General features: G+C 40.7%; 411 protein-coding genes, 15 tRNA genes and 5 pseudogenes (2 of these 431 only partly in view). 210 read left to right on the top strand and 221 right to left on the bottom strand.

Going from position 1 to position 461373, the window contains the following annotated elements; translation table 11 throughout:
* The 4 genes from NFU46_RS02725 to NFU46_RS02710 all read left to right on the top strand — a co-directional run.
* Positions 1-2567, top strand: the 3' portion of a protein-coding gene (locus NFU46_RS02725; protein ID WP_251599456.1) for a hypothetical protein. Its footprint begins 862 nt before the window's first position; 2567 of the gene's 3429 nt are visible here — the last part of the coding sequence; the start codon falls outside the window, past its left edge; its stop codon occupies positions 2565-2567.
* 308 nt (positions 2568-2875) lie between these two features.
* Entirely contained in the window at positions 2876-5536 is a 2661-nt protein-coding gene (topA, locus tag NFU46_RS02720; protein WP_062564522.1) for a type I DNA topoisomerase, read from the top strand.
* Positions 5537-5680: 144 nt separating this feature from the next.
* Entirely contained in the window at positions 5681-6136 is a 456-nt protein-coding gene (locus NFU46_RS02715) for a carboxymuconolactone decarboxylase family protein (RefSeq protein WP_175079546.1), read from the top strand.
* 9 nt (positions 6137-6145) lie between these two features.
* Positions 6146-6331, top strand: coding sequence for a YrhK family protein (locus NFU46_RS02710; protein ID WP_054561655.1), 186 nt, complete (start codon positions 6146-6148; stop codon positions 6329-6331).
* A 67-nt stretch (positions 6332-6398) separates the two neighbouring features.
* Here NFU46_RS02710 and NFU46_RS02705 read toward each other — a convergent pair whose 3' ends face one another.
* Positions 6399-6641: a hypothetical protein gene (locus NFU46_RS02705; RefSeq protein WP_054551458.1), complete on the bottom strand. Its 243-nt coding sequence runs from the start codon at positions 6639-6641 to the stop codon at positions 6399-6401.
* A 239-nt stretch (positions 6642-6880) separates the two neighbouring features.
* Here NFU46_RS02705 and NFU46_RS02700 point away from each other — a divergent pair, with 239 nt between their 5' ends.
* Positions 6881-7429 (top strand): TIGR00645 family protein, encoded by a 549-nt coding sequence (locus NFU46_RS02700; protein WP_058585177.1) that lies wholly within the window; start codon positions 6881-6883, stop codon positions 7427-7429.
* A gap of 61 nt (positions 7430-7490) precedes the next feature.
* On the opposite strand, the gene NFU46_RS02695 is transcribed toward NFU46_RS02700, so the two are convergent.
* Positions 7491-9116: an alpha-glucosidase family protein gene (locus tag NFU46_RS02695; RefSeq protein WP_251599455.1), complete on the bottom strand. Its 1626-nt coding sequence runs from the start codon at positions 9114-9116 to the stop codon at positions 7491-7493.
* A gap of 683 nt (positions 9117-9799) precedes the next feature.
* Between NFU46_RS02695 and NFU46_RS02690 the strand changes: the two genes are divergently transcribed.
* The 9 genes from NFU46_RS02690 to NFU46_RS02650 all read left to right on the top strand — a co-directional run bounded on the left by NFU46_RS02690 (position 9800) and on the right by NFU46_RS02650 (position 23949).
* Complete coding sequence (locus NFU46_RS02690; RefSeq protein ID WP_175082228.1) at positions 9800-12589, top strand: TonB-dependent receptor; 2790 nt, start codon at positions 9800-9802, stop codon at positions 12587-12589.
* 105 nt (positions 12590-12694) lie between these two features.
* The gene (locus NFU46_RS02685) at positions 12695-14191 is read left to right on the top strand and encodes a tryptophan halogenase family protein (protein WP_251599454.1); all 1497 of its coding nucleotides are present in this window, start codon (positions 12695-12697) and stop codon (positions 14189-14191) included.
* Between the two features lie 2 nt (positions 14192-14193).
* Complete coding sequence (locus tag NFU46_RS02680) at positions 14194-16044, top strand: glycoside hydrolase family 13 protein (RefSeq protein ID WP_251599453.1); 1851 nt, start codon at positions 14194-14196, stop codon at positions 16042-16044.
* Between the two features lie 94 nt (positions 16045-16138).
* Positions 16139-18013, top strand: coding sequence for an alpha-amylase family glycosyl hydrolase (locus tag NFU46_RS02675; protein ID WP_405030591.1), 1875 nt, complete (start codon positions 16139-16141; stop codon positions 18011-18013).
* Positions 18006-19490, top strand: a complete 1485-nt coding sequence (locus NFU46_RS02670) for an MFS transporter (RefSeq protein WP_251599438.1) — start codon at positions 18006-18008, stop codon at positions 19488-19490. The genes NFU46_RS02675 and NFU46_RS02670 overlap by 8 nt, the downstream gene beginning before the upstream one ends.
* A gap of 12 nt (positions 19491-19502) precedes the next feature.
* The gene (locus NFU46_RS02665; RefSeq protein ID WP_251599435.1) at positions 19503-21902 is read left to right on the top strand and encodes a glucan 1,4-alpha-glucosidase; all 2400 of its coding nucleotides are present in this window, start codon (positions 19503-19505) and stop codon (positions 21900-21902) included.
* 60 nt (positions 21903-21962) lie between these two features.
* Complete coding sequence (locus NFU46_RS02660) at positions 21963-22856, top strand: sialate O-acetylesterase (protein ID WP_251599432.1); 894 nt, start codon at positions 21963-21965, stop codon at positions 22854-22856.
* A gap of 254 nt (positions 22857-23110) precedes the next feature.
* Positions 23111-23512, top strand: coding sequence for a hypothetical protein (locus NFU46_RS02655; RefSeq protein WP_251599429.1), 402 nt, complete (start codon positions 23111-23113; stop codon positions 23510-23512).
* A 26-nt stretch (positions 23513-23538) separates the two neighbouring features.
* A complete protein-coding gene (locus NFU46_RS02650) occupies positions 23539-23949 on the top strand; it encodes a hypothetical protein (RefSeq protein ID WP_251599882.1) in 411 nt (136 codons plus the stop codon).
* Positions 23950-23957: 8 nt separating this feature from the next.
* On the opposite strand, the gene NFU46_RS02645 is transcribed toward NFU46_RS02650, so the two are convergent.
* A complete protein-coding gene (locus NFU46_RS02645; RefSeq protein WP_251599426.1) occupies positions 23958-24677 on the bottom strand; it encodes a hypothetical protein in 720 nt (239 codons plus the stop codon).
* 429 nt (positions 24678-25106) lie between these two features.
* Between NFU46_RS02645 and NFU46_RS02640 the strand changes: the two genes are divergently transcribed.
* Complete coding sequence (locus NFU46_RS02640) at positions 25107-26027, top strand: hypothetical protein (protein WP_251599423.1); 921 nt, start codon at positions 25107-25109, stop codon at positions 26025-26027.
* 65 nt (positions 26028-26092) lie between these two features.
* Here NFU46_RS02640 and NFU46_RS02635 read toward each other — a convergent pair whose 3' ends face one another.
* Both NFU46_RS02635 and NFU46_RS02630 read right to left on the bottom strand, forming a co-directional pair.
* Complete coding sequence (locus NFU46_RS02635) at positions 26093-28279, bottom strand: OsmC domain/YcaO domain-containing protein (protein WP_251599420.1); 2187 nt, start codon at positions 28277-28279, stop codon at positions 26093-26095.
* A gap of 194 nt (positions 28280-28473) precedes the next feature.
* Positions 28474-29493 carry a LacI family DNA-binding transcriptional regulator gene (locus tag NFU46_RS02630; protein ID WP_251599417.1) on the bottom strand — a complete coding sequence of 340 codons (1020 nt, stop codon included), beginning with the start codon at positions 29491-29493 and terminating at the stop codon, positions 28474-28476.
* Positions 29494-29908: 415 nt separating this feature from the next.
* Between NFU46_RS02630 and glk the strand changes: the two genes are divergently transcribed.
* The 5 genes from glk (at position 29909) to gap (ending at position 35903) form a co-directional block, all read left to right on the top strand.
* Positions 29909-30907 (top strand): glucokinase, encoded by a 999-nt coding sequence (glk, locus tag NFU46_RS02625; RefSeq protein ID WP_251599414.1) that lies wholly within the window; start codon positions 29909-29911, stop codon positions 30905-30907.
* Positions 30908-30929: 22 nt separating this feature from the next.
* On the top strand, positions 30930-31943 hold the full coding sequence (locus NFU46_RS02620; protein ID WP_054561637.1) for a LacI family DNA-binding transcriptional regulator: 1014 nt from the start codon (positions 30930-30932) through the stop codon (positions 31941-31943).
* A gap of 431 nt (positions 31944-32374) precedes the next feature.
* Entirely contained in the window at positions 32375-34225 is a 1851-nt protein-coding gene (gene edd, locus NFU46_RS02615; RefSeq protein WP_062564509.1) for a phosphogluconate dehydratase, read from the top strand.
* A gap of 34 nt (positions 34226-34259) precedes the next feature.
* Positions 34260-34880, top strand: coding sequence for a bifunctional 4-hydroxy-2-oxoglutarate aldolase/2-dehydro-3-deoxy-phosphogluconate aldolase (locus tag NFU46_RS02610; RefSeq protein ID WP_054551439.1), 621 nt, complete (start codon positions 34260-34262; stop codon positions 34878-34880).
* Positions 34881-34898: 18 nt separating this feature from the next.
* Positions 34899-35903 (top strand): type I glyceraldehyde-3-phosphate dehydrogenase, encoded by a 1005-nt coding sequence (gene gap / locus NFU46_RS02605; RefSeq protein WP_054551438.1) that lies wholly within the window; start codon positions 34899-34901, stop codon positions 35901-35903.
* A 261-nt stretch (positions 35904-36164) separates the two neighbouring features.
* Here gap and NFU46_RS02600 read toward each other — a convergent pair whose 3' ends face one another.
* Together NFU46_RS02600 and NFU46_RS02595 are read right to left on the bottom strand one after the other, a co-directional pair.
* Entirely contained in the window at positions 36165-36353 is a 189-nt protein-coding gene (locus NFU46_RS02600; protein ID WP_135924920.1) for a hypothetical protein, read from the bottom strand.
* Between the two features lie 368 nt (positions 36354-36721).
* Positions 36722-37231, bottom strand: a complete 510-nt coding sequence (locus NFU46_RS02595; protein WP_251599411.1) for a type VI secretion system amidase effector protein Tae4 — start codon at positions 37229-37231, stop codon at positions 36722-36724.
* 413 nt (positions 37232-37644) lie between these two features.
* Here NFU46_RS02595 and NFU46_RS02590 point away from each other — a divergent pair, with 413 nt between their 5' ends.
* Positions 37645-38766, top strand: coding sequence for a sterol desaturase family protein (locus NFU46_RS02590; RefSeq protein WP_251599408.1), 1122 nt, complete (start codon positions 37645-37647; stop codon positions 38764-38766).
* 35 nt (positions 38767-38801) lie between these two features.
* Here the strand turns inward: NFU46_RS02590 and NFU46_RS02585 are convergent, their stop codons facing one another.
* The 3 genes from NFU46_RS02585 to NFU46_RS02575 all read right to left on the bottom strand — a co-directional run bounded on the left by NFU46_RS02585 (position 38802) and on the right by NFU46_RS02575 (position 42660).
* A complete protein-coding gene (locus NFU46_RS02585; RefSeq protein ID WP_251599405.1) occupies positions 38802-40076 on the bottom strand; it encodes a protein kinase in 1275 nt (424 codons plus the stop codon).
* A 53-nt stretch (positions 40077-40129) separates the two neighbouring features.
* Positions 40130-40843, bottom strand: a complete 714-nt coding sequence (locus NFU46_RS02580) for a YebC/PmpR family DNA-binding transcriptional regulator (RefSeq protein ID WP_054561631.1) — start codon at positions 40841-40843, stop codon at positions 40130-40132.
* A gap of 74 nt (positions 40844-40917) precedes the next feature.
* Positions 40918-42660, bottom strand: coding sequence for an ABCB family ABC transporter ATP-binding protein/permease (locus tag NFU46_RS02575; RefSeq protein WP_405030590.1), 1743 nt, complete (start codon positions 42658-42660; stop codon positions 40918-40920).
* Between the two features lie 211 nt (positions 42661-42871).
* Here NFU46_RS02575 and NFU46_RS02570 point away from each other — a divergent pair, with 211 nt between their 5' ends.
* The 9 genes from NFU46_RS02570 to NFU46_RS02530 all read left to right on the top strand — a co-directional run bounded on the left by NFU46_RS02570 (position 42872) and on the right by NFU46_RS02530 (position 51571).
* A complete protein-coding gene (locus tag NFU46_RS02570) occupies positions 42872-43918 on the top strand; it encodes an NAD(P)-dependent alcohol dehydrogenase (RefSeq protein ID WP_058585149.1) in 1047 nt (348 codons plus the stop codon).
* Between the two features lie 198 nt (positions 43919-44116).
* A complete protein-coding gene (locus NFU46_RS02565; RefSeq protein WP_251599402.1) occupies positions 44117-44488 on the top strand; it encodes a hypothetical protein in 372 nt (123 codons plus the stop codon).
* A gap of 72 nt (positions 44489-44560) precedes the next feature.
* Positions 44561-46372, top strand: coding sequence for a protein translocase subunit SecD (gene secD, locus NFU46_RS02560; protein ID WP_251599399.1), 1812 nt, complete (start codon positions 44561-44563; stop codon positions 46370-46372).
* The gene (gene secF / locus NFU46_RS02555) at positions 46369-47289 is read left to right on the top strand and encodes a protein translocase subunit SecF (RefSeq protein ID WP_251599379.1); all 921 of its coding nucleotides are present in this window, start codon (positions 46369-46371) and stop codon (positions 47287-47289) included. The genes secD and secF overlap by 4 nt, the downstream gene beginning before the upstream one ends.
* Before the next feature lie 76 nt (positions 47290-47365).
* Complete coding sequence (locus NFU46_RS02550; protein WP_251599376.1) at positions 47366-47842, top strand: transcription elongation factor GreAB; 477 nt, start codon at positions 47366-47368, stop codon at positions 47840-47842.
* A 239-nt stretch (positions 47843-48081) separates the two neighbouring features.
* On the top strand, positions 48082-49476 hold the full coding sequence (locus NFU46_RS02545) for a RimK family protein (protein WP_251599373.1): 1395 nt from the start codon (positions 48082-48084) through the stop codon (positions 49474-49476).
* A complete protein-coding gene (locus tag NFU46_RS02540) occupies positions 49476-50579 on the top strand; it encodes a GNAT family N-acetyltransferase/peptidase C39 family protein (RefSeq protein ID WP_175082244.1) in 1104 nt (367 codons plus the stop codon). The genes NFU46_RS02545 and NFU46_RS02540 overlap by 1 nt, the downstream gene beginning before the upstream one ends.
* Positions 50580-50609: 30 nt before the next feature.
* Positions 50610-51104, top strand: a complete 495-nt coding sequence (locus tag NFU46_RS02535; RefSeq protein ID WP_054551426.1) for an MgtC/SapB family protein — start codon at positions 50610-50612, stop codon at positions 51102-51104.
* Positions 51105-51130: 26 nt separating this feature from the next.
* Entirely contained in the window at positions 51131-51571 is a 441-nt protein-coding gene (locus NFU46_RS02530) for a GNAT family N-acetyltransferase (RefSeq protein WP_251599370.1), read from the top strand.
* A 10-nt stretch (positions 51572-51581) separates the two neighbouring features.
* Here the strand turns inward: NFU46_RS02530 and NFU46_RS02525 are convergent, their stop codons facing one another.
* Complete coding sequence (locus NFU46_RS02525; protein WP_175082246.1) at positions 51582-52793, bottom strand: ATP-binding protein; 1212 nt, start codon at positions 52791-52793, stop codon at positions 51582-51584.
* Positions 52794-52898: 105 nt separating this feature from the next.
* Entirely contained in the window at positions 52899-53909 is a 1011-nt protein-coding gene (locus NFU46_RS02520) for a GlxA family transcriptional regulator (protein ID WP_062564495.1), read from the bottom strand.
* 127 nt (positions 53910-54036) lie between these two features.
* Here NFU46_RS02520 and NFU46_RS02515 point away from each other — a divergent pair, with 127 nt between their 5' ends.
* Entirely contained in the window at positions 54037-55935 is a 1899-nt protein-coding gene (locus NFU46_RS02515) for a beta-ketoacyl synthase (protein WP_251599367.1), read from the top strand.
* A gap of 101 nt (positions 55936-56036) precedes the next feature.
* Complete coding sequence (locus NFU46_RS02510) at positions 56037-57113, top strand: energy transducer TonB (protein WP_251599364.1); 1077 nt, start codon at positions 56037-56039, stop codon at positions 57111-57113.
* Positions 57114-57117: 4 nt separating this feature from the next.
* On the opposite strand, the gene NFU46_RS02505 is transcribed toward NFU46_RS02510, so the two are convergent.
* Positions 57118-57534 carry an MgtC/SapB family protein gene (locus NFU46_RS02505; protein ID WP_054561617.1) on the bottom strand — a complete coding sequence of 139 codons (417 nt, stop codon included), beginning with the start codon at positions 57532-57534 and terminating at the stop codon, positions 57118-57120.
* Between the two features lie 227 nt (positions 57535-57761).
* Here NFU46_RS02505 and NFU46_RS02500 point away from each other — a divergent pair, with 227 nt between their 5' ends.
* From NFU46_RS02500 to NFU46_RS02490, 3 genes are all read left to right on the top strand, one after another.
* A complete protein-coding gene (locus tag NFU46_RS02500; RefSeq protein WP_251599361.1) occupies positions 57762-59255 on the top strand; it encodes a BCCT family transporter in 1494 nt (497 codons plus the stop codon).
* A 75-nt stretch (positions 59256-59330) separates the two neighbouring features.
* On the top strand, positions 59331-59675 hold the full coding sequence (locus NFU46_RS02495; protein WP_251599358.1) for a hypothetical protein: 345 nt from the start codon (positions 59331-59333) through the stop codon (positions 59673-59675).
* Positions 59665-59973: a hypothetical protein gene (locus NFU46_RS02490; RefSeq protein ID WP_251599355.1), complete on the top strand. Its 309-nt coding sequence runs from the start codon at positions 59665-59667 to the stop codon at positions 59971-59973. The genes NFU46_RS02495 and NFU46_RS02490 overlap by 11 nt, the downstream gene beginning before the upstream one ends.
* A gap of 14 nt (positions 59974-59987) precedes the next feature.
* Here NFU46_RS02490 and fghA read toward each other — a convergent pair whose 3' ends face one another.
* Complete coding sequence (fghA, locus tag NFU46_RS02485) at positions 59988-60824, bottom strand: S-formylglutathione hydrolase (RefSeq protein WP_130167173.1); 837 nt, start codon at positions 60822-60824, stop codon at positions 59988-59990.
* A 54-nt stretch (positions 60825-60878) separates the two neighbouring features.
* Positions 60879-62000, bottom strand: a complete 1122-nt coding sequence (locus NFU46_RS02480; RefSeq protein ID WP_135924871.1) for an S-(hydroxymethyl)glutathione dehydrogenase/class III alcohol dehydrogenase — start codon at positions 61998-62000, stop codon at positions 60879-60881.
* Positions 62001-62110: 110 nt separating this feature from the next.
* Between NFU46_RS02480 and NFU46_RS02475 the strand changes: the two genes are divergently transcribed.
* The 6 genes from NFU46_RS02475 to NFU46_RS02450 all read left to right on the top strand — a co-directional run bounded on the left by NFU46_RS02475 (position 62111) and on the right by NFU46_RS02450 (position 67324).
* Entirely contained in the window at positions 62111-62992 is an 882-nt protein-coding gene (locus tag NFU46_RS02475; RefSeq protein WP_251599352.1) for a LysR family transcriptional regulator, read from the top strand.
* A gap of 89 nt (positions 62993-63081) precedes the next feature.
* Complete coding sequence (locus NFU46_RS02470) at positions 63082-64299, top strand: lipoprotein-releasing ABC transporter permease subunit (RefSeq protein WP_062564488.1); 1218 nt, start codon at positions 63082-63084, stop codon at positions 64297-64299.
* A complete protein-coding gene (gene lolD, locus NFU46_RS02465; protein WP_175079576.1) occupies positions 64292-64990 on the top strand; it encodes a lipoprotein-releasing ABC transporter ATP-binding protein LolD in 699 nt (232 codons plus the stop codon). Before NFU46_RS02470 ends, lolD begins: the two co-directional genes overlap by 8 nt.
* Positions 64980-66224, top strand: a complete 1245-nt coding sequence (locus tag NFU46_RS02460) for a lipoprotein-releasing ABC transporter permease subunit (protein WP_054561608.1) — start codon at positions 64980-64982, stop codon at positions 66222-66224. Before lolD ends, NFU46_RS02460 begins: the two co-directional genes overlap by 11 nt.
* Before the next feature lie 9 nt (positions 66225-66233).
* Entirely contained in the window at positions 66234-66764 is a 531-nt protein-coding gene (locus NFU46_RS02455; protein ID WP_251599349.1) for a DUF924 family protein, read from the top strand.
* Between the two features lie 113 nt (positions 66765-66877).
* Positions 66878-67324: a DUF4826 family protein gene (locus tag NFU46_RS02450; RefSeq protein WP_251599345.1), complete on the top strand. Its 447-nt coding sequence runs from the start codon at positions 66878-66880 to the stop codon at positions 67322-67324.
* A 55-nt stretch (positions 67325-67379) separates the two neighbouring features.
* On the opposite strand, the gene NFU46_RS02445 is transcribed toward NFU46_RS02450, so the two are convergent.
* The 12 genes from NFU46_RS02445 to NFU46_RS02390 all read right to left on the bottom strand — a co-directional run bounded on the left by NFU46_RS02445 (position 67380) and on the right by NFU46_RS02390 (position 75451).
* Positions 67380-67838: a GNAT family N-acetyltransferase gene (locus tag NFU46_RS02445; protein WP_251599342.1), complete on the bottom strand. Its 459-nt coding sequence runs from the start codon at positions 67836-67838 to the stop codon at positions 67380-67382.
* Between the two features lie 12 nt (positions 67839-67850).
* Complete coding sequence (locus tag NFU46_RS02440; protein ID WP_251599339.1) at positions 67851-68996, bottom strand: cupin domain-containing protein; 1146 nt, start codon at positions 68994-68996, stop codon at positions 67851-67853.
* A gap of 73 nt (positions 68997-69069) precedes the next feature.
* Positions 69070-70440 (bottom strand): adenylosuccinate lyase, encoded by a 1371-nt coding sequence (gene purB, locus NFU46_RS02435; RefSeq protein WP_251599336.1) that lies wholly within the window; start codon positions 70438-70440, stop codon positions 69070-69072.
* A gap of 33 nt (positions 70441-70473) precedes the next feature.
* Positions 70474-71076 (bottom strand): high frequency lysogenization protein HflD, encoded by a 603-nt coding sequence (hflD, locus tag NFU46_RS02430; protein WP_054561602.1) that lies wholly within the window; start codon positions 71074-71076, stop codon positions 70474-70476.
* Positions 71076-72176 carry a tRNA 2-thiouridine(34) synthase MnmA gene (mnmA, locus tag NFU46_RS02425; protein WP_058585134.1) on the bottom strand — a complete coding sequence of 367 codons (1101 nt, stop codon included), beginning with the start codon at positions 72174-72176 and terminating at the stop codon, positions 71076-71078. The genes hflD and mnmA overlap by 1 nt, the downstream gene beginning before the upstream one ends.
* Before the next feature lie 177 nt (positions 72177-72353).
* Positions 72354-72788: an NUDIX hydrolase gene (locus NFU46_RS02420; protein WP_251599333.1), complete on the bottom strand. Its 435-nt coding sequence runs from the start codon at positions 72786-72788 to the stop codon at positions 72354-72356.
* Positions 72781-73428, bottom strand: a complete 648-nt coding sequence (locus NFU46_RS02415; RefSeq protein WP_251599331.1) for an rRNA large subunit pseudouridine synthase E — start codon at positions 73426-73428, stop codon at positions 72781-72783. Before NFU46_RS02415 ends, NFU46_RS02420 begins: the two co-directional genes overlap by 8 nt.
* Entirely contained in the window at positions 73428-73757 is a 330-nt protein-coding gene (locus NFU46_RS02410; RefSeq protein WP_251599328.1) for a TusE/DsrC/DsvC family sulfur relay protein, read from the bottom strand. The genes NFU46_RS02415 and NFU46_RS02410 overlap by 1 nt, the downstream gene beginning before the upstream one ends.
* Positions 73758-73760: 3 nt before the next feature.
* The gene (locus tag NFU46_RS02405) at positions 73761-73976 is read right to left on the bottom strand and encodes a DsrH/TusB family sulfur metabolism protein (RefSeq protein ID WP_251599326.1); all 216 of its coding nucleotides are present in this window, start codon (positions 73974-73976) and stop codon (positions 73761-73763) included.
* Positions 73977-74023: 47 nt separating this feature from the next.
* Complete coding sequence (tusC, locus tag NFU46_RS02400) at positions 74024-74380, bottom strand: sulfurtransferase complex subunit TusC (RefSeq protein ID WP_058585115.1); 357 nt, start codon at positions 74378-74380, stop codon at positions 74024-74026.
* Entirely contained in the window at positions 74377-74730 is a 354-nt protein-coding gene (gene tusD / locus NFU46_RS02395) for a sulfurtransferase complex subunit TusD (RefSeq protein ID WP_251599324.1), read from the bottom strand. Before tusD ends, tusC begins: the two co-directional genes overlap by 4 nt.
* 55 nt (positions 74731-74785) lie before the next feature.
* Positions 74786-75451, bottom strand: a complete 666-nt coding sequence (locus tag NFU46_RS02390) for a Bax inhibitor-1/YccA family protein (RefSeq protein WP_175082260.1) — start codon at positions 75449-75451, stop codon at positions 74786-74788.
* A gap of 259 nt (positions 75452-75710) precedes the next feature.
* Between NFU46_RS02390 and NFU46_RS02385 the strand changes: the two genes are divergently transcribed.
* From NFU46_RS02385 to NFU46_RS02285, 21 genes are all read left to right on the top strand, one after another.
* Positions 75711-75801: transfer RNA gene (locus NFU46_RS02385), tRNA-Ser, on the top strand.
* 41 nt (positions 75802-75842) lie between these two features.
* Positions 75843-75933: transfer RNA gene (locus NFU46_RS02380), tRNA-Ser, on the top strand.
* A gap of 152 nt (positions 75934-76085) precedes the next feature.
* Entirely contained in the window at positions 76086-76481 is a 396-nt protein-coding gene (locus NFU46_RS02375; protein WP_054561595.1) for a hypothetical protein, read from the top strand.
* 125 nt (positions 76482-76606) lie between these two features.
* Positions 76607-77068, top strand: a complete 462-nt coding sequence (locus NFU46_RS02370) for a GAF domain-containing protein (protein WP_054561594.1) — start codon at positions 76607-76609, stop codon at positions 77066-77068.
* A complete protein-coding gene (locus NFU46_RS02365; RefSeq protein ID WP_054561593.1) occupies positions 77065-77343 on the top strand; it encodes a hypothetical protein in 279 nt (92 codons plus the stop codon). The genes NFU46_RS02370 and NFU46_RS02365 overlap by 4 nt, the downstream gene beginning before the upstream one ends.
* 14 nt (positions 77344-77357) lie before the next feature.
* A complete protein-coding gene (proQ, locus tag NFU46_RS02360) occupies positions 77358-78008 on the top strand; it encodes an RNA chaperone ProQ (protein ID WP_055022158.1) in 651 nt (216 codons plus the stop codon).
* A 27-nt stretch (positions 78009-78035) separates the two neighbouring features.
* A complete protein-coding gene (gene prc, locus NFU46_RS02355) occupies positions 78036-80060 on the top strand; it encodes a carboxy terminal-processing peptidase (RefSeq protein WP_251599308.1) in 2025 nt (674 codons plus the stop codon).
* A 178-nt stretch (positions 80061-80238) separates the two neighbouring features.
* The gene (gene nhaC / locus NFU46_RS02350) at positions 80239-81720 is read left to right on the top strand and encodes a Na+/H+ antiporter NhaC (RefSeq protein ID WP_251599305.1); all 1482 of its coding nucleotides are present in this window, start codon (positions 80239-80241) and stop codon (positions 81718-81720) included.
* A gap of 41 nt (positions 81721-81761) precedes the next feature.
* Positions 81762-84356 carry an aminopeptidase N gene (pepN, locus tag NFU46_RS02345; RefSeq protein ID WP_251599303.1) on the top strand — a complete coding sequence of 865 codons (2595 nt, stop codon included), beginning with the start codon at positions 81762-81764 and terminating at the stop codon, positions 84354-84356.
* On the top strand, positions 84356-84577 hold the full coding sequence (locus tag NFU46_RS02340) for a DUF2835 domain-containing protein (protein WP_082401568.1): 222 nt from the start codon (positions 84356-84358) through the stop codon (positions 84575-84577). The genes pepN and NFU46_RS02340 overlap by 1 nt, the downstream gene beginning before the upstream one ends.
* 298 nt (positions 84578-84875) lie before the next feature.
* On the top strand, positions 84876-86960 hold the full coding sequence (locus NFU46_RS02335; RefSeq protein ID WP_175082023.1) for a DUF1302 domain-containing protein: 2085 nt from the start codon (positions 84876-84878) through the stop codon (positions 86958-86960).
* Between the two features lie 12 nt (positions 86961-86972).
* Positions 86973-88337, top strand: a complete 1365-nt coding sequence (locus NFU46_RS02330; RefSeq protein ID WP_175078403.1) for a DUF1329 domain-containing protein — start codon at positions 86973-86975, stop codon at positions 88335-88337.
* A 124-nt stretch (positions 88338-88461) separates the two neighbouring features.
* Entirely contained in the window at positions 88462-89466 is a 1005-nt protein-coding gene (locus NFU46_RS02325; protein ID WP_251599300.1) for a YCF48-related protein, read from the top strand.
* Complete coding sequence (locus tag NFU46_RS02320; protein WP_251599297.1) at positions 89466-91790, top strand: RND family transporter; 2325 nt, start codon at positions 89466-89468, stop codon at positions 91788-91790. Before NFU46_RS02325 ends, NFU46_RS02320 begins: the two co-directional genes overlap by 1 nt.
* Positions 91791-92002: 212 nt before the next feature.
* Positions 92003-96841: an NAD-glutamate dehydrogenase gene (locus NFU46_RS02315; protein WP_062564475.1), complete on the top strand. Its 4839-nt coding sequence runs from the start codon at positions 92003-92005 to the stop codon at positions 96839-96841.
* Positions 96842-96955: 114 nt separating this feature from the next.
* The gene (gene pyrD / locus NFU46_RS02310) at positions 96956-97966 is read left to right on the top strand and encodes a quinone-dependent dihydroorotate dehydrogenase (protein WP_251599294.1); all 1011 of its coding nucleotides are present in this window, start codon (positions 96956-96958) and stop codon (positions 97964-97966) included.
* Positions 97967-98086: 120 nt separating this feature from the next.
* On the top strand, positions 98087-98617 hold the full coding sequence (locus NFU46_RS02305; protein WP_251599291.1) for a cell division protein ZapC domain-containing protein: 531 nt from the start codon (positions 98087-98089) through the stop codon (positions 98615-98617).
* 78 nt (positions 98618-98695) lie between these two features.
* Positions 98696-100813, top strand: coding sequence for a bifunctional 23S rRNA (guanine(2069)-N(7))-methyltransferase RlmK/23S rRNA (guanine(2445)-N(2))-methyltransferase RlmL (gene rlmKL / locus NFU46_RS02300; RefSeq protein ID WP_251599288.1), 2118 nt, complete (start codon positions 98696-98698; stop codon positions 100811-100813).
* Positions 100806-101039, top strand: a complete 234-nt coding sequence (locus NFU46_RS02295; RefSeq protein ID WP_251599284.1) for a glutaredoxin family protein — start codon at positions 100806-100808, stop codon at positions 101037-101039. The genes rlmKL and NFU46_RS02295 overlap by 8 nt, the downstream gene beginning before the upstream one ends.
* A 14-nt stretch (positions 101040-101053) precedes the next feature.
* Complete coding sequence (locus NFU46_RS02290) at positions 101054-102964, top strand: ABC transporter ATP-binding protein (protein ID WP_251599281.1); 1911 nt, start codon at positions 101054-101056, stop codon at positions 102962-102964.
* Positions 102965-102975: 11 nt separating this feature from the next.
* A complete protein-coding gene (locus NFU46_RS02285; protein WP_251599278.1) occupies positions 102976-104721 on the top strand; it encodes a DUF3466 family protein in 1746 nt (581 codons plus the stop codon).
* Between the two features lie 80 nt (positions 104722-104801).
* Here NFU46_RS02285 and NFU46_RS02280 read toward each other — a convergent pair whose 3' ends face one another.
* Complete coding sequence (locus tag NFU46_RS02280; RefSeq protein ID WP_054561579.1) at positions 104802-105311, bottom strand: DUF2062 domain-containing protein; 510 nt, start codon at positions 105309-105311, stop codon at positions 104802-104804.
* 96 nt (positions 105312-105407) lie between these two features.
* On the opposite strand from NFU46_RS02280, the gene NFU46_RS02275 reads away from it, so the two are divergent.
* From NFU46_RS02275 to tcdA, 7 genes are read left to right on the top strand one after another with little or no spacing between them, the layout of a single operon-like run.
* Positions 105408-107561 (top strand): DNA internalization-related competence protein ComEC/Rec2, encoded by a 2154-nt coding sequence (locus NFU46_RS02275; RefSeq protein ID WP_251599275.1) that lies wholly within the window; start codon positions 105408-105410, stop codon positions 107559-107561.
* Between the two features lie 59 nt (positions 107562-107620).
* Positions 107621-109363, top strand: a complete 1743-nt coding sequence (gene msbA, locus NFU46_RS02270; RefSeq protein WP_251599272.1) for a lipid A export permease/ATP-binding protein MsbA — start codon at positions 107621-107623, stop codon at positions 109361-109363.
* Positions 109363-110340, top strand: a complete 978-nt coding sequence (gene lpxK / locus NFU46_RS02265; protein WP_251599269.1) for a tetraacyldisaccharide 4'-kinase — start codon at positions 109363-109365, stop codon at positions 110338-110340. Before msbA ends, lpxK begins: the two co-directional genes overlap by 1 nt.
* Positions 110330-110527, top strand: a complete 198-nt coding sequence (locus tag NFU46_RS02260; protein WP_036968654.1) for a Trm112 family protein — start codon at positions 110330-110332, stop codon at positions 110525-110527. The genes lpxK and NFU46_RS02260 overlap by 11 nt, the downstream gene beginning before the upstream one ends.
* Positions 110515-111270, top strand: coding sequence for a 3-deoxy-manno-octulosonate cytidylyltransferase (kdsB, locus tag NFU46_RS02255; RefSeq protein ID WP_251599266.1), 756 nt, complete (start codon positions 110515-110517; stop codon positions 111268-111270). Before NFU46_RS02260 ends, kdsB begins: the two co-directional genes overlap by 13 nt.
* Positions 111271-111272: 2 nt before the next feature.
* Positions 111273-111947, top strand: coding sequence for a TIGR01621 family pseudouridine synthase (locus tag NFU46_RS02250; protein ID WP_063529407.1), 675 nt, complete (start codon positions 111273-111275; stop codon positions 111945-111947).
* Entirely contained in the window at positions 111948-112742 is a 795-nt protein-coding gene (gene tcdA, locus NFU46_RS02245) for a tRNA cyclic N6-threonylcarbamoyladenosine(37) synthase TcdA (RefSeq protein ID WP_054561573.1), read from the top strand.
* A 3-nt stretch (positions 112743-112745) separates the two neighbouring features.
* Here tcdA and NFU46_RS02240 read toward each other — a convergent pair whose 3' ends face one another.
* The 3 genes from NFU46_RS02240 to NFU46_RS02230 all read right to left on the bottom strand — a co-directional run bounded on the left by NFU46_RS02240 (position 112746) and on the right by NFU46_RS02230 (position 115785).
* On the bottom strand, positions 112746-113159 hold the full coding sequence (locus NFU46_RS02240) for a SufE family protein (RefSeq protein WP_175082012.1): 414 nt from the start codon (positions 113157-113159) through the stop codon (positions 112746-112748).
* Positions 113160-113172: 13 nt separating this feature from the next.
* Positions 113173-114387 (bottom strand): aminotransferase class V-fold PLP-dependent enzyme, encoded by a 1215-nt coding sequence (locus NFU46_RS02235; protein ID WP_251599263.1) that lies wholly within the window; start codon positions 114385-114387, stop codon positions 113173-113175.
* Between the two features lie 111 nt (positions 114388-114498).
* The gene (locus NFU46_RS02230; RefSeq protein WP_054551373.1) at positions 114499-115785 is read right to left on the bottom strand and encodes a citrate synthase; all 1287 of its coding nucleotides are present in this window, start codon (positions 115783-115785) and stop codon (positions 114499-114501) included.
* Positions 115786-116194: 409 nt separating this feature from the next.
* Between NFU46_RS02230 and sdhC the strand changes: the two genes are divergently transcribed.
* From sdhC to argA, 9 genes are all read left to right on the top strand, one after another.
* The gene (gene sdhC, locus NFU46_RS02225; RefSeq protein WP_082401567.1) at positions 116195-116572 is read left to right on the top strand and encodes a succinate dehydrogenase, cytochrome b556 subunit; all 378 of its coding nucleotides are present in this window, start codon (positions 116195-116197) and stop codon (positions 116570-116572) included.
* The gene (gene sdhD / locus NFU46_RS02220) at positions 116563-116910 is read left to right on the top strand and encodes a succinate dehydrogenase, hydrophobic membrane anchor protein (protein WP_054551371.1); all 348 of its coding nucleotides are present in this window, start codon (positions 116563-116565) and stop codon (positions 116908-116910) included. Before sdhC ends, sdhD begins: the two co-directional genes overlap by 10 nt.
* The gene (gene sdhA / locus NFU46_RS02215) at positions 116911-118683 is read left to right on the top strand and encodes a succinate dehydrogenase flavoprotein subunit (RefSeq protein WP_054561569.1); all 1773 of its coding nucleotides are present in this window, start codon (positions 116911-116913) and stop codon (positions 118681-118683) included.
* A gap of 10 nt (positions 118684-118693) precedes the next feature.
* Entirely contained in the window at positions 118694-119410 is a 717-nt protein-coding gene (locus NFU46_RS02210; protein WP_054551369.1) for a succinate dehydrogenase iron-sulfur subunit, read from the top strand.
* Positions 119411-119494: 84 nt separating this feature from the next.
* The gene (locus NFU46_RS02205; protein ID WP_175078376.1) at positions 119495-122314 is read left to right on the top strand and encodes a 2-oxoglutarate dehydrogenase E1 component; all 2820 of its coding nucleotides are present in this window, start codon (positions 119495-119497) and stop codon (positions 122312-122314) included.
* A gap of 3 nt (positions 122315-122317) precedes the next feature.
* The gene (gene odhB, locus NFU46_RS02200) at positions 122318-123817 is read left to right on the top strand and encodes a 2-oxoglutarate dehydrogenase complex dihydrolipoyllysine-residue succinyltransferase (protein WP_175078375.1); all 1500 of its coding nucleotides are present in this window, start codon (positions 122318-122320) and stop codon (positions 123815-123817) included.
* Between the two features lie 177 nt (positions 123818-123994).
* Complete coding sequence (sucC, locus tag NFU46_RS02195; protein ID WP_054561566.1) at positions 123995-125161, top strand: ADP-forming succinate--CoA ligase subunit beta; 1167 nt, start codon at positions 123995-123997, stop codon at positions 125159-125161.
* Entirely contained in the window at positions 125161-126033 is an 873-nt protein-coding gene (gene sucD, locus NFU46_RS02190; RefSeq protein ID WP_062569011.1) for a succinate--CoA ligase subunit alpha, read from the top strand. Before sucC ends, sucD begins: the two co-directional genes overlap by 1 nt.
* A 194-nt stretch (positions 126034-126227) precedes the next feature.
* Entirely contained in the window at positions 126228-127568 is a 1341-nt protein-coding gene (argA, locus tag NFU46_RS02185) for an amino-acid N-acetyltransferase (RefSeq protein WP_175078374.1), read from the top strand.
* A 76-nt stretch (positions 127569-127644) separates the two neighbouring features.
* On the opposite strand, the gene NFU46_RS02180 is transcribed toward argA, so the two are convergent.
* Entirely contained in the window at positions 127645-128715 is a 1071-nt protein-coding gene (locus tag NFU46_RS02180; RefSeq protein WP_054561563.1) for a DUF3083 family protein, read from the bottom strand.
* Positions 128716-128943: 228 nt separating this feature from the next.
* Between NFU46_RS02180 and glnS the strand changes: the two genes are divergently transcribed.
* On the top strand, positions 128944-130611 hold the full coding sequence (gene glnS / locus NFU46_RS02175) for a glutamine--tRNA ligase (RefSeq protein WP_251599260.1): 1668 nt from the start codon (positions 128944-128946) through the stop codon (positions 130609-130611).
* 85 nt (positions 130612-130696) lie between these two features.
* Here the strand turns inward: glnS and NFU46_RS02170 are convergent, their stop codons facing one another.
* Positions 130697-133108: a TonB-dependent receptor domain-containing protein gene (locus NFU46_RS02170; RefSeq protein ID WP_251599876.1), complete on the bottom strand. Its 2412-nt coding sequence runs from the start codon at positions 133106-133108 to the stop codon at positions 130697-130699.
* 154 nt (positions 133109-133262) lie between these two features.
* On the opposite strand from NFU46_RS02170, the gene NFU46_RS02165 reads away from it, so the two are divergent.
* The gene (locus tag NFU46_RS02165) at positions 133263-133790 is read left to right on the top strand and encodes a YaeQ family protein (RefSeq protein WP_063529254.1); all 528 of its coding nucleotides are present in this window, start codon (positions 133263-133265) and stop codon (positions 133788-133790) included.
* On the opposite strand, the gene yfaE is transcribed toward NFU46_RS02165, so the two are convergent.
* From yfaE to ubiG, 5 genes are all read right to left on the bottom strand, one after another.
* The gene (gene yfaE, locus NFU46_RS02160) at positions 133787-134059 is read right to left on the bottom strand and encodes a class I ribonucleotide reductase maintenance protein YfaE (protein WP_251599257.1); all 273 of its coding nucleotides are present in this window, start codon (positions 134057-134059) and stop codon (positions 133787-133789) included. The two genes, NFU46_RS02165 and yfaE, sit on opposite strands and share 4 nt — an antisense overlap.
* Positions 134059-135189 carry a class Ia ribonucleoside-diphosphate reductase subunit beta gene (gene nrdB / locus NFU46_RS02155; RefSeq protein WP_054551358.1) on the bottom strand — a complete coding sequence of 377 codons (1131 nt, stop codon included), beginning with the start codon at positions 135187-135189 and terminating at the stop codon, positions 134059-134061. Before nrdB ends, yfaE begins: the two co-directional genes overlap by 1 nt.
* A 70-nt stretch (positions 135190-135259) precedes the next feature.
* A complete protein-coding gene (gene nrdA / locus NFU46_RS02150) occupies positions 135260-137545 on the bottom strand; it encodes a class 1a ribonucleoside-diphosphate reductase subunit alpha (RefSeq protein ID WP_251599252.1) in 2286 nt (761 codons plus the stop codon).
* Positions 137546-137937: 392 nt separating this feature from the next.
* Entirely contained in the window at positions 137938-138612 is a 675-nt protein-coding gene (locus NFU46_RS02145) for an HAD family hydrolase (protein WP_251599249.1), read from the bottom strand.
* Positions 138612-139322 carry a bifunctional 2-polyprenyl-6-hydroxyphenol methylase/3-demethylubiquinol 3-O-methyltransferase UbiG gene (gene ubiG / locus NFU46_RS02140; RefSeq protein ID WP_058585083.1) on the bottom strand — a complete coding sequence of 237 codons (711 nt, stop codon included), beginning with the start codon at positions 139320-139322 and terminating at the stop codon, positions 138612-138614. Before ubiG ends, NFU46_RS02145 begins: the two co-directional genes overlap by 1 nt.
* Before the next feature lie 176 nt (positions 139323-139498).
* On the opposite strand from ubiG, the gene gyrA reads away from it, so the two are divergent.
* The 9 genes from gyrA to pyrF all read left to right on the top strand — a co-directional run bounded on the left by gyrA (position 139499) and on the right by pyrF (position 149745).
* Positions 139499-142195, top strand: coding sequence for a DNA topoisomerase (ATP-hydrolyzing) subunit A (gene gyrA, locus NFU46_RS02135; RefSeq protein WP_251599246.1), 2697 nt, complete (start codon positions 139499-139501; stop codon positions 142193-142195).
* Between the two features lie 69 nt (positions 142196-142264).
* Positions 142265-143353 (top strand): 3-phosphoserine/phosphohydroxythreonine transaminase, encoded by a 1089-nt coding sequence (gene serC / locus NFU46_RS02130; protein ID WP_058585081.1) that lies wholly within the window; start codon positions 142265-142267, stop codon positions 143351-143353.
* 2 nt (positions 143354-143355) lie between these two features.
* On the top strand, positions 143356-144636 hold the full coding sequence (aroA, locus tag NFU46_RS02125) for a 3-phosphoshikimate 1-carboxyvinyltransferase (RefSeq protein ID WP_251599243.1): 1281 nt from the start codon (positions 143356-143358) through the stop codon (positions 144634-144636).
* A 104-nt stretch (positions 144637-144740) separates the two neighbouring features.
* Entirely contained in the window at positions 144741-145448 is a 708-nt protein-coding gene (cmk, locus tag NFU46_RS02120) for a (d)CMP kinase (protein ID WP_175078364.1), read from the top strand.
* 98 nt (positions 145449-145546) lie between these two features.
* The gene (gene rpsA, locus NFU46_RS02115) at positions 145547-147214 is read left to right on the top strand and encodes a 30S ribosomal protein S1 (protein ID WP_054551350.1); all 1668 of its coding nucleotides are present in this window, start codon (positions 145547-145549) and stop codon (positions 147212-147214) included.
* Between the two features lie 65 nt (positions 147215-147279).
* Positions 147280-147567 (top strand): integration host factor subunit beta, encoded by a 288-nt coding sequence (gene ihfB / locus NFU46_RS02110; RefSeq protein WP_036968575.1) that lies wholly within the window; start codon positions 147280-147282, stop codon positions 147565-147567.
* Between the two features lie 20 nt (positions 147568-147587).
* Entirely contained in the window at positions 147588-147869 is a 282-nt protein-coding gene (locus NFU46_RS02105; RefSeq protein WP_054551349.1) for a lipopolysaccharide assembly protein LapA domain-containing protein, read from the top strand.
* Positions 147870-147871: 2 nt separating this feature from the next.
* Positions 147872-149008 carry a lipopolysaccharide assembly protein LapB gene (gene lapB / locus NFU46_RS02100; RefSeq protein WP_058585078.1) on the top strand — a complete coding sequence of 379 codons (1137 nt, stop codon included), beginning with the start codon at positions 147872-147874 and terminating at the stop codon, positions 149006-149008.
* Positions 149009-149040: 32 nt separating this feature from the next.
* On the top strand, positions 149041-149745 hold the full coding sequence (gene pyrF, locus NFU46_RS02095) for an orotidine-5'-phosphate decarboxylase (protein ID WP_251599240.1): 705 nt from the start codon (positions 149041-149043) through the stop codon (positions 149743-149745).
* Between the two features lie 279 nt (positions 149746-150024).
* Here pyrF and NFU46_RS02090 read toward each other — a convergent pair whose 3' ends face one another.
* Positions 150025-150399 (bottom strand): hypothetical protein, encoded by a 375-nt coding sequence (locus NFU46_RS02090; protein WP_239964338.1) that lies wholly within the window; start codon positions 150397-150399, stop codon positions 150025-150027.
* 247 nt (positions 150400-150646) lie between these two features.
* On the opposite strand from NFU46_RS02090, the pseudogene NFU46_RS02080 reads away from it, so the two are divergent.
* Positions 150647-151618 (top strand): annotated as a pseudogene (locus tag NFU46_RS02080) (integron integrase).
* Between the two features lie 297 nt (positions 151619-151915).
* Here the strand turns inward: NFU46_RS02080 and NFU46_RS02075 are convergent.
* Both NFU46_RS02075 and NFU46_RS02070 read right to left on the bottom strand, forming a co-directional pair.
* Positions 151916-152746, bottom strand: coding sequence for a S1 RNA-binding domain-containing protein (locus NFU46_RS02075; RefSeq protein WP_251599231.1), 831 nt, complete (start codon positions 152744-152746; stop codon positions 151916-151918).
* A gap of 2 nt (positions 152747-152748) precedes the next feature.
* The gene (locus tag NFU46_RS02070) at positions 152749-154074 is read right to left on the bottom strand and encodes a DEAD/DEAH box helicase (RefSeq protein ID WP_251599873.1); all 1326 of its coding nucleotides are present in this window, start codon (positions 154072-154074) and stop codon (positions 152749-152751) included.
* A gap of 199 nt (positions 154075-154273) precedes the next feature.
* Here NFU46_RS02070 and NFU46_RS02065 point away from each other — a divergent pair, with 199 nt between their 5' ends.
* From NFU46_RS02065 to NFU46_RS02040, 6 genes are all read left to right on the top strand, one after another.
* Positions 154274-155281 (top strand): rhodanese-related sulfurtransferase, encoded by a 1008-nt coding sequence (locus NFU46_RS02065; RefSeq protein WP_055197229.1) that lies wholly within the window; start codon positions 154274-154276, stop codon positions 155279-155281.
* Between the two features lie 161 nt (positions 155282-155442).
* Complete coding sequence (locus NFU46_RS02060) at positions 155443-155871, top strand: hypothetical protein (RefSeq protein WP_251599218.1); 429 nt, start codon at positions 155443-155445, stop codon at positions 155869-155871.
* Between the two features lie 131 nt (positions 155872-156002).
* Positions 156003-157019, top strand: a complete 1017-nt coding sequence (locus tag NFU46_RS02055; RefSeq protein WP_405030577.1) for an efflux RND transporter periplasmic adaptor subunit — start codon at positions 156003-156005, stop codon at positions 157017-157019.
* Positions 157020-157021: 2 nt separating this feature from the next.
* On the top strand, positions 157022-160099 hold the full coding sequence (locus NFU46_RS02050; RefSeq protein WP_251599215.1) for an efflux RND transporter permease subunit: 3078 nt from the start codon (positions 157022-157024) through the stop codon (positions 160097-160099).
* Between the two features lie 84 nt (positions 160100-160183).
* A complete protein-coding gene (locus NFU46_RS02045; RefSeq protein ID WP_175078356.1) occupies positions 160184-162082 on the top strand; it encodes a DUF294 nucleotidyltransferase-like domain-containing protein in 1899 nt (632 codons plus the stop codon).
* A complete protein-coding gene (locus NFU46_RS02040; RefSeq protein ID WP_175078355.1) occupies positions 162082-162789 on the top strand; it encodes a 3'-5' exonuclease in 708 nt (235 codons plus the stop codon). The genes NFU46_RS02045 and NFU46_RS02040 overlap by 1 nt, the downstream gene beginning before the upstream one ends.
* Before the next feature lie 104 nt (positions 162790-162893).
* On the opposite strand, the gene NFU46_RS02035 is transcribed toward NFU46_RS02040, so the two are convergent.
* The 5 genes from NFU46_RS02035 to NFU46_RS02015 all read right to left on the bottom strand — a co-directional run bounded on the left by NFU46_RS02035 (position 162894) and on the right by NFU46_RS02015 (position 170114).
* The gene (locus tag NFU46_RS02035; RefSeq protein WP_251599212.1) at positions 162894-164468 is read right to left on the bottom strand and encodes a BCCT family transporter; all 1575 of its coding nucleotides are present in this window, start codon (positions 164466-164468) and stop codon (positions 162894-162896) included.
* 332 nt (positions 164469-164800) lie between these two features.
* Positions 164801-166468, bottom strand: coding sequence for an asparagine synthase B (gene asnB / locus NFU46_RS02030; protein ID WP_058585067.1), 1668 nt, complete (start codon positions 166466-166468; stop codon positions 164801-164803).
* Positions 166469-166837: 369 nt separating this feature from the next.
* Complete coding sequence (locus NFU46_RS02025) at positions 166838-167773, bottom strand: biotin-dependent carboxyltransferase family protein (RefSeq protein ID WP_251599208.1); 936 nt, start codon at positions 167771-167773, stop codon at positions 166838-166840.
* Positions 167770-168438 carry a 5-oxoprolinase subunit PxpB gene (gene pxpB / locus NFU46_RS02020; protein ID WP_251599205.1) on the bottom strand — a complete coding sequence of 223 codons (669 nt, stop codon included), beginning with the start codon at positions 168436-168438 and terminating at the stop codon, positions 167770-167772. The genes NFU46_RS02025 and pxpB overlap by 4 nt, the downstream gene beginning before the upstream one ends.
* Positions 168439-168590: 152 nt before the next feature.
* The gene (locus NFU46_RS02015) at positions 168591-170114 is read right to left on the bottom strand and encodes a leucyl aminopeptidase (protein ID WP_062564439.1); all 1524 of its coding nucleotides are present in this window, start codon (positions 170112-170114) and stop codon (positions 168591-168593) included.
* 157 nt (positions 170115-170271) lie between these two features.
* On the opposite strand from NFU46_RS02015, the gene msrA reads away from it, so the two are divergent.
* The gene (msrA, locus tag NFU46_RS02010) at positions 170272-171549 is read left to right on the top strand and encodes a peptide-methionine (S)-S-oxide reductase MsrA (RefSeq protein ID WP_251599202.1); all 1278 of its coding nucleotides are present in this window, start codon (positions 170272-170274) and stop codon (positions 171547-171549) included.
* A 61-nt stretch (positions 171550-171610) separates the two neighbouring features.
* Here msrA and NFU46_RS02005 read toward each other — a convergent pair whose 3' ends face one another.
* Entirely contained in the window at positions 171611-172075 is a 465-nt protein-coding gene (locus NFU46_RS02005) for a hypothetical protein (protein WP_251599199.1), read from the bottom strand.
* 195 nt (positions 172076-172270) lie between these two features.
* Positions 172271-172690 carry a hypothetical protein gene (locus tag NFU46_RS02000; RefSeq protein WP_055197213.1) on the bottom strand — a complete coding sequence of 140 codons (420 nt, stop codon included), beginning with the start codon at positions 172688-172690 and terminating at the stop codon, positions 172271-172273.
* Positions 172691-173124: 434 nt separating this feature from the next.
* On the opposite strand from NFU46_RS02000, the pseudogene NFU46_RS01995 reads away from it, so the two are divergent.
* The 3 genes and pseudogenes from NFU46_RS01995 to NFU46_RS01985 all read left to right on the top strand — a co-directional run bounded on the left by NFU46_RS01995 (position 173125) and on the right by NFU46_RS01985 (position 175183).
* Positions 173125-173558: pseudogene (locus tag NFU46_RS01995) on the top strand (GNAT family N-acetyltransferase).
* A gap of 107 nt (positions 173559-173665) precedes the next feature.
* Complete coding sequence (locus NFU46_RS01990) at positions 173666-174190, top strand: hypothetical protein (RefSeq protein ID WP_251599196.1); 525 nt, start codon at positions 173666-173668, stop codon at positions 174188-174190.
* A 75-nt stretch (positions 174191-174265) separates the two neighbouring features.
* Entirely contained in the window at positions 174266-175183 is a 918-nt protein-coding gene (locus NFU46_RS01985) for a hypothetical protein (protein ID WP_251599192.1), read from the top strand.
* A 69-nt stretch (positions 175184-175252) separates the two neighbouring features.
* On the opposite strand, the gene NFU46_RS01980 is transcribed toward NFU46_RS01985, so the two are convergent.
* Positions 175253-175675: a hypothetical protein gene (locus tag NFU46_RS01980; protein WP_251599190.1), complete on the bottom strand. Its 423-nt coding sequence runs from the start codon at positions 175673-175675 to the stop codon at positions 175253-175255.
* Between the two features lie 452 nt (positions 175676-176127).
* Between NFU46_RS01980 and NFU46_RS01975 the strand changes: the two genes are divergently transcribed.
* Both NFU46_RS01975 and NFU46_RS01970 read left to right on the top strand, forming a co-directional pair.
* Positions 176128-176580 carry a hypothetical protein gene (locus NFU46_RS01975; RefSeq protein ID WP_250659306.1) on the top strand — a complete coding sequence of 151 codons (453 nt, stop codon included), beginning with the start codon at positions 176128-176130 and terminating at the stop codon, positions 176578-176580.
* A gap of 79 nt (positions 176581-176659) precedes the next feature.
* Positions 176660-177025 (top strand): hypothetical protein, encoded by a 366-nt coding sequence (locus NFU46_RS01970; RefSeq protein ID WP_251599188.1) that lies wholly within the window; start codon positions 176660-176662, stop codon positions 177023-177025.
* 44 nt (positions 177026-177069) lie between these two features.
* Here NFU46_RS01970 and NFU46_RS01965 read toward each other — a convergent pair whose 3' ends face one another.
* The 9 genes from NFU46_RS01965 to NFU46_RS01925 all read right to left on the bottom strand — a co-directional run bounded on the left by NFU46_RS01965 (position 177070) and on the right by NFU46_RS01925 (position 186645).
* A complete protein-coding gene (locus NFU46_RS01965) occupies positions 177070-177948 on the bottom strand; it encodes a LysR family transcriptional regulator (protein ID WP_251599186.1) in 879 nt (292 codons plus the stop codon).
* 388 nt (positions 177949-178336) lie between these two features.
* Complete coding sequence (locus tag NFU46_RS01960) at positions 178337-178993, bottom strand: 3-oxoacid CoA-transferase subunit B (RefSeq protein WP_054553796.1); 657 nt, start codon at positions 178991-178993, stop codon at positions 178337-178339.
* 11 nt (positions 178994-179004) lie between these two features.
* Positions 179005-179703: a CoA transferase subunit A gene (locus NFU46_RS01955; protein WP_054553797.1), complete on the bottom strand. Its 699-nt coding sequence runs from the start codon at positions 179701-179703 to the stop codon at positions 179005-179007.
* Between the two features lie 11 nt (positions 179704-179714).
* The gene (locus NFU46_RS01950) at positions 179715-180620 is read right to left on the bottom strand and encodes a hydroxymethylglutaryl-CoA lyase (protein WP_251599183.1); all 906 of its coding nucleotides are present in this window, start codon (positions 180618-180620) and stop codon (positions 179715-179717) included.
* Complete coding sequence (locus tag NFU46_RS01945; protein WP_251599180.1) at positions 180620-182584, bottom strand: acetyl/propionyl/methylcrotonyl-CoA carboxylase subunit alpha; 1965 nt, start codon at positions 182582-182584, stop codon at positions 180620-180622. Before NFU46_RS01945 ends, NFU46_RS01950 begins: the two co-directional genes overlap by 1 nt.
* A gap of 8 nt (positions 182585-182592) precedes the next feature.
* Positions 182593-183363, bottom strand: a complete 771-nt coding sequence (locus NFU46_RS01940; protein WP_251599177.1) for an enoyl-CoA hydratase/isomerase family protein — start codon at positions 183361-183363, stop codon at positions 182593-182595.
* Between the two features lie 10 nt (positions 183364-183373).
* The gene (locus tag NFU46_RS01935; protein WP_175078342.1) at positions 183374-184981 is read right to left on the bottom strand and encodes a carboxyl transferase domain-containing protein; all 1608 of its coding nucleotides are present in this window, start codon (positions 184979-184981) and stop codon (positions 183374-183376) included.
* A gap of 9 nt (positions 184982-184990) precedes the next feature.
* Positions 184991-186166: an isovaleryl-CoA dehydrogenase gene (locus NFU46_RS01930; RefSeq protein ID WP_175078341.1), complete on the bottom strand. Its 1176-nt coding sequence runs from the start codon at positions 186164-186166 to the stop codon at positions 184991-184993.
* A 44-nt stretch (positions 186167-186210) separates the two neighbouring features.
* Positions 186211-186645 (bottom strand): MerR family DNA-binding transcriptional regulator, encoded by a 435-nt coding sequence (locus NFU46_RS01925; protein WP_054553803.1) that lies wholly within the window; start codon positions 186643-186645, stop codon positions 186211-186213.
* Between the two features lie 341 nt (positions 186646-186986).
* Between NFU46_RS01925 and NFU46_RS01920 the strand changes: the two genes are divergently transcribed.
* The 12 genes from NFU46_RS01920 to NFU46_RS01865 all read left to right on the top strand — a co-directional run bounded on the left by NFU46_RS01920 (position 186987) and on the right by NFU46_RS01865 (position 198842).
* Positions 186987-188168, top strand: coding sequence for an acetyl-CoA C-acyltransferase (locus NFU46_RS01920; protein WP_054553804.1), 1182 nt, complete (start codon positions 186987-186989; stop codon positions 188166-188168).
* Between the two features lie 91 nt (positions 188169-188259).
* Positions 188260-189750, top strand: coding sequence for a CoA-acylating methylmalonate-semialdehyde dehydrogenase (locus NFU46_RS01915; RefSeq protein WP_054553805.1), 1491 nt, complete (start codon positions 188260-188262; stop codon positions 189748-189750).
* Positions 189751-189860: 110 nt separating this feature from the next.
* The gene (locus NFU46_RS01910) at positions 189861-191018 is read left to right on the top strand and encodes an acyl-CoA dehydrogenase family protein (RefSeq protein WP_175078338.1); all 1158 of its coding nucleotides are present in this window, start codon (positions 189861-189863) and stop codon (positions 191016-191018) included.
* Positions 191019-191028: 10 nt separating this feature from the next.
* A complete protein-coding gene (locus tag NFU46_RS01905; protein ID WP_135924626.1) occupies positions 191029-191808 on the top strand; it encodes an enoyl-CoA hydratase in 780 nt (259 codons plus the stop codon).
* The gene (locus tag NFU46_RS01900) at positions 191808-192950 is read left to right on the top strand and encodes an enoyl-CoA hydratase/isomerase family protein (protein WP_251599174.1); all 1143 of its coding nucleotides are present in this window, start codon (positions 191808-191810) and stop codon (positions 192948-192950) included. The genes NFU46_RS01905 and NFU46_RS01900 overlap by 1 nt, the downstream gene beginning before the upstream one ends.
* A gap of 17 nt (positions 192951-192967) precedes the next feature.
* Positions 192968-193858, top strand: a complete 891-nt coding sequence (gene mmsB / locus NFU46_RS01895) for a 3-hydroxyisobutyrate dehydrogenase (RefSeq protein WP_251599171.1) — start codon at positions 192968-192970, stop codon at positions 193856-193858.
* A 9-nt stretch (positions 193859-193867) separates the two neighbouring features.
* Positions 193868-194629, top strand: a complete 762-nt coding sequence (locus NFU46_RS01890; RefSeq protein ID WP_175081973.1) for an SDR family oxidoreductase — start codon at positions 193868-193870, stop codon at positions 194627-194629.
* A 108-nt stretch (positions 194630-194737) separates the two neighbouring features.
* Positions 194738-195226: a hypothetical protein gene (locus NFU46_RS01885; protein ID WP_251599168.1), complete on the top strand. Its 489-nt coding sequence runs from the start codon at positions 194738-194740 to the stop codon at positions 195224-195226.
* 55 nt (positions 195227-195281) lie between these two features.
* Positions 195282-197102, top strand: coding sequence for a protein kinase domain-containing protein (locus NFU46_RS01880; protein WP_175081970.1), 1821 nt, complete (start codon positions 195282-195284; stop codon positions 197100-197102).
* A gap of 39 nt (positions 197103-197141) precedes the next feature.
* On the top strand, positions 197142-197813 hold the full coding sequence (locus NFU46_RS01875) for an RDD family protein (RefSeq protein WP_175081969.1): 672 nt from the start codon (positions 197142-197144) through the stop codon (positions 197811-197813).
* A gap of 134 nt (positions 197814-197947) precedes the next feature.
* Positions 197948-198367, top strand: a complete 420-nt coding sequence (locus NFU46_RS01870) for a hypothetical protein (RefSeq protein ID WP_175086981.1) — start codon at positions 197948-197950, stop codon at positions 198365-198367.
* A 22-nt stretch (positions 198368-198389) separates the two neighbouring features.
* A complete protein-coding gene (locus tag NFU46_RS01865) occupies positions 198390-198842 on the top strand; it encodes a hypothetical protein (RefSeq protein WP_175081967.1) in 453 nt (150 codons plus the stop codon).
* Positions 198843-198875: 33 nt separating this feature from the next.
* On the opposite strand, the gene gloA is transcribed toward NFU46_RS01865, so the two are convergent.
* From gloA to NFU46_RS01845, 4 genes are all read right to left on the bottom strand, one after another.
* Positions 198876-199406 (bottom strand): lactoylglutathione lyase, encoded by a 531-nt coding sequence (gloA, locus tag NFU46_RS01860; protein WP_251599165.1) that lies wholly within the window; start codon positions 199404-199406, stop codon positions 198876-198878.
* Positions 199407-199661: 255 nt separating this feature from the next.
* Positions 199662-200078 (bottom strand): VF530 family DNA-binding protein, encoded by a 417-nt coding sequence (locus tag NFU46_RS01855; RefSeq protein WP_063705328.1) that lies wholly within the window; start codon positions 200076-200078, stop codon positions 199662-199664.
* 90 nt (positions 200079-200168) lie between these two features.
* Positions 200169-201161, bottom strand: coding sequence for an MDR family oxidoreductase (locus NFU46_RS01850; protein WP_251599162.1), 993 nt, complete (start codon positions 201159-201161; stop codon positions 200169-200171).
* 61 nt (positions 201162-201222) lie between these two features.
* Positions 201223-201855, bottom strand: coding sequence for a TetR/AcrR family transcriptional regulator (locus NFU46_RS01845; protein WP_251599159.1), 633 nt, complete (start codon positions 201853-201855; stop codon positions 201223-201225).
* A gap of 374 nt (positions 201856-202229) precedes the next feature.
* On the opposite strand from NFU46_RS01845, the gene rmf reads away from it, so the two are divergent.
* On the top strand, positions 202230-202400 hold the full coding sequence (rmf, locus tag NFU46_RS01840; RefSeq protein WP_036968408.1) for a ribosome modulation factor: 171 nt from the start codon (positions 202230-202232) through the stop codon (positions 202398-202400).
* A gap of 78 nt (positions 202401-202478) precedes the next feature.
* Here rmf and fabA read toward each other — a convergent pair whose 3' ends face one another.
* A complete protein-coding gene (fabA, locus tag NFU46_RS01835; RefSeq protein ID WP_054553819.1) occupies positions 202479-202994 on the bottom strand; it encodes a bifunctional 3-hydroxydecanoyl-ACP dehydratase/trans-2-decenoyl-ACP isomerase in 516 nt (171 codons plus the stop codon).
* 207 nt (positions 202995-203201) lie between these two features.
* Between fabA and NFU46_RS01830 the strand changes: the two genes are divergently transcribed.
* The 3 genes from NFU46_RS01830 to NFU46_RS01820 are packed head-to-tail and all read left to right on the top strand — an operon-like array spanning position 203202 to position 205310.
* Positions 203202-204059 (top strand): 6-carboxytetrahydropterin synthase, encoded by an 858-nt coding sequence (locus NFU46_RS01830; protein WP_251599156.1) that lies wholly within the window; start codon positions 203202-203204, stop codon positions 204057-204059.
* Complete coding sequence (locus NFU46_RS01825; protein WP_251599153.1) at positions 204052-204870, top strand: M23 family metallopeptidase; 819 nt, start codon at positions 204052-204054, stop codon at positions 204868-204870. Before NFU46_RS01830 ends, NFU46_RS01825 begins: the two co-directional genes overlap by 8 nt.
* 5 nt (positions 204871-204875) lie before the next feature.
* Entirely contained in the window at positions 204876-205310 is a 435-nt protein-coding gene (locus tag NFU46_RS01820; protein ID WP_054561502.1) for an acyl-CoA thioesterase, read from the top strand.
* A gap of 222 nt (positions 205311-205532) precedes the next feature.
* On the opposite strand, the gene NFU46_RS01815 is transcribed toward NFU46_RS01820, so the two are convergent.
* The 6 genes from NFU46_RS01815 to NFU46_RS01790 form a co-directional block, all read right to left on the bottom strand.
* Positions 205533-206855 carry a Na+/H+ antiporter family protein gene (locus NFU46_RS01815; RefSeq protein ID WP_251599149.1) on the bottom strand — a complete coding sequence of 441 codons (1323 nt, stop codon included), beginning with the start codon at positions 206853-206855 and terminating at the stop codon, positions 205533-205535.
* An 8-nt stretch (positions 206856-206863) separates the two neighbouring features.
* Positions 206864-208804 carry a DUF3488 and transglutaminase-like domain-containing protein gene (locus tag NFU46_RS01810; RefSeq protein WP_251599146.1) on the bottom strand — a complete coding sequence of 647 codons (1941 nt, stop codon included), beginning with the start codon at positions 208802-208804 and terminating at the stop codon, positions 206864-206866.
* 2 nt (positions 208805-208806) lie between these two features.
* Entirely contained in the window at positions 208807-209766 is a 960-nt protein-coding gene (locus tag NFU46_RS01805; protein ID WP_251599143.1) for a DUF58 domain-containing protein, read from the bottom strand.
* Between the two features lie 3 nt (positions 209767-209769).
* Positions 209770-210663 carry a MoxR family ATPase gene (locus NFU46_RS01800; protein WP_251599140.1) on the bottom strand — a complete coding sequence of 298 codons (894 nt, stop codon included), beginning with the start codon at positions 210661-210663 and terminating at the stop codon, positions 209770-209772.
* Positions 210664-210670: 7 nt separating this feature from the next.
* Positions 210671-211066: a response regulator gene (locus NFU46_RS01795; protein WP_054553848.1), complete on the bottom strand. Its 396-nt coding sequence runs from the start codon at positions 211064-211066 to the stop codon at positions 210671-210673.
* A 790-nt stretch (positions 211067-211856) separates the two neighbouring features.
* Positions 211857-212363: a hypothetical protein gene (locus NFU46_RS01790; protein ID WP_251599137.1), complete on the bottom strand. Its 507-nt coding sequence runs from the start codon at positions 212361-212363 to the stop codon at positions 211857-211859.
* Positions 212364-212975: 612 nt separating this feature from the next.
* Between NFU46_RS01790 and NFU46_RS01785 the strand changes: the two genes are divergently transcribed.
* Positions 212976-213653 carry a hypothetical protein gene (locus NFU46_RS01785; RefSeq protein WP_251599134.1) on the top strand — a complete coding sequence of 226 codons (678 nt, stop codon included), beginning with the start codon at positions 212976-212978 and terminating at the stop codon, positions 213651-213653.
* Between the two features lie 118 nt (positions 213654-213771).
* Here NFU46_RS01785 and NFU46_RS01780 read toward each other — a convergent pair whose 3' ends face one another.
* Positions 213772-214152, bottom strand: a complete 381-nt coding sequence (locus tag NFU46_RS01780) for a hypothetical protein (RefSeq protein ID WP_251599131.1) — start codon at positions 214150-214152, stop codon at positions 213772-213774.
* Between the two features lie 59 nt (positions 214153-214211).
* Positions 214212-215789, bottom strand: a complete 1578-nt coding sequence (locus tag NFU46_RS01775) for an ATP-binding cassette domain-containing protein (RefSeq protein WP_251599128.1) — start codon at positions 215787-215789, stop codon at positions 214212-214214.
* Positions 215790-216034: 245 nt separating this feature from the next.
* Here NFU46_RS01775 and NFU46_RS01770 point away from each other — a divergent pair, with 245 nt between their 5' ends.
* A complete protein-coding gene (locus NFU46_RS01770) occupies positions 216035-216742 on the top strand; it encodes a metallophosphoesterase (RefSeq protein WP_251599125.1) in 708 nt (235 codons plus the stop codon).
* Here the strand turns inward: NFU46_RS01770 and NFU46_RS01765 are convergent.
* From NFU46_RS01765 to NFU46_RS01745, 5 genes are all read right to left on the bottom strand, one after another.
* Positions 216734-217105 carry a hypothetical protein gene (locus NFU46_RS01765; RefSeq protein WP_055197077.1) on the bottom strand — a complete coding sequence of 124 codons (372 nt, stop codon included), beginning with the start codon at positions 217103-217105 and terminating at the stop codon, positions 216734-216736. The two genes, NFU46_RS01770 and NFU46_RS01765, sit on opposite strands and share 9 nt — an antisense overlap.
* A 195-nt stretch (positions 217106-217300) precedes the next feature.
* On the bottom strand, positions 217301-217873 hold the full coding sequence (locus NFU46_RS01760; RefSeq protein ID WP_054561468.1) for a tRNA-(ms[2]io[6]A)-hydroxylase: 573 nt from the start codon (positions 217871-217873) through the stop codon (positions 217301-217303).
* Between the two features lie 45 nt (positions 217874-217918).
* The gene (locus NFU46_RS01755) at positions 217919-218551 is read right to left on the bottom strand and encodes a sulfotransferase (protein WP_251599122.1); all 633 of its coding nucleotides are present in this window, start codon (positions 218549-218551) and stop codon (positions 217919-217921) included.
* Positions 218548-219450: an ABC transporter substrate-binding protein gene (locus tag NFU46_RS01750; RefSeq protein ID WP_251599119.1), complete on the bottom strand. Its 903-nt coding sequence runs from the start codon at positions 219448-219450 to the stop codon at positions 218548-218550. Before NFU46_RS01750 ends, NFU46_RS01755 begins: the two co-directional genes overlap by 4 nt.
* A 1-nt stretch (position 219451) precedes the next feature.
* The gene (locus NFU46_RS01745) at positions 219452-219826 is read right to left on the bottom strand and encodes an MAPEG family protein (protein ID WP_175078313.1); all 375 of its coding nucleotides are present in this window, start codon (positions 219824-219826) and stop codon (positions 219452-219454) included.
* A 119-nt stretch (positions 219827-219945) separates the two neighbouring features.
* Here NFU46_RS01745 and NFU46_RS01740 point away from each other — a divergent pair, with 119 nt between their 5' ends.
* The gene (locus NFU46_RS01740; RefSeq protein ID WP_175078312.1) at positions 219946-221298 is read left to right on the top strand and encodes a DUF2254 domain-containing protein; all 1353 of its coding nucleotides are present in this window, start codon (positions 219946-219948) and stop codon (positions 221296-221298) included.
* Between the two features lie 6 nt (positions 221299-221304).
* On the opposite strand, the gene NFU46_RS01735 is transcribed toward NFU46_RS01740, so the two are convergent.
* The 3 genes from NFU46_RS01735 to ggt all read right to left on the bottom strand — a co-directional run bounded on the left by NFU46_RS01735 (position 221305) and on the right by ggt (position 225783).
* Positions 221305-222021: an SIMPL domain-containing protein gene (locus NFU46_RS01735; protein WP_062565358.1), complete on the bottom strand. Its 717-nt coding sequence runs from the start codon at positions 222019-222021 to the stop codon at positions 221305-221307.
* 135 nt (positions 222022-222156) lie between these two features.
* Positions 222157-223851: an NAD-dependent malic enzyme gene (locus NFU46_RS01730; RefSeq protein WP_062565377.1), complete on the bottom strand. Its 1695-nt coding sequence runs from the start codon at positions 223849-223851 to the stop codon at positions 222157-222159.
* 174 nt (positions 223852-224025) lie between these two features.
* Positions 224026-225783: a gamma-glutamyltransferase gene (gene ggt / locus NFU46_RS01725; protein WP_251599115.1), complete on the bottom strand. Its 1758-nt coding sequence runs from the start codon at positions 225781-225783 to the stop codon at positions 224026-224028.
* An 85-nt stretch (positions 225784-225868) separates the two neighbouring features.
* Between ggt and rrtA the strand changes: the two genes are divergently transcribed.
* Both rrtA and NFU46_RS01715 read left to right on the top strand, forming a co-directional pair.
* Positions 225869-226453, top strand: a complete 585-nt coding sequence (gene rrtA / locus NFU46_RS01720) for a rhombosortase (protein ID WP_251599112.1) — start codon at positions 225869-225871, stop codon at positions 226451-226453.
* A gap of 52 nt (positions 226454-226505) precedes the next feature.
* Positions 226506-227099, top strand: a complete 594-nt coding sequence (locus NFU46_RS01715) for a hypothetical protein (protein ID WP_251599108.1) — start codon at positions 226506-226508, stop codon at positions 227097-227099.
* A 70-nt stretch (positions 227100-227169) separates the two neighbouring features.
* On the opposite strand, the gene NFU46_RS01710 is transcribed toward NFU46_RS01715, so the two are convergent.
* From NFU46_RS01710 to NFU46_RS01680, 7 genes are all read right to left on the bottom strand, one after another.
* Positions 227170-229662 carry a prolyl oligopeptidase family serine peptidase gene (locus NFU46_RS01710; RefSeq protein WP_251599104.1) on the bottom strand — a complete coding sequence of 831 codons (2493 nt, stop codon included), beginning with the start codon at positions 229660-229662 and terminating at the stop codon, positions 227170-227172.
* A gap of 105 nt (positions 229663-229767) precedes the next feature.
* The gene (locus NFU46_RS01705; RefSeq protein ID WP_251599101.1) at positions 229768-230931 is read right to left on the bottom strand and encodes an endonuclease/exonuclease/phosphatase family protein; all 1164 of its coding nucleotides are present in this window, start codon (positions 230929-230931) and stop codon (positions 229768-229770) included.
* A complete protein-coding gene (locus NFU46_RS01700) occupies positions 230928-231860 on the bottom strand; it encodes a YeiH family protein (protein WP_166340101.1) in 933 nt (310 codons plus the stop codon). The genes NFU46_RS01705 and NFU46_RS01700 overlap by 4 nt, the downstream gene beginning before the upstream one ends.
* On the bottom strand, positions 231857-232045 hold the full coding sequence (locus NFU46_RS01695) for a DUF2798 domain-containing protein (protein ID WP_228482543.1): 189 nt from the start codon (positions 232043-232045) through the stop codon (positions 231857-231859). The genes NFU46_RS01700 and NFU46_RS01695 overlap by 4 nt, the downstream gene beginning before the upstream one ends.
* A gap of 186 nt (positions 232046-232231) precedes the next feature.
* On the bottom strand, positions 232232-233380 hold the full coding sequence (locus tag NFU46_RS01690; protein ID WP_251599098.1) for a 5-(carboxyamino)imidazole ribonucleotide synthase: 1149 nt from the start codon (positions 233378-233380) through the stop codon (positions 232232-232234).
* 1 nt (position 233381) lies between these two features.
* Entirely contained in the window at positions 233382-233864 is a 483-nt protein-coding gene (purE, locus tag NFU46_RS01685; RefSeq protein WP_054553887.1) for a 5-(carboxyamino)imidazole ribonucleotide mutase, read from the bottom strand.
* 261 nt (positions 233865-234125) lie between these two features.
* Positions 234126-235712, bottom strand: a complete 1587-nt coding sequence (locus NFU46_RS01680; RefSeq protein WP_082401562.1) for an ABC-F family ATPase — start codon at positions 235710-235712, stop codon at positions 234126-234128.
* A 206-nt stretch (positions 235713-235918) separates the two neighbouring features.
* Here NFU46_RS01680 and NFU46_RS01675 point away from each other — a divergent pair, with 206 nt between their 5' ends.
* The 4 genes from NFU46_RS01675 (at position 235919) to NFU46_RS01660 (ending at position 239691) form a co-directional block, all read left to right on the top strand.
* Positions 235919-236440 (top strand): TetR/AcrR family transcriptional regulator, encoded by a 522-nt coding sequence (locus tag NFU46_RS01675; protein WP_251599094.1) that lies wholly within the window; start codon positions 235919-235921, stop codon positions 236438-236440.
* 178 nt (positions 236441-236618) lie between these two features.
* A complete protein-coding gene (locus NFU46_RS01670; protein WP_251599091.1) occupies positions 236619-237830 on the top strand; it encodes a porin in 1212 nt (403 codons plus the stop codon).
* A 311-nt stretch (positions 237831-238141) separates the two neighbouring features.
* Complete coding sequence (locus NFU46_RS01665; RefSeq protein ID WP_251599088.1) at positions 238142-239350, top strand: porin; 1209 nt, start codon at positions 238142-238144, stop codon at positions 239348-239350.
* 197 nt (positions 239351-239547) lie between these two features.
* Positions 239548-239691 carry a hypothetical protein gene (locus tag NFU46_RS01660; RefSeq protein ID WP_158685574.1) on the top strand — a complete coding sequence of 48 codons (144 nt, stop codon included), beginning with the start codon at positions 239548-239550 and terminating at the stop codon, positions 239689-239691.
* A 232-nt stretch (positions 239692-239923) separates the two neighbouring features.
* On the opposite strand, the gene NFU46_RS01655 is transcribed toward NFU46_RS01660, so the two are convergent.
* From NFU46_RS01655 to NFU46_RS01640, 4 genes are all read right to left on the bottom strand, one after another.
* Positions 239924-240235 carry an antibiotic biosynthesis monooxygenase gene (locus NFU46_RS01655; protein ID WP_251599085.1) on the bottom strand — a complete coding sequence of 104 codons (312 nt, stop codon included), beginning with the start codon at positions 240233-240235 and terminating at the stop codon, positions 239924-239926.
* A 5-nt stretch (positions 240236-240240) separates the two neighbouring features.
* Positions 240241-240651: a GFA family protein gene (locus NFU46_RS01650; RefSeq protein ID WP_251599082.1), complete on the bottom strand. Its 411-nt coding sequence runs from the start codon at positions 240649-240651 to the stop codon at positions 240241-240243.
* Between the two features lie 21 nt (positions 240652-240672).
* The gene (locus tag NFU46_RS01645; RefSeq protein ID WP_054553896.1) at positions 240673-241104 is read right to left on the bottom strand and encodes a DUF3859 domain-containing protein; all 432 of its coding nucleotides are present in this window, start codon (positions 241102-241104) and stop codon (positions 240673-240675) included.
* Positions 241105-241186: 82 nt separating this feature from the next.
* Entirely contained in the window at positions 241187-241666 is a 480-nt protein-coding gene (locus NFU46_RS01640) for a GNAT family N-acetyltransferase (RefSeq protein ID WP_251599079.1), read from the bottom strand.
* An 80-nt stretch (positions 241667-241746) separates the two neighbouring features.
* Between NFU46_RS01640 and NFU46_RS01635 the strand changes: the two genes are divergently transcribed.
* Positions 241747-241947: a hypothetical protein gene (locus tag NFU46_RS01635; RefSeq protein WP_054553898.1), complete on the top strand. Its 201-nt coding sequence runs from the start codon at positions 241747-241749 to the stop codon at positions 241945-241947.
* Between the two features lie 39 nt (positions 241948-241986).
* Here the strand turns inward: NFU46_RS01635 and htpX are convergent, their stop codons facing one another.
* The 5 genes from htpX to bioB all read right to left on the bottom strand — a co-directional run bounded on the left by htpX (position 241987) and on the right by bioB (position 246688).
* On the bottom strand, positions 241987-242847 hold the full coding sequence (gene htpX / locus NFU46_RS01630; RefSeq protein WP_054561446.1) for a protease HtpX: 861 nt from the start codon (positions 242845-242847) through the stop codon (positions 241987-241989).
* A gap of 174 nt (positions 242848-243021) precedes the next feature.
* Positions 243022-243705, bottom strand: a complete 684-nt coding sequence (gene bioD, locus NFU46_RS01625) for a dethiobiotin synthase (protein ID WP_251599076.1) — start codon at positions 243703-243705, stop codon at positions 243022-243024.
* A gap of 13 nt (positions 243706-243718) precedes the next feature.
* On the bottom strand, positions 243719-244510 hold the full coding sequence (locus NFU46_RS01620) for a methyltransferase domain-containing protein (RefSeq protein WP_251599073.1): 792 nt from the start codon (positions 244508-244510) through the stop codon (positions 243719-243721).
* Entirely contained in the window at positions 244507-245640 is a 1134-nt protein-coding gene (locus NFU46_RS01615; RefSeq protein WP_251599071.1) for an 8-amino-7-oxononanoate synthase, read from the bottom strand. Before NFU46_RS01615 ends, NFU46_RS01620 begins: the two co-directional genes overlap by 4 nt.
* Positions 245641-245647: 7 nt before the next feature.
* Positions 245648-246688: a biotin synthase BioB gene (gene bioB, locus NFU46_RS01610; RefSeq protein WP_251599069.1), complete on the bottom strand. Its 1041-nt coding sequence runs from the start codon at positions 246686-246688 to the stop codon at positions 245648-245650.
* 98 nt (positions 246689-246786) lie between these two features.
* Between bioB and bioA the strand changes: the two genes are divergently transcribed.
* Positions 246787-248079, top strand: a complete 1293-nt coding sequence (gene bioA / locus NFU46_RS01605) for an adenosylmethionine--8-amino-7-oxononanoate transaminase (RefSeq protein ID WP_251599066.1) — start codon at positions 246787-246789, stop codon at positions 248077-248079.
* Positions 248080-248387: 308 nt separating this feature from the next.
* Here the strand turns inward: bioA and NFU46_RS01600 are convergent, their stop codons facing one another.
* On the bottom strand, positions 248388-248822 hold the full coding sequence (locus NFU46_RS01600) for an ATP-binding protein (protein ID WP_054561441.1): 435 nt from the start codon (positions 248820-248822) through the stop codon (positions 248388-248390).
* Positions 248823-249093: 271 nt separating this feature from the next.
* On the opposite strand from NFU46_RS01600, the gene asnS reads away from it, so the two are divergent.
* A complete protein-coding gene (gene asnS, locus NFU46_RS01595; RefSeq protein WP_054553906.1) occupies positions 249094-250491 on the top strand; it encodes an asparagine--tRNA ligase in 1398 nt (465 codons plus the stop codon).
* Positions 250492-250534: 43 nt separating this feature from the next.
* Here asnS and NFU46_RS01590 read toward each other — a convergent pair whose 3' ends face one another.
* From NFU46_RS01590 to NFU46_RS01580, 3 genes are all read right to left on the bottom strand, one after another.
* Entirely contained in the window at positions 250535-250852 is a 318-nt protein-coding gene (locus tag NFU46_RS01590; RefSeq protein WP_251599050.1) for a DUF2845 domain-containing protein, read from the bottom strand.
* A 250-nt stretch (positions 250853-251102) separates the two neighbouring features.
* Entirely contained in the window at positions 251103-252029 is a 927-nt protein-coding gene (locus NFU46_RS01585; RefSeq protein ID WP_251599047.1) for an electron transfer flavoprotein subunit alpha/FixB family protein, read from the bottom strand.
* A complete protein-coding gene (locus NFU46_RS01580; RefSeq protein WP_063705098.1) occupies positions 252030-252779 on the bottom strand; it encodes an electron transfer flavoprotein subunit beta/FixA family protein in 750 nt (249 codons plus the stop codon). It lies immediately after the preceding gene.
* A gap of 193 nt (positions 252780-252972) precedes the next feature.
* Between NFU46_RS01580 and NFU46_RS01575 the strand changes: the two genes are divergently transcribed.
* The 6 genes from NFU46_RS01575 (at position 252973) to NFU46_RS01550 (ending at position 259626) form a co-directional block, all read left to right on the top strand.
* Entirely contained in the window at positions 252973-254619 is a 1647-nt protein-coding gene (locus NFU46_RS01575) for an electron transfer flavoprotein-ubiquinone oxidoreductase (protein WP_251599031.1), read from the top strand.
* Between the two features lie 103 nt (positions 254620-254722).
* Entirely contained in the window at positions 254723-255187 is a 465-nt protein-coding gene (locus NFU46_RS01570) for an acyl-CoA thioesterase (RefSeq protein WP_054561436.1), read from the top strand.
* Positions 255188-255427: 240 nt separating this feature from the next.
* Positions 255428-256000: an outer membrane beta-barrel protein gene (locus NFU46_RS01565; protein ID WP_175078289.1), complete on the top strand. Its 573-nt coding sequence runs from the start codon at positions 255428-255430 to the stop codon at positions 255998-256000.
* Positions 256001-256107: 107 nt separating this feature from the next.
* The gene (gene tsaA, locus NFU46_RS01560) at positions 256108-256812 is read left to right on the top strand and encodes a tRNA (N6-threonylcarbamoyladenosine(37)-N6)-methyltransferase TrmO (RefSeq protein ID WP_175081910.1); all 705 of its coding nucleotides are present in this window, start codon (positions 256108-256110) and stop codon (positions 256810-256812) included.
* Between the two features lie 113 nt (positions 256813-256925).
* Complete coding sequence (locus NFU46_RS01555) at positions 256926-258650, top strand: proline--tRNA ligase (protein ID WP_175081909.1); 1725 nt, start codon at positions 256926-256928, stop codon at positions 258648-258650.
* Between the two features lie 142 nt (positions 258651-258792).
* On the top strand, positions 258793-259626 hold the full coding sequence (locus tag NFU46_RS01550) for a UDP-2,3-diacylglucosamine diphosphatase (RefSeq protein ID WP_251599028.1): 834 nt from the start codon (positions 258793-258795) through the stop codon (positions 259624-259626).
* On the opposite strand, the gene NFU46_RS01545 is transcribed toward NFU46_RS01550, so the two are convergent.
* The 4 genes from NFU46_RS01545 to NFU46_RS01530 all read right to left on the bottom strand — a co-directional run bounded on the left by NFU46_RS01545 (position 259623) and on the right by NFU46_RS01530 (position 265632).
* Positions 259623-262661 (bottom strand): ATP-binding protein, encoded by a 3039-nt coding sequence (locus tag NFU46_RS01545; protein WP_251599025.1) that lies wholly within the window; start codon positions 262659-262661, stop codon positions 259623-259625. The two genes, NFU46_RS01550 and NFU46_RS01545, sit on opposite strands and share 4 nt — an antisense overlap.
* A gap of 172 nt (positions 262662-262833) precedes the next feature.
* Positions 262834-264042 carry an ABC transporter permease subunit gene (locus NFU46_RS01540; protein ID WP_175078285.1) on the bottom strand — a complete coding sequence of 403 codons (1209 nt, stop codon included), beginning with the start codon at positions 264040-264042 and terminating at the stop codon, positions 262834-262836.
* Positions 264035-264823 (bottom strand): ABC transporter ATP-binding protein, encoded by a 789-nt coding sequence (locus NFU46_RS01535; protein WP_054561430.1) that lies wholly within the window; start codon positions 264821-264823, stop codon positions 264035-264037. Before NFU46_RS01535 ends, NFU46_RS01540 begins: the two co-directional genes overlap by 8 nt.
* Positions 264820-265632, bottom strand: a complete 813-nt coding sequence (locus NFU46_RS01530) for a DUF3025 domain-containing protein (RefSeq protein WP_130166367.1) — start codon at positions 265630-265632, stop codon at positions 264820-264822. Before NFU46_RS01530 ends, NFU46_RS01535 begins: the two co-directional genes overlap by 4 nt.
* A gap of 110 nt (positions 265633-265742) precedes the next feature.
* On the opposite strand from NFU46_RS01530, the gene NFU46_RS01525 reads away from it, so the two are divergent.
* Complete coding sequence (locus tag NFU46_RS01525) at positions 265743-267368, top strand: M28 family metallopeptidase (RefSeq protein ID WP_054553919.1); 1626 nt, start codon at positions 265743-265745, stop codon at positions 267366-267368.
* A 71-nt stretch (positions 267369-267439) separates the two neighbouring features.
* On the top strand, positions 267440-268612 hold the full coding sequence (locus tag NFU46_RS01520; RefSeq protein WP_251599022.1) for a putative manganese transporter: 1173 nt from the start codon (positions 267440-267442) through the stop codon (positions 268610-268612).
* Between the two features lie 53 nt (positions 268613-268665).
* Here NFU46_RS01520 and NFU46_RS01515 read toward each other — a convergent pair whose 3' ends face one another.
* The 6 genes from NFU46_RS01515 to seqA all read right to left on the bottom strand — a co-directional run bounded on the left by NFU46_RS01515 (position 268666) and on the right by seqA (position 276098).
* The gene (locus NFU46_RS01515) at positions 268666-270237 is read right to left on the bottom strand and encodes a dihydrolipoyllysine-residue acetyltransferase (protein ID WP_251599019.1); all 1572 of its coding nucleotides are present in this window, start codon (positions 270235-270237) and stop codon (positions 268666-268668) included.
* A gap of 8 nt (positions 270238-270245) precedes the next feature.
* Complete coding sequence (locus NFU46_RS01510) at positions 270246-271223, bottom strand: alpha-ketoacid dehydrogenase subunit beta (RefSeq protein ID WP_058584964.1); 978 nt, start codon at positions 271221-271223, stop codon at positions 270246-270248.
* Positions 271223-272437: a thiamine pyrophosphate-dependent dehydrogenase E1 component subunit alpha gene (locus tag NFU46_RS01505; RefSeq protein WP_058584963.1), complete on the bottom strand. Its 1215-nt coding sequence runs from the start codon at positions 272435-272437 to the stop codon at positions 271223-271225. The genes NFU46_RS01510 and NFU46_RS01505 overlap by 1 nt, the downstream gene beginning before the upstream one ends.
* 269 nt (positions 272438-272706) lie before the next feature.
* Positions 272707-273762, bottom strand: coding sequence for a succinylglutamate desuccinylase (gene astE / locus NFU46_RS01500; RefSeq protein WP_251599016.1), 1056 nt, complete (start codon positions 273760-273762; stop codon positions 272707-272709).
* Between the two features lie 79 nt (positions 273763-273841).
* On the bottom strand, positions 273842-275479 hold the full coding sequence (gene pgm, locus NFU46_RS01495; protein ID WP_175078279.1) for a phosphoglucomutase (alpha-D-glucose-1,6-bisphosphate-dependent): 1638 nt from the start codon (positions 275477-275479) through the stop codon (positions 273842-273844).
* 16 nt (positions 275480-275495) lie between these two features.
* Positions 275496-276098 (bottom strand): replication initiation negative regulator SeqA, encoded by a 603-nt coding sequence (seqA, locus tag NFU46_RS01490; RefSeq protein WP_054561421.1) that lies wholly within the window; start codon positions 276096-276098, stop codon positions 275496-275498.
* A 131-nt stretch (positions 276099-276229) separates the two neighbouring features.
* On the opposite strand from seqA, the gene NFU46_RS01485 reads away from it, so the two are divergent.
* The 5 genes from NFU46_RS01485 (at position 276230) to fur (ending at position 278772) form a co-directional block, all read left to right on the top strand.
* Positions 276230-276994 carry an alpha/beta fold hydrolase gene (locus tag NFU46_RS01485; protein ID WP_251599013.1) on the top strand — a complete coding sequence of 255 codons (765 nt, stop codon included), beginning with the start codon at positions 276230-276232 and terminating at the stop codon, positions 276992-276994.
* A gap of 99 nt (positions 276995-277093) precedes the next feature.
* Positions 277094-277315, top strand: a complete 222-nt coding sequence (locus NFU46_RS01480; RefSeq protein WP_036968243.1) for a DUF2788 domain-containing protein — start codon at positions 277094-277096, stop codon at positions 277313-277315.
* Between the two features lie 2 nt (positions 277316-277317).
* Positions 277318-277596: a LexA regulated protein gene (ybfE, locus tag NFU46_RS01475; RefSeq protein ID WP_004586673.1), complete on the top strand. Its 279-nt coding sequence runs from the start codon at positions 277318-277320 to the stop codon at positions 277594-277596.
* A gap of 14 nt (positions 277597-277610) precedes the next feature.
* On the top strand, positions 277611-278138 hold the full coding sequence (gene fldA, locus NFU46_RS01470) for a flavodoxin FldA (protein WP_054553928.1): 528 nt from the start codon (positions 277611-277613) through the stop codon (positions 278136-278138).
* 190 nt (positions 278139-278328) lie between these two features.
* Positions 278329-278772 (top strand): ferric iron uptake transcriptional regulator, encoded by a 444-nt coding sequence (fur, locus tag NFU46_RS01465; protein ID WP_063529330.1) that lies wholly within the window; start codon positions 278329-278331, stop codon positions 278770-278772.
* A 68-nt stretch (positions 278773-278840) separates the two neighbouring features.
* Here fur and NFU46_RS01460 read toward each other — a convergent pair whose 3' ends face one another.
* The 7 genes from NFU46_RS01460 to NFU46_RS01430 form a co-directional block, all read right to left on the bottom strand.
* Complete coding sequence (locus NFU46_RS01460; protein ID WP_054553930.1) at positions 278841-279458, bottom strand: FKBP-type peptidyl-prolyl cis-trans isomerase; 618 nt, start codon at positions 279456-279458, stop codon at positions 278841-278843.
* A 73-nt stretch (positions 279459-279531) separates the two neighbouring features.
* Positions 279532-279933, bottom strand: a complete 402-nt coding sequence (locus NFU46_RS01455; RefSeq protein WP_130166376.1) for a hypothetical protein — start codon at positions 279931-279933, stop codon at positions 279532-279534.
* A 52-nt stretch (positions 279934-279985) separates the two neighbouring features.
* Positions 279986-280076 (bottom strand) — tRNA-Ser (locus NFU46_RS01450).
* A gap of 73 nt (positions 280077-280149) precedes the next feature.
* Positions 280150-280527, bottom strand: coding sequence for a hypothetical protein (locus tag NFU46_RS01445; RefSeq protein WP_054561417.1), 378 nt, complete (start codon positions 280525-280527; stop codon positions 280150-280152).
* A gap of 199 nt (positions 280528-280726) precedes the next feature.
* Positions 280727-281275, bottom strand: coding sequence for an NAD(P)H nitroreductase (locus NFU46_RS01440; protein ID WP_175081898.1), 549 nt, complete (start codon positions 281273-281275; stop codon positions 280727-280729).
* Positions 281276-281338: 63 nt separating this feature from the next.
* A complete protein-coding gene (locus tag NFU46_RS01435; protein WP_251599010.1) occupies positions 281339-282049 on the bottom strand; it encodes a DoxX family protein in 711 nt (236 codons plus the stop codon).
* Between the two features lie 61 nt (positions 282050-282110).
* The gene (locus tag NFU46_RS01430; protein WP_251598993.1) at positions 282111-284072 is read right to left on the bottom strand and encodes an FAD-dependent oxidoreductase; all 1962 of its coding nucleotides are present in this window, start codon (positions 284070-284072) and stop codon (positions 282111-282113) included.
* Between the two features lie 199 nt (positions 284073-284271).
* Between NFU46_RS01430 and sppA the strand changes: the two genes are divergently transcribed.
* Both sppA and ansA read left to right on the top strand, forming a co-directional pair.
* Positions 284272-286137, top strand: a complete 1866-nt coding sequence (sppA, locus tag NFU46_RS01425; RefSeq protein ID WP_251598989.1) for a signal peptide peptidase SppA — start codon at positions 284272-284274, stop codon at positions 286135-286137.
* 59 nt (positions 286138-286196) lie between these two features.
* Positions 286197-287207 (top strand): asparaginase, encoded by a 1011-nt coding sequence (gene ansA, locus NFU46_RS01420; protein WP_054561413.1) that lies wholly within the window; start codon positions 286197-286199, stop codon positions 287205-287207.
* Positions 287208-287261: 54 nt separating this feature from the next.
* On the opposite strand, the gene gndA is transcribed toward ansA, so the two are convergent.
* Positions 287262-288635, bottom strand: a complete 1374-nt coding sequence (gene gndA, locus NFU46_RS01415; protein ID WP_054553937.1) for an NADP-dependent phosphogluconate dehydrogenase — start codon at positions 288633-288635, stop codon at positions 287262-287264.
* 423 nt (positions 288636-289058) lie between these two features.
* Here gndA and pyk point away from each other — a divergent pair, with 423 nt between their 5' ends.
* Positions 289059-290492, top strand: a complete 1434-nt coding sequence (gene pyk, locus NFU46_RS01410; protein WP_251598986.1) for a pyruvate kinase — start codon at positions 289059-289061, stop codon at positions 290490-290492.
* 245 nt (positions 290493-290737) lie between these two features.
* Here the strand turns inward: pyk and NFU46_RS01405 are convergent, their stop codons facing one another.
* The 10 genes from NFU46_RS01405 to thrS all read right to left on the bottom strand — a co-directional run bounded on the left by NFU46_RS01405 (position 290738) and on the right by thrS (position 301047).
* Positions 290738-291562 (bottom strand): LytTR family DNA-binding domain-containing protein, encoded by an 825-nt coding sequence (locus NFU46_RS01405; RefSeq protein WP_054554883.1) that lies wholly within the window; start codon positions 291560-291562, stop codon positions 290738-290740.
* Complete coding sequence (locus tag NFU46_RS01400; RefSeq protein WP_054554884.1) at positions 291559-292632, bottom strand: sensor histidine kinase; 1074 nt, start codon at positions 292630-292632, stop codon at positions 291559-291561. Before NFU46_RS01400 ends, NFU46_RS01405 begins: the two co-directional genes overlap by 4 nt.
* A gap of 155 nt (positions 292633-292787) precedes the next feature.
* Positions 292788-294344, bottom strand: a complete 1557-nt coding sequence (locus NFU46_RS01395) for a SulP family inorganic anion transporter (RefSeq protein WP_251598982.1) — start codon at positions 294342-294344, stop codon at positions 292788-292790.
* Positions 294345-294488: 144 nt separating this feature from the next.
* Positions 294489-294947, bottom strand: coding sequence for an Lrp/AsnC family transcriptional regulator (locus NFU46_RS01390; protein ID WP_036968198.1), 459 nt, complete (start codon positions 294945-294947; stop codon positions 294489-294491).
* 145 nt (positions 294948-295092) lie between these two features.
* Complete coding sequence (locus tag NFU46_RS01385; RefSeq protein ID WP_251598979.1) at positions 295093-295734, bottom strand: MBL fold metallo-hydrolase; 642 nt, start codon at positions 295732-295734, stop codon at positions 295093-295095.
* Between the two features lies 1 nt (position 295735).
* On the bottom strand, positions 295736-297532 hold the full coding sequence (locus NFU46_RS01380) for a M14 family metallopeptidase (RefSeq protein WP_251598976.1): 1797 nt from the start codon (positions 297530-297532) through the stop codon (positions 295736-295738).
* Positions 297533-297731: 199 nt separating this feature from the next.
* Entirely contained in the window at positions 297732-298091 is a 360-nt protein-coding gene (rplT, locus tag NFU46_RS01375) for a 50S ribosomal protein L20 (protein ID WP_036968189.1), read from the bottom strand.
* A gap of 15 nt (positions 298092-298106) precedes the next feature.
* Positions 298107-298307, bottom strand: coding sequence for a 50S ribosomal protein L35 (rpmI, locus tag NFU46_RS01370; RefSeq protein ID WP_054554888.1), 201 nt, complete (start codon positions 298305-298307; stop codon positions 298107-298109).
* Between the two features lie 208 nt (positions 298308-298515).
* On the bottom strand, positions 298516-299079 hold the full coding sequence (gene infC, locus NFU46_RS01365) for a translation initiation factor IF-3 (RefSeq protein ID WP_082389338.1): 564 nt from the start codon (positions 299077-299079) through the stop codon (positions 298516-298518).
* A gap of 57 nt (positions 299080-299136) precedes the next feature.
* Positions 299137-301047, bottom strand: a complete 1911-nt coding sequence (thrS, locus tag NFU46_RS01360; RefSeq protein WP_063529252.1) for a threonine--tRNA ligase — start codon at positions 301045-301047, stop codon at positions 299137-299139.
* A 249-nt stretch (positions 301048-301296) separates the two neighbouring features.
* Here thrS and NFU46_RS01355 point away from each other — a divergent pair, with 249 nt between their 5' ends.
* From NFU46_RS01355 to NFU46_RS01340, 4 genes are all read left to right on the top strand, one after another.
* On the top strand, positions 301297-302310 hold the full coding sequence (locus NFU46_RS01355) for an endonuclease/exonuclease/phosphatase family protein (protein ID WP_251598972.1): 1014 nt from the start codon (positions 301297-301299) through the stop codon (positions 302308-302310).
* A 64-nt stretch (positions 302311-302374) separates the two neighbouring features.
* Positions 302375-302827 (top strand): DUF3010 family protein, encoded by a 453-nt coding sequence (locus NFU46_RS01350; protein WP_175078269.1) that lies wholly within the window; start codon positions 302375-302377, stop codon positions 302825-302827.
* A 235-nt stretch (positions 302828-303062) separates the two neighbouring features.
* A complete protein-coding gene (locus NFU46_RS01345) occupies positions 303063-304778 on the top strand; it encodes an AMP-binding protein (protein WP_251598968.1) in 1716 nt (571 codons plus the stop codon).
* A 221-nt stretch (positions 304779-304999) separates the two neighbouring features.
* Entirely contained in the window at positions 305000-305974 is a 975-nt protein-coding gene (locus NFU46_RS01340; RefSeq protein ID WP_251598966.1) for a transposase, read from the top strand.
* Positions 305975-306232: 258 nt separating this feature from the next.
* Here NFU46_RS01340 and gdhA read toward each other — a convergent pair whose 3' ends face one another.
* From gdhA to NFU46_RS01315, 6 genes are all read right to left on the bottom strand, one after another.
* On the bottom strand, positions 306233-307585 hold the full coding sequence (gdhA, locus tag NFU46_RS01335) for an NADP-specific glutamate dehydrogenase (RefSeq protein WP_251598963.1): 1353 nt from the start codon (positions 307583-307585) through the stop codon (positions 306233-306235).
* An 82-nt stretch (positions 307586-307667) separates the two neighbouring features.
* On the bottom strand, positions 307668-307790 hold the full coding sequence (locus NFU46_RS20435; RefSeq protein WP_285835528.1) for a hypothetical protein: 123 nt from the start codon (positions 307788-307790) through the stop codon (positions 307668-307670).
* 133 nt (positions 307791-307923) lie between these two features.
* Entirely contained in the window at positions 307924-309321 is a 1398-nt protein-coding gene (locus NFU46_RS01330) for a M28 family metallopeptidase (protein WP_251598961.1), read from the bottom strand.
* Between the two features lie 119 nt (positions 309322-309440).
* Positions 309441-310349, bottom strand: coding sequence for a GGDEF domain-containing protein (locus NFU46_RS01325; protein ID WP_251598957.1), 909 nt, complete (start codon positions 310347-310349; stop codon positions 309441-309443).
* A 61-nt stretch (positions 310350-310410) separates the two neighbouring features.
* A complete protein-coding gene (locus tag NFU46_RS01320) occupies positions 310411-310806 on the bottom strand; it encodes a VanZ family protein (RefSeq protein WP_175081879.1) in 396 nt (131 codons plus the stop codon).
* 3 nt (positions 310807-310809) lie between these two features.
* The gene (locus tag NFU46_RS01315) at positions 310810-311640 is read right to left on the bottom strand and encodes an alpha/beta hydrolase family protein (RefSeq protein ID WP_251598954.1); all 831 of its coding nucleotides are present in this window, start codon (positions 311638-311640) and stop codon (positions 310810-310812) included.
* Positions 311641-311800: 160 nt separating this feature from the next.
* Here NFU46_RS01315 and NFU46_RS01310 point away from each other — a divergent pair, with 160 nt between their 5' ends.
* Positions 311801-313648, top strand: a complete 1848-nt coding sequence (locus NFU46_RS01310; protein WP_251598951.1) for an ABC transporter ATP-binding protein — start codon at positions 311801-311803, stop codon at positions 313646-313648.
* 74 nt (positions 313649-313722) lie between these two features.
* Here the strand turns inward: NFU46_RS01310 and NFU46_RS01305 are convergent, their stop codons facing one another.
* The 3 genes from NFU46_RS01305 to NFU46_RS01295 form a co-directional block, all read right to left on the bottom strand.
* The gene (locus tag NFU46_RS01305) at positions 313723-314139 is read right to left on the bottom strand and encodes an MAPEG family protein (protein ID WP_054561393.1); all 417 of its coding nucleotides are present in this window, start codon (positions 314137-314139) and stop codon (positions 313723-313725) included.
* 280 nt (positions 314140-314419) lie between these two features.
* Entirely contained in the window at positions 314420-315160 is a 741-nt protein-coding gene (locus tag NFU46_RS01300; protein WP_251598948.1) for an SDR family oxidoreductase, read from the bottom strand.
* A gap of 29 nt (positions 315161-315189) precedes the next feature.
* Complete coding sequence (locus tag NFU46_RS01295) at positions 315190-315657, bottom strand: MarR family winged helix-turn-helix transcriptional regulator (protein ID WP_251598945.1); 468 nt, start codon at positions 315655-315657, stop codon at positions 315190-315192.
* A 223-nt stretch (positions 315658-315880) separates the two neighbouring features.
* Between NFU46_RS01295 and NFU46_RS01290 the strand changes: the two genes are divergently transcribed.
* Entirely contained in the window at positions 315881-317080 is a 1200-nt protein-coding gene (locus NFU46_RS01290) for an Nramp family divalent metal transporter (protein WP_251598942.1), read from the top strand.
* 65 nt (positions 317081-317145) lie between these two features.
* Here NFU46_RS01290 and NFU46_RS01285 read toward each other — a convergent pair whose 3' ends face one another.
* The 3 genes from NFU46_RS01285 to NFU46_RS01275 form a co-directional block, all read right to left on the bottom strand.
* Positions 317146-318372: an amidohydrolase family protein gene (locus tag NFU46_RS01285; RefSeq protein WP_058584924.1), complete on the bottom strand. Its 1227-nt coding sequence runs from the start codon at positions 318370-318372 to the stop codon at positions 317146-317148.
* Positions 318373-318383: 11 nt separating this feature from the next.
* The gene (locus NFU46_RS01280; protein ID WP_062565285.1) at positions 318384-319766 is read right to left on the bottom strand and encodes an amidohydrolase; all 1383 of its coding nucleotides are present in this window, start codon (positions 319764-319766) and stop codon (positions 318384-318386) included.
* Between the two features lie 112 nt (positions 319767-319878).
* Positions 319879-320664 (bottom strand): hypothetical protein, encoded by a 786-nt coding sequence (locus tag NFU46_RS01275; protein ID WP_054561389.1) that lies wholly within the window; start codon positions 320662-320664, stop codon positions 319879-319881.
* A 358-nt stretch (positions 320665-321022) separates the two neighbouring features.
* On the opposite strand from NFU46_RS01275, the gene NFU46_RS01270 reads away from it, so the two are divergent.
* Positions 321023-321385: a DUF3718 domain-containing protein gene (locus NFU46_RS01270; RefSeq protein ID WP_251598939.1), complete on the top strand. Its 363-nt coding sequence runs from the start codon at positions 321023-321025 to the stop codon at positions 321383-321385.
* A gap of 53 nt (positions 321386-321438) precedes the next feature.
* Here the strand turns inward: NFU46_RS01270 and NFU46_RS01265 are convergent, their stop codons facing one another.
* Positions 321439-322134, bottom strand: a complete 696-nt coding sequence (locus tag NFU46_RS01265; RefSeq protein ID WP_251598936.1) for a DUF445 domain-containing protein — start codon at positions 322132-322134, stop codon at positions 321439-321441.
* Between the two features lie 112 nt (positions 322135-322246).
* Between NFU46_RS01265 and NFU46_RS01260 the strand changes: the two genes are divergently transcribed.
* Together NFU46_RS01260 and NFU46_RS01255 are read left to right on the top strand one after the other, a co-directional pair.
* Positions 322247-323107, top strand: coding sequence for a fructosamine kinase family protein (locus tag NFU46_RS01260; protein WP_175081868.1), 861 nt, complete (start codon positions 322247-322249; stop codon positions 323105-323107).
* A gap of 228 nt (positions 323108-323335) precedes the next feature.
* On the top strand, positions 323336-323539 hold the full coding sequence (locus NFU46_RS01255; RefSeq protein WP_054561385.1) for a CPXCG motif-containing cysteine-rich protein: 204 nt from the start codon (positions 323336-323338) through the stop codon (positions 323537-323539).
* An 18-nt stretch (positions 323540-323557) separates the two neighbouring features.
* Here NFU46_RS01255 and NFU46_RS01250 read toward each other — a convergent pair whose 3' ends face one another.
* Positions 323558-324184: a riboflavin synthase subunit alpha gene (locus NFU46_RS01250; protein WP_251598933.1), complete on the bottom strand. Its 627-nt coding sequence runs from the start codon at positions 324182-324184 to the stop codon at positions 323558-323560.
* Between the two features lie 94 nt (positions 324185-324278).
* On the opposite strand from NFU46_RS01250, the gene NFU46_RS01245 reads away from it, so the two are divergent.
* The 4 genes from NFU46_RS01245 (at position 324279) to NFU46_RS01230 (ending at position 327125) form a co-directional block, all read left to right on the top strand.
* Positions 324279-325637 carry an MATE family efflux transporter gene (locus tag NFU46_RS01245; protein ID WP_251598931.1) on the top strand — a complete coding sequence of 453 codons (1359 nt, stop codon included), beginning with the start codon at positions 324279-324281 and terminating at the stop codon, positions 325635-325637.
* Positions 325612-326631, top strand: coding sequence for a DUF3080 family protein (locus NFU46_RS01240; protein ID WP_251598928.1), 1020 nt, complete (start codon positions 325612-325614; stop codon positions 326629-326631). Before NFU46_RS01245 ends, NFU46_RS01240 begins: the two co-directional genes overlap by 26 nt.
* A 114-nt stretch (positions 326632-326745) precedes the next feature.
* A tRNA-Val gene (locus NFU46_RS01235) sits at positions 326746-326822 on the top strand.
* Positions 326823-327048: 226 nt separating this feature from the next.
* Positions 327049-327125, top strand: a tRNA-Val gene (locus NFU46_RS01230).
* 420 nt (positions 327126-327545) lie between these two features.
* Here the strand turns inward: NFU46_RS01230 and NFU46_RS01225 are convergent.
* Both NFU46_RS01225 and fucP read right to left on the bottom strand, forming a co-directional pair.
* Positions 327546-327890 (bottom strand): L-rhamnose mutarotase, encoded by a 345-nt coding sequence (locus NFU46_RS01225; RefSeq protein WP_251598926.1) that lies wholly within the window; start codon positions 327888-327890, stop codon positions 327546-327548.
* Positions 327891-327902: 12 nt separating this feature from the next.
* Positions 327903-329300, bottom strand: a complete 1398-nt coding sequence (gene fucP, locus NFU46_RS01220) for an L-fucose:H+ symporter permease (RefSeq protein ID WP_405030572.1) — start codon at positions 329298-329300, stop codon at positions 327903-327905.
* Positions 329301-329596: 296 nt separating this feature from the next.
* Between fucP and NFU46_RS01215 the strand changes: the two genes are divergently transcribed.
* The 7 genes from NFU46_RS01215 to NFU46_RS01185 are packed head-to-tail and all read left to right on the top strand — an operon-like array spanning position 329597 to position 335846.
* Entirely contained in the window at positions 329597-329896 is a 300-nt protein-coding gene (locus NFU46_RS01215; RefSeq protein WP_130166406.1) for a UxaA family hydrolase, read from the top strand.
* A 1-nt stretch (position 329897) separates the two neighbouring features.
* On the top strand, positions 329898-331082 hold the full coding sequence (locus NFU46_RS01210) for a UxaA family hydrolase (RefSeq protein WP_251598923.1): 1185 nt from the start codon (positions 329898-329900) through the stop codon (positions 331080-331082).
* A 16-nt stretch (positions 331083-331098) separates the two neighbouring features.
* A complete protein-coding gene (locus NFU46_RS01205; RefSeq protein WP_251598920.1) occupies positions 331099-332247 on the top strand; it encodes an alpha-hydroxy acid oxidase in 1149 nt (382 codons plus the stop codon).
* 21 nt (positions 332248-332268) lie between these two features.
* Positions 332269-333315 (top strand): aldo/keto reductase, encoded by a 1047-nt coding sequence (locus NFU46_RS01200; protein WP_251598917.1) that lies wholly within the window; start codon positions 332269-332271, stop codon positions 333313-333315.
* The gene (locus NFU46_RS01195; protein WP_251598913.1) at positions 333312-334172 is read left to right on the top strand and encodes an amidohydrolase; all 861 of its coding nucleotides are present in this window, start codon (positions 333312-333314) and stop codon (positions 334170-334172) included. The genes NFU46_RS01200 and NFU46_RS01195 overlap by 4 nt, the downstream gene beginning before the upstream one ends.
* Before the next feature lie 22 nt (positions 334173-334194).
* Positions 334195-334971, top strand: coding sequence for an SDR family NAD(P)-dependent oxidoreductase (locus NFU46_RS01190; RefSeq protein ID WP_251598911.1), 777 nt, complete (start codon positions 334195-334197; stop codon positions 334969-334971).
* A gap of 20 nt (positions 334972-334991) precedes the next feature.
* Entirely contained in the window at positions 334992-335846 is an 855-nt protein-coding gene (locus NFU46_RS01185) for a fumarylacetoacetate hydrolase family protein (RefSeq protein WP_251598909.1), read from the top strand.
* A gap of 76 nt (positions 335847-335922) precedes the next feature.
* Here the strand turns inward: NFU46_RS01185 and NFU46_RS01180 are convergent, their stop codons facing one another.
* Entirely contained in the window at positions 335923-336237 is a 315-nt protein-coding gene (locus NFU46_RS01180; RefSeq protein ID WP_062565271.1) for a multidrug efflux SMR transporter, read from the bottom strand.
* A gap of 192 nt (positions 336238-336429) precedes the next feature.
* Positions 336430-338376, bottom strand: a complete 1947-nt coding sequence (locus tag NFU46_RS01175) for a glycoside hydrolase family 97 protein (RefSeq protein ID WP_251598907.1) — start codon at positions 338374-338376, stop codon at positions 336430-336432.
* A gap of 194 nt (positions 338377-338570) precedes the next feature.
* Here NFU46_RS01175 and NFU46_RS01170 point away from each other — a divergent pair, with 194 nt between their 5' ends.
* Entirely contained in the window at positions 338571-339479 is a 909-nt protein-coding gene (locus NFU46_RS01170) for an ABC transporter substrate-binding protein (protein WP_175081853.1), read from the top strand.
* 29 nt (positions 339480-339508) lie between these two features.
* Here the strand turns inward: NFU46_RS01170 and prpF are convergent, their stop codons facing one another.
* The 5 genes from prpF to NFU46_RS01145 form a co-directional block, all read right to left on the bottom strand.
* Entirely contained in the window at positions 339509-340678 is a 1170-nt protein-coding gene (prpF, locus tag NFU46_RS01165) for a 2-methylaconitate cis-trans isomerase PrpF (RefSeq protein WP_251598905.1), read from the bottom strand.
* A 3-nt stretch (positions 340679-340681) separates the two neighbouring features.
* Positions 340682-343273, bottom strand: a complete 2592-nt coding sequence (acnD, locus tag NFU46_RS01160; RefSeq protein ID WP_062565268.1) for a Fe/S-dependent 2-methylisocitrate dehydratase AcnD — start codon at positions 343271-343273, stop codon at positions 340682-340684.
* 116 nt (positions 343274-343389) lie between these two features.
* Entirely contained in the window at positions 343390-344514 is a 1125-nt protein-coding gene (prpC, locus tag NFU46_RS01155; RefSeq protein WP_251598903.1) for a 2-methylcitrate synthase, read from the bottom strand.
* Between the two features lie 24 nt (positions 344515-344538).
* Positions 344539-345414 (bottom strand): methylisocitrate lyase, encoded by an 876-nt coding sequence (prpB, locus tag NFU46_RS01150; protein ID WP_054561375.1) that lies wholly within the window; start codon positions 345412-345414, stop codon positions 344539-344541.
* Between the two features lie 84 nt (positions 345415-345498).
* Positions 345499-346203, bottom strand: a complete 705-nt coding sequence (locus tag NFU46_RS01145) for a GntR family transcriptional regulator (RefSeq protein ID WP_054554723.1) — start codon at positions 346201-346203, stop codon at positions 345499-345501.
* Positions 346204-346484: 281 nt separating this feature from the next.
* Here NFU46_RS01145 and rsmF point away from each other — a divergent pair, with 281 nt between their 5' ends.
* The gene (gene rsmF, locus NFU46_RS01140; protein ID WP_251598900.1) at positions 346485-347924 is read left to right on the top strand and encodes a 16S rRNA (cytosine(1407)-C(5))-methyltransferase RsmF; all 1440 of its coding nucleotides are present in this window, start codon (positions 346485-346487) and stop codon (positions 347922-347924) included.
* 311 nt (positions 347925-348235) lie between these two features.
* Positions 348236-349051, top strand: a complete 816-nt coding sequence (locus NFU46_RS01135) for a polysaccharide deacetylase family protein (protein ID WP_251598897.1) — start codon at positions 348236-348238, stop codon at positions 349049-349051.
* On the opposite strand, the gene NFU46_RS01130 is transcribed toward NFU46_RS01135, so the two are convergent.
* The 14 genes from NFU46_RS01130 to yceD form a co-directional block, all read right to left on the bottom strand.
* A complete protein-coding gene (locus tag NFU46_RS01130) occupies positions 349048-350868 on the bottom strand; it encodes an alkaline phosphatase D family protein (protein ID WP_251599864.1) in 1821 nt (606 codons plus the stop codon). The genes NFU46_RS01135 and NFU46_RS01130 overlap by 4 nt on opposite strands.
* A 35-nt stretch (positions 350869-350903) precedes the next feature.
* Positions 350904-351683: a TatD family hydrolase gene (locus NFU46_RS01125; protein WP_251598894.1), complete on the bottom strand. Its 780-nt coding sequence runs from the start codon at positions 351681-351683 to the stop codon at positions 350904-350906.
* Positions 351684-351696: 13 nt separating this feature from the next.
* A complete protein-coding gene (locus tag NFU46_RS01120) occupies positions 351697-352023 on the bottom strand; it encodes a PilZ domain-containing protein (protein WP_054554720.1) in 327 nt (108 codons plus the stop codon).
* Between the two features lie 8 nt (positions 352024-352031).
* On the bottom strand, positions 352032-352925 hold the full coding sequence (locus NFU46_RS01115; RefSeq protein WP_251598891.1) for a DNA polymerase III subunit: 894 nt from the start codon (positions 352923-352925) through the stop codon (positions 352032-352034).
* 1 nt (position 352926) lies between these two features.
* Positions 352927-353553 (bottom strand): dTMP kinase, encoded by a 627-nt coding sequence (tmk, locus tag NFU46_RS01110; protein ID WP_054561369.1) that lies wholly within the window; start codon positions 353551-353553, stop codon positions 352927-352929.
* 17 nt (positions 353554-353570) lie between these two features.
* Positions 353571-354548 (bottom strand): endolytic transglycosylase MltG, encoded by a 978-nt coding sequence (gene mltG / locus NFU46_RS01105; RefSeq protein WP_251598888.1) that lies wholly within the window; start codon positions 354546-354548, stop codon positions 353571-353573.
* The gene (gene pabC / locus NFU46_RS01100) at positions 354545-355357 is read right to left on the bottom strand and encodes an aminodeoxychorismate lyase (RefSeq protein WP_251598885.1); all 813 of its coding nucleotides are present in this window, start codon (positions 355355-355357) and stop codon (positions 354545-354547) included. Before pabC ends, mltG begins: the two co-directional genes overlap by 4 nt.
* A 57-nt stretch (positions 355358-355414) precedes the next feature.
* Complete coding sequence (fabF, locus tag NFU46_RS01095) at positions 355415-356653, bottom strand: beta-ketoacyl-ACP synthase II (RefSeq protein WP_054554715.1); 1239 nt, start codon at positions 356651-356653, stop codon at positions 355415-355417.
* A gap of 117 nt (positions 356654-356770) precedes the next feature.
* A complete protein-coding gene (acpP, locus tag NFU46_RS01090) occupies positions 356771-357007 on the bottom strand; it encodes an acyl carrier protein (RefSeq protein ID WP_016707440.1) in 237 nt (78 codons plus the stop codon).
* 238 nt (positions 357008-357245) lie between these two features.
* Positions 357246-357992 (bottom strand): 3-oxoacyl-ACP reductase FabG, encoded by a 747-nt coding sequence (gene fabG, locus NFU46_RS01085; protein ID WP_251598882.1) that lies wholly within the window; start codon positions 357990-357992, stop codon positions 357246-357248.
* Between the two features lie 11 nt (positions 357993-358003).
* Complete coding sequence (gene fabD, locus NFU46_RS01080) at positions 358004-358930, bottom strand: ACP S-malonyltransferase (protein ID WP_054561366.1); 927 nt, start codon at positions 358928-358930, stop codon at positions 358004-358006.
* A gap of 70 nt (positions 358931-359000) precedes the next feature.
* Complete coding sequence (gene plsX / locus NFU46_RS01075; protein WP_054554712.1) at positions 359001-360029, bottom strand: phosphate acyltransferase PlsX; 1029 nt, start codon at positions 360027-360029, stop codon at positions 359001-359003.
* Positions 360030-360040: 11 nt separating this feature from the next.
* Positions 360041-360211, bottom strand: a complete 171-nt coding sequence (gene rpmF / locus NFU46_RS01070; RefSeq protein ID WP_036967969.1) for a 50S ribosomal protein L32 — start codon at positions 360209-360211, stop codon at positions 360041-360043.
* A gap of 10 nt (positions 360212-360221) precedes the next feature.
* Positions 360222-360746, bottom strand: a complete 525-nt coding sequence (yceD, locus tag NFU46_RS01065) for a 23S rRNA accumulation protein YceD (protein WP_054554711.1) — start codon at positions 360744-360746, stop codon at positions 360222-360224.
* A gap of 141 nt (positions 360747-360887) precedes the next feature.
* Between yceD and NFU46_RS01060 the strand changes: the two genes are divergently transcribed.
* Entirely contained in the window at positions 360888-361484 is a 597-nt protein-coding gene (locus NFU46_RS01060) for a nucleoside triphosphate pyrophosphatase (RefSeq protein WP_251598879.1), read from the top strand.
* Here the strand turns inward: NFU46_RS01060 and NFU46_RS01055 are convergent.
* Together NFU46_RS01055 and rluC are read right to left on the bottom strand one after the other, a co-directional pair.
* On the bottom strand, positions 361432-362124 hold the full coding sequence (locus NFU46_RS01055) for an HAD family hydrolase (protein WP_175078237.1): 693 nt from the start codon (positions 362122-362124) through the stop codon (positions 361432-361434). The genes NFU46_RS01060 and NFU46_RS01055 overlap by 53 nt on opposite strands.
* Complete coding sequence (gene rluC / locus NFU46_RS01050; RefSeq protein ID WP_251598863.1) at positions 362111-363079, bottom strand: 23S rRNA pseudouridine(955/2504/2580) synthase RluC; 969 nt, start codon at positions 363077-363079, stop codon at positions 362111-362113. Before rluC ends, NFU46_RS01055 begins: the two co-directional genes overlap by 14 nt.
* Positions 363080-363698: 619 nt before the next feature.
* Here rluC and rne point away from each other — a divergent pair.
* Positions 363699-366884, top strand: coding sequence for a ribonuclease E (gene rne, locus NFU46_RS01045; protein ID WP_251598860.1), 3186 nt, complete (start codon positions 363699-363701; stop codon positions 366882-366884).
* A gap of 58 nt (positions 366885-366942) precedes the next feature.
* Here the strand turns inward: rne and NFU46_RS01040 are convergent, their stop codons facing one another.
* The 4 genes from NFU46_RS01040 to yejK all read right to left on the bottom strand — a co-directional run bounded on the left by NFU46_RS01040 (position 366943) and on the right by yejK (position 369991).
* Positions 366943-367809 (bottom strand): PhzF family phenazine biosynthesis protein, encoded by an 867-nt coding sequence (locus tag NFU46_RS01040; protein WP_175078234.1) that lies wholly within the window; start codon positions 367807-367809, stop codon positions 366943-366945.
* Positions 367809-368321 carry a GNAT family N-acetyltransferase gene (locus NFU46_RS01035; RefSeq protein WP_251598857.1) on the bottom strand — a complete coding sequence of 171 codons (513 nt, stop codon included), beginning with the start codon at positions 368319-368321 and terminating at the stop codon, positions 367809-367811. Before NFU46_RS01035 ends, NFU46_RS01040 begins: the two co-directional genes overlap by 1 nt.
* Positions 368322-368771: a DUF3291 domain-containing protein gene (locus tag NFU46_RS01030; protein WP_251598854.1), complete on the bottom strand. Its 450-nt coding sequence runs from the start codon at positions 368769-368771 to the stop codon at positions 368322-368324.
* A gap of 203 nt (positions 368772-368974) precedes the next feature.
* The gene (gene yejK, locus NFU46_RS01025; protein ID WP_054554703.1) at positions 368975-369991 is read right to left on the bottom strand and encodes a nucleoid-associated protein YejK; all 1017 of its coding nucleotides are present in this window, start codon (positions 369989-369991) and stop codon (positions 368975-368977) included.
* A 63-nt stretch (positions 369992-370054) separates the two neighbouring features.
* On the opposite strand from yejK, the gene NFU46_RS01020 reads away from it, so the two are divergent.
* The 8 genes from NFU46_RS01020 (at position 370055) to NFU46_RS00985 (ending at position 378091) form a co-directional block, all read left to right on the top strand.
* A complete protein-coding gene (locus NFU46_RS01020) occupies positions 370055-370267 on the top strand; it encodes a DUF1414 domain-containing protein (RefSeq protein WP_036967930.1) in 213 nt (70 codons plus the stop codon).
* A gap of 5 nt (positions 370268-370272) precedes the next feature.
* Positions 370273-371766: a DUF3413 domain-containing protein gene (locus NFU46_RS01015; RefSeq protein ID WP_054561351.1), complete on the top strand. Its 1494-nt coding sequence runs from the start codon at positions 370273-370275 to the stop codon at positions 371764-371766.
* A 75-nt stretch (positions 371767-371841) separates the two neighbouring features.
* On the top strand, positions 371842-372321 hold the full coding sequence (locus NFU46_RS01010) for a DUF4124 domain-containing protein (protein WP_251598850.1): 480 nt from the start codon (positions 371842-371844) through the stop codon (positions 372319-372321).
* A gap of 91 nt (positions 372322-372412) precedes the next feature.
* Positions 372413-374137: a bifunctional isocitrate dehydrogenase kinase/phosphatase gene (gene aceK, locus NFU46_RS01005; protein WP_054554699.1), complete on the top strand. Its 1725-nt coding sequence runs from the start codon at positions 372413-372415 to the stop codon at positions 374135-374137.
* A 16-nt stretch (positions 374138-374153) separates the two neighbouring features.
* Positions 374154-375092 (top strand): LysR family transcriptional regulator, encoded by a 939-nt coding sequence (locus tag NFU46_RS01000; RefSeq protein WP_054554698.1) that lies wholly within the window; start codon positions 374154-374156, stop codon positions 375090-375092.
* 186 nt (positions 375093-375278) lie between these two features.
* The gene (locus NFU46_RS00995; protein ID WP_058584881.1) at positions 375279-375722 is read left to right on the top strand and encodes a PA2169 family four-helix-bundle protein; all 444 of its coding nucleotides are present in this window, start codon (positions 375279-375281) and stop codon (positions 375720-375722) included.
* Between the two features lie 316 nt (positions 375723-376038).
* The gene (locus tag NFU46_RS00990; protein ID WP_251598847.1) at positions 376039-377265 is read left to right on the top strand and encodes a DUF3644 domain-containing protein; all 1227 of its coding nucleotides are present in this window, start codon (positions 376039-376041) and stop codon (positions 377263-377265) included.
* 1 nt (position 377266) lies between these two features.
* Positions 377267-378091: a Cthe_2314 family HEPN domain-containing protein gene (locus NFU46_RS00985; RefSeq protein ID WP_199528947.1), complete on the top strand. Its 825-nt coding sequence runs from the start codon at positions 377267-377269 to the stop codon at positions 378089-378091.
* A gap of 297 nt (positions 378092-378388) precedes the next feature.
* Here NFU46_RS00985 and NFU46_RS00980 read toward each other — a convergent pair whose 3' ends face one another.
* Together NFU46_RS00980 and NFU46_RS00975 are read right to left on the bottom strand one after the other, a co-directional pair.
* On the bottom strand, positions 378389-378838 hold the full coding sequence (locus NFU46_RS00980; RefSeq protein WP_058584874.1) for a GNAT family N-acetyltransferase: 450 nt from the start codon (positions 378836-378838) through the stop codon (positions 378389-378391).
* Positions 378839-379025: 187 nt separating this feature from the next.
* On the bottom strand, positions 379026-380003 hold the full coding sequence (locus tag NFU46_RS00975; RefSeq protein ID WP_251598844.1) for a catalase family peroxidase: 978 nt from the start codon (positions 380001-380003) through the stop codon (positions 379026-379028).
* Positions 380004-380292: 289 nt separating this feature from the next.
* Here NFU46_RS00975 and NFU46_RS00970 point away from each other — a divergent pair, with 289 nt between their 5' ends.
* Positions 380293-380691, top strand: a complete 399-nt coding sequence (locus tag NFU46_RS00970; RefSeq protein WP_055021032.1) for a biopolymer transporter ExbD — start codon at positions 380293-380295, stop codon at positions 380689-380691.
* Between the two features lie 58 nt (positions 380692-380749).
* On the opposite strand, the gene NFU46_RS00965 is transcribed toward NFU46_RS00970, so the two are convergent.
* The 4 genes and pseudogenes from NFU46_RS00965 to NFU46_RS00950 form a co-directional block, all read right to left on the bottom strand.
* Positions 380750-383656, bottom strand: coding sequence for a TonB-dependent receptor plug domain-containing protein (locus tag NFU46_RS00965; protein ID WP_370317257.1), 2907 nt, complete (start codon positions 383654-383656; stop codon positions 380750-380752).
* Between the two features lie 125 nt (positions 383657-383781).
* Entirely contained in the window at positions 383782-384852 is a 1071-nt protein-coding gene (locus NFU46_RS00960) for a FecR family protein (protein ID WP_251598827.1), read from the bottom strand.
* Positions 384849-385409: an RNA polymerase sigma factor gene (locus tag NFU46_RS00955; RefSeq protein ID WP_055021034.1), complete on the bottom strand. Its 561-nt coding sequence runs from the start codon at positions 385407-385409 to the stop codon at positions 384849-384851. The genes NFU46_RS00960 and NFU46_RS00955 overlap by 4 nt, the downstream gene beginning before the upstream one ends.
* 85 nt (positions 385410-385494) lie before the next feature.
* Positions 385495-385878, bottom strand: a pseudogene (locus NFU46_RS00950) (LysR substrate-binding domain-containing protein); the annotation flags it as partial.
* A gap of 175 nt (positions 385879-386053) precedes the next feature.
* Between NFU46_RS00950 and NFU46_RS00945 the strand changes: the two are divergent.
* The 8 genes from NFU46_RS00945 (at position 386054) to NFU46_RS00910 (ending at position 397783) form a co-directional block, all read left to right on the top strand.
* On the top strand, positions 386054-387259 hold the full coding sequence (locus NFU46_RS00945) for an efflux RND transporter periplasmic adaptor subunit (RefSeq protein WP_054561341.1): 1206 nt from the start codon (positions 386054-386056) through the stop codon (positions 387257-387259).
* A 14-nt stretch (positions 387260-387273) separates the two neighbouring features.
* A complete protein-coding gene (locus NFU46_RS00940; protein WP_175078220.1) occupies positions 387274-390447 on the top strand; it encodes an efflux RND transporter permease subunit in 3174 nt (1057 codons plus the stop codon).
* Between the two features lie 105 nt (positions 390448-390552).
* Entirely contained in the window at positions 390553-391146 is a 594-nt protein-coding gene (locus NFU46_RS00935; RefSeq protein ID WP_058584935.1) for a PilZ domain-containing protein, read from the top strand.
* Positions 391147-391230: 84 nt separating this feature from the next.
* Complete coding sequence (locus tag NFU46_RS00930; RefSeq protein ID WP_251598825.1) at positions 391231-392289, top strand: agmatine/peptidylarginine deiminase; 1059 nt, start codon at positions 391231-391233, stop codon at positions 392287-392289.
* Entirely contained in the window at positions 392282-393175 is an 894-nt protein-coding gene (locus tag NFU46_RS00925; RefSeq protein ID WP_175078218.1) for a carbon-nitrogen hydrolase, read from the top strand. The genes NFU46_RS00930 and NFU46_RS00925 overlap by 8 nt, the downstream gene beginning before the upstream one ends.
* Positions 393176-393204: 29 nt before the next feature.
* Entirely contained in the window at positions 393205-396678 is a 3474-nt protein-coding gene (mfd, locus tag NFU46_RS00920) for a transcription-repair coupling factor (protein ID WP_063529151.1), read from the top strand.
* Entirely contained in the window at positions 396678-397508 is an 831-nt protein-coding gene (locus tag NFU46_RS00915; protein ID WP_251598822.1) for a peptidoglycan binding protein CsiV, read from the top strand. Before mfd ends, NFU46_RS00915 begins: the two co-directional genes overlap by 1 nt.
* Positions 397509-397519: 11 nt before the next feature.
* Positions 397520-397783, top strand: a complete 264-nt coding sequence (locus NFU46_RS00910; protein WP_055198739.1) for a hypothetical protein — start codon at positions 397520-397522, stop codon at positions 397781-397783.
* 56 nt (positions 397784-397839) lie between these two features.
* Here the strand turns inward: NFU46_RS00910 and NFU46_RS00905 are convergent, their stop codons facing one another.
* The 3 genes from NFU46_RS00905 to NFU46_RS00895 form a co-directional block, all read right to left on the bottom strand.
* Positions 397840-399216: a hypothetical protein gene (locus tag NFU46_RS00905; RefSeq protein ID WP_251598819.1), complete on the bottom strand. Its 1377-nt coding sequence runs from the start codon at positions 399214-399216 to the stop codon at positions 397840-397842.
* 108 nt (positions 399217-399324) lie between these two features.
* Positions 399325-401916: a TonB-dependent siderophore receptor gene (locus NFU46_RS00900; RefSeq protein ID WP_251598816.1), complete on the bottom strand. Its 2592-nt coding sequence runs from the start codon at positions 401914-401916 to the stop codon at positions 399325-399327.
* A gap of 590 nt (positions 401917-402506) precedes the next feature.
* Positions 402507-402926, bottom strand: coding sequence for a hypothetical protein (locus tag NFU46_RS00895; RefSeq protein WP_175081816.1), 420 nt, complete (start codon positions 402924-402926; stop codon positions 402507-402509).
* A 346-nt stretch (positions 402927-403272) separates the two neighbouring features.
* On the opposite strand from NFU46_RS00895, the gene ccoN reads away from it, so the two are divergent.
* The 10 genes from ccoN to uspE all read left to right on the top strand — a co-directional run bounded on the left by ccoN (position 403273) and on the right by uspE (position 412199).
* A complete protein-coding gene (ccoN, locus tag NFU46_RS00890) occupies positions 403273-404706 on the top strand; it encodes a cytochrome-c oxidase, cbb3-type subunit I (RefSeq protein ID WP_036967883.1) in 1434 nt (477 codons plus the stop codon).
* 12 nt (positions 404707-404718) lie between these two features.
* Entirely contained in the window at positions 404719-405393 is a 675-nt protein-coding gene (gene ccoO / locus NFU46_RS00885) for a cytochrome-c oxidase, cbb3-type subunit II (RefSeq protein WP_054561332.1), read from the top strand.
* Between the two features lie 5 nt (positions 405394-405398).
* Positions 405399-405584: a cbb3-type cytochrome c oxidase subunit 3 gene (locus tag NFU46_RS00880; RefSeq protein WP_054561331.1), complete on the top strand. Its 186-nt coding sequence runs from the start codon at positions 405399-405401 to the stop codon at positions 405582-405584.
* The gene (gene ccoP / locus NFU46_RS00875; protein ID WP_054561330.1) at positions 405581-406546 is read left to right on the top strand and encodes a cytochrome-c oxidase, cbb3-type subunit III; all 966 of its coding nucleotides are present in this window, start codon (positions 405581-405583) and stop codon (positions 406544-406546) included. The genes NFU46_RS00880 and ccoP overlap by 4 nt, the downstream gene beginning before the upstream one ends.
* 149 nt (positions 406547-406695) lie before the next feature.
* Complete coding sequence (locus NFU46_RS00870; RefSeq protein ID WP_054561329.1) at positions 406696-407187, top strand: FixH family protein; 492 nt, start codon at positions 406696-406698, stop codon at positions 407185-407187.
* A gap of 9 nt (positions 407188-407196) precedes the next feature.
* Positions 407197-409572, top strand: coding sequence for a heavy metal translocating P-type ATPase (locus NFU46_RS00865; RefSeq protein WP_251598813.1), 2376 nt, complete (start codon positions 407197-407199; stop codon positions 409570-409572).
* A complete protein-coding gene (ccoS, locus tag NFU46_RS00860) occupies positions 409569-409736 on the top strand; it encodes a cbb3-type cytochrome oxidase assembly protein CcoS (RefSeq protein WP_054553052.1) in 168 nt (55 codons plus the stop codon). The genes NFU46_RS00865 and ccoS overlap by 4 nt, the downstream gene beginning before the upstream one ends.
* On the top strand, positions 409729-410400 hold the full coding sequence (locus NFU46_RS00855; RefSeq protein WP_251598810.1) for a sulfite exporter TauE/SafE family protein: 672 nt from the start codon (positions 409729-409731) through the stop codon (positions 410398-410400). Before ccoS ends, NFU46_RS00855 begins: the two co-directional genes overlap by 8 nt.
* A 38-nt stretch (positions 410401-410438) precedes the next feature.
* Positions 410439-411173, top strand: a complete 735-nt coding sequence (locus NFU46_RS00850; RefSeq protein WP_054553050.1) for an FNR family transcription factor — start codon at positions 410439-410441, stop codon at positions 411171-411173.
* A 102-nt stretch (positions 411174-411275) separates the two neighbouring features.
* The gene (uspE, locus tag NFU46_RS00845; protein ID WP_058584855.1) at positions 411276-412199 is read left to right on the top strand and encodes a universal stress protein UspE; all 924 of its coding nucleotides are present in this window, start codon (positions 411276-411278) and stop codon (positions 412197-412199) included.
* 48 nt (positions 412200-412247) lie between these two features.
* Here the strand turns inward: uspE and ttcA are convergent, their stop codons facing one another.
* From ttcA to NFU46_RS00815, 6 genes are all read right to left on the bottom strand, one after another.
* Positions 412248-413141, bottom strand: coding sequence for a tRNA 2-thiocytidine(32) synthetase TtcA (ttcA, locus tag NFU46_RS00840; protein WP_054561325.1), 894 nt, complete (start codon positions 413139-413141; stop codon positions 412248-412250).
* A 226-nt stretch (positions 413142-413367) separates the two neighbouring features.
* A complete protein-coding gene (locus NFU46_RS00835) occupies positions 413368-413787 on the bottom strand; it encodes a hypothetical protein (protein ID WP_251598807.1) in 420 nt (139 codons plus the stop codon).
* Positions 413788-413905: 118 nt separating this feature from the next.
* A complete protein-coding gene (locus NFU46_RS00830) occupies positions 413906-414220 on the bottom strand; it encodes a hypothetical protein (protein ID WP_175078211.1) in 315 nt (104 codons plus the stop codon).
* 11 nt (positions 414221-414231) lie between these two features.
* Positions 414232-415125 carry a polyphosphate kinase 2 gene (gene ppk2 / locus NFU46_RS00825; protein WP_082665603.1) on the bottom strand — a complete coding sequence of 298 codons (894 nt, stop codon included), beginning with the start codon at positions 415123-415125 and terminating at the stop codon, positions 414232-414234.
* 496 nt (positions 415126-415621) lie between these two features.
* A complete protein-coding gene (locus NFU46_RS00820) occupies positions 415622-416290 on the bottom strand; it encodes a DUF2987 domain-containing protein (RefSeq protein WP_251598804.1) in 669 nt (222 codons plus the stop codon).
* The gene (locus NFU46_RS00815; protein ID WP_251598801.1) at positions 416283-417101 is read right to left on the bottom strand and encodes a glucosaminidase domain-containing protein; all 819 of its coding nucleotides are present in this window, start codon (positions 417099-417101) and stop codon (positions 416283-416285) included. Before NFU46_RS00815 ends, NFU46_RS00820 begins: the two co-directional genes overlap by 8 nt.
* Before the next feature lie 214 nt (positions 417102-417315).
* Here NFU46_RS00815 and NFU46_RS00810 point away from each other — a divergent pair, with 214 nt between their 5' ends.
* Together NFU46_RS00810 and NFU46_RS00805 are read left to right on the top strand one after the other, a co-directional pair.
* Positions 417316-418611 carry an anti-phage deoxyguanosine triphosphatase gene (locus NFU46_RS00810; protein ID WP_055021046.1) on the top strand — a complete coding sequence of 432 codons (1296 nt, stop codon included), beginning with the start codon at positions 417316-417318 and terminating at the stop codon, positions 418609-418611.
* Positions 418612-418712: 101 nt separating this feature from the next.
* Positions 418713-419804 carry a DUF481 domain-containing protein gene (locus NFU46_RS00805; RefSeq protein WP_175078209.1) on the top strand — a complete coding sequence of 364 codons (1092 nt, stop codon included), beginning with the start codon at positions 418713-418715 and terminating at the stop codon, positions 419802-419804.
* Positions 419805-419872: 68 nt separating this feature from the next.
* Here NFU46_RS00805 and NFU46_RS00800 read toward each other — a convergent pair whose 3' ends face one another.
* The 6 genes and pseudogenes from NFU46_RS00800 to NFU46_RS00775 form a co-directional block, all read right to left on the bottom strand.
* On the bottom strand, positions 419873-422026 hold the full coding sequence (locus tag NFU46_RS00800; protein ID WP_251598798.1) for a prolyl oligopeptidase family protein: 2154 nt from the start codon (positions 422024-422026) through the stop codon (positions 419873-419875).
* 161 nt (positions 422027-422187) lie between these two features.
* Positions 422188-423189, bottom strand: a pseudogene (locus NFU46_RS00795) (branched-chain amino acid aminotransferase); the annotation flags it as partial.
* 178 nt (positions 423190-423367) lie between these two features.
* Entirely contained in the window at positions 423368-424156 is a 789-nt protein-coding gene (locus NFU46_RS00790; RefSeq protein ID WP_251598792.1) for an SDR family oxidoreductase, read from the bottom strand.
* A gap of 21 nt (positions 424157-424177) precedes the next feature.
* Complete coding sequence (locus tag NFU46_RS00785; protein ID WP_251598789.1) at positions 424178-424681, bottom strand: DUF962 domain-containing protein; 504 nt, start codon at positions 424679-424681, stop codon at positions 424178-424180.
* 104 nt (positions 424682-424785) lie between these two features.
* Positions 424786-425190, bottom strand: coding sequence for a hypothetical protein (locus NFU46_RS00780; RefSeq protein ID WP_251598786.1), 405 nt, complete (start codon positions 425188-425190; stop codon positions 424786-424788).
* A gap of 54 nt (positions 425191-425244) precedes the next feature.
* A complete protein-coding gene (locus tag NFU46_RS00775) occupies positions 425245-425907 on the bottom strand; it encodes a Crp/Fnr family transcriptional regulator (RefSeq protein WP_175078206.1) in 663 nt (220 codons plus the stop codon).
* A 109-nt stretch (positions 425908-426016) separates the two neighbouring features.
* On the opposite strand from NFU46_RS00775, the gene NFU46_RS00770 reads away from it, so the two are divergent.
* Both NFU46_RS00770 and NFU46_RS00765 read left to right on the top strand, forming a co-directional pair.
* Positions 426017-427306, top strand: a complete 1290-nt coding sequence (locus NFU46_RS00770) for an amidohydrolase (protein WP_248526505.1) — start codon at positions 426017-426019, stop codon at positions 427304-427306.
* A 129-nt stretch (positions 427307-427435) separates the two neighbouring features.
* A complete protein-coding gene (locus NFU46_RS00765) occupies positions 427436-428065 on the top strand; it encodes a trimeric intracellular cation channel family protein (protein WP_062565213.1) in 630 nt (209 codons plus the stop codon).
* Here NFU46_RS00765 and NFU46_RS00760 read toward each other — a convergent pair.
* From NFU46_RS00760 to NFU46_RS00735, 6 genes and pseudogenes are all read right to left on the bottom strand, one after another.
* A complete protein-coding gene (locus tag NFU46_RS00760) occupies positions 428062-428517 on the bottom strand; it encodes a GNAT family N-acetyltransferase (RefSeq protein WP_251598783.1) in 456 nt (151 codons plus the stop codon). The genes NFU46_RS00765 and NFU46_RS00760 overlap by 4 nt on opposite strands.
* Complete coding sequence (gene recD, locus NFU46_RS00755; protein WP_405030589.1) at positions 428504-430579, bottom strand: exodeoxyribonuclease V subunit alpha; 2076 nt, start codon at positions 430577-430579, stop codon at positions 428504-428506. Before recD ends, NFU46_RS00760 begins: the two co-directional genes overlap by 14 nt.
* Positions 430580-430584: 5 nt before the next feature.
* The gene (gene recB, locus NFU46_RS00750; RefSeq protein WP_251598779.1) at positions 430585-434160 is read right to left on the bottom strand and encodes an exodeoxyribonuclease V subunit beta; all 3576 of its coding nucleotides are present in this window, start codon (positions 434158-434160) and stop codon (positions 430585-430587) included.
* Positions 434147-437491 carry an exodeoxyribonuclease V subunit gamma gene (gene recC / locus NFU46_RS00745; RefSeq protein WP_251598776.1) on the bottom strand — a complete coding sequence of 1115 codons (3345 nt, stop codon included), beginning with the start codon at positions 437489-437491 and terminating at the stop codon, positions 434147-434149. Before recC ends, recB begins: the two co-directional genes overlap by 14 nt.
* Positions 437492-437644: 153 nt before the next feature.
* Positions 437645-437857, bottom strand: a pseudogene (locus NFU46_RS00740) (alkaline phosphatase family protein); the annotation flags it as partial.
* 438 nt (positions 437858-438295) lie between these two features.
* Entirely contained in the window at positions 438296-439339 is a 1044-nt protein-coding gene (locus NFU46_RS00735) for an alkene reductase (protein WP_251598773.1), read from the bottom strand.
* 331 nt (positions 439340-439670) lie between these two features.
* Between NFU46_RS00735 and NFU46_RS00730 the strand changes: the two genes are divergently transcribed.
* On the top strand, positions 439671-440252 hold the full coding sequence (locus NFU46_RS00730; RefSeq protein ID WP_251598770.1) for a TetR/AcrR family transcriptional regulator: 582 nt from the start codon (positions 439671-439673) through the stop codon (positions 440250-440252).
* 85 nt (positions 440253-440337) lie between these two features.
* Positions 440338-440736, top strand: coding sequence for a DUF2750 domain-containing protein (locus NFU46_RS00725; protein WP_054561299.1), 399 nt, complete (start codon positions 440338-440340; stop codon positions 440734-440736).
* Positions 440737-440764: 28 nt separating this feature from the next.
* Here the strand turns inward: NFU46_RS00725 and NFU46_RS00720 are convergent, their stop codons facing one another.
* Together NFU46_RS00720 and NFU46_RS00715 are read right to left on the bottom strand one after the other, a co-directional pair.
* The gene (locus NFU46_RS00720) at positions 440765-440911 is read right to left on the bottom strand and encodes a hypothetical protein (protein WP_251598767.1); all 147 of its coding nucleotides are present in this window, start codon (positions 440909-440911) and stop codon (positions 440765-440767) included.
* The gene (locus NFU46_RS00715) at positions 440911-441648 is read right to left on the bottom strand and encodes an AraC family transcriptional regulator (RefSeq protein ID WP_251598764.1); all 738 of its coding nucleotides are present in this window, start codon (positions 441646-441648) and stop codon (positions 440911-440913) included. The genes NFU46_RS00720 and NFU46_RS00715 overlap by 1 nt, the downstream gene beginning before the upstream one ends.
* Before the next feature lie 229 nt (positions 441649-441877).
* Between NFU46_RS00715 and NFU46_RS00710 the strand changes: the two genes are divergently transcribed.
* The 4 genes from NFU46_RS00710 (at position 441878) to NFU46_RS00695 (ending at position 445490) form a co-directional block, all read left to right on the top strand.
* Positions 441878-442402: a carboxymuconolactone decarboxylase family protein gene (locus NFU46_RS00710; protein ID WP_251598761.1), complete on the top strand. Its 525-nt coding sequence runs from the start codon at positions 441878-441880 to the stop codon at positions 442400-442402.
* Between the two features lie 236 nt (positions 442403-442638).
* Positions 442639-443493 carry a prepilin-type N-terminal cleavage/methylation domain-containing protein gene (locus NFU46_RS20430; RefSeq protein ID WP_285835527.1) on the top strand — a complete coding sequence of 285 codons (855 nt, stop codon included), beginning with the start codon at positions 442639-442641 and terminating at the stop codon, positions 443491-443493.
* A gap of 18 nt (positions 443494-443511) precedes the next feature.
* Positions 443512-443934, top strand: coding sequence for a hypothetical protein (locus NFU46_RS00700; RefSeq protein ID WP_054561295.1), 423 nt, complete (start codon positions 443512-443514; stop codon positions 443932-443934).
* 2 nt (positions 443935-443936) lie between these two features.
* On the top strand, positions 443937-445490 hold the full coding sequence (locus NFU46_RS00695; RefSeq protein ID WP_251598758.1) for a GspE/PulE family protein: 1554 nt from the start codon (positions 443937-443939) through the stop codon (positions 445488-445490).
* A gap of 233 nt (positions 445491-445723) precedes the next feature.
* On the opposite strand, the gene NFU46_RS00690 is transcribed toward NFU46_RS00695, so the two are convergent.
* The 21 genes from NFU46_RS00690 to NFU46_RS00590 form a co-directional block, all read right to left on the bottom strand.
* Positions 445724-445811: transfer RNA gene (locus NFU46_RS00690), tRNA-Ser, on the bottom strand.
* A gap of 148 nt (positions 445812-445959) precedes the next feature.
* Positions 445960-447000, bottom strand: a complete 1041-nt coding sequence (gene nadA / locus NFU46_RS00685) for a quinolinate synthase NadA (RefSeq protein ID WP_054561293.1) — start codon at positions 446998-447000, stop codon at positions 445960-445962.
* Positions 447001-447129: 129 nt separating this feature from the next.
* Positions 447130-447205: transfer RNA gene (locus tag NFU46_RS00680), tRNA-Lys, on the bottom strand.
* A 51-nt stretch (positions 447206-447256) separates the two neighbouring features.
* Positions 447257-447332: transfer RNA gene (locus tag NFU46_RS00675), tRNA-Lys, on the bottom strand.
* Positions 447333-447383: 51 nt separating this feature from the next.
* Positions 447384-447459 (bottom strand) — tRNA-Lys (locus NFU46_RS00670).
* Positions 447460-447515: 56 nt separating this feature from the next.
* A tRNA-Lys gene (locus NFU46_RS00665) sits at positions 447516-447591 on the bottom strand.
* Between the two features lie 58 nt (positions 447592-447649).
* Positions 447650-447725: transfer RNA gene (locus NFU46_RS00660), tRNA-Lys, on the bottom strand.
* Positions 447726-447782: 57 nt separating this feature from the next.
* Positions 447783-447858 (bottom strand) — tRNA-Lys (locus NFU46_RS00655).
* 56 nt (positions 447859-447914) lie between these two features.
* A tRNA-Lys gene (locus NFU46_RS00650) sits at positions 447915-447990 on the bottom strand.
* A 63-nt stretch (positions 447991-448053) separates the two neighbouring features.
* Positions 448054-448129, bottom strand: a tRNA-Lys gene (locus NFU46_RS00645).
* 168 nt (positions 448130-448297) lie between these two features.
* Positions 448298-449059, bottom strand: a complete 762-nt coding sequence (gene ybgF / locus NFU46_RS00640) for a tol-pal system protein YbgF (protein ID WP_054561292.1) — start codon at positions 449057-449059, stop codon at positions 448298-448300.
* Positions 449060-449071: 12 nt separating this feature from the next.
* Positions 449072-449611, bottom strand: a complete 540-nt coding sequence (gene pal, locus NFU46_RS00635) for a peptidoglycan-associated lipoprotein Pal (protein WP_130051703.1) — start codon at positions 449609-449611, stop codon at positions 449072-449074.
* 35 nt (positions 449612-449646) lie between these two features.
* Positions 449647-451005: a Tol-Pal system beta propeller repeat protein TolB gene (gene tolB, locus NFU46_RS00630; RefSeq protein WP_251598755.1), complete on the bottom strand. Its 1359-nt coding sequence runs from the start codon at positions 451003-451005 to the stop codon at positions 449647-449649.
* Positions 451006-451014: 9 nt separating this feature from the next.
* Complete coding sequence (gene tolA, locus NFU46_RS00625; protein ID WP_175078176.1) at positions 451015-451953, bottom strand: cell envelope integrity protein TolA; 939 nt, start codon at positions 451951-451953, stop codon at positions 451015-451017.
* Between the two features lies 1 nt (position 451954).
* Positions 451955-452380 carry a protein TolR gene (tolR, locus tag NFU46_RS00620; protein WP_175078175.1) on the bottom strand — a complete coding sequence of 142 codons (426 nt, stop codon included), beginning with the start codon at positions 452378-452380 and terminating at the stop codon, positions 451955-451957.
* Positions 452367-453071: a protein TolQ gene (tolQ, locus tag NFU46_RS00615; RefSeq protein WP_175078174.1), complete on the bottom strand. Its 705-nt coding sequence runs from the start codon at positions 453069-453071 to the stop codon at positions 452367-452369. Before tolQ ends, tolR begins: the two co-directional genes overlap by 14 nt.
* Before the next feature lie 941 nt (positions 453072-454012).
* On the bottom strand, positions 454013-455017 hold the full coding sequence (ruvB, locus tag NFU46_RS00610) for a Holliday junction branch migration DNA helicase RuvB (RefSeq protein ID WP_054553011.1): 1005 nt from the start codon (positions 455015-455017) through the stop codon (positions 454013-454015).
* Between the two features lie 7 nt (positions 455018-455024).
* The gene (gene ruvA, locus NFU46_RS00605; protein WP_055198696.1) at positions 455025-455645 is read right to left on the bottom strand and encodes a Holliday junction branch migration protein RuvA; all 621 of its coding nucleotides are present in this window, start codon (positions 455643-455645) and stop codon (positions 455025-455027) included.
* A 1-nt stretch (position 455646) separates the two neighbouring features.
* On the bottom strand, positions 455647-456171 hold the full coding sequence (ruvC, locus tag NFU46_RS00600) for a crossover junction endodeoxyribonuclease RuvC (RefSeq protein ID WP_054561285.1): 525 nt from the start codon (positions 456169-456171) through the stop codon (positions 455647-455649).
* A gap of 136 nt (positions 456172-456307) precedes the next feature.
* Entirely contained in the window at positions 456308-458809 is a 2502-nt protein-coding gene (locus tag NFU46_RS00595; RefSeq protein ID WP_251598752.1) for an ABC transporter permease, read from the bottom strand.
* Entirely contained in the window at positions 458799-459518 is a 720-nt protein-coding gene (locus tag NFU46_RS00590) for an ABC transporter ATP-binding protein (RefSeq protein WP_054561283.1), read from the bottom strand. Before NFU46_RS00590 ends, NFU46_RS00595 begins: the two co-directional genes overlap by 11 nt.
* Between NFU46_RS00590 and NFU46_RS00585 the strand changes: the two genes are divergently transcribed.
* Together NFU46_RS00585 and NFU46_RS00580 are read left to right on the top strand one after the other, a co-directional pair.
* Entirely contained in the window at positions 459519-460136 is a 618-nt protein-coding gene (locus NFU46_RS00585; RefSeq protein WP_251598750.1) for an arylesterase, read from the top strand.
* A 105-nt stretch (positions 460137-460241) separates the two neighbouring features.
* A tRNA-Pro gene (locus NFU46_RS00580) sits at positions 460242-460318 on the top strand.
* Between the two features lie 450 nt (positions 460319-460768).
* Here the strand turns inward: NFU46_RS00580 and NFU46_RS00575 are convergent.
* Positions 460769-461373: the 3' portion of a hypothetical protein gene (locus tag NFU46_RS00575; RefSeq protein ID WP_251598747.1), read on the bottom strand. It continues 64 nt past the right edge of the window; 605 of the gene's 669 nt are visible here — the last part of the coding sequence; the start codon falls outside the window, past its right edge — the gene reads right to left on this strand; it ends in the stop codon at positions 460769-460771.

Here is a 461373-nt window from a genome sequence, read left to right as displayed (position 1 = left end):
GGGAGGCTAATCGTAATACAACATCACTGGAAACAACTTACCTAGCTTCAGGTTGTACGGTTGTAAATCAATTCTCATCTGACGAACTCATCGACGTTATGGTCAAAGTGACAGATACAAGTTCGGGCGACGGTATTGACGGTATTATCGCTGAGCTTTCGACTGATCTTGGCGCTTTATTACCAGAATCAGGAAAGGCGCTTACTGACAACTTCGGTTTTGCAATTTTAAAACTACAACCTGGCGCAAATAGTGGTGCAGGTGAAGTGTCTGTTACTGCTAAATCGGTGAGTGCATCAAAAGCATTCGAAATTGCAACTGCAGAGTTAACTGTAGAAATTTCAAATGGCTTATATAACAAAGTAGACGATACTGGCAATGTTATTGATGACGAATTTGTGCCACTTGCAGCTGGCGCAACAACGGTTATAACTGTCAGTATTTATGATACTGACGGCGAGCTGTTTGTAACGCCATTAGATATTGAGTTTACATCTGGTTGCGTCGAATCAGATCTTGCTGTTATGGATGAAACCGCTACAAGCATTAGCGGTATTGCAACCGCGACATACAGAAGTAACGGCTGCAACACAACACAAGGTGATACGGTTACAGCAACAGTCCTTACCGGTGGAACACCAAAAGTGGTATCAGTGAATGTACCTGTATCAGCCGCTGCTGTAAGTTCGATTGAATTTGTTGAAGCAACCGAGAATGTAATTGCACTAAAAGGCACAGGTGGCGTATCTCGCAAAGAAATTAGCCAACTTACATTTAAGTTAACAGATGAAATTGGTAATACGGCTAAACAAAAGCGCTTAGATTTTCGTTTAAGCTCAACGAATGGGGGTATCTCACTTTCTGAGGTAACAGATGCAACTGGTTATTCTCATGCTAGTGTCTCTACAGATTCAGAAGGTTTGGCACGAATTCAAGTTAATTCTGGTTTTGTACCTCAAGCTGTACGCGTGCAAGCATGCTATATCCCTGATGAACTTATCCCTGAAGATCAAAATGATAATGTGACTTGTTGGAAAGAGCTTTATGACGAATGCCTTCTTGATGAAGCAGATCGAAATGCTAATGTATCATGTCCAACAGGTGAGCTTTCGTTGGTTTCATTAGATGAGCAAGTAACAAGCGTATCTGATCTTGTTTCAATCAGCTCAGGCCTACCTGATGGTAATAGTTTCACCGCCGCACCAACGAACTTTAATATCGAAGCATTGAATTATAATGGTGATCTTGAAGAAATTAACGTTTATCTAGCCGACCACTTTAATAACCCTGTGCCTGATGGTACATCTGTATATTTAACAACAGAAGGCGGTGCTATAGGAACAATTGATGGCACAGAGTTTAACCCTCAGCTGGAATGTAATACAGTCGATGGGCAATGTGTTGCTCAATGGCGCTCTCAAAATCCAAAACCATTTACAGAAGCTAAATGGGGTAACAGAATCAACAGCGTTAATCCAAAAACTGATGCAATTAACTGTGATCTTTATTTTGGAGCCGCAGCGCCTTGTATGGCAGGTATTTTAAATGCAGCGTTTGATGAGGATGGTGTGCCATTAGGTGGCCGTGCCACAGTTCTTGTAACTGCAAAAGGTCAAGAGTCATTTATCGACATTAATGGCAATGGCCGCTTTGACACCAACGAATATTATAGTGGTTATGATTTAACTGAAGCATTTATCGATCATAATGAAAATGGTTTTTATGATGGTTTAGCTGCAATTTACGACCCAGTTACTGCAACGGTTACAAAGTCCGCTGAAAATTGTCAAGAAGGTGCTACTGATGATCCATGTAGTCCAGAAAATACGAATGCGGGTCATTTTGAAGAAAATTGGGATATTGATCTGAACGGCATGCATACACTCGCTGATGGAAAATATAATGGTCTAGTGTGCCGAGAAGAAGCAACAACGCCTTCAGATAGTGATACTTTTGAAAGCCTGTGCACTAAAGAATTAGTTGATATTCGAGATTCGTTTGAAATCATTATGTCAGGTAGTACAGCTTACTCTCGGTTTGTAGTGACAAAAAATGAATTGCGTAGTCGATTTGCAGCTGCTCTTGCTGAAACAACTGAGGATGATCCTACAGTTTTCACAGATAATGCAATGCAACTTGCTAGGGATATTGAGGAATGTAATCCTATCCGACGTTTTCCTGCAGCTGATGAAAAAGGTGCATTTGTTCTCGATTTAGAGGAAACAGCTGATACTAGTTATTGTGATGTGAGAAATATCAACATTACAACTGCTGATTCTGGAACTGAATTAGCCGCGTTAACTTTCGCAGTCTATTACTCTGATATTTTTAATAATCCAATGCCTGCAGGAACGAGTGTATCTGTAACTACTGATAATGGTGAGTACAGTGGTACTGATGGTTTTGAGCTTCGAAATTCATCAGCAACAGCAGCGTTTGGTGAAACTTTATCAATTAGTCGTGAAGCAGAAGGGAATGACAAAGCAGAAGGCTTTTTAACTGTTGAATTTACAACAGGGAAAGGCAACATTTCTACTGCTAGAATTGCAATTAGTGACGATGGCTAACAAGTAGTTATTTGTTTAAATTTAAAAAAATGCCAACCAGAAGGTTGGCATTTTTGTTGCTGTTCTATATATTCCCCTTGAAATTACCGCAAAACACCACATTGACTAAATTAGCAACAAAAATTGTTTAATTATTCACTCAATGAAGAAAAGTTTCTATTAAAAGCTTGTAACAATTGGTGTTTGTAGATATACCTATAAATATTCGTGCTCCAATGTTAAAAAATCATACTTATTTGTTTAATGTGATGGATATACATTTATAAGGGCAAAAAACTTTTAAAATACTCGGTCAGAAATAGGCAGCTATGGGCAAATCACTTGTAATTGTAGAGTCTCCAGCAAAGGCAAAAACAATTAATAAATACTTAGGTAACGATTTCATCGTAAAGTCCAGCGTTGGGCATGTGCGTGATCTACCAACTTCAGGTTCAGGCAAAACGAAAACTGCAGCGACGAAAACGCCTGCTGAAGTTCGAAAAATGTCACCAGAAGAAAAAGCTGCCTATAAAAAGCAACGCGATTATAAAAATCTTGTTGCTCGCATGGGTATTGATCCTGAAAAAGGCTGGGAACCACATTACGAAGTCTTACCGGGCAAAGAGAAAGTTGTTCAAGAATTAAAAAAACTTGCAGAAAACGCCGATAAAATCTATCTCGCAACCGATTTGGATAGAGAAGGGGAAGCGATTGCATGGCACCTCGAACAGATTATCGGTGGTGAACCTGAAAAATATAAGCGAGTTGTTTTTAACGAAATCACTAAAAATGCGATTCAGCAAGCATTCGAAACACCCGGTGAATTAAACACTGACATGGTTTACGCGCAACAAGCGCGTCGTTTCCTTGACCGTGTAGTGGGCTTTATGGTGTCTCCATTGCTATGGGCTAAAGTGGCCCGTGGTTTATCAGCCGGTCGTGTGCAATCTGTTGCAGTGCGTTTACTTGTTGAACGTGAACGCGAAATCAAAGCATTTATTCCTGAAGAGTTCTGGGATATCCACGCCGATGTTAAAAATACAGAAGCAGCTTTACGCCTAGAAGTGACCAAACACGCTGACAAGCCTTTTAAGCCAGTTAATGAAGAGCAGGCGATGTCTGCCGTTAGTCAACTTGAAAAAGCTGACTACAAGGTCATTAGCGTTGAAGAAAAGCCTAGTAAGAGTAAACCAAGCGCACCATTTATTACTTCAACCATGCAACAGGCAGCAAGTACACGCCTAGGTTATGGTGTTAAGAAGACCATGATGCTGGCTCAACGCTTATATGAAGCAGGTCACATTACTTATATGCGTACCGATTCAACTAACTTATCGAAAGATGCGGTTGAAATGTGTCGTGATTACGTGACAGAGCAGTTTGGTGAAAAGTATTTACCGAAAGCACCGATTAGTTATAGCTCTAAAGGCAATGCACAAGAGGCGCACGAAGCGATTCGTCCTTCTAGTGTTACCGTGTTGTCTGGTCATTTAGACGGTGTTGAAGCGGACGCTAAAAAACTCTACGAATTAATTTGGCGTCAGTTTGTTGCCTGCCAAATGGTTCCAGCAGAATACGATTTAACAACTTTAACGGTTGGTGCCGGTGATTATCAGTTAAAAGCAAAAGGCCGCGTACTTCGTTTTGATGGTTGGACAAAAGTTCAGCCAGCTGTTCGTAAAAAGAACGAAGAAGATCAATCACTGCCTGCGGTTAAAGAAGGTGATGTACTGACCCTTGTTGAGTTAGATCCTAAACAACATTTTACAAAGCCACCTGCACGTTTTAGTGAAGCAAGTTTAGTTAAAGAATTAGAAAAGCGCGGTATTGGTCGTCCTTCTACGTATGCATCAATTATTTCAACGATTCAAGACCGTGGTTACGTGCGTGTTGAAAACCGCCGTTTCTTCGCCGAAAAAATGGGTGAGATTGTTACAGACCGCTTAGTTGAAAACTTCGAAGATCTGATGAACTTTGATTTTACCGCTAAGATGGAAGGTCGTCTGGATGATATCGCAGAAGGCGAACGTGTTTGGACACAAGTACTTGATAAATTCTATGCGGACTTTTCAACTCAGCTTGAAATTGCCTCTGGCGACGAAGAGCACGGTGGTATGCGTCAAAACCAAATGGTTGAGACTGATATCGATTGTCCGACTTGTGGTCGTAAGATGGGTATTCGTACCGCATCAACCGGTGTGTTCTTGGGTTGTACAGGTTATAACCTGCCACCAAAAGAACGTTGTACTACAACAATGAATTTAGTGCCAGGCGATGAAGCCATTGCGGCAGATGTAGAAGACGTTGAAACAGAGTCACTAATGCAAATGAAGCGTTGCCCAATTTGTGAAACGGCAATGGATTCATATTTAATCGATGAAACACGTAAATTGCATGTGTGTGGTAATAACCCAGCATGTAAGGGTTATATCGTTGAACAAGGTACCTTTAAAATTAAAGGTTACGACGGCCCTATTATCGAATGTGATAAATGTGGCTCAGATATGCAGTTAAAATCGGGTCGTTTTGGTAAGTACTTCGGTTGTAGTAATGAAGAGTGTAAAAATACACGTAAATTACTTAAAAACGGTGAAGCTGCGCCACCAAAAGAAGATCCAGTTCATTTACCTGAACTTGAATGTGAAAAATCAGAAGCTTACTTTGTACTGCGTGATGGTGCATCAGGTATTTTCTTAGCTGCAAATACCTTCCCTAAATCACGTGAAACACGTGCGCCAAAAGTTGAAGAATTAAAACGTTTTAGAGATCGTATTTCTGAAAAGTTCTATTACCTTGCGGACGCACCTGCAAAAGACCCTGATGGTAATCCTTCAGTCGTTCGTTACAGCCGTAAAAATAAAGAGCAGTATGTAATGAGTGAAGTAGATGGTAAAGCCACAGGCTGGACTGCTCACTACCAAAATGGCAAGTGGGTAGAAGAGAGTAAAAAGAAAGCACCAGCTAAGAAAAAAGCGGCGGCTAAAAAGTAAGTTTACATCTATCTTGATTATAAAAAGGGGTTGCAGTTGCAACCCTTTTTTATGCTTGTATGGCATTGTTAATGTCGTTTTTTACCAATATTTGCTTTTAGGCTGTTGTTATTCTGTCATCAACATCAAGACAGGAGATTCAAAATGCAAACACGTTTATCACAACAGCAGGTTTATTCACTCAACCCAGGACTTGTTAAACATTTAACAGGGCTCAGCGCACTGCCAGAAGATACAAACATAACCGCGAAGCTCGCTGATTTAGTAAGACTAAGAGTGTCGCAAATTAATGGCTGTGGGTTTTGTCAGCATATGCATTCAGCAGAGCTGAGAAGCCAAGGTGAGTGTCAACAGCGACTTGATGTACTAGCCGCTTGGCGTGAAGTCCCTGTGTTTTCAGAACAAGAAACTGCAGCACTCGCTTGGGCGGAAGCCTTAACAAATATCATTGATAAACATGTTGAAGACGATGTTTACAACCAAGTGTCTGCTATCTTTAACGAAAAAGACATCGTGGTATTAACGACGGTAGTACTTGAGATAAACAGCTGGAATCGCATAGTTAAAGCGTTTCACTTTATCCCTGAGTTAACAGAATAAGAAATGGTCATGAAGTTTACACTCGCACCTAAAGTTAATGCGTTGGTGAATATCATATCAGCATGCGCCTTTTTCTTTGGTAGTACCTTATTTTTACCAGCATTTATAGAGTATGCCACAGTGGGGGTGGTGTTATTCATGGTAGGTTCGTTATTATTTTTATTAAGTGCATTAGCTGATTATTACAGTCATTAAAAACAAAAAACCGGAGCGCACATCATTGTGTCATTCCGGTTTTTCTATATTCTAAGCAGGCGTAAAATTAGATTTGTACGTCTTTTACTTTTTTATAGCCTTCAGCTTCAAGCTCATCGTTTACACATTTTAATACGTATGGCTTTAATTCTTCGTTGCTGATGTCATCATCTTTTGCCCAGTTTAAACACATTTCAGTGTATTCTTTGATCATTTCAGCTGATGCTTCAGGTGCTTCGTTAGCGATTGCATTCGTTGCTGACACGCTTAAAACAGGTGCCAAAATTAGTGCTAGCAATGCTTTTTTCATTTAATTATTCCTAATCAACAAAAGTAATTATTACCGGCTCAATTGCACAGTAATGGTGCGCAATGTGTATTTCACTTTGCTTGAGTGAATTTATAAACTAAATTTCAAAAAAAGATAACGAAAAATTTTTATCGTAAAGATAAGCAAAAAATAACCACTCTTTTTGCCTCTAATGCTGGTAATCGTAAGGTCAAAACACGTATTATCGCGCTAATTTTAAAAGAAAAGTGAACTAACTTATGTCTGAACAAGTGACTCATTCAAAAATAAAGAAAGTACCAACCAAACTAGAGCAAGTTGTGGAGAGTTTTATCTTTCGCTCGCGTTGGTTATTAGCACCATTCTTTATTGGCTTATTAGTCGCTGTGGTATTACTGCTGCTAAAGTTCTTTAAATATTTATACAGTATGGCCTTAAATACGTTCACTGCGTCAAACCAAGAGCTTTTGGTAGGTATTTTGACTTTAGTTGACACTGCGCTACTAGCAGGGCTTTTGCTTATCATCATTTTCAGTGGCTACGAAAATTTTGTGTCAAAGTTGAATATAGACAACCATGAAGACAGGCCTGTGTGGATGGGTAAAGTTGGTTTCTCGGGTCTGAAGATGAAACTGATAAGCGCTATTGTCGCTATATCGGCTGTGGAGCTTTTAAAAGTCTTTATTAGCTCGAACAACCATTCAACAGATGAGCTACTCTGGAAGGTGTTAATTCATGTCACGTTTGTGGTGTCGGGGGTGTTGTTTGCGCTCACAGATTACATTAATAGTAAAACCATGAACCACTAATCCCACGAATAGTAATAAAAAAGCCCTGCAATTGCAGGGCTTGGTTTTTAACAACTGATTATTAATTCAGGGTTGCGTAAAAGCAACCGAACCCGGGCAGAGTGACTGTATTATTGTTTAATTCAGCTGTGTGATGAGAGATCTCAGTATGCTGTGAAGACACAGTATCAGAGATTGTGAGTTCACTACTTTGTGCGCCTAAGTTGAATGCACAAAGCATTTTAGTGTCGTTAAGCGTTCTATAAAAAGCAAGCACTGGCTCTTGCGTTTCGATAAATTCAATATCGCCTTCTAACAATACGTTCTTATCTTTACGCCATGCCATAAATTCACGATACGCATTCAAAATTGAATCTTTATCTTGATCTTGCGTATTTACGGCGACTGATTTGTGCGCATCGCCCACAGGTAGCCAAGGTTTTACTGTTGAGAAACCTGCTTGCTCAGCATCTGCTGCATCCCATGGCATTGGTGTACGACACCCGTCACGGCCTTTAAAGTTTGGCCAAAATGTAATGCCATATGGGTCTTGTAAGTCTTCAAATGCAACTTCAGCTTCACCTAAACCAAGTTCTTCACCTTGGTACATACAAACGCTACCACGTAATGAAGCAAGTAGGGCTGTTAGCATCTTACATTGCTGAGGCTCAATTTTTTCACCTTGACTCCAACGGCTAGCAACACGTTCTACGTCGTGGTTGCTAAATGCCCAACATGGCCAACCTTCAGTCATGCGCTGCTCTAAAGTGCTTACTGTGGTACGAATATATTCCGCGCTATAGTCGTTAGTAAGTAGCTCAAAGCTATAGCCCATGTGAAGTTTGTCACCACCTGATGTGTATTCAGCCATGGTTGCGAGTGAATCTTCAGATGAGATTTCTCCTAATGCAACTGTGCCAGGGTACTTGTTTAGTAGGGCACGAATGTCCTGCATAAAACTAAGGTTTTCAGGTTGCGTATTATTGTAGTAGTGATACTGGAAAGCGTAAGGGTTGTCTTCGCTAAAGCCTCGGCCTTGACGCTTCTCTGGTGGCTTAGCCGGATTATCACGTAATTGAGCATCGTGATAGCAAAAGTTGATTGCATCTAAACGGAAGCCATCAACGCCTTTCTTAAGCCAAAACTCAACATTATCTAATACTGCTTTACGAACTTCAGGGTTATGGAAGTTTAAATCTGGCTGCTCAGCAAAGAAGTTATGTAAGTAATATTGACCACGACGCGGTTCCCATTGCCATGCAGGGCCACCAAAAATTGATAACCAGTTATTTGGTTGTGTGCCATCAGGCTTTGCATCAGCCCAAACGTACCAATCTGATTTGTCGTTGGTTTTATCTTCACGGCTATCAAGAAACCATTGATGTTGATCTGAGGTATGGCTCAATACCTGATCAATAATGATCTTAATATCACGTTCATGAGCTTGTGCAATGAGTTCATCAAAATCGTCAAGGTTACCAAACAATGGGTCGATATCACGATAGTCACTGATGTCATAACCAAAGTCTTTCATTGGTGATTTAAAGAAAGGCGAAACCCAAATAGCATCAACTCCTAGGCTTTTAATATAATCAATACGATCAATGATACCTTTGATATCACCAATGCCATCGCCATTGGTGTCTTGGAAACTGCGCGGGTAAACTTGATAAATAACCGCACCTTTATACCACTGCTTTTGAGCCATGTTTTTCTCCATCGTGACACTCAGTGTATGTAAACTGTTAGGCAACCGTTAATGCAATATGTTGCCGGAATGTCAAAAGCATACGTGAAGGGTGAGATACTGTAAAAACTCTGCATACGTATGCACGCCAAATTCATCTTTGTTCTCAGTAAAATTTATTAACTTGATTTAAAAGTAAACAACTCGAATTTCTATCAAGAAAATTTACCAATTAGGTTTGCTGGGTTTTAATTATGATCGCGAACGCCAGCTTGGTGCATAATATAGCTGGCTTACACCATAATGGTGCAGGGGTTATATTGGTAAGACCAATTATCATTGGTATAGACTAGTACCTTTAATAATTGCGTTAAGTCACCATTTAAGCGAGATAAATGGCTTAGCACCTATTTGTGTAACCAAATTAGGTGCGAAAATATAGCGAAAATGTTTCAATACTATTAAATCACACAATAAAATTGATAAATCATTTATATTCATATGGTTACAATTCTATTTTGTAAAAATGTTGTTAATGTTCGCGGTGGTGGACTACGCTGAATACGTATGCATAAATTTGTTAAGAAAATAATCAGAGCGTTAATATTCAATTCGACAACAAAATCAGTCAGCGAATTACAGCTATTATGTTAATGAATAACTGCAACACGTTGGCATTACAATTTGGGTAATGGGAAAACATCATGTCTATGTTCAAACCAAGTATATTAACTCTGGCTTTAACAGCCGCAGGTTTAAATAGCTTTGTAGCTTATGCTGCAGAAGAAGACCAAAAAGCAAAAAACGATAACGTTGAAGTTATCGAAGTAAAAGGTTTTCGTGGCAGTGTTGTAGAATCTATTAATACTAAACGCTTCACTCCTGAAGTTGTTGAGTCAATCTCAGCAGAAGATATCGGTAAATTACCTGACTCATCAATCGCAGAATCAATCGCGCGCCTTCCTGGTTTAACAGCACAACGTCTAGACGGTCGAGCTAGCCGTGTAAGTGTTCGTGGTTTCAGTGAAAATGAAAGTGCAACAACATTCAACGGTCGTGAGCAAGTTTCAATCGGCGACAACCGTGGCGTTGAATTTGACCTTTACCCATCAGAAATTATGAGTGGCGTAACGGTATATAAAACTCCAAGCGCAGGCATTGATGCTGAAGGTATCGCTGGCGTTATCGACATGCAAACTGTTAAACCTTTAAGTAAAGGTGAGCAAGTTATCATGTTCAACGGCCAATACGAGCAAACGGGTTTTGACAAATTAAACCCAGACGGTGACGATAAAGGTTTCCGTGGTACGGTTTCTTACATTGACCAATTTGCAGATGACACAATCGGTGTTGCATTTGCTTACAACACGATGAGCTCTCCAAACCAAGAAAAACGTTGGAACTCTTGGGGTTACCCTGAATTTACAGGTGAAGATGGTAATACGTACTCAATTTTAGGTGGTGCTAAGCCATTCGTACGTTCATCGACTCTTGAGCGTGACACAGCCATGCTTGTTATTGAAGCTGCGCCGACTGATCGCCTAAACATGACATTTGATGCTTTATATGTAGATTTCTCTGATGAGAAAATCTTACGTGGTATCGAAGTGCCATTTGCATGGGGCCAAGGTTCAATTGACCCAAGTTCAGCTGTTGTTGACGCAGATTCTGGTTTCATCACAAGCGCAGTAACTGAAGGCCAACGTGTAGTTGTTCGTAATGACTACGAGGAGCGTAACGCAGAACTAACTCAGTTTGGTTTTAATGCAAAATACGACATCAGCGATGATTGGTCAGTAGAATTTGACGTAAGCCGCTCTGAAGTTGAGCGTCAAATCTGGAGTATCGAAAGCTACTCAGGTACAGGTCGTGGTGATGCAAATGGTGTTGCTGATACGATTGGTTATGAGTTTGACGGTGGTAACACTGGCGCACAATTCAGCCATAACCTAGATTACAGCGATTATGACTTAATTCAACTTGGTGGCCCATTATCTTGGGGTGCAAGTGCTGCACTTAACGATAAGTACGGTCTAACTGATACGGCTTATCAAAATACTGCGCAAGATGGTTTCATCAATGCGCCAGAAATCAATGATGAACTAAGCACATTAAAACTTGCGGCTAGCAAAGTACTTGATAATGCTTACATCAGCCGTGTGTCATTTGGTATGTCATACCGTGACCGTGAAAAGAGCAAGTTGTCTGAAGGTTACTTCATGACACTAAAAGACTTCTCTTTATCAAACCCGGGTATGCTATCTATCCCAGAACAATACCGTTTAGGGTCAGCTAGCCTTGATTTCATTGGTATGGGCAACATGGTTGCTTATGATACCAACGGTCTGGTGAATGATGGTTACTATAGCCTTCTTCAAGAAAGCTTAACTGATTCAAAACACAAAACACAGTCTTGGACAGTTCAAGAGGAAGTAACAGCGTTCTTCGCACAAGCTGACATTAATGCAGAGCTGGGCTCTATCCCTGTAACAGGTAACGTTGGTGTGCGTTATGTGAAAACGGAACAGTCTTCACAAGGCTTCGCTGCTAATACTGTGGATGGTTTAGTTGTTGTATCTCCAACAGATGTAAGCCATGACTACAGCCACTTCTTGCCAAGCATCAACTTATCATTTGCAATTGATGAAGAGCAAACTGTACGTTTTGGTGCGGCAAAAACGATTTCTCGTGCTCGTTTAGACGAAATGAACTCATCAGTTAATGCTTCTTACAATCAACAACCAGATGAAAACGGTAACTACTGGAGTGTATCAGGCGGTAACCCAGAGCTTGAGCCAAAAGAAGCAACTGGTTTTGATTTAAGCTATGAAAACTACTTCCATGAAGAAGGTTACTTCGCTGCAGCTGTATTCTATAAAGATATCACTCAGTGGATTTTTGACGGTACTTATGAAATCGACATGAGCGGTGTAGCTGACCCGTCTACTGGTGAAATCCCTGAAACTTCAACAGGTACAGGTTCAGGTAAAGTGAACGGTGGCTCTGGTGACCTATGGGGTTACGAGCTTTCATTAACTCTACCATTCACTATGTTCAGCGAATCACTTGATGGTTTTGGTTTAATCGCAAGCCATACAGGTGTTGAGCAAGACCTAACTGACCAAAATGGTAACGATTATGAGCTACCTGGTCTATCTGACCAAATTGATAGCCTAACAGTTTACTTTGAGCGTAACGGTTTCCAAGCGCGTACTAGCATGCGTAAGCGTAGCGACTTTAAAGGTGACGTATACGGTTTAGGTTTTGCGACTACACAAGTTGACATTAAAGGCGAAACAATTTGGGATGCTCAAGTTGGTTATGACTTTAGCGAAGGCGGTGTAGAGAGCCTTGACGGTTTATCTGTAACATTCCAAGTACAGAACATCACAGAAGAGCCGTTCACGTCACTACAAGGTGATAACTCACTTCAAGTACGTGACTACCAAGACTACGGTCGTACATTCCTGTTAGGCTTCAGCTACAAGCTGTAATTAGCTAAAACAGTGATAGAAAATTGCCCTTGTGATTTGTTTTACAAGGGCTTTTTTATATCAGTGAGCTACACTCAATGAATTGAAATTGGCGTTAGGTGTACTATGGAAACAAAAAAAATAACCAAGGTCGTGATTGCCGGTGGTGGTACTGCTGGTTGGATAACCGCTGCATTACTTAATAAAGTGCTGGGCAAAGTAATTGATATCACGCTGATAGAGTCAGCAGAGATCGGCACTGTTGGTGTAGGCGAAGCAAGCATCCCACCTATTTTGCATCTTAATGGTGCGTTAGGCATTTCTGAAAAAGAATTTATTAAGGCTACTGGTGCAACGATTAAGCTAGGTATCGAGTTTGAAAATTGGCGCAGCCAAGGCCACAGCTATATGCATGCCTTTGGTGAGATAGGTAAAGATTTTCCGTTTTGTGAGTTTTATCATTTTTGGTTAAAAGCAAATCAAGCTAATAATGCGCCTGATTTTTGGGATTTTTCACTTAATTATCAAGCTGCAAAAGCTCATAAATTTGCTCACCTCAAGCACATTCCTAACACTCAGTTGGCGGGCTTACATTATGCCTACCATTTTGATGCCACTCGATATGGCGAATTCTTAAAGGAATTAGCGCAATCACGAGGCGTAAAACGCATTGAAGGCAAAATTGAATCGGTTAACCAATGCCATGAAAGCGGGTATATTCGATCTTTGCTACTTAAAAATGGCGAGCAAATAGACGGCGACTTATTTATTGATTGCACCGGTTTACGTGCTTTATTGATAGAACAAACTCTTAATACCGGCTTTGAAGATTGGTCACATTGGTTACCATGTGATAGTGCGATTGCGGTGCAAAGTGAATCAGCTTCTGATGCAATTCCTTATACACGTTCAATTGCTAGAGACTCAGGTTGGCAGTGGCAAATTCCATTACAGCATCGTGTAGGCAACGGACTTGTGTATTCTTCTCGTTTCTTATCAGATGAAGCGGCAAAGCAACAGCTCTTAGAAAGCCTACCTGCTAAACCTCTGACAGAACCCCGCGTTATTAAGTTTAAAACAGGTCGTCGCTTAAAACAGTGGCATAAAAATGTAGTATCAGTTGGCTTATCGAGCGGATTTTTAGAGCCATTAGAATCGACCAGTATTCATTTAATTCAAAGTGCAGCCATTCGTTTAATTAAGTTTTTTCCTCATCAAGGTATTAAACAAAGCCTTGTGGATGAATTTAATCAACAAAGTAAAACAGAATTTGAGCGAATTCGTGACTTTATTATTCTTCATTACAAGATTACTGAGCGTGATGACAGTGCGTTTTGGCGTTTTTGTAAAGGCATGGATATTCCAAGCAGTCTTAAAAAGAAAATTGAGCTATTTAAAACCAGTGGCAAACTCATTAGAGAAGACGATGAGCTATTCGCCGAAGTTGCGTGGCAGCAAGTGATGATAGGCCAAGGGCTAATAGCAGAGGATCACCATCCATTAACTGATGCGTTATCAGATGAGCAATTAAATGAGTTATTTAGCAATTTAAAAACCTTGATTAACAGCACTGTCGAGCAGCTGCCGAGCCACAGTCAATTCTTAGAAAAAGTACAAAATTAATTATGAGAAAAACACAATCACTTTTAGCGCTAACGACCGCATTTACACTTTTTAACTCAACAGCAAGTTTTGCTATTACTGCGTCACCAGAAAACTGGTGGGTAGGGATGCAAAATGACTCATTACAAGTCATGCTTTACGATAACAATATTGCTAACAAAACGTGGCAAATGAAGCCTTACAAAAGCGTTGAGTTTAAAGGGGTGACAACAACGAATAACCCTAATTACGCGTTTTTAGATTTAACCATTAGCGATAATGCAAAGGCGGGTACACTGACTTTTAAAGCTAAAGATGGCACAGAATTTACTTACCCATTAAATACCCGTGATAAGCAAAGTGCCAATCGTCATGGCTTTACAAATAAAGATACACTTTATTTAATCAATCCTGATCGCTTTGTAAATGGTGACCCAAACAATGACACCGTTGCTGGTATGAAGGAGGCTGCAAACCCAAGTTTTAAAGGAGGTCGACATGGTGGTGATATTCAAGGTGTTATCAATAGCCTAGATTATCTTGAGGACCTCGGTGTGACTCAACTTTGGTTAACACCAGTGCTTGAAAATGACATGCCAAGTTATTCTTATCATGGTTATGCTATTACTGACTTTTACAAAGTTGATCCGCGTATGGGCAGTAATTCGCTTTATAAAACCTTATCTGCAGAAGCGAAAGAGCATGGTATCGGCTTAGTGATGGACATGGTACTTAACCACTTTGGTTCATCACATCAGTGGATGGCTGATATGCCTACTGCTGATTGGGTTAACTTTGATGGCAAGTTTGAAAACGGTAAAAATGCAACCAGTCACGCCAGACAAACAATCCAAGACCCTCACGCAAGCCAATACGACAAACGTCAATTTAACGATGGTTGGTTTGTTGAGTCTATGCCTGATCTAAATCAGCGCCAGCCGTTACTATCAACGTATTTGATTCAAAATGCCATTTGGTGGATTGAATACGCCAACTTAAGCGGCATTCGTGTTGATACCTATTCATACTCAGATAAAGCATTTTTAGCCGATTGGACTAAAGCGATTATGACCGAGTATCCAAACTTTAATATTGTTGGCGAAGAGTGGACAACCAACCCGGCTATTGCATCTTATTGGCAGCGCGGCAAAGTCAATCAAGATGGTTATACCTCTGAGTTACCAAGTGTGATGGACTTTTCATTACAAGAAGCCTTAATCCAAGCACTTAACGAAGAAGAAAGCTGGAATACAGGTTGGGTAAAAGTATATCAATCGCTGGCTAATGACTTTTTATATGCTGATATAGATAACATTTTAGTGTTTGCTGATAATCATGACATGAGCCGTGTTTACACTGAGCTGGGTCAAGACCTCGCAAAAACTAAATTAGCCATGACGCTGCTGTTAACAACTCGTGGTATTCCACAAATTTACTACGGCACTGAGCTGCTGCTCGATAACACGCCAAGCAATGACCACGGTGATATTCGTATTGACTTCCCTGGTGGGTTTAAAGGTCAAAAAGCGAATGCCTTCACAGGTAAGGGGCTTTCAGCTGATCAGCAAGAGATGTTAGCTAGCATGAAAAAACTGCTTAAGCTGCGTCAAGAAAAACCAGCGTTAAGCGAAGGTCGTTTAATGCATTTTTCACCCAAGCAAGGCGTTTACAGCTATGTGAGGGAGCACAATGGCCAAACTGTATTGGTTGTTCTTAACAAAAACCAACAAGCCATTGATTGGGATTTAAACTACATGCAAGAAGTGCTGAAAGGCAATAATAAAGGAAGCGATTTAATCAGTGAAAAACGCGTTGATCTTGCAGCGCCAATCCGCTTAAAAGCTATGCAAGCACGCTTAATCGAGCTTGAATAATTGCAACTAATAGGCTGAATACGTATGCATTTACTGTCCGTATGCAGCCCTTAACATTAGTATGAACTGATATTTACAGAAAAATGAAGTAATGATGACAACATACAAACTAACTGCGTTAGTAGTGGCTTCGGTTTTAGGTTTAACTGCCTGTGGTAACGATGCGCCAGTACAGCAGAACACGCAACAGCAACAATCAGAATCTAGCCAAGCAGCTATCTCTAAGCCTGTGGTTTACCAAGTATTCACTCGATTATTTGGTAACACTAACACCACTAATAAACCGTGGGGCACATTAGAAGAAAATGGGGTAGGTAAATTCGCTGATTTTAATGATGCAGCATTACAAGGTATTAAAGAGCTAGGCACGACACATGTTTGGTATACCGGTGTGCCGCGTCATGCATTAGTAACTGATTATACTGAATACGGTTTGTCTCAAGATGACCCTGATGTTGTAAAAGGCCGTGCAGGCTCGCCTTATGCGGTGAAAGATTATTACGATGTTAATCCTGATTTAGCAATTAACCCTGAGCGCCGCTTAGAAGAGTTTGTAGAGCTAATCAATCGTACTCATAAGCACGGTATGAAAGTTGTTATTGATATTGTACCAAATCACGTAGCGCGTAATTACGAGTCAGTCGCCAAGCCTGAAGGCGTAAAGGATTTTGGTGCTGAAGATGACACGACGAAAACCTATGCTCGCGATAATAACTTTTACTATGTAACAGGGCAGTCATTTCAAGTTCCTACCAGCGATAGTTACCAAGTGTTAGGTGGTAACCCGCATCCTCTTGCTGATAATCAGTTTGCCGAAACCCCAGCAAAATGGACGGGTAATGGGGCCCGTGCCGCTAAACCTGATATTAATGATTGGTACGAAACCGTTAAAATCAATTACGGTGTGAAACCAGATGGCAGCTACGACTTCCCAACACTACCCGCTGATTACGCAGATAAAGATTACCGTGAACACTATGCATTTTGGCAAGATAAAGATCTACCAAATAGCTGGTATAAATTCCGCGATATCGCGCTTTATTGGTTAGATAAAGGTGTTGATGGTTTCCGTTATGATATGGCAGAGATGGTGCCTGTTGAGTTCTGGAGCTTTTTGAACTCATCAATCAAGATGCAAAAAAGCGATGCCTTTATCCTAGCAGAAGTATATAACCCAACGCTTTACCGCCCATATATCCAACAAGGTAAGATGGATTACCTTTACGACAAAGTCGGTTTTTACGACACGGTTAAAGCTGTGATGCAAGGCAAGCAATCAGCGGATACTATTTTCGATATTCAAAGCCAAGTGGCGGATATTGAAGAGCATATGCTGCACTTTTTAGAAAACCATGATGAGCAACGTATTGCTAGCCCAGATTTCGCTGGTAGTAGTGAAAAAGGTAAGCCAGCGATGGTGGTATCTACATTGATGTCGCGCTCACCAACCTTACTTTATTTTGGTCAAGCTGTCGGTGAAGATGGCTCTGAGGACGGTGGTTTTGGCGACTCAACGCGTACCAGCATTTTCGATTATATGGGTGTACCTGCGCATCAAGCATGGATGAATAATGGCAAATTCGATGGCGGTGCGCTTTCAAAGCAGCAAGCTGATCTTCGCGCTTACTACACCAAGTTGATGTCGTTAAATACACTGCCTGCCATTGTTGGTGGTGACATGCAAGCGGTTGAATTGGCCGGTTCAGAGCAAGTGATTGCTTTTACGCGCAAGCTTGGTCAACAACTAGTGCTTGTAGCAAGTAACTTTTCAGAAAACCAACAAAATGTTGAGCTAACACTTAACCAAGCGTTGTTACCTAAGCTTAATCACAGTGGTTTAACGTTAACTGATAATCTAGAAAATCATGCTGACATTGTGATTTCAGAGACATCTACTAAGGCGCCAATCCAATTACAACTGAACGGCTTAAGCAGTGCAGTATTTACCTTAAAGGCTGACTATGAATAATAACAAACCAACGCTAAGCTTTTGGCAAATATGGAATATGTGTTTTGGATTCCTTGGAATCCAATTTGGCTTTGCATTACAGAACGGTAATGTAAGCCGTATTTTTCAAACCTTAGGTGCCAATGTTGATGATATTCCAATTCTTTGGGTTGCAGCACCATTAACAGGCCTTATTGTTCAGCCGATCATCGGTTATTGGAGTGATAAAACATGGAATAAGTTAGGTCGTCGTCGTCCGTTCTTTTTCTATGGGGCTATTTTAACAACGTTATCGTTATTTATTATGCCTAACTCACCAAGCCTGTGGATTGCGGCGGGTATGTTATGGATCATGGATGCGTCAATTAACGTAACTATGGAGCCATTCCGTGCTCTTGTCAGTGATAACTTACCGAAAAAGCAACGTGCAACTGGTTATGCAATGCAAAGCTTCTTCATTGGTGTTGGTGCGGTTGTCGCGTCTGCATTACCTTGGATGATGACTAACTGGTTCGATATTGCTAATACTGCACCTGCAGGGCAAATTCCAGATTCTGTAAAATTCTCGTTTTACTTTGGCGCAGTAGTATTAATTATTGCTGTGTTTTGGACTGTCTTTACTACTAAAGAATATTCACCAGAAGAACTTGAAAGCTTTCATGAACAAGAGCAAAGCGATGACTCGGGCGATGTTCAAAGTGATGTAAACTTTAACAAAGGCGCTGCAATCTTTACGGTTCTTGGCCTTGTAGTACTTGGTATTGTTACGGGTCTATCGCTTGAAAAAGAGCTTTATTTACTTGCTGGTGGTTTGATTAGCTTTGGTGTTATTCAATTTATTGCCGGGGCTTTAAAGGCTAAAAACGCAACCAGTGGTGGCTTTTATCAAGTTGTGAATGATGTATTCACTATGCCAGAAACGATGAAACAATTGGCTTGGGTACAATTTTTTAGCTGGTTCTCATTGTTTGCAATGTGGATTTACACCACATCGGCAGTAACTAGCTTCCACTACGGCAGCAGTGATACAAGCTCTCTTGCTTACAATAACGGTGCGGATTGGGTTGGTGTATTATTTGCCGCTTACAATGGTTTTGCTGCCATTGCAGCACTGTGTATTCCAGTTATCGTTAAAAAAGTAGGGCTAAAAATGGCTCACGCTATCAACCTAGTGCTAGGTGCATTGGGTCTGGTCAGCTTCATTATTATCAAAGATCCAAGTTTACTGATCTGGCCAATGATTGGAGTAGGGTTTGCTTGGGCGTCAATTCTATCTTTACCATACGCAATGTTAAGTACCTCAGTACCAAGTAAAAAAATGGGTGTGTACATGGGTATTTTTAACTTCTTTATTGTTATTCCGCAGCTTTTAGCAGCAAGCATATTAGGCCTAATTTTACGTCACTTTTTTGATAATCAACCGATTTATGCGTTAGTGCTAGGTGCAGTGTCATTCGTACTAGCAGCGGTCGCTGTACTGCGCGTTAAGCAACAATAATAAGGACACACCATGAAAAAATTTAATCTTATTACCGCAAGTTTTTTAGCGTTAGGTTTAACAGCTTGTAGTTCAGAACAATCAGCTAATACAGCAGTTGAGCAGGTGTCTGCGCCAGGAACTCCGGGTGTTGAACCTTTTTGGGCATACTCAGGTAAAACAGGTATTGGTACATCTTACGAGCAATACCAAGACGGCCACTATAGCGATGCAGCTGCTACAGGGAAAGTATCAAAAGTCTGGTTTTCAATCGCTAAAGGCATGATCACAGAAACCATGTTTGGTTTAATTCACCAAGCACAAATCAAAGATATGCAGTTTGTTGTAGTTGGTAAAGACTTTACCGTAACAGAAAACGATGATCTCGATGTAAGCATTGATTATTTATATAAAGACGACGCTGGTCGCCCATTATCGCTTGCTTACAAAGTCGTTAGTAAAGATAAACAAGGTCGTTTCACTTTAGAAAAGCATATTTTTACAGATCCAAACGGCCAAACATTGTTTGTTCGTAGCGTATTTAATACCGATCTTGAAGGTGTGAAAGCCTACGTTAATGTAAACCCTTACATTGATAACAACGGCTTAGATGATTTTGCAAAAGTGACTGATAAGGGTCTAGTTGCTTGGCAAGATGATAGCTTTTTATCTTTACAAGCCGCTCAACCATTTAAGCAAGCAAGCGTTGGTTTTACGGGGGTAAGTGATGGCTTAAAAGAGTTAAAAGCATCGCAGTCACTCTCAACGACTTACCAAAATACTGGTGATAAGTCGGGTAATGTAAGCTTACTTGCAGAGCTTGGTGAAGTATCAAAAAACACCACCTTTGATTTAGCTTTAAGCTTTGGTAACTCTGAAGCTGCAAGCTTAAAAGAAGGCCAAGCAAGTTTAAACCAAGGCTACCAAAAAGTACTTGCTGCATATAACGGTGAAGGTGTTGCAATTGGTTGGCAAGACTACTTAGCAAGCCTTGAGCCTTTGAGCACATTAACTAACAGCACCGCAGATAATGGTAAGTTGCTTTATACCAGCGCCATGGTGTTAAAAGCGCAAGAAGATAAAACTCATGCTGGTGCTTTAATTGCGTCACTTTCTAACCCTTGGGGTGAAACAGTATCAGCCAAAACAGGTTCTACCGGTTATAAAGCGGTTTGGGTACGTGATTTCTATCAAGTAGCAATGGCATTTATGGCCATGGGTGATACACGTACCGCAAAAACGGCGTTTGAATATTTAGAAAAAGTACAAGTAACAGATAACACACCTGGCAATGGTGGTGACACGGGTTGGTTCTTACAAAAGACTCATGTTGATGGTGAGCTTGAGTGGGTAGGTGTTCAGCTTGACCAAACAGCAATGCCAATTATGTTAGCGTGGAAACTACATCAAGCTGGCGTACTTAGCGATCAAGAGCTGACAGATTGGTATGGCAAAATGTTAAAACCAGCTGCTGATTTCTTAGTTGATGGTGGCCTTGCGAAAATTCTTTGGAATGACACGCAAATCACACCGCCAGCAACGCAACAAGAGCGTTGGGAAGAACAAAATGGTTTCTCTCCATCAACAACTGCAGCGGTTGTTGCAGGCCTAGTGACGGCTGCTGATATTGCTAAAAAAGCAGGTGACACTAAAAATGCAGAGCGTTACCTAGCAACGGCTAAAACTTACAACAGTGAAATAGAAAGCACGATGTTTACGACACAAGGTAACCTTAAGTCTGAAAATAGCGATGGTGAATATTTCATTCGTATCGGTCAAGACAAAGATCCAAACTCATCAACCACACTTAATGCTAATAACGGGCGTGAAGGCTTTGATAAAAAGCAAATCCTTGATGGTGGTTTCTTAGAGCTTGTACGTTATGGTGTTCGTGATGCACTTGCGCCAAGCATTGTAAAAACATTACCAGAGTACGATGACGAAACCTTAGTTGATAACCTGCAAGTGCGTTACACCTTTAATTTTGCTGATGGCTCAGGTTCATTCCCTGGTTACCGTCGCTATGGTAATGATGGTTACGGTGAAGATGAAGTGACAGGTAATAACTATGCCGAAGGTGGTAACAACACCCCTGGTCAACGTGGTCGTGTATGGCCGTTTTTCACAGGTGAGCGTGGTCACTATGAAATCGCTGCTGCAAACGCAACTAATAGCCTTGATGCGATGAAGCAACAAGCGATTAAAGACACCTATGTAAAAGGTATGGAAGCATTTGCCAATGAAGGCATGATGTTACCTGAACAAGTTTGGGATGGTGTAGGTAACAATAAAGCAGGCTATCAGCTAGGTGAGGGTACAAACTCAGCCACACCACTGGCTTGGACTCACGCTGAATACATTAAGTTACTCCGTTCAGTGAGCGATAAACATGTATGGGACCATTACCCAGTTGTTGAAAACGCATTGAAGTAAAAACGTAATTAACATGCCCAATATTTATTGGGCATGTTGCTTTTAGCAAAAGGAAAAATAATGTTAAATAAACTAGCTTTATGTGCTCTATTAGCAGTAAGTACGCAAAGTAAAGCGGATGATTACTTGCTTTACTTTATGGGGGGCCAATCAAATATGGAAGGATTTGGCTTTAATAAAGACCTACCTGCGCAGTATAAAAAACCAGTTGAAAATACCTTACTCTTTTTTGGTAACCCTGTTGCTGATGATGCATTAAATGGTGGTAAAGGTGTTTGGACTAATTTAATGCCTGGCTTTGGTACAGGCGCAAGATCGACAGAACATTCAATTATTTTATCTGACAGATTTGGTCCTGAATTGAGTTTTGGTAAACGTTTATCTGAGCTCACTGATAAGAAAATAGCCATTATTAAATATGCGCGTGGAGGCTCATCTATTGCGCTTGGGGCATCTGGCTTTGGTACGTGGGGGCAGAACTATGCTGACAACACCAAGATCAACCAATGGGATAACTTTCAAACTACCGTAAGAGCTGCGTTAGCTAACAATGATATAGATGGTGATGGTGAAGCCGATACTTTAGTCCCAGCAGGGATCATTTGGATGCAGGGTGAGGCAGATGCCTATCATGAGCAAGCATCTAAGGTTTATTTAGCTAATTTAACAAGCCTGATGAATGATATGAAGATGACTTTTGGCAATAAAGAGTTACCAATCATACTTGGCAGAATCGAAGACTCTGGTAAAACACCTCAAACACGCATGATGCCATATATAGAGAGTGTATGGGATGCTCAGAAAAAGTATGTTCAATCAAATGCTAATGCTCATTTAGTCGCCTTTGATGAGCCTGTCGAATTCATTGAAGATAAATGGCACTATAAAAGTAATTACTATATAAAACTAGGTAACCTTTTTGCAGAAAAAGCAGCCGAAACATTAGCTAAGTAAGCTTCTTTTAAATAGCTAGTTAAATAATTAAACCGCCGAATTAACCTCGGCGGTTTTTTGTTTTGCATTTTTTTACAAATAATTTTTTAGAGTGTGATATTTTGATTAAGTATTTAGAAGAAATTGTTTCTAAAGTTAAATGTTTGCTTAAAGAACATAAACGTCATAACCTTTTATATTCTTACTAAAAAATATGACTAAAACTTGGCTAAGTCATTTTTTAAAATAAAAAGTCTAAAGGGAATTGAATTCAGATGTTAAAGAAAGTCATTTTTATAATTTTTATTATTTTGCAAAGTTCTTGCTCTATTCGCTCTAACTTTGGTGATTACATTATTGCTGACGTGGAAAGCAGAGGTAGAGGTGAACATGTGCAGGTTTATAAAGATAGAGAAATTTTCAACTTTAGAACTTCTTATTTAGGCAATGTAGAATCTAACTACTGTCACGAAAAGAATGACTCTCTTATCCCAGAAAGCGCTTATTATTATAATCCTTCTAATATAAAAGAATCTTTACAAGACTCTCTGAAAGTTAAAGCGCATAAAATGGGTGGTAATGGTATAGTTTTTTCTCAATGTTACACTAGGTCAAATACAAACCAATGTTATAAATCAATGCGTTGTGAAGGTGCAGTTTATAATATTGAAAATTAACTGTGAGCTCTAAAACAATTAAACACATGCTTCGCTTTGTTTCTCTAATCATACTTACTTTCCCTTTATTAAGTGTTGCTAGTGCAAAATTAAAACCCTTCAGTAGTGATGGTTGCAGCTCTTTTCCTGATGGAACAATAGAACATAAAAACTTATGGTTGGCGTGCTGTACAGCCCATGATCTTGCATATTGGCAAGGCGGTACTTTCAAGCAACGTGAGCAAGCTGATATAGATTTAAAAAAATGTGTTGCTAAGGTGGGTGAGCAAGAAATTGCAGTATTGATGCTTGCCGGTGTTAGAGTGGGTGGAACACCTTTTTTACCTACTAGCTTTCGCTGGGGTTATGGCTGGCCATACCCCAAGTTTTATGGTGAACTAACAGCGCAAGAGCGCTTACAAGTTGAAAGCCGTTTAGCCGAGCTTAAAACTAAATAACCTATCGTTTATCTAACTTCTTTACAGGTTTTTGATGCATCATTGATCACAGTCGCTTCAGTGCTTTTGGCAAAACGTGATGACATGTAAAGACCTAATTGGTGGTCTGGCATTTTAATGCGTGTAATGCCATTAAAGTGGTGAGGCTCGATATCTTTTGCAATCACAGCAGGAAGAGCTGTTATACTAGCTCTGTTCTTACCTACAAAATCAACGGCTTGTTGCCATGTACTGACTTGCTGTTCATGACTTAGAATTTCATTTTTATCAATGCCTAAATACTTAAGCATTAAGGTACGTGCCCCAGTACCGCGTTTATAGACGATACCATTCAAGTTTGCCTGTCTGCGTAAATTCTCGATACTCAAATCTGGGTTAGTACTGTGGCTTATCAGCTCATATCCAACTTGATAAATTGTCGCTGAGCGAGTCGCAAATAGATCTCTCTGTGGTAACAATAAAAGTGGCATGGCAATATCAACTTCATTGTTTTGCAGCATTTTAATAAGCCGTGCTTGCGGTACAGTGATTACGTCGTAGTTGCTATCAAGTTGATTGATAACGCAGCTATAGGCTGATTTTAATTCACCGTAAAATTGTTTGCGTGAGTACTTTAATGACTCGCCATTTTCACTTGATATACCAATTAGCACTTTAGCGGAAATTGGATGGCTAAGTGTGAGACTCAATAGAACAAATAAGGCGATTAAAAAACGTAATAAGTCCATTTATAAAAAAATAATGTGGTAAGAGGTGAGTAATTTAGCAATGGCTACTCATAAATACAATATGGTTGCTGGAGCCAAAGCAGTGTAATTAATTTTCCATATCAGCTTGCTGACTATTTCTTATTTTAAAACAATGAAATAAAGAGATTTTTGCTCAGTTAAGCTGAAACTGCCACTGCTAAAATCATGTAGCATTTTGTAGCTTACAGATGAACTATCGAAAGATAAATTAAGGCCTCTGGTTGTTCATAACATTGGCTGGGGTCCTAAAATGGAAGATAGGTTATTCACTTACAAATTACAGGGCATTACCGATATAAACCCTAACATTTACATTAGGCTTCAATTATTTACCAATTTAATATACATTTAAGGTATTGTTTGTACCTTTATTGGGTTTATTCTGATTTTAACTTAAAAGGGATTTATATGAAAAATGTGAGTAAATGCATTGCCAGCTTTTTGTTGCTACTTCCGACGACTATTTTTGCTGCTCAAGAAGTTGTGATCGAAAAGTCAGATAAATTTACCGAACTGTCAAAAGGCTTAAAGGTAAGTGTTAGGACTGGCCCTACGAAAAATGCCAAAATTTATGACTTTTCGACAAAGAAAATAACCATCAATGATGAGCATGGTGCGCCTTTTCAACGTTACTATTTGCAAATTGCCTCAGCAGATAAAGAATGGGCCAAGGAAATCATTACGTTTGATGATAAAACGAATGTAATTGACTTAAATGCACTACTTTTTGGTCAATTGATAGACACTTCTCAACTAAAAAAATTAGACTCAGCGCATGCTTTTTCTTTATATAACCGCCTTGAAAGTATCCTTTCGGAAGAATATGGCACATTTGAACAGGTTTATAATAATGGCCTTGCTGACTATTTAAATTATATGTCGATAGACGCCGGTTTTGAGAATTACATAGCAAGAACCGGGGGAGCGGGCGATAAACTCGCAGAATCACTAAAAGAAATAAAGATGCCGCCACTTGTTGAACACCAACAATTAATGAGTGACTTTATTAATGCTATAAATCAAAAAGATAAAACATGGTTGCTGGCACAGCAAAGACCTAATTCCTCACAGCGAGACTTGGGGATTTATGCGCGTGGTCTAAACGTGCTGTTTGAGTATTTTGATAGCATAGGTAACCCTACAAAGTTCAATATTACCCGAGAAACACAAGGTCGCTCTTATGACCTTAATTCTAATAAATACTTTATTGTTGAATTGCTTGAGCACAAAGGCCGGCGAGAAAAAATAGAGATGGAGTTTATGTTTGTAGATTCTTATGGTGGCCGCTTTATTGCTGAATACGATATTACAGGTGTTCGTTTTCGTTAAGTAACGGGTTAAGTAAAGTTGAAAAGCCGCAGGTTACGAAAACGTGCGGCTTTGATATCTCTTCGTTATAGCCCTGCTTTTTTAGCGCGAGCAGCGTGTAGCTTTTTGTAACTTTCGATTAAACGAAGGTGCCTGTCTAAGCCCTCAAGTTTCATGCTGGTTTCTGTTAAACCATAGAACATTACATCGCCGTTGATTGAGCCAACGACTGCATCCATCGTTTTTTGACCAAACATACGGGTGAAGCTATGAATGTAATCTTCAATCTCTAGGTCATCGCTGAGTGCGACTTCCAACGTTGCATGCATTGCTTGGTAGAATAGCCCACGTTCAACAATGGTATTGTCGTTATACTGTAAGAATGCTTCAACAAGCTCCATTGCTGCTTCTAAATCACCAAGTGCTAAGTATATAAGTAGCTTCAGCTCAAGAATCGTTAACTGACCCCATACTGTGTTTTCATCAAACTCAATACCGATTAAGGTGATGATATCTATGTAGTTATCTAGTTCACTTTCTTCTAAGCGCTCAACTAAATCAGCAAGTTGATCTTCTGATAAACGATGCAGGTTCAAGATATCTTCACGGAAGTTAAGTGCTTTATTGGTATTGTCCCAAATCAAGTCTTCCACAGGATACACTTCTGAGTAATCAGGCACTAAAATGCGGCATGCAGTACCAAGATCTGAGAACTCAGCAATGTAAGCTTCTTTACCTAAGCTTTCTAAAATACCGAATAAGCTCGCTGTTTCTTCTTCATTGCTACCTGAGAAATCCCACTCAACAAACTCATAATCGTGTTTAGCGCTGAAGAAGCGCCATGAGATCACGCCAGTTGAATCAATAAAGTGCTCTACAAAGTTTTCCGGTTCAGAAACTGCCATACTATTGAACGTTGGCTTAGGTACATCGTTTAAGCCTTCGAAGCTTCTGCCTTGTAATAACTCAGTTAAGCTGCGCTCTAAAGCAACTTCAAAGCTTGGGTGCGCACCAAAAGAAGCAAATACACCGCCTGTTTTAGGGTTCATGAGTGTTACGCACATCACTGGGAACTGACCACCTAGCGAGGCATCTTTTACTACAACAGGGAAGCCTTGCTCTTCAAGACCATTAATACCCGCAACAATACCTGGGTACTTGTTTAAAACCTCTTGAGGTACGTCTGGTAAAACAATTTCTTGCTCAATGATTTGGCGCTTAACTGCACGCTCAAAAATTTCAGATAAGCACTGTACTTTTGCTTCGGCAAAGTTGTTACCAGCACTCATACCATTACTTAAGAATAAGTTTTCAATTAGGTTTGAAGGGAAGTAAACTGTTTTACCGTCAGAGTGGCGAACATAAGGAATAGAGCAAATACCACGTTCTTTATTACCAGAGTTAGTATCGATTAAGTGTGAGCCACATAGCTCACCATCTGGATTATAAATTTCAAGGGTATAATCATCTAATATGCCCTCTGGTAGAGAGTCATCATCAGTCAGAGCAAACCACTTTTCATTTGGGTAATGAACAAACTCGCTATTGGCAATGTCTTCGCCTAAGAACTGATCGTTATAGAAGAAGTTACAGTTTAAGCGCTCAATAAATTCGCCCAAAGCTGAGCATAGCGCGCTTTCTTTAGTTGCACCTTTACCATTGGTAAAACACATTGGTGAGGCTGCATCACGAATATGAAGTGACCATACATTTGGCACAATATTACGCCAAGAAGAGATTTCGATTTTCATCCCTAACTCTTCAAGGATGGCCGTCATATTTGCGATGGTTTCTTCAAGCGGTAAGTCTTTTCCTAAAATAAAGGTATTACTGTCATCATCTGGTTTTGCCATCAACATTGCTTGCGCGTCTGCTTCGATGCTTTCAACAGTATCGATTTTAAATTCTGGGCCAGTTTGAATAACACGTTTTACTGTACAACGCTCAACAGAACGTAAAATACCCGTGCGGTCTTTCTCGGAAAGGCTTTCTGGTAACTCAACCTGAATTTGAAAAATTTGGTTATAGCGGTCTTCTGGATCAACGATATTGTTTTGCGCAACACGAATACCGTCAGTCGGGATATCGCGTGAATTACAATACACTTTAATAAAGTAAGCCGCACACAATGCAGAAGATGCTAAAAAGTAATCGAATGGACTTGGTGCAGTACCATCACCCTTATAGCGAATAGGTTGGTCTGCAATGACAGAGAAATCATCAAACTTGGCTTCAAGTCTGAGGTTGTCGAGAAAATTAACTTTAATTTCCATTAAAAAATTCCACCTTTGTGCGCGTTGTTATCTAAAGCTTTGTTTGCCAGATAAGCGTTTTCAACATAATAGGTGTAATTATCTGCTTTTTCGAAGTAATAGTCTTGGGTAAATCGAAAAAAAACTAATTTTAATGCAATAAGTTTTTGATTGGGTAGGGAGTAGGCGATAACAAGGCTGTTATCGCCACAAAATTAAACACTCGAACCGCGAATAATTAAACGCGGTGGTAAAAGGGTATTCTCTACACCTTCACCACGAATAAGCTTGAGCAGGTTATCGACCAACATTTGCCCGGCGAGGGTGGTGTCTTGCTGAACAGTGGTAAGTGGGGGGTTTACAAAGCTAGCAACAGCAATGTTATCAAAGCCAACAACGTGTACATCATCAGGGACCTTGATTTTTGCTTCTTTCAAGGCGCGAATAGCACCAATAGCAATAAGGTCACTGGCGGCAAACAATGAGTTAAAGCGAATGTTATTTGCTATGAGGGAACGAGTCGCGTGATAGCCAGATTCCTCTGTTGAAATCGCATTTGCCATTTTACGTTCGTTTAAAGCCACGCCTTTGGCTAAGAATGCATCTTTAAAACCTTGGTAGCGAGCAAAAAATTCAGGGCTATGATCAGAAGCATCACCAATAAATGCACAATCGGTTCTACCGGTTGCAAGTAAATGCTCAGCTGCTAATTTACCACCGCCGTAGTTATCGCAGCTGACCGTTAAGTCTGGGCGGTTGTCTACGCTGGCACCCCAACAGACAAACTTAGTATGTTGGTCAATTAAGGTTTTAAATTTAGGTTGGTAATCGAGGTAATCACCATAACCAAGCAGTATTAAGCCATCTGCACGGTGGCTGTCTTCGTAATCGGCTTGCCAATCAGAGCTGCTCGACTGAAACGATACCAGTAAGTCGTAGCCTTCCTTTGCACAGGCTCTAGTAATACTGCCCAGCATAGCCAAAAAGAAAGGGTTTATTTGTGATTCATCCGAAGTGGGATCTTCAAATAATAACAGGGCGAGGGTACTACTTTGTTGAGTTCTTAAATTACTGGCATTTTTATCAACTTTATAGTTGAGTTGTTTTGCTACCTCATGAACACGTCGACGCGTTTCTTCGTTGACCAAAGGGCTATTTCGCAGCGCGCGAGACACGGTTGACTGCGACACACCCGCATAATGTGCAATGTCAAAAGATGTCGCCTTACCTTTCATATGGTTACCAAATAACAGAAGTAGTAATTGCCATTTTCGGCTATTTAATATTTTTTTCAAGCTATTTGTGACAAGTGGCGTGTGTGTGGCTGTTCTGTACACAGCTAGGCATTTTTTATGCGTATATAAATGCTTTTTCGATACTTAATACGCAGGTTTTATCAATAAATACGTATGCATGCACAAATAATGAAAATTTTTATTGATCCTAATCTGACACCGGTGTCATAATGTCACTGTTTTATCATTTTGTTGTCAAAACGTATTTGGCTGCCCATTCATTTGGGCAGCATTTTTTTAATACAAAAGATAGCTTCTTTGAGGCAATGACCCAAAGTTTAGCAGACACAGTGGCTTTGCCATTGAAAACTAGAAAAATAAGCGGCAACTAGCTTAGACAAATAGAGAAAACATCATGAACACACAGACAACTACAGAATTCGCTCCTATTCTTGTTGCCGATATCGGCGGCACTAACGCTCGTTTCGCTTTAATCACTGATTTTAATGCACAAACTAACCAGTTTGTTATCGAGCACAATTTAACTTTTCCAAGTGCAGATTTTGGCTCTTTAGAAAGTGCGATTAACCAGTACTTCAGCCAGATTTCGTTTCCTAAGCCAAGCCGCGCATGTTTAGCAGTAGCTGGCCCGATTAAAGCAGGCCAAGTTCACTTAACAAACCTTGGCTGGCACTTTAACGTTGCAGATTTAAAAGCAGAGTTTTCATTTGAGCAACTTGAAGTAATCAACGACTTTGCAGCATTTGCCTATGCGGCACCTTATTTAGATGATTCGCAAAATATGGCTGTTAAAGCAGGCCAGGCTGATGAAAATGCGAATATCGCAGTTATGGGGCCAGGTACTGGTTTTGGTGCAGCGTGTTTAGTCCGCACATCACAAGGCAGCGCTGTACTTAGCTGCGAAGCAGGACACATTACCCTTGCGGCAGTGACTGAGCTAGACCGCTTGTTAATCACTGAGCTTAAAAAGCAGTTAAATCATGTATCTGTTGAAACAGTATTCTCGGGCCCTGGTATCGCGCATTTATACCGTGCTATGGCAGCGGTGAAAGGTGTTGAAGCAAAGAATCTAGATGCTGCACAAATTAGCGAGCTTGCAACCACAGGTCAGTGTGAAGTCTGTGATGCAACACTTAATCAATTTTGTGATTGGATTGGCAGCGTAGCTGGGGACTTAGCCCTGACATTTGGCGCATTAGGTGGCGTATTTATTGGCGGTGGTATTTTACCTCGTATGCAACAACGTCTATTATCTAGTCGATTTGTTGAGCGTTTTGCAGACAAAGGCATTATGTCGCAATATACTTCACAGATCCCCGTTACGCTTGTAACACAAGACAACATTCCATTCATTGGTGCTGCTGCGTGTATACATGTTAAAAGTAACGCGTAATTAGCAGTTGGATGTAGAGCGGATGAAGAAAGTAACCATCAACAGTGTCGCCAGCTATGCCGGTGTATCGAAAAAAACAGTGTCTCGCGTGCTCAACAATGAGCCTAACGTGAGTGATGCAACGCGCGAAAAAGTACTTAAAGTATTTAAAGAGCTTGATTACACACCAAACCCAATCGCTCGTGGTTTGGCACAAAACCGTAGTTTTATTATTGGTTGCTTGTACGACAATCCGAGTAAAAGCTATATTACCCGTGTGCAAACTGGTGCTTTAGCGGCGTGTCATGAGCTTAACTACAATTTATTGATCCACCCATGTGAATTACGCGGCGAAGAATTAATTAGTAACATTGAGCAATTAATTCAAACTTCTCGTCTAGACGGCATTGTACTGACCCCACCATTTTCTGATTTTCCTGAACTTGTAAGCTTTTTAAAATCGAAAAAGATCCCGTATGCTCGCGTCGCATCTGCGGTACTTGAAGACGACTCTATTTCGGTGAGAAGTAACGACGAGCAGGGGGCTTTTGAAATAACAGAGCATCTTATTAAGCTGGGTCATAAAGAAATTGCCTTCATCAAAGGTCACCCTGATCACAGTGCGACTGAGCAGCGTTTTAAAGGTTATCGAAGAGCGCTTGCGTCAAATGGTATCGAGTTTGATGAACGCTTAGTTGAAGAAGGTAACTTCAGTTATCACTCTGGTGTTGATAGTGCCCGTACAATTTTAGATTTAAACCCTCGCCCAACAGCAGTATTTGCTTCAAATGATTACATGGCAGCGGCGGTATTAAAGCTTGCTACGCAAATGCAGTTAAGAGTGCCAGATGATATTTCTATTGCTGGGTTTGATAACGCACCAATTGCACGCCATATCTGGCCGGGGTTAACGACCATTGCGCAACCGGTTGAAGAAATGACGCAGCAAGCAGTTAAGCAATTGATCACTCATATTGGTGATCCACAAGAGTCGCCTTATCAAGTAACCCTTGAAGCAAAACTCATTACTCGAGAGTCGACAGCAGCAATTAAATAAATTTCATCTTGTTTTTTCACAGTAGCCCGAGAATGAGTGACGCGTTCTCGGGCTTTTTTATTTATGACTTAAAAATTTCATAAAAACGCTATAAGTTTCTGTTTTTAATTAAAACAAACCTCAAAGCTTGTCTTATCTATAGGCCTTTGATAGTGGTACTTCACATGAATTCTACTCATATTCTACTAAAATTAAATTGTTCATTATTTGGTCATTTAAAAAAATTAAACTAAATTTAACAGATAAGGTTGACACCGGTGTCACAGTCATGAGTTAATACAGTGACACCGGTGTCAGGTTGGTTGTGAGAGACAGCCTGTCAGCGTACCTTTGAACGGGTAAATCAAAGTTGCTCAGTACAATTATTTTCGTGGAGTCTGTAATTGTTACTGAGCCTTTATCCTCTAACTATAGAGATGAGTCGAATTTATATGTTGCATCCTCGTATCCAAGAAGTCACCGAACGCGTTATCGAACGCAGTAAAGAGACCCGCCAAGCTTATTTAGAGCGAATCGCGCACGCAAAAAAACAAACAAGAGTTCGTGCTGGTTTAGGCTGTGGTAATATTGCACACGTTATGGCTGCTTGTAGCAGCGATGACAAAGCTCGTTTAAAATCAGACGAGCAACCAAATCTAGCTATCATCAACGCTTATAACGACATGCTTTCTGCGCATGTACCTTACAAAGACTATCCAGAAATTATCAAAAGCCTTGCCACTAAGTTTGATGCTACAGCGCAGGTTGCTGGTGGTGTACCTGCTATGTGTGACGGTGTTACACAAGGCCGTGATGGCATGGAGCTTTCATTGTTCTCGCGTGACGTGATTGCAATGTCTACTGCGGTTTCTTTATCGCATGACGTGTTCGACGGTGTTTTTTGTTTAGGTGTATGTGACAAGATTGTCCCTGGACTTTTAATTGGTGCCTTATCATTTGGTCATTTACCAACGTATTTCTTACCAGCCGGTCCAATGCAGTCGGGTATCCCGAATAAAGAAAAAGCCCGTGTTCGTCAAAAATTTGCACAAGGCTTAGTAAGTCGCGAAGAGCTTTTAGAAGCAGAAAGCGCATCATATCACAGTGCAGGTACTTGTACTTTCTACGGTACCGCAAACTCGAATCAAATGTTAATGGAAATCATGGGTCTACATTTACCAGGTAGCTCTTTCATTAACCCTTACACAGAGCTACGTGATGGTTTAACAGGTCACGCTGTAGAAACCATGTTAAAGCAGTTAATCGAAACAAAAGATGCTAACTGCCTTGCAGACGTAGTAAGTGAAAAAACAATTATTAATGGTTTAGTTGGCTTGTTATCAACAGGAGGCTCAACGAACCACGCAATCCACCTAGTAGCTATCGCGAAAGCAGCGGGTGTAATCCTTACGTGGAAAGACATGGCTGACCTATCTGAAGTTGTGCCACTTCTTACACGTATCTACCCGAATGGCTCAGCAGATGTGAACCACTTCCAAGCTGCCGGCGGTATGGGCTTCTTAATGAAGCAACTACTTAGCAAAGGTTACTTACATAACGACGTGAAAACGATTGTGGGTGATGGCCTAGAGGCATACACCACAGAGCCAATGCTAGATAAAGATTCATCAGTGATCATGACTAACAGCACTGGCCCAAGCAAAGTTAAATGGGTAGCGTGTCCAGAAAAATCACACGATGAAGAAGTGTTACGTCCTATTGATAACCCGTTTAGCAAGCAGGGTGGTTTACAGCTTCTTACAGGTAACCTTGGTAAAGCCGTTATTAAAGTATCTGCAGTGGCTGAGTCACATCAAGTTGTTTCTGCGCCAGCTAAAGTATTTAGCTCACAAGGTGAGTTACAAGAAGCGTATAGCCGTGGTGAATTAAACACAGACTTTATTGCTGTAATTAAAGAGCAAGGTCCAAAAGCGAAAGGCATGCCTGAGCTTCACAAATTAACGCCAGTAATGGCAACACTACAAGACCAAGGTTACAAAGTGGCGATTGTGACTGACGGCCGTATGTCGGGTGCATCAGGTAAAGTTCCTGCTGCAATCCACTTAGCACCAGAAGCGGTTGAAGGTGGTGTAATCGCAAAAATTCACGAAGGTGATTTAGTGACGCTTGATGCACCAGCGGGTGTATTGAAAGTACACGTAAGCGATGAAGAATTAGCAAAACGTGAACTACAACTTAGCCAACCAAGCCAAACATATGGTACAGGCCGAGAGTTATTCGCAGGTTTCAGAAATATAGTAAGTAGTGCAGACCTAGGCGCAAGTGCCTTTGGTTTAGAATAATAATACGCCGTTACTGGGCTATGAGGAACAAACAATGAGCATTGAGAAAATTTTATCATCGGCACCTGTGGTACCGGTTGTTGTTATCGAAAAACTTGAAGATGCAGCACCCCTTGCACGTGCGCTTTATAACGGTGGCTTAAAAGCACTAGAAATTACTTTACGTACGCCGATTGCGGCAGAAGCTGTAAAGCTAATGAAAGAAGCCGTACCAGAAGCATACGTTGGCACAGGCACAGTGGTTGATAAAGCAACATTTAATGCATCTGTTGAAGCCGGTGCTGACTTCATGGTGAGCCCAGGTGTAAACGACGAATTATTAGCACTGGCTAAAGACACAGATATTCCATTTTTACCAGGTGCAGCAACACCAAGTGAAGTAATGAAATTAGCAAGCCATGGCTTTAAGTTCTTAAAGTTTTTCCCTGCAGAAGCAGCAGGTGGCACAGCAATGCTGAAATCAATTGGTGGCCCTTTACCACAAGTAACTTTTTGCCCTACAGGCGGCATTAGCCTTGAAACAGCACCTAACTACCTGGCACTTAAAAACGTAATTTGTGTAGGTGGTACTTGGATGTTAGATAAACAACTTATTGAAAACAAAGACTGGCAAGCCATTGAAGCGCTTGCTCGCCAAGCAAGTGAAGTAAAATAATTAACGGGAGATATTAGAATGATTAATGTTGCAATTAATGGCTATGGACGTATCGGTCGTAACGTATTACGTGCCCTTTATGAGTCAGCTCAAAACAACGAAATCAAAATCGTTGCAATCAACGATTTAGCACCAGCAAATGTTAACGCGCATTTAACTCAATTTGACTCAGTACATGGTCAATTTTCTCAAAAAGTAACACTTGCTGAAAACACCATGCTAATTGGTAATGACGAAATTACCCTTACACAAGAGCGTGATCCAGCAAACCTTCCTTGGAAAGCTCTAAACGTAGATATCGTTTTAGAATGTACTGGTTTATTCACTTCACGTGACGCAGCGGCTAAACACATTGAAGCGGGTGCTAAAAAAGTAATCGTTTCTGCACCAGGCACGGACATGGATGCAACAGTTGTTCATGGTGTTAACAGCGAAGTATTAAACGCTGACAGTAACATCATTTCAAATGCATCGTGTACAACAAACTGTTTAGCGCCAATTGCAAAAGCAATCAACGACACAGTAGGTATCGAGCAAGGTAGCATGACAACAATTCATGCTTACACAAACGATCAAAACTTATCTGACGTTTATCACCCAGACTTATACCGTGCACGTAGTGCAACTCAGTCAATGATCCCAACGAAAACAGGCGCAGCTAAAGCAGTTGGTTTAGTGCTTCCTGAGCTTGCTGGTAAACTTGACGGCATGGCAGTACGTGTACCAACAATCAACGTTTCTTTAGTAGACTTAACGTTCGTTGCTAAGCGTGAAACAACTGCAGCAGAAATCAATGAAGTAGTTAAAGCAGCATCAGAAGGTGCAATGCAAGGTATTCTTGAATACAACGAACTACCGCTTGTTTCTATCGACTTTAACCACAATCCTGCGTCTTCAATCTTCGATTCTACCCAAACTAAAGTAGATGGTAAGCTTGTTAAAGTGATGGCTTGGTACGATAACGAGTGGGGTTTCTCAAACCGTATGTTAGACCAAGTTAAAGCGCTAGGTCAGTTCTTATAATAGAACAGTAAAAGTTTAAGCTTTATCCAACAAAGCCACGTTTATCGTGGCTTTTTTGGTTTTAGTGCTTAGTTACTTCCTTTATATGGATTGATGTAAATACTAAGCTATTTGATTTTTCTGTAAATTTTAAAAATAATATTAAATGCTAGAAGGGGAAAGACGGTAACAATGGAATAAAACATAGATTGCCTAGTATCCAAAGGTGATGAGAGCCACTGATATGTTATGGCTAAAAAAATTATAAAATAGATTGTTAAGTTAATTATTTTTATCATTATCCGACGCTCGTTGCTTTTTTAGCAAGTAGGACAAATAGTTTAAGTAAATAATAATTATTACTCCTGTTGAGAAGAAAGTAATATTTTGCAGCATGTCAGTGGAAGAGTGTAGCCATCCTAAAATGGCAATCACCTCAATCAAAAATACCCCAGCTGCTAATCTACTCATGTATTTCATTGCTAGATCGCTATTTAAGAATCAAAGTAGGCATTTTTCTTCATATATAAGATTAATAATAAGATAACACCCATCATGTTTTGGATAAGTATTATCTAAATTTAGTCTTCTGTATTTTTATTCCCTGCATTTCTGTGTTTTGAGTAATTTTTTATGTAGAAAAATTACTATAAAAGAAATAAATATAAATGAAGGACGTACATAAATAAAAAGCAAAGGGGCATTCTCCACTCTTTGTTCTTCATTCATAAATGGAATAGAGAGTTTCTTATAAGCTTCTAAAAACAACATGAAGTTCGCGAATGCGCTAACTAAAATAAGACTTATATTCAAAAGATATGACTTAGCCTTTGACATAGTTATTTAATCTCCCAAAACCAAATATCTTTGCTGTTGTTAAGATCTGATACTACACCAAAGAATTCATATATTGATCTTGTCAGCATACCACCACTAGTAATTTGATCTTCATTCCAAAGATCGATGTGGTCTCCACTACGGTTAGTAACAGACTCATTGCCTCGTTGCCAATAATCTTTAAAAAATATAATTCCAGTTTTACCATCTAGGTCATCTTGGAAAGTTTTTGGATTAATTTTTTGTAGATCACCTAACCAACTAAAGTTTGAAGTTTTAAGCCAACTGGCCATTTCTTCTGCTAAAAGAATATGTTTCATGCCAGCGTGCCCCCAGCATTTCTTAACTTTAGCTCCTGCAGTTGATACGCCAGATTTAATTAATGCGTCACTTAAGTTAATAGCGCAATAGTTTCCAAATGGGGAAGAGCTATTAGTTTGCTTATTTTGACATCTTGCTCTGATCAGTTCTTTTTCAGGAAAGTTTTCCCATAAATCTTTAAATTGTAACATTTTATATCCTTATAATAGAGATGGTCTTGATTGTAAATATCTTCAAAGGTTTTGAACAAAATCGACTAAAGTTCATTTTTTGTAATTAATTACTATCGAGTATGGTACTTGAATAATTGCTGCTAAAACTCTAAGTTAATCAGCAGAATTGTTTGGTAAATCTTATGGTAAGTTATTTATTGAGAAAGTAGACATTTTTATTCCTTTAAAAATAATTTTCTTGTGCAGGTTAGTTTATTCCTAATTTAAGGTCAATGAGGGTTCTTTTATATTTTAGTTGGCTACTTACATTTGATTCTATCGATACTTGCTAGCAAACATTCACGCTGCTTTATAATGTCTTACTTTACAATATTTGTTCCTAAATTCTTCTGTGTTATGCTGCAAAAAATTGATAAATGGATTTTTATATCATGACACGTCTTTATCATCGGCTATTTAGGGCTGAGCAGTTTCAAGTGGGTGAAGGCAATATTAGCGGTTATATTGCTTGCTTCTTAGCGGTTTTATCTTGTTTAGGGGTGTTAGCCTTTCATTTTCCAGAGTACTTAACGACCCCAGAGCTCAGGCAAAACTACAGTGTAGAGTTTTTACGCCAACTGATGTTTGTGGCATTGATTATTTCAGGCAGTTTAGGGTTGTTGAACTTTGTTCGTAATACTAATAAACGGCTCGGTGCAACCGCTTGGCTGTTGATCTTACTTGCTATTGCATTTGGCGGGCCGAATGTTGAAGTGGGCGATTTTAGAGATAATACGCCGTATCTAGGGCTTGATTGGTTCATTCTTGACTTACTTGGCTCCACACTGATTTTTATTCTAATTGAGAAGCTACTGCCGCACCGTAAAGAACAAAAAATTCTCCGCTCTGAGTGGCAGGGTGATTTAAACCATTTCTTTGTTAATCATTTAATTATTGGTTTTGTGTTGCTGGCAACCAATCAGTTCGTGCATCATGCATTTGGCTGGGCTGTGTCTGATACAGTACAAGGCTTTATTATTCAACTGCCATTTTTACTGCAGCTATTTCTAATCATTTTAGTAGCCGATTTAATGCAATATTTTGTGCATAGGGCTTATCACGAAGTGCCATTGCTTTGGCGTTTTCATGCCGTGCATCACAGTGCAAAAGAAATGGATTGGCTTGCAGGCTCTCGTCAGCATATTTTAGAAATACTCGTGACGCGCAGCTTAGTGCTCACGCCAATTTTTGTACTCGGCTTTCCATCTGATGTTATTAGCCTCTATGTCATTATTGTTGGCTTTCAGGCAGTATTTAACCACGCTAATGTCCGGGTGAAGTTTGGTTGGCTAAAGTATTTGCTGGTTACACCTCAGTTTCATCATTGGCATCATTCATCTGATAAAGCGGCCATTGACCGTAACTATGCTGCGCATTTTTCTTTTTTAGATCATCTTTTTGGCACTGCTGTGAAAGGTCAAGCAGAGTGGCCCGATAAATATGGTGTGGTTGGCGATTACATGCCAGAAGGTATGTTAAAGCAGCAGGTGTTCCCGTTTAAAAAGCAAAAATAAAGCCTCACTGAGGCTTTATTTATAATTAACTACACTCATAATCGCGAAACTAGCTCAGAAAAGCGAGGGCGTTTGTCTGAGTTGAATGCTAAGCACTCTTGAGCTATGTCAGCAAGCATCTCGGTAATGTCGTTTTGTTCAGTGACTACAGTCAGTAAATCATCGATAAAATAACCAAGGGCACGTACTTCAATGCCTTCTAATAGCAGCTGTTGATTAGGCGTCAGCATTGATAAGTCAGTTGCAGCACCAAAGTCACCAAATAATAACTCGCCATGTGAATTGATCATGCTGTTATGGGCATAAATGTCACCATGGCTTACTTGTTTTTGATGCAAATGGGCGAGGGTACTTGCCATTTGCTTGACGATTTTTAGCACCATTTCTGGCGCGAACTGGCAGTTGTCTTCGAATGTGTCTCGGGTACAAGTTGCAAGGGAGGGCGGCAAACCAAGATTTGTGAACTCTTTACTGATAAGCTCCATCACTAAACCAAGTTGTGTCTCTTCATCAACATAGCCTAATGCTTTTATGAGATTTGGATGCTCACTTGCTTTTAAACAGCAATTTAGCTCATCAAGTGGATAGCCATCACTGGTGATCTCGCCTTTAAATAACTTAAGGGCAACAGGACGTTGATGCCAGTTGGCCAAATGAATAACCCCAGACGCACCTTGGCCAATCTGCTTTTTAACTTCGATTTCATCCAGTGCGATTTTGCTAAACTGCTCACAGTGTAAGCTAGTTGAGCGATTTAAATCGTTACCAGAGAAGGCAAGCCAAGCAAGTTTCGGTAAAGCTAAAAGCCAATATTCAACTTTTGTAAGCTTATTGGCACTTAAACGTATTAGCTCAAGCTCTTTACAATCAGCCATTGAAGCTGGCAAATGAGTTAACTGATTACCTGCCAGTGCGAGCTTTTTAAGTTTGCTGTACTCACCAAATGTATCAGGTAAAACAGGAATTTGATTATCCGTTAAGATCAACCATTCAATCTTCGTTGGTAAACAGTGCGCTTTAAATTCAGTAATTTGATTACCTTTAAATGCCACCATGATTAGGTTTGGGCATTGTCTTAGCACGTCTGGAATATGTTTAAACTGATTAAATGATAAAAACAGCCGTTTGAGATTTTTTAATTTGTAAAAATCGTCAGGTAAATCACTTAGCTGATTATTAGATAAATCGAGGATTTCTAACGTATCGGCTAGGGTATAAATTTCTTTTGGGAATTCGGTTAGTTCTGCAACAAGCTGAAGCCGTGTACAACCTAATAGAGAACCGGCTTTTAACTCTTCGAGGGTATTCAATGTTGATTCCTTTGGGCTAAAAGGTAAAAGGCCAACTGGGTTGGCCTTTTTAATTAAAACTGTGCGTTGTGGTAAACGTTTTGTACGTCGTCACAGTCTTCTAGCATGGCTAAAAAGCGTTCCATGACTTCAACGTCTTCACCTTCAATGGGGGCTTCTACTTGCGGCACAAAAGCAATTAGATCTTCGTGGAAATCAGTAATTCCCATTTCTTCAAGTGCTGTACGGGTATTGTTGTACTCAGTATGTGGAGCGAATACAGTCACTTTACCGTCTTCAACTTCTACATCTGTTACATCAACATCAGCCATCATTAGTGCTTCTAAAACAGCCTCGTCATCATCACCATCAAATACAAAAATAGCGAGGTGATCAAATAAGTGTGATACTGAGTTTTGCGCACCAATTTTTGCATTCGCTTTTGTAAAACAAACACGTACGTCAGCAAAGGTACGTTTGTTGTTGTCGGTTAAACAGTCAACAATGATCATACAGTTGCCCGGGCCGTAACCTTCGTAGCGAGTTGCTACGTAATCTTCGCCGCCACCGCCTTTGGCTTTATCGATTGCACGCTCGATTACATGCGTAGGTACTTGGTCTTTTTTAGCTCGCTCAATTAAGCGACGAAGCGCTAAGTTGCCATCGGGATCAACACCACCATTCTTAGCGCAGATATAAATTTCTTTTCCGTACTTTGAATAAACTTTGGTTTTTGCACCCGCAGTTTTTGCCATTGAGTCTTTTTTGTTTTGATAAGCTCTGCCCATCTGCGTGTTGCCTTTTTGTTATAGATAAAAATAAAGCGGTTATTCTAATCATTTAAACTACTAGTTAACAGTGTTTATTCTTCGCTTTGCTGTAACTGCCACATTCGTGCGTATTCACTATTCGCTGCAAGCAGTTGATGGTGCTGACCTTGCTCAACAACCTGTCCTTGTTTCATAACAATAATTTTGTCTGCGTCAGTAATTGTTGATAAACGATGCGCAATGACTAAGCTGGTATGTCTTTGTGCAACTTCACGCATCGCGCTGAGAATGGCTTGTTCTGAATGCGAATCTAGCGCCGATGTTGCCTCATCAAATAATAAAATGGGTGAACCCTTTAAAATGGCTCTGGCAATTGCAATGCGTTGTTTTTCACCGCCTGATACTTTTAAACCGCGTTCACCAACAAGGGTTTTGTCGCCTTTATCTAGGCTGGCAATAAATCCATCTAAATGGGCAAGGCTTATGGCTTGATCAATTTCATCTTCGCTTGCCGTTGGATTTCCGTAAGCGATGTTTTCGCGAATGCTGGTACTAAATAGCACGGTATCCTGCGGTACGATGGCAATTGCTTGGCGCAAACTTTCAAGTGTCACTGTGTTGATTGCTTGCTCATCGATATAAATTTTACCTGCATCAACATCATAAAAACGGTAGAGCAGGCGGCTTAGAGTACTTTTACCTGCGCCACTGGCACCCACAATCGCCACTTTGCTGCCAGAAGTAACCTCAAAGCTTAAGTTATTTAAAATAGGCCTTTGTTTGTCGTAACTAAACGACACATTTTCAAATCGAATAGCAGCTTTGGTTGCATTTAATGGTTTTGCATCTTTGTCATCGCTAATGGCGGCTTTTCGATTTAACAGCCCCAGCATATTTTCAAGGTCAGTCAGCGCACGGCGTATCTCACGATAAACAAAACCTAAAAAGTTAAGTGGTAAAAATAACTGGATCATATAAGCATTGATCATCACAAGCTCACCTATTGTCAGCTCTTTATTGACCACTGAGCTGGCACCAAGCCACATTAGCGCTGTTATAGCCGTGGCTATAATAAGTGCTTGTCCTGAATTAAGCGCAAGTAATGATAAACGATTTTTAAGCCTTGCTTGCTCCCATTTAGCTAAAAAGCCGTCGTAGGTGCTCGCTTCATAGTGTTCATTGTTGAAGTACTTAACGGTTTCGTAATTTAGTAAGCTGTCGATTGCACGGGTGTTTGAGTTGTTATCGGCAGCATTTGCTTCACGAATAAATCGGTTACGCCACTGAGTTACAATCACAGTAAAAGCAATGTAACTAGCAACCGCAATTAATGTGACCAGTGCAAACCAAGGTGAAAACAAGGTTGCAAAAATAATGGCTACTGTGATTATTTCAAATAGGGTAGGTACGATATTAAACATCAAAAAGCGCATTAAAAAGCTGAGGCCACTTGTGCCACGCTCTATATCGCGACTGATACCGCCTGTTTGCCTGTCAAGATGAAAGGCAAGTTCTAAACTATGCAAGTGTTTAAATACTTTTAAGCCAATATGGCGCATTGCGTGCTCAGTAACACGGCCAAATAACGCATCGCGTACTTCACCAAAAAATACACTGGCAAAGCGCAGCAAACCATAAGCGATCAGCAAGGCAATAGGAACGCTTAATAGCGGGTTGATACTCGCATCAACCGCGTCAATTATTTCTTTTAGTGCCCAAGGCATCAGCAATGTGGCGCCTTTTGCAGCAATAAGCGCTAAGACGGCTAAAATAACCCGGCCTTTAAAGGTCATTAAATAGGGCCAGAGTGTTTTTATGCTTTGTGATAGGTTCATTGCATCAGGCGATCTCGTCACCTGTTCTTTGCGGCTCATTCCACGCATGGGGGTCTCTTAAAAATCAATTTGATAAAAATAGGCAAAAGCTTTCGTGTTTTAGGCAAGTGTAATTTGTTAATTTACCTCTATACTGAATGCATTATACACAAGCGCATTAGCAAATTAGTTAAATGCATGAGTAAAACACGAAGAAAACTAAGGAGTAAGCATGAAAACCGTCGGTTATGCAGCACATGATTCTGAAAAACCATTAGAGCCGTATCATTTTGAACGCCGTGCACTTCGTGATGAAGATGTATCAATTGAAATTCTATATTGTGGCGTGTGCCATTCAGACTTACACACAGCAGAAAACGACTGGGGCTGGACTCAGTACCCAGTGGTACCAGGCCACGAAATCGTTGGTCGCGTCCTTGAAGTAGGCAGCGGCGTTACTAAATATAAAGTGGGCGATAATGTTGCTGTGGGTTGTATGGTTGATAGCTGTTTAAGCTGTGATCAGTGTCATAACGGTGAAGAGCAGTTTTGTCGCGAAGGTATGGTAGGAACTTACTCAGGACAAGACCGCATTAGTGGTGAACTCACTCAAGGTGGCTATTCAAAACACATTGTGGTGCGTGAAGAGTTTGTACTAAGTGTGCCTGAAGGCTTAGACCTTGCTAAATGTGCACCAATTTTATGTGCGGGTATCACAACGTATTCGCCACTACGTACGTGGAATGTGGGCCCTGGTAGCCGTGTTGGTGTGATTGGTTTAGGTGGTTTAGGGCACATGGCAATTAAAATCGCAGCTGCAATGGGTGCACATGTTACGGCGATTAGCCGTAGTGATAAGAAAAAACAGCAGGTTTTATCTTATGGCGCAAAAGATTTATTGGTATCGAGCGATGAAGATGCCATGCAAGCGCATGCAAATCAATTTGATGTGATCATTAACACTATTCCGGTAAAACACGACTTTACGCCGTATATTCCGCTTTTAGATATTGATGGTACGCAAGTATTGGTTGGTCAAGTAGGTGAGCTTGAAGAGACTAACTCAGTGCCATTATTAATGGGGCGTCGCCGTGTTGCAGGCTCATTGATTGGTGGTATAGCGCAAACTCAAGAAATCTTAGATTTCTGCGCGTTACATAATATTTTACCTGAAGTTGAAATGATCAAAATGGACCAAATTAATGACGCTTTTGATAAGTTAAAGCAAGGTGATATGGCCTCACGCTTTGTTATCGATATGTCATCATTAGAAGTTTAACAAAGTTAAATTACTAAGCGGGCCTAATTAGGCCCGCTTTTGTTTTAGTCACTTTTATTTAAGTAATACCTTGTGTTTTATTTTTTTACCCCCATTATACCCACGGTATCTACTTAATTTATTGGTCAGTTCTTGTTACGGTTTTTCTCAGTCATTATCTTGCTATTTACTGTGTTCTTTAGTGCACAGAGCATGGCCATGCCTGACACTCACTCACACTTTGCTGCGACTAAATTGTTCCAAGTCGAGCTGACTAAAACCCCAGTTATTTCTCAAACTCATACAGTTGAACATCCTAAACCGGTAGAACCATCGGGGTTTGATAGCCTAGTGCCGCGTTTAACTGCCAGTAATTCATCATTATTTCTTTATCATAGTCAGGTTGATCCTGATTACGAGCTATTAATTGAATTCTTTGCTGAAGATTGGGGAAAAGAGCACTTTTTAGCGCCGCCAGGTGCTGTGCGTGTGATCCCATGGTTTGCATTAGCCACTCAACGTATATCCCGCATTAGTGGCTGGAAAGATGCCAACCTCTTGTACAAAGCCAATACCACCTACCATAGCTAAACGACTTCCTTCGTTACTTTTTATTTTTGAATTAAATATTTACCGGCTGACAATGCCGGAAGGAAGTCATTTATGTCACATAAATCAAAGCCGGCGCTATGGCGTCGTCTAAAAACGAGTTATGTCGCTATGATAGCGGCGTGTATTTTATTAGCGGTTAGCGCACTACCTAACCTTTACCCTAACAAATCTTGGTTGCACATTAGCTTGCCAGATCAAACTGTGACGCTGCAAAGTGTGACAACGTCACTAAATCAACATGGTTTTGAAGTGACTGAAGCCAATGATAGCCAAGCAAAACTGGCTATTTTATTAGCTGAGCCGACTCAAAGTGCTAATGCGCTGAGTTTTATAAAAACGCAATACCCTCAGCTAGAGGCTAAAATTGTTGAGCATGCGACAAGCCCTCAATGGCTTCAGCAGCTGGGTCTATCACCGATTAAGTTGGGACTCGACCTAAATGGTGGGGTGTTATTTGTGCTTGATGTTGACCTAGATAAAGCAATGCAAGAGCACTTAAACAGTGTGTATCAACAAACTAAATTGACGCTTCGTAAAGACAAAATTCGTGGGATCCGTGCAAGTGAAGTAAAAGAAGGGGTTGAACTACAAATTTTACCAAGTGGCGAGGAGCAACTTGCAGGGCTCGTCTCAACGTTACAAGGTCAATTCAAAGGCCTGATGGAAACTAAATCAACAACGAATAACCTAACCACGGTATTACTACATTTTAACGAGCAAAGCCAAAACGAATTCAATAAACAAGTTATGGCGCAAAGCCTAACAACCCTGCGTGGTCGCATTGAAGAGCTTGGTATCACAGAAGCGGTAACGCAAAGACAAGGTAAGCAGCGCATTCGCATTGAGTTACCTGGTGTGCAGGACCCATCAGAAGCGAAACGTATTATTGGTGCAACTGCGACCCTCGATTTTTATCAGGTCGTCGAAGTAGGTGGTAAAGCGTTTAATGTACAAGGCGGTGGCGTTGTTAATTTAAATCCGATGGCTATTTTTTCAGGTGATCACATTAATAATGCCAGTGTTGGCAAAGATGAATGGGGCAAGCCTTTAGTTCAGCTCAGTTTAGATTCGCAAGGTGGCGATGCGATGTCTACTTTTTCGAAGCACAACATAGGTAAGCCAATGGCCACGGTTTATTCGGAATACTCACGTGATGCAAATGGCGACGTTGTTAAAAAAAGCGAAGTGATCAATGTGGCAAACATTGCCCAGCATTTAAGTTCTCGTTTTAGCATTACTAATATGAAAAGCTCTCAAGCAGCCTACGATTTAGCGCTTTTACTACGTGCAGGGTCGCTCACAGCGCCAGTGACCATTGTTCAAGAGCAAACCATAGGTCCAAGCTTAGGCAGTGAAAACATTGAGCACGGTTTAGCTGCGTTAATGCTGGGTATCGGTATTACCCTTGCGTTTATGGCGCTTTGGTATCGTCGCTTAGGGCTGATTGCCAATATTGCTTTATTGCTTAATCTAACGGCTTTAGTTGGTTTAATGTCGTTATTGCCGGGGGTTGTGCTGACCTTACCGGGTATTGCAGGGCTTGTTCTGACGATAGGGATGGCAGTTGATACCAATGTGATTATCTTTGAGCGAATAAAAGAAGAGAAGCGTAAAGGTCGACCTACATATCAAGCGATTGAACAAGGCTATAACCAAGCATTTACGACCATTTTTGATGCCAATGTGACTACGATGATCACGGCAATTATTTTATACGCCATTGGTTATGGGCCGGTGAAAGGCTTTGCAATCACGTTAGCGCTTGGGCTATTAACCAGTGTCTTTACTGGCGTTTATATTTCAAAAGCGCTTAGCCAAACACTCTACATTAAACTAACTAATTTGACGGGGGCTAAAGCATGAGCTGGTCAACATTAACTACAGCGAGTAAAGCACGCGTTTTAGGGCTAGTTCTAAGCTGTGTTTTAGTCATCGCGAGCCTAGGTGTTTTATCTGTAAAAGGACTAAACTTTGGCCTTGATTTTACAGGTGGCTACATCACTGAAATCAACACAACGTCAGTCACGACAATTGCTGATTTAAAGGCAAAGTTAAGCCCCGAGGTTGCAAGCAAATTAACCATCACTAAGGCAGGTGAATATCACTTTGTTTTAAGAGAAGCGCCAGAGGCTAGCAAAGCCAGTACTTGGCAAGCAGAGCTGAATGAGCAAGGTGTAGACTATAGCGTATTATCTAGCTCATTCTTAGGCTCACAAGTGGGTGATGAGCTTTTTGAACAGGGCTGTTTAGCTTTATTTGCGGCGCTGATTGCAATTATGGTTTATCTTGCAGTGCGCTTTGAATGGCGACTCGCGGTAGGTTCAGTGGTTGCACTGTTACATGATTTAACTTTAGTGCTGGGCTTGTTTTCCTTACTTGGGCTTGAGTTTAATTTAACCGTGCTGGCGAGTTTACTGGCTATTATTGGCTATTCATTAAATGACTCAATTATTGTTGGCGACAGAGTCAGAGAGCTTTTATGTATTCAGCCAGACAATCAACGCATTAACACCCATGTTGTGATTAACGATGCAATTGGTTCTACCTTAACACGTACGTTGATCACCTCAGGCACAACACTTGCGACCATTGCCTGTATTTGGTTGCTTGCTGGTGCTGCATTAACGGGCTTTGCCATTGCGTTATTTGCAGGCATTGTGGTGGGAACCTTCTCATCGATTTGTATCGCCGCTACCTTGCCGCAGTTATTGGGGTTAAGTTCAGAAAATTACACCCAAACACTGGATGATAAAACCAAAGCCTATATGGAGTTGCCGTAAGTCAGTTTTATAACTTACTTTCATCAGCCGCTATTTTTCCATAGAATAGCGGCTTTTCTGTTTTAACTGCTTTGATATGAATAAAACACACGTAATTGAACATTTACGCTTTGCGCTAGAGGCACAACTGCAAAACGCCAAAGCAGCGGCAAAAGCGGCTCATGACGCTGCAACTCACGAAGAAAGTGTCGCTGAAACTCAATACGATACCTTGGGTTTAGAGGCTGCTTATCTAGCGCAAGGGCAAGCTGAGCGAGTTAATGAATGCTACCGTGACATACAAGCATTCAATACAGTGTTTAAAGAAAGCGAATTTAATAAGGTTCGTGAAGGTGCATTAGTGTGTCTTACCGATGAGAAAGATAACGCCAAATGGTTTTTTATGGGCCCAAGTGCTGGTGGCTTAGTGGTCACCGTAAAAGAGCAACCGATTTATGTTGTAACCCGAGAAGCGCCGTTAGGTAAGCAATTGATTGGAAAGTGCCTTGATGATGAAGTTGAACTCTCTATTGCTGGCAAAAAACAGTTGTACGCCATAGAACAGTTAATTTAATTATTGGTATTTTTAATCAGTAAATTTCATCTTCAAGTAAAAAATATCTCGTTGGTCACAAAGCAAAAAAACCTCTATAAATCACATCAAGCTTAAGGCTTATACCAATACGCTTAATTCCCAATTAATGCTTATTGGTATTTCAAGCACCCATCTAGTTAAGTGAAGTTTAGCCTCATGCGTTCACTTAATTGGCTGGGTGTTTTTCATTTTATCTATGGCTTAATTTAGGAAAAGTCGTGTTTAAAACCTTGATTGTGGTTGATAACAATGAGCTACGTATTGCTCAAAATTTCGAAAATGTCATTACCTTTGACACCTACTTACGTGATTACCCAAAACATAATGAGCCAAAAACACGCATTTTAAACTTGTGTGATACAGGGCAGTATTTAAGTAAAGGTTATTATTGTTCTTTGCTTGCTGAAGCAAGAAAGCATCAGGTATTACCAAGTGTAAAAACAATTAATGCGCTACGTAGCGATGAATACAGCACGCGTCATAAAGCGCTTGCTGGTAACACTGTATTTTTTGGCCACACAGATCAAGAACAGCAAAGTAAAGCAACCAAAGCATTATTCTCGCAATATCCTGCGCCTATTTTGGTGTGTGATGAGCAAGGTGTTGTAAAACAAGGCACAATTGCATCATTAGATGACACAGGCTTTACGGAGTTTGTAAAACAACTCAGTAGCTTTACTGAGTCTGTATGGCGCATTCACGATAAAAAACGTCGTTACCGTTGGGATATGGCTATATTGGTTGATCACCAAGAAAAGGTGCCGCCAAGTGATAAAGATGCCATTGCTAAATTTATAAAAGCAGCCGCTAAGCACGGTATTTATGCTCAAGCACTGACATTTGATGAAATTACCAATATTGCACAATTTGATGCGTTATTTATTCGTCAAACCACAGCCATCGACCATCCAACCTATCGTTTAGCGAGTAAAGCACAAAGCTTAGGGTTAGTGGTCATAGATGATGCAGAATCGATACTGCGCTGTTGTAATAAAGTGTATTTGCACGATGCCTTTAATTATCAAAAAGTGCCGAGTTTAAAAACTCACGTTGTGGCTGATACAAGTGAAGAGACAATTGAAAGTTTAGAAGCAAACTTCAGCTACCCACTGGTATTAAAAATGCCAGAAGGCTCTTTCTCAAAAGGCGTATTTAAAGTCGCTAATCGTGATGAGTTAGTTGCTAAGTTAACTGAGCTGTTTGAGTTCAGTGCACTTGTGCTTGCACAAGAGTACATGTACACCGAATACGACTGGCGTGTCGGGGTGTTAAATGGCCGTGCAATTTATGCGTGTCGTTATTTGATGGCCCGTAATCACTGGCAAATTTATAACCATGATGCAAAACGCTTCTTCTCAGGTGGCTTTGAGACCTTGCCAACCTTTGAGCTACCTAAAGTGGTACTTGATGCAGCATTAAAAGCCTGTAAAACAGTGGGTAAAGGTTTGTATGGTGTTGATGTTAAAGAGCATCAAGGTAAAGCATACGTGTTAGAAGTGAATGACAACCCAAGTATCGACCATAAAGTCGAAGATGCCTATTTAGGTGATGAGCTTTATATGATCATTATGGATGAGTTTAAACAACGCCTAGAAGCACGAGGCCGCGGTTAATGAACGCATCTGTTTGTCAAATCCGCTTTGCACAGGCTGCGGATTTGACAGCTCTTGTAGCCATTGAAGAGCAAAGCTTTAGCCAAGATAGATTAAGTAGCCGTAGTTTAAAACGCTGGATCAGCGCAACTCACGGCTTATTGATGGTGGCTGAAGTAGATAATCAACTAGTTGGTTATGGTTTAGTGTGGTGTCACAAAGGGACGCGCCTTGCCCGGTTATATTCACTGGCGGTTTTGCAATCGCAGCAAGGCAAAGGGATTGCTTCACAGATACTTCTTGCGCTTGAAAATGAAACGGCTAAACGGGGCCGTTTATACATGCGCTTAGAAGTTGCGGTAAACAACCAATCAGCAATTCGCTTATATGAAAAACTGGGTTATCAGGTGTTTGGTCATTACAGTGATTATTATGATGACCATAGTGATGCCCATCGAATGCAAAAAAACATTCGTCGTAATATCGAATTTAATGCTGATAAACACACGCCTTGGTACCAGCAAACTACCGAATTTACCTGTGGCCCAGCGGCGTTATTAATGGCAATGTCATCATTGAATGATACCGCAATGAGCCAACTCAAAGAGCTGGATATCTGGCGTGAAGCCACGACTATTTTCATGACTTCAGGGCATGGCGGTTGTCACCCTCTAGGGTTAGCACTTGCAGCAATGAAACGTGGTTTTAAAGCCGATGTTGTTTTAAATACCCGTGATACCTTGTTTATTGATGGTGTAAGAAGTGAAAAGAAAAAAGCCATTTTGCATACCGTACACAATCAGTTTGTAGCCGAAGCGATAGCTGCAAAACTGCCAGTACGCTATCAAGAGTTAACCTTGGCTACCATTGAAGATTGGCTTGCTGAGGGTAAAGCGGTGGTGTTATTGATCAGCACTTATCGATTTGATGGTAAAAAGTCACCCCATTGGGTGTGTGTAACGCATATTGATGAGCATTGCTTGTATGTGCATGACCCGTTTTGTGAAAACGAAAAACAATTGGCGATTGATTGTCAGCATGTACCAATAGCCAAAGCCGACTTTAGCAAAATGGCTAGTTTTGGCTCATCACGGCTCAGTACAGCGATGGCCTTTTATTTATAATTTTGATTGTTAGTTTGATTTGGAAGTGCAGTGACACTGAGTAGTTTATTTGATATTGCCCCTTATTCTTGGTCAGCAATTGGTAGCGCCGCTTTTTGCGGCGCAATTATTGGTATGGAGCGTCAATTACGCGGTAAACCTGTGGGTATTCGAACTTCAGCGCTCATTGTGTTGGGTACTTATTTGTTTCTATCAACAGCGTTTATGTTGCATGGGGAAGATATTGATCATTCACGTGTAGTTGGCCAGATCATTACTGGTATCGGCTTTTTAGGTGCAGGGGTGATGCTTGCAAAAGATGGTGCGGTAGTTGGTGTAACATCTGCTGCAACGATATGGGTATTAGCATCAATTGGTGTTGTTATTGCCACCGACAACTTACTAGCTGCAATAAAACTATCGGTGCTGGTGGTGGGTATTTTATATGGCGTAGATGTACTTGAAGCTAAGTTTAAGAGCTTAGGGCGCGGTGTACATGCTCGTGTAAAACGCTATTCAAAGTTGTATTATCGAAAAGAAAAGTGAAGTTAGATATCAGATTAGAGTGATTCATGGAGCCTTGTTACACAATAAAGCCAGCTAGTTTAGACGATTTGTTACTTGTCGATAGTCAAATTCCTGAGTTTGATGGCCGAAATACCCTCAGTAAATTACAAACAAAGTGTGCGGATGTTGAGCACCTAGCTTTAGTGGCTTATATCGATAATGAGCCTGTGGCCTATAAACTGGGTTATGCGTTAGATTCAAACACTTTCTATAGCTGGCTTGGGGCGGTTGCACCAAAATGTAGAGGGCAGGGCATTGCACAGGCTTTATTAAATGCGCAAGAAGCATGGGTTAAAGTCAACAATTACCGAGCCATAAAGGTTAAGTCTATGAACCGTTTTCCTGCAATGCTGAGTCTGCTTATCAAAAATGGTTATGCCATAGCGGGTTATGAAGACAGAGACAGCCCACAAACTAGTAAGATTTTATTTACGAAAGACATTTAAACTTATTAGCTTACTTAGGCAAGCTAATTAAAAAGTGGGCGCCTACATCACTTTCTTGTACGCAAATATCGCCTTGCAGTTGTTGGCTAACTATTTTCTTCGCTATGCTGAGGCCAAGCCCTATACCTGATTGGTTGTTTTTACCTTTATAAAATGGGGTGAAAATTGAGCTTAGTTCAGTGCTGCTGATACCGGTGCCGTTATCTGTGTAGTGAATTTTTAACACCTCATCAAAATCAAAAATATCAATTTCTATTAAAGGGTCTGTAATATTGTTGAATGCATGCTCAATTGAGTTTTGCAATAAAATAAACAGCACTTGCTTGAGTAAGTCTATATCAACTTCAATTTGGCTATGAGGTTTTTGATAATTAATATCTAATTTAATACCGCGATGTTTTATTTGCTCATCTAAGTGCTTATACAATGACTCAGAGAGTTGCTCTAACGTCATGATTGTTTTACTTGATTGTGACTTGGTATAAAGCAAATCTTGTAAAATACGTATTTTATAAGCAGATGAAGTTAAGTTTCTGTCTAGGAGTTCGTTGGTATTTAATAAAGTCTCTAAAGTATTTTGCAGCGTTTGTTGGCTAAGTCGTTTTTTTATAAGTCTGGTTTGTGTTTCTTTGACAGCAAGCCGGGTAACATCAACTGCTGTAATACAGTTACCAAGTGGTGTGTTGAGCTCGTGGGCTATTCCTCTAATTAAAGTGGCCAGTTCAGCAAATTGTTGTTGTTCAAACGCTTGTTTTTGCTGATGCAATAATTTCAGTTGGGTTTCGAAGCTTTGCTTAATGGTTTCGAGTAGCTTTATCACGGGCTCGTTGTATTCATGGGGTTTGCTATCAAGGATACATATCGTGCCAAATGGGGTAGTGTCTCCTGCACATATAGGTAAACCTAAATAAGAAATCATATTAAGCTTGATATCTGGATTTTCTTTCCAGTCTTCATCAATAAGTGCGTTGGGAATATTCAGTAAGTTTTGTGTTTTTACGACATGCTCACAATAAAGGCCTGAATCTTCTAACTCTTCACTGTCACCAATTTCATAAGGATTATCTTGGTTATTGTTTTTTGAAAACACACTAATAATATTATTTTCTACCTTCATTACTAAGGCGACGGGCACATCAGCAAAAAGGGCTAAAACTTCGAGGGTTTTATTCCAACTTTGCACTAACTCATCATAATCAAGCTGATACATTTTTAGACTCAAACAAATACCTATACAACTAACTAAAAGCTTAGTAATAATTTTTAATTCAGCAACTTAAATATGATTAATCTGACCTTGGATTAGAACATTTCCGGCATTTTAGCTTTATCCAAATAGTTTTCGTCTAACGACTGTGCGATATTCACTAGGTGTTTGTGAAAGCACTTTCTTGAATACCCGTGTTAAGTGACCTTGGTCGTTATAACCAACTTCCAGTGCAACTTCTTGAATAGACAAATTTGAAGAGGCTAATAACTCTTTTGCAGTTTGTACCCGCAACTGTTGCCAATACTCCACAGGAGTTTGGCTGGTGGCTTGGCGAAAACGGCGAGTAAAAGTACGGTAGCTTAAACTAAATTGTGCTGCAATTTCTTGCAGAGTCAGTTCAGAGGTTAAATTGTTTTTTAGCCAAAATTGAATTTGTGCGATGAGTTCATCTGGGTGTTTATCGACGGCACCCTCAAGGTAGCGCTGATCTTCATAGGGCTTACGAATTTCATGGGAGAAATTACGCTCAACATGTTGTGCCGCTTCTCGTCCGTAATATTGACTAATAATATGCACAATAACATCGGCAAGGGCATTTAAACTCGCAACTGTATACATGCGCTCAGATTGTGTGATGAAAAAATCAGGCTTAAGCTGCACTTTAGGGTAGTCACGTTTAAATTGCTCTGCGTAATGCCAGTGAGTGGTAGCAGGGTGGCCATCCAATAAGCCTGCTTCTGCAACTAAACAATTACCAGTGCCTACACCAATGATATGACTGCCTTGTTGCCAAGATTCACCGAGCCAGTTCACCAAACTTTGTTGTTTGCTCACCACAGGACGCGGGTTTCGCCAAATCCCAGGCACAATAATCAAGTCACTAACAGGCGCTGTGACGGTTTCGCAATCGGGCATAATTGAAAGCCCAGTACGATTAGGGATCGCTTTTAGGCTACTTGCCACTAAATTGATGTTTAGAGGTTTAAATTCGTTCTGCTGACGATGGCTTTTTGCAAAGGCCTCACCAGCTCTGAGCATTTCGATAGGCAAGGTTAAACTGGTTATTAGTAAATGGGGATAAACCAAAATACTAATTTCAATGGCTTTTACTTGTTGAAGTTTCGTCACTCAAATTGCTCCGACCAGTTGTTTTTGGCCTATTGTGCATGTTATTTGGCTATTTAAGCATAAAGCGTGTTAATTAATCCATTTAAACTTGGCTTAATTCTCATAACACGTTTTCTCAAGGTTTTTTATGACAGCATTACCCGTTATTGTTGGTATGGGTGGTATTAATGCCGCTGGCCGCACTTCTTTTCATCAAGGTTATCGTCGTATCGTGTTAGACAGCTTGGACGCTAAAGCCCGTCAGGAGACATTTTTAGGCTTAGCGACATTAATGAACTTAGTCACTCTTACTGAAGGTGTACTTAAAGATGCCCAAGGCAATACCATTGCCGAATCAGACATCGAAGCTAAGTTCGGTGAAGAAATTTTAGCTGGCACACTTATTCGTAAAATTGAAAAAAACCACTTCGATGTGGATGCGACACCATGGCAGCAAAAAATGACGTTAACAGCGTCAGGTGAACAGCAGATTGTTTTTGAAACGCGCCGCCGTGATTTACCAACTCCAGTACCAAGTGCTTGGCAGGTTGAAGAATTAACTGATAAAAAAGTTAAAGTCACAATTAGTGCTGATTTTGCTATTAAACATGACAGTACGCGCGATAATCCAATTAAAGCGGCCGGTCAATTACCAACAGGTTTTGAACCTTCGGCTATGTATAACAGCCGTTATCAACCAAGAGGCTTGCAAGCGACTATCTTTGCCGCAACCGATGCGATTCGTTCGACAGGTCTGCCATGGCAGCAGGTAATGAATAGCGTTGAGCCTGATCAAATTGGCACTTACTCAGCTTCTGTGGCTGGTCAAGTTGATGATGAAGGATTTGGTGGACTTATTCGTGCGCGTCAGCAGGGCGACCGTGTGAGTACAAAACAGCTTGCACTTGGCTTAAACACTATGTCGACTGACTTTATCAACGCTTATGTAACAGGCAATGTGGGTACAACCTTTACTACATCAGGTGCATGTGCAACGTTTTTATATAACCTACGTGCTGCAGTAAACGATATTCAAGCGGGTCGTACGCGTGTAGCTATTGTGGCGTCTGTTGAGTGTGCTATTACACCCGAAATCGTTGAAGGTTTTGGTAATATGAGCGCACTTGCAAATGAAGAGGGCCTAAAGCGCCTTGATAATACAGATGTGGTTGATCATCGCCGTACCAGCCGTCCATTTGGTGAAAACTGTGGTTTTACAATTGGTGAAGGCGCACAAGTTGCTATATTAATGGATGATGCATTGGCATTAGAGTTAGGCGCTGATGTGTTAGGCAGCGTTGCAGATGTGTTCGTTAATGCCGATGGTATTAAAAAATCAATTACAGCCCCGGGCCCAGGTAACTACATCACGATGGCAAAATCTGTTGCACTAGCAAACAGTATTGTTGGCCAAGAGGCGGTACAAAAGCGTAGCTTTATTTTGGCACATGGCTCAAGTACACCACAAAACCGCGTAACAGAATCACTGATCTATCATAAAGTGGCAGAAACATTTGCAATTGATAATTGGAAGGTTGCTGCGCCTAAAGCGTATGTTGGCCATACCATTGCTCCAGCTAGTGGTGACCAATTAGCTATGGCATTAGGTGTGTTTAGTCACAACATTATGCCGGGTATTACGACAATCGATAAAGTGGCAGATGATGTGTATAGCGAGCATTTAGACATTCGTACTGAACACTATCAATGTGATGCAATGGATATTGCCTTCATTAACTCAAAAGGCTTTGGTGGTAATAACGCAACGGCGACTGTGTTATCACCGGCAATTACATTAAAGATGCTTGCAAAGCGTCATGGTGATGAGGTTATGGCGCAATATCAAGACCGTCATACTCAGGTAGCCAAAGCGCAAGCTGACTATCAACAACACGCTGATTTAGGTCATTATGAGCTAATTTATCGTTTTGGTGATGGCCTAATTGATGAAAATGGCATTGAAATTAGTGAAGATTCAATGACAATCCCAGGTTTTGATAAAAAAGTTTTATTATCAAAACCAAACCCTTATCAGGATATGTTTTAAGATCAAGGCATGTTTAAGCACATTCTTGACAGCAAGGCGCTTTTAAAGCGCCTTTTTTAGTGCTATAAATGTTCCTATCTAAGGGATTTGGAGCCATTATCATGATTAAATTCACTAAACTCGCAGCACTTTGTTCACTTATCGCATTACCAACACACGCCTTAGCACGAGACGTCAATGACTTAGGTGTTGATGTTCAAGCTGCTACCTCTGCCTATATTGTTAAAAATTCAAACAAACGTTACCCAGGTAGTTATAACGGCTCTCGTCTAGAAGGCTGGGCATTAATGTCTTATGTGGTTGATACACAAGGTAAGGCAAAAGACATTGAAGTGATCATGGCATCTGATACTCGGGGTAGTGAAGAAAATGCAGAGAAATACTTAACCAACTTAGAGTTTGCACCTGCCACAAAAGAAGGCAAAACCGTAGAAGGGGGTTACCTGTTTTCATTTGAAGTAGGTAAGTATTTTAATGGTTACTCAAATGATAAAGCGAGCCGTGGTTTTATTAATGAATACGATGAAATCAATAAAATGCTGCAAGCAAAAGAGTTTAAAAAAGCTGAGCAAGCATTGGTTGAGTTATATAAAAACCATACTAAAAACACTTCAGAACAAGCATTATTTGCATGGTTGAAAAGCCAATATTATTATCATCAACAGCAATGGTTTGGCTTTGATGAGCAGTTGTCTGTAGCCTATTTACTGCGAGCTAAGTTACCAACAGATATACAATATCTAGTCGCTAAAAGTGCTCTACAATGGTACAGCTTCAAGGGCGATTTTAATCTTGCTTACAATGCTATTTATGCGTTAGATAATATCGAGGGTAAACAGTTTTCAGAAGAAAACAAACTTGCCACTATCAAGCAAATTGATGACCTATTGGCGCGAACACCGCAGATTAATTCACAAATCAATGTTTCAAAAGATAAGCTGTCATATTTATCTTTATCTCGCGGTTCAATCAAAATTGAAGGCGCGAGCGATGTTTCTAAATTACAGATCCGCTGTGCAGATCAAGTCATTGACCTTGAAGCAAGTGAATCGGTTAATTATGTCATTGATGAGCAAAGCAGACGTTGCGGTTTATTAGTAAAATCTGCAAGCCCTGCTGAGATTAAAGTTAAACAAACTGGCTATGCTATCGTTAACTCAAAATATGACGCGAGTTAATTATTTACTTTAAGCGCTTAACATATCTTAGTGTTACGAAATTAATCAACGCCATTAAAAAGGCGATTTCGTAACGACTAAATGCCACTGCAATACCAATAAGTCCCATGTTCCAAATACTGGCTGCAGTGGCTGTTCCATAGGTAGAGTTTTTGTTCTTCAAAATGGCACCACCGCCAATAAAGCCAATACCTGTGATAATCCCTTCGAGTACTTTTGATTCTGCCTCTGAACTTGTTAAAACAGACATGCCCACTAATGCATAACCACATGATGCAACAGCGACTAATGGAAATGTTCGTAGACCTGCACCATTACTGGTTTTTTCTCGATCAAAAGCCATTGGAAGGGCAAGTAAATAGGCAATACCTAGATGAATTAAATTATCGAGAATTTCATACCAATCAATATTAAAGTCCATGCTTTGCTCCTTGCTATAAAGATTATGATAGCTTTGCAATTTCAATACCCGATCAACAAATTAAATAAAATGAGGAAACTAGGGACATGTAGCCGGGTTTTTAAAAGCATGCGTTGCTATAATTTGCGATTTTTACGCAGAGCTATGTCATTTTTTCAGCCTTTTGGCTGTTTGAATTTCAGCCATGCTAACAGTATGCTAAACACGCTGACAAAATAGGCTTCACATTGAAACATTCCATCTCCTCTGTTGAAAAAACCGCGCTTGTACTGTGTATGTTTGGTGCACTGATTGCTGTGATTTTGCCTGATGTTATCACTGAGCAAGTTCAGCCGTTTGTACAAATGCTGTTAAAATGGACTGGTAGTAGCTTTTTCTTATTGGTGAATTTTTTATTGTTTGCCATCATTATTTTAGCCATTAGCCCACTCGGTAGCCGTAAAGTAGGTGGTGAGCAGGCTTTTGTTGAGTATTCAAACTTTGGCTGGTTTGCCATGTTGTTTGCAGCAGGAATGGGCTCTGGCTTGGTTTTTTGGGGCGTAGCAGAGCCTGCGTTACATTCTCTCGACCCACCACTTAAACAAAGCTTATATCCAGATAGGCTAGCCAGTAGCCTCGCTTTAACCCTAGTGAATTGGGGCGCTCATGCTTGGGCACTTTATGCTGTATTTGCGCTGGTGCTTGGGGGATTAACGCAATACAGTGGGAAGTCAGGAGATATTTGTGCCCCTGTTTTAACGGCGCTTGGTAATCGCATTGATAAGTCTGCAAAATTTACTGTGTCGTTTATTGTAAAGTTAATTGCGGTAATCGCTATTTTTTTTGGTGTCGTCGGCACCATAGCTAATTCCACTTTATTGATCAGTAAAGGCGTTGAAATAGAGTTGGGGGTTACTTCAACTTTATTAGTGGGTTCATTAATCGTTTGTTTGTTAGCAGTTATTTATTCGCTGTCGGTTAAATTTGGATTACGACGCGGGGTACAGTCACTAAGTATATTTAACGTACTTCTGGCATTTAGTCTGCTTTTTTGGTTGCTACTAGTGGTGCCAATTGAGCCTATTATAAAGATTGCTTTAGATGGAACAGGCTACTATTTACAGTTGCTTGCAACTGGCACTTGGCAATTCGATAGCCAATTAAAAGCGCCGGACTGGGCGGCTCATTGGACATATAACTATTATTTTTGGTGGTTAGCGTGGGGGCCATTTGTTGGTGTGTTCCTAGCCAAAATTAGCCAGGGGCGTAAAGTTTGGCAATTTATTTTGGCGGTTGTGTGTATTCCAACTTTAGTGACTATTATTTGGTTTGCGACCTTTTCGGGGGCAGCAATTGAATGGGATAGACTTAACCAAGCGGGAATTTTAGTTGCTATAAAACAAGATTACAGCCAAGGCTTATTTGTATTTTTTAATCAACTAGACTGGCAAGGAACCGTGTTTATTTGGTTAAGCTTATTACTACTATTGATATTTGTTGCCACATCCGCTGACTCTGCGATTTTAGTCATAAGAGAGCTGGTTGACTCTGAGCAAAGTAACCGTGTGACACTCTACGCATGGTGTTTAGCATTATTTATATGTAGCTTTGCATTATTGCTGCTACAAGATGAGCCATTAAATCGTAGCGTTGCAATTTTAGGCGCTTTACCTTTCTTGTTAATATTCCTATTGCAGTTAGTTGGGTTTCTAAAAGAGTTTATTCGCGATATTTGTGATTAATCTACAGTTTTTTACAGTTAAATTACGCGTTTGTTATTATGCTTAGAAAATAAGCTTAAGTGTATTGGAGGACCGATGCTTAAATCTTTGTACGTAATACTATCAGTTAGTTTACTCATTGGCTGTACTACAGTTGGCTTAGTTGCAGATGGAATTGGCGGGCGCACGAGTCAAGCACAGCCGGCAAGCGCTTATGCTGATAAAAAAGATAATGACCGAATTAACTATGGTATGACCATGACAATGCTAGGTTATGAAATCGACAAAGCGATTATTGAAGGCCTAGAGAGCGATAGTAAAGACAAAGACGTTGAGCTTAAATGTCGTCAAATTAGTCGCGCAGTAAAAGAATGTGTTGAGGTTAAAGCTGAGCGAAAAAAAAGACCTACATTAATGGATAGTTTTAACAATGAAGATTAGCTTTTCAAAACTTGTTATTTGCTTAGTTAGCTACCAATTAGTGGGGTGTACAGTGGCGGGGTCAATAGTCGATGGCTATGCAAAAAACTCACAACCAACAAATCTTGCAACTACAAATGCAAATCAAACTAACAGTACTGTAACCGATGCTGAAGGCTTTTCATTCGCAAAGTTAGGCTTTGAAATTGATAGCGCTGTTATTGGTTTACTCAAACCAAAAGAACAACAACCGCAATTAGTTTGCAGGCAAATTACACGCAGTATTAAAGAGTGTGAGGAAGTTAAGCCCCCACACTAAAAATTAAGTATTAATCACAGATACTTTTGATGAAACATCAGGTGTTCGTCAATAAAGCTGCTGATAAAGAAGTAACTATGATCATAACCCGCGTGCATGTTGATCTCAGCTGGGTAATCTTTTTCGTTTACGACAGCAAATAAGTTCTCAGTTTTGAGTTGCTCAGTTAAGAAGTTATCGGCCTCACCTTGATCAATACGCATCGGTAAATAATCATCAGCGACGGCATTTTTCATTAATTCACAGCTGTCGTATTCAAGCCAACTTGCTTTATCACTACCTAGGTAATTACTGAACGCTTTTTCACCCCAAGGGCAATTAATCGGGTTCACAATCGGGCTAAAAGCACTGGCGCTGACGTATTGTTTAGGGTTTTTAAGTGCAATCATCAATGCGCCGTGACCACCCATAGAATGACCAGCAATGGCTTTTTTGGTCGTCACAGGGAAGTGCGCTTCGATAAGTGCAGGTAACTCAGAAACCACATAGTCGTACATGTTGTAGTGCACATTGTAAGGCGCTTGAGTCGCATTGACATAAAAACCAGCACCTTGACCAAAATCGTAGTTTTCGTCGTCAGGCACATTTTCACCGCGCGGGCTAGTATCTGGAGCGACAATCGCAATACCTAGTTCAGCCGCTTTTTTAAATGCTCCGGCTTTTTGCATAAAGTTTTCATCTGTACAAGTTAAACCTGACAACCAATACATCACTGGCACTTTATTCGTTTCGCTGGCACCTGGCGGTAAAAAAATCGCAAAGCGCATAGCACAATGTGTGCTGCTAGCTTGGTGGGTATATTGTTTATGCCAGCCACCGCTGACTTTTGTTGAGCTTATGTTTTCTAGCATAACCAAATCCTTGAAACAAAGGCGCTAGGTATCAACCTAGCGCTAAATTAAAGATTAATAATGAATAACTGAGCGGATGCTCTTACCTTCGTGCATTAAGTCGAAAGCTTCATTGATATCTTCAAGTTTCATGGTGTGTGTGATGAAATCGTTTAACGCAAACTCACCGTTCATATAGCGCTCAACAATCTCTGGTAATTCAGAGCGACCTTTAACGCCACCAAATGCACTACCGCGCCATACACGACCTGTTACTAGTTGGAAAGGACGAGTAGAGATCTCTTGGCCTGCACCTGCAACACCAATGATTACTGATTCACCCCAACCTTTGTGACAACATTCAAGAGCAGAGCGCATTACATTAACGTTACCGATACATTCAAATGAGAAATCAACACCGCCGTCAGTCATTTCAACGATAACTTCTTGGATTGGTTTGTCGAAGTCATTTGGATTGATTAAATCAGTTGCACCTAGTTTAGTAGCAAGATCAAACTTACTGGTGTTGATATCAACACCAATGATACGGCTTGCACCCGCCATTTTTGCACCGATAATCGCCGATAAACCGATACCACCTAAGCCAAAAATAGCCACTGTATCGCCTTTTTGAACTTTTGCTGTTTTAGTAACAGCACCCATGCCGGTTGTTACACCACAACCAAGTAAACAAATTTCTTCAAGAGGCGCTTCTTTGCTTACTTTAGCAAGTGAAATCTCAGGTAATACAGTGTACTCAGAGAAGGTCGAGCAACCCATGTAGTGATAAATTGGTTGACCATCTTTATAAAAACGCGTTGTGCCATCTGGCATTAAACCTTTACCTTGCGTTTCACGTACTGCAGAGCATAAATTTGTTTTGCCCGATTTACACATTTTACACTCGCCACATTCAGCAGTGTAAAGAGGAATAACATGATCGCCTACTTCAACATGTGTTACACCTTCACCTACGGCTTCAACAATACCGCCACCTTCATGGCCAAGGATTGCTGGGAAAATACCTTCAGGGTCTTCACCAGATAAAGTAAATGCATCGGTATGACAAACACCTGTAGCAACAATCTTTACAAGCACTTCGCCTTTTTTAGGCATCATTACATCCACTTCTTCAATTGATAGTGGTTGATTTGGACCCCAAGCGATAGCCGCTTTTGATTTGATAAAATCAGTCATAACGTTCCCTTATAGTTGTTGGAAGTAAGTATTAAACTTAGTCTATTTTATTTGTTTCTCAATGAATGATAATCTTCGTTTTATTAAAACACTTTTACAGTATGGTAATAATGAATCGTTGGCACGGAATTGATGAGTTTTTAGCGGTAGCAGAAACAGGCAGTTTTACAAAAGCAAGTAAACTACTGGGTATGTCAGTGGCCCATGTAAGCCGGTATGTGAGTCAATTAGAAGAGCGATTAAACACACAATTGTTAACCCGAACAACCCGTAAAGTGGTGCTAACGCAAGAAGGGCAGGTGTTTGCGCATCAAACTAAACAATTACAGCATGCCATGGATGATGCCACGGCACTGCTTGCAGAGCAGCAACTGACACCAAAAGGTAGTATAAAACTAACAGCTCCTGTGATGTATGGTGAAAGTTTCATCATGCCTGCGGTACATTCGTTTATGCAAAAGCACCCAGATATTGAAGTGATCAGCTATTTAAGCAATGAACAAGTCAATCTACTAGAAGATGGGTATGATCTCGCTATTCGCCTTGGTCATTTAAAAGATTCATCTTTAAAAGCACGGCGCATTAGTCAGCGCAGGCTTGTTATTTGTTGTAGCCCTGAATATATCAATAAATTCGGCCAACCACACAGTGTGAGTGAATTACATCAGCACAATTGCCTGATTGGTAATAACAGTTACTGGCGGGTAAAAGAGCAGGGCCAAGACAAGCACATCAAAGTGGCTGGACGTTTAGCCTGTAACAGTGGTTGGGCATTGGTTGACGCTGCAATAAAAGGGTTAGGCATCGTGCAATTACCAGATTACTATGTCAATGATCACCTAGCCGATGGCAGGTTGAGTGCTGTACTTTCGAATGTTGCACCGGCACCTGAAGGGGTATGGGGGGTGTATCCACCAAGGCAGTTTATCGCAACCAATGTAAAAGCATTACTTGACCATTTGGTTGCTACTGTTCAAGTATCAGATTTATAATTATTTTTTACAATTTCGCGCATCCCATGCTAGCTAAATCTATGCTAATATGAGCGCATATTTAGCCCTTGGAATACCCATAATTTATTATGTTTCAACCTGTTAGCCTTTTTATAGGGCTGAGATATAGTCGCTCCTCAAAGGGCAATGCCTTTATCTCATTTATTTCATTTTTCTCTATCGCGGGCATTGCTATTGGTTTAATGGCCTTGTTTACAGTCAGTTCAGTAATGAATGGCTTTGAAAATAACCTTAAAACCAACATGCTTGGTTTAATTCCCCATATTGAAGTATCAGCCGAAGATAATTCGAAAGAAACCATGTTGCAGTTAAAGCAGCAACTAGCAAATTCTCAAGATGTTAAACAAGTTAACCTATACCGCCATGGCGAAGCCATTTTACAAACTAACCAGGATTTGCACGGCGTATTGTTACAAGGCCTTTATGATGAAGGAAGCTCCATCTATAACGTAAAAGATAAAATTGTTGCCGGCAATTGGTCACAAGTAATGGACAGCAACTACCATATTGCAATTAGCCGCTACTTGAGTCGAAAATTGGGTATTTCGCTTGGGGATAAAGTACGGGTGATCATGCCTAATGCCAGTTCGTATACCCCACTTGGTCGAGTACCGAGTCAGCGCTTGTTTACCGTTGCTGCACTTTATGAAACACAGTCAGAAATTGATATGTCATTGGCATTTACCAGTGGCTATTCGTTAGGCAGAGTTTTAAAACTAGCAAAATCAGCAGCACCCAATTTGAGTGTATCGCTTTATGAACCATTTGCTGTTGAGCAAGTATTGCAATCTCAGTTAGCTATTTTAAACGATTACACAGTGACTGACTGGCGAGCTAGCCAAGGCACACTATTTGCCGCTGTGGCAATGGAAAAGCGCATTATGTCGATGTTACTTGGCTTAATCGTGCTCGTTGCAGTGTTTAATATCGTTTCAGCATTAACCATGATGGTCAGCGAGAAGCAAAGTGAAGTCGCTATTTTACAAACACTTGGCTTAACTCCGTTACAAGTACAGCATGTGTTTATGATCCAAGGCTTATATAACGGCCTTATCGGTACCAGTATTGGTGCGTTACTTGGTGTGCTATTAAGTAGCAACATTAATGAATTATTGAATATGTTAGGCATCAATTTACTAGCGGGCGTGAGTTTACCCGTTAAATTTGATGTTATGAGTTTGAGTTTTATTGCCGCAGGGAGTATTGCGATGAGCTTTTTAGCTACCTTGTATCCTGCCAGAAAAGCTGCAAAAGTGAATCCAGCAGAGGTATTACGTTATGAGTGATTTAGTTATCAATTGTCAGCAGTTAAATAAAGTATATCAAGATGGCGATAACGAGGTTGCGGTATTAAAAGGGGTTGATTTAGCACTTAATCAAGGCGAAATGTTAGCTGTTGTAGGGAGCTCTGGCTCAGGAAAAAGTACCTTATTGCATATATTAGGCACCTTAGATAACGAAAGCTCAGGCAAGGTTGAAATTAAAGGTCAGCAGGTTTCTAAATTAAACCGTAAACAACAAGCCAGTTTCAGAAATGAAAATTTAGGATTCATTTATCAATTCCATCATCTATTAATGGAATTTACTGCCATTGAAAATGTTGCAATGCCATTATTAATTAAAGGCTTAAGCGCAAAAGCGGCAACCGAAAAAGCCCGTCACATGCTAGATAAAGTAGGGTTATCTCATCGCAGTGAACATAAACCTTCGGCGTTATCAGGTGGTGAGAGGCAGCGGGTTGCAATAGCACGTGCATTAGTAACCGAGCCAGCTTTGGTGCTTGCCGATGAACCAACCGGTAACTTAGATAAACAAAACGCAATTAAGATTTACGATTTAATTAAAGAATTAAATACTAGCTTAAAAACCAGTTTTGTTGTGGTAACCCATGATTTAGAACTTGCAGATAAACTAGGCAAAATTGCCTATTTAGATGATGGTAAACTCGCAATTAAAGAGTCTCAGCATGTTGCTTAGTGCCTTTATTTCAAAACGCTTTCGTGCCCATAGTGGCCAAAAAGACGGACAAAACGGTTTTGTTAGTTTTATCGCTAAAGCATCGACAATCGGCATACTTTTAGGTGTCGCTGTGCTAATTGTTGCTTTATCAGTTATTAATGGTTTTGAGCAGCAGCTAGTACATCGCCTTTTATCGGTTGTACCTCAGGTTGAATATGTTGCCCCTAATAAACCAATCAATAATTGGCAGTCAAAAGTTGCTCTACTACGCTCTCAAGCCGGTGTAACAGGTGCTGCGCCGTTTATTAGTGTCAACGGCATGGCGCAATATAAAAGTGAGTTAAAAGCAGTTGAAGTGCGTGGTGTAAGCCCTGAATTTGAAAACCAAGTGTCGGCGTTAAACCAATTCACAGAAGGGCGCTTAGTTAGCCAGCTACAACAAGAAGATGTGCTTTTAGGCCAACAAATCGTTAACCGATTGGGCCTTAAAATTGGCGACCCAGTTACCTTATTAATCCCACAGATAAACCAGCAAAGTAACACTTTATTGGCTCCAAAGCGTGTTAGCTTGAATCTTGCGGGTATTATAAAAATGGGTGGCCCAATTGATGAAACAGCGGCTTTCATTCGCCTTGATAAAGCGCAAAGCGTGTTGAGTTTTGAGCAAAACCAAGTAACCGGTTTACGATTACAAGTAGCTGATGTGTTCGCGGCCCATCAAACAGCGATGCGTGTTGGGCAAGTTATACCAGATTATGTCTATGTATCGAGTTGGTTTAGAACTCAGGGTAGCTTATATCAAGATATTCAAATGGTTCGCACTATTGTGTATATCGTGGTGTTTTTAATAATTGCGGTAGCGAGTTTTAATATTGTTTCGTCTTTAGTAATGGAAGTACGTGAAAAACAGGCAAACATCGCAATTTTAAAAACCATGGGCGCACAAGATAGCACCATTTTAGCAACCTTTGTGATGCAAGGTTTTACACAAGCTTTAATTGGTGTGATCTTAGGCACAGTTATCGGTGTAATGCTTGCGTTAAACATCAGTGAACTGTTCACTTGGGCAAGTAACTTATTTGGCGATAACCCGTTACAAGGGGTTTATTTTATTGAGTTTTTACCCAGTAAACTAGTTTGGCAAGATATTGTTATCACGGTGATTGTTACCTTTGTTCTCGCTATTTTGGCTACCTTATATCCTGCGTGGCAAGCAACCCGAGTTGACCCTGCAAAAGTACTGGGTAATTAAGGAGTGTTTATGGATAAGCAAAGGATTATCGATTTCTGGTTTAATGAATTAGGACCAGAAGCTTGGTATCAGCAATCAGATGAAGTTGATGCATTAATTACGGTTAAGTTTTCAGAATGCCTTTTGCAGGTTATCGCTGGCGAGCATGCTGCCTGGCGAGTTGATGCTCTAGGCTCTTTAGCTGAAATTATCGTGTTAGATCAGTTTTCGCGCAATATTTATCGTAATACGGTGAAAGCGTTTAGCCAAGACCCACAAGCACTAAGCTTAGCGCAAAGAGCAATTGAATTAGGTTTTGATAAAAAATTACCTAGCTCTCAAGCTGCGTTTATTTATATGCCATTTATGCACAGTGAATCGAAAGTTATTCATCAGCAAGCTGAGCAATTGTTTAAAGGCATGAGTAATTATGAATTTGAACTAAAGCACAAAGTGATTATTGATAGGTTTGGTCGCTACCCACATCGCAATAAAATTTTAGGTCGTGAATCAACAGCTGAAGAGCTGCAATTTTTAACAGAGCCTAACTCTTCTTTCTGAGTTGATTGAATAGTACGCAAGTAAATTTAAATACTCTTTGATTGCCCGTAAACACTTGCACAGCTCCATTTTAAACCTTAAAGTGTCAGAAATGTTGTAAAAGAGTAACCACCATGGAACAAAAACAAGCAAGACCATTAACACCAGAAGAACAAGCCGAAGCGCAAAAACAAAGTGTTATTTGGCAAAGAGAATGTTTCCAAAGTGCGCAAAAGCATTTAGCTGAAAAGGGGATTATCCCCCAGACAGTTCTGGATAAAGAATGTCGTTTTATTGCGCCATTAGTAGCCGTTTGGAAATTTAAAGCACAAAACGGTAAAGTTTATTGGGTTATAAATGGCCGCCTTCCAGCTGATCATGCTGGGGTTGAAGCTGCTGATAGTGCTCGAGAGGCGTTACGCTACTTTTCGATGCAATGGCAATTAAAAGCTGATCAGATCATGCAATCAGGTGCGGTAGATAAAACCAAAGTTGATTTTGCTAACCTGTTAATTAACCGTGCTCATGGTTTATATGAGCTATTTGAAAAAGAAGAAATGTGGCAAAACGAGCCTGCATAACTTCTAATAAAAAAGCTGAATAATGTTATTCAGCTTTTTTTAATTAACATATACCTTAATGCACCAAAGTGAATGGCCGCGTATCAAACTGCTTAATAGGGCAGAGCATTCGTTGCCTTGGAATACCAGCCTCCATAAATACTAAGCCATCAGCCGAAAAGCCATTTCGTTTAAATCTATCTACTTCGTTCAATATGCAATTAATGCTGACGCAATCACAGCCTTGCTTTTCAGCCATGCCTACTAAGTAATTCAATAATGATTTGTAAACCGAACGGTTACGATGTTCAGGTAAAACAGCAATTCGCCCAATAAGGCCATCATTACATAAACGCCCAGTAGCAACTGGGCATTTACACTCGTCGGTGACGAGTACGTGATGTGCTGTTTTATCTAAATGATCAAACTCAATGTCTTTAGGAATATGTAGTTCGCATACAAATACTCGCTCTCGGATCTGTTGTAAGAGTTCCTTGTCGATATTCCATTCAACTTCATCTATTTGATAGCTCATAAACACACGCTCCTAACAAAACCAAATACCCTCATTTAAAAGTGTAGTAAAGGTTTTCAAGAAAATGTGATTATTTTTTGAACTATTTATATCAGCAGAGGTCAAGCAGGTTTGATCTGTGAGCTTTGTTATTAATTCAAGGTCAGTTAAATCATGCATATAATTAACACCATTAATACTTAAAAGTATTTTATCGTCAATTACTTGATAAATGGCACGGGTACCACCTAAACGCTCAAAAACCACGTCTTCATCATTGAGTAAGGCATTTACGTCATCTAGTGTATATGGCTCCTCTAAAGGCGCTAAATCCATGTCATGTTTTGGCTGACTCATACTGTTACCAAGCCAAGTCTTGAATACTGCGTCATCATTAATCGCAGCAATCATAAGTTGCTTTACTTTTTCCGCTTCAGTTTGGTTAAGTTCACCTTTAGATGAACGCAACTTAAGCTCTGCATCACCATATCGTTGATTACCAAGCTCAGTATCGATGAGGTGATCGGCAAATTGTGATAATAAATCGCGTTGGTTTGGCGCTCTAAAACCCACAGAGTAATTAAGTGCATTTTCAACTGCGTAACCTTCATGTGGGCAACCTGGTGGAATATAGAGAATATCTCCCGGCTCTAACACACAGTCGATCACGGCAGGAAATTGCTCAACTTGTAACAGGCTCTTATTTTGTGCAAATTGCTTTAAGTTCGCATCAGGTAAACCAACTCGCCAGTGGCGCTTTCCTTCACCTTGAATAATAAACACGTCGTATTGATCTAAATGCGGACCCACGCCACCACCCGGGGTAGAGTAGCTGATCATTAAATCATCGATACGCCAGTTTGGAATAAAGCGAAATGGCTCAAGTAGTTGCGCTGCATCGCTATGCCAATGGTCAACTGCTTGCACCAGTAATGTTGAGTGCTTTTCAGTTAGCAAGTTAAAGTCTTCAAAAGGACCATGGTATGCTTGCCAATCATCTGAGTGATTGGTCACAATACGTGATTCAATGCTTTCTTCCATGGCAAGACCGGCCAATTCTTCGGGCTCAATCGGATCTGCAAAATCCTTGAAGCCTTGCTTTATAAGTAATGGTTTCTTTTGCCAATACTCAGCTAAAAATTGCTCTTGGGTTAATGAATTGATGGTTAATTGATACATAACATGACCTAAACGAAGTGGTATAAAAAAAGCGAAAGGAAGGCCTTTCGCTTTTTTAAGTCTTAATTTGAATTTAAGCTAAGTTGTCGATGAACTCAACAGCACGACCAATGTAATTAGCCGGAGTTAATTTTTTCATTTCTACTTTTGCTTCTTCAGGTAACTCAAGACCATCGATGAAATCAGCCAGGATTTCTTGGTTTACGCGCTTACCTCGAGTAAGGTCTTTAAGTTTTTCATATGGCTTTTCGATACCATATTTACGCATAACCGTTTGGATTGGCTCTGCTAGTAATTCCCAGTTTTGGTCTAGTTCTGCTAATAAACGCTCTTCGTTTACTTCAAGCTTGCTAACACCTTTTAATGTCGCTTGGTAAGCGATAAGTGTGTAGCCCATACCAACACCTAGGTTACGTAACACTGTTGAGTCAGTTAAGTCACGTTGCCAGCGAGAAACAGGGAGTTTTTGCGCAAGGTGAGTAAAGATAGCGTTAGCAATACCTAAGTTACCTTCAGAGTTTTCAAAATCAATCGGGTTTACTTTGTGAGGCATAGTTGATGAACCAATCTCACCTGCGATTGTTTTTTGTTTGAAGTGGTTAAGTGCAATGTAGCCCCAAACGTCACGGTCAAAATCAAGTAATACAGTGTTGAAACGTGCAACTGCATCGAATAACTCAGCAATGTAATCGTGTGGCTCGATTTGTGTTGTGAACGGGTTGAAAGTTAGACCTAGGCTCGTTACGAACTGCTCAGCGTGGCTGTGCCAATCGTAATCTGGGTATGCACTTAGGTGAGCGTTGTAGTTACCTACAGCACCGTTGATTTTACCTAACATTTCTACGTTAGCAATTTGGTCACGTTGACGCTTTAAGCGCATGTAGACGTTTGCAAACTCTTTACCCATTGTAGAAGGAGTAGCTGGTTGACCGTGGGTACGTGTCATCATTGCAACTGACTTGTACTCAACTGCTTTTTCTTTTAATGCATTTAGAAGTTGGTCACAGTATGGAAGTAATACTTTGTCACGCGCTTCGGTAAGCATTAAACCGTGAGACAGGTTATTGATGTCTTCTGAAGTACATGCAAAGTGAATGAATTCGTTAACTGCGTTAAGCTCTGCGTTATCAGCTACTTTTTCTTTAAGTAGGTATTCAACTGCTTTTACGTCATGGTTAGTTGTGCGCTCGATCTCTTTAACGCGTGCTGCATCAGCTTCGCTAAAGTTATCAACAATGGCATTAAGTAAAGCATTAGCCTCGTCGCTAAATGCCGGTACTTCTTTGATTGCGCTAGCTGCAGATAAAGCTTGTAACCAACGAACTTCAACAGTTACACGGTATTTGATTAAACCAAATTCGCTGAAAATACTGCGTAGTTCCGTGGTCTTGCTGCCATAGCGACCATCTACCGGAGAGATAGCGGTTAACGCTGAAAGCTCCATAATGACTCCTAAATTGTCTAGTTTGAACGATAATTAAATTGATTGTTTAGCAATGGCGAGGATTTTTCTTTTTGCAAAGAAAAAGTGACGGCGTTTACCGCCCATTTGTCGCCATAACACGGCACTACGAATTCCGGCCAATAATAGGGCACGAATTTTGTTTTGCGTGAGCTGCTGTTTTAATAACTCTGGCTTGCCATACACTTGAATACGATGCCCAAGGGGGCTTAGCACCGATGAGTAAATATCAGCAAGCGCTGCTACTACAGTATCATCTGTGATAGCAAAGTGGTCGAGGCGACGTTTAACATCATCAATGCGACGACCTAATTCATTTAAGCTGTTTTGTTTTGAACTTAATGCACGTTCTAATTGCATTAAACCACCCACATATTTTACGATTTCGACGTCTTTGTCTGCGCCGGCAGAAAGCTGTGCAATCAAAATGCGATAGCCCTCACGTAAATTATGTTTACCCTGATACACGTCTTCAGGGCTATTTGGTGATGTTTCGACAATACAGTTTAGTAATTTTTCTAATTCGTGATCACTGCCTTGGCCATATTGCGCAACTTTTTGTACTTGTTTAGCAACTTGACACATGGCAGCTAAAGCCATGACTTGGTGTTCTGTCATTATTTGATCACCGAATCAATAATACCACCACCTAAACAGACTTCGTCAGCGTAGAATACGGCTGATTGGCCCGGTGTCACTGCTTTTTGTGGCTCATCAAATAATACGCGTGCCATACCATCTTCACCAACAAGTAAAGTACAGCTGATATCTTCTTGGCGATAACGAGTTTTAACAGTACAGCGTGTGGTCCCTTTAGGGCCTTCGCGGTCAACCCAGTGAAGCTGGTTTGCATTTAAACCATTGCTGTACAGGCGAGGGTGGTCTTTACCTTGACCAACCACTAATACGTTACGATCAACGTCTTTATCAACTACATACCAAGGTTCACCCGAACCTTCTTTCATGCCGCCAATTAATAGACCTTTACGTTGACCAAGTGTGTGGTACATCAAGCCTTCGTGCTCACCCACTTCGTTGCCATCGGTATCTTCAATTTTACCTGGCTGTGCTGGTAAGAATTTTTGTAAGAAGTCTTTAAATTTACGCTCACCAATAAAACAGATACCGGTACTGTCTTTTTTATCGTGAGTGATTAAGTCTTGCTCTTCAGCGATGCGGCGTACTTCAGGCTTAGCAATATCGCCAACAGGGAAAAGTGTTTGCGCAATATGCTCATGGCTTAGAGTGTATAAGAAATAGCTTTGATCTTTGTTGTCATCAAGGCCACGACACATTACAAATTTATCACCGCGCTTTTCACGGCGAACATAGTGGCCAGTAGCGATGTAATCAGCACCAAGTGCTTGTGCTGCAAATTCTAAAAATGCTTTGAATTTGATTTCTTTATTACACATGATGTCTGGGTTTGGTGTACGACCTGCCTTGTACTCTGCTAAAAAGTATTCAAACACGTTGTCCCAGTATTCGGCTGCAAAATTTACAGTGTGAAGCTCAATACCTAGCTTATCGCACACAGCTTGTGCGTCTTGTAGGTCTTCAGCTGCAGCGCAATATTCATCATTATCGTCTTCTTCCCAGTTTTTCATGAACAGGCCTTCAACTTGATAGCCTTGTTGCTTTAATAAATACGCTGATACAGAAGAATCAACACCGCCGGACATACCCACGATGACTTTAATGTGACTATTTTCGCTCATAATATTCGCTGTCATTTTTTAACTGCTATGGAAAGGCCGATATTATATACCCAAACCACCTCAAGATGCGAGTTTCAGTTGGAATTAAAAGCGATTTAGGCAAGGCATTGATTGCAAGTAATAGTGGTTTGGGCATAGCAAACTTTTAGACACCCAAACCAGCCAAAATCACAGTGGTTATTGGTAAATCAAACTAAGTGGGTAGGCTTTACCAGCTAAATAATCTTCAATGCATTTTAAAACCAGAAGGCTTCTAAGCGGCAGGCTTTTAATTTGCTCAAGGCTAAACCAATTTGCGCTAAGAATGTCATCATCTTGGGGAGATGGTTCAAATAGCTCTGGGCTATTAAAAGCAAAGCTAAAACGCATATAGTGAACGCCATTTGCGGCATGCAAATTATAAATGCCAACAAGGTGACTGGCATTAAGGCTAATGCCTGTTTCTTCAATAAGTTCGCGATGAGCTGCTTCTGCTAAGGTTTCATTGGCTTCTAGATGACCCGCAGGCTGGTTATAGCAAATATCACCTGTGTGTTTATCGCGCTCTTTAACAAGTAAAAATTTGTCTTGGCATGTGACGATGGCGGCCACTGTGACATTGGGTTTATGCATCAGGGTTGTTCACTACTTTAAACTGGCCATTCTCTAATCCATCAAGGGTATAGTTACCAATGCTGTAACGAATTAATCGCAAAGTAGGGAAGCCAACATGCGCTGTCATACGGCGAACTTGGCGATTACGGCCCTCAGTGATAGATATTTCTAACCAACTGGTTGGTATGTTTTTACGCTCGCGAACGGGCGGGGTACGTGGCCAAATTGACGGCTCGTCAATACGCCTAACCTTGGCAGGCTTGGTCATTCCATCTTTGAGCTCTACGCCTTTGTTAAGTGCAAAGATAGCCTCATCAGTAACATCACCTTCTACTTGCACCCAATAAGTTTTAGCTGTTTTTTTATTGGGTTCAGTGAGTGTGTGTTGTAATTTACCGCAGTTGGTAAGTAGCAACAGTCCTTCGCTATCTCTATCTAAGCGTCCTGCTGCATACACGTCTTTAATAGTAATAAAGTCGGCAAGCGTTTTACGGTTTTGGTCATCGGTAAATTGGCAAAGCACATCAAATGGTTTGTTAAATAGCACCACTTTTCGCTGCTCAGGGCTAATTGCTTTTTTAACTTGGCGTTTTTGAGTCGGCCTTGAATAAGTTCGTCCGCTGCTACGACGTGATTTGCTATTGGCTTTATTAACCATTAAATACACCTAGCCGGTTTAGGTAAACCTGCAATTTTAGTCGCTTGCTTTGCTGGGCCTTTAGGGAATAGCTTATACAAATACATGCTATTACCTTTTTCTTCACCTAGCTTTTGAGCCATTGCTTTGACCAGCATGCGTATTGCAGGGCTGGTGTTGTACTCTACGTAAAAATCACGCACAAAATGCACAACTTCCCAGTGTTGCTCACTTAAGGTAATGTTCTCTTGCTTAGCAATAATGGGTGCAAGCTCTTCACACCAATCGTTTGAATCAAGTAAATACCCTTGTTTGTCTGTTTCTATCTGTTTGTTATTAAATTCAAGCATGGTTTACCAAGTAATCGTGTTTTTTGCGTTTAAAGTCATTTCTACAAACTGCGCGTAGTTTATTGCGATATCGCCTTGATTAAATGAAATATCACGGGTTGCAGCATCTTCTTCAAGTAGATGAATTGCTGAAGAGAACTGCTTAAACTGCATTTTGTTATAACAAGCGTCACTAACAAGTAGCACTGTATCTTCTGAAGAAATTAAATTTGCCAACATATTATTGCAATAGTGAGCTAAGGGTTTTGAAAAAATATGCAAGGTACTCATAAGGTCACCACTTGATGCTGTTGGCTAATTAAGTCTCGCTGTTGCTCAAAGTTAGCTACTTTAACATCGATAATCAGACTATCTTCTGAAAGGTTAAAATCCATCAACGACTTTTCACATACATATATGTTTTCAACATCGTATAACTCAAGGGTTTTAATGGTTTTAAAATAGTTTTTAATGCCAAGTTGCTCTGGTTGTTGATTTTTTTTCAAAGCTAAAACTGCCTCACCACTTAGTAGCCAACTAATATTTTGTTCAATAGCGGCAAAAATTAGTGTCGTGTCGAGTGATTCACGAATATGTTGATCGTCAAATGGGCTATGTTGGCTTATTACTAAAATGTTTTTCATTTAAATTGCACCCATTTATCCGCTTCACTGACAAGCATCGCAAATTCTGCAAGCCCAGCGACGGTAAACACGCCTGTGTTATCGATATCTAAGCCACGCTTTTCAGCAGCAGTGACACATAGCAGTAGAGGGATCTCTTGCTCACTTAACGACTGCCACAAACGATTAATTGGAAGCTCGTCGCTGGCAAGTTCTAAATGGTTACTTGCGTGGTAAACACCAGCTTGATAAAGAAAGATAGCTGCAATTGAGTGACCAGAGTCAAGACAGCCCTGTGCAAATTTAATTAGCCGTTGAGTTGTGTCGTGATCGGTCGGCGCGGTATGAAGAGAAAGTACAAATTGTGCCAAAACGCATCCAATAAAAAAGCCCCTAGAAAGGGGCTATTTTAGCAGAACTATTTAATTAGTCATCACTTGCACCAAGTAGGTGAAGAAGAGACGTAAATAAATTATATACGTTCAGGTATAAAGCAACTGTTGCGCGGATGTAATTAGTCTCGCCGCCATTAATGATACGGCTAGTGTCAAATAAGATTAATCCAGACATAATTAGCACAACTGCAGCATTAATGACCATAAAGGTAATTGAGCTGCCAATAAATAAGTTAACTAGGCTTGCAATAATCACCACGATTAAACCCACAGTTAAAAAGCCACCCATAAATGAGAAGTCTTTTTTAGTGGTAAGCGCATAAGCCGACAAACCAAAGAAGATTAATGCAGTAGAGCCTAACGCTTGCATAATAAGCATAGGGCCATTTGGCATTGCAGCGTAGTAGTTAAGCATTGGACCAAGTCCTGCGCCCATTAAACCTGTGAAAACAAATACCCAAGCAACACCTGAAGCACTGTCAGCCTTTTTGTGAACAACAAAAAGCACACCAAGTGAAATCAAGCTAAATACTAACCCCATAAAATAAGGTAGATTCATTGCCATTGATATACCTGCTGTCACTGCGCTAAATGCCAGTGTCATCGCCAGTAAGAAATAGGTATTCTTTAAAACTTTATTGGTTTCAATAGTCGACATTACTGGTCTTGCAGTATTGTACGATTGATTAAACGCCATTGTTAGAGCTCCTTTAAATGAACTTATACGTTCGTTAGTTCCAATTATTAAACTGAACTAAGCCTATCAAGAGTTATATATTTGGGCAAACTATTGTGGATCAATAGACAAGATAAATAATAGAAAAGTTCAATGTTGCGCACAATCTAAACGCTATTGTACTAATGCTGAGCAAATTAATTGTTTTTTAATCACTTAAACGGTTTTTTGAAAAAAAAGCTTCACAAGCACGGCCGCTTTATCTATTATGCACGCCGTCGGAGAGATGGCAGAGTGGTCGAATGCACCGGTCTTGAAAACCGGCAGGGGTTTGTAGCCCCTCTAGGGTTCAAATCCCTATCTCTCCACCATTATTTTTACTACTGGCGCAAGCGGGTAGGTTTTCGCATTCGGAGAGATGGCAGAGTGGTCGAATGCACCGGTCTTGAAAACCGGCAGGGGTTTGTAGCCCCTCTAGGGTTCAAATCCCTATCTCTCCACCATCATTGAAGCCGCTGAATTTATTCAGCGGCTTTTTTGTTTCTTGTGCTTTTCATTTGTTCTGCAAATTACGACTATTGTCGATATTTCGCATTTTAACTAGTTAGTCCATTCTTAACACTTCTCGTATTATCTTTGTGACATTAGGGAATTTATGAAACATCGTTTAGCAAAGAGTGTAGGACTTTCTTTATTATCGCCTGTGATCATCGGTTGTATCTTAGGCCTTTATTATGCGTTTACACTTGAAGGAAATGGTTTAAACATTTTCTTTAACTTATTCGTTAGCGCAATCGCCAATGCCCACATTGTAGGTCTAACTATGGCAGCGTTTGTGGTGCCGGGTTATTTACTTATGTATAAGTATGCAAAGGTTAATTATTCAGGTGTTCTGACACTTGGCTTACTAGGTGGCGCTATTTTCAGCTACTTACTTAGCGCTACAACAGGTATGGCTTTTATAGTCAATGCTGTGATGTCTGCTCTGGCAGCTGGACTGTTTTTATTTGGTTTAAGACAGGGCCTTACAACACAATCTTCTCATCAATAGCAGAATATTTAATCAAGCTGACTGAAATTGAGGGCAAAATGTTTTTTTTTGCCCTCAAAAGGTTTCATTTGTCGTCTACAAAGAGTACCTTTAGCTACTGTATGTTTAATAAGAAGTAGTTTGGTATGCAAAAGCAAGATTTTTACCAGTCATTAGTTAAACAAACTGAGTCGCTAATCACTGGTGAATCAAATGTTATTGCCAACATGGCAAATATTAGTGCGCTATTATTTACCTCTTTAGAGGATATCAATTGGGCGGGCTTTTATTTAATGGATTCACCTGAAGAATTAGTGCTAGGGCCGTTTCAAGGTAATCCTGCATGTATCCGTATTCCAGTAGGTAAAGGGGTATGTGGAACTGCCGCGCAAACACAACAAACACAACTCATTGAAGACGTGCATGCATTTGCTGGTCATATTGCCTGTGATGCTGCATCTAACTCAGAAGTAGTTGTGCCGATTTTCAAAGACGGTAAAGTATTTGCTGTACTTGATATCGACAGCCCAAGCATTGCGCGATTCGATGCTGATGATCAAGCTGGTTTAGAAGCATTGGTAAAATGCTTTGAGGCAAATCTAAAATGAAAGATCTGCTAAATGTGCAAGATTACCTCTTTGCAATCCAAGATGTTGGTGATTGGGAAGGGGAAGAAGAAGTTGTTGCCGAAAGGCTCAACGACTTGATTCATATGGCATGGGAACGTCTACCGGATGACCTTGACTGTGAATCAATTGATGAAATTATAAATGGTATTTGGGAACACCTTCGTGGTGATTTAGCGCTTATTGAAGCGGACTTCGAAGAGTTGACCGACTGGGTAACACACTATGTCGATTCATCACTTGATGAAAAGATGTAATAAAAGGTTCTAACATGGAAACCACAAACAAGCTAAAAGATATTAATGAAGTACTGGATTTCTTATACCAAGAATTTCCAAAATGTTTTAAACAAAAAGACGGTATTCAGCCGCTTAAAGTAGGTATTTTTAAAGATATCGCTGAGCGTATTGAAGGTTCTGAGAAAGTAAGTAAAACTCAGGTTCGTCAAGCACTAAGAAAGTACACCTCAAACTGGCGCTATTTAGAAGCTGTGACTAAGTCTGAGTTCCGTATCGATCTTGATGGTAATCAAGACGAAAAAGTAGAACAAGAGCACATTGAGCACGCACAAAAAGCGTTAGAAGAAAGCCGCGCTAAAATGGCGAAGCGTAAGAAGCCACAACGTCCACGCAAAGACGGTGACACAAAATCTTACAAAAAGAATAGTGGCCACCACGCTAAATCTGGCGAAAAAGGCGCTAAAGTAAATAATAAGCCTGCTAAAGCTGCTCCTGCAAAACGTTCAGGAAAAGTTGAACCTTTACCTGCCTCAGAGGTCAAGGTTAATAGCAAAGTTAAAGTTAAACTTGGCCAAGCACTTGTAAACGCGGTTATTACTGAAGTGAATAAAGATGAAGTTCACGTTGAGTTAGTAACAGGGATGCAAGTTAAGACCAAAGCAGACAGCCTGTATATCATTTAATAGCTGTAAAAAATAAAGGAGTTGTGTATGAGTAAAAAGTTTACGCTCATTCCGTTAGTCGCTGCCCTGTTTTCAGGTTCATTATTGGCATCTTCAGACAATCTGACTGAAAAAGACCTGCCAGTACTCAAGCAAGAAAGCCAACATAGTACGGCAAGCAAACGGGTGACAAACTTATTTACTCGTGCACACTACAAACCAATTAAATTTAACGATGAATTATCTGAGAAGGTTTTTGATCGTTACATTGAATCTCTCGACTACAATAAAAATGTGTTTTTAGCGTCTGACATTGCCTCGTTTAAGCAATATAAAGACCAATTTGATAATGCATTGTCGACAGGTAAATTGGGATTTGCCTTTGATATTTTTAACTTAAGTTTAAAACGTCGTTTTGAACGCTATGACTATTCTTTGTCGTTACTTGAAAACGAAATGAAGTTCGATAAAGAAGATGAGTATCTGTTTGACCGCGAAGACGCTAATTGGGCAACAAGCCAAGCTGAGCTTGATGAACTTTGGCGTCAGCGCGTTAAATACGATGCTTTACGATTAAAAATGACAGGTAAAGATTGGCAAGGCATTAAAGAAGTCTTGACCAAGCGGTACCACAATGCGCAAAAGCGTTTAGTACAAACCAACAGCGAAGATGCTTTTCAAATCGTGATGAATTCATTCGCACGAAGCATTGAAGCGCATACCTCTTATTTATCACCTCGTCGCGCTGAGCAATTCAAGATGGACATGGATCTTGAGTTAGAAGGTATTGGTGCGGTACTTAGTTATGACGAAGATTACACGGTAATCCGTAGCTTAGTACCTGGCGGTCCGGCTGATAAGTCTGAACAAATTAAAGCAGATGACCGCATTATTGGTGTTGCCCAAGAAGGTGAAGAATTTGTTGATGTGATTGGCTGGCGTCTAGATGACGTAGTTGATCTGATCAAAGGCCCTAAAGGGACAAAAGTTCGCCTGCAATATTTAAAAGGGGCGGATGCTCACGGTACACCAAAAGTCGTTGAAATTACGCGTGATAAAATTCGCTTAGAAGACCGCGCTGCTAAATCTGAAGTATTTGAAGCAAAATATTCAGACTTAACCAGCAAAATTGGTGTGATTGAAATCCCTGGTTTCTATAACAACCTATCACAAGACGTTAAAGTTGAAATTGCAAAATTAAAAGAAGCCAAAGTAGACGGTATCATCATCGATTTACGTCAAAACGGCGGTGGTTCACTTTACGAAGCGACACAGCTTTCTGGCTTATTTATCGATCAAGGTCCAGTTGTACAAATTCATACGCTAAATAATCGTATTGAAGAGCAAAAAGACCGTGACGGCGTCACTTTTTATGATGGCCCACTTACTGTGTTAGTTGATCGCTACAGTGCATCTGCCTCAGAGATCTTTGCAGCAGCAATGCAAGATTACGGCCGTGCTATTGTGATTGGTGAGCAAACCTTTGGTAAGGGTACTGTACAGCAGCACAAACCACTTGGCCGTGCTTATGACTTATACGACCATCCATTAGGTAGCGTGCAGTATACCATTGCAAAATTCTACCGCATTAATGGCGGAAGCACACAGCACAAAGGCGTGATCCCAGATGTGTCATTCCCATCGGCAATTGAGCCATCAGAGTGGGGTGAGAGTCAACAAGACAACGCCTTACCTTGGGATAGCATCATTCGTGCTAAGTACAACTCTGTTGATAACCTAAAGCCAGCGATTGCTTACGTTAATAAGCTTCATGATGCGCGTATTGCAGATGAGCCTGAGTTTGGTTATGTGTTTGCTGACATTGAACGCTATCAAGAAGAGAAAGACCGTAAGACAATCTCATTGGTTGAAGCAAAGCGCATAAAAGAGAAAGACGAAGGTGAAGAACGCGCGTTAGAACGTGCTAATGAACGACTTGTTCGCCTTGGTGAAAAGCCAGTAGAGAAGCTTGACGATTTACCTGATAGCCTTGACGAGCTAGACCCTTTCTTAGAAGAAGCGGCATTAATCACCCAAGATTATATAAAATATGGTCGTATCGCTAAGAAATAATTAGCAATTAATTAGCAATATCGATTAATAAAAAGGCGCTTAAGCGCCTTTTTTGCTACCTAAAACAGGTTAGATTGGTATAATCACAAAATCTGGCTGCATAAGGCCACTGAAGTTTTGCGTCAAAGCTTACAATAATAATTAAACACGCCACATAAGACGTGTAGGAGACTATCTTTTGAATTCAATTGAAGAGAAGCCAATTAAACAGGCCAGTTTTTTAGATGCCTTAATCCCAATTACTGTGCTCGTGTGCCTACTAGGCGCTGCTGTTTATTTATTCGGTGATAACTCATCATCGGGTCCTAACCAAATCGCTTTATTATTCGCTACCTTTACCGCGGCATTAATTGGCTTAAAAAATGGTTACACCTGGAAGAAACTAGAACAAGCCATGATTGAGGGGATCACCTTATCCCTTGGAGCAATCATTATACTGTTAATGGTGGGTGCCTTAATCGGTACTTGGCTGTTATCAGGAACTGTACCCACTCTAATTTACTATGGCTTACAAATTATCAATCCAAGCTGGTTCTATGCCGCTAGCTGTTTGATTTGTGGCATTGTGGCTATGAGTATTGGTAGCTCTTGGACTACAGCTGCGACTATCGGTGTGGCGTTATTAGGTGTTGCAACTGGTCTTGGGTTAGAGCAAGTCGTCACGGCGGGTGCGGTTATCTCAGGTGCCTACTTTGGTGATAAATTAAGCCCGCTTTCTGAAACAACAAACTTAGCACCAGCAGTGGCAGGGGCAGATTTATTTGAGCATATCCATCATATGCTTTGGACTACAGTGCCAAGCTTCATTATTGCGTTAATTATTTTTATTTTTATGGGCTTTAATGCCGGTGGTTCTGCTGAAGCTGGCCGTATTGATGAAATCGTTAATTTATTAGAGCAAAACTTTAATATTGGTTTTGAAATGCTAGTACCACTGGTGGTGTTATTGTTTTTAGCAATTCGTAAAATGCCAGCTTTCCCTGCTATTTCGATTGGTGCGGTGCTAGGTGCGATTTGGGCTATGTTATTTCAATCAGATTTAATAAATAGCCAAATTGATGCATCACAAGGCCATGCAATTGGTTACTTTAAATTAGTTTGGACAACGTTCTTTGATGGTTTCAGCATTGACACTGGTGATGAAAAAATGGATTCACTATTAAGCGGTGGTGGCATGGCTGGCATGCTAACAACCACTTGGCTGATTATGACGGCCTTGATGTTTGGCGCTATCATGGAAAAAACTGGCTTACTTGATATGTTCGTTAAGAGCATCTTAAAGATTGCTAAAAGCACGGGTTCTCTTATCACTGCAACGATTGCAACGTGTATTGGTACCAATGCGGTTGCAGCTGACCAATATATCGCGATTGTTGTTCCTGGACGTATGTTTAAAGACGAATATGAAAAACGCGGTTTAAAGCCTGTTAACTTATCTCGCACATTAGAAGATGGTGGCACAATTACTAGCCCACTTATTCCTTGGAATACCTGTGGTGCCTACATGCAAAGTGTTTTATTAATCAATCCATTTGACTATGCAATGTACGCGTTCTTTAATTTAATTAATCCATTCTTAGCGGTTGTTTATGCCTATTTTGGTATTAAAATTTTACGTATTACCCCAAAACATCTTAAACAAGAAGCTAACGCCGAATAAACTATTTAGGCCCTGCTAAGCAGGGCCATTTGGAGTCAGTAATGTCTGCTACGAGTAAACCTCAAGCTCAATATTTAAAAGATTACCAAGCCCCACAATTCTCAATCCAACACATCGATTTACGCTTCGAATTAGCCCCTTTAAAAACATCAGTGCAGTCAACAATGACAATCAATCGTACCGATGAAAGCAATGCTGATCTTGCGCTAGATGGTGTTGATTTAACTCTTATCTCAGTAAAGGTTGATGACAAAGCGTATGATGATTACACGCTTGAAGATGAAAAGCTGATCATTCATAACTTACCTGAAAGCTTTATTCTGAAAATTGAAAACCATATCGATCCGCAAACGAATACCTCGTTAGAAGGTTTGTACTTGTCGGGTGGTGCTTACTGTACGCAATGTGAGGCAGAAGGTTTTAGAAAGATTACTTATTACCTTGACCGCCCAGACGTGCTTGCTAGCTTTGATGTAACCATTATTGCCGACAAAAAGTACACTCACTTGCTGTCTAATGGTAACCAAATTGAATCAGGTAACTTAGATGACGGTCGTCATTTTGTAAAATGGCAAGACCCATTTAAAAAGCCTAGCTACTTATTTGCATTAGTCGCCGGTGATTTTGACGTATTACGTGACCATTACACGACGCAGTCTGGACGAAAAGTTGAATTAGCTTTGTTTGTTGATAAAGGTAATTTATCAAAAACGCCTCATGCCATGACTTCTTTAAAGAAATCAATGCAATGGGATGAAGAGCGCTTTAACCTTGAATACGATTTAGATATTTACATGATTGTTGCCGTTGATTTCTTCAACATGGGCGCAATGGAAAATAAAGGCCTGAATATCTTTAACTCTAAATGTGTTCTGGCGAATCAAGAAACAGCCACAGACAAAGATTACCATACGATTGAATCTATTGTAGGGCACGAGTACTTCCATAACTGGACCGGTAACCGTGTGACTTGCCGTGACTGGTTCCAACTGTCGTTAAAAGAAGGCTTAACAGTTTTCCGTGACCAAGAGTTTAGTAGTGATTTAGGCTCACGTGCACTTAATCGAATTGATGCGGTTAAAGTCATGCGTACTCACCAATTTAGTGAAGATGCAGGGCCGATGGCTCACCCAATTCGCCCGGAAAAAGTTATTGAAATGAATAACTTTTATACAGTGACTGTGTATGACAAAGGGGCTGAAGTTATTCGTATGATGCACACCTTACTGGGAGAAGAGAAGTTCCAACAAGGTATGGCATTGTATTTCGAGCGCCATGACGGACAAGCAGTTACTTGTGATGATTTTGTCGCTGCCATGAGTGATGCGTCTGGCATTGATTTAACGCAATTTAAGCGCTGGTATAGTCAAGCGGGTACACCTAAGCTCAATGTAGAACAAGCGTATGATGAACAAAACCAGACTTTCACATTAAATATTGAGCAGTTTGCGCCTGATAATCAGCCTAACAATGCCTTACTGCATATTCCTTTTGCTATTGAACTTTTAGATAGTGAAGGGCAGTCGCTACCACTTGTGATTGATAATCAGCCACAAGAGTCGGTATTGAATGTCACAGAAAAAACACAGCAGTTTGTTTTCGAGGGCATTAAACAGCGCCCAGTCGCAGTGCTACTAGAAGATTTCTCTGCGCCATGCATCGTTAATCAAAATACATCTGCCGCTGATCTGTTGCATATTATGCGTTTTGCTCGCAGTGACTTTTCACGTTGGGATGCTCAACAGCGCTTATTTACTAATGAAATGAAAGCGGCGATTGCCAGTGGTGAAGCTTGCTTATCGGATGATATCTTGTCGGCATTAAAGCTACTAGTTGATAATCGTGAAGGTGACCTCGCACTGATTGCTGAGCTGTTAAAACTACCTAGCTACGATACTCTTGCAGCAGAATATGCCGTCATCCCTGTTGACGACATTATTGCTGTTCAAAATGCATTTGAATCGCAAATTGCCAACTTCCTAACAGAATCATTGGTTAATTGTTATAACGCGCTTGAAGATGATGGTTCAACATCTGCTACAGCCGTTGCTGTGCGTGCTCTTAAGCAACTTTGTTTACACTATTTAGCGAAAACAAATCACAGCGACGTTAATGGCCTTATCGAAGAGTCTGCCCACAGTAATAATATGACCAATGCACTTGCTGCATTAAGTGCTGTTGTAAAAGCAAATCACTCACTATGTGTTACGCTTTTAACAGAGTTTGATGCTAAATGGCGTCATGATGTGCTCGTTATGGATAAATGGTTTGCACTGCAAGCGATGAAAGATTCAGCAACGAGTATTAGTGATATCAAAGCGCTCTATGATCACCCAAGTTTTGACTTTGGTAATCCTAACCGTGTGCGTGCTTTGGTTGGTAGCTTTAGTCACTTTAATATCACTCAGTTCCACCGTGCTGATGGTAAAGGGTATCAGCTATTAGGTGACTTATTAGTGAAGCTTAACAATATTAATCCGCAAAATGCATCACGCATGCTAACGCCATTTATGTCATGGAAACGCTATGATGAAAATCGTTCTGCGGCAATGAAAGCACAACTTCAACGTTTAGCTGATTTAGATGGTCTTAGTGATGATCTGTTTGAAAAAGTAGAGAAAGCACTCGAAAGTTAATGACAGAGTACTATTTCGCCTTGTATCTGAGTTACTCAGAGTGTCTTGATTACTATCATGGTAAATATAAATCTGTGCAAGTTACAGAGGATGGTGGCAAGACAGTTCGCTTTGACGCTCACCATTTGCGTCCTTTTATTTCTTCACTAGGAATAAGAGGGCGCTTTAGGTTGACATTAACGGCTGAAAATCAGTTTTTAAAACTCGAGAAAATTAGTTAAAAAAGCAGCATTAGCTGCTTTTTTTGTAATATTTGTCGTCCAAAATGCTAAATTTCACTGTCCCCAATTCGCTAAATTTATTATATTTTTGTTAATTCGATTTGTTCTATTGTTAATTTACGTGTATAAAATATCTGGTATGACGTCTTACCAATACGTAAACGTCACATTTTTAAATAAATATTAACCGATTGAACGCGTTCTATATTGTAATTTTACTGTTTCGCTTCTATCGTTAGAAAGATACTAAAAACAACAATTTGATCACAAAACAACCCGTTACAGGGGGATGAACACAATGATAAAACGATCGCTTTTTGTTAAAAACAAAATAGCTTTGGGACTCGCGGCGGCTACACTCGGACTCTCAAGCACATCTTTGCATGCGGCAAATTTTGAGTTAGGTGACTTCGATATACGTTTTGACTCTAACTTCTCTTATGGCCAAAGCATTCGTGTTGAAGACCGAGATTTTCAACATATAGGTAAGAGTAATAATCCTTCATTTGACTGGACGGGTTATCATTCTGCTTTAAATCCAATTTATTCTTCTGCTGATGTATGGAACCAACCTGGTGCATACTCAAATAATGGTGATGCAGGTAACCTCAATTTTGATAGTGGTGATTCATTCTCAAAATTATTAAAAGGTAACCATGAGTTATCAATTAGCAAAGATAATTTTGGTTTCTTCACTCGCTTTATGTACTTTTACGACTTTGCCTTGATGGATGGTGATTACGCTTATAGCAATCCAACATCAGGTAACAAAGTAGACCCATGTGACGATGATGACACAAAAGAACAAGTGTGTGCTGATTTACGTTTACTAGACGCTTATGTATGGGCAAACTTTGATTTAAATGAAGGCCGTAACCCGCTGTCTATTCGTTTAGGCCAACAAGTTGTGAACTGGGGTGAGAGTACCTTGATTTCTCATGGTATTAACGTTAACCCAGTTGATATCGATCGTTTAAAAGCGCCAGGTGCAGAGTTAAAAGAAGCTTTCATACCTGTTGGTATGCTTTGGGCATCACTAGGCATCACAGATAATTTAACGCTAGAAGGTTTCTACCAATATGAATGGCATGAAACACGTCTTCCAGCGGCTGGTACATATTTCTCGACGAACGATTTCGCGTCAGAAAATGGTTATCAGCAAAATATCCAATTGGGCTTCACGTCTAACCCGGATATCGATTTAGCATTCTTAACTGAAAGCTTGAATAATTTAGATGACATTGTTCGCTCGCAAGGTGTTGATCCTACATCAGCACAAGGCCAAGCAATGATGGCGCAAATGTACTTAGCTTACCCAACCAAAGTGGCGTTAAAAGGCAAAGGTGGTGCAGGTAAAAACGAGCCAGACGATGGTGGCCAGTATGGTTTACGTTTAGGTATGTACTTACCTGAATTAAACGACACTGAAGTGGCGTTATACCACATTAACTATCATAGCCGTCGTCCGGTAATTTCTGGTCAGGTATCAAACTTCACTGATGCGGCAATCGCTGCTGATATCGGTATGTTATTAACAACAGATATCACAGAAGATAATGTAACTAATCTTCAAGCATTCACTAAAGGCCAGTTACAATACCCTGAAGATATTAAACTGTACGGTCTTAGCTTCAATACATCAGTAGGCGAAACGGCACTTGCTGGTGAATTTGCATTCCGCCAAGATGAGCCTCTACAAATTGATGACGTAGAGCTGTTATATGCGGGTATGCCAGAGCAATTAGCAGTTGCAGGTATTCGCCCTGACTTTGCTGGTATTTCACAAATGAGCCCAGGCGATGCTACAAGCGTTGTAGGCCCTGGTGAAGTAGCACAAGGGTTTATCCTACGTAACACTGCACAATTACAATTTACAGCTACACACCTATTTGGCCCTTCACTTGGAGCTGATAGCTGGGCGGTAGTTGGTGAAATTGGTGGTGTACGCATTAACGATATGCCAGATTACGATGAGCTTCGTTTAAATGTTGCTGGTACTGGTCGAAGCGGTATTATGCAAGGCCCATTAAGTGATGATTATTCAACACTGCACTTAGGTCTTTCTAATGGTCCTGAAACGAACCCGTTCCCAACGGCTTCTGCGTGGGGTTATCGTTTAATTGCGAAAGGTGATTATTATAACTTCTTCAGTGGTGTTAACTTCTCACCACGTTTTGTGTTCTCGCACGATGTGAATGGTATTACACCTGATCCAATGTTCTTATTTGTTGAAGATCGTAAATCGCTCGGTGTAACCATGAACTTCAACTATCAAAATGCGTGGTCGTTCGACTTTAGCTACAACTCATTCTGGGGTGGTGGCGCAACGAATACTTTCTCTGACCGCGATTATGTATCTTTTAATATTAAATATTCAATCTAAGGGTAAATTATGATTATTAGAAAACCTACCCTCATTGCTGCAGCATTTTGTGGCGTTTTCGCAAGCTCAAGTGTACTTGCAAAAATTACCGCTGATGAAGCGGCACGTTTAGGTAAAGATTTAACACCTATTGGCGCAGAAAAAGCTGCGAATAAAGACGGTTCTATCCCAGCTTGGGATGGTGGTATCACAACACCACCTGCTGGTTATAAACCGGGAATGCATCATCCTGATCCGTATGCTGATGATAAAATCTTATTCACGATTGATAAATCGAATGTAGCTGAGTACAAAGATTTCTTAAGCCCAGGTCAAATTGAATTATTCAATACTTATCCTGATACGTTTAAGATGAACATCTATCCAACACGTCGTAGCGCGTCTTATCCTCAGTTTGTATATGATGCAACTAAAAAGTATGCAACGACAGCTGAGTTAGTAGAAGGCGGTAACGGTATTAAAAACACTGCTGTGGGTGTTCCGTTCCCAATCCCTAAAGATGGCTTAGAAGCTATTTGGAACCACTTATTACGTTTCCGTGGTTTATCAATTGAGCGTTCTGGTGGTCAAGCAGCACCAACAGCATCTGGTTCATATAACTATGTAGGTTTTGATGAGCAACTGTTAGTTGAGTATTCATCACCTGAAGCAACGCCTGAAAAGCTACAAGAATCTAATATCTTGTTTAAGTTTAAGCAAAAAGTAACTGAGCCAGCGCGTCTTGCCGGTACTGCGTTATTAGTTCATGAAACAATGGACCAAATCTTAACGCCACGCCAAGCATGGACATACAACTCAGGTCAGCGTCGTGTTCGTCGTGCACCTAATGTTGCCTATGATGCACCGGGAACAGCAGCTGATAGCTTACGTACGACTGATGACTTTGATATGTTCAACGGTTCTCCAAATCGTTACAACTGGACATTAAAAGGTAAGCAAGAGCTTTATATTCCTTATAACAGCTATAAGCTTCACAGTGACAAACTTAGCTACGATGATATTCTGCAAGCAGGTCATATCAATCCTGAACATGTTCGTTATGAAAAACACCGTGTTTGGGTAGTTGAAGCGAACCTGAAAGAGGGCACGCGTCATATCTATAAAAAACGTGTTTTCTATATTGATGAAGATAGCTGGCAAGTACATGTAACGGATATCTATGATAACCGTGATCAAATGTATCGTGTAGCGATGGCGCATGGTCTTAACTACTATGAAGTACCAACTCATTGGAGTACATTAGAAGTTTACCATGACCTTAACTCTCGTCGTTATTTAGCAATTGGTTTAGACAACCAAGAAAAAATGTATGATTTCTCACAATCATTCAACGATAACGAGTTTACTTCAAGCGCATTACGTCGCGAAGGTCGTTAATCAAATTAAGGCACCTGACCCCAGGTGCCTTTTTGCAATTCGCGTAAGTCATCAGTACACGCAATAGATTTCTCAGTGGCTTTTTTGACTTCTCTTTTTATTTTTTCGAAGGCGATTTATCTTTATGAAGTATTTGCTTTATGCCTGTCTTGCTTATAGTGCTTCATGTTTTGCTCAAGACATGCCTATGCCGCAACAAGCGATTAGCGCTGTTAACGCAAACAAAACTCTTCTCACCGACATTGAACTAGCTGGCCCAAATCTCATTGCAGTTGGCAAACACGGTGTGGTTATCACAAGTACAGACGCTCAAACTTGGCAACAAGCCAGTGTGCCTACTCAAGTGCTGCTAACAGCCGTTGATTTTTATAATAACGATTTAGGCTGGGCATGTGGTCATGATGCAACCATCATTAATACCGTGGATGCAGGAAAAACCTGGCAGTTACAACAATCTTTACCAAACATGGATAAGCCATGTTTAGACATTTTATTTACAACTGACAAACAGGGCTATGCAGTTGGTGCATACGGAATGTTTTTTGAAACTAACGATGGTGGCCAAACTTGGCAGAAACGTTTTTTAGATAGTCTGTTATTTGAAGAAGACCGTGAATACCTAAATGATTTAAAAGACAGTGACCCAGAAGGCTATGAAATTGAAACTGCTTCAATACTGCCGCATTTTAATCGCATCGTTAAAACTGAGGAGAGTCTATTTCTAGCCGGTGAAATGGGTTTAATGGCACAAAGTTTCGACAATGGTCAAACATGGCAGCGTCTTGAAGAGATTTATATGGGCTCTTTCTTTACGTTTGCGTCAACTGCAGATCAAGGTGGTGAAGATCTAGTTGCAGGCCTTCGAGGCAACATTTTCACTCGCCAAGCAGGCAGTGATCAATGGCAACAAATACCACACGACAATTATGCAACCGTGAATAGCGCGATTAAATACAACAACCAGTGGTTATTATTTGCCAACAGCGGGGTGATTTTCCAAATTGAGGATGGCCAATTATCAGAACAACAAATGGCTGATGGTAAATCGTTACTTGATGGTGTCGTGTTTCAAGACAAACTAATTATGGCTTCAGAAAATGGCATTAAAGTGAAGGAGTTGAATCCGTAATGCGTGGTTTTTTAGATATTTTAGAAAGAGCGGTGTTTCGTCATCGCTTATTCGCAATTATTTCCTTTGCTTTGATCACCAGTTTCTTACTATTCAAAGCAACACAAATTCAATTAGACGCGTCGTTTAATAAAAATATTCCGCTTAATCATGACTACATGAAAGTTTACACCAAACATGAAAAACAGTTCGGTGGCGCTAACAGCATTTTGATTTCTGTCTGTGATGCAGATGGTGATATTTTTAATGAGGAATTTTTCACTCAACTTAAAGCAGTTCATGATCAGCTTTACTTTATTCCGGGTGTAAATCGTCCGTTAGTTAATTCAATCTTCGCACCGAGTGCGCGTTTTGTTGAAGTGGTTGAAGATGGTTTTGCTGGCGGTCCAATTATTCCAGCAAACTTTACCGCTGATAAACGTGGTCTTGCGGTTGTAAAAGAAAACATTGAAAAAGCAAAAGTCGTTGGTCGCATGATTGCAAGCGACTATTCGTGTGCAATGGTAACCGCTCAGCTACTCGAGACTGATCCGCAAACGCAAGAAAAACTCGACACTTTAGCGTTTGCAGAAAAGCTAGAAACACAAGTTCGTGAACCGCTAAGTACTGACAAGGTCAGTATTCATATTATTGGTTTTGCAAAAATGGCAGGGGATGTAGCAGAGGGCGCTAAGGGCGTACTGCTATTCTTTGCTATTGCCATTGCTTTCACATTCGTAATGGTTTGGCTGTTCTGCCACTCTTTAAAACTGACTATTTTACCAATTGCCTGTTCAATCATCGCTGTTGTTTGGCAGTTAGGCTTGCTTTCAAGCTTAGGCTTTGGTTTAGACCCTATGTCAATTTTAGTGCCGTTTTTAGTGTTTGCGATTGGTGTAAGCCATGGCGTGCAAATGATTAATGACATCGGTAAAAAAGTGTCTACGGGTAGTTCAACTCGGATTTGTTGTCAGGCAAGCTTTAGAGCACTTCTGATCCCAGGTGGTATTGCACTGCTATCAGACACAATTGGTTTTTTAACCTTACTCACCATTGATATTGGTATTATTCGTGAACTTGCTATCACAGCGAGTTTGGGTGTAGCGGTAATTATTTTCACCAACTTAATTTTATTACCTGTATGGGCTTCGTACATGCGCTTTGAAGGCTCTGTGCATATTCAAGCAGGGACCCACACAGACAAACCAAATCTATTAGACAAGTTACGCGAGCTATTAGTAAAAGCGACAGATCGTAAAACGGCAGGTTTCATTATCGCCTTTACGGCTGTGTTATTTGCAGTGGGTTACTGGCAAGCTGACAAAATGCGTATTGGTGACTTGCATGCTGGTGCGCCATCTTTGCACCAAGATGCCCGCTATAACCAAGACACCTTTTTGATATCTGATAAATACACCATTTCATCAGATATCCTAAAAGTGATTGTAGAAGCGTATCCTGCTGCGTGTACTGAGCATGATGTTATGGAGCGTATTAGTCGTTTCCAATGGCAGATGGAAAACGTTGCAGGGGTACAATCGGCTGTGAGCTTAAGCTCAGTTGCGCAATCTGTGAATGCCGGCTTCAACGAAGGTAACTTAAAATGGCAAAGCCTGCCGCGCAATACGGCAAGTTTAGTGCAAGCTACTTCACGCGTTGAAACAAGCTCAGGTTTACTTGATGGTAACTGCTCTGTAATGCCTGTGATTATTTTCTTAAATGACCACAAAGCAGAAACAATTGACCATGTGGTAGCTAAAGTTAAAGAGTTTGCTAAGGCTGAAGAAACCGATGAATTAAAGTTTAAGCTAGCGTCAGGCCCTGTCGGTGTAATGGCTGCAACTAACGAGTCGGTATCGGCTGCACAGCTACCTATGATGCTTTACGTTTACGGCGCCGTAATCCTGCTATGCTTAATTAGCTTTAGAAGTGTTAAGGCAACGGTCGCGGTTGTATTACCTCTGTACATCGTATCAACCTTAGCGCAAGCATTGATGGTACAACTTGAAATTGGTTTAACAGTGTCGACATTACCAGTTATCGCTTTAGGTGTTGGTATCGGTGTCGATTACGGGATTTACATACTTTCATCAATGATGGGGCAGCTAAAACAAGGTGTGGCACTGGAAGTGGCTTATCGTAATGCATTAGCAGAGCGTGGTAGTGCAGTGCTGTTCACAGGTATTACCTTAGCCATTGGTGTTAGCACATGGATTTTCTCTGATCTGAAGTTCCAAGTAGATATGGGTATTCTTCTGACCTTCATGTTTTTGGTTAACATGTTGGGTTCAGTACTACTTTTACCTGCAATTGGTAGCTTCCTCTGGACTGACCAGAAAAAATAATGTGAATAATTGTGCTCCAATATGGCCAGTAATGGCCATTTATATCTATATTTTGTGAATAGATGACCAAATAGCTGAAAAGCTTAAAATGATTTCATCGAAAAGGCTGTTTATTAGCTGTAAAAGAGTTAGAATTTACCTGACTCCACGCTAATAAATGGCTGTACAAATATTCTACTAATCGATAAGTAGTATAGATTAAGGAACATACAATGACACGAAATGAAGGGCAAGCCTCGGTTATCTTAGATAATGTCTGTAAGCTGATCCAGAAAAAAGTTCACGCTGATAATGTGTTACTCGTTGAGAAATTCGCCAAAGCCTTGTACAGCAATATGTCTAAAGAGGATTTGGCTCATCGCAACGATAGTGACTTATATGGCGCTGCACTAAGCCTATGGAACTCGCTAGAAAAAAATAATTCTGATGACGCGGTTGTCCGTGTTTTCAATCCTGAAGTAGCAAAAGATGGCTGGCAGTCATCGCACACTATTGTTGAAATCATCGCGAAAGACATGCCTTTCCTCGTTGATTCTGTGCGCATGGCCATGACTCGCGCAAACATCGCTTCTCACTTATTACTTCACTCTCCGCTGAAAATCCAACGTGATAAAAATGCTAAAATCACCGGTATTTCAAGCTTAAAAGCAGAGCAAGAATCAACGTCGACAAAAACTGTGTTCTTTATCGAGATTGATCGTCAAACAGATGCAAAAGTGATTGAGTCTTTCAAAAAAGAACTTGAGTCTGTGTTAGTTGACGTATCAATCGCTGTAGAAGATTGGCAGCCAATTCGTGAAAAGCTTATAGCGGTTACGAAAGACTTACCAAAACGCCACCATAATAATAACGAAAGCGAAGTTGCAGAAACGGTAGAGTTTTTAGACTGGTTAGCTAAAGATAACTTTACGCTAATGGGTTACCGTGAGTATGAACTTTCGCCAGTGCAAGGTGATTACCAGTTAAAAGGTAAAAAGGGTACTAGCCTTGGTCTAATGAAAAACACAGACGAAGAGCATAGCCGCTTACTTTCTGAGTTACCTGAAGTAGCGCGCCAAGAAGCGCGAAGCAGCAACTTATTAATTTTAACGAAAACAAATTCAGTGTCTCGTGTACATCGACCTGCATACATCGACTACGTGGGTATTAAGCGTTTTGATGATGAGGGCAACGTAATTGGTGAAGATCGCTTCCTTGGTTTATTCTCATCAAGCTTTTACAACAACAGCGCCGCTGATGTACCTGTACTGAAAAGTAAGATTAACCGCATTATGGAAATGTGTGACTTTGCTAAAGGCACCCATGCATACAAAGCGGTATTAAATATTTTAGAAACGTATCCACGTGATGAGCTTGTGCAAGCACGTGAAGCTGAACTACTTGAAGTTGCCATGGGCGTATTACAAGTACAAGAGCGTGATATGTGCCGTATTTTTGTGCGTAAAGACGCATATGGCCGTTTCTTCTCTTGCATGGTTTATGTACCGCGTGAGCGCTATAACACGGCACTACGTCGTGAAACGCAACGTATCTTAGCCAATGCATTTAATTCTGACGACAAAGTCGAATTTACTACTTTCTTCTCTGAGTCAACATTAGCCCGTACACATTACACGGTGCGTGTGACTGACAATAATATTGAATATAACGTGAAAGACATCGAAAACAACCTAATTGAAGCTGCCCGTACTTGGGAAGATAGACTCCAATCTGCACTACTTGAAAGCGCAGGTGAAGCACGCGGTAAAGAACTAAACCGTAAATATGCACAAGCGTTTGCAAGTGCGTATAAAGATCAGGTTTTACCAAGTGCAGCGGTTGTTGATATTGAAAAGCTAGAACTTCTAAACGACGAGAACAAACTTGAGATGTTGTTCTACCGTCCACAAGAAGAAGCAAACACCAATGTTGTTCGTTTAAGCTTATTCCATAAAGATGTGCCAATCCACTTATCTGACGTAATGCCGATGTTAGAAAACTTTGGTTTACGCGTAGTGGGTGAAACGCCTTACTCAGTGAAAACGACTGACGGTAAAGTTAATTGGATCATGGACTTCACCATGCTAATTGACAACAAGGGCATTGCTGACTTTGATAAAGTCTCAGCGCGTTTCCGTGCAGCGTTAACGAACGTGTGGAATAACCGTTTAGAAAATGATGGTTTCAACCGTTTAGTATTAATGGGTGGCTTAACAGGTCGTGAAGCGTCTATTCTTCGTGCCTACGCAAAATACATGCGTCAAATTGGTGTAACTTTCTCGCAAACTTACATCGAAAGCACATTTGCAAATTACCCACACATTGCATCGCAAATCGTTAATTTATTCACTAAAAAGTTCTCAGTTAAGAACCCTGGTAGTGAGAAGACACTTGAGAAGCTAGTTGCACAAGTTAATCTTGAACTAGAAAACGTAGCAAACCTAGATGATGACCGTATCATCCGTTTATACGTTGATATGATCAATGCAACTCTTAGAACGAACTTCTTCCAAAAAGAAGCGGATGGCCAATTTAAGTCATACGTATCGTTCAAAGTTCAGCCTTCTATGATCCCTGAAATGCCATTACCACTGCCTGCGTTTGAGATCTTTGTATACTCGCCGCGCGTTGAAGGTGTTCATTTACGTGGTGGTAAAGTTGCTCGTGGTGGTTTACGTTGGTCTGACCGTCGTGAAGACTTCCGTACTGAAGTACTGGGCCTTGTTAAAGCGCAACAAGTTAAAAATACGGTTATCGTGCCAGTCGGCTCAAAAGGTGGTTTCGTATGTAAACAACTACCGACAGACCGTGAAGCATTCTTCAAAGAAGGCCAAGAGTGTTACAAGATTTTCATCCGTGGTTTATTAGATATCACAGATAACATTGAACGTGGTGAGATTGTGCCACCAGTTGATGTTGTTCGTCATGATGAAGATGACCCGTATTTAGTTGTTGCTGCCGATAAGGGTACTGCGACTTTCTCTGATATTGCTAACGGCATTGCAAATGAATATAACTTCTGGCTAGGTGATGCATTCGCATCGGGTGGCTCAGTAGGTTACGACCACAAGAAAATGGGTATCACTGCTAAAGGTGCCTGGGAATCTGTTAAGCGTCATTTCCGTGAAATGGATATTGACTGTCAAACAACTGATTTCACTGTGGTGGCAATCGGCGACATGGCGGGTGACGTATTTGGTAACGGTATGTTGCTTTCTAAGCACATTCGCTTACAAGTAGCGTTTAACCACATGCACATCTTTGTTGATCCAAATCCAGATGCAGCGACATCTTACCCAGAGCGTGAGCGTTTATTTAATTTACCGCGTTCTTCTTGGGAAGATTACAACAAAGACCTTATTTCACAAGGTGGTGGTATTTTCTCTCGTGCGGCTAAATCAATTAGCTTAAGCCCAGAAATGAAGAAAATGCTTGGCACTAAGAAAGCGAGCATGACACCTAACGAGTTAATCAAAGCAGCTCTAATGATGGAGTTTGATTTACTTTGGAATGGTGGTATCGGTACTTACATCAAGAACTCTAAAGAGACTGATGCTGATGTGGGTGACCGCGCGAATGATGCACTTCGTATAAACGGTTCTGAGCTTGGTGCGAAGATCCTAGGTGAGGGCGGTAACTTAGGTGCGACTCAATTAGGTCGTATCGAATTTGCGGCTAAAGGCGGTCGTGTTAACACCGACTTTATCGATAACGTAGGTGGTGTTGCGTGTTCAGATAACGAAGTAAACATCAAAATCTTACTTAATGGCCTAGTTGCTGAAGGTGACTTAACACGTAAACAGCGTGATGAGTTACTTTATTCAATGACTGATGAAGTGTCTGAGTTAGTATTGAAAGACTGTTATCGTCAAACGCATACCTTATCGATTACTCAATCAAAAGGTACTTCAACGCTTAAAGAAAAAGTACGTTTCATCCATGCCCTTGAAAAAGATGGCAAACTTAACCGTGCAATCGAGTTCATTCCAACGGATGAAGAACTTGCAGAGCGCGCAGCAGCGGGTAAAGATTTAACTCGTCCAGAGCTTTCTGTACTTGTTTCTTACGCGAAGATGGTTCTTAAAGAGTCTCTAGTGGTTGATGAAATCACTGAAAACCCTTACTACCGTCAGTTATTAGTTAAGTCGTTCCCTGTGCCACTTCGTGAGAAGTTCAACGATGCAATGGATAACCACCCACTTCGTAAAGAGATTATTGCAACGAAACTTGCAAACAACATCGTTAACGATATGGGTCTTAACTTTATGGTTCGTATGCACGAAGAAACAGGTGCTAACGAAGCTGAAATCGCACTTTGCTACTCAATTGCAAAAGAAGTGTTTCAGATGCCAGAAACATGGTCATCGATTGTTGCACTTGATAATAAGATCCCAGCAGCTGTACAAACAGAAATGCTATATCAATTACGTCGTACGGTTCGTCGTGCAACACGTTGGTTCTTACGTCATCGCAATAAAGCACAAACAATTGAGCAAGCAATTGAATTCTTTGCACCAACATTTGCTGATTTAAGTGAAAACTTAAACAGCTACATGGTTGAAAAAGAAAGCGAGCGCCTAGTTAAAGCGGCAGATAAGCTAATTGACAGCAATGTACCAAAAGCACTTGCAACACGTATTGTGTCACTATCAAGCTTATTCTCTGTAATGGACTTAGCTGAAATTGCTAACAATTCAGAGCGTAGCATTGATATGGTTTCTAACACCTACTTCAAGCTAGGTGCGCGTATGGGCTTACATTGGTTCCTTGACCAAATCACCAACCAACCAGTTGCGAACCACTGGCAAGCACTTGCTCGTGCTTCTTACCGTGAAGAGCTAGATTGGCAACAACGTACATTATCAGCTGTGGTACTTAATAGCTTTGCTGCAGACAGCAAAGACATTGATGCACAAATTGATGAGTGGATGGATAACCAAGATCTACTATTACAACGTTGGAAGCAGATGCTATCTGAGTTTAAAACATCGCAAAGCCATGATTTTGCGAAGTTCTCAGTGGCACTTCGTGAACTAATGTTGTTAAGCCACAACTGTGACACTTCCAAATAAGTGAAAAGTAGTTAAAATACATACCCCAGCTCGCTGGGGTATTTTTTTGCCCTTAATTTGCAATGGTCCGTTTATAAACGGCTACCTTGTTTATTTTTACCTAAGGAACAAACCATGTTTTATGATCTAGCTCGCCGTTTTATGTTTACCCGTGATGCGGAGTGGGCTCATGAATTTGCACTTAATAATTTACGCCGATTTGCTCATACGCCATTGAGTGCTGCGTGGTCTCAATCTGTCCCTAATAAACCCGTCAATTTTCTAGGTTTAGAGTTTAAAAACCCAGTAGGTTTAGCGGCAGGCTTAGATAAAAATGCCGAGTGTATTGATGCATTTTCGCAAATGGGTTTTGGTTTTGTAGAAGTAGGTACTGTTACACCACGTCCGCAAGCGGGTAACGATAAACCGCGAATTTTCCGCTTACCTGAATCAAATGCGATTATTAACCGCATGGGCTTTAACAATAAGGGCGTTGATAACCTAGTTAACAATGTTAGAGCAGCGAAATACGACGGTATTCTAGGTATTAATATTGGTAAAAATAAAGATACACCAAACGAGCAGGGTAAAGATGATTACATTCACTGTATGCGTAAAGTATTTGAGCATGCATCGTATATCACAGTAAATATTTCTTCACCGAATACCCCAGGTCTTCGTGATTTACAGTACGGCGAAGCGCTTGATGACTTATTGCAAAGCTTAAAGAATGAACAACTTGATCTAGTTGCTAAACATAACAAACAAGTGCCTATGCTAGTTAAGATCGCCCCTGATCTTGATGAAGTACAAATCGGCCAAGTTAGTGAGTCATTGATCAACAATAAGATCGATGGTGTTATTGCTACAAACACCACACTTGAGCGTGCAATGGTACAAGGTCAACAATACGCAAATGAAGCGGGTGGTTTATCAGGCCAGCCTGTGCGCAAGCGTTCAACCCACGTGGTTAGTGAACTTAAGCGCTTAACCGAGGGTAAACTACCTATCATTGGTGTGGGTGGCATCGATGATGCTGATTCGGCAAAAGAAAAATTTGCAGCAGGTGCAGACCTTGTACAAGTTTACACTGGTTTCATTTATAAAGGCCCAGAATTGGTAAAAACGATCCTAAACAGCTTATAAGGATCAGTTATCTAAGCAATTGATCATTAATAAAATGTTCTAAGAAATCATTTTATTAATGGTCTGCTTTAGTTATAATTTATGATTAAGCGCACAGTATTTATTCGTTAGGGAGGAGACATGTTACAAGCATCTAAGCAATGGAAATGGCTTGCTTGTGCAAAAAATAATCGTCTTTTGGTTGACCTAGACCAAGATATGCAACTGTGCACGCCTTACAAACTTCGCCAACTCACCGATGCTGTTTTACAAGAGCCTAACTTTAGCCTTGAAGACGCTGCATTTTATCAGCAAGTTTATCAATACCTCGAAACTTTCTCACTATGGAATCCTGCACAGCTTTGCCAAATCTCGCTAAATGCCACTGCGGTCAAATTTCATTTAAAGCCAGTACTTGCAAAAAGTTGGTTCTTTCATGAGTATCATGGCAGCCAGCCAAGTGTCGAAGCGGTTGTTAAATTGTGCTCACAGGCACAAGAAGGTGAGTTTTTAATTGTTGACCACTCAAGCGAAGCCTCAGTGTGTATTAACCTAAGCCAACACTTTCAACTAGACGAAAACCTTTCTCTTGAACAGTTTGAGGCTATTAAGGTTTTAAATAACCGTATCCATCCTGTTTATATTCAACAAAAACAGTTCAAATCAGCCTAATATCCCTGCAAATGTTGGCGTTTTTGTTCGCCAAGCTATGCTATAATCCTGCGCAATTAGCATTTAAGGGTTTTTACTTTGCAATTTATCGCACTTACTTCTATCGGAATAGAAAATTTACTTGTTGATGAGCTTACAGCACTAGGTGCAGAAGTCTCAAAACAAACCGTGGGCTCTGTACGTTTTGAAGCAGATAGCTTATTAGCACAAAAGATTTGTTTATCGAGCCGTTTTGCGACTCGTATCATGATGCTGATAGAAGAAAAAGAAGGCGTAAAAGACAAAGACAGCCTTTATCAATTTGCGCGCTTGCAGCCTTGGCAGGAGTGGTTTGGCCCTAAACAAACCTTTGCTGTTGATTTTAGTGGTACAAATAACGATTTAAAAAATACGCAATTTTCAGGTCTAGTTGTAAAAGATGCGATTGTTGATTACTTCGCGGATTTATTCGAGCAACGTCCTGATGTTGATAAATACAATGCCAATGTACGTGTTGTAGCAAGATTGAACCGTCAAGGTGTTGCGCTTTACATCGATTATTCAGGCCCGCGTTTATCTGAGCGTGGTTATCGTCAAGATCAAGGCAAAGCGCCGATTAAAGAGCATTTAGCTGCAGCCCTTGTAAAACGAAGTGGTTGGCTTGAAAACGTACAACAACCTTTATTCGATCCATGTTGTGGCTCTGGTACCATTTTAATTGAAGCTGCAAGCATGGCACGTAATGAAGCGCCGGGCTTATTCCGTGAAGGTTTTGCCTTTGAGCGCCTGCCTAGTTTCCGAATTCAAAAATACAAAGAATTAAAAGCAGAACTAACTGCACAAATTACAGATCCTAAACTTTGGCTTATTGGCCATGATATTGACGGCAGTGTTATTTCAAAAGCTCAAGAAAATGCAGAGCGTGCTGACCTTGGTAATGTGATTAAGTTTAAACAAAGCGATGCCACTAAGTTAACCTCCGTTGCGAAACTACCTGGTGTGGTGATTTCAAACTTACCTTATGGTGAACGTTTAGGCTCAATGGCTGAGCTGGTTAACTTACACCGTAGCTTAGGTGTTGGCTTAAAAAAGCACTTTAATCATTGGAAACTTGCTTTACTTGGCACTGACGAAAGCTTATTTAAGTTATTAAAGTTAGTTAAGTTAAAACGCTATAAGTTTAAAAATGGCCCGTTAGATGTTGTATTAAATCTTTACCAACTTGACGATAAACAAGTAGAACTTAGCAAAGAAGATAAGCCGGCTCTTAATTTTGAAGGTTCAACAGCCTTTGCAAACCGTTTAAAGAAAAATAAGCAAAATTTAAAGAATTGGTTAAAGCAAAATGAAGTAAGTTGCTACCGTGTTTATGATGCGGATATTCCAGAATATAACGTAGCTGTTGATGTATACGATGATTCAGCGGTTATTTTTGAATATGCTGCACCGAAAGAAATCGATGACAATACGGCTCAAAAACGTTTGCAAGATGTGATCAGCTTGACCGCTGAGCAGTTAAAGATAGCACCAGAAAATATTGCAGTTAAAGTGCGTAAAAAGCAAAAAGGTGAAGAGCAATATACCAAGGTAGCAAAACAAAATCGTACTCAAGTAGTTGAAGAGTTTGGCGCTAAATTCAAAGTAAACTTATTTGATTATTTAGATACTGGTTTGTTCTTAGATCACCGATTAGCTCGTCGTTATATCCAACAAAACGCACAAGGCAAACGTTTCTTAAACTTGTTTGCTTATACAGGCAGCGCATCTGTGCATGCTGCTGTGGGTGGTGCTAAAGCCATTACCACGGTTGATATGTCAAAAACCTACCTAAAGTGGGCGCAAGAAAACTTTGCTCTGAATGATATCAGTAATACACGTTATCGTTTTGAGCAAGCAGACTGCTTGAAGTGGCTTGAGTATGCACAAGGCCAATATGATTTAATTTTCTTAGATCCACCGACGTTCTCAAACTCAAAACGTATGAAAGATGCGTTTGATGTACAACGCGACCATATCAAATTACTTACCTGGGTTAAGAAAATTTTAAGCCCTAACGGTACGCTTATATTCTCAAATAATAAGCGTGGCTTTAGCATGGATGAAGTAGGGCTAATGGGTCTGGGTTTAAAAGCAGAAAACATTTCTGACAAGACTTTATCACCAGATTTTAAACGTAATAAGCAAATTCATAATAGCTGGCTTATTACCCATGGCTAACTTTACCCTGTACCACACTGATGGCTGTCATCTGTGTGAAATGGCCGATGAATTATTAATTGCTGCAAACGCTTCGTTTGTAGCAAAAGATATTATGGACAGTGAACAGCTGATTGAACTTTACCAAACCAGTATTCCGGTTGTGGAATCTCATCAAGGCGAGAAATTATTTTGGCCTTTTGATGCTGAGCAATTAGCGCAATTAATTGCTGATAATAAAGAATAAGAGTAGTAATCACGATGGATTTAATCAGAATAGCCAAAGCTCAACTCGCTTATGGTACACATCCGCTACTAGATGATGCCGATGCCGTTATTGAGTCAGGTGAGCGTGTTTGTATCGTTGGTCGAAACGGTGCAGGTAAATCAACACTACTAAAAGTGCTTGATGGCCAAGTGACATTGGATGATGGCGAAATCAACCAATTAGGCGGTATTCGCATATCTCGTTTAGAGCAAGATCCACCAAAAGGGGCGGCAGGCTCAGTATTTGATTATGTCGCGCAGGGCATGCCTGATATCGCTAACTTACTGATAGAATATCACCAAGTTAGTAATCAAATGCAAACTGACTATAACGATAAATTGCTTAACAAATTAGAGCGTTTATCTAATCAATTAGAAACCGTTGATGGCTGGCGTTTTGATACCAGAATTCAGCTCGTTTTATCTCGCTTAGAGCTAGACCCAGAAGCCAAGCTTGAATCATTATCAGGTGGTTGGCTACGTAAAGTTGCCCTTGCACGAGCCTTGGTTAGCGAACCCGATTTACTGCTACTTGATGAGCCTACCAACCACTTAGATATGAGTAGTGTTATTTGGCTTGAGCAGTTTTTAAAAGAGTTTAAAGGCGGTATCGTTTTTATTTCTCACGACCGTGCATTCATTCGAGCAGTTGCAACCCGTATTCTTGATTTAGACCGTGGTAAGCTGGTTTCGTACCCTGGCGATTATGCAACATACCTTGAACAAAAAGCGCATGATTTAAAAGTAGAAGAAACACAAAACGCATTATTTGATAAGCGCTTAGCAGAAGAAGAAGCATGGATCCGCCAAGGTATTAAAGCACGTAGAACGCGTAATGAAGGCCGTGTACGCGCTTTAAAAGAGTTACGTAAAGAGCGTAAGCAGCGTGTTGATCAAGTTGGTAAAACTGATTTCAATATTGAAACAGCAGATCGTTCAGGTAAATTAGTATTCGAAGCGAAAAACATCTGTCATGCATTTAAAGATAAAGTGATCGCAAAAGATTTCTCGACTCTTGTTATGCGTGGTGACCGTGTTGGCCTTGTTGGGCCAAATGGTATTGGTAAAACAACACTGCTTAAAATTTTATTTGGTGACTTAACACCAGATAGCGGTAGTGTTAAGCAAGGTGTTAACTTAGAGTTTGCTTATTTTGACCAGTATCGTCAAAAGCTTGATGAAGAAGCCACAGTACAAGATAACGTAGCTGAAGGTAAGCAAGAAGTGAAGATGGGCGGGCGCTCACGTCATGTGCTTGGTTACTTGCAAGACTTCTTATTTCCACCGGCAAGAGCGCGTACGCCAGTAAAAGCGCTTTCAGGTGGTGAGAAAAACCGCTTATTATTAGCAAAATTATTTTTAAAGCCATCTAACATTATTGTTCTCGATGAGCCAACCAATGACCTTGATATTGAAACTTTAGAGCTCTTAGAAGAGATCATCAACCAATATCAGGGCACTGTACTGATTGTAAGCCATGACCGTGAATTTATTGATAATACCTGTAATTCTGTATGGGCATTTGAAGGTAACGGCAAGATCACCGACATTGTTGGTGGCTATAGCGACTATGAAGCGTATGCAGCTCATTTAGCTGAGCAAGAAAAACAACAACAGCAACAAATTAAACAAGAAAAGCCAGCCGTTGTTAGCCAAGATAAAACACCAAAGAAAAGTAATAAACTCTCTTACAAATTAAAACTTGAATTAGAAGAATTACCCAGTAAAGTGGAACAACTTGAAAAAGCGTTAGACGCTCAGCAAGTTGTGGTTAATGACCCTGACTTTTTTAAGCAAGATGCTGCAATTACAACAGAAGCATTGAACCATTTAGCCGAGTTAGAGTCTGAGCTTGAAGCCGCTTTTGAGCGCTGGGAAGAACTCGAAGATTTAAAGAATCAGTAGTAAGGATTAAAATGAAATACAAATTACTCGCTGCCAGTATTTTAGCCACCCTAAGTACCTCAGCGATGAGCGCAACCTATAAATTAGAAGAATTAGGTGGTCTAGATGGCGCAAAACATAATTATGTAACAGATGTAAGTGAAAGTGGTCATATCATAGGTGTTGCTAATGGGTTATATAATTTTCCAATAGACATTTCTTATATAGATTTCACTGATTCATCAATTGAGTCATATTATGAGAATACAAAAGATGCCTATGAAGATATAGGTAAAGAAATTACCTTTACACTCGATGATATTGAAAATAACGATGCGGTTCATACGAATGCTGATGCTCATGCATTTATGCTTAGCTATATCACGAGTTCAAACCAGGGGCGCCTAACTGATTCTGAATTTCAAAAAGTATCCAATGGGGTTGCCACTGTATATACAAGTGAAGGCTCAACAGAACAAGTAATATTTGATGAACAATCTCTTGATTATGATGGATTAACCCGCTCGACTACAAACCTTCTAACAGCTGTTTCTGAAGATGGTGTTATGGTTGGTTGGGGAAGCGATCCTTATGAGAAAACGTCTTTTACTCAAACGGATGAAGATGAAGAAGAGACTCACTTTTTAAGAGACTTTCTCAGTCGAGCAATGGTGATCTCAGCATCAGGTGATAAAGTGCCACTAGCACCAGAATTTGATGAGTATGGTGGTTTTAGTGCTGCATACGACATAATTCAAACAAATAGTGGCTATGATGTCGTAGGCACTGTTTCAGTGGATATTGCAGAGGATCCTTTAGAGGATATTGAAGAAAAATGTGATGGTGAAGATGAACCTGTATCGGATTGTGTCGAGGTTTATAATAGAACTTACAGCAGTGGTATTTTTAACAAAAGAGCTGTTAAGTGGTCACTGGATAGCAATTTAAATGTAACTAATACAGAATTTTATGGCATTGGATTAACACCAGAAGATGATGAAGGTAACGCATTTAGAAGTAGTGCTTATCTTATTAACGAAAATGGATTAATCGCCGGAACATCAGATGTTCGCTACAAAGATACTGATACAGTAGTAACCATGCCAGTTGTTTTTGAGAACGGTGAAATTAAAGAGTTTTTAGACCAAGAAGATGGCTGGGACTCTGGTCAGGCTTTTGCTATTAATAATGACGATGTAATAGTTGGTTATGCCAACAAAATTATTGAAGGTGGTTACAGAACTAAGTTTTACTACTATGACAAAAAAAGTGGAAGTGTAGTTTTTCCAACTGATTTCTTCTCAAGCTCTAGTTCAGTTGCAAATGATATTAATGATAATGGTATTGTAGTTGGTCAAGGGGAAACTGACATCTATAATACATCATCACGTCGCCGTGAAGGTTTCATGTACACCATTGGTGAAGACTCAATTGTTAACTTAAACGACTTATTACCTTGTTATGAAGACGATGGTGAGACTCGTTATAAATACACAATAGCTGAAGCTAAAGCTATTAATAATGATAATGAGATTTTCGGGGTTGCGACTAAAACAGTTGAAAAGACCGATACATTCGGTAATGTAACGGTAGATGTTGATGGTAATATTGAATACGAAAGTATTGCAGTTGCTGTTAAGTTAACACCAATTGATGGCTCTGTTGAAGAGTGTCCTGCAGAAGAGATTGAACAATACGAGCGTCAATCAGCAAGCTTCCCTTGGTATGCATTATTGTTAGTACCATTTGCAGCTGCACGTCGCTTCTTTAAAAAGTAATCGTTTCGTAATCGAGACTTACTAGTCAATATTAAAAAACCCAGCGTGAAGCTGGGTTTTTTTGTCTATACTGAAATCAGTTATTTTTTATGGCGATGTATCCATGCTTTACGGACTGAGCGTTTCCAAAGCATGTCGGTACCAAAATAACCAATGATTGCCGCAGCTGTTGCACAAATAAATGAGCCAACTAAAAAGGCTGGGCCAATTGTTGTAAGACTATCTATAAACCATTGCCAGCTTGGTTCAAATTGGAAGTGCTGCTGTGGTTGAGCAAGGGCAATCGTGCCTACAATATATGAGCAATAGAAAATAGGAGGCATGGTTAGTGGGTTAGTGATCCACACTGTTGCAACAGAAATCGGTAAATTTACTCGAAATGGAATAGCCAGGGCGGCTGCAAGAACCATTTGAAAAGGAACAGGGATGAACGCAAAAAATAAACCAACCGCAAATGCACCGCGTGCTGAGCGTCTATTTAAGTGCCATAAATTGGCATCATGCAATAAACGACCAAAAATTCTTAAATACTTGTGTTCTTTTACCTTGTTATGATCAGGTAAAAAGCGTTGGATCGTTTTCTTAGCCATTTAAAGCAACCATTTACATCTATTTGGTTATGCAGCGGCTTTGTCATAGGCTGTTTTTTCACCCTATATACATTTGGCACTGCGGCGTTTTATATAATGAGTTTTGCTGTATTGCTAGCAGGTGCCTATTTTAAGCCTTTTTTAACTCTATTGTCAGGGTTTATTTGCGCTATTTTAGTAGTGATTTTTCATTACTTCATCTTTTACTCCATCTCTAATTGTAAAATCGATTATCAACAAAGCCGATTAGTTCGATTTGAGGTAGTTGAAACTTACAGTGAACAAAGCCCTTATTACATTAAAGCAAAGTTGAAAAATATTGAATCTTGCCCTACAGGCATGCGACCTGCTCCTAATGCAATGCTAAGCATTACTTCAGATAAACCTGTTACTAGTGGAGATGAATTAAGCGCAGAACTTAAACTTAAACCTTACAGGTCAGTAAAAAATTTCTATAGTTTTGATAGAGAGCGGCAAGCATTACTTGAGCGAGTATTTTATAAAGGCCGAAGCGTAGGGGAGATAAGCTATTTAAATCATCATCGATATGACTCCCTTCGAGTGAGTTACCACACATATATTGAAAAAGTGACGGCAAACACCCAATTACAATGGCTTTATTATGCGCTTTTAACCGGTGACAGAAGTAAAATAAGCTATGAAGATAGAAAACACCTACGTGAATTAGGCTTGTCGCATCTGCTTGCTATTTCAGGTCTTCATATCGGACTTATCTTTGCAGTCGGCTTTTATAGTAGTAAGTGGCTGTTAAGAGTGAGTCATTTACGCGTAAGACAATCAATTCAATTAAATAAGTTATTTGTTTTTGTAGGATTCTGTTGCTCGTTTATCTATGTCTACTTAAGTGATTTTATAGTTTCCGCAAGCCGAGCGCTGCTGATGTTAGGCTGTTACCTTGTTATTTATAACCTAGGGAAAAACCCAGTGCGTTGGCGTTCAATTTTGTACGCCTTGAGTGTTGTGTTGTTTATAGACCCATTTGCACTTTTAAACCCCGGGCTCTATTTCAGTTTTTTGGCTGTTACGATCATCTTTCTACTGACTAAAAACACAGTTAATTTGTCACTTGGTTTTTTAAACCGATTTGCACAGCTACTGCAAGTTCAGTGCGCTTTATTTGTCGGTTTACTGCCTCTATCCTTATATTACTTCTCAGGCACTAGCGTCATAGGTTTATTGATTAACCTCATTGCCGTGCCCTTGGTAGGTTTACTATTATTGCCTTTGTTACTTTTTTATAGTTTGGTTTCTAGCGTACTGGATATTTCTGGTTTGTTATCACTCGTCGACAGTGCGCTGTATTATGGCTATCAATTACTACTCTCTATCCCTAATGGCTGGCGTTGGTTCTCGCTCAATGAGTTTAGTTTTTCATTATTGATCATAAGTTACATATCACTTCTGCTGTTGTACTTTAGTCCAAATAAATATGTGTGCTTAATTCCTGTTTGTGTATATGTCGTTGATAGTGAATTACAGCCAGAAGCTAAGTTTCAGTTAGATGTGTTTGATGTAGGGCATGGCTTAATGGTGATGGTAAGCCACAAAAACAAAGCGATAATTTATGATTTAGGGCCACAGTACTTTGGCCGTTATGATTATGTACACCGTGTATTACTCAACAACATCATTAAACAACAGTTATCTGTTATCGCAACAATTATAAGCCACTTAGATAACGACCATTCTGGCGGTTTAACAAGTTGGCAAATGGCGGGGTTTCAAGACACTCTAGCTATCTTTCATCCTCAGGGGCTGGGAAATAAGTGCAAAACAACAACACTCAAGCTTGATGAGCTTAATATCAGAAGTTTTATAGCAAAGGTAGAAAATGCGAGTCGTAATGATCAGTCGTGTTTATTAAAAGTAACGGGTTTTAATTACTCAGTGTTACTGACTGGGGATATATCCGCAGCGGCAGAAACTAAGCTTGTTGAAGCGGGGAAGGATTTACGAGCGACTATTTTAATAAGCCCCCATCATGGTAGTAATACTTCTTCCAGTTATAAATTTATAGGTGCAGTAAACCCTGAAGTAGTTATCCATTCATCTGCTTATCAAGGGCAATGGCGCTTTCCTCATCCTGAGGTTGTAAATCGTTATAACCAACACCATATACAGCAGTTATCGACGGCAGAATATGGCCATATACGCATAAAATTTTACGAAGATAAATATCGCTTAGAATTTGCGCGAGAGCAGGAAAGTTATTGGTTCGAACAAGATTGACGTTTTGTTTTTACCCCCTAAAGGCTACAATAGTCGAAGTCTATGAATAAGAGAGTGTTATGGATCAAACTACATCCCAAATCTATAAGCGATTAATCAGTTATGTGGGTGATTATAAGTTAATCGCGTTTTTCGCTATTGTAGGCATGATTGGCTATTCAGCCATGGATGCATTGTTTATAAATTTAATGAAGCCCTTCATTGATGAAGGTTTAAATGATCGTAACACTGATGTTTTAACTTATGCACCATTTGTTGTAATTGCATTGGTATTAGGTCGTGGCATGTTTAACTATATGTCGTCGTACTGTTTAAGTTATGTAGGCTCTCAAGTTGTAAGAACGTTGCGCCAACAATTATTCGAACATATTTTACATCTGCCGGTGTCTTTTCATGATAAAAATTCAAATGGCGATTTAATCTCTAAAATCACCTTTGATACTGAGCAGGTTCAACAAGCCATTACTAAAGCCTTGTTAATTGTTGTAAGGGAAGGGGCCTTTGTTGTTTTCTTACTATTTAATATGTTTTATACCAGTTGGAAGCTATCACTGATATTTTTAGTCATTATTCCGCTGGTGGCCGTGATCGTTGCCTTTGTATCGAAACGTTTTCGTATGATTTCGAAAAAAATCCAATCTGCTATGGGCCAAGTAACTCGCAGTTCAGAGCAAATGCTATCTGGTCACAAGGTGATTCATGGCTTTGGTGGTCAACAGCAAGAGATATCGCAATTCTCGGCTATTAATAATCATAATCGTCAGCAGCGCATTAAAATGGATGCAACTAAAGCGTTAAGCGTTTCTGTTATCCAAATTTTGGCAGCAAGCGCGATGGCCGTGATTTTATGGGTTGTGTCTATGCCGTCGATGATTGATACCATCAGTTCAGGTGACTTCGTATTACTTATTTCATCAATGATGATGTTATTACGCCCACTGAAGCAACTTTCTAACGTTAATAGCGATTTACAACGTGGTATTTCGGCAGCGCAAAGTATCTTTTTAGTACTTGATGAAGAAGTAGAAAAAGACACTGGCACTTACAGCGTTGACAAAGTAACTGGGAAAATTGAAGTGAACAATGTGACCTTTAAATACCCAACGAAAGATGAGCCTGTATTAAAGAATTTATCTCTTTCGATTAATGCAGGCGAAAGCATCGCATTGGTTGGCCGTTCTGGCTCAGGTAAATCGACCATCTCAAATTTATTACCGCGTTATTATGAGCTTGAAGGTGACAGTGAAATTTTGCTTGATGGCGTCAACATTGCTGATTACAAACTGACAGACTTACGTAAGCAATTTGCACTGGTATCTCAGCAAGTGGTTTTATTTAACGACACTATTACGAATAACATTTGCTATGGCCTTGAGCGCGAATTAACAAACGAGGAGTTAATGGCGGTTGCCAAGCAAGCCCATGTTTGGGAGTTTGTTAAAGACTTACCAGAAGGTTTAGATACCATGGTGGGTGAAAACGGCGTTATGTTATCAGGCGGTCAGCGTCAGCGAATAGCCATTGCTCGTGCAATATTAAAAGATGCCCCTATTTTGATTCTTGATGAAGCGACATCTGCGCTTGATACTGAATCTGAAAAACTGATCCAGCAAGCACTTGATAGCTTAATGAAAGAAAAAACATCGATTGTGATAGCACACCGTTTATCAACAATAGAAAACAGTGATTGCATTTATGTCATCGACCATGGTCAAGTTATCGAAAAGGGCACGCATGGCGAGCTACTTGAAAAAGACGGTACCTATAGTGCGTTATGTAAGATGCAGTTTGGTGAGCAGTAGTGAGTGTTATTGAAAAAAGCTGGTATAAAAAGCCAGGCTTACTCAGCGTTTTGCTGTTACCTTTCAGTGTGCTTTTTTGGCTTATCTCAACGCTTCGTGCTTTGTTATATAAGCTTAATATACTAAAAGCATTTAAAGCGCATCTTCCTGTCATTGTTGTGGGTAACATTAGTATCGGTGGAAACGGCAAAACGCCATTTGTTATTTGGCTTGCTGAGTACTTACAGCAGCAAGGTTTAAAAGTGGCTGTGATCAGCCGTGGCTATGGTGGTCAGTCTGATTCGTATCCTTTGTTAGTGACTGAACAAACGACGACAACGCAAGCGGGTGACGAACCAGTACTTATTAAACGCCGCCTAGGTTGTGTTGTAATGGTTGGCCCTGACCGACAAGCGAGTATAAAAAAATTAGAACAACATGATATCGATGTCATTATTTCTGACGATGGTATGCAGCATTATAAAATGGCGCGTGATATCGAATGTTGTATCGTTGATAGTGAACGCCAATTTGGTAACGGTTTATTAATGCCGGCAGGTCCACTTCGTGAAACCAAAGCGCGCTTAAAATCGGTTGATTTAGTCATAGAAAATGGTGGCAGGGCTCAAAGCCGCTATGATTTAACATCAAGCCCATTTCGTACCGTGAGTAATTCAGAACTCGCCAATTCAGTTCAAGATAAAGGCCATGCGGTCAGTGCTATTGGTAACCCCAAACGCTTTGAAATAAGTCTTGAGCAGCAAGGCATTAACTTACTATCAACTCATCATTTTCGTGATCATTATGCCTACCAAGCAAATGACTTTAGCGATTTTGCAGATGACGCTGTATTTATGACAGAAAAAGATGCAGTTAAATGCTTTAGTTTTGCTAAACCAAATTGGTATTATTTACCTGTTGATGCAAAGCCAACAGCAGCAGTTATCGAAAAACTTAATTTATTATTAAAACAAAAAGGGATCCTCAATGGCCTTTGATACAAAATTACTTGAAATTATCGCTTGCCCAGTGTGTAAAGGTAAACTACGTCTTGATAAAGAAAATCAAGAGCTTATCAGTACTGCTGCGAAACTAGCGTACCCAATCAAAGACGATATCCCGGTGCTTTTAGAAAATGAAGCCCGTGAATTAAGCCAAGAAGAGGTTGATAAGTGGAATTCGTAGTCGTTATCCCAGCTCGCTACGCATCGACGCGTTTACCAGGTAAACCACTTGCTGATATTTGTGGTAAACCAATGATCCAACATGTTTATGAAAAAGCGGTTGCATCAGGTGCATCACACGTTTATGTAGCGACTGATCATCAAACTGTGTTTGATGCAGTAAAGAAGTTTACTGATAATGTATTGATGACACGAGAAGATCACCAATCAGGCACAGAGCGTTTAGCTGAAGTTGTTGAACAGTTAAAACTTGAAAGTGACACTATTGTTGTCAACGTGCAAGGTGATGAGCCTTTATTGGCAAGCGAAAATGTATCTCAAGTTGCCATGCTACTTGCAGATTCTGATGCGCCAATGGCGACTTTGAGCACCAGTATTGATGAGATTGACGATATATTTAATCCCAACTGTGTAAAAGTCATTAACGATGCAGACAACAATGCACTGTATTTTTCGCGTTCGCCAATCCCTTATCACCGTGATGCGATGATGAATGATAACCGAGATAAGCTAGATCTTGCTGATTTTGCGCGCCATATTGGTATTTATGCTTATCGTGCTGGCTTTATTAAGGACTACATCGAATTACCAGAATCTCGATTAGAGCTTTTAGAGTCATTAGAGCAGCTTCGCGTACTTTATCATGGTCACAAAATTAAAATCGCAAAAGCTCTGTGTGCACCGCAAGCAGGCGTAGATACCCCTGAAGACTTAGCGCGCGTTATTGCAGTGCTTGGCAACTAAAAATGCATGATGTAAACAATGTTCATCTTCATGCCAGTGAAGATGACTTCTTTGTTTTCTATAAACCAGCAGGTGTGAGCTTTCATAGTGAACAATGTGCTGGTTTTGTCGTACTTGCTGAAGAGCTTGTTAATGAGAAGCTCTATCCTGTTCATAGGCTAGATAAAGTAACATCAGGTTTAATTATATTAGCCCGTAACAAAGAAGCAGCAGCCGAATTCACTTCGCTATTTTCTGATCATAAAATAAATAAGTTTTATCTAGCCGTAAGTGATGCTAAGCCTAAGAAAAAGCAAGGTTGGATAAAAGGGGATATGCAGAAAAGTCGTCGTGGTGCATTTAAGCTGTTAAAGAGCCAAACGAATCCTGCTATCACACGCTTTTACTCAAAAAGTATTCGACCAGGGCTTCGTGCATACTTGTTAAAGCCATTCTCTGGTAAGACACATCAGCTTAGAGTCGCGATGAAAAGCTTAGGCGCTCCAATTCTAGGTGATAGTACCTATGCTGGTAGTAAAGACGAGCGCACAAACTTGCATGCCTATGCACTACAATTTAGCTATAAAGAGCAGCTTAAAGAGTATCGATGTGATTACACTTTAGGTACTCATCTTAATGAAGTTTTTAACTCAGACGAATTCAAAGAGTGGACAGCTCCTTGGACGTTGGATTGGTAAATGAAAGAAACAACACAAGACATTCGTTTTGGTGGCATTAAACGTTTATATGGTCATCAACAATTTGATTGGTTACAACAAGCACATTTTTGTGTCATTGGTATTGGTGGCGTAGGTAGTTGGGCTGCTGAAGCATTGGCTCGAACGGGTGTAGGGCAACTAACCCTCATTGATTTAGATGATATTTGTGCAACCAATGTTAATCGTCAAATTCATGCTTTAACTGGCACCGTAGGCGAAGCAAAAGTAGAAGCGATGAAAACACGTTGTGAGCTTATAAATCCAGATATCAAAATTAATGTTATTGACGATTTCATTACGCTAGATAACATTCGTGAGCATATTCAAGGTTTTGACTATGTGATTGATTGTATTGATGCTGTAAAAGAAAAAGCTGCGCTTATTGCTCACTGTAAACGCATAAAACTACCGGTTATTACAACCGGAGGCGCAGGCGGGCAAACCGACCCTAGTCAAATCAGTTTTGGTGACGTTGCAAAGACAACCCATGATCCATTGCTTGCAAAAGTACGTTATATTTTGCGAAAACAGTACAACTTTAGTAGCAATCCAAAGCGAAAATTTAACGTCGATTGTGTTTATTCTACAGAGCAGCTTGTATATCCAACCTCTGAAGGTGAGGTTTGCCAAGCAAAACAAGGTGCAGATGGTTCAATGAATATGGACTGTAATAATGGTTTTGGCTCTGCAACCATGGTGACAGGCAGCTTTGGCTTTTTTGTTGCAGCCAAAGCGATTAGAAAATACCTTGATAAAAAACAGCGTAGTTTATAAAACTTATTGTTTTTGTTCAGCCATGGTTTGAATTTTATCAACCATGGCTTTAATACCATTACCACGAGAAGGGCTCAAATGGCTAATTAGACCGAGTCGTTCAAATTCATCATAGGCATTAATTTGCGTTGCTTGCTCCGGTGTTAGGCCATTGTATAAGGCTAAAATTAAAGCCAATAGTCCTTTAACGATACGAGTATCTGAATCGCCCGCTAAAACTAGGCTGTTTTCTGTATGATCAAAGTCGATATACAGCCACACTTTACTTTCACAGCCTTTAACAAGGGCATCATCTACTTTGAGTACTTCAGGCATAACAGGTAATTGCTTACCTAAGAGCATTATTTGGCGATATTTTTGCTGCCAGCCTGCAGCTGTTTCAATGTTTTTACTAACGGCTTCAAACGCTGAATTCATAACTTATCCAAAATTAATCTAATAACTCAATACTACTTTTAACAGCACTGATAAAGGCGTCTACATCAGCTTTATTGTTATATAACGCAAAACTTGCTCGTACAGTCCCAGGTATACCTAAATGGCTCATTATAGGTTGTGTACAATGATGGCCACTACGCACGGCAACGCCAAATCCATCAAGTAGGGTGGCTAAATCAAACGGATGTTCATCGCGATAATTAAAACTAATGTTACCGATGTTATCTGTTTGGTTTGAATAGATATTAATACCATCAATAGCTGATAATTGTTTTATCGCATAGTCAAAAACTGTATGCTCATGTTGACGCATTTGCTGAAAATCTAACGATATTAAATAATTTATTGCCTCACTAAAGGCAATGACACCTGCAATATTCGGTGTTCCTGCTTCAAATTTACCCGGCGCATCACGAAAAGTGCTGTGTGTTAGGTTCACTGTTTCGATCATTTCGCCACCGGTTTGATATACATCGAGCGAATTTAACAGCTCAAATCGGCCATATAGGCCTCCTAAACCTGTCGGCCCGAGCATTTTATGGGCAGAAAATACGTAAAAATCACAGGAAATTTCTTGTAAATTAGGGCGTAAATGCATCGCTGCCTGCGCACCATCAATAACAGAAATAGCATTAATGGCTTTACATGCGCTAATGATTGGCGCTAAATCAGTGATATTCCCAAGGGTATTTGATGCATGGGTAATAGCGACTATTTTAGGCTTTTGTTGCTTGATAAATTCACTACAGTGCACGCTATTAATAGTTAAATCATTTTCTATCGGCAAAATAATGACTTCTACACCGTTACGCTGTGCTAGCTGTTGCCAAGGGACGATGTTGGCGTGGTGTTCAATAGCAGATATGGCGATTTTATCGCCAGGACTAAGCTTCGAAGCCAGACCATTTGCGATTAAATTAATCGATTCGGTTGCTCCTTTGGTCCACACTATCTCATTATTTTTTACAGAAAAATAATCTGCAAGTAGCGTTCGGGTATGTTCATATTGGCGTGTCGCGTTTTCACTGAGTGTATGGCGGCCGCGGTGCACATTGGCGTTCTCGTGGCTATAAAAACGGCTAAGAGCATTAATAACTGCCTGTGGCTTTTGCGAGGTAGCCGCTGAGTCTAAATACACCAAAGGCTGCTCATTGACTGTTTCATTCAGTATGGGAAAGTCAGCACGTATTTTTGTGATATCGAACATGAAAGGCCTTAAGCTACAAGAATGCGACGATTTTAATTACTTTGCACAAATAGACAAGTGCAGGGCAACAAAAAAGGCCGCATAGCGGCCTTTTTTAAACGCAAATTCGTATTAACGCTTGTCTGTTGGTACATAATCGCGTGAAGTTTCACCAGTGTATAACTGACGAGGACGGCTGATCTTGTGACCAGGTTGAGAAAGCATCTCATCCCAGTGAGAGATCCAACCAACAGTACGTGACATTGCAAAGATTACAGTGAACATGCTTGTTGGAATACCGATTGCTTTTAAAATGATACCTGAGTAGAAATCTACGTTAGGGTAAAGTTTCTTCTCAACGAAGTATGGGTCTTCAAGTGCAATTTGCTCAAGCTTCATAGCGATATCAAGAAGTGGATCTTGAATGTTTAGCTCAGCAAGTACTTCGTGACATGTTTGACGCATTACTGTCGCACGTGGGTCGAAGTTTTTGTATACACGGTGACCAAAGCCCATAAGACGGAAAGGATCAGACTTATCTTTCGCTTTAGCAACGTACTCGTCGATACGGTCAACAGAGCCGATTTCTTCTAACATGTTAAGACATGCTTCGTTAGCACCACCATGCGCAGGGCCCCATAGAGATGCGATACCAGCCGCGATACACGCGTAAGGGTTAGCACCTGAAGAACCAGCTAAACGAACAGTTGACGTTGATGCGTTTTGCTCGTGGTCAGCGTGAAGCATGAAGATTTTGTCCATTGCTTTAGCAAGAACAGGGCTTACTTTGTATTCTTCAGCTGGTACTGAGAACATCATGTGTAAGAAGTTTTCAGCGAAGCTTAAGTCGTTACGCGGGTAAACAAACGGTTGACCTACATTGTATTTGTAAGCCATCGCAGCGATAGTTGGTAATTTAGCAACTAGCTTGATTGCGCTTGTTTTACGTTGTGTTGCGTCAGTGATGTCTAAATCTTCGTGGTAGAAAGAAGAAAGAGCACCTACAACACCACACAGCATTGCCATTGGGTGAGCGTCAAAGCGGAAACCTTGGAAGAAGTTTGCGATTTTAGTATCAAGCATTGTGTTGTGCGTGATTTCTTGAGCAAACGCTTCGTATTGTTCTTTAGTCGGTAATTCGCCGTTTAATAGTAAGTAGCAAAGCTCGATGTAGTTTGATTCATCAGCTAATTGCTCGATTGGGTAACCACGGTGTAATAAAACACCTTTGCCGCCATCGATGTAAGTGATTGAAGATTCACAAGAACCGGTCGACATGAAACCTGGGTCGTAAGTGAAGTGACCATGTGAACCTAACGTACGTACGTCGATTACGTCTTGGCCAGCAGTGCCTTGGTAAATTGGAAGTTCGATTGGATCAAGACCATCAATATGGACCGTGGCTTTCTTATCCGCCATCTATTTATCTCCTATTAAGATAACAACTCTGATTGTTATGTTCTGAATCTGTTTAAGCACATTCTTTTCATTTTAACGTGAAAGAGGGGTATAAAGTCAATTTTTATAAACATTATGCACAAATGGATAATAAATATTCTGTCAGGATTAAATATTATACTATTGGCTAATTCGCAAACGTCTCTTACTAAACAAGAATTGTAAAAAGACCTTTGGCTATATATACTATCCAAGGTTTTATACCGTATTGTCTGTAGGTAAACTTTATTTTTACATTTGAGTTTTGCATAAGTGTGAACTTTTTGTGTATCAACACGGTTTACTTAGATAGTTCCATCGAAATTCATTTTGATGGGTTTTAGAAAAACAAGTAGATGAGCTCCTTAGTGGGCAAGATGGGCAAGTAACTGTGAAAAAGCAAAGACCTGTAAATCTAGATCTAACAACTATATCTATGCCGGCAACGGCTAAAGCATCAATTTTTCACCGCGTCACCGGTGTTGCATTATTTTTTGCTTTAACGTTTGTCATTTGGGCTTGGTCTGAGTCTCTTTCTTCTGCAGAAGGTTTTGAATTCGTCAAGGGTCTGTTCAGCGGATTCATTGCCAAATTCATAGCATGGGGCACCATTTCTGTATTGGCGTATCACTTAATCGGTGGTATCCGTCATATCATTATGGACATGGGTCACTGGGAAGAACTTGAATCAGGTAACTTCAGCGCTAAAGTTGCATTAGCTTTAGGTGTTGTAGCTGCAATTCTAGCAGGAGTGTGGATATGGTTTTAAATCAAGCAACTCTTAAACGTGATGGTGTACAAGATTTCGTATCACTACGTGCAACAGCATTAATAATCAGCGCTTACGCGATTTTTATTATCGGCTATTTTTTATGTACGCCAGAAGTCACTTTCGAAGCCTGGCAAGGCCTATTCTCTAACCTAGCAATGAAAGGGTTTACCTTAATTACCCTAGTTTGCATTATGGTTCACACCCGTATCGGCCTTTGGCAAGTTCTTACTGACTATGTTAAATGCGCTAAATTACGTGCTGTTTTAGGCTTTGTATTAAACCTTATGGCTGTTGCTTACGTAGCAATTGGTCTAATCGTTTTATGGGGTGTTTAAGTGAATTATTCTGTTCGTGAATTTGACGCTGTAGTGATTGGTGCAGGTGGTGCGGGTATGCGCGCAGCACTAGCTATCACTGAATCAGGCAAAACCTGTGCACTTATCTCAAAAGTTTTCCCTACACGTTCTCACACTGTGTCTGCACAGGGTGGTATTACGGTTGCTCTGGGTAACTCACATGAAGATAACTGGGAATGGCACATGTACGATACTGTTAAAGGTTCCGATTTCATCGGTGACCAAGACGCTATCGAATATATGTGTAAAACAGGCCCAGAAGCTATTACTGAATTAGAAAACATGGGTTTACCATTTTCTCGTTTTGAAAATGGCCGTGTTTACCAACGTCCTTTCGGCGGTCAGTCGAAAAACTTTGGTGGTGAACAGGCTGCACGTACTGCAGCAGCAGCTGACCGTACTGGTCACGCGCTATTACACTGTTTATACCAACAGAACGTTAAAAACAAAACTAACGTATTCTCTGAGTGGTACGCACTAGATTTAGTTAAAAACAGCGACGGTCACGTTGTTGGTTGTACAGCAATCGACATCGAGTCTGGCGAAGTTGTTTACTTCAAATCAAAAGCTGTTGTTTTAGCAACAGGTGGTGCAGGCCGTATCTACGCATCGACAACGAATGCACACATCAATACTGGTGACGGTGTTGGTATGGCTACACGTGCTGGTGTTGCAATGCAAGATATGGAAATGTGGCAGTTCCACCCAACAGGTATCGCCGGTGCCGGTGTACTTGTAACTGAAGGTTGTCGTGGTGAAGGTGGTTACCTTCTTAATAAAGACGGCGAACGCTTCATGGAACGTTACGCACCAAATGCAAAAGACTTAGCGTCTCGTGACGTTGTTGCTCGTTCAATGATGACTGAGATCCGTGAAGGTCGTGGTTGCGATGGTCCTTACGGTCCTCACATCAAGCTTAAGCTTGACCACTTAGGTGAAGAAACACTTAACTTACGTCTTCCAGGCGTATGTGACCTTGCGAAAACATTCGCACACGTTGATCCAGCTAAAGAACCAATTCCAGTTATACCAACATGTCACTACATGATGGGTGGTGTTCCAACTAACGTAAATGGTCAAGCATTACAAATTGATGCAAACGGCCAAGAGAAAGTAGTAGAAGGTTTATTCGCTGTTGGTGAGATTGCATGTGTATCTGTACACGGTGCTAACCGCCTAGGTGGTAACTCACTACTTGACTTAGTTGTATTCGGCCGCGCAGCTGGTAACTTCTTAGGTAAGTACCTTAACGGTGTTGAAGCAGGTAAAGATGCGTCTGATTCAGACCTTGAAGCATCACTTGCACGCTTTAACCGTTGGGAAAACTCTAAAGCTGGCCAAGGTGAAGACCCAGTACAAATCAAGAAAGACCTACAAATGTGTATGCAACTTAACTTCTCGGTATTCCGTGAAGGTGATGCAATGGCAACAGGTCTTAAAGAGCTTAAAGAAATTCGTGAACGTCTTCAGTACGCTCGTCTTGACGACAAGTCGACTGAGTTCAACACTGCACGTATCGAATGTCTAGAGCTTGATAACTTGATGGAAACAGCATACTCAACAGCAGTAGCTGCAAACTTCCGTACAGAAAGCCGTGGTGCACACTCTCGTTTTGACTTCCCAGATCGTGATGACGATAACTGGCTATGTCACTCTATCTATAACCCAGTTACAGATGAAATGACAAAACGTGAAGTAAACTACGCGCCGAAACTGCGTGAAGCTTTCCCACCTAAAGCACGTACATACTAGGAGCGAGACGATGGCACAAGTACAATTTTCGGTTTATCGTTACAATCCAGATGTTGATAATGCACCACGTATGCAGGACTTCTCGCTAGAAACGCAAGAAGGCCAAGATATGATGGTATTGGATGCGCTTATGCAATTAAAAGAGCAAGATCCAACATTATCATTCCGTCGTTCATGCCGTGAAGGTGTGTGTGGTTCAGACGGTATCAACATGAATGGTAAAAACGGTTTAGCGTGTATTACTCCTTTATCAACGCTACTAAAAGGTGGCAAAGGTAAAATCGTAATTCGTCCTTTACCAGGTTTACCTGTGGTACGTGACCTTGTTATTGACATGAGTCAGTTCTACACTCAATACGAAAAAGTTAAGCCTTACCTAATCAACGACACGCCTGCGGCGGGTGAGCGTCTTCAGTCAATCGAAGAACGTGATAAGTTAGATGGCTTATATGAGTGTATCTTATGTGCATGTTGTTCAACATCGTGTCCTTCGTTCTGGTGGAATCCAGACAAGTTCATCGGTCCTGCGGGTCTTCTTCATGCGTATCGTTTCTTGGCTGATAGCCGCGATACAGCTACTGAAGAGCGTCTTGCTGACCTTGACGATGCGTTCAGCGTGTTCCGTTGTCACAGTATCATGAACTGTGTTAGCGTGTGTCCAAAAGGTCTTAACCCGACCAAAGCAATTGGACAAATCAAATCAATGCTTTTAAACCGCGCTGTTTAAAGCTTGAATATGTAAGGTGGTTAAGTGATTAACCACCTTGTTTTTACAACAATTAATTTCTGCGCTAAAGAAAAGGGCTTATAAATGCACGAAGGTGTGATGAAGGCATGGCTAGAATCTTCTCACTTAAACGGCGGTAACGTTGCTTACGTAGAAGAGCTTTATGAAGCGTACTTAGATGATGCGACTTCTGTGCCAGAAGAATGGCGAGAAGTGTTCGAACAATTACCAAAAGTTGATGGTGTGGATGTTGACGTTAAACATTCTGAAGTTCGTTCACAATTTGCACAGCTTGCTAAAAACAAGCATAGAGAAGTAGTGGTAGCAGAGGGTGGCTCTGGCGATCCTAAACAGGTCAAGGTGCTACAACTTATTAATGCTTTCCGTTTCCGTGGTCACCAAAATGCCAACCTAGATCCATTAGGTATTTGGCAACGCGAACGTGTTCGTGATCTAGAATTAGAGTACCACGATTTATCTGAAGCTGATTTTGACCGTGAATTCAATGTGGGTTCGTTTGCTGTCGGTCGCGAAACCATGCCATTAGGTGAGCTATATCAAGCACTCAAAACGACTTATTGTGGGTCGGTAGGTGCTGAGTATATGCACATCACTTCAACTGAAGAAAAACGTTGGTTACAACAACGTTTAGAATCAGTGCAATCACGTCCAACGTTCTCTAAAGAAGAAAAGCTACGTATCCTTAAAGGGTTAACAGCTGCAGATGGCCTTGAAAAATATTTAGGGGCTAAGTTCCCTGGTGCAAAACGTTTCTCACTTGAAGGTGGTGACGCATTAGTACCAATGCTTAAAGAACTAATTCATCGTGCAGGTGAAAGCGGACAAAAAGAAGCTGTTATTGGTATGGCTCACCGCGGTCGCTTGAACGTACTAGTGAACGTTTTAGGTAAAAACCCATCAGAATTATTCGATGAGTTCGCTGGTAAACACAAAGACACATTAGGCTCAGGTGATGTTAAATATCACATGGGTTATTCATCTGACTTTGCAACTAACGGTGGCAACGTGCACATGGCACTTGCATTTAACCCGTCTCACTTAGAAATCGTTAACCCAGTGGTTATGGGTTCGGTACGTGCTCGTCTAGACCGTCTAGGTGATAAGTCAGGTATTAAAGCATTACCAATTACTATTCACGGTGACTCTGCAATCGCAGGTCAAGGTGTTGTACAAGAAACATTTAACTTATCACAAACTAATGCATTTAGTTGTGGTGGTAGTATCCGTATCGTTGTTAATAACCAAGTTGGTTTTACAACGTCTAAACAGTCTGATGTACGTTCTACACCATACTGTACTGATATTGCGAAAATGGTTCAGGCACCAATTTTCCACGTTAACTCTGACGATCCTGAAGCGGTTGCATTTGTTACTCAAATCGCACTTGATTTCAGAAACCAGTTTAAACGTGATGTAGTGATTGATTTAGTATGTTATCGCCGTCATGGTCATAACGAAGCGGATGAGCCGAACGCGACTCAACCACTTATGTACCAAAAAATCAAAAAGCATCCAGTACCTCGTCTAATTTACGCAGACCAATTAGTTGCTGAAGGTTCATTCTCAGAAAATGAAGTAAAAGCACTTGCTGATGATTACCGTAACGGTTTAGACAAAGGCAACTGTGTTGTTGAAGAAATTCAACTAGAAACATCGCACTCTTCTGATTGGGCTAAGTTTGTTGGTCACGATTGGGATGTTGAGTACGATGCAACAGTATCGGTTGAGAAGTTAAAAGAGCTTGGCGAAAAAGTAGCAAGCTTCCCAGAAAGCCACAAAGCACAGTCGCGCGTTAAGAAAATCTACGACGACCGTAAGCTAATGGCGACAGGTGAAAAACCACTTGACTGGGGTATGGCTGAAACACTTGCTTATGCAACCCTTGTTGATGCAGGTACAGATATCCGTTTAACCGGTCAAGATTCAGGCCGTGGTACATTCTTCCACCGTCATGCTGTTGTTCATAACCAAAAAGATGCATCAACATACTTGCCGCTGCAAAATATCAGCGAAAAGCAAGGTGCATTTGAAGTGTATGATTCAGTTCTTTCTGAAGAAGCGGTACTTGCATTTGAATATGGTTACGCAACAGCTGAACCTACGTCACTTGTAATGTGGGAAGCACAATTTGGTGACTTCGCTAACGGTGCACAAGTTGTATTTGACCAATTCTTAAGTTCAGGTGAGCAGAAGTGGGGCCGTTTATGTGGTCTTACATGTTTACTTCCACACGGTTATGAAGGTCAAGGTCCTGAGCATAGCTCGGCACGTTTAGAGCGTTTCTTACAGTTGTGTGCTGATCACAACATGCAAGTATGTGTTCCTTCAACACCTGCGCAAGTTTATGCAATGCTTCGTCGTCAATCAGTACGTCCACTTCGTCGTCCATTGATTGTTATGACGCCTAAGTCGCTACTTCGTCACCCGTTGGCAACATCTACACTTGAAGAGTTATCTGAAGGTGTATTCCACAATATGATCGATGAAATCGATGATATTGCTGCAGATAAAGTAGAACGCGTTGTATTCTGTAGCGGTAAAGTTTACTACGAGCTACTACAAGAGCGTCGTAAGCAAGAATTAAATAACATTGCTATTGTTCGTGTAGAACAATTATATCCATTCCCACACGCTGAGATGGATACAATCATGCAGCGTTACCAACACGTTAAAGATTTTGTTTGGTGTCAAGAAGAGCCACAAAACCAAGGTGCATGGTATTGTTCTCAACACCACTTTGTTGATGCAATCCCAGCCGGTGCTAAATTAACTTACGCAGGTCGTAAAGCATCAGCATCACCAGCGTGTGGTTACATGTCAGTGCATAATAAAGAACAACAAGCGCTCGTTGCAGATGCGCTTACTATTGAAAAGAAAGGATAAGCAATGAGCACAGAAATTAAAGTTCCTGTACTTCCTGAGTCGGTTGCTGATGCTACTGTTGCAACATGGCACGTAAGTGTTGGCGACAAAGTAAGCCGCGACCAAAACTTAGTAGATATCGAAACAGATAAAGTTGTTTTAGAAGTTGTTGCACCAAATGACGGTGTAATCACTGAAATTTCACAAGAAGAAGGTGCAACGGTACTTGGCGAACAAGTAATTGCATTACTTGGTGATGCAGATGCTGCACCAGCAAGTGACGAATCAGCACCAGCTAAATCAGAAGACGCGCCAGCGGCGCAATCAGCACCAGCATCAGAAGGTAAAGAAGTGGACATTAAAGTACCTGTACTTCCAGAATCAGTCGCAGACGCGACTATTGCTACTTGGCACGTTCAACCAGGTGAAGCGGTAACACGCGACCAAAACCTTGTTGACATCGAAACTGATAAAGTTGTTCTTGAAGTTGTTGCTCAAGAAGACGGTATCATGGGTGAGCACATTCACGCTGAAGGCGAAACAGTACTTGGTGAGCAAGTAATTGGTACAGTTAAAGCGGGTGCAGCACCGGCAGCAGCAGCTCCTAAAGCTGAAGCAGCACCAGCAAGCGAATCAAATGACAGCTCTGACGTGTTAACGCCGTCAGTTCGTCGTTTAATCGCTGAGAAAGGCCTTGATGCATCAAAAATTAAAGGTACTGGCAAAAATGGCCGTGTAACTAAAGAAGATGTTGATACATTCTTAAAAGCACCGGCAGCAGCGCCTAAAGCAGAAGCATCAGCACCAGCAGCACCTATGGGTGACCGTACACAAAAACGTGTTCCTATGACTCGTTTACGTAAAACAATCGCTAATCGTCTTCTTGAAGCGAAAAACTCAACTGCAATGTTAACGACTTTCAACGAAGTTAACATGAAGCCAATTATGGACCTTCGTAAGCAGTACCAAGAAGTATTCGAAAAGCGTCACGGTATCCGTTTAGGCTTCATGTCTTTCTACGTTAAAGCAGTTACTGAAGCACTTAAGCGTTTCCCTGAAGTAAATGCGTCTATCGACGGTGATGATATTGTTTATCACAACTACTTCGACATCAGCATCGCGGTTTCTACACCACGTGGTCTTGTTACTCCAGTTCTTAAAGACTGTGACAAGCTATCAGTTGCTGAAATCGAAAAAGGTATCCGTGAGCTAGCGCTTAAAGGTCGTGACGGTAAATTATCTCTTGATGATATGACAGGTGGTAACTTCACTATCACTAACGGTGGTGTATTCGGTTCATTACTATCTACACCAATCATCAACTTACCACAGTCTTCAATTTTAGGTATGCACAAAATCCAAGAGCGTCCTATGGCTGTAAATGGTAAAGTTGAAATCTTACCAATGATGTACTTAGCGTTATCTTATGATCACCGCCAAATCGATGGTAAAGAATCAGTAGGTTTCTTAGTAACAATTAAAGAGTTACTTGAAGATCCGACTCGTTTACTACTAGATGTTTAATCTGGTTGTATGAAAACTAAGCTGTGAACCTCGTTCACAGCTTTTTTTTTGCGCCTTTGGTCTAACTGGGGTTTTCATGTGGAGCCTTGGGATTTATACTAAGTGCGCAATTTGGGATAGCTGTTTATTTTGCATAAATATTCAGCTCTTTTAGTATAAAAAATTGGATAAAGCATCATGAATTTGCATGAGTATCAGGCAAAACAACTTTTTGCCGAATATGGTTTACCAGTTTCTCAAGGTTTCGCTTGCGATACACCTGAAGAAGCTGCAGCAGCTGCTGAGAAAATCGGCGGTGATATGTGGGTTGTTAAAACACAGGTTCACGCAGGTGGCCGTGGTAAAGCTGGCGGTGTTAAGCTAGTTAAAACAACTGACGAAGTTAAAGAGTTCGCTGCGAACTGGTTAGGTAAAAACTTAGTTACTTACCAAACAGACGAAAATGGTCAGCCAGTATCAAAAATTCTTGTTGAAAGCTGCACTGACATCGCTAACGAATTATACCTTGGCGCTGTAGTAGATCGTGCTTCTCGTAAAGTTGTTTTCATGGCATCTACTGAAGGTGGTGTTGAAATCGAGCAAGTTGCAGAAGAAACTCCAGAACTAATTCACAAAGCTGAGATCGATCCACTAGTTGGTCCTCAAGCTTACCAAGCTCGTGAGTTAGGCTTCAAACTAGGTTTAAACCCTACTCAAATGAAACAGTTCGTTAAGATCTTCATGGGTCTTGCTAACATGTTCAACGATTTCGATTTCGCTCTATTAGAAATCAACCCGCTAGTAATCACAGACGAAGGTAACCTTCACTGTCTAGACGGTAAAATCGGTGTAGATGGTAACGCGCTTTACCGTCAACCTAAAATCCGTGAAATGCACGATCCTTCACAAGAAGATGCGCGTGAAGCTCACGCTGCAAGCTTTGAGCTTAACTACGTTGCACTAGACGGTAACGTTGGTTGTATGGTTAACGGTGCAGGCCTAGCAATGGGTACTATGGACATCGTAAACCTACACGGTGGCAAGCCAGCTAACTTCCTAGATGTTGGTGGCGGTGCAACTAAAGAGCGTGTATCTGAAGCATTCAAGATCATCTTATCTGACGACAACGTTAAAGCTGTTTTAGTTAACATCTTTGGTGGTATCGTACGTTGTGACATGATCGCAGAAGGTATCATCGGCGCAGTTAAAGAAGTAGGTGTTAACGTTCCTGTAGTAGTACGTTTAGAAGGTACTAACGCTGAACTTGGTCGTGAAGTACTAGCTAGTTCTGACCTTAACATCATCGCTGCTGAATCACTAACAGACGCAGCTGAAAAAGTTGTTGCTGCTGCGGAGGGCAAATAATGTCTGTATTAATCAATAAAGATACAAAAGTTATCTGTCAAGGTTTCACAGGTGGCCAAGGTACTTTCCACTCTGAGCAAGCGCTTGAGTACGGTACACAAATGGTTGGTGGTGTAAGCCCAGGTAAAGGCGGTCAAACGCACCTTGGTCTTCCAGTATTCAACACAGTACGTGACGCTGTTGAAGCAACTGGCGCAACTGCATCAGTTATCTACGTACCAGCACCTTTCTGTAAAGATGCAATCTTAGAAGCTATCGATGCTGGCATCGAGCTAATCGTTTGTATCACTGAAGGTATCCCAACACTAGACATGGTTGACGTTAAAGTTAAGCTTGATCAAACTGGTGTTCGTATGATCGGTCCTAACTGCCCAGGTGTTATCACTCCGGGTGAAACTAAGATCGGTATCATGCCTGGTCACATCCACAAGCCTGGTAAAGTAGGTATCGTATCACGTTCTGGTACTCTTACTTACGAAGCGGTTAAGCAAACTACTGACGCTGGTTTCGGCCAATCAACATGTGTTGGTATCGGTGGTGACCCTATCCCTGGCACTAACTTCATCGACGTTTTAGAAATGTTCGAAAAAGACGAGCAAACTGAAGCTATCGTTATGATCGGTGAAATCGGTGGTACTGCAGAAGAAGAAGCTGCAGAATACATCAAGCACAACGTGACTAAACCAGTTGTTTCTTACATTGCGGGTGTTACTGCACCTCCAGGTAAGCGTATGGGTCACGCTGGTGCAATCATCGCAGGCGGTAAAGGTACTGCTGATGAGAAATTTGCTGCATTAGAAGCTGCTGGCGTAAAAACTGTACGTTCATTAGCTGATATCGGTAATGCACTTAAAGAGAAAACAGGCTGGTAATCAGTTCTAATCTCTTAAAAAAGGCTCGCTTTTGCGGGCCTTTTTTGTATCTATCACATCCTTCTACTCGACAAGAAAATTCCAATCATAAATTAAGAATAATAATGCTTTATTTGTGAATATAAATTCTCTACACTTGTGGCTTGTATATCTGTTTTTATTAAAACATTCGACTTTAATAAGGTAAATATTACGTGCGTACCACAGAATTGGTAGATGGATTTCGCCAGTCAACCCCATACGTTAATGCTCACCGCGGTAAAACATTCGTTGTTATGCTTGGCGGAGAGGCGATCGATCAGTCTGGTTGTCGCAGCATCATCAACGATGTCGCGCTATTAACTAGTCTTGGTATTAAGATTGTTTTAGTGTTTGGTGCTCGCCCACAGTTTAACGCAGCGCTTGAGCAAGTTGGCATAACTAGTCAGTTTCATAATGAGATACGGGTAACTGATAACGCAACATTTGATGTAATTAAGAAGGTTGCGGGTGCAATGCAGTTCGATATAACAGCGCGTTTATCTACGTCTTTAAGTAGTACACCTATGTCTGGCTCATTTTTAAATGTGGTGAGTGGCAACTTTGTAATTGCTCAGCCTTTAGGTGTTGATGAAGGTGTGGACTATCATCATTCAGGTAGAGTGAGACGTATCGATGTTGCGGGTATTCGCCACCAGTTAGATAACAACGGAATTGTTCTGCTTGGGCCAATAGCGGCTTCTGTTACAGGTGAAAGCTTTAACTTAACTGCTGAAGAAATTGCTACGCAAGTAGCTCTCAAACTACGTGCCGATAAAATGCTTGGCTTTTGTAAAGAAGCCGGTATTTTGGATGAAAATGGTGAGGCGATTGCAGAGCTAATGCCAAATGAAGCTGAGCAACTATTAGCAAGCTATCGCAAGCAACCTGACTCATGTGTAAGCGCAACCGTATTCTTACAAGCTGCAATTGATGCTTGTCGAGGTGGCGTACATCGTTGCCATCTTGTTAGTTACAAAGAAGATGGCGCCTTATTACAAGAGCTGTTCTCTTTAGATGGTATTGGTACACAAATCGCACCACAAAGCTCTGAGCAATTACGAAGTGCAAGTATTGCTGATATTACCGGAATCATTAACCTTATAAGACCCCTTGAACAGCAAGGCTATTTGGTGCGCCGTTCTCGTGAACAGCTAGAAATCGAAATTGAACAATTTACGGTTATTGAGCGTGATGGTCTTATTATAGCGTGTGCGGCTTTGTATCCGTTTGCAGATGAACAAGTGGGGGAGTTTGCAAGTTTGGCTGTTCACCCTCAGTACCGAGATGCCGATCGCGGCAGTTATCTACTGAGGTTTATTATTAATAAGGCTAAACGTGCGGGTTATTCTCATTTATTTGCACTCACTACACGTAGCATTCACTGGTTTTTAGAGCAAAGCTTTGAAATAGTGACAGTTGATGAACTACCTGCGAAGAAAAAAGCGCTTTATAACCATGAACGCCGCTCTAAAGTATTGCGTCTAGATTTAACTAAGCTCGGAAATAAGAGGTGATGCATGCGTCACCTCCTATATACCCAAACCACCTGAAGGTGTGAGTTTCAGCATCTTGAGGAGCTTGGGTATACTCTTAATATTGATAGTTAATGTGCTGATAAAAACGCACGCGTAAATCTTGGCGAGTTGGATTAAATGCCAGCTCGTCGGTAACTTCATTTATCGCACTTTGTACTTGATTCATAAACTTACCATAACCAATGTCATGCTTGTCTTTATCAGCTGCGGCAATCACAAAATGTAGCGAATCTACAAGTTGATCTGCATCCCAATACTGTTGTAATTGCACCTGCTCAGAGCTGCAATCAAAGGTCAGCTTTTGCAGTTCGCTGTTACTTTGTGCGTTATCAATATTGCTATTACGAACAATAGGGCGGGTACCGTTAGCGATAAAAGCGCCGAGTGTTAATCCGCGTTTATCACATGCTCGTTTGAACGCATCAAAGATATATTGATAAAACTGCGTGTAATTCTCTTCGTTCAACATATGTTGAAATTGCGTTTTAATGGCGCGAGTTACTGGAATCGAAAACCCAGCGTATGTCATCTCACTGTGTTCATTTGGTAAATGACATTGGCGAGACTGGTAACGTGGATATAAGCTACGTAATTTATAGCCATAGCTTTCTTTGTGACCTTTTGCTTTAGCAAATAAATCATAAGTTAGATGTTGGTGGTCACGAATTTTAAGAGGTGGTTGGCCGCTTAGTAGTTTTTCTTGTAGTGAGTTGATCACTCTTTGTACATTATGATGAAAACTAGCCGCATGAGCGCGAATATCTTCACCTGTCGCTAAGAATAATAAACGAATTTTTTTGCATTTTTGCTCACCATCAGCAAATACATTATGTGCTTCATGGTATTGTGGGTTATAGAAAAACAAAATTTGCTTAGCGGTTTCTAAGCTATATGCCTCATCATGGTAACGAACCACTGGCAGTTTATCGTTGGCGATTAGGTGTACATTATGTAATTCATACTCATCACATAGTGCAAATAACTCCCTTGCAAGACGCTTATAAGCACAGCTCACATTAGTAAACTGGGCAAAAAACTCATCAGTAGGTTTAAATTCAACTAACACATACTGGTTTGCACGTGCTGAGCTTGGAATATAGACTCGATGTTGATTGAGCGAAGCCATCTTTTTTCCTTATTGGTAGTGAAACTGACGGCACTATATCGCTAGTCAATGATCATTTTATTGCGTTAGAACAATTTTTTTACCGATTTTGTCGAGTCTGTGAACTATGTATTTAACAATCGACGTAATATCTTCAATAAACATGATGCAACCACTGTATGTTAGGGTTTGTTTTTGTAATAATGCATTAGTTTTGTCACCATGCAATATTCAGAGGATTATGCTCCTATGGCGGAAATTGAGAATCGCCCAAGTAACTTTATTAGAACGCGTATCGACGAAGATCTAGCAAGCGGTAAGCATGCGACTACACACACGCGTTTTCCACCAGAACCAAACGGTTTTTTACACATTGGTCATGCAAAGTCTATTTGTTTGAATTTTGGTATCGCCCAAGATTATCAAGGTCTTTGTAACTTACGTTTTGATGATACGAATCCAGAAAAAGAAGACATCAACTACGTAAATTCGATTAAAGAAGATGTGCAGTGGTTAGGTTTCCAGTGGGATGGTGAAATTAAGTATTCATCTAACTATTTCGATGCCTTATACGGCTATGCTGTTGAGCTTATCGAAAAAGGCCTAGCGTATGTGTGTTTCTTATCGCCAGATCAAGCCCGTGAATACCGTGGTACTTTAAAAGAGCCAGGTAAAAATAGCCCATACCGTGATACGCCAGTTGAAGAAAACTTAGCGCTATTTGAAAAAATGCGTAATGGTGAATTCAAAGAAGGTGAGTGTGTACTGCGTGCTAAAATCGATATGGCAAGTTCATTCATGGTACTGCGTGATCCGATTATTTACCGTGTTCGTTTTGCTCATCACCACCAAACAGGTGACAAGTGGTGCATTTACCCAATGTACGACTTCACACACTGTATTTCAGATGCGCTAGAAGGTATTACACATTCATTATGTACGCTTGAGTTCCAAGATAACCGTCGCTTATACGATTGGGTATTAGATAACATCAGCCTTGAGTGTCATCCGCAACAAATCGAGTTCTCACGATTAAATCTTGAGTACACCATTATGTCTAAGCGTAAATTAAACGACTTAGTGGTAAATGGTCATGTTGAAGGCTGGGACGACCCACGTATGCCAACAATTGCGGGTTTACGTCGTCGTGGTTATACACCTGCATCAGTACGTGAGTTCTGTTCTCGTATCGGTATCACTAAACAAGAGAACATGGTCGAAATGGGTATGCTAGAAGCCTGTATCCGTGAAGACCTAAATGAGCATGCACCTCGTGCAATGGCTGTTCTTGATCCTGTGAAGGTTGTTATCGAAAACTATGACGCAGATAAAGTAGAGACGTTATCTGTTGCTAATCACCCGAATAAAGAAGAGATGGGTCGCCGTGACGTACCTTTCACTCGTGAACTTTATATCGAGCGTGAAGACTTCCGTGAAGAAGCAAACAATAAGTTTAAGCGTTTAGTTCTTGATAAAGAAGTACGTTTACGTGGTGCGTATGTAATTAAAGCTGAGCGCGTTGAAAAAGACGAAAACGGCGAAATTACGACTATTTTCTGCTCTTACGATCCTGAAACTCTGGGTAAAAACCCAAGTGATGGCCGTAAGGTTAAAGGTGTTATTCACTGGGTATCAGCAAGTGAATCTATCACAGCTGAAGTTCGTTTATACGACCGTTTATTTAACGTGCCAAACCCAGCGGCAGCAGAAGACTTTAATGCAACACTAAATCCTGAATCACTTGTGGTTCTTGAAAATGCGAAAGTTGAGCCGTCACTGGCAAATGCACAAGCAGAGCAGGGCTTCCAGTTTGAGCGTACAGGTTACTTCTGTCGTGATAGCAAAGCAGAAACATTAGTATTCAATCAAACTGTGGGTCTTCGTGATTCATGGGCTAAGATTGAACAAAAGGGCTAATAGCTAATTTTATTTAGTTTCTATGCTTAATAAAAAACCCTTTCACTTTTAAAGTGAAAGGGTTTTTTATAACCATTAAAAGCGATTAGAAATAACCGCGAATACCCAAGCTGAAGTTACGACCAGGTAGTGGTGCTTTTTCTTTAATGAATGAGCTGTGTACGAAACCAAGTTCATCGGTTATGTTGTCAACATTAATGTAAAGCTGTGTATCAACAGGACCTAAGTCAAGTTGGTAGTTAGCTGATGCATCAAACAGGGTATAACCGTCAGTTTTTGTCTCGTAAGCAGTAATGTCAGATTGCTCAAAATAATGAGTACCGGTTAGGCTAAACTTCCAATCAGACACTGTGTACTGTAATTCAGAACCCAGTTTATTAGCCGGAATACGCGGTAAGTAACCTTCATCATCTTTTAGCTTAGCCGTTGTTGAATCACCAAACACTTTAACTAGCGCACTTGGCGTCACTTGATAGTGTACGTCAAATTCAATACCGTATAATTTCGCATCTTTACTTGTGAATTGGTAAACCGCCATTGCATCTTCATCTGCATCAGCTGCTGATTCTAAGCCATGCCCTTCATCAAAAACTAAACCGGTATTTTGCTGGTAGTAATAGTTTTCAATGTCGTTATAGAAGAAGTTAACTGTGTAACCAAAGTCACCAATAAAGCGGCGGAAACTTAAATCAAAGTTCGTTGCAGTTTCTTGCTCGATATCTTCTGGCTCAAAATGAATTTCGCCGTCTTCAATATGATAACCAAGGCCTAGCTCATAAGTACCTGTTGCAATATGAATACCGTTTGATAGTAATTCAGCACTTAGTGGGGCACGTTCTGAACGAGATACACTCAAAGCAACACTTTGGCCTTCTTGATATTGCCAAATTGCACCAGCAGATAAGCTTAGATTTGTGAAATCTTCACTATAGTTAATGATTTCAGCTTCTTCTTCGTCATGGTGCTCTTCTTCCTCTTCATGATCGTGATCATGATGGTGCTCAGCCATGCTTACAGCAGAGTCGATTTGGTAATCTTCAAGGCGCGCACCTAGCTCAACGGTCACATCACCAAACTGGCGCTCTTCAAGAACGAATAATGCGTTTGTTTTAGTAACACTTGCTGGCGTAAAGGCTTCTTCACCATCTGCATCATAGTCAGACTCAGTGTAGTGATAACCAGCCATACCGTGCCAAAGGCCTAACTTGTGCTCAACGGTTGCACGTGCTTCGGTTGTTTTGTTTGTAAACACTGTGCCCACTGCACCATCTTCAATTTCAGCGTGTTTGTAGTCAGTGTAGCCAACGCGTAGTGAGATATTTTCAATCCAGTTATCATGAAGTGCATAGCTCATGTAACCTTGCCAGCGGTCTTGCTCTAGCTGTGCAAATACTGATTCTTCGTGCTCTTCTTCACCTTCATGTTCGTCATGATCTTCCTCTTCATGATGATGATGCTCATGAGCAGGAATACCGTAATCTGTTTCGATGCGGCCGTATGACACACCTAGCGTCAGGTGATCGCCTACGTAACTAGTACCGAAGTTAACTGTTTGGCTATCGATAAAGGTGTTTTCTACGCTGTTAGCTGTTTCGTGTTCTTCATGTTCTTCACCTTCATGCTCCTCGTGCTCTTCATGTTCCTCAGGAAGCTCAAAGTTAGGCGTGTCATAATCGTGACCTTTGCGCTTTGTTCCATCGAAATGGAAGTTGAAACCATCATTACCGGTTTCAAGTTTTGCAGCATAGGTGTTGGTATTTGATACTGTATCGTGTGTGTATTGTGCAGCACCGGTTAAAGACTCGATGTTATCGGTAGGAATACGGTTATCAACAACGTTCACCACACCACCGATAGCGCCAGAGCCATAAAGCAGGGTAGCAGGGCCGCGAAGTACTTCGATTTGCTCTGCTGCTAGACTGTCATTTGATGTTGCGTGGTCTGGGCCAATACGTGATGCATCACTGCTATCAAGGCCATTTTGGGTGATCTTTACACGCGGACCATCTAAACCACGAATAATAGGGCTTGATGAAACTGGGCCAAAGTAACTTGCATTAACGCCCGGTAAACCTTTTAGTGTTTCGCCTAATGTCGGTTTTGCTTTATCTTTTAACTCATCACCGGCTAAAATATTCACTGGCGAAATCATTTCAAGACTATTTTTATGAAGTGCTGATGCATAAACAACAACAGTTTCAACTGATGTTGGTGTAAGCGTAACCACAACATTTTGGTCTTCGCCATTAATAGCAACACGCTTATCGATGAAATTGTTTTTACTGATGTGAAGCTGACCTTTATTGTCTACATCAATTTTAAACTGACCTTGTTTGTCAGTGACAACGCTTTGTGATTTGCCGTGTACATGTATTTCAGCATTGCTGATAGGTTGTTGGTTTTTATCTAATACTTGACCTGTGATCACAGCAGCCATTGTTGATTGAGAAAACAGCGCAGCGGCAACAGCACTAGAAAGAATAGAAACTTGTTTCATCATTACTACTTCTAAGTTTGTTGTTGATTGTGGTGATATAATATAACACTGCAATTATTTAACTGCAATAACGTTATACTATAACTTTACCTTAAGTCGCGATTTTAACACCATACACTATACTTAGACTGTTACACCAAGATGGCAAAATCTTATGTCTGATAAAAATAGGGTATTCAAAGCAAATTTTACCATTGCTGATTTAAGAGAGCATCGTAATCACAAAGAGGTGTTTACCACTGCATGTGACCGTCGTGAAAGCTATCAACACTTTGTACTTAAGCTTTTAAGTTATTGCTTATTTTCACACAACGAAACAGCCATATTGAATGCAAGGTTCAGTCATGCAGAACCAGATGTGTCAATAAAAGCACTTGATGACCATTATCAAACATGGCTTGCTGTTGACCAACCTGATATTTTACAGCTCAACAAAATCGCTAAGCGGGTTGATGAGCTATGGGTCGTGACAACCTTAAATAACGATTGGCTTAAAGAAAATGAACACCAGTTGGAACTTATAAATAATGGTCATTTAATTGCGTTTGATAACAGCTTTATTGAGGAATTAGCGAGTCATCTAACTAAAAACTTACAGTGGGATGTTACGATTGATCAGCAAATGGTGAGTGTGTCAGATAAAGAAAATTTCTACCAAACCAGTGAGCTTATTTGGCATTAAAGCTCAATTTTTACTTTCCCATTGGGTTTACTACAACACAGCAATACTTCGCCATCTCTAACAAAAGCAAGTGGCTCTTGATTGTAGCTCACATCACCTTCGACTAATTTTGCACGGCAAGCGCCACAATAACCTTCACGGCATTGGTAGGGGACATCTATTTTGTTTTGTTCTAGGCATTCAAGGAAAGATGAACAGCCAGAATCAAATTCAAGATTCTGGCTGTCTGTTCCTGCAAGGATAACCTCTGCAGTGGTGTTTGAGCTCATTACAGGTCGAAGTCACCAAAGTCAGATGCGTCAACTTGTGAGTCAATTTGACCAACAAGGTAAGAGCTGATTTCAGCTTCTTGTGGAGCAACTTGAACGTTGTCTGATACTAACCAAGAGTTGATCCACGGAATAGGATTACTCTTACTTTCGAACTGTGCAGGTAGGCCTACTGCAGTCATACGTGCATTAGTGATGTATTCAACGTATTGGCATAAGATATCTTTGTTAAGACCAATCATAGAACCATCTTTGAACAGGTATTCTGCCCAATCTTTTTCTTGTTCTGCTGCTTCAACAAACATCTGAATTGCTTCTTCACGACATTGTGCTGCAACGATTGCCATTTCTGGGTCGTCTTTACCTTCTTGCATAATGTTCAAGATGTGCTGTGTACCAGATAAGTGTAACGCTTCATCACGGGCGATTAGCTTGATGATTTTTGCATTACCTTCCATTAATTCACGCTCAGCGAAAGCAAATGAACAAGCAAAGCTTACATAGAAACGAATCGCTTCTAGGATGTTAACCGACATCATTGCTAGGTAAAGTTGCTTTTTAAGGTCAAATAAGCTGACTTTAACTTCTTCACCATTGATCACATGTTTACCTTCACCATATAGGTTGTAAACAGAAATCATGTTTATTAAATCATCGTAATATTTAGTTACCGCATCAGCACGCTCACTGATTTTCTCGTTGCTTACGATATCGTCAAAGATAAGTTCAGGAGATTGCGTAACGTTACGGATAATGTGTGTGTATGAACGGCTGTGAATAGTTTCACTAAATGCCCATGTTTCAATCCAAGTTTCTAGCTCAGGAATAGACACAATAGGTAGTAACGCAACGTTAGGTGAACGACCTTGCACACTATCAAGTAGCGTTTGATATTTTAAGTTGCTTAAAAAGATGTGCTTTTCGTGCTCTGGTAACGCTTGGAAGTCAAGACGGTCTTTACTTACATCAACTTCTTCAGGACGCCAAAAGAACGAAAGTTGCTTTTCAATTAGCTTTTCGAAGATAGGGTACTTTTGTTGGTCGTAACGTGACACGTTTACCGTTTGGCCGAAAAACATCGGTTCTTGTAATTGGTTATTATGATTTCGGCTAAAAGTTGTATATGACATAGTGATTTCTCAAAAAACAGTCAGGACAAAGCGGGCTAATGAGCCCGCTTTTGTTATGTTATTAATTTAATTAGATTTTACAAGCGCCGCCTGCACAACCGTCATCTTCTACCTCTGGCGTTAACTCATCTTGAGAGTCTGATGCACCATCACGTGTGTTGTGATAGTACAGGGTTTTAACACCAAGTTTGTACGCAGTCAGTAGGTCTTTTAATAGCACCTTCATAGGTACTTTACCGCCTTCGTACTTAGATGGATCATAGTTAGTGTTTGCAGAGATCGTTTGGTCAACGAATTTTTGCATAATACCAACAAGTTGTAGATAACCATCGTTTGAAGGAATATCCCACAGTAGCTCGTAGTTATCTTTCAGATTTTCATAATCTGGCACTACTTGCTTTAAGATACCATCTTTACTTGCTTTAACGCTGATATGACCACGTGGTGGCTCAATACCATTTGTTGCGTTAGAGATTTGCGATGATGTCTCTGAAGGCATAAGGGCAGATAGCGTTGAGTTACGCATACCGTGCTCTTTAATGCTTTCGCGTAATGAATCCCAATCTAAGTGAAGCGGCTCTTCACAGAACTGATCTAGGTCACGTTTGTAAGTATCTGTTGGCATAATGCCTTGAGAATACGTTGTCTCGTTAAATTTAGGACACGCACCACGTTCTTTCGCTAACTCATTTGATGCTTTCATTAGGTAATATTGAATTGCTTCAAATGTTTTGTGAGTTAGGGCATTTGCGCTGCCATCTGAGTAACGCTTACCATTTTTCGCTAAGTAGTACGCGTAGTTAATAACACCAATACCTAGCGTACGACGACCCATGGTCGCGTTTTTAGCCGCTGGAACAGGGTAGTCTTGGAAATCAAGTAAGTTATCAAGGGCACGTACTGCAAGTTCAGCAAGCTCTTCTAATTCGTCAAGTGATTCAATTGCACCTAAGTTAAACGCCGACAGCGTACAAAGTGCAATTTCACCTTCTTCGTCCATTACATTGCTAAGTGGCTTAGTTGGTAATGCAATTTCTAAACATAAGTTAGATTGACGAATTGGCGCCACAGTCGAGATGAACGGGCTGTGCGTATTACAGTGGTCAACGTTTTGTAAGTAGATACGACCTGTGCTCGCACGCTCTTGTGCAAACATTGAGAATAACTCAATCGCCTTAATACGTTTTTTACGAATTGACTCGTCTTGCTCGTATTTGATGTATAGCTCATCAAACTTCGCTTGATCTTCAAAGAACGCATCGTATAGACCTGGTACATCTGAAGGGCTAAATAATGTGATGTAATCGTCTTTGATTAAACGGCTATACATTAATTTATTGAACTGCACACCGTAGTCAAGATGACGTACACGGTTATCATCAACACCACGGTTGTTCTTAAGAACAAGTAGGTTTTCAACTTCTAAGTGCCAAAGCGGGTAGAACAACGTTGCTGCGCCGCCACGAACACCACCTTGTGAACAGCTCTTAACCGCTGTTTGGAAGTGCTTATAAAACGGAATACAACCTGTGTGGTACGCTTCGCCGTTACGAATAGGGCTACCAAGGGCACGGATGCGACCGGCATTAATACCAATACCCGCACGTTGTGATACGTATTTAACAATCGCAGACGATGTTGCATTAATAGAATCTAGGCTATCACCACATTCAATAAGTACACATGAGCTGAACTGACGTGTAGGGGTACGTACACCAGCCATGATAGGTGTAGGTAATGAAATTTTGAATGTAGATACTGCATCATAAAAACGCTTGATGTAATCAAGGCGTGTCTCTTTTGGATAATCAGAGAATAAGCTTGAAGCCACTAAGATATATAAAAACTGTGCACTTTCGTAGATTTCACCAGTAACACGGTTTTGAACTAAATACTTACCTTCAAGTTGCTTTACAGCAGCGTAGCTGAAGTTTAAGTCACGGTTGTGATCTATGTAAGCATCTAACTCGTCAATTTCTTGCTCGGTATAGTCAACAAGTAGGTGTTGATCATAACGCTTGTCTTCAACTAATTTCGTGATGTGATCGTATAAGCGTGGTGGCTCAAATTGACCGTACGCTTTTTTACGTAAATGGAATACAGCTAAGCGAGCAGCTAGGTATTGGTAATCAGGCGTATCTTTAGAGATCTGATCAGCTGCAGCTTTGATGATTGTTTCATGAATGTCATCGGTACGAATGCCGTCATAAAATTGAATATGTGATTTTAATTCAACTTGTGAGACAGACACATTCTCTAGACCTTCTGCGGCCCAAGCGATCACGCGATGGATCTTATCTAGATCAAGTGACTCTTTACGGCCGTCACGTTTGCTTACAGATAGCTGTTGGTTCATAGTTTTGCCTGTATTCCTTGGGAAATTATAGTTGTAAAGACAAAGGTATTCTTTATGTAATTATTATTATTAAACGCCAGGGTGATCTAATTGAATAACATTTAGCCACAATATCTGGTGTTGTTTAAATTGCAGATCACAAGATAGTGTGGTCTGCGCTGTTTTGCAAGGGATAGAATTGCCCCATTTTGTGGATAACTATTGGATAAACGCATTGTGTTAGTGACCATTAACCTTTGAACATTCATAGACGACGAAATTTGTAGAAATCAACAAAAGATCCAGAAAATTTACCGTTTTTAAAAATAAATTTTGAGTGATTTTTTTATCATCAATGAATGCTCAAAAGTAAATCAAATCACAATATATGGTGTTTCAGTTATCAAATAACACTATATATGGTTAAAACCATCAATCGGCGTTTGCCAATTGAAATCCGCTTGCCAGCCAAGTGCAGCGTCTACACTGGGTATATAACCCCATAACGCCGCTGCGCTGTACATATTGGCTGCTTTTGCAGCTTGAATATCACGTTCAGCATCACCGATATACAAACAACGGCTCGGATCAACGTCTAAGATCTCAGCGGTGTGTAATAGTGGATCCGGTGATGGTTTTGACACAGCTAATGTATCGCCACTCACAACCGCTTTTGCATCACGCAAAGAGGGAATAGCTTGCACTAAGGGCTCAGTTAAAAAGCCGGGCTTATTAGTCATAATGCCCCACTTAATATTGTTTTGCTCAAGTGCAATTAAAAGCTGTTCTATGCCGTTGAAGCATTTACTGTGCACAGCAATATCTTCGGCGTAGTAGTCAAGAAGCTGCTGGCGCAAGGCGAGTTGTTCAAGTTCAGGCCATTTATCACCAAAGCCCACTTCTAATAATGCATTTGCACCGTTAGAAGCAGCAGGGCGATAAACATGCTCAGCAACAGGCGCCACATTGGCATCTGTTAACACTCGGTTTAATGCACCACCTAAGTCATCCGCGGTATCGAGTAGTGTGCCATCTAAATCAAAGATAAACGCATCAAAATCGATAGATGGTGCTTGCACACCACTCATCAGGCTAGTTTCTCAAAGTGGAGGATGTAATTAACACTTACATCATCATTTAAGCTGTACTGCTTAGAAAACGGGTTATAATGAAGGCCGGTACTGGCGCGTACTTTTAATCCCGCTTCTTCTGCCCATGCAATAAGCTGTGCAGGTTTAATAAACTTTTTATGGTCATGTGTACCTTCAGGGACCATTTTTAAAAGCTTTTCAGCACCTACAATAGCAAACAAGTAGGCTTTTGGTGTTTTATTTAATGTTGAAAAGAAGACATCGGCGCCCGGTTTAGCAAGTTCAGCTACAGCACGAATAATTGAAGCAGGGTCTGGAACATGCTCAAGCATTTCCATACAAGTCACTACATCAAAGCGAGCAGGGTGCTCAGCAGCAAATTGCTCTGCAGGTACTTTTATATAATCAACAGGTACGCCTGTTTCTAAACTATGTAACTTAGCAACGGTAAGTGGCTCTTGGCCCATATCGATGCCGGTTACTTTAGCGCCCATACGCGCCATACTTTCACTTAAGATGCCGCCACCACAGCCAACATCTAAGGTTTCCTTATCAAATAAGCCGCCTACTTTATCAGCGACAAAATCCAAACGTAGAGGATTTATTTCATGAAGGGGTTTGAACTCTCCGTCGCGGTCCCACCAACGTTCTGCGATGGCTTCAAACTTTGCAATTTCTGCATTATCTACATTTTGATGCTCGGTCATAAAAAACTTCCTCGTTAATCTGAGGCCATTATATAGGGGGAAATTAATAAATCGCAAAGATTTAGCGCCTGTAAATCTAAATAAATTGTGATAGCATGGTCTGGAAATAATAACTAAAGCTCTTAAGACGGCGGTTTGCCTCTTAATGAGTCAATACTGAAGGAATGTGAAATCAAATGACTGATCTCGCCAATGAAATTCTGCCAGTCAATATTGAAGATGAATTAAAAAATTCCTACCTTGATTACGCGATGAGTGTAATCGTAGGACGTGCATTGCCAGACGTACGTGACGGCTTAAAGCCAGTTCACCGCCGCGTTCTGTTTGCAATGAACGAACTCAATAATGATTGGAATAAACCTTACAAGAAATCAGCACGTGTTGTTGGTGATGTAATCGGTAAGTACCACCCACATGGCGACAGCGCGGTATATGACACCATCGTTCGTATGGCGCAGCCTTTCTCATTACGCTACATGCTTGTTGACGGCCAAGGTAACTTTGGTTCTGTTGACGGTGACTCTGCGGCAGCAATGCGTTATACGGAAGTCCGTATGGCGAAAATGTCACATGAATTATTAGCTGATTTAGAAAAAGAAACGGTTGATTACGTACCGAACTACGACGGTACTGAGCAAATTCCTGACGTATTACCTACTAAAGTACCTAACTTATTAGTAAATGGTTCTTCGGGTATCGCGGTTGGTATGGCGACGAATATTCCACCTCATAACTTAACAGAAGTTATCAATGGTTGTTTAGCGCTTATTCAAAACCCTGATATGTCAATTGCTGACCTTATTGAATATATCCCAGGTCCAGATTTCCCGACTGCGGCGATTATCAATGGTAAAAAAGGCATTGAGCAAGCGTACTTAACCGGTCGTGGTAAAGTATATATCCGTGCTCGCGCTGAAATCGAAGTTGACGAAAAAACCGGTCGTGAAACAATCATTGTTCACGAAATCCCTTATCAAGTTAACAAAGCACGCCTTATCGAAAAGATCGCAGAGCTTGTTAAAGATAAGAAGATTGAAGGTATTAGCGCACTACGTGACGAATCAGATAAAGACGGTATGCGTATCGTTATCGAAATCAAACGTGGTGATGTTGGTGAAGTAATCTTAAACAACCTATATGCACAAACTCAGTTACAAACTGTGTTTGGTATGAACATGGTTGCACTTGATAACAACCAACCTAAGTGTTTCAACTTAAAGGAAATGCTTGAAGCGTTTATCGTACACCGCCGTGAAGTTGTTACACGTCGTACAGTATTCGATTTACGTAAAGCCCGTGACCGTGCTCACACGCTTGAAGGCTTAGCGATTGCCCTTGCGAATATCGACCCAATTATCGAACTTATTCGTAAGTCACCAACACCAGCAGAAGCAAAAGCGGCACTAACAGCACGTCCTTGGGAACTAGGCACTGTTAAAACAATGCTTGAAAAAGCAGGTGAAGATAACGTAGCACGTCCTGATTGGTTAGCGGCTGATTTAGGTATCCGTGACGGTCAGTACTATTTATCTGAGCAACAAGCACAAGCAATTCTAGACCTACGTTTACACAAACTAACGGGTCTTGAGCATGAGAAGATCTTAGACGAGTACCAAAACTTACTTGATCTAATTGCTGAGCTTTTACATATTCTTTCAAGCCCAGAGCGTCTAATGGAAGTTATCCGCGACGAGCTAGTAGAAATTAAAGAGCAATATGGTGACGAACGTCGTACTGAAATCAGTGCAGCTGCTCACGATATTAGCCTTGAAGACCTAATCAATGAAGAAGACGTTGTCGTAACGCTTTCTCACGAAGGTTACGTTAAGTATCAACCATTATCGGATTACGAAGCACAGCGTCGTGGTGGTAAAGGTAAATCAGCAACGAAGATGAAAGATGAAGACTTCATCGAACGTCTATTAGTTGCTAACACACACGATACAATCCTGTGCTTCTCAACAGCAGGTCGCCTATACTGGTTGAAAGTATATCAGTTACCATTAGCAAGCCGTGCAGCGCGTGGTAAGCCAATTGTTAACTTATTACCACTTGAAGCTGATGAGCGTATTACTGCTATCTTACCAGTACGTGAGTACGAAGAAGATAAATACATCTTCATGGCAACTGCGTTTGGTACAGTTAAGAAAACACCACTTACAGCATACAGCCGTCAACGTGCGAGCGGTATCATCGCTGTTAACCTAAATGAAGGCGATAGCCTAATTGGTGTTGATATCACTGATGGCACGAATGAAATCATGCTATTCACTGATGCTGGTAAAGTTGTTCGCTTTAAAGAAGCAGAAGAGTCAGCAGTTGTTGATGAAAACGGTAACCCAGTTCTAGACGAAAACGGTAACCCAGAAATCCGCTTCAAAGGTGTACGTCCAATGGGTCGTACAGCAACAGGTGTTCGTGGTATCAAGATGGCTGACGACCAACGCGTTGTGTCGTTAATCGTACCTAAGTCAGATGGTGCAATCCTAACTGTGACAGAAAACGGTTACGGTAAGCGTACAGCACTTGAAGATTACCCATCGAAGAGCCGTGCAACACAAGGTGTTGTATCAATCAAAGTAAGCGAGCGTAATGGCGCTGTGGTTGGTGCAGTACAAGTTGACGATAACGACGAAATCATGATTATCTCGAATCGCGGTACCTTAGTACGTACCCGTGTAAACGAGGTTTCTACGGTTGGTCGTAATACTCAAGGCGTTATTTTGATACGAACTATTGACGAAGAGCAAGTAGTTGGTTTACAACGTATCGAAGAAATCGAAGTTGATGAGCTTGAAGCCATCGAAGGCGAGGCCGTTGAAGTAGTCGATACCAATACTGAAGAAACGGGTGATAACCCACCTTCAGAATAACATTGATTTAAAAAGCGGCTTCGGCCGCTTTTTTTATCCGCACTATAATTACTGGAATGAGGCAAAGTAATGACTAAGTATAATTTTTGTGCAGGACCGGCAATGCTACCGCCGGCAGTTATGCAAAAAGCACAAAAAGAATTTATAGATTGGCAAGGTTTAGGTGTCTCTGTGATGGAAATTAGCCATCGCAGCAGCGACTTTTTAGCGCTTACCACTAAATGTGAAGCAAGCCTGCGTCGTTTAATGAATATTAGCGATGAGTTTGAAGTGTTATTTATGCACGGCGGTGGCCGTGGTCAATTCAGTGCTGTGCCACTGAATCTTCACCTTGATGATAAGCCAGCTGTGTACTGTGAAAACGGTGTATGGTCTAAAGGGGCTACTTCAGAAGCGGCAAAATTCACTGCAGTTGAAAGCATCAATGTACGTGATGATGAGCAGCAAAATGGCCAGTTCTCTATTAAACCAGCAAGCAGCTGGGAATTACCTGCTGATGCGTCTTACATTCACTATTGTCCGAATGAAACCGTAGACGGCATTGAAATTTTTGACGTACCATCACACCCATCAGCACCTATTGTGGCTGATATGTCATCGACTATTTTATCGCGCGAGTTTGACGTAAATCAGTTCGATCTTATTTACGCTGGCGCACAAAAGAATATTGGCCCGTCAGGTTTATCGATTGTTATTGTTCGCAAAACGCTTCTTGAGCGTGAAGGTCTTGCAAAGCCAGGTATTCTTGATTACGCCTTAGAAGCAAAACAAGGCAGCATGTATAACACACCACCGACATTCGCGTGGTACTTAGCTGCTGAAGTATTTGAATGGCTAGAAGCAAACGGCGGCGTTAAAGCGATGGAAGAACAAAACATCGCAAAAGCAGAACTTCTTTACAACTACATTGATAGCTCAGATTTTTACAGCAACAAAGTTGCTAAGCATTGCCGTTCGCGTATGAACGTACCGTTTTGGCTAAACGACGAATCACTGAATGATAAATTCATTAGTGAGTCAAAAGAAGCAGGCTTATTAGCCCTTGAAGGTCACCGTATTGTCGGTGGTATGCGCGCAAGCATTTATAATGCGATGCCACTTGAAGGTGTTCAAGCCTTGGTTAATTTTATGGAAAAATTCGCCAAGGAGAACAGCTAATTATGGAACAGCTTCGACTTGAACCGATTACAAAGGTAAATGGTAGTGTGACACTACCAGGCTCAAAAAGCTTATCAAACCGTATCTTGTTACTAGCTGCTCTTGCAGAGGGCACAACGGTTGTTGAAAACCTACTAGACAGTGATGACATTCGTCACATGTTAGGTGCATTAAATCTTTTAGGCGTAAATGTATCGCTAAATGAAGATAAAACAGTGGCCACCGTAGAGGGTGTCGCGGGTAAATTTAAAACCCCAAGCGAGCCTTTATTTTTAGGTAATGCCGGTACAGCTTATCGTCCACTGACAGCGGTTTTAGCTGCTGTAGATGGCGAGTACCAGCTGGTCGGCGAGCCTCGTATGGAAGAGCGCCCAATCGGCCATTTGGTAGATGCACTGCAAGCTCTTGGTGGTGATGTTGAATACCTTAAGCACAAAGATTATCCACCACTGGCCATAAAAGGCGGCAAAATCAACGGTGGTAAAGTTGCAATTGATGGCAGCATTTCTAGCCAGTTCTTAACAGCGTTACTAATGGCAGCGCCATTATTTAATGGCGATACAGAAATCACCATTAAAGGCACTCTGGTATCAAAGCCTTACATTGACATTACCCTAGATGTAATGAAGCGCTTTGGCGTTACTGTAAGCCATGACAATTACGAAACATTTTACGTTAAAGGCTGTCAGCAGTATCAAGCACTTGAGCGCATTATGGTTGAAGGTGATGCATCAAGCGCCTCTTACTTTGTTGCGGCGGCTGCAATAGCGGGCGGCGAAATTGAAATTAACGGGGTAGGTGCGGCATCTGTTCAAGGTGATATTGGTTTTGCCAAAGTTATGGAGCAAGTAGGCGCCAAAATCGATTGGTACGATGAAAAGCTGGTGGTTCGTAAAGGTGAGCTAAACGCGGTCGATATTGATGCCAATGCAATCCCTGATGCGGCAATGACACTCGCCACTGTTGCGCTTTTTGCTAAAGGTAAAACAGCTATTCGTAATATCTATAACTGGCGTGTAAAAGAAACAGATCGCTTATATGCCATGGCGACTGAGCTTCGTAAAGTTGGTGCAGAAGTGGTTGAAGGTGAAGATTTCATCGAAATTACACCACCAGACACATTTAACGATGTAGCGATTGATACCTATAACGATCACCGTATTGCCATGTGTTTTGCAATGGTTGCCGTTGGCGGAAAGCCGATAACCATTAACGATCCTAAGTGTACATACAAAACTTTTCCAACGTTTTTCAAAGTACTAGAGTCTGTCTCAAGTCAATAAAACAGAAGAAAATATAAAAAGTTACATTCTAAATGCGGATCTATTTCTAGAACTGGCGTATAATATCGCGGTTTTATTTTGGTGTGCATTGCAGGAGGTTATAAATGCAGGCGTTATCAATGCCCGTAATCACCATCGATGGCCCAAGTGGTTCAGGTAAAGGAACTGTTTGTCGCTTGTTAGCCGAGAAATTAGGTTGGGATGTATTAGACAGTGGAGCGATTTACCGTGTGCTGTCACTTGCAGCGCTTCATCATCAAATTGAACTAGATAATGAAGATGCGCTAGTTCCGCTAGCTGCAAACTTAGATGTACAGTTTTTGGTCGATAGCCAAACACATACTTCTAAAATTGTCTTGGAAGGCGAAGACGTCACAACCACAATTCGTAACGAAGAAGTGGGTGCTGCGGCATCAAAGATTGCTGCATTACCACGGGTGAGAGAAGCATTATTACGTCGTCAACGTGCGTTTCGTACTGAGAGCGGCTTAATTGCCGATGGTCGTGATATGGGCACAGTTGTGTTCCCAGATGCACCATTGAAGATTTATTTAACCGCATCAGCTGAAGAGCGCGCTCGTCGTCGCTTTGCTGAGTTGAACGAACGCGGTCTTGATGTTACACTAAGTGGTCTACTTGAGGACATAAAAGCTCGCGATCACCGTGATATGACGCGTGAAGTTGCGCCGCTTGTTCCTGCAGAAGACGCCATTGAGCTCGATACTAGCGAGCTTAATGCAATGCAAGTGTTTGATAAAGTAGTAACTTTAATCGACGAAGCAGTACTTGCAGGAAAGCTTCCAAAAGCTTAAAAGTAATTTATTAAGGTGCCGGCAGGAAGCCAGTGCTATTTTAACAACCCCATGCAGCATGGTTGCTAATTGGTTATTTAATTATTTAGAGACGTATAATGTCAGAAAATTTTGCGCAGTTATTTGAAGAAAGCCTTAAGGGTTTTGAAGCAGAGCAAGGCTCTATCGTTAAAGGTACTGTTATCTCAATCGAGAACAACATCGTACTTGTTGATGCTGGTCTTAAATCTGAAAGTGCAATCCCTGCTGAGCAATTCAAAAATGCTGCTGGTGAACTAGAAGTTGCTGTTGGCGACGAAGTAGATGTTGCTTTAGACGCAATCGAAGACGGTTTCGGTGAAACTATCCTTTCTCGTGAGAAAGCGAAACGTCACGAAGCGTGGATCCGCTTAGAAAAAGCATGTGAAGAGCAAGAGACTGTTACTGGTGTTATCAACGGTAAAGTTAAAGGCGGTTTCACTGTTGAAGTTGATTCAATCCGTGCCTTCCTACCTGGTTCACTTGTTGATGTTCGTCCAGTACGTGACACAACTCACCTTGAAGGTAAAGAGCTTGAGTTCAAAGTAATCAAGCTTGACCAAAAACGTAACAACGTTGTTGTTTCTCGCCGTGCAGTTATCGAATCAGAGAACTCACAAGAGCGTGAAGAGCTTCTTGCTAACCTTGTTGAAGGTCAAGAAGTTAAAGGTATCGTTAAGAACCTTACAGACTACGGTGCGTTCGTTGACCTTGGTGGTGTTGACGGTCTACTACACATCACAGACATGGCGTGGAAGCGTGTTAAGCACCCTTCAGAAATCGTTAATGTTGGCGACGAAATCGCAGTTAAAGTTCTTAAATTCGACAAAGAAAAGACTCGTGTATCTCTAGGCCTTAAACAGCTTGGCGAAGATCCATGGGCAGCTATCGCTGGTCGTTACCCAGAAGGTTCTAAGCTTTCTGGTCGTGTAACTAACCTTACTGACTACGGTTGTTTCGTTGAAATCGAAGAAGGCGTAGAAGGTCTAGTACACGTTTCTGAAATGGATTGGACTAACAAGAACATCCACCCTTCAAAAGTTGTTTCACTAGGTGACACTGTTGAAGTTATGGTTCTTGAAATCGACGAAGAGCGTCGTCGTATTTCTCTTGGTCTTAAGCAATGTATTGCTAACCCATGGCAAGAATTTGCTCGTCTACAAAACAAAGGCGACCAAGTTACTGGTAAGATCAAATCAATCACTGACTTCGGTATCTTCATCGGTCTTGAAGGCGGTATTGACGGTCTTGTTCACCTTTCAGACATTTCTTGGAACACGCCAGGCGAAGAAGCTGTACGTGAATTCAAGAAAGGCGACGAAATCACTGCTATCGTATTACAAGTTGACCCAGAGCGTGAGCGTATCTCTCTAGGTGTTAAACAAATCGAAGCTGACCCATTCAATAACTACCTGGACGCAAACAAAAAAGGTGCTATTGTTAAAGGTAAAGTGACTGAAGTTGATGCGAAAGGCGCAACTGTTGAGCTAATCGAAGGCGTTGAAGGTTACATCCGTGTAGCTGATATCGCTCAAGAGCGTGTTGAAGATGCTACTACTGTAGTTTCTGCAGGCGACGAAATCGAAGCGAAATACGTTGGTGTTGATCGTAAGAACCGCACTTTAAGCTTATCTGTTAAAGCTCTTTTCGAAGCAGAAGAGAAAGAAGTACTAGAGAAGCTTAAGAAAGAAGAGCCAGCGTTCGAAAACGCTATGGCTGCAGCATTCAAAAATGCTCAAAAAGACTAATATCTAGTCTTTTAAAATTGGAAGGGCAGTTTTGCCCTTCCTTTACCACTCTTTAAGGAAACGCTATGACTAAGTCAGAATTGATAGAACAACTTGCCGAGCAACACGCACACATCCCTGTGAAAGATGTTGAAAATGCCGTTAAAGAAATTCTTGAACAAATGGCCGGCTCATTATCTAGCTCAGATCGCATCGAGATCCGTGGCTTTGGAAGTTTCTCATTGCATTATCGTTCTCCTCGCACAGGTCGTAATCCAAAGACTGGCGAAACAGTTGAGTTAGACGGTAAGCACGTACCACATTTTAAACCAGGTAAAGAATTACGTGACCGCGTAAATGCGAGTATTGCCTAGTTTTATACAGGAGTAGTTACTTGTTTAGGGTATTAAAAATTGTATTAATTGCGCTGTGTTTATTTATTGCGTTTGTACTTGGTTCACAGAATCCACAATTGGTGCAAATCAATTATTTAATCGCGAGTAATACTTTGCCCCTAGCTGTTGTAATAAGTATCTGCTTTATTTTAGGTGTCGCAATTGGTTGTTTTATAAGCTTTACACTGTTTTCTCAGTTAAAGTGGCAAAATTATCGTTTAAAAAAGAAATTAGCGCCTGAAAAAAACAATAAAAAGCTTGTTGCTAATAAAGACACCTAATCATGATTGAGCTTCTGTTTTTACTTTTACCCGTTGCAGCCGGTTACGGTTGGATAATGGGTAAAAACAGCGCTAAAAACCAAGCTCATCAGCTTAATCGCCAAATTACCTCTGAATATTCTAAAGGCCTTAAATTTCTCTTAGACAGAGAAGAAGACCAAGGCTTAGAACACCTTATTAATCTACTCGAAGTTGCCGCTGATTCTGTTGAACACTATTCAACGCTAGCAACTATGTTCCGCCGCCGTGGCGAACTTGATCGCGCCATTAAAATTCATGAGCTGTTATTAAAACATCCAAGTCTTGATGAGCAACAAGCTGCAACCAGCCGCTTAGAACTTGCTGAAGATTACATTATGGCAGGCTTGTTAGATGGTGCAGAAGAGCATTTAGTATGGCTTGTTAAGGCAGGCTATAAAGAAGCGTTAGAGCCAATTATTAATCTTTATTCACAAACACGTGAATGGGAAAAGGGCATTAACATGTACGAGGCCCACAGTGAGTTGTTCACTAAACCTCAGCATGTAAAAGCCATTGCCAATTTTTACTGTGAAGCAGCCTTACAAGATAACGATACGCAAATTATGCGTAAAGCTATTAGCTTAAACCACAAAGCTATTCGCCCGTTGTATGAGCTTGGCCACAGTGCTTTTACTAAAGAAGATTATGTAAAAGCAATTTACTATTGGCGTGAGCTGATTAGCCAGTTCACGTTTTTTGCGCCAGTGTTTATTGAAGAGTTAGCACTGAGCTATCAAAAGCTTAATTTGACGCATCAGTTTTACGAATTGCTCAATGAACTGCTCGATAAAGGTGGTGTATTAATAAAAATAAAACACTGCCAAGCTTTACTTGAACAAGGCCACATCGAGCAAGCAATTAAATTTTTAACGGATAGTTTAAAGCGTCATCCGACTATTCGTGGCTTTAGCTTTTTATTACAGCTACTTGCTAAACAAAACAACGATATTAAAGATGTACTCGATCAAATTGATAAGCTAGTAACGTCTTATATCGCAACCAAACCTGATTTTCAGTGCCAACACTGTGGCTTTACCAGTCATACCATTTATTGGGTATGTCCATCTTGTAAGCACTGGGAAACAATTGTTCCAAGCCGTGGCATAGACGGTTTTTAATTCATATTAGTCCATTAGTTTTTAGGAAAGTTATGTCTGTCGAAGATTCAAAAAAAGTATTAATTGCCCTTGATTATGATGATCAACAAACAGCTCTTGCGTTTGTAAAGCAATTATCGCCTGATACGTGTCGCCTTAAAGTAGGCAAAGAAATGTTCACGTATTTTGGTCCTAGCTTTGTTAAGGAACTAATAGACTTAGGTTTTGATGTATTCTTAGACCTAAAATTTCACGATATTCCAAACACAGTGGCTAAAGCTGTAACAGCAGCTGCAAAAATGGGTGTATGGATGGTTAACGTACATGCCTCTGGTGGCGTTGAAATGATGACTAAAGCAAAACAAGCTTTAGAGCAGTTTGGTGATGACGCACCATTATTGATTGCAGTAACTGTACTAACCAGTATGGATGCGGCAGAGCTTACTCGTTTAGGTATAGATAAAACACCAGAAGAGCAAGTAATTTACCTAGCAAACCTTGCTAAAGAATCAGGCCTTGATGGGGTAGTGTGCTCAGCACAAGAAGCGAAAAAGCTAAAAGCAGAACTTGGCGCAGACTTTAAACTGGTTACTCCGGGTATTCGCCCAGCAGGCAGCGATGCAGGCGATCAAAAGCGCATCATGACACCAAAACAAGCCGTTGAAGATGGCAGCGACTATTTAGTTGTAGGCCGCCCAATCACTCAATCGGCAGACCCAGTTGCAACACTAAAAGAAATTAACGACTCACTAAAATAATCCGCGTTATTTTAAAATAGTCTCTAAAGAGCATTGTATGCGTGATTTATATCGCGCTGTATACAATGCTCTTTTTGTTTGTGGCAATTTCAGAAAAGTTATCTAGGTCATCTAAAAACGAGAATCAGACGGCCGAATAAACTCGTTTATGGACAAAAACACGTTAGAGTATTTAATCAGTAACGCCGCCATATGGGGCGCGAAAAAGCTTGGCTAAAATTAGCGACGAAGGAGCACAGCCAAGCTTTTTGCGTCCCTTCATGATGGCTTTGTTATAACTCAAATCCACACGAAATACTCATATTTTTTACCACGGTCGTCTTGACCGAACGCTCGAATATTTATTTGACGAGTTTTTGTTAAATAAATTTCTGTTTGGTATTCAACCAAATGATCTAAGGATACCCCAAGACTATTTGCTAGTTTTGGCAACCACTGCTGATAAAAGCTTATTGATTCTTTAACTCGTTTGGTTAACTCGGGATTACTTGCTTCGATTCGAGGAATCCATTGAATGATGACTTTTTCACCAGATTTTTGTTGAGCAAGTTCAAATAAATCTTCATATATAAACTTACCGTCAACGTAATTACAACCTCCTACAAAGGAATGCGTAAAGTTGTGAATTAATGGCTTGAAGTTCTTGTACTTCACGATTCTCGACCTTGAGTTATAACATGTTTATAGCGAGCTAATCGCGCGTTTTTCTACTACAGCGTAGCTCGTTTTCCTTATTAGATTATTTCTAACAAACTTGTTAACTAATTACCAGTGTTATTAAAATTTAGGAGTTCTCGCTTTTACCTCAGGATAAAAACGAGCGATTGGGTCGTTTTCTTGACTATACGAGCGACTGAGCTAAACCTGTATATGTATACAGCTTCATTTCAAAGGAATGAAAATGAAAACTCGCTCTCCTTATTTAAACTACATTGCAGACTATATGCTCACTCGTCAGTATTCATTAAGAACAATTAATGCTTATTTAGGTTGGATCGCAAAATTTATTCACTTTCACAACAAACGTCACCCAAGCTCAATGGGAGATGCAGAAGTCTAAGCGTTTTTAGACCATATTGTATTAAAACGTAATATGTCACCTAGAACACAAAGTGCAGCTTTAAATGCGCTCGCTTTTTTATATAAACATATTGTCAAAAATGAGCTTTCTTTAAACTTGAATTTTGCACGAAGTAATCGACAACCCAAGCTGCCTGTAGTGATGACGCCTGATGAAGTAAAGCAATTGATGAGTCATCTTTCCAAGCGATATTACTTAATCACGGGGTTAATGTATGGAAGTGGTTTGCGTGTGATGGAAGCGGTGCAATTGCGAGTAAAGGACATTGATTTTGATTACAAATGCATTCAAATTTGGAACGGAAAAGGCAACAAGCATCGTATAGTTACTCTTGCAACGGAGTTGATCCCATTACTTAGAAATCAAATTTTGCAAGTTGAAGAATATTTAAGATTAGATTTACAAAACGAGCGATACGCAGGTGTGTGGATGCCTAACGCTTTAACTCGTAAATATCCCTCAGCTAATAAATCACTAGCGTGGCAATACTTATTTCCTTCCTACAAATTAAGTGATGACCCAGAAACTGGCGAGATACGTCGCCACCATTTCCACCCTACATGTGTTAGAAAAGCGATTAAAAAAGCATTAAAGCAAACCAATATTACAAAGGTTATTACGCCTCATACCTTGCGCCACTCATTTGCAACGCACCTATTGCAAAGTGGCGCCGATATTCGCACCGTTCAAGCACAATTGGGCCATTCTGATTTCAAAACCACACAGATTTACACCCATGTTTTACAACAAGGAGCAAACGGTGTTGTAAGCCCATTAAGCAAAATTTTCTAGCTATTATTAAAGATGCGTTAACTTATCATTCAATGTATAGGGCTTGGACCGTTTCTTGATTGCTCAAAGCAGCAGTTAGAGCATTTAACCTAACTTATTTTGGGGCAGAAATGAGTTAATCTGGAAAGGATGGTTATGGAACAGTGCCGACTTTAACTCATAAATGAAAATACTCAAAATAGCGTTAGAAAATTTACGGCACATGTACGATAAAGCTAACAAAACCAATAAGAATAAAAAAGAGTAAAGCGAAAGCTTTACTCTTTCAAATACTTCAATATCTTGTTAACTCGCAACTTATTTCAACCTAATCGATGTTGCTTCAATATCAATCAAACCTTGCTTAAACAAACCGCCAATGGCTTTTTTGTAGTTTGCTTTACTGGTTGAGAAAGTCTTTTTAATTACTTCAGGGTCTGACTTATCACCTAAGTGAAGTACGCCGCCTTCTGCTTTTAATTTTGCTAAGATTTTTTCACCTAAGTCGTTTACTTTGCCCATGCCTGGCTTTTCAAGTAGTACGTCGATTTTGCCGTCTTCACGTACTTTATGAATAAAGCCTTTTAAGCGCTGTCCAACAAACATCTTTTTAAATACGGTGTTGTAATAAACCACACCAATGTGGGCTTCGTTTACAAGTACTTTGTAACCCAGGTCTGTTTTACCGGCAACGATTAGGTCAACTTCTTCCATTACTGAGTAAGTTGGTTCTTCTTTCGATAAAAACTTATTAAAGTTGCTCGATGCACAAATACGTTGGCTAGCATTATCGAGATATAAACGTACAAGATACGAAAAGCCGTCTTTCATTTTTGGCTTTTGTTCGTTGTATGGCGCAAGTACGTCTTTTTCGAGGCCCCAATCCAAAAACGCACCAGTGCTGTTGATTGCTTTAACACGTAGTAGGGCAAATTCGCCTACCTCAGCCAATGGTTTTTTCGTGGTACCGGTTGGGTGACCTGCGTGATCTAAGTAAATGAATACTTGCACGCTGTCGCCAGCTTCTAGATCGTAATCAATTTCTTTGCTTGGTAAGAATACTTCGCCTAAATCACGGCCATCTAAATAAGCACCTTCGTTAGACATTTCGTTAACGAAAAGGGTTTGTGTGGTTCCTAAAATACTCATTGTTATTCCTGTTCTGGCTTTTTCTTACGGCGCATTGGAGCAAAACCATCTACATTAATTGGTGCTTGAATAGGGGCTTTTGGTTTTTTAGGGGCTGCTTTGCGTTTTCGTTTTGCAGGTTTAGCTGCCACTTTTTTCTCTGCTTTTTTCCAAACAGTGTTTGGTTTTTTCTCACGCAGACCTTTAAATTTACCAACAAGGCCGTCAACGGTGAAAAAGCTTAATTCATCATTTAAAAATGCTTTAATTGCTTTGTAGCTAGGCCAATCTTTCGGGCCCACTAACGAAATAGCAGTTCCTTTAAAGCCTGCGCGACCAGTACGACCAATACGGTGCACATATTCTTCAGCATGTTTTGGTAGGTCAAAATTAATTACGTGGGTCACGCTTAATAAATCAAGACCACGCGACGCAACATCGGTGGTGATTAAGATTTTAAAGTTTTCACGGCTAAAGGCATCCATAATTTCAAGGCGCTTAGCCTGTGTTAAGTCACCCGCAAGCGCTTGCGCTTTAAAGCCTTTATCGTTTAACAGCTGGCTTAAACGCTGAGTGTCGGCACGTGTTGCGGTGAAAATAATGCATTGGCCAACATTGTCTTGCTTTACAAAGTGCTCTAGTAGGGCTTCTTTGTGATCTAGATGATCAGCTAAATAAAGCTGCTGAGTAATGTCACTATGTTGCTCGTTAGAGGCACTTAACAATATTTGTTTTGGTGAACGTAAAAGGTTACGTGACAGGGCATCAACTTGTGCATGGTCAAGCGTTGCTGAAAACAATAACGTTTGGCGTAAACGGTGATCAGCAAGCTCGTTGATCATTTTAACTTGATCGGTAAAACCTAAATCTAAAATACGGTCCGCTTCATCAAAAATTAGCAGCTCTAAGCCTGAAAGCTGTAATGAGCGTTGACTCAAATGGTCAGCTAAACGCCCTGGTGTACCTACTACAAAATGTGGGTCTTTGCGCAGTGCTTTAATTTGGTCATTAAAGTTTTCACCACCCAGTACTTTTACAGCACTAATATTTGTACCGGCAATTAATAGCCTTAATTGGCTGTACACTTGGGTTGCTAATTCGCGGGTAGGTGCAACGATTAAAACGCGAGGGTCGCGTTTACTGAGTGCTTTTTGTTTCATTACGCGCTGTACAGCAGGTAATAAAAACGCCAGCGTTTTGCCCGATCCTGTTTTTGACTGTGCAAAAATATCATGGCCTGCGATAGCTGTTGGTACCGCGTGAGCTTGAATGTCAGTGGGCTGGGTGATGCCTTGATGCGCAAGTTGTTTTTCGAGGCGTGTATCAATCCCAAGTTCAGTAAAATGCAATGCGTAATCTCCGATGAGCAAAATTTGTGAATCCTGTTCATTATAACGCACTTGCCTCACTTGGAGACAGTAAAAACACAGCTATTTCGCATCAGTTTTTGCAATTATCGCTAATTCGCGTAAAATACGCGCCCTCAATGCGCCGGATTTGCGATTCGGTTAACGCCCCACATGGGCATTTAAAGCAAAAGGTAAAACCATGACTGCTGTTCATAAAGACAATGTAACTAGCGAGCACTTTGTTGTTTGCGCACTTTACAAATTTGTAGCCCTTCCTGATTTTGAAGCGATTCGCCAACCACTACTTAAAGTAATGGAAGACAATGAAGTACGCGGTACTTTGTTACTTGCGGCTGAAGGTATCAACGGTACTGTTTCTGCTAAACGTGAAGGTATCGATAACCTACTTGCATGGTTAGATTCACAACCAAACCTAGACAACATTGTGACTAAAGAGTCATACGATGACGAATGCCCGTTCTACCGTACTAAGGTAAAACTGAAAAAAGAAATCGTAACTATGGGGGTTGAAGGTATCGACCCACGTGAAGTAGTGGGTACATACGTAAAACCAGCTGATTGGAATGCATTAATTTCAGACCCTGAAGTGATTCTTATCGATACGCGTAACGATTACGAAATCGAGATCGGTACTTTCCAAAATGCGGTTGATCCAAACACGAAGACATTCCGTGAATTTCCTGCGTGGGCGAAAGAAAACCTAGACCCAGAAAAGCACAAGAAAGTTGCTATGTTCTGTACCGGTGGTATTCGCTGTGAAAAATCAACTGCGTACATGAAAGAGCAAGGCTTTGACGAAGTATTCCACCTTGAAGGCGGTATTCTTAAGTATTTAGAAGAAGTACCAAAAGAAGAAACCATGTGGGAAGGTGAGTGTTTTGTATTTGATAACCGTGTAGCGGTAAATCACGATTTACAAAAAGGCTCTTACGACCAATGTCATGCTTGTCGTATGCCTATCACTGAAGAAGAAAAGCAAAAGCCTGAATATATGGAAGGTGTTTCGTGTCATCACTGTCACGACAGCCTAACAGAAGAGCAACGCGCACGTTTTGCTGAGCGTCAAAAGCAAATCGAATTAGCACAAGCGCGTGGCGAAGGTCACATCGGTAACGAAGCGCAAGAAGTTCTTCGTAAACGTAAAGAAGCTAAAAAAGCGCAAAAAGAAGCGCAGCGCCAACAGTAATTGTTAGCTTTATAAATTGATAGAAACCCCAGCATAGTCTGGGGTTTTTTTATGCCTGTTCGTTTTAGCTACATACAGTTTTTTACACATCTTAAACAGTCTCTAACTGACCTTAGGAATACTATCTAACTTAAGCTTTTATACTGATGGGATGACAAAGAATGAATAAATTACTGCTAGGTTTACTATTTTTAGGTGGCTGCGCGACACAAGGGGTAGATAGAGCCGACCAAAATGTGATGATTAAACGCTTTTATGCAAAAGTGACATCGGTTCAGCCGGTTAAGTTATCATCCAACGTTAAAACGGGTATAGCAGCAGGCTCTACAATTGGTTTTGTTGATCAGCTAGATGGCAACCACGAAGAGATGATTGCAGGGGCAGTTGCAGGGGCACTTGTTGGCGGCCTAGTAACTGCTATATCAGAAGGTAGTAATGAAGCTTTTGAGTATTCATTAAGATCAGAGAAAGAAGGTAGTTTTACACTAATTCAAAAGGAACAATTATCTAATCAATCTGATTGTGTAGAGGTAACCATAGCAAGCGAAGCACACTTAAAAGAGGTCGATTCATCACATTGTCGTTTCTAATTAGAAAACACAGGCGATGTATGCGTTTATTTCACCTTGGCTAATTGTTTATTAAACGAAGTCAGCTTTTTATTGATCACAAAGCTGTTACACTTCGTAACAATTAAAACGATTCTTATTTAGGTGAAATTTTGACAATTGGCAAATTACATACATGGACTTTAATTGCCTGTATTAGTTGTGTTTCCGTCGCAGAGGCGGCTAATGTAGTTGTAGAATCAGTGTCTGTTGAAAAGTCTAAACAACAGATAAAAGCAGTGGGTAATGCTGAAGCGATTCACTCAGTCACTCTTTACCCAGCCGTTGGGGACAGAGTCACCGCTGTTTACTTTAAACCAGGCGATAACGTTGCCAAAGGTGACTTACTATTAGAGCTTGATTCACGTAGACAAAAAGCAGCGTTGATCGAAGCCGAAATTACTTTAAAAGATGCTGAGCGCACCATGAAAAGGCTTGAAGAAAGCCACGCTCGTGGTGCGGTGCCACAAAGTGATTTAGATGATGCGAAAACACTTTATGAGCTTGCAAAAGTCCAGTTAATGCAAGCGAAAACAGAGCGTGAAGACCGCGAAGTTCGTGCTCCTTTTAGTGGTGTTATGGGTTTAACTGACGTCGAAGTAGGCGATAGGATCACAACCCAAACAGCCATTGCGACTATCGATGATATTTCTGAGCTTTATATCAATTTCAATGCCCCAGAGGCCGCTATCTCAGTGCTTAAACAAAAATCTTCGGTCGAAGTGGTGCCTTGGTTAGGCGATAAAGCTTACACGGCTCAGGTGGCAGAGCTTGATTCGCGTATCAATGCGCAAACCCGCACTCTTAGAACAAAAGCCAAACTTGATAATAATGCCCAGCAATTTATGCCGGGTATGAGCTTTCGTGTACACATAAATATTCTAGGTGAAGAGCTTGCCGTAGTACCCGAAGCTGCAATGATGTGGGGAGCAGCAGGTCCTTACGTATGGAAGAGCGTCGATAAAAAAGCAACTCGCGTTGATGTAAAAATTGAGCAGCGTTTAGCAGGGCGTTTACTAGTCTCTGGTGGTTTAAACGAAGGTGATTTATTGGTGACAGAAGGGGTTCAGCGCCTAAGACCTAATCAAGAGCTTAATTTCATCAATGAAGTGCAGCTAGCCAAGGAGTAATGATGAAACAGCAACCTATGATGGAAGACTTACCATCAATGGCGATACGTCGCCCTGTTTTAATTGTGGTACTTAACTTACTCATTATTATTGCCGGTATTGCTGCAATAGCAGGGGTTGAAGTACGTGAGCTTCCTGATGTTGATAGACCACGTATTACTGTATCAGCGTCTTTCCCTGGTGGTTCACCGGAGACCGTAGATACCGAAGTAACTAGTAAGCTCGAAGGGGCGGTTGCTAGGGTAAGTGGTGTAAAGTCGATTCGTGCGCAAAGTGAAGAAAACAATGCTCGTATCGTGGTTGAGTTTCGCCCCGGTGTTAATTTAGATGATGCTGCAAACGAAACACGCGAATCGGTAGCCCGTGTGCAGCGAGAATTACCCGAAGAAGTTGAACGGGTATCAATTATTAAAGCCGATAACGACGCCGAAGCGGTTGTATCGTTAACGGTATCAAGTGATAGCTTATCCCTTGAGGCGTTGACAGAGCGTGTTGATGTTGACTTAGCCCCGCAGTTTTTAACCATTCCTGGTGTTGCCGATGTTCGTTTAAATGGCGACCGCGAACGGGTTCTTAGAGTGCGCATCGACCCACTTAAGCTAAGCAGCTTTAACCTTACGGTACCAGATATTGCCAATGTACTTCGTCAGGCTCCCTTTGATGTGCCTGCGGGTAGTTTAAAATCAAGCGATCAACAGGTGATCGTGCGTGCTGATGCAACGTCAATCTCTGCAGAACAAGTAGCCGATATCATCGTTCGTGACGATACCCGTATTGGCGATGTTGCGGCTGTTTACTTTGGCCCAGCTGATCCGCGTTCGTTCGTGAGGCTCAATGGTACACCTGTGATTGGCATGGAAATTATTCGTCAGGCGCAATCTAATACCATTGAAATTTCGGATGAAGTGCTAACTTTAATTGAGCGTATGCGAGTACGTTTTCCTGAAATGGAATTTACTTTAACCTCTGATGATGCGCAGTTTATCAGAAGCTCAGTTGATGAAGTTATTAACTCCTTGTTACTAACCGTGCTACTAGTGGTGATCACACTGTGGGTGTTTATTGGCTCATGGCGCGCAACGCTGGTTCCTGCATTTGCGATACCTGTTGCATTAATTGGCTCTTTAGCACTTATTTGGGCACTTGGTTTCTCGATTAATATTCTTACCTTGCTTGCACTAGTATTAGCTACTGGCCTAATTGTAGATGATGCCATTGTGGTAAGTGAGAACATACAACGTCAGCGGGGCTTAGGTCTTGGTCGCCGTGCAGCTGCAGTGGTTGGTACCCGTGAAGTTTTCTTTGCTGTTGTGGCAACAACCGCCGTATTAGCTGCGGTGTTTGTGCCTATCGCTTTTTTACCTTCAACAGCAGGGCGACTATTTAGAGAGTTTGGTGGGGTATTAGCTGGCGCTGTTATCATTTCAAGTTTTGTAGCGCTGTCTTTGGTACCTGCGCTGACATCAAAACTAAAATTAAAGCAGGGCGGTTTTCATCCATTTGCAAAAGTTGGCCATGTTTTAGCTGCTGTTTATAAGCGCACAATACACGGTGTACTTGAACATGCATGGCTTACCTTCTTTGCATGTTTGTTGGTTGCTGCAGGCTCTAGTGCACTGTATTTCAATTTAGATAACGAGTTATTACCAACAGAAGATCGCGGTAAAATTCGTATTTTTGCCCGTGGTCCAGATGGTGTTGGCTTGAACTTTATGGACAGACAAGCGGTGCAAATGGAAGATATCTTACTGCCGTATGTTGAAAGTGGTGATATTGAGTCTATTTACACTGTGGTTGGGCAGTGGGATCCAAATATTGTATTTATTACTGTGCCGCTTAAACATTGGGACGAACGTCATTTTAGTCAGCAAGAAATTATCAATAAAATCCGTGAGCCTTTAGGGAATATTCCTGGTGCGGCTGGTTACCCTGGTGGTTCAAATAGTTTGAACTTGCGTGGTCAAGGCGGTGGTATTGAGCTTGCCTTATTGGGCCAAGACTACCTCGAGATATTTAAAGCCGCTCAAGACTTTTCTGCTGAAATAGAAAAAGCAGTGCCAGAAGTGGCACCTGTGCGTATTTCATATCAGCCGTCACAGCCACAATTACGGGTCAATATTGATAGACGTCGTGCTGAAGAGCTCGGTGTATCGCTCAGTGATATCTCTGTAACACTTCGCGCTGCAATCAATGGTGATGATATTGCCGATTTAAACATTGGTGACCAATCAATCCCGATTATGTTGCAAGCACAAAACCAAACCATCACAAACCCGAGCGATTTAGCTAACTTGTATGTTGGTGGCCGCAATGGTCAGTTAGTGCCATTAAGTAGTGTGGCAACCATTACAGAAGAAGGTGTTGCAGCTGAGCTTGAGCGCCACGCGCAGCGCCGTGCTATTGAACTGAGCATGGAAATGCCTGAGGGCGTAACTATTGCTGAGCTGGTTACAAAAATTCGTGATATTTCAAAGCAATCTCTGCCATCTGGAATCAGCTTGGCGTTTAAAGGTGAGGCATTAACCTTTGAAGAAACTGCCAATGAGGTATTAGTGACCTATGTTCTGGCCTTTTTAATTGTTCTTCTGGTATTGGCAGCACAATTTGAAAGTGTGAATAGTGCAATCGTTGTTATGATCACAGTACCGTTTGGTATTACATCTGCAATTCTAGCGCTGTATCTAACAGGTACATCATTAAACATTTACTCGCAAATTGGTTTAGTGATGCTGATTGGTCTAATTGCTAAAAATGCCATCTTGCTGGTGGAGTTTGCCGACCAATTACGTGACCAAGGCCGCTCGGTTAGAGTGGCGGTAGAAGAGGCCGCACTAGTGCGCCTTCGCCCAATTGCGATGACGCTAGTTTCAACCTTATTGGGTGCATTACCACTTATTTTATCTACCGGTGCAGGGGCTGAGGCTCGTAACGCCATTGGTTGGGTAGTATTTGGCGGTTTAGCACTAGCGGTGTTATTTACCCTATATCTAACGCCTGTTATTTACCTAGGTTTAGCCCGCTTTACTAAACCAAGAGGTGATGAGTCGAAACTTCTGGCTGAAGAGTTAGAAAAGGCTTAATCCTACTTAATTGGCTATTTTTTCTTTGAAAAAATAGCCAATTACCCTCACAATTAAATCAAATGTTTAAAACTAGGTACGCGTATGCAAGCCGAACACGTCGATATAGCCCAATTTCTTTCTGATCATGCCCCTTTTGATGATCTTCCTGAAGAGGCGGTAAATAAACTCGCTACACAAGTCGAAATCGCTTATTTTCGCGCAGGCACTGAAATACTAAATTATGGCGAGGATATTGCTGATTTATTTGTTATTCGAACAGGTGCTGTAGAGATATATCGTCGTGATGGTGATTTATACAACCGTTTAACTATCGGTGGCATTTTTGGACAAATGGGTCTTCTGATGAACCGCAAAGTACGCTTTCCGGCAAAGGCACTCGAAGACACCTTAGTTTATTGCATTAATGTTGAGTTGTTTAATCAATACTGCGACGAATACGAAACATTTGCTGATTTTTTTGAAGCCGATGGTAATGTGCGCCTTCACCAAGCAATTGTTGAACAGGCAGACAGCAACGATTTAACAACCGCCAAGGTTAAGTCGCTTCTTCATCGTGATGTTGTCACTGTGGCAAAAGATGCCTCTGTGCAAATGGTTGCGCAATTGATGACGCAAGAGTCGGTATCGTCTGTACTAGTGACTGATGCAGATAAACCAATCAGTGACGATCCTGATGACGACGACGGCCAAGTAGTTGGCATCATTACCGACCGTGACTTACGTACCAGTGTTATTGCTGAAGGCTTAAGTTACGAAGCGCCAGCCGCGCAAATAATGCAAAAAGACTTAGTATTGCTTGATAGCAATGCCTATGTGTTTGAAGCCGTGCTTGCAATGCTCAGAGATAACATTCACCACCTGCCTGTAGTCGTTAAGAAAAAGCCGATTGGCGTTATTTCGTTATCGGATATTTTACGCTACGAGTCGCAAAGTAGCTTATTGTTAGTACGCGGCATTTTAGCGCAGCAATCTGTTGAAGATTTAGCTCACTATGCAAGGCAGCTACCTAATGTCTTTGTACGCATGGTTAACGAAGATGCTAATTCTCACATGATTGGTACCGCAATGGCTGTTATAGGCCGAACCTTCAAACAGCGCTTACTCGATTTAGCTGAAGAAAAGTTTGGCCCACCGCCGGTTCCTTATTGCTTCATCGCTTTAGGTTCAATGGCTCGGGATGAGCAATTAATTGTGACCGACCAAGATAATGCCATCATCCTTGATAATAGTTTTAACGAGGAATTACATGACGAGTATTTTCAGAATTTGGCTGATTTTGTTTGTGATGGTTTAGCTGAATGTGGCTATAAGTACTGTGAAGGTGAAATTATGGCGTCATTTAAAAAGTGGCGTTTAACACGCGAGCAGTGGAAAGAACAATTTGCAGGTTGGATGGCCGAACCTAAACCGCAGGCTTTATTACATAGCTCGATCTTTTTTGATTTAGACGGTGTTTACGGTAAAAACAAATGGGCCGATGAGCTCAAACGCTTTATCGCAACAGAAGGGCGCAAGAATAAGCGTTTCTTAGCTAACCTCGCCGCTAACGCACGTAACAGAACACCGCCTTTAGGTTTCTTTAAAGACTTTGTGTTAGAGCATAATGGCCAACACAAGCGCTCTATGAACTTAAAACGCCGCGGTACTGCACCTTTATCTGACGTAATACGTGTGCATGCATTAGCGATAGGCAGTCGTAAACAAAATTCATTCGAGCGTTTAGAAGATATTATCGAAGCTAAACTACTTCCTGAAGGTAAAGCACAAGATTTACGAGATGCCCTAGAGTACATTGCCATGATCAGAATAAGACACCAAGCGTGGCAAATAGAAAAGCTTGATGAAGCGCCAGATAACGACTTAGAGCCTCATTTACTTTCTCCTTTTGAACAGCGAAACCTTAAAGAAGCGTTTGCGATTTTAGATAAAGCGCAGAATTTCCTAAAATTCAGATACTCTGCTAACACTGGGATGAAGTAATGGCAAAACAAGGCGCAAAACTTGATTGGCCGACTCGGTATCAGCAGTTATTAGCACAGAGCAAACAGCCGCTGATTCAAGCGTTTTATGAATCAGCTATTTGTGATTTAAACACGCCAATTAGCGATGTTCCCTTAGTAGCACTTGATTTTGAGACAACCGGTCTAAATTATCAAAATGACGATATAGTCAGTGTTGGTTTAATCCCATTCAATACTAAGCGTATTTTTTGTAAAGATAGCCAACATTGGATTGTTCAACCAAGGCGCAAGCTTGCTGAAGAGTCGATTGTTATTCATGGTATAACTCACTCAGAAGTGAGCGATGCACCAGACTTTTCAACAATTATGGAGCCATTGTTAGCAGCATTAAAAGGCAAAGTGATTGTGGTTCATTTTGCTCCCATTGAACGGCACTTTTTATATCAAGCGTTGCAAGCACGCTTAGGTGAAGGGCTTGAATTTGCTGTTATAGACACGCTTGATCTGGAAACGCGTGCACTTAAAGCAAAGCAGGGGTTACTTGGGCGATTGTTTAATTCTAAGATTGATTCTGTGCGTTTAGCTGACTCTCGCATTCGTTATTCGTTACCTGCGTATCAAAACCACAATGCACTTAATGACGCCACAGCCACCGCAGAGCTGCTACAAGCGCAAATAGCTTATCATTACCGCCCTGATACGCCGCTAAGCGAATTACTCATATAGCGCTCGTAGCACGGTTTTTGCTGGGTAATTTAAATTAATTGAGCAAAGCTTATAAATAAAAAACGCCGCAAAAATGCGGCGTTTTTTATTATTTAAAGGCGTGTTTAGTGTCTTGGTTCTGTTCGTAAACCTAGGAGTAAACTCACACACATTAATAGCAATACAAAGGTAAACGGCAAGCCCGTAGATACGGCGCCGGCTTGTAAGGCCTCGATTGCTTGTGTGCCACCAATCCAAACAAGTGCAGCTGCAATAGCGCCCTCGATTGTTGCCCAAAAGATACGTTGTGGCACTGGCGCGTCAACTTTACCACCTGCAGTGATTGAGTCGATTACTAATGACCCTGAGTCAGATGACGTAATAAAGAACACGAGTACTAGCACAATTGCAATGAATGAAAGCACTTGTGACATTGGCAGGGCTTCAAACATTTGGAACATAGCCAGTGGTACATCAGTTAAGCCTTTTTCACCTAGTACACCCACTTTATCAATAACTTGTTCAATCGCGATACCACCATAAATTGACATCCAGAAGATAGTCACAACAGTAGGAACTAGTAATACAGCAATTAAGAACTCACGGATTGTGCGGCCTTCAGATACGCGCGCAATGAACATACCAACAAACGGTGACCATGAAATCCACCAAGCCCAGTAGAATACAGTCCAGCCATGCATCCATGTTTCATCTACACGACCATGTGGGTTACTTAGTGGAATAATGTTTTCAACATAACCCATAACTGTATTAGGTAGGTTACCAAATGCTGCAGAAAAACCAACAAGTGCAACAAATACAAGTAATACAAAAGCAATAAGCATGTTTACGTTACTAAGTAGTTTTACACCGCCGTCGATACCGCGAACAACAGAAATAACAGCAAGTAATGTAACACCTACAATAACGCCAATTTGTAAGCCAATTCCGCTATCAGTACCAAATACATGGTTAATACCTGCAGCAGCTTGTTGCGCGCCTAAACCAAGAGACGTTGCAAGGCCGAATAGAGTGGCAAGTACAGCTAGAATATCAATAAGGTGGCCAGGCCAGCCCCACGCTTTGTCACCTAAAATAGGGTAAAAAATTGAACGAATAGATAACGGCAAACCTTTGTTATAGCAAAAGAATGCGAGAGAAAGCGAAACAACCGCGTAAATTGCCCATGGGTGTAAACCCCAATGGAACATAGTTGCACCCATTGCCAGTTTGGCAGCTTCTGGCGTGTTTGCTTCAACACCGAGTGGTGTTTCGTACCAACCTGTAAAATAGGCAACAGGCTCGGCGACGCCCCAGAACATTAGGCCTATACCCATACCTGCAGCAAATAACATTGCAAGCCAAGAAATACGAGAGTGAGTTGGACGCGCTTCTTTACCACCAAGGCGGATATTACCGTATGGTGAAACAATCAACGCTAAGCAAAACAATACGAATAAGTTTGCTGACCACATAAAAAAGCCATCAAAGTTATTAATAATGTCGTTCTTAATACCATTCAGGGTTGTTTTTGCTGTTTCAGCATCTGAAATAAGTGTTGCCACTAAGAATAGGGCAATTAAACCAGCACTAATGCCAAATACAGGGTTATGCACATCAAAACCCCATTTTTGTACATTGTCCTGACCGACGGTGTAGTCGGTATTGTCGATACTGTACTTATCATGATGTTCGCTCATGAATACCTCTTGTTGTAGTTATATCTAGCAGAAAGCTAAACGGCCGGATGGCACAAGTTCAACTAATACTCTTTTTACGTGTAAAACTTAAAATTAGTTTGTAGACGAACTAAATTTGTACCAAAGTCTAGTCTTTAGTGTAGGAGTTCGAAAAAAAATGTAAATGGTTTTGTCCCTAAACAGCCGAATAAATGCAGTTTTTTACGTTTTTTGTTGGAATTGTGAACAAATTGGGTCGGGAATGGAATAATTTGATGACAGTATTATTTCAAAGCAAATTATTTCAATTGAGAGGAAAGTGCTGCAAACACGGGGCTTGCAGCACAAAATTGCTATTTTTTGTAAGCGTCGTTATGAACGCCAGCAGCACGACCTGAAGGATCAGCATTGTTTTGGAATGATGCATCCCAAGCAAGTGCTTCAGGAGTAGAACAAGCAACTGATTTGCCATGCGGAACACATTTCGCAGCGGCATCACCAGGGAAGTGCTCTTCGAAAATACTACGATAGAAATACGCTTCTTTAGAATCAGGCGTATTGATCGGGTATTTGTATTTAGCATTAGCAAGGTCTTGATCGCTAACTTGTTCGTTCACATACTCTTTTAAAGTATCAATCCAGTTATAGCCTACGCCATCAGAGAACTGTTCTTTTTGACGCCAAAGCACGTCGTCTGGTAGATAACCGTCGAACGCTTCACGAATAATGTGTTTTTCGATTTTACCGTCTTTACACATCTTCGCTTCTGGGTTGATACGCATTGCTACGTCAACAAATTCTTTATCTAGGAATGGCACACGCGCTTCAACGCCCCATGCTGCCATTGATTTATTAGCACGCAAGCAGTCGAACATGTGTAGTTTAGAGACTTTACGGTTAAGCTCTTCGTGGAACTCTTGCGCATTTGGTGCTTTGTGGAAATAAAGGTAACCACCAAATAGTTCATCTGCACCTTCACCTGACAACACCATTTTAATACCCATGGCTTTAATTTGGCGCGCCATTAAATACATCGGTGTTGAGGCACGAATAGTGGTTACATCGTACGTTTCGATGTGATAAATCACTTCACGTAGGGCATCAATACCTTCTTGAATAGTAAAGTGAATAGGGTGGTGAACCGTACCAATCATATCAGCTACTTTTTGCGCAGCTGCTAAATCGGGTGAACCTTCAAGACCCACAGAGAATGAATGCAGTTTTGGCCACCAAGCATCAGACTCGTCATTATCTTCGATACGTTTTGCAGCAAAACGCTGTGTGATAGCTGAAATTACAGAAGAATCTAAACCACCAGATAATAGAACGCCATATGGAACGTCACACATTAATTGACGTTTAACAGCTGCTTCTAGGCCTTCTTTAACATCGCTCGCTTTTGCTTCGTTGTCTTTTACTGCATCATAGCTTTGCCAATCACGGCTGTAGTACTTACGAAGTTGACCATCTTTGCTCCACAAGAAATGACCCGGAGGGAACTCTTCAATATGTTTACAAATTGGCGAAAGTGCTTTTAATTCTGAGGCAACATAAAAGTTACCATGCTCATCATGACCCGTATAAAGCGGAATAATCCCGATATGGTCACGACCAATTAAGTAAGCATCTTGCTCTTCGTCGTATAAACAAAACGCAAAAATACCATTTAAATCATCTAAAAACTCAGGGCCTTTTTGTTTATATAAAGCCAAAATCACTTCACAGTCTGACTGAGTTTGAAAAGTAAAATCAGTTTCTAAGCTAGCAGCGAGCTCTTTGTGGTTATAAATTTCACCGTTAACAGCAAGAATATTTGTACGCTCAGGGTTGTACAAAGGCTGTGCACCACTTGATACGCCAACAATCGCTAGACGCTCGTGCACTAAAATAGCTTTATCTGATGAATACACGCCAGACCAATCTGGCCCGCGGTGCCTTAATAGTTTTGACATCTCAATTGCTTGGCTACGCAATTGAGCGGGATCAGATTTAATATCTAATACCCCAAAAATTGAACACATAGTGACTCCTCATTCCAAATATGTGCGCAGTTAACAGAATTTATATAACTGCGAATGTTTGTTTTAACAGAAATAATTACCTAAGTCACACAGGTTTTTTAATTAATTGAGAATAAAATATGCACCCGCAATTACCTCTTTGCACCAGTATGGGGTAAGTGGTTAAAGGGTGAGCTGTTTAAATGCTTGATTTGTGCAAATTGGATGATAATGAGTCTGTAATAAAGGCTTTTGTTACTACATTTTCTGCACAGCTTTGGTGCAAAGGAATGCGTAGGGTTTTTACCTTTTTAAATGTATAGACAAGCCATGAAGGCAACGCGAGCAAAGACTTTCTTTGCTCACTTTTTAAACACCAATAAATTAACGCTATTTATTAATATAGTTTAGCGCTATCGCAAGTTGATTTAAGTGCGCAGTTAGCTTTTCTTGTGCCTCGTGGGCTTCGTTGAGTGTAACAAACTTAAAGTGAAGGAAATCGCCGGGTTTTAATTGTGCAAAGTGACGAAGATCGGCTTCGATCACGGTGCCGAGCAATGGATAACCCCCCGTTGTTTGCGCATCGTTCAATAGCACTATGGGTTCACCGTTTGGCGGAAGCTGAATACAGCCAGGAGCAACAGCCATAGAGGGTAATGAAACATCATGGCTGATATCACACTCATCACTTAATAGTCTTGTGCCCATGCGGTTACTATTAGGCGATACATGCCAAGAATGATTTATAAAGTTAACGATGGTGTCTTTTGGTAACAGTGCTGCATGTGGTGCAGCATGAATACGAATTTGTGTACTTTTAGGTGGTAGCATGGCGCCTAAGCCAATTTTGGTATTGTACCTTGGCGTTATATCAAAACTATCGCCAGCCTGTAGTGCTTGACCGGTTAAGCCACCAAAACCCGCTAATATATCTGTTGAGTAAGAATCTAAAATGGGCTCAGGTAAATGCCACTCGCCGCCAATAGCAAGGTAGCTTCTAAAACCATGACGCGCCGCATTAAACTTTAACACATCGCCTTTTTTGATGTAAAAGCTCCAGCCAGGATCAACAGGGTTGCCATTCACTGTGGCTTTCATATCAGTGCCGTGCAGAGCAATGTAGTAATCGTTATCGAACTGAATTTCGGCCAGACCCAAAGTGATCTCAATAACGGGGTTGTTGTCGTCGTTGCCAACTAAACGGTTTGTAATAACTTGAGCGTAAGGGTCTATACACCCTGATTGACCAATGCCTAAATGGCGAGAGCCTGTGCGGCCTTGATCTTGTATAGACATTTGCATGCCAGGTTTGATGATAGTGATCATTTTAACACCTCCTGAATAACAAACTCTAAAGTATCACCGGGTTCAATAGCACAAGGCGAGGCTGCATTGATATCAAACAGACGAAAATCTGTATGACCTATAATTTGCCAGCCACCAGGGGAGCTTTCAGGGTAAATACCGGTTTGATCGCCGCCGATAGCAACAGAGCCTTTTGGAACAGAGAGCCTAGGTTTGGCATGGCGAGGTGTGTAAAGTTGTGGATTTAAACCATCTAAATAAGCAAAACCGGGTTTAAAGCCTAAAAATAGTACGTGGTATTTGGCACTACTGTGCATTTGAGCAACATCATCAACAGACAGATTATGATGTTTAGCAACATGCGCTATATCAGGCCCATATTCACCACCATAACGAGTCGCAAGTTTATGATGACGTGAGTTAAAGTCAGTGGCTTTAAGTTCGTGCCATTGTTCAAGTAATCGTGGCAGCCAACCAGCAAGTTTAGCAGGCTCTTTTAGATAAAGCGTTAAATTATTATTGGCAGGGACTACATCAACAAAGTCATCACTGCTTTGGCAATATTGGGCTAATGCCCATATTTTCTTTTGCGTAGTCAGTGTGTCGCTTGCTGTTTCATAGGCATCAAAAAAGATGCTATGCGTAGTGAGCGCCATAATTTTAGGTGTACTATTGGTCGTCGTCATTGCGTATCAATCTTATTATTATCCCTTAATGCTTATTAGCATATAGGCTGTTTGTTGATGATGTAAATGTGTCTTTAGTGTTAATTAGAAAAACTCAAGACAATCAAGTGGCTATAATAGCTTATAACCACTTGATAAAGCGCAATGCCTAATTACTGTGCGTTATTTAGTAACCAATTAGACAGTAAACGCACGCCATAGCCTGTACCGCCTTCAGCTAGTTCATCTTTTGCTTTAGAATTTAGCGCGTTACCAGCAATATCAATGTGAACCCAACGTGTGTCACCGGCAAAGTTTTGTAAGAAACTCGCTGCTGTAGTAGCACCTGGGCCATGTGAACCAATGTTTTTAAGATCAGCTATGTCTGACTTTAATGCATCTTCATAACCTAAAGGTAAACGCCATAGGTTCTCGTTTACTTGCTTACCAGCAACAGTTAGTTGCTCTACAAGCGTGTCGTCATCAGAGAACACTGCCGCATAGTCATTACCTACAGCACGAATTTTAGACCCGGTTAGGGTCGCAACATCAACCATAATACTTGGCTTGTACTTGTCGCGGGCATACCACATTGCATCACTTAATACTAAACGGCCTTCAGCATCTGTATTTACAATCTCAACGCTTAAACCTTCTGCGGTTCTTACAACGTCACCCGGCGCTACGGCAAATTGCGATACCATATTAGCTGCCATACCCATGACAGCAACGACATTTGTGTCGGCTTTAGCCAGTGCCATAGCTTTAACAGTACCTAGTACGGCTGCTGCGCCTGCCATGTCTGATTTCATGCGGGCGATTGAAGCGCCTGTTTTAAGGCTGTAACCACCAGAATCAAAGGTAATACCTTTACCCACTAATGCGATAGGGGTGTTTTTATTACCTTGATAATGAGCAACCACTAAACGTGCACCTTCTTCGCTACCACGGCCAACAGCCTCAAGTGCACCCATGCCCAGCTTTTTAAGTTGCTTAGGCTCTAAAACAGTAATTTTAACACCTAACTTTTTAAGCTCTTTTGCCGCTTTAGCAAAATCAACCGGCGTCATTTCTGTTGCAACTTCAGACGTTAAGTCACGTGCTAAAAATACACCTTGTTCAATGCTTTGTAGTAGTTTATGGGTTTTGACCGCTTGGTCTAAATTCTCAACATCTAATGTGTAGTTAACAACGTGGCTGTCTTGTTCTTTTTTGTATTGCTCAAAACGGTGGTCACGTAAATTTGCGCCATGTGCAAATTCTGCTGCATATTTAGCATTGATTGCGCTGTCTTTTAGCTCTGAAAAATCAAGGCTAACATTTGCTTGTTTGGCCGACTGTAATTTAGCGTGAACGTTACCACCTAGTTTTGCCATTTTTGCTGCATCTAGTTTTGGCTGCTCTCCTAAGCCAACAAGTAAGATGCGTTGATGGTCGCTACCGTTTGGTGCGATAACTTCTAAAGTTTTGCCATAGCCTGCTTTAAAGTCGCTAAATTCAATGACTTTATTTAGGTGAGTTTGGGTTTCTGGCTTTAAATAATTAAAGTTAGCAACTTGGCTGTCTGTATCTAAAAATAAAACTAGGGTGTTGTCGTTCGGTTTGATTGATTTCGCAAAAGTGAACTCTGCGGCATTCACTTGCGTAGCAAGTGTTAATCCTAATGCAATAGCAGATAGGCTGTGTGCAATTTTCATTTTTTAATATCCCAATGTTAAAAAGCTGTGTTTTACCGTAAATAAGGTTAAGAGTTAAATTGTTAGCGGTGAATCGCTGTTTGCATGCGTTTAAGTTGAAATTATTAATACCTATGCTCGGTCTGTCTTAAATACAGGCTTTTAAGAGGAAATTAGTATGACAATTAAGTCGATGTTACTGACACTATTCACTTGCAGTGCCATTTTTACCACCAGCCCAATTAAAGCTGACACAATGCCAGATAACGCAACAGGGCATATTGAAACCATTGTGCTTGGTTCAGGTTGCTTTTGGGGAGCAGAAAAACGATACGAAGCACTTGATGGTGTGTTGGATGCGGTATCTGGCTATGCCGATGGGCATGGATTTAAAGCGACTTACAAGAACATAACACGTAGCTCTCGACGCTTTGATAAAAACAATTATGCAGAAGTTGTTAAAGTGACATACAACAGTAACGAGTTAACAACTCAATCGCTTTTAAAGCATTATTTTGAAAATCATGATCCAACTCAGCTAAATCGTCAAGGGAATGATGTTGGTACTCAATACCGCTCAACAATTTTGGTAAGTAATAATGAGCAACTCGAGATTGCCAATAAACTTAAAGATGAATACCAAAGCAAATTAACCGCAGCAGGCTACGGCAAGATTGTGACTGTGATAAAACCGCTTGATGCATTTTATGCCGCTGAGGATTATCACCAAGATTATTTAAAGAAAAACCCCAATGGCTATTGCCCTGATCATTCAACGGGCGTTGTATTCACACCAGTAGAAAAACAGCAGGTTGATAACACAGCCTTATTGGCCGGTAAGCAAATTGTAGTGATAGATGCTAAAGGTTATTGCCCATACTGTGAAAAGTTTAAAAAAGAGGTGGCTAATCAGTACATGGGCTCGATACCTATGACATTCCGTCATGCTGATCAACTTGATGGCTTAACGATTAAAACGCCGACTTGGGCAACACCCACGTTATTATTTATAGAAAATGGCGAAGAGGTTTATGGTCGCCAAGGCTATGTTAGCAAAGGTGAGTTTTACAAAGCCTTAGGCGCATTTAAACTAGGTGACAGTGAAGCCTTTAGAGTGGCGTTTCATGCAAGAACAGACAGCCCATTTTGTAAGCAATACGATATCTTTAAAAATACACCAGACGGTATTTTTATTGATAAGCTAAGTGGAGCGCCGCTTTTTGACACCCGAGATAGATTTAACTCAGGCACTGGCTGGCTTTCTTTTACTCATCCTGTGAAAGACAGTGTAACTATGCATGAAGACAACAGTTATGGCATGCAGCGTATTGAGCTTAAATCAAAAAGCTCGGGCATTCATTTAGGTCATTTGTTCCCTGGTGAAGGGCCAAGAGGTAAAGACAGGTACTGCATTAATGCAACAGTGCTTGATTTTGTGCCAAGAGATAAATCTTAAAAAGTAACTGATGTAAGAAAACCAGCCGACATGGCTGGTTTTCTTTTAGCCTGATGACTTATTACCACAATTTTAATTCCTGTTTCGCGAGATTTAAGTTAAACGATACGAGCTCATTATTATTGAGCTGCACAGCCTCATAAAAATCAGCAATGGCCGCTGTATCATTTTTCGCCATTAGTCGAGCAATGCCTCTATTACTTAATGCATAAGATGTCAGTTCATTACGTTTATAGTGCGGGGCATTGACCTTTTTTAGCATCGCGATTGCTTGCGAGCAATCTTGTTCAGCTTTATCAAACTGTTTTAGTTTCACACCCGCAACACAGCGGTTAAACGGCACGATATAGTTGTTAGCTTCGTTCATTGTCTCTAAATAATTAGCAAAGTTTCCTTGCATAATTGCTTTTGAGCTTGCGTTATCGTCAACAACCATGAGTTTAAAGTCGTTGTCGTTGGCGAATACAAAATTTGAACAAACAAATAATATTAACCACATGCAGGGTTTAAGATTTAATTTAAACATTGTTTTCTCCTTGTTAGCGTAAGCGTTGTGCTTACTCTATAAAGTTAGAAAACAGGGGGGAAAACTGACAAACGATATAATCGCACCCATAAGGTGAAGAAAAGTATTCTATAACGCAGATATTTTAGACGAAAAAAAGCCCGGTCAGAACACACAAGAACCGGGCTTTCGACAACAATTTGGTTGGGGTAACTTTTACAGCGCTAGGTTTTGCTTTGCGCGGCTTAAGTTGTGGTTAACAAGTTCGTTTTTAGAAATTTGCACTGCTTCATAAAAGTCAGAAAGAGCAGCAGTATCGTTTTCAGACATGATGCGTGCAACACCACGGTTACTAAGTGCAAACGATGTTAATTCGCGACGTTTGTAACCAGGTACTTTACTTGTACTTAGAAGCGAAATTGCTTGTGTACACAGGCTTTCCGCTTCTGAAAAATTCTTTTCTTTAACGCTTAATGCACAGCGGTTGAAGGCAGTTTCGTATTGGCTTGTTGCATTGTCGTTAGATTGAGCTTGCTCAATAACCATCAGTTTATAATCAGCTTGATCGGCTACTGCCATCGCTGAGCAAGTTAATAAAGAGCTAAGTGCAATAGTTTTTACAAGTGTTTTTAACATGATAGTTTTCCTCTGAATAAGTTGGTGTTTCTTGCCAACGAGTGAACTTTAAAATATTCCTATAAGCTAAACAAACGATTAAATTAAAACTGATAGATGAAGAAATTTAATCTATAGAGTAATTACTCAGGGTTCAGGTTTTTACTGTGGTGTAGAGGAGGTGAAGTTGTTTTAATTAATTCTTCACAATTGAAATATGCATTGATGATTGTTTATAAATTTAATACTGAAGATTATATAAAGATGCTATTTGTATCTTGAGTTTATGGTTTTCTAATGGCGATAGGTTTTAGTAGAACGACCTAACTTTTTAACAGTGGCAATCGGTTAGTAACTTTGTTACAACTAAACCTCTTAAATAACAAGTGTTCATTGTGTTACATATACGAGCAATGAACCCATAGTTAACATGTTAATCTAATGAAGGAATACTGGTGCAAGGATATAGAATCAGCACAGATAAAAAATACCTCGATATTGAAGTAATTTATGGTTTTATTTTAAAAAGCTACTGGGCGTCCGGAATACCAAGGCAGACGCTTGAAAAAGCCATTTCAAACTCCTTTTGTTTTGGAGTCTATGATAGCCATGATTCTCAAGTAGGTTTTGCCGCCTTATAACAGACAAAGCAACATTTGCTTATCTTTCCGATGTATTCATAGTAGAGAGCTGCAGAGGTAAAGGTTTGAGCAAGTGGCTCGTTGAAAGCATAGTATCTCATCCCGAGTTTCAAGGCTTGAGGCGTATGGTATTGGCTACAAAAGATGCTCATGGTTTGTACGCGCAATATGGTTTTCAACCTATTGAAAACCCAGAGATGTTTATGCAAATTTGGAATCCAAATGTTTACCATGAACTAGAGAAATAACAACAATTTAAAGGTTACATGGAACCAACTACTTTTAGTTTGTGGTGAACTTAGCGTTTGATTGCAGTCTTATCATATATAGGCATTAGGTAATTAAGGACAGAATCATGAAAACAGGAATTTTATCTATCGGATTATTATTTATATCAAATCTTGCTTTTGCAGATTGTAAAGCAGTACTTGAAGAAAGGTTAAAAGACGATTTAAACCTCACATACCAGCAATTTGATCAGACATACGATGCTGGGTTTAGATTGTTAGAGAAATTAGGTTGCCATGCTGAAGCCGCAATTCTGATAAAACGTTTTATCTCTCACAATAATTCAAAAGAAAGCTCATTAACTTGGCATTTAGCTCAAATGGAAGGGTTAGCGGGTGACTATCAGCAAGCGGTTTTTCACGCTAAAAAAGTATTGGATCCCGGTGAAGAGCTAAGTGGTTCAAAAATGTATTGGAATGACTTTGTGTTAGGAAACATCGCTTTTTGGAATAAAGACAAAGCAAAACTAAAACAACACATAGTGAATATTGAAAACGGACAAAGTTTTAAACCTAACCAGATAAACCTGAACTACCTGAATCAGTTACTCAAAAACTTTGATTTAAGTTACAAACAGGCATTATCTGAGTAACCAACCACTTAGACATGAATTATCGAATCTTCAACATATACGACTTTAACCTAACAAATATTTCTAACTATAATTATGCAAAAATTATCTAAATTTCTTTTACTCACCAGTCTCATATCTGGAGTGCTTTCATTTAATACGCATGCTAACAACCAGTCAGCTGATTTCGAAGTCATTAATCTTGCTGATGATTTTTATACTTTATATCAGTCAAGCAAGACGTTGACTGCAGAAAATAGAGCAGAGCAGTTTTCTCAACATTTCACTTCTCAATTTGCGCCTTTTTATAGTGATAAAAGCTTTGTTAAAGCTATTGAGGGTTTCAGTGAAATAGAAGAACTCTATTTATCAAAAAATAGGCGTTTATCTAAAGATTTAAATAGCAGTATGGAATCATTTATTGCTACTTTCCCTGATTTCAAATCTGAAACCCCCATTTACATACTTCACTCGTTAGGAAGGTTCAATGGGGCAACGCGAGAGTTAAATGGTAAGTCTTACTTAATGTTTGGTGTAGATCTTATGGCCAAGTATCATACCTGGAAAAACGATACGCCATTCTTTCATCACGAGTTATTTCATGTTTATCATGAAAAATTATTTCAATGTAAGGATGAGTTATGGTGCTCTATTTGGACTGAGGGATTAGCTACTTACGTTTCATATAAATTAACTCCGTCAGCCAGTGATGATGAATTGATGCTAAACATACCTAGCAATCTGGTAAAAAAGATTCGCTCAAGGCAGCTCGATTCTCTCGTTGACCTCAAGAAAAAGTTTTATTCGAAAAAAACTGAAATATATTCTTCATTTTTCAACTTCGCAAAGGACGAGACAAAGCTGCCATACCGAAGAGGTTATTACCTAGGTTTTATTTTAGCTAAAGAAATTGGCAAAAATTACAGCTTAGAGCAATTGGCTAAAATGGATAAACAGACAGTAGAGAGCCTATTGCTAAAAGAGCTTGATTTATTAATAAAAGCGGAAGGCTAAAAAACTAAACACCTAAACGACAAAACCCAGCCGAGGCTGGGTTTTGAGACAACACAATTCTGTTAGAACTTATAACGCTAAGTTCTTTTTCGCACGCGTTAAGTTGTGCTCAACTAACTCGTTACCTGAAATTTGTACTGCTTCGTAAAAGTCTGACAATGCAGCAGTGTCGTTTTCAGACATGATGCGTGCAACACCGCGGTTGCTTAACGTAAACGACGTTAATTCGCGACGTTTATAGCTAGGTACTTTACTCGTATTTAGTAAGCTGATTGCTTTTGAGCATAGTGTTTCAGCTTCAGAGAATTTTTTCTCTTTAACACTCAAAGCACAGTCATTAAATGCTTGTTCGTATTGACGGTTCTGTGCAACATCAGCAGTGATAGATTGGTCAATTACCATCAATTTGTAGTCACTCTGATCAGCCACTGCCATAGCTGAACAAGTTAATAAAGAGCTAAGTGCAACGCGTTTCATAAGTGTACTAAACATAATCTTTTCCTCTATTTGAATCGGTATCAATCGCCGACAAATGAACTTTAATTGAACAGCGCAAATTCAACAAACGATAAAAAATGACCTAATAGATGAAGAAATTTAACCTATAGACTTTAGTCTAATGTAATGAGTTAGTCTTAAAGCCGTCAGCCGTCAGCCGTCAGCCGTCAGCCGTCAGCCGTCTGATCTGTGATCTGACCCCGATAAAGTAGACACGGGGTTTAATTAACTTGTTCGTACTGCATGGGACTTTTATACCCTAGGGTGCCATGATCTGACCCCGATAAAGTAGACACGGGGTTTAAATAGCTAATGTTTACGATAAAGAACAATAGAGGGGCGGAGTATGCAAAACAAACAAATTGTTGTTAATTAAAAATAAAATCGGTACTTTATGGTGGTATGTATAGTTGATGATTTAATTTATTCAGAATAAGCGTATAACCATGAAACTGATATTTGCGTTGTTATTTTTAGGGCCTGTTATTGCCAATGCAGCTGAAGATAAAGTTGCTGTTTATCTTAATTTTGAGCAGGCTTATTTGAGCAACGATGTATCTTTGTTTACGCCATTATTAAGTAAAAACTATACCATTAGACAAACATTGCATATTCCAGGCATAGGGTCAGATACTGTACCTGTTACTAAAGCTCAGTTACTTGAAGGCATGAAGCAAAATCCTAAGCCTAGTTCATTGCCACGCTCAAAAGCTGAATCAGTTAAAATAGAAACAATTTCAAAACAGCAATTCTGTGCAAGTTCACAAACTTTAGATCAAGTCGTAGTAGCAGGTAAAAACTACGAAGAGAAGGAACTGCGCAAAGCCTGCTTTAAACATGAAAATAACAGCTATGAAGCTATATCACATACCATTGATGTGTATTATCGAGAGCTTTGATAGAGATAGTTAACATTCAGAAATTTCCGTGTATCAAATAAACGTACTAACTGATATTAATTACGGATAAACCCTATAAATGAGAGAAGGAAATAAATATGAACAAACAGTTAGGTTTATTAGTGGAGTATTTTTAGCATCAACAAGTTGCTTCGCAGCTGATAGCTTTCAAGTTGAAACATCTGTTTATAAAGCAAATGAGCTTCTAGCATCGCCAGTAATGCTGGTGGAAGAAAAACAACCTGCGACCATCTCTATAGGTGAGGGGTTTAACTATGAAGTTACAGTGACACCACAACAAAATAATACGGCAGCTGTAGTAACATCAATCACACTCGCTGGCAGCTATTTTACACCTTCTTTTGTTGTGGAATATGGTAAACAGGCTTCTTTTGAAATTGGTGAAAACAAAGTGAGTATTTTAGTAACCAAGTCGAAAAGTTAAATTAGCAATAAAAGACCCTCAAAAAATTGAGGGTCATTTATCTATTATTTTAGATGTTTAAAAGTATCAATCATCCATTTTATAAATAGCTCTAATTGTGCATTAGTTTCACTAGGATCGTGTTGCACTAAGTAATATTTATCTTTCGTTTTTAATGGCATATCGGTGAAATTAAATAACCACTGCTCATCAAACCAAGTCTGACTGATAGGTAAGGGGATTAGGGCAATACCCATACCCTGTTGCGCGGCACGTGCCACACCAAACATACTATCAACTTGAATAATTTGCTTTGGTGCAAAGTCTTCAATACCAGCATGCTCTGCCCATTGGTGCCAAGCCCAAGGACGCGCTTTATGAAGTATAAGAGGTACTTCATTTAATGCCTGAAACGGGTTTTCTTGCCATGCTTGCCAGTTTTCTTTATTGCAAGCTGGTGTATACGATAGCGAAAATAGCTCATGTACAACGCCTTCGTGCGGTTTAGATGAAGACAATACAATCGACAAATCGCTTTGCTTAGTCAGCTCTTTACGCGTTTTTAAGGTATTAAGCTGTAAGTTTGTATTTGGGTGCTCACTGGTCCATTCGCTCAGTTTTGGCATTAAAAGCTCACTGGCAAAAAACTCAGGTAGCGTAATACTGATCGTTATGTTTTCTTGTAACTGACTAAACTCATTGATGGTTTTTTCTAGCGCTTTGATCAGCGGTGATACAGAGTCATAAAAGTTCTTCCCCGCAGCAGTTAGGCGGATAGAGCGGGTTTGACGTTCAAAAAGTTCAATACCCAATTGTTCTTCTAATTGTTTGATCTGATGGCTTACGGCAGACGGCGTAAGGTAAAGTTGGTTTGCAGCATCTTTAAAGCTAAGGGTGCGTGCAGCAAAACAAAATGAGCGTAGGCCACGAATAGGTGTTTGCATAGTTAATTTCAGTAAGTCTCAATAGCGCTTGTTAGTTAATTAACTGCTAAGCAATTATTATCCCAAAATGTAAAAAAATAGAGAGTAAAGAATGAATATAGCTAACTCTTGCCATATTGTATAAAAAACAATCGTGAATCGCTCGTTTAATCTATGTTTAGGTAAATGTTTAGTAAAAAAGTGATCTTAGCAGTTTTAGCTATTTCGTCATAGTCTCAGTATTAGATACTGCCAATTCACTAAAGCAGGGCATTTTATACTATTTATGTGACAAAATGGTGCGGCGAAAGGCTAACTTTAGATAAAAAAAACCCCTCTTGCGAGGGATTTTGGGTAACTCAGCGCCATTGGCACTGGGAATGAGGTCGGTACATGGGATGTGAGTGGTTTAAAAAACCATCTCTGGAACATCACCTTCAACAAGCAATTTGCCTGCCGTTTTGCTAATTATTTCATCTACTGACACGCCTGGAGCGCGTTCGATTAGATGAAATGCGCCGTCTTTAACTTCTAGTACGGCTAAATCAGTTACGATTTTCTTTACACAGTTAACCCCAGTTAGCGGTAAAGTGCAACTTTCTAATAACTTAGAGTCGCCATGCTTGCTTGCATGAGTCATCGTAACAATAATATTCTTCGCGCCAGCAACGAGGTCCATCGCGCCACCCATGCCTTTAATTAGCTTTTTTGGGATCATCCACGATGCGATGTTACCGTTCTGGTCAACTTCAAATGCACCTAATACTGTTAAGTCTACATGACCACCCCGTATCATGGCAAAACTATCTGCACTATTAAATATTGCTGCACCTGTGGCTGCTGTCACGGTTTCTTTACCCGCGTTGATCATATCTGCATCAACTTGGTCTTTGGTTGGGTACGCCCCCATACCTAATAAGCCATTTTCAGACTGCAACATAACCTCTATACCGTCAGGTACATAGTTAGCAACCAGAGTAGGGATACCAATACCTAGGTTTACGTAATAGCCATCTTGTAGTTCTTGTGCAACACGCATTGCAACTTGTTCACGTGATAATGCCATTTTATTGCTCCTTAATCGCGAGTTGTTACACGTTCAATGCGTTTTTCAAAGTCGCCTTTGATCACGCGATTAACATAAATACCTGGGGTATGAATTTGGCTTGGCTCAAGTTCACCTGGCTCAACAATTTCTTCAACTTCAGCAACGGTAATTTTACCTGCTGTCGCGGCCATCGGGTTGAAGTTCATTGCTGTGTGGCGAAATACAAGATTTCCGTAGCGGTCAGCTTTCCATGCTTTAACAATGGCAAACTCGCCTGTAATTGACTCTTCTAAGATATACGGGCGACCATCAAATTCTTTGACTTCTTTACCTTCGGCAACCGGAGTACCGTAACCTGTAGCTGTATAAAACGCAGGAATACCCGCACCACCAGCGCGCATCTTCTCAGCGAGTGTACCTTGTGGTGTTAAAACAACATCAATTTCGCCATCGAGTAGTTGTTTTTCGAAAAGCGCATTTTCACCCACATAAGAAGCGATGATTTTTTTAATTTGCTTATCGTGAAGTAAAACCCCTAAACCAAAATCATCTACACCGCAGTTGTTCGAAACAACGGTTAGATTTTTAGTTTGTTTACGCTTAATTTCACTGATAAGTCCCTCAGGAATACCACACAAGCCAAAGCCACCAGCGATAATTGTATCGCCATCTTTTAAACCTTCCATTGCAGCTTCATAACTTGAAACCACTTTATCGAAACCGGCCATGAGCCTACTCCTTAATTATTCTGAGTGTTCTTTAGAGCAAGTGATACCTTGCTGACAGGTTGTTTATTTAATGCACTGCAAATAGCCCAACCAGCTTTCGCCAGTCTTTCTAAATCAATTCCATGCTCTATGCCAAGCCCTTGTAGTAAGTAAACTACATCTTCAGTGGCAACATTTCCTGACGCACCTTTGGCATAAGGGCAACCACCAAGGCCTGCAACAGCACTATCAACCGTTGCTATACCGCGTGTTAGGGCGGTGTAAATATTTGTGAGCGCTTGTCCGTAGGTGTCGTGAAAATGTACAGCGAGTTTTGATTTATCAATATGTTGCAAGAGTAAATCTAATAACTCATCGACTTTTTTCGCCGTACCTACACCTATGGTGTCGCCAAGGCTAATTTCGTAACAACCAAGCTCTAGTAATCGCTTTGATACTTTTAATACATCATTGTAGTCGACATCACCTTGATATGGACAACCCATGACGCAGCTAACATAACCTCTAACACGAATGTTATTCGCCTTGGCAAAATCCATAACATCTTTAAAGCGGTCAATACTTTCATCAATAGAGCAGTTAATGTTCTTTTGGCAAAATGCTTCACTTGCCGCTGTAAAGATAGCAAATTCTTGTATGCCGACTTGTTTTGCCGCCTCTGCACCCCGTAAATTCGGGGTGAGGGCACTTAAGTTAACATTAGGCAAATTTAACGCGCTAATAACATCGCTTGAGTCAGCCATTTGTGGCACCCATTTAGGTGACACAAAGGCGCCTGCTTCAATATCTTTAAGCCCAGCATCTGCTAGTGCGTTGATAAGAGCGACTTTATCTTGAGTGCTAACGGCGGCTTCATTTTGCAAGCCGTCTCTGGCGCCAACTTCTACAATGCGAACAAAATCAGGAAACTGTGCCATTACGCCTCCGGCTCTTCAACAATCGCGAGCATATCACCGTGACTAACCAGTTCACCTTCAGCAAAGCAATAGCTGGTTAATACACCATCATGCGGGGCATTAAGGGTATATTCCATTTTCATCGCTTCTATGATGACAACAGCGTCACCTTTAGCGACAGTCCTACCCACTTCAACTAAATGTTTAACAACAGTACCATTGAGTGGTGCAGCAAGTGGTAGTGCATCACTTTCGTGTTCACTAATATAGTGTTTATCAATCAGCTCTAGCACCGTTTGCTGTGCTTTGTAAATCACTGTGATGTGAGAGTCTGTTTGATTAATATGAGCCACAACTTTTTCGCCATTAACGACTAGGTTTGCAAGGCCATTTTCAACCTTGCCTGAGCTTGTATAGTCAACTCCATCTAGGCTGATTTTAAAGCCATCTGAGGTCTTAACCGCATGAACGTTTAATTCCACAAACGGAATTGTTGTTTTAGCGTCACTGTTAAGCATAAAGCCTGTTAATTGTTGCCATGGGCTGCTGCTTTCACCTTTTAGTTGGTGTGCATACGCATAGGCTGCCACAACGGTTGCAATAACAGACTGTTGTTCGTTTTTAGCAACAAGGCGCTCACCTTGGTCTTCAATAAAGTGCGTATCGGGTGCACCAGCTTGAAAAGTAGGGTGGTTAGCAAGGTTATGTAAGAAATTAACGTTACAGCTAAAACCTGCGAGGTGGAATTGCTCTAGTGCTTTTGATAAACGCCCAAGCGCTGCCTCACGGTTATCGTCATGAACAATTAATTTAGCAATCATAGGGTCGTAGAATGGGCTAATTTCATCACCCGCTGCAATCCCTGTATCTATACGTACAAATTCAGATTCGTTCGGTGTGAATAGGGCGTCAATGTGGCCAGAACACGGAATAAAGTCATTACTTGGATCTTCTGCATAAATACGCGCTTCAAAGCTGTGACCTTGTAGCTGAATATCTGCTTGGCTAAGTGGTAAAACTTCACCTGCTGCAATATTGATTTGCCAATTCACCAAATCAACACCGGTTACCATTTCTGTTACTGGGTGCTCTACTTGTAAACGGGTGTTCATTTCCATGAAGAAGAATTCATCACCGCATAGTAAAAACTCAACCGTACCTGCACCACGATAGTTAATCGCTTTGGCACAACGTACTGCTGCTTCACCCATTTCTTTACGAAGTTCATCAGATAAACCCGGAGCAGGGGCTTCTTCAATTACTTTTTGGTGACGACGCTGCAAAGAGCAGTCTCGATCGCCTAAGTACACACAGTTACCATGACTATCGGCAAAAACTTGTACTTCAACATGGCGAGGTTTGCTGACATAGCGCTCTAACAGTACTAAATCATTACCAAAGCCGGCTTTTGCTTCACGTTTTGCACCTTCAAGTGCACTGATAAAGTCTTTTGCGTGTTCTACAACTCGCATACCTTTACCACCGCCACCAAAGGCCGCTTTAATCAGTACCGGGTAACCAATTTTTTCAGCTTCAGCTTGTAAGAATTCAGTATCTTGATTGTCACCATAGTAACCAGGCACTAAAGGTACATTTGCTTGGTGCATAATTTCTTTAGCGCGGGTTTTTGAACCCATTGCCTCAATACTTGATGCTGGCGGGCCTATAAAAGCGATATCATTTTTTTCACATGCGAGGGCAAAGTCACAGTTCTCAGATAAAAAACCATAGCCAGGGTGAATACAATCAACACCAGCTTGTTTTGCAACATTGATGATTTTATCTGCCACTAAGTATGAGTCTTTACTTGGCGCAGGACCAATATGATACGCCTCATCAGCAAGCTTTACGTGCTGAGCATGTTTATCACCATCTGAGTACACTGCAACCGTTGTTAAGCCCATTTGCTTTGCTGTACGCATAACTCGGCAGGCAATTTCACCACGGTTGGCAACGAGAATTTTTTTCAATGATTTTGTTGTCATAATGGTTCCTATTTCTGCCAGTTAGGGGCACGTTTTTCAAAAAATGCAGTTAGGCCTTCTTGGCCCTCTTCAGATACACGAATGCGAGCAATGCGCTCAGCGGTTAACTCAATCAGTGCATCATCTATTACGTTGCCAGCGACATCATTGATTAGCTGCTTCGCTGCTTTAACAGCAATAGGGCCATTGTTAACAAGGTTTTGTAAGTGTTTATCGAGAACTGTTTGTAAATCGCCGGTGATCTGGTGAATTAAACCCAGTTGCTTAGCTGTATGCGCGTCAAAAATCTCTGCCGTTAAAAAATAACGACGTGCAGCGCGCTCACCAATAGCTTTAATAACATAAGGGCTGATAACTGCAGGAATAAGACCAAGCTTTACTTCACTTAAGCAAAATTGTGCATCGTCTTGGCAAATTGCGATATCACAACACGCAATCAAGCCTAACGCACCGCCAAATGCAGCACCTTGTACGGCACAAATTGTTGGATGTGGGCTTGTAGCAAGGACTTTCATAAGCTTTGCTAGCTGCATAGAATCCGCTAAGTTTTCTGCAAAGTCATTGCCAGCCATCGACTTCATCCAGTTTAAATCAGCGCCAGCAGAGAAGTGCTTACCTTCGGTTTTTAAAACCAGTGCGCGAACATCGCAACTGTTTGCGTGTTCAATTAAACGGATCAGTTCACTGATGACTTCTTCGTTAAATGCATTGTGTTTTTCAGGGCGACTTAGTACCAGTACAGCCACATTTGATTTTGTTATTTCGAGTGTTACTGACATAAGGCCTCCATTACATTCTAAATACGCCGAACTGCGAATCGCGCTCTGGTGCATTTTTAGCTGCACTTAAGGCAAGCCCTAATACATTGCGGGTATCAGCAGGATCGATAATGCCATCATCCCAAAGGCGGGCACTGGCGTAATATGGATGACCTTGTTTTTCGTATTGCTCGATAATTGGCTTTTTAAACTCACTGACTTGCTCATCAGTCATGCTTTCGCCTTTACGGGCTAAACCATCTTGTTTAACTTGAGCAAGAACGCCAGCCGCTTGTTCACCACCCATTACAGAGATACGAGCATTTGGCCACATCCACATCATGGTAGGCTCAAACGCGCGGCCACACATACCGTAGTTACCTGCACCATACGAGCCACCAATTAACACCGTAAATTTTGGCACATCAGCACATGACACAGCGGTTACCATTTTCGCACCATGTTTGGCGATGCCTTCAGCTTCGTATTTTTTACCAACCATAAAGCCAGTAATGTTTTGTAAAAACACTAAAGGAATTTTGCGTTGTGCACATAGTTGTATGAAGTGCGCGCCTTTTTGCGCCGATTCACTGAATAAAATGCCGTTGTTGGCAACAATACCGACAGGGTGACCAAAGATTGTTGCAAAGCCGGTTACTAAGGTTTCGCCAAAGTAGCGTTTAAATTCATCAAACGATGAATCATCAACAACACGGGCAATTACTTCGCGTACATCAAATGGTTTTTTAAGGTCGGTACCCACAATGCCGTAAATTTCGTTAATGTCGTAACGCGGCGGTTTAACATCATCAAGTAACGGTGCAGTAGGGCGCTGATAGTTAATTCGTTCAATACATTGGCGCGCGATAGAAAGTGCATGGGCATCGTTTTCAGCATAGTGGTCGGCAACACCTGATGTTTTACAGTGAACATCAGCACCACCGAGCTCTTCAGCAGTTACTTCTTCACCTGTAGCCGCTTTAACTAGAGGCGGACCAGCTAAGAAAATTGTGCCTTGCTCTTTTACAATAATACTTTCATCAGCCATTGCTGGTACATAAGCACCACCTGCGGTACATAAACCCATTACGACTGCAATTTGTGGAATGCCTTTTCCAGACATACGAGCCTGATTATAGAAAATACGGCCAAAGTGTAATTTATCTGGAAATACATCATCTTGTTCAGGCAGGTTTGCACCGCCTGAATCAACTAAATAAATACACGGTAAATGACAACGCTCTGCGATATCTTGGGCACGCAAGTGTTTTTTCACCGTTAGTGGAAAGTATGTACCGCCTTTTACAGTTGCATCATTGGCGATGATCATACATTCAACGCCTTTCACACGACCAATACCAGCAACAACACCAGCACAAGGAATAGCTTGTTCGTACACACCAAAGGCAGCAAATTGAGAAATCTCTAAAAATGGCGAGCCTTCATCAAGTAGCGTTTCAATACGGTCACGAACAAACAACTTACCACGACCTTGGTGGCGTTCAATCAGGGCTGGGCCACCACCTAAACGGATATCCGCTACTTTTTCACGTAAATCACTTACGAGCGCTGCCATGTTGTCGTGATTTTGCAAAAATTGCGGATCGTGTGGATTTACACTCGATTTTAAAATCGTCATAACAAGGTCCTATCGGCTTTCAGTGAATAATTCGCGACCAATTAGCATGCGGCGGATTTCTGAAGTACCTGCGCCAATTTCATATAGTTTTGCATCACGTAATAAACGACCAGTCGCGTATTCGTTGATATAGCCATTACCACCTAAGATTTGGATAGCATCAAGGGCCATTTTAGTCGCCAGCTCTGCTGCATATAAAATCGCACCAGCGGCGTCTTTACGCGTTGTTTCGCCGCGGTCACATGCACGAGCTACCGTGTAAACGTATGAACGAGCTGCATTCATTTGTGTGTACATATCAGCGATTTTGCCTTGAATAAGTTGGAACTGACCAATTGGGCTATCAAATTGTTTACGCTCATGAATATAAGGAACCACAATGTCCATACATGCTTGCATAATGCCAAGCGGGCCTGCAGCTAAAACAACACGCTCATAATCAAGGCCACTCATAAGTACTTTTACGCCTTCGTTTAAGTTACCTAGAATGTTTTCTGCTGGTACTTCGCAGTTCTCGAACACTAATTCACAGGTGTTAGAGCCACGCATACCAAGTTTGTCTAGCTTTTGTGCAGTAGAAAACCCTGGCGTGTTACGTTCAACGATGAACGCTGTGATCCCTTTAGGGCCAGCATTTAAATCTGTTTTTGCATAGATAACAAAGGTATCGGCATCTGGACCATTGGTGATCCACATTTTGTTACCGTTAAGTACAAATACATCGCCTTTTTTCTCAGCTTTTAATTTCATTGATACAACGTCAGAACCCGCATTTGGCTCACTCATCGCAAGGGCACCAATGTGCTCACCGCTGATAAGTTTAGGTAGGTATTTTTCTTTTTGAGCCTGTGACCCATTACGGTTAATTTGGTTAACACAAAGGTTTGAATGAGCACCATAACTTAAACCAATCGATGCACTTGCACGGCTAATTTCTTCCATTGCAATAACATGTTCAAGGTAGCCAAGGCCAGCACCGCCAAATTCTTCAGGCACTGTCATACCTAATAAACCCATTTCGCCAAGTTGTGGCCAAAGTTGATTAGGGAAGGCATTTTCTAAATCTGTTTGTTCTGCAAGTGGGGCAATTTCTTGGCTCGCAAAGCTATTTACGTGATCGCGGATCATGTCTGCTGTTTCGCCAAGTCCGAAGTTCATTTCTTTGTATAGTGAAATAGTGCTCATAATGTGTGTTCCTGTGAGAGTCTGTTGACGAGATTGTTGTCAGGTTATTCGTCTAAATTATTAAGGGTTTCACGACAGCGACGTTCTGCAGTTACCAATTCCATTAGTACAACTTTAATGTCGTCCATTTGTTGGCTCAGGTCCGCTTTTTTCTCTGCGATAAGGTCAAGCATAGTCACTAGCTGTTTAGCACTTGATTTATCTGCATCGTAAAGTTCAAACAAACGGCCCGTTTCAGCCAAGGTAAAACCTAAGCGTTTACCACGTAGAATAAGTTTTAGTCTTACTTTGTCGCGTTTTGAATAAATACGGGTTTGACCATTGCGATCAGGTGAGATCAGGCCTTGGTCTTCATAAAAGCGGATAGAGCGGGTGGTAATATCAAATTCTTTTGCTAATTCGCTGATACTAAACGTTTGCTCATTGCTCGCAGGTTCAACTGCTGCGCTTTCAAAGTTTGTTTGATTGTCTTGTTTCATGATTTATTTACCTCATTCGAATAACACCAATATAAGTGAAGTTTACGTAAAGGTAAAGGGTGATTTGGGAGTTATACTTTAGACTTATAAAGATAACTGGTTGGATTTGTTGAAAAGCTTTATTTATCTAGCCTTGTAAGCAGATGTTTGATTTTTAATACAACAAAATACAGATAAGTTTACAGTTTTGCCGGCCGCAAAAATGTTGATTTTAGATTTACGTTGGCGTAAACGTAAATATTATGTATGCTGAATTAAATCGAAATTAAACTATAACAAATTAACTGTTTGGTTACACATGATTTGAACACATGATGATAACCACTTACATGGAGCCAATTATGACTACTGAAGCCGTTGTTATTGTTGCCGCAAAACGTACCCCTATGGGTGGTTTTATGGGCGCACTAAGTGGTGCACACGCAACTGATTTAGGTGCTACAGCTATTAAAAGTAGCTTAGAGCAAGCCGGTTTATCTGCCGATAAGATTGACGAAGTGATCATGGGCTGTGTATTACCAGCTGGTCTTGGTCAAGCACCTGCACGCCAAGCAATGTTAAAAGCGGGTCTTAATCAAGGTACTGGCGCTACAACAATCAACAAGGTATGTGGCTCTGGCTTAAAGGCTGCAATGTTTGCCCATGACTTAATTAAATCAGGCTCTATCAACTCAGCGGTTGCTGGTGGCATGGAAAGCATGAGTAATGCCCCTTATATGTTACCAAATGCACGTTCAGGTATGCGTATGGGTCATGGCGAAGTAAAAGATCACATGATGTGTGATGGCCTTGAAGATGCTTACGACAATAAAGCAATGGGTTGTTTTGCACAAGACACTGCCGATCAGTATTCAATTGGTCGTGAACAAATGGATAACTTTGCACTTAGCTCGCTGACTAAAGCAAATAGTGCGATTGAAACAGGCGCATTTGCAAACGAGATTGCCGCGCACACTATTTCTACACGCAAAGGTGATGTGACCGTTGCGATTGATGAGCAACCAGGCAATGCACGTCCTGATAAAATCCCAGGTTTACGTCCTGCATTCAAAAAAGACGGCACGATTACAGCTGCAAACTCGTCATCAATCTCTGATGGTGCAGCAGCGCTTGTGTTAATGCGTGAGTCAGATGCTAAAGCACAAGGTTTAACACCACTTTGTCGTATCGTTGCTCACAGCACACATTCTCAAGCCCCGAGCGAATTTACTTTAGCACCGGTTGGTGCGATGCAATCGCTTTTAGAAAAAGCAGGTTGGTCTGTTAATGATGTTGATTTATGGGAAATCAACGAAGCGTTTGCCATGGTGACTATGCTAGCAATTAACGAGCTAAAACTTGATGAAAGCAAAGTAAACGTAAACGGCGGTGCCTGTGCACTTGGTCACCCAATTGGTGCAAGCGGCGCGCGCATCTTAGTTACCTTAATTCATGCATTAAAGAATCGTGGTCTTAGCAAAGGTGTTGCCTCACTGTGTATCGGTGGTGGTGAAGCTGTTGCTATGGCAGTTGAAGCTATTTAATCGTTTTAGAATTTTAATCTCTCACAGCCGCAACGTATTTTAAAAACTATCATGTTGCGGCCTCTTTATACCCACTGGGGAGGAGTGCCTCATGCACCAAGTACCTTTATTTATCAACGGCGAATTTACCCAATCAAGTTCAACGCAGCTGATTGATGTTATCAATCCTGCAAACCAAGAAGTGTTAGCGCAAGTTCCTTGTGCAACGGATGCTGAAATGGATGCAGCCATTGCCTCTGCAAAAGAAACATTTAAAACATGGAAAGAAGTGCCAATTTCTGAGCGTGCGCGCATTATGATGAAATACGCTGCACTACTAAAAGAAAACCATGATGAGCTTGCGACGATTATTTGTCATGAGCTGGGTAAAACATTTGAAGACGCTAAAGGCGATGTTTGGCGTGGTATTGAAGTTGTTGAGCAAGCAGCCAATGCACCATCACTGATGATGGGCGAAACAATGGAAAACGTAGCACGTAAAATCGATACTTACTCTTACATGCAGCCACTGGGTGTATGTGCGGGTATTACGCCATTTAACTTTCCTGCGATGATCCCATTATGGATGTTCCCACTGGCAATTGTGTGTGGTAACACCTTTATTCTGAAACCATCAGAGCAAGATCCACTAACACCAATGCGTTTAGCTGAACTATTTGTTGAAGCGGGTGCACCAAAAGGGGTGTTACAAGTTGTTCATGGTACAAAACCACAAGTTGACCGTTTATTAGAAGACCCAGCAGTACGTGCAATTTCATTTGTTGGTTCGTGTGGTGTAGGTGAATACATTTATTCAAAAGGCACAGCAAACCTTAAACGCGTGCAAGCTTGTGTAGGTGCAAAAAACCACATGGTTATTATGCCTGATGCAAGTAAATCGCATGTTGTAAACAACCTAGTAGGTGCGTCTGTAGGTGCTGCGGGTCAGCGCTGTATGGGTATTTCGGTTGCTGTGTTTGTTGGTCAAGCAAAAGACTGGGTTGACGAAATTAAAGCAGGCTTTGAAAACGTACGCCCAGGTGTATGGGATGATGCCAACGCGGCTTACGGCCCACAAACATCAAAAGCTGCTAAAGACCGTATTTTATCACTTATCGCAAGTGGTAAAGAACAAGGTGCAACGTGCTTAATTGATGGCTCTGACTTTACTGTTGAAGGTTACGAGCAAGGTAACTGGGTTGGTCCAACGCTATTTACTGATGTAACCACCGAGATGGATTTATACAAAGAAGAGATCTTTGGTCCCGTATTGGCTTGTATGTTTGTAGATACTCTTGAAGAGGCGATTGAGCTTATCAATAACTCGCCTTACGGTAACGGTACTTCGTTATTCACATCAAGCGGCGCTGCTGCACGTAAATTCCAACATGAAATCGAAGTAGGTCAAGTTGGTATCAACGTGCCAATTCCTGTGCCACTACCGTTTTTCTCTTTCACAGGTTGGAAAGGCTCATTCTACGGAGACCAACACACCTACGGTAAGCAAGGTATTCGCTTTTACACAGAAACGAAAACAATTACTTCACGTTGGTTCGAGGATGATATCGCCTCAGGTCCGAACATGAGTATCAACCTTAAATAAGCTGTAATTAATTTACTGCTGAGCGAGCACACGCTCGCTCAAAGAACACACATTTAAACGACAACAATCGTTATTCACACAAGAATAAGACAACAAAATAGAGGTCTACTATGGACTTTAATTTAACCGAAGATCAGCAAGCGTTTGCTGAAACAGCCCGTCAGTTTGCAGAGTCTGAACTTGCTCCACATGCAGCTAAGTGGGACCAAGAACACATTTTCCCTAAAGACACCATTAAAGCAGCCGGTGAGCTTGGCTTTTGTGGTTTATATACCCCAGAAGAAGCGGGTGGATTAGGTTTATCTCGCCTAGATTCAAGCATTATCTTTGAGCAGCTAGCCATGGGTTGTACAGCTACGACCGCAATGTTGACCATTCATAATATGGCAACCTGGATGATTGCAAGCTTTGGTACTGAGGACGTTAAAGCCAAGTACTGTGAACAATTAGTAATGGGTGAGTTACTTGCTTCTTATTGTTTAACAGAGCCAGGCTCTGGCTCTGATGCAGCATCACTAAAAACTAAAGCGGTAAAAGAGGGCGATGAGTATGTGATCTCAGGCTCTAAAATGTTTATTTCGGGCGCCGGTGAAACTGATTTACTTGTGGTTATGGCGCGCACTGGTGGTGAAGGCGCAGCCGGTATTTCGGCATTTGTTGTGCCTGCAGATGCTGCAGGTATTGAATACGGGAAAGCTGAAGAAAAAATGGGCTGGAATGCACAGCCAACACGTTTAATTAGCTTTGAAGGTGTCAGAATTCCTGCGGCTAACTTACTAGGCCAAGAAGGCGAAGGCTTTAAGTTTGCAATGCAAGGCCTAGATGGTGGACGAATTAATATTGCTACCTGTTCATTAGGTACAGCACAAGCAGCACTTAACACTGCACGCGAATACCTAAAAGAACGTGAGCAATTTGGTAAGCCATTAGCTGCCTTCCAAGCACTGCAATTTAAGATTGCCGATATGAACACTGAGCTTGTTGCCGCTCGTCAAATGGTGCGCTTAGCCGCATTTAAACTAGATACCGGTGACAGCGAAAAAACCACTTACTGCGCGATGGCAAAACGTTTTGCTACAGATGTTGGTTTTAAAGTATGTGACGATGCACTACAAATTCACGGTGGTTACGGTTACATCAAAGAATACCCATTAGAGCGTCATTTCAGAGACGTCCGTGTGCATCAAATTCTTGAAGGCACAAACGAAATCATGCGTGTGATTATCGCACGTCGTATCTTAGCTGAGTCTGCTGGCGACATTCTATAAGGAGCAACCTATGTCTAATCCATCGATTGATTTAAATATTGAAGGTAACGTAGCGGTTTTAACTATGAATAACCCGCCAGCGAATACCTGGACACAAGATACATTAACTGCATTAAAAGACACTGTAACTGAGCTAAATGCTAACAAAAATGTCTATGCATTAGTGATTACAGGCCAAGGTGAAAAGTTCTTTAGTGCAGGTGCCGATTTAAACGTGTTTGCCAGCGGCGACAAAGGCGTTGCTGCCACTATGTCAAAAGTGTTTGGTGATGCATTTGAAGCATTAACCAATTTCCGTGGTGTATCTATCGCGGCTATTAATGGTTATGCCATGGGCGGTGGTCTTGAAGTGGCTCTTGCTTGTGATATTCGTATAGCTGAAGAGCAAGCTCAAATGGCACTTCCTGAAGCGAAAGTTGGCTTACTGCCTTGTGCTGGCGGTACGCAAAACCTTGCATGGCTTGTTGGTGAGGGCTGGGCAAAACGCATGATCTTATGTGGCGAGCGCTTAAAAGCAGACAAAGCTCGCGAAATTGGCCTTGTTGAAGAAGTGGTTGGTGCTGGCGAAAGTTTAGCTGCGGCAATGAAACTTGCTAACCAAGTTGGCGAGCAAAGCCCAGTTGCTGTGACTGCATGTAAAGAACTTATTCAAAAAGGTCGCACACAACCTATGGCTCATGCATTGCCATTAGAGCGTGAGTTATTTGTACAATTATTTGATACGCAAGACCAAAAAGAAGGCGTGAATGCATTCTTAGAAAAGCGTAAAGCAAATTGGGTAAATGGCTAATGACTAACGCAACACTACTAAATCATCAAGATGCGCCTGTGGTGTTTGAAACTGCAGAGGCCGAGAGCGGCCTCATTGCAATTGCGACACTCAATGCGCCTAAGTCTTTAAACGCTTTAAATTATGACATGATCCAACTGCTTGAGCCTCAGCTTAGAAAATGGGCTGACGATGACGCCGTTGCCATGGTCGTGCTAAAAGGGGCTGGCGAAAAAGCATTTTGTGCCGGCGGCGATGTTGTTAGCCTGCATAAAGCAATGAGCACAGGTGAGCCTGCGAACTACATTGAAGACTTTTTTACCCTTGAGTACAAATTAGACTACCTAATTCACTGCTATGAAAAGCCAATATTACTTTGGGGTAATGGCATTGTTATGGGTGGCGGCCTTGGCTTAATGGCTGGTGCAAGTCACCGAGTGGTAACAGAAACATCGCGTATTGCAATGCCTGAGCTAACCATTGGTTTATACCCAGATGTGGGCGGCAGTTACTTCTTACATAAAATGCCTGAGCAAGTGGGTCTATTCTTAGGGTTAACTGCTGCGTCTATCAATGCTGAAGATGCCTTGTTTGTTAATCTTGCTGATCACTATGCAACAGCAGATAAATATGACGCTATTTTAACAGCTATCACCGCGGAAAAGTGGGGCAAAACAGCCTCATTAAACCACGAAAAGCTAACTAACATTTTAATCTCGATTGATAATATTTCAGGCCGTGTTCCTAAAGGCAATGTAAAAGATAACTTAGCGGTTATTCAAAAGCTGGCTGAGTTTGATTCATTGCAGGGAAAAATTGACTACATTCAAGCTTTAGAAACTGAAGACAAATGGCTTAATCGTGCGCAAAAATCATTAGCGCATGGTTGTCCGCTTAGTTGTGCGCTTGTTGAACGTCAATTAGCTAATTCAATAGAGATGACGTTAGCAGATTGCTTCAAAATGGAGCTAGGTATGTCAGTTCGTTGTGGCGAAGTAGGCGAGTTTCAAGAAGGGGTTCGTGCGCTATTAATCGACAAAGATGGTGCACCTAACTGGCAGTTTAAATCGCTTAGCGATATCGACGAAGCAGTTGTAGATAGCTTCTTTACAGCACGCTGGGATGAGCAATCACACCCACTTAACTCATTAACGTCATCTTAAGTCCAAGGGGTAAACAAATGGCTAAATTAACAATAGGATTTATTGGTTTAGGCAACATGGGTGGCCCAATGGCGGCAAACCTTGTCAATGCAGGTCATACAGTTCGCGTGTTTGACTTAAATAAAGCGGCGGTCAGTGAGCTTGCCGATAAAGGTGCAATTGCTGCTACCGATGCAGCAGAGTGTGCCATTGGCGCTGATATTTTTATCAGTATGCTACCAGCAAGCAAACACGTTAAATCGCTTTACTTAGGCGAAACAGGTCTTATCAACTTACTTGATAGCAAAACCTTAGTGATTGACTGCTCAACCATTGATGCCGAATCAGCGCGTCAAGTGGGTAGCGAACTTGCTCAAAAAGGCATTGATTTTGTTGATGCGCCGGTATCAGGTGGTGTTGCAGGTGCAACAGCGGGCACTTTAACCTTTATCGTCGGTGGTGAGCAAAGCCACTTTGAAAAAGCCAAGCTTGCTCTAGTAGATATGGGTAAAAACATCTTCCATGCTGGTGATATTGGCGCAGGCCAAGTCGCAAAAATCTGTAACAACATGCTGCTCAGCATTTTAATGGCTGGCACTAGCGAAGCACTACAAATGGGCATCAACAATGGGCTCGACCCAAAAGTGTTAAGTAACATCATGACTGCGAGCTCTGGCCGTAACTGGACACTTGAGCTTTATAACCCATGCCCTGGTGTAATGGAAACAGCACCAGCAAGTAATGATTATAAACCGGGCTTTATGGTTGATTTAATGGCAAAAGACTTAGGTCTTGCTATGGAAGCAGCTCAGCAAAGTAATTCATCTACCCCAATGGGGTCAATGGCGAAGAATCTATACACTATGCTTCAGCATCAAGGTGCGGGTAGTGATGATTTTAGCGCTATTTTTAAATTATTCTCGAAGTAGGAGATTGTTGTGGAAATTAAAAACAACAACATCGTAATTACCGGTGGTGCGCAAGGTTTAGGCTTTGCAATGGCCGAAAAATTTGCATCCCTTGGTGCGAACATCGCTCTTATCGATATGCAACAAGACGTACTTGATACTGCAGTATCAGCGCTTGCTAAATATGGCACAAAAGTTATGGCGTATGCTGCTAATGTTACAGATGAAGATGCTGTGGTAGCAACGTTCAACACTATCAATAAAGACTTTGGCCATATCGGCGTGTTAATTAATAACGCAGGTATCTTACGCGATGGTATGTTTATCAAAGCAAAAGAAGGCAAAGTGGTAGATAAAATGTCGCTGGCTCAATTTCAATCTGTGATTGATGTGAACCTAACAGGCGTATTTTTAGCAGGGCGTGAAGCTGCGAGCCATATGATCGAGTCTGGCAAAGGCGGTGTAATTGTTAATATGTCGAGTGTTGCCCGTGCTGGTAACATTGGCCAAACAAACTATGCTGCGTCTAAAGCCGGTGTTGTTGCGATGACAACGGGTTGGGCGAAAGAATTAGGTCGCTTTGGTATCCGCGTTGGTGCAATTGCACCAGGTGTTATTCGCACAGCAATGACAGATGCGATGAAACCAGAAGCAAAACAACGCATGATGGCGGTAACGCCAGTGGGTCGTTTTGGTGAAGCAGATGAAATTGCTCAAACAGCACAATACATTGTAGAGAATGACTTCTTTACAGGTCGTGTTGTTGAAATTGATGGCGGTATCCGCCTTTAGTTTGAAATGGTAACCCTTTACCCATTGAAAGTACCAAAACGGTAAGCCTAGCTTGCCGTTTTTTTATTTTTAAAGTATTTTAAATTCATAATGATAAGGAGATTTGTTATGAACACTGATGGTATTACAGTATCAATGAGCAAGGGAATTAAAGCCAACTTCAAACTGGGTGAACATTTAATTGAATACTGGGGTTCTGCTTACTCAGGTAAAGAAGTTCTGAAAGTAGACGGTGAATTAATAGCAGAATCACGTAACTTTAAAACTAAATCTGTTCATGAGTTTAATGTTGATGGTAAAGCCTGCCAATTAACGATTTCAGTGACTTTATTCAAGAAGTTTTCTTCTACCATTACATTAGAGTGTGAGGGTGAGCTAGTTCACAGTTATCAACTCACATATGGTAAAACCCGACAAATTGCTTGGTATTTAAAAGCAATTCCATTTTTATTTGCAGGGGTTTTAGGCTGGTGTTTTGCCGCTGATATTCTTACCTTATTAGAGTTGGTTATCTTTTTTTGCTTAACCTTTGCAGTATCAGAGCTTCTTATGAAAGATCAAGGCTGGATCATAGAAGAGCAAAAGCCTTGTAATTAACTGCCTAGCATTCAATAATTAAGCGGTTAAAAGCCGCTTAACTTTGAGAGATGCAGTGAATCCCAAACAAATCCGCAATTTTTATATCAATGAAGAACAGTCTGTTTATTTGCTGTCTCACCATGATGCTAAAAAGCACCGTCAATGGCTTAACATTTGTATTAAACAGCTTACTTTGCTTGGTTACAGTGACGTTGAATTAATTGGTTCTGGTGCGTTTGGATTTGTTTTTGCCGGTGTCGATGATGAAGACTTACCTTGGGTATTTAAGTTTTCACGTATAACCCTTGCACAAAGTGTACGTGATCGTCTAGAAGACGAAGCGTACATGCTCTCGCAAGTTAATAATCCGATGGTGCCAAAATTTTATGCCTTTGAACGCATTAAAAAGCAAGGCATTTTAATGATGGAGCGCGCTCTAGGTGAAGACTTAGAGAAAATATCCATCAAACAAGGGCGTTTTAGTGCAGCAAAAGTCATGGCGCTGGCTCTTAGGTTACGTAATGTGCTTTTAGATTTACGTGAACACAAAAATGGCTTAAGCCCTCAGCCAATTGTGCATGGCGATATTAAACCCTCTAACATCGTTTATGATGAACAAACCAATAAATTGTCATTGGTAGACTGGGGCAGCTCTGTTTATGCACAAATAGATGCTGAAGGTAATCCGGTCGCCAGCAATTTTATGGATCTTATGTCTGCTGATATTAGTACCACTAATGCACGTATGGGTGATGTGTATTTTATTGGTGATGAGCAAATGTCAGGTGGGCAGTCATCGCCACGTTTTGATGAACAAGGTGTTGCCTCAACCCTTTATGCACTTGCATCTGCACAATCATGCCGGTTTGGTGCGGCGGTTATTCCGGCTACAAGCCTGAATTTACCTATGGAGCTTGCCCGGGTTATTGACGGTATGCTTTCAAAAGATAAGGCAACCAGAGATGGCGCTGGTGATTATTTTATGCGAAACATGCCTACAATGGCTAAAGCTTACCTCCCTGAGCTGCCGCGTAAAGTCATTCGACCGTATATTCCTTATTGGTTTAGTGAGTTTGATGAACACCCAGACACGGTTGTTTATAGCTCACGTAAACAATTTTTAAGACAAGCCGACCATAATCAACAATTACTTGATGTAAACGATGCCCAGCTCGACAGATACTACAAAGAGTTTTTATTTGATACCGGCGACACAGAAAAAGCATTTTTGGCCTCAATAAGCCGATTAGCAAAATACCCAGTAGTGGGGGGCCTTAGTTTTCATTGGAAAGAAAACTCACTGTTTGTTGAGTCTTCCCTTATTTTGCATGATGAAACGCTTGGCACTGCGTTTACCGATGCGATTAACAACACGGTGATGTTAGCACAGGGGATTGAACAAAAAGGTCTCTTTAAATGTTGCTTGTTTGATGCGCGTAAAACCATTCAGCTCGAGCGTGATGGCACAGGCGCGTTTAAATTTGAACATTTGCCTGAGCTTGATTACGAAGTAATGGATATCCAAGCCTCAGACGTAACCAGACCACACTCTTATTTTGAAGATGGTAAAGACCCGGATGAGCAATTACAGCTCCCGAAAAAGGTTATAAAGTGTGTATTTGAGCTCAACCAAATACACCATACGGGCTGTATCATTTTCGAAGCCTTACCTGATAGGATGAAAATACATCATTACTATCGACTGCTTGATGCCAGTAAAGAGCCTGAATTTAAACGCTTATTGAGTAAGCTTATGCAATACGCGGTTAGTATCACAGATATTGGTGTGGCAGGCTTTATGAAGCTACCTTACAAAAATACCCGTGAATTTGATTTGTGCTCTAAACAGCCCGATGAGTTTTATCCAAGAGATCCAAAAAGAGCTGAATGCTAAAAGCTGACTAGTTTCAAGCAGTTTAGGAGAATAACAAACATGGACTACACCCCAAATTATAAAAATTATTCATTAGATGAGCTTTTAGATGCTCAAAAATATATTGATAAAGAAAGCTTCCCACAAAGAGCACAAGAGTTAGAATTAGAGATTGCAAATAAACTAAAAGACCCAGAAATAAAAGCAGAGTTTGAAGAGCTAGAAACGAATAAAAGGTATGCTACTTTTTGGCCTCGTTTTTGGGCTGCTATTATTGATGGGTTAATATTTACAGCATTACTTTATATCGAATGCTTACTTTTTGGTGTTGAATACTCTCACCAAAACATGGTTTTACAAGCCGTTAATGGCATTCAGTATATTGGCTATGTTGTTTTTATGCATGGGTTTTATGGGCAAACACTTGGCAAGATGGTGATGGATGTTAAAGTCCTTGATCATGACACTGAAACAGATATTACGCTTAAACAATCAGTGCGCCGAGAATCTGTAAATATTGCTATTAACTCATCTTGGATACTACTACTTTTATTTATTTCAATATCGTTACAACAACTTGGTAGCGTACCTGAAGTTTTAACTTATTTAATTATAGGTCTGAATTCATTAGCTACAGTTTGGGCATTGTCAGAATTTATAACCATGCTGTTTAATGAAAAGCGTCGTGCAATACATGACTTCATTGGTAAAACGGTTGTTGTTAGGTTGTAATAAGGCGTTCTACTATGACTACCGTAATAAAAATACCTGAATTAACTAATGAAATAGTCGTTAGTTCTTTTGGCAGTAGCAATTAATAGGAATTGTTTATTAATCCTTTCAATTTATCTAAAGGCTTTTAATGAATGCAAATGTGTAAAGTTCTTGTCGAAAATTTATATTATGATGGGCCAAGAGAGGGTATCACATCTATTGAGGGGAGACATTACAGGTTTATTTCAGACTTCAATGATGACATTGGTTTTACTGATGAGTTTTCTCTTTATTTAATATCAGAATCGGAACTTCAATTAGAGATTGAGCAATGGCAAATTTTTGTTAAATGGAATAAAAAATATCAGTCAGGTGAATTAAAAGCCGATAGTCATCCTGGGCATGGTGGTATATCTCAAAGATGGGATGAAATAGAGCAAGCTTTGGCAATTAACAGAGAAGATACGTCAAACTTTAAATTTAAAGCTCTAGCTACCTTTATCCCGAATGGTCAAGAACTGCAATATGATTTAAATGGCCCTTGTTATGATGTTACTTGGCACTTTCTTTAATTATAAGTGTATTTAAAAAACGATGGCTATTTGGCAAAGAACAATAGTTCTAATACCTGCACAATGGGTAGAAGATAAAAATTATTCAGTTGAGGCACTCTACAATGCCGATGGTTATTTCGATACTGCCTGCGTGTGGAAACAACACCAACCAAATGTGCAAATAAACAAGCTGTTGGATAATGTTTTAGTAAGAACTGAAAGTAATACTTCCGATATTAAAATGTGGGGTAATAGTTCATCAAATGAAATTACTATTTCTGTTAATGATGAATCGATTGATGAAATTGTAATTAGAGTTGATTTAAGGAAAGACATAAGTAATTTTTGCTTTTCAATTTGCCAACTCGCTAAAAAATTACAGTGTTTTTTATTTATTCCTAATAAAAAGCTTCTTATTGAGCCTGACATTCACTTACTAATGCAAAACATACAAACACTGACTACTACAAATCAAAAGCGTAAATTTAAATAACCTGCTAAATAGCAGGTTATTTAAGGTGTAATCTTACTTATGCTCTTCAATAATCTCAGTGATCCCTTCAGCTGAGAGTATCTCTATCCAATACCCATCAGGGTCTTTTATAAAGGCTAGGCCTTTCATCGAGCCATCGTCTGGTTTTTTTACAAACTCAACATCGTATTTTGCAAAACGCTCGCTTGCTGCGTACACGTCTGGCACGCTAATACCTATATGACCAAAGCCTTTTGGTTCATCATTACCACTATGGTAACCAGCAAAGCTGTCGTCGTTTTCTGTGCCCCAGTTATGTGTAAGCTCGATAAGAGCAGGGCGGCGAAACACCCACTGTGCTTTTTCTTTATCGGTGCCTTTTGGCATGTCTTGCTCATAACCTAAAAAGTACAGCGTAAACTCCATTTTAGGGAAGTCATATTTACCTAGTAACTTCATGCCTAAAACATTCTGATAGAAATCTAAAGAAGGCTTTGGATCTTTAATGCGCAACATTGTCTGTTGCATTACATAACCTTGCGTTGCAGTTGCGATTTGTTCAGGTGATTCGTTGTAGTTAGACATACACATCCTTTTTTACTGACATTAATGATGATTAATTCAGTCTAACATAACCACGTTACCCTTAAATTAATAAAAATAATATTGACGTCTTTAAATAGCCCTTCAAATCTTAACTTGCTAACTTGCTAACTTGCTAACTTGCTAACTTGCTAACTTGCTAACTTGCTAACTTGCTAACTTGCTAACTTGCTAACTTGCTAACTCAAATAAAAAACCGCCCTAACAGGCGGCTTATTTCAACTAACAGCTTTAAGCTTAATTACCCCAAGGATTACTCGCACTTGAACGCTGTTTACGAGCTCGAGCAAGTTGTTTTGCTTCTTTTTTAGCGTGGATGCGTTTGGCGTCAGTAAAACTTAACTCACATGGTTCACCTGGTTTTTGATCAGCAGGGATCACACGATCACGCGGCGGTAATTCGTAGTTTACATTGTCTGGGCGTGGTAAGTTTTTAAGACGATACAAATAAAAGTTTTCTACTTTTTCTTGTGCCCATTGTGTTTTACGTAAAAACTTAACCGCAGATTTTACATCTGGGTTATTCTTAAAGCAGTTCAAACGCATATAGGCGTGGAGTAATTCCCAGCCATATTGCTCGACAAGCTCAGTGACGACTTGCTCGATACCAACACCTTGCAGTGGGTTATTGCTGAAAATTTCTTTATTACTCATTAGACTGTCCGGTATTACAAAACTAGGGTAAGTATAATTGCCTTTACCCTAGTTTTATAGCTAACTTGCTAAGAATGTCTATATTCGAGCTTATTCTTTACAATTGACAACTACACGGCCGCGAATTTCACCTTTTAATAGGGCTTCTGCGTTTGCAACGGCTTCAGAAAGTGGAATTTCTTGCGAAATAGCATCGAGGTATTGAGCTTCTACTAATTCACTTAGACGTTGCCACGCTTCAATTCGGTCAGCTTTAGGGCGCATTACACTATCTATACCCATTAGGCTAATGCCACGAAGGATAAACGGCGCTACCGTTGCCGGAAAGTCCATACCTTGTGCTAAACCACACGCTGTTACAACACCACCATATTTAATCGATGCACACACATTTGCAAGGGTGTGGCTACCCACAGAATCAATTGCGCCAGCGAATTGCTCTTTAGCCAGTGGTTTACCAGGTGCTGAGAATTCTTCGCGAGATAAAACGCGTTTTGCGCCTAATTTTTCAAGGTGATCTGCTTCGTTCATTCGTCCTGTTGTCGCAACTACATCAAAACCTAGTTTATTTAACAAATAGATAGCAAAACTACCCACGCCGCCATTAGCACCGGTAACAAGAATTTCGCCACTTTGGGGTGTGATACCTTGTTTTTCTAAAGCGATGATACTCAGCATTGCCGTATAACCTGCAGTACCAATTTGCATAGCCTGTTTTGGTGTTAAATTAGCAGGGAGGGGGATGAGCCAATCAGCACTCATAGACGCTTTTGAACTCAAACCACCTAAGTATTTTTCCCCAACACCAAAGCCATTTAACAGAACTTTATCACCTACTTTAAATTCATCGCTTTTAGACTCTGTTACTGTGCCTGCAAGGTCAATTCCGGGGATCATAGGAAATGTTCTAACCACAGGACCTTTACCTGTAATGGCTAAGGCATCTTTGTAATTCAAAGTGCTGTAGTCAACATCAATATTTACATCTTGCTGGTGGATGCTTTCTACAGGAAAGTCTGTGTATTCGGCACGATAGCCTTGATCATCTTTATTAATAACTACCGATTTTACTGATGTTGTCATGGTGACTCCTTTTAGACCGATCGTCTTTTAATGGTTAAAATAAAACCGCATTAAAACGGCTTTATAAAATTAATCGTAAAAATTGTGCTGTATAAAGGGTAAGTGGTTCACTTGATTTATCAAGTTTAGAGCGCATTACTGCACCTTCCCAGCCAATCCAGAAGAACTCAGCAAGCATTTTACAATCTGATGATTGAGGAATTTGCTTTTGCTGCTTTGCATCAACTAAGCATTGCTCGATTAAAGCTTGCCAGTTGGCGTAAGCCTGTTTTATGCGGTCAATCATAGGCTCATCAAGGTGACTGATTTCTTGGTTTAAATTACCTATTAAGCAGCCGCGCTTAAACTCAAACTTTGCCATACCTTGTTTGGCGTCATTGGCAAATAGCACAATCCTCTCAAGAGGGGTTGTTGCATCATTGTTTAGGTGGCGTTTTAACTTTGCCTGAAAATAGCTGTCGTAAGCATCAATGAGTGCTAAGCCAAAATCATTCTTACTTTTGAAGTAATGATAAAAAGAGCCCTTAGGTACCTGAGCTGATTTTAATATTAAATCAATGCCGGTTGCACTAAAGCCTTTTTCGGTTAATACAGCTAGCCCCGTATTAATCAAAAGGGCACGGGTATCTGCATTTGAACGCGCTATTTTTGGTGGCCTGCCACGACGGCTTGGCACAGAGTTATTTGTTTCCATAACGACTATATTAGACCGATCGGTTTTTAATATGCAAGCATTAAATTGACTAAATTGTAATCATCATAAATTTGTCATGATTACAATTTAATTGGGAACTTTGCCGAAATTGGCTTGGTCACAAATAATGAAGCTAAAAGAGCTGTATCGTTTTTAGCTGAATTTAAGTGTATTAATAGATGGTTTTAGTTGAAGAGGTACGACCACTTAGTCATTTAAAATGTTAATTCATTTGAGCATCAGCACGTTAGTTATTGTCAATTTATTTAATTGCTTTTTGCTATTTGAATTTAACAGTTTTATTAACTATTCATTAAATGTAGATGTCAATTTCGCTACATATCTATAAATATAAAAAGGTGAGGATATTACCTATGAAGAGACAGAAAAGAGATCGTTTAGAAAGAGCTCATTCTCAAGGTTATAAAGCAGGCTTGGCAGGCCGTTCCAAAGAACAATGCCCTTATCAACAAATCGACCCTAAATCTGAGTGGTTAGGTGGCTGGCGAGAAGCCATTGAAAACCGAAACATGTTTAAAACTTAATATAGGCACCATATTTACGCAAAAAAGCCCCATTTAGGGGCTTTTTTGTATCTGCTATTTTGTATCTTAAATTAAAGATTAAAACGCAGATGTATCTTGGAAAAGGCCTACTTTAAGATCTTTTGCTTCATAGATTACGCGGCCATCTACTTCTACAGTACCATCAGCCATACCCATGAATAATTTACGTTTAATAACACGCTTCATGTCTAAACGGTAAGTTACTTTTTTAGCTGTTGGTAAGATTTGGCCTGTGAATTTAACTTCACCTACACCAAGTGCACGACCAAGACCTGGACCACCAGACCAACCTAGGAAGAAACCAACTAATTGCCACATAGCATCAAGACCAAGACAACCAGGCATTACTGGGTCACCTTTAAAGTGACAGTCAAAGAACCAAAGATCAGGATTGATATCTAGTTCTGCAACGATTTGACCTTTACCGTGCTCACCACCATCAGCAGTGATAGAGATAATGCGGTCCATCATTAGCATGTTGTCACTTGGTAAACGACAGTTGCCTTCACCGAACATTTCACCTTGACCGCAAAGGACCAATTCTTCTTTTGTATAGCTGTTTTTAGGTTCCATAACTCTCATTCATCGCTTAGAAATTGCCCCGTACTTTAGCGTACACTTGTACGCTAAACAACTCGGAGCAGTTAATTATTTGCTATTTTTCGCTTATTTTATGACCATTTAATTAAACTGTAGCTGATAAAGGGAGATAAAACCGCGCATTGTGAAGTAAAAATCATTATAATTGCTGTGATTCTTTAACCAGTCTAAAGGAAATTTATGATCCTTTTTGTAAACTCACTGACAGTGATTGATTTTTCTTACTTGTGTAATAAACGCGGTGCAGTTGGCGAGAGCTGGATTGTGGATTTAACTCTGCACGGTCAATTAAATGATGAGTCGATGGTGCTTGATTTTGGCTTAGTTAAAAAGCAAATCAAGGGCATTATTGATAACTGTATCGACCATAAACTTGCTGTGCCAGCCACTCTAAACGGTTCACTAACACAGCATGCTGATCACAGCGTGCTAGATTGTCACTTTGGTGATAATTATCACTTAGCTATGAGCGCTCCTAACCAAGCATATTGCCTAATCGATGCTGATGTTATTGATGAAAAATCGGTAACCGAGTTTTTAATTAAAACTATTATGCCTGAGCTCCCTAGCAACATCGAAAAGATTGAAATTAATTTATACCCAGAGCATAGCCAAAGTTTTTATTATCATTACAGCCATGGTCTTAAAAAGCACGATGGTAATTGTCAGCGTATTATTCATGGCCATCGCTCACAAATTGGTATTAGCCTTGATGGTATGGCTATGCCTCGCTTACAAAAAGAGTGGGCAGATAAATGGGAAGACATTTATCTAGCAACAGCTGAAGATGAAATCAATAAATCAGACCTCAAGCATGTAACTGCACAAGTAAACGATGTGTGCTTTGCTTACACATCACAGCAGGGCTATTTTGAAATGGCGATAGACAAATCACGCTGCGACATTTTACCTTGCGATACTACGGTTGAGTGCATTGCAGACTACTTAAGTTCACAAGTTAAAAACCAATACCCTGATTCAGAAGTTAAAATTACAGCTTACGAAGGGGTTGGCAAGGGGTCAATCAGTTATGCGTAAAGGATTATTAATAGCAGCATTTGCAGGGTTGTTTTCTTTAACTGCAAGTGCTGTTGAATTAAAAGGACATTTAACTCAAGGCGGTTTAGTAACAGGCCAAATTGAAGGCGCTAAAAGTGTAAGCTTCAATGGTGAGCCACTTAAGCTTTCAACAAATGGTGAGTTTGTGTTTGGCTTTGGCCGTGATGCTAAGACAAATCATAGCCTTTCTTGGGTTGATAGTGCTGGTGTAAGCCACGAACAAGCAATTGTGATCACTAAGCGTGATTACAAAATTGATAAAATCACCGGTGTTGCAAAAAAATATGTTTCGCCACCTAAAGAAGTATCTGAGCGTATTAGCCGTGAAGCTGTAGCAGTACGTAAAGCTAGGCAAGTTAATTCTGACTTACGATACTTTTTAGACCCTGTTTATAAACCCGCAACGGGGCGCATTTCAGGTGTTTATGGTAGCCAGCGTTACTTTAATGGTGAGCCTCGCCGCCCGCACTTTGGTTTAGACATCGCCAATAAAACGGGTAGCCCAGTATATGCACCAGTGAGCGGCACAGTTGTTTTTGCTGATGCTGACTTATATTACTCTGGTGGTACCTTGATTCTTGACCATGGCCATGGTGTTACTTCTACTTACATTCATTTAAGCAAATTAGATGTAAAAGTAGGGGACGAAATTAAGCGTGGCGATAAAATTGCCGAGATCGGTGCGACCGGTCGCGTAACTGGCCCTCATTTAGACTGGCGTTTTAATTGGAAAAATGAACGCCTTGACCCTGCGCTAATGATGCAAGACACATTAGCTAATAAAAAGTAGAGACTATGACACAACAAATCGATCGTGACGCTATTATTGCAAAGCGTATTGCTGACTCAACAACGTCGGTAACAAAAACAGTTTTTCCTGGCCGTACTAACCACCACAATACTTTGTTTGGCGGTGACGCGTTGGCATGGATGGATGAAGTAGCGTTTATTGCTGCTACACGTTTTTGCCGTAAGCCACTTGTAACGATTTCGTCTGACCGTGTAGATTTTAAAGAAGCCATTCCGGCTGGTACATTTGCAGAGCTTATTTCTAAAGTTGTACACGTAGGTAACACTAGCCTTAAAGTAGATGTTGAAATCTTCTTAGAAACAATGCACAAAGACGATAAACACTTAGCTATTTCTGGTAGCTTTACGTTTGTTGCTGTTGATGATAACCACAGACCAACTCCGGTAGTGTGCGACAAAATGATCAACGGATTCGAATAAGACTTATAGTGAGTTTTAAATAAATTAAGTACCTTCGGGTGCTTAATTTAACACATAATAAGAACACATCATACTACATTTGTTTTAAGTATATCTCAGCAAGGTACAAAATATGCGGCTATAAGTTAACAGAGGGAGTGCGATGCATTCTAAATGCATGTAGTTTATTACCAGCAATCAAATAAGCATGAGCAAACCCTTGAACCAATAAAAAACACGACTTTACAAAACCATTGCCGCAACCCAGCCAGCAACAAGTAGCGGAATATTAAAATGGATGAAAGTAGGTACCACTGAATCCCAAATATGGTCGTGTTGACCATCTGCATTTAGGCCAGATGTTGGGCCAAGTGTTGAGTCAGAGGCAGGGGAGCCTGCATCACCTAGCGCTCCAGCAGTACCAACCAGTGATGCAGTAGCCATAACAGAAAAGTTTAATTCCATACAAAGTGGTACAAACAGGGTGGCTATAATTGGGACTGTCGAAAACGAGCTACCAATGCCCATGGTAATCAATAAGCCAACGAGTAAAATTAATGCTGCGGCAAGGGGCTTGTTACCTTCAATCATTCCTGCAGCAGAGCTAACTAATGAAGCAACATCACCGGTTGCTTTCATCACCGAAGCAAAGCCTTGCGCAGAAATCATAATAAAGCCAATCATCGCCATCATAGCAATACCTTTGCTAAATACATCGCCGTTTTGCTCAAGTTTTACAACACCAAATAAGGTAAATATAGCTACCCCAACAAGACCACCTAGGATCATAGAGCCGCTAATATTTTGTGCCACTAATGAACAAAGTACGGCGGTAATTCCCACTGCTAACACCTTTTTAGGCTGCTTAATTACAACCTCTTGCTGTTGCTCTGTTAGGCTGTGAGACTCGTAACTACGGCGTTTTCGATAAGATATAAACACCGCAACCAATAAACCAAATAACATCCCAATGGCTGGAATGATCATTGCCATCGGCACTTGAGTATTAACAATCTCTAGGCCATTTTCAGTGAGGTTCTTGTGTAGTATCGAGTATAAGTAAATGCCACCAAAACCATAAGGTAGCACCATGTAAGAGGTGGCTAAGCCGAAGGTTAAGATACACGCAATGGCACGTCTATCAAGGCGTAACTTGTTGAACACCACAAGTAGAGGCGGAATTAGAATTGGGATAAAAGCTATATGTACGGGTATCAAATTTTGCGACGAGATCGCACACAGCAAAATAATACTCAATATAAGATAACTAAGTGTCGTTTCGCCTTTATGGCTTTTCTCGTTTACTTTCTTTAGTAACTTAGACGCTAAAATACGTGTTAAACCTGACTTAGAAATAGCCACCGCAAATGCACCTAACATCGCATAGCTCAGTGCTATTTCAGCGCCGCCCGATAAGCCATCATTAAATGCATTAACGGTTTGTGATAAACCAAGGCCTGCGGTCAAACCCGCTACAATTGCGCTTACCGTCATCGCCACAATGACATTAATTCGACAAAGTGTCAGGATCAGCATCAACATAACGCCGACAATTACTGCATTCATATTGTTCTCTATTTGGCTGTTTTGAGAGAGTTTAACAGAACTCGTACGCGGTTTTTGCGATTTTGGTTATATGATTGCTGTTGATAACGTACTTCGATGATTATTTGCTCAAACTCACTTAAATATCCCTCTGTTCTAGGCTTTTGCTGTTTAATTAAAGCAATATTTTGTAGTGGCGTGTTGGTATCAACTGGCTCAATACCTTGCTTTTTTGCCCACAGATAAAGCTTAGTGATGTCATCAACCAGCGGCTCTCTACTTCGAATAGGGCGTTTGTTATATAAGAAATAGCCAGTAAAGCTCAGTAATAATGTACCTAACACAATTAAAGGTGTTAGCCATGCTGACTTATTACCAAACAGTGAATCAAATAGACTTTGTTGTGATTCTTGATCAAACGTAAGCACCCAGTTAGTCCATTTATAGTCGAGCTCTTCAAGGTGAATTCTAAGCCAGTTTATTGCTTTAAAATGGCTCCAGCGCTTTAGACCAAAGTTAAGATTGTCGTTAAAGCTTTCGTTTAAATCACCCAGTTGTGATAACGAACCGTTTAAACGCTCCGGGGCAACAACAGCGGTAGCATCAAATATGTGCCACTTTTCATCAAAGAACACCTCAACCCAAGCATGTGCATCATATTGGTAAATGTTCAGCGTAGCGGCTTTAGTTTGTTCTCCGCCTAAATAACCCGACACAACACGGGCGGGGTAACCGGCAACACGAAACATAAATGCAGCGGTGCTGGCATAGTGACCACAAAAGCCACGTTTGGTATCAAACACAAACTGGTCTAGCGTATTATCACCATACATGGGTGTAGGCGTTAATGTGTAAGCAAACTGCTGCTGATTAAAGTAATCAAGCAACGCGTTAAAGTAAGCTTGCGCATTTTCATGCTCAGCAGCCAACTGGTTTGCCAGTGCCGTTGTTTGTGGATTAGTTGTTTTAGGTAAGCGGGTGTATAAGCGTTTTTCAAAGTCATTTAGACTCAGCATAGCCTCACTACTGGTTACCGCGTATTTAATGTTTTTGTTTAAGTTACCTTTGCGCTTTAACAAACCATTGTAGGTTGAGTGCACATCAGAATTATCACTTTGCGCAAAGCCAAGTGCAAAAAGCCAATTAGAAGATGAGGGCTCTGCAATAACCTGATAATTAACGCTATTACTTTGAGTAATTGTACGGCGAATTGGATTAAATTGTTGAGACTTCAAAATGTCCGATATTAGCCATTCACTACCATTAAACTCATCATGAATAAGGCTGCGCCAGTAATAGGGGGCTTGTAAGGTTTGCCCTGGCTGTTGTTCTACCCGAAAAACTAAGTCATCTGACTCAGCTAATTTCGCAATAGAAAAGGGGTTAACTTGCTCTGATAACCCCGTTTTAGCAAGCTTTGGCCCCGGTAGCTGCCAAAACGCTGGAATTTTAGGTAAAAATAAAATCAAAAATGCCGCTATGGGTAAGGCTAGTAGTATGGTTTTAAAACTTTGTTTGTTAGCGGCCTTAAAGCTTTGCGGGCTAGTTAAATAGCCAAGTACCGCGAAGTTAACAATATAAAGTACACTGACTACCAAGGTTTCAAATAGCCCTTGGTGAAACAAATACACGGTTGAAAGGTTAAAAAACACCAGTAAACACACAGTTTGATACTGTTTAACGGTTTTCGCTTGTAGCAATTTAAAACTGCTAGCAAGTAGCATCATGGATACAAATAACTTGACCGTATCGCTCACACCAACCAGAACAAATAAGGCAACTAAGCAAACCGCAGCCAAAATATTCGCCACCAACCCATTTAGTTTTTTATAAAACTTACCTAAAAACAGGTTTAAAAAGCTAAGGCCAGCCAATATGGCTAAGAGTGGAGTAGGTACTTCAGTAAACAAAAAGCCACTGGTAACAATAAACAGCAGTGATAAAACAGTATTAATAAGCGGTGTATTCATAATTAAAACTCCGCTAATGCTTGCAAGCAGGATTTTTGATGGTTGACCCCTTGGCCTTTCGCTATGTGTTTATTGGGTAAGGTTAACGAAAACGCCATTTGTTGATCGGTTAATTGGTTCACCAAAAAACATAACTGGCTTAATCTATGCTCATTATTGCCACTCAACATATTGAAATTAAGTGCTAATTCCTGTGAGGCATCACTGGTAAATTCTTTCGTTAATAGCTGCTGAGTTTTAGCGTAGTGTTTCCACGATACCTTATTAATCGCTGTTCCTTGCACAAAAGGGGTAAGCTGGTAAAAGTCATCATTACCGGCTTTAACTTTTGCGTTATCGCCATCGTATACGTCATTGTCATGGAGCTGAGTATCAAGCTTTTCAGCGGCGATAGGTTGTGGGTAAACATAAACCGTATTTGTTGGCTCTATATAACTCCACACAGACACCAAACCAAATGGAAAGTGGCTAATGATTTTGATTCTATCAAAGCCATATGCACCACGTTCACAGCATTTTAGCGCTATTTCAACGGTCTTTTTCTCTTTACTTTGCAGTGACACAGTTTCAGATTCAAGGTTGTCATTAATCAGTTTTATAAGTTCACAGTATGATTGTGCTTGAATTTGAAAACGCGCAATAGGGGCTTTTGGCGCATAACTTTCGTTTACTGACTGGTATTTAACCGACAAACCTCTCACATTTTTATAGCCGGTGAGTATCGCAAAAACCAAAACAACCACCATTAAATACGCCATGGCTAAAATCAGGTTGTTTTGATAGTTAATGCCCATCACAAAGTTCAGTAATGCAATTAGTAAAAAATGCCCACCAAGTTTTGAGGGTAATACATAAATCGTTTTATGTTGAAGCTCAATTTCGTTAGTTTTATGCTTATTTTTTAATAGCTTATTAAAAATAGATTGACGAAATTGATCAATAAAAGCGGGGCGCTTAAACATATTTTATAAGCTTACAGGCACATGTTTAAGTGCATAGCCGCTGTCACCAGCGTTTAAGCCAAGCCTGTGATCAGTCACGCTAGGAAAAACAGCTTGTACATCTTCAGGCATTACAAAATCACGACCTTCAATATACGCCCATGATTTAGCAGCGCGGGCAAGCGCAATACTGGCTCTTGGTGATAGTGGGTTTACAAAATGGTTATCTTGGCGAGTAAACGCAACGAGCTCAAGGATATAATCAACCACCGAGTTGCTTATCGTTACTTTATTAATTTCTCTTTGAATAACAGCAAGTTGCTCAGGATTAACACGAACAGGCAAGTCGTCATAATTACGATTGTTTAGGCCTAAAATGAGGTTTTTCTCAGCTTGTTTATCAGGAAAGCCTAAACTAATACGCATGAAAAAGCGGTCTAATTGCGACTCTGGTAACGGATAAGTACCAGATTGATGTACTGGATTTTGCGTAGCAATCACAAAAAATGGTGATGGTAGGGCGTGTTTAACCGAATCTACCGTCACTTGTTTTTCTTCCATTGCTTCTAACAGTGCACTTTGTGTTTTAGGGCCTGCACGATTAATTTCATCTCCTAATACAACTTGGCTAAATACCGGACCTTGATGAAATGAAAAACTATGTTCTTTAGCATCAAAGATATTAGTACCAAGAATGTCAGAAGGTAATAAATCGCTAGTGAATTGAATACGTTGATATGACAAGCCAAGAACTGCGGCAAGTGCATGAGATAAAGTGGTTTTTCCCATGCCTGGTAAATCTTCAATTAACAGGTGGCCTTCACTAAATAAACACGTAAGGGCGAGTTTGATTTGTTGTTGCTTACCAAAAATGACCGTTGATAGGTCATCTATAATGAGTTGGATTGTCGAGTTCATAAACTACTTAATTTGTTATGGTTTCCATCAATTCTAGACGTTTCATAACAGAGTCGACTTTTTTTGCGTTGAATGGTTTGGCGATAAAACCTTTAGCACCTAATTCCCAGGTGTTTTGCACATTCTCAAGACTATTATGGCCAGAGCACATAACAACATGAGTATGAGGATGGCGGTCATTTAAGTATTCAAGAATTTCCGTACCGTCAGTGTTAGGTAGTTCAATATCAAGAAAGATTACGTTGGGCGACTTTTCTTCAATTACGGTTTTAGCTGATTCAAAATCTCGACTTTCTAAAATATCGTCAAAACCAAGACCAGTTAAAATTTGATTTAGATAGTCGCGGATATCTTGCATATCATCGATTATCAGAATAGGTTCTAACGGCTTCACAAATTCCATATCGTTTACATCTTATCGTTACATCTCAAGTTGATAGTTTTAATATAAGTCATGAGATAACTAAGCTCAAGAAACAAGCACTAATAAAATGAATAATATGATAAAACACCACCTTAATGTCCGATACCGTCTAGTATTGGACTTAACATGCACAGAGAATAGGTATAGCCATGTATAGACACTTTACTTCCTATAATTTATATTATGTTAAATAGTGTATTTATCTTTATAAGCAGGTTCATTAGTCGTTAGATTTTAAGGTTTTTTAGCCCCTTTTTTGCTTAATTTTGGTTTTCACGGTTTTATAGCTTTTTATGAACTGCTCATTTTTACTTTGTAAGTTTTCACCAAATTTACTTAATTCCAATAAGTCCACAACTGTGAATTCTACTAACCTAGATTTGAAATACCTTTCTTGTACGGCTTCCCAAAAATATAAAAGCAATTTTGTTTTCACTGCCTGTAACCGTTATGGCTTTAAGCTTATTAACTATGATTTATTTCTACAACAAGCTGTTCGTAATAACAAAAGCCACGTAGATGCCCTGCAAGCTCAAATTAGATAACTATACAATTTGGTTTAAGTAAGTTAGACAATGAATATCATTGGTAATGACTTAATCAAAATGAGTGTTCAACTGCTCTGTAAGAAATTACTATTTCTGAATGTAAAAATGATTTATTAATTTTAGACTTTCATGAATTGCCTGCTACTTTAATACGTAGCCAACTACGTACCATCCAATTGGCCAACATGCTAACAAACTATATGTTATTAGGTTTGCATTCCTTATTTAAGCTTAATGTCATTTTTACTAAGCCCTGTATCTGCAAGCATTTTCTTTGAAACTAAAAATTCAGACCACCATGAGACAAAATAAAAAGGAATAAGTAGGAATAGCCCCGCAAATAAAATCATCCAATGTAATTCAGATTCATAAGGGATTAACCAAGGTGCTTGCCACGTTACTGCTAACATTTTTCCGACAAATGTATCTATGCCATACGCTGCGCCACCACCCGTCAGCACTTGTATTAAAACAAGAATAAGCCAAGTTAAAGGAACCCCAACAATTGTAGATACTAAGTTTGAAACAAATGCCGTTTTTACCGATAGTCCTTTGGTTAAATCTAAACTCTTTTGAAGGTATATTGCTTCAATAGCAATTATTGGTAACAAAGAGATCGAATACACAGGCACTGCAAGCATAATCATAGGAAGTCCTGCGTTTGCTGATGCACCAAAAGAGATAATAGCGAGGGGCAATAAAAAGAGAAAAATTATTAATTTATTCAAAACTATCCTTAGTGTTCTGTTTTCCCATATAATTAACTTTTAATTTAACTTAATGTTATTTCCAAATCAAAGTCTACTCAAAGTATCTGTTTGTCCACTTAATTTAAGCTAGAAATTGGGTTTAGCTTCATAAGCGTTACTCAGTATTTATCCTGTAGTTTCGTTATATATTCACCATGTTTTCAATTACGCGCTTTATCTAAGTAATGTCTGTTTTCACTTTGACAACGGTGGTGATCGTGCAACTAATTTACACAACAATGAAAAGTAAGTTTATTGAGTTTACCTCGACGGTCATGCCCTACTCCTTGTACCCCTTGCTAACAGAACAGAAAAACTGGTCGAAATTATGTATCGCGGTTACATGCCGCTTACTGGCCCGTGGTCAGAATGTAGAATATCAAGGGAGGATAATCTATTGCTTACGCCTTGGGGAAAGGTTAAACCATCAGATGTGAACTGGTCCACCGTTAAAAATGGTCAGCTAAGAAATCAGAACAGATGTACCAGAACCTTAAAAAGCAAACATCAAAACATGATAGATATTTATTTGATCTTCAGAACCAATTGCTAGATATTATTGGTGAAATTTCTGAAAAGACAGGAAGTTAAATGTTTACTAAACAAAAAAGAACATTACATATTTACAGTGCCAAGTTTACCTTCACTCAGTTAATGGAGTACTTAAGTATCGTTGCTGTTTCGGAGAAACTTTTGAATGATGAATTTGGAAGTCCATTTTATTCTTCTATAGCTATTTATCTTAGAGAAAATGGTGAATATCGTTCACCTTCAATTGAAGATTTTATAAATGATCAACAAGCAATTGAGAAAATCAAGAAAGACAAAATCTTTAAGGTATACATTACATTAGGCGATATTTTCAAACTATCTTGTACTGAGAATTACTTTTCGATTGAGTATAGAGCTGAACATCACCAATCTACTCATTTAATCTCAAATGCTAAAGACATACTATCAATAAGGACAAAGAACACACTTCTTGAAATGTGCAATAGCAATTCTTTTGCTGCTCTTCTAGGTTCGTGTTTTGCTATATCTACAGTTGCTTATGCATATGATTATTTGTCAGATTATTCTTTTTATACAATTTTGATTTGTTTTTTATTTTTAAGTCTAGTTACATTTTCTAGGCAGAGTCACGTCAAAATTATAATGGAAAACTCTAAGGATGATTTTTTATTCCGAAACAAGGATGCGATTATAGTAGGTGTAATTTTCTATCTACTTGGTTTAATTACAACCCCTCTCATGTCATTTGGGCAATAAATTAAATACTTAACATCATAATTTAAAAGGGCTTTCGCCCTTTTTTAAAATTTATTTAATATAAATTTTAAAAAAGCCTCAGTAGAGCAACTATAAGAAACTAGAGCTAGAAATTCTTTCACTTCACCCAATTAAACGCCCTAGCAACCCCTAGCCCAATCTCATACACCACGACAAAACCTGCGCCGTAGAGGGTAGCCCAAACTGGGATGATAATAAAATCGAGGGTTGAGGTAGATGATGAAACAGCGACTTCTTGGTAATTTGTAAGCCAAGGATAAAAACCAAAGCAGTAAAGAATAACAATTGGGGCAGCAAACAGTATTAAACGCAGTTTTCGCTGTTTAAAAAATGGCATAAATGAGCTGCCTAGCATTAGTAATAAAGGCACGAATACGTAGATCACCGAGGTAAAATCATTGAGCGTCATGCCTAAGCCTATGGTTACTATCAGCATAAATAAAGCAGTAAAAATGCGGTAAGCGGCTGTAAAATTCATAGTCATTCCTTGTAATGTACCTACAACCACCCTAGCACGCTTATTTATAAATGGCTATTTTATAATACAATTTGCTTATTGCAGCTGATACTTTCTACAAAGTATTTATCATGGCTTACGAGTATAAATCCGCCTTTAAAGCCCAGTAATGACTGAGCTAAGAGCTGTTTTGATTCAAGGTCGAGATAATTATCGGGCTCATCGAGTAACAAAAATGCGGCGCTTTCAATATTACTGACGATACACATAGCGAGCTTCATTTTTTCACCGCCACTTAAAAGTGCGGCATATTTAAAAACAGCGTCTTTTCTAAAGCCAATACTGGCAAGTAGAGTACGTGCGATGCTTTCATCTAGGTTTTTACAGTAAGTCATCACGTTTTCAAGCAGGGTTAGCTCGTTGTTTATTAATGTAAAATGTTGGTCTAAATAATAGAGTGCTTGATTGCAATGTAACTGCCCTGCTTTTACTGGTATATCGTATGTCAGAGTTTTAAGTAAGGTTGATTTACCAGTGCCATTAGCGCCCGCTAAATGAATTTTATCATTACTGAAAACCTGTAAATTTAGCGGCTTTTGTGTCCCGTGTGCTAATACAACGCCCTCCAGGCTAAGTATTTTTTGGTGCTTAGCTTCATCTGATTGCGCTAAATAAAATTGCTGCGCTTTAGTTTGTTCAAGCTGGCTAGAGAGCTCATGTTTATTTCGAGTGAGTCCACCCTCTCGCTTAGCGCTATTTTTACTTTGTGATGATAAATTAGCGCTGGCTTTATCTTTTTTAGCATCAATCAGCACTTTAGGCTGGCTGCCTGATTTTCTTAGGGCTGTGCCCTGACCTGCACGTTTTTGTGTTTTTTGCTTTTGTAGTTGCTCTGCTGCCTTGAGCTTACTTTGCTGTTTAACAACGTGGTTTAATTTATTTTTAAGTGCAGCAACTTGCTGCTGCTTTTGAGTCTGGTACTCAGAAAAACACATACCATATTGTGTTAAGCCAAGGGTTGTTAGCTCCCAAACTTCATGAGCCTGCTCTAATAATTCTTGGTCGTGACTTATTAGTAATAATTGCCCTTTAAAGTTGTGTATTTGCTTTATAAGCCAGCTTTTACCTTTTGCATCTAGGTGGTTTGATGGCTCATCCAATATTAAAATATCGGGCTTTATGCAGGTAAATAGTGCCCAAAGCTTTAATTGGCTAAGCTGACCGCCACTTAAATGTTTGCTTAAGGAGTAAGGGGTTTTGTTGTTTACGCCAAGCCTTACAAGTTCTTCGTTAAAGCGCTCTGGTAAATCCCAATTACCCTCAAGCAAGGTTAAGTTTTGATCTGTAACTTGCCCTTGGTTTATAGCATCAAGGGCATAAAACACAGGCTCTAGCCCAATAGCCTCTGCAATAGTTTGGTTATCAGCTTGATTTACATCGTTCATTTGCTCATAAAAGCCGAGGGATGAATGACAAACAACCGTACCAGAGCTAGGCTCTTTTTGCTTAGCAAGTATTGACGCTAATATAGATTTACCGCAGCCGTTCTTACCAACTAACGCGGTGACTTTAGCAGTAAGTGAAAATGAAAGGTCGTTAAATACAACATCGCCATTGCCATGTTGATAACTTAAATTAAAAGCTTGAAGTTGTGGCATAGTGCCTCCCGTATTACAGGGGCATAAGCGTGTGATCACACGAGAAGTAATATAGTGTAAGTGATAGTGAGCAACGCCTACTAACCCTGTTGGTCCAAAAAGATAAAAATGAAATTGGATAACAGGTTTAGTTGTTCATGTTGGCGGTAACTCCTAAAAAGTGAGGCTAGATAATAACCACCCTGTGCTCAAATAGCAAAGAGTTATGATAGTCTTTAGCTACACACTGCTTAAAGGAATGTATTTTGAATTTAGTTAAAAGCCCTCTTGCCTCGCAAAACACAATTCAAGTTAAGGTGCAACTTGAACAAAGCAAACGTGTATTTGTTATTGGCGATTTAGATGCAGATTTAACTAAATTTGAACAAGCACTTTGCTCTGTTAATTTTAACCCACGCGAAGATATCTTGTTTTCACTGGGTGATGTGATTGACCGGGGTGAGCACAGCATTGCGTTACTTGCGCGTTTTAAAGAGCTTGGTGTTCATATGTGCCTTGGTAACCACGAGCATATGTTGCTTGAGTCTTTACTTGCAAAAGATAAAGGTTACTACCGTTTATGGGTTGAGAATGGCGGCCGCTGGCATCTAGAAGCAACCAATGAAGAGCTCGCGTTTGCCTGTAAGCAGCTACTTAACTGCCCACTTTCTTACTATGTTGAATACGGAAAATTAAGAATTGGTTTATCGCATACCACCTGTGCTGATTGGGATTGGCAAAATCCTACAGAAGATATACAACAAGCGATTGGCGCATTGCTTTGGGATAGAAGCTTAACCAAAGAGAAAAAACCGATAATAAACCCTAGTATCGACTTTTCTGTACATGGCCATAACACGACCAAAAAGCCCTATTGGCTTGGCAATAGTTACCATCTTGATACCAATTATCTCAGCGGTAAGCCCACCATTGTTGAGCTTAACACGCTGATCAAGCAGTTTTCATCAATGTAAACTTGCCAGTCGTTCGACCGTTTTCTCTTCAAGGTATTTTTTGTAGGTTAACCTTGCATGCCACAGTTGCTCATCGGTTTCTTGAATGTAGATGATAGGGCCGGCAATTTTGCTCGCTAAACTCGTAAGTTTACTGTATTCACGCGTATCAATTTTGCCATCGCTGAAGTAGCTTTGCGCGGTATTTAAAAACTGATCGTCTTTATAAATATCACTATGCCAAATAAGAGAGCGATACATACTAGCGGTTATTTCGGTTGGCTTATCGTTGGAACGAAAGATTTTAACTTCGGTGTAAATTGAATTACCGGTAATTACAATCCCTATTAACGACAGCGTCGTAAGAGTCATCATCCATTTCATGCTCTATTCCTCACAGTTAGGTACTAATTTAACTATAGGAGAGAAAGATGAATGTATGCTGTTTATTTAATCAATTAGGATTGGCAAAACTATTTTCTAGAGACTTAATTATTGTTTTTAGTCCCTAATTTACTGCTTTGGGGTAAAACATTAATTTGTGTATTAGGCTAAAAGGCCTAATACACAAGCATCTCACTAGTGAAGCGCTGCTGTAAACGGAATATTTTTACAGATTTCGGCTTCTGCGATGAGGATCTCTTCAAGGCGTGTATCAACATCTTGCTTATCGAAATACTCGTAGGCAAGTTCAACGAATAAGTTTTTATGTTTTTCTTCTGATTTTGCAATCGCGACATAAAACTCTTTTTCTTTGCCTGCTGGTAAAGCTTCTGCAACAAGAGAAAAGCGCTCGTGTCCGCGTGCTTCAATAACGCCTGCTACTAATAAACGGTCCATTAAAAATTCATCACGACCATTTCTAAATACCGCACGAATTTGTTTGATGTAAGGATCTTTTTGGTCATTACCAAGAGATACATCACGTTCCATTAATAGCTTTAAAACTTGCTTAAAGTGGATCATTTCTTCCAGTGCTAAGTCTGTCATGGCTCTAACAAGCTTACGACGGTCTGGGTAATGAGAAAGCATAGACATAGCCATACCAGAGGCTTTTTTCTCTGCTGCAGCATGATCTTGTAAAAAGGTATCGAAGTCAGCTAAGACACCTTCTGTCCATTCAAATGGCGTGTGGTATTTCAATTCAAACATGATAAGGAACAACTAAACTTATAATGGCGGCGATTTTAACGTATTTTACGTGTGATTATAACCAAGAGATTTATCAATTTTACCACTTCGGGTCGATGACACTTTATCGGGATGTTTTATATCATTCCACGCTGTGACCTTACCGCCTATATTAAGCTGTTTAAAGTTAATTGGCTGCTGAGTGTTTAAAAACTGCTGAAGTAATTGCGGGCTATTTGAGTCTGCTACATCCAGTGTTAATAACTGCTGTTCACGGCCTTTAAAATAATCTGCTACCTGCTGTTGATGACGGTTATAACACGTTGTTAAGTATTCATCAGATTCTAAATCTGCCAAGCTATACTGACCAAAAACATCGAGATAACAGCGCTTTAAATGGATATTAAAGCCACCGTCTGGGCGCATTAAATTAGTGTGCATACGTGTTAATAACTGCCTAATCGAAGGCAGCCACTTAGTTAAATTGCGTTCAAGGTTGATAAAACGGCTATTTGCAAAATGTTTATCAAGTAAGGCGTATTCGCTAAATACCGGGGTATCGGCAATAACGTCTGCGGTTATAATTGCTTGTTGGGTATAGGCTGTGTGGGCGGTTTTATATCCGAGTTGTAAAAAGCTGTTACAGATACTGGTTGTGCCGGTTCGTGGTAAACCGATTATAAATATTTTAGAGCTCATGGCACCTGATCAAATGCTAACCACAGCGACTTGTCGTTGACTGGGGTTAACCTTGGTAAATCATAATTGCGCAATTCTATAACAATTTTGTCGTGTAGGTGGGCGTTTTTAATAATTTCGCCGTTGTATTTATAAAAAAGCTCATCAAACTCACCGCTCTCACGCATTATTTTTAAGCCCTGATTCACTGCTTTGGCTATTTCTGGGTCGTTCTTATTAAAGAAAAAATAGATTGGGCTTTTATATTTAAGCATTATCTGAGGTAGTACCGCCAACGGCATTTGGTTTTTGAATACTGCATATTCGTCATTGATTTCGAGGATAGATCGAGGAAATAAATCGCCACGCCCCCTTTCAAGCATCACAAACAAAAACTCTAAATCTAACGAGGTAGAAACTACTAAGCCATTATCGCGCAATATTTTGGTATCTGGCCAATCCTGACCTTGTAAAAAATAGATACTTTTTAAATCATCTAAGGTTTTTAGCTGACTTAAGTGCGCTAGATTTTGCTCGTTAATGAACATAACTCGCCAACCAAACAAGCCTTTGAAAAGCGGCACGCGTATTGGTAATAAACGCTCTTCTCGCTCTTTATTGGTCATGGTCCAAGAAACATCAATGGTGCCTTTTTCGATTTCTTTTAAAACACGATTTTGCCCTAACACTTCTGCCGCAGGGGTAAGTGTATATCTATAACCACTTCTTTTTAAGGCTGTTTTAAGTAAAAGAAACGGGTAATAATTATCCTCAATGAGGCTTGGCATGGTTTTAGGATAAATAATATTGAGTGTTGCTGGAGGGATAGTTATTTCTTTTTTGCCATTGATTGTTTTTACTTCAGCTACGCCTGAAATCGAGAATAACAAAAGTAGTAAAGTAAAAACAACCTTCTGCATATTAGAATACCTGTGTAACTAATAACATCACGGCACTGATAAACATAGTTAAGAAAGTTAGCATCATCCCTAATACACGTAATTTCATCAGATTATCAGCGAGTGCATAACTATGACAAAAACGGCCAGCCAAGAGCATTGCCCCTAAAATATAGCAATAATGGCTTGGAAGACCTTGGTACTCTAATAAAAATAGCATAATCAATGAAAATGGCACATATTCAATAAAATTAGCGTGAGCACGTATTGCCGCTTGTAGGCTAGCATCGCCACCATCACCAAGTGAAATGCGCTTTGCTTTACGCAGTTTAATTACACGAAAGCTAAGTTGAATGTATAAAATGGCCAAAATGGCAGCAAACGTTGAAACAATCACAGTTTTTCCAATTTTTATTTAAAGTTAGACGCTTAGCACTGTTTATTGCTAGGCTGTTAAGTAAGTAGTTAGGTTAGCTCAGTATGATATTTAATGTCTAACAGTTCTTAAGGAAGTGCATGTTTACGCCAAGAAAAATCGCCGATAACTACCGCGAGATGATCAGTAGTATCGGTTTTTACCCTTCATTGCTCTCTGTGGTGTTTTTATTATTTGGTTTAATAACCACAGCGGTCGAGTATTCGTCATTATCTATGGAATTTAAAAAGCTCATTGGCGTGTTACTGGTAGATAGCGAAGAGAACGCCCGAACCATCCTCAGTACACTTGCAGGCAGCATTATCTCGCTAACGGTTTTTAGCTTTTCTATGGTTATGGTGGTGCTTAATAGTGCCAGTGCTAGCCTTTCGCCTCGTGTGTTACCTGGGCTTATTACCCGTAAGTCACACCAATTAGTGCTAGGGTTTTATCTTGGCAGTATTATCTACACCATATTAATGCTGATAAACATACGCACCATTGGCGATGGCGACATGGGTATTCCGTCGCTCGGTATCTTCTTTTCTTTGGTGTTTGGTTTAATTTCGCTGGGCTTTTTTGTGTTTTTTATTCACTCAATTTCAAAAGCCATTCAGGTCGATAATGTACTAAACGACTTGTTTAAAAATACCAAAAGCGAGCTTAAATGCATAATTGACATGCAACAAGAAAACCCTGTTGAACATTTTCCTGAGTTTGATGACTGGCATAGTGTTAAAAGTAAAACAGAAGGCTATTTTAAGGGCGCTCATACCGATAAATTGTGCGCCTTGTGCCAACAGCACGGTATTAAAATTTATATTTCAGTTAAGCAAGGTTTCTTTACGGTTAAAGGTTATCCGTTTTTAAAGTGTGATACTGACTTATCTGACAAACCAGAGCTGGTAGAGCAATTACTAGACTGCTTTATCTTTTATATCGAAGAGTATATTAGCGATCATTACCGCTACGGTATGACACAAATTTCAGAAATCGCTGTAAAAGCTATGAGCCCGGGTATTAACGATCCCGGTACTGCGGTAAAAGCCATTGATATGTTGAGTATATTGCTCATATTGCGTTTAGACATTTACGATGTGAACTACTCGCTTAAACGATGCCAGAACAATCAACCACACCTGTTTATACACGAAACGTCATTTGATGAACTACTGCATGATAACTTTACGCCAATTCGTAACTACGCAAAAAATGACGCCTATGTAATGGTGAATGTGTTAGAGGCATTTAAAAACATATTGTTTAGAGCATCTGATAACGAAAAAGCAACTGATAGCCTATTTGTTTATTTAGGGGCGATTATAGAAGATATAGGTACGCATATTAGTAATGAGTACGACCGTGAACAAATTACTAATATGCTAAAAGCGATAGCACGTATTTCAGAGCAGCAAGGTGAAAAATTGCTGGCAAGGTTTGCCAGCAATCAATAACTGAATTTAGTTTTCGATTAGATATACCGCATAGCTGCTTGCGCTAATCGTAAGCTCACCACCGTTGTATGCATCAGGTACATAGTTATCTGGTGCAGCTTCTGCCATAACCATTTTGCTGGCACGCATATAAGGTTGGCTACCTGTATCGAGAGGGCTACTTGATGCAGTATAAAGGCCTTTAAGTTCAACCCCATAGTCACTGGCAAATTCTTTTGCAGCAGCACGAGCATCTTTAATAGCAAGCTTTTGCGCTTTCTTTTGTAGCTCTTCGTATTTGCTTGATACAAACTGAGTTTGATTGATCTCATTAATACCCGAGTTCACTAGTTGCTGAAGCATAATCGGGTATTTTTTAATATCAGTTAACGTAACAGACAAACTACGCGTTACTCTGTAGCCTACAAAGTTTTGCTTACCTGTTTCGCGGTTATATTCTGTTTGTCGATGAATTGAGATATTAGAGGCATAAATGCCCTTTTCTTCTACACCTTGGCTTTTAGCAAGCTTAATTGCTTTCGCCATGGTTGCATCGGCTTTGTTCTTAGCGGCAATTAAATCTTTATCTACTTCAACAATACCGACTGTCAGTTTAACGTTATCTGGGATTGCTTTAACCGTTGCGTTACCTTGAATATAAATATGTGGCGCATCAGGTGTTGCTTCTGCTAACGCATTAAAACTTAGCGCGGCGGCCATAGCGGTAAAAACTAACTTTCGCATAATACTGTTCCTTAATTTAAGACTCCGTTCATTATCACCTTAAAGGGTTAATTGAATATGAACAACCCCTGTTATCCAGATATAAAAAAACAGGCTTTAAAAGCCTGTTTTTTCAATTACTAAATACGTTATAGCTTAGATACTACGACGCTTGTAGTTACGGTATTCTGGAAGCCAATAGTTTTTCTCAATGGCTGCCCATAGTGCTTCATCGCTCAACTCAAGTGCCACACCTTCTTCCATCGCTTTTTTCGCTACTGCAAATGCAATACGCTTACTTAACGATTGGATTTCAGTGAGTGCAGGTAATAAGCTGCCTTTACCAGTGTTTGCACGTGGTGAAGACTCAGCCAGTGTTTCACTTGATACAATCAGCATTGCATCTGTGATGCGAGTTGCTTTAGCTGCAATTACGCCTAAGCCGATACCCGGGAAAATGTAGCTGTTGTTACATTGTGGGATTGGGAACGTTTGGCCGTTATACTCAACAGGATCAAATGGGCTACCAGAGGCAACAATTGCTTGACCGTCTGTCCATTCGATTACATCAGAAGGAAGCGCTTCAACTTGCTTAGACGGATTACTTAACGGGAAGATAATCGGTTGTGGGCAAGATGCGTGCATTGCACGAATAACTTGTTCTGTGAATAAACCAGGTTGGCCTGATACACCAATTAGGATGTCTGGTTGTGCACAGTGCATTACATCTAATAAAGATGCGTACTCACCGCTGTATGTCCACTCGCTTAAACCATCTTTAGATTGGCAAAGTGCTTGTTGGAAGTCACGTAAGCCTTCCATACCTTCAGTAAGCAGACCAAAACGGTCAACCATGAAGATTTGAGAACGCGCTTGCTCATCGCTAATGCCTTCAGCAACCATAGTACTGATAATTTGCTCTGCAATACCACAACCCGCAGAGCCTGCACCAACAAACACAACTTTTTGCTCAGAAAGCTTCGCGCCTTTAACACGACATGCAGCTAGTAAAGAACCTACAGTAACCGCAGCAGTACCTTGAATATCATCGTTAAAGCTACAGATTTCATCGCGGTAGCGTTTTAGTAATGGCATGGCATTTGGTTGTGCAAAGTCTTCGAACTGAAGTAACACATTTGGCCAACGACGTTTAACGGCTTTGATGAATAGATCTAAGAATTCGTCATACTCTTCTTGCGAAATACGTTTATGACGTGCACCCATGTACATAGGGTCGTTAAGTAGCTTTTCGTTGTTAGTACCAACATCAATCATTACTGGTAACGTATAAGCTGGGCTAATACCACCACATGCTGTGTAAAGTGATAATTTACCAATTGGAATACCCATGCCACCAATACCTTGGTCACCTAAACCAAGAATACGCTCACCGTCAGTCACAACGATAACTTTTACTTTGCCTTTAGTCGCGTTACGTAAAATATCATCGATTTGGAAACGATCTTCGTAAGAAATAAATAGACCACGGGCACTGCGGTAAATGTCTGAGAACTTTTCACAAGCATCGCCTACCGTTGGTGTGTAGATAATTGGCATCATTTCTTCAAGATGATCACGCACTAAACGGTAGTAAAGTGTTTCGTTGTTATCTTGAATAGCACGTAGGTAGATGTGCTTATTTAAATTATCGCTAAAGCTTGAATACTGTTGGTAACAACGCTCAACTTGTTCTTCGATCGTTTCATAACGCGGTGGCAGTAAACCGGCTAAGTTGAAATTTTCCCTTTCTTTTTGTGAAAAAGCACTGCCTTTATTTAATAGTGGCGTTTCGATCAGACCTGGGCCTGAATAAGGAATATAAAGATAATTTGGATCGGTATTTGTAGTCATATTTCCAAGCTTTGATGCGTCATAATTATGACCTGACATTATTACTCTTGAAGGCGAAATTGCAATGACAATTCACCTTGTCAGACCATTGAAGAAAATGAATTTTATGCTCTAAATAGCATAGCGGATAGTATACATGAAAACTCAGCAGCTTTAAGGCTGCTGAGCTTGTTTTTAGTGGCTTTTATCACTTAAAGCGATGCCTTCGCGGCGTGGATCGGCTGCGCCATAAAGTTTACCGTCTTTAACTTCAACAGCATGTAAACCAGAGTTTAAATCTAGGATACGAACTGTGTGTCCGCGGTTAACAAAATCAGCTTCGGCGTTGGCAAGTTCAGTGCCCTTTTCGAGGCTTGTGTAATTATTACGATTAGTAATGCGCGGTAAGTTAATAGCTGTTTGTGCATCTAGGTTCCAATCAAGCACACCTACAACCACTTGAGCTACATAATCAATGATACGGCTACCACCCGGTGAACCAACCACTAAACGTAAGCTGCCGTCTTTGTTAAACACCATGACTGGCGACATTGAACTACGCGGGCGTTTACCCGCTTCAACGCGATTAGCTAATGGCTTACCATTTTTGGTAGGTGATAAAGCAAAGTCTGTTAGTTGATTGTTTAAAATATACCCGTTCACCATTACTGTTGAACCAAACGCCATTTCGATAGAGCTGGTCATCGATACCGCATTACCTTGGCTATCAACAATCGATACATGGGTGGTTGATGGTAACTCGTATGCATCATCTTGCGCGTACGCGAGTGAGTTTGGCGGTGTGCCAGCTTCGGCGTGAGCGTCTTTTTCAGAAATAAGCTTTGCACGACCTGCAAGGTAGTTTTTATCTAATAAACCTTGAGTTGGGATTGGCATAAAGTCAGGATCGCCCATATACACGTTACGATCAGCAAATGCTAAACGCGATGCTTGTGTAAAGTAATGCAGCGCCTGTACTGAGTTTGGTTTAAGTTTAGCCATGTCTTTATGTTCAAGTAAGGCTAAAATCTGTAATACAGCTACACCACCACTACTTGGTGGTGCCATTGAACATACTTCGTATTGGCGATAATCAACACACACAGGTGCGCGCTCTTTGCTTTTGTAATTAGCTAAGTCTTCAACCGTTATAGTACCCGGTGCAACTGCAGAGTTTTGCACTGCATGCACAAGTTCTTTGGCGTTTTCACCTTTATAGAAAGCATCAATGCCTTGTTTCGCTATATCTTTATAAAGCGCGGCAAGTTCAGGGTTCTTTTTAACCGTACCTACAGCAAGCGGTTTACCATCAGGGAAAAAGTAGTCACGAATAACAGGTAGCTTAGTAACCCCTGGGTTTAACTCTTTAGCCAATAATTGATGTAAACGCGGCGACACAACAAACCCTTTATCAGCCAGTTCAATGGCAGGGCCAAACAAGGTTTGCCATTCTAACTTACCGTAACGTTTATGGGCTGTGGCAAAAGCGTCTAAAATACCTGGAACACCAACAGAACGACCACCTACAACGGCTTCAATCCATTTTACGGCTTTACCGTGCTTATCTAAAAATAGTGTTTCATCAGCATTGCTTGGAGCCGTTTCGCGGCCATCAAAGCTGGTTAGGCTTTTGGTTTTGCTGTCGAAGTACATCATAAATGTACCACCACCGATACCCGATGATTGCGGTTCTACCAGTGTCAGTACTAATTGCGTTGCAATGGCTGCATCAACTGCTGAGCCGCCTAGCTCAAGCATTTTTTGCCCAGCTTTTACTGCATAAGGGTTTGCTGCTGCGACCATGTACTTATCGCCTTCAACAACCTGTTTATGAGCAAAGCCTGTAGCAGCTTCAGGTTCGCGAGTTTCAATTTTTGCAGGAGTTGCAAAAATAGCCGTTGAATAAATTAATGAGGTGGACAGAGCTAACAGCGCTTTGGTTTTGAATAACATAAATAAACTTAATCCCGTAGTGTATTTGGCATCTTAAAATTAAACGTGCACAATAGGCGACAATCTCAGATACAACAAAAATAACATGATAAACCTGCCCCTGAAACTAGAATATATTCTGCCGCCATTGTGTTTAGTAATACTAAGTTCCTTATTTGCTACTTTTAACTTAAATGAATATCTCGAATTTAACCGTGAGTTAGTTGCAAATGGTGAATTTTGGCGCATTTTCACTAGTCAATTTGTACACGCAAATTGGCCCCATTTAGGCTTAAATTGTGCCGGAATTTTATTAATTTGGGCTCTACACGCTGAACATACAAGCCCTACTCGCTATGCGTTTAATATTGCCACTCTTGCATTATGGTGTGGCTTAGGTGTATGGCTATTTTGCCCAGATATCCAAATTTACACCGGGTTAAGTGCCCTATTGCACGGTGTGATCATTTGGGGTGCAGTTAAAGATGTACAAGCAGGCATGTTTTCAGGCTGGTTATTGTTTGCTGGTACTTGGGCTAAAGTGATTTGGGAGCAAATAGCAGGCCCGAGTGAATCGGTGAGTCAGCTAATCGCCTCTAATGTTGCCATTGATGCCCACTTTATTGGCGCAATTGGCGGCACACTGTTGGCTTTGCCTGTCTTTATAAAAATAATAAAAAAGCGCGGGTAACCTTACTAGCTCTTTACAACTGCTCTTTGTTAACTAGAAAAAGGAATTTTAAATGAATGAAAATAAAGGAGATATTTACCTTCGCATTATCCTATTTTGCCTTTACGGGCCTCTATTGGCTGGGCTATTTGGCCAATTGGTAAACTTAAAATTTGTTTCACCAACGTTTATGGCAAGCCTTGATAATATCTATTACACCATAGTATTTTGCTCACTTTGTATTGGGTTTTGTCTGTTGTTAGCAAAATACAGAATCGTTAAAGAATCGTTTAAGAATAAAATTATTGCTCATTTGACCCTTATTCTTAGTATTTTGTATTCATGCTTAATGTTCTTTGGTATTGGTTTACTTTTATTATTCAACAACATGTTTAACTCAAATACTGATTACGTTCACCAAGAACAGGCATTTGAATATCGCACCTTTTATGTCTACACATCAGACCCTGGAGCTTTTGGAACTGCTCACCATTATGTGTATTTAAAGTGCCCTGCTTCGTTTAATCGCTATGAATTGGAGTTAATAGCTAATCTATCATGGATGAAAGACTATAAAATGAGTTTAGAGGGTGATAGTTTAATTTTTGAAAACGACTCAGAGCAAAGTAAGACAGTACTTAATGTGAGTGAATTTCATTGTAAATAACCCCTTTTGGATAAATTCTATTACAAACAAAAACAGCCACTTTAAGTGGCTGTTTTTTTTACGCTATTGATTAAAGCGTTTCTTTAAATAGCTTATGAATACGGCGATATTCATCTAACCAGCTTGATGGTTGTACAAAACCATGTGGCTCAACTGGGAAGATAGCTGTTTCAAAGTTTTCTTTTTCTAGCTCAATTAAGCGCTGTACTAAGCGTACTGAGTCTTGGAAGAATACATTGTCATCAACCATAGGCGCATTAATTAATAAATGGCTCTTAAGACCTTCAGCAAAGTAAATTGGTGAGCTCTTTTCATAAGCAATTGGGTCAACATCTGGGTGGTTTAAGATGTTAGACGTATAAGGACCATTGTAGTGAGCCCAATCAGTTACCGGACGAAGTGCAGCACCTGCTTTGAATAAATCAGGTTGTGTGAATAGCGCCATAAACGTCATGAAACCACCGTAAGAACCACCATAAGTGCCTACAGCTCGTGTATCTACGTTTGCGTTGTCTGCCATCCAGCTTACGCCGTCTGCTAAATCTTGGATCTCAGGTGTACCCATTTGACGGTAAATAGCTGTACGCCAATCACGGCCGTAACCCTTCGATGCACGGTAGTCCATGTCCATTACTACATAGCCTTCTGAAGCAAGTAGAGAGTGGAACATAAACTCACGGAAGTAACCAGACCAACCCATGTGTGAGTTTTGTAGGTAACCAGCGCCGTGGTTAAAGATAACTGCTTTACGGTTTTTACCTGTTTCGCCTTCTTTATAATCAGCAGGGTAATATACTTTCGCGTAAATTGGCTGATCAGTGTGGCTTGAAGGCACAGCAACAATCTTAGGTGCGATTAACTTCTTCGCTAAGAACTCATCAGATACTGTATGCGTTAACTGAGTTGCTTGGGTGTTTGCTTTTGCATCAGCAACATAAAGCTCAGGCGGCGACATAATTTTTGAGTGAGTTAGCAATAGTTTGCTTTCATCTGGGCTTAACTGGTAATCAGTCATACCATCAAGGTTTGTTACTTGCTCAGATTCACCGTTTGCAGGGTTTACACGATAGATTTCGTAAAGACCTGGGTGCTCAACGTTTGCTTTGTAGTAAATCGCTGAGTTATCAGCCGTTAACGTTAAGTTAGAAACAACAAATTGGCCTTTAGTAAGCTGCGTTGCTTTACCATTAAGTGGCTTTTTATAAATGTGGCTGTAACCAGACTCTTCTGATAGGTAGTAAAGCGTGTCTGAGTTGTTCAACCAGCCAAAATCATTGTATGCATAGTTAACCCACGCGTCGTCATGCAGACGGTGCTGTGAAACAAGTTTATTGTTTTGTGTATCAACAGTGGCTAACCAACGGTCTTTGTTGTCCCATGCTTCAAGCATAAGAGCTACTTGTGAACCATCTGTGTTCCATTGGATTGCACTTTGGTCCCAACCCCAATCCATCATTAAGTTGATGGCACGTGGTGCTTTTTCAGACTTATAAGTTTTACCATCACGGGCGTAGTTTTCTTTCTTAACAGCTGCAAGTACGTCTTCATCAAAACCTGGTAAGGTATTGAATGCCAGGGTTGTTTGCTCGCCTGATTTAAGGTCGATGTAAACAACGTCTGAGCTGATTGGTTTTTCATCGGCAACACGACGGCGTACTTTTTCTGCTTTTACGCGTGCATCATCGGCAATGTAATTAGGCATGATATCGCCTTCATCGCGCCATGAACGGCTTTCTGTGGTTACTGCAACAAGTGCTTGGCCATTTGGTGAAAGCTGTACATCTGCTAAACGCTTACCTTTACCTAAATAAAACTGTGCATTAGCAATGCTGTCGTTTTGCTCGTTGATTTGTGCTTTACGCTCTTCACGATCTTTTTTGTTTTTGTGCGTCAGCGCAATGTAATCAATTAGTTTGTGCTGCTCTTTTGCAATGTAAGTGTCTGGCTCTTGTACACCTTTAGGTGCATCGTCTAGGTGCAAGTTAACTAATTCAACTTGACGACCCGTTGCTAAATCAACTTTATAAAATGCATTACCTTGGCGATATGCAAGGCTACCATCAGTTAAAAACTGTGGTTTTGATTGATGTGCGCTATCGTGAGTGATTTGTATAATTTGCCCAGTGCTTAGGTTTTTAACGAAGATATTACCTTCAAATGCATAAGCCTGTTGCTTTTTATCTGCAGAATAAACGGCATTTTTAGCGCCTACAGTGTGTAGTTTGTTTAATGCTAATTGTGATGCAGATTGGCTATTTACCGCTTGAACGTATAAATCGCGTAACTCATTGCCTTGTTGCTTTTGTGCATAAACGATGCTGTTAGAATCACCATTCCAGAAAGCACGCTCAGGCTGACGGCCTAACCAATCAGGGTGAGCCATTGCTTGCTCTAACGTGATTTCAGCTGAACCTGTATCAGCAGGAGTAGCAACAACTGGTGCTACATTGGTAACTTGTTCTTCAGAAGGCGTTGAGGCGGTTGATTGACAACCTGCTAGCATGAAGCTAGATGCGACTGCGAGAGCCACTAACGTTTTATTAGCAGTGGTTTTGAATTTCATAGTGCTTCTTACGGGTTATTATAATTCGCCCTATTTAAGCAGAAGCACTGATGAAATAGCAATTTTTATAGGATAAACAGCCAAAGTTTTCCGTTTAATAACAGCTTATTTTAAGCTGATATCAAGCCATACCATACGGTGATCAGATGATGCGTTACGATCTTTAATTAAACGGAACAGTTCAGAGTTTTTCTGTGGCCAAAAAACGCCACCATCGTTTATCTCAATACCATAATTTGATGGTAAAACGTAATCAGCACGAGCTTGCCAATAAGCGGTATAGTTTTTAGCGTAATCTTCTTTATACGATTCTTTAGCGCCTTTGCTTGTTGGCGTAAAAGAGGTATTCACTAATGGGTTTTTTAAAATTTGGTCTGTGGTATTCGGGCGTGCCTTACCCCCTTCTGGCGCAGCATTTAAATCACCAACAATAACAAAGCGGCTTTTCGGTTTTAAGCCACCTTTTTGACCTTTATCATCGTAAATGTAGTTAGCATTGTTGATGTAATCAGCAACTAGGCGTACTTCATCGTGGTTACGCTTACCGTTACGGTCTTCGTCACCATCAAAAACAGGCGGCGTTGGGTGCGAAGCAAGCAAATGAAACGTTTTGCCTTTTACATCTATTGGTAAATCCCAAAAAGACTTAGAACTTAGGTGAATTGCTTGCCATTCTTCAGCTGAATACCAGTCCCTACCTGTTTTGGGGTCAATGGGCATTTGTGCATTTGGCATATCTTTGTATTTGAATGTTTGTAATGTACGCGCTTTATCTAAATCGATTGGGTAGCGCGACAATACGGCCATTGCATAATGCCCCTCAAAGAAGCCAAAGCCGTGTGCGTCACCTTTGTAATGCCCCTTTACACCATCATTGTCTAGGTCAAACTCAGTAGGTAAACCAGTGTTAACAGGTGCAATAAAGTAATACGGGTAATCGATGGCAACCTGCTTATTTTGCGATACTTGCAGGTAGTTTTTACGAAATACGTTAATGCCTTTGTCGGCATCAATATAATCAAACTCATTGAGTAAAATTACATCAGGTCTTACGCGCTGAATAATTTCGGCAATGTTGCGAATTTGCTGGTGGTTGCTCGCTAATGCTTTGCTTAAAGCATCTTTATCGATCGCCTCGCCTTTTTTAGCGTAGTTAGTTGCATCCATACTCACATTAAAGGTAGCAACACGTAAATCAGCAGCCGATACATTGTTAGCAAATAAGCCTACAGCCAGTGCTATTGAAGAAGTTAATAAAGCGTTTTTCATGAAATAAATCCGTCTACTATAAGTAGTAAAATAATACTGCTGACAATGATCCATAAGATCATCGCCATGATAAAAGGTTTAATGCCCGCTTGTTTTAAGACTGAAATAGATAAACCACTACCAATCAAAAATAAGGTCATTACTAAAACTTGTTTAGCACCAACATTGAGTGCATGCCACAGTGTTTGATACTCAGGAAAGCTCGAGTTAATTAGCGCCGCCGCTAAAAAACCAAATATAAACAATGGGATACTGGCTTTTTCATCCGATTTCCAAAACACACCCGCGATGCTCGTATAAGGGATTATCCACATCGCTCTGGTCAGTTTAATGGTTGTAGCAATAGCAAGTGCTGATGCGCCATACGCAGCGGAAGCCCCCACTACACTACTGGTGTCGTGAATAGCAAGTGCAGCCCAAACACCGAATTGTTGCTCAGTCAGGCCAAAGTAATGACCAATCATTGGAAATAACACTAAGCCAAGGGCGTTTAATAAAAACACCACAGCGAGTGATATGGCTACTTCGTGATCTTTGGCCTTTATAACCGGCGCCATTGCTGCAATGGCGCTACCACCACAAATGGCGGTACCAAATGAAATAAGTACACCGGTGTTTTTATTTAACTTAAATAACTGAGATAAAATTTCACCAAGGCCAATAATAGCGGTAATACTGACAATAGTAAGCACAATAGAGCTGCGTCCTACTTCTATAACTTGATTAAAATCAACAGCAAAGCCTAAGCCAATCACCGCCAACTTTAGCATCCATTTACTTATTTTTTGTGACTGCACTGCAAATGGGTTGCCTAATATCATGGCAAATAAAGCACCGACCACAAGTGCCGTAGCAGAGCCAACAAATGGTAAAGCAGATACTAAAAATAGTGCAATAAATAGAAACTGCTTTGGGCGTTCGGCTATCACAACGGTGCTCTGATAAGTTTATTGGTTAGCTTATGCACCACAGGTGCAACAAAAATAACGGTAGGAAATGCCACGCAAAATGCAAAAGCCCATGCTTTAAGCCAAATGGTTGCAATGTTATCGATTAAACCAACGTTAAAGATGCTGATCACTAAGGACATAAATCCAGACATAAACAGCGCCATAAAGAACGCAAATACGACTGTTCTAAATCGAGGATGTAACATAACGAACTAATATTAATATAAAAATATTAGTCTATAGCAAGATGACCCTGACGCAAGTGCTTTGAGACAAGAGGTACAAAATTAGCGAAGTTTGCGGGTAATTAAAAAGCCGAGATAAACTCGGCTTTTAAGAATTTAAACTGATTAGTTTAAAATAAGTTGAGTGCTGGTAGCTGCTACACCTGGGTAGTCTTGCTCTGGCAGAATTTCAGCCAGTGCCGCTAAACGCTCACCTAATTGATGAAGGTTATCAGCCGATACATTGATATGACCCATCTTACGACCCGGTTTCGCCGTTTTACCATACCAGTGACTTGTAACGTCTTGCGTTGCCAGTACTGAGTGTGGGATTGAAGGCTGACCTAATACGTTGATCATAGCAGTAGGACGAAGACACTCTGTACTACCTAATGGTAGACCTGCAACAGCGCGCATGTGGTTTTCGAACTGTGAGCAATGTGTACCCTGCTGTGTCCAGTGACCAGAGTTATGAACACGTGGCGCAATTTCGTTAACTAATAACGTACCTTGTACATCAAAAAACTCAATTGCTAATACACCTACATAGTCAAGCTCTTGCGCTAACTTGTTAAATGCCAGCTCTGCTTGTTCTTGAATTGCTGCTTTTTCTTTACCGGCAACTGAAAGCGTAAGTACACCATTGGTGTGTTGGTTTTCAGTCAATGGATAAATAACGGTGTTACCCGCTTTGTCGCGAGCACCAATGATAGATACTTCACGGTCAAATGGGATCATCTTTTCAGCGATAATAGAATGCGGCGCACTTTCAGTGCCTGATGCTATGAAATCTGCCATTTCTGACCAGATTTGGTCAATTTGATCATCAGACTTTAAGCGCCATTGCCCTTTACCATCGTAACCCGCTTGGCAAGTTTTGATCACAAGTGGCTTGCCTAAACGCTCTACAGCAGCAATAAGGTGCGCTTTTTCTGTAATTAATTGGTAAGGCGCACATTCAACATCTGTTTTATCAAGTAATGCTTTTTCAAGTGCGCGATCGCCACCTGTTTTAATTGCCGCTTTACCCGGATAAAACTTATTGCTTTGACAACATAGTGTAAGTACATCATCAGGAATGTGTTCAAACTCTGCTGTAATCGCGTCTGCGTTATCAATAGCTTGTTGTAATGTGCTGTTATGAACTTCACCAGTTAATGGGTGAATGATTTTTTCACTACCCACATCGTAGGCAACAACATTTAAATCAAGCGGTGCACCCGCTAAGCTCATCATGCGAGCTAACTGACCTGCACCTAAAATTAGAATATTCATATTACTCTGCAGGATTAGGGTTAGCTAAGATAGTGTCTGTTTGTTCTTTACGGAAAGCTTCTACTTTTGCGAAGATTTCAGGCTGTTGGCAACCTAAAATTTGTGCCGCTAAAAGGCCAGCATTTGCAGCGCCTGCTTCACCAATAGCAAGAGTACCTACCGCAACACCTTTAGGCATTTGGCAGATAGATAATAACGAATCAACACCATTAAGTGTTTTAGACTTAACTGGTACACCTAAAACTGGCAGTGATGTAAACGCCGCAGCCATACCAGGTAGGTGCGCAGCACCACCGGCGCCTGCGATAATAATTTTAATGCCGCGATCTGCAGCTGAACTTGCATAGTCAGCAAGTAATTGAGGGGTACGGTGAGCAGAAACAACTTTAGTTTCGTATTCAATGCCGAATTTTTCTAGCATTAACGCCGCATGTTCCATCGTTGGCCAGTCTGATTTGGAACCCATAATAATGCCAACAGTCATAAATACACCTCAGTTAAATAGTTTTCTAAAAAGCGGACTTTTGTCCTTATTTTGTGGCGGGTATTATATACCTAACTCACATCAAGATGCGAGTTTCAGTTGGAATTAAAAGCGATTTTGCAAAGCGTTGATGCAAATAATAGAGGTTCTATTGTTAAAATCGATAACGCAGTATAAATCGCTCTTAAACCACATCAAGATGCGACTCTAGAAGCACAAAAAAGCCATGACATGCATGGCTTTTAATCACTCATCAGATAATTAAGCTTCTTTGCTTGCTAGGTACTCTGTGTATGTACCCTTAAAGTCTATAACTTTGCCGTCTTTGATTTCCCAAATACGGTTTGCAAGCGATGATACAAATTGTCTATCGTGAGATACGAACAATAATGTCCCTTCGTATGCTTCAAGTGCTAAGTTAAGCGCTTCGATTGATTCCATATCCATGTGGTTGGTTGGCTCATCCATTAATAAGATGTTTGGTTTATGCATCATAATTTTGCCAAACAACATACGGCCTTGCTCACCACCTGAAATCACTTTTACTGACTTTTTGATATCGTTTTGTGAAAACAGCATACGACCTAAGAAACTACGAACAACTTGCTCGTCGTCACCTTCTTGTTGCCATTGTTCCATCCACTCAAATAAGTTCATGTCTTGTTCGAACTCGTCAGCATGGTCCTGAGCGTAATAACCGATATTAGCGTTATCAGACCATTTAAATTCACCTTGCTTCGGTGCTAAACGACCAGCAAGAGTATTTAATAGTGTGGTTTTACCAACACCGTTCTCACCGATAATTGCAATACGCTCGCCTACTTCAACAAGGCCTTCAAGGCCACTGAATAATGTTTCTTCAAAGCCTTGTGTTAAATTTGTTAGTTCTAAGGCATTACGGAATAACTGCTTTTCTTGCTCAAAACGAATAAACGGGCTTTGACGAGAAGATGCTTTAACTTCTTCAAGCTGAATTTTATCAATTTGTTTAGCACGTGATGTTGCTTGCTTTGCTTTTGAAGCGTTCGCAGAGAAGCGCGATACGAACTGTTGAAGTTCGGCAATTTGGCTCTTCTTCTTGGCATTTTCGCTTAGTAGACGCTCACGAGCTTGCGTTGCAGCAAACATGTACTCATCGTAATTACCTGGGTAAATACGAAGCTCACCGTAATCGATGTCGGCCATGTGTGTACAAACTGAGTTTAAGAAGTGACGGTCGTGCGAAATGATGATCATGGTACAGTCACGCTGGTTTAGTACGTCTTCTAGCCACTTGATGGTGTAAATGTCCAAGTTATTGGTAGGCTCATCGAGTAGCATGATATCTGGATCAGAGAACAGCACTTGTGCAAGTAACACTCGCAGTTTAAAACCCGGTGCGATTTCAGACATAGGGCCGTAGTGTTGCTCTGTGCCAATACCTACACCAATTAGTAACTCACCTGCTTTAGCTTCTGCTGAGTAACCATCCATTTCGGCAAACTCAGTTTCTAGGTCTGCTACACGCATACCGTCTTCTTCGCTCATCTCAGGTAAGCTGTAAATACGGTCACGTTCTTTTTTTACTTCCCACAGCTCTTTATGTCCCATGATCACTGTGTCGATTACAGAAAACTCTTCGTAAGCAAACTGGTCTTGGTTTAGTTTAGCAATACGCTCGTTTGGATCTGTGCTGACATTGCCTGAAGATGGCTCTAGTTCACCACTTAGGATTTTCATGAAGGTTGATTTACCACAGCCATTCGCACCGATTAAACCGTAACGGTTACCATCGCCAAATTTTGCTGAGATATTTTCGAATAAAGGTTTAGCACCAAATTGCATGGTGATATTAGCTGTACTAATGATAGCGGTACCCTCCAGCGGGTAAAAAGTAAAAACGAAACTGCGGGCAATTTTAAACTAAAGCCGCGTGGCACGCCATGAAAGTTTAATTAAATACACCGGCTAATTTTACAAGCTCAACACTTACGACTACCTTTAATGAGCGTGCTCATATATGTATATGAGCACGCTCACTTTTAAAATAACCAAATAAAAACAGCAGGTTAAAAATGAGCAAAAATGGCGATACTCACCAACGTATTTTAGAGGCGGCTTGGCGACTCTTTACTGAGCAAGGGTTTAACGATACCTCTACACGGCAAATTTCAGCAGCAAGCAACATAGCGGTTGGCACCTTGTTTAATCATTTTGTAGATAAAGTGGCTATTTTAGAAGCCTGCCTCGAAGACAAATTTAATGATGTGTTGGAGCGCGCAAAAGAAACCGATATTCACCGCCCTGCTCGCTTAAAGATTAATCATTACGCGCAATATTTTTATCAGTTTTATTGTTTACACAACCGCTTTTATAAAGTGCTTTTTAGCCAGCGATTGTTTTCGCAATCATTCCAGCAACAGCACATGGAGCTAATTCAATCATTAGTTTTTGCCGACCAACCGCAATTTAATAAAGTAAAAGCAGCTATATTACTCGACTGCTATTTTATGACCTTGTTGTATGGCTTAGGCGCCGAAACCCCAAACACTAAACTCATGCTCAGAACGTTAAGTCAGAAGGTGTCTATTTTTTAGGCTTAGCATTTTTTGATTAGTATCCTTGAAAAATACCAGTCACAATTTTGGATAATTTATTCTCAGAAAGTTCGTATTTTAATTTATTCTTCGGTTAAAGCTCCTTCCCCGCTTTAATAATTCAATTGCTTTCGTTATCTTTCGGCTTTAGGGACATGCTACAAGCAAGGATATATATATGAAAAAAGCTCTTCTATTCACAATCATCGCAAGTGTCACTAGCATTTCAAGTGTACATGCAATTGAAATATATAAAGATGATCAAAATAGTGTAAAAATTGGTGGCTATATCAATGCTAGGGTTATTGCTACACAAGGCGAAACTGAAGTTGTTAATGGCGTTTCACGAATTAATTTTGATTTTACCCGTAAACTGCAAAATGATTGGGAAGCAATTACTCTACTAGAATGGGGGATCAACCCAGTAGGCAGTAATGACATTGTGTACAATAACCGCTTTGAAACTGTACAAGATGAATTTTTGTATAACCGCCTAGGTTATGTTGGCATAAAACACGATAAATATGGTCAGATTACCTTTGGTAAGCAATGGAGTACTTGGTATGACGTTGTTTACAACACTAACTACAGCTTAGTGTGGGATGGTAATGCAGCTGGAGTATATACCTATAACAAAGGTGATGGTGGTGTGAACGGCACTGGCCGTTCAGATAAAACAGTACAATATAGGAATAGTTTCGGTAACCTACACGTTGCTATTCAGGCACAGTTGAAGACAGACGATTTTTATACCTGTGATATTATTGATATTTCACGAAGTGCTTGCCAAGCACTTTGGAATGAAGGTACTAATAGTGCTGCACAAAGAGTAGAATTTAACTCAACGTATGGCGCAGCCCTTACCTATTATTTAAATGACAATTTGAAATTTTCTGCCGGTGTAAACCGTGGTCAATTTGATATTATTTATGCAACAGGACGCGACCAATCAGTCACAGATTTAATTTATGGTGCAAGTGTTACCTTTGGAGAGTTTGATAATCTTGGTTGGTATGCATCAGCAAATATTAACCGAAATGAAAACCATGATACTGATAATTTAGGTCGATTAATAAATGAGGCGATTGGTTCTGAGTCGATATTAAGTTATCGTTTCGAGAATAATATTCGAACATTTCTTGCCTATAACGTCTATGATGCTGGAGATGACTACGTTATCCAACCAAACTTCAACGCTGATCCGAATGATGTATTCAAACGTCAATTTGCTGTTTTAGGTTTTCATTATTTTATGGGCGACCAAAACCTTATATACGTTGAAGCCCGTAAAGATTTTAGCGACTTTTCAAGTGCTGACGCAGAGCAAGAAGCGCAAATGTCAGAAACTGAGGATGATGGCTTTGCTATAGGATTTCATTACAGTTTGTAGTTAAGTTAAACATTGAATGCCCACTTTGGTGGGCTTTATCTTCGCGTGTTATTTTATGACCTTTTTGTATAATTAAAGCGCCACCCACCCAATTCCAAACTAGTACTAAAAAAATAGACCATAAGTCGCCTTTTTTTTAGACTTATTAACTCATTGATAATTCAACACAGTGAACCTAAAGTGAATAATTTTTCCTCGATGTAGGTTTGTTGCATGATAATTTTTCACTTTTGACCCTATTTTAGCTTTGATAATCTCCGTCTCTTAACTAAATTATACCTATTAGGGACAATATTTAATCAAGGTACTCTATGAAAAGAACACACACTGCCTTATTTGTTGCAGGCATGCTTGCCATACCTACAGCCAATGCCATCGAGATCTATAACGATCAAACCAATAGCGTTACTGTTGGAGGCTTTATCGATGCAAGGGTGATTAATACGCAAGGCGAAACTGAGGTAGTAAACGGTGCATCACGCATTAATTTTGATTTTAAGCGCCAATTAAAAAACGGCTGGCAAGCGTTTGCTTTACTGGAATGGGGTGTAAACCCTGTTGGTAGCAGCGATATCGTTTACAGCAATCGCTTTGAATCAATTCAAGATGAGTTTTTATATAACCGCTTAGGCTATGTTGGCCTTAAACATGACGATTACGGCCAAGTGACATTAGGTAAACAATGGGGTGCATGGTACGACGTTGTTTATAACACCAACTACAGCTTAGTGTGGGATGGTAATGCTGCAGGTGTTTATACCTACAATAAAGATGACGGAGCTGTAAATGGCACAGGCCGTGGCGATAAAGTACTGCAGTATCGTAATACCTGGGGTGATTTTCATTTAGCGCTCCAAGCACAGCTAAAATCTGATGAATTTTACACCTGTGACATCGTTGATATTTCAAGAAGCTCTTGTGAAGTACTTTGGAACCAAGGAAACAATGCTGCGCAAAAAGTAGAATTTAATTCGACTTATGGCGCTGCACTCACCTACTCGGTTAGCCCTAATTTAAAAGTTACTGCCGGTGTTAACCGTGGCCAGTTTGATATTGTGTATGCCGGTGGCAGAAATCAATCAGTAAACGATTTAATTTATGGTATGGGCATTACCTATGGTGATTTTTATAAACCGGGTTGGTATGCATCAGCGAATATCAATAAAAACGAAAACCACGATACCGACAACTTAGGTCGCTTGATCAAAGATGCTGTCGGATTAGAGTCTATTTTAAGCTACCGCTTTGATAATGACATACGTACTTTTGTTGCTTATAACGTTTTTGATGCAGGTAGTGACTATGTTATTCAGCCGAACTTTAATGCCGACCCTGAAGATGTGTTTAAACGCCAATTTGCAGTAATTGGTGCGCACTACTTTATGAGCGATGACACCATTTTATATATTGAAGCTCGTAAAGATTTTAGCGATTTTTCGAGTAATGACGCTGAGCAAGAAGCACAGATGTCACAAACTGAAGATGACGGTATTGCCATTGGTTTTAATTACACTTTGTAATTACAAAAACACTAAGCCCACTATTGTGGGCTTTACGGCGATAAATCACTTATGTTCATATTATTTTGTGTTCGCAATATCAATCAACGTCTGCTATTACTTAACAACCATAAAACTAAAATACGTCAATATTTGAGGTTGTTGTGTCTAATAAGGTAAAGCTAATTCTACTTTCATCAATATCTAGCGTTTCGTTCATGCTCTTTCACTGGCTAACAAATGTCAGAGAATCGGATACGGTATTTGGTGTTAGTTCCGATTTATCGGGTGGTTTAGTAATGGGCTTTGCTATTGGTGTGATGCTGGTTACATTAAGCACACTTAAGTTAAACAAATATTGAGTGTTTTTTGGAAACAAATGTTTAAACTCTTTTGACTCTTTGCTTCGAGATAAACAAAAAGTTGGCGACAAAGTCAGTAGCCAAATAATGTGATTTTTCTCATTATTTCATGAGCTCCTTATTGGATCCTACACACTTACCCTGCCTATAAAAAATCTCAAATTCAAAGCTATGCTTAGATTGAAATAAATCTCAAATCAGTATGATGTGTTCTTTTTGTGGTTAATGGCTATTACAATGAATAATCACGTTCTACTTTAGCAATACGCGTTGTAAACGCACTGTACCATTTATCTTTGCCGAGCTGTTGGGCATTTAAGTGCTCTACGTTTTGTTTCCAGGCTTTTATCGCATCTAAGCTTTGCCAATACGACACCGTAATACCCAAACCATCACGAACAGACTCCATGCCTAAATACCCAGTTTGTTGCTCTGCAAGCTCTACCATTCTATTTGCCATTTCAACATAACCATCGGTATCGTCAGATAAGGTATTCGTAAAAATTACGGCGTAATAAGGGGGTTTTGGTGTATTCGCTATCATGGCTGTTACTTCCCCCTACTTGGTTCAAAACCATCATAACATGGAATTTTTTCGTCAAATGTATCCCAATTTGCTTTAGAGCTTACAAAGTTATGGCTGATCGGGCGCTCATTTATATCGCTATCTAATAAACCTAAGCGAATACGTAAGCGGCTTGGGTCATCTTTATTCTCGCTATAAATAGGTGAGCCACAACAGCTACAAAAATAACGAATTCTGCCGGGTTTAAATTCAAACGCGTTTAGATGCTGCTTACCTTCTGTAAGGTTAAAACCATCTCGTTGAATAAAGCCATTGGTTGCGTAGGCTGTGCCTGAGTTTTTACGACATAAGGAGCAATGACAATGAATAATTGAGTCTATACCACCAGCAATAGCTACTTTTACTTCGCCGCATAAACAACTTCCTTGATACATAGTCCCTCTCAGGTTTAAAGATTAATAACCGCGATGCTTCCAAAATTCAGTGGCAGTGCCTTCGGCTTCCTTTAATAAGTTAAAGGATTTATCAGCAATTATATGGCCATTTAACTCAATAGTCATGCGCCAAATACCTACTTTATTGTCAACAGGTGCCCATATCGTATCACCTAAATAAAACTGCCAATCGTTTGTTTTAACGTACTGTTCGCCCTCAAACGGTGGCATGATCTCGCCATCTTCATCCGGAATATCTGGGTGGTAAACGCAAAATTTAATTTTTTGTCCTTTGGCCTTTTTAATGTTAACTATAAAGCCAAATTCAATATCTAACTGTGCAGGAACGTCTGTTGTAAATTCGGTGATTTGTGGCAGGTCTTTTTCTTTTGCATCCCAATGACTGTAAATACCGTAACTTTCAATACTGGTAATTGGTTTGGCCTTTGCCATAGTTGCTGGCGCTCCTTTGTAAAAATGAGGCGCTATTTTATAGTAGCAACCCTAGCAGAACAAGATTGTACTATTATAGTAATTAGCTAACGTATTTTACCCAGTGAGTGTCACGTTGTTGAAAGCCACATTTAGTTAAAAGTTTAATACTTGCGCTATTATTTGGGTTAACTAAAGCTAACACACTGTTTAGCGGAGCAGGTACAAAGGTCGTCAGTTTTTCAAATAGCATATCTAGTACCTTTTGCATTATTCCTTTGCCAAAGTATTGTGACGACAACTCAAATCCCAACATGCCCTGCCCGTCAATTATGTTAAATATGCCTACGCTGCCAATAACCTGCCCACTACTTCGTAAAATAATAACTAAACGAATGCCTTGTTGATTATAAAAACGTTCTATGTCGCCTTGAATAAAGTCATACACGTCACCTTTCGTTATATCAGCATCGTAATCGTTAAATGTTTGCACTTGGGGATCTTTTAAAATATCCCATATCGCTTGACAATCTCTATGACGAATTGGGCGTAAGTCAAAGGCTAAGTCATCGTGGCTAGACACGTTAATTTCTTCTTTTTGCTTTATGAGCTGGCATTATTGTCTTACTATAAACGCAATTTCAAGCAATTAGATTAAGTTCGATGAGTGAAGAATTTAAAGTAATTCAACCTACCACTACAGTTTACTGTAAAGAGCGCGGTGAAGGCTGGACCTTAACAGGGATCACCAGTATTGATGAACATACTTCTGTGATGTTTGATGGTGTAAGGTATACCTTACCGGCCCGTGAAATTGTTGAGGTATTGTTGCCACAACAACTCGAGCGTGAGAAAAACCAATAATAAAAAAGCCAGCATCAGCTGGCTTTTTCGTGTTTAAGATTAACGTAATGCGTTAATACGCTCATCAAGTGGTGGGTGTGATGAGAATAATTCAGCAACACCTTTACCGCTTGCAATACCAAATGCCATCATTGAACCTTCTAGTTGTGATGGGTGGTTTTGTTTTAAACGCTCAAGGGCGCTACGCATTTTATCTGCACCTACTAGTTTAGCTGCACCAGCATCCGCAGAGAATTCGCGTTTACGGCTATAGTAAGCAACAATCACACTTGCTAGAACACCAAATAACATTTGGAAAATCATATCGAACAAGAAGTATGTCCAGCTACTACCGCCCTCTTCTTCATCACTATTAAGGAAGTTATCAACAATACCTGCTAATACTTTCGCCATAAAGATAACAAAGGTATTCACTACACCTTGAATAAGGGTCAGCGTTACCATGTCACCATTTGCAATGTGTGACACCTCATGAGCCAATACCGCCTCAGCTTGATCTTGGTTCATGTTGTGTAATAAACCTGTGCTCACAGCCACCAGCGAATTGTTCTTGCTTGGGCCGGTCGCAAATGCGTTCATTTCAGGACTATCGTAAATAGCCACTTCTGGCATTGCGATACCTGCTTTTTTCGCTTGCGCAGCTACCGTCGAAACTAACCATTGTTCTGTTTCAGAACGAGGCTGTTCAATAACATGTGCACCGGTTGATTTTTTTGCCATCCATTTCGACATAAATAACGAAATAAACGAGCCACCAAAACCAAACACCGTTGAGATAACTAAAATGCCGCCTAAACTGCGATGGCTAATACCCAGTACGCTCATCACAATAGACAACACAATACCTAACACTAGCATTACCGCTAAGTTAGTCAGTAGAAACAAAAATACACGCTTCATAAAAACCTCAGAATAAACATACCAATTGTATTAACTAACGACATGGTTAAAAATCGTTAGTTAATAAAATTATCTGGGTGTTCTACCAACTCAGTTTAGGGCTTATGCAATTGGTTGCAAGGAACTAATTGCAACCAATTGTGACAGAGTATGTCAAAAGTAACAACTCAATTATTATGGGTTGATAGATAAAATTTCAAGTAAGGTTTTGTAAATTTTTAATTTAGGGGTGCCGTCTGTATATGGACTAATCGCTAAAAGCGGGAAAGGTAATGCTGATTTTAGTGTTTCTAAATTGGCGTCTTGTTCACGCATGTTTGGGTCTACATGATTTGCGATCCAACCTACACAATTTACACCGAGCGCTTTAAAGTGAGCCGCTGTCAATAGTGCGTGATTAAGGCAACCAAGCTTCATGCCTACTACTAGCACAACATTAAGGTTTTGTGACTTAACCCAATCGCTGAGTAAATCGGTTTCGTTTATAGGTAAACACCAACCGCCTGCACCTTCTGTAAGAATATAATCGGTATTGAGTGCTTTTACATTTGCATAAGCAGTATCTAGCTTATCAAATGTCAGTCTGTCACCTACTTGGGCAGCTGCAATATGCGGTGCAATGGGTGGCTCATAGGTAAAGGGGTTAACTATGTTATATTTAACCCCAATTGATGAGCTTTCCATTAAGGTTAATGCATCATCATTCACTAGCTGACCAAATGCTTCTTCTGCACCTGCTGCAATGGGTTTAAAACCTACTGCACGCTGTTTATGTTGCGCTAGTAAATTTAATAATAAACTGGTGACATGGGTTTTTCCGGCATCGGTGTCTGTACCCGTGATAAAAAATTCTTTCATTTTTGAGTTAATTCTATTTTTCTAGTTCTAAAAGGACAACTTGATAGCTCACTCTAGCATGCCCATCAACCAGAGGGTAAGCCTTACAAACACTATTAAGTGCCTGCCTTGTTAATAACCCTTGGCGTTTTTGCTTAGTTTGCAATGATGTAGCACCAATTGCTTTTATTGAACGCAGTGCTTCTAATGGAGAGTTATAGGCATCTATATAACATCTATCAGCTGCAAAGTTCAGTTTAAACCCCGCCAATTTTGCATACTCAATAATATGACTAGCACAATGAAACTGATTAATATGGTTTTGCTCGTCTAAACAAGCAAAAGCCTGTTTGATTTCTGTAAGGGATCCATCTACAACACAGCTTAAATAAACCTTACCGCCTGCTTTTAGGGAGTAAAAAAGACTTTTAAGTAGCCCTTTTAAATCAGCAGACCATTGCATTGCAAAATTACTAAACACACAATCTAGCGAATTTTGCTGTAATGGTAGGTTATCCATATCAGCACACACTTTTAAACAATGCGGGTTTTGCTCTGTGCTTAACATGGAATGACTTAAATCCATTGCTAATACAGTATCAAAATGTGTTTTAAGCAATGCCGTGTTAACTAAAGGCCCAGCCCCTAAATCAAGGCAAGTACCCTGCTGATGTTTACTTGCCATCATTTTAAATAAGTGCGCAGCCGCTTGTTTTTGTACATTAGCATGGCTTGTGTAATTTGCAGCTGCTTTAGAGAACTTTGTTTGTGTTGTTAGCTTATTACTGTGTTGAAAGCTTAAAGGCGCTTGCAGTTGAACACTCATAAACACTCCACTAGCGAATCAACAAGCTGTTTTATATCGTCAGGGTGATGCGCGCTACTTATTGTGACTCTAAGTCGTGCCGTATTAAAAGGCACCGTGGGCGGTCTAATAGCAGTTAACCAAACGCCTTTATCTTTAAGCTTATTAGCAACGGCAAGCGTGTGTTCTGCATCGCCCAATACCAAAGGTTGTATAGCCGTTGATGATTCCATTAATGCTAAGTTATGCTCTTTGGCAAGTGCTCTAAAGTAGGCAATATTCTCTGTAAGCTGAGCGCGTCTCTTATCCGCTTTTAATAACTTTTCGAGTCGTTCAAGAGTACAACTTGCCATCAGTGGTGACATCGCCGTTGAATAAATGTATTCGCGATTAAACTGCAGCATGTAATCTATCATTTGCTTTGATGCAAGCAAGCAAGCACCACTACTTGCTAGTGCCTTGCCAAAGGTGATAATCAGTAAATCAGGCTTGATTGACTCACAACTGCCTAAACCTTGCTCGCCCAATACTCCAAAGCCATGGGCATCGTCAATCATCAGCCACGCGTTATATTGTTTAGCGAGTTTACAGAGTGCTTCAATGGGTGCTTGATCGCCATCCATCGAAAACACCCCTTCACTTACTATGAGCTTATGCTTGACTTTTGACTTTTGTAACCGAGATTCTAAATGCTTAAGGTCGTTATGATTAAAGCGCACCATGGCAGCGGCAGAATGGAGGCCGCCATCAATTAGGCTGGCATGATTAAGCTTATCTTGAAAAATTGCCGATGATTGCGCCACGGTTTTATCTTGAAACAATGCTTTTAATACGCTGCTATTGGCACTAAACCCGCTGTTAAATAACATGGCGCTTTCATAGCCTAATAACTCGCATAAACGCTGCTCAAGCTGTTGTTGTGGTTTATTATAACCATTCACTAATGCTGAACTGTGGCTACCTAGTTGCTGCGCTTGTATTTCAATAAAATCATCAGCAAAGCCAAGGTAGTCATTACTGGCAAAATTTAAATACTGTTTACCTGCAACCTGAATAAAGCGCCCGCTTGATTGCTCAACAAGTTGGCGCTTTCTCAGTAATGCATCTGCTTGTCGGTCAACAAGATGCTCGGCAATAAAATCAAAAGCCATTTAAATATTACGCTTCGTAAAATAGTTCTGATGTTGCTTTATCAGCAACTTTTGATGAAAGTGATGCTGCAACCGCTTCATCAGAATAATCTTCACGTGTTTCTGGGTTCATGCCTAATTTTTTAATCAGCATCATGTCTGCGTCTGCTTCAGGGTTTTCTGTAGTCAGTAGTTTATCACCGTAGAAAATTGAATTAGCACCGGCAAAGAAACACATAGATTGCATTTGTTCATTCATCCCCGTACGACCAGCTGATAAACGAACATAGCTTTTCGGCATCATTATACGTGCAACAGCAATGGTACGAATAAACTCAAAGTGGTCTAAGTCTTCGACATCTTCAAGTGGCGTGCCTTTAACCTTAACCAACATATTAATTGGCACACTCTCTGGCTGCTGCGGCAAATTAGCTAATTGCATTAATAAACCAAAACGGTCAGCAGCCTGCTCGCCCATACCTACAATACCGCCAGAGCACACTTTCATACCGGCATCACGCACGTTATCGATAGTGTTTAAACGGTCTTGGTAAGTACGGGTTGTAATGATCTGCTGGTAATACTCAGGTGATGTATCTAAGTTATGGTTGTAATAATCAAGGCCCGCGTCTTTTAATGCATGGGCTTTTTCGTTATCTAGCATGCCAAGGGTCATACAGGTTTCAAGGCCTAGCTCTTTAACCTCTTTTACCATTTTTGAAATATAAGGCATGTCACGTTCTTTCGGATCAGACCACGCAGCCCCCATACAAAAACGGGTTGCGCCTTTTTCTTTGGCAACACGCGCTTGCTCAACCACTTTTTCTACTTCCATAAGGCGTTCACGGTCTAAGTCTGTTTTATAATGACCTGACTGAGGACAATATTTGCAATCTTCTGGGCAAGCACCGGTTTTAATCGATAACAAAGTAGAAATTTGTACTTCATTTGGGTTGAAGTTTTCACGATGCACACTGGCCGCTTTAAATAACAAATCATTGAACGGCATTTCGAATAATGCTTTTACTTCTTGGTGAGTCCAATCGTGACGGACAACTGCGTGCTCCATAATAGTCTCTTTTTTTAAATTATTGGGACGGTTTGATTGGCTTAGTCTACGACTTGACGTAACATTGTCAACTAATCGAAGTGATATAAAGTTTACATATGATTAATAAACAACCAATAGATTTAGATTTTGATCGTGAGCATATTTGGCACCCTTATACTTCTATGACTCAGCCCCTTCCCGTTTACTCAGTCAGTCATGCCAATGCAAATCGTATTTTCTTAGAAACAGGCGAAAGCCTAATAGATGGTATGGCCTCTTGGTGGAGTGCGATTCATGGTTACTGCCACCCTGTTTTAAATGAGGCAATCACTAAACAGGTTAGTAAAATGAGCCATGTCATGTTTGGTGGTTTAACTCATGAGCCTGCTGTTGAGCTGTGTAAAAAGCTAGTCAGTATCACACCTGAGTCACTCGATAAGGTGTTCTTAGCCGACAGTGGATCTGTGAGTGTTGAAGTTGCAATAAAAATGGCCTTGCAGTACTGGCTCAGCCAAGGTTATACCAGCAAACAAAAGTTAATGACGCCGCTTAAGGGCTACCATGGCGATACCTTTGCAGCCATGAGCGTTTGCGATCCGGTTAATTCAATGCACAGCATGTACTCAGGGTTTTTACCTGAACATGTTTTTGTACCTGCGCCGAGTGCTAAATTTAATGGTGAATTTAGCCCTGCAGAAGCTGATACGCTTGAAAGCTACTTTGCAGCTCACCACCAAGATGTTGCGGCATTTATCATTGAACCCATTGTACAAAATGCTGGGGGAATGAATTTTTACCACCCTGATTACTTAAAACACTTACGCATTCTGTGTGATAAGTATGATGTTTTACTTATTTGTGATGAAATCGCTACAGGCTTTGGCCGCACCGGCACCTTGTTTGCTGTTGAGCACGCCAACATTGAGCCGGATATTTTATGTATTGGCAAAGCATTAACGGGCGGCATGATGACACTCTCAGCGACATTAACCACCAGCAAAGTAGCTATTGGCATTAGTGAGGGTGAAGCCGGCGTATTAATGCATGGCCCAACCTTTATGGGTAACCCGCTTGCCTGTGCTACTGCCTGCGCAAGTATTGATTTACTGTTAGAGCAACCGTGGCAAGAACAAATAGAACATATAAATGATGTACTAACTACCCAGCTTGCAAAGTGTAAGCAGCTCGATGAAGTCGTCGATGTGCGAACATTGGGGGCAATTGGTGTTGTTGAGCTTAATAGAAGTGTAGATGTAGCAAAAATTCAACGCTTTTTTATAGAGCAAGGTGTGTGGATACGCCCGTTTGGCAAGTTAATTTATTTGATGCCGCCTTACATAAGCGACGAACAAAGCTTAACTAAGTTGTGTAACGCTATTTATGCAGCCATAGAACAACAGGCGTATTAGGGCGTGTTGACCCTTTGTGATTAATTTTGCAGCAGTGTGTTTGGTATTTAGGCAAGACAGAGCCTATGTAGTGTGGTTGTTCCACATAAATAGGCGATAACGCAGCATCAATGCCAAACACGCGCTGCCCTTCGGGTTCTTCCTAGGGGCGATTAACTCTTTGTTGCTCGATTTTTACTTAGCCCACTAGGTTACAAATCTCGCGCCGCGATTAAATCGCCCCTAGAGTGAACAAATTTTAATCCACAAAGGTCAACACGCCCTCTAGACATAAAAAAGGAAGCTGATGCTTCCTTTTCCTTTAAACTTTACCATTCAAACATATATGCCATTTTACTGATCATTCGAAGCGGTACTTTATGTTCACAGCGCTTGGCGTAAAGATGCTGCAGCGATTTATCTTTAATTTCACCAACGATCACTTCTTTTACTTGATAACCCAGTGCGGTAGCCGCTTGTGCGTAGGCGATAAATTCCCACTTTTTAATATTAGTGTTATCAACAATTACTAACGGGATTTCTTCTGCTAAGGCATTAATAAAGCGTGCAAGGTTTAGATTGTGATACTCAGATAACTTGTACTTATCAAATTGATACACACCTTCGCTATTGTAAAAATAATCATCTGTTGCGCACACGACATAATCACTTTCATTACCAGCTACCAACTCATCAGCAAGGCTTTGTGCGTAATATGATTTACCTGAGCCTGGTAAGCCGCGAAGAATAAAAACTTGTTTCATAGCACCTGTTATACAATTTAATTAAAGACTAAAGGACAGTTATCCTATTGAGAATTGTTAATAATGCCACAAAATAACCAATTAGCGCAGCGAGAATTTAAATAAACGCAAATTTTACGCAAAATATTGCTGCTATTTTACTCAATTGAAGAAAAACTACTAAAGAGTACGCCTCAATAGTTTTTTTATTTGATTTACGAGGGTAAGATAGTCGATTCAAGTGCAATGCACAGCATTATTATATTAGGCAACTTATATCATTGGAGTGAAGATGAGCCATTTAGCGATTTCAGAGCTATTAAAAGGCAAGGTTGCGGTAGACAGCCAAGTAACAGTAAAAGGCTGGATCCGTACACGCCGCGATTCAAAAGCAGGAATTTCATTTTTAGCCGTTCATGACGGTTCGTGTTTTGATCCTATTCAAGCGGTAGTACCTAATTCACTCAATAATTATGATGAAGTAACACGTTTAACTGCCGGTTGTTCTGTATCTGTAACAGGTGTTCTTGTGCCTTCTGCAGGTCAAGGTCAGTCTTTCGAAATTCAAGCTAACTCTGTAGAAGTATTAGGTTGGGTTGAGAACCCAGACACCTACCCTATGTCTGCGAAACGTCACAGCATTGAATATTTACGTGAGCACGCACACCTTCGCCCTCGTACTAACATCATGGGCGCGGTAACCCGTGTACGTAACTGTTTAGCACAAGCGATTCACCGTTTTTATCACGAGCAAGGCTACTACTGGATCAGCACACCGATCATCACTGCAAGTGACTGTGAAGGTGCCGGTGAAATGTTCCGTGTATCTACTTTAGATATGCAAAACTTACCACGCACAGATAAAGGCGACATCGATTACAGTGAGGATTTCTTCGGTAAAGAAGCATTCTTAACAGTATCTGGTCAATTAAATGGTGAGACATATGCCTCAGCAATGTCAAAAATCTATACTTTTGGCCCTACTTTCCGTGCTGAGAACTCAAACACATCTCGTCACTTAGCAGAGTTTTGGATGGTTGAACCTGAAGTTGCATTCGCAGATTTAGAAGATATCGCAAAACTTGCTGAAGACATGCTTAAATACGTTTTCAATGCAGTATTAACTGAGCGTCGTGATGATATGGAATTCTTTGCACAACGTGTTGAGAAAACAGCTATCTCTCGTTTAGAAGAGTTCGTAACTAAAGATTTCGCGCAAGTTGATTACACAGATGCTATCGAAATCTTAAAAGCGTGTGGCAAGAAGTTCGAATACCCTGTTGAATGGGGTGTAGATTTACAGTCTGAGCACGAACGTTACCTTGCTGAAGAGCACTTTAATGCGCCAGTAGTTATCAAAAACTACCCGCGTGATATTAAAGCCTTCTACATGCGTCAAAACGAAGACGGCAAAACAGTCGCTGCAATGGACGTAGTTGCACCAGGTATTGGTGAAATCATCGGTGGCTCTCAACGTGAAGAGCGTCTAGATGTACTAGATAAGCGTCTAGAAGAAATGGGCTTAAACAAAGAAGATTACAGCTGGTACCGCGACCTACGTAAATACGGCACTGTACCGCACTCAGGTTTTGGTCTAGGTTTTGAGCGTTTAGTTGCATATGTAACAGGTATGGGTAACGTACGTGACGTTATCGCCTTCCCTCGCACTAAAGGCAGCGCGACATACTAATCAGTATCGCCTAGCAAATAAAAAGCCGCTCTCGAGCGGCTTTTTAGTTTTTCTTTTGTACAGATGTAATATCGACAATTCTATCTCCTTCAAAGGTGATAGATACTAAATACTCACCGCCAATTGAGCCTTTAAGCTTATAAGACCAAGTTTCTACCTTTTGACCTGGCTTTATATTACCGCCTGTATCAATACCTAAACTTTGCACGTCTTTGAGTAAGGGAGTGCCTAATTTATCTAAAACTTCAATTTTGCTCATATCTTTAAGTACAAGATCTCCATCAGATAACCTAAAACTGCTGCCAGCAAAGGCTATTAAAGGACAGAATAAAAAACATAAAAATAAAAGGTTTTTGAACATGGTTCTTGCCTTAAAATAACATTGAAATGTGATTCTGGATTATGAAGTTATAGTTTAATTTTAGAATGTAAAATCCCTTTAGCCAATATCCGAAAGGTTAGATGAAGCAAGCATGAAAACTTCTAAACTATCGGTTTATTGAAAAACGGTTTATGTATAACGTCCTTTCCAGCTCGTGTTTTTAAATTACCATAAAAAAAGCTGCGCACCTAAAAGGTGAACAGCTTTTAACAACCAGAATCGTTATGAATTACAGAGCGCTTTCAAGCTCAGGTAACACATCAAATAAATCAGCAACTAAACCATAGTCAGCGACTTGGAAAATTGGCGCATCAGGGTCTTTGTTGATGGCAACAATCACTTTAGAATCTTTCATACCCGCTAAGTGTTGAATCGCACCACTGATACCTACAGCAATATATAAGTCTGGGGCAACAATTTTACCGGTTTGACCAACCTGCATATCGTTTGGCACAAAACCCGCATCAACAGCAGCGCGTGAAGCACCAATTGCTGCGCCTAGTTTGTCGGCAATACCATTTAATAATGCAAAGTTTTCACCATTTTGCATACCACGACCACCAGAAATAACCACAGGTGCAGCAGTCAGCTCTGGGCGTTCTGATTCAGTTTGTTCTTCTGATACAAACTCACTCAAACCAACAGAGCCTTTACCTGTAACGCTTGTTACAGCTACCGGTGCTTGCTCTGATGCAATATCAAAGCTACTAGCACGAACAGTGATTACTTTTTTGCTATCCAGAGATTTAACTGTGGCAATCGCATTACCTGCATAAATAGGACGCTTAAAGGTATCTGCATCAATCACATCGATGATTTCAGAGATTTGCGCAACATCTAAAAGTGCTGCAACACGTGGCATAAAGTTTTTACCCGTTGTTGTAGCGCTCGCGACAATGTGTGAATAGTTATCTGCTAAAGATAAAACCAGATCCGCTAGGTTTTCAGCAAGCTGATGTGCGTAAGCGGCATCATCAGCAATCAGGACGCTGCTAACACCTGCAATAGATGCTGCTTGCTCACTCATTGCAGCTAAATTTTCGCCGGCAACTAGTAAATCTACATCAAAGCCTAGTTTAACAGCAGCAGTAATCGTTTTATTGGTTTCAGGCTTTAGAACACCTTTATCGTGTTCGGCTATCACTAATGTTTTCATTTAGATCACCTTCGCTTCTGTTTTTAACTTTTCTACCAATGTTGCTACATCTTCTACAATGATGCCGCCACTGCGTTTTTCTGGCTCATTGACTTCTACCAGCTGCACGCGAGGCGCAAGGTCTACACCTAGACTATCAGCAGCAATTACATCAAGTGGTTTACGTTTTGCCTTCATAATGTTTGGCAATGAAGCGTAGCGTGGCTCATTTAAACGTAAGTCTGTGGTTACAATAGCAGGTAGTTTAAGAGCAACTGTTTGTAAGCCACCGTCTACTTCACGCGTTACATTAACGGTACCCGCTTGAACATCAACTTTAGATGCAAAAGTACCTTGGCCACGACCCGTTAAAGCAGCAAGCATTTGACCGGTTTGATTGTTGTCAGAGTCAATCGATTGCTTACCTAAAATAACCAGCTCAGGTGATTCTTGCTCTACAATTTTGCTCAGTAATTTTGCAACATGTAAAGATTCAAGCTTTTCTTCTGTTTCAATATGAATGGCTTTATCAGCACCGAGTGCTAAGGCTGTACGCAATTGCTCTTGAGATGATTTATTACCAATAGTCACAGCAACAACCTCAGTGGCCGTCCCTGCTTCTTTTAAACGAATAGCTTCTTCAATTGCAATTTCACAAAACGGGTTCATCGCCATTTTTACATTAGCTAGATCAACATCCGTTTTATCGGCTTTAACGCGTGCTTTGACGTTGTAGTCAATTACTCTTTTAATTGGAACGAGGACTTTCATCGTGACTCCATCAATTGTGTGTTCTCAAAGTTGACCTAAACGTCAACTTATTTATTTTATGAATTCAGACTACTTCCTGTTGACGTAAACGTCAACCTAAAATAACCTTAAAGTATTCACAGCCTGTAACGTTTCATTTGCAAGTATGAAATAAGGTTCTTTACAGCAGGTCCGTCACCGAGAAGAGGTTTATATGGTCGAACGCGAAACCATGGAATTTGATGTAGTCATTGTAGGCGCAGGCCCAGCAGGTTTATCAACTGCGATTAGATTGGCTCAACAAGCACAAGAAAAACAACAAGAATTAATGATCTGTGTGGTAGAAAAAGGCTCTGAGGTGGGCGCACACATTTTATCGGGTGCGGTTTTTGAAACCAAAGCACTAGATGAGTTATTACCTGATTGGCAGTCATTAGGCGCTCCAGTTACCACTAAAGTAACGCAAGATGATATTTACTGGTTCAATAACAGTGAAAAAGCCACCAGCATCCCCCACTTTGCTAGCCCTAAAACATTCCATAACGACGGCAATTATATTGTCTCTATGGGTAATGTATGTCGCTTTTTAGCAGAGCAAGCGGAAAACTTAGGAGTAGAAATATTCCCTGGCTTTACTGCGCATTCTTTGATTATTGAAGACGAAACAGTAAAAGGCATTATCACTGGCGATATGGGCCTTGATAAAGACGGCAACGAAAAAGATGGTTACATGCCAGGCATGGAGCTTAGAGCTAAATACACAGTATTTGCTGAAGGCTGCCGCGGTCATTTAGGTAAAGAGCTAATTAAACACTTTGCCCTTGATAAAGATGCATCACCACAGCATTACGGTTTAGGGTTCAAAGAAATTTGGCAAATCGACCCAAGTAAACACAAAGAAGGCACAGTCGTACATGGCACAGGCTGGCCGTTAACTGGTGATACCAGTGGTGGTGCGTTTATGTATCACAGCGACAACAATCAAGTTGTGGTGGGCTTAATTGTTGACCTTAACTACTCAAACCCACATCTAAGCCCGTTTGATGAATTCCAACGCATGAAACATCACCCTGTTTTTAAAGATGTTTTAGAAGGCGGTGAACGTATAGCCTATGGCGCAAGAGCTATTGCCAAAGGTGGCCTGCGCTCTTTACCGAAAATGCACTTCCCGGGTGGTTTACTTGTAGGTTGTGATGCAGGCACATTGAACTTTGCCAAGATCAAAGGTAACCACACAGCCATGAAATCGGGCATGGTTGCCGCTGATGTGATAGTAGCAGCTCTTAGCGACGGTAAAGAGAATGCCGATTTAGCCGAATATAAATCAGCTTTTGAACAAAGCTGGGCGTACAAAGAGCTTTATCAATCACGTAACTTTGGCCCTGTTATGCACAAACTCGGTAAGTTCTTAGGTGGTGCTTATAACACCCTAGATCAAAACCTATTTGGTGGCAACTTACCATTTAACTTTGAAGACAACATGCCAGATCATGCCACATTAGTTGCAGCTGATCAGGCCGAAAAAATCGATTACCCGAAAGCAGACGGCAAACTGAGCTTCGATAAACTTTCATCGGTGTTTTTATCAAATACCAATCATGAAGAATCGCAGCCATGCCATTTAAAGCTAAAAGATAACTCGATTCCAATTAAGGTCAATTTACCGCAATTTGATGAGCCAGCACAACGCTACTGCCCTGCGGGTGTTTACGAAGTACAAGAGGTTGAAGGTGAAAAAGAGTTTGTGATCAACTCACAAAACTGTGTGCACTGTAAAACCTGCGACATAAAAGATCCAAGTCAAAACATTACTTGGGTAACACCTGAAGGTGCTGGCGGGCCAAACTACCCTAATATGTAACGCACGTTACTCATTTAATTAAAATTTATCCTAAATTGCAGGGGCTTCGGCCCCTTTTTTAGGCTATGCTGAAAATGTCGTGTTTTATAAAAGTGAGTAAAGTATGCCGTCTTCAAGTGTAACCTTTCGTTTTTTAGCTGAACCTACTGATGTCAATTTTGGCGGTAAGGTTCATGGTGGTGTGGTAATGAAGTGGATTGACCAAGCTGGTTACGCCTGTGCTGCAGGTTGGAGCGGTCACTACTGCGTAACTGTTTCTGTTGCGGGTGTAAAGTTTCAGCGCCCTATTTTGGTTGGCCAAATAGTCGAAGTGAAAGCTAGTATCGCCCACACAGGTAAAACCAGTATGCAAATCTTTATTCAAGTACGCTGCGGCGACCCTAAAACCCAAAACTTAGTTGAAACCAACCATTGTGTTATTAGTTTTATTGCTATGGATGAAGCAGGCTACCCAATCGAAGTCCCTTCATATACAGCCGTAACTGACGAAGAAAAGAAAATCGAAAACTATGCGATTAAAATGAAAGAGATCGCGATAGAAACAGAAACCCTTTTACAAAAAGCCTAAAAGCTTAAAGCAACAAAAAAATTATAAACCGTACCTAGTAACTTCTACAGAGCACCCTGAAATTGTTACGACTGCCAAACTGAATGCCTGATTACAGTTTCAACAAACTGCACAAAAACCCGCTAAACAAAGCCTAAAAACAATACTTTAGGCTTTGTTTTAAGCTTGGCATTGCCGTTGCAATACTCCTTGTGAATGACGCGAAACATTCGTTTATTTATTTTATAAAGGAGCTATTAAATGATTAAAGCAATTTCACTTTCTGCACTTTCTTTAGCACTACTAGGTTTTAATAATGCTGCACATGCAGATATTACCGAAATGGATTCTCCGCGTATTTATACCGGTATCGGCTACGGCCAATATTCTTTTGAGTTTGAAGACAGTGAAAATGACACTGACTTTGATGACGATTCACAAATGCTGAAAGGTTATATTGGTACTCAGTTTAACAAGTACTTAAGCCTTGAACTGGCCTACCAAAATTTTGATGAAGTAAGCGATATCGATTCTAAAGCTGAAATTGACGGTGTTTCACTAGCAGCACGCTTAGCAGCACCAATTACAGATAGCTTTTCTGTTTATGCCAAAGGTGGTTGGCTAGAGTGGGATGCTGAAATTGAGCAAGACCTAGGCGAGCTTGGCAGTATCAGTGCTGACTCAGACGGTGGTGATGTATTTTATGGTGCAGGTGTAGAATATGCTTTCACAACAAACATGCAAGTACGTTTTGAGTATGAGCGCTATAAATTGGAAGATGATATTGACCCTGATATGGATGTAGCGTCTGTATCATTCCAATACATGTTTTAATTTAGACTGTATAGTCTAAATATTTAAAAGGCAGTCTCGACTGCCTTTTTTGTGTTTGCATGTAATGCATGTAAAATGTCGGCAGATTTTCATAACGACATTGCACAATGAGCGAATACCAATTAACTGCCGTCGGCCATATTCAATCTCCTTATAAACAAAAGTTTGCCATACCTCGCCAACCTCGTTTAGTTCCTGAAGCTAAAGCAAAGCTGGTATTCAGCAGCGATTTTAATCGTGAAGAGTTTGTACGCGGCCTCGATGAATTTAGCCATATTTGGTTACTATTCAGATTTCATGAAACCGCAGATAAAGGCTATTCAGCAATGGTGAGACCCCCTCGCCTAGGCGGTAATGAACGTAAAGGTGTATTTGCAACACGTGCAACCTTTCGCCCAAATGCAATTGGCATGAGTGCCGTAAAATTAGAGGGTATCGAATATAAAAATGGTCAGTTAAGCTTATTGCTTTCAGGTATCGATTTACTCGATGGCACACCTATTTTAGACATTAAGCCATATTTGCCCTACTCAGACGCAATGACCGATGCCACCGCAGGCTTTGCCGATACCCGACCAGAAACCGATATGAGCGTTGAGTTTAGTGAAGAAGCCCTGGCGTTTATCGAAAAACAGACCGAACAACCTGAATTAAAAGCGTTTATCACCAATGTATTAAAGCAAGATCCTCGCCCAGCCTATAAAAAGCAACGTGACTCAGAACAAAGCTACGGCATGACCTTATATGATTTTAATATTAGATGGCATGTTCAGGACAATCATAATACAGTGACCAGCATTGAAAAATGCTAGTTTTTAGCATATAGCGCTTTAGTGTCAGTGCTTCCACTGGTAAACTTAGCGCCTTGTTATTACTCAAACGTCTTGAGTAAACTATAATAATTTTAACACTACTTGGAATAGAGATGCGTACCAGTCAATATATACTCGCAACACTTAAAGAAACTCCGTCTGATGCAGAAATTGTTTCTCATCAATTAATGCTACGAGCAGGCATGATCCGCCGCGTTGCGTCGGGTTTGTATACATGGTTGCCCTCTGGTCTACGCGTACTTAAAAAAGTAGAAAACATCGTACGTGAAGAAATGGATAAAGCAGGCGCTATCGAAATGTTAATGCCTATTATCCAACCAGCTGATCTTTGGGAAGAGTCTGGTCGTTGGGAGCAATTTGGTCCTGAATTACTTCGTATTAATGACCGTCACAACCGCCCATTTGCACTTGGCCCAACACACGAAGAAGTGATCACTGATTTTGTACGTAAAGAAGTGAGCTCTTATAAGCAATTACCGCTTACTCTTTACCAAGTACAAACAAAAGTACGTGACGAAGTTCGCCCTCGTTTTGGTGTAATGCGTGCTCGTGAATTTACGATGAAAGATGCTTACTCTTTTCACTTAAGTGATGAGTGTTTAGAGAAAACATACCAAGTAATGCACAAAGCATACTGCAACATCTTCGAGCGCCTTGGTCTTGATTACCGCCCTGTTATCGCTGATACAGGTTCTATCGGTGGTAGCGTTTCACATGAGTTCCATGTACTTGCAGAATCAGGCGAAGATGCAATCGCATTTAGTGATGCAAGTGATTATGCTGCAAATATCGAAAAAGCAGAAGCACTAGCACCGGCTGAAGAGCGCCCAGCTGCAAGCAAAGAGCTAAAAGCGTTCCCAACGCCTGATGCAAGATCAATTGCTGAGCTTAAAGAGCACTATGGTGTTAAACCTCATCGCGGCGTGAAAACATTAATCGTATATGGCGCACCAGATGAAAACGAACAACGTGGTTTAGTTGCCCTTGTATTACGTGGTGACCATGATCTAAACGAGTTAAAAGCTGAGAAACACCCGCTTGTAGACTCACCGCTTGAAATGGCAAAAGAAGAAGACATCGTTGCTGCTATTGGCGCAAAACCAGGTTCATTAGGCCCGGTCGGCCTATCAATGCCAATCATTGTTGACCGCACAGCTAACGTAATGGCTGATTTTGTAGCTGGTGCTAATAAAGATGGTGAACATTTCAGCGGTATCAACTGGGATCGCGATGTAGAAAACTACGAAGTGGCTGATATCCGTAATATCGTGGAAGGCGACCCTAGCCCGTGTGGCCAAGGTTCACTGCAAATTAAACGCGGCGTTGAAGTTGGCCATATTTTCCAACTTGGCACTAAGTACTCAGAAGCAATGAAAGCAGGCGTATTAAGTGAATCAGGTAAAAACCAAGTAATGACAATGGGTTGTTACGGTATTGGTGTATCACGTATCGTAGCTGCCGCTATTGAACAAAACAACGACCAATACGGTATTAAATGGCCGCAACCTATCGCACCTTTTGATTTAGCGATTGTACCTATGAACATGCATAAGTCTCATCGTATTCCTGACATTGCAGATAACCTTTACAAAGGTTTAAAAGATGCAGGTTTAGATGTGTTGTTTGATGACCGTAAAGAGCGCCCTGGTGTTATGTTTAACGACATGGAATTATTAGGTGTGCCTTTCACGCTAGTTATTGGTGAGCGTAACCTTGATGAAAATAAGGTGGAGCTTAAAAACCGTCGTACTGGTGAAAAGCTAATGCTTGATTTAGATAGTGCCGCTTCCGAAATTGCCGCACTTGTTAAAGGCTAATTAAGTCAGCTCAACAAAATATAAAAAACCGCTTCGGCGGTTTTTTTGTATTTATTAATTGTCATAGATGTTTCGCTAAAGCGTCTTTTAACTGTCATTGATTCTGCCTAGCATTTACTTTATTACACCATGAGTAAATGCCATGAATAACACCACTTGCAGTAGTAAAACCCACTATCCTGCCGTTTGGATTTCCGACGTTCACTTAGGTTATAAAGACTGCCAAGCGCAGTATTTACTAGACTTTTTAAATGCGATTGAATGCGATGTTCTGTATTTGGTCGGTGATATTGTCGATTTATGGTCGATGAAACGACAGTTCTTTTGGCACCCTAGTCATTATGATGTATTAGCGCTTATCCAACAAAAAGCGAAAGATGGCACACGAGTGATCTATATACCGGGTAACCACGACGAAACCTTTCGCCATTATGCCAATGATTCATTATTCGGTATCGAAGTACACAAGCAATATATCCATACCACAAAAGCCAACAAACGGTTTTTACTGTTGCATGGCGACGATTTTGATTCAGCAACCCGCTACAACAAATTAATCAGTATTGCGGGCGATGCAGGATACGACTTTTTACTTTTTTTAAATCGTTGGACTAATCGCATTCGCCGTTTATTTGGCGGTAATTATTGGTCATTGGCCTCTTGGATCAAAGCGCGAGTGCATAAAGCACGTGAAGCAATTGACGCATTTGAAAAAGCAGCCATCCACGAAGCAAAAAAACAAGCCGTCGATGGCATCATTTGTGGGCATATTCATCACCCAGCCGTTAAAGTGGTTGATGGAATTTTGTATTGCAATGATGGCGACTGGATTGAAAACTGCACTGCGTTAGTTGAAAACAGCTCTGGACGTATTGAGTTATTGCACTGGAGTGAAACACAAAAAGTGATTCACTCTGCTGATATTAGTACATTAACGCCTAAACCTGCATTTAATAAAGACTGCGATGCCGCTTAAGACTTCAGCCACATTGAGAGCTTTTTACGCAATGTGGCTTGTTTAATAGGCTTGGTGATATAGTCGTTCATGCCAACACTAAGGCATTTTTCTCTATCGCCAGCCATGGCGCTTGCGGTCATCGCAATGATCACCACATCTTGATACCTTGGGCCTGTTTTACCTTGTCGGATTGCTTTAGTACAGTCATAACCGTTTAAGTTTGGCATTTGGCAATCCATTAAAATCAGATCAAACTGAGTATCACTGTTGTTTAACACCTCAATTGCTTCTAGACCATCACTGGCAGACTCAATATGCACATGGCTATCTCTTAAAATCGCTTTGCTCACCTCAATATTAATCATGTTATCGTCGACGATAAGCACTGAACGAGATGTTAAATCAAGCTCAATAGTTTCTTTAGTATCTATATTTTTACGCTCAATAACAGAGTTGTTATCATTAAATAAAACCGCGATTTTATAGGCTAATTCATCAGGAGTGACCGGTTTTGCAATAACAGTACAATTGCTTGGTAATGTTTCTTTTTGTTTAAGTGATGCCATAACCCCTAAAATTAATACACAAGTGTCTGGGTATCGATTTGCCAAATTCAACACATTGTTTAGTTCTGGGTGTTTATGATCAATAATAAGTAAATCTAACTTATTGAAATCATAGTCAGATATATCACTTAATCGAGAAACTTTCGATGGCCGAGGCTGAAAAGTTTTCTCTAATTGGGTTTCAATGTTCTGGCCAAGCAGATCATATAAAACCGCACAACCAACGTGTTTGTTATTCAAAGCCGTAATCGCACCCAGCTCTTTTAATGAGCCACTGAGTGACACTGTGATACTTGCACAAAAGCGACTGCCTTTTCCTTTTTCACTTTCAACGATAATATCACCTCCCATCAACTGAGCGAGCTTTCGACTTATTGAAAGCCCTAAACCGCTGCCACCATAATGGCGTGTGGTACTTGAGTCCTCTTGGGTAAACACTTCAAACAATTTACTTTGGTTTTCTTTCGAAATACCAATACCAGTATCTTCGACTACAAAGCTTAGGCAAAGCGACTTATCTGAATGCAGCTGTTCCTTAACCGTTAAACTAACATGGCCTTTATGAGTAAACTTGAATGCATTACTGAGTAAATTATTGAGAATTTGTTTTAAGCGGTGGCTATCACCCGTTACGGTACGCTGAGTAATAGCATGCGCATCGAACAGGATTTCAATACCTTTTTTCTGACCTTGAACGGCCATCGATGTTATTAAATCACTGCACACTGAAACTACATCAAACTCATGACTATCTAAGTCAAGTTTACCTGCTTCAATTTTTGAAAAATCGAGAATATCATTAATCAGTGTCATCAATGAGTTAGCGCTGGTATTTGCATAATGTAAGTATTGCATTTGCTGAGTAGATAATGGTTCTTCTTCAAGCATTTCGAGCATGCCAAGGACACCATTCATCGGAGTGCGGATTTCATGGGAAATGTTAGCGACAAATTCACTTTTAGCTTTACTAGCAGCTAATGCTTGTTCGGTGGCCTTTTCGAGCTCGGCTGTGCGGCTTTTTACTTTTTCTTCTAGTGTGACATTAAGCTTTTCTAGTTGATGTTGAGCGCACTTAAGTGAATCAATATTGCGTAGTATTGCCGCTATTTGATATTGCTGCTTCGCTGCATCAAAAACAGGTGTCATGGTAATAGAGAAATAATGAGTGCTCTGTTCACTAATGTGAACCGCTTCAAACGAGCAACGCTGCCCTTCTTTAATGGCTTGTGCAATCCCTTGAAAATCTTCATCGTTATAATTAAACAAGGTATCAAAATGGGTGGTTTGTTCTGTAATACCAAAAAATGTTTTTGCTGTTTCATTGGCATTACAAATAACGCCATTTGGCTGAACCATAATGATGGCATCTGTTGAGCTTTCGATTATTTTGCTGTTTTTTTCTTTTAAAAAACTGAGCTCAATTTTTCTGTTGATGTCACGTTGATAAACTATAAATAACATCATGACTGCAAAAATGATTAAGCATAATATGCCAATAAACCTTAATCGCTTTTGATGTATTTCATTGAGTAATGTATCTGTATTTATTGAGACAGCCAGTGTCAGTGGCTGCATTTGAACGCCATTGTTAAACTCAATAATTTTCTGAACATATAATTTTTCAGGCAAGTTAACTACATCAAAAAAATCAACGCCTACCATTTTTTGTTCAGTGCTAAATTCTTCAGACCAATAATGAGCATCATCCAGCTCAAAACTAAAACGGTATGATTCCTTTGGATGATAGATAAATTGTTGCTGCGCATTTAATAAATACACTGACAGATTATCAGCGGTGTTACTGGTAAGCTTATTAAGCAAATCGGCTGCATAATAGTTGAGGATCAACACTGCGAACGGCTTACCTTCATTATCTTTTACTAATTTGGCTATCCTATATGTGCTGATATAAGGCTGTTGTAAACGGCCATTTTCACGATTGTAGTTAATGGGTGAAATGTAAATTTGGCCATTTTCAAGCTTTGCCGTAATTTGCATGTAATCACGTTGGCCTTTGTGTTGTAACTTGTCATCAGCCACTCTATAAGCCTGACCATTTAAACTATCAACCCGCACAACTTCTTTGCCATTATCAGCAATATAAATGTACCGAGCTTGTGCGAGGTCTTTATCTGTTGACATAAAACCAGTAAAGATTTTTGCTAGGCGGTCTTTCCATGCTGAGATAGGCGTGCCTAAAACGGGATCTATATTTTGATCATTTGTAGCACGCATGATTGCAAGCACTGGCGGGGTTGAATCTAAGAAGTTAAGTGCTGAAATATTCTCTCTTAAACTTGTTTTTAATACACTTTCTTTAGTGTCGAGCTCTCGCTGCATCTGTTCAAAGGTGCGAGTGAACACATCTTCTCGTAGATCATATTCATATTTTACAGTAACAAAAATGCCCAATACTAAAAAAATACATAATGCCAGTATTGGTAATTTATGACGTTGATAGAAATGCGCTGAATGTCCAGAATCCATTGAATCGAAAGCCTTCTTTTCTACTCTGCTTTAGAGTATAGGAGAGAATAGTAATAAAAGCGGAGTATACAGAAAATATATTAAGTAATAAGGATTGGCAGGTACTTAGCTTGGCTTACAAACAAATAAAGCACCAAAATGGTGCTTTATTATTAGGTAAAATCAGTATCTCTTATCTAAATAAGACATCTTCTTTATTAAACCATTTAACGCAAAACGCAAGTAATGCACCTGCCACAATGACTGTCGCTAAGAAAATTAAACCCACGAGTGTGTAATCAACTGTACCTTTAATAATTTCTTTGATTGCCAAAGCTACATTTGTAACAGGAATGAATGCTGTTTTGCTCGTCAGTTCAACATTTGGCATCAAAGCAACCATAATTGGAAAAATTACACCCATGCTAAGTGGTGCCATGTAGTTTTGCGCTTCTTTAAAGGTTCGCGCATAAATTGAAATAGCCAACGCTAATGATGAGAAGATTGCAGCAATAGGTAATAACAACACAAAAATCAGCCCTAAATCTAATACGGTTAAAGAGCTAAATGCGTTTTTAACAACTGCTAAATCTACAAATGCAATGGCCACTGATATCCACACACCCATACTGAGTACAGTAATGGTGGTTGTCGCAATAGAAGAAGCAAGTAAGGTTACAAACTTACCTAACACCAGCTGTGTACGGGTGATTGGTGTAAGTAGAAGGGTTTCGAGCGTACCGCGCTCTTTTTCACCAGCTCCTAAATCAATCGCCGGATACGTTGCGCCCATCAATACCAGAGGAATAAGTAGATAAGGAATAAACCCACCTATTTTCTCGCCAAGATTTTCACGTTTATCTGCAGTGTCGACCTTCACAACTTTAATAGGCTCGATAATGGCAGCTTGTTGCTCTTCTGATACACCAAAGCTTAATAGTTTGTTTGTACGCAGCGCATCGCCATATTCTTTTGCCAGTTCTTTGACACGGTCAAATAGGAAATTAATTGCTTTTGCGTCGTTATACACAACTTGCCATTCGCTTTGCTTTGCATCATCTAATGTTTGCTTAGCGTCTGACGGTAAATAGATACCCATGTCTATGGTGCCTGCTTTTACCGCTTTAGTGAGATCTTCTACCGTATTAAAGGTTTCGTCGCCTTTATATAAAGCAAAGCTCTTATGGTAAAACACCTTATCGGTAAAATCTTGCGCGTAATTGCCATTGATAATGGCGTAAGTATGGACCTCTTGTTCTGCCTCTAACGCCGCTTGAGAACTAATAAAGGCCATAACAGCAAATAAAAGTGGGAAGATAGCAACCGGTAGTGCAACAACGAATATCAATGTTTTACGGTCACGTAATAGCTCTTTTAATTCCTTTTTAAATACTTCAAACATCACGGCTCTCCGTTAAAATATTCATAAACGCTTGGTTCAATTCTTCACTTTGACCTGTTTGTTTAAACTCATCTAAGGTGCCATCAAAGCAACTAATTCCTTGGTTTATCACTGCAACACGGTCACAAAGTAAGGCAACTTCATCTAAATGGTGCGTTGAGAAAATAACTGGTGTGCCCTGCTCTTTAAGGCCGCGAATAAAGTTAATTACGGTTTGCGTAGTCATAATATCTAAACCAGTTGTCGGCTCATCAAGAATAACCACATCAGGATGATGAACAACAGCACGGGCAATATTGGCTTTTTGCTTCATACCTGTTGAAAGGTTTTCGGCGCGTTTATCAATAAAGCTGTGCATATCAAGTAAGGTGAATAGCTCATCACAACGAGCGGCTACCGCTTTTTTACTCATGCCATGTAAACGGGCAAAGTATTCAACGTTTTCTTTAACTGTTAAACGCCCATATAAGCCGGTACTACCTGACAGAAATCCAATTGACTTGCGGCCAACTAATGGCTTTTTAACGATATCATGACCAGAGATGGTAATGCTGCCTTCATCTGGTTTTAAGGCTGTTGAAATCATTCTAAGGGTGGTTGTTTTACCGGCACCATTTGGGCCGAGTAAACCGAGTACTTCACCTTTGTTACATTGAAAGCTGACGTCTCTTACAGAATGAAAAAACTCTTTATCTTCACGGGGGTCTACGTTGTCCGTTTTATTTTTTTTATGATCTTTTGTTAGCTTAAACTTCTTTTTAAGCCCTGCCACTTCAATCATGTGCGTTTCCTTCGTTTCGGTCTAAAGTAATCAGTGTTACTGTAAAATTCTGGATTTTCATTGTCAGTCCACCATCCTGGTACGCCTAACAAGGGTAAGGGTGATAAGTTTTTATTATCACGCAAACAATCATCAAGCTTTATCATCTCATAAAGACGTTGATCTAGATACGCATATTGCTCGCTTAAATCTTTACAAAATATGTCATCAGGAACAATTACAAATAATGCTTTACCCGTTAAACCAATATACGGCTGAGTGAGCATTTCGTAGTTAGCATGACCAAACATAAATGGCCTAATGCTTTTTCCCCAATGTTCACGTTGTTCTACAAAGGCTTGCTGCCATTGGTGGTCGCGTAATTGTTGCTGCCAGCTTTGCTCAGTAATTGCCAGCACCACACCGCATTCGTCAAATAAAGTAAGTGCATTTCGATGTTTACTACGCTCTTTTAGACCATGCAGTTTAATTTCTTCGATATGCTGATGATTAATCAGCGCTTTGGTTTTTGGAAATAAACACCAAATAAAGCCACCAAAAAGGTCATGCCAATTTTGTTGTCTTGTTGGTACTTGCCCCGTCTCAAATATGATTTGCTCATAATAACGGGTTTCATCAGCAAACTTTTCATCTTCAACAAAGGTTATGGCTTTGCCCTGTGTAGTTTTCGCATTTAGATATTGATTAAACCACTGGCAAGATGGCCAATCTGATAGTTTATCTAAATTAAATAGCGTCGCTAGGTCACTAAAAGCACCCGTTGTGAGGTATTGTGTTGACCATTGCTCGGGAGCAGTAAATCGTTTCATTGCTTATTTTTTAACTTATTGATGTATTGTGGGTAGTTTACCGTAAAAACTGGTTCTCATTAATAGAACCTCATATACTAATGCCACCATAAAACAAAAAAAGAGCTATTATGAAACGCTATTTTCCAATGACAGTCCTTGCAAGTGCCATTCTTGCGGGCTGTGCTTCAACAAGTATCACATCAAGTGATGTCGAAAAAGCCTATCAAAGCATTAATTCAGAGCAATTAGCAGAGCATATTAAAGTGCTTGCCTCTGATGAGTTCGGTGGCCGTGCACCATCATCTAAAGGTGAAGAGCTAACGCTTGCCTATTTAACCGACCAATTTAAAGCATTGGGTTTTGAGCCGGGTAACGGTGATAGCTTCTTACAAGAAGTACCGCTTGTTTCACTAGAAGCTGATTCAGACATGGTACTTACCATTGGCGGCAAAGATTACCAATACAAAAAAGATATGGTAATGGGTAGCAGCCGTATTAGTGCTAAGCAAAGCATTAAAGATTCTGAATTAGTATTCGTTGGCTACGGTGTTAATGCACCAGAATACAACTGGAACGACTACGAAGGCCTAGATGTTAAAGGCAAAACAGTTGTTATGCTGGTAAACGATCCTGGTTTTGCGACGAAAAACCCTGATTTATTCACCGGCGATGCCATGACCTATTACGGTCGTTGGACATACAAATATGAAGAAGCAAGCCGTCAAGGTGCAGCAGGTGCGATTATCATCCACGAAACAGCACCGGCTTCTTACCCATGGTCAGTTGTTGAAAACTCTTGGAGCGGTGAGCAATTTGGTTTCCAAAAAGAAAATAACAACATGGACCGTGTTGCTGTTGAAGGCTGGGTAACAACTGATGTTGCTAAAGAGCTTTTCACAAAAGCAGGCTTAGATTTCGATACCATGAAAGCTAATGCGGCAAAAGGCGCTTACCATGTTGATATGGGCGACCTAACTGCAAGTGTTGAAGTAAATAACACAATCAAAAAGTCAATTTCGTATAACTTTATCGCGACGTTACCGGGTAGCGAAAAGCCAGACGAGCACATCATTTATTCAGCTCACTGGGATCACCTTGGTACTGATAAAACCCGCAAAGGCGACCAAATCTATAATGGTGCCCATGATAATGCAACGGGTACTGCTGGTTTAATCGAAGTTGCTGAAGCATTCGCTACGTTACCTGAGCACCCTAGCCGTTCAATGACTTTCTTAGCCGTTACTGCTGAAGAACAAGGTTTACTTGGCTCGAAATATTATGCTGCAAATCCAGTGATCCCAGCATCACAAACGGTTGCTAACATCAATATGGATAGCTTAAACCTATTAGGTAAAGTAAAAGACATCAGTGTTGTTGGTATTGGTAAATCAGAAATGGATAGCCTGCTAGAAACAGCTGCTAAAGCACAAGGCCGTACAGTATCTGGTGACCCTAAACCGTCTTCAGGTGGTTACTACCGCTCTGATCACTTTGCATTTGCAAACATGGGTGTACCAGCAATGTATGCCGGTGGTGGTAGTGAAGCACTTGACGAAGAAACGGCAAATTACCGTAAGCGTATGAGCCTAGTGCTTCGTGGTTGTTATCATCAGCCTTGCGACCGTTACCGTGATGAATGGGATTTATCAGGTGCCGTTCAGGACCTTCAGTTATTCTATCAAGTAGGTTTTGATATCTCAGAACGAAAAGAATGGCCGACATGGAATGCCACTTCTGAGTTCCAACGCAAATAGATATAAATGAGATTGATTTTCATTTAAAATCGTAATACAGTGTAACCTGATTAATTTTTAGGTTGCACTGTATGCTCTCACTAACACAAACGAGGTTTATTCCTAATAAAGCGAGGTGTTACATTACGGACAATAAACGCTTAATTTTACCCCTTTTATTACTGACTTCTTTAGCGGTACCTGCAAGCCGAGAATTCACCCTACAAGCGCTTAGTGATGCTTTTTTTCAAGTATCTGTATTTGTTGCAGCCACCTTATTAATCTATTACTACCTTATTGATCGACTTCCTCAATTACAGCTTAGCTATTTACGTGCTAAATCAGGCATTCTAGAGGTGAGCTTTGCGTCTATTTTAGGTGCTTTGCCTGGCTGTGGGGGTGCTATTATTGTGGTAACCCAATTTACTAAAAAGCAGGCTAGCTTTGGCTCTGTTGTTGCCGTATTAACAGCAACCATGGGCGATGCCGCCTTTTTACTGTTAGCAACCCGCCCGCTTGATGGTTTATTAATGATGTTAATCGGTGTTGCTGTAGGTATTATTAGCGGTCAGATAGTTAATACATTTCATAGCCCAGATAAATTTCAACCTGACGAAGCAGGTGAATACAGCGAGCAGCCACAATGCCAACCAAGAGCTTTGAAATTTAGCCGTCCTATTTGGAAATTTACCCTAGTACCAAGCTTGATTATTGCTTTTGTTATCGCTACCAATTCTGACCTTAGCGCATTTAGTCAAAGCGTTAATACTGGCGTCACCCTGTTTGGCTCGATCATGGCGCTATTCACCGTGGTTGTGTGGTCTCTGTCTTCTAAAGGCAGCAGTTATAAGCAAGTAACCAGTGAAGAAGCGCCTTGCACACCTCCCTCAAAACTCACGAAAGTGTTAATGGACACGCACTTTGTTACTGCCTGGGTTGTTGCCAGTTTTATGCTGTTTGAAATTCTCGTTAACCTAGTCGGTGTTGATTTAACAGCCTGGTTTTCTGAGTATGCTTATCTTGCACCGCTGGTGGCTGTGGCTATTGGTTTATTACCTGGCTGCGGGCCACAAATCGTGGTGATGACACTCTATATACAAGGTATTATTCCATTTAGTGCGATGGCAGCCAATGCAATTTCAAATGATGGCGATGCCCTATTCCCAGCTATCGCCTTAGCACCAAAAGCTGCACTAATGGCGACAGTGTATTCAACAATACCTGCGCTGTTACTCGGTTATGGGCTGTATTATTACGGAATATAAGCCGTAGCATTAAAAAAACCAGCCGAGGCTGGTTTTTTAATGCTTATACTGATTTAGCTCATCGCCATCATCATTTTTGCAGGATCTTCTAAATAAGACTTCCACAAGTTGTTGAAGCGAGCAATTGTTCCGCCATCAATCACACGATGATCACCAGACCAACTTACTTGCATAATTGCTGCTGAAATCACATTACCTTGTGCATCAAAGCGAGGTAAATGCTGCAGTTTACCTAAAGCAACAATCGCTACTTCAGGTTTATTGATGATTGGGGTTGCAATTGTGCCGCCAATCGCACCGATGTTAGAAATGCTAATAGTGCCGCCTTTCAAATCATCCGGTGAAACACGACCATCACGTGCTGCTTCAGTTAAACGAGTCACTTCGTTTGCAACATCTACGATGCTCTTTGACTGGCATGATTTAATGTTTGGTACTAGTAAACCAATCTTAGAATCAACCGCCATACCGATGTTATGATCATCAAAGTAAGTTAGCTCGCTGCAATCATCATTTACTTGCGAGTTTAGTACTGGGAATTGCTTAATCGCTAACGACAGTGCTTTGATAAAGAACGGCATCATAGTGAGCTTAACGCCCTGTTGCTTATACTGCTCTTTAAGCTCACTGCGCATTGCAATCAGTTTAGTTAGGTCTATTTCATCACAGAAAGTAAAGTGAGGAATTGTCGAAACTGAAGCTACCATTTGCTTAGCCATTGCCGCTTTAATGCCTTTAATAGGCTCTACGCGACTGCCACCAGAAGACGCCACAGTTGATACAGGCTCAGCCGCTTTTGGCGCAGCTTGTTGTGATGCTACTTGGCTTGGTGTTTCATTCAAGAAATCTTCGATATCTTGTTTGTAAATACGGCCATTTTTACCAGACCCTGGTACTTGCGTTAAATCAACATCAAGTTCGCGGGCTTTACGACGAACAGCAGGTGAAGCAACAGCTTTCTTATTAAGTTGTTTGCTAGAGTTTGTTGAAGTCGCAGGCTTCTGCGAAGGTTTAGTTGCTGCATTTGTTTGTGCTTTAACTACCGCAGAACTTACATCTGGCTCTGCACTTTGGCCGGCAATGCTCATTTGGAATAATGGGCTGTGAACCGCTGCAATATCACCTTTTTGATAATAAAGCTTTTCAACTTTACCTGTGTATTTAGCCGGAATTTGCACCAATGCTTTGTCTGTCATTACATCACACACAGCTTGGTCTTCTACGATTTCATCGCCTTCACTCACTAACCACTCAACGATTTCACACTCAACGATACCTTCACCGATATCTGGTAAAATGAAATCTTCTAAGTGCTCACCAGTCTCAGATGATGCTTCAGTTGCAGTAGCAGGAGCTTGCGCTTCTTCGCTTTGTGTTGGTGCTTCGCCATCAACATCCATTGCAAATAATGGTGCATGTACTTTCGCAATATCCCCTTTTGCATAATAGAGCTTACTGATCACACCATCATGAACAGCAGGAATTTGCACAAGCGCCTTGTCAGTCATAACATCACAAATAGGCTGGTCTTCTTTTACAGAATCGCCTTCTGCAACTAACCATTCAACAATTTCACACTCTACGATGCCTTCGCCGATATCTGGCAAGATAAAATCTTTAGACATACTGACTCCTAAAACTCTACTGATTGCTTAATCGCAGCAAGCACTTTAAGTGCATCCGGCACATATTCTTTTTCAAGTGCTAATGGGTATGGCGTATCTAAACCACACACGCGAGCAATTGGCGATTCAAGGTGTAAGAAACACTCTTGTTGAATTGTTGCAACGATTTCTGCACCAAAACCATTGGTGATTGGTGCCTCGTGGCTTACCACTAAACGACCTGTTTTAGTTACTGATTTAGCAATGGTCTCAACATCCCATGGTAAAATGGTACGTAAGTCGATCACTTCACAGCTAATACCTTGCTCTGCAGCTTTTTTAGCGGCGTCCTCGATGATTTCCATCTGTGCACCCCAAGCAAGTACAGTGACATCAGTGCCTTCTTGCACGATTTCAGCTTTACCGAGCTCGATGCTGTAATCTTCTTCTGGAACTTCACCTGTTGATGCACGGTACAAACGTTTCGGCTCAAAGAAAATAACAGGGTTATCATCTTTAATCGATGCACGAAGCAAACCTTTTGCTTGGTATGGGTTACGTGGCACAACCAATTTCAAACCAGGTGTGTGAGCAAAATAAGCTTCTGGTGATTGTGAGTGATATAAACCACCTGCAATACCACCACCGTATGGAGTACGGATTGTTAGATTGCCAACATTAAATTCATTACCACTACGGTAACGGAACTTAGCTGATTCATTCACTATTTGGTCAAATGCAGGGAAAATATAATCTGCAAACTGAATTTCAGCTAATGCAGGGGCACCAAACGCCGCTAAACCATTAGCAAAACCTAAAATACCTTGCTCAGTTAACGGTGTATTGAACACACGATGCTTACCATATTTTTCTTGTAAGCCAGATGTAGCACGGAATACACCACCAAAATAACCAACGTCTTCACCAAAAATACATGCATTTGGATGCTCTGCCATGGTGATATCAAGGGCAGAGTTAATTGCATGAAGCATGTTCATTTTAGCCATTACTTTAATCTCCCTGCAGTTGTTGGATAAGCATCAGGATGCTGCAAAATGTGCTCTTTTAGTTCTTCATATTGTTTTTGCAGTGATGGGATTGGCTTATCATAAACATCAGAAATAAGCTCTTCTAATGCTGGCTTTTCAACTTTTTCAGCGCGTTTAAGGGCTGCTAAAATTTCTTCACGAATAGTTTCTTTGTCTTTTGCGTCTTGCGCTTCGTCTAACCAACCTTGCTTTAATAGCCACTTACGGAAACGCTCGATTGGACAGCCTTTATGTTTTGCTTCTTCATCTTTTGTACGGTAACCGCTTGGATCGTCACTGGTTGAGTGAGCACCTAAACGATAGGCAATCGATTCAATTAAAACAGGTTCACCTTTGGTAGTCGCAATTTCACGGGCTTTTTTTGTTGCTGCATAAACAGCAAGTGCATCAGCACCGTCAACACGGATTGTTTTAATGCCATAGCCAACACCACGTGATGCAATACCATCACCTTTAAACTGTTCATCAGCAGGTGTAGAAATCGCATAACCATTGTTACGGGCAAAGAAAATAACCGGTGCTTCGTGAACTGCAGCCATATTTAAACCAGCATGGAAATCACCTTCAGATGCAGCGCCTTCACCAAAGTAACAAATAGTGATGTTATCAATAGTGCTGTTTAACTCACCTGTTTGGGCATCAATATGACGAACTTTTTGACCGTATGCATAACCTGTTGCTTGCGGAATTTGTGTACCAAGCGGTGATGAAATAGTCATGTAGTTAAGTTCGCGTGAGCCATAGTGAATTGGCATTTGGCGACCTTTACCCAAATCTTTTTCATTTGAGAACATTTGATTCATGAATTGGTCAAGGCTAAAACCACGATAACGTAAAGCTGCTTGCTCACGGTATTGGGCCATGATCATATCGTTTTGATCAAGCGCTGCAGCTGATGCTGTTACAGCCGCTTCTTCACCTAGACATTGCATATAAAAGCTTACACGGCCTTGACGCTGTGCAGCTTGCATACGCTCATCAAGTGCTCTAATAAAACGCATTGTTTCATATAGACGGATTGCCGTTGCTTTGTCGATATCAGGTGCGGTTGCACCTTCGTAGATGTCGCCTTCCTCATTAAGAATACTTAATGTAGGGATCGTTAATGCGTGACCGTCAATAAATGACAGTTCATGATTAATGTTTAGCGATACGTTATTTGGATTACTCATAACCTACCTTCTTTCGTTGTCAGAAACCTACGCTACTGCCCTTAATTATATTTTTATCAGCATGAGCTGTAAGGATAAAGTTTGCGCAATATTCAATCTAATTAAATTAAACTGCCGTCACTTTACGTTAACGTAAGTTGTTATTCAACTAATCATAGACGAATAGATGACAAATGGCTAAAAACGCATGGAAAGTTAACTATACAACAAGATAAATTCTTTAGAGTCATATAGTTAACTAAATTTAGATGGGTGTTAATGCAGAGATTTTAAATAAAGTTGCTATCAACTTGCATTGGAATAACAGTAAGCAAAGCGCGCTGACCTAAGGCTACATCAGCGTTTGGGAAGATAATAGCTTCACCGTCTACTTCCGCTTCAAATCTGGTCTGACCATCAATTGCCATTAATTCGCCCTTTGCGAAACCGGTGAAATTTTCTACATCATCAGCAAATGGGAAACTAAAGTCTTCGCAAGTACGGTTTATTGTTCTATATACAGAAAACAACTCGAAATCATCTGCATTGAATTCTTTATATTCGACAGATTTTTGACTAATTAATGCAGTTAAGGTTTGTTTGGTTTTCTCAAATCGCGACATGTCATTTTCGCCAAATGGTTTTACTTGGCCAAGTTCTACCGTAAATGAGTCAGCTCCATGTACAAACGACGAGTAGTAACTAAAGGTAGTTGCCGCTGATTTCATCATTAGTACCGTGTTTACGCCACAGCTAAGTAAAAATTGCAGTTGTGATTTTTTCCACGGTTTACCATGTAAGAAAGGATACACTGCGAACTTTTCATTTTTAGAGCCACGAATTGCTGTGTGAAGATCATAATGAAAACGCTCACTGCCCTGGTTGCCTCTAGCAAAGAAATCAGTAACAACGTCTTCAAGCAGCTTTGCACGAACTCGCTCTGGGTTAGAAGCAATGCCTTCTACAGTATGATGACCATTAAACAAACGGTTTAAGTTTTCATCTACAAAACGCTTACCGATATTAATAGATTTAGGATTACCATAAATGAACAGTACACGCTGCTTCAAGTTAAGTTGTTCTGTAATGATTGACTTGATTAATTGATCGCAAATTTCAATTGGCGCAGTTTCGTTACCATGTACCGCACTTGAAAGTACAATATCTTTGTTTGCTTGCTGTGCAGGTTGAAACTCAATGATACCTGTGTCGTGAACTGTGACATCAGTGCCATTGGCAAGAGTAAATGCACAAGGTTCTAATGAAAATTCATTGTTACGAGTCAGGGTTAAAAAGTCGCCGGTACTTTTTAATTCTTCGAGATATGAAGGAGTTGAATAGCTCATTGTTCTATCCTAAAAATGCGTGAGAGTAGAATACAAAAACGGCTGAGAATCTCAGCCGTTTTAATAGGTAAAAAAGGTATTAGCTAATTACTGAATCAACCAGCTTTTTCGCTTCTTTTTCTAATAATGCTAGATGTTCTTCACCTTTGAATGATTCAAGGTAAATTTTATAAATATCTTCAGTGCCCGATGGACGTGCAGCAAACCAACCGTTTTCAGTAACAACTTTTAAACCGCCGATAGCAGCGTTATTACCAGGGGCATGGGTTAGTTTTTGCGTAATGGCATCACCCGCTAAGGTACTTGCAGTAACATCATCAGCTGATAACGCTTTTAAACGTGATTTTTGTTCTGCACTAGCTGGCGCATCAATACGTTTATAAATAGGCGCACCGAACTCTTGTTCAAGTTCTTTATAAAGCTGTGAAGGTGTTTTACCCGTTACGGCTAAAATCTCTGCAGCAAGAAGACCTAAGATGAAACCATCTTTATCAGTGTTCCAAACTGTTCCATCAAAGCGCAAGAATGACGCCCCTGCACTTTCTTCACCACCGAAAGCAAGGGTACCTTTGCTTAAGCCTTCAACAAACCATTTAAAGCCTACCGGTACTTCTTTTACTTCACGGTTATTACGTGTAACTACTTTATCAATCATGCCGCTTGATACCAGTGTTTTACCAATTGCGACATCTTTTGACCATTCGCGGTTATTTAATAAGTAGTCAATTGCAACTGCTAAAAAGTGATTTGGATTCATTAAGCCGTCAGGCGTAACAATACCGTGGCGGTCATAATCAGGGTCGTTACCAATACCGATATCATAGTCATCTTTTAATGCAATAAGGTTTGTCATTGCATAAGGAGAAGAGCAATCCATACGGATTTTGCCGTCTTTATCTAAAGGCATGAACGAAAATGTTGGGTCAACAGACTCATTTACGACCGTTAAGTCTAAATTATATTTTTCTGCAATGACTGGCCAAAAGTTGATACCAGAACCACCAAGCGGATCCACACCAATTTTGATTTTCGCATCGCTAATTGCTTTTAGATTAACGATATTAACTAAGTCATCAACATAAGGGGTAATTAAGTCTTGGTACTTAATAAAACCAGAACGTGATGCTTTAGCATATGGAAATAACTCTACTTCAACTAAGTCTTCTAAAAGTAATTGATTCGCTCTGTCTTCAATCCACTTAGTAACATCAGTATCTGCAGGGCCACCATTTGGCGGGTTATATTTAAAACCACCGTCTTCTGGCGGATTATGTGAAGGAGTTACCACAATACCATCAGCAAGTTCATTTGGGTTTTCTTTGTTATGGCAAACAACAGCATGACTGATTACCGGCGTTGGCGTGTAATCGTCATTTTCTTGTGCAATGACTTGCACTTCGTTTGCAACAAGTACTTCAATAGCAGAGTTAAAAGCCGCTTCACTCAATGCATGTGTATCTTTACCTAAGAAAAGTGGACCAAAAATATTGTTTTCTTTACGGTAATCACAAATTGCTTGAGTGATCGCTAAAATATGCGATTCATTAAATTTTACATCGAACGAACAACCACGATGGCCAGACGTACCAAAAGCAACACAATGCTCTGGGTTTTGTTCTAGGTCAGGTTCATTTAAGTAATAAGCCGAGATCAGTTTTGGTACATTCACTAAGCTTGATTGCGGTGCAGGTTTGCCTGCATCTGGATGAATCGCCATATTATTTCCTTATGGATTATAAGTAATCACGAATTTTTTCTGCTTCATCTGCGCTGTAGCCTAAGCACAGTGCTACTTCGTGAAGCATCATTTTTTTTCTGGTTGTATTTGAATTTGTCATCACCCAATACTCAGTATCAGTGATATTTTTTGGATTCATGCTGCTACCGCTTTCCAGTAGTGCTTCTTTGCTAGTGGCAAAATAAACACGGTCACGGCCTTTAATTTCAAGCACGTTAACAAAATCTTTTTTATGCGTTCTATATAAAGCGGCTAGTATAAATAAGAATCGACCAACAACACCTTTTTGCATTGCTAGCTCTTCTTTGTTTAATACATTAAACACATTACCTTTCACTTGTGTCGATGCTGTGACAGTTTGTGCAGCCTCTTCAACATTTTCGTCGCTTGGTTCAGGGCTTGTTTCTTGTTCTGCTTGTTCTTGTACTTCAACAACTGGGGTTTCTTGTTCAGTTTTAGTAGTTGTTTCAACTGGGGCATTGGCGCCATCAGAGAGGTTTAATAAACGACGCAAAATGGTTGATGCACTTTCACCAATACTTTGCGTGTTGCTTGCAATGTATTGATATAACTCGTCGTCTATGTCGATTTTTTTCATGTTATTCCTGTCTTTACGGGTCACATTTTAAAAGTTCTCAATGATTATACCTAAGCTCGCAGCAATTCTCTATGTTTTGCATTTTGTAATTTCACTAGGCAAAATACTGCCATTAAAATTAGGAGTTGAAAATGCTATTAAACTACCAACAAATGGGTCAAGGTTCAGACGTTCTATTGATCCACGGTTTGTTTGGCTCACTTGAAAACCTCAATGTTATCGCAAAAGCATTAGCTGAAAATTATCGTGTAACGAATATTGATTTACGTAACCACGGTAAATCATTCCATAGCGATACCATGAATTATCACGCTATGGCTAAAGATGTCAGTGAGTTACTTGAGCATCTAAATATTAGTAAAGCGCACATCATAGGTCATTCAATGGGTGGCAAAGTGGCCATGCAATTAGCACTTAATCACCCAGAGCTTATTGATAAACTTGTTGTGTTAGATATTTCTCCTGTTGCGAATAACCCTCGTCACAGCGCTATTTTTGCAGGCCTAAACGAAGTTGCACAATCGAATGTCAGTGATAGAAAAGCAGCTGATGAAATACTTGCCAAGCACATTGATGAAATGGGTGTGCGTCAGTTTTTATTAAAAAGCTTTGCTAAAAATGATGAAGGTCACTATCAATGGCGCTTTAATTTAGCTGTTTTATACCAACAATATGAAAATATTTTAGCGCAAGTTAGTGAAAATGATTCTTGTTTATGTGATACTTTATTCATTAAAGGTAATGACTCTGACTACATTTTAGCAGAACACCGCCCTGCTATTATGGCGTTATTCCCTAATGCAAAAGCAAAAATTATTCATGGTGCTGGTCACTGGCTACATGCCCAAAAACCACTTGCTGTAAATAAAGCAATCAGCGATTTTTTAGCTCATTAATTGGGCTGATAAAATTCGCTGTTTTTGATCGTGCGCACTAAATTATTACAAATTTGTGTGCTATAGTACGCGCCGTTTAATTTAAAGGTTTATACGTTGATGGTCAGTCAGTTAATTAACGAATTTGATACCTTAGGGTTGTATTTTGGCTTAGCTGGTATTTTCTTTTTTATTGGAATGGCAATTCAAGACGTCCTTAAAAAAGGTGATGTACCACGATTTGGCCGATACATCGTTTGGTTAGTGCTATTTTTAGGCTGTTCTGGGTTTATAGCGAAAGGACTTATTCAAGTCTTCTGGCAAGGCGCAGGTGTGGGCTAGACATGGCAAAGTCAGAAACAGATAGAACAACACCCGATTTATTTGAATACGAAAAGCGTCCAGGTAGGCCGAAAACAAATCCCCTACCTCGCGATATGCAATTAAAAGTAAATAAACGTAATCAAATAAAGCGAGATAAAGCACGTGGTTTAAAGCGTGTAGAATTTAAGGTTTCATCACAGTTATATCAAGCATTAAGCGATATGGCAGATGCGCAGAATATTAGCCGTAGCGCGTTGATTGAAACAATTTTACAAGAAAGATTGGCTATTGATAGATAGAAGGTTTTAAATCCATGTCAAGCGTAGGTATTTTTTTCGGAAGTGACACAGGCAATACTGAACACGTAGCTAAAATGATTCAAAAAGAATTAGGTAAAAAGCTTGTAGCGGTTCACGACATTGCAAAAAGTTCTAAAGAAGAGATTGCTGAATTCGATTTATTGTTATTCGGTATTCCAACTTGGTACTACGGTGAAGCTCAATGTGACTGGGATGATTTCTTCCCTGAATTAGAAGAAGTTGACTTCGAAGGTAAACTTGTTGCTATTTTCGGCTGCGGTGACCAAGAAGACTATGCAGAATACTTCTTAGATGCAATGGGCATGATCAACGATATCGTAACTGAGCGTGGCGCAATCGTAGTGGGTCATTGGTCAACTGAAGGCTACGACTTTGAAGCTTCAAAAGCACTAGTAGATGACAGCAACTTTGTCGGCCTTGGTATTGATGAAGACCGTCAACCAGAGCTTACTGAAAAGCGTGTTAAAGACTGGTGTGCTCAGGTTTATGACGAAATGTGTTTAGCGGAACTTGCTGATTAATAACAAGTATTACTCGCATTTACTAGCTGATGTAAAGATGCACAACCAGTTCATTTTTGTTTGAAAAATCGGCAAATAGACGAATTGTTCTTTGCACTTAGTAACTAGGCACGTTATTCTAATAGTTGCTAATGTGTCGTGTGCATCTTGCTGATGCCTAGTATAACTAAATAAAATTGAGACAGATTGAATGACTGATCACAACTTGGAATTAAAAAAAGCAGGGTTAAAAGTAACTCTGCCGCGTATTAAAATTTTAGAGATTCTGCAATCTCCAGACAACCAACACATCAGCGCTGAAGATGTCTATAAAATTCTTTTAGACAAAGGCGAAGAGATTGGTCTTGCAACTGTCTACCGTGTTCTTAACCAATTTGATGATGCTGGTATTGTATCTCGCCACCACTTCGAAGGCGGCAAGTCAGTATTTGAATTATCAGGTAGCACTCACCATGACCACTTAGTGTGCCTAAAATGTGGTAAGGTTGTTGAGTTTGAAGACGATACTATTGAACGTCGTCAAGAAGAAATCGCAAAAGAGAATGGTATTAAACTGACTAACCACTCTCTTTACCTATATGGCGAATGTGAAGACACTGCTGCGTGTAAAGAATACGCTGAATCAAATAGCTAATTAGCTACTTGTTTCAGACATAAAAAAACCTGCTTTAAGCAGGTTTTTTTATGTCTATTTGAAATCGATTAGATGATTTCTAATAGCTCAACGTCAAAGATTAGCGTTGAGAAAGGAGCGATTGCTGCACCAGCACCGCGCTCACCGTAAGCAAGTTCGTGTGGTACGTATAAGCGCCACTTAGAACCAGTACCCATCATTTGCACTGCTTCAGTCCAACCTTTGATTACACCGCCAACTGGGAATTCAGCTGGTTGACCACGCTCGTATGAACTATCAAATACTGTACCGTTGATTAGTGTACCGTGGTAGTGTGCACGGATTGTTGAATCTGCAGTTGGTTTTTCACCGTCGCCTGCAGTAAGTACTTCGTATTGAAGGCCTGATTCAGTTACTGTTACTTCAGGACGTTTTGCATTTTCTTCTAAGAATGCAATACCTTCAGCTGCAAGAACTTTAGCTTCTTCTTCACGACGAGCTTGGATCTCAGCGTTGATTTTCTCAAAAGCTGCTTGAATTGCTGGGATTTCAACTTGGAAATCATTACCAGTGTATGCGTCTTTCATACCTTCAAATACAGAATTTAAGTTTAAACCTTCGAATGGATTCGCTTTTAATTGCTCACCCATTTGTAAACCAATACCGTAACTTGCTTTTTCAGCGTCTGTTGTAAAATTATCTGACATGTTTTAATTCACGTTTATTTAGTTAAAAGACGTGCCCATACTAACATAAAAATACAACGAATATCGCCTAGTTTTACTGCGTTTGCTCAGTGTTTGCACTAATTCGCTGCTTTATTTTATCAATTACAAATGTCGCAACAGGTAATGTAGCGATCATCGAAGCAATAAAAAAGCCGCTCATTAAACCATCTTTGCCCAACATAACTAAAGGCACGGCAATAAGACCCACAGTCGAAATCACACATGCAGCAATGACAGGCCAATGCTTGTCGTATTTGCCAATAAGGTGCCCTACTAACACATTAAACCCAATACCATAAGCGATTGAAGATATTAGCCCGTAATCAGGCTGCGCATCATGGGCCATAGCTACAAGTACATTGATCCCGCTGTGATAAAAATAAGAAAAGATACACCAAAGCAGAACATGTTTAACAATGCGCATTAGTGTAGAAGAAGACTCGCTTGCTGACATTACTTATCTCCAGATAGCAAAAAACCGCCCTAAAGGCGGTTTTTCTAAATAATGGTGGAGAGATAGGGATTTGAACCCTAGAGGGGCTACAAACCCCTGCCGGTTTTCAAGACCGGTGCATTCGACCACTCTGCCATCTCTCCGTACGGCGCGCATAATAGTGTTTACTGCGTTCGTTGTAAAGCCTTAAATGTAAAAAACTTTAAAAAAGTAATTTTAATAGTACTGCTTAGGGCGCTTTGCGATTAAAGAGCAAACTAAACAAACAATTAAACTAACAATTGCAAAGCCTGAACCCTGCACTATTACGTCAATTTTATTGAGGTTATAGCTAGGTATAATGACTAATGCAAAAGCGGGTAAGCAGGTGATCGTTAAAACGTAGCAACAAATTTTAAAAGCGCGGCCGAAATCGAAACGTTTAGTGCTTTGCATCCACCAAGTCAGTAGGAGTAATACCACTACAGCAGACAAGCCAAGGTAATGAGGTTGCTTCGTAGACATGGCAACAAAAAAAGTGACCACGGCGCCAACTAAGCCCCAAATTGACCAAGCGAACCAATTTTCTTTTTCACGTAAAAATAAGTTTCCCATCGTTCTCGTCTTCTTTATCGTTATTTTTTTAAGACTATCCATACGTTAACAAAAAATAACCGATTAAAAAACACACTGAAGAAGAATTATTTCGTTTTTTGCATCCGTGCGCTTCTTACAGCTAAGCTAAATCTAAAAAAACTAACATAAGTAAGCTTAATAGTGTCTGACTGCTTAACTGCAAAAAAGTTCCTAATATTTATAAATTCTCAAAAAACGTCTCAGGCTTGTGTCTGATTGGTTTTTTAATGTCTACTTCTGGTGTACCCAGATATAAGTAGCCAACAATCTCATCTTGTTCTTTACAACCTAGTGCCGCTTTAACAGCTGGGCTCTGTGCAAAATAACCTGTACGCCAAATGCCCCCTAAACCTTGCGCAAATGCCGCTTGTTGCATTGCAAGTACAGCGCAGCCTGCACTTTGTACTTGTTCAATACGTGGCACTTTTGGGTTTTCAGTTACATCAGCAATGGCAATGATCATCATAGGAGAGCGTAGAGGTAGATCTTTAGCGCGCTCAATGGTTCTATCATCTTGGTTTTCAGCAACAGCGGCTTGATGGTAGATATCGCCTAATTTATTACGTGCGTCGCCTTCAACGACAATAAACCGCCAAGGCGCAATACAGCCATGATCAGGCACTTTTATGGCCGCTCGCTTAATAATTTCAAGTTGTTCTGCAGTTGGTCCAGGTGCAATAAGACGAGGATCTGATTGTCGAGTTTGTAATAGCGTTAAAGCGTCCATGAATATTCCGTAAATGCTTAAGTACGACACCCCTTAATAATCGGGGCAGAAAACCCAAGCTTATCATTTATCTTTATTAGCAATAAAGCTATTAGATGCTTTTCTAGTTAACCAATAATCTAAACTGACGTAACGACCGCCACCTGCAAAAAATAAACTTAAGAGCATAACAAAGTATATTGCGGAAAACTCAATACCATTATTTAATATTACAGGCTTCCCTTTCGCATAAAGGTATTCTGTATAACCATGCGTCTCTAACAATTCACGCATTTTAGCTAATCTCTCACTGGCTTCATTGGAATTAACTAAACTGGCTTCACTTCCTGGTATTGCTAGCCAATTCAGCACTCTCGCAGGGCTGGTACTGGCATCGGTAGGTGTTACAGCAAACCAGCCATTACTGGCATGTACTGTTGTCGCTGCAACCAGCATGGTGATCATTAAAGGGATTGCTGTTAAACGAGTAAATAAACCCAATAATATAAAGATCCCCCCTAAAAACTCAGTCCATGCAGCTAAAAAGGCTAATACAGAGGGCATGGGTAGACCTAAACCCCAGTCACTATTTCCAAACCAAGCAGCAATATCCTCAGATGCTAAAAAGTATTGATAAAAGTGAGTAACATCACCGCTTAAAGCAAGTTTATTAAAGCCGGCAATGATCATCACTGGGGCTAAAATCAAGCGAATTAATAGACTCGGTAGTCCATCTAAAAACTGCAGTTTCTTAAAGGTGTGTTGGTAAAGGGGTATTAGGTGGGTGTTCAACATAGCGGTCTCATGACTAAATAGATTAATCACATAGACCGCACGTTTTCTAGTTTACTTTCAATTAAATTTTACGAGCGACTTGTAACGCTTCAAAAATTGCACGTTTAGCATCGATAGCGGCAGCTAGTTTTGCGCCACCAATAACGTGTACTTTAGCGTTTTCGGTTTGATTGTCGAACGTTTCAGTATTTGACACCTGACCAATACAAGCAATCACGGTATCAACATCGAGGATTTGCTCTTCACCTTTTACCGTTATCTTCAAACCTTGTTTATCAAAGCTTAGATATTGACACTCAGCGATTTGTTTAACACCGTGCTGTTTGGCAACTTGACGGTGGATCCAACCCGTTGTTTTACCAAGTTCACTACCAAAACGCCCTGCACTTCGCTTAAGCATGTAAATTTGACGATTGTCTTTTTCAGGCGCAGCTTCGCATTCAATACCCCATTGAGTTTTGAATTGCTCAATTGTTTGGCCTTTGTGTTCACTTAAAAAGGCAACCATATCAAAACCGATACCACCGGCACCTAGAATCGCAATTTTATCGCCTAGTTCTACTTCACCACGAATTACTTCATCATAAGCGAATACGCGTTTGCCATCACTGCATTCTATTTTGGCTTCACGCGGACGTACGCCTGTTGCAAACACCACATCATCGTATTGATTGAGCATCTTGTCAGTAAATTCAGTACCGAGCTGTAAATCGACATTTAAACGCTTTAATTCATTAGTAAAGTAGTTAAGGGTATGGTTAAAGTCTTCTTTACCCGGCACTTGCATGGCTAAATTAAATTGGCCACCCATTTGTTCTTTACGTTCAATTAAAGTCACTTTGTGACCTTTCGCTGCTAAGTAACAACTTGCAGCAAGGCCAGCAGGGCCAGCACCCACAACCAGTACTAATCGAGACGATGGTGCTTTTTCAAGGCAGTAATCTAACTCAAAAGCCGCTTGTGGGTTAACCAAACAGGTGGCACGTTTGTTTTTAAACACATGGTCTAAACAGCCCTGATTACAACCAATACAAATATTGATTTGCTCAGACTTATTATTAACGTATTTATTGAAAAATTCTGGGTCTGCTAATAAAGGACGTGCCATCGAAATTAAATCAGACTCGCCTGCTTCTAAAATTCCATTGGCAATTTCTGGAGTGTTAATACGGTTAACCGCGATAACTGGCACTGATACCGTTTCTTTCAAGCGTTTTGATGCTTCTTTAAATGCTCCTGGTGGTACCATACTGGCAATGGTTGGTACACGAGCTTCGTGCCAACCAATACCGGTGTTAAAGATATCAACGCCAGCTTGTTCAAGTGCTAGGGCTTGTTGTTTTACTTCATCAGGTGTTGATCCATTAGGAATTAAATCCATCACAGACAAACGAAATACAATAATGAACTTTTGACTTACTTTAGCGCGTACAGCTTTAACAATATCAACAGCCAAGCGCATGCGGTTTTCTAAACTACCGCCATAGTTGTCTGTTCTTTTATTCGTGTGGTTAGCCATGAATTCATTAATCAAATAACCTTCAGAACCCATGATTTCAACACCATCATAACCTGCTTTTTCAGCCATTTTTGCTGAGTTAGCAAAGTCTTTGATGGTTTTTTTGATTGAACCCAACGACATTTCTTTAGGTTTATACGGATTAATAGGTGCTTGAATTGAGCTTGGCGCTTGATTGAATGGATGATAAGCATAGCGACCTGCATGCAATAATTGTAAGCAAATTTTTCCGCCATGCTGATGCACTGCATCAGTATATGCTTTGTGTTTGATCACATCATAAAATGAGTTAAATGTTGATGCGAACGGAGATAGCTTGCCACGAATATTTGGGCTATAACCACCTGTAATGATTAAACCCGTGCCGCCTTTGGCACGTGCTTCGTAGAATGCACGTAAGCGTTTACGGTTATGCCAGCCTTCTTCTAAGCCGGTATGCATTGAACCCATAACCAAACGATTACGAAGTTCGGTATGCGGTAATTGTAATTTTTGTTCTAACATTGTGTGCCCCGTTAACTGGTCGAACCTCTATTTGAAATAGATTCTGCGGCAATAACTTAGAATAATCAACTTTTCACTGGTAATTATTCTGTAGCAAATTGTCGTTTTAAACACTCTGTTACTATTTAACAGTTAAATTTAAAGTTATTCTAAGCTAAGATGAGATCACTACTAAGCTGTACTGAATTAAGGATTTATTTTGCTAGCAAAGATATTTAAAGGCATTTGGACCGGGATTAATTTTTCCCGCCGTTTGGTCCTAAACATATTATTTCTATTACTAGTAATACTCTTCTTTGTTGCTATCACTGGTGAAGAAGACCAAGTAAAAGTAGCAGACGGAACCGTGCTACGCCTAAACTTAAATGGCCCTATTGTTGAAGAAAAAACGTATGTTGATCCTGTAGAAGCAGCAATCAACGATGCAACTATGGGTAAAGAAGCACCATCTGAAATTCTTCTTGATGATGTTGTTGAAGTGATCAACCAAGCAACTAAAGATGATCGCATCAGTGTAATGCTTCTTGATCTACAAAAAATGCCAAGTGCGCACATCAATAAGCTAAAACAAATAACTAAAGCAATTGATGCCTTTAAAGATGCAGGCAAACAAGTTATCGCAACAGGCTATTACTATACACAAGCTCAATACTATATTGCAGCCCACGCTAATGAAGTGTCTATGCACCCTTATGGTGGTGTGAGCATTGAAGGCTACGGTATGTTCCCGCTTTATTTCAAAGATGCGCTTGAAAAGTTAAAAGTGACTCAACATATTTTCCGTGTGGGTACTTACAAGTCAGCGGTTGAGCCATTTATTCGTAATGACATGTCAGATGCGGCAAAAGAAGCGAATAGCGTTTGGTTAACTGCACTTTGGAACGAGTATAAAACTGACGTTGCTGCGAGCCGTCCATTCGATGAAAGCAATTTTGATGAAGATATGGATGTTTATCTTACAAAAATGCAAGCAGTTGACGGTAACTCAGGTCAGTACGCGTTAAATAATCAGTGGGTTGATTCTTTAAAAACCTCACAACAAATTCGCCAACAGCTTATTGAGTTAGTTGGTGCAGAAGAAACAGGCAAAACCTTTAAGCAAGTTAGCTTCCGTGAGTATTTATCGCTGGTAAAACCGCCTGTTGAGTTCGATAACCCAATCACTGAAAAAGTAGCTGTGGTTGTTGCGAAAGGCACCATTGTTGATGGCGAGCGTAAAGCAGGTGAAATTGGTGGTGACTCTACAGCAGCCCTACTTCGCAAAGCGCGTCTTGATGACAAAGTGAAAGCCGTTGTACTACGCATCGATTCAGGTGGTGGTAGTATGTTTGCTTCTGAAGTTATCCGTGCTGAAGTATTAGCTCTTAAAGCAGCGGGTAAACCGGTTATCGCTTCAATGAGCTCAGTGGCAGCATCAGGTGGTTACTGGATTGCATCTGCAGCCAATGAAATTTGGGCAGCCCCTAGTACAATTACAGGTTCAATCGGTGTATTCGGTACTTTCATGACGTTTGAAAATACTATGGCTGAATTAGGTATTTACTCAGATGGCGTTGCTACAACAGACCTAGCTGGCTTCTCTATTGCACGCCCACTTGATGAGAAGATGTCAGATATCATTCAAATGAGCGTTGAAAATGCATACAAACGTTTCTTAAATGTAGTCGCTGAAGCGCGTAACATGACCCCTGAGCAAGTTGATAAAATTGCCCAAGGCCGTGTATGGATTGCAACTCAAGCAAAAGAGCTGGGTTTAGTTGATAAACTTGGCGATAAGCAAGATGCAATTAAGGCAGCAGCTGAGCTTGCTAAGCTTAATCATTATGATGTTAAAACCATCAAGCAATCGCTCACACCACAAGAGCAAATGCTACAAGATATCTTTGGTACAGCGGCTGTTAAGAGCTTCTTTGCTAAGTCTGATTCATCACAATCAGTACTTGCGACACAAGCTAATTTACAAAGCCTTATTAATCAGTTAAGTAGTGAAATTGATAACCTAAAAGATTACAACGATCCACAAGGCGTTTACGCTCGTTGTTTAGTGTGTAATGTAATTCAATAAGTTACTTAGCTAAGCGATTTTAGGTATACTAAGCCCAGTTATTTAACTGGGCTTTTTTTATGAAACGTAAACGTATATATATCGCCTATACCGGTGGTACTATCGGTATGAAAAAATCGAGCCGTGGCTATGTTCCGGCAGAAGGTTTTTTAACCGAAACAGTGGTCAATAATGCAGAGTTCAATCGTGATGAAATGCCTTTGTTTGATATTCACGAATATTGCCCGCTCATTGATTCTTCAGATATGTCCCCTGCCCACTGGCAATTAATTGCTGACGATATTAAGAGTAAATACCAAGACTATGATGGTTTTGTGGTTTTGCATGGTACCGATACTATGGCCTACACAGCTTCTGCTTTGTCTTTCATGTTCGAAAACCTAACAAAACCTGTAATTGTGACAGGCTCACAAATTCCATTGTCGCAACTTCGTTCTGATGGCCAAGTAAACTTACTTAATGCTATGTATTTAGCCGCTAATTACCCTATTGCTGAAGTAAGCCTGTTTTTTAATAACCAGTTGTTCCGTGGTAACCGTGCAACAAAAGCCCATGCTGATGGCTTTGATGCCTTTGCATCACCGAACCTTGAACCATTAGCACTGTCTGGAATTAATATTCAACTGATCAAAGGGCAACTAAGCCCTTACGTTGATAACGAACTACAGGTGTCAAATATCACACCACAGCCAATTGGTGTGCTTTATCTCTACCCTGGGATCAGTCCAAAAGTGGTTAAAAGTTTAGTTAATGACGACATCAAAGCACTTGTTTTATTAAGTTTTGGCGTCGGTAATGCCCCGCAAGATCCGGCGTTCTTAGACATTCTTAATGATGCAAGTAAACGCGGTATGGTGATTGTTAATCTAACACAGTGCTTAAAAGGCCAAGTTAATATGGGCGGTTATGCAACCGGTAATGCCTTATTAAATTGTGGTGTGATCAGTGGCTACGATATGACATTAGAAGCCTGTTTGACCAAGTTACACTACTTATTTAGTCAAAAGCTTGAAGTAGAAACAATTCGTCACTTGATGCAAGACAACCTGCGCGGTGAGCTAAGTCGTTAATACAGCAAATACAAAAAAGGCACCAATTGGTGCCTTTTTTATGCTTTTTGATAATTAACGAACTTTTTCGTCAATCTCAACTAAGTCTGTTAAATGGCAAATCTCACCACTATGAGTTTTAATACCATGCTCACCGAAGTAGTCACGTTGTGCTTGAACAAGGTGACCATTACTTGGTGTTGTTAACGTCGCAATGTAAGTTTGCGTTGCAGTTAACACTGGGAATGCAAGACCAGATGCAACTGCTGCACCCGTTACCTTACGTAATGCTGCTGATTCACGCTGCATAGAATCAATAAATTCTACACCTTCAGCTACATTGTCTAAGTAATCAGCACGGATGATACAACCTGCGCGCCATGTTTGTAGCGTTTTAGAAAGATCTACTTTCCACTGATGCGCACGAGACGCACCTTTGATAAGGGCTAAACCTTGACGGTAAGCAAGTAAACTTGCCAATGTGAATGCATCTTTTAGCTCTGCTAAGTCTAAATCAACGGTATCAGTTGCTTTAGCAGCGTAAGTCATTTCTTTAGCAGCATGTGTATCACAAGTATTTGTTAAGTGACGTGCTTGAACAGCTGCAACTAGTGATGGCACTGCAATACCAAGCTCTAAGGCATTTTGTGCAGTCCATAAACCTGTACCTTTCGCGCCAACTTTATTGTCGATTAAATCAACTAGTGGCTCGCCTTCAGTCGTTTCAAGGCTCAAGATATGGCTTGAAATTGACAGTAAGTAGCTATTTAAAGTGCCTTCAGACCATTCATTGAAAATGTCAGCCACTTCTTTTGGTGAACGATTAGTACCTAAACGTAATAATTGATACATTTCTGCAATTAATTGCATTAACGCATATTCGATACCGTTATGAACCATTTTCACAAAGTGACCACTTGCAGATTGGCCTACACGCGCAAAACACGACTCACCTTTATAGCTTGCCGCTACTTTTTCAAACCACGGCTCAACGCGCTCCCAGCCGCCTTCTGAACCACTTGCCATCATTGCAGGACCGTGACGTGCGCCTTCTGCACCGCCAGAAATACCCATAGTGGCAAATTCAAATTTGTTTTGATATTTAAGTTTACGGCTAATGCCATCTTTGTAGTTACTGTTGCCGCAATCTACGATAATGTCATCACAGTCAACACCTGCTTCTGCAAGCTCTGTACATACTTTATCAACCAATTCACCAGCAGGAACTAAAAGAAGAATCGAACGAGGCGGCTCTAAGCGTCTAACCATATCATTTAAATCAGACACAATATGTAAACGGTCTGCCAAACCTAGTGCTTTCGCACAGCTTAGTAACTCGGCACCCGCATCTGGGTTTTTATCATAAGCTACTAATGTCAGCCCTTTTTCAATCAGGTTGAGGGCAAGATTTTTACCCATAACGCCTAACCCTACTAATGCAACTTGCATTTAGTGTCCTCCTCGGTAACAACTATTGGTTAGTTAATCAAAATAATTACGCGCGCATTATACCCAAGCAGCCCAAAAATGCGAGCTTGACAGCCAACTTGAGATAAATCATCGAAATCATGAAGCGACGTTGCCCCCAGTATATCAAAATAACCAAGGCATCGGACCAGATTTTTATAATACCCTTTAAAAAGGTATGTGTATTGACGCTACCTGACACCGGTGTCATAATAACGTCATTCACCCTTTGTATACTCTATAATTAATACAAAGAGCCAGATTCTCATAAGTAAAAACAATCATTTTTTACTTATGAGTTCTACATTGTGCTTATGTATAAGCCTATATTAAAGGTTTATAGCACGACATTTTAATAGATAACCATCAATTCGCTTAATATATTTGAGCGCACAGGAGAATTTGATGCTAAGACGCACAAAAATTGTTGCGACCCTTGGACCGGCAACCGATCGCGATAACAACCTAGAAAAAATTATTCGTGCAGGTGCAAATGTGGTTCGTTTGAACTTCTCACATGGCGTAGCACAAGATCACAAAGACCGCGCTGAAGCGGTACGCAGCATTGCTAAGCGTTTAGGCAAACACGTTGCTATCCTTGCAGACTTACAAGGTCCTAAAATTCGTGTATCAACGTTTAAAGACGGTAAAGTAAACCTAGAAGTTGGCGCAAAATTTACCCTTGATGCAAAAATGGAAAAAGGCCAAGGCGACGTTAATGCAGTAGGTATCGACTATAAAGAGCTACCTAACGACGTTAAAACAGGCGACTTACTGTTATTAAACGACGGTTTAATTCAATTAACAGTAGATAGCGTTGATGGTGCCCTAGTACACACAACAGTAACTGTTGGTGGCGTACTTTCAAATAACAAAGGTATCAACCGTTTAGGCGGTGGTTTAACAGCCCCTGCTTTTACTGATAAAGATAAAGAAGATTTAATCACTGCCACTGAGATTGGCGTTGATTATATTGCTGTTTCATTCCCACGCAGTGGTGATGACATGCGTTATGTTCGCTCTTTAGCAGAAGCCGCTGGCTCAAACGCACAACTATTAGCGAAAATCGAACGTGCAGAAGCAGTTGAAAACGTTGAAGCAATTGACGATATCGTTCTTGCTTCTGACGCTGTAATGGTTGCTCGTGGTGACTTAGGTGTTGAAATTGGTGATGCAGCCCTAGTTGGTAAGCAAAAGCTTATCATTAGCCGTGCTCGTTCACTTAACCGTACTGTTGTTACTGCAACACAAATGATGGAATCTATGATCGATAACCCTATGCCAACACGTGCAGAGGTTATGGACGTAGCAAACGCCGTATTAGATGGTACTGATGCAGTTATGTTATCTGCTGAAACAGCCGCTGGTGACTACCCTGAAGAAACCGTAGCGACTATGGCTCGCGTTTGTTTAGGTGCTGAATCACAAAAAGAAACACACGTTTCTAAGCACCGTTTAGACAGCCGTTTTTCATCAAATGCTGAATCAATTGCGTTATCTGCGATGTATGCAGCTAACCACTTAGATTCTGTTAAAGCTATTGTGACTCTGACTGAATCAGGTAGTACAGCTAAATTGATGTCGCGCATCAGCTCTGGTTTACCAATTTATTCATTATCACGTCATCCAAGTACGCTGGGCCAAACAGCACTTTACCGTGGTGTTTATCCTGTATTTTTCGATTCAACGAAATGTGAAGATGAAAGCATGGTACGTGATGCATTAAACACACTTGTTGAGCAAGGCTCACTAGTTGCAGGTGATACTGTGATTTTAACTCACGGTGATGCAATGGAAACGATTGGTGCAACAAACACAATGAAGATTGTAACTGTTTAATCTGTTACAAATTTTCAATAAAAAAGGCGCAATTAATAATTGCGCCTTTTTTGTCTTTAACTTATTAAATTTTGAATAGCTATTATACCAATCCGCTTAATTAAGTAGTCTATTTTGAGGCAATAAAACCTCGTTGATTACAAGGCAAAAATTTCGTTATTTAGTTGTTCTAAATGAGAAATTTTTAACGCAGTTAGCGACAGGTTTTATCCCTCAAAATGATTAAGTATTATTGCGGGTTGGTATTAGCTCGCGAGCGCTGCTTTCACTTTATCGCGATAGCTACGGCTTACTTTTAGCTCTTGGCCGTTATCTAGCACTAAAAGATACTCACCGCTTACTTGAGTTACAAGTTTGCTAATTTGCTTAGTATTCACAATGGCACTGCGATGAACTCGCACAAATAGTTGTGGATCAAGCTCTTGTTCAAGCTCTTTCATTGTTTTACGAAGGATATGCGTTTGCCCATCTTGGCAATGAAGGCACATATAATCACCAGCCGCATCAACCCATTGAATTGTAATAACAGGCACACGAACAATCTCGCCCTGCTCTTTTACAGCTAATGATTCTGGGTAACGACGGTCAGCAAGGCTATCGCCCGTTGCTAACTTCTTTAAAATTTCTTCGCAATTATTGCCTGTAATACCTGCAACAAAGCTCGCTAGTTTTTTCTTATGGGCGTTATCTTGTTGCGTTTTTAAATAGGTATGCACTTTTTCTACCGCCTGTTTTAGTCTGTTGTCATCGACTGGTTTAAGAATATAATCCAACGCATGAATCTCGAATGCTTTAACTGCAAACTGGTCAAAAGCCGTGACAAACACAATAGCGGGTAATGGATTAACGCTCTCGCTAAGTGCTCTTGCAACTTCAAAACCGTTCATATTTGGCATTTGAATATCTAAGAAAACCAATTGAATATTGCCCGATAAGCATTCATCAATTGCCTCTTGACCATTGCTACATAAACGAATGACTTCTAAATCGTCAAACTCAGAAAGTCGAACAGCTAAGCCTTTTCTTGCTAGCGGTTCATCATCAACGATCAAAGTTCTAATTTTGCTCATTTCTTAACAGCCTTTTCAAACGGAACGCGCAGATTAACTTTTAATCCACTTGGCGTATTGTCAGAGAGAACAAACGAGTAGTTGTTCTCATAAAGTGTTTTTAAGCGGTCCTGTGTATTAGCTATGCCAACGCCTTGAGAATTAACCAGTTGGCCATTTTTAAGCTCAGTGCCAGGACCATTATCGCCTACTTCCAATAATAGTTCATTTGCAAAAACTTGTGCTTTAATATCAATCACACCACCTTCATTTAGTTGCGCTATCGCATACTTTATCGAGTTTTCGATAATAGGTTGGAGGATCAAGCTTGGTACCAAGGCTTCTTTTGCCTGCTCGCTTACATCTACATTAACTTGTAAACGTTCATCAAAGCGTACTTTTTCAATTTCTAAGTACAGCATGAGGGCATGAATTTCTTGCTCTAATGGCACCTTTTTTATTGGGTCGGTATTGAGTGTGTATCGTAAGAAGTCACTCAATTTTGACACCATTAAATTTGCATCTTTGTTCTCTTTTACCAAAATTAAGGTTGAGATTGCATTTAGGGTATTAAATAAGAAATGCGGATTAAGTTGATAGCGCAGCATTTTCAGCTGAGCTTCGTGAGCCATAGTGGTTGCTTTTAGAGCCTTTTGTCGCTCACTTTGCAATAGCTGGTAATACTTAATACCAAAATACAAACCACTCCAACAAAGGATGATATAAACCGAATCTAAACCTTGTTGAAAGTAATAAAACCATTCATTTGGACGGTAACCGTGACGGTAGATTTCCCATAAATTGAATTTTTGTACAACGGCCCATAATGTGCCTGTGACATAGGAAGCACCAAAAACGACAAGCATTAATACCCAGGGTGAGGCATTCCAAACTTTACGATACATATAACGTAAAGGTACTGTCATTAAACAGCCTGCATAAGCGTTTAATACAATAACAAATACGTAAATATCACGCATTTCAAAGACTTTTGAGCCGATATAATTAACTAACGCATAACCTATCCAGCCTGCAATTTGCAAAACCCAGAAAAAGCGTTGTCGATTATCAACTAATGATTGCCAATTCAAAATATCAGATTACCTTTCATAATTATTTTTATTATACCGATAGTCACGAGAACAAAGCACTGCCGCCTATCTTAATTTTTTATAGCCTTACCGCATTCTTCAGACATTAAAAAAGCGAAGGCCACAACAGCCTTCGCTTTTTCTCTGCTTTATTTTTAAGCTAGTTTATCTGAAGCCACTTTATAATTTGGATCTTCAATCACATTGACTTCAACTAAATCACGCGCATTGTGTAAAAGTTGAATACAATCAGGGCTTAAATGACGTAAATGCAGTTTCTTACCCACTTTTGCGTATTTGTCTGCGAGACTGTCAATCGCTTCAATCGCACTGTGATCAGCAACACGGCTATGTTTGAATTCAATGATCACGTCTTCTGGGTCATTTTTAACATCAAATAACTCACCAAAGTTCTTAACCGAACCAAAGAATAAAGGACCATGAAGCTCATACACTTTAGAGCCTTGCTCATCGATGTAATTGCTTGTGTAAATGTGTTTAGCATGCTGCCAAGCAAAAACTAAAGCAGAAACAATCACACCCACACATACCGCGATCGCAAGATCTGTTACTACGGTTACACCTGAAACAAGTACGATAACAAAAGCATCAGACTTAGGCACACGCTTCATCATTTTGAAGCTTGCCCACTCGAAGGTACCAAGAACAACCATGAACATAACGCCAACTAAGGCAGCAAGTGGGATCATCTCAATGAGGCTGGCTGCAAAAATAATGAATGCTAGCAGTATTAATGCTGCACTAATACCAGATAAACGTGAGCGACCACCTGAGTTAATATTGATCATAGATTGACCAATCATCGCACAACCACCCATTGCACCGAAGAAACCACAGGTAATGTTTGCAGCGCCTTGACCAATACACTCTTTGTTACTGTGACCACGGGTTTCAGTAATTTCGTCAATTAAGGTCAGTGTTAATAATGATTCAATCAAACCAATCGCCGCTAAAACTAAAGCATAAGGGAAGATAATTTTTAATGTTTCAAGATTAAATGGCACCATAGGAATATGGAACTCCGGCAAGCCACCGGCAATCGTTGCCTGCTCATTACCTGTCATTCCTTTTAAGAAATCAAGTACAGTGCGCGCTTCTAAATCAAAACCAATCACAATCGCTGTTACAGTAACAATGGCAGCTAACGATGAAGGTACAGCAGTGGTTAGCTTAGGTAAGAAATGAATAATAGCCATAGTTAACGCTACTAAGCCAAGCATAATATAAAGTGCTTGCCCTTCCATCCACTGTTGGCCGCCCATACCGTCTGGTACTTTAAATTGCCCAAGTTGAGCTAAGAAAATAACAATCGCAAGACCATTTACAAAGCCCAGCATTACTGGGTGCGGAACCATGCGAATAAACTTGCCGAGCTTGAAGATACCTGCGAGTACTTGCAGTATCCCCATCAATAAGACGGTAGCAAATAAATACTCTACACCATGATCTAAAACTAAACTTACCATTACAACGGCTAGTGCACCGGTAGCACCAGAAATCATACCTGGACGACCACCAAAAATAGCCGTAATTAAGCCAACAATAAATGCGGCATATAAACCAACCAAAGGCTCAACATTAGCAACAAAAGCAAACGCAACCGCTTCTGGTACCAATGCCAACGCAACGGTCAGGCCTGATAGAATATCGTTTTTAGCAGAGCTTGGGGCTTTGCTGAGTAAGTTAAACATTAAGATCCTCTTTATAGTGAATGCATTTCGGCAAGGCGCAGAATTCTAGCAAAATCCGCAAAAGTTAACAATTATTAACAACAAAACGGCTAGTACCTAAAAGCACTAACCGTTTTCGAAAAAATAAAACGTAGTAGAAAAAGATTAAAGAGGTAAAGACGTACTACGCTTAACGCATGTCATGGTCACATTTGAGTGAACTTCTTGAACAAACTCAAGGTTTAGTAGGTTATCACGAACAAACTGCTCATAACCTTCAATACCTTTAGAAATAATTCGAAGCATGAAGTCCATGGTACCCGCCATGCTGTAACACTCCGTTACTTCATCATAGCTCATAATTAAACGCTCAAACTCAGCTAGATTCGTTCTACCGTGGTTAGATAGACGAACATGGGCATAAACTAACATATCAAAGCCAAGCTTTTTCTCGTCAAGCAAAGCAACTTTACCTTTGATATAGCCATCTTGCTCAAGCTTAGCAATACGACGCCAACATGGAGATTGAGATAAACCAACTTTATCGGCAATTTCTGCCGTAGATAAGCTAGCATCCTGCTGTAATAATGCCAAAATTTGGCGATCTACTTGGTTCAGAGACATTTTATTTCTTTTTCTGTAAAAATACTGGTTAAATTATATAACTGATTTAAAAATCAGTCTGCCTATTTTCTACTATTTATGCAAAAAAATTGCAATTTTATACTGATCCACTTACAAACTACTAAGCTATTGTTACGCGTTGGCATTAACCAAAACGTCCGCTAATAAATGGATTGGTTTTTCGCTCATGCCCTACGGTGGTATTCGGACCGTGGCCTGGCAAAATAGCAACTTCATCAGAGAATGATAAAATCTCAGACTTAATTGATTCGATTAATTGCGCACTATCCCCTTTCGGGAAGTCAGTACGACCGACAGAGCCTTGGAAAATCACGTCCCCCACAATCAGCTGTTCTGAACCTTGGTGGTAAAAAACAACATGACCAGGCGTATGCCCTGGGCAATGGCGTACAGATAATTCAAGTTCACCCACTGTGATTGTATCGCCATGATTTAGCCACTTCGTTGGATAAAATGGTGTAATTGGTGCAAAACCAAACATTTGCGCTTGCATTGGCAAGGCATCAAACCAAAATTTATCATCTAAATGTGGGCCAATGATATCAACGCTAAAATGCTCTGCGAGTTGCTTTGCAGCACCCACGTGGTCTAAGTGGCCATGTGTTAAATAAATTGCCTCTAATTGGCAATTTAAAGCAGCAAGTTCTGCTTGAAGTTTGTCTGCATCGCCACCTGGGTCAACCAAGGCCGCTTTATTCGTTTGCTCACAAATGATAATGCGGCAATTTTGCGCGAAGCCAGTAACAGGAACAGCAAGCACTTTCATGTTATTGTCCTTTTTGTAACTGCTCAAACGCCATTAAAATGGGGTATTTTAAATAGCCTTGATCATAAAACGGTGTACGCTCATAAAGCCAATGCAAGCGCGCATCAGCATCTTTTGCAAAGCTTTTATCTTCACGAATTTTTTTATCGAACTCTAAAGCCAATGCAGGTTTTTCTTTTAGCATTTGACGTGCATACGGCATTAAAGCGTAATTCTCAACGTATTCAGTACGCTGAAAAATAGTATTAAACTCGCCCCAAGCAAAGAATGAATCTGGCGCTTCTGGGTGTAGTAAGTGCGTCGCCAGCTCTGAATATGGCTGCTCAGTTGAGACTTTGTACCAGCCGGTCATATCGACATTTTCTACGGTATTGTAATCAAATGTCGCCTCTACACGAAAACGTCCTTCAAAAGGTGCTTTTGCAAATGAATAATCAGCAACGCTTGCTTGGGTTAATGGCTCAGAAACAGTTTCATTAAGTGTCGTTACTTCTACGCCGTGTAATTTAAGCTTACTTACCAATTGGCTATACGCCGGCGGAATATAAAACGCTGTAGGAACGTTAACGGTCTTTTTAACCTCTTTCTGCCAGTAAATAGGCAAAGCGTCATAGTTTTTAACTTCACCTAAATATTTAACTTCAGGTTGCCCTGACAATGCACTTTCAGTTCTTGAATAAGCGATACCTTTAAATTCGATGGTATCTGGCTCTTTTGCATAACCACGTTCAACAACTAATTGTGTCGGTTTGAAATCTAGCTCTTTTTGAACAGCTTCATTAAGGGCTTTATCGTTTGCAGCTAAAGCGTCAATAGCACCATCAATAAATACATAAGTACCTAATACGCGCTGCTTATAAGGTTTTAAAGAGTGGTTCTCAACTAATATTGTTGGTAATGAACGTAAATCACCCCAGCCATTTGAAAAACGTGGTGTTGCCACCCAACCCGCTAAACCTTTTTTAAATTCGCGCTTGTCCATTACAAAAACCAGTGGACCAGGAATATGCCCTGCTTTTTCGAGTTTGGCATCAATAACAGGTTTAAACAAATTATCTAACGCTTGTGACACACTTGGTGATTCACTAGAAAAAACCGGATTATAGCCGTAGGTAACATCATATTGGTAATCAGCACCATCGGTTACATGGACATCCACGTATAAATCTGGCTTAAATTGATTAATAACCTGCATCACACCGCGTACTTCGGGTGTATCCAGCTTAGTGTAATCACGATTTAAATTTAAATTTAGACCATTCGTTCTAAAGCCCATTTCTACTGGGCCACGCTGATTAATACGGTTGTATTGGCTACTACGCTCGTGACCATCAACGTTTAAAATAGGAATAAACAGAATATTGACTTTGCTGAGAATATCGCGGCGTTTACCTGTTGCAATATCGCGTAGCAACATAAACATGGCGTCTTTGCCATCAATTTCACCACTGTGAATGCCTGCTTGAATAAAGATGGTTGGTTTTGTATCAGCAACAAGTTGTTTGGCATCAAACAAACCTTGCTCATTCGCCACTAACATCTTAACCGCACGACCAGCGCTGCTTGTCGCAATAGTCGTTACTTTGAATTGTGTTGGGTTTGCGGCAACAAGGCGATCTACGAACGCCATAGTGTCTGCATAATCAGGCGATAAAGTGCCTTCGCTTAATTCAAAATCTGTGGTTAAAGGTCCTTTTTCTTGCATTAAAGACACACTATCGCCTTGCCATGGCAACAGTGGGGGTAAGTGGCTGTCTAAAGTTACTGCAGCAGATAAAAACACTAAACTCGCAAACATATCACTCTCAAGTGCGGTACTTATTCTATATTGGGGAAATTATAACAACTAATCTGAATGGATTGCGTAAACTGCGGTGATTCAACAAAAAAATGGAGCAAACGACATACGCTATGCAAAATCGTTATTAGTTATGAATATTAATTAAGATCAAAAAAAGGAGCACAAGGCTCCTTTTTAAACTTTATGAAAAGCGAAATTAAGCCGCTAGGCCTTCTTTTGCTTTTGCAACAAGCGCTGCGAATGCAACTTGGTCATAAACAGCGATATCTGCAAGGATCTTACGATCGATTTCTACAGAAGTCTTTTTAAGACCATTGATAAAACGGCTGTATGAAAGACCGTTTTGACGAGCTGCTGCATTGATACGTGCAATCCAAAGTTGACGGAAAGTACGTTTCTTAGCACGACGGTCACGGTAAGCGTATTGACCCGCTTTAGTAACTGCCTGGAAAGCTACGCGGTAAACACGTGAACGTGCTCCGTAGTAACCTTTAGCTTGCTTTAAAACTTTTTTGTGACGTGCACGTGCGATAACACCGCGTTTAACTCTTGCCATTTCTGAAGACTCCTATTAAGCGAATGGTAACATACGTGAAACTAGACCATGGTCATTCTTATGAACCATCATCTTAGGACGTAAGTGTAATTTACGCTTAGAAGTTTTCTTAGTCAGAATGTGACGAAGATGCGCTTGTTTACGCTTGAAACCGCCAGAAGCAGTTTTCTTGAAACGCTTAGCCGCGCCTCTGTGAGTTTTTAGCTTGTAAGCCATTGCAATAACTCCAAATGTATTGCTTAAAAATTAGCAAGCAGGCGAGAGATATAAAAATAGCTCTACTTTTAAGGCCTAACTTACTGCCATAATCCGGTGAAGGTTCACTACAAAAGCAGTGCAACCTTACTTATAACCGGTTATTTCAGGTGAACAGTAAACTGTTACTTGCAGACCTGAAATAAAATCGGTGCGTAATATACCCTGTTTATTGCTTTTTAGCAATAGGTGCCATCATCATAACCATCTGGCGACCTTCAACACGATTTGGGAATGATTCAACTTGTGAAACATCTTCTAAATCGGCTTTAACACGGTTTAATAATTCGATACCAATTTCTTGGTGAGCCATTTCACGACCACGGAAACGGATAGTGATTTTAGCTTTATCACCCGCTTCTAAGAACTTGCGTAAGTTGCGTAGCTTAACCTGGTAGTCACCTTCATCCGTACCTGGACGGAATTTGATTTCTTTAACCTGGATTTGCTTTTGCTTTTTCTTTTGTTCTTTTAGTTCTTTGCTTTTTTCAAAGATGAACTTACCGTAGTCCATAACCTTACAAACAGGTGGCTCAGCATTAGGACTGATTTCTACAAGATCTACACCCGCATCATCAGCGATAGCTTGCGCCTCTTTTAATGACACGATGCCAGCTTGCTCGCCGTCGATGCCAATTAAACGAACTTCTTTAGCTGTAATATCTTCGTTGATACGATTTTTTTGAGCTGTTTGTTGCCCTTTCTTGCCGCCTCTAATGGTACGATCCTCCAAGAATATAAAATAAAAAGCGTGTAGTTGGCTGTTTGTTTTGCCCTACACGCTCATGATTTATTGTCGATTTTTAATTTCTTCGCTTACTTTTGCAATGAAATCATCAACACTAAATTTGCCTAGGTCTTCACCTGTGCGAGTGCGTACTGCCACTTCTTGTTGTTCAACTTCTTTATCGCCAACAACAAGTAAATATGGAATACGTTTTAACGTATGTTCACGGATTTTAAAGCCAATCTTCTCATTTCTCAAGTCAGCAGCGGCTCTAATTCCAAGTTTATTTAATTTTTGTACAATTTCTTGCACATAATCTGCTTGTTTGTCCGTGATGTTCATGATCACAACTTGCTTAGGAGCAAGCCACGTTGGGAACAAGCCAGCGTATTCTTCAGTTAAAATACCGATGAAACGCTCAATTGAACCTAAAATCGCGCGGTGGATCATAACTGGTGTACGACGTTCGTTATTTTCAGCAACATAAGTTGCACCTAAACGACCTGGTAATGCAAAGTCTAGCTGTACAGTACCACATTGCCATGCACGGTCTAAACAGTCATAAAGTGTAAACTCAATCTTAGGACCGTAGAATGCACCTTCACCTGGTAGGTAATCAAACTCAATGTCGTTTGCTTTTAATGCATCAGCTAGCGCAAGCTCAGCTTTATCCCACATTTCATCTTCACCGATACGCTTTTCTGGACGAGTAGATAGTTTTACAACGATCTTCTCAAAACCAAACGTTTCGTATGTGTCGTAAACCATTTTGATACATGCAGAAACTTCATCCATGATTTGCTCTTCAGTACAGAAGATATGCGCATCATCTTGAGTAAAGCCACGTACACGCATTAAGCCGTGTAATGCACCTGATGGTTCGTTACGGTGACAACAACCAAACTCAGCCATACGTAATGGAAGATCACGGTATGATTTTAAACCTTGGTTAAAGATTTGTACGTGACCCGGACAGTTCATTGGTTTGATTGCGTATTCACGCTTTTCAGATTCAGTTGTGAACATCGCATCTGCGTATTTATCCCAGTGACCTGATTTTTCCCATAAACCACGGTCCATCATTAATGGGCCTTTAACTTCTTCGTAATCGTACTCACGTAATTTTTCACGAACGAAGTCTTCTAGTTCACGGTAAATGCTCCAGCCATCGTTGTGCCAAAAAACCATGCCTGGCGCTTCTTCTTGCCAGTGCCATAAATCAAGCGCTTTACCAATACGACGGTGATCACGTTTTTCAGCTTCTTCTAAGCGTTTTAAATACGCTTTAAGTTGCTTTTTATCTGCCCATGCAGTGCCGTAGATACGTTGCAGCATCTTGTTTTCAGAATCACCGCGCCAATAAGCACCTGCCACTTTCATGATTTTGAAATGTTGACAGAACTTCATGTTTGGAACGTGTGGACCACGACACATGTCGATGTATTCTTCGTGATGGTATAAGCCTGGACGATCATCTTTCGCGATGTTCTCGTCTAGAATTTCCATTTTATAGGTTTCACCACGCGCTTCAAAAGTATCGCGTGCTTCTTGCCAGCTTACGGTCTTTTTAACAACGTCGTAGTTTGTTTTAGCAAGCTCAAGCATACGCTTTTCGATAGCATCTAAATCATCTTGGCTTAAAGAGTGTTCCATATCGATATCGTAATAGAAACCGTTATCGATGGTCGGACCGATTGCCATTTTTGCTTCAGGGAAAAGCTGCTTAACTGCATGACCAATAAGGTGCGCACATGAGTGACGGATAATCTCTAAACCATCATCATCTTTTGCTGTGATAATTTCTAAACGCGCATCTTCAGTGATTAAGTCACATGCATCAACACGAGTACCATTAACACGGCCTGCAATCGTTGCCTTGGCAAGACCTGGACCGATATCGCTCGCTACGTCATATGTACTTACTGGGTTTTCAAAACTACGCTGACTGCCGTCAGGGAGGGTAATAACTGGCATTATAAATCCTTAATACAGTGGTGATGCCTACAATGCATCACATGTAATATTTTTAAAAAAATTTTATGTAACTCTGCAACGCTTTTACGAATAAGCATTGCTATTTAAGCTTGTATTTACTGAGTCTTCGCAAATACAAGCATCTATTGTCGCTGCTCACGTGCTCAAATACAAGTAGTTAGAAGACTAAATTGACAATTAGTTAAGTCATTTCATACTTAGTGAGTCAGTACTTTTAGAGTGATGAAAATGCCAAACACGCGTACGTTCAAATTCGCAACGTTTAATTTATTAAATTACACCGCGCCACCCTACTCGTTTTACCAATTACATGAACGCTATAACAATACGCAATGGCAGCAAAAACAATTGTTTGTAGCTAATTTCTTAAATGAGGCAAACCCTGATGTGGTGGCGTTTCAAGAAGTGTTTAGTCAGCATGCTCTAGAAGTGCAATGCAAAGAAGCGGGATATGATTATTTTAAAACGGTCGATAGCCCGTCCCATGATAGCCTTTATCCGCAAGTGTTATTCAATCCTGTGGTTGCGATTGCCAGTAAATACCCGTTTAAATCGGCCGATGCACTATCGCCATGCCCTGAATTACTTGAGTACTTAAACAATCAAAATGAGTTCAAATTTAACCGCACACCGATTAAATGTATGATTGATTTACCTGATTTTGGTGAAGTCTGCTTTTATGTTGTTCACTTTAAGTCACAACGTGTGCAATCAATGGCGCATATTCTTAATATTCATAACCTTGAAGATCCGCTGCTGCAGTTGTTACACCAGACTGTGGGTACCATGCAGTCTCAAATATCGCGTTCATTGGAAGCATCTATTGTTTATTATGATGCGCTAAAAACCCAACGCGAAAAGCAATGTGCAACGCTCGTTATGGGTGACTTTAACGATGTACTTACTAGCCCTACTTTATCGTTTATGACACAAGGGTTTCATCCTACACGCTGTGAGCCCTGCATAGAACATAACGAACCCGTTGTTGGCCTCACCGACAGCTATGAGTTTAGCCGCTCGTTTTATGATAATAAAAACAAACCCTTTAGCCATTATTATCAAGGGAAAGGGAATGTATTAGATTATATTCTTGCCTCTGCACATTTTAATCCCGATTGCCAAGTTTCAAAGGTGAAAGCACTCGACTATGAAAGTTATGACAAGCATATTTCCCCTACACAACTGACCGAAGACATTAGTGTAAGTGACCATAGTGTTATCGCTATAAAAATTCATTTTTAAAGCAACTGTTTTTCATAACGTTACTTGCTATAATTGCGCAAATTAAGTTATTTAGAGAATGACCATGAGAACATGCGGTGTAGAAATTACAGGTAGCGACGTACTACTGTGTATTTTAACCAAAGACAATGACGTATTTGATATCCGTGATGTCAGACAAACACGTTTTACCTTAGGTAACGGTAATGACACAGAAGTAATGCGTAAATTCCAATTTGATTTCAAAAAATTAATGGAAGATTACCAAATTGACTCTGTAGCAATCAAAGAGCGCCAAGCTAAAGGTAAATTCGCTGGTAGTGCGAAAGGTTTCAAAATGGAAACGGCTATTCAGTTAATCGAGCACTTAGATGTGCAAGTTTTATCTGCAACTGAAATCAAAGAGCAGCTTAAGCGCAACCCAGTACCTATTGATTTTGAAGACACAGGCCTGAAAAAATTCCAAGAAAACGCATTCATTAGTGCTTACGTGTACATCATGCGTAAAACTTATAAGCAAGATGAGCCAAAAGCTTAATTTCTGCTTATTCTTAAAAGAACGTGCTACGGCACGTTTTTTTATACCTCAAAACCCATTCTTTATTCTGCTTTATTAAAATTACACTCTGTACATTAGTCTTATAAAGCTTTTCTTTGTCGACAATCTATGTTTAGTTAATCAGGTACGCATGTTTTGAAATCATCCTAAATGATTATTTCAATTCTTTTGCATCAAGTCCATGACAACAAATTAACCGGACACGGAGAATACAATGCAGACAAAGAACACACACTGTAATGCGCTTCCACTTACTCAAAGCTATTATCAAGGCCGTACAGACATTCCATTGATAGAACAAACAATTGGACAGTACCTTGACAATATTGTCGACAATTACCCTGATCATCCCGCAATTGTGGTTCATCATCAACAGATCCGATTAACCTATAGACAATACCAGCAGCAGATTAACCAGTTAGCAATGGGATTATTATCACTTGGCGTAAAACCTGGCGACCGGGTTGGTATTTGGTCTCCTAACAATATTGAATGGTGCTTAACCCAATTTGCTACAGCCAAGATTGGTGCAATTATGGTGTGCATCAACCCTGCATACCGACCAAGCGAATTAAAATACGCACTCAATAGTGTTGAGTGTTCAACACTTATCACAGAAAGTGAATTTAAAGCCAGTAACTATATAAGCATGCTCAATGAGCTCGCACCGGAACTTAAAGATTCACAAGCAGGTGAATTAAATTTAAACGCCCTGCCACACCTAAAAAATATAATTCGTATTGGTGATGAGCCTGCTACTGGCATGTTTAGCTTCAGCGATATCATGCAACGCGCAACAGATGCCCATAAGCTAGAGCTTGATGCAATAGCTGCTACTTTAAGCTGTGACCAAGATATCAATATTCAATTTACTTCTGGTACTACGGGTAATCCAAAAGGAGCGACCTTATCGCATAAAAACATCCTCAATAACGGATTTTTGATGGCCCAAGCGATGAAGCTGACACATGAGGATAAACTCTGTATTCCTGTACCGCTATATCACTGCTTTGGTATGGTGCTTGGCAATTTAGTATGTATAAGTAAAGGTGCTACCGCAGTTTTTCCGGGTGATTCTTTCGACCCTAAAACAACCCTAGAAGTTGTTGAAAAGGAACGCTGTACAGGCCTGCATGGTGTTCCAACTATGTTTATCGCCGAGTTAGAGCTTAAAGATTTTGCAAACTATGACTTATCTAGCCTTCGAACAGGCGTAATGGCCGGCTCAACCTGCCCTGAGCAAGTTATGCGTAAAGTTCACTCATTAATGCATATGAAAGAAGTTGTAATTGGTTATGGCCAAACTGAGTGTAGCCCTATCAATAATGTGACCGAAACAGACTCGCCTCTCGAAAAACAAGTTACCACAGTGGGCCGTGCATTAGCCCATACTGAAGTGAAAATTATCGACGAGCTGGGTGATATTCAAAAAGTTGGCATACCGGGTGAAGTATGTAGTCGTGGTGCTGGAATTATGCGCTGCTATTGGAATGATGAAGAGAAAACGAAAGCAACAATTGATCAAGACGGTTGGTTACATTCTGGAGACTTAGGTGTGATGGACGAAGATGGCTTTGTTGCTATCGTTGGCCGAATAAAAGACATGATCATCCGTGGTGGTGAAAACATTTACCCAAGAGAAATAGAAGAAGTTCTCTACACCTACCCAGGTATTCAAGATGCAGCTATATTTGGCATTAGCGATGCCAAATACGGTGAAGAAGTATGCGCTTGGATCCAACCTAAAGATGATGCAGTACTTGATGAAAATGCCATTCGTGATTTCTTAAAAGATAAACTAGCCTATTTCAAAGTACCAAAGCACATCCGCTTTGTTGAAGAATACCCAATGACAGTAACAGGCAAACTTCAAAAATTTAAAATGCGCGAACAAATGCAAGAACTCCTAAGCGAAAAAGCCTTTTCGTAATCATTTACTTGCAAAATACAACCTAAATTAAAAAGCTCAGCCCGCCTGAGCTTTTTAATTTATTAAGACACCCATATTAAATTAAGACGCCCATATTTATTTAAGGAGTTAACCGAGCTTCATATCTAAAGAATAAATTTAAGAAGACACCCAACTTAATATTTCTCACTTCACAAAATTATAACTAAACTTAAATTGTTCAACTCAAGGAGGAGAAGAGCATGGCAACCCCACGTAGAAACTTAATTAGCGTTTCAAACACGCCTTATTATCACTGCATTTCACGTTGCGTTCGTCGCGCCTATTTGTGCGGACAAGACCCACTAACGGGTCGTTCATATGAACACCGGCGCGATTGGATTGAAAAGAAACTACTTCAACTTGGCAGGATATTTTGTATTGATATTTGCGCCTATGCGGTTATGAGTAATCACACTCATTTAGTACTGCACATCGATATAGCAAAAGCTAAGCGTCTCAATAATAAAGCGATTCTGATTAGGTGGCACAAGTTATTTAAAAGTACATTCCTTTGCCAACGGTTCTTAAATGGCGAATTGCTAACACAAGCAGAGCTCGCTGCGGTTAATGTCAGAGTAAATTTATATAGAGAAAGGCTAAGCAGCATTAGTTGGTTTATGCGAGTTCTTAATGAGGGTATTGCACGAAAAGCGAATCAAGAAGATGAGTGCAATGGACGGTTTTGGGAAGGTCGCTTTAAATCACAAGCTTTACTTGATGAAGCTGCACTTGCTGCATGCCTTGCTTATGTTGATTTAAACCCAGTAAGAGCAAAAGCGGCCGATTTACCTGAGCAATCTGACTACACCAGTATTAAATCTAGATTTAATGCAGCTCAAAATAATAAGCAACCAACATCGCTTATGCGCTTTGCAGGTAAAACACGTAAACATATGCCTAAGGGACTACCATTTGAGCTCAAGACATATCTGCAACTTATTGATTGGACTGGGCGCTCAATACGAGAAGATAAGCCCGGGAAAATCCCAGAAGAGGCATTACCAATACTCGAAAGGTTAAACATTTGTACAGAAAACTGGCTTACACTCACCACTTCCTTTACCCGCTCATTTAAAAATACTGCAGGTAAAGAACAAGCAATCACAGCTTATACTAATCACATGAAGCGAAAACGAAGAAGCTCAATAACTAATAGCCAAGCTTTGTTTTGCTAAACACTTAAACTTTTCATTTACTACTTTTATTCATCTATTTTAAAAAACAGAAAATTTCTGCGTACTGAATTTAATTTCATCTAGAATTAAATAACTAATTTTTAAATTTAAATAACAACAAAGAACTAAACATAATTTGTACATAAATGAACTCAACCAAAAGCTGTGGCTATCTACTTTTTACATACTAAAAGTGGGTGTCTTTTTATAAAAATGGATGTCTCTTTAATTCGCTTTAATTCCCTTTAATTCTATACGTTACACTACACCTTGTTTTAACATAGCATCTGCAACTCGTTCGAACCCTGCTATATTCGCACCAAGGACCAAGTCATGTTCATTCGAGTACTGTTTGGCGGTAGCTGAAATTGTATCGAAAATAGACTTCATAACTTGTTGAAGTTTCTCATCAACTTGCTCAACTCGCCACTTTTGCATACTGGCATTTTGAGCCATTTCAAATTGACTGGTAGCAACTCCACCAGCATTTGCAGCCTTACTTGGACCTAAAAATACATCATTGTCTTTAAACACTTTTAACGCATCAGCTGTGGTCGGCATGTTTGCACCCTCGCATACAACAGAGCAGCCATTTTCAACCAAAGCTTCAGCATCTTTTTCGGTAATTTCATTTTGAGTTGCACAAGGAAGTGCAATATCCGCCTCATATCGCCATACATGATGTCCGTCGCTAGGGTATTGATTTACAGGCGTAAACTCAGCATCTTTGTGCTCGTTCAAATAATCCCTAAGCTCAGCACCTTGTTCATTTTTTAAGTGTTTTACAAGAGCCACATCAAGCCCATCTTTACAATACAAGGTCCCTTTTGAATCACTACAGCTAAGAATAACAGCATCGTATTGGTCAAGCTTATCCATCAAATACAATGCTACATTACCAGCACCAGAAACTAGGCATCGCTTACCTCTTAAAGAATCGCCTTTAGCATCTAGCATGGCACTTAAAAAATATACAACACCATAGCCAGTAGCTTCGGTTCTCAGTGAAGAACCTGCCATAATCTCAGGCTTGCCAGTTAACACTCCTTCAAATTGATTTGTTATCCGTTTGTATTGACCGAATAAATAACCAATTTCTCTCGCCCCAACGCCAATATCACCAGCAGGTACATCTGTGTTAGCACCTATGTGACGATAGAGTTCAGTCATATATGACTGACAAAAACGCATAATTTCATTGTCACTTTTCCCTTTAGGGTTAAAATCAGCACCGCCTTTAGCGCCTCCTAATGGCAAACCTGTGAGTGCATTCTTCAAAACTTGCTCAAAGCCTAAAAACTTCACCACACTTTGATTTACACTCGGATGGAATCTCAAGCCTCCCTTATATGGGCCTAGAGTTGAGCTAAATTCGATTCTAAAACCACGGTTAACTTGCACTTTGCCGTTATCATCAAGCCAAGGAACCCTGAATATTGCTTGCCTTTCAGGCTCAACTAACCGCTCTAGAATTGCCTGCTGTTGATATTCACTGTTACCTTCTACTACCTGATTTATTGATGAAAGCACTTCTTCAACAGCTTGATAAAACTCAGGCTCATTTGGATTAGACTCTTTAACTGATTGCAGTACCTCTTCGATATATTGCATTACAAAATCCTCTTTCAAGCTGTTGAAAATATTCAGTCTATTAGAATTAAACTGACTAAGACATAATATCGATCACTCATGTTTAACGAATAGTGAACACCGCTGATTGCTCCCCATCATATTGCCACTCAAAACGCAGTGATTCATTTTGAGAATCATAAAACCAAACTTCTGCCACAAGCTCTAAGGCACTATTTGCCAGCATCACAGTCGACGTTAATTTGCTTTACTTTAAAGGTGCCTGCAATAAGCATTAATTTTAATCAGCTTTATTAACAATGAAAAAATTGTTGAAGCTCATAGCGAACTGGGAGGTGTCCGCTATGACCTAGCAATTCCTATTTAGTTGATTTGTCTGGCCATTCAAACGCGCCAACATCACCAGGAAAAACAACCGGTGATTCAATACCGTCTTTGTTTACAGCGGCAACACCAAAATAGTAGTTATCGATAACAACATTTTTCAGTGTTGCTTCGGTGACGTTGCCAACATCGCGGCTAAATTGCCATTGTGGCTCACTGGTGTAACGCCAATAAATTTTATAACTGACCACCGTTGGATCATCACTTTTATGCCACGCTAATGTTGTACTTGGCTTTACTGCACCTGAAATACTAACGCCCGTTGGTGGCGCTGGAGCCCATGCCATTGAAGCCATTGTCACTGCATTAAGTGACGTTAATTTCGCCGCATAGGCAAAATCTACATGGTCAATGGTGTCACCGTAGGTAATACCATTTTCAGTACACAAGTCTTGATGCTGTTGATTATAGTTTTCGTTAGTTTCCATTATACGCACAGCGGCAAAGCCAACATCGTTAAATGGACGGTGATGCCCTCCTCGACCAAAACGATCGAGTCGATATACCAACATGGTATCTAGATTTTCAATGTAGCGATCTGCGATTGTATCAATGTAACGCGCTAGGTTACGACTTGCAGAGTCAACTTCACCACCGGTAAAACGGCGTTTATGGGCTTGCTCTTTGGTTTCTATAACGCGAGTGCCTTCAGAGAAGATACGTGCAGTTGTGTTATCTGTTACTCCATTAATGCCGGTTGAATTACCAATCATGTCGTTGTTTAAAACACCATGAACACGCCAATTATGCTCTTGTGCATATTTAGCTAAAATTTTACCGCCAAACAAGCCTTGCTCTTCACCAGATAAAGCTGCATAAACAATTGAGCCATTAAATTTATACTTTGATAAAACACGCGCCGATTCCAGCACGCCAGCCACACCAGATGCATTATCGTTAGCCCCTGGCGCATCTGAGGTATAGTCCATTACATCAGACACTCTCGAGTCAATATCACCCGACATCATAACCATACGGTTCGCATCAACTTGACCGCGCTGAATAGCCACGATATTGACAACTTCAACAGGGTTTGGAATACGCTTTTCACCAGAAATAGTGTCTTTTACTTCGATGATTTCTAGGCAGTTACCGCAGGCTTTAGAAATCGCCTCAAACTCAGACTTGATCCAACGTCTTGCAGCACCAATACCACGTTTATTTGATTTCGTCTCAGAGAGAGTATGGCGAGTGCCAAAATCAACCAGCGTTTGAATATCTTGCTCTATACGTGTTTTAGAAACAGCATTTGCAATATCATGCAAAGCTTGTTGATCTTTATATTGAGGTGTTGTGGCATGAGCTGCCGAGATCAATAACAGCGATGAGCTAAACAAAGCACCCGTTGTTGTTATTATTTTACGCTTAAACATAGTTTCACTCCTTCAATGAATCATTAAAGGCTAACTAATATTTCATTTCGCGCAATAGTTATGAGTTAGAAAACAAATTACTAGGTTGAAACCATATACCAGCAGTGATCTAAGGTAAATTACCTTGTTTTTTTAGCGCCGGGTAACTTTATTCCTTCATTATAAAACACCATGCGATTACCCCCTTCATACTTTGCTTTGTACATGGCTTTATCGGCACACTGAATGAGATATTCTGCGTCACCATAATGCTCGGGGAACAATACGGCACCAATACTTGGCGAGTAAATAAGCTCTGCATCGTTATAAATTAAGGGTTGGCAAATCTCAGCTATCAATTCATCAACCATTTCGATGACGTCTTTTTTGTGTTTAATGCTATTGAGGATACCTACAAACTCATCGCCCCCTAAGCGCCCTACACTGTCTTCTTTTTTGAGAAAATGACGAATACGCATGGCAATGGTTTTTAATAGTTTGTCGCCAGCGCCATGACCATGAATATCATTGACTTGCTTAAAGCCATCAATATCGATAAACAGTACTGCAATCACGGTTGAAATGGTGTTAGCAATCGACAATGATTCTTCAAGCTGGGTGGTTAAGAAACTGCGGTTGGGAAGATCGGTCAGAGGGTCGTGCCCTGCCATATAAATCAGTTTTTGTTCGAGCTTTTTTTGCTCTGTAATGTCATAAGCAATAGCTACTCTAACTTGCTTTTCTTTAGACCAATAAACAGACCACAAAACGTGCACTACTCGGCCATCTTTTCTAACCCAGCGGTTTTCAAATCGTGGGTGCTGATCATTAACCACTATTTGATTAATGGCATTGATGGTTTTGGCTCTGTCTTCTGGATAGACAAAGTCGAGCATGTTTCTATTGATGGCTTCTTCTGGCGCGTATCCGAAAATTGTTTCAAAGGCTGGATTAGTAAAAAGTAACGTGCCTTTGGCATCAACTACGCATACTGCATCGAGTAGAAGCTCAATAATGTCTGACAAATAATCCGAGGTATCTTTGTTCATACGCAACTTTTAAGCTAGGTCTACACTGAGTATAGACGAAACCTAACAAGTCACTGAAAGTTTAGACCTTAGTTGGATATAACTTTTTGCAAAGCCAAGCTGAAATAGCGCTAAATACCGCAATACCCGCAAAGTCAGCAATTAAATCGACAAAGTCTAGCGTTCGAGATTCGACAAAATTCTGGCTTAGCTCTTCTAAAATCACAAATGTACTAACAATCAACACTGCTAAATAAATAGGCCGCCCAGCAACGTTCATTGTTTTAAACTTAAAGGCAAGATTGATGAATAGCGTAAGTAGTCCAAATAAACAAAAATGCCCCAACTTATCACCGTAAGGAATTGCCGCAACGAGTTCGAAAAACACCGACTTTTGCCCAGTATTGGCAAGATAGATAACCCAACCAATAAAACCAAAAAAGCCGATAGCAATTAACACAAGAATACGTTGAAACATATTTTATGGCGCCATTTGAGAGGTTAAAAATAAAAATTGATAGGCAATCACTTTATTCCAATAGTGCCAGTCATGAATGCCCGGACGTTCAACATAGTCATGGCGGATGCGCATTTTTAACATCGCCTGGTGTAGCGCTCGGTTTTGCTCAACAAAAAAGTCATCAACGCCTATATCAAGCATAATAGGTAAGGTATCAGCGCCCTTTTTCCATGCCGTATTGCCAGCAGCAATTTTATGGAGGTTGTTAATAATGGCAATGCTATCCCATTTTTCTTTGTTTTCAGCGTAACTGCCTAGTACTTTTGCAAGGTCAAACTCTGCACTAAAGGGTCTAACATCGACCCCTGCAGACATCCCTGATACTGCTGCAAACTGGGTTGGGTGATTTATTGCAATATGCAAAGCACCAAAGCCCCCCATTGATAAGCCTGTGATTGCACGGCCACTTTTAGACCGGTTGGTCGAATATTTAGAATCGATATAATTTAGTAAATCGTCTGCGATGTAGGTTTCGTATTGCGAGCTTTTGTCGATATCTGAATCGAGATACCACGAACCGAAGTTGCCATCAGGGTTAACAATGATGACATCATATTGGTCTGCCAGTTTTTCAATGTTTGTCAGCTTAGTCCAATCGCTGTGATTTCCACTGTAGCCATGTAATACATAGATAACATTGTATTTTTTTGAGTCCTGATAGCCATCAGGTAATGTCACCGTTACAGGTTTCTCGATGCTGGTTTTTTTGCCCTTAAATATGTGGGTGTCGGTTTGGTAGGCACAAAGCGGTAAGCTAAAAACGAGGGACAGCGTACAAAGCAACTTTTTCATCATTAATTCCTTTTTCTTATTATATTTTCATTTCTCACACTAGATGTAAATAACTGAATAGTTGATAGATTTTAATCTTAGTTTTTAAATTAAATGAACTGCTAAAAAACCACTCAAATGATATAGTAAGGCCACTTTGATTTTTTAAAAAGCGTCGTCTATGTATCGTTTATTTGAGCGGATGACTAATCCGTTTCCTAAAGAGCAACCCTCTCAGCCACCTAATAGCTTATTTGCTTTTTGCCGTCATTATACACGTGGCATGGAGCTTTCATTGCTGCTGATGTCGTTAAGCGCCGCTGCACTCGCAATTTTAGAAGTATCGCTATTTAGTTACATGGGGCAACTGGTCGATTGGCTTGGTCAATACACCCCAGATACCTTGTTTGTTGAACAGCAGGCTGAGCTTACAAAAATGGCGGTTATGTTGCTGGTGGTGTTACCTATTGTCGTGTTCTTTCACTCAGCGGTGTTACATCAAGCGCTGCTTGGCAACTATCCTATGTCTATCCGTTGGTTAGCACACCGTTATTTGCTTCGTCAGAGTGTTAGTTTTTATCAAAACGAATTTGCTGGCCGTATTGCGACAAAAGTGATGCAAACCTCATTGGCTGTTCGTGAATCAGTGATGAAATTGCTCGATGTACTTATGTATATCGTGGTCTACTTTGGCGCTATGGTGTTTTTGGTCGCAGAATCTGACTGGCGTTTAATGTTGCCATTATTGGTTTGGTTAGTTCTTTATGCCGCTATTCAAATGTATTTTGTACCTAAGCTAAAAAAAGTAGCCAGCTCGCAGGCTGATGCACGCTCAGAAATGACTGGCCGTGTGGTTGATAGCTACACTAACATTTCTACTATCAAATTGTTCTCGTACACACAGCGAGAAGAACAATATGCAAGAGATAGCATGGATGTGTTTTTACAACCGGTATATAAGCAAATGCGCTTAGTTACTAGCCTAAACTTCTCTATCAACACGCTAAATTATTTATTGGTATTCAGTATTGCAGCCCTCTCTTTGTATCTATGGTCAATTAGCGCCATCAGTGTTGGTGCTATCGCCATTGCGGTGAGTTTATCATTGAGATTAAACGGTATGGCACAGTGGATCATGTGGGAGATCAGTAGTCTATTTGAAAACATTGGTACTGTTGCTGATGGTATGAAAACCCTATCAACACCGATTGAAGTGGATGATAAAGAAGACGCGAGTACCCTTGCAGTTAATAATGGGTCGATAAGCTTTGAGAATGTGCAATTTAACTATGGTAAAGCTGCCAACGAGACCCATCGCGGCCCTGTTATCAATGGCTTAAATCTAGACATTAAACCGGGTGAAAAAATAGGTTTAGTGGGTCGCTCTGGCGCGGGTAAATCTACCTTAGTGAATTTATTACTGCGTTTTTATGATGTTGACTCGGGCACAATTCGTATTGATGGTCAAAACATCGCTGAGGTAAGCCAAGAAAGCTTACGTAAGCACATTGCGATGGTGACGCAAGATACCTCACTGTTACACCGCTCAGTAAAAGATAACATTCTTTATGGTAGACCCGATGCAACTGAAGATGAAATGCTTGCGGCCGCAAAGCAAGCAGAAGCAATTGAGTTCATCGAAGACCTAGAAGACAGCAAAGGCAATAAAGGCTTTGCCGCACAAGTTGGTGAACGCGGTGTGAAGCTTTCTGGTGGTCAACGTCAACGTATTGCTATTGCACGAGTGCTTCTAAAAGATGCCCCAATTCTTATATTGGATGAAGCAACCAGTGCCCTTGATTCTGAAGTAGAAGCTGCGATTCAAACTAGCCTAGACGATTTAATGACGGGTAAAACAGTAATTGCCATTGCACACCGTTTATCAACTATTGCGCAAATGGATAGACTCATTGTGCTTGATGAAGGTGGCGTGGTTGAACAAGGCTCTCACGAGCAATTAATTGCCCAAGGTGGCATCTATGCAGCCTTATGGTCACATCAAACCGGTGGCTTTATCGGCGTTGAGTAGCTAGTTTTTCACTATTAAAAAAGGCATTGAATGAGTATTCTTTCAATGCCTTTTTTATATGTTAGCAATGCTGTTTAAATCAAACGTAAACCAATCAGAACTAGCATCACAATATTTGCCAAAGCAGCGATTAAAAAGAAATAGCTGCGTGGGCTTGGATTCTTCTCAGTAGCCACACCATAATACAGCAGCATATGAATGATTCTGGCTATCACATACATCCAAATACACAGTGCAAATGCGCTGCTGTTCAAGTTTAAAAAGAACCCCAGAAATACGGTACCTAAAAATAACGGGCTATTTTCTAAGGTATTCATAAATGTGCGATGTGAACGAAACACAAAGCTGTCATGACTTAATGAATTATCGAGTTTACCAGGCACCGCATTGGGTTGTTTGGCTTTTGTGACAGCTGCAACTATCCACTGAATAGTAAGCATAATTAGAAAAACATACACAGCCGCATAAGCTGAAAAAGTAAGTTCAGGCATCTTCATTTCCTTTTATATGACAACATGAATGCCTATTCCTTGCAAAAAACCAACCAATTTAAAGCACTGATTTATAATTGGTTATTTATATGATTTAGCTTTTGCAGTACCAATTGTTCGCAAAGTGTATAAATTTTACAGCGTTGCTGAGCAATTTATGAAGTAATAATAAATGTGAGTATTATTTGAAACTTAAGAAAACTAAATTTATTTTAACAGGTCGCTAAACTAAAACGGTGCTTTAAAAAGCACCGTTAGTTTTGCTGTACGTTTATTCAAATTATTGAATATAAGCACCACCACAAACAGGGTTGTAAGTACCTGTGATATGGCCACTTTTCTCGCTTGCTAAATAGCTCACTGTATTCGCAACATCTTCAGGTTGAGCAATTTTTTGAGTTGGAGTGTGTTGCCTAATCATTTCTTTAAACTCTTCTGGCGCTTCTTTTGTTGCATCTGTTTCTACAAGACCAGGCGCGACAATATTTGAAGTGATCCCATAAGGGCCAAGCTCTTGAGCCAAATATTTATTGAAACTATCAAGCGCGCCTTTTGCAGTACCATGGGCAATAAAAGCGGGTGCTGGCATTTCTGATAAAGTACTTGAAATAAATATTAATCGACCAAACTGCTTTTCTTTCATTACTTTAGCTGCAAGTTGAGCTGTGTTGTAAGCCGCAAACATTTCATCATTTAATTTTTGAGAAAATTCTTGCCAAGTTTGATCAAGAAATGGCTTCGAAGTAAAACTCATATTCGCATTTGAGATAAGTGCATCAACTCCGCCATACTGGCTAATATTGTTGATCATTTCTTCAACTTGAAGCGGATCTCGGACGTCTGCTTTAACAGCAAAAGCCTCACCACCATTTGCGATAATTTCATCAGCAAGCTTGTTTGCAACTTCTGAGCTATTTACATAATTAATAAATACTCGGTAACCCTCAGCAGCCAATGCCTTTGCGCATGCTGCACCAATACCACGCGCACCACCTGTAATTAATGCATTTCTTTTAGACATACTAATTCCTTATTAATAAAAAATATAATTTAAGATTTGAGCAAAGATCGAAGATTTGAGACAACCTTAACTAATAGCTCTTGCGATTCATTTAAACCTTTAAGATCAATATGATTTTGAGAATCATCTAATACACCCTGAGCAATTTTTGTGCATTCGCTTACAACATCGAGTGACTGCTCTGTCAGGTTAACCAATTTAGTACGGCTATCTGTTTGTGACTTAACTCGCATAATCCAGCCATTTTTCTCTAATACTTCTACTGAGCGGCTTACGCTTGATTTTTCAAGATACAAAATGTCACAGATTTGGCTCTGTGATATGGAGCCATATTGCTTTAAAGTTAAGATCACTCCCCATTGTTCCGCAGTGATATTTATACCTGCCTGCTTAAACCGAGAAGTTAAAAGCCGATTAAATAAACGACTCGCTAAACCTGTTAAATGTCCCATAGAGACCGTTAAAGGCACTTCTGCTTGGTGTTTATTGTTTTCCAAAAGCATTCACCACACATAGTTGCATATACAACAAAATAACTTAAATAAGACTTACTTGCAATTAGCATTATTCAATTTTCTTAAATTTCGATTAAGGTTAACCTTGTTGCTATTTCTACTTTACCGCAGCCTTAAGAGCCTTTACCCTTACCTATTGATCATTTTGTGGTATGAATAATATTCCCCCACAAAAATACTAAAACTCTAATAATAAAGGTTTTTTATGCGTTTAGGTCCCGGACTTCTGGTCACCGCTGCTTTTATTGGCCCAGGTACCATCACCACGGCAAGTGTTGCTGGTGCTAATTTTGGCTTTGCTCTTATTTGGACGTTATTGTTCTCTGTAATAGCGACTATTTTACTGCAATCTATGGCAGCTCGTCTTGGTGTGGCTACTGGGCTAGATTTAGCCTCTGCACTTAGAACCACCATTCAAACACCGGTATTTAAAGCCCTGGCTGTAATATTAGTAATAAGTGCGATTGGCATTGGCAGTGCAGCTTATGAAGCTGGTAATCTGACTGGTGCAAGTTTAGGACTGCAAGAAATACTACCTTCTGTAAGCCCATTACTCTGGACTCCCCTTATTGCAATTTTAAGTGCAGTTCTTTTGTACACTGGCAAACATAAAGTCATTGAGGGTGCGTTAATTGTTTTAGTGGTGTTGATGAGTTTAGTGTTTATTTCAACGCTGGTGATGGCGGCTCCGCCACTTGGTGAAGTGCTAAAAGGATTTATACCTAGCTTACCTGATAATTCAATTACCACGGTACTTGCCTTGATAGGCACAACAATTGTGCCCTACAACCTGTTTTTACACTCTGGGGTACTTGCAGAAAAACACGATAGTTCAAAAAATATCGACAAAGTAATCAAAGAAACAAACCTTGATACCGGTATTTCGATAACTTTAGGTGGCATAATCACGTTAGCTATCTTATCAACAGCCTCTGTGGCATTTTACGGTACCGATGCAGGTAAAATTTCAGCGGCCAATATGGCTGTGCAGCTTGAGCCACTTCTAGGTGGTATGGCTCATTATTTCTTTGCTATCGGTTTATGTGCTGCCGGGCTTACTAGCGCAATCACAGCACCTCTTGCGGGTGCTTACGCTGTTTGCGGCATGCTTGGTTGGTCAACACAAATGAGTGAGACACGTTTTAAACTGGTTGCTATCACTATCCTTGTTTTTGGTGCACTGGTCGCATCACTTGGGCTTGACCCAGTTGCGGTAATCATCTTTGCGCAAGCTGCCAATGGTTTATTACTTCCAATTGTAACCTGTTACCTTGTTTGGTTGGTAAATCAAAAATCGGTGATGAAAGGCTACACTAATTCGCTTTTACTTAACCTTGTAATTGTGCCAGTAATACTGCTTATATTTGGCCTTAGCCTTTATAAACTAAGTAATCTAATTTTTTAGTTTTTAGTTTGAAAATATGTATAAAAAAAGGCCGCAAATTTGCGGCCTTTTTAATGCTTAAACGCTTATTTAGTATAAGCGCGTGGCATCGCTGAATCAGTTGTATAACGATCGCGTAGTTTGTCTTGACGCGCTTCGGTTGAAACCTCTTCACCGTTGATCCACATTTTGCTTACGTGTGAGTTAAGCTCAAATGGATCTGCAGACCACATAACTAGGTTTGCACGTTTACCTTTGGCAATTGCGCCTGAGTTTAAACCAAAAACATCAGCAATATTGCTGGTTACTGCGCTAAGTGCACCTTGTTGGCTCATACCATATGACACGGCATTACCTGCATCAAAACGTAATTGGTATACATTGTGGCTTGAGTCACCAGCAACACCAATAATGACTTTTACACCGGCTTTTTCAAGCTTACCTGCGTTAGCAAGGTTTGCATGTAATGAGTCAAAGCTACCCGGTAAGTTAGCCATAGAACTGATGATCACAGGTACATCCGCTTTAGCTAGAGCATCCGCAACCACAACAGCATCATCACCGCCATGAATCACTAAATTGATGCCATAGGTTTCTTTTAACTTAACAAGTTCATAGATGTCAGATGCGCGTTGAACACTCGCAATCAGTGGCATATCACCAGCAAGTACAGCTGCTAGCACTTTTTGCTCTGTCGATGGCTCTTTTTTGTCATCTTTTTTAGCTGACTTTTCGCCTTCAAGCTTGTCGATAAGTGTTTTCATCGACATAGCACGTGAGCCTTTGCTCTTTTCGCCTAGGTGAACAACAAGTGCAACTTGCTTTTTATTTACGCTTTCAAAGCTGCCTGATAGATCAACTACAGATGCAAGACCTGCAAAGATACTGTCACCACCGTTTGGTACAATCACATCTTGAGTAATGCCGCCTTTGCGAGCATAAGGAATTAAGCTACTGCGTGGGTTGAATGCAAGGCTAGGATCAAAATCAATCCCCGCTTTGTCATCACCACCATCACGCGACCCTGCAACAGCACCCACTTCGACTAAGCCTAATTGGTTCATAGTACCAATAAAGCCAGCAGTCACGATTTGGCCTTTTGCATCAATGGTTGTATCCGCGTTGATAGACGCAGGGTTAATAGCAACAATTTTGCCATCTTCAATAACAACGCTTGCGCCTTCAAGTACGCCTTGCTCTGTTGAAGTGTGTAGTGTTGCATTTACAATCGCTACCGATGCAGCACTTGCTGTCGCAGAAAATAAGCCAGCAGCAACAAGTGACAGCTTTAATGATTTAGTTAATTTTGTCATCAATGTTACTCCTATTTTTGACCTAGCATGAAATCACTTTGTGCTTGGTATTTATCATCGTTACGATCATAAACTTTGGCACCATCGATAAATACTTGTTCAGCTTTCGCATAAACACTGAATGGGTTTTGGTTCCAAATAACCACATCAGCTTGCTTACCTGCTTCAAGTGAACCTGTTTTATCATCAATACCTAGCGATTTAGCCGCGTTTGAAGTGATCCACTTGATTGCGTGTTGCTCAGAGATGTCGTAACCCACATCATTTGCGCGATACATCACTTTACCGGCTTCTTGGTTTAAGCGTTGGATAGTTGTATCAGAATCAGAGTGAACAACGGCACATGAATTTTTAACAGCATCTACAATTGCTACGTTCTCTTGAACCATGTCGTAGGCTTCCATTTTAAAGCCCCACCAATCAGGCCAAAGTGCCGCACAGTTACCGTTCTGGGCAAGTAAGTCAGCAATTTTGTATGCTTCAACACCGTGATGGAAAGTACCTGAGTGATAACCAAACTCTTTACCAAGGTCGATCATCATGGCCATTTCTTCTGCTTTATAGCAGTGGTTATGAATTAAAATGTCACCTTCTAACACACCAGCTAGCGTATCTAGCTTAATGTCGCGGTGAGGTGCTGCAGGGTTTTTACCCGCGGCATAATCACTTTCGTATTTATCCCACTCGCGTTTGTACTCAGTCGCTTCAATCCACGCTGTGCGATAGCCCGCCATGTTACCCATACGCGTTGATGGTAAAACACCTTTGCGGCCATAAACACGTTTCGGGTTTTCACCACATGCCATTTTTAAACCATACGGTGCTTCAGGGAATTTCATACCTTGCATCGTGTGCGAAGGAATGTTTTTAAGTGTTACTCCGCGGCCACCAATTAAGTTTGCTGAACCTGGTAGAATTTGTAATGACGTAATACCGCCTTCACGAGCACGGTTAAAGCCAGGATCTTGTGGCCATACTGAATGCTCAACCCATACTTCTGCAGTCACTGGGCTGGTCATTTCATTACCATCTTGATGAGATGCCACCGATGGAGTTGGGTATGCACCTAAATGTGAATGCACGTCAATAATACCTGGTGTTACCCATTTACCTTGTGCATCAATTGTTTTATCAGCTTGAACAGAAAGGTCTTTACCTACTTGTTGTACTTTGCCATCAACAAAGAATACATCTGCGTCATCTAAACGTTCACCAGTGCCGGTTAAAACAGTGGCATTAGTGATTAACGTACTTTGTGATGCAAGTGGCTGATAAGTGCTAGGGTATGGGTTTTTGTTAATTGAGACTTTTGGATCTTGCGGGCCATTGTCTTGGCAGCCCGCTAACGCGACACCAAGCGCCATAACCAACAAGGATGGTGCAAATTTTTGCATTCTTACGTTCCTCTTTTTTATTATTTAATTACTTTAACTAATTGTTAATTCTAATGCGAGTAAACGAGGCCAGTCACCAATATTCAAGACGAACAACCAGCCTCACAGAGCGCTATTTCTTTATGTAGTTGTTATATAACTGCTCTAACGCACCTTCGGTCGTTAAGCTCGGATCTTTGTTGATAAAATGTTTCACAGTTCGAGTTACAAAGTCTGAGTTTTGCTTATGCTGCTTGGCAAAACTTTTAATCAGTGAATCAGCATCGTTAGCTGCGGTTACTTTTTCGTGTCGATGGCGGTATTGACTCAATGCACGGTTAAAATCGCCATTGTAATCTTCTACCACCAGCTTATAGAATTCTGTTCTGTCGACTTGTAAATCATTAATGCAGTAATTAAGCGCGTCTTTAAAGTCATAAAAGACTTTGCCTTGCACATCAAATTCGGCACGCTTCTCACGAATAGTGACACTGGCATCTTCAGTTGCATAGCTGTAACCTTGAAATGCTAATCGCTCTGCTGCCTCTGCACCTAACTTCATGCCTGCTTTAATACTGTGCACAAACTCATCACTCATATCGTGAAGTTCACTCTCGTGCCACATGTGATAAATTCTCAGCGCTTTTGCATACTTTGTTGAGAGTTTCTTTTTAAGCTTTGTCACTCGCCCATCAATAGTCAGCACTCGTTCGTTATGCAGTAATGCAAAGCACTCATAACATGCTGGAATTGATATAAATTCAGCCTCTTCGCCTAAATCTATAATGCTTTGCAGCATATGCAATGGCGGACAAAAATCTCGCTCAGTTGCTTCACAACCACAATAAAAACATTGATTAAAGTGTTTTGATTCAGATGCATAGGCTTGTTGATAATAGCCTGCTAATTTTGTGGTCACTCATGCTCCTTATACTCTGAATAGCCTTTTTAAGAAAAGCTAGAGTTAATACTTAAATGTAAAAGCTACGTAAAAATTAAGCCTTTAATACGAGCCAAAACACGTTTTAAAAAATAAATGAAAAAAAATTTCAGCCTATTTGTGTCAAAATTCACACTTTAAAATAGCACTTATCAAGCGGTTAGTTTTACTTGTTCACATCTACATACTTACTTACATCTTGTCGATTTTCATTAACAGCAATTGTTCTTGTTTAGCGTAATACTTTAAATGTGCCCAGCAAACAGGAAGTGTGAAGTATCCATAAAAGCGAGGTCGCACATACTAAACGTAATACGGACAACAACTGGAGAGAAAGATGAATACGTTAACTACAGCACTCGGTACAGCATTAATTTTAGGTTCTTCATTAGCAGCAACTGATGCAGGTGCAGCACAATTTGTCGCAGCAGATGACTCTGTAGGCACGCAAGCTTGCATGGCCATTGCTTCTAACAAACCATTAAACGTATCAAGCACAATGCGCGATCTACGCTTAAGCAAACGAGTAATGACAGAAAAACTACTTTGCAATGATATGACGACTGATAAGTTTGCAAGCACTTATGGTTTTCATAACTCTGCGAAATACTTAAATTTTGAAACAGCAACAAAAACAAGTATTCAAGATATTGCTAAAGTATCTGATGACACAGTGATTGTTATTGCTGGTTCTAAATAATGATGAATTCACTGTAGCAGGTCTTTAAAGGCCTGCTACAAGTTTCTTCTTCGTTAAACGAGCGCAGCGATCAGGCCAAATAAGCCGCCAAACACCCCACCCCAAATCACTAACCAACCTAAATGTTCTTTGATCATGGTTTGAATAATATTTTTTACCATGGTTGGCGTAAGCTCATTCAAACGCTCATCAACTAAACGCTCAACTGTACCGTGTAATGAGCCACCAAGATGAGAGTTGGCAAATAGCTTTTCATCAAGAATGGTTTTAAATTCGTCGCTCTTTGAAATATCAATCACCGCCGCTTTCATTTTTTCAATGAAAGGTTCACGCATCGGCTCAAGCGCATCACGGCCACCAAACATTGATAGCATGCCACCAAATTGTGAGTTTTCGATAACCTCAATTAATGAGTCATAAGCCGGACTTAAATTAACTTCACTGATCACAGGCTCTAAATCAATATTTGGCTTAGCGAGCGCCATAACCTGATCGATTTTCTCTTCGGCGAAGAACTCGGTCATTATCAGGTTACGAATAGCCACTTTAAAAGAGGCAAACTTTAAAGTTATAACCCCAGAGCCGTATAAAAATGGTACTTTTTCGAATAGCATGTGAATAGCAAGCCAGTTAGTTACTGCGCCCGATAACGCAAATAAACCAACAGAAAGCACAATTGCTTGTTCAAATAAAAATCCGACTAATACTAAGGCAAGCGCCACTAAATTAGTAATGAGACTTTTATTCATCTGACCCCTCATAAATACTTCGATAAACTTTAACAATATTAACGCTATGGGTTTGTTAATTCATCGTCTTTTTGCCATAGTTTAATTATATGGTTAAAAGGTGAACAAAATTATGTGGAATTCGGTGAATGAACAGATTAGCCAAGCGATGCACTTTGATTTTAAGCATACCTTTAAGCGCCAATTACAATCACCCAATAACGACAAATACTTCCAAATTGGTGATGATCTACACCACTTTTTTGTGAAAGTCGCTCACTTGAGTGATCTGGAGCGCCTAGAGTGCGAAGCCTTTAATCTTGAGCTATTAACCCAAGAAAGCTTATTTATGATCCCAGATTGCATCACCACAGGTTGCAATATTGAGTTTTCATTTATCGTGCTTGAATGGTTAGAGCTTGATAAACAGCCCCATACCAATTGGCATGAAATGGGAGAACACCTTGCCCATTTACACCAAAAGCATACCCAAGCCATGTTCGGCTTAGATAACGACAACTTCCTTGGCCCGACTCTACAACCAAATCGCTGGCACAAAAAATGGGATGTATTTTTTGCTGAAGAACGCATTGGTTGGCAATTACAGTTATTACAAGAAAAAGGAATTGAGCTTGTCAACCAAGACACCTTCATCGCTTTTGTTAAAGACGCACTGCATAGCCATGTTGTAGAGCCTTCGTTATTGCACGGTGATTTTTGGCGTCGAAATATGGGCTTTTATAATAATGTACCCAGTGTATTTGACCCTGCTTGTTATTATGGTGATCGGGAATGCGATATAGCAATGAGTGAGCTTTATGCGCCATTGCCTGATAGCTTTTATGATGCCTATAACGATATCTACCCATTGCAGGTAGGTTACGAGCAACGTAGAGCCATCTATCAACTATACCCTATGCTCAATAATGCCAATATATTTGCTGGGCACTATCTTACTGAAGCAAAACAACAAATTGATCAGCTACTGAAATAAGCGAGAATTCACTGTAAAAGGAATGTCACAAACCGCTAAACACAGCTATATTTAGCTTATAAAGCGTATTAATAAAGATGCTAACCGAATTGGTAGCACTACGCTTACATCTATTCGGTTAGTGAGTTATATCAATCTAATTAAATCTAGATTCATTTTTGATGAGTTAGGGTTTAATGAAGATTGCAATTTAACGAACTCAGGCATGCCTGATTAAGGTAAAAGCTGATGAAAGACCAATACACACAACGGATTTCATGCCCTCACTGTGGCCACCACATTCATGTTGCACTTGATGCAAGTGACGGTGATCAAGATTACTATGAAGATTGCGCAGCATGTTGCAATCCCATTCATTTAAATATGCATATAGATTACGCACATAACAAACTCGAATTACATGTCGATAGTGACGACGAGCAAATATTTTAATTTGCTCGTTTGATGTATTTATTTTGCTTGTTGCGAGAGATAATTTTCGACCGTGTTGATAATGGTATAAGTTTGCTGATCAACTTCGATATTTAACTTATCACCCTCGCGGTAGTTATCGAGATTGGTAATAGAGAGTGTTTCTGGGATCAAGTGTAGCCAAAATCCCTGTTCATCAACTTCACCTACAGTGAGGCTTGCCCCGTTAACGCTCACAAATCCCTTATAAAGCACGTATTTTTGCCACTCTTTTGCTAATGCTAATTGCATTTTACAGTTATCTTGAAAGTGGTTAATTGAAAGTATCTCGGCCATACAATGAATGTGACCCGACACGATATGCCCGCCCAGTTCAGTACCAAAAGTCACTGAACGTTCAAAATTCACCGTATCATTGACAGTCAGCATACCTAGGTTGGTTAACTTCAATGTTTCATCAATCACATCAAAATTTATAACACAGCAGCCTTTCGTGTCTGATGCAAACTTCACCACGGTTAAACAACAACCATTAATGGCTATGCTCGCGCCGATATTCAAGTTTTCAGCATATTGCTGATCTACTTTTAAAGCTAGCCTCAATACACCGCCTTGGTTAGTAGCGTCAACCACAACGGCTTGCGTTTGCACAATTCCAGTGAACATCGCTTTCTCTTTTTTTCATTAAATGGATAACTGCGATTTTTATTGATCTATGAATAGATTACAATGGCTGTCTGTTTATTTAGTCGTGTAATTTATGTCTTTTTGTAGTTGGGAAGCCAAAAGGTTAATTTCGTTAGCCATTCCTGTTTTTTTGGCACAGGTAACCCTTATTTTAATGACGGTTGTTGATACCGTGATGGCAGGCCAAGTAAGTGCAACAGACTTGGCGGCACTTTCTATTGCAACAGGTATTTGGAATCCGTTAATGCTTGCATTGCAAGGCATATTATTGGCGTTAACGGGTATCATTGCGCAGTTTGCTGGTTCAAACGATAAACAAGGTATTAGTCATTATTTTCAACAGGGCCTGTATCTGGCATTAGTACTTGCCATAATCGGTTTAGGGCTGGCAAGCCTCGCTGATACTGTGCTAAGTCAATTAGATACTTCAAAGTCTATTACGGAATTAGCCGAGCAATATATTCATTTTGTTAAATGGGGTATTTTTGGGTTTTTACTTTTCAGTGTGTATCGCAATATCACTGAAGGTATGGGAATGACCAAACCTGCTTTTTACATTAGTTTAATTGGCTTAGCGGTTAATATTCCGGCCAACTACGTATTTATCCACGGTAAATTAGGTTTTCAAGCATACGGTGGCGCTGGCTGTGGTATTGCCACGGCGCTGGTATTTACAGCAATGGCGTTAACTCAGGTTATTTATTGTCACTTTAACAAAAAGATTGATGCCAAAGCATTGCTAGCCAATTTCGAAGCGCCAAAGCCCGCTACTTTGTGGACTATCACCAAAGTAGGTATTCCAATTTCATTAGCTACCTTTTTTGAAGTAACGCTATTTGCTTGTATTCCTTTGTTTATAGCGCACTTAGGTGCAGTTGCTGTTGCCGGTCACCAAATTGCAGCCAGTGTGACGACATTACTGTTCATGATGCCGTTGAGCCTCTCAATTGCCATTAGCATTCGAATAGGCAATTTGTTTGGCCAACAACATTATCAGCAGTTAAAAAATGCCGTTAAAACGAGTTATATTCTCGCGGCAATTATTGCTTTTTTACTTGCAAGTGTGACCTTTTTTGCTCGAGATATTATAAGCCAATTGTATTCTGACAACCCTGAAGTATTAGCTCTTGCTTCTTCAATCATGGTACTTGCTTGTATCTACCAGTTACCAGATGCCCTGCAAGTTTCTGCCAATGGTATTTTACGTGGATTGAAATACACGGCACCAATCGGTTATATCACCTTTGTATCCTATTGGTTGATCGGCTTTGCGCTTGGCTTCGTACTTGCTCGTACAGATTTAATTGTTCCAGCGCTGGGCCCTCATGGCTTTTGGATAGGCATTATTGTGGGGTTAAGTGCCGCAGCAATTATGTTGATGTTCACTGTTCATAGGCGATTTAAACATGCACCTTTTTTGCAAAACCAATAGCCTTTTAAACTCTATCATCGCAACAGCGTGTGTGGCACTTATTGCCTGCACGCCCTCCTCAGGTGATGTAAATCACACCTACGCGCAAAGATTAGAAAACGTACTTAAAACTGAAAGTTTTAAACTCTCTAAACCAAGTACACTAACTGTTAACCACTTTTCTGAAAATACTGAAGATAAAGCAACCATTGGCATGCTTGAACTTGCCCAGTTACGTCAATGTAAACTTGCAACCCTTATTGCTGAGCACAATAACCAGCTTGGCAAAACAGCAACGCCTGCTAATGTTCTTAGTTATCAAATTAAGTTTATTCGAAGCGCAAATGAATGCTTAGAAAGCTTCGATGAGCAAGGTGAGCTAGTTGAAAAAATAAAACTCACCGCAGTACAAAAGCAAGCAAACCTATCAAATTACTTTAAAGCTATGCTGCTCAACGAAAGCGAGTTTAAGCAAAGCTGGCAGCTAAGTTCGACACACATTGATGAAAACACCGCAGGTTTTAGCGAAACCGTGAGCGCGATGGAGCAAATTGCTAAGTTAAACAACCAAATTAATACCGGCAAAATAAACGCTATAGAGCCTGAGCAAATCATCAACCAACTCGAAGTATTAAACCGTTTTAAATACAACAAGCTTCTTATTTCGGCGGCAAGGGTGCAAACACATTACAATCAACAAATAACAGCGCTGCTCATGCAGTACTCAAAAGATGAGCTCTGCCCTGCCAACAAGAATAAACAAAAAGCACAAACACTAAGCAATGTGTTTAAAAAGTTTTATTTAGAGCAATTACAGCCTTATCAATCATTCTTAGTGGGTCGATTAGAAACCCTACAACCTCTTTACCAGCAAATATGGCGTGACACAGAAATGGGCAAATTTGTAGATAGCGAAAGTAATGATGCAATTTTACAAAATCTAAAGCGCTCTGCGAAAAGCCATGTTGCTTGGTGGCAAGGTTTTTACAGAAGGTGCGAAATTAGTCCGTTATGAATAAAAAACCAGCACTTAGCATAAAAATAGCTAAAGCTGCTTGATTCACACAACCAGTCGCTATATATTAGCCTCCGTTGTTTAGCCACGCTAACAACAGTTTTAAATCAAAATACAACCGTAGCTCAGTTGGTTAGAGCACTACCTTGACATGGTAGGGGTCGGTGGTTCGAATCCACTCGGTTGTACCATGATTTAGGTATAACCAAAGGAAAGAGCACTACCACTCTTAACGGCCCGGTCCAAAGGTCGGTGGTTCGAATCCACTCGGTTGTACCACGATTTAGGTATAACCAAAGGAAAGAGCACTACCACTCTTAACGGCCCGGTCCATAGGTCGGTGGTTCGAATCCACTCAGTTGTACCACGATTTAGGTATAACCAAATCCCTCTTGGTTATATCATGGCTTTTCCAGTACGACCGTAGCTCAGTTGGTTAGAGCGCTACCTTGACATGGTAGAGGTCGGTGGTTCGAATCCACTCGGTCGTACCAATTCTAGTTTTCTTAGTTTTAATTATTCTATATTTCAGTTGGTTAGAGCACTAACGCTTTCTATGACCCACGCCAAAATCAGTGGTTCGAATCCACTCAGTCGTACCAATTCTATTTTTCTTAGTTTTAATTATTCTATATCTCAGTTGGTTAGAGCACTACCGCTCTCTATGACCCACGCCAAAATCGGTGGTTCGAATCCACTCGGTCGTACCAATTCTAATATTCCTAATTTTAAATATTTTGTAGCTCAGTTGGTTAGAGCACTACCGCTCTCTATGACCCACGCCAAAATCAGTGGTTCGAATCCACTCGGTCTACCCTAGCACCTAACACCTAACACCTAGCGCCTAGTACCCAGCCCCTTGTAACTTGAAACTAGCCCCTCGAAACTTATATTCGTAAACTTATATTCGGAAACTAACCCGTCTGCTCTTCCAGAGAAAATATCCTCTCTACTAACTGCCACTTACTTTGTTGATTAGTACTATCTACATTCTGAAACTGCTCCATTAGGCGTTCCCATTGTTGCACCTTTGGGTTCATTGCATCTTGTTTTTCTTTTTCTGTAAAGCTAAATGAATCATCGGTTTGCAGTATCATGATAAGGGTTGTGCCAACACGATGAATCGCCATGTCGGTAATTCCTGAATCGCGAATAGCACTTATGACTTCAGGCCAAACTTGCTTAGGGCTATGGTATTGCTCGTAGGTGGCTATAAGATCTGGGTCGTTTTTTAGCTCTAATGTAAGGCAGTACTGCATCTAACTCTCCTTTTATTGTTTATGAATAAATACAACACGATACGCAAAAATCGTAATTGCAACAAAACACAGCATAGGTAATAAAAATGACGCTTGTTCAGCACTTAAAAAAGCAATGGGGTTCGCATCAATAATCATCCCCTGTAATGGCGGCATTAATGCCCCGCCAACGATTGCCATTACCAGCCCCGCAGAGGCAATACTTGCATCCGCTTTTAAGCCATTCAAAGCAATGCCATAAATAGTTGGAAACATTAAAGACATACAGGCAGAGGTGGCGACCAAAGAATACAGCCCTACTTCACCGCCGATAAAAACCACCAAACACATCAAGCTCGCAGCGGCTATTGCAAACCACATTAATAACAGCCCCGCTTTAAACCAATTTAGTAGGTAGGTGCATAAAAATCGGCTCGCAAGAAAAAAACACATAGCAATAATATTAAAATGCTGTGCCTCGGCTGCACTTAGCCCTACCTCAGCCATGCCATAGTGAATAATGAAGGTCCAACACATAATTTGAGCACCTACATAAAACATCTGTGCTATTACCCCTTCACGATAGGGTTTGTTGTTTATAAGCCTTATAAATAAAGGCTTTAATGCTTGATTGCGTTTATCTGATGCCACGAGCTGTGTATTAGGCAACCGATAAAACAAATAAACAAACAGTAAACAGATCACAACCAGTGCAATGACTACATAAGGGGTGCGAATAGTCGCTAAATCAGCGCTTTGCATGAGTTGGTGTTGTATAGGGTTGGTTACTGCAAACTGCTGTAGTGCACCGGTTAATTTACCATCGACAACCGAAGGTAGCATTTGCGCATACTCGGGATGTGCTGCTTTTTCTGCTGCTCGAAACTCTGCCACGCGAAGATTATTTAAAATCAGGTTTGAGGCCACAAACATGCCAAGTAAAGAGCCTACTGGGTTAAATGCTTGCGCTAAATTAAGTCGTTTGGTTGCAGTTTGTGGACTGCCCATTGATAAAATATACGGGTTTGCCGTTGTCTCTAAAAGCGCTAAACCGCAGGTCAATATGCATAATGCCGCAAGAAAATAGTTAAACTCGCCATTTATACTTGCTGGAATAAACAATAAAGCCCCAACGGCATAAAGAGCAAGCCCTAAAACGATGCCGTATTTATAACTAAAGCGACGAATAAACATCGCGGCAGGAATTGCCATTACGCCATAGCCTAAATAAAACGCAAATTGCACCAAGCTACTTTGCGTGTTTGAGATCAAGAATATATCTTTAAACGCCTTAACTAAGGGATTAGTTATATCATTTGCAAAACCCCAAAGCGGAAAAAGTGCCGCAACCAAAATAAAAGGTATCAGCATGTCCTTTGATACGACTCGGTCATCATTACGCTTCGTGTTTATTCTTTTGTGTGTGTTCATAAACAAGCCTGTTGTTTTAAACAAGGCTCGGTCATTACATGCCATGCCTTGTTAAATCGATTAAAACAATGTCAAACCAGTTTATAGAGTCGCACATATTTCATGTAGAAAATCACCATCAGCCAGAGTAATTTTTGTACAAATGATTAAACATAAAACATCGCTACAGCAAAAATTTCATATACAAAAACCTGTTTAAAATACGCGCTAAACGCGTTGACTCACTTCAAGCCCAAACATATTTTACAAAGAAATTCATTTTTCAAATCGTTGCAGATTAACAACGTGAGATGGCTATGGCTGAGAATAAATTTGTACAGTTACACCCACACGATAATGTCATTGTTTGCTGCCGTTCGGCGCAAAAAGGCGAGCAAATTAACATTACAAATCAGGTAATAACACTCGATTCAAGTGTCACTATCGGACACAAAATTGCCTGCCAAGATATTGCTGCCGGTGAGCAAATTTTAAAGTATGGGGCTTCAATAGGCTCTGCGACTGAAGCTATAAAAACTGGCCAACATGTTCATCTACACAATATGAAAAGTGACTACATTGCTAGCCACACTCGCCATACAGTAACGGGAGAATAATATGCGCGGCTATTTAAGAAACGATGGCTCAAAAGGCATTCGAAATACCCTAGTTGTGGTTTACTTGGTTGAGTGTGCGCACCATGTTGCACGTTCTATCGTTAATAAGATGGATCACCCTGATGTGCAACTAATCGGTTTTCCGGGCTGCTATCCAAACAACTATGCGCTTGCAATGATGAAAAGCATTTGCACTCACCCTAATGTGGGCGGTGTTTTATTAGTGTCACTAGGCTGCGAAGGTTTTAACCGTGAGTATTTGAGCGATGCTATTACTGAGTCTGGTCGTCCAGTAAATACCCTAGTGATCCAACAAAATGGCGGCACAAAAAACACTATTGCCAAAGGCATTATGCAAAGCCAAATCATGCTTGAGCAGCTTGCTCAATGCCCAATTGAGTACATGCATCTCGATGAGCTTGTCATTGGCACTATTTGTGGTGGCTCTGATGGCACCAGTGGAATTAGCGCAAACCCGGCAGTTGGTAAATGTTTTGACCGATTAATTAGCGCGGATGCTACCTGCATTTTTGAAGAAACCGGTGAACTTGTCGGTTGTGAGCAAATCATGGCTCATCGAGCCGAAAGCCCAGAACTCGCCAAGCAACTTATTAATTGTGTTGTCAAAGCAGAAAATTACTACACCAAAATGGGCTATGGCAGTTTTGCCCCAGGCAATGCTGAAGGCGGATTAACAACCCAAGAAGAAAAATCAATGGGCGCCTATGCCAAGTCTGGCGCATCGCAAATAAACGGCATTATCAAACCAGGAGAAAAGCCAAATAAAAAAGGTCTTTTCTTAATGGATGTGGTGCCCGATGGCGAACCTATGTTTGGTTTTCCAAATATTTCAGACAACCAAGAAATTGTCGAAATGATAGCCTCAGGAGCTCATATCACCTTATTTACCACAGGCCGCGGGTCTGTTGTTGGTTCTGCCATTTCACCGGTTATTAAAATCTGCGCTAACCCAGAAACCTATGCAAATCTCAGTGATGATATGGATATAAATGCCGGCGCTGTTATTGAAGGCAGTAAAACAGTAAAGCAAGTGGGAGATGAAATTTTTGAGTTGATTGTCCGAGTCGGCAATGGTGAACAAACCAAATCTGAGCAAATGGGACATCAAGAGTTTTTATTAACCTATAAAACCTTCGACAGCATTGGGCCTGCGTGCTTGAAATAAAACTGAGGAATTCATCATGAGCAATTACTTTAACCACCTTTACCCAGACGTTGCCGACCTTAAGAAAAAAGCCAAGAAACGTATTCCTCGCTTTGCCTTCGATTACCTTGAAGGCGGTTGTATGCAAGAGCATGGTGTAAAGCGAAATAGAGATGACATCAATAGTGTGCAATTACGCAGTGAACTATTAAAGCCATTTGCAGGTAGCAGTCAAACTGTCGAATTATTTGGCCATACATACGCTGCCCCATTTGGTATTGCGCCTGTTGGTTTACAAGGCTTAATGTGGCCAAAAGCCCCTGAGATTCTTGCTAAAGCCGCCGCTGAAAAAAACATTCCTTATGTGTTAAGCACGGTTTCATCATCTAGCCTAGAACGAATCGCAGAAGTATCAGAAGGCCATGCGTGGTTTCAGCTTTATAACCCGACCGATGAAAAGATTAGGCTCGATTTACTCAATCGCATCAAAGCAGCTCATTACCCTGTGCTAGTTGTCACCGTTGATGTGCCTACCTTTGGCTACAGGCCACGAGATATTCGAAATGGCCTTGCTATGCCACCGAAGATGACACTGTCTAATATTTTGCAGATGCTAGCAAGACCCCGTTGGCTTTATAAAACAGCGCTTGCTGGTAAACCAGAAATGGAAACGCTCAAGCCTTATATGCCAAAAAATATGCCTACCGATGAACTCGCAGCCTTTATGAATAAAACCGTCATGGGCCGCGTTGATCTGGAAGGTTTAAAACCGATTCGCGATTTATGGCAAGGGCCTTTGATCATTAAAGGGTTGATTAATGAGTCTGATGTACAAGCGGCCATTGCGCTCGGCGCAGATGGGGTTGTTATGTCAAATCATGGCGCGCGTCAGCTAGATGCCGGTGAATCTCCCGTCAAACCACTGCAAACAGTCGCTGCCAAGTATTCAAACGACATCAAAATTTTTATGGATAGTGGGCTTCGTAGCGGAACAAATATTGTGAGTGCACTTGCAAGCGGCGCTGACTTTACATTTTTAGGCAGGCCCTTTGTGTATGGCGTGGGTGCCCTTGGCGATAGAGGCGGCATTCACACCATCAATGCCTTGATGATGCAAATTACTCAGATCATGAATCAGCTAGGCTGTGCCACTGTATCTGAACTACCCGATTTTTTGGTGAAGTAAGGAAACCTTAAGAGGTATGTTATGAAAAACACATTTAAAACGCGTCCGCTTGGAAAAACCGGCATTGAGGTTTCAACCCTCGGTTTTGGCGCGGCCTCTATGGGTAACCTATATCAAGCAGTGAGCGATGAAGAAGCTAAAAATACCTTAACTGCAGCAATTGAAGTAGGCATTTCATTATTCGATACCGCCCCTCGCTATGGTGCTGGGTTAAGTGAACGTCGTGTTGGTGATGCCCTGCGCGGTCTTGGTAAAAAAGAGTATATTCTATCAACCAAGGTTGGCAGATTGATCAAACCTGATCCCCATGCTGATGTAACGCAGCTGCGTCATGGCTTTGCCACGCCAATGCCTTTTGATGCCCAATATGACTACAGCTACGATGGCATTATGCGCTCTTTTGAAGATAGCCAACAACGTTTAGGTTTAGCTGAAATTGATATTTTACTCGTACATGATTTAGGCGTTGATACACACGCCGAGCGAGATGCCTTTTATTTTATGCAATTTGAGCAAGGCGGCTACCGCGCGTTAGAAGAGCTCAAAGCAAGTGGGCAAATTAAAGCTATCGGTTTAGGGGTTAACGAAGTTGAAATATGCCAACGTGCAATGGCAATGGGACAGTTCGATTGCTTTTTATTAGCTGGTCGTTATTCACTATTAGAGCAGCAACCTCTCGATGATTTTTTACCTGCATGTATAGAGCATGGTGCGTCTATTATCTTAGGTGGGCCCTATAACTCGGGAATATTAGCAACGGGCGTTCGTCATTTTCAAAACCCATACTACAACTATCAACCAGCGCCACAAGAAATCATCGACAAAGTCGCCAAAATTGAAGCTGTTTGTGTTGATCATAATGTCACATTAGCAGCTGCAGCTTTACAGTTTCCACTCGCGCATCCCGCCGTTGCCTCGGTTATACCTGGGCTTGGTAACGAAAAACGGGTGCACAAAACCGTCGAATTATTTAATCAGGTGATCCCGAACCAGTTTTGGCAAGATTTAAAAACAGCGGGTCTCATTGCACAGCATGCACCGACGCCAGAAAGCGGAGACGCATCATGAACACAATCAGCACACTCAACCCGATTAAGAAAATAGATAGCCATCAACATTTTTGGCAATTGAGCCGTGGCGACTATCGCTGGTTAAGTGAAGATTTAACTGTGCTTTATCAAGATTATTTACCAGAAAGACTCACTACGACCCTTGCTATTAATGACATTGCTAACACTATTGTGGTGCAAGCGGCCGACTCACATGATGAAACGCGTTTTTTACTGAAACTTGCTAAGTCCTACAGTTTTATTGCAGGTGTTGTTGGTTGGGTCGACTTTACCGATGCCAACGTCCTTAAACAGTTAACCTTATTTGCAGCAGATCCTTACTTCAAAGGTGTACGTCCTATGCTGCAAGATATTGAACAAATTGATTGGATCTTAAACCCAGAATTTACGCCAATTTTCCAATTTTTAGCGGCGCATAAGCTCTGTTTTGATGCCCTAGTGCATGAGTGTCACTTACCGCACGTACTCACTATTGCTAAGCAGCATCCTCATCTAAACATCGTTATTAATCATCTGGCTAAACCGGATTTAACAAAGCCAAAATCTGAACATTGGGAAGACATGCTCTATCAACTTGCATGCTTAAAAAATGTCTCGATTAAGTTTTCCGGGCTTATGTCACAAGCACAGGCTGATTGTGTCGATATCGATACATATCGCCCCTACTTCGAACTCATTTATCAGTTATTTGGTGCCAACCGAATTTTATGGGGCAGCGACTGGCCAGTGGTTAACATGAATGGCTGTTATACCGACTGGCATTACATCAGCGATGTGCTGATAAGTGTTCTACCAGTCTCTGAGCAGCGAAAGATTTGGTCCGATAATGCCAAGAGACTTTACCAATTATTTTAATTTCCCCAGTTAAGGACTTTTTATGAGCCAGCAAAACACAAAAAAAATAGCCCTAGTAACCGGTGGTGGAAGTGGCATCGGGCGCAGCATCTGTTTGCGTTTGGCAAAACGTGACATTCATATCATGGTGGTTGATTTAAACCTTGACGCTGCAAACTTAGTGAAAGATGAAATTCTTCGCGACAGTGGCAGTGCCGATGCGTACGCCGTCGATGTTGCAAACCATCAACAAGTTCACGAGTTATTTAATACGATTACCAAGCACTACCCCATTGATATTTTGGTTAACAACGCCGGTATTGCCCATATCGGCAATATCGAAAACACCACAGAAGCTGATTTGGACAGACTCTATAACATTAATGTTAAGGGCGTTTATAACTGTATTCATGCAGCTATCGAGAGCATGAAATCTCGAAAAAGCGGCGTCATTATTAACCTTGCTTCGGTTGCATCTTCGGTCGGTATTGCTCACAGGTTTGCTTACTCAATGACGAAAGGCGCGGTACTAACCATGACCTATTCAGTTGCAAAAGACTATATAAATGATGGCATCCGCTGTAACTGTATTGCGCCAGGTCGAGTGCACACTCCATTTGTTGATAATTTTTTAGCTCAAAGTTACCCAGAAAATCAGGCTGAAATGTTTGAAAAGCTCTCTAAAAGTCAACCTATAGGCCGCATGGGTAAACCTGAAGAAATTGCCGGACTGGTCGATTACCTCTGCTCAGATGATGCAGCCTTTATTACCGGCAGTAATTTTCCCATTGATGGCGGTTTCGTCACCTTGAATAACTAATAGAAGTAAAGAGAATCATCATGAAACTACTAAGATACGGCCCTTTTGGCCAAGAAAAACCCGGCATTATTGACAGCGATGGCAAGCTACGTTGTTTAAGTAACGTGCTCAAAGACATCAATGGCCAAGCTTTATCACCAGTAACACTCAATTTTATTAGTCAAATTGACTTAAACACCTTGCCGCTTATTGAAGAGCCTGTGCGTATCGGTTCATGTATTGCTGATGTAGGTAAGTTTATTTGTATTGGCTTAAATTATGCTGATCACGCTGCAGAATCTGGCATGGCCATTCCCAATGAGCCTGAAGTATTTAGCAAGGCCACCAGCGCGATTAGCGGCCCTAACGATAATATAATCAAGCCTAAAAATAGCGAAAAGCTAGACTGGGAAGTTGAACTTGCCATTGTCATTGGTAAACACGCCTCCTATGTCGATGTAGAAAACGCATATGATTACATTGCTGGTTATTGTGTGTGTAACGATGTGTCTGAACGAAACTTCCAGCTAGAACGCGGTTCACAATGGGATAAAGGGAAAGGCTGTGACACATTTGGCCCACTTGGCCCATGGTTAGTCACCAAAGATGAAATTCCGGATCCACTTAATTTAGATATGTGGTTAAAGGTGAACGATACCCAATACCAAAACGGCAACACAAAAACTATGGTGTTTGATCCAGCGTTTATCGTCAGTTATCTCAGCCAATTTATGAGTCTGCAACCGGGTGATGTTATCTCTACCGGAACGCCACCGGGAGTAGGTTTAGGGCAAACACCACCGGTTTACTTAAAAGAAGGCGACACAGTTACCCTTGGCATTGAAGGCCTTGGCGTACAACAGCAAGTCGTCGTTGATTATAAAAAATTACACTAATTAATAAATCCCAAATTGCATTTGATCTAGACCCAAAATCCGATAGAGCAAAGCCTATCGGATTTTTATACCAACACTAATTGGCGAGTTTCAAACCAATAATGCCAAGAGCAATCAGCAGTAAGCTGGCAATTTTTAATAGGCTTACGCCTTCTGATAATAGCGTCATGCCAATAATTGCTGAGCCAATTACGCCGATACCTACCCAAACCGCATAAGCCAAACTAAGTGGTAATGATTTAAGCGCCACGCTTAAGCAATAGAAGCTCGCAGCCATGGTTAAGATTGTAAAGAATGAAATGAGTGGTTTAGTAAAACCGTTTGATTGTTTTAGGCCATAAGCCCAAGCGACTTCAAGTAAGCCAGCAGCAATAAGTAGGATCCAATTCATGGTCGACCTCTTTATGGGGTCGTCCCCGAATTTAATTTCAGCTTTAAGGTCGTCCTCAAAGCGGTGTAGTACATCACCACACCCGACGAAATCTAGCACGCCCAAGGTAGCAAGGCAACTATAGCCAAAAAAAAGCGAGCAACCTGCTCGCTTTTCTCTACTTGGTTTTGTTTATCGCCTTTTGACTCACATTTAGCGACCAATAATCAGTGCGCCACCTTGAGCTAATAAGTTTAAGGTTAACTTACCACTGTTACTTACTTTGACTTGCTTGGTTCCTGCACTGCCATTTTTGTTATCAAACAACAATGTGACTTTTTTGCCTGCTAACATAGGTAAATCAATATCTAATGTTTTGGCTTTATTTTCACCATTCACAGCTGCTACCCACCATGTTTGTTGATGACGCCTTGCGATCGTTACATCTTGACCTGGCTGACCTGCAATATAGCGTGTTTCATCCCATACCGTTGGCATCGCCTTTAAAGTATCAAGAACAAATTGAGGTTGCTCTTCAAGGTTATTTGGCGTCAGGCCAAAATGTTGCACTGGTGATTGATAAAGCACACCTGTTGCCAGTTCAAATGTATCTGTGGTTTTACGAATAGTGCCGACTGTTTGATCTTGAGATAAGCGTTTGTTTAAAAACACTGGGGCAAAGTCCATAGCGCCAATAGCATTACGAGTGAACGGTAAAATAGTCGCGTTATAGGCATGTAAATCTAACGAATTTTGATGAAAAACAAGGTTTTCCGATGCTAGAACCGCTTCAGATGTGACGAAGTTCGGATACATTCTTTCCCAACCACGCGGTATGGTGCTGCCATGAAAGGTGATCACTAAACCATACTGATTTGCATCAGTGAGAATATCTTCATAGAGTTTAATGGTTTCTTGTTTGTCACCACCAAAAAAGTCTACTTTCAGCCCTTTTACACCAATGCTTTGTAGCCACGCCATTTCATTTCGACGTGCTGGTGCACTGTTCATTCTATTTTGTGGGGTCTGTGGTGCATCATTCCACCAGCCATTTGAGTTGTACCACAAAATAACATCAACGCCCTTACCATTAGCGTACTTAACCAATTCAGCCATTCTCTCGCGGCCAATGTTTTTATCCCACCAATTGTCGATTAATACATATTCAAAATTTAATGATGCAGCTAAGTCAATAAATTTGATTTGGTCATCGTAGTTGATACTTGGGTCTTGCCAAACAATCCAGCTCCATGTTGAACGACCCATTTTATAATCTTGGCTTGCTTGATAAAGGGGTTTAACTAAATCAAACGCCACGGTTGATTCAACGATTGGTTTTAAACTTGCTCCTAACGTGATGGTGCGCCAAGGTGTGGTTGCAGGCATTGCCATAGCCGCATAAGTTGCACCAATGCCATTGTTCTCTCCAGCCTGAGGAAATGAAATACGATAAACACCGTCTTTCGTGCCTTCGCTTAATTTTGAGCCAACATAATGGCTATCAACACCGGTTTCTGAGATTAAAAGCCAACCTTTATCGCTATTTTTAAATAATGCAGGAAAGGTATAGCCCACGCCGTTCGCTGACGGTGTTCCAAGGGCTTCGTTAAAGGTGTAAGGCTCTTCGTAACTTGGTTTTGTTTGCATCCAGCCCGTTTCAGGTAAGGCTTGTGGGCTTATAAATGTAGTTGCAGAATCTGGTAAATTAAAAGCGCTGTATTCAGCTAACACCTTGATACGGGTGTCTGTTTCAGCACCCGATATCTGATAACGAAATGCAACATCGCTATCAGACACATTAAACTCGACGCCAAGCATTCTGCCGTCTTGGTTTTCAAATTGCGCTTTGAGTGAATTTGCTGTGTAGTTTACTTCACTTACCTTCGCATTATGCAGCTTATAGCTTTCATTGACTGAAGCGGTTGTATGGCTTTTATATTTTAGGCTTTGTGAAAAATCACCCAGGTTGGTATTTAAACCAAGCTGTGATTGCTGCAAAAACTCTTGGTTGCCATAATTTACGCTATAAACAAGCTGATTTTGTTGTTTTTCGAGTTTTACAGTTATTTGTCCATCTGGGCTTGTAACGCTAAGCGGTAATTGTGCGTGAGCAAGCATAGAGCTTGTGAGAAGTGATATATAGATACTTGGTTTTATCATTGTTGTTATCCTTAAACTGCAAAAGCATTAAGTGATATCATAATACAAATGTAAACTTTTTGTCACTCAAGCCTATTAAAATAAGCTGTGATCGAAAAATGTACTCCATCCGTTAGATATTGTTACAGTTACTAGGTTGTATATTTACGGCAAAAGGCTAAGCTTTAGATAAATAACAAAAACTTAAACAATTTATGAAACTACTAACCGTATTTTTTTTATTCGCCTCATATCAAGCTCTTGCGGGCCTTACGCCTGTTAGCTTTGAAAAAAATGGCGAAATCATCACTGAAGAAGCGGTGCGTTTCAACGGCGGATATGGTTATAACTTAGATGCCAAACATGTTTTAAAGCTCGTTACTTTAGATTGGCCTCCTTATATAGACGAAAACTTATGCAACAAAGGCTGGCTTTACCAATTTGCTGTAAGCTCCTTACTTGAAAAAGGCTATGGCGTGCACATTAGCTTTTATCCTTGGGCGCGTGCCGTAAGAGAAGCTGAATTAGGTCGCGCTGATATTCTCTTTCCTGAATATTTCATTGAAGATGATGTTATTTCAGATAACTTCCTTGATAAAACCCGCAACAATTTACTCGCTTTAAGCCATGCCATTCCAGGTGGGAATCTTTCTTTCGTGGCGTTAAAAGGAACTCAAATTCCATTTAATGGGGATTTAAACTCTGTAAAAGACTTGCCTATTGGTGTAGTTCGCTCATATAAAAACACCAAAGAACTCGATGCCATGATTGATAATAAAGAAATCGATACAATCGTCGCTAATAATGAGTACCAACTAATTCATCTCTTGCTTAGTAACCGAGTAAGCCTGATTGTGGCAGATCTTGAAGTGTTAAAAGCAAGCGTTTACAAGTCTGAATTATCAAATAGCGGCAAACGACAAATTTTAGAATCACTGGTCGCATTAGAGCCTAAGCTTGAATACAAACCGCTATATTTTTCTGTCAGCAAATCAACGCCGCACTGGCAAAAAGTTTTAGAAGACTTAAATGACGAAATAGAACTAATGCAACAAAGCGGCAAGTTTGACGAGTTTATCGAAGGTATGAAGCAACAATGCTACGGATTAGACAAAGCGGCGTAACCGCCGCTTTATTTTGATTATGTGTACTGCTACTCGGGCACTCGAACCCAGCCTTCCATTAATACACGTGCACTTCGGCTCATACTTGCTTTTGTGACTTGCCAATTACCATTAACAAATGTTGCAGCAGCGCCGACTTTTAAAGTGCCAGAAGGATGACCAAAGTTTACCTCTTGTCGCTCACCACCACCTGCAGCAAGGTTTACTAAAGTTCCAGGTATGGCAGCTGCAGTACCTATTGCTACCGCAGCCGTGCCCATCATAGCATGGTGCAATTTACCCATCGACATAGCACGTACCACTAAATCAATATCGGTTTCATTTACAACTTTACCGCTTGATGCGTGATAAGTTTTAGCTGGTGCAACCCAAGCTACTTTTGGCGTATGTTGACGTGCTTTTGCTTCATCAATATGAGAAATTAACCCCATTTTCAACGCTCCATAGGCGCGAATCGTTTCTAACTTTTCAAGTGCCGATGCATCACCGTTAATGGCTTCTTGTAGCTCTGTGCCATCGTAGCCAACTTCACTGGCGTTAATGAAAACTGTAGGAATACCCGCATTGATCATCGTTGCAGACAACATACCAATACCCGGCACCTCTAATTCATCGACTAAGTTACCTGTTGGAAATAAGGCCCCTTCGCCATCTGCAGGGTCCATAAATTCAAGTTTCACTTCAGCGGCTGGAAAGGTCACGCCATCAAGCTCAAAATCACCAGTTTCTTGCACTTCACCGTTAGTAATTGGCACGTGCACTATGATGGTTTTACTAATATTGACTTGCCATACTTTAACTTCAACAACGCCGTTCTCTGGAATTTTGCTGGCATCAACAAGACCGTTTGACACAGCAAAGGCCCCGACTGCTGAAGTTAAATTACCGCAGTTACCACTCCAATCAACAAACGCCTTATCGATAGCAACTTGACCAAACAGATAATCAACATCGTGATCAGCTTTAGCGCTTTTCGATAAAATCACCGTTTTACTGGTGCTTGAGGTTGCACCGCCCATACCATCAGTTTGTTTTTGGTAAGGATCGGGGCTGCCAATCACACGTAATAACAGGTTGTCGCGCGCCTCACCTGCCACTTGGGCTGGCTCAGGTAAGTCAGTTAAGTTAAAGAACACCCCTTTACTGGTGCCGCCACGCATATAGGTCGCTGGCACCTTAATTTGTGGTTTAAACGCCATCGCTTAGTGCTCCTCAGATTCTAAAAAATCTTGCGCGAAACGTTGCAGTACACCACCCGCTGAATAAATTGACACTTCTTCAGCGGTATCTAAACGGCACGTCATTGGTACTTCAACGATTTCACCATTGGCACGGGTAATCACTAGTGTCAATGTTGCGCCTGGTGTTGGCTCACCTTTGACACTGAAACTCTCACTACCATCAATACCTAGCGTAGTTCGCGTCGTGCCTGCTTTAAACTCAAGCGGTAATACGCCCATACCAATTAAGTTAGTGCGGTGAATACGCTCAAAGCCCTCGGCTGCAATGACTTGAACACCAGCTAGGCGAACACCTTTTGCAGCCCAGTCACGTGATGAACCTTGACCATAATCGGCACCTGCCACAATGATAAGCGGTTGTTTGCGCTCCATGTAGGTTTCGATAGCTTCCCACATACGCGTCACTTTGCCTTCTGGTTCAATGCGAGCATATGAACCTTGCTTCACTTCACCATTTTCTTTAACCATTTCATTCAATAACTTAGGGTTAGCGAATGTAGCACGCTGTGCTGTTAAATGGTCACCTCGGTGAGTAGCATACGAGTTAAAATCTTCTTCCGGCAGGCCCATTTTAGCGAGGTATTCACCAGCAGCACTTGACGCTAAAATCGCATTCGAAGGTGATAAGTGGTCAGTAGTGATGTTGTCGCCCAACACAGCTAGTGCACGCATATCACTCAGAGAGCGTTCACCCGCTAATGCGCCTTCCCAATAAGGAGGACGGCGAATATAAGTACTTTGTGGGCGCCATTGGTAAAGTGGATCGTTGTCTTCACCGTAATCTACACTTAAATCAAACATTGGCTCGTAAACCTTTTTAAATTGTTCAGGTTTAACACTTTGTTTGATCACCGCATCAATTTCTTCATCTGATGGCCATAAATCCATTAGGCGAATTTCGTTGCCTTGTTGATCATGCCCTAATACATCTTTTTCGATATCAAAACGAATAGTACCGGCAATTGCATAAGCAACAACCAGTGGCGGTGAAGCTAAGAATGCTTGTTTAGCATAAGGATGAATACGACCATCGAAGTTACGGTTACCCGACAGTACAGCGGTTGCGTATAGGTCACGGTCAATCACTTCTTGCTGAATTTTTGGATCAAGCGCACCACTCATGCCATTACAGGTTGTACACGCAAAGGCAACAATACCAAAGCCAAGTTGCTCAAGCTCAGGTAACAAATTAGCTTCTTCTAAATAAGACTTAACCGCTTTAGAACCCGGTGCCAGTGATGTTTTAACCCATGGCTTACGAGTTAAACCTTTAGCGTTAGCATTACGCGCAAGTAAACCTGCAGCAATAACGTTGCGTGGGTTACTGGTATTAGTACAACTTGTGATTGCTGCAATGATACAGGCGCCATCTGGCATTAAGCCTTCTTCATTCTCAACAACGCCAGTGATACCCGCTTTATCAAGATCGCTAGTTGCAACACGGCGATGTGGATTCGAAGGGCCCGCAATATTGCGACCAACTGATGATAGATCAAAGGTTAACACACGCTCGTATTCAGCCGTTTTAAGGCTATCACTCCAAAGGCCAGTCTCTTTTGCGTATGTTTCAACTAGTTTAACTTGCTCTTCTTCACGGCCAGTTAAACGTAGATAATCAAGTGTGTTGTCATCGATGTAGAACATCGCTGCTGTTGCGCCAAACTCTGGCGTCATATTAGAGATAGTTGCTCTATCGCCTAAGGTTAGTGCATCAGCACCTTCGCCATAAAATTCAAGGTAGGTCGACACAACTCTTTCATTACGTAAAAATTCGGTGATCGCTAATACAATGTCGGTTGCAGTAATACCCGGTTGTGGCTTGCCTTTTAGTTCAACACCCACAATGTCAGGTAAACGCATGTAAGATGCACGGCCAAGCATCACGCTTTCAGCTTCAAGACCACCTACACCGACTGCAATAACACCTAACGCATCGACCATAGGTGTGTGGCTATCTGTACCAACTAATGTATCTGGGAATGCCACGCCATCACGTTTTTGGATCACCGGTGACATTTTCTCTAAATTGATTTGATGCATAATGCCGTTACCTGGCGGGATAACATCAATATTTTTAAATGCTGTTTTTGTCCAATTGATAAAGTGGAAACGGTCATCGTTACGACGGTCTTCAATAGCACGGTTTTTTTCAAATGCGTCAGGTTCAAAACCTGCGTGTTCAACCGCTAATGAGTGGTCAACAATTAACTGTGTAGGTACCACAGGGTTTACTTTTGCAGGATCGCCGCCTTTTGCAGCAATAGCATCACGCAGACCTGCTAAATCAACTAACGCTGTTTGACCTAAGATATCGTGACAAACAACACGAGCAGGAAACCATGGAAAATCTAAATCACGCTTGCGGTCAATCAATTGCGACAATGCATCATTTAGCATTTCAGGATCACAGCGACGAACTAAGTTTTCGGCAAGTACTCGCGATGTGTAAGGAAGTGTGGCATAGCTGCCCGGTTTAATTGCATCAACAGCAGCGCGGGTATCAAAGTAATCGACTCCGGTGCCTGCTAATGGTTTTCTAAAATTTGTATTCATGATGATTCTACTTGTACTTGGTGACGGTGAACAAAGGTGGGCTGATTGTTTTTGTATTTATTTCGCCCCTTCATAAAGGGGCAGCTAAGCTACCCCTATCACTGATTTAATTACGATTAACGCTCAGAAATTGGCGAATAGCTGCGCGCTTCTGGGCCCGTATAATCTGCACTTGGGCGAATAATACGGTTGTTAGCACGTTGCTCTTTCACGTGTGCTGTCCAACCCGTAACACGGCTCATCACGAAAATTGGCGTGAATAACTTAGTTGGAATCCCCATGAAGTGATACGCAGATGCATGGAAGAAATCAGCATTACAGAATAATTTCTTTTCACGCCACATAACTTCTTCACAGCGAACAGACACAGGATAAAGAACATCGTCACCCACTTCTGCAGCCAGTTTTTCTGACCATTTTTTGATGATCACGTTACGTGGATCTGATTCGCGGTAGATAGCGTGACCAAAGCCCATGATCTTGTCTTTACGCTCAAGCATACCCATTAGTGCATCTTCAGCTTGATCTGGGCTTGTGAAGCCTTCAATCATATCCATAGCGGCTTCGTTCGCACCACCATGTAATGGGCCACGTAAACTACCAATAGCACCCGTTACACAAGAGTGAATATCAGACAATGTTGATGCACACACACGCGCAGTAAATGTTGATGCATTAAACTCATGCTCTGCATATAAAATTAAAGACACATTCATTACTTGCTCAAACAGTGCTGATGGTGCTTCGTCATGTAATAAACGTAAGAAGTGTGCACCTACCGAATCATCATCTGTTTCAGTTTCAATACGAACGCCGTCATGGCTAAAACGATACCAGTAACAAATAATGCTCGGGAATACGGCAACTAGGCGGTCAATCGCATCATTCGCTTGTGAGAAATCTTGCTCCATCTCTAAGTTACCTAGCATAGAACAACCAGTACGCATTACATCCATTGGGTGCGCATCTTTAGGAATGTTCTCAAGCACTGTTTTTAGTGCATCTGGTAAACCACGTAGTGATTTTAGCTTTGCTTTATATTCAGTCAGCTCAGACTCTGTTGGTAATTCACCGCGCGACAGTAAAAAAGACACTTCTTCAAACTGTGCTTTATCTGCTAATTCACTAATATCATAACCACAATAAGTTAAACCTGAACCTGATTTACCTACTGTACACAGTGCTGTTTCACCTGCTACTTGACCACGTAAACCTGCGCCGCCTAATGCTTTATCTACCATGAGTGTTCTCCTTATATGTTGTCGTTATGATTTTTTAGCTGAGAAAAGGTTATCGAGTGTGTTTTCATATGAGTGATAATCTAAAAACTCATATAATTCCGCACGTGTTTGCATATTGTCTACTTGGCTTTGTTGTGAGCCCTCGCTAAGAATAGACGAATACACATTAAGTGCTGCTTTGTTCATCGCTCTAAATGCACTGAGTGGATAAAGTACAATTTCAACACCCACTTCGCTCAATTGCTCTTTTGTATAAAGTGGCGTTTGACCAAATTCAGTGATATTTGCAAGAATCGGCACATTTAACGCTTTAGCAAACGCTTGGTAATCTGCTAGATCATGTACAGCTTCTGCAAAGATGGCGTCTGCGCCAGCTTCAACACACGCTGCTGCGCGGTCAATCGCTGCATTTAAGCCTTCTTTTTGGAATGCATCAGTACGCGCCATAATGTAAAAATCACTGTCTGTTTTAGCATCAACCGCAGCTTTAATACGGTCAACCATTTCATCTTTAGACACGATCTCTTTATTAGGACGGTGACCACAACGTTTTTGTGCTACTTGGTCTTCAATATGGAAGCCCGCTGCGCCTGCTTTGGTCATTTCTTTAACGGTACGAGCAATATTAAAAGCACCGCCCCAACCTGTGTCAGCATCAACAAGAAGCGGTAAGTCGGTAGCGCTGGTGATTCGACGAATATCTTCAAGTACGTTATCAAGGCTAGTCATACCTAAATCTGGCATGCCGTATGATGCGTTAGCAACACCCGCACCTGAGAGGTAAAGTGCTTGGTGACCGGTTTTCTCTGCCATCATTGCGCAGTACGCGTTGACGGTGCCAACCACTTGTAATGGCTTGTTGTTGGCGATTGCCTGTTTGAACTTTAATCCTGCTGACATTGGATAACTCCTATCTTTGAACGGTTTCAGCTCTTTGGCTGACTCTATTTTTTAAATCTAAATTGTGACTGTTTAACTACGGCGCTACTGATTTTTTGCTGCGAGTAAGTCAAACTTAGTCTGAATATTTGCCTGAGACGCACTAATATGGCGCTTCATAAGCATTTCGGCTAATTCACCGTCATGGTTTTCAATGGCATTAATAATAGCCAAGTGTTCATCAAACGCTTTTGATACACGTGGCCCAACCATCCCCATTTGTACACGGTACATACGAATTAACTGGTACAACTCATTACATAAAAGATGAATTAAGTGTGCGTTTTTCGACCCTTTAATAATGCGATAATGAAAATCAAGGTCGCCCGCTTCTTGGTAGTATGATTCACCTTCTTTTACACGCTGTGTTTGTAAGTGCTGATTCAATAACTGTTTTAAACCCTGCACTTCTTCAGGTTCCATGTTGTCGGCAGCTAACCGACAAGCCAGCCCTTCTAAGGCACTACGAACCTGATAGACTTCGATTAAACGCTCAGCTGTTAGTGCAACGACACGGCAACCGACATTTGCTTTACGCTCTACCAAATAACAGCTCTCTAAACGATTTAGCGCCTCACGTAAGGTGGCACGGCTTACACCATAACGTTTAGCAAGTTCTGGCTCAGAAATTTTGCTGCCCTGCTCAATGGTGCCTTGTACAATTTCACGACGCATGTCGACAAACACTTGGTCTGATGCAGTTGTTATCGTGATATCGTTGTAGTTATCGTTGGCTTTTTGCTCTGTCATAAATAGGTCTATCAAAGTACTAAATTAAGATTGTCGACAATTTGTGAGTTCACTATGCGCCCTATCATTGCATGTGTCAACCTTGAGATCGGAAAAACAGACTAAAAAACTAGCAAAATGTCGACATAAAATGATATTTATCAAAAATAATGGCTATAAAGAACATTTATATTAGTAATATGTCGACACTTCAATCTCGCTCTTAAAAAGCTAAAAATATCCCCCGATAGCGCTATAAATGGTATGATCCAGCTATTATTACGTGATGTGAGAGCCATTTAGTGGACGCTAATACATATATTCCTGACTCATTTATTGATGATGTAAAAAGCTACCTTCCTGAACATTTATTATTAGACGACTTTATTGCAGCCTGTCGCCGCCCATTGAGACGATCTGTTCGCGTAAATACTTTAAAAATGTCAGTCGCTGAATTTGAGCGTCAATGCGCCAAAAAAGGATGGGAATTAACAGCAATTCCATGGTGTGAAGAAGGATTCTGGCTAACACGCCCAAGCGACGAAGAAGCGGCCCTTGCAATCGGTAATACCGATTTACACTTAAGTGGTGCTATGTATGTGCAAGAAGCCAGCTCAATGTTACCGCCGGTAGCACTGAGAGCCGAAGTTCAGCAGAGCGATGCGGTACTTGATATGGCATCGGCACCAGGTTCAAAAACATCACAAATCGCCGCCATGATGGATAATAGTGGCGTGTTAGTGGCCAATGAGTTGTCATCGTCACGCTTAAAAGTATTGGCTGCAACCCTCAAACGTATGGGTGTGGGTAATTGTGCATTATCACATTTTGACGGTGTGATATTCGGGGATTACATGTATGAGTGCTTCGACAGCATTTTGCTAGATGCCCCGTGTTCAGGTGAAGGCACGGTTCGTAAAGATGCAGACGCCTTAAAAAATTGGTCAATCGAATCTAATATTGATATTGCTGCTGTGCAAAAAGCCCTTATCAAAAGTGCCTTTTATGCCTTAAAACCAGGCGGCACATTAGTCTATTCGACCTGTACTTTAACACCGCTTGAGAACCAACAAGTGTGTGAGTATCTATTAGCAGAGTTCCCTGATTGCATCGAAGTACAATCGCTCAATACTCTGTTTGATGGTGCAGACAAAGCGACAACCAGCGAAGGTTATTTGCATGTTTGGCCGCAAACTTACGACAGTGAAGGTTTCTTCATCGCTAAATTTAAGAAAGTAGCATCAAGCGCTAACCCAAATCAAAAAGTTAAAAAAGGCGCATTTCCGTTTGCTGAATTTGATAAAAAACAAAGCCAAGCGTTTATGCAAACAATTAAAAAACAGTTCGGTCTAAAATCACTTAAAGGCACGTTAATGCAGCGTGATAAAGAGCTCTGGTTGTTTCCTGATGGCTTTGATGAACTGCAAGATAAAATTAAATACTCACGTTTAGGTATTCAACTTGGTGTGATCCACAAAGGTGGTGTTCGCTTAACTCACGAGTTTGCCACTGTCTTTGGCCAATATTGCGATAAAAATACCTTTGAGATGTCTGCTTGCCAAGCAAACGATTACTTTAACGGTAAAGATATTAGGCTCGAAAAACCAACGCAAGATAATGGTGAAGTAGTTTTAATGTTATGTGGTTGTCCGGTAGGACTTGGTAAGTGGCAAAAGAATAAAATTAAGAACTCATTACCGCGTGATTTGGTCCAAAATGCCCAGTTGATAACTTGGGTATAAGTTGCGCATAAAGACTGTATAAATAAGGCGCTAATTTAGGTAAAAAGCTGTAACAGACTGATTTTAAAATAGTATAAAATTTGTACATTTACCGTGCAATTTCCTGCTGATTAACTACACTTAAAAGTACTTTCTACTTCTCCCTACTGAATTTAGAAGGTGTTTTTTTATAGTTAGCGCAGGCTCACACGAGCCACCCCCTAAGCCCAGAACAATGCGGATTCGTTCTGGGCGTTTTTTTATTCAAAAGTCGCATAGCAAAGCATCAGCCTTTTTGATTTCATTGTAAAAACAATGATAAAGGATTGATTATGCTTAAACCCATGTGCGTCGTACTACCACTTTTACTTAGTAGCCAAACTCTGGCAAAAAGCAGTGATTACCTAGGTTTTGACTACCCTAATAAGGCTAAAAATGCCGTAAGCATCAGCTTTGATGACGCAAGACATAGCCAAGTTGATACCGGTTTAGCGCTTTTAAACAAGTACCAAGTAAAAGCGACATTTTATGTATCCCCTTTTAATGTAAAAGAACGTGTTGAAAAGTGGCAAATGGCAGTAAAAACAGGTCACGAAATTGCTAATCATACAGCAAGCCATTTATGTACAGGCAACTTTGAATGGCTACGTAAACTTGGTGTTTCACTTGAACAATTTACGTTAAAAGAAATGGAGCAAGATATCCTGAAGGGGCAAGACTATTTAAAAGCGACACTCAACGTGACACCAACCGCTTTTGCCTACCCTTGCGGTAACACCTTTGTTGGACGTGGTGCTAATACTAAAAGTTATGTGCCGTTAATAGCTAAACACTTTAAAACTGGTCGAACTTGGCTAGACGAAACGGCGAATAACCCTAATTTTACAGATTTTTCGCAGTTAACCAGTTTACCTATTGATGGGCTGACTTTCGAAGAGATTAAAAAAACCATAGAGCAACACAGAACCAACAATAGTTGGATCATTCTAGCTGGCCACGATATTGGTAAGCGAGATCAGTACACCACCGGCAGCGACGTACTCGAGCAGCTCATTGTTTATCTACAAGATCCTAAAAATGGCTTTTGGTTAGATACGGTAAGTAATGTTGCTGACTACGTTGAGGCGAATCGTAAAGCATTCGATTAATTATCGTTTAAATCGAATTCAGTTATTTGGTTATCAGCGTGAATAAGTTCATATTTAGCGAGTAAACCGTCATTGAGCTCAATTAAGCTGATAGCCGCATTACTGACTAAATACTTTTGTCCTTCGCCTATGGTTTGGTGTTTATCAACTTCCATTTGCCAACGCTTAGTGAAAAAGTTAAGTGGGCTTTTCGGGGCATATAAAATTGAGTCGAGCTTATCGAGTATATTGATAAGTTTGCGTGGGAACTCATTTTTAATACCACTGGCAGTCAACTGCCAAATTCGGTTTTTATGTTTACCAAAGCGCTTTTGCACTGAAAAACAAAATGAATAATGAACATCACCAGAGAGGATCAAGGTTTCTTTTGGTGTATCTTCACGGCGAAAAGTATCTAGCAGCTTTTTAGCAGAACCTTCATGTGCCATCCAGTTTTCAACATCAACCAATAATGGTTGCCCGCAAAAATTAAAAATTGCTTGGATTGCTTCAATCGATTTAACACCAAACACCGGTGCTGGAGATACGATAATCACTTTATCGTGAGACAATAAGCTTTCTTCTAATTCCGTGAGCCTTTCCCAATCAAGTAAGCCTGATGGTTCATTGAAGTTTTGTTCATTACGCCAGCGATGGGTTCGGGTATCAAGTACCACAACTTTGGGAATGGTATTAAGCTCGTAATGCCAGTGGTTAAAATTGAGTATTAGCTTATCAAAGTCGTTAAAATGCCAGCTCTGTTGTTGCAGGCTTTGTTTAAAACTGGCTAATAAAGACAGCGAGTTATCACCTGCATCATTACCAATCCCTTGCATTAACCAATAACTAATCAGGCCATTATTTACAATACGACGGCTAGCCGGGTGCTGATAAATAGCTTGCTCCCACCCTGCTGTTAAGTTCCAATCATCGGTGACATCATGATCGTCAAACATCATTAATGTCGATACATTGGCAAATAACCTTTCAACACTTTGAAGACCCTTTGCAAAGCCAAGCAGTGCGTCTTTTTCAAGTTTAAATAAATTAGCGTATTTAGGGGCTAATGCTGGGCATTCTATTGATTCAAACTCAATCAACTGCCAAGTAACCGCACTGAAGTTTAATAAATAAAGCGCTATAAATTCTTGAAAATGAATTAAGTGGTTTTCAGCTTTTAAGCTTGAGAAGTGCGGCTCATCTTTTTTAAGCCAATAACCAACACCAAATTTACTCCGTTTCTGCCAAGGTACTTTGGGTAAGTGTAAATGGCGCTGATAAAGTTGCTGCTCAAACCCTGCAGGTAAATCTAAATCAAGCGCTGGCTCTTGAAACACACCAAACAAGCTAATCACTTTTTCAATCGCGAGCAGCATAGGTCCTGCGACATCATCCGCATATATTTGATCGCCAGATAACAATAATAGGTCTGCACCTGCATTAAGAGATTGGCGCTGATCATTTTGCCAATTATCTGCAGCAACAAGGCTGTCTTTTGCAGGATGATGAGGGTTACGACACGAACCATGAAGAATTCTATCGAGTCGATTTGGGATAACAAATGCAGGAGATTCAGCACGTTCATAGCAAAACGACGACAAATCAATGCTTTTATCTTCATCATGTAGCGAATAATAGATCAGTGAGTCAACTGCAAACTGACCACTGACAGGCATGACATTGATGAAATTTAAGTAAAGCTGTTGCCCTAATTGAATTGACTCTAAGTTCGAGTATGTTTCAACACCGCTAAACTCAATTCGGTAGTGGCAAGGCACAGTTGTGACAAATTGAAAGCACACTCGCCCTGCATCTGCTCGGCGTACCATTGGCCCCATTACTAACTGAGGTAAATTCGATACGCCGTGCACTATTACGCCCTTTTAGCTTGATTGAACAACGAATAAAAGTTGTTAGTTGTTGCTTCAGCTAACTCGTTAAAAGTAAGCCCTTTTAACTCAGCGATGTAGTAAGCGACATCTTCAACATAGGCTGGTTGATTTGTTTTACCACGATATGGAACAGGCGCTAAATACGGTGAATCTGTTTCGATCAATAAGCGATCTAGCGGAATTTGCTTTACAACGTCTTTTAACTCTACGGCATTTTTAAACGTAACAATGCCCGAAATCGAAATATAAAAGCCCATATCAATGGCTTTTTTGGCCATTTCCCAGTTTTCTGTAAAGCAATGCAATACACCACCACAATTCTCGGCATTGTGCGCGCGCATTAAGTTAATAGTGTCTTCTCTAGCGTCTCGTGTGTGAATAATAAGCGGCTTATTTAGCTCATTAGCAACCTCGATATGACCCACGAAACTTTCTTGCTGAACAATATGGGTGTCTTTTGAGTAATAGTAATCAAGACCGGTTTCGCCAATAGCAACCACTTTGTCGTGGCTTGCAAGTGAAATAAGCCTTTGCTTATCGAGTGCGTCTTTTTGATCAAGTGGATGCACACCGCATGATGCAGAAACATCTGGATAGTGTTTAATTTTATCCAGCATACTTGGAAATTGATCTAAAGTTACGCTTACACATAAAAAGTGTTCTACTTTCTTTGCACGAGCATTATCGAGTACTTGGTCTAAGTCTAAGTCGAGTTTATCAAAATCTAAACGATCTAAATGACAATGAGAATCTACAATCATGGTACTACTTTTATTACATGGTATAGGTCGGATTGCCGGAGTTTAACATAGTACCGAGCAGTTTTTCGATTTTCGCATTCAAATTGGTTTTATCATCGATAAAATTAACACCAATGCCTGGTGGGTTTGAGCTTTGTGCACCTTGCGGTGTGATCCAAGCAACTTTACCTGTTACCACATCGTCTTCTAGTGCATCTGGTAATGTGACCTTTAAAGCCAATGAATGACCCATTTCAAAGCGCATATTAGTGCGAACAAACAAACCACCATTTTTTAGATAAGGCATATAACAGCGATATAATTCTTCTAAGTCTTCAATATCTACTAATAATTCTTGCACGATACTTCCTAATTTTGGCTTTCACGTAAAGTAAACGCTAATTGTGAAATTGCTAGTTCCAAGTTTAAACCAAGCACATGTGAACTGTTATAAAGAAACTCTGAAATTGCAGATTGTGCTTTCTGATAATTGAAAAAGTCCATTCCTAAAACCAATTGCGTTTTAAGATGCTCTGTTAAAAACAAAACAAATACATTAACCAAGCTATGATCTTTATTTAATATGTCGACTAACGCACTGAAATTATGGCTGTCTTTTATCTCAGTTGCAAATTTATAAAGAGAATCGACAGCTTCAAGTTGGTTGTCATTTTGCCACTGCTGAACAAGAAGTGGCTGCCTAGCGAATAACTCCAACCATGAATAATTAGCAATGTTTAATGATGCTAACCATTTTTTCGTATATTCAGAGTTAACTTTTATTTCGTGTACGGCACAGCGACTTAAAATTGTTGCAGGTAATAATGCAGTTTGTTCGCACGTTAACAATAAATAACGGCGCAAGCTTGGCTCTTCAAGGGTTTTTAATAAAGCATTAGCCGCTGCAGTGGTCATTTTCTGACACTGTTCAAGTACCACTACTTTGTTACCATTTTGTGCCGCTGAATGGTTGATAAAATCACTGATTTCACGAATTTCATCAACGCCTATTGTTTGGCCTTCCACCTTTACAACGCGTTTATCAGGATGAGTACCCGCTTGATTAAGTTGACAGCTTTTACAATTGCCACAGGCTTTTAAATTTACAGGTGACGCGCAAAGTAAGCCATCGGCGAGCGAATCGACTAAACATTGTTTGCCAACACCTTTATCACCATTAAATAGCTGGGCATGATGAAAGCGTTGCTGTGCAAAACTTTGCGCTAGTTGCTGATAAAGCCCTTCAAGCCACGGCAAAGGCATATTAATTTAAACCTGCAAAAAAGTTATCAAGCACGGTTGTGATTGCCGCATGTACTTCTGGCATTGTTTGGTTTGCATCCACTGTTTTGATACTGCTATCAGTTTTAGCTATTTCAAGGTAGCGTGCGCGAGTGCGCTCAAAAAAGCCTAATGCTTCTTGTTCAATACGATCAAGTTCACCACGGCCTTTTGCACGAGCAAGCCCCACAGCTGGGTCAATATCTAAATAAATGGTTAAATCAGGTTTTAAACCATTTAGCACCATATCAGCTAAAAAAGAGAGTTTAGTCTGTTCAATACCACGACCACCACCTTGATATGCTTGAGATGAAAGATCATGGCGATCACCTAAAACCCAGGTACCCTTTTCAAGTGCGGGATTAATAACATTAGCAACTAATTGCGAGCGTGCTGCGTACATGATTAACAGCTCTGTTTCGCCCGTCACTGTTTCTTGGTGAGCCTGTTTGACGATATTACGCAGCTCTTCAGCCATAGCTGTACCGCCAGGCTCACGTACATTAATAAAATCGACTTGCTTGTTTTCTAAATAAGCTTGGCATACGGCAATAGCCGTTGATTTTCCGGCCCCTTCTAGGCCTTCAATCACTATAAATTTCGCTGTCATAGACTCAATTCTGGTTGTTAGTTTAATTGGTACTGCTTTACCGCACGATTATGTTCTTGCAATGTTTTCGAAAATTGATGGCTGCCATCCCCTTTCGCAACAAAATACACATATTCAGACTCAGGGGGATTAACCGCGGCCAAAATCGCTGCTTTCGAAGGCATGGCTATGGGTGTTGGCGGCAAGCCTTTTATCTTGTACGTGTTATACGGTGTATAGGTTGTTAAATCTTTTCGCTTTATATCACCGTCAAAATCAGCACCAATACCATAAATAACTGTTGGATCGGTTTGTAAGCGCATATTGGTTTTTAAACGATTGGTAAATACCGCAGAAATTAGTGGTCGCTCAGAAGCAAGGCCCGTTTCTTTTTCGATGATAGAAGCCAGTATTAACGCTTCATACGGTGAGCTTAATACTAAATCTGCAGCTCTAGTTTGCCATGCAGCGTCTAATTCCTGCTGCATTTTGCTGTATGCGCGTTTTAATAATCCGCTGGCACTATCTTCACTATGGTAGTGATAGGTGTCAGGGAACAACCAGCCTTCTAAATTTTCTTGCGTGTTACTTATCTGCGTCGCTAAATTTTCTGTGTCTAAATCTTGTGTTAAATGCGCTTGTTTCTGAATATTAGCAACAACGTCTCGAAGTGGCTGACCTTCAATAATTGTGAAGCTAAAGCTCACTTGTGCACCTTGATTGATACGACGAATATTATCAATCACAGCGCTTGTATCCAGTTCATAAAGACCCGCTTTTAAATCAGTAAGCGTAGGATCTATTTTAGCAAGTACCTGAAATTTAAAGCAGCTATCAACCCACTGCTTTGCTTGCCATGCTTGGCAAAGCTGATTAAAGCCGGTGCCACGTTCTACTTTAAATAAAGTACTATTTTCAACTTTTAACGGCATTTTTAATGCTGATTGAAGCTGTTGATAGCCAATACCACAACATAGCAATGCTAATAACAGCACGCTAACAATGACTTTTATCACACACTCTCCTTGGCAAACTGCGCCGTTAATAGCGCTTTACTGCATTCAATATCAAACTGTGTATCAGCAATTCGAGCAACGGGCACCACGCCCATTAAACTATTACACATAAATACGGCATCCATAGCTAAAAGCTCATCTAGTTGGATTGCTTTAAATTCAATGGCTAACTTATCACATAAAGCGCTGAGATAAACCCCAGTGATACCGCAGCGGTCTAACTTAGGTGATATAACTTGACCGTCTTTAATAGCAAAAATATTTGCAGCAGAGCACTCAATCACATTGTTATCATAATCAAGTACAACAACGTCATCACATTCAAGGCTGCTCATTTGCTTTTTGATAAGCACTTGCTCTAAACGGTTCAATGTTTTTAAGCCTGCAAGTAAAGGTTGATACGCAAGTTTCACGTCGCTGACCGCTAGGTTTACACCCTGCTGTTGCCAACTTTTATAGTGTGAAACTGCAGGCATTATACTGATCAACACTTGGATACTTGGTGTATCTGGTAAGCCATAACCACGCCCACCTGCACCACGGGTGATAACTATTTTTAAAATACCGGTTTGTGTATCACTGATTGCATGATTTACTTCACGCTCAATTGCGGTTAAATCTAATTCGGGGAAAAATAGTCTTTGCGCGCATTCTTCTAAACGCGCTTTGTGTAAATCCCAGTGCTCAACGACAGAATTAACCACAGAGCCTGTGGTAAAGAAGCCGTCACCATAATTTAAGCCACGGTCTTGCGTGCTTATTGTGGTGTCTGGTGTGATTATTTTTATTGTTTGTTTTAATTTACTCATACAAAAAAGCCCAGTTAAACAACTGGGCTCTTCTTTTTAGTCCGTTGTTAAAAAGAATTATACCTTTTTAAACAGCAACGAGCCATTAGTACCACCAAAACCAAATGAATTACATAGTGCGTAATCCAATTTAGCGTCACGTGCAGTGTGCGGTACGTAGTCTAAATCACAGCCTTCATCTGGGTTATCAAGGTTGATTGTAGGGCTTACTTTCTGGTCAACAAGTGACAAGATAGTAATGATCGACTCTACCGAGCCTGCTGCACCTAACAAGTGACCCATCATTGATTTAGATGAACTTACCATCACATCTTTCGCTGCATCGCCAAAAATAGTTTTAACAGCTGATGTTTCGGCTTTATCGCCTGCATTAGTAGATGTACCGTGAGCATTAATGTAACCAACTTGGTCTGCATTAACTTGTGCATCATTTAGGGCATTTTCCATCGCTAGAGCTGCGCCTGCACCGTCTTCAGGTGGAGACGTCATGTGATATGCATCGCCACTCATACCAAAACCAACGAGTTCAGCGTAGATTTTCGCGCCACGTGCTTTAGCATGCTCATATTCTTCAAGTACGATAACACCAGCACCATCAGCAAGAACAAAACCATCACGGTCTTTATCCCAAGGACGAGATGCTGCTTGTGGATCGTCGTTACGAGTTGATAATGCACGAGCTGCATTAAAGCCACCCATACCAATTGGTGTCGATGCTTTTTCAGCACCACCGGCTACCATTGCATCTGCATCGCCGTATGCAATCATACGCGCAGCATGACCAATGTTATGTAGACCTGTAGTACAGGCTGTAACGATTGAAATATTAGGGCCACGTAAACCGTGCATAATCGATAAATGACCAGAGATCATATTGATAATGGTCGAAGGCACGTAAAACGGAGAAAGCTTACGCGGGCCGCTATTTAATAGTTTGATGTGGTTTTCTTCAATTAAAGTTAAACCACCGATGCCAGAACCCACTGCTACACCAACACGAGTGGCGTTTTCTTCAGTGATCTCTAGACCAGAATCTTGTAGTGCTTGTACACCCGCTGCAATGCCATATTGGATAAACAAATCCATTTTCTTTGCATCTTTCGGTGACATGTAAGCTGATGCATCAAAGTCATTCAGCAAACCTGCGAATTTGGTGCCGAAACTTGAGGTATCGAAATGCGTGATAGTTTGAATACCACTTTTACCGTTTAACAAACCTTGCCAAGTAGATTCAACATCATTACCTAGCGGTGTCAACATTCCTAAGCCAGTTACGACGACTCGACGTTTAGCCACGGGTTGCCTCCAATAAGGAAATTATTTTAGGTGGGGTGTATACCAAATTTATTAGTATCATTCTATAGATAGACTAAGGGCAGCTTAATGCTGCCCTTAAAATCAAAATGCGTAAAATTACTCAGCGTGAGCTGTAACGTAATCGATTGCAGCTTGAACTGTAGTGATCTTTTCAGCTTCTTCGTCTGGGATCTCAGTGTCGAACTCTTCTTCAAGAGCCATTACTAGTTCTACAGTGTCAAGTGAATCAGCACCTAAGTCGTCAACGAAAGAAGCTTCATGTTTTACTTCTTCTTCTTTAACACCTAGTTGCTCAATGATAATTTTCTTTACGCGTTCTTGGATGTCGCTCATTCTTCTTTCCTTTATTAAAAACGCCAATGCGTTATTTTCAGATTGCGGCGTAGTTTACGCCGCATAATTCTGTGATTCAAGGATTTGCTGATAATTACTTATCTGGTCAAACCTCTCGAATAGTATTTGTTCATTTATCGCTTATTTTAATAGCGAATTCAAGTATGTTTAAAGCAAGATCACAAAAAATTCAACAATTTTCGATAATCTTTCGTTAGCAAATTTTTGCTAACTTTCATTAAACCATGTACATCGCGCCATTTACGTGCAATGTTTCGCCTGATACATACGCAGCAGCGTCAGATGCTAAATAACATACCGCAGCAGCGATTTCTTCAGGTTGGCCTAAACGCCCTGCAGGTACATTTGCAAGCGTAGCTGCTTTTTGGTCTTCAGTCAGCTCGTCTGTCATATCTGTTTGGATAAAACCAGGTGCAACAACGTTCACTGTAATGCCACGTGATGCCACTTCGCGTGCTAATGACTTAGTAAAACCAATTACACCCGCTTTCGCTGCAGCATAGTTAGCTTGACCCGCATTACCCATTGTGCCCACAACAGAACCGATATTAATGATACGGCCACTTTTCTTTTTCATCATAGGGCGTAAAACAGCCTTAGATAAACGGAAAATTGAGCTTAGGTTAGTATCGATGATGTCATCCCACTCACCGTCTTTCATTCGCATTAATAAGTTATCGCGAGTAATACCCGCATTGTTAACTAATACGTCGATATCGCCTAAATCAGCCTTGATCGCAGCAAGTGTCGCCTCAATCGATTCAGGATCTGTAACGTTAAGGGCATAACCTTTACCGTTGTCACCTAGGTATTCACTGATTTTAGCAGCACCTGATTCGCTTGTTGCAGTACCCGCTACTTTTGCACCTTGTGCAACTAGCGTACTTGCAATCGCTTTACCAATACCACGGCTTGCACCAGTGATTAGGACAACCTTGCCCTCAAGAGAAAATAAATTTGTCATTCTATTCCTACTTATTTCGCTTCATCAATAGCAGCTTGCGTATTAACCGCACCACATACCATTGCTTTATCAATTCGTTTAGCAAGACCCGTTAATACTTTACCTGGGCCAAACTCATAGCTTTGTGTGATACCTTGAGCAACTAATGCTTGTACAGTTTCAGTCCAGCGAACTGGGCTGTAAAGTTGACGTACTAATGCATCTTTAATTGCTTCACTTGATTGCTCAGCTTTTACATCAACGTTATTGATTACATCACACTTAGGTGTATTAAATGTTAAAGCGGCTAAATCAGCAGCTAATTTTTCAGCAGCTGGTTTCATTAGTTCACAGTGAGAAGGTACGCTTACTGCAAGTGGTAAAGCACGTTTAGCACCTGCTTCTTTACATGCTTCTGATGCACGCTCAACTGCCGCTTTGTGACCGGCAATAACAACCTGACCTGGTGAGTTGTAGTTTACTGGTGAAACGACTTCACCATTTGCTGATGCTTCACACGCAGCTTTGATTTCGTCGTCACCTAAGCCGATGATTGCAGCCATAGAACCAACACCAGCAGGTACTGCTTCTTGCATATATAAACCACGATTTTCTACTAGTTTAACTGCTTCGCTTAAGCTTACAACGCCAGCACAAACTAATGCTGAATACTCGCCTAAACTGTGACCAGCCATAACAACATCGGCATCAGGGTTTGCGTCTAACCATTGACGGTAAATAGCAACACTAGCAGTAAGAAGTGCTGGTTGTGTACGATGGGTTTGATTTAATTCTTCTTCTGGACCATTTAGTACAAGTGCAGCTAGATCATAGCCAAGAGCTTCAGATGCTTCAGCGAATGTTGCTTTAGCAATTTGAGAATCAGCTAATAGTTCAGATAACATGCCCACAGTTTGTGAGCCTTGACCTGGAAATACGAGTGCAATTTTATGTGCCATACTTTGCTCTTATAATTAAACAAAAAAATATTCTGTAGCAGGCAGCATAACAAGTTTTAGATATGCTGCACTACTTTGTTGTTGGATGTGTTTGCTCAAAAATCGCAGCGATTTTTTCAGGGAGTTGGCGTTCGACTTCCCGCGCGGCTTCATCAATAGCAGCATGAAACGCCTTTGGTGAGGCATTGCCATGGCTTTTAACAACAATACCGCGCAATCCTACCAGACTTGCGCCGTTATACTGGTCGGGGTTCACCCGCTTGTAGAGTTTTTTTATCACTGGACGCAATAAAAACGCTAAACTTTTGTATAAGAAATGTTTGTGTAAGGCTTTGGTGAGTTTATGCATGATCAGTTTGGCAATACCTTCACAGGTTTTTAATGCCACATTACCTACAAATCCTTCGCACACAATAACATCGGCTTTTCCGCTGAAAATATCACTACCTTCACTGTAACCTGTGTAGTTGAGATATTCACACTGCTGCATTAACTGTGCAGCTTGTTTTATTCCTTCATGCCCTTTGATGTCTTCAGAGCCAATATTCAATAAACTAACTCTTGGGTTATCACACCCAAGTGCCTGCCCTGCTACCACAGAACCCATAATGCCAAATTGATAAAGGGTTTGTGCATCACAATGCACATTCGCACCTAAATCAAGCAAATAAACAGGGTTTTTACGTTCGGTTGGAACAGCAGAGATTAATGCAGGACGTTTTACGCCTGGAAGCATCTTTAATACATAGTGCGCCATAAAAAATAACGCGCCTGTATTACCAGAGCTTACACACGCTTGCGCTTCACCCGATTTAACTAAATCGAGGGCAACTCGCATTGATGAATCTTTTTTAGAACGAACCGCTGAAGCAGGTTCACACGCATTTGTGACGACTTCGCTACAATGGCGAATTATTAAACGAGGGTGTGAGACAGAATCGAGTGCTTCGAGTTCTTTTAGAATAACTTGCTGATTACCACATAAGATGAGTCTTAAGTTGGTATTAGCATTTACCGCTTGCACGGCAGCGGGGATAGATGAACGGGGGCCGTAATCGCCCCCCATCATATCTAACGCTATGGTTAGATTGGTCAGCATATAGCAATCTCTTAGTTAGAAATTACTTTAACGCCTTTGTAGTAACCGTCAGCAGTTACGTGGTGACGACGGTGAGTCTCACCAGAAACTTGATCTACAGTTAAAGTTGGACCACTGATCGCATCGTGTGAACGGCGCATGCCGCGTCTTGCACGAGACTTTTTGCTTTTTTGTACAGCCATTAGTCTTCTCCTAAGAATCTTTCTTAAGTTGTTTCAAAATATCAAATGGATTTGGTTTGTCATCTTTTGCTGCTAATTTACCAAAGCTAGTAGGCTCTGATGAATAACTGCATGAAGCTTCGTTGTGTGTAGGCACTATTGGAATAGCTAAAATCAGTTCGTCTTCGATTAACTCAAATACGTTGATTTCACCGTTTTCGTCCAGCTCTACTTCATCGTAACCTTCAGGTAGATGATCTGACTCTGCATCCAAACCAATTGGCGAATACACAAAGTCTTGTTCCAAATCCAACCCTAATTCTCCATTACAGCGTTGACAAGTTACAGTTACATGTGTTGATAAGTTACCACTTATTACCACTAAACCTTGCTCGTCAATTTTGCAATGAATCTTTACCGCTATTTCACCTGCTTCCTCCTGCACAACTTGCTCTAAACGAGAAAGTTTTTCAAGCGGGACAATACCGTCATACGTTAAACGATGTTGAGCTGCTTTGCTGGGATGAAGAGTGATGGGAATTTTCACCTTTTGCATAGGGGCTGCATCATATAGATAGTTAGTAAGTTAGTCAAAGTAAAAAACCAATTTTGGTAGGTTTTTAACGATCTTCTGCTTTGTTTTCGGATTCATTGTGGCTTATCCTTGGAAAAATACAATTTTCATCCAGAATTTATTATGAAACCAACACTTATATTAGCGTCAAGCTCACCATTTAGACAGCAATTATTAACTAAGTTTAACTTACCTTTTCAAAGTTTTTCTCCAGATATTGATGAGTCCCCTATCGCAGCTGAAACGCCAGAGCAATTAGTTGCTCGTTTAAGCGAACAAAAAGCCCGTGTTGCCAAACAACATTATAGTGAAGGTTTGGTAATTGGCTCTGATCAAGTTGCGGTATTCAACGATACAATTTTAGGTAAACCTCATACTAAAGAGAATGCCATTAAGCAGCTTTCATCGTTTAGTGGCCATACAGTGACCTTTTTAACGGGTTTAAGTGTATTTGATATACAAAGCGATAAAGCAATTACCACCGTGGTGCCATTTGATGTGACATTTAAAACACTCACACATGAGCAGATCAATGCTTATTGCGATGCAGAGCAGCCATACAACTGTGCAGGCAGCTTTAAAAGTGAAGGATTAGGCATCTGTTTATTTGAAAAGCTCAGTGGCGATGATCCTAATACATTGATAGGCCTGCCACTGATCACATTAACTAAAGTGCTGGCTGAGTTTGGTGTTGACGTGTTAACGCTGCAAGGGGCGTAGTTAAAACCTGTAAAAGTTGTTGGTATGAATCAACAACACATAACGGCGCATGTTGTTGCAACTGCGCCGGGCTATGGGCACCAAAACTCACTCCAATACAAGCAATACCTGCGGCATTAGCCATTGCCATATCGAGTTGGCTATCGCCAATCATCACAGCATCAGCTTTTGCTATACCCTGCTCGTGTAAAATTTGCTCAAGCATATCTGGAGATGGCTTCGACTCAGCATCATCTGAACATTTTACATTCAAAAAGTACTTACCAAGGCCTGACTCATTAAGAAGCCTATTAATGCCTTCACGTCCTTTACCGGTAGCCACAGCCAATTGCATATCTGCATCGCTTAACTGCTTTAAAACGGATTCTACATCTTTAAATAAAGGTGTAGGTGTAACATCTAACTCACGGTACTGTGCTTTATAACCTGCAACGAGTTCGTCGCTTAAATGTAAATGCGCCGGAAAAAGCACTTCAGTGGCTTTTGCCAGCGACAAACCAATAACGTCTTTCGCTTGTTGCTCTGTTGGAACAGGAATACCTAAATCTCGCGCAGTATTTCGCAGGCAGGTAACAATTTTTGGCACAGAGTCCATCACAGTGCCATCCCAATCAAAAATAACCAGCTTAAACTTGTTCATTATCGGCACGTAGCTTTTTGATACAGTTTTGAAGTGCATTATCGAGTGGTGCTTCAACATGCATAGTTGTTTCGTTTTTAGGGTGCATAAAACGTAAATCATGGGCGTGTAAAAACAAACGATTTAAACCAGTCAGCTTATTTACGTATTGATCAAACTCTGCAACGCCGTATTTATCATCACACGCAATTGGATGACCTTTACATTGCGTATGTACACGAATTTGGTGAGTACGCCCTGTTACCGGCGACGCTTGCACTAATGAGCACTCAGCATATCGCTCAAGCACACGAAAACGCGTGTGCGATGGTTTACCTTCGTTATTATCAACACGCACCACACGCTCACCAGACTTCAAGGTGTTTTTACGAAGTCCTTCGGTGACATTTTTCGTTTTAGAATCCCATTGACCATCAACTAATGCCCAATAGTTTTTCTCCATGGTTTTTTCACGTAACTGTTTATGTAAATCAGTTAACACTGAACGACGTTTAGAAATAAGCAAACAACCTGATGTGTCACGGTCTAGTCGGTGTACAAGCTCTAAACTACGCTCTTCAGGACGAAGTACGCGAAGCGCTTCGATTAAGCCATAACTTAGGCCACTGCCACCATGCACAGCCATACCCGAAGGCTTGTTGATCACCATTAAATACTTGTCTTCAAACAAAATGGCGTCTTCAAGTTGTTTTACTTTATCGAGTTTTTTTGGCACAAACTCTTCTTTTTCGGCCACTTTAATAGGTGGAATACGAACCACATCATTAAGTTGTAGTTTGTAGACAGGTTTTATGCGTTTTTTATTTACTCGCACTTCGCCTTTACGAAGGATTTTATAAACTGCACTTTTAGGCACACCTTTTAGGTGAGTAATAAGAAAGTTATCAATACGTTGACCTAGATGGTCTTCACCTATGGTAACAAACGAAACTTGTAAGCCGGTTTTTTCTGACATTGCCTAATCACTGATTTAAGTAAATAATTTAGTTGCTAACGCGACTGTAATAGTGGGATAATCACCGTCGCGAACATAAAGTTTGCAAGTAACAACGGTGCTTTTATCACATTAATACATTCGTGAAGCATATTCTGGGTTGCCGATCATACAGATCCGCGCTAAGTTTTCCAAAGCTTTTATAATTACCCAGCCAACACGAGCGTTCAATTATCGGCGATGCGCGTAATATATTGCCTGAATAATTTGAGCACGAATGTTGATTAATGAACATAAAAAGCAATTGAACAAGATAAATTGACTGATAGTGACGACGTAGCAACGTCATTCAGAAGCAGCTGTTGTAGCAAGACATTGAATAAAAATTTGAACATGGTCGACTTCGGGACAAAACTCGTAAATTAAAACCGCAGAATTGGCGGCAGTTTTGACACCTATAAGAATTTAATAACGTGACAACATGTTATTGTCAGCCACACCTAGTGATGCTCAATGTAAGCAAACAACTTCAGGTTTTGACTTTACCCAGTCGTGAGACTGCACAAAAACAACCGTCAGAAACCACTGAACAGACGAGTTTATATCGTCATGTCAGCGACAGAATTAGTAGAGTAACAATATGAAACGTATGCTAATCAATGCGACGCAGCAAGAAGAAATGCGCGTTGCACTGGTTGATGGCCAGCGCCTGTATGATTTAGACATAGAGAGCCCAGGTCACGAACAAAAAAAAGCAAATATTTACAAGGGTAAAATTACCCGTATCGAACCGTCACTAGAAGCTGCCTTTGTTGATTATGGCGCTGAGAGACACGGTTTCCTTCCTCTTAAAGAAATAGCTCGCACCTACTTCCCACAAGGCTATACATTCCAAGGTCGTCCAAATATCCGTGACGTGATCAAAGAAGGCCAAGAAGTAATTGTGCAAGTTGATAAAGAAGAGCGTGGCCAAAAAGGCGCTGCGTTAACGACTTTTATCAGCGTTGCAGGTAGCTATTTAGTACTTATGCCTAACAACCCTCGTGCCGGTGGTATTTCTCGCCGTATCGAAGGTGATGAGCGTACTGAACTTAAAGAAGCACTGAGCCGTTTAGAACTACCTAAAGGCATGGGCTTAATTGTTCGTACTGCAGGTGTTGGTAAATCATTTGAAGAACTAGAGTACGACTTAAAAGCACTATTAGTGCATTGGCAAGCAATTCAGCAAGCTGCTGATAGCGGCCCTGCTCCGTTCTTAATTCACCAAGAAAGTAACGTAATTTTCCGCGCAATCCGTGACTATTTACGTCGTGATATTGGTGAAATTTTAATTGATAAAGCACGTGTATTTGAAGAAGCGAAAGCCCATATTGAGCGTTTCCGTCCTGACTTCATGAGCCGTGTTAAGCTTTATCAGGGCGATGTACCACTATTCACCCACTACCAAATTGAAAGCCAAATTGAGTCTGCTTTCCAACGTGAGGTTCGCTTACCATCAGGTGGCTCAATTGTAATTGACCCAACTGAAGCGCTTACGTCTATCGATATCAACTCATCTAAAGCCACTAAAGGCGGTGATATCGAAGAAACAGCACTTAATACTAACTTAGAAGCGGCAGACGAAATTGCCCGTCAATTACGTTTACGTGACTTAGGTGGTCTTATTGTTATCGACTTCATCGATATGACACCACCACGCCACCAACGCGAAGTAGAGAATCGTTTAAAAGACGCTGCTCGCCCTGACCGTGCCCGTGTACAGATTGGTAAGATCTCACGTTTTGGTCTGCTTGAAATGTCGCGTCAGCGCTTACGCCCTTCATTAGGTGAAGCAAGCCAAGGTCCATGTCCTCGTTGTAATGGCCAAGGTACGATTCGTTCTAACGAATCAATTGCACTGTCTATCCTTCGTTTAATCGAAGAAGAAGCAATCAAAGACAACACATCACAAGTAAATGCACAAGTGCCTGTGGCTGTTGCCGCTTACCTATTAAACGAAAAACGTCGTAGTGTTCAACGCATCGAAAAGCGCCATAACGTTGATGTTGTGATCATTCCTAATCAACACATGGAAACGCCACATTACGAAGTAGTTCGCTTACGTAAAGACGAAACAATCGAAACAGTAAGCTACGAGCAAGTTGTTGCTCCTGAGCCAGAAGCATTTGAAATGGCTAAAGCGCCTTCAGCACCAGTTCGTGAAGAGCCGGTTCTTAAAGGTGTTGTTATGCCAACTACACCTGCGCCTCAAGCTGCACCGAAAGCTGAGCAAACAACACCTGCGGCTAAAAAGTCAGAAGGTGGATTATTTGCTGCCATTGGTAAGTTCTTCAAGTCGTTATTCAGCAATGCCGAAGAAGAAGCTGAAAAAGAGCAAGAAGAGAAAAAAGCAGCACAAAGACGTAGCAATAATCGTCGCAACAACGACAACCGTCGTCGTAGCAACAACCAACGCCGTCGCAACTCTCGTAATAAACGCCCTGACGATGCACAAGCTAAAGAAGAAAACACAAATACTTCAAATAAGCCTGAGCAAAAAGAAGGTAACGAGAATCGCAACAAACGTCGTCGTAATTCTAACAACAGAAAACGTAATGAAAAACGTAATGATGATGTAGAACAAACGAATAAAGACACTGCACCAGAGACGAAGTCTGAGCAGCCAAAGGAAACTAAACCTAAGGTTCGTCGTCAACGTCGCAACTTACGCAAAAAAGTTCGCGTAACAGATGAAAGCGCAGATGAAGCAAAAGCAGTACAAACAACTGAAACAACTGAGCAAGCACCTAAAGCTGAAAAACCAGCTAAGCCTGCAAAAGAAAAAGTAGCAGTTGAAACTGAACAAGCAGAACAGCCAGTTGCTGAAAAGCAAGTACCTGCAGAACCAGTAAAAGCTGACGCTGAGCCTAAACAAACAGAGCAAACTGAATCGGTAGTTGAATCATCAACTGATGAAGAACAAGCTCAACCTCGTACACGCTCTCGTCGTTCACCTCGCCACTTACGTGCTGCTGGTCAACGTCGCCGTCGCCCTGAGCATGATGAAAAATCAAGTGATGAGAAAACTGATGCGCCAGCATTTATTCCAGTTGCCGACCAAGCTGCTGCTGAATATGAAGCTGAGCTAAAAGCGAAACAAGCTCAGGCTGAAACTGAAGAACCTGTTAAAGCTGAAGAACCAGTAAAAGCTGAAGAACCAGTAAAAACTGAAGAACCAGCACAAGCTGAAGAACCAGTGAAAGCTGAAGAGCCAGTTAAAACTGAAGAACCTGTTAAAGCTGAAGAGCCAGTGAAAGCTGAAGAACCAGTAAAAGCTGAAGAACCAGTAAAAGCTGAAGAGCCAGTTAAAACTGAAGAACCTGTTAAAACTGAAGAGCCAGTGAAAGCTGAAGAACCAGTTAAAGCTGAAGAACCAGTTAAAACTGAAGAACCAGTTAAAACTGAAGAGCCAGTTAAAGCTGAAGAACCTGTTAAAGCTGAAGAACCTGTTAAAGCAGAAGAGCCAGTACAAGCTGAAGAGCCAGTTAAAACTGAAGAACCAGTGAAAGCTGAAGAACCAGTGAAAGCTGAGGAACCAGTTAAAACTGAAGAATCAGTAAAAGCTGAAGAACCTGCTAAAAATGAAAAAACTGTTTTAGTAAAAGGTTCAGCAAGCGCTGCAATGGCAAAACCTACGCCAGTTGCAGATAGTGAGCCAGAGCCAACGCCAGCGGCTATGGCGCATGACAAGCGTACAGCTATTCCAGATAGCGGCCTTCGTGCAGGTTCAATTAAACCTGCTGGCAGAGCCCGTGCTGATATGGCAAAAACCTTAGTGGCTGATTAATTTAGTCACTTAATAAAAAAGCCGCGTTTATAACGCGGCTTTTTTGTATGTATTCTTCTTATAAAGTAATATCTTGTGTACCTAGGTGATTTGCATAGCCACCTACAAGAACCTTATAAACACCCTGCTCATCCGAATAAACACTGGCAGAAATATGTGAACTGCACCCCATCGCTCGGCCTTGTTCAAACTTGAAATGGTTTTCTTGCTGTACAAATACGTGTTTTGATAAATAGCATGCAAGCGCACCACTGGCACTACCGGTTGCTGACTCTTCGGGTATACCAACCAAAGGCGCAAAGTTACGACAGCTTGCGGTCAGCTCACTTTGCTCTTCACATAATTCAAAGGCATGCACACCTATCACGTTATGCTGTTGGCAGAACTCGCTAAGCGCCACTTCATCGATAGTGATTTTATCTAAGTAGCCATTCGGCACAGCGACTATAATATCCGGCAATCCTGTAGTTATTACATCGATCGGCAAGCCGGTTTCTGCCAGAGTCGTTTCACCAAGCCCTAATAAGCCTGCAAGGTCGTCATAAGCAAAGCCCCCAAGGTATTTTGGCAAGGCTTGCTCCATGGTAACTTGACCGTCTTCGGCAATTGTTACGCCTAACAGGCCCGCTTTTGTCCGTTGAGTGTAATAGCCAGGTTTTAATAACCCTTGTTCGAAGAGCGTAGCAAACACCGCTAGGGTTGCATGACCACAAAAATCAACTTCTTCCGTTGTCGTAAAAAATGATACAGCAAAGTCAACTTCATGATCTTGCGCCACAAATGCGGTTTCTGAAAAGCCAATTTCTTTTGCAATCGTCAGTTTTTCTGCGCTGGTGAGTTTATCTGCATTCAACACAACACCTGCTGGGTTGCCGCCTGTATTATTTGCACTAAACGAGTTAACTAAAAATGCAGTTATTATCATTATTGTATGCCTTGGTTTAAGTTTAATTCATAAAACAACATGCCATTTTCCTTAGATGCTTGCTTTTCAAAAGCCAACTTTTTTAAAAGTTTAATTGATGGTGTATTTGACTCATCAACACCAGCAATGAGCTTATGCCAGTGTGACGAAGTACCAGCCAAGTTTATAAATCCCTGCAATAACTCAAATGCAAGACCCTGCCCCCAATATTGCTCAGCTAACAAATAACCTATATGAGCATCATGGTTTTCGGTATAGATAAATAAAAGCCCAACAACGTCTTGGTGTTTAGATTGCAGCATTAGTAAGCGGCACTCGTTAAGCATGTTAGCCAACCACTTTTCTGCAGCAGCTATAGAATCAATACCCTGAAAATAACCTGGTAAGTTTGCAACTACAGCAGGTGTTAATATCGAAGGCAAAGCGTTAACTAAGGTAGTTTGCTCTAATTTAGCGGTATTAGAGTTTATTTCAATGACGTTTAGTCTCGGTGTATTAAATGAAAGAGCCATTTAACCTCTTAGATCTTCAGCCGTAAAATTACTTTTAAATGTAAAAGCATAGGGTGTGTCGCCGCTTTCTCGCAGATACTGCAACCTCTCTAATGCCTCTTGAGGGGTTGGAATATGGCTATCTTCAATCCACCATAAAACATAGCTATCTTCTGCTAAGCGGTTAAACCATTCACCTTTTCTGCGCATAAAATCTCTGTGGTGGGTGCGAAACATAAAATTTTTGAGATCTTCAACGCTTTCCCACACAGACATATTGATTATCATATTCGGATCATCAAACATTTTAATATTGGTGGCATCGCCTGATTCGTCTTTTAATCGCCATACAAAACCAGCACTGCTTTCAGCAACGCCATTAATTAAATCGAGATTATCAACAAAATCTTTTATTTCTGGCGCATCCAATGGATATTTAGCAAGAGCGATATTCAGTTGAGCAAGTTTCATTTATGACTCTCCTTAGCCATCTGGGAAGTGTGTACCTTGAGTGTATTAAAACTAAGCGATATAGCAATAGGAACGTCATTGATATTAGTTAAATTCACCTTGCACTATTGCTCATAAACTAAAAAGCCCAGCAAGTGCTGGGCTATAAAACGAGTATTTATAAGCTTATCGCTTAAAACTTAGAGCTTTAAGCTTGAGCCAAATTAACTTTCGTCTTGCTCCATAAAGCGCTGAAGCTGGTCTTTAAGATTAGGTGGAATACCTTTGATCACTAGTGTATCGGTTGCTTCGTTATACATGACGCGCTCACCTAAGTGTTTACGTTCAAAGCTCACGCTAACACCGCCGCCCATGCCAGAGAACTTCACCATACTAGTGACTGTTTTCTTATCAACAGGGAACGACTCTTCTAAGTCATAGCTTTGCTCTTGGCAGAAGCTTTCAAATGGGCTGTCGTCATTTTTCGATAAGGTTGCAGAAAGCTCTTTAACGTTGGCATCTTCACCGGTGGTTACGCAATCATTACAGTAATCAAAAACTTGCTTACGTAGCTCGTCTTTTTCTGACTTGTCGTATTGTTGCTCAGATAAATAGTCTTCTACAGCACTAAGCATAACTTGGCTTTGCTGTTTAGGATCAATGCCCTCTTCGCAGCCTAAAAAGTCTAAAAAGAAGTCAGCCACTTTACGACCTGCACGACCTTTAATAAACGACACATAGCGATTATCTTCTGGTTGCGTATCCCACGCAGTTAAATCGACACGTGCAGCTAGTTGCATACGCGAAATATCTAAGTGACGAGATGAAGCTAAATCAAGCTCAGAAGTAATTGAGTAATGCTCTTTAATATTGATCATCGCAATTAACAAGAAGTCACTTGCAACATATTGATAATGGCAAAAAACTAAATAACCCGTTTCGTTAAAGGCATACTTATTTAACTCTTCTTTTAGCACATTCGTTGCTTGCTCTGTCATGTGCCAAAAGCCAAGTTCGTCGTTACGGTAACTTTGCATTGCCGAAGCAACAATGCTGTTTTTCTCGCCGCTGAATGCACAGTAGCCTTTACCTGGCTTACCATTATATGCATGGTGTAGCTGCTCGATAAAAACGGCTACTTTATCGTTAACAACCATCTCATCATTGCGTAAATGAATATCTGTATCGTCATCTTTTTTGTCTACATAATGAACGACTAATTTTTTAACATCTATTGTCATCTTTGTTTTTCACGCCTCTGGTGTTAAAATACGGGAATATAACTCTTTTTATCGAACCAACTGATGCCTATCATATCAAAATATTCTAATGAGCAAGTAGAACAAATCGTTGATCAGCTGATTGATGTACTAACAGAGCACAAAGCGCCTGTTGATTTAAGCCTTATGTGTTTAGGAAATTCTATCACGCATATTTTAAAAGAGCATGTACCATCAGAGAAAAGACAAGCTGTTGCCGACAACTTTGCCAAAGCATTAGCACAGTCGGTTAAATAAGATTTATGAATTTATCGCAACAAAGTCAGTTTTCTTCAAAAGTAAGTCAGCTTTTAAGTTGGGGCCATTGGTTCACCTTTGCAAACATAGGTTTAGTGCTATTTATTAGCTTAAGCTACTTAGTTGCAGACAGTGCACCGACAACCTTCATGGGCTATTTATATATGCTCGTGACCTGGTTAAGCCACACCAGTTTTATTACTTTTATTGCCTTTGTTTTAACGATATTTCCATTAAGCTTAGTGTTTCCATACCCTCGGCATATCCGAGGGATGGCAGCCATTATTGCAACCCTAGGTGCGTCATTCTTAACGCTTGATGCCTATGTATATTTTAACTTGGGTTATCACTTAAATACGTCTGCTCTACCTGAAATCGTTTCTTTGTTGTGGCACCGCTTAACAAGCTCACCAGCATTAACAACGATTCTTGCAGGCGGCATTGTGCTGCTAATTTTAGCGTTCCAATTATTAGTCAGTAACTACACCTGGCACCATTTGGCACGCTTAAAACAATATAAGTTCCCGCGCTATGCAACCAGCACAATTTTAGTGTGCTTTGCACTTAGCCACAGTATTCATATTTGGGCAGATGCCAATTTAAAATTTGATATCACTAAACAAGATAATGTATTGCCGTTGTCTTACCCTACTACAGCAAAAAGCTTATTAGCTAAAAACGATTTGCTAGATCTAGAAAGCTACAAAGAAGCACACGATGTAAGACTTGACCCACATAATATTGATTACTTAGCACCTACTCCACTTGCCGAGTGTAAAGCTGAGTCGAGTGCGACTATCGATATTTTAGTATTTGAAAATAATGCTGACCTTGAGCAATTTGTTGCCACTGAGCCTGCACTACGCAAGACAGACTTGTTCTTACAACCTGTAGAAACAGAAGATACGTTATTTAGTTTAGTGTATGGCCTGCCAGCATTTTACAAAGCCCCTATTCTAGACAAACAGCAACTACCTGTGTGGCTTGCTGATAATCGCTCAATTCAAATTAATGGTTTTGAGCAATTCGAGTTTATTAATAACGACGACCAAAACCCAGCGGTTCGCCTTGTACGCGCAGACGCTACAACACAAGCGCGTGAATCTGCTAATGCCGTATTTGCTTTTAGTCTTGCACAGCAGAGCAATGGTATTGTTACAGCCTCTCGCTTATACAGCTCAGATAAAAAAGTTGTACAAACCGAAGGCCTTATTCAACCAAGTGATATTATCGCCACCAGCGTGGGGCATTACCTTGGTTGTAAAACACTCGCAAAACAAAGCATGTTGGGTAGTAACTTATACAAACGCCATGACGACACCGGTGTGAATTACTCGCAAAATGTGTTCATCGCATTTAAAAAAGACAGAATTACTCTGATAGATTCAGACGGTAACTTTAAAAACATTTCAGCAGCGCAAGGCTTTGCCATTGAACAAGGGCTCGATATTCCGTTCTTAGTGCAAAGCATTAAAAAGCTGAAACGATATACGCCCTAGCGCTTATTGATAAATCATTATTTCGAGCTAGCTTTAAATATTAGACACCTTATTTGATTAGGAGACACGGACGTCATGAAAGCCATAATCATTTATCTAATATTACTTACACTAGTTTGTTTTACTAATACATCACTTGCTGCCACCACAGAATACTATAAATGTGTCACAGACAGAGGCACGGTATTTAGTGAGTTCCCCTGTGGTAGCCGTGCAACCAAGCATAAAATTCAAGTAACCGACCCAGACTTACAAGCTCCGCAAAACTTTGTTAAAGAGCTCAATGAGCTTGAGCGCCAGCAAATTATCAGGAACCTCGAGGCTGAAATTCGCAGCTATAAACACCGTTTAGATATTTTAAGCCGTGATCGAGACCGAGCTCAGTATCAGCAAGAACAGCGCTTAAACCGAATTTTGTCTGATAAAGAAGCGAAGCAAATTAATAAAGACATTAAAAAACAGCTAAAAGCAATTAACAAGCAATACGGGCGCGACGTGAAAAGTGTTAATAAAAAACTCGCAAAACTTGAGAAAAAACTAGCTCGCTATAATTAAATACACTTTACTATTGGGTTTGAAGAATAAATAACATATTCTTAACACCAATAGAGTTATTGCTCTATGTTGGTATTAGTAAGGAGTTTATATGCAGCCACAACACATTGCAGAGTTAATTTTATCTGGGTTTCGCAATCACTATAAACTCTTTCAAGCAATTACTGCCAAAGCACCACTCGCGTTTGCACATCGTGATTGGCAAAAAATAAATGAGATAAGCAAACTCAGAATTAGCCATTACGATGATCGGGTTAACGAAACCATTGCTAAGCTCAAGTCGCTCAACGAACAGCAAATTATTACCTTAGATCAAACCTGCTGGCTCGAAACCAAACAGCTCTATCAGCAATTTTTGCGCTTTCACCCTCAAGCAGAACTTGCCGAAACCTTTTACAACTCTGTTTTTTGTCGTTTATTTCATCGTCGTTATTTTAATAATGACTTTATCTTTGTAAAAGCAACGCTTGCAGATGCTCCCGCACTGCCAATGGAGGTTGAATACCGCAGTTACCACCCTGTTGTTGATGGCTTAAGGCCCACAATACGCAAAATTATTAATCAGTTTGATTTTAAGGCACCCTTTGTTGATTTAGAACGCGATATTCGCTTGCTGGTAAAAGCCTTTTATAAACAAGCGCCCGACACACATCACCAAGCATGGCAAATGCGTTTTGATATACTGCAAGCCCCGTTTTACCGTAACAAAGCGGCTTATATTGTTGGCCGTGTGGTGTCAGAAAGTGGCGTACAGCCATTTATTATTGCGGTGTTACACCATGAAGACAAAGGGTTATACCTCGATGCCCTACTCACCAAATCATCGCAAATGCGGGTTATCTTTGGTTTTGCCCGTGCTTATTTTATGGTTGAAACCCATGCACCATCAGCGTTAGTACGCTTTTTAAATCAACTTATGCCAAACAAGACCCTGGCAGAGCTTTACAATGCAATAGGCTTTCATAAACAAGGTAAGACCGAGTTTTACCGAGAGTTTTTAAGTCATTTAGATCATTCAAACGATCAGCTTGTAATTGCCCCTGGTACACCGGGTATGGTGATGATGGTATTTACCCTGCCGTCGTTTGGATATGTGTTTAAAGTCATTAAAGACACCTTTGGTGAAAGCAAACCCTTTGGCCGCGATACCGTATTAAAACGCTATCAATTAGTAAAAAGCCATGACCGTGTTGGCCGCATGGCCGACACCATAGAGTATTCGAACGTCGTATTTCCACTAGCCCGATTTGATAGTAAATTACTTGCAGAGTTACATAAAACCATTGGTTCTTCGATGATTATTGAAGGCGAATGGTTAATCATCAAGCATTTATATATTGAAAGACGGATGACACCGTTAAATCTGTATCTTGAAAATGCCAGTGAACAACAAGCGTTTGAAGCAATAGAAGAATATGGCCAAGCTTTAAAAGAAATGATCGCCGTAAATATTTTCCCAGGCGACATGCTGTTGAAAAACTTTGGGGTAAGTAAACATAATCGCATTATTTTTTACGACTATGATGAAGTTCAGTACCTAACAGACATGAACTTTCGCGCCTTACCAAAAGCAAAGTCGTACGATGATTACTTAACCAATGAGCAAAGTTACTCTGTGGCACCACAAGATGTGTTTCCAGAGCAATTATGTACCTTTGTGACAGCAAACCCGGTGTATAAGCAGTATTTATTGAGTACACACCCAGAGCTTGAAGATCCAGCCTATTGGCGACAAGCACAATACAATTATAAGCAAGGTGTAGTTAGCCACATTTATCCATACCCTGCTGCACAACGATTTATCCATTATTGGTAAACACCAAGGACACACAATGAATATAAGTAAAATAGATTTAAACTTACTTGTTTACCTAGATACTTTACTAAGGGAGTGTAATGTAACTAAAGCTGCAAACCAGCTAAGCATTACCCAACCTGCCATGAGTAATGGCCTAAAAAGACTCCGCAATTTATTTAACGACCCTATTTTAGTGCGTACCAGTGAAGGTATGGTACCAACAGAGCGCGCAAAAGAGTTACAGCCAGTGATCCGCGGCATTTTAATGACCCTTGAAGAAACACTTGCACCAAACCGCGAATTTGAAGCATCACAAAGTAAACGTGTTTTTCGTATCATGGCCAGTGACTATGCTGCAAGTACCCTTGCCCCACGCTTATTAAGTAAATTACACGAAGAAGCGCCCGATACTACTCTCGATATTTTGACCCCAAGTGATGTAACTTTCCACGATGTTGAAAACGGTAAGGTAGATATGGCTATCAACCGTTTTGAAAACTTACCGCAATCGTTTCACTATAAACAAATATGGAAAGACAGTTTTTGTTGCCTAGTAAAAGCAGATAACCCAATTATCAAAGACTTCAGCCTCGACAGCTATTTAAAAGCGCGTCATATCTGGGTAAGTAAAACAGGCTTTGGTGTAGGTGTTGGTATGGACCCTAAAGATGTGCAAAAGCTAGGTTGGGTAGATGAGGCGCTCGCTCACTTTGGCAAACACCGTAATATTGCCACCTTTACCCGTAACTACCACGTAGCCATTCACTTAGCGAAAGAACAAAACTTAGTGGCAACGCTGCCTTCAAAAGCGGCGAATATCTATTTAGATGATCCGGGCCTGAAAATTCTTGAGCCGCCTTTCCCTATTCCGCCATTTGAGCTAGATATGATTTGGAGCCCGCTATTACACCGTGATGCAAGCCATATTTGGTTACGCCAAAAGGTTGCAGAAGTAGCCGACGAGCTTAAGTAAGATTTTACCAACCAGATTGTAATTATTGCTGATAAGCAAGATGTTAGCTTAGCTTATCAGCAGTCCCCCTTCTCTTAAAAACCAATAACCACCTGAAATACAATAACTTTATATTTAAGTAATGAACTGGAATATGCTTTGCAAGTATCTAATTGCATTGTTTTTAATATTCAAAAAGAGGTCATTATGAATACTCATCAAGGACAAGACGTTCATCATATTGCAGATATCATCCAAGTTATGAATAGCGGTATCGATTTTTATGAAAAAGCTCAGGAAAAAGTAACCGACCCAAGCATAATTGCCTTATTTCAACGCATGATAGATGCGCGTAAAGTAAGTGTTGAGCGCTTACAACCTTATGCTATTAACGAAAATGGCGAACGCGAAAATGGCTCTGATTTTGCTGTAGAAGCGCGTAAAGCTTATACATCAGTAATCACCAAACTCGGTGCCGACAAAAACGCCACCTATGTTAGTGAACTTGAAGAAGTTGAAGATAAAACACTAGCCGAAATCAAACACGCGCTTAAAAAACCACAACCCCATGATTGTGAAGCCGCGTTATCAAAAACCCTGCTGACAATTCAAAGTTGTCATGCTGAAATGAGTAAAATGAAAAAGCATTAAATTGTGAGAGTGCAAAGCCCAGTTAAGCTGGGCTTTTATCTGTTAGATATACTGTTATTATTTATCAATATTTAACTTCTTGGTTATAGCTTCAAATGAAAGGCAACTAAGAGCTAATCCACCATCCATACCAAAGTTCGGCTAAAGTCCAATAGCTGACATAAGACATAACTAGTTATTGCCCTTTTCGTGTTTCGCATGACTGAACTAGCTTTGGTTGGTACTTGCCTGTTGGCTTAATTTTAGTAATACTGAAAATGTCTATTGCTTTAGAGGTATACCAACAACTTGCTTCTATCAAGAACTACAGAAGGATATGAATAAATTGGCAAGGAATAATAACCAGCTCGCTTTGGCTGATGTTTTAAGGGAGTTTGAAGAAAACGGCACTACCTTTACCGCTGAGATGGTAGCCCAACGCACCGCGTATAGTAAAAACTCCATCAACAAGTACATTAATGAGAAGTTGCTTAATAAGTACATTTTTCATGCTGGTTCACGTGCCAAATACCGAATTGAAGGAATAAGCGCCTTATCAAATGACGAGTTCCTTGCCGTAATGAGTCAGTCAGCGAAAACTAAGCAAAAAAAACCGGAAGAGCAGTTTCACGACAAGCTGGTTAGTCGGAGTCTCGATGCGTTTACTTTAGCGCTGGAGGTATATAACCGACCAAGTATGAAAAACCGTGTTGAGGCCTTCGCAATCATGATGGTCAATGCTTGGGAACTGTTACTTAAAGCAGAAATACTCAAGGCTGAAGGGTATGAAAAAATTTTTAATGATGGGGATAGAAGTATATCCATTTCAGATGCGGTTAAAAGGAGGCTGCAAGAAAAAGATCCTGTCAGAATCAATTTAGAGACGATTATTGATTTACGTGACCACGCCATCCATCTGCTGATACCAGAATTACAGCCACAATTGTCCCGGCTTTTTCAAGCAACCGTTCTGAACTATCAAACACGTTATAGACATGAAATGGGTAATGCCCCTCTTGCTGGGCAAAGTGTGGGTATGCTGAGTTTGGTTGTAGATGGCCCCGCTCCAGAAGTAGCATTAATTCAAAAGTTGTATGGTAAGCATGCTGCTCAATCAGTATCGAAATTCATTAAACGCTTTGACGAAACATCGAAGACGGTTGATTCTACAGAGTTCTCAATCCCAGTTGACTACAGGCTTGCGCTTGTTAAGCGGGAAGATGAAAGCGATCTGTCACTTAGTGTGGGTGATGCCGGTGAAGGGGCTATTATAATCACGAAGACTAAAGATCCAGATGCTACACACCCCTACCATACGAAAGAGACCCTTGACGAAATAAATAAACGGCAGGCAATCATTTCAATAAAGAGTGGTGCTTTTCAGGCCGTGCTGAATAAACACAAAATTAATTATCAGACAAAGTCTGATATGCGTTGGGTGATTGATGGGAGACCTCGCTATTCTGAAAAATTCATCCGATGGTTTGTGGACAATTTAAAGCAACCCAAGTGGCTGGAATCAGCTAAGGAATTTAGACGCAACCAACTTAGGAACAAGCGCTGATATGTCAGAAATAAAGTTTGATAGTGAGACTCTTGACGGATGCCTATTCATCGGTGTTGTGTACGACTTATACCAACCGCTCTGCTTTCAAGATTTTGAATTTGGAACAGCTCCTTCCGACGTAAACTACGTTTTACACGTCCATCACAGGGCAAATGCCCTGAACGATACATTTAAGTCACTTGAAACAATCTATCAATTATTGTCATTGACGAATCTTCCGGTTGAAACACCACTTGGAAATATTTCACGTTACAACTGGGTGCGTTCGATTCTAGATGTCATGTTAGGTAGAGTAACATCGATTAGGGATTGCGTATTTCTATTGATTGAATCGGTTTGTGAGGTTGGCCTATCTCCGCGTAAGGTATCCAGAAAAACGTTAATTAGGAATGAAAAAATAATTACTAACAATAGGTTAATAGAACTAATCGATGAAGTGGCTGAAGCGGGCAAACATTTACGAGAGGAAAGAGATAGACTTTTTCACCGTGGAGAGAGAAGAGCTTTGGGGAGCCTCCCAGAATTTTATTATGCAGCAAGTGCAATGGAAGCTTTTGGAGTTTCAGGCAAGCATACTGGACCGGACGGCGAGGAGTTGGTTCTCGAAGCGGAACACAAAAATGTTATTACGGAGATAGAGGTCGATTTCCATCAAGTTGTAACTGTTCTGTCGGCAACGCTCACTGAAATATTTTCAAACCTTTACCCGATGTTTAAAGAGACATTTATTGGAAAAATGAAAGCCGGAGATGGTATAAGCAAAGACGCATTGGGTTTGATAGAGCGAGCGGAATACTACAACAGTAAGTTTTATCAAAACTAACCTATTGAAATAGAATTAGTTGAGTATTCACGACTATGATTGTTGCTATAAATGTCAGAGGTGCGGCAGCTTGTAAATTAACTTATTAAGCGCTTTACTGTTTCTTAAAGTAATATTTTTCGAACTATAGAGGATGAGTGGAAAAGCCACTGACTCATTTATGTCCAAAAACGAGTTAATCCGACACTATACTTCTTGCGCATATTAAACTGTCAGATTTTATTAAGGACTAAAAACAAATCTGACAAGATATAATAAAGGTTGATGATAACTAAGCTCTCCTAAAAAGCGTTTCAACTATTTAACATCAAGTTCCATTACAACACCGTCTTCATCGTCCTCTTCTGTGACCACAAAACCAAACTGAGAATAAAATTTGCGCATCGTATGGTGGCCAGGCATGTAGAGTATGGTTATTTTTTTACATTCTGGAATTTTTTTCATCTCGTTAATTACTAATTCTGTTGCGATTTTACCTATACCTTGGCCTTGATATTTTACATCAACCATAAACTGAGCAATGTAAAACTCATCAGGTAGCCCTTCTTCAAGCTCTTGGTAATATTGAATAAAACCGACAACCTCATCTTCACGATATATTGCCCGATTAACATAATGGGGATAGAAGCTTGATTCAGCGATAGACTCTGAATTTAACGCTACGTAATCCTCTTGCTCTTTAGTTATTTCTAAGTGAATTACATCCAGCCAATTATCCTTCGTAACATCACGCAAAGTTACATTCATAAAATTCCCTTTATTTATTTTTCAGTAAATGTATAGATATGGGTAAAGTGTATAAAAACAATACATAATTGAAAAATATGACTTTAACTATTGACGACAACTTTTAAATTACAATCGCTTGGTCGTTAAACCACCAAGTTTATTTGGTAATCAAATAATCGGGAGCACCGCCAAGCGATTTAGTTTTTTATTGCCCCGTTAAACGCTTAGCAAATGAAATAGCATAGGCTGTTGAGCGTAGCTTAAGTACTTTGTCATCACTTGGCATAAACCCTTTAGATAATAGATTTGGGTCATAATTTGTGAGATCGCAACCTGACTCACCTGTTGATTCTATGGTGAGCTTTCCTAAATTAATTGTTTTGCGATCAGCAGGCCATCGTACTGAAGGGTCCGTTAATGCATCGCCGTGCTCAGCTAATTCAGCTTGAAAACGATAATGCACCTTACCTTTTGCTAAATCCTCTTCAAGTCGCTTAGCCAGAAATGATTTAGGGAAGGTTTTCATTTGCTCTTCTGTTAGCACCTGTTCTGGCTCTTCTGGCACCATGGTCCACCTAAAGGCATGCTTAGCGCCCTTTTCATCAACCATGTAAAAGGTATGCACACCAAAATAACGAGAAGACACATACGAGGCTGGCGGGTTATGGCTTTGTAGCCAATTAAATTGCCCTAAGGTACTTGGGTTTTGTTCTCTGTATGCTTTTACTTTAGCAAAATCGATTTGACCTGTTTTTTCGTCAGGTACTAAGGTACTTAGCAAACCAAAAAATGCTTCTGGGCTGTTCCCTGCAAATACTGGCGTAGTAAGCCCTGCAATATTGTGCACATCACCATTTTCTAGTACAAACTGCACCCCCATTCCACGCGGCGAGCGTGATGTTTCATCAGCATGAGGGTTACCACCGCCCATAGAAAAGCGAATATTTGCTTTTGATGGTGCGTTAAATAAAGGGCTGATTGAATACTGCTTTGCTGCTTGATTAGGTGTAAATGTGCCAACAGCGCAAACACCTTTGGCGTGACCTTTTCTGATTCCGGGCTGCTTACCTGAAAGCTTTTCAAATAAATTAATAAAATCTTGCCCGTTTACTGGTTGCTCAGCAAAACTTGCTGTTGGTAAAACAAGGTACATAGCACAAACTAAAGACTTAATTTTTAGCATTTATCCATCCTTTAAACTTAGTTCCAACAAAAATGACCAGACTAACCTGAAAATCATTTCATCAAAGCTAATAAATATTTTTACCAACAAAAACGCTACAAACATTTAATAAACTTAGAATATTTATTTAACCACCGTTTTTTTAAAAGCTGCTAACTTTAAATTTAGGATCCTAAAAACTGCTGTGGCGCCCAGCATTTTAAAAATAATCCGTGTTCTTAACACGACTATGGCTAGTCCACTTAATCGTAAATTTTGTGGCTTGGTCAAAAACAACAAGGACCTAATTATGGTGAAACAACATAAAAAAACCACTGCAAACGCTGATGTAGATATGACTCCAATGCTCGATATTGTGTTTATCTTGCTGATATTTTTTATCGTCACAACCTCATTTGTTAAAGAGCGCGCTATTGAAGTCAATCGCCCTTTAGCAAAACCAAGTCTTGAAAACCCTAAAAAACAAGCGCAATTTACAATCACTGAAAACGACAGTATTTACTTTGCAAACCGGCTTATCACACCAGAGCAGATAATCGCTAACCTTGCGTTATTTGCCGCACAGTTTGAAATGACCAACGTGCAAGTAACAGCAAGTGAGCAAAGCAGCCACAAAACCTTAGTAACCTTGCTTGATAAAATAAAACAATATCAAGATGTGCCAATTTCTATAAGCACGTCTTTATAACTAAAAAAGGGCCTAACGGCCCTTTGCAAGTTAAATAATAAAGGAATCTAAAGGGAGTTTAGAACTTGTACTCTGCACCTACGTAGTAGTACGCACCGTTAAAGCCAAATGGTGCTGAACGACGTGAGTAAGTGAATACACCAGGGCTTGAAACAATTGTGTTGCCGCTAGCATCAACAATCGTACCCGAGCGTGAATTACCAATGGTGTTCTTATCTGGGTAAACATCAAATAAGTTATTTGCACCAATGTTAAATGACAGGTTTTCGTTAAAGAAGTAGTTAACTTTAACATCAGTTAAGATTTCAGCACCGTATGTTTGGCGGCCACCATCTTCAACTGTGTATTCGCCGTAACGGTTTAGAGATAGGTTTACAGTCCAATCTTCTAAACGGTAAAGCGCGCTTAAGTTAATGCGGTCTTCTGGTTGCCATTCTTCAATAATTGATGTTTCTTGAGCAGAAAACACATCTTCTACCGGAATAGTCTCAAGACCACTGCCTGATGGCGTAAATAAATCAACCACATCAGTTTTAGTGAAGTTAGCAGCAAAGGTGAAATCTAGCGTACCGCCAAGGCCTTCTGTGTTCCATGTGGCAACTAAATCAACACCTTCTGTTTCTGTGTCTGCACCATTTAAGAAGAACTGACCCGCACCTGCGCCTGAACTTTCAAGTGCAGCATCGAGCGTATCTGATAAACCTTTACCTAAACGGTTAGAAATAACGATACGGTCGTCGATATCAATCGAGTAGTAATCAACGGTTAAATTGATATTGTCGGTTACGTTATACACAATACCTAAGCTACGGTTTTGTGATTTCTCTTCTTTTAACTTAGGAATACCAATTGATTGCGCTAAGGTACTGTCGTTTCTAAACGTACCTACTTGCTCAGCCACTAAGCTGCCATCATCGCCTACAACAAACTGTGTACTTACGTTATTAAAGTAAAGTTGTTGCATAGAAGGTGCTCTAAAACCTGTGCTTAATGCACCGCGTAAAGACACATCTTCAGTCACAGACCAGTTACCCGCTAACTTAAAGTTAACTGTATCGCCAAAGCCTTTGTAATTATCGTAACGTACCGCACCTGAAATAATTACATCATCGATAACATAGGTTTCTGCATCCATATAGAATGAGATCACATCGCGCGACTCATCAACTGATGATGCCGGATCTGAACCACCAAAACCTTGCGTGCCGCTTGCAGCGTCAACACTACCTACCCCGCCATTTAAGCCAGAATAGATGCTCATACCATCAACAGTGTCGTAATCACGGTATGCGTATTCGCTACCTTCAAGAATACGGAACTCATCAGTACGAAGCTCAGCACCTAGTGCTAATGAGAAGTTGTCGTAATCTTTAGTGTAATCAAGGTTTAGAGTTTGCAGTGATAATTCAAGACCATATGCATATGCTGAACGAGGAATAGTGGCACGAATTTCATCAGCCGTTAAACCTTGGTCATAGCGAAGGTAGTTAGCGTAAGAGCCGTTGATAGTGTCACTGGTTGTGTAATCAATGCTGTTTTCACCGTAGGTGTACGATAAATCAATGCTTGAGTCATTATCGAACGATTTTTTATAACCAAAGTTATAAGATACGTCATCAATGACAGTATTAATTTTCGGTAAGAAACCCATAGGAATGGTTGCATCACCATCTTGTAATACAGGGTTACCATTAGCATTAGCGTTGTGACGGAAAAACGCAGCTGATTCGTTTTCACGATTTGAATAAGTGATAAAGCCATATAGCTCACCACCAGCAAGCTCATAGCCAGTATTAACGGTTAGAGCAAATTGTTGTGAATCTGCATCACCAATTCTAAACGTATCACGAGGTGCCGTTAACTCACGAGGGTCGCCTGCTAATAGCGTACCGTCATCAAGTTCAGTACAGCCGTAAAATTGACATGAGCCATGAAGGCCTGCACGGTTTGTCGGCGCACGGTCACGGTAGTTGATTGTGGTATTTAAATAACCTTCATCACCTAACGCAAAACCTTTGTTGAAATCAACAGTTACAGTTTCACCATCGCCTTCTGAATACTCACCGTAATTAATAGCTGCTTTACCGCCCTCTTCAGCGTCTTTTAATACGATATTAATAACACCTGCAATGGCATCTGAACCATATTGCGCAGCAGCACCATCACGTAATACTTCAATACGTTTGATTGCAGCAGCAGGAATAGCATTCATGTCGGTACCCGCCGTACCACGACCTACTGACGTATTAATGTGAATAAGGCTCGCTTGGTGACGGCGTTTACCATTGATAAGAACTAAGGTTTGATCTGGCCCTAAGCCACGTAATGTTGCAGGACGAAGTGCATCAGTACCATCACTGATAGACGAGCTTGAAAAGTTAAAAGACGGTGCAATGGCCTGAAGCATACGGCCTACTTCTGTTTGACCTGTATTCTCGAGTGCTTCGGCACTTAAAATATCAACCGGAACCGGTAAATCTTCAACCGAGCGTCCTGCTACACGGCTACCGACAACGGCAATTTTTTCGATGTTTTGTTCTGCTGATTGATCTTCTGCTAACGCTTGCGTATTGGCGGCAAGCAGTAATGGCACGACTGCAGCGCTGACCCCTGATACTTTGATCATGTTATTATCTATCCTATCTACTTGTTTGAGTTTTATACTCAGCAAGCCTTGTTGATCAACAACCGCATCGAGCTCAGTGCCTTCTAGCATCGCATTCAGTGCATCAAGTTTGGTGTAAAAACCAAACACAGATTGCGCTTGATATTGCTTTGCTAATTCGAAAGAAAAAATGACTGTTTGTTCGGTTTGCTTTGCAAATTCGATTAACGCCAAATCAGCTCGTTGCGCTTTGATGTCAAACTGAAGCATTTGTTTTTCAGCCGCTATTGCTACTTGGCCTGCTGTGAGGCCATAAATAACAAAAGAGGCAGGTAACAACGGCAATTGCTTACTGCGCAATTTAAACAAACAAGTGAGGAAGAAAAATCCGCTATGTAAATTTAACTTTTTTTTAATTAATTTTTTGTGACGAGAAGGTGGCGCACAATTAACATCATTACATTGGCGTATTCTCATAGACAGAACTAACCTTTTGCAGCGATAGTTAAGCTAACACGATGTTCACCTAAACGTTGATGTTCTACACCTAAGTTGGCCTGTAAAGAATCAAGCAAACCTTTAATGTCGCCAGTTTTAAACACACCAGCCACTTTTAATGAGGCAAGCTCTGGATCATTTAATTCAAAACGTGTGGCAGTATAACGACTTACTTCTTGCAGTGCTTCGCCTAAAGACTCGCCATTAAAAATCAGCATTTCTTGTTGCCATGCCAAATCACGTTGTACGTCATCAACCGATAACTGTTTAATTGGCTCTGTTTTACTTTGTTTTATCAGTGCTTTCTCACCAGATACAACAACATTAGCGCGAAGCGCTTTAATATCTGCACTGTTATCTGTGGCATCTTTTAAACGATTAAAGTCGCTAGCATCAACCAGAGTACTCGGATCAGCAATCATCACCTTGCCTTCAGTCACCACTAGTTCTAGGTCTGAAGCAGTATTTCTTTGAACATTAAACACCGTACCAAGTGCTGTAAATGATTTATCACCCGCAATAACCGTAAAAGGACGGCTCGGATCTTTGGCAACATTAAAGCGCCCTTCACCGCGGCTCAAAATCAACTGACGGCGATCGCCTGAGTAGGCAACTTCGAGTTTAGTATTGGTATTGAGCTGAACAATAGTGCTGTCTGGCAGCACAAATTCAGCTTGCTCACCCACTTTGGTTCGGTAAATTTTGCTAAATTTGGCGTAGTCGTTTTCTTCACTTTGCCAATAGCTTGAATAAATAAGCATGATAGAACCAAGCAGCATCGCTACTAAAAAGCTGGCAGCGGTTGCCATACCAAACACTGTAGGTTGTTTTTGCGGTGCTTTGTAAGGAAACAAACTGCTTAACTCATTAAGCACACTCATTTCATCCCATAAGGTCGCAAGTTCAAACAATGCCTCTTGATGAGCCGCACTTTGGTGAGCCCACAAATGTAATTGGCTTACTTCATCTTTAGATAGGCCACGATCAATTGCACTGATCCATTGACTCGCTTGCTCTTGAATCATGTCTTTTGATGAAAATGGATGGACATTACTCATTTGTTCACCTCTTTTGCAGTGAACTCTGTGGTAGGGGTAAATGCCTGTGGTTGTACGTCGTGTGATTTCATTGCTCGGTGAACATGTAATAAGCCTTTGGCTATATGTTTTTCAACAGTACTTTCGCTAAGACTCATTTTAGCTGCAATTTCCTTTTGGCTTAAACCATAGACTTTTTTTAAGATAAAACATTTTTTAACCTGAGGGCTTAATTCGTTAGTCACTCGGCAAAAAAACAAAAAACGCTCTTTAGAAGTCACTTCATCTTCAAGTGCCATTGAACGCATGTGATGCTCAACCTGCTGTTGTTCATCTAACGATTCTTTGTATTTATTGTCCCATTTAGCGATATGATTAAGCGCCAAATGCTTAGCCGTTTTCAGCATGTAACTGTGAGTATATTCGATATTTTGCTTAAGATCAGCTTCATAACTTTTTATAAACGTCTCTTGCACAATATCTTCTACATCATCAGGGCTGACGATACGTGATACAAAGCGCCTAAGCTTGCTCGATATCTCGGTAAAAGCGGTGATAACCCCAGTTTGATCTGTCATCCTTAACTCACCTTTATTATATTTTTATTGCTTTAGGGTACGAGATTTCAGTTTAATTACAAGCCATTTGTTAAGTTTTTGTACCTTAGGTAAACAAAGATTTCATAAACTCATAAAAAACCTCTGTTTTGCGCGTCACTAGGCTGTTTTGTGGTTTTAAAAACCATACTGGCGCGTCAGCATCAACAAGGCTATTAGGGAGTATTTCGATTACCCGTCCTTCGGCTAAGTCATCTTTAATTGCAATATAAGATTTAATCGCTATGCCATGGCCTGCAATCGCCGCCTGTGTCATGTTATCTGAGTTAGATACAGTAAAACGCGTTCTCGCATTATAATTAACTATTTGCCCGCCTTCGTTAAATTTAAGCTGTCGCTGCCATGGCAAACACACCCAGTAATGGTCTTTAAGATCAGCCACCGACTTAGGTTGCCCATATTTTTCAATATAACTCGGTGCTGCGCACAAATTAAGTAAACATGCTTTGCGTTTTTTTGTGCTCAATAAAAAGTAAACTACAGGGTGTACCTTTATCTTTTTTGGGTATAAACTAAACGCTAAATGAATATGCATAGTGACGTCTTTCATGCTAATAGACTATTTTTTATGCATACCTACTTAACAATTGGACTGTGGAGTAAACATGCGTCTGCCTTTCGCACCTGCCAAATTATCATTATCTGCGTTGTTATTAGTTTCTGCTCCTTTGCTACTGCAAGGTTGTTCTGAAGCGCCACAGCAACAACAGGGTCAAATGCACCCCGCTGCTGTCGCGACTATGACAATGGAAACTCACGATGCCCCTTTTACTATTGAGCTACCAGCGACGCTGTCTGGTTCAAAAGAGGTTGAAGTCCGTGCCCGTGTCACCGGTATTCTTGAATCACGCAACTTTGAAGAAGGTCAGCGTGTAGAGCAAGGCCAATCACTGTTTACAATTGACCTTGAACCTTATCAACTTGCGGTTGACCGAGCGCAGGCTGCACTTGATGGTGCAAAAGCAGCGCTTGTTCAAGCTGATCGTGACGTTAAACGATTAGCTAAACTACGTGCCGAAAAATCTGTTTCACAACGTGATTACGATAACGCTAGTTCAGCAAATGATATTGCCAAAACTGATTTAGCCGCTGCAAAAGTCGCCTTAAAAGAAGCGCAACTAAACCTTGAATATGCGCAAGTAAAAGCCCCTGTAGCAGGTGTAATGGGACGTGAGTTTGTTTCTGAAGGAACCTATGTTTCTGGTCCAGATTTATTACTGACTCAAATGACTCAATTTGACCCTATTCGTATTCGTTTTGGCTTATCTGAGCGTGAACAACTGCAAATGCGTCAAGATGTTAAAAATGGCTCACTAACATTACCTGAGCAAGGCCACTGGAAAACACAAATTAAACTTCAAGACGGCTCTTTATACGGACAAACCGGTGAAGTTAACTTCTCTGATGTGCGTATTAATCCAAACACAGGTACCAGTGAGTTTCAGGCAATTATTCCTAACCCTGATTTTCAACTTCGCCCGGGCCAATTCGTGCGCGTTGAGTTAAGTGGTGCAGTACGCAAAAACGCTTTCATCGTTCCGCAACGTGCAGTGCTTGATAACGGCACCGGTAAGTTTGTTTATGTAGTAAGTAAAAACGAGCAAGGTATGGATGTCGCTTTACCTGCCCCTGTTACTGTAGGTGAATGGATCAAAAAACCAGAAAACGAGCAATACCAAAATTTTTGGTTAATTCGTAGTGGTTTAAAAGAAGGCGACCAAGTTATTGTTGATGGCATGGCACGTATTTTCTTCCCGGGTATGCCAGTCAATGTTGGCCAACCTGCCGCTAACCCTAGCCACGCAGAATAAGCACAGGGAGTCTTATGTTTTCTCGTTACTTTATAGACAGACCCATTTTTGCGTTTGTTATATCTATTGTTATTGTGCTTGCGGGCCTTGCTGCGATGCGCAGCTTACCTGTAGCGCAATATCCTGAAATAGCACCACCGGTTGTACAAGTAACCGCAGCCTACCCAGGTGCATCTGCCGATGTGCTTGAGCAAACGGTTGCGACACCAATTGAAAATGCCATTACCGGTGTTGAAGGCATGATGTATATGTCTTCAACGTCAACCAGTGCAGGTTCAACCACCATCGAAGTTACTTTTGAAATTGGTACTGATGTTGACCAAGCAGCCGTTAACGTAAACAACCGTGTTAAACAGGTTGAAGCCCGTTTACCTGAAGAAACGCGTCGCCAAGGTGTAGTAGTTCAAAAAGGTTCTTCTAGCTTTTTACAAGTTCATGCCTTTTATTCACCAGATGGAACACGTTCAAGTTTATGGACATCAAACTATGTCACTATGAACGTACTTGACCGTGTTAAACGCATTCCTGGCACTACCAGTGTACAAATTTTTGGTGCCAAAGATTACGCAATGCGCATTTGGTTGCGCCCTGATGTAATGAGCCAATTAGGTGTTACTGTTGAAGAAATTGCAGGGGCAATTCGCGTACAAAACTCACAATATGCGGCAGGTAAAATTGGTGCCACACCTACTACGCAATCTCCTCAAGAGCTGGTTTACAGTGTAACTGCACAAGGGCGTTTGTCTGAGCCTGAGCAGTTTGAAAATATCATTATTCGTTCAAACACAGACGGTAGTAGCTTACGCTTAAAAGACGTAGCCCGCGTTGAGCTTGGCTCAAAAGACTATAACTTCAAAGGAACAATTAACGGTAAAGAAGCGGTACTGTTAGGTATCTTCTTGCAACCTGGTGCTAACGCCCTTGATGTAGCCGAAGAAGTAAACAGTGTTATTGAAGAAATGAAAAGCCAGTTCCCTACCGGTCTTGCTCATTTAACTTCTTACGACACAACCCGCTTTGTTGAAGTATCGATTCGTGAAGTTGTAAAAACACTACTTGAAGCCATGGTATTGGTATTCTTAGTGGTGTATTTATTCTTACAAAACTGGCGCGCAACGCTTATTCCAACCCTTGCAGTACCAGTATCACTACTGGGCACATTTGCCGGTATGTATATGCTGGGTTATTCAATTAACTCACTCACCTTATTCGGTATGGTGCTGTCGATTGGTATTGTTGTTGATGATGCCATCGTGGTACTTGAAAACGTTGAGCGTATCATGCATGAAGAAGGCCTAGGTGCCAGAGACGCCGCTGTTAAAGCGATGGGCGAAGTAAGCGGCCCTGTGGTGGCAATTGTTTTAGTACTTTGTTCAGTGTTTGTGCCAATTGCGTTTTTAGGTGGCTTAACCGGTGAGCTATTCCGCCAGTTCGCTATTACTATTTCGATTGCTGTAAGTTTATCGGGTGTCGTTGCTTTAACGATGACGCCAGCGCTTTGTGTACTTATTTTAAAACAAGAACACAAGCAAACTGCCCGCTTCTTCTTATGGTTTAACGACATGTTTACCAAGATCACCGGCCGTTACGTAGGTGCTGTTGGATTTATGGTGCGCCGTGGTCTGTTAGGGCTGATCTTAATGACAGGTATGGTTGCAGCAACGATTGGCCTTTGGCAAAACACCCCTGGTTCACTTGTGCCAGATGAAGACCAAGGTTATTACATATCTGCAATTTTCTTACCTGACGGTTCGTCACTTGAACGCACAGAGCAGGTAACACAACAGGTTGTTGAGGCCGTGCAATCAAACCCAGCGAACGAAAACGTGGTGGCGTTTACCGGTTTTGACTTTATTGGCGGTGGTTACAAAAACAGTGCTGCAACATTATTCGTGACACAAAAGCATTGGGATGAGCGTGAAGTTGATACCAAGGCACTGGTGCAAGAGCTCTTCATGAAAACAGCAGGTATTAAAGAGGCGCTCGTTCTTGCCTTTAACCCTCCGGCTATTTTTGGTTTAGGTAACACAGGTGGCTTTGAGTTTTATATTCAAAACAAAGGTGATAGCGACCCAGACAAACTTCAACATGCAATGCAGTTAATGACAGCTGAAGCACAAAAGAGCCCTATCATCAGTGGCCTACAAACACTTTGGCGCCCTGATGCACCACAGCTACGTGTTGATGTTGACCGTGAACAAGCCCGCGCCATGGGTGTCGAAATTGATGATGCTTTCACTGCCCTTGCAGGTAACTTAGGAACTTATTACGTTAACGACTTCAATAAATTTGGTCGCGCATGGCAAGTACTAATGTCTGCAGATGCTGAATTTAGAATGAAGCCTGATGACATTGGTCGTATCTATGTTAAAAACAACCAAGGTACTATGGTGCCGCTTTCAGCCTTTACCACTATCGAGTATAGCCGAGGCCCTGAAAACCTAAATCGTTATAACAACTTACCTGCTGTTAAACTGATGGGTAATGCAGCTCCAGGTTACAGTTCAGGTCAAGCTATTGCTGAGGTTGAGCGTATTGCACAAGCAGTATTACCACCTAATATGACCTACGAATGGACAGGCTCTGCATTCCAAGAAAAACGCAGTTCAGGCACCACAGGAATTGCCTTAGGTCTTGCTGTGATCATGGTATTTTTGATTCTAGCAGCGCTGTATGAGCGTTGGTCGTTACCACTGTCTGTGATGCTTGCCTTGCCATTTGGTACCTTTGGTGCGCTTATAGCGGTTTGGGTTGTTGGCATGACAAACGATGTATACTTCCAAATTGGTCTAGTAACACTTCTTGGTCTTGCTAGTAAAAACGCAATTCTTATTGTTGAATACGCCTTGATGAAACATCAACAAGGCTGGAGCGCAAGTACGGCTGCTCTTGAGGCTGCGCGTTTACGTTTTCGACCTATCATTATGACTTCGCTTGCTTTCATTTTGGGCGTTGTGCCTTTAGTACTGAGCTCTGGCGCAGGTGCCGGTGCTCGTCACAGTGTTGGTACCGGTGTGATGGGCGGTATGATGGCAGCGACATTCCTTGCCGTATTCTTTGTGCCGCTGTTCTTTTATTGGTTAACGGCACGTAAGTTAACTGAAAAACGTTCAAGACAAGAGCTTGCTGATGAGATAGCAGAACATCATCAACAAGAACATGTCAAAACCCAAGAGGGTAACCTGTAAAAAATGAAGGGCAAACAATGAGTTTGCCCTTTTTTTTGATTATTTGATTACTAGCAATTTACTGCTTCGAACGCTAGTATTAAGGAAAGATGTGTGGAGTACAGCATGAATAATCAAAAATTAGCCGAATTTGAACAATATTTTCAAATCAACGAGAGCAACCGTGTCAATTTATATGCGGTTGAACCAAGTGCTGTGCCAAAAACCAATGCTGAGCTCGAAGCGGATATCCCTGCCCTATTTAAACTTGCCAACGAAGTAAACGAACTTGAACAAACAAGCTTACGACCACTGCGTAATCTGGGTGATGTTGCGCAAGAACTGGCAGCCTTTTTACAGGCACAATCTCGTAAAATTGATTTAATCATGAGTCACATCTTAGCCTCAGAGCAGCCTGACGATAACGCAAACTATTGCGATAGTTATGGCGGTGGTGGTGTAAAACTTACCTCAGCTGATGTGTATGAATTAGGGCAAACATTTCGTACTAAGTTGTTCTTGCAGCACGAAGCATCTGCCATTTATTGCTATACCGAATTAGTGGCCATTGAAAAATGCGATGATGATAAATACCAATACACATTATTGTTTACTGCCATTCGCGATGCCGACCAAGATTTAGTCGTAAGAGCAGCCCTGCACGCACAAACACGCCAACTTAAAAAACGTCAGCAAGAAAACAATCAACAAGACAGTTAAAAATCACGCTTTATCGCGCACAAAAAGCTGACATCTATGGCTAAAATGCTAAACTAGCCCCACCTTAGTTTGTTTAATACCTTCATGAAATTTAGACTTTTACCTGAATGGGCTGAGCAAGATGCCGTTATGCTCACTTGGCCTCATCAAGACACAGATTGGGCAGCAAATTTAACCGCTGTTGAGCCTGTGTATGTAGCACTTTGCCAAGCAATAAGCCAACAACAAGATGTTGTGATTGTAGCTCATGATAATACCCTCAAAGCACATATTGCAGCTTCACTTGCAAATGCGGATGTCGATGCTAATCGCATTCACTTTGTGGTGACACCGTGTAACGATACTTGGGCACGTGACCATGGCCCATTGACCTGTGCAAATATTGATGACGCAACTCAATTAAAAGTAATGGATTTTATTTTTAATGGTTGGGGCAATAAGTTTGCAAGTGATCTTGATAATCAAATTAATCAAGTACTTGTAAATCAAGTCGCGAGCCCTAAAAATGGTTATCAGCAAAGTGATCTGGTTCTTGAAGGCGGTGGCGTCGAAATCAATGAACACGGCGTGCTACTCACAACCAGCGAGTGCTTATTAAACCCAAATCGTAACCCTGAACTCACAAAAGCAGATATAGAACAAACGCTTGTTGAGCAACTAGGCGCTACGTCGTTTCTTTGGGTTGATCACGGTTACCTTGCGGGTGATGATACCGACAGCCATATTGATACGCTGGTACGTTTTGCCCCGAACAACACCCTTGTTTATGTTAAGTGCGACGATAAAAGTGATGAGCACTTTGCAGCCCTTGATGCAATGGAAAAACAACTGCAATCATTTAAAACAGCAGAGGGTGAAAACTACACGCTGATTGCTTTACCTTGGCCAAAAGCAGTGTTCGATGAAGATGGTGACAGACTACCTGCCACATACGCTAATTATTTAATTATCAATAAAACCGTTTTAGTACCAATTTATGGTGACGAAAACGACCAACTGGCGCTTGGTCAGGTTGCCAAAGCATACCCAGAGCACACTGTGGTGGGTATTAATTGTGTGCCAATTATTCACCAATTTGGCAGCTTACACTGTATTACAATGCAATTACCGCGCGGCTTTTTAGCAGGAACAAACAATGACTAAACCAACGCATTTAAAGGTTGCTCTTGTTCAGCAATCAAACACCGATAATGCTCAAGACAATATGGCAAAATCAATTGCTGGTATTCGTGATGCAGCAAGCCAAGGCGCTAAGCTTATTGTTCTTCAAGAGCTACACCGTAGCTTGTATTTTTGCCAAACCGAAGATGTAGACGTTTTTGATTTAGCAGAAACAATCCCGGGTCCAAGTACAGACACCTTAGGTGCACTTGCCAAAGAGCTCAATGTGGTGATCGTGTCATCATTATTCGAAAAGCGCGCTACGGGTCTTTATCACAATACTGCTGTGGTACTTGAAACTGACGGCAGCATTGCCGGTAAATACCGAAAAATGCATATTCCTGATGACCCAGGTTTTTACGAGAAGTTTTATTTCACACCGGGTGATTTAGGTTTTGAGCCTATTCAAACCTCTGTTGGCAAATTAGGCGTGTTAGTGTGTTGGGATCAATGGTTCCCAGAGGCGGCACGCTTAATGGCAATGGCCGGTGCTGAAATTTTAATTTACCCAACAGCCATTGGCTGGGACCCGCGTGATGAAAAAGACGAGCAAACACGTCAAAAAGACGCCTGGGTTATTTCACAACGTGCTCATGCAGTTGCCAACGGCGTGCCGGTGATCAGCTGTAACCGTGTTGGCCACGAAAGTGATCCAAGCGCTCAAAGTGAAGGTATTCAGTTCTGGGGTAACTCATTTATCGCGGGCCCTCAAGGTGAAATCTTAGCTGAAGCGAACAACAGTGATGAGCAATTATTAGTTGTTGAATTAGACCAAGCACGTAGTGAAAACATACGTCGAATTTGGCCTTACCTTCGTGATCGTCGTATCGATCACTATCAGGACTTAACCAAGATTTATCGAGACTAAGCAGTAAAAACAGTTTAAAGGAGTAGTAAATGGCGTTTGCGCAATGGGCAGCATTGCCTTGGGTAAAATCTGAAAAAGATAAAATTCAATGGGGACAACTAACCGGTAGCGGGCTTAGCATCGCAATCGCAGAAGGTGTAAAACAACACAACGAGCTGGTTGTGATTGTCACCCCAGATACACCAAGCGCCCTTCGCCTTGAAACTGAACTCGAATTTCTGTTGCCTGAAAACCCAGTCATGGTCTTCCCTGACTGGGAAACGCTCCCTTATGATCATTTTTCGCCCCATCAAGATATTATTTCGGCGCGCTTAGCCACGTTAAATACCTTAAAAAAAGAACAACAAAGCGTATTAATCGTGCCAGTGTCGACCTTAATGCTGCGTACTGCCCCTGCTTCGTTTATTTATGGTTCAACCCTTAACTTTAAAGTGGGCGATACCCTAGATACCCACACACTGCGTGAAAACTTAGAACAAGCGGGCTATTTACATGTACAACAAGTGATGGAGCACGGTGAATACGCGATTCGCGGCTCTATCGTTGACTTATACCCTATGGGTAGCCCACACCCATTCCGTTTAGACTTTTTTGATGATGAGCTCGACAGCATTCGCTTATTTGATGTTGAAAGCCAGCGCTCAGATGAAAAGGTCGACAAAATTGAGTTACTGCCAGCCCACGAATTCCCAACTAACGACTCAGACATTGAGCGTTTTCGTATCAACTATCGTGAACAATTTGGCGCAAGCTCTGAACAAGACTCAATTTATATGCAGGTGACTAAAGGAACCTGGCCTGCGGGTATCGAATATTACATGCCACTGTTTTTTGATGAATTGGCAACTATCTTCGATTACTTACCAAGTAATACAACCTTTATGCATTTTGGCGATATTGAGCATGCTGCTGATCAGTTTTGGCATGATGTGAATGTACGCTATGAAAACCGCCGTGTTGATCCGCTCAGACCTTTACTTGAACCTGTAAAACTGTATCAAAGCGTTAATGAGCTATTTGGTGAATTTGGTAAATACGCGCGCATTCGTTTATCGCAAGCAAAATTAGGCACCAAAGCGGGTCACACCAACCTTGCTAGTAAAGAGCTGCCAAATGTTCGTATTGATCATAAGTTACATGAACCGTACCAAGGTTTAATTGACTATGTGGCCAGTGAGAAAAAACAAAAAGGCCGCGTGCTGCTCTCGGTTGAATCGGATGGCCGCCGTGAATCATTACTCACCTTATTAAAACCAAGTGGTTTAAAGCTTAAAGAATTTGAATCGTTTAGCGATTTTACCAATAGTTCGAGTGATGTTGGCCTAATCGTTTCGCCACTTGAGCAAAGTGTGGTGCTAGACGGTAAGCCGCGTTTAACCATTATCACAGAGCAAGAGTTATTAGGCATTAAGGTTTCGCAACGTCGACGCCGTAAACATAAATACGAAGCCAGCCAAGATGCGCTTATTCGTAACCTTGCTGAGCTACGTGAAGGTCAACCGATTGTGCACCTTGATCACGGTGTAGGACGCTATCAAGGCCTTGAAACCATTGATGCTGCTGGTGTGATCACTGAGTTTGTTACGATCATTTACGCTAACGAGGCAAAGCTATACGTGCCCGTTTCTGCATTACATATGCTGAGCCGCTATTCTGGTGGCGAAGAGGCCTCTGCCCCGCTCCATAAATTGGGCTCCGATGCGTGGGAAAAAGCCAAGAAACGTGCTGCTGAAAAAGTCCGTGATGTGGCTGCTGAACTGTTAGATATTTACGCTAAACGCCAAGCAAAGCCTGGCAATAAATTTAAGCTTGATGGCAGTGCTTATCGTCAGTTTAGCGACAGCTTCCCATTTGAAGAAACTGACGATCAACGCAACGCCATTGAGTCTGTGCTCGGTGATATGCAAAGCAAGCAAGCGATGGACCGTTTAGTATGTGGTGACGTTGGCTTTGGTAAAACCGAAGTGGCAATGCGCGCAGCCTTTGTGGCAGTGAATGATAACAAGCAAGTTGCGGTACTTGTACCAACCACACTACTTGCACAGCAGCATTATGAAAACTTTAAAGACCGCTTTGCCGATTTACCAATTGAGGTGGGTGTTTTATCGCGCTTTAACTCAACCAAAGAGCAAAAAGACACCCTCGATAAAATGGCTGAGGGTAAATTAGATATCGTGATTGGTACTCACAAGCTTATTCAACAAGATATTCAATTTAAAGATTTGGGCTTATTGATTGTTGATGAAGAGCACCGTTTTGGGGTGCGTCAAAAAGAAAAAATCAAAGCATTACGTGCCGATGTCGATATTTTAACGCTTACAGCGACCCCTATCCCACGTACATTAAACATGGCAATGAGTGGCATGCGCGACTTATCAATCATAGCCACACCGCCTGCAAAACGTTTAGCGGTTAAAACCTTTGTTAGACAAAGAGATGCTGAACTAATTCGCGAAGCAATTCTGCGTGAGATTAAACGCGGTGGTCAGGTGTATTTCTTACATAATAATGTTGAAACCATAGACCGAGTTGCTGAAGAAATCAGTGAATGGGTACCTGAAGCCAGCGTAACAACCGCACATGGTCAAATGCGAGAGCGCGAGCTTGAGCAAATTATGAGTGATTTTTATCACCAAAAATATAACGTGATTGTGTGTACCACTATTATCGAAACCGGTATCGATGTACCGACTGCCAACACCATTATTATGGATAGAGCAGATAAGCTGGGTCTGGCACAACTGCATCAGTTGCGTGGTCGTGTAGGCCGAAGCCATCACCAAGCGTATGCCTACCTACTGACTGGTAACCCTAAATCACTCAGTAAAGATGCGGTTAAACGCCTTGAAGCGATTGAATCACTGGAAGACTTAGGTGCAGGTTTTGCGCTCGCAACCCATGACTTAGAAATTCGTGGTGCCGGTGAGCTGCTTGGTGATGATCAATCAGGTCAAATGCAAACCATTGGCTTTAGTTTGTATATGGAAATGCTTGAGCAAGCGGTTAACTCCCTCAAAGAAGGTAAAGAGCCAACCCTTGAGAACCTACTCGGTCAACAAACTGAAGTTGACTTAAAGCTGCCAGCGTTATTACCTGATGATTATATTCATGATGTAAACGTACGGTTAGGTATCTATAAACGCATTGCAAGCTGTGCTAACCTCAATGATATGGACGAGTTACAGGTAGAGCTGATTGACCGTTTTGGTCTACTGCCTGACGCCACAAAAAACTTATTCAGTTTGCAACAATTAAAACTGCAAGCAAGTAATATTGGCATTAAGAAGATTGAAGCAAACCCGAAAGGTGGTTATTTTGAGTTTAGCCAGCATACAAAGGTTAACCCTAGCTTCATTATAGGTTTGATACAAAGTGCACCGCAGGTGTATAAAATGGATGGCGCAAATAAACTGCGCTTTGCAATTAGCGAAGCCAACGCTCGCGAACGCTTAAAAATGGTCACTGCAATGATTGCAGATTTCGAAAAAAAGGTTAGCCATTAATGTTGTTTAGAAATAGTTTACTACTGCTTTGTTGCTTATTTACAAGCTCGTCATTTGCAACACGTTGGTTCGAAATTGAAGTTCTTATTTATAAACAGCGCCCTGCTCCCTACTTACAGGAAGATTTCAGCTTAAAACACGATGAAATCAAGGCTAAGCGTAGCGAGGATCTATTATCTCCTGCATACACAGAGCAAGCAAAACAGGCTTGTATTGAAGGCGATAGCCGCTTTCGCTCAGATTCTTTCACAGACTCTTTAGTCAATACCAACCCTCACTCTAACGTGTGTGATGACAGTGTTGATTTTTTAGCTAGCTATAGTCAACTGCCTGTGACACCCGTTGTTGAACCCCGTGAAGACACTGACGACATTTATTTAATGGCGCCAGAACAATTACAGTTTGTTGAGCAAAAAAATCAGCTTGATAGAAAAGGCTTAACCCCAATTTTACACACCGGCTGGCGTTTTCCTGAAATGAGTGAAAAAAGAGCACCGAGTATCCGCCTCTTTGCCGGCGAGCACTTAGCAAAACACGCAAGTCCTGTAGAAGAAAACAACGATTTTATTAGTTTAGTCAGCCCTACTGAGCGCTATATTCCCGACCAACTGCAAAATGTGCCAGAGTGGGAATTAGACGGTTTAATGAAGATTTATGTTCGTCACTACCTGTTTATAAACGCAGATTTTGATATTAGTCAGCGCTTAGAAACTGGTGATTACGAAAAAGCACGTTTTTCACAATTCAAACGTGTGATCAGTAACGAGATACATTATTTTGATCACCCACGTATGGGGATGATCGTGCAAATAAGACGCTACAACCATTAATGGATACAATTATGAAAAAATATATGGCAATTGCAGCAGCGGCTGCGGCACTTACTTTAGCTGGTTGCTCAAAAGTAAATTTAGAGAACTACGAAAAAATTGAAATTGGTATGGATAAAACTGAGGTTGAAGCTATTTTAGGTTCAGCTGATAAGTGTGAAGAAAAGACACTACACACTAACTGTATCTGGGGTAACAAAGATAAAAACATCGAAATTACCTTAGTATCAGACAAAGTATCGCTTTACAGCAAAACAGGTTTAGACGCTAAATAAACCGAAATGGGTGGCCAAGGCCACCCTTTCATCTTTCATCTTTCATCTTTCATCTTTCATCTTTCATCTTTCAGAATGTCAGTTTGTGAGTAAATACGCTCTATATTGACAATTTTGCTGCGATTTAACGTAATCTTGTAGCGCTGATACAAAGTTTCATCTTCGCTTTGTGTAAACACTAATACTACATTTAACTGATAACGCCTCTCTACGGCTTTCTTAGAGATTTTATTACTATCTAGATGATAGAGCTTACCTTCACCCCGCTTTAAATAGCGAGCAAACGGTGCCAAGCTAAATTGCATGGTTTGTTGCAAGGTATCGTAGCCAGGTAAAAACTCTTTCGCGTAAACTTGTGTGTCGCTCGAAAAATGCAACCATTGAGCGGCTTGTTTATTTTGATGGCGGCGCTTCGAAAAGATCTTCCTGACCACTTTAGGCAGGCGTTTAAAGTTTGTATATTCAAGCCAAATGTATTGGCTGGCAATTTTGTCTTTAGTTATGCTGTTTTTAAATTGAAAGCGCCATTTAGGTCGCCCCCTTACTATAGCTCGCCAGATCACCCGTGTTATGTCTTCTTTAAATATTTCACGAAGACCATAAATAACACCCAAGATCAAAATCAACGTCGCTGTTACTTCGGTAAAGTTTGAACGAGCATTTAACACAACTAACATCACAAAGGCCATGATCACAGCGGTCACCGTGCCCTTTACAATACGTTTTAAATAACTGTTTAAGTGACGCGTGCTACGTGTAAGCACCACTCCATGCTCAATCAAACGTTGTAATAGGCGCATTTTGTTGGTGATACGGTTGGCATCTTCAAGTGTCGATTGCGAGTTATATTCTTGCTCTTCACGGTAACTGTTTTCATTTTTGCAAAACTCTAATAGCTCACTGCGCTCTTTTGCAAAATCACTACTGCGCGGCCCTTCATCCAGCAGTTTCAAAAATGACTGCTCTACATGCCAGCTTAAGTAGTTATCGGCGTTTTTATAAAATGGCAGTAGCTTTTCGTCATCTGGGGTATAGCGTCTTAACTTTTTCAACAAGCCTTTGGTTTGCTGGCACAACTCAATGGCTGCAGGGTAAAACTCATCGGCTTCTTGGTGTTTTAGTGTGTCTTTAATATCGGCATTAAGCGCGAGTCGAACTTGATAACAATATAAGTTTAAGTTTTGCCGATAATCTTGCTGTTCACCTTTGTTTTTACTAACAAAGCGGCTTCTAACTAAAGGTAAGTGAATGTTGTTGGCGTTATACGCAAGGTGCGATTTAAAGTTATTATTAAAGAATGATTCTTCGCTCAGTGTTTGTGGGTTAACACTCATTTCATTCGGAATGGAGAAATACAGGTCGAGTCGTTGCTCTGTGCGTGGTTTAAGCTCAGGCTCAATAATAAAAGATAAGTTTTCGTCTTGTTTAAGCAATATCACCTCGTTTGTTAAAAGTACCTCTATAGTTTACGCGTTGATAGGCTTTCAGACAATAAAAAAGGCCCAGTAAAAACTGGGCCTTAGTAATCATTTCAAACTAGTTTAGAACTTAACGTTCATACCAGCGAAGAAACGACGACCTAGTACATCGTATGTGTACGGGTCAGTGTTTGAGTCATTGTTACCTGAGTAGTAAGGTGCTTGCTTATCGAATAAGTTGTTAACACCTGCAGAGAATGACACTGTGTCGTTCAGGATGTATGAACCGCTGATGTCGTGGTATACAACAGTACCAACGCTTGGTACTAGACACTCGCTGTCGTCAGCAAGACATGCGTAGCTGTCTAGGCCGTCGATCATACGTGCTTGGTATTGTGCATCCCAGTTGTCGCCAGACGCGTTAAGAGTGAAGTTAGACTTAACTTTCGCGTAGCTACCGATACCTGAAGTTACAAGACCTGTGTAATCGATTGTGCTTGTGCCTGAATCAACGATGTACTCATCAAGGATAGTTACATCAAGACCTGTGCGCCAGTTAAGACCTGCAGCTTCAAATGCATACTTGAAGTTTACGTCGTAACCTTTAGTAGATTCATTACCAATGTTTTGTAATTGGTTGTTGAAGCTAATGCGACCAGTGCTTTGGTTGAAGTTGATTGCAGAAGACTGACATAAAGCAGTATCTTGGTTCTTGTATGCGCCTGTAGAAGCATCAAGACAGTTTTCAACGATGTACTGGTTGTTTACGCTTGAAATTGAGTTTTCAATTTCGATTTCGTAGTAGTCAACAGTCATTGAGAAACCGTCTAACCATTCTGGAGCGTATACGAAACCAGCAGTTACTGTATCAGCAAGCTCTGGCGTTAATTGATCGTTACCACCAACAGTTACTTCAGCTTGGTCTTGTGCACCAGGGAAGTTAACTTGTTCGAATGAAGGTGATTTACCTTGGTAAAGCTCAGATACTGTAGGAGCACGGAATGCAGTTGAACGAACAGCACGTAGCATTAGTTCGTCGTTTACACGCCAAGTTAGACCTAGTTTCCAAGTCTCATCTGAACCAAATGTGCTGTAATCGAATGCACGAACAGCAGCGCTTAAGTCAACCATTTGAGCAAATGGTGCGTCAGCTAGAAGTGGAACAGCGAATTCAACGTAAGCTTCGTTTACGTCAAAACGACCACCAGTTGGTTCAACACGTGGGTCATTTGCAAGACCTTGTGAAGTTAGTGAATCTGGAACGTACCATGCTTTTTCTTCACGACGCTCGATACCAGCAGCGAAACCAACGTAACCTGCAGGAAGTTCCATTACTTCACCGTTAAGGCCAGCAGAAAGAACTAATAATTGGCTACCACCTGAGTTGTTTTCAGTGTAGTTGTACTGTGCAAGGTTGCTACCTGACCAATCAGCTTGGTTAAGTGGGTTGAAAGTACCCTCTTCGATTGCGTCTTGGATTGAACCCATGTTAAGTAGGTTAGTTGCACGGTCAACTGAGTCGTTACGACCGAATACTACTGAAGTATCCCAGCCCCAACCGTTGTCAAATGCACCGTCAAGACCGATTACTGCACGTACAGTATCAACAACTTGCTCATAACCACGAGGACCAACATCAGTCATACGACGACCGTAAGAGATGTCTTCACCGTCAGCTACACCGTGAGAAAGAAGTGAGTCACCCATCGTGTCTGCATCGTAAGTGAAGTCAAACCATACTGGCTGTGGAGCCATTTGTTGAGTTGACCAACGCTTAGAGTAAGTGAACTCAGAAACTAAACGCGTTTCATCAGTTACGTCAAAGTGGCCGATACCTGTAAGGTTTAAACGACGCATTGGCGTGTAAAGGTAGCTTGTTGCTGAGTAGTTGTAAGCATCACCTGCTGAAGTGAAGTCGTGCCACTCGCCGTCTGCTTGACCTTGTAGGTCTGCATTTTCAGCCCAAACGTGGCCGAAAGGCGTGTAAGAAGAACCACCACAGTAGAAGCTACCGTTTTCGTAATCTTCTTCGATTGGACAATCAGAGAAATCACGGTCTGCTTGAGAAGCGTCGCCACGGTCTGTGTATTGTAAACCAATTACAACGTTACCACGGTCAAAGCTTGAACCCATTGTGATATCGAAAGACGTTTCGTCTGCATCGCCTTCACCAGTGATAGCACCGTTAAGGTTCATGTCTAGACCTTCGAAGTCGTCTTTTAAGATGATGTTAACAACACCAGCTACCGCGTCAGTACCGTATACAGCAGATGCGCCGTCTTTTAGTACTTCAACTTGCTTGATCATTGATACTGGGATTGTGTTTAAGTCAACAGTAGATGCTGCGCCAGTACCAGAGTTGATCATACGACGACCATTTACTAGTACTAGAGTACGTTGTGCGCCTAAACCACGTAGGTCAACACGTGCGTTACCGCCTGAACCGTTGTTAACAGCAGGGTTAGTCATCGCACCGCTTGCTGCAGTCATTTTTTGTAGAACGCCATCGATGCTTGATGCACCCATTGCTTTGATGTCATCTGCACCAATTAAAGTTACAGGACTAGACGTCTCCATATCGGTACGCTTAATGCGAGAACCTGTAACTTGAATTTTTTCAATAGACTCTGCTGCATCATCAGCAGCTAAAACTTGCATGCTTGAGAACATTGGGATTGCTGAAACAACAGCTAAACCAAGAATTGATTTTTTCATGTGAAAACCCTACTTGTTGGAAATTTACCTTTAGTTAGGTAGCGCTCGTTATTATTAGAATCACGAGTCAGCGGAGGGCAACTTAGGCTCAGTTAACTGAACGAAAACTGAATGGCAGGTTAAAGAAAAAACAACCTCAAAATAGCGTATCCATTTTGGGTAATAAGGTTTCACGATGTATCAATGTTAACAGAAAAAAACACCTTTATATCAGCAAGGTAACATTGCTAAGTAGCAAAAAAAACACGATTGAAATCAATTGCACGCACTTTGTAATCAAGTGTAACTAAAGCCCAATAAGTGCTACAAATGAAATTTTTACAAGTTGATCACACAACGTTATAAAAACCGTAAAAGCTTGGTAAGACTGCTAACCATAGTTATTCACTTAAATTAACTAAATAGACAAAGTTAGCCCGTTAAACAGTGTATTAGAGGAAGAATTTTTGTTTTTGTTCCGTAAATTTGTAATACCGTATAAAGATACGGCTAATAAAGAACATTAAAGTAGAAAAAGATGACGTAGGGATGACGACAATCACAGCTTTTAAATAATCAAAAACTGTGATCAACAATAATAATGGAAGATGTTATCGAGTTTGCAGTGAATCGAAATAATAAAGCAAAGTTTGTGGTTGATTGTCACCAGTAGTATAAGTGAGCATCATTTTCCAGGTCATTACAGGCTCAGAGCATGCGCCAACCATAGTATCAGCAACCCAAACTTGCCCTTTCTGCTTAAACTGCAGTGGAATAAACCCCATATACATAGTGACACCTTCAAGTTTAGCAGAGAGGTTTTTAGCACCTTTCGGCAGCTTTAGGTTGATTGCAAAAGGCAACTCAGGGCTGACATCTGGGTTGCTCAGCCAAACTTCTGCATTATTAGGGTAATAACAATGACTATTGTTCTCACAACTTGTACTTGTGCTGCCCTCTTCTATACTTTGGCTATCACATGCAGCTAAAAATACACTGAAAAGGAAAACGGGTAAAAAACTAGTTCGCACTCTATTTGCCTGTATAAAATAAAAGCGGATACTAGTGAGCTACCCGCGAAAAGACAACCATGCTAGATGGAATAAGCTAATAAAAATACAATCTCTGACAAAAAATAACCAACAAAGCGCTAAAATTTGATTGATGTCATAATTTTATGCAATTGACCTATCTTTTTAAGGTCAAAAATTTTATCATTTCCATCGCAAAAATAAGGGTTTCTCGAGTTTGTTTTCTGAAGCTAGCACCGCTAAGTTGGCTTTAGGTAACACGCTTGTGAAGTAATAGTAGGCCCCACTTTGAATAAAAGTGGGTAATTCATTTCTAAAACGCATTTATTGCAGCGGAAGCCAGAAAATGAGCCAAACAGTAGCATCACAAACTGAGTACAATTATAAAGTTGTACGCCAATTCGCTATTATGACAGTGATTTGGGGCATCGTTGGCATGAGTGTTGGGGTTCTGATTGCTGCCCAATTAGCTTGGCCAGCACTTAACTTTGATACACCATGGTTAACTTACTCTCGACTACGTCCGTTACACACGAACGCAGTAATTTTCGCATTTGGTACAAGTGCACTTTTTGCGACGTCTTATTACGTCGTACAACGTACATGTCAAACGCGCCTTTTCTCAGATAAACTAGCAGCCTTCACCTTCTGGGGTTGGCAACTTGTTATCGTACTAGCAGCGATTACCTTACCTTTAGGTATCACAAGCTCAAAAGAATACGCAGAACTTGAATGGCCAATCGATATTCTTATCGCCGTTGTTTGGGTAACTTACGCAGTTGTATTCTTTGGTACGTTAATCAAGCGTAAAGTATCGCACATCTATGTTGCGAACTGGTTCTACGCTGGTTTCATCATTACTGTTGCCGTTTTACACATTGTAAACAGCATGGCAATTCCTGTTTCACTAACTAAATCATACTCTATCTACGCAGGTGCTGTAGATGCAATGGTTCAGTGGTGGTACGGTCACAACGCTGTTGGTTTCTTATTAACTGCTGGTTTCTTAGGTATGATGTACTACTTCGTACCAAAACAAGCTGGTCGCCCTGTTTATTCTTACCGTTTATCGGTAGTTCACTTCTGGGCTCTTGTTTCTTTATACATCTGGGCAGGTCCTCACCACCTACACTACACTGCGCTTCCAGACTGGACGCAAAGCTTAGGTATGGTTATGTCAGTTATCCTATTCGTTCCATCTTGGGGTGGTATGATCAACGGTATCATGACGTTATCAGGTGCATGGCATAAACTACGTACTGACCCAGTACTTCGTTTCTTAGTTGTTTCTCTATCTTTCTACGGTATGTCTACGTTTGAAGGCCCAATGATGGCTATTAAGTCAGTTAACGCGCTTTCTCACTACACTGACTGGACTGTAGGTCACGTACACTCAGGTGCACTAGGTTGGGTTGCAATGATTTCTATCGGTGCTATCTATCACCTAATCCCTGCACTATTCTCACAAGGCCGTATGTACAGTGTTAAACTAGTTAACACGCACTTCTGGTTACACACTGTTGGTGTTGTTCTATACATCGTAGCAATGTGGATCTCAGGTGTAATGCAAGGTCTAATGTGGCGTGCAGTAAACTCAGACGGTACGTTAATGTACAGCTTTGTACAGTCATTAGAAGCTTCGTATCCGTTCTATATCATGCGTTTCCTAGGCGGTGTATTCATCGTAACAGGTATGCTAATTATGGCTTACAACGTTTATCGTACTATTGCAGCGAAGAAAGATTCGCTTCAATTAGACGCTGACGCACAATTGGCATAATGGAGTAGCACGATGAGCAATAATAATTCACAAAACAAACACGAAATAGTCGAAAAGAACGTTGGCCTAATGGCTATCTTGACTGTCTTTGCAATCAGCTTTGGTGCGTTAGTTGAGATTACTCCACTAATGTTCCAAGACGATACGACTAAACCTGTTGATGGCTTACGCCCTCTTACAGCGTTAGAAATGGAAGGCCGTGATATCTACGTGCGTGAAGGTTGTTACAACTGTCACTCACAAATGATTCGTCCTTTCCGTGACGAGGTTGAGCGTTACGGTCACTACTCTGTAGCTGGTGAGTCAGTATGGGATCACCCATTCCAATGGGGTTCTAAGCGTACTGGTCCTGACCTAGCTCGTGTTGGTGAGCGTTACTCAGACGATTGGCACCATGCTCACTTAATGGACCCACGTGCTGTGGTTCCTGAGTCAAACATGCCAGCGTTTCCTTGGTTAGACGAAAACAGAGTCGATACGACCCATACACTTAAAAAGCTTCAAGTATTCCGTGATAGCTTCGGAATCGACAAAGCAAGCGACCGTTACGACGGTAAAGGTTACGGAAGTGACGAAGAGCTAAAAGCTGACATTGCGAAAATCGAAGCCATGAACAATGGTGAAGGCGCAACTGAAATGCAAGCTCTAATCGCTTACTTACAACAGCTTGGCACACACTTGAAGTAATTATTATGGATTACGGAACATACAGAGGCATTTTGACTCTGGTAATTTTAGTACTGTTTATTGTGATTGTTGTATGGGCATACAGCAAGCGTAGCAAAAGCCGATTTGATAACGCTGCTAATGCCATATTTGAAGATGAAAAAAAACACAACAACACAATCTCTAACGAGGAAAAGGAGTCTGAGAAATGACTAGCTTTTGGAGTATATGGGTTATCGTATTAACCCTAGCGTGTCTTGCTATCATCTTCGGCCTACTTCTGTGGAACTTAAAAAACTACACAGGTGTTAAAGAAGGCGAAAGCTGTGGTCACGAGTTTGACGGCATTGAAGAACTAAACAACCCACTACCAAAATGGTGGACTTACATGTTCTTCGCGACATTCATTTGGTCTGTATACTACCTAGCTGCTTACCCAGGTTTAGGTAACTGGGAAGGTTTAGGTAAATGGACAAGTTCTAACCAAGGTATTACTTCTTTAGCTGAGTCTAAAGAAGCGACTGAACAAGCATTAGCTAACGGTGAGAACGTTCAATTAGACCAAGAATTTATCGCTGCTGATGAGCGTTTTGGCCCAATCTTTGAGTCATTCGCAAAACAAGATATTGAAACACTAGTTAAAGATGAAAAAGCGCTTGAGATTGGTCAACGTTTATTCTCACAAAACTGTGCACAATGTCATGGTTCAGATGCACGTGGTGGTCAAGGCTTCCCTAACCTAACGGATAACGATTGGTTATATGGCGGTACCCCAGACAAGATCAAAGAAACACTTCTTTACGGTCGTGTTGCTGCGATGCCACCTTGGGGTGATGCACTTGGCGAGCAAGGCATTAAAGAAATGACTGCTCACGTACTTAGCCTTTCAGGCCGTACTGTTAACCAAAAAGACGCTGCTGCAGGTGCTGCTAAGTTTGCAATGTGTGCTGCGTGTCACGGTGCTGACGGTAAAGGTTCAGTTGCACACAACTTACCATTTGGTGCACCTAACCTAACAGATAACATCTGGTTATACGGTGGTTCTAAACGTGCTGTTGAAGAAACACTAATCAATGGCCGCGCAGGTGTAATGCCAGCATGGAAAGACATTTTAGGTGAAGATAAAGTTCACTTATTAACAGCGTACGTTTACAGCTTATCGCAAGATAAATAACCACGCGGTTAATAAAATGTATAAACAATTAATCCTTTAATTCAATAGATTAATTAAGATCAAAAAAGCCTCCATCTGGAGGCTTTTTTTTAGTCTTTTGCTTTTAAATCCGATAAAATGCGTACAACGTTTTTAAAGGTATAAGTACTATGAAACCCACTCCTTGGTATAAAAACTTTTGGCCATGGTTTTTAATCTCTTTTCCTCTTGCAGCCATCATCGGCTGTGCTGGTCTTATTTATATGGCGATTGGCAACGGCCCAGATATGGTTGTTGATGATTACTATAAAAAAGGCAAAGCAATTAACCTTGAACTCAGCAAATTTAATAAAGCAAAAGCACTTTATTTACATGGCGATTTAAATGTTGCAGGCGACAAAGTAACTTTCACTTTCACCAAGGGTGACGCAAGCAATGTTCACTCTTTAAAAATGTCATTTTATCATCGCACCATTAAAGCCAATGACTTTGATGTAAGCCTAATGAAAAACGCCCATGGCGATTTCACTGCCCTACTCGACACCCATGTTGACGGTGCATACACAGTGTTTATTGAACCAATCGATAACAGTTGGAAACTTAAAGAAGATGTCATTTTGCCAACTGATAAAACGATTTCGATTAGCCCTGAATATAAGTAGTAAACTCTAATGTCCGATAATTGCTTTCATTGTCTTGAAAGTGTGCCAAAAGGCTTTAATGCGACTGTCGAAATAGACGGTAAGGCACAACCTATGTGTTGCATTGGTTGCCAAACGGTTGCTGAGAATATCGTCGCCCAAGGCATGACCGATTACTATAAATTTAGAACTGTACGCTCTGGTAAAGTTGAACAACTTGTTCCAGAGCAACTCGAGTTGATTAAAAGTTACGATAACGAAGATATTCAAGACGAGTTTATTTCAGCCACTAATGATTTATCAGAAGTACTATTAACGGTTGAAGGCATCACCTGTGCTGCCTGTGCTTGGTTAATCGAAAAACAACTACTTAACTTAAAAGCAATCAAACGTGTTGATGTAAATACTTCGACCAACCGTGCCATGATCCAGTGGGATAAATCGGTTACACCGCTTAGCCAAATTATTACCTCATTACATGAAATCGGCTATAAAGCCTATCCGTTTCAGGCAGACCTTGAAGCGAGCCAAAAACAACAAGCCGCAAAAGCCTACATTCGCCGTTTAGGGGTTGCCGGTCTGATGACCATGCAAGTAATGATGTTTGCTTTTGCCATGTATTTTGGCATGTTCTCTGGCATGGAAGAGAACTTCGAGCAGTATTTTCGATGGATAAGCTTAGTACTTGCTTCTCCAGTTATTCTTTACAGTGCCTTGCCATTCTTAACCAATGCCATTAATGGTTTAAAAGCCAAACAGCTGAATATGGACTTACCCGTCTCATTAGCTATTTTTGGTGCTTATGGGGCAAGCTGTTATGCCACATTAATGTCGGTTGGCGAAGTTTATTTTGAATCTATCTGTATGTTTACCTTCTTATTATTATTAGGTAAATATTTAGAATTTAGAGCTCGTTTAAAAGCCAGTGAATTTACCGCTAACTTGCAAAAGTTACTGCCGCTTACAGCTCGTATTATTGATGATAATAATCAAGAATCGATAATTGCCGCAAAAAAACTAAAACTGGGTGATGTTGTATTAATCAAAGCAGGCGAGACTATTCCTGCTGATGGTATTGTTACAAAAGGTCAAACAACCGTTGATGAAGCCATGATGACGGGTGAACACCAGCCAGTTAACAAGTTTGTCAGCCATCAAGTTTACGCAGGAACGATTAACCATGATGGTGTGATCAGTATTGAGATCAACAAAATCGGTCAAAATACCCTGCTTAATCAAATTATTAAGTTACAACACACAGCGTTAACCAAGCGCCCGCGATTAGTTGAGATAACAGATAAAGTAGCGCAGTGGTTTGTTGCCTGTTTATTAGTGTTTGCCTCAATAACAGCAATTGGTTGGTATCAAATAGACCCCGAGCATGCCTTTTGGGTTACTATTTCTGTACTTGTTGCAACCTGCCCTTGTGCGCTTAGCTTAGCAATTCCAACCGCTCTCACGTGCGCTGTAGCCAGCCTTACGAAGCGTGGAATTTTAATTAAACAAGCCCATGTGTTAGAAACGCTACCACAATTAACAGATATCGCGTTTGATAAAACAGGTACTTTAACGCAAGGTCGCTTTACCATTGAACGCGTTGAACTAGTTAACACCCAGTACAGTGAAGCTGATGCATTACGCTTAGCAGCACAACTTGAAAGTTTCTCTGAGCACCCTATTGCTAATGCATTCGCTGGTTTCAACGACACAGTGAACCCTATTGAAAATGTGACTATCGAACCAGGTAAAGGCATTACCGCTTTACTAAATGATCAGCACCTTGCGATAGGTAAAAGCGGTTGGTTTGATACCGAAAAAGCAGATGCTCAGGCAACCTTATATATCGATAAACAAGTCATTGCGCGTTTTTACTTAGCCGACAGCCTACGTAATAACGCAGAAAAATTGATTACTACACTGCACTTGCAACAAATTAAGTGCCATATGTTAACGGGCGATGCCTCTAACAGTGGTGAGCGAATTGCAAAACAGCTCAATTTAGATACCGTGCATGCTGCATGTAGCCCTCGCGACAAACAAACCCATGTTGAAGCATTGGCAGCTAAAGGTGCCATTGTTGCTATGGTGGGTGATGGCGTGAATGACAGCCCAGTATTTGCCAGTGCCCATTTATCTATTGCGATGGAAACAGGCGCTGATATTTCCAAAAATAGTGCCGATGTGGTATTACTCAATAGTGATCTAACGGCCATAGAACATTTGCTTACTGTCTCGAAAAAGACGCGCCGTATTGTTAAGCAAAACTTGGCATTATCACTTATTTACAATGGTTCGATTTTACCATTGGCAGCCCTTGGGCTTGTTGCTCCTTGGATGGCTGTAATTGGTATGTCTGCAAGCTCCATTTTGGTTATTACCAACTCATTAAGGTTATTAAAACTATGAGTATCATCTACATGCTTATCCCAATTGCCATTTTATTTGTGCTGATTGCTATTGGGGTGTTCTTTTGGGCTGTAAAAAGCGAACAATTTTCTGATTTAAACAAACAGGGCCACAGTATCCTGTTCGAAGACGATAAAGAGCAGCACAACAAAAGTAATGATTGATCCGCTGTTTATTAGTGCATTTATAATGGGCTTGTTAGGTAGTGGTCATTGCCTTGCTATGTGTGGTGGCATTGCCAGTAGTTTACAACTTGCCGCCAACAAAAACCGTGCAGTGACCTTTTCGATTGCTTATAACCTAGGCCGCGCACTAAGTTACATGCTTGCCGGTGCTCTTGTAGCAGGAATTAGTAGTCGCTTTGCAGCGCAAAATACTTCTATATCGATAGCGTTGTCGTTTTTGAGTGGTATTTTTATGCTCCTTGTTGGGGTTTACATTATGCGTTTAGCGGCAACTCTACAGTGGCTAGAAAAACTTGGCAAAACCCTAGTATGGCAGCATTTAGCTAAACTTAATCGTTATTTATTACCGGTCGATACTACCCCAAAAGCCCTACTCTATGGCGCTTTGTGGGGCTGGTTGCCCTGTGGATTAGTTTATTCAGCGCTTACCTGGGCACTGACTAGCCCATCAGCATCACATGGTGCAGGTGTGATGTTATTTTTCGCGTTAGGCACCTTTCCTGCGATGATAAGCGTAGGACTCGTCAGCCAGAAAATAAACACTATTTTCAATCATGTTTGGACTAGGGTTATTCTAGGCAGCGTAATAATATGGTACGGTATATACTTATTAATTATAGCAACCGATAAGCTAATTCATTAATCTTACTGGTTGTTAACTTATTTGAATGGATTTGATGTATGGACTTCTCACAAAACAAGTCAAAAGGCTTATGCACAATTAGCTGTAATAATTGCAGTATCAGCCAGCTATGTTTGCCATTTTCATTAAACGGTCAAGAAATGGATCGTCTCGATGAAATCATCGAACGTAAGAAACCACTGCATAAAGGTGATTATTTATTTGAGTCTGGCGAAAGCTTAAATGCCATTTATGCGGTACGCTCTGGCTCGTTTAAGTCTTATACTTTGTCTGAACAAGGTGATGAGCAAATTACTGGTTTTCATCTAGCTGGTGATTTGGTTGGTTTCGATGCTATTAACAAAATGGCTCATCAAAGCTTCTCACAAGCCCTTGAAACATCAATGGTATGTGAAATTCCATTCGATACTCTAGACGAATTAGCGGGTAAACTACCTAAGCTACGCCAACAAATTATGCGTTTAATGAGTAATGAAATTAACTATGACCAAGAAATGTTATTGTTACTCAATAAAAAGTCAGCTGAAGAGCGTCTAGCCAGTTTTATTTATAATCTTGCAGAGCGTTTTGGTGAACGTGGTTTCTCACGTAAAGAATTCCGTTTAACCATGACACGTGGTGAAATCGGTAATTATTTAGGCCTTACTGTTGAAACAATTAGCCGCCTTTTAAGCCGCTTCCAAAAAGCCGGTTTTATTAAGGTTGAAGGTAAATTTATCACCATTTTGGACCAGCAAGCGCTTGCAGCAACAGCAGCGATTAAATGTAAATAGAGTTTGATTTAACGCAACTTTATATTGTTTGCCCCTTTAACTGTTCTAAATTTAGGTTACACTCAAAGTACTACTTTTTGCGGAACAGTTAAGGAGCAGCACATGGACGCAATTAAACGAATTTTAGCAGTTATAGACCCAACCAAAGAGCAGCAACACAGTTTAAGCCGCTCAATTGATCTAGCCAAAAAATCTGGCGCGACCATCACCGCTTTCCTCAGTATCTACGACTTCTCTTATGAAATGACCACAATGCTTTCTGCTGATGAGCGTGAAGCAATGCGCGAAGCCGTCATAAAAGACCGCCAAGAATGGTTAAATGAACAAATTGCACTTTATCCAGAGCTTACCATTGATAGCTGTGTGGTTTGGCATAACCGCCCTTACGAAGCCATTATCAATACCGTGATCAACGATGGTTTTGACCTTGTTGTCAAAGGCACTCATCAACACGATACACTTAAGTCTGTTATTTTCACCCCAACTGACTGGCACCTCATTCGTAAGTGCCCTGCTCCAGTTTTACTTGTTAAAGAGAAAGAGTGGCCGGCAAAAGGCAATATTTTAGCTGCTGTAAACGCAGTGAGTGAAAATGAACAACACCTTGAACTTAACAAGCGTATTATCAATGACGCTCGTTTCATTTGTGACTTGGCCAACGCAACGCTTAACCTTGTGAATGCCTACCCAGCAACTCCAGTTAATATCGCTATTGAAATCCCTGAATTCAATCCCGGTGTTTATAACGAATCAGTTAAAAAACATCACTTTGAATCAACGCTTTCATTAGCTGAAGGCTTTGATATTGATAAAGCTCATTGCCACATTGAAGAGGGTTTACCTGAAGATGTTATTCCTGATGTGGCTGCACGCCTCAACAGCGAATTAGTAGTGATAGGTACAGTTGGACGTACTGGCTTAAGTGCAGCGCTTGTCGGTAACACAGCAGAGCATGTTATTGATAGCCTTGACTGCGATGTTTTAGCACTAAAACCAGACGGCTATGTGAGCCCACTTGCTAAATAACCTTTTAAATATGCATTAAAAAAGCCCCAGTTTGGGGCTTTTTTCTTTTTATATATTTGTTACATCAATAAATAATGATTCATCAATGTTTGTTGATGAGACCACCGCCTCGCTAAAGTCATAGCTTTCACGATTGCCTTCTCTATCAAGTGGTAAATTTTCAAAATCAAATAAGTTTCTGTCTGCAAGCTGGCTTGGGCTAACATTTTGTAAAGACTTAAAGATACTCTCAACACGACCTGGAGTTTTCTTATCCCACTCAGTCAACATGGCTTTGATTGATTGACGCTGTAAGTTTTCTTGTGAGCCACATAAATTACAAGGAATAATTGGGAAGTCTTTGTGCTCAGCGTATTTAATTAAATCTTTTTCTCGGCAATATGACAACGGACGGATTACCACGTTACGCTCATCATCAGAGCGTAATTTTGGTGGCATCGCTTTTAGTCGTGAACCATGGAACATATTTAAGAACATTGTCTCAACGATATCATCCATGTGATGACCAAGTGCTAATTTGGTTGCACCAATTTTTTCGGCAAATGAATAAAGTGTGCCGCGACGAAGTCGTGAACACAGACCACAGGTTGTTTTGCCCTCTGGTACTTTTTCTTTTACTACTGAGTAAGTATCTTTATCAACGATGTAATACGGGATATTTAGCGTTTCAAAGTAATCAGGCAAAATGTGCTCAGGAAAACCAGGTTGCTTCTGATCAAGGTTTACTGCAATCACTTCAAATTTAATCGGCGCTGCTTTTTGTAAATTAAGCAAAATATCTAGCATTGCAAAAGAATCTTTACCACCACTGATACATGCCATAACAACATCACCGTCTTCGATCATGTTGTAATCAGTAATTGCGTTACCAACATGCCTTCTTAGACGCTTTTGAAGTTTATTAAATTCAAGAGTTTCTTTTCTAGTATCAGTTTGATTCATTTGCTCTGCTCATACAGGCTTTTGTAAGCCATGTTTCATAGTAAAAAGTTCGGCGTGGATTATACGGACTTTTTAAGCGAGTTGAAATGATTAGCATGGGATAATTAAAGCGCTTCACTCGTAGATATACCACGTAAAGCGAAGCGCTTTGGGAATAGACTCAAAGGTTTATGAATTTATAGGCTGAAAGCTCTAATTTTCTGACCTCTGTAAACTAACTGCTGATTTATTTTACTGTGCATTTGTAACGAGAAGCTGTACAAGCAAGGTCAGGCCAATCATCTCTGCCCCAACAGTATTTATAATTTCTAAGTGGTTTAAGATGCCAAACTACTGGCTTGCCCTTTTTATCTAAGCGAGTTTCATTTTCAAGCTGCACACGGATTAAATTTTTCTCTGCTGAGAGAATATTATAAACGAAGGTTTTTCTCGCTTCAGACGCGGAAATATAGCCCTGCTCATCATAAGAGATTTCTAATGTTTTATTTTTAAACGTTATGGTATGAAAATTAGCTTCACAAACTGGGCTATTTGTTGACTGCCATGAGCCTTGCAACTTAGTTTGCATTTCTTGGTTGATAGGTGAATGACTGCTACAAGCTGAACATAGCAGTAAAATAACAAAAATAGGCGCTGAAGTTTTCATTAAGATGCTTTTAAGTCTCTGAAAAAGTAAGGTTTAGCATATCGAGAACCGTAAAAATGTCCAGCCATACGCTTAATAAAAAACAAAGGGCACATGAGCCCTGTGCCCTTTGTTAACTTTAAGCGCTTTTAGTTTTAGCTTTTTTATTCTTTGCCATTCGTTTAGCACGTTTTATTGCCGACTTTTTCGACGCATTTTTCTGCGCTATTTTTAACACTTTGGCCTCTTTTAATTGCTTTTTAGCTGCTTTCAAGCGCTTTTTAGCATTTTCGGCTAGGTTCTCTGCTTCACTAGCGCACTCTACAGCTGCTTGTGCTTTAAGTGCTGCATCTTTTGCAAGTTCAGTGGTTCTAGCCACTTCTTTTTTACTCTTTTCGAGAATTTTTTCGAGCTTAGCAAGACGCTTCTCAAATACTGACTGTGAATTTTGCATAGTATTCTCCTTTACTGACGTGCAGACATGCGGGTTGGTTCGGTGACAATAAGCGGGTCTAGACGATTCACAATTTCGTGATCTTTTTCTGGGTAATCCAAACAGCTTAAGAAATGACGCATGCAGTTGATTCGCCCGCGCTTTTTATCATCAGATCGAATTTGTGTCCAAGGTGCATCCTTAGTATGGGTATGAAACATCATGGCATCTTTGGCATCACTATAATCATGCCATTTAGCCAAAGATGCCATATCAACTGGGCTTAGCTTCCATTGTTTGAGCGGGTCATTTTGGCGCGATTTAAAGCGTCTAAATTGCTCTTCTCTGCTGACCGAAAACCAATATTTAAATAGCTTAATACCGCTATTCACCAACATACGTTCAAGTTGAGGTGTTTGACGCATAAACTCTAAATATTCGTGATCATCACAAAACCCCATTACCTTCTCAACACCGGCTCGGTTATACCAAGAACGGTCAAATAATATAATTTCACCCTTTGTTGGCAGGTGGTTAATGTAACGCTGAAAGTACCATTGATCACGCTCTCTTGCAGATGGTTTTTCTAAAGCCACTACATGCGCCCCACGAGGGTTTAAATGCTCCATAAAGCGCTTAATAGTGCCACCTTTACCCGCCGCATCTCGACCTTCAAATAAAATCACAATTTGCTGGTTGGTCTCTTTTACCCAGCCTTGCATTTTTAAAAGCTCGATTTGCAGTTCGTGTTTATGGCGCTCGTATTCAACTACGTCCATTTTGCGTTTATATGGGTATTTACCGTCAGCATTCCACTTTAAGCTTGGGTTTTTAACATTTAGATCAAAAACCACATCCTGCTTCGCATTGGCTTCTGCTAATTTCTGTTGTTTAACTGATACAGGTTCGACATTGACTGTCTGCATAACGACTCCTTTTAAACTATAACTACCTATATTGAGATCTTTATAGTTTTACTTTAAGCCAGTTATTGCTAAGTAATTTGATCTAAATCTATATTTTCAATTCTTGAAAAATCATTTAAAAATAGAAGGTTAGCACTTAATAATTAAGTAAAAATAAGGGTGCTAAAATAAAATTAAACCTTTTATCTATAGCAAGAAACAATCAGTAAAAACGCATATTTTCATACTGTTTTCAGATCTAAAAACACGCTAATTCTTAAATGCACAGCAATACAAATAGTTAGAAAAGATATGAGTTAAAGGGAATAATGTAGATAAAATAAACAGTCAAAGTAACTGCACTGCTTACGATGAATTTCAGATTTTGATGCTAAACCAAAATACCGAGGCAACTCTTTAAAAAAAGAGACATAAGAACTATCTGCTTCACAACGAAAAAAGGACCTAATAAGGTCCCTTTTGTCGATGTTTAAACGCTTTTAGCAATATATGGTCGCTATTTAACAATCCACGGTGTGGCACTGATAAGCTCAGCATGACTGCTAAGCACTGTGTTATCGTCTTGCCAGTTGTCTGTTACTTTTATTGAACAACGCTGCTCTTTACAGCTAACGCCATTTGCCGAGATAGCGTCTTGGCCGTTAAATTTAAGTACAACACCCTGTTGTTCAGGCAGTAAGAACCACATTAATTTGCTAACAAAAAAGCCCGACAAATCAGATAACAGCTCGTCAAATTCTTCATTTAACGTATATAAGTTCGCTTTACTGAGTTCAAAATCAGCCAGATCCGTTGCTTCAATTTGTAACTTTAATTGGCATTCATGTTTTGGATTTTCTGGTTGAACAACTATTACGGCTTTATCTGTATCAAGCTGCTTATCGAATGGTAAAAGTAGTTGAGCCTTATCTGTATAAGTTAGGTCAAACTCTTGTTTTTCTGTAATTATTTTACCTGATTTAATTTTGCATACTTCGTTGCTAGCAATATCAGACAAATAAAAGTTAACTTGAGCGTATTGAAACTCGCCTTTATTAACAACTTTCAAACGATCGTAAAAGCCATCATAGGCAACAACAAATTCTGTTGCAGCGGCCTTTGAAGCAACTGCACCTAGCGCAACCGCGATGGTTGCTGCTTTTAACCATGGAAGGAGTTTATTCATCAAAGTAAGCTCTGTTTTGATTTATCATTTTATTTAATTCTTCAATATACGCTTCACCGCGCTCCGAATAAGACAACAAGCCTTGCGTTAGCTTAGTTGCATCAATTGGCTTTTGCTGGCGACGTAAATCAGCACGAATTGATCTTAAATCTTTATACGCTGCATGGGTATTAATATTTTTAAAATATGAACTTACAGCCGCACGTACCGATTTAAAAGCCGTCACTTCATGGGCTGCTTCGTTAGCACGGCGACGAGGCACCATGCCGCAACCCTTTTTGTAACACCACTGGCCGAAAAAATTTAAACCAATGCGTGCAAAGCGTGATGTACCCCATGCTGATTCATTAGCTGCTTGCATTAGCGCAAGCTCTTTAGGAATGATATCAACACGACGTAGTGCCTGGGTAAGCGACAAAGTATCTATGGTGGTTGGCAACTTGTAGCTTGTCAGTATTTTTTTAATATCTGCTTGCTGCTTGCTACTTAGTGGCTCATTGTACTCCAGCATCATGCGCGCGATTTCTAAAGTCGCACGCTGCTGTAGAATCTTTTTATTTTCGGCCTCAACATGAGGGCGAATAAAATCAAAAAATGCATGTTTCTTTTCTTTCACATCAGTAAAAGCTGCAAAATCTGGCAGTTTCACATTATGTAATGGCTTTTCTTTTTTGATTACGCGCTGGGTCCCTTTTGGCGTTGTCTGCGATTGTTCAGACCCACTTTCTACTACTTCTTTATCTACAAATGGCGATAACAACGCCCATGCAAAAAAAGCAGCAAGTAAAGCTCGAAAAACGTAATTAAGCATGTATTCTCTCATATAAACTACTACTCATGTGCGGTAACGTCACGCACATACAGAGGCGGAGTATACCAAAGCTGTGGATTTTTGGCGAATTTGCCCGAAGCACCCAACCCAAAGTTTATACAGAACCGAGTAAGAAACGGCCAATTTGCTCGCAATTTTCAAGCGCTTGCGTATACTAAAAAGCAAGCAAACGAGAAATAGGAAGGTTATTTTTATGTGCCAATCTTGGCAAGCTCGTATTATTGACCAGCAAAAATATCGTCCAAACGATAATCGCTCAGCTTGGCAAGTTGACCGCTCTCGAATTATTCACGCTGCTGCATTTAGGCGTTTGCAAGCTAAAACCCAAATTATGGGTATTGGCTTAAATGATTTTTACCGAACCCGTCTTACTCACTCATTAGAAGTGGCCCAAATTGGCAGTGGTTTATTACGCCACTTAAAAAAGCAACACCCTGAATTTACGAATTTTCCGAGCGGTAGCTTACTCGAAACCTTGTGTCTTGCTCATGATATTGGCCACCCTCCTTTTGGTCATGGTGGTGAAATAGCATTAAATTACATGATGCGTGAGCACGGTGGTTTTGAAGGAAACGCGCAAACATTAAGAATTGTGTCTAAGCTTGAGCCCTATTCAAATGGCTATGGCATGAATTTAACCAGACGCACCTTATTAGGCTTTATTAAATATCCAGCCTTTATTGATGATTTGTGGCACAGCATTCCACCTTTGAGTGAGCAACGTAGTTTTATTAAAGCTGACCATTGGCGACCAGCCAAAGGCTTATATAAAGACGATAAAGATGTTTTCGATTGGATCATTGAGCCACTGTCGAATAACGATAAAGCGCTGCTGAGTAGTCATTATAAGGTTGATGAGTTTAGAGCTAAAACCCATTACAAATCGATAGACTCAGCAATTATGGAATTAGCTGACGACATTGCGTATGCCGTTCACGATTTAGAAGATGCCATAGCTACAGAAGTTTTAACGCTGGCTGATTGGCAAAACCATGCCCTTGTACAGTTGCAAGAGCTTGACTCTGCTTGGCTAACCACCCATTTGAGCTCAATAACCGCCAGACTCTTTTCTCATCACGAGTATGAGCGTAAAGACGCTATTGGTGAGTTGGTTAACACCTTTATTATTAACGCTCAGTTAGTTGTACAAAACGCAGATTTCGAATCTGAAATACTGCAGTACACAGTAAGCCTACCGGATGAATTTGCCGAAATTCTTAACGTGCTAAAACATTTTGTTTTTAAACGTTTAATTCGCGAGCCAAAGATGCAGCAAGTTGAATTTAAAGGGCAAAACCTGTTGATTGAGTTATTTAGTGCTTTTGCCAGCGACCCAATGCGCTTATTACCTGAAACAACCCAAGAAATGTGGCTAAATGCGCACCAGCAAGGTGATAATGCTATGCGCATAATATGTGACTACTTATCAGGGATGAGTGATGAATATGCTTATAAAACCTATCAGCGCTTGTTTTTACCATCTGCTTAAGTAATTTTTGAACAGCAGTTGAAATTGTTCTAAAATCAAACAGGTTATAGTAATAACAACCTCACCCCTTGAATGCATTTTATTTAACATGGATTGAAATAATGCTCAAAAAATACCTGCTTATTAGTGCTGCTGTAGCAAGCTCATTTGCTTGCTATAGTGCAGAATCACTTCCTGATCCGCTTCTTGAAGAACGCGGCATAATCATAAAAGATGCCACTCATTTCGATTGGGTACGGCTGAATTCGGGCGAATGGCTCAAAGGCGAACTAGTCTCCATGTATGATAAAGAGATTGAGTTCGACAGTGATGTGCTCGACACATTAATTATTGATCGCGAAGATGTCTACATGATTATCTCAGATCGCCACCATACTGTGCGCTTTAACGATGGTAATGAGCTAAGCGGCACATTAAATATCTCTGGTGGTTATGTGAAAGTTGGCGAACAAGAAGCTAAATACCGTTATCGCGATTTAGTCTCTATTGCTCCTTCAGCTGAAAGCGAACTCAGTGCATGGACTGTAAAAATATCGCTAGGTGCCGATATATCAAAAGGCAATACTGACCAAACAGAGTATTCGGCTCGTGCAGATATCAAGCGCCGTACGGCGTCTAGCCGTTTCCTCGCAGAGTTTTTAGGCTATCGCACCACCAGCGATGAACAAGTTACTAAAAACAACATCCGCGCTAATGGTACCTTCGACTGGTTTTACACACAAAAAATGTATTTCCGTCCAGCCTTCTTTGAATACTACCGTGACCCGTTTCAAAATATCGCTAACAAGTATACTCTCGGTGCCGGTGTTGGTTACTATGTAATGGATACCGATAAAACAGAATGGGATTTTTCAACAGGCCCAGCTTATCAAAGAACTGAGTTTGATACTGTCACTACGGGTGAAGAGAAATCAAATTCATCTTGGTCATATTTTGTCGGCACTAATTACGAGCTTGAAGTCACCAAGAAAATTGATTTTACCTTTAATTATCGCTATCTAACTGCAAACAGTGATGCAGGTGGAGATTCTCAATATGCGATGGCTGCGTTTGAGTTTGAGATCACCGATGATATCGATTTTGATATGTCATTAGTATGGGATTATTTGGCTGACCCGATTGCTGATGAAAACGGTGTAGTACCAGAAAAAGAAGATTACAAAATGATTTTCGCGCTGGGTATCGATTTATAAACATCTCAATCAATCGATATAAAAACGCCGAGCTTAGCTCGGCGTTTTCATTTTAGTTAAAAAATATCTTATAGCGATTTAACACCCATGTTATATAGGGTAAAGCCATAAATATCAGCGTATTGATCAATGATCTTACTTGTTGGTGTTCCTGCACCGTGACCTGCATTTGTTTCAATGCGAATAAGATACGGATTTTGTTTCGCACCTTTTTCTTGTAGCTCTGCTGCAAACTTAAATGAATGCGCAGGCACAACACGGTCATCATGATCCCCTGTTGTTACTAAGGTTGCTGGGTAGCTAACACCCTCTTTTACATTGTGAACTGGTGAATAGCCTTTTAAGTACTCGAACATTTCTTTACTTTGTTCACTCGTACCGTAGTCATACGCCCAACCAGCACCCGCTGTAAAGGTGTGGTAACGCAGCATATCTAAAACACCTACAGCAGGAAGCGCAACTTTAAATAGCTCAGGGCGCTGTGTCATAACCGCACCAACTAATAAGCCACCATTTGAGCCACCACGTACCGCTAAGTAATCAGGTGAGCTGTATTGTTTTTCGTTTAAGTACTCAGCCGCAGCAATAAAGTCATCAAATACATTTTGTTTCTTAAGCTGTGTACCATTTACATGCCATTCTTTACCGTATTCGCCACCACCACGAATATTAGCAACAGCATAGATACCACCGTGCTCAAGCCATGCCGCAATTGTAGGGCTGTAGCTTGGTGTTAGGCTCACGTTAAAGCCACCATAACCATATAAAATAGTCGGATTTTTACCGTTAAGTTCGGTGCCCTTTTTGTACGAAATTATCATCGGAACTTTGGTGCCATCTTTTGATGTATAGAACACTTGTTCAGAGATATATTCTTCGCTATTAAATTTAGCGCCCGACTTGCGGTACACATCAGACTTACCTGATTCAACATCAAACGAATAGGTATTGCCTGGTGTAGTGTAATTAGTAAATGAGTAATACAGCGTTTGTGCATCGTGCTTACCGCTAAAGCCATATGCAGTTCCCACACCTGGCAGGCTGATGTCGCGTACTAATTTTCCTGATTTATCGTATTGTTTTACTTGCGAAATCGCATCAACCATATACTTAGCAAAGAAGTAGTCACCGCCTTTTGAAAGGCTAAGCACATTGTCAGTTTCTGGGATTAAATCTTGCCAATTTTCTGGGCTTGGATCAGCTGCATCAACAGTCACTACACGTTTATTTGGCGCGTTTAAGTTAGTCACTAAATACAGTTTCGAGCCGTCATTATCAATAATTGAGGTATCTGAGTCAGTGTTATCTAAAATCGTCACTAGCTCGCTGTCAGGCTTAGTTAGATCTTTGATAAACAGTTTATTACCTGAAGTTGAAGTACTTGCTGCAATTATTAAATAACGATTATCACGGGTTACATCAGCACCTATATAACGATGTTTCTGAGCCTCAGTGCCACCATAAACTAATTGGTCATCTGCTTGTGCCGTGCCTAACTTATGGTAGTAAACTTTATGTTGATCTGTTTTTGCAGACAGCTCACTACCCTTTGGCTTATCGTAGCTCGAATAATAGAATCCTTCGTTGCCAAGCCAAGAGATACCGCTGAATTTTACATCGACTAATGCTTCTTCAATTGGTTGTTTAGTCGCTGTATCAATAATGATAATTTTACGCCAGTCACTGCCGCCTTCAGAGATTTGATAGGCCGCTAGCGTGCCGTCCTCTGTGAATGTTAAGCCCGACATTGAGGTTGTGCCGTCGCTACTGAAGGTATTTGGATCTAAGAACACCTCAGCTTCTGAGTCGCCTTTTTTACGATAAACTACGTACTGATTTTGCAGACCATCGTTTTTATAAAAATAAGTGTATTCACCCTCTTTAAATGGCGCTGTGACTTTTTCGTAGTTCATCAACTTTTCAAGCGTAGTTTTTAGCTCATCGCGATAAGGAATATTTTTTAGATAAGAAAAGGTAACGTCATTTTCGGCTTTCACCCACTGGGCTGTTTCGTCGCTCATATCGTCTTCTAACCAACGATACGGATCGGCTACTTTCTCACCGAAGTATTCATCAACAACATTGCCTTTTTTAGTTTCTGGATAATTCACAGCAGCTTTAACCTCTGCAGTTTTTACTGTTTGTTCTGTTTTTGTTGGGGTAGATTCACCGCAGCCCGCCAATGCAACAACAATTGCACATGCTAGTGTTTTCTTGATCATAATAAATTTACTTTTAGTTATTGTTAATAAAATGAAAGTAAAATTAAAGCATTAGAATGTCTAGTAATTTGCGGTTAAACACTGAAAGTGCTGTAAACCAATGTAAAAACAAAAAAGCCACGTAGTAACGTGGCTCTTCAAAGCATGTATTTGCTAAGCGATTATACTTTTGTTAGCCAGCCATGAGTATCTGCTGATTTACCCCATTGAATATCATTTAATGCTTGGCGTAATTTAGCAACTTTTTCACCTGGTTCACCCGAGCCCACCTTAAACTGTTGGTCGTTATGAATAAGCGTGCCAACCGACGTCAGTACCGCAGCGGTACCTGATAATGCAGCTTCAGTACCCGGCTTAGCGGCTCTTTCTAGTAATTCAGACACAGTGAAGTTACGCTCAGATACTGTCATACCTAAATCTTTCGCAATCGTTAAAATACTATTACGCGTTACACCGTGTAAGAATGTGCTATCAAGTGCTTTTGTGATGATCTCATCACCATCAATTAGAATGAAGTTTGCAGCACCAGTTTCTTGTACATCACCACCTGGGCAGAATAAAATTTGGTCTGCTTGATGCTCTGAGCGAGCTTCTAAGATTGGACCTAATGCACTTGCATAGTTACCACCACTTTTAACCATACCCATGTGTGGTGCACAGCGCATGCCGTCTTCTTCAAGTAATACACGTAATGCTGTAGCACCGCCTGAGAAATAATCACCTACTGGCGAAAGCAATACATAAAGCAAGGAACTCATTGACGGTGCAGCCGCTTTACCGATTGCCGCTTCTGTACCAATATGGGTTGGGCGAATATACATTGAACCCGGCGGTGTTGGTGTTTCGTCTGCGTACTCTTTTACAATGTCTTTGATCATTTGCTCAAGCATGCTTTCGTCAAAGTCAGGTAAGTTTAGTAACTTAGAGCTTTGTTTCATACGAGCAATGTTAGCATCCATACGAAAGATATAGACCGAGCCATCTTCGTGACGAAATGCTTTTAATCCTTCAAAACAGGTGCTTGAGTAATGTAATACGTGAGCACCCGCATGTAATTCGATTTTATCAGATGGGACCAGCGCGCTTTCACTCCATGAGTTATCAGCAAAACGTGCTTGGATCATTTGTGGCATAAATACAGTACCAAATGCGGCCATTGTTGTTCTCTCTTGTTTGGACTACTTTTACCCCATTGTATGCTAATCCATCCCCGTTTAACCATAGCAAACTAGTGCCTTTTATCGATTAAAGTGATAATAATCCGACCATTTGGTACAAAAAATGCGCAACCCAAGTTGCGCATTGTTTACTGAGAATCATTCACTAACAAATGACTGTAAATTATCTGTAGTTCATTTTTGCTGTGAGGCGGTTAAAAAAGCCCGGGAAAAAACGCTTAATAGTCGGTGCTAAACCACTTATTCCTTCACCAATAACAACTTCATCTTTCTCGGCTTCAATGGCTTTAATCATTTTTGCAGCCGCTTTTGCCACATCCATGCCGTTTTCAATTGATTCCTCTGGCTTATTTTGCGGTTTACCGTGGCCATCTAACGAATTATGTGCAATGGCTGTTTTGATTGAACCTGGGCAAATAGTCAGGCAATTCACATTTTTATCGGCTAGTTCTGCTCTTAAGCAATCCATGAAGCCCACGACCGCATACTTAGAACCCGAATATCCAGTTCTGAACTTTGAACCGACTTTACCCGCTACACTGCTAATTGATACCACCATGCCCATACCTTGCTTCACCATCTGTGGTACGACCGCCTTAGTTAAAGCAATTAAACCAAAGTAGTTTACTTCCATCAGTTGGCGATAAACCGTAAATTCGTTTTCTAAAAATAGACTACGCTGCGACACCCCACCGTTATTGATAAGAACATCAATGCGGCCAATTCGCTCGATCACTGCTGGCATATCTTCAAGTAAGGCTTCGGGCTCTGCCAAATCAAGAGCGACCACATGATGATTACCACCGAGTCTTGTATTAAGAGCGTTGAGTTTTTCCTCATTACGGGCAGACAATACTAGCGTTGCCCCTTTTGCTGCCAGTTGCTCACAAAGTGCCTCACCAATTCCAGATGATGCCCCAGTTACCCAAACTGTTTTACCATTTAATTGCATGTGTGTTCCTTATTATTGTTGTTATGCTTTGTTAGGCCCTGCATTTTGTTCGATATGATCAGCAATATCTTTATAAAAACCAAGCATAATCAAGAACTCTGCTAATACAAATAACGGGCCTATGACCAAACCAATTAAATCATCAACAAAGGCTGGCTTTTTACCTTCAAAATAGTGACCAATAAACTGAAACACCCAACCAACAATGAAACTGCCAATGCTCACAGCTAGCCATAACTCTGTTGAAAGCGACACCACAGGCTCAGCAGCAATGCTTAACAAACTTAAGCATACAGCCATAATTAACCCCATAGATAAGCTAAGCATTAAGTAATAAAGACAGGTGAGTGCAATCACCACGGTTGCCAAGGAGATAACGGCAGGCTCTGAGATAAGCGTGACGCGTTTTAATAAACAAATAATTGCAAATACAATTAATGGAATGCCGATAAAGTGAGTGTAAATATTGCGTTTAGAACGGTGATAAAGGGCGTAATTTGTCAGTTGTTGTTTTAATGTTTTCATTGTTTTTCCTGCCAAAACTGTGTTCAAAATTCAGATTAGCAGAAAATTCACCACCAAGAATGTCAACTAGCCGACATTTAAAGTTGCTAGCTTAAACTCACACATTAAACCAGCGCATCAATAACTTTGCCTTTTTCAGCTTCAGGTCGCATATCCATGCGTTCGCGACCTTTTTGATACTCTTCATCGAGCATCGCTTGCAGCTCATTCATTTTTTCTTGCAGTGCTTTAGTATCGGCACCTTGTTGTTGCATTTGTTCAGCAAGCTTCTCTATTTGCGCTTTTATTTCATCAATTTTCTCTTTATCAACCCCGAGCCGCTGATAAACCAAAGCTTCTTGAGCTTGTGCTAAAAAAGAGCTGGGCTCAGGCTGCTTTTGTAAAAGTTGTTGTGCTGAAGATGCTGGCGTATGCATGGTATTCACATCATCGAGGCGAGTTGTTTGCGATAGCTTAGCAGCAGCCGAAGCGTGATAAGGGTTATATTGATTATGAAATGTAATTGCCACAAGTTGTCTTCCATTTAAGCTTGATTACAACTTTGTAGCAATTTTAGTTCCAAACTAGCATTGAGATTGCAATTTATCGATATCAATAATTTCAATCGTTTGATATTTAAGATTAATAATTGAATCAGCTTGCAGGGATTGTAAAATTTGATTAATGGTTTGCCGTGTTAAATAGGTCATATCGGCAAGTTGTTGCTGGGTAAGCGGCAAACAGCTTTGGTGTGACGATTGATAAAGCATGCATAACCGCTTACTCACCTTTTGCTTTGCTGTAAGGAGTGCGTGATCTTCTAATGAGTCAAACAGGTTTCGCACTTTATTGGTAAGCAGAAGCCCAAAATCATGCCAATATGCAGGGCTTTCTTGTAATAACTGGCTTAATGCCCGCTCAGGTACGTGTAAAAGTCGTACCGCAGTTTGAGCATACACATCGTGGGTGCGCTTACCACCATCAAACAGAGCCACTTCACCAAACCACATAGCACTGGTTACAAAACTGAGCACGGCTTCTTTGCCTTGGCTATTAACCCCAGAAACTCTAAGCACGCCATTAATAACACAATACAGACCGGTATTTTCATCACCACGCAAAAACAATGCATCACCAGCATTTAAGGTGATTAATTTAGCATTTTTTACTAGCTTGTCCCTAAATAATTGTGTGCGATTTTTAAACCATTTGTCTTGGTTAATTACCGAAAGGTCTTGTTCATTCAAGTGTTTATCCTTTACATTGTTGTTGTGTGCATATATCCAAGCCACCTCAAAATGCAGAATTCAGCGTTTCACAGGTTGTTTGGATATCTAAATAATAAAAGGATACGGGATGTTAAACAAACTACTTTCGACCAGCCTACTTCTTAGTGCTATTTCTACACCTGCATTTGCTAGTGATGTTAATACTGAACTTAAATCTGCCAATAAAAGCGTCAGCGAAAAAGTCATTAAATGGCGCCGTCATTTACACCAATACCCAGAGCTTAGTAACCGTGAGTTTGAAACAGCCAAATACGTAGCTAAGCATTTACGTTCGTTAGGCCTTGAGGTTCAAACAGGTGTGGCTCATACCGGTGTGGTTGCCAAACTTAAAGGGGGCAAAAAAGGTCCGCTTATTGCGCTGCGTGCAGATATGGATGCACTACCTGTAAAAGAGCAAGTAGACTTACCTTTCGCGTCAACTCAAACAACAGAGTACAAAGGCAATACCGTTGGCGTAATGCATGCCTGTGGTCATGATAACCATGTGGCTATTTTAATGGCAGCCGCTGAGTCTTTAGTAAAAATTAAAGACCAACTAGCGGGTGATATTCTGTTTGTCTTCCAACCTGCTGAAGAAGGTGCTCCTGATGGCGAAGAAGGTGGTGCTGAGCTGATGCTTAAAGAAGGCTTATTTAAAGAAAAGCCAGAAGCCGTATTTGGTTTACACGTAACCAGCTCACTTAATACCGGACAAATTGGTTTTCGTGAAGGGCCGCTAATGGCCAGCGCCGACAAATTTACAATCACAGTAAAAGGTCGCCAAACTCACGGCTCACGCCCTTGGAATGGGGTTGACCCAATTGTGGCGTCATCACAAATCATTATGGCAACACAAACCATCGCTTCACGCCAAGTTGATGTGACCAAAGCGCCATCGGTAGTTTCATTTGGTGCCATTAATGGCGGTGTGCGTAACAACATCATCCCTGATCAAGTTGAAATGGTTGGCACAATCCGTACCTTTGACCAAGAAATGCGTGCTGACATTAAAAAACGTTTAGCTAAAACCGCTGAGATGGTAGCTGAATCAGGTGGCGCAGAAGCACATGTTCACATTGATCATGGTTACCCAGTAACAGTGAACGATGTTGAATTAACCAAGAAAATGACACCAACTCTTGCTGGTGTGGTTGGCAAAGAAAACCTGATCACAACGCCACTTATCACAGGTGCCGAAGACTTTAGTTACTACGCCTTAGAAACACCAGGCATGTTCTTTTTCTTAGGTGTCACACCAAAAGGTCAAGATGCAGTTACAGCACCAAGTAACCATTCACCACACTTTTTTGCAGACGAAAAAGCTTTACAGCTTGGCGTAAATGCAATGACGCAATTAGTGGTTGATTACCTTAAATAAGCGGATTGATATAATCACTATTCCCTTCTGGCGGGTGACATCACTACCCGCCCTATTTTCTTAGTTGTTCAGCATCAATAAAGTTCATTTTGCTAGGGTTAGATTACTATAAACAGGTAAGGAAACCCCATGACATCAGAATACTTTCATTTTTTAAGCATTATCGGTGTAGCGTTTTTTGCTATTTCTGGCACCTTGCTGGGCCATGAAAAAAGTGTTGGTGGTTTTGGTGTGGTAGTCGTTGCCACAGTCACAGCTCTGGGTGGTGGCACACTTCGAGACATATTGCTTAACAAACCTGTATTTTGGATAGCTCAACCCGATTATTTGTACGCAACTTACATAGCCATATTCGCCTCTATTTTATCTATTCGTCACTTACCCGATTTAAGTAACACCACCATGCTATTAATGGATGCCGTAGGGATGGCTATTTTCAACATTATTGGTATCGAAAAGGCACTGATCGGCGGCGCAGATATGGTTGTAGCCATCACTATGGGTATGACCACAGGTATTTTTGGTGGCCTGATGCGTGATGTGATCTGCCGAGAAGTGCCTTTAGTAATGGGTGAAGAGCTCTATTCAACCGCTTGCTTATCTGGCGGGTTAACTTACGCGGCTTTATTCACCCTAGAGGTGAGTTATATTTGGTGCATTCTTGGCGCATTCGCTGTGACGGTCTGTTTAAGATTAGGCGCCATACACTTTGGCTGGCAACCTAATCTGTTTCGTAAAAGCAGCTTTAAACGCTCTTAGCAAGTCATATAAATACAGCCATCGAGTGGCATGTCCGCTGGATACTGGGTTTGTATAAAACCCAGTTTTTCATAGGCTGTTTTAGCAAGGGTATTGTGGCTATACACAAACAACGACAAACTATCGCAGTTCAATTGCTGTTTACCCTGCTCTCCTAGTAAATTTATCAACACTTTTGCAAGACCTTTACCACGTTCACTTGGCGCGATAACTAGCCGCCCTAAATGGCAACGACCTTCACGTAAATAGTATTGACCAAACCCTAACATCAGGCCTTCGTCATTAACCAACGCGAAGGAATTCAGCGCATCTAGGTTTAAATCTTTTTTAAAGCTTTGCGTATCAAATGGGTAATTAAAAAATGGCCCAGACCAAATACGCAGTTCAGCCTCTGAGTTAAACCAACCCATTAACTCGTTTAGTTGGTCACTCGTTACTTTAACTAGCTTCATGTTTTAACCTATCGTATAAACCCGATGCACGAGTAACTGATTTATTCATCGCCATGAGCAATACATTTTTATCGGCCACCAGCTCAAATGTGGTTTTCGCGCGGGTGATACCCGTGTAAACCAACTGCCTGTTAATGCCCTGATTAGCCTGTTTTATTGGTGGTAAAATCATTGCTGTGTAAGCAAATTCAGAGCCTTGCGACTTATGAATTGTCATGGCATACACTTTGTCGTGAGCAGGTAAACGTGCGGGCGAAAAGGCACGAATATTTTCTTGTTCATCAACAAACATGGCTTTTAACTGACCTTGCTCATCGTGCATTAAAATACCGATGTCGCCATTAAACAGTTTTAGCTGGTAGTCGTTTTGGCTGATCATAATTGGCATACCCACGTAATGCCTTTGATATGGCGAAATTAAACCTTGTTGAGCCAGTGCTTTTTCAATACGCTGATTAAGGCTATTTACACCATAATCTCCCTCTCTGACTGCAGCCAGTAACTGATAATGCGCAAATGCTTTATGCACACTGGCAACACTTGCCCCTTGCTGGATAAGCTGCAAATAATCGTGATATTGCAACGCCGCTTGTTGCACAAATTGCTCAATCGGTTTACTAATTACGCTGTAATTAAGTTTAAGGTCTTTAAAGCCACCTTGATTAATCGTTTGCTCAACGTAGCCCAGTAAGCCACTGTTATTGGTATTTACAGCTTGTGCTAATTGACCAATGCCGCTGCTGCCATCAAAACGATAACTTTGCTGTAAAAACGCAATACAATCGTTAAGTACAAAATGACTGCTCGCCGCGGGTATTTCGCTCTGATTATTAAAACAAACGCGATTAAGCTGCGCTGCTCTTTCACTGCTGTAATCAGGCATTTTGCCAAGCTCTAAGCCTTGGCATAGGTCGCTAAGAATACTGCCCGTATCAACCGAGGCTAATTGGTCTTTATCACCCAGTAAAATAAGTCTTGCATGGCTCGGTAGTGCCTCGATTAGTTTTGCCATAAGCGATAAATCTACCATCGATGCCTCATCAATGATCAGTACATCTAAATGCAGCGGATTACGCTTGTTATGGCGAAACTTATTGGTATGCGGAATAACGCCCAGTAAACGGTGAATCGTTTGCGCGCTTTCAGGAATAAGTGGAGCGATATTATCAGGGATCATACTAAGCTTTTGCTTTGCCCCTAAAATCGACTCGGTTAAACGCGCTGCCGCTTTACCTGTCGGTGCAACCAGCTTAATTGTTAGCGGTGCACTGGCATACAAAGATTGTAATATTGCTAGTAGCTTAGTTACTGTGGTGGTTTTACCGGTACCTGGGCCGCCAGTGATCACACTAAAGCCTTTTGTTGCGGCAATCGCACAGGCTACTTTTTGCCAGTTTAATGTTTTAATAGGATCGCTTGGGTTGGTTGTATGTTCACTATTAGGAAAATACACCTCAAGTAATGCCGTTAATTCGGCTTCATCAAGTGTGAGTTCTTTCGTTGCTAAATGATGTAAACGCGAAGCCAGTGTGGTTTCGTATTCAGCCAGTCGGGCAAAATAAAGTTTATTCGCGAACAATAGCAGTGGTTTGTCGTCCCCGACACACTCAGCATTCATTAGTTTATTAACAGCCTCATTAAGGCCAAATTCCATATCAAACGGGGTTAAAACCTCAGGGGCTGCAATGCTGGCATCAGCTAGGCTTTGCTCTCTTATTTCAAACGGGTTTTGCCAGTTTATATTCACGAGCTCTAAACAGCTGTGCTGACTTTGCTGCGCGGCCGCAAGTAATAAAATCAGGTAAAAAACCTCATTATGCGCTGCATCGTTATTCTCTATGAACGATTGTGAACCGGCTACTGTTTCTGTGCCAGTCAATAGCTCTGCGAGTTTAACATCAACTAAGCGAATACGTTTTGCCTCAAGTAAATAACTCAGTAAAGGCTGCGTTTTAAGTTCTGTGGCAGGTAACACTGAGTCGCTTTGGGTATGTTGTGCTGGCTGCTGTGGTTGCTTATTCATTGGCTCGTTTGGCTCATGGTCATCAAAGCCGAATGTCATTTGACTCATAGCATGGCTCCTTGTGCGAATAAGCTATCAAGCTCAGTTATTTGCTGTTTAGTAAGCTGATTAAAGTACACCCCTTGCCCTTCGCTCATACCACGTAAGAAGGTGTAGTAAACACCGCCTAAATGCGTATCGCTATCGTAATCTTGAATACGTTGTTTTAATAAGCGGTGCAATGCCACGGTATATATCAAATACTGCAAATGATACTGGTGACTGGTCATGGCCTGTTCTAGTTGCTCATGTTGGTAGTCAGCCGCACCATTGCCTAAAAAGTTCGATTTATAATCAAGAATATAATACTTACCCTGCCAGCAAAATATTAAATCGATAAAGCCTTTTAGTAAGCCTTGTACCTCACTAAAATCAAGCTGCCCGGGTAAGTTAAAGTGTTTTACTAACACCTGGTTAAGCTTATCGCTTGAGAGCGATAACAGCGGTAAGTTAAATTCCATTTCGACCAAACAGGTATCAGGCTCAAGTACTGATAAACTAAGGCCTTTATCGTTTAATGGGCAATTCAGTGCAGCAAGGATCCACTGCTCGGTCATTTCCTGCCAACTATCGTCAATATGGTATTTTTCGAATAACGTTTTAATCACTTTATCTAGAGCGTGGTCGTCTTGCTCAGTGGCTGGACGCTTTAACGCATAAGGGTCGGTAAAGTCTAATTGCTCAAATATTTCATGCAAACAACTACCCGGCTTTGCCCCTTTTGGGAAGCTGTAAGGTGTTAAAGCATTGGCATTTTGGGCTAAAAACTCATCTTTTTCGTGATCTTCATCACTGCGACCAAGCTCAATATGATCAGTATGCTTTTTCAGCGTTAAGCTACTAAAGCTGGTTGAGCGCCAATCACGCTGAATGTCTGCTTTAACAGTATTAACTTGATAGGCTTGCTCACTGTCAGCACCAGCAAATGTTAACTTTTCAAGCTCATCCGCTTCGCTAAACGCCTCATAGTGCATGTGCGCAGAGCCTTCACAAAATTGTTGTAACAACGCGCGCCATTCATCGCCCGATTTAATCTCTAACCCTGCAAATAATACGTGGCCAATGCTGGTACTTTGAATACCAGGGCGAGCACTACGACCTTGCGAAATATTATACATACCCACAGAGCAAAAATGCACGGCACGAGTCAATGCCACATAGAGCAAGCGTAAATCTTCAGCCAAGCGCTCTTGCTCTGCTTTTTGCATTGCGTCGTCACTTTTAGCAAGGTCATAAATCAGCTTACCGTCTTTATGGTAAAGGGCTTCTTTGCTTTCACGGTAGCCACAGGCAAACGGCATGAATACAATCGGGTACTCTAAGCCTTTTGAGGCGTGCATGGTGACAATTTTCACCAAGTTAGCATCGCTTTCTAGGCGTACTTGCACCGCTTCACCATCTTGTTGACTGACTTTTTGCGCAAACCAACGCAGCAATCTGTGGGTGCCCTCAAGCTCAATTTGCTTTTGCTGTAAGGTCTCCCCTAAATGGCGGAAATCGGTGAGCCAGCGTTCAACGTTGTAGCCTAAGCCTTGCCAGCGCGCTGCAAGTTGATTATGGCTTAATAAACGCTCGAGCATCGCCATAGCGCCCTGTTTATGCCAAATGTGAGCAAGCTGAGCAAAAAAGTTTAAATGCTCTTGCCATGCACTTTCATTTTCGTGAAGCTCATAAATGCGGTTGTAGCTTAAGCAAAACAATGGCCCAGCAAGCACACCACGCAGTAATGATTCATCATACTGTCCATGCAATGCCGTTAAAAAGTTCAGTAAATGATGACTAAGCTCTTGGTTAAAAACACTATCTCGCGATAAATACACACTGGCAATGGCGGCTTCTGCCAGTGCAGTTTTCATCAACTGTGCTTCGTTTCGGTCACGCACTAACACACAGATATCGGCAGCAGTAAGTGGTTTTCCTGCAATAGTTGCATGGCCTGCATTAGCTTGCTTGAGTAGCTCAGTAATTTTTTTCGTATATTGCAAAGCCAATGCCTGTTGAGCTACCCCTTTGCTGGTTGGCTTGTTGTTGGCTTCGGCGTACTCATCAACAAAAACCGAAAATTCAAACGCACTGGGCATTTCACCGTTTATTAAAAACGCTTTGTCTTGCTGTTTTCCCTTCGCATTGACCTTTTGAAATGGAATCGCATCGTTGTAAATAAAGCTATTAGCATTTTTAGCAAATAAACGGTTTACACTATCAACAACCCCTTCGCTTGAGCGGTAGTTGGTATCTAGGGTATATTGCTTATCATCTGAAACGGCTTGTTTTGCGCCAATATAAGTAAAAATATCTGCACCACGGAAGCCATAAATAGCCTGTTTTGGATCGCCTATCATGGCAAGCGTGGTGTTTTTAATGCCATAAATGCGGCTAAAAATACCATATTGAACTGGGTCGGTATCTTGGAACTCGTCAATCATGGCAACTGGAAATAAAGCGGCAATTTTTTCACTTAACGCTTGGCCTTGCTCACTTAAAAGCGCCTGATGCAAATTACTCAGTAAGTCATCTGGAGTAATAACGCCTTGCTCTTGCTTGCGCTTAACTAATGCATTTGCGACCCATTTAGCTGCGTATTGCACTATCGCAATATTCAAGCCGTTATTGATAAGGCTACTGATTTTAGCCATTTCATCAAACTGAGTCAGCATTTCATGACTCAGCAAGCTGCCGTTTTTCTTATAATTTGCAGGGTCGCTTAAATTCTCTGTGCTCCACACTTCGAACGAGTATTTGCTGGTACCAAATACAAAAAATAGCTCATCATTGTTTATATACTCTTCAAGCGCAGCAAGGCTGTTTTTTCGGCCTGGGGTTTTTGAACCACTTAAATCAGATGCTTTTACAGCATTAATAAACTCACTCTCACGGCACGCAGTTTTAAATGCCGGTACTTTTGCCACGAAGTTGTCGCGCGCTTGCCATATATCGTCAAGGTCGTACTCAGGGGTAATTGTTGCCCCTTGTTTATTGAGTAAACTCACTACCTGTGAATACAGTGACGCCGGCACTGGGAAAATATCGGTAATTGCTTGCGTTCGCTCTTTTGATTGTGGGTAAACAAAGGCACGCCAAAAGTCATTAAGGGTTTCTTGAATAAGCTCACGCTCATCTAGAATAAACTCTAAGTTAAACGCCACGCCGGATTCAAAAGCATGTTGTTTCAGCATTCGCTGACAAAAGCCATGAATAGTGAATATAGCGGCTTCATCCATCGACTTTGCCGCAGCGTCTAGCAAATCAAATGCGGCGTGTTTGTCAGTTACCTCGTTAATTACTTGCTCAATCAGCTCATCACCGGGCTTTTTACCAAGCAGTGCATCTCTGGCATCGATTATACGCGCCCGCACACGGTCTTTAATTTCTTGGGTGGCGGCCTCGGTGAAAGTCACCACCAGTATTTGCTCAACACTCAGCGGCGTATTCAATTGTTCATCTTCACCGGTCGCTTTTTGTAAGCCCAACAAATACCGTAAATACAAACCTGTGATGGTGTAGGTTTTACCTGTACCGGCACTGGCTTCAATAAGGCTTTGCCCACACAGCGCCATACTCATTGGATTAAGCGTTTGCATGATCTGCCTCCTGTGCTAATTCAACAATTGGCGATAACAGCAGCTCGCTCCATTTTATAAACTCTTCTTCACAGTCTTTAAGGCTTTTTATGGTTAAGCGAATGTATGGGTTCTCACCTTCACCTATGCCTATGTATTGCGGCGCGAATTTATTGTTTGCTTTAACCATGTCTTTATCTGTTTTTATGTACTCGTAACCACTGACCGGGAAAAACGCCACAGGGCGAGTTAAAAGCGTTTCATAAAGCGAAAACCAATCATTTAAATAGCTACGGGCATCGTCTTCTGACAAGGGTGAAAAACTAATTTGCTTGTCTAAACCAAGAATGAGGGTTTCAACCGGCTGGCCCATTATTTGCGCCGCTAAATGATGCACAAAGCCACGAATTACATCTTTTGCTTTAATACTGGCGGTGCGATAAAACACCTGTTTTTGACCATAAATATGATTTAACCAACCTTCTAGTGTGGTATTGGCTATTTTAATATTTACTTCAACGGGTAATGCTTCATCACCTTGAATATGCGCTTTCACTTGCCCTGCAAGCGCATCAACTCGGTGCTGCATACTTTCAAACACAAGATCGCCAACATGGGCTTGGGGTAATTCACCGCGCTGCATAATTTGCGCTTTATTAAGCGGTAGCTCTTGAATGCTCGCTTCGAGAATTTCATCAAGGTAAAAGTAGCGGCGTAATGCATCTAAACTAAATGGCTCTTCATCTTTAGCAATATCGTTAAATTGCGGTAAGCGTAAACCCAAACTTTGCTGATAAAAGCTCTCGTGCGGCTGGCAAATACTGCGAATAAACTGAGTTAACTCAACGCTGCTTTCTGGCTGAACACTAAGCGCTTGCTGTGGTTCAGGATTAACAGCTTGAGTTGGCATCCACACGGGGTTATAGCTGTGTAATTGTGTGGCTAGCGGTTTATTTGCTTTTTGCTCGTCATCAGTTTGGCTTTTATTACCTTCTTTGTTAGTGGTCAGATAATAAGCCGGGTTAAATGGCTGTAAGTGCTGATAATTAATCAGCGCCTCAGGTAGCTTTAAGTGAGTGTCTTTATCAGCAAATTCAAAACTACGGGCTATGTATTCCAAAAGCTCGCTCACTAAAGTTGAGGGCATTCTTGGTTGGTTATCAAAGCAAGAACGGCCAATATAACTGATGTATAAATTCTCACGAGCACTTAAAATCGCTTCTAAAAACAGGTAACGGTCGTCGAGCTTACGAGAACGGTCGCCTTTTTGGCGTTTTGAGAAAGGCACTAAGTCAAAACCAATTGGCTGAACGGTACGTGGGTAATCTGCATCATTTAAACCTAGCATGCACACTACTTTAAATGGCACCGCACGCATTGGCATCAACGTACAAAAGTTAACTTGCCCCACTAAAAAGCGCTGCCCTACACCTTTTTCTTGAATACCTTGTTTAACCAAGTAACTCACAATACGCTGCGAAACGGCTTGTTGGTAATCGCCATTATCATAATGCTTAATCAGTGTATCGAGCACTTTTTGCAGTACTAATAAATCCCAGCTTTGTTCACCTTCATCGCTGTACACATCGCTTAATAATTCTTTTAGAATTTCTGCCTTTTCATTAAGCGGTGCATCAGCTTGCAGCTTAGCTTTATATCGGGCCAGTACATCAATAAATTCAATGAGTTTATTTAAGGTATTTAATGCCATGCCTTCAACTTCATCGGCACTGTAAATCCCCGAAAACGGCAATTGTTCATCACGTTGTGCAACGCCAAGTAACAAGCGGTTTAGGCCATGTTGCCAGGTATTTAAATCTATTGCGGGTAAGCCAAAACTGTCTTTGTGGGCGGCATCTAAGCCCCATTTAACGCCAACGCGTTCAAGCCAAAAGCCAATTTGCTCATATTCATGAGCTTCAAGGTTAAACTTTTCGGCAATTTGTGTGACTTGCAGTAAATCAAGAATGTCAGACACACCAAAGCGTGAGTAAGGTAAATCGGCTAAACTAGCAAACGAGCTAAGTACGGGTTTTTCTTGTTCTATGGCTAAATCGGCTAACGCATAAGGAATAAAACGTCGCCCTTCGGCACCACCAAACACCGCCTCAATATACGGGCTGTATGTGCCAACATCTGGCATCATTACAATAATATCTTTCGGAGTTAGCGCTTTATTTTCATTGAATAAATTGAGTAAGTAATCATGTAGTCGTTCTACTTCACGAAGTGGCGTGTGACAATCGCTCAGCACAATACTGGTATCGTCTGCCTGAATTGGCAACTTGCCTTCGTCATTAATAAACCATTCTTTATCAGGCGTTAGTGATTCACCCTTAAAAGCTAATTGATAAATTTCAGACTGTATTTGCGATAACAAGCTTTGATCAAAATCGTTATCAAATCCGTCAAGCCACTGCGCATCAAGTTGCAGTAACTGCTCAAAATAGTCTCGGCCTAATTTACCCCATGACGAGAGTAACGGGTTACCGATAAAAAAGTACTCGTGATCAGGGTTTTTAGCGCTGTCTTCAAGCGCTTGTAGCTGCGGGCGTTTGGCATATTTAGCGGCAATCTTAGCTGCTGTTTTTTCATCGAGTGTGTCACCCCAGTAATGCTCACTGGGGTTGAAGAAAAACAAAAACACCTGCGTTTTTTTTGCAATGGCCTGAAACACTTCAAGCTGGCTACTCGCAATTGCAGAAATACCAAATAAACTAATGCGCTCAGGTAATAGGCTTGCGTCCATTTTTTCAAGGGCTGCAAGGAGTTTGTCTTGCATATTGGCGCGGTGATATTGGCTTTGCCCAAGCTCTTTACTGTGCGCCACCAGCTTACGCCAGAGATCTGGCTGCCATGGCGCAATGCCTACATCAACATCATCAAGTTCATCGATGCCCTGCTCCCAAGTGGCAATCCAATTGGGACGATACATTAAATATTGGTCATAAACGTCGGCAATTTTCTCGCACAAGGCAAAGGTTTTTTGCCCTTCACTGTCACCATCCAAATAGGTTTTCAGCGGTAAGTACAGCGGCTCATCAATGCAGTTTGGTAAAATAGCAAACAGCTTCCAAGCAAGGTTCGCTTTGTTATACGGTGATTCACTAGGTACATCAGGCAATAATTGTTGGTAAAGCTGCCATATAAAACTCGAAGGCAGCGGAAAATCAACCTGAGCGGCAATCCCTAAGTGTTCGCTTAAACCTATTTTTAGCCACTGCGACATACCTGGTGACTGCACAAGCACAATTTCTTTTTTAAAGGGACTCGTTAATGGATTAACTTTAAGAAGAGCGTGAAACCGCGCTTGCAGTGCTTCCATGCGATTTGATTGAATTATATTCAGCACTTTACACTGTCCTTGCTTGAAACTAACTAATTGACACAGTGTAAGATATTTTAATTAGATGGGATAGAGAGAAATACCCGCAAACAAGGCTTATTCCATGTTTGCGGGCATGAGCTGCGGGCATATGTTAAGGATATACGCTGCAGGCAATATCTACTGGTATGGGCTTATCGTCGATAACGCGAACTCGGTGTGCATTATCTCATCACCCTTGATACCTTTAAGCGCAATACGAATGGTAGGGTCTGCTTTTTGCCAATCGATTGTTAAATCGCCGTAGTTAACCTCATGAGTGTAATCACCCACACGGTGTTTATTAGGGCTAACATCTTTCCACTTTTCTGTAAGCCCAGAGCTAGTCATCTCGTGTATACCCAAACCACCCCAAGATTCGAGTTTCAGTTGGAATTAAAAGCGATTTAGGCAAGGCATTGATTGAAAAGAATGGTTATTCCCTTGTTAAAATCAATAACGCTGGATAAATCGCTTTTAAACCAACCCGTAGGGCGCTTCTCATGAACTTACTCTCTGCGTTGTTACTTCTTAAAAGGGAATGCCATTCCTGCAAAGTAACGCCTTGATATTAAGCCCATGAGAAACGCTGAATTCTAGATCTTGGGGTGGTTTGGGTATCTGGATAATCTAGGTTTTGTTGATACTTAGACAGCTCACCCCAGTGGGTATCGCCACTGACAATAATCACACCATTTACTTTATGCTTTTTAATAAATAAGAAAGTATTAGAAAAAACGCCCAGTTAAATTAACTGAGCGCTTGTTGGTTGGACAATATTATTAGGTTTGCTTAAATCAGCTCAGCCAGCATTTCGTCGCTGTATGGTGTTAACGCTTCACCATTTTTAACTTTACTGATGTAATCTGGGTTCGCAATGAATGGGCGACCAATCGCAATTAAGTCAAATTGGTTATTATCGATAGCTTGATTAGCTGTCTCAAAGCTATAGCTACCTACCCCGACTAAGGTACCTTTGTACGCACCGCGCATATATTCAGATGCTGACTTATCACCTAAGCTTGCAAAGCGCATGCTGTCATCAAAAATACCAACGTGTAAGTACGCAAGATTACGCGTTTCAAGGGCTGGTAATAGATAATCAAATACCGCCTTATCACCGTCACTTTCGGTCATATTAAAATACGCCCCTGGCGATAAACGTAATGCAGTTTTATCTGCCCCAATTGCAGCCACTACAGCATCAACGACTTCAAGAGCAAAACGCGACATGTTTTCTGGTGTTTGACCGTATTGATCTTCACGTTGGTTGGCAGCAAAGTGTAAGAATTGATCAATTAAGTAACCATTTGCACCATGAATTTCAACCCCGTCAAAACCCGCTTCAATTGCGTTTTCCGCCGCTTTAGCGTAGTCAGCAATTAGACCTTGAATGTCTTCAATGGTTGCCGCTTTTGGAGTAACGTAAGTTAATTCACGCATTCTTGGTACCGAACCTTCAATACCAATTGCTGATGGTGCCAGTACATCACCACCAAAAAAGTGAGGATGAGCAACACGACCTACATGCCAAAGCTGAGCAAACATTTTGCCTCCTTTCGCGTGCACAGCATCGGTCACTTTATTCCAACCTTGTATTTGTTCACTAGTAAATAAACCCGGCGTATTTGGATAACCTTGGGCATCTGGGCGGATAATCGTTGCTTCACTAATAATTAAGCCCGCATCAGCACGGCGTGCATAATAATCAACCATCGCTTGGGTTGGTACTAGGTTATCGTCGCTCATACAGCGCGTAAGTGGTGCCATTAGTACTCGGTTTTGCAGCTCTATGCTGTCGTTTAATTTAAACGGAGAAAGTAAATCGGTTGTCATGGTTTTATCCTTATCTTGAACATGCATTCAAGATAAGGGCGAAACATACACACTTCAAGGTTTATTTTGAATAATCGTTCAAGATTACGTAAACTTCGTTTATACCAATTCGCTTAATTAAGTGGTCTATTTTGAGGCAAGAAAACCTCGTTGATAACAAGGCAAAAATTTCGTTATTTAGTTGTGCTCGGCAATTGCTCCTGCATTGCTCTACCTTCTGCATCCATGCAGTCGTAAATCAGAAATTTTTAACGCGGGTAGCGACAGGTTTAATCCCTCAAAATGACTAAGTATTATTGCGGATTGGTATTATATACCGTGAGGAGCTTTAATGAGAACTGCTGAATTTGATACTGAATTTGTACTACGCCAAGCCATGCATGCTTTTATGCAATATGGCTATGCGAAGACCAGTATGCAAAAATTAAAAGAAGTAACTCACCTTCACCCGGGTTCTATTTACGCGGCTTATGGCAACAAAAAAGGCTTGTTTTTAGCCGCTACCGAGCAGTATCAAAAAGATAGAAACCAACAATTTACCGCCCTTTTTAATGACCAACAATCAATTTTATCGACCCTCAAACATTACTTAACTGTGATTGTTGATGAATGTATTGAAGGTGAAGTAGCTAAAGTGTGCTTGCTTACAAAGAGTATTTCTGAGGTTGAAGGCAACGACCCACAAATTTGCACTGTGCTGCGTGGTAACTTAAACGCTTATGAGCATGCCCTCGCCGAACAACTTCAAAAAGCGCTAGATAACAACGAATTTATAAGTAGCAAGTCAGCGCAACAGTTGGCGCGCTTTTTAGTGATGGGCATATACGGTATTCGTACCTATGCGCTGACAAATCAAGACCCTAAATCTCTGCAACAACTTGCTGACGATCTATTTGCTGCATTAGTAAATTAATTTAGCTATTAACTTTACTTGTCATATTAATTTATCACCTTATGATTAAGGTGTAGCTGTGTATAACTAAAAGAGTGAGCCTGTCATGAATAATGCAACTGCTAAACGTGTTGAAACTGAATTTGATGCTGTACTCGCCTTAGGCGCTAAGAAACGACTCGCTTATATGTTTGAAACGGTACAAGAGTTTAAACAAGTGTGGATCCTCAATGATGAACATGGCTGCGTCATGCTCTCAAACGAAGACGACGACTGCGTGCCTGTATGGCCTAGTCGTGAATTTGCCCAAAGCTGGGCAACCGGTGAATGGCAAGACTGCACCCCAAAAGCCATCCCTGTAAAAGACTGGTTAAGTCGCTGGACACCTGGCCTTGAGCAAGATGACTTACTCATCGCTGTATTCCCAACAGACCAAGACGACGGCACCATTTTATTCCCCGATGAGTTTGACTCACAACTGAGAATGCCAAAAAGACGATTTTAAGTACAAGGGAGCCAAGCGCTCCCTTTTTTTATGCGATTTGTTGTAACCGCAGTGCCGAAATATCTTTTATCGGTGGCTTGCCAAAAAAGCGTGTGTACTCGCGGCTAAACTGGGATGGACTCTCGTAACCCACTTTTAAAGCCGCAGAGCCCACATCAATTCGCTCATTCAGCATTAATTGCCTTGCCGCCTGCAACCGTAAGTTTTTACGTATTGCAATGGGCTCATCTTTACCACATCACGAAAATGTAGCCTGAATGTCGACGGGCTCATGTGTGCATCACGGGCTAAATCATCAATTGAAAATTGACTCGTGTAGTTTTCTTTTAACCAGCATAAGATCTTGGCTATTTTTTGATGGGCAGAGCCTGACATCACAATTTGCCTTAAATAAGGGCTGTGCGGACTATTTAACAAGCGCAATATAATTTCTTTTTTAATAAGTGGCGCAAGGTTAGCTTTTAATTGAGGCTCTTTGTCGAGTTGAATAAGCCTAAGTAAAGCATCAAGTAAGCCATTGTCAGTATCAACCACCGACATGGCTTGGTGTTTAGGGAACCTGTCTTGCCCAGCAAAATCCATTTCAGCAACAATATGGCTGATTTCATGGGCATCTAAACGTAAGTAAATGCCGTAAAATGGCTGCTCTTTACTAGCACGCGTTATTTGTGAAGCTACGGGCACATCGACTGAGGTCACTAATGATTGGCCGTCAGTGTAATCATAACTATGTTCACCCAACACAACTCGCTTTGCACCTTGCAAGCTAATACCCAGCCCTAACTCATACACGCAGGCCATCGGTAATGAAACTTCGCTTCGTCTGAACACCAATAACTCAGGAATTGCTGTTTCAAAATTACCGTCTGCAATCGCTATCGCTTTAACCGCTTCTATTAATGCCTGACGCATTTAGATTACCTCTAAGAAATACTCAATTAAGTGTATCACCGTAATTTGAGGTTAGGACCATTTTAGGTAACAGTTCGTTATTTTAGGCAAAAATTAAATCATTTATGGCAAGCAGAAATCGCCATCATCAACCATAATGTATTTTCAATTTTTCGATTGCATGCTCTTTGCAATCAGCCAATGCTACAAAACCTCAATACATTCAATATCTAAAATCAAAAGAGAAATTATGAACCATAACAACACGGATTTATTTGTGTTTGTCGCGATCGCTGCTTTGGTCACCGTTCATGACAAGCCCTTGTTAAAACGAGCATGTCAGCACGCATTGAATGATGGCGTTTCAATGCAAGAGTTGTGTGATATTTTACCGCATATCAGTGTGTATTCTGGGGTGCCAAAAGCATTGCTAGCACTAGAGGTTTTAAAGTCCCTTGATGATATTAAAGGTTCAAATACGTTGCTTATCAAACGCACAGAGCAGCAACTAAAAACAGCGCTCACATTTGGCCAACTACCTTTTGGTTTAGATCAGCAAAACAACAAGGTATTTGAGCTTGCCTCTTTAGGCGCTTTATTTGCGCTAGACGATGCCAGCAGCTTAGTTAGCGAGCAACTTAAACGCTGTGTATTACTTGGTTATAGTCGTGAACAACTTGAATTATTAGTGATAGAACTTGCAAGGAAAGTCAGTAGTCACATAGCGATGCGTGCCAAATGTAATCTTGAAAAGCACTTTGCTATGGTGGGTTAAGAAAAGCGTATAAGTACTCTATTTTATCCGAGAATTTTGCTTCACATTGAAATTTGTCTAAGTTTTCGGATAGTTTAGAAAACGCCTCTGCTAAGCTTCAACTAAATAAATTGTAGAGTATTGAATTCACTTGATTAACTCGCCTTAAGTTAAAAAAATAAAAATACAACTAAGATGAAAAAACTATAAGTTTGTCTATATTTAAGAAGATATTACTTAAATAGTGAATTGTATTAATGAAATCAACGATTTTGATAAAGCTCAACTCTTTTAAAAGTAAAGGGTTCACATTAGTTGAGCTTATGGTAGCCATCTCAATTATAGGGATCTTGTCTTTAATCGCCTTGCCTAATTATCAAGGCTATGTAAATGAGTCTAAGGCAGCCACCTTATTATATAGAATCCACTCTATCGGCCTTGCTTATCAGGATGTTATTGCAACTTCACCTGATGCATTAGCAAAGCCAAATCAGCTTTCAAGTTCAAGTTTTGGTCAAGCCCCAAGCTATTTACCTGGGCTTGCCAATCAATTTTCAGAAGAGTTTGGTATTCAATTTTCAGCTCAGTTAGTTAATCACTCTGGTTATTTTAATTTTACTGGTCATGAGGCTTTTCCTGTATTATTTTTAAAAGCAAATAGTCAAAACGGATTGAATGTACTCAATGCCTTGGATCATGTAACTGAATTAAAACATTCTTTTGTGACTCCTAATATGATGATTATTGCATTAGCAACACCTTATGAGACTCACCAAACCAATTTAATACCTTCAGAAACAAATACAAACCCTCCCAAAATAAATCAAGCACCAAAACTAACTGATGCAGGGACTAATCAGCAACCTGATACTAGCAATACAGGTAATACTCAACTTCCTGACGCAAGTAACACAGGTAACACCCCTCCTCCAGACAGAAATAGTGGAGATAGCAACACAGGTAGCCAAACGAGTACAAGTACAGAAACTAGTACCAATGGTGATTCAGAATCGGGCAGTCGAAGTAATGCTGGTTCTAACTTGAATTGGCCTCCTGGCTGGGTAAAACATCCAGATCAACATATAGGCCAACAGCATGGGCATCATGATTAAAAAACTAGGAAGGTAAAAATGATTTCAACCAATAAACGATGGCAAGAAAGTATCGCGGAAGCGATGGATGAAACGCAAAATAATCAACGAAATAAAAATCGAGCATCCATTGTATTACCTAGCTGGCTTCCTTATGCCGCATATATTGCTTTTGGATTTTTGTTAGCAAAAACTCTACTAATTGGCCATGAAACCCACCCTGTAAATTACGACAGAGATTATCAAACAGGCAGCTCAGTGGCATTATTAATGATTGCAGAAGATGTTGAACATTACCGCACAACTTACGGAGAACTGCCAGACGACTTACCAAGCCCTATTGCATCTGTCATGGATGTAACTTATGAAAAAATTACCAATGAACATTTTCGCTTAACCATTCCACATGGTGATTCAACAATCACGTTTGATGCCAAAGACGACAAAATATATATGGAATGAGTATGATTGATAAAAATGAGGTACACAGAAGTAATGCCACTTTTAACTGGCTAAAACGATTTTGCATTGAAAAATCGACTAACAGCAATATTAATATTGAAGAAATGTATAACGGTGAGTCAGCCATTTCAGCATGGAAAAGTGCAGAGGCAATTTTGCAAGTCGACAGCAAAGTGTTAACAGCAATGATTGCAAAAAGTTACCAGTTAGATGTAGCAAAACCTCCTGATGATATGTCAGAAGAATTGCTTCATTATGTTTCTTTTAAAGTAGCTAGAGAGTATGGAATTTTTCCTTTAGGCTTTACAAATGGCTTATTAACAGTAGCTTCCCCTCATCCATTTGATACTGATATGGAATCAATGGTTGAATTTTTAACGACCCTTCATGTTAAATCGGTATTGGCATCACCCGAGCTCATAGCAAAATGGACGGAAATGTTTTATCAGGAGCAAATGCTATCTGAAAATGACATTATTATAAAATCAAACCAACTCAACACACGAACAAAACAAAATGAGCCCGACTCTTCAAACTCAGCCATAGTTAAAATTGTATCCGAAATGCTGTTAGAAGCGTTTATATTCAAAGCCAGTGATATTCACATTGAACCCTTTAATAATGGCGGCATAATTCGTTACAGAATAGATGGTATGTTAAGGGTCATATCAGAATTACCAGCACAAGTTTTTATTCCAATAGTACAAAGAATAAAAGCATTATCTGGCCTTAACTTAGCAAAAAAAATGGTTCCACAAGATGGAAGTGCTAGTTTAGAGCTCAAAGGTCAGGATGTGGATCTACGGGTATCGACACTACCAGTTAAAGGGGGAGAAAAAGTAGTCATCCGTCTACTGATTAAATCTGTTGTAAACAAGTTAGATGATATTGGTTTACAACAGCAAGAGCTCAATACATTTAAAAACTTACTGCAAAGTAGCGAAGGAATCTTTGTAATAACAGGCCCTACTGGGTCAGGAAAGACAAGTACGCTTTATGCTGCTCTAAAAGAATTAAACACTCCAGAAAAATGTCTTGTCACCGTTGAAGACCCAATTGAATATGAGATTGAAGGTATTGCCCAGGTTAATATTAACCCACATCAGAACCTCACCTTCTCCAGCGCCCTCAGAAGCATTTTAAGACAAGACCCCGATGTAATATTAATGGGTGAAGTTCGCGATGAAGAAACGGCAGAAATGACCTTTCGCGCTGCAATAACTGGGCATTTTGTGATGACCACCTTACATACAAGTGATGCAATTACGACTATTTCAAGGTTAATAGGTTTAGGTGTGTCACGTCCTATTATTGCAGACTCCTTAAAAGGTGTTGCAGCGCAGCGATTAATTAGAAAACTATGCCCTAGTTGTAACCTAAGTGGCCCGTTGTCCACAGATACCTATGGTAAACGTTTTAAAAGCATCTTTCCTGATATAAATATTATGTCGCCATCTGGTTGCGATGACTGCGATCAGTCCGGTTACAAAGGACGTATTCCTCTGTTCGAAATAATCACTATTGATTATCAACTAGCCGATGCAATTCGTGCTTGAGAAAGTACCAGTAAGTTAAGAGAGATTGCAGCTAAATGCGGTGCGAGATCTTTATATAAAGTAGCCTTAGAAGCACTTTCAAAAGGCCTCACTTCAGTAGAAGAAATAAATAGAGTATTAGGACAGTCTTTTTGGAAAGAGTGTGAAAGAAATAACAGCTTAGATAATTAGACAAGCTAAAATGCGGTTTAAAGTATTTGTAAATGACTAAAGTTAGCTTATAAGATTAGAAATGGCGGTGACGGAGAGATTCGAACTCTCGATACGTTGCCGTATACACACTTTCCAGGCGTGCTCCTTCAGCCACTCGGACACGTCACCTAAGGCGCTTAGAGTTTAGCGCGGCGTTATAGTATGAAAACAACCCTACAGACGCAAGGGCTTTTTAAAATAGTGCAGTTAAGTGATTAGTAATCAAACAAAAAAGGCAAGGTAAACACCTTGCCTTTTGTATATAGTCAATTCGTTCTTAACGCTGAAGCGTTGCTGAAAAATCTAACATACGGTTAAGCGACTTTAATGCGCCTTCGCGTAAGTCCATATCAACAAACACTTCTTTACCTTCTGGGTCTGTCAGTGCTTCTTCAATCGCTTTTAAGCCATTCATTGCCATCCACGGGCAATGTGCGCAGCTTTTACAGGTTGCGCCTTCACCCGCTGTTGGGGCTTCAAAGAATTCTTTCTCTGGGCATAACTGCTGCATTTTGTAGAAAATGCCACGGTCAGTCGCTACGATGAACTTTTTGTTGTCCATAGTTTGCGCTGCTTTGATTAGTTGGCTTGTTGAACCAACTGCATCAGCTAAGGCTACAATCTCCGCAGGAGACTCTGGGTGAACCAATACAGCCGCATCTGGGTGTAAGGCTTTCATATCCTTCAGTGCTTTGGTTTTAAACTCGTCATGAACGATACAGGCGCCATTCCACATGATCATGTCTGCACCTGTGTTCTTTTGAATGTAAGAACCTAAGTGTTTATCTGGACCCCAAATGATTTTTTCGCCTTGCTCATCAAGGTGCTCAACGATTTCTAGGGCACATGAAGAAGTAACAATCCAATCTGCACGCGCTTTAACAGCTGTTGATGTATTTGCATACACTACTACCTTGCGATCAGGGTGCTGATCACAAAACGCTGAGAATTCTTCAATTGGGCAACCTACGTCTAATGAACAAGTTGCAGCAAGTGTTGGCATAACAACTGTTTTATTTGGCGTTAGGATTTTTGCTGTTTCGCCCATAAAGCGAACACCGGCTACCACAATTACATCTGCGTCGTGCTTAGCGCCAAAACGCGCCATTTCTAGCGAGTCAGCAACACAACCGCCTGTTTCTTCAGCTAGTGCTTGAATTTCAGGATCAGTGTAATAATGGGCAACAAGAACCGCGTTCTTGTCTTTTAATAATTGTTTGATACGTGCCTTATACTCAGCTTGCTCGTCTTTTGATAACGGAGCTGGCTTTGGAGGGAAGATATAATCTTCAGGCATAATTTGTTCAGCTAGACTCATTTCTCGACCACTTAGTCCACAGTGCATTCATGGCGCGAATTATACGAGAATCTTAAGCTAAAGAACAGTATTGCTGTGAGCTGTTAAGATAAATAAAGGATAACTTAGAAAGAAAAGATAAATCAGCAATGGTGGGTCATGATGGACTTGAACCATCGACCAATGGATTAAAAGTCCACTGCTCTACCAACTGAGCTAATGACCCGCTCTGGATATTTAGATGCGTAAATCCGCCGATATGAGACCATTCGAAAAATGGTGGGTCATGATGGACTCGAACCATCGACCAATGGATTAAAAGTCCACTGCTCTACCAACTGAGCTAATGACCCGCTCTGGATGTTGAATTGCGTAAATCCGCCGATATAAGACCATTCGAAGAATGGTGGGTCATGATGGACTCGAACCATCGACCAATGGATTAAAAGTCCACTGCTCTACCAACTGAGCTAATGACCCGCTCTGATGCTTGTAATAAGCTGCGTAAATCCGCCGATATAAGACCATTCAAAGAATGGTGGGTCATGATGGACTCGAACCATCGACCAATGGATTAAAAGTCCACTGCTCTACCAACTGAGCTAATGACCCGCTCTGATGCTTGTAATAAGCTGCGTAAATCCGCCGATATTAGCCCATTCAAAAAGAATGGTGGGTCATGATGGACTTGAACCATCGACCAATGGATTAAAAGTCCACTGCTCTACCAACTGAGCTAATGACCCGCTCTGATGCTTGTAAAAAGCTGCGTAAATCCGCCGATATAGAACCATTCAAAAGAATGGTGGGTCATGATGGACTCGAACCATCGACCAATGGATTAAAAGTCCACTGCTCTACCAACTGAGCTAATGACCCGCTCTGATGCTTAAAATAAGCTGCGTAAATCCGCCGATATAGAACCATTCAAAGAATGGTGGGTCATGATGGACTTGAACCATCGACCAATGGATTAAAAGTCCACTGCTCTACCAACTGAGCTAATGACCCGCTCTAATTGCTTATAAAAGCTATACGTAAATCCGTCGATTAAAGATTACCATTCTAAGAGAATGGTGGGTCATGATGGACTTGAACCATCGACCAATGGATTAAAAGTCCACTGCTCTACCAACTGAGCTAATGACCCGCTCTTTTTTCCGCATTTTGGCTGTTGTTACCAATCGCCTGCTGCGGGCGCTTATAATACTTATTTAAATGCTGAGTGCAACAGAAAATATCTCTTTTTTTAAGTTTTTATGTCTAGTTGCCTAATTTTAGACCGCTTATATCAAAAAGCAGTCTAATCAGGTCAAATCTACATTTGCGACAGACGTTCTGTGGCTAATTTAGCAGCGGTAGTACTTGGGTACTGATTAATTAAATCATTAAAGGTTTTAAGGGCTTGCTCGCCTAAGCCTTGATCCGCTAATAAGTTTCCTAACTTTAACATCGCATCTGGGCGCTTATTAGAATTAGGGTATTCATTCACAACAACTTTAAAGTGCTCAGTTGCACCAGCTTGATCGTTTTGAATTGTTAACAGCTGACCTAACCAATAATGAGCATTAGATGCATACACTGAATTAGGGTAAGTAGTTAAGAATGTTTGGAACTCAGGAATTGCTTGCTCATAACGTTTATCTTTCATGATTAACGCTACAGCACGCTCATAGGCTTCGTTTTCAGATAAGTCTGAACTGATTGCCTGTGATGCACCCACATCCGTATAAGTGTTAGTAGGTTGAGTTTGTGTTGCAGCAGGCTGGCTATAAGCTTGACTTACACGGTTCTCAATCTCTTGATAAAGCTCACGCTGACGTTGTAATACTTTTTCAAGCTTATAGCTTTGCTCTTCAGTAATACCACGTACTTGACTCACTTCGTCTTGTAAAATATTAAGCTGCTGCTGAAGCTCAGCTTGCAATAAATTACGTGACTTCATCATGTTTTCTAAAGCGACTAAACGCTTCTCAATGCTCGATTGCGAGCTTGCAGCTTCTGAAACAGGAGCGGGAGCAGCCCATAACTGGGTGCTCCCGCTTAAGATCATTGCTGCCAAAATAATTTTCGGCTTCATAATGACTCTTTATTAGTAAACTAATACTGCGCGACGGTTCTTCGCGAACGCTTCTTCAGTGCGAGACTTAACCATTGGCTTCTCTTCACCATAGCTCACTACTGACATTTGGCTAGCAGAAACACCTAAGCTTTGTAAGTATTTTTCTACAGCTTGACCACGGTGCTCACCTAGTGCGATGTTGTACTCAGGCGTACCACGCTCATCAGCGTGACCTTCGATAAGTACTTTAACTGATGGGTTTTGTACTAAGAACTCAGCGTGTGCTTGTAAAAGCTCAGCATATTTGCTTTGGATTTTTGCATTATCAAAACCAAAGTAAATGATTTGTTCTTGACGTAACGCTTCGTATTTTTCACGAAGTGCTTCTTCAGCTTGTTGCTCTGGAGTAAGCGTTGCAACTTCAACAGTATCAGTGTTTGATTGCTCAACCATACCTTGGTTAGATTGGTTTGCAGCACCTTCGTCAACACCTGAAGAAGAGCTACACGCCGCTAATGTCATCACTGGCACAGCAATAAGCAGGCCTTTTAAAGTTTTATTAAGTTGCATTTAATTGATTCCTATATTGAGTAAACCAGTAAAAATTACTGTAAATAAGGCGACCAAGCCGGTGCCTTAACTTGTCCATCTAGCACAGGTAAGCGTGCTTTAAAGCGACCGTCCATAGACACTAACGCCAACACCTGTTTATTATTATGAAGCGTGCTGTAGATAATCATCGAGCCGTTTGGTGCGATACTCGGCGATTCATCTAAGCGAGTTCTAGTTAATACTTGGAACGCGCCTGTAGCTAGCTCTTTTTTAGCAAGATGGTATTGACCGTTAGTACGATTCACCATCACTAATTCTTTTCCGTCAGGTGAAATCGAACCTGCTAAATTCATATCACCATCAAACGTCATACGTTTTGATCTACCAGTTTGCAAATTTAACTTATAAATCTGGGCATTACCACCCCTTTCAGACGTAAACACGATATCTTGCCCATTTGGGTGCCAAGAAGGCTCAGTATCGATACTACGGTGATTTGTTAAACGCTTTTCTTTGCGAGTTGCAAGGTCTAAAAGGTAGACTTCTGTAGCACCATTACGGTCTTTAGAAAGTACTAATAGCAGCTTCTTGCCGTCTGGTGAAAATTGTGGTGCACCATTAATACCTGGGTGGCTTGTGATTAATTCACGTTTACCCGTATACAAGTCTTGCATGTAAATTTGGCTTTGGCGGTTTTCAAAAGTTACGTACGCAAGCTTAGTACCATCAGGTGACCAAGCTGGTGACATTAAAGGCTCTTTAGAGCGAAGTAACACTTGTTCGTTGTAACCGTCATAATCAGCAACAACTAGTTGGTAAGGCTTAGGTTCACCATCACGAACGATGACATAAGCAATCTTCGTTAAAAATGCGCCCTTTTCACCAGTAAGTGCTTCATAAACTACATCGCTAATACGGTGCGCATAACGGCGAAAACCGTTTTCAGAAATAACACTTTCACGCGCATCTAGTACATGATCTTGGCTTTTAACTAGCTTACCGTTGCTCATCATTTGTGTTTCGCCACCGGTAATTTGGCCACGGATCACATCAATAAGTTCATATCTTACTAAGTAACGCCCGCCTGGTTGTTGCTCTACTTGACCAACAAGTACTGCTTCAACACCTTGATTGACCCAAGCGCCGTAATCTACATCAGCATCTTTGCCAGGTAGTTGCGGCATATTTGTTACATCAACAGGTTTAAATTTACCACTACGCATCAAGTCAGCTGCAATAACGGTGCTCAGTTTTTCAGGGATTGCGCCTACGCCCTGGTATTTAAATGGCACGACCGCTATTGGGCGTGCACCATCAATACCTTCAGTGATAACAATTTCTAGTGCAGCACTGGCAATGCCATGAAAGCCCAGTAATACAATAAAACATGCTGTTTTTATCTGGTTGAACATATCATTCCTTTAGAATTCTGGCTTAATTGTTAAGTTAATATTTTTCAATTGCTCGAATACATCTTTATCAGGCGAAACTGGTAATGTATCGGCCATACGAACAGCTCGAAGAGCAGCTTCACACACTAATTTATCACCACCTAATGATTTGACTTGCGTTACTAAACCATTAAAGCCAAGGCGAATATTAACGCGACATTGCTTATTCTTCATTTTTTCATCGATAAGTAAAGTTTGTTGAATACGCGCCATAATTAACGCTTTATATTTATCAACTTCACTCACAACCTGTTGCTGGCGAATTTTATTACGTGCAGCTTGCTCAGCAGCTAACTGCTCTTGCAACATTTGCTCTTGCAATGCTTGCTGACGTTTACGCTCTGCTTCGGCTTCTTTACGTTTACGTTCAGCTTCTGCTTCGGCAGCTTTACGCTTGCGCTCTTCTTCAGCTTTCTTTAACGCTTGTTCTTCAGCTTTACGTTTTTCAGCAGCAGCTTTTGCTGCGGCTTCTGCCTCTTGCTTTTGCTTTTCAGCTTGTTGCGCTTTAGCTCGTTCTTTCTCTTGAATTTCACGTGCTTTTTTCGCTTGTGCTTCTGCTTCTGCTTTTTCTTTCTCTTTCGCGCGGCGTTGCTGCTCTAGCTTTTTAAGGCGTCTGTCTTCAGCTTCACGTTGCTTGCGTGCATCATTAGCACGACGTTCAAGATCACGAATACGCTTTGCTTCAGCTTGTTTTTTCGCTTCTTCTTGCTTTTTTAGCTCAGCAATTTTTTGCTCAACCTTTTGCTGATCAACCGTTACTGCAGCAACGGCTTTTTCTGGCTCAGGCATAGCTGGATTCAATGTAACTTCCATCACCTTAGGCGCTGGCATATGAAAATTCGCTGATCCAATTAAAAAACCAATAATACCGAGATGCAATAGAAGCGATTTAATTAATGACTCACGCATACTAACCCTCAAATGACTCGGTCATTAGACCCACTGAAGGAACACCGGCATTTTTCAAAAAGTCCATAAGTAACAGTACTTCTTGATAAGAAACACGGCCAGAACCTTTAATCATCACAGGTGTATCTGGATTTTTTTGTAGCTGAAGTTTAATCACCGCAGCGACATCCAACGCTTCCATTGGCGCTTCTGGATCTGTGCCAACACTTACATAGTACTTACCTTCAGCATCAATTGACGCAATAATAGGTGGCGTATCTTTAGTATCAACGAGATCAGACTCTTCCATTTTCGGCAAGTCCACTTTTACACCATGAGTAATAAGTGGCGCAGTTGCCATAAATATAATAAGTAGTACCAACATTACGTCAATGTAAGGAACTACGTTTATCTCACCTACTGGGCGACGTTTCTTACGCTGGTACATTCGCTTTAGCCTCTATTTGAGCAGCTGCTTGGCGGTGTAAAATATTGGCGAACTCTTCCATGAAGTTAATGTAATTACCTTCAAGCTTTTCTACTTTGTTTGCAAAACGGTTGTAAGCAATAACGGCAGGAATTGCAGCAAATAAACCCATTGCTGTTGCGATTAGTGCTTCAGCAATACCTGGCGCTACCATTTGTAACGTTGCTTGCTTAACTTCACCTAACGCAATAAATGCATTCATGATACCCCATACCGTACCAAATAGGCCGATATAAGGGCTGATTGAACCCACTGTTGCTAAAAACGATAGACTTGATTCTAGTTTTTCAACTTCGCGCGATAAAGCAACACGCATTGAACGATGTGTGCCTTCCATAACGATGCTTGCACTTTGTATTGAGTTTTTCTTATGACGTGCAAACTCTTTAAAACCAGCAACGAATAATGCTTCAACACCTGATGCGCCACCAGGACGCGCTGATACTTCGTTATATAATTTACTTAGGTCAATACCCGACCAAAACTTCTGCTCAAAACGCTTAGCGCCATTAAGTGCATCAGAAATCGCTTTTTTACGCTGAAAGATAATTGCCCATGACATTACCGACATACCGACTAATGCCAACATTACTAGCTGGACAAGTACACTGGCTTCTAGAATAAGATCTAAAAAGTTAAGCCCTGATCCCACGTTAAACTCCTAAAATAGATTTCTATGTAATTTGTTATATTTTTTACACTTGCATTTATTGACCACAAAGGCGGCCAAAAGTTACACCTAGTGTATCTAGTCAATTATGAACTGACAACGCTCTTGCTGTGAATTAGCCGCAAATAACGGTAAAAAGCAATTTGCTTAGTTATTTTTTAGCCATATTAAGTTTTAACACCACATTTATGCATATTTTCACCTTAATAATAAGTCACTAGAATAGCTCTCAAAAGCAACCAAAACAGACAAAAACACGGCGTTTATTCATAAATAGCGCATAAACACCCAAAAGCGCTTTTACAAATCTACTACAGAATACTTAAACTAATCCTGAATAAAGATCGTAAAATTTATAAAAACCCATTCATTCATGAACTTAAATATAAAATATCCACAATGTGAACAAAAAGAAAACAATTACATTTTACGCTCACATTAGTTTTTTTTATCTGAAAATAAAATTTTTCTAGTTTGAAGAAAAATCCATCATTGCGTATCATTTACTTATACCGAGCTAGCAACCTCATGAAAGTTTCTTTCATTAAGCTCCGTTTTTAGCAATATGAAGTTTCGTATTGCTCTAAGTTTACTTAATTTTGGATAAAACCTAATTTAAGTAGACCGTAGTTCCCTGAATTACTTCCTTCAACTTGTTGTTTGCCCGCATCCTTATGCGGGCTTTTTTTTGCCTACACAAACGTCAATGAGAATACCTATCGATATCTTAACAGCATGTGAATTACAGGTGTTAAATGAGGCTTAGAGTATGCGGTATGCGGTATGCGGTATGCGGTATGCGGTATGCGGTATGCGGTAAAAGGTAAAAGGTAAAAATCTATACACCTATGTATATACCTCAATAAAAAAGCAGCCCTTTCGAGCTGCTTGATACTGTTATTTTACACTTAACTCAGGTTTTGCTATTTCTCTGGCGTTAGCCCAAAGTGTAAATAAGCGATGTCTGAAACGAGTCGTCCGCGTGGGGTACGCTGAATAAAGCCTTGTTGAATTAAAAACGGCTCTATCACATCTTCAATGGTTTCTTTTTCTTCGCCAATTGCAGCCGCTAGGTTATCAAGGCCAACTGGGCCGCCCATAAATTTTTCGATAATAGCTAGCAAGTATTTTCTATCCATGTAGTCAAAACCGCTTTTATCGACATCAATCATATCGAGGGCTTGCTCTGCAACTGTAGCATTCACTTTACCGTCTGATTTCACTTGGGTGTAATCACGAACGCGGCGTAATAAACGGTTCGCTATTCGCGGTGTACCGCGTGAGCGCTTGGCGATTTCTGTTGCGCCTTCATCACACATGGTTAAATCTAAAAAGCTTGCTGAGCGGGCAACAATTTTTGATAAGTCTTCAACAGAATAAAACTCTAATCGCTGAACAATACCAAAACGGTCTCTAAGTGGTGAGGTGAGTGAACCAGCACGAGTTGTTGCACCAATTAAAGTAAATGGCGGCAAATCAAGCTTTATAGAGCGCGCTGCGGGGCCCTCACCTATCATAATATCCAGCTGATAATCTTCCATTGCAGGATACAAAATCTCTTCGACTTGCGGGCTCAAACGGTGTATTTCGTCAATAAACAGCACGTCGCCTTCCTCAAGGTTCGTTAAAAGCGCAGCTAAATCGCCTGCTTTTTCGAGTACTGGCCCCGACGTTGTTTTAATATTAACGTTAAGCTCGTTGGCAACAATATTTGCAAGTGTGGTTTTACCAAGACCCGGTGGACCAAATATTAATAAATGATCCAGCGCTTCGCCACGGTGGCGAGCTGCCTCGATAAAAATTTCCATTTGTTGCTTAACATGCGGCTGGCCTGTGTAATCGGTTAACAGCTTTGGTCGTATGGCACGATCAACACTGTCTTCGTTACTTTGTTCACTCGCATCTATTAAGCGATCTGCTTCAATCATGGTTTACTCACAACATTGATTTTAGAGCTTCTTTAATTAGAACCTCGGTCGTCATATCTGGTTTGTTCACTGTTTTAACCGCCTTTTGTGCTTGCGGTAGCTTATAGCCTAATGCCACAAGTGCTGATACTGCATCATCGGCAGCATTATTTGCCACTAGAGTATCATCACTTGATGGCTCAATGACGGCATTATCGCTAAATGGTGTAAATAAGTCATTACCCCAATCTTTGAGTCTGTCTTTCATTTCGAGCACTAAACGCTCAGCCGTTTTTTTACCAACACCCGGCAATTTTACCAGTGTTGTTGCATCTTCATTATTAACACAGCTTACAAATTGCTGCGCCGACATACCCGATAAAATAGCTAGACCAAGTTTTGGCCCAACACCATTGGCTTTTAAAAGCTCTCTAAATAAAGCGCGCTCGGTTTTGTTGTTAAAGCCAAATAATAGCTGGGCATCTTCACGCACCACAAAATGGGTATAAATAACCGCTTGCTCACCCACTGCCGGTAAATCATAAAAGCAGGTCATCGGCATTTGTACTTCGTAGCCTACACCACTTACTTCAATAAGAATTTCTGGCGGCTGTTTTTCTACTAGTAAGCCATTTAATCGACCAATCATATTACTTCCTTAATCGTCCTCTTACGGTTTTGCTCGCACTGCCCGCAAGTTTTATTAAATTTTGTTCTGAGTGAGCATGACAAATAGCAATTGCTAAGGCATCTGCGGCATCGGCTTGAGGGGTACCAGGCAGCTTTAAAATGTTTTTAACCATATGCTGTACTTGAGACTTATCGGCGCCGCCATTGCCTACAACGGCCTGCTTAATTTGCCTAGCTGAATATTCATAAACTGGCAGCTCTGCCATTGAAGCACCAACGATAGCAGCGCCACGTGCTTGACCGAGTTTAAGCGCTGAGTCTGGGTTGTGTGCCATAAACACTTTTTCGATAGCAAAACTGTCTGGTGAGAATTGCTCTACCAATTGACTGATCCCTTGGTAAATCATTTTTAAGCGTACCGGAAAATCGTGATCGGCCAATTTAATGCAGCCACTACCTAAATAAGTGAACTTAGCACCTTGGTGAGCAATCACGCCGTACCCTGTTAATCGTGAACCAGGATCAATCCCTAAAATAATCGCCAACTAACTGAACCGTCTATTATCATTATTATCTGCGGTTAATAATGCCAGAGCACTGTATAAATTACCAGTAACCAATTGCAATTCATAAAAAATGCCCGCAATTGCGAGCATTTTATAGTCAACCTTCAAGAGACTTTTACGCGAGCGAGCGTAATAAGCCTTGGGTATTTTTTCGCATTGTTCGCGCTATCATCAAATAGCCTAAACATGCCACAAATAAGCCACCGACTGCTGGGCCAATCACCCAAATATGAGGATGGAACTTACCTGCTAAATCGAACATTTGTTTTTGCACTATTAACAAAGCGATGTCACTGACTATGGCTGCCACTAAGCCTGCAGTAACGCCTAATAGTAAAAACTCATATAAGGTGGCATTTTTAATTAAGCGCCCTTTCGCACCTAAAGTCCGCAAAATAACAATCTCTTGCATTCGCTCGCCTAAACTTGCTTGCACTTGTGAAATAAGCACTAAAGCGCCACAGGCAACCACAATCGCTAGTACAAAGCCAATCGCTAACGATACTTGCTCAATGGTTGAGCGAATTTGTTTAATGAAACTCTCAACATCTATCACGTTAACCGTTGGGTATTGACGCATTAGCTCATTAAACTCACGTTTTTTCTCTGCTTTAACATTTACTGATGAAATATAAGTAGCAGGAAAGCTCGCTAGCACGTCAGGGCTTAAAATAATAAAGAAGTTAGGTTTAAGCGTGGTCCAATTAACCTTGCGTACACTGGTAATTTTTGCGTCAAACGACTGCGCACCAATTAAGAAAGTAAGCGTATCGCCAATTTGTATATCAAGGCGTTCAAGCATCGACTCTTCTACCGACGCCTCGGCTACTGAGTCTTCACTGAACCATGTACCGTCGATAAGCTCGTTTTGATTAGGCAAGTCTTTACGCCAAGTTAGGTTTAACTCACGGCCAATACCAGAGCGGGCTTCTTCATCTTTCTTTTCGTTGTCCTCTTGCGATACTTCGCGGGCAACCAACTCGCCATTAACAGCGTTTACACGGCCACGAACAACCGGATAGAAATCAGACGTTGGCATATCGTTTTGCGCTAAGAAGCTAGTAATAGGCTCTAACTCTTGCTCAGTAATGTTCACTAAAAATGAATTAGGTGCATTTTCAGGAAGCTGAGACTGCCAATCCGAAATCATGTCGTTCTTAAGTACAATTAAAAACAGTAATAGCTTGATAGCCAACGCAAAGCTAATTAATTGCACAGCATTCACATTTGCACGCTTTTGAATTGACGCAATCGCCAATGACCAACTATTGCCCGGACTCAAGCCAAGTTTGCGGCCACCGCCAAAAATAACCTTTGATAACCCAAATAACACCGCAATTAAAAATGCCGTCGAAAGGAACAAAATTGCACTAATTTTGATGTTGTTACTAAATAACCACATCAGTAAAAATACAGTAAGCGCCGACATAGTAAGGTGCACTTTACTTACTAATAAACGGTCGCCTAAGTTACGGCGAAGTACACGTAGCGGCGGAATATCAAATAAATCGAGTAGCGGTTTAATTGAAAACATAACCGCACAAATCACACCCGTGCTGATCGCAATAATCCAAGGCTTTACCGATGCACTCGGCAATGCTGTGCCCATGGTTTGTGCCAAATAATCCGTGGCAACCGCTTGTAAACCATAACCAATCAGTAAACCAACAATCACCGACATTGAACACACAAGGCTCAAATGTAATAAATAGATTTTACGGATCATCGCGCGGCTACCGCCCAGCGTTTTCATCATAGCAACTGGGTCGTACTGACGCTCACAATAACGTTTTGCTGATACCGCAATAGCAACAGCAGCTAAAATAATGCCTAGCAAACCAGCTAACAATAAATAGCTTTCGGCACGATTTAAACTATTAGAAATAGGTGACTGGCGGTCTTTAACACCATACCAACGCTGGTTTTCTTTCATCTGTGGTTTTAACCACGCATAAAAGGTATCTAAATTGTCTTTGTCACCAGCATAAAGTTGGCGGTAAAACACTCGGCTGCCGGGCTGAATTACCTCTGTTACAGCAATGTCTGCTTCATTGATTAAGATTCGTTGGCTGCTTGAAAACACATTAAACGGTGCATCTGGCTCTTCGGCTACAACATGACTAGCCGTAAACGTAGCAGCGCCAAGCTCTACTTTATCGCCCACTTTAATGTTTAGCGCATAAAACACAGACTCACTTAACCACACTTCACCACGACTAGGGATGTCGGTTGTTACTTCTGGTTGGCCAGTCAGACTGGTTTTTACTTTTAACTCACCTTTTAACGGATAGGTATTTGATACCGCTTTAACCGAGCCAAGTTGCATTTCGTCACCGGCAAATAACATGGTATCGAAGTAGGTTATTTTAGCGGTGCGTAAATTTTCTTGGTTGGCTTTATCTAAAAACTCGGCAGGTAAAGCATGGTTACTCGCTAAAACGCGATCAGCGGCAATAAAAGCACTGCTTTTTTCTTCAATACTTTGACCAATGCGGTCGGTAACCATAGACAGTGTTAAAACAGTGAGTACAGCTAAGGCTATTGCTGCACTGATCACTGTTAATTCGCCACGCTTAAACTCACGTGAAAACAGTTTTAGTGCTAATTTAGCCCACATTCGCTTGCACTCCTTCGCTTTCTTTTACAGTAACTAACTGCCCTGCTTCAATATGTAAAATCTGCTGACACTTTTGTGCAAGCTGCTCATCATGGGTTACTAAAATAAGTGTCGTGCCGTGCTCTTTATTTAGTTCAAATAATAAAGACTCAATTAACTTACCGTTTTTGCTATCTAGGTTCGCTGACGGTTCATCGGCAAATAAAATTTTCGGTGTGCCAATAAATGCACGAGCAATTGCTACACGTTGCTGCTCACCGCCAGATAATTGCGAAGGGTAATGACCCACGCGATGACTCAAACCTACTTTTTCAAGTAGCTCAAGTGCTTGTTGTTTAGCGTCTTTACTACCCGCAAGTTCAGCAGGAAGCATTACGTTTTCAAGGGCTGTTAAGCTTTGTACAAGCATGAAAGACTGAAATACAAAACCTACTTTTTCAGCGCGAAGTGCTGCGCGTGCTTCTTCATCTAATTCGTGTAATGCGGCTCCATCTAAATGGATACTACCGCCGGTAGATTGGTCAAGGCCTGCTAATAAACTTAATAAAGTAGACTTACCCGAACCAGAGGTGCCTACTACAGCAACTGAGTCGCCCGACTTGACATTAAAGCTGATGTCACTGAGGATGGTCAGGTCGCCCTCAACCGTGGTGACCGTTTTAGAAAGTCCTTTAACTTGAATGATGTTTAATTGAGAAAGCGCTGACATATGATGCATCCAATCCTACGTTTTATATTCGTTTTACTGTTAGTAATCAAACCACTTACGGCAGCAGCTGACAACACAATTTTAATTTTAGGTGACAGTTTAAGCGCCGCTTACGGTCTTAAACAAGAGCAAGGCTGGGTTAAATTGTTACAAGATAAGTACGATGAAAAAGACCAATCTTTATACCTAGTAAACGCCAGTATTAGCGGTGAAACCACAGGCGGTGCCCTAAGACGACTCGACGCGTTACTGAGCGAATTTGAACCCACTCATGTACTCATTGAGCTAGGCGGAAACGATGGTTTACGAGGTTTCCCTATTAAACGCCTACAAGCTAACCTACGTGATTTAATAACAAAAAGCCAACAAATCGGGGCGAAAACCGCCGTTATGGAAGTACAAATTCCACCTAACTATGGCCCGCGTTATACCAAACTTTTCACCGATAGCTTTAAAACCATTGCCGATGAAACAGATTCTGAGCTCATGCCCTTTTTCATGCTTAGCATTGCAGGCCGTCCAGAACTTATGCAAAACGATAACCTGCACCCTAATGCCGATGCTCAACCATTAATACGCGACTTTATGTACAAAACGATCAACGATTGGTTAGATTAACCTCTAGCCCATTGATTTAATACCGATTGCCTGAACAATTAACAGGCAATCGAACTGCGGAGATATTGATTTTTATAAAAAAAGCCGTACTATGGCTTGCAACGTCGGCATATAGCGCAGCTTGGTAGCGCACTGTCATGGGGTGTCAGGGGTCGCAGGTTCAAATCCTGCTATGCCGACCATTTTCTACACTCTATTCAATAAGTTACTTAACTTATCCATTTCCTTTTTCGCACATTAACCATAGATTACTTTATTTATATCGCACATTTATCGCACCATATTAATTTAAACTTATTTTCTCATTTTTAGGTCAGATTAGGTGTTGATTGGGGGGGATATATAGGAAGACAGCTAATGGCACCTTTGTTACCTTCCTCACGATAGAATTTTATAAAAGCTTTTCAGATAAATAATGTGTAATAGACGGGCAATGAATCGTGGCAGCTCACATATGACCTTATGCTTTTAGCAATTAGGATAGGGTATCGACAAACCGGTAGGTTTGAACGAGGAGCAGACTGCCATTCTAACACGTTTTTGGTCAAAACGAGTTAGGGTTGGATCGTAAAGCACATTATTTGTATGAATACTGTTGATTTACGATCCTTAAAAGTAGAGGGTGACTAAAATTAAGGAGAGATTACTTTATTCGATAGCTCTCTGACCTTTTTAACTGATACGCCAAATGCTTTACCAGTGTGTTCGATATATCTAATCACTGATTCCGATACCTCTCCATCATGCCGGTCGTATGGATCAAGATACTGATTCAAGTTGGACATTTTTATCTTTAGGGTCACTGAAGACCATTCAAGTGTTTCTTCTGGCACAAGTTTTGGGTACTGCATATGGAGTGACTGAATAGTTGCTGCAATGTCATGCAGCTCAGCAAGTGCTTTCTTTACCGTTTGAAAAGACGGCTGTGTGGTTATTTTTTCTTGTTGCTGAATAAGCAAAGCAGACGCATCGGAGTTAGCAAGTCTAGCGTGCTCGTAGCTGATAAACTGTTGAACAATGTCATAGTTATTTATAATTCTTGCAATGAATTTATTTACTGGAATCATATGCTCATTAATTTTAGCGAGTACCTCTAGTTCAAGAACTGCTTGTTTATATTCTTCACTGTCTTTCGATGCACTTATCTGACTTACTGCACTGAGCACTATAATTCCAATTAAGCAGGCAGTGTTTAGACTAACATATCTGAGTGGTTTCTCTGTTTCCTGCATCTTTC

Source organism: Pseudoalteromonas sp. NCCP-2140 (genome assembly GCF_023708065.1).
Lineage (GTDB): Bacteria > Pseudomonadota > Gammaproteobacteria > Enterobacterales > Alteromonadaceae > Pseudoalteromonas.
Note: the sequence above shows the minus strand (reverse complement) of the source record. Positions and strands in the feature narration are given on the sequence as shown.

Excerpts from the sequence above, each read along its gene's own strand:
- topA (WP_062564522.1), top strand. The coding sequence starts at position 2,876 with ATGGGCAAATCACTTGTAATTGTAGAGTCTCCAGCAAAGGCAAAAACA.
- NFU46_RS02715 (WP_175079546.1), top strand. The coding sequence starts at position 5,681 with ATGCAAACACGTTTATCACAACAGCAGGTTTATTCACTCAACCCAGGA.
- NFU46_RS02710 (WP_054561655.1), top strand. The coding sequence starts at position 6,146 with ATGAAGTTTACACTCGCACCTAAAGTTAATGCGTTGGTGAATATCATA.
- NFU46_RS02705 (WP_054551458.1), bottom strand. The coding sequence starts at position 6,641 with ATGAAAAAAGCATTGCTAGCACTAATTTTGGCACCTGTTTTAAGCGTG.
- NFU46_RS02700 (WP_058585177.1), top strand. The coding sequence starts at position 6,881 with ATGTCTGAACAAGTGACTCATTCAAAAATAAAGAAAGTACCAACCAAA.
- NFU46_RS02695 (WP_251599455.1), bottom strand. The coding sequence starts at position 9,116 with ATGGCTCAAAAGCAGTGGTATAAAGGTGCGGTTATTTATCAAGTTTAC.
- NFU46_RS02690 (WP_175082228.1), top strand. The coding sequence starts at position 9,800 with ATGTCTATGTTCAAACCAAGTATATTAACTCTGGCTTTAACAGCCGCA.
- NFU46_RS02685 (WP_251599454.1), top strand. The coding sequence starts at position 12,695 with ATGGAAACAAAAAAAATAACCAAGGTCGTGATTGCCGGTGGTGGTACT.
- NFU46_RS02680 (WP_251599453.1), top strand. The coding sequence starts at position 14,194 with ATGAGAAAAACACAATCACTTTTAGCGCTAACGACCGCATTTACACTT.
- NFU46_RS02675 (WP_405030591.1), top strand. The coding sequence starts at position 16,139 with ATGACAACATACAAACTAACTGCGTTAGTAGTGGCTTCGGTTTTAGGT.
- NFU46_RS02670 (WP_251599438.1), top strand. The coding sequence starts at position 18,006 with ATGAATAATAACAAACCAACGCTAAGCTTTTGGCAAATATGGAATATG.
- NFU46_RS02665 (WP_251599435.1), top strand. The coding sequence starts at position 19,503 with ATGAAAAAATTTAATCTTATTACCGCAAGTTTTTTAGCGTTAGGTTTA.
- NFU46_RS02660 (WP_251599432.1), top strand. The coding sequence starts at position 21,963 with ATGTTAAATAAACTAGCTTTATGTGCTCTATTAGCAGTAAGTACGCAA.
- NFU46_RS02655 (WP_251599429.1), top strand. The coding sequence starts at position 23,111 with ATGTTAAAGAAAGTCATTTTTATAATTTTTATTATTTTGCAAAGTTCT.
- NFU46_RS02650 (WP_251599882.1), top strand. The coding sequence starts at position 23,539 with ATGCTTCGCTTTGTTTCTCTAATCATACTTACTTTCCCTTTATTAAGT.
- NFU46_RS02645 (WP_251599426.1), bottom strand. The coding sequence starts at position 24,677 with ATGGACTTATTACGTTTTTTAATCGCCTTATTTGTTCTATTGAGTCTC.
- NFU46_RS02640 (WP_251599423.1), top strand. The coding sequence starts at position 25,107 with ATGAAAAATGTGAGTAAATGCATTGCCAGCTTTTTGTTGCTACTTCCG.
- NFU46_RS02635 (WP_251599420.1), bottom strand. The coding sequence starts at position 28,279 with ATGGAAATTAAAGTTAATTTTCTCGACAACCTCAGACTTGAAGCCAAG.
- NFU46_RS02630 (WP_251599417.1), bottom strand. The coding sequence starts at position 29,493 with ATGAAAGGTAAGGCGACATCTTTTGACATTGCACATTATGCGGGTGTG.
- glk (WP_251599414.1), top strand. The coding sequence starts at position 29,909 with ATGAACACACAGACAACTACAGAATTCGCTCCTATTCTTGTTGCCGAT.
- NFU46_RS02620 (WP_054561637.1), top strand. The coding sequence starts at position 30,930 with ATGAAGAAAGTAACCATCAACAGTGTCGCCAGCTATGCCGGTGTATCG.
- edd (WP_062564509.1), top strand. The coding sequence starts at position 32,375 with ATGTTGCATCCTCGTATCCAAGAAGTCACCGAACGCGTTATCGAACGC.
- NFU46_RS02610 (WP_054551439.1), top strand. The coding sequence starts at position 34,260 with ATGAGCATTGAGAAAATTTTATCATCGGCACCTGTGGTACCGGTTGTT.
- gap (WP_054551438.1), top strand. The coding sequence starts at position 34,899 with ATGATTAATGTTGCAATTAATGGCTATGGACGTATCGGTCGTAACGTA.
- NFU46_RS02600 (WP_135924920.1), bottom strand. The coding sequence starts at position 36,353 with ATGAGTAGATTAGCAGCTGGGGTATTTTTGATTGAGGTGATTGCCATT.
- NFU46_RS02595 (WP_251599411.1), bottom strand. The coding sequence starts at position 37,231 with ATGTTACAATTTAAAGATTTATGGGAAAACTTTCCTGAAAAAGAACTG.
- NFU46_RS02590 (WP_251599408.1), top strand. The coding sequence starts at position 37,645 with ATGACACGTCTTTATCATCGGCTATTTAGGGCTGAGCAGTTTCAAGTG.
- NFU46_RS02580 (WP_054561631.1), bottom strand. The coding sequence starts at position 40,843 with ATGGGCAGAGCTTATCAAAACAAAAAAGACTCAATGGCAAAAACTGCG.
- NFU46_RS02575 (WP_405030590.1), bottom strand. The coding sequence starts at position 42,660 with ATGAACCTATCACAAAGCATAAAAACACTCTGGCCCTATTTAATGACC.
- NFU46_RS02570 (WP_058585149.1), top strand. The coding sequence starts at position 42,872 with ATGAAAACCGTCGGTTATGCAGCACATGATTCTGAAAAACCATTAGAG.
- NFU46_RS02565 (WP_251599402.1), top strand. The coding sequence starts at position 44,117 with ATGCCTGACACTCACTCACACTTTGCTGCGACTAAATTGTTCCAAGTC.
- secD (WP_251599399.1), top strand. The coding sequence starts at position 44,561 with ATGTCACATAAATCAAAGCCGGCGCTATGGCGTCGTCTAAAAACGAGT.
- secF (WP_251599379.1), top strand. The coding sequence starts at position 46,369 with ATGAGCTGGTCAACATTAACTACAGCGAGTAAAGCACGCGTTTTAGGG.
- NFU46_RS02550 (WP_251599376.1), top strand. The coding sequence starts at position 47,366 with ATGAATAAAACACACGTAATTGAACATTTACGCTTTGCGCTAGAGGCA.
- NFU46_RS02540 (WP_175082244.1), top strand. The coding sequence starts at position 49,476 with ATGAACGCATCTGTTTGTCAAATCCGCTTTGCACAGGCTGCGGATTTG.
- NFU46_RS02530 (WP_251599370.1), top strand. The coding sequence starts at position 51,131 with ATGGAGCCTTGTTACACAATAAAGCCAGCTAGTTTAGACGATTTGTTA.
- NFU46_RS02515 (WP_251599367.1), top strand. The coding sequence starts at position 54,037 with ATGACAGCATTACCCGTTATTGTTGGTATGGGTGGTATTAATGCCGCT.
- NFU46_RS02510 (WP_251599364.1), top strand. The coding sequence starts at position 56,037 with ATGATTAAATTCACTAAACTCGCAGCACTTTGTTCACTTATCGCATTA.
- NFU46_RS02505 (WP_054561617.1), bottom strand. The coding sequence starts at position 57,534 with ATGGACTTTAATATTGATTGGTATGAAATTCTCGATAATTTAATTCAT.
- NFU46_RS02495 (WP_251599358.1), top strand. The coding sequence starts at position 59,331 with ATGCTTAAATCTTTGTACGTAATACTATCAGTTAGTTTACTCATTGGC.
- NFU46_RS02490 (WP_251599355.1), top strand. The coding sequence starts at position 59,665 with ATGAAGATTAGCTTTTCAAAACTTGTTATTTGCTTAGTTAGCTACCAA.
- fghA (WP_130167173.1), bottom strand. The coding sequence starts at position 60,824 with ATGCTAGAAAACATAAGCTCAACAAAAGTCAGCGGTGGCTGGCATAAA.
- NFU46_RS02480 (WP_135924871.1), bottom strand. The coding sequence starts at position 62,000 with ATGACTGATTTTATCAAATCAAAAGCGGCTATCGCTTGGGGTCCAAAT.
- NFU46_RS02475 (WP_251599352.1), top strand. The coding sequence starts at position 62,111 with ATGAATCGTTGGCACGGAATTGATGAGTTTTTAGCGGTAGCAGAAACA.
- NFU46_RS02470 (WP_062564488.1), top strand. The coding sequence starts at position 63,082 with ATGTTTCAACCTGTTAGCCTTTTTATAGGGCTGAGATATAGTCGCTCC.
- lolD (WP_175079576.1), top strand. The coding sequence starts at position 64,292 with ATGAGTGATTTAGTTATCAATTGTCAGCAGTTAAATAAAGTATATCAA.
- NFU46_RS02460 (WP_054561608.1), top strand. The coding sequence starts at position 64,980 with ATGTTGCTTAGTGCCTTTATTTCAAAACGCTTTCGTGCCCATAGTGGC.
- NFU46_RS02455 (WP_251599349.1), top strand. The coding sequence starts at position 66,234 with ATGGATAAGCAAAGGATTATCGATTTCTGGTTTAATGAATTAGGACCA.
- NFU46_RS02450 (WP_251599345.1), top strand. The coding sequence starts at position 66,878 with ATGGAACAAAAACAAGCAAGACCATTAACACCAGAAGAACAAGCCGAA.
- NFU46_RS02445 (WP_251599342.1), bottom strand. The coding sequence starts at position 67,838 with ATGAGCTATCAAATAGATGAAGTTGAATGGAATATCGACAAGGAACTC.
- NFU46_RS02440 (WP_251599339.1), bottom strand. The coding sequence starts at position 68,996 with ATGTATCAATTAACCATCAATTCATTAACCCAAGAGCAATTTTTAGCT.
- purB (WP_251599336.1), bottom strand. The coding sequence starts at position 70,440 with ATGGAGCTTTCAGCGTTAACCGCTATCTCTCCGGTAGATGGTCGCTAT.
- hflD (WP_054561602.1), bottom strand. The coding sequence starts at position 71,076 with ATGACAGAACACCAAGTCATGGCTTTAGCTGCCATGTGTCAAGTTGCT.
- mnmA (WP_058585134.1), bottom strand. The coding sequence starts at position 72,176 with ATGAGCGAAAATAGTCACATTAAAGTCATCGTGGGTATGTCCGGCGGT.
- NFU46_RS02420 (WP_251599333.1), bottom strand. The coding sequence starts at position 72,788 with ATGCATAAACCCAATGTCACAGTGGCCGCCATCGTCACATGCCAAGAC.
- NFU46_RS02415 (WP_251599331.1), bottom strand. The coding sequence starts at position 73,428 with ATGGTTAATAAAGCCAATAGCAAATCACGTCGTAGCAGCGGACGAACT.
- NFU46_RS02410 (WP_251599328.1), bottom strand. The coding sequence starts at position 73,757 with ATGCTTGAATTTAATAACAAACAGATAGAAACAGACAAACAAGGGTAT.
- NFU46_RS02405 (WP_251599326.1), bottom strand. The coding sequence starts at position 73,976 with ATGTTGGCAAATTTAATTTCTTCAGAAGATACAGTGCTACTTGTTAGT.
- tusC (WP_058585115.1), bottom strand. The coding sequence starts at position 74,380 with ATGAAAAACATTTTAGTAATAAGCCAACATAGCCCATTTGACGATCAA.
- NFU46_RS02390 (WP_175082260.1), bottom strand. The coding sequence starts at position 75,451 with ATGGCGTTTAATCAATCGTACAATACTGCAAGACCAGTAATGTCGACT.
- NFU46_RS02375 (WP_054561595.1), top strand. The coding sequence starts at position 76,086 with ATGAAACATCGTTTAGCAAAGAGTGTAGGACTTTCTTTATTATCGCCT.
- NFU46_RS02370 (WP_054561594.1), top strand. The coding sequence starts at position 76,607 with ATGCAAAAGCAAGATTTTTACCAGTCATTAGTTAAACAAACTGAGTCG.
- NFU46_RS02365 (WP_054561593.1), top strand. The coding sequence starts at position 77,065 with ATGAAAGATCTGCTAAATGTGCAAGATTACCTCTTTGCAATCCAAGAT.
- proQ (WP_055022158.1), top strand. The coding sequence starts at position 77,358 with ATGGAAACCACAAACAAGCTAAAAGATATTAATGAAGTACTGGATTTC.
- prc (WP_251599308.1), top strand. The coding sequence starts at position 78,036 with ATGAGTAAAAAGTTTACGCTCATTCCGTTAGTCGCTGCCCTGTTTTCA.
- pepN (WP_251599303.1), top strand. The coding sequence starts at position 81,762 with ATGTCTGCTACGAGTAAACCTCAAGCTCAATATTTAAAAGATTACCAA.
- NFU46_RS02340 (WP_082401568.1), top strand. The coding sequence starts at position 84,356 with ATGACAGAGTACTATTTCGCCTTGTATCTGAGTTACTCAGAGTGTCTT.
- NFU46_RS02335 (WP_175082023.1), top strand. The coding sequence starts at position 84,876 with ATGATAAAACGATCGCTTTTTGTTAAAAACAAAATAGCTTTGGGACTC.
- NFU46_RS02325 (WP_251599300.1), top strand. The coding sequence starts at position 88,462 with ATGAAGTATTTGCTTTATGCCTGTCTTGCTTATAGTGCTTCATGTTTT.
- NFU46_RS02320 (WP_251599297.1), top strand. The coding sequence starts at position 89,466 with ATGCGTGGTTTTTTAGATATTTTAGAAAGAGCGGTGTTTCGTCATCGC.
- NFU46_RS02315 (WP_062564475.1), top strand. The coding sequence starts at position 92,003 with ATGACACGAAATGAAGGGCAAGCCTCGGTTATCTTAGATAATGTCTGT.
- pyrD (WP_251599294.1), top strand. The coding sequence starts at position 96,956 with ATGTTTTATGATCTAGCTCGCCGTTTTATGTTTACCCGTGATGCGGAG.
- NFU46_RS02305 (WP_251599291.1), top strand. The coding sequence starts at position 98,087 with ATGTTACAAGCATCTAAGCAATGGAAATGGCTTGCTTGTGCAAAAAAT.
- NFU46_RS02295 (WP_251599284.1), top strand. The coding sequence starts at position 100,806 with ATGGCTAACTTTACCCTGTACCACACTGATGGCTGTCATCTGTGTGAA.
- NFU46_RS02290 (WP_251599281.1), top strand. The coding sequence starts at position 101,054 with ATGGATTTAATCAGAATAGCCAAAGCTCAACTCGCTTATGGTACACAT.
- NFU46_RS02285 (WP_251599278.1), top strand. The coding sequence starts at position 102,976 with ATGAAATACAAATTACTCGCTGCCAGTATTTTAGCCACCCTAAGTACC.
- NFU46_RS02280 (WP_054561579.1), bottom strand. The coding sequence starts at position 105,311 with ATGGCTAAGAAAACGATCCAACGCTTTTTACCTGATCATAACAAGGTA.
- NFU46_RS02275 (WP_251599275.1), top strand. The coding sequence starts at position 105,408 with ATGAGTTTTGCTGTATTGCTAGCAGGTGCCTATTTTAAGCCTTTTTTA.
- msbA (WP_251599272.1), top strand. The coding sequence starts at position 107,621 with ATGGATCAAACTACATCCCAAATCTATAAGCGATTAATCAGTTATGTG.
- NFU46_RS02260 (WP_036968654.1), top strand. The coding sequence starts at position 110,330 with ATGGCCTTTGATACAAAATTACTTGAAATTATCGCTTGCCCAGTGTGT.
- NFU46_RS02250 (WP_063529407.1), top strand. The coding sequence starts at position 111,273 with ATGCATGATGTAAACAATGTTCATCTTCATGCCAGTGAAGATGACTTC.
- tcdA (WP_054561573.1), top strand. The coding sequence starts at position 111,948 with ATGAAAGAAACAACACAAGACATTCGTTTTGGTGGCATTAAACGTTTA.
- NFU46_RS02240 (WP_175082012.1), bottom strand. The coding sequence starts at position 113,159 with ATGAATTCAGCGTTTGAAGCCGTTAGTAAAAACATTGAAACAGCTGCA.
- NFU46_RS02235 (WP_251599263.1), bottom strand. The coding sequence starts at position 114,387 with ATGTTCGATATCACAAAAATACGTGCTGACTTTCCCATACTGAATGAA.
- NFU46_RS02230 (WP_054551373.1), bottom strand. The coding sequence starts at position 115,785 with ATGGCGGATAAGAAAGCCACGGTCCATATTGATGGTCTTGATCCAATC.
- sdhD (WP_054551371.1), top strand. The coding sequence starts at position 116,563 with ATGGTTTTAAATCAAGCAACTCTTAAACGTGATGGTGTACAAGATTTC.
- NFU46_RS02210 (WP_054551369.1), top strand. The coding sequence starts at position 118,694 with ATGGCACAAGTACAATTTTCGGTTTATCGTTACAATCCAGATGTTGAT.
- NFU46_RS02205 (WP_175078376.1), top strand. The coding sequence starts at position 119,495 with ATGCACGAAGGTGTGATGAAGGCATGGCTAGAATCTTCTCACTTAAAC.
- odhB (WP_175078375.1), top strand. The coding sequence starts at position 122,318 with ATGAGCACAGAAATTAAAGTTCCTGTACTTCCTGAGTCGGTTGCTGAT.
- sucC (WP_054561566.1), top strand. The coding sequence starts at position 123,995 with ATGAATTTGCATGAGTATCAGGCAAAACAACTTTTTGCCGAATATGGT.
- sucD (WP_062569011.1), top strand. The coding sequence starts at position 125,161 with ATGTCTGTATTAATCAATAAAGATACAAAAGTTATCTGTCAAGGTTTC.
- NFU46_RS02180 (WP_054561563.1), bottom strand. The coding sequence starts at position 128,715 with ATGGCTTCGCTCAATCAACATCGAGTCTATATTCCAAGCTCAGCACGT.
- glnS (WP_251599260.1), top strand. The coding sequence starts at position 128,944 with ATGGCGGAAATTGAGAATCGCCCAAGTAACTTTATTAGAACGCGTATC.
- NFU46_RS02170 (WP_251599876.1), bottom strand. The coding sequence starts at position 133,108 with ATGAAACAAGTTTCTATTCTTTCTAGTGCTGTTGCCGCTGCGCTGTTT.
- NFU46_RS02165 (WP_063529254.1), top strand. The coding sequence starts at position 133,263 with ATGTCTGATAAAAATAGGGTATTCAAAGCAAATTTTACCATTGCTGAT.
- yfaE (WP_251599257.1), bottom strand. The coding sequence starts at position 134,059 with ATGAGCTCAAACACCACTGCAGAGGTTATCCTTGCAGGAACAGACAGC.
- nrdB (WP_054551358.1), bottom strand. The coding sequence starts at position 135,189 with ATGTCATATACAACTTTTAGCCGAAATCATAATAACCAATTACAAGAA.
- nrdA (WP_251599252.1), bottom strand. The coding sequence starts at position 137,545 with ATGAACCAACAGCTATCTGTAAGCAAACGTGACGGCCGTAAAGAGTCA.
- NFU46_RS02145 (WP_251599249.1), bottom strand. The coding sequence starts at position 138,612 with ATGAGTGGTGTGCAAGCACCATCTATCGATTTTGATGCGTTTATCTTT.
- ubiG (WP_058585083.1), bottom strand. The coding sequence starts at position 139,322 with ATGACCGAGCATCAAAATGTAGATAATGCAGAAATTGCAAAGTTTGAA.
- gyrA (WP_251599246.1), top strand. The coding sequence starts at position 139,499 with ATGACTGATCTCGCCAATGAAATTCTGCCAGTCAATATTGAAGATGAA.
- serC (WP_058585081.1), top strand. The coding sequence starts at position 142,265 with ATGACTAAGTATAATTTTTGTGCAGGACCGGCAATGCTACCGCCGGCA.
- aroA (WP_251599243.1), top strand. The coding sequence starts at position 143,356 with ATGGAACAGCTTCGACTTGAACCGATTACAAAGGTAAATGGTAGTGTG.
- cmk (WP_175078364.1), top strand. The coding sequence starts at position 144,741 with ATGCAGGCGTTATCAATGCCCGTAATCACCATCGATGGCCCAAGTGGT.
- rpsA (WP_054551350.1), top strand. The coding sequence starts at position 145,547 with ATGTCAGAAAATTTTGCGCAGTTATTTGAAGAAAGCCTTAAGGGTTTT.
- ihfB (WP_036968575.1), top strand. The coding sequence starts at position 147,280 with ATGACTAAGTCAGAATTGATAGAACAACTTGCCGAGCAACACGCACAC.
- lapB (WP_058585078.1), top strand. The coding sequence starts at position 147,872 with ATGATTGAGCTTCTGTTTTTACTTTTACCCGTTGCAGCCGGTTACGGT.
- pyrF (WP_251599240.1), top strand. The coding sequence starts at position 149,041 with ATGTCTGTCGAAGATTCAAAAAAAGTATTAATTGCCCTTGATTATGAT.
- NFU46_RS02075 (WP_251599231.1), bottom strand. The coding sequence starts at position 152,746 with ATGAGTATTTTAGGAACCACACAAACCCTTTTCGTTAACGAAATGTCT.
- NFU46_RS02065 (WP_055197229.1), top strand. The coding sequence starts at position 154,274 with ATGACTGCTGTTCATAAAGACAATGTAACTAGCGAGCACTTTGTTGTT.
- NFU46_RS02060 (WP_251599218.1), top strand. The coding sequence starts at position 155,443 with ATGAATAAATTACTGCTAGGTTTACTATTTTTAGGTGGCTGCGCGACA.
- NFU46_RS02050 (WP_251599215.1), top strand. The coding sequence starts at position 157,022 with ATGAAACAGCAACCTATGATGGAAGACTTACCATCAATGGCGATACGT.
- NFU46_RS02045 (WP_175078356.1), top strand. The coding sequence starts at position 160,184 with ATGCAAGCCGAACACGTCGATATAGCCCAATTTCTTTCTGATCATGCC.
- NFU46_RS02040 (WP_175078355.1), top strand. The coding sequence starts at position 162,082 with ATGGCAAAACAAGGCGCAAAACTTGATTGGCCGACTCGGTATCAGCAG.
- NFU46_RS02035 (WP_251599212.1), bottom strand. The coding sequence starts at position 164,468 with ATGAGCGAACATCATGATAAGTACAGTATCGACAATACCGACTACACC.
- asnB (WP_058585067.1), bottom strand. The coding sequence starts at position 166,468 with ATGTGTTCAATTTTTGGGGTATTAGATATTAAATCTGATCCCGCTCAA.
- NFU46_RS02025 (WP_251599208.1), bottom strand. The coding sequence starts at position 167,773 with ATGATCACTATCATCAAACCTGGCATGCAAATGTCTATACAAGATCAA.
- pxpB (WP_251599205.1), bottom strand. The coding sequence starts at position 168,438 with ATGACGACGACCAATAGTACACCTAAAATTATGGCGCTCACTACGCAT.
- NFU46_RS02015 (WP_062564439.1), bottom strand. The coding sequence starts at position 170,114 with ATGAAAATTGCACACAGCCTATCTGCTATTGCATTAGGATTAACACTT.
- msrA (WP_251599202.1), top strand. The coding sequence starts at position 170,272 with ATGACAATTAAGTCGATGTTACTGACACTATTCACTTGCAGTGCCATT.
- NFU46_RS02005 (WP_251599199.1), bottom strand. The coding sequence starts at position 172,075 with ATGTTTAAATTAAATCTTAAACCCTGCATGTGGTTAATATTATTTGTT.
- NFU46_RS02000 (WP_055197213.1), bottom strand. The coding sequence starts at position 172,690 with ATGTTAAAAACACTTGTAAAAACTATTGCACTTAGCTCTTTATTAACT.
- NFU46_RS01990 (WP_251599196.1), top strand. The coding sequence starts at position 173,666 with ATGAAAACAGGAATTTTATCTATCGGATTATTATTTATATCAAATCTT.
- NFU46_RS01985 (WP_251599192.1), top strand. The coding sequence starts at position 174,266 with ATGCAAAAATTATCTAAATTTCTTTTACTCACCAGTCTCATATCTGGA.
- NFU46_RS01980 (WP_251599190.1), bottom strand. The coding sequence starts at position 175,675 with ATGTTTAGTACACTTATGAAACGCGTTGCACTTAGCTCTTTATTAACT.
- NFU46_RS01975 (WP_250659306.1), top strand. The coding sequence starts at position 176,128 with ATGAAACTGATATTTGCGTTGTTATTTTTAGGGCCTGTTATTGCCAAT.
- NFU46_RS01970 (WP_251599188.1), top strand. The coding sequence starts at position 176,660 with ATGAGAGAAGGAAATAAATATGAACAAACAGTTAGGTTTATTAGTGGA.
- NFU46_RS01965 (WP_251599186.1), bottom strand. The coding sequence starts at position 177,948 with ATGCAAACACCTATTCGTGGCCTACGCTCATTTTGTTTTGCTGCACGC.
- NFU46_RS01960 (WP_054553796.1), bottom strand. The coding sequence starts at position 178,993 with ATGGCATTATCACGTGAACAAGTTGCAATGCGTGTTGCACAAGAACTA.
- NFU46_RS01955 (WP_054553797.1), bottom strand. The coding sequence starts at position 179,703 with ATGGCCGGTTTCGATAAAGTGGTTTCAAGTTATGAAGCTGCAATGGAA.
- NFU46_RS01950 (WP_251599183.1), bottom strand. The coding sequence starts at position 180,620 with ATGGCACAGTTTCCTGATTTTGTTCGCATTGTAGAAGTTGGCGCCAGA.
- NFU46_RS01945 (WP_251599180.1), bottom strand. The coding sequence starts at position 182,584 with ATGACAACAAAATCATTGAAAAAAATTCTCGTTGCCAACCGTGGTGAA.
- NFU46_RS01940 (WP_251599177.1), bottom strand. The coding sequence starts at position 183,363 with ATGTCAGTAACACTCGAAATAACAAAATCAAATGTGGCTGTACTGGTA.
- NFU46_RS01935 (WP_175078342.1), bottom strand. The coding sequence starts at position 184,981 with ATGACGATTTTAAAATCGAGTGTAAATCCACACGATCCGCAATTTTTG.
- NFU46_RS01930 (WP_175078341.1), bottom strand. The coding sequence starts at position 186,166 with ATGAGCACTATTTCACTATACAAAGAAATGAACTTCGGACTTGGCGAA.
- NFU46_RS01925 (WP_054553803.1), bottom strand. The coding sequence starts at position 186,645 with ATGAAACAAGACAATCAAACAAACTTTGAAAGCGCAGCAGTTGAACCT.
- NFU46_RS01920 (WP_054553804.1), top strand. The coding sequence starts at position 186,987 with ATGACTACTGAAGCCGTTGTTATTGTTGCCGCAAAACGTACCCCTATG.
- NFU46_RS01915 (WP_054553805.1), top strand. The coding sequence starts at position 188,260 with ATGCACCAAGTACCTTTATTTATCAACGGCGAATTTACCCAATCAAGT.
- NFU46_RS01910 (WP_175078338.1), top strand. The coding sequence starts at position 189,861 with ATGGACTTTAATTTAACCGAAGATCAGCAAGCGTTTGCTGAAACAGCC.
- NFU46_RS01905 (WP_135924626.1), top strand. The coding sequence starts at position 191,029 with ATGTCTAATCCATCGATTGATTTAAATATTGAAGGTAACGTAGCGGTT.
- NFU46_RS01900 (WP_251599174.1), top strand. The coding sequence starts at position 191,808 with ATGACTAACGCAACACTACTAAATCATCAAGATGCGCCTGTGGTGTTT.
- mmsB (WP_251599171.1), top strand. The coding sequence starts at position 192,968 with ATGGCTAAATTAACAATAGGATTTATTGGTTTAGGCAACATGGGTGGC.
- NFU46_RS01885 (WP_251599168.1), top strand. The coding sequence starts at position 194,738 with ATGAACACTGATGGTATTACAGTATCAATGAGCAAGGGAATTAAAGCC.
- NFU46_RS01875 (WP_175081969.1), top strand. The coding sequence starts at position 197,142 with ATGGACTACACCCCAAATTATAAAAATTATTCATTAGATGAGCTTTTA.
- NFU46_RS01870 (WP_175086981.1), top strand. The coding sequence starts at position 197,948 with ATGCAAATGTGTAAAGTTCTTGTCGAAAATTTATATTATGATGGGCCA.
- NFU46_RS01865 (WP_175081967.1), top strand. The coding sequence starts at position 198,390 with ATGGCTATTTGGCAAAGAACAATAGTTCTAATACCTGCACAATGGGTA.
- gloA (WP_251599165.1), bottom strand. The coding sequence starts at position 199,406 with ATGTCTAACTACAACGAATCACCTGAACAAATCGCAACTGCAACGCAA.
- NFU46_RS01855 (WP_063705328.1), bottom strand. The coding sequence starts at position 200,078 with ATGAGTAATAAAGAAATTTTCAGCAATAACCCACTGCAAGGTGTTGGT.
- NFU46_RS01850 (WP_251599162.1), bottom strand. The coding sequence starts at position 201,161 with ATGACAACATCAGTAAAATCGGTAGTTATTAATAAAGATGATCAAGGC.
- NFU46_RS01845 (WP_251599159.1), bottom strand. The coding sequence starts at position 201,855 with ATGGAAACAAATAACTCTGTGCCAAGCCGTCGTGGCAGGCCACCAAAA.
- rmf (WP_036968408.1), top strand. The coding sequence starts at position 202,230 with ATGAAGAGACAGAAAAGAGATCGTTTAGAAAGAGCTCATTCTCAAGGT.
- fabA (WP_054553819.1), bottom strand. The coding sequence starts at position 202,994 with ATGGAACCTAAAAACAGCTATACAAAAGAAGAATTGGTCCTTTGCGGT.
- NFU46_RS01830 (WP_251599156.1), top strand. The coding sequence starts at position 203,202 with ATGATCCTTTTTGTAAACTCACTGACAGTGATTGATTTTTCTTACTTG.
- NFU46_RS01825 (WP_251599153.1), top strand. The coding sequence starts at position 204,052 with ATGCGTAAAGGATTATTAATAGCAGCATTTGCAGGGTTGTTTTCTTTA.
- NFU46_RS01820 (WP_054561502.1), top strand. The coding sequence starts at position 204,876 with ATGACACAACAAATCGATCGTGACGCTATTATTGCAAAGCGTATTGCT.
- NFU46_RS01815 (WP_251599149.1), bottom strand. The coding sequence starts at position 206,855 with ATGAATGCAGTAATTGTCGGCGTTATGTTGATGCTGATCCTGACACTT.
- NFU46_RS01810 (WP_251599146.1), bottom strand. The coding sequence starts at position 208,804 with ATGAATACACCGCTTATTAATACTGTTTTATCACTGCTGTTTATTGTT.
- NFU46_RS01805 (WP_251599143.1), bottom strand. The coding sequence starts at position 209,766 with ATGTTTAAGCGCCCCGCTTTTATTGATCAATTTCGTCAATCTATTTTT.
- NFU46_RS01800 (WP_251599140.1), bottom strand. The coding sequence starts at position 210,663 with ATGAACTCGACAATCCAACTCATTATAGATGACCTATCAACGGTCATT.
- NFU46_RS01795 (WP_054553848.1), bottom strand. The coding sequence starts at position 211,066 with ATGGAATTTGTGAAGCCGTTAGAACCTATTCTGATAATCGATGATATG.
- NFU46_RS01785 (WP_251599134.1), top strand. The coding sequence starts at position 212,976 with ATGTTTACTAAACAAAAAAGAACATTACATATTTACAGTGCCAAGTTT.
- NFU46_RS01780 (WP_251599131.1), bottom strand. The coding sequence starts at position 214,152 with ATGAATTTTACAGCCGCTTACCGCATTTTTACTGCTTTATTTATGCTG.
- NFU46_RS01775 (WP_251599128.1), bottom strand. The coding sequence starts at position 215,789 with ATGCCACAACTTCAAGCTTTTAATTTAAGTTATCAACATGGCAATGGC.
- NFU46_RS01765 (WP_055197077.1), bottom strand. The coding sequence starts at position 217,105 with ATGAAATGGATGATGACTCTTACGACGCTGTCGTTAATAGGGATTGTA.
- NFU46_RS01760 (WP_054561468.1), bottom strand. The coding sequence starts at position 217,873 with ATGTTTGAATTGAAATACCACACGCCATTTGAATGGACAGAAGGTGTC.
- NFU46_RS01755 (WP_251599122.1), bottom strand. The coding sequence starts at position 218,551 with ATGAGCTCTAAAATATTTATAATCGGTTTACCACGAACCGGCACAACC.
- NFU46_RS01750 (WP_251599119.1), bottom strand. The coding sequence starts at position 219,450 with ATGCAGAAGGTTGTTTTTACTTTACTACTTTTGTTATTCTCGATTTCA.
- NFU46_RS01740 (WP_175078312.1), top strand. The coding sequence starts at position 219,946 with ATGTTTACGCCAAGAAAAATCGCCGATAACTACCGCGAGATGATCAGT.
- NFU46_RS01735 (WP_062565358.1), bottom strand. The coding sequence starts at position 222,021 with ATGCGAAAGTTAGTTTTTACCGCTATGGCCGCCGCGCTAAGTTTTAAT.
- NFU46_RS01730 (WP_062565377.1), bottom strand. The coding sequence starts at position 223,851 with ATGACTACAAATACCGATCCAAATTATCTTTATATTCCTTATTCAGGC.
- ggt (WP_251599115.1), bottom strand. The coding sequence starts at position 225,783 with ATGTTATTCAAAACCAAAGCGCTGTTAGCTCTGTCCACCTCATTAATT.
- rrtA (WP_251599112.1), top strand. The coding sequence starts at position 225,869 with ATGATAAACCTGCCCCTGAAACTAGAATATATTCTGCCGCCATTGTGT.
- NFU46_RS01715 (WP_251599108.1), top strand. The coding sequence starts at position 226,506 with ATGAATGAAAATAAAGGAGATATTTACCTTCGCATTATCCTATTTTGC.
- NFU46_RS01710 (WP_251599104.1), bottom strand. The coding sequence starts at position 229,662 with ATGAAATTCAAAACCACTGCTAATAAAACGTTAGTGGCTCTCGCAGTC.
- NFU46_RS01705 (WP_251599101.1), bottom strand. The coding sequence starts at position 230,931 with ATGAAAAACGCTTTATTAACTTCTTCAATAGCACTGGCTGTAGGCTTA.
- NFU46_RS01695 (WP_228482543.1), bottom strand. The coding sequence starts at position 232,045 with ATGGCGCTGTTTATGTCTGGATTTATGTCCTTAGTGATCAGCATCTTT.
- NFU46_RS01690 (WP_251599098.1), bottom strand. The coding sequence starts at position 233,380 with ATGAATATTCTAATTTTAGGTGCAGGTCAGTTAGCTCGCATGATGAGC.
- purE (WP_054553887.1), bottom strand. The coding sequence starts at position 233,864 with ATGACTGTTGGCATTATTATGGGTTCCAAATCAGACTGGCCAACGATG.
- NFU46_RS01675 (WP_251599094.1), top strand. The coding sequence starts at position 235,919 with ATGAGCAAAAATGGCGATACTCACCAACGTATTTTAGAGGCGGCTTGG.
- NFU46_RS01670 (WP_251599091.1), top strand. The coding sequence starts at position 236,619 with ATGAAAAAAGCTCTTCTATTCACAATCATCGCAAGTGTCACTAGCATT.
- NFU46_RS01665 (WP_251599088.1), top strand. The coding sequence starts at position 238,142 with ATGAAAAGAACACACACTGCCTTATTTGTTGCAGGCATGCTTGCCATA.
- NFU46_RS01660 (WP_158685574.1), top strand. The coding sequence starts at position 239,548 with ATGCTCTTTCACTGGCTAACAAATGTCAGAGAATCGGATACGGTATTT.
- NFU46_RS01655 (WP_251599085.1), bottom strand. The coding sequence starts at position 240,235 with ATGATAGCGAATACACCAAAACCCCCTTATTACGCCGTAATTTTTACG.
- NFU46_RS01650 (WP_251599082.1), bottom strand. The coding sequence starts at position 240,651 with ATGTATCAAGGAAGTTGTTTATGCGGCGAAGTAAAAGTAGCTATTGCT.
- NFU46_RS01645 (WP_054553896.1), bottom strand. The coding sequence starts at position 241,104 with ATGGCAAAGGCCAAACCAATTACCAGTATTGAAAGTTACGGTATTTAC.
- NFU46_RS01635 (WP_054553898.1), top strand. The coding sequence starts at position 241,747 with ATGAGTGAAGAATTTAAAGTAATTCAACCTACCACTACAGTTTACTGT.
- htpX (WP_054561446.1), bottom strand. The coding sequence starts at position 242,847 with ATGAAGCGTGTATTTTTGTTTCTACTGACTAACTTAGCGGTAATGCTA.
- bioD (WP_251599076.1), bottom strand. The coding sequence starts at position 243,705 with ATGAAAGAATTTTTTATCACGGGTACAGACACCGATGCCGGAAAAACC.
- NFU46_RS01620 (WP_251599073.1), bottom strand. The coding sequence starts at position 244,510 with ATGAGTGTTCAACTGCAAGCGCCTTTAAGCTTTCAACACAGTAATAAG.
- NFU46_RS01615 (WP_251599071.1), bottom strand. The coding sequence starts at position 245,640 with ATGGCTTTTGATTTTATTGCCGAGCATCTTGTTGACCGACAAGCAGAT.
- bioB (WP_251599069.1), bottom strand. The coding sequence starts at position 246,688 with ATGGAGCACGCAGTTGTCCGTCACGATTGGACTCACCAAGAAGTAAAA.
- bioA (WP_251599066.1), top strand. The coding sequence starts at position 246,787 with ATGATTAATAAACAACCAATAGATTTAGATTTTGATCGTGAGCATATT.
- NFU46_RS01600 (WP_054561441.1), bottom strand. The coding sequence starts at position 248,822 with ATGAAACAAGTTTTTATTCTTCGCGGCTTACCAGGCTCAGGTAAATCA.
- asnS (WP_054553906.1), top strand. The coding sequence starts at position 249,094 with ATGAGCCATTTAGCGATTTCAGAGCTATTAAAAGGCAAGGTTGCGGTA.
- NFU46_RS01590 (WP_251599050.1), bottom strand. The coding sequence starts at position 250,852 with ATGTTCAAAAACCTTTTATTTTTATGTTTTTTATTCTGTCCTTTAATA.
- NFU46_RS01585 (WP_251599047.1), bottom strand. The coding sequence starts at position 252,029 with ATGAAAACATTAGTGATAGCCGAACACGATAAAGGTGTTCTAAAGCCT.
- NFU46_RS01580 (WP_063705098.1), bottom strand. The coding sequence starts at position 252,779 with ATGAAAGTCCTCGTTCCAATTAAAAGAGTAATTGACTACAACGTCAAA.
- NFU46_RS01575 (WP_251599031.1), top strand. The coding sequence starts at position 252,973 with ATGGTCGAACGCGAAACCATGGAATTTGATGTAGTCATTGTAGGCGCA.
- NFU46_RS01570 (WP_054561436.1), top strand. The coding sequence starts at position 254,723 with ATGCCGTCTTCAAGTGTAACCTTTCGTTTTTTAGCTGAACCTACTGAT.
- NFU46_RS01565 (WP_175078289.1), top strand. The coding sequence starts at position 255,428 with ATGATTAAAGCAATTTCACTTTCTGCACTTTCTTTAGCACTACTAGGT.
- tsaA (WP_175081910.1), top strand. The coding sequence starts at position 256,108 with ATGAGCGAATACCAATTAACTGCCGTCGGCCATATTCAATCTCCTTAT.
- NFU46_RS01555 (WP_175081909.1), top strand. The coding sequence starts at position 256,926 with ATGCGTACCAGTCAATATATACTCGCAACACTTAAAGAAACTCCGTCT.
- NFU46_RS01550 (WP_251599028.1), top strand. The coding sequence starts at position 258,793 with ATGAATAACACCACTTGCAGTAGTAAAACCCACTATCCTGCCGTTTGG.
- NFU46_RS01545 (WP_251599025.1), bottom strand. The coding sequence starts at position 262,661 with ATGGATTCTGGACATTCAGCGCATTTCTATCAACGTCATAAATTACCA.
- NFU46_RS01540 (WP_175078285.1), bottom strand. The coding sequence starts at position 264,042 with ATGTTTGAAGTATTTAAAAAGGAATTAAAAGAGCTATTACGTGACCGT.
- NFU46_RS01535 (WP_054561430.1), bottom strand. The coding sequence starts at position 264,823 with ATGATTGAAGTGGCAGGGCTTAAAAAGAAGTTTAAGCTAACAAAAGAT.
- NFU46_RS01530 (WP_130166367.1), bottom strand. The coding sequence starts at position 265,632 with ATGAAACGATTTACTGCTCCCGAGCAATGGTCAACACAATACCTCACA.
- NFU46_RS01525 (WP_054553919.1), top strand. The coding sequence starts at position 265,743 with ATGAAACGCTATTTTCCAATGACAGTCCTTGCAAGTGCCATTCTTGCG.
- NFU46_RS01520 (WP_251599022.1), top strand. The coding sequence starts at position 267,440 with ATGCTCTCACTAACACAAACGAGGTTTATTCCTAATAAAGCGAGGTGT.
- NFU46_RS01515 (WP_251599019.1), bottom strand. The coding sequence starts at position 270,237 with ATGTCTAAAGATTTTATCTTGCCAGATATCGGCGAAGGCATCGTAGAG.
- NFU46_RS01510 (WP_058584964.1), bottom strand. The coding sequence starts at position 271,223 with ATGGCTAAAATGAACATGCTTCATGCAATTAACTCTGCCCTTGATATC.
- NFU46_RS01505 (WP_058584963.1), bottom strand. The coding sequence starts at position 272,437 with ATGAGTAATCCAAATAACGTATCGCTAAACATTAATCATGAACTGTCA.
- astE (WP_251599016.1), bottom strand. The coding sequence starts at position 273,762 with ATGAGCTATTCAACTCCTTCATATCTCGAAGAATTAAAAAGTACCGGC.
- pgm (WP_175078279.1), bottom strand. The coding sequence starts at position 275,479 with ATGGCGATTCATCCAGATGCAGGCAAACCTGCACCGCAATCAAGCTTA.
- seqA (WP_054561421.1), bottom strand. The coding sequence starts at position 276,098 with ATGAAAAAAATCGACATAGACGACGAGTTATATCAATACATTGCAAGC.
- NFU46_RS01485 (WP_251599013.1), top strand. The coding sequence starts at position 276,230 with ATGCTATTAAACTACCAACAAATGGGTCAAGGTTCAGACGTTCTATTG.
- NFU46_RS01480 (WP_036968243.1), top strand. The coding sequence starts at position 277,094 with ATGGTCAGTCAGTTAATTAACGAATTTGATACCTTAGGGTTGTATTTT.
- ybfE (WP_004586673.1), top strand. The coding sequence starts at position 277,318 with ATGGCAAAGTCAGAAACAGATAGAACAACACCCGATTTATTTGAATAC.
- fldA (WP_054553928.1), top strand. The coding sequence starts at position 277,611 with ATGTCAAGCGTAGGTATTTTTTTCGGAAGTGACACAGGCAATACTGAA.
- fur (WP_063529330.1), top strand. The coding sequence starts at position 278,329 with ATGACTGATCACAACTTGGAATTAAAAAAAGCAGGGTTAAAAGTAACT.
- NFU46_RS01460 (WP_054553930.1), bottom strand. The coding sequence starts at position 279,458 with ATGTCAGATAATTTTACAACAGACGCTGAAAAAGCAAGTTACGGTATT.
- NFU46_RS01455 (WP_130166376.1), bottom strand. The coding sequence starts at position 279,933 with ATGTCAGCAAGCGAGTCTTCTTCTACACTAATGCGCATTGTTAAACAT.
- NFU46_RS01445 (WP_054561417.1), bottom strand. The coding sequence starts at position 280,527 with ATGGGAAACTTATTTTTACGTGAAAAAGAAAATTGGTTCGCTTGGTCA.
- NFU46_RS01440 (WP_175081898.1), bottom strand. The coding sequence starts at position 281,275 with ATGGACGCTTTAACGCTATTACAAACTCGACAATCAGATCCTCGTCTT.
- NFU46_RS01435 (WP_251599010.1), bottom strand. The coding sequence starts at position 282,049 with ATGTTGAACACCCACCTAATACCCCTTTACCAACACACCTTTAAGAAA.
- NFU46_RS01430 (WP_251598993.1), bottom strand. The coding sequence starts at position 284,072 with ATGTTAGAACAAAAATTACAATTACCGCATACCGAACTTCGTAATCGT.
- ansA (WP_054561413.1), top strand. The coding sequence starts at position 286,197 with ATGAAACGTAAACGTATATATATCGCCTATACCGGTGGTACTATCGGT.
- gndA (WP_054553937.1), bottom strand. The coding sequence starts at position 288,635 with ATGCAAGTTGCATTAGTAGGGTTAGGCGTTATGGGTAAAAATCTTGCC.
- pyk (WP_251598986.1), top strand. The coding sequence starts at position 289,059 with ATGCTAAGACGCACAAAAATTGTTGCGACCCTTGGACCGGCAACCGAT.
- NFU46_RS01405 (WP_054554883.1), bottom strand. The coding sequence starts at position 291,562 with ATGAGCAAAATTAGAACTTTGATCGTTGATGATGAACCGCTAGCAAGA.
- NFU46_RS01395 (WP_251598982.1), bottom strand. The coding sequence starts at position 294,344 with ATGTTTAACTTACTCAGCAAAGCCCCAAGCTCTGCTAAAAACGATATT.
- NFU46_RS01390 (WP_036968198.1), bottom strand. The coding sequence starts at position 294,947 with ATGTCTCTGAACCAAGTAGATCGCCAAATTTTGGCATTATTACAGCAG.
- NFU46_RS01385 (WP_251598979.1), bottom strand. The coding sequence starts at position 295,734 with ATGAAAGTGCTTGCTGTTCCTGTTACTGGCTTCGCGCAAAATTGCCGC.
- NFU46_RS01380 (WP_251598976.1), bottom strand. The coding sequence starts at position 297,532 with ATGTTTGCGAGTTTAGTGTTTTTATCTGCTGCAGTAACTTTAGACAGC.
- rplT (WP_036968189.1), bottom strand. The coding sequence starts at position 298,091 with ATGGCAAGAGTTAAACGCGGTGTTATCGCACGTGCACGTCACAAAAAA.
- rpmI (WP_054554888.1), bottom strand. The coding sequence starts at position 298,307 with ATGGCTTACAAGCTAAAAACTCACAGAGGCGCGGCTAAGCGTTTCAAG.
- thrS (WP_063529252.1), bottom strand. The coding sequence starts at position 301,047 with ATGCCAGTTATTACCCTCCCTGACGGCAGTCAGCGTAGTTTTGAAAAC.
- NFU46_RS01355 (WP_251598972.1), top strand. The coding sequence starts at position 301,297 with ATGCCAAACACGCGTACGTTCAAATTCGCAACGTTTAATTTATTAAAT.
- NFU46_RS01350 (WP_175078269.1), top strand. The coding sequence starts at position 302,375 with ATGAGAACATGCGGTGTAGAAATTACAGGTAGCGACGTACTACTGTGT.
- NFU46_RS01345 (WP_251598968.1), top strand. The coding sequence starts at position 303,063 with ATGCAGACAAAGAACACACACTGTAATGCGCTTCCACTTACTCAAAGC.
- NFU46_RS01340 (WP_251598966.1), top strand. The coding sequence starts at position 305,000 with ATGGCAACCCCACGTAGAAACTTAATTAGCGTTTCAAACACGCCTTAT.
- gdhA (WP_251598963.1), bottom strand. The coding sequence starts at position 307,585 with ATGCAATATATCGAAGAGGTACTGCAATCAGTTAAAGAGTCTAATCCA.
- NFU46_RS20435 (WP_285835528.1), bottom strand. The coding sequence starts at position 307,790 with ATGCTGGCAAATAGTGCCTTAGAGCTTGTGGCAGAAGTTTGGTTTTAT.
- NFU46_RS01330 (WP_251598961.1), bottom strand. The coding sequence starts at position 309,321 with ATGTTTAAGCGTAAAATAATAACAACAACGGGTGCTTTGTTTAGCTCA.
- NFU46_RS01325 (WP_251598957.1), bottom strand. The coding sequence starts at position 310,349 with ATGAACAAAGATACCTCGGATTATTTGTCAGACATTATTGAGCTTCTA.
- NFU46_RS01320 (WP_175081879.1), bottom strand. The coding sequence starts at position 310,806 with ATGTTTCAACGTATTCTTGTGTTAATTGCTATCGGCTTTTTTGGTTTT.
- NFU46_RS01315 (WP_251598954.1), bottom strand. The coding sequence starts at position 311,640 with ATGAAAAAGTTGCTTTGTACGCTGTCCCTCGTTTTTAGCTTACCGCTT.
- NFU46_RS01310 (WP_251598951.1), top strand. The coding sequence starts at position 311,801 with ATGTATCGTTTATTTGAGCGGATGACTAATCCGTTTCCTAAAGAGCAA.
- NFU46_RS01305 (WP_054561393.1), bottom strand. The coding sequence starts at position 314,139 with ATGCCTGAACTTACTTTTTCAGCTTATGCGGCTGTGTATGTTTTTCTA.
- NFU46_RS01300 (WP_251598948.1), bottom strand. The coding sequence starts at position 315,160 with ATGTCTAAAAGAAATGCATTAATTACAGGTGGTGCGCGTGGTATTGGT.
- NFU46_RS01290 (WP_251598942.1), top strand. The coding sequence starts at position 315,881 with ATGCGTTTAGGTCCCGGACTTCTGGTCACCGCTGCTTTTATTGGCCCA.
- NFU46_RS01285 (WP_058584924.1), bottom strand. The coding sequence starts at position 318,372 with ATGACAAAATTAACTAAATCATTAAAGCTGTCACTTGTTGCTGCTGGC.
- NFU46_RS01280 (WP_062565285.1), bottom strand. The coding sequence starts at position 319,766 with ATGCAAAAATTTGCACCATCCTTGTTGGTTATGGCGCTTGGTGTCGCG.
- NFU46_RS01270 (WP_251598939.1), top strand. The coding sequence starts at position 321,023 with ATGAATACGTTAACTACAGCACTCGGTACAGCATTAATTTTAGGTTCT.
- NFU46_RS01265 (WP_251598936.1), bottom strand. The coding sequence starts at position 322,134 with ATGAATAAAAGTCTCATTACTAATTTAGTGGCGCTTGCCTTAGTATTA.
- NFU46_RS01260 (WP_175081868.1), top strand. The coding sequence starts at position 322,247 with ATGTGGAATTCGGTGAATGAACAGATTAGCCAAGCGATGCACTTTGAT.
- NFU46_RS01255 (WP_054561385.1), top strand. The coding sequence starts at position 323,336 with ATGAAAGACCAATACACACAACGGATTTCATGCCCTCACTGTGGCCAC.
- NFU46_RS01250 (WP_251598933.1), bottom strand. The coding sequence starts at position 324,184 with ATGTTCACTGGAATTGTGCAAACGCAAGCCGTTGTGGTTGACGCTACT.
- NFU46_RS01245 (WP_251598931.1), top strand. The coding sequence starts at position 324,279 with ATGTCTTTTTGTAGTTGGGAAGCCAAAAGGTTAATTTCGTTAGCCATT.
- NFU46_RS01240 (WP_251598928.1), top strand. The coding sequence starts at position 325,612 with ATGCACCTTTTTTGCAAAACCAATAGCCTTTTAAACTCTATCATCGCA.
- NFU46_RS01225 (WP_251598926.1), bottom strand. The coding sequence starts at position 327,890 with ATGCAGTACTGCCTTACATTAGAGCTAAAAAACGACCCAGATCTTATA.
- fucP (WP_405030572.1), bottom strand. The coding sequence starts at position 329,300 with ATGAACACACACAAAAGAATAAACACGAAGCGTAATGATGACCGAGTC.
- NFU46_RS01215 (WP_130166406.1), top strand. The coding sequence starts at position 329,597 with ATGGCTGAGAATAAATTTGTACAGTTACACCCACACGATAATGTCATT.
- NFU46_RS01210 (WP_251598923.1), top strand. The coding sequence starts at position 329,898 with ATGCGCGGCTATTTAAGAAACGATGGCTCAAAAGGCATTCGAAATACC.
- NFU46_RS01205 (WP_251598920.1), top strand. The coding sequence starts at position 331,099 with ATGAGCAATTACTTTAACCACCTTTACCCAGACGTTGCCGACCTTAAG.
- NFU46_RS01200 (WP_251598917.1), top strand. The coding sequence starts at position 332,269 with ATGAAAAACACATTTAAAACGCGTCCGCTTGGAAAAACCGGCATTGAG.
- NFU46_RS01195 (WP_251598913.1), top strand. The coding sequence starts at position 333,312 with ATGAACACAATCAGCACACTCAACCCGATTAAGAAAATAGATAGCCAT.
- NFU46_RS01190 (WP_251598911.1), top strand. The coding sequence starts at position 334,195 with ATGAGCCAGCAAAACACAAAAAAAATAGCCCTAGTAACCGGTGGTGGA.
- NFU46_RS01185 (WP_251598909.1), top strand. The coding sequence starts at position 334,992 with ATGAAACTACTAAGATACGGCCCTTTTGGCCAAGAAAAACCCGGCATT.
- NFU46_RS01180 (WP_062565271.1), bottom strand. The coding sequence starts at position 336,237 with ATGAATTGGATCCTACTTATTGCTGCTGGCTTACTTGAAGTCGCTTGG.
- NFU46_RS01175 (WP_251598907.1), bottom strand. The coding sequence starts at position 338,376 with ATGATAAAACCAAGTATCTATATATCACTTCTCACAAGCTCTATGCTT.
- NFU46_RS01170 (WP_175081853.1), top strand. The coding sequence starts at position 338,571 with ATGAAACTACTAACCGTATTTTTTTTATTCGCCTCATATCAAGCTCTT.
- prpF (WP_251598905.1), bottom strand. The coding sequence starts at position 340,678 with ATGGCGTTTAAACCACAAATTAAGGTGCCAGCGACCTATATGCGTGGC.
- acnD (WP_062565268.1), bottom strand. The coding sequence starts at position 343,273 with ATGAATACAAATTTTAGAAAACCATTAGCAGGCACCGGAGTCGATTAC.
- prpC (WP_251598903.1), bottom strand. The coding sequence starts at position 344,514 with ATGGTAGATAAAGCATTAGGCGGCGCAGGTTTACGTGGTCAAGTAGCA.
- prpB (WP_054561375.1), bottom strand. The coding sequence starts at position 345,414 with ATGTCAGCAGGATTAAAGTTCAAACAGGCAATCGCCAACAACAAGCCA.
- NFU46_RS01145 (WP_054554723.1), bottom strand. The coding sequence starts at position 346,203 with ATGACAGAGCAAAAAGCCAACGATAACTACAACGATATCACGATAACA.
- NFU46_RS01135 (WP_251598897.1), top strand. The coding sequence starts at position 348,236 with ATGCTTAAACCCATGTGCGTCGTACTACCACTTTTACTTAGTAGCCAA.
- NFU46_RS01130 (WP_251599864.1), bottom strand. The coding sequence starts at position 350,868 with ATGGGGCCAATGGTACGCCGAGCAGATGCAGGGCGAGTGTGCTTTCAA.
- NFU46_RS01125 (WP_251598894.1), bottom strand. The coding sequence starts at position 351,683 with ATGATTGTAGATTCTCATTGTCATTTAGATCGTTTAGATTTTGATAAA.
- NFU46_RS01115 (WP_251598891.1), bottom strand. The coding sequence starts at position 352,925 with ATGCCTTTGCCGTGGCTTGAAGGGCTTTATCAGCAACTAGCGCAAAGT.
- tmk (WP_054561369.1), bottom strand. The coding sequence starts at position 353,553 with ATGACAGCGAAATTTATAGTGATTGAAGGCCTAGAAGGGGCCGGAAAA.
- pabC (WP_251598885.1), bottom strand. The coding sequence starts at position 355,357 with ATGAGTAAATTAAAACAAACAATAAAAATAATCACACCAGACACCACA.
- acpP (WP_016707440.1), bottom strand. The coding sequence starts at position 357,007 with ATGAGCGACATCCAAGAACGCGTAAAGAAAATTATCATTGAGCAACTA.
- fabG (WP_251598882.1), bottom strand. The coding sequence starts at position 357,992 with ATGACAAATTTATTTTCTCTTGAGGGCAAGGTTGTCCTAATCACTGGT.
- fabD (WP_054561366.1), bottom strand. The coding sequence starts at position 358,930 with ATGGCACATAAAATTGCACTCGTATTTCCAGGTCAAGGCTCACAAACT.
- plsX (WP_054554712.1), bottom strand. The coding sequence starts at position 360,029 with ATGCTGACCAATCTAACCATAGCGTTAGATATGATGGGGGGCGATTAC.
- rpmF (WP_036967969.1), bottom strand. The coding sequence starts at position 360,211 with ATGGCTGTACAAAAAAGCAAAAAGTCTCGTGCAAGACGCGGCATGCGC.
- yceD (WP_054554711.1), bottom strand. The coding sequence starts at position 360,746 with ATGCAAAAGGTGAAAATTCCCATCACTCTTCATCCCAGCAAAGCAGCT.
- NFU46_RS01060 (WP_251598879.1), top strand. The coding sequence starts at position 360,888 with ATGAAACCAACACTTATATTAGCGTCAAGCTCACCATTTAGACAGCAA.
- NFU46_RS01055 (WP_175078237.1), bottom strand. The coding sequence starts at position 362,124 with ATGAACAAGTTTAAGCTGGTTATTTTTGATTGGGATGGCACTGTGATG.
- rluC (WP_251598863.1), bottom strand. The coding sequence starts at position 363,079 with ATGTCAGAAAAAACCGGCTTACAAGTTTCGTTTGTTACCATAGGTGAA.
- rne (WP_251598860.1), top strand. The coding sequence starts at position 363,699 with ATGAAACGTATGCTAATCAATGCGACGCAGCAAGAAGAAATGCGCGTT.
- NFU46_RS01040 (WP_175078234.1), bottom strand. The coding sequence starts at position 367,809 with ATGATAATAACTGCATTTTTAGTTAACTCGTTTAGTGCAAATAATACA.
- NFU46_RS01035 (WP_251598857.1), bottom strand. The coding sequence starts at position 368,321 with ATGGCTCTTTCATTTAATACACCGAGACTAAACGTCATTGAAATAAAC.
- NFU46_RS01030 (WP_251598854.1), bottom strand. The coding sequence starts at position 368,771 with ATGAAACTTGCTCAACTGAATATCGCTCTTGCTAAATATCCATTGGAT.
- yejK (WP_054554703.1), bottom strand. The coding sequence starts at position 369,991 with ATGACAATAGATGTTAAAAAATTAGTCGTTCATTATGTAGACAAAAAA.
- NFU46_RS01020 (WP_036967930.1), top strand. The coding sequence starts at position 370,055 with ATGCCTATCATATCAAAATATTCTAATGAGCAAGTAGAACAAATCGTT.
- NFU46_RS01015 (WP_054561351.1), top strand. The coding sequence starts at position 370,273 with ATGAATTTATCGCAACAAAGTCAGTTTTCTTCAAAAGTAAGTCAGCTT.
- NFU46_RS01010 (WP_251598850.1), top strand. The coding sequence starts at position 371,842 with ATGAAAGCCATAATCATTTATCTAATATTACTTACACTAGTTTGTTTT.
- aceK (WP_054554699.1), top strand. The coding sequence starts at position 372,413 with ATGCAGCCACAACACATTGCAGAGTTAATTTTATCTGGGTTTCGCAAT.
- NFU46_RS01000 (WP_054554698.1), top strand. The coding sequence starts at position 374,154 with ATGAATATAAGTAAAATAGATTTAAACTTACTTGTTTACCTAGATACT.
- NFU46_RS00995 (WP_058584881.1), top strand. The coding sequence starts at position 375,279 with ATGAATACTCATCAAGGACAAGACGTTCATCATATTGCAGATATCATC.
- NFU46_RS00990 (WP_251598847.1), top strand. The coding sequence starts at position 376,039 with ATGAATAAATTGGCAAGGAATAATAACCAGCTCGCTTTGGCTGATGTT.
- NFU46_RS00985 (WP_199528947.1), top strand. The coding sequence starts at position 377,267 with ATGTCAGAAATAAAGTTTGATAGTGAGACTCTTGACGGATGCCTATTC.
- NFU46_RS00980 (WP_058584874.1), bottom strand. The coding sequence starts at position 378,838 with ATGAATGTAACTTTGCGTGATGTTACGAAGGATAATTGGCTGGATGTA.
- NFU46_RS00975 (WP_251598844.1), bottom strand. The coding sequence starts at position 380,003 with ATGCTAAAAATTAAGTCTTTAGTTTGTGCTATGTACCTTGTTTTACCA.
- NFU46_RS00970 (WP_055021032.1), top strand. The coding sequence starts at position 380,293 with ATGGTGAAACAACATAAAAAAACCACTGCAAACGCTGATGTAGATATG.
- NFU46_RS00960 (WP_251598827.1), bottom strand. The coding sequence starts at position 384,852 with ATGAGTAATGTCCATCCATTTTCATCAAAAGACATGATTCAAGAGCAA.
- NFU46_RS00955 (WP_055021034.1), bottom strand. The coding sequence starts at position 385,409 with ATGACAGATCAAACTGGGGTTATCACCGCTTTTACCGAGATATCGAGC.
- NFU46_RS00945 (WP_054561341.1), top strand. The coding sequence starts at position 386,054 with ATGCGTCTGCCTTTCGCACCTGCCAAATTATCATTATCTGCGTTGTTA.
- NFU46_RS00940 (WP_175078220.1), top strand. The coding sequence starts at position 387,274 with ATGTTTTCTCGTTACTTTATAGACAGACCCATTTTTGCGTTTGTTATA.
- NFU46_RS00935 (WP_058584935.1), top strand. The coding sequence starts at position 390,553 with ATGAATAATCAAAAATTAGCCGAATTTGAACAATATTTTCAAATCAAC.
- NFU46_RS00930 (WP_251598825.1), top strand. The coding sequence starts at position 391,231 with ATGAAATTTAGACTTTTACCTGAATGGGCTGAGCAAGATGCCGTTATG.
- NFU46_RS00925 (WP_175078218.1), top strand. The coding sequence starts at position 392,282 with ATGACTAAACCAACGCATTTAAAGGTTGCTCTTGTTCAGCAATCAAAC.
- mfd (WP_063529151.1), top strand. The coding sequence starts at position 393,205 with ATGGCGTTTGCGCAATGGGCAGCATTGCCTTGGGTAAAATCTGAAAAA.
- NFU46_RS00915 (WP_251598822.1), top strand. The coding sequence starts at position 396,678 with ATGTTGTTTAGAAATAGTTTACTACTGCTTTGTTGCTTATTTACAAGC.
- NFU46_RS00910 (WP_055198739.1), top strand. The coding sequence starts at position 397,520 with ATGAAAAAATATATGGCAATTGCAGCAGCGGCTGCGGCACTTACTTTA.
- NFU46_RS00900 (WP_251598816.1), bottom strand. The coding sequence starts at position 401,916 with ATGAAAAAATCAATTCTTGGTTTAGCTGTTGTTTCAGCAATCCCAATG.
- ccoN (WP_036967883.1), top strand. The coding sequence starts at position 403,273 with ATGAGCCAAACAGTAGCATCACAAACTGAGTACAATTATAAAGTTGTA.
- ccoO (WP_054561332.1), top strand. The coding sequence starts at position 404,719 with ATGAGCAATAATAATTCACAAAACAAACACGAAATAGTCGAAAAGAAC.
- NFU46_RS00880 (WP_054561331.1), top strand. The coding sequence starts at position 405,399 with ATGGATTACGGAACATACAGAGGCATTTTGACTCTGGTAATTTTAGTA.
- ccoP (WP_054561330.1), top strand. The coding sequence starts at position 405,581 with ATGACTAGCTTTTGGAGTATATGGGTTATCGTATTAACCCTAGCGTGT.
- NFU46_RS00870 (WP_054561329.1), top strand. The coding sequence starts at position 406,696 with ATGAAACCCACTCCTTGGTATAAAAACTTTTGGCCATGGTTTTTAATC.
- NFU46_RS00865 (WP_251598813.1), top strand. The coding sequence starts at position 407,197 with ATGTCCGATAATTGCTTTCATTGTCTTGAAAGTGTGCCAAAAGGCTTT.
- ccoS (WP_054553052.1), top strand. The coding sequence starts at position 409,569 with ATGAGTATCATCTACATGCTTATCCCAATTGCCATTTTATTTGTGCTG.
- NFU46_RS00855 (WP_251598810.1), top strand. The coding sequence starts at position 409,729 with ATGATTGATCCGCTGTTTATTAGTGCATTTATAATGGGCTTGTTAGGT.
- NFU46_RS00850 (WP_054553050.1), top strand. The coding sequence starts at position 410,439 with ATGGACTTCTCACAAAACAAGTCAAAAGGCTTATGCACAATTAGCTGT.
- uspE (WP_058584855.1), top strand. The coding sequence starts at position 411,276 with ATGGACGCAATTAAACGAATTTTAGCAGTTATAGACCCAACCAAAGAG.
- ttcA (WP_054561325.1), bottom strand. The coding sequence starts at position 413,141 with ATGAATCAAACTGATACTAGAAAAGAAACTCTTGAATTTAATAAACTT.
- NFU46_RS00835 (WP_251598807.1), bottom strand. The coding sequence starts at position 413,787 with ATGAAAACTTCAGCGCCTATTTTTGTTATTTTACTGCTATGTTCAGCT.
- NFU46_RS00830 (WP_175078211.1), bottom strand. The coding sequence starts at position 414,220 with ATGCAAAATTCACAGTCAGTATTTGAGAAGCGTCTTGCTAAGCTCGAA.
- ppk2 (WP_082665603.1), bottom strand. The coding sequence starts at position 415,125 with ATGCAGACAGTCAATGTCGAACCTGTATCAGTTAAACAACAGAAATTA.
- NFU46_RS00820 (WP_251598804.1), bottom strand. The coding sequence starts at position 416,290 with ATGAATAAACTCCTTCCATGGTTAAAAGCAGCAACCATCGCGGTTGCG.
- NFU46_RS00815 (WP_251598801.1), bottom strand. The coding sequence starts at position 417,101 with ATGCTTAATTACGTTTTTCGAGCTTTACTTGCTGCTTTTTTTGCATGG.
- NFU46_RS00810 (WP_055021046.1), top strand. The coding sequence starts at position 417,316 with ATGTGCCAATCTTGGCAAGCTCGTATTATTGACCAGCAAAAATATCGT.
- NFU46_RS00805 (WP_175078209.1), top strand. The coding sequence starts at position 418,713 with ATGCTCAAAAAATACCTGCTTATTAGTGCTGCTGTAGCAAGCTCATTT.
- NFU46_RS00800 (WP_251598798.1), bottom strand. The coding sequence starts at position 422,026 with ATGATCAAGAAAACACTAGCATGTGCAATTGTTGTTGCATTGGCGGGC.
- NFU46_RS00790 (WP_251598792.1), bottom strand. The coding sequence starts at position 424,156 with ATGCAATTAAATGGTAAAACAGTTTGGGTAACTGGGGCATCATCTGGA.
- NFU46_RS00785 (WP_251598789.1), bottom strand. The coding sequence starts at position 424,681 with ATGAAAACATTAAAACAACAACTGACAAATTACGCCCTTTATCACCGT.
- NFU46_RS00770 (WP_248526505.1), top strand. The coding sequence starts at position 426,017 with ATGTTAAACAAACTACTTTCGACCAGCCTACTTCTTAGTGCTATTTCT.
- NFU46_RS00765 (WP_062565213.1), top strand. The coding sequence starts at position 427,436 with ATGACATCAGAATACTTTCATTTTTTAAGCATTATCGGTGTAGCGTTT.
- NFU46_RS00760 (WP_251598783.1), bottom strand. The coding sequence starts at position 428,517 with ATGAAGCTAGTTAAAGTAACGAGTGACCAACTAAACGAGTTAATGGGT.
- recD (WP_405030589.1), bottom strand. The coding sequence starts at position 430,579 with ATGACATTCGGCTTTGATGACCATGAGCCAAACGAGCCAATGAATAAG.
- recB (WP_251598779.1), bottom strand. The coding sequence starts at position 434,160 with ATGCAAACGCTTAATCCAATGAGTATGGCGCTGTGTGGGCAAAGCCTT.
- NFU46_RS00735 (WP_251598773.1), bottom strand. The coding sequence starts at position 439,339 with ATGACAACCGATTTACTTTCTCCGTTTAAATTAAACGACAGCATAGAG.
- NFU46_RS00730 (WP_251598770.1), top strand. The coding sequence starts at position 439,671 with ATGAGAACTGCTGAATTTGATACTGAATTTGTACTACGCCAAGCCATG.
- NFU46_RS00725 (WP_054561299.1), top strand. The coding sequence starts at position 440,338 with ATGAATAATGCAACTGCTAAACGTGTTGAAACTGAATTTGATGCTGTA.
- NFU46_RS00720 (WP_251598767.1), bottom strand. The coding sequence starts at position 440,911 with ATGCTGAATGAGCGAATTGATGTGGGCTCTGCGGCTTTAAAAGTGGGT.
- NFU46_RS00715 (WP_251598764.1), bottom strand. The coding sequence starts at position 441,648 with ATGCGTCAGGCATTAATAGAAGCGGTTAAAGCGATAGCGATTGCAGAC.
- NFU46_RS00710 (WP_251598761.1), top strand. The coding sequence starts at position 441,878 with ATGAACCATAACAACACGGATTTATTTGTGTTTGTCGCGATCGCTGCT.
- NFU46_RS20430 (WP_285835527.1), top strand. The coding sequence starts at position 442,639 with ATGAAATCAACGATTTTGATAAAGCTCAACTCTTTTAAAAGTAAAGGG.
- NFU46_RS00700 (WP_054561295.1), top strand. The coding sequence starts at position 443,512 with ATGATTTCAACCAATAAACGATGGCAAGAAAGTATCGCGGAAGCGATG.
- NFU46_RS00695 (WP_251598758.1), top strand. The coding sequence starts at position 443,937 with ATGATTGATAAAAATGAGGTACACAGAAGTAATGCCACTTTTAACTGG.
- nadA (WP_054561293.1), bottom strand. The coding sequence starts at position 447,000 with ATGAGTCTAGCTGAACAAATTATGCCTGAAGATTATATCTTCCCTCCA.
- ybgF (WP_054561292.1), bottom strand. The coding sequence starts at position 449,059 with ATGAAGCCGAAAATTATTTTGGCAGCAATGATCTTAAGCGGGAGCACC.
- pal (WP_130051703.1), bottom strand. The coding sequence starts at position 449,611 with ATGCAACTTAATAAAACTTTAAAAGGCCTGCTTATTGCTGTGCCAGTG.
- tolB (WP_251598755.1), bottom strand. The coding sequence starts at position 451,005 with ATGTTCAACCAGATAAAAACAGCATGTTTTATTGTATTACTGGGCTTT.
- tolA (WP_175078176.1), bottom strand. The coding sequence starts at position 451,953 with ATGCGTGAGTCATTAATTAAATCGCTTCTATTGCATCTCGGTATTATT.
- tolR (WP_175078175.1), bottom strand. The coding sequence starts at position 452,380 with ATGTACCAGCGTAAGAAACGTCGCCCAGTAGGTGAGATAAACGTAGTT.
- ruvB (WP_054553011.1), bottom strand. The coding sequence starts at position 455,017 with ATGATTGAAGCAGATCGCTTAATAGATGCGAGTGAACAAAGTAACGAA.
- ruvA (WP_055198696.1), bottom strand. The coding sequence starts at position 455,645 with ATGATTGGTCGATTAAATGGCTTACTAGTAGAAAAACAGCCGCCAGAA.
- NFU46_RS00595 (WP_251598752.1), bottom strand. The coding sequence starts at position 458,809 with ATGTGGGCTAAATTAGCACTAAAACTGTTTTCACGTGAGTTTAAGCGT.
- NFU46_RS00590 (WP_054561283.1), bottom strand. The coding sequence starts at position 459,518 with ATGTCAGCGCTTTCTCAATTAAACATCATTCAAGTTAAAGGACTTTCT.
- NFU46_RS00585 (WP_251598750.1), top strand. The coding sequence starts at position 459,519 with ATGATGCATCCAATCCTACGTTTTATATTCGTTTTACTGTTAGTAATC.